This window comes from Parabacteroides sp. HGS0025 (assembly GCF_000969845.1).
GTDB classification, from domain to species: Bacteria; Bacteroidota; Bacteroidia; order Bacteroidales; family Tannerellaceae; genus Parabacteroides; species Parabacteroides gordonii.
Window position 1 is genome coordinate 273,724 of record NZ_KQ033903.1, and the last position, 461,373, is coordinate 735,096.

Consider the following 461,373-nt stretch of genomic DNA (forward strand, 5'->3'; position numbering starts at 1 on the left):
CGAGAATAAACGATCGTTTTTTCTCGTCATCCCCCTACTCCCCCTCATTCACTTTCAACAAACAAATCTTCGGATAAAACAACGTTATATATATTATGTACGCGTGTACATTAATATAAGGCATCATATACACCCCGAATTACGGTTTCTTATGCGTCACCTTTAGCCCTGTTTCCCCCTCCTTTTTTCCCTTAAATACCTAAGTTCTTACATCAGGATAGCTAAAACCGAAACACCTTACAATTTAGGGTCATCTTCATAACTTTTATAAAAGAAAGGCATAGATTACATATACGTAAGGCATGCCTTTCTTTTTTGTAATAATAGCCTTACATATATGTAATCTAGACCTTACTAATTTCAATCTACTGACCTTTCCACTTAATCATCCTATGCTTTGACCTTATATATACTGACGAAAGACCTTAAACAAGCAGACCTAAGCACCGATGGAACGGAGATAAATTTAGTTCACTAGAACAAGGCCGGAACCAGCAATACTTATCATATATGTTTTGATGAAAAGGCAGCACACTATCACTAATTTATTCAACACCTTTATATTCAAAGCATACAGCAGTGATAGTTGCCGTTTTTAACTATCACTCATCTATCACCCAACTATCACTGTCTTATTCCGAAAGGCACTAGATGTTTACTTCTTCAAGCAAAGTATACTACTAATTATCAAACATATAGAGATAAATATCCTTTGAGATCCGGATCTCGATGCCCCCGACACCCGGATCATCGCATCGTCAATATGGGGGTGTAAAACAAGTCAAAACAGGGATATCGGCAACAAAAAGCAAGTAGTTCGATGAAAAAAGCCTATATATTTGGCGTAAATATCTAAGGAGAAATAAATATATAGGTAAACAATCGCCCTTTTGGGCTTATTTGTGGGGCATAAAACAGCCCTATATAGGATTTAATAATACACAGTCAACCAAAATCAGGACGAGACACCCGCACCCACTAATTCCCAACTCTATTCACAAAAGGCAGACAAGCAGCATACCGAACGTTAGAATAAATTAAAAGCATCCGCCATCAAAAGATTATCGTTACATTTGTGGAAGTAATTATAAAAATAAGTACGCGATGAACGAGAGACCGCTTATCCTGATTACAAACGATGACGGCGTAAACGCCAAAGGAATTAAAGAGTTAATAGAATGCCTGCGCGACCTGGGAGATTTGATTGTTATGGCTCCTGATGGCCCCCGTTCGGGAATGAGCAGCGCTATCACGGCAGAGAACCCGCTCCGCTATTCATTAGTAAAAAAAGAAAAAGGACTGACTGTATACAAATGTACCGGCACTCCGGTCGACTGCGTGAAACTGGCTATCAACGAAGTACTCGACCGTAAGCCCGACCTGCTGGTTTCGGGTATCAACCACGGCGGAAATATGGCGATCAGCGTCCTTTATTCAGGGACGATGGGAGCGGCGGCCGAAGGTTGCGTGTTCGGTGTCCCTTCCCTGGGCGTCTCTTTGCTCGACCATCATGCGGATGCCGACTTTACGGAATGTTGCCGGTTGGGACGTATGGTAGCCCGCCGCGTGCTGAAAGAAGGATTGCCTACCGGTACTTATCTGAATCTGAATGTACCAAAGACAGATGCCGTAAAGGGAATGAAGATCTGCCGCCAGGCTGCCGGAAAATGGATCAAGGAATTCAAACGCTCGGAGAATGGAAGCGGACACCCTGTGTTCTGGTTGACAGGCTCTTTCGAGAATGCCAAACCGATCCATCCGGACAACGACACTCTGGCACTCGACAGCGGATACGCTTCGCTGGTTCCCTGCAAACTGGATGTGACGGATTACGATTGGATGAACAAATATAACGACTGGGGATTATGAAATATTTTCTGATCGCAGGCGAAGCCTCCGGCGACCTACACGCGTCGAACCTGATGGCAGCATTGAAAGAGAAAGACCCGGAAGCGGATTTCCGCTTCTTCGGGGGCGACCTGATGCAAGCCGTAGGGGGCACCCTGGTAAAGCATTACAGGGAAATGGCCTTTATGGGTTTCATTCCGGTGCTGCTCAACCTGCGTACGATCCTGAATAATATGAAGACTTGCGAGGAAGATATCCGCAGATATCAGCCCGATGTAGTTATACTGATCGATTATCCGGGATTTAACCTGAAAATAGCCAAATTCGTAAAGACGGTGCTCCATCTTCCCGTCTACTATTATATCTCACCGAAGATATGGGCCTGGAAACAGTACCGTATCAAAGACTTCCGCCGTTACGTAGACCGTATGTTCTGCATCCTGCCTTTCGAGACAGAGTTTTTCCATAAGCTGAACTATTCGGTGGATTATGTGGGAAACCCTTCGGTAGACTCGGTTGCCCAGTATAAAGAAAAGCAAGCCGCCCTACCCGATACGTTTATGGCGGATGAAGGATTGCCGGACAAGCCTATCCTGGCCCTTCTTGCCGGAAGCCGCCGGCAGGAGATCAAAGACAATCTCCCGACCATGCTCGAAGTGGCCGCCTCTTATCCGGATTACCAGCCGGTTATTGCCGGAGCTCCGGGACTTGAACCAGCCTATTACAAACAGTATATCGGTAACCATCCCGCCCGTATCGTCTTTGGTAAGACTTACGACCTGTTGCAACACAGCCGGGCTGCGTTGGTTACTTCCGGGACGGCAACGCTCGAGACATCCCTGTTCCGTGTGCCGCAGGTAGTCTGCTATTACACGCCTGCCGGACGGCTGGCCAGCTTCATCTTCCGTAATTTCTTCCACACCAAATATATTTCGCTGGTCAACCTGATTGCCGGCCGCGAAGTCGTGCAGGAACTATTCGGTGCCCGCTTCTCCACCCGTCAAATACATGATGAACTGGGCAGGATACTGAACGATCCGGCTTATCGCAACCAGATGCTTTCCGGTTACGATGAAGTGATCCGCCTGCTCGGAAAACCGGGGGCTTCCCGCCGTACCACCGAACTTATCTTCCAATCACTGAGACATTAACATCTTTTACCATACGTCTTTGCAGCATTTCCTGAAATTTCTCCATCTAGCTTATTAGTATGGGAATTAACAATTGTGATATGAAAGCTATGAAGACGTTGAAGACATTTTTATTGGTATTAGGTACGATATTGGTATCTTCTACTTTATATTCTTGCCTGGATGATGACGGCTACTCTCTTGATAAATTTAGTGCAGGTGTAGCAACAGTCAAACCGCTCGGTAATAATTCGTTTTATCTCCAGTGGGACGACTCTACTTCATTTTGGCCGGCAGCAGGTGTTACCACACCTGATTTCGATGTAAGTAAGGAAAGAAGAGCATTTATAAACTTTACCTTACTCGGGCCGGGCAAGGATATGAATATCGAACAGGATTACGTGATCCGCCTGAACAGGATAGATACTGTCCTTACCAAGTCGATCGCAGAAGACCTGGGAGACAGGAACGATGAATATTACGGGAAAGATCCGGTAACGATGAAATCTGTATGGATTGAAGACGGATACATCAATTTCCAGTTTGCCACTTATTTCGAATACGGAAGCAAACATTTTATGAATCTCGTAAAAATGAATGACTCCGGGCCTTACGAACTGGAATTCCGACATAATGCGAACGGTAGTACTTCCGGAGCAGAAGGTTGGGGACTGGCATCGTTCAGACTGAACAGTCTGCCGAGTACCGGTGGCGAGACAGTAACGATGAAGATCAAATATAAAACATCCAGTGGTGATGAAACGATCGAACTGAAATATAAATCAGGTGAAGCAGCGGGGAGAGCTCCGGTGATGGGATCTGAGAATTTTCAAACGACAAATTAAACCTTCCCACATAACTTTTATTTTTATCATTTAGTTCAGGGAGAAAGACATCGTGATGATGTCTTTCTTTTTTTTGTATAATTTCGTACCGGAGATGCAACGTTCGCCGTTTGCTCTCGTTTATATAAACAAATGAACGAAACTACAGAACAACTGATCGAGGGTTGCCGGAGTGGAAAAAGAAACGCGCAACTGGCCTTGTACAAACAATTCGCACAGCGATTGTACATTGCCTGCCTGCGTATCGTAGGCAACACGTCAGATGCGGAAGAAGCCATGCAGGATTCGTTCCTGAAGATCTTTACCCGTATCGACCAGTACAAAGACAATCTGTGTTTCGAAGCGTGGATGCACCGGATAGCGGTTCATACGGCTATCGATTATGTACGTCGCCAGACCCCGGAGTGGGACGAGTTGTCGGACAACTATGCCGATCCCGGATCGGACGAACCCAGCGAGGACGACATACAGTATTCGGTGAAGCAGGTGAAAGAAGCGACTGCCAAGCTACCGGCCGGTTACCGTGTGATCCTCTCTCTTTACCTCTTTGAGGGGTACGATATGGAAGAGATTGCCTCTATCCTGAATATTCAGCCGCCAAGCGTACGCAGCCAGTATCTGCGGGCAAAGCGCAAATTGTTAGAAATTATATCAGCAAACTGAGATGGACAAATTAAAGAATTTCATAGACACCAATAAAGAAGCCTTTGAAGATGACCTTCTTCCGGAAGGTCACTTCGAGCGCTTCGAAAAGAAACTGCCGCCGGCTCGCAGGAACCGTTTCGGACTGTACAGCCTGTGCGCTTTTGCTGCCGCAGCTTCCATCGCTTTGCTCTTTCTGTTCCGGTTGCCGGGTGGAACGCCTGCTCCTCTCAATCAGCAGACCACTGTACAGAAAACCTGCCAGGCGAAAACGGAAATCGACGAACTGCGCGTCTATTATAACATGCAGATGGACGATATACTGGCGAAGATGGAGACTTTGTACAAGCAGGAACAGGCACCGGGTGCCGCCGGCCTTTTACAGGAAAGCCGGAAGATACTCAAAGACAATTATATGTTTGAAGAGACGATCCTTCCTACCCTGCCCTGCTCCAACGATGCTTTATTCGCCATGAACCAGCATTACAGCACGAGTATCGAAACGCTGAACTTCATGCTGGAACAGATGGAAAGGGTAACAACAGACAATGAGAATGAGAACAAATAAATAAGAATATATCATGAATACAAAACAAACAAAGAGCCGTTCGATGCTGCTTCTGGCCATGTTGCTTATCGTCAGCACCGTTTACAGCTGGGCCGGGAAACCGGATAGGATTAAGAAGAAAGAGTACAGCCAGTCATTCAGTGTCAGCCTGAGCGACCAGTTACTGATTGACAACCGCTACGGCAACACTACCATAACTCACTGGAATAAGAACGAAGCGCTTATCCGTGTCGAAATTGAAGCGAAAGCGGAAACCGAAGAGGCTGCACAAGCTACTTTGGATCGCGTACAGATCGAACTGAAGAAAAGCGGGAATACTGTCTCCGGCATCACCTCGCTTAAAGAGCAGAGATGGAGCAACAATAGCAACGAGCGTTTCACGATCAATTATTATATCAGCATCCCTCCCAAGCTGGCAATCAATCTGTCACAGAAATATGGAAACATCAATCTGCCGGACAACAACGAGGGCAGAAGCACGATACAGGTGAAATACGGCAACCTGAATGCCGGAAGTTTCACGGAACATTTGCATGTGGAAGCTAAATACGGCAATGTAGATATTAATAATGTAGTGAATGTCGGACTTGATCTTGGTTACTGCGGAAACGTTTCGATCGGCAATGCGAAACTCATCAATGCGGAGAACAAGTATTCAAATATGAATGTCAAGAAGTGCACGCAGATCAATGTCGAGAACAAATACGGCAATCTGAAAATAGAGAGCGCCGACAAGGCTCAGATGGATATTAAGTATAGCGAAGTTTCCTTCGGAGCTATAAACGGTGAGTTACTGGTCGGCGAACTGGCTTACAGCACACTGACAGTCAAGGAACTATCGGCCAACTTCAAACAGGTGAAAGTGGATGCCCGCTACGGTAATCTGAACCTGAGCATACCTTCCGGCGCCTCCTTCAAGGTTTCTGCCGAGAATATGAAATATAGCAACCACAATGTAAGCGGATTCAATGTCACCAACAAATCGACAGAGGATAAAGTAAACCATTACTACGAAATCAATGGTGGCAAGAAAGGAACAATCTATTTTGATGGGAATAATTATAGCAATATAAATGTGAAGGCGTTAAAATAGAAACAGTAAACAAAAGGGCGGGTTCCAAACCCGCCCGATATCAGCAATATCAATAGTCATTTAAGTTCGATTTAAAACCGCAATGCCAATATCTTATCCAAGGTCGAATAAAATATCAACGATCCGGCAATGGCGGCAACCATCCCGATAAACGGTAATTTGTCTTTAATGCTGTCCAGTATATGGCTAACGTTTCCTGTGGACTGCTGACCGAAAAGCATCAACAGTCCGGCAAAGGCTACCAGATATACAACGATTATACCAACAATCATAAAAGGCGGCATTCCTGATTTCATCTTCGCTTTCTTCACTTCCGGAACTTCCAGCGGGGCTTCCTGCATGATACGATCCATAATCAACCTGCTCAGATCCGGAGACGGTTCTGCCATTCCTTCTTTCAACAGGTTTTTCGTCAAACGGTTTATATCTCTATCCGATGTTTTCATAATACACTTACTGTTTCTTTCTTCATCATGAGCTGCAATGTTTCGTAGAAATGCTTACGTCCGCGAAACAGTTTCACTTTAATATTGGAAGGCGTCAGTTCCGTGATCTGACTGATGTCAGCAATGGAACATTCTTCCAGGTAAAAGAGATTAAGCAACAGGCTTTCGTCGGCCGGAAGCTTCTTCAATACACGGGCAATTATCTCCTTCCGGTCTTCCCGTTCCAGAATAGCGGTCGCACTATCCACCTCGTTCGTTGTAAGATCGGTAGCAATAGCGTCGTCGTAACTTTCAAATATAGATTGTTTCCTATGTGCCGTAATAGCCGTATTATAGACAATCTTGTAAAACCAGGTGGAGAACTTACTGCCGAACTGGAAAGATGGAAGGGCACGATACATCTTCACAAAAGCATCCTGCACGACTTCTTCTGCCTCCTCGCGATTCTCCAGTATGCGGAAAGCAATATTGAATGCCATCTGCTGATACTTCGCGACGAGGCAGGAGAAACTTTGGGTATCTCCTGCCAAAATGCTTTTTATCCACTTTTGTTCGTCCATCAATCCTGTTTTATTGTTCTTTTTCCTTTTCCATCATCTTCAGGACGATGAAGAAGTAGATCAGATAAGCTATACCGCCACCCAGAACAGTGAAGATAACGACAGAAAAACCTTCCCAGTCATTTGAAGCAGCAGACAAGCTACTGTCGAAAAAGATACCGGCCACAGCTCCTAATGCCAATCCGATCATCAGTAAACCGTTGCGAAGGGCATTGAACTTATTCGTCTTCCGCTCAGGTTCTTCCAACACTATACCTTTCTCGATCATTGCCATACGCTCTTCATGTTTTGTCCGGGTCGTTCTGATAACCAGAATCATAAGCAATAATACAGGCAGACCTACCGCACAAATAATCGCAACTAAAGGGATCAACCAATCTTCCATAATCTATTCATTTAAATGTTTCTAATTGTTTCGTTTAAGATAAGACTAACCTCCGGAAAGAAAGGTTACAGGATAAAGGAACTTTTTTAGAAAAAAATACCCGGAAGTCGGACAGATGCCGATTCCGGGTATTATAAGTTAGTTATCCGTAGATTACGAAATTAGTCCAATACTTTGATCTTGATGTTACGGAACCAAACGTCGTCGCCATGATCCTGCAAACCGATGAAACCTTCTTTGTTAGCTCCACCACAGTTCAACAGCAGTTCGTAAGCCAACGGCCATTTGTCTTTGCTGAATTTGCTCTTGTCCAGCATTTCTTTCCACTGCTGTGTCCACAAGTGATATTCAACAACCGGTTCGTCATTCTGATAGTGAACAACAGTACCTTTGTAACACATGATCTTCGATTTGTTCCATTCGCCGAACGGTTTAGAGTTCTGCGGTTTAGCCGGGATCATATCATACAGGGAAGCAGACATACGATTGCCGTCTTTACCCAATTTAGCATCCGGATGGTTTGCGTTATCCAATACCTGGAACTCAGGAGCAGAGATGTAAGAAGGTTGTCCTTCCACTTCCTGTATCATGATAAATACACCGGAGTTTGCACCCTTAGCCACTTTCCATTCCCATTCCAACTCAAAGTTTTTGAACTTATGAGCAAAGATCAGGTCACCACCGTCTTTTGCACCGGCTTCACCAGCTCCGGAACCTTTGATATGGATTGCACCGTCGTTTACTTCCCATGCATTGGGAACATCTTCGCGGTCATATCCTCTCCATCCGTTCATTGTTTTACCATCAAACATAGTAATCCAACCATCGGCATCTTTCGGGAATGTAGATAAATCTACAGTCGGTAAATCCAATAATTTATATTCAGGCACAGCAGCTTCTGTCTGTGCTTCGGCTGATGCATCGGCAGCAGCGTCTTCTGTTTTCTTTCCACCGCCACAAGATGTGAAATAACACATCATCAGCGCGGCACTAGCAAATAATACTGACTTCTTCATTTTTTATGTAGTTTAAAACTGTTATCTAGGCATATCAGGCAACTTCCAACCTGCACGATAGTTGTGCTTGATCAGTTCGTTTGCAAATTGTTTTGCATTGATAGGATCAGTCCAGATCTTGTTGAATTTCGGGTCACCGTCAACAATCTTGAAGTCGTCCTTGATCAGGATCTTGATCATTTCGTCATCCTTGATGTTTGTGAACTGCATATTAGGGCCATCCCACAGCAACTCTTTGTTCAATGTTTGCAGACGGATAGCCAATACACCCATCACAACCATTTCATTGAACGGACCTGCTTCTGAGAAATCAGATTTAGTCTTCACACGGCTGGAAGCACTTTCCTTACAAGCACGGATCCAGTCTTGTTCGTGACCACCGTTCATCGCATTCGGAACGCGACGGCATACTTTCGGAGCTGAAGCAGGAACACGTCCTGACAACAACCACGGTTGTTGACCGTAGCAACCGCAAATCAACGTATCTTTTGTACCGTGGAAAATACACAGACCACCACCAGGGCCCATCAATTGTTTTCCATCAGGGAAACCAGCAGGACGATCCGGCATCATACCGCCATCATACCAGTGAATTTCAACTTCCGGCAAGCCCAGTTTAGGCATATTGTCGCGAGCAGGGAAAGTCAGTTTTACATGCTGAGCAGTAGGAGCACAATCCTGAAGCAACAGCGTAGAAGAACCCTGTACTTTTGTAGGATAACCCAACTTCAACGCTTTGAACGGCTGGTGAAGGATATGACAAGCCATATCGCCTAACGCACCTGTACCGTAAGCCCACCATCCGCGCCAGTTCCACGGGTGATAGATTTTATTGAATGGACGTACTTCTGCAGGCCCTGAGAACAAATCCCAATTCAATGTAGAAGGAATTTTGTCTACTTTTTCAGGAGCATTCAAACCCTGCGGCCAGATAGGACGGTCGGTAGCACATTCCACTTTCGTCACTTCTCCGATTTCACCATTCCAGATCCATTCGCAAACCAAGTCTGTACCTTCATCTGAAGAACCCTGGTTACCCATCTGTGTTGCCACGTTATGTTCGGCAGCCAGTTTGGTAAGTAAGCGAGATTCATAAACAGAGTGAGTCAGCGGTTTCTGGCAATATACATGTTTGCCCATGCTTAATGCTTCAGCCGAAATAATTGCGTGAGTATGGTCGGCGGTTGCTACCAATACAGCATCGATAGATTTACCCATTTCGTCGTACATCTTACGATAATCCCAATACTTCTTAGCATTAGGCAAACGATCGAATACAGGTTTAGCATACTTCCAATCCACGTCACAGAGAGCAACGATATTATCCGTTTTCTCCATGTTCTTCAGGTTAGCATTACCCATACCACCGATACCTACACCGGCAATATTCAATTTATCTGTTGGAGCAACATGTCCATGACTTTTTCCTAGAACGGAACCCGGAACAATGGTCAACGCTGCAGCAGCGGCTGCGCCTCTTTGAAGAAATGATCTTCTAGTGATGTTTGACATAGTAATAATTTTTTATAGATTAGCACTTAATAATAATATTTCAATTCAAATGTCACGTCTTAAAAACACAAACTGTCGCAAATATAGCCAATGCGAAAATAACAACAAGCCGTGATTCGGGCTTTCTTTTTCAAAATAGTTTTTTTTAACAGTGCTTATAGACAATGTCTATTTTTTCATAAATATTATCTATCCGGTTAGGGGCGCAGAAAGTCGTCCTTTCTGTTATATTTGTCTAGCAGAAAACATATTTACCTTATATCTGTTATATAAATGAAGACATAAGCATGAAAAAGGAACCAATATTCATTCGAATTTACCACTTTTACCTGGAAGGATTCCGATCTATGAAGCTAGGTAAAACGCTATGGCTGATTATATTGGTCAAGCTCTTCATCATGTTTTTTATATTAAAACTGTTTTTCTTTCCTAATTACCTGGGGAAGTTCGACAGCGATTCCGAGAAACAGGAACACGTATCAGGTGAATTGATCCAACGAGCAATTACTCCTTAATTAATATAGTTATGATCGAAAGCATTGACACTTCTTTGATTGACTGGTCGAGGGCACAGTTCGCTCTCACGGCCATGTATCACTGGCTTTTTGTACCCCTGACTTTAGGGCTTGGCGTGATCCAGGCAATACTGGAAACGATTTATTACAAAACAGGTGACGAATTCTGGAAAAAGACAGCTCAGTTCTGGATGAAGCTGTTTGGTATTAACTTCGCGATCGGTGTAGCCACCGGCCTTATACTCGAATTTGAGTTCGGAACGAACTGGTCGAATTACAGCTGGTTCGTCGGTGATATTTTCGGAGCGCCACTGGCCATCGAAGGTATCCTTGCTTTCTTTATGGAAGCGACATTTATCGCAGTTATGTTCTTCGGCTGGGATAAAGTGAGCAAACGCTTCCACCTGGCTTCTACCTGGCTGACCATTGTCGGGGCCACCTTGTCCGCTCTCTGGATCCTGATTGCCAATGCATGGATGCAGCATCCGGTGGGCATGGAGTTCAATCCAGATACCGTTCGCAACGAGATGTTCGACTTCTGGGCGGTTGCCTTATCGCCGGTAGCCATCAACAAATTCTTCCATACCGTGTTATCCGGCTGGATCGTAGGTGCATTGTTCGTAATAGGTATCAGCAGTTGGTATCTGTTGAAAAAGCGGGAAACACGTTTTGCGCTGGAAAGCATTAAGATCGGAGCCATCTTCGGACTGGTCGCTTCCCTGCTGATCCTTTGGACGGGTGACGGTTCCGCTTACCAGGTTGCTCAGAAACAACCGATGAAACTTGCCGCGATGGAAGGTCTTTATGAAGGAGGAAACGGTGTCGGGCTGGTCGGTATCGGCATGTTGAACCCGGCAAAGACCAGCTATAACGATAATGTAGAACCATTCATCTTCAACATACAGATCCCGAAGATGCTGTCGCTGCTGGCTGAACGCAAAGTGGACGGCTATGTACCGGGTATCACGAACCTGATCGAAGGCGGTTATACTACCGCAGACGGTACGCCTGCCCTATCGGCAGCCGAAAAGATCGCCAAAGGCCAACTGGCTATCCAGTCATTGGCGAACTACCGCAAGGCAGTGAAAGAAAAAGATGAAGTTGCCGCCAAACAGTACCGGGCGACACTCGACGAAAACTTCCCTTACTTCGGTTACGGATACATAAAAGATCCGGGCGAACTGGTTCCCCACGTAGGAATGACATTCTACTCGTTCCGTATCATGGTTATCCTGGGCGGATACTTTATCCTGCTCTTTATCGTTGCCCTTATCTGGAGCAAAAAAGATAAGTTCAAAGATACCCGCTGGCTCCAATGGGTTTGTCTCTGGTCGATACCGCTCGGTTATATAGCCGGACAAGCGGGATGGGTGGTTGCCGAAGTAGGCCGTCAGCCCTGGGCCATACAAGACATACTCCCGACCAGTGCTTCTATCTCGAAGCTGGCTACCTCGTCGGTTCAGACGACGTTCTTCCTCTTCCTGATCCTCTTTACGGTCTTGCTGATCGCTGAAGTCGGGATTATGGTGAAAGCGATCAAGAAAGGCCCTGCCGTATCTACTAACAATGATAACTAAAAATATACACCATGGACAGTACATATATATTATTACAACATTACTGGTGGTTCCTCGTTTCCCTGCTGGGAGCACTGTTAGTATTCCTGCTTTTCGTTCAGGGAGGACAGTCGTTGCTTTTCTCAATCGGGAAAACGGAACTCGAACAAAAGATGCTGCTCAACTCCACAGGGCGTAAATGGGAGTTCACCTTTACGACACTGGTTACTTTCGGTGGTGCGTTCTTCGCTTCTTTCCCTCTGTTCTATTCCACCAGCTTCGGCGGTGCCTACTGGGTGTGGATGTTGATCCTGCTTTGCTTCGTTATCCAGGCCGTATCGTACGAATATCAGGCAAAGAAAGGGAACCTGCTGGGGAAAAAGACCTATCAGGTATTCCTGATCATCAACGGTGTGTTAGGCCCGATCCTGTTGGGCACGGCTGTTGCCACCTTCTTCAACGGAGCTGAATTCTCTGTCAACAAAGGACAGATGACGGACATTGCCATGCCGGTTATCTCCACCTGGAACAATTCGCTGCACGGACTGGAAGCCGCCTTTGTGATCTGGAACGTTTGCCTCGGACTGGCTGTGTTCTTTCTGGCACGCGTACAGGCTTTGCTTTATTTTATCAACAACATCGATAATAAGGATATAGTAAGCCGCTGCCGGAAACGTCTGATTCCGGAAACCGCTTTATTCCTGGTGTTCTTCCTGATATTTCTCGTACGTTTACTGCTGGTGGACGGTTTCGCGGTCAATCCGGAGACGCAGGAAGTATTTATGCAACCGTACAAATACTTCATCAACCTGATCCAGATGCCGGCCGTACTGGTCGTTTTGCTGGCTGGCGTTGTACTCGTATTGTTCGGTATTATCAAAACAATCCTGTCGCAGACATGGCGGAAAGGCATCTGGTTTGCCGGCACAGGAACAGTCCTGACCGTACTCGCCCTGCTGCTTTGCGCCGGATGGAACAACACGGCTTATTATCCGTCCATCACCGACCTGCAGAGTTCGCTGACAATCCAGAACAGTTGTTCAAGTCAATTTACATTGAAAGTGATGAGCTACGTATCTATCCTGGTGCCTTTCGTTCTGGCGTATATCTTTTATGCCTGGCGTGCACTCGACCTGCATAAGATCGATGCGGAAGAAATGGAGCAGAAAGACGGGCACACTTACTAAAGAACATGGCGTCCGTACGGGCGGTTCGCGAACCGCCCTTTGCAAGAAACAGACCCCATAAAACAAAGGAAACGGCGAAGCTCACGCTTGGCCGTTTCTACATTTAACCGTTTTAAACAAAAAGAAAAAGTTAGTTAAGGCTTAGAATAAAATATCTTAAGTCTTTTCACTTACAATATTTTGCTTCCATAAGGACAGCAAACAAATATATGTAATCCAACTCATCCTACGAACAATCGAGCTGCATTTTTTGCTATTTTTCACAGAACACAGATGCTTTTGTATTATCTTTGCAAACAAATATCCTAGGTATTCCTTTATGGCTGATTTTAACTTAAACATTTTGGGATGTGGTTCGGCGTTACCGACCACGCGGCATCTGGCAACTTCCCAGGTCGTAGATTTAAGAGATAAATTATATATGATAGACTGTGGTGAAGGCACTCAGGTGCAGATGCGTAACATGCGTATCAAATTCAGCCGGCTGAACCATATATTCATCTCCCACCTGCATGGCGACCACTGTTTCGGCTTGCCCGGCCTGCTTTCCACGCTCGGTATGCTGGGTCGTACCGGCGATCTGGTCATTCACGCCCCGAAGGAGATCGAGAACTATATGCGCCCCGTGCTCGACACCTTCTGCAAAGGGATGCCTTACGAAGTTCGTTTCAATCATGTAGATACCCGCAGCCATTCGCTGATTATGGAAGACCGCTCCCTGTCGGTCTACTCCATTCCGTTGAAACATCGCATCCCGACCTGTGGCTTCCTGTTTGCCGAGAAACCCAAAGAAGCGCATATCATCCGCGAAATGACAGACTTCTACCAGGTGCCCGTCAAATGGATGAAGGATATCAAGCAGGGAAAAGATTACATCACGCCGGAAGGCGAAGTCATTCCCAACGCACGCCTGACACGCCCTTCCGCACCCGCCAAACGGTACGCCTATTGCTCGGACACTGCCTATTCCCCTTCCATTATCCCTATTATAGAGGGGGTAGACCTGCTTTATCATGAAGCGACGTTTATGGAAAGCGACAAGGCACGCGCCAAAGAAACCTTCCACTCCACTGCCCGCCAGGCCGCAGAGATCGCCCGCCAGGCAAATGTGAAGCGGTTGGTGATCGGGCATTATTCCGCCCGCTACGAAGAGCTGTCGGAACTCCACAAGGAAGCGCAGGAAGTATTTCCCGGCACCATCCTGGGTAACGAAGGCATGGTTCTTCCCATCTGATGAAGCGGCTTTTCTCAAATAATAACAGCTAAATACCGCCCATATTCAAAATTATTCATACATTTGTACGAATTTAGGGTTTTGAATATGAGAATATTATTTTCCATCATTCTACTGATCAGCGTTTACGTTGGTAACTCGCTCACTGTGAAGGCACAGCAGGCGGCTGACTCGACGCGCGTTGTAGCGACAGCCCAACCTGTTACAACACAAGTGAAACCCGACTCCGTTTCAATCAGTGCCTACGATAATAAGATCGTTGTAAAGAATGCTCCGATCGGAAGCAAACTCGAAATATACAGCGTCGTTGGTATCCGCGTAAAAGAATTTGAAATGAAACAACCGGACGGCGAATATACCGTAAATATTGCCAAAGGTTACTACATCATCCGCATCGGCGATACAGTCCGCAAGGTAGCTATCCGCTAAACAACAACTCCTATTCCCTGCATGCTATTCCGGTAGCCTATATTAGGCTATTTCATTGTCCTATATTATGCTACTCCTGTGCCATATATTGTGATACTGGATTCTCATATATTATGACACTGGAATACCATATATTATGACAATCCAGTATCATAATATATGAGAATTCGACCACCTGCCGGACAGGTAAAAAGAAAGGGGGCTTGCCAAGAAAGCAAGTCCCCTTCGTCTGATTTATTATATATATGTATAGGTTAAAAAGCGTAATCCAGACTTAAACCAAATACTTTATTGGTTCGGCTATATACATTCGTTCCGGGAAGACCCGTGCCACAGTAGTCGTCCGATTTCTTTGTATAATCATGGTAGGTTGTCCACATATACCCTACGTTCAATGCCATCTTTTCGCTCAACATCACCTTAGCTCCGAAGCCCAATGAGTAAGAGTCGCAGGAGAAACTGGTATCGCTCTGATACTTGTCCGACAAACCATAATCCGTAATCTGGGCACCACCGCTAATAGTCAATCTCTTGATAACATCCCATTCGATACCCAGCAAATACTCGTTGGTACCTCTTTCGAGCTCTTTCTGTTTTCCGCCGGCCATTCCCGCTTTCTTATCATCGAAGAAGTGATACTCAACAGAAGCTTTTAACATGGGCAAAAACTGATAAGAAGCAGCCACGGAAAGCATGGAAGGAATATCGTTCGGCGTATTCACACCATGCTTGTAAGCACCCACCAGATCTTCCGCACTTTCAGGATAATCCAACTTCTTTGTATCGTTTTCGATGTTCAGGTTCGTCTTGAACTCATATTTGGCACCGAAATTGAATTTACCATGTTTGATGTCGACTCCAAGAACCGGCGTTAATCCCCAACCAGTCTGGTCGCAATCCAAAGCCAGCGCCATCAATTCTGATCCGCCTAAATTTTGTTTTAGCTTCGCATTCAGATAACCGTCGTAGTTCCCTGAAAAATAATTCATTCGACCGCCGGCAAAGGCTGAAAGCCAGTCCGTGATTTTGTATCCCAAACCAAGTTGTAGAGAATAAATAAACTGTTTACCGTCCATCGCACTGTTAATAGTATACATTTCCGGAGTGACGATGGGACTTTGACCGCCTGTCTTTATATAGTTTGCCAAACTTTCCTTGAATATACCGGCCATAGCAGCCGATTCGAACATAGGCAAACCGTCGTTAAACGAAGCCTTACCTCCTCCACCTGTGATGGCAAAGAATCCGGAAATAGTCCAGTCGCCTTTTTTGTAAGCTGCGAAAACACTCGGAATCACAGGGGCTGCTGCTTTCCCTTTGTAATACTTTTTGTAGGGAGTCTCTGCCATTGTCGGCTTCTGATTGACCGGATCGAAACCATTATATGTACCGAAAGAAGCATCGATATTTCTAGTTTGAAAAGCACTCTGGATACTCACGCCTACGCGGAAACCGTCTGTCGGCAAGAAAGAAAGGCCCGCAGGGTTAGACAAAGCACCATCTATATCGATTGCAGCACCTCGCGAAAGTGATCTTAAAAAGGCTGCATGCTGATTGGTATTCGTCAAATATCCACCAGCGAAAGAGAACAGTGGCAACATCGCCAATGCCGCACCTAATAATACTTTTTTCTTCATGTTTTACTTTTCTTTATTACAAAAACGGCAGCAAAGATAAATACTTTTCCTTAATATTGCACACTTTTAACCAGAATGTGCCGCACATTTTCATTATTAGTGTGCAATCCGCCATCAAATCAAATAATTCGGAAAATCTATTTATCTTTGCAGCGCAAAGGAATGTCTCCCTTGCCGTGTGCTTGCTAAACCACGTATAAAACAAGAAAAGTATGAAACATCAAGAAGCCGCTCTGGTTTGCTTCTCCGGTGGACAAGACTCCACGACCTGCCTTTTCTGGGCAAAGAAGCATTTTAAACGTGTAGAAGCCGTATGTTTTACTTACGGCCAGAAACATTCTCTCGAAATTGATATTGCACGCAAGATCGCTGCAGACGCCCATGTCCCGTTCCAGCTGCTGGACGTTTCCCTGATCAGCCAACTGGCTCCCAACTCGCTGACGGACACTTCGATCACGATGGACGAAGATAAGCCTACCGACAGTTATCCGAACACATTCGTTCCGGGCAGAAACATGGTGTTCCTCACCTTCGCCGCCATTATGGCACGGAGCAAAGGCATCTTCCACCTGGTGACGGGCGTATCGGAAGCCGATTTCAGCGGATATCCGGATTGCCGGGACACTTTCGTCCGTTCGCTCAACGTGACGCTGAACCTGGCGATGGACGAACAGTTCGTCATCCACACCCCGCTGATGGATCGCGATAAGAGCGAAGTATGGCAGCTTTCCGACGAACTGGGCGTATTCGACCTGGTACGCACGCAAACGCTGACCTGCTACAACGGCGTCCCTGCCGACGGTTGCGGCCATTGCCCGGCCTGCAAGTTGCGCAAGGAAGGATTAGAGAAATATCTTAAGAAGAAATCGACAGTAGACAAACAATAAAATGGATACAAGAAAAGACGAAAACGAACTGCATCTGTTAGGCGGTTCCACCGAATACAAACAGGATTATGCGCCGGAAGTACTGGAAGCATTCACCAACAAACATCCTGACAACGATTACTGGGTACGTTTCAACTGCCCGGAGTTCACCAGCCTCTGCCCGATCACCGGACAGCCGGACTTTGCCACAATCCACATCGACTACATTCCCGATGTGAAGATGGTGGAAAGCAAGAGCCTGAAGTTATACCTGTTCAGCTTCCGCAGTCACGGCGCCTTCCATGAAGACTGTGTAAACATCATCATGAAAGACCTCATCCGCCTGATGGATCCGAAATACATCGAAGTAACAGGTATTTTCACCCCAAGGGGCGGCATCAGCATCTATCCGTACTGCAACTACGGACGACCGGGAACGAAGTACGAAGCACTGGCAGAAAAACGCCTTTTCAGCCATAACCCGTAACACTTCTTTCAGATTTTTGGGCAATACGATGACAACGTGACAAATAATTACGTAGATTTGCAATTACTTAATTGTAAACCTAAAATTATTTAGACCCATGAGGAAGAAAGACATTACTATCAAAGCTGTACTGGCTACTATGGCTTGTACAGCTTGTATTAATCTCAGTGCACAGCAAAAAGAATATCCGAAACCCGAACAGATGACTCCGGGCATGTCGGAATATTGGACTCCCCAACCTAAGATCGTAACGCCGGGTGACATCAAAACCAATTCGGCTCCTTCGGATGCTATCGTCCTGTTCGATGGCAAAGATCTGTCTGCCTGGGAAAACACCAAAGGCGAACCGGCTCAATGGACTGTCCACGACGGCGTATTCACTGTAAACAAAAAGACGGGCGATATCCAGACCAAGCAGAAATTCGACAGCTACCAGCTGCATATCGAATGGTGCGTTCCCGAAAACATCACCGGAACAAGCCAGGCACGCGGCAACAGCGGAATCTTCATGCAAGGCATGTACGAAGTGCAAGTACTCGACTGCTACAATAACGAAACATACGTGAATGGACAGACCGGAAGTATCTACAAACAGACTCCACCGCTGGCAAACGCCATGCGTAAACCGGGCGAATGGAACGTTTACGATATTATCTACAATGCTCCTGTATTCAAAGAAGACGGAACCTACCGCGTACCGCCGCGCATCACGGTTATTCAGAACGGTATCGTGCTGCAGAACAACACGACCATCCTCGGCACAACCGAATATATCGGCTTCCCGAAAGTAACACCGCACGGAGCAGGCCCGATCGTGCTGCAGAGCCACGGCGATCCGAGCGAACCGATCAGCTTCCGGAATATCTGGTTGAGAGAATTATAAGAATAATAAAGTAAAGTGTTACAAGATATGAAGACTAAAAGTTGGTTCAACTTATTATTTCTTTTGCTTTGTTCTATCCATCTGATAAGTTGCAATAGCTATCTATTGAGCGAGAAGGATAGAGAAAAAGAAGAAGAAGTTGAATGGTATGACTCCATATCAGACGGAGTAAGTTTTCTGCAAGGTAACACTTTACGATTTTATTATATTGACAGGAACGGGAATGATTTGATAAATCTGAACAATCCTGCTACTTTTCCTGTATCGTGGTGGGAAGATTTGGATAATCCAATAGAGCATACAAAAGATTTCAGTATAAACCAGTTCTTTTATAACAGCTCCCATAACAGTATAGATTATGATGCGGAAGAAGGATTGTATTATTGCACAATAACCGCTTATGGAGATGAAAAGCAGAATACCTATTCTTTCCCTGTTCATGTAAATGGAAGCATCGACAGAATGAATATTACCTACAAATATACAAATGATATTTTCAGTTCGGCAAGCCCGGTTTACCACAAAATCGTATGCTGGGAATATAACGGTACATATATTTATTCTGATGACGATGAGTATGAATACGGCAAAAAAGTATTCATCAAGAAGTACGACGGAAAAACAATTGTTTCTCTTTCACGATAAGTAATCTGATATTTCAGTCACACAATAGCATGCAGATAACCTTTCCTGTTTATCGGCAAAATCCCTCTATTGGTCGACGAACCTTCGCTCTATTTCTATTCTGATTGTACAGTTTTTTAATGTAAAGTAGTTTTGCTTCCGTAACAAGGTAAAAAGATTGTTTAGGTCGCAAAACGAAAGCATTATGAAACAAGTATCTCTAATAATCCTCTCCTGCCTGCTTCTTCTGCCTGCCGGAATGAAAGCAGAGGACGACATGCCGAAGCAATGGACGCTTCGTAATTGTATCGATTATGCACTGGAGCATAATATCACTATCCGGCGCAACCGTATCAACGTCGAAAGCACCCAGGAAGATGTAAAGACGGCAAAAGCCGATTTCCTCCCCTCACTGAGCAGTAATATCAGCCAGCGTATCGTAAACCGTCCGAACAACACCAGCGGAACCATCATCAGCGGCGACAACATCACCACCAGTGAAAGCAAGACATCGTACAACGGCAGCTACGGCATCGACGCCAGTTGGACTGTCTACAACGGAAGCAAGCGCGTGAACACCGTCAAACAGCAACAGCTGAACAGCCGCATGGCTGAACTCACCGTCGACCAGAGCGAAAACTCCATCGAGGAAAACATCACCCAGCTGTACGTACAAATACTCTACTCGGCCGAAGCCGTGAAGGTGAACGAGTCGACACTGAAAGTCAGCCGCAAAGAGTTCGAACGCGGACAACAACTGTTCGACGCCGGAAGCATCGCTTCCAGCGACCTGGCCCAACTGGAAGCACAGGTAAGCAACGACAACTACCAACTGGTCACTGCACAAACCACCCTCCAGAACTACAAGTTGCAACTGAAGCAACTCCTCGAACTGGACGGCGACTTCGAAATGGATCTTTTCCTGCCGCAACTGGACGACAGCAGCGTACTGATCCCGCTCCCTACCAAAGACGATGTTTATCAGACCGCCCTCAACCTGCGTCCCGAAATCGAATCAGGGAAATTGAATATCGAAGCTTCGGATATGAACATCAAGATAGCCCGTGCCGGTTACATCCCGACCTTAAGCCTGAGCGCAGGGATCGGAACGACGAATGCCAACGGCAACGACTTCAGCTTCAGCGAACAGGTCAAACAGAACTGGAACAACTCGATAGGATTGACCCTGAGCATTCCCATCTTCGACAAACGGCAGACCAAAAGCACAATCAACAAGGCCAAGCTACAGATGCAAACCAGCCAACTGGATCTGATGGACGAGCAGAAAACGCTCTACAAAACCATCGAAAGCCTCTGGCTGAGTGCCAACAGCGCCCAACAGCAATACGTAGCCGCCACCCAAAAGCTGAAAAGTACACAGGCCAGCTACGCCCTCGTCAGCGAACAGTTCAACCTGGGTATGAAGAATACCGTCGAACTGCTCACCGAAAAGAACAACCTGTTGAGCGCACAGCAGGAAACGCTTCAGGCCAAATACACAGCCATACTCAATGCCGGCCTGCTGCGCTTCTATCAGGGAGAAGAAATCAATCTGCTCTAAGTCACCAGTAAAGAAAAAATAAAACAGGAAAACATATGAACAAGAAAGTTATTATCGGAATAGCAGCCGTCGTGCTCGTAGCCGGAGGCGTCTGGTTCTTCACAGGCAAATCGGCTAAAGGTGGCATCCGGCTCGAAACAGCCAAAGTAGGCCGCAGCTCCATCTCCAACACAGTGACGGCAACCGGAACGGTCGAGCCGGTAACGGAAGTCGAAGTCGGTACCCAGGTATCCGGCATCATCGACAAGCTGTATGCCGACTACAACGATGTGGTGAAAGCAGGACAACTGATTGCAGAAATGGATAAAGTGAACCTGAAAGCCGAACTCGCTTCCGCCCAGGCACAACTGGCCAGCAGCAAGAGTGAATACGAATACCAGCAAAAGAATTATGCACGCAGCAAAGTTCTTTTCGACAAGAAACTGATAAGCGACTCCGATTACGAAACGGCGACTTACAATTATGAGAAGTCGAAAGCCGCTTACGAACAGAGCCAGGCCTCGATGGTGAAGGTAAACCGCAACCTGGAATACGCCACCATCACCAGCCCGATCGACGGCGTTGTCATCAACCGTGCCGTTGAAGAAGGACAGACGGTAGCCGCCGGCTTCGAAACCCCGACCCTGTTCACCATCGCCGCCGACCTAACGAAGATGCAGGTGATCGCCGATGTGGATGAAGCCGATATAGGTAATGTAGAAGACGGACAGCGCGTCAGCTTCACCGTAGATGCTTACCCGAACGATGTGTTCGAAGGGACAGTCAAACAGATACGCCTGGGCGACAGCAGTAGCAGCAGCAGTTCATCTACCTCTACTTCCACCGTCGTGACGTACGAAGTGGTTATCACTGCCGACAATCCCGATCTGAAATTGAAACCGCGTCTGACGGCCAACGTGACGATCTACACGCTCGAACGCGATAATGTGCTGACCGTACCGACCAAATCACTCCGCTTCGTCCCGGAAGAAGAATTACTGTTGGGAACCGGACTCACAGCTGAGAACAGCGCACAGGAAGCACCCGCCGGCAAACGCCTTATCTGGGTAAAACAAGGACAGCAACTGCTTCCGAAAGTGATCACCGTAGGTTCCACCAGCGGCAACATGATCGAAGTAACCGACGGACTGACCGAAGGCGAAGAGATCGCAGTGGATATGGCTTCCAACGGAGCAGCCCCGGTAGCCGCCGCAACGGAAAAGAGCCCGTTCATGCCAGGCCCTCCGGGAGGAAACAAGAAGAAATAAAAACAGTTGACAAGTGACAGTTGACAGTTAAATAAGCAGAACAATGAAAGAGATCATCAAACTAGATAATATCAAGCGCGATTTCCAGGTCGGCGACGAAACCGTCCATGCCTTGCGTGGCGTAAGCTTCACGATATACGAAGGCGAATTCGTCACCATCATGGGAACCTCCGGCTCGGGGAAAAGTACGCTGCTGAATACGTTGGGATGTCTCGACACACCGACCAAAGGCGAGTATTACCTCGACGGCGTATCCGTCCGTACGATGGGAAAGAACGCCCGTGCCACGCTGCGCAACCGTAAGATCGGCTTCGTGTTCCAGAGCTACAACCTGTTACCCAAGACAACAGCCGTTGAGAACGTGGAACTCCCGCTGATGTATAACCCCAACTACAGCGCCTCGGCCCGCCACGAGAAAGCCGTACAGGCACTCATAGCCGTAGGGTTGGGCGACCGCCTGATGCACAAAAGCAACCAGATGTCGGGCGGACAGATGCAACGTGTAGCCATCGCCCGCGCCCTGGTGAACGACCCGGCCGTGATCCTGGCCGACGAAGCGACCGGTAACCTGGATACGCGCACCTCGTTCGAGATCCTGGTACTTTTCCAGAAGCTCCATGCCGAAGGACGTACGATCATCTTCGTGACCCATAATCCGGAGATCGCCCAATACAGCAGCCGCAACATCACCCTGCGCGACGGCCATGTGACATCGGATACGGTGAATACCAACATACAGAATGCGGCAGAGGCGTTAGCCAAACTGCCGAAAAACGACGACTAACAATGAACGGAACAAACCTCATAAAAATAGCTCTCCGCGCCCTCGCCAACAACAAGTTGCGCGGTTTCCTGACCATGCTAGGCATCATCATCGGCGTAGCTTCGGTGATCACGATGCTGGCCATCGGGCAGGGGTCGAAGCGGAGCATACAAGCCCAGATCAGCGAGATGGGTTCCAACATGATCATGATACACCCCGGCGCCGATACGCGAGGTGGCGTACGTCAGGATGCATCCGCCATGGAAACGCTGAAGCTGGAAGACTATCAGAACATTGTCGACGAAACGCGCTATGTCTCTGCCGTCTCCCCTTCGGTGAACAGCAGCGGACAGGCAATCTATGGCGCCAACAACACACCGACAACGGTCTACGGTATCAGCCCCGACTATCTGGAAATACGCCGCTACAAAGTGGGCGACGGTGAAATGTTCACCGAACAGGACATCCAGACCGCCGCCAAAGTATGCGTAGTCGGTAAAACCGTAGTCGACAACCTTTTCACGGGCGGCGAAAGCCCCGTAGGAAAAGTCATACGTTTTCAGAAATTACCTTTCCGCATCGTAGGCGTGCTGGAAAGCAAAGGATACAACAGCATGGGAATGGACCAGGACGACCTAATCTTAGCTCCATACACAACTATTCAGAAAAAAGTCCTGGCCATCACCCATCTGCAAGGCATTACCTGTTCGGCCCTCAAAGAGGAATACACCGACCAGGCCATTGATGAGATAACAGAAATACTGCGCCGCAACCATAAGTTGAAGGAAAGTGACGATGATGATTTTACCATCCGTAGTCAGCAGGAGTTGAGCACGATGTTGACAAGCACTACGGACATGATGACCGTGCTGTTGGCGGCTGTGGCCGGTATTTCGTTACTCGTTGGTGGTATCGGTATTATGAACATCATGTACGTCAGCGTTACGGAACGTACCCGCGAGATCGGTCTCCGTATGAGTATCGGAGCCAAAGGGATCGACATCCTGGCGCAGTTCCTGATCGAGTCTATCCTGATCAGCGTAACGGGCGGACTGATAGGAGTGGTGCTGGGCGTAGGAGCCGCCCTGATCGTGAATGTGGTAGCCCACTTCCCGATCTACATACAACCGTGGAGCGTGATGCTGTCGTTCGCCGTCTGTACCGTCACGGGAGTATTCTTCGGATGGTATCCGGCTAAGAAAGCGGCACAGCTCGACCCGATCGAAGCGATACGTTACGAATAAATTAATATCTTTGTGAGTATGAATACAGAAGGAACAACACAGACACATGTATCCCCCCCGATAAAAGGAATGGGCAGCATCATCCATATGGCTGCCTGGGGGATCCTGATCGGCCTGCCCTTTTTCTTTACGGGCAGGGAGACGCAGGAAGTCACTGTTCAGAGTTATATACGGTTCGTTATCGTTCCGCTCTCCTTCATGCTGGTGTTCTATGTGAACTACTTCCTTCTGGTGAAACAATTCCTGTTTTCCAAGCACGGTTGGAAGTTCTTTCTCAGCAATGTACTACTGATCGCAGCGACAATCGTGTTGGTACACCTCCTGATGCATATGTTGCCCCCTCCGGAGTTCCATCACCCGCGTCAGGAGAAGGAATTGAAAGAGGTCATCGGCTTTTTCTTCGGCAATGCCATGCTTTACGGCCTGGTAGCAGGTCTTAGCGTAGCCATCAAAATGACGAGCGGCTGGTATCAGGTGGAGTCGGAACGCCGCGAACTGGAAAAGAGCCGCGCCGAAGCCGAATTGCAAAACCTGAAAAGCCAGCTGAACCCGCACTTCCTGTTCAACACGCTGAATAACATCTACAGCCTGATTGCCTTCAGTCCCGAACGGGCACAGGAAGCCGTGCACGACCTGAGTCGCCTGCTCCGTTACGTGCTTTACGAAAGCAGCCAGCAACTTGTTCTCCTGGAAAAGGAACTCGACTTTATCCGCAATTATGTGGAACTGATGCGCATCCGCCTGCCGGAAAATGTAGAACTGAAAACCGAGATATCATCCCTCAGACCGGATGCGGAAATCGCCCCGCTCCTGTTCATTTCGCTTATCGAGAATGCCTTCAAGCACGGGGTAAGCAACAACAAACCGTCATACATCCATCTGGATATCCACCAGAACGGCGACCTGGTTGTCTGTTACCTGCGCAACAGCTATTTCCCGAAAGATGCAGAACAGGACAAAAGCGGCTCGGGCATCGGCATCCGCAACCTGAAGAAACGCTTGGCCCTGCTCTATCCCAACCGGCATATTTTCTCGTGCGGAGTAGACGGCGACAGCTATTACTGTATGTTGGAGTTACAACTCGGAAACGAACCAAAAGACGAAAGCGTATGAAACTGACATGTGCCATCATCGACGACGAACCGCTGGCTATCAGCCTGCTGGAAAGTTATGTGAATAAGACGCCGTTCCTCAGCCTGGCGGGAAAATACAACAGTGCCGTCAACGCGCTCCCCATCCTCAGCAAAGAGCCCGTCGACCTGCTTTTCCTCGACATCCAGATGCCGGAGCTCAACGGGATGGAGTTCTCCCGTATCCTCGAAGGTGACACACGTATTATCTTTACCACCGCTTTCAGCCAGTACGCGCTCGACAGCTACAAAGTGAATGCACTCGACTACCTGCTGAAACCGATCAGCTATCCCGATTTCCTGAAATCGGCCAACAAAGCCCTGCAATGGTACGAACTGCTGCGCGAAGGCCAATCCCATCCGGAGACAACCGCCCCGGGTACGGACAGTCCGCGAACTGCCCACACAATCGAAAGCATCTTCATCAAAACAGAATACAAACTGATGCAGATCGAGCTCCGTAAGATCTTATATATCGAAGGATTGAAGGATTACGTCAAAATATATGTGGAAGACGAGCCCCGCCCGATCCTTTCACTGATGAGTATGAAAAGCCTGGAAGATATGCTGCCGACCGACCGCTTCATCCGTGTGCACCGTTCCTTCATCGTGCAACCCGAAAAGATCAAAGTGATCGAACGCAACCGCATCGTATTCGGCAAAGAATATATCCCGATCTCCGACAACTACAAACAGAAGTTCATGGAGTTCCTGGCACAAAGGGCATTACTGCCCTAAGAAGTTGACAAGAGACAGTAGACAACTGTCAACTAAAAAAGCTGCAACAACAACTTTTCGAGCCCTTTCGTCATTTCGCCCATACTACAGGAATAGTTGTTAGAGAAAACGGCAACGGCATACTGCTTGCCGTCTTTTGTTATATATCCGGCATAACTTCTCACCCCGGTGATGCCACCGCTTTTCAGACGAGCCTTTCCCTGAAGCTTACTTCCTTTCAACAGGTTGCGTACCGAACCTTCGACGCCTGCCTGCGGTAATGAAGCAATAAAAGCATCCGATGCATCCGACTTCGTAGCCATATAAACCAGCATATCGGCGATAAAGCCGGCCGAAACCTTATCAGCCGGAGCCAGTCCGCTACCGTCGTTCATCCGTAGCGGGAAGATATCCAGCCCTTTCTTCTTCCAATGGTCTGCAACCACCTTCACCCCCCGTCCGAAAGAAGAGATCACTTCATTCTTCCGTGGCTGATATTGCAATCCAACGGTCTTAACCAATGCATCCGCAAACAAGTTATGGCTGACATGGTTGGTGACGCTCGCAATCTCCTTCAAAGTAGGAGAATAGGTGGTGACGACCGTTTTCCTGTTACCCTCCTTCCATCTACCCGCTTCCGACTCGATCCGGTAGCAGGTCGGTTTTCCCGTCACCTCGATACCTGCGCGTTCCAGCCCTGTAGTCACGTAACCTGCCAGGAACAAGGCCGGATCGGGAATATCCCCTTTCAGTATATACCCGTCGCGGTTGGCAGGAAGGACACCGTATAAATAACGCTCGCCGGCCAACGGCGCACCGATAATATAAGCACTGTCGGAAGCCACCGGAGCCGTTTCCAGATAATTGATAAAACGGACGGACGGCAAGGCGGGATCAGTCCCCACCACGACCGGACGGCTACCGGAAACACCCGTTTTCAGGGAGAGTTTATACATATTGTCGAACACCGAAAGGCCATAGCTTCCCGGCGCATAATAATTCCCCATATCCTCACGCAGCCATTTGATAGACGATCCTTCGGTATCGAAAATGCTTTCGTCGGACACAACCGCCCCGTTTATCTTCCGGATACCGGCTTTCTTCAGCGCCGCGATCCATTCGGGCATAAACTTGTTCTTTGCCGGCGTATAAGTACCCCTGTCGGGTGCGAAGTGGGACGATCCCAGCGACGGGTCGCCGCTGCCTTTTATATAAAGGTTACCGTTCAACACCCCTTCCCTGATCGTTCCGTCATACTCCAGCGTCGTCTCAAAACGATAATCTTCGCCCAGTATTTCCAGAGCCGTTGCAGTTGCCACCGTCTTCAGTACCGAAGCGGGCGACACCAGGCGGTCTGTGTCGTAACTATACAAGGTCTTTCCATCCTGCAGGTCTTTTACCACGATCGAAAAAGTGGCCCCTTTCATGTAGGGGGCATTCAGCAACTGCTTTACAGGCTGGGGAGTCTGTGTTTGCGCCTGCGCCTGTGGCAGGTAAGAACAGCAGAGTATCAGGGCGGTACATAATATTTTCTTTATCATCTTGTTATCCTATTCTACTTTATTCTATCTTTGTTGCAGGCAAAGATAAAAATTATAATATGAACTCATTGTTTCAACGACCATTTACATTCGACCGGGTGGCCCGTATTGTTTTCAGCATAGTGATCATCGGCGGATTGCTCTATCTGGTCACAGTCTTACGGAATGCGCTGCTTCCTTTCCTGATCGCCTGGCTGCTGGCCTATATGATGCAACCTTTCGTAAAGTTTTTCCAATACAAGCTCAAACTGAAAAGCCGTATCCTGGCGATCATTGCGGTTATCATTTCCGCTTCGCTGGTGATCGGTCTGGCTGCTGCCCTGGTCGTACCGTCCGTCGCCCAGGAAGCCGACAGGACACTGAGCCTGATGCGCACGCATAATCCGGGTGCCGGTCATGTCCCGCTTATTCCCGAGTCGTGGATCGAATATCTTGAAACGAATGTCGATATCAACCAGTTGATGGAGCTGCTCAGCCGCGAAAACATACAGAATGCGATCAAACAGCTGGCGCCGAAGGTGTGGAGCATCCTGTCGAACACCTTCTCCATCCTGTTCAGCATCACGATCATCTTCGTTATATTATTGTATTTCATATTTATCCTGCTCGATTACGAAAAGATCGCCAACGGCTGGATCGAACTGATCCCCGCCCGCCAGCGCACCTTTGTGAAAGGGCTGGCCGATGATGTGGAGATGAGTATGAACCGTTATTTCCGCGGGCAGTCGCTGATTGCTTTATGTGTCGGTGTCTTACTGGCTATCGGTTTCAAGATCGTAGGGTTCCCGCTGGCCGTTACGCTGGGGCTGTTCATCGGCGTTCTGAATCTGATCCCCTATTTGCAGGCTATCGGCATCATCCCGATGATTATCCTCAGCCTGCTTAAATCGGCGGAGACAGGGCAAAACTTCTGGATCATCTTCGGACTGGGTCTGCTGGTGCTCGGGATCGTGCAGTGCATACAGGATTTATACCTCACCCCGCGCATCATGGGAAAGGCAATGGGATTAAATCCGGCCATTATCCTTCTTTCGCTCTCCATCTGGGGAACTTTACTGGGATTTATCGGACTGATCATCGCTCTACCGCTCACGACACTCTGTCTGTCTTATTATAAGCGCTTTATCTTGCTGGAAGAGGATATCATCCCTCCTGCCCCAGCCGATAATCAACCGCCGGAAGAAAAATAATTGCACTTTTTTTGAAAATATTCGCCCTTGCTATTGCAAATTCAAAAATAAACCCTACCTTTGCACCCGCAATACAGAAGTAAAGCACACCGCAATACAGAGTATGCAAATGATGATTCGCTAGCTCAGCTGGTAGAGCACATCCCTTTTAAGGATGGGGTCCTGGGTTCGAACCCCAGGCGGATCACTGAAACAATAAGAAGAATCAAGCAAATCCCTGATAATCAAACATTATCAGGGATTTCTTTTTTCTGGCAGGTAGCAGAAAATAGCCGTTTCAAGCATATTATCGGTGGATAAATCGTGGGACTAAAATTTAGTCTAAAAAAGTCCCACGAATTTGCACCTTTCTCGCTGATTCATAGTCTTTTGCATAGACTTACTTTGGAAGAGAATACATAGTTTTGTAACTTTAAAAACGATGTAAAAATGGCTCGAAAATCATTTTCTGTATTGTTCTTCATCAAGAAAGGCAAATTATTAAAGAACGGAGAAGCACCCGTGTGCATGAGAATCACCGTAAACGGCTGTATGGTAGATATTTCTATCAAAAGAAGCTGTCCCGTAAATCTATGGAATCAGGCAAAAGAAAATTCAAAAGGCAAAGACCGTATGTCGGTGGAATTGAACCACTACTTAGAAATCACACGCTCGCACGTACACCAAATTTATAGAGAATTGGAAACTTCCGGCAAGGTTATCACTGTTGATCTTGTTAGAAAACTGTTTTATGGTGTGGATGAAGATAACAAAACACTCTTGCAGGTATTCAGGGAGCATAACGAACAAAGCCGTAAGTTGATAGGCAAAGACTTCGTAAGTAAGACCGTTCAACGGTATGAAACCACTACCCGATATTTGGAGGAATTCATCAAGAAAGAATATCAGTTATCAGATATTGCCCTGAATAACTTGGAAGCCAACTTCATTTCTAAGTTCGATGCTTTCTTGAAAATAGAAAAAGGTTGTGCGCAGAACTCCGCTATCACCCGATTGAAGAATTTGAAGAAGATTATCCGCATTGCTTTGGAAAACGACTGGATAAAGAAAGATCCGTTTGCTTACTACCGCTTCAAATTGGAAGAAACCGATCCTGAATTTCTGACAATGGACGAGATTAAGATCATTCTTGCCAAAGAGTTCACCATTAAGCGAGTAGAACAGGTACGTGACGTTTTTGTTTTTTGCATTTTTACAGGCTTGGCGTTCAGCGATGTGAAAGACTTATCACCTGAACACTTGGTAAAAGATAACAAAGGGGAACTTTGGATAAGAAAGAACCGCCAAAAGACAAAAATCATGTGTAACATTCCTGTGCTACCTGTGGCAGCTTCTATACTTGAAAAGTATAAAAATGTGGCAGAATGTACCGGAAAACTATTGCCAGTATTGAGCAATCAGCGCATGAACAGTTATTTGAAAGAAATTGCCGATGTATGCGGGTTGCAGAAAAATCTGTGCACACATTCAGCCCGACATTCCTATGCCACAAGCATTTGTCTTGCAAATGGCGTAAGTATGGAAAATGTAGCCAAGATGTTAGGTCATGCAAATACCAGCGTGACAAAACACTACGCACGGGTACTGGATCAGAATATTCTAAAAGATATGCAGAAAGTAAATAACTGTTTATCAGAACTGGCTATATAATAAAGGTAGTAGTCAATATAGAAAAGGATTGGGAAGAATGAATTTCATTTTCTCAATCCTTTTCTTTTAAAGTAAGCTTTCCAGAACTCAATATGAAGCATTGACAAAGATAAGTTCCGTATTTAGCCTGTTCAAGTCCAAGCCTTCGGTTTAGATGAAAATCTTCCTCTCATTTCATTTCGAGCGTATTTTCATCTAAAGACTTGTACAGACTAAATACTTCACTGAAAAAGTCAATGATTCAAATTAAATTCCGAAAAACAATGTTTTCGAGGGTAGCAGGTTATTCTTTCCAACTTTCAAAGTAGTGCCTTTGGAGCAGCTTATCAATATCACTTTGGCGGTAGATAATCTTTCCTTTTATCTGGATAAAGGGGATTAGCCCTGTATCTCGCCATTCTTGCAGGGTTCGCAAACTGACATTCAGTGTTTTGGAAACTTCATTATTAGAAAGAAAGCGTTCCCCGTTCAGGTGGGGCTTGTAATACTTTACTATAGTTTCAATACCATTCAGCATTGAATCGAGCGAAGAAATAAATTCTTTGACTAGTGGGGTATCTTTATTTATTAGTTCCATGATTGAAAGATTGTTTTATTGAAATATTGATTTCAAGATGGCTAGATGGCAGACTAGTTGCGCAGATAGTCACCCAGCGATGAAATGCTAAGTACGTCTTTTGCCGGATCATAATCTATATAGAACCGTTTGGATGTAATGGCAATAAAATATTGGCTACCATCTTGCTGTATCTCATAAGTAGCGGGTGAAGCCTGTTTGGTCGTTTCTGATACATATATAATAGAAAGAAGATAATCTTTGTCATTTCGGTAGATGATAACCGTAGGATTCAGATTAATGCTTTCCCATGTACCGACAATGGAAAACAGGTTGAAGAATGGATAATTTTCTTTAGTTCTTTTCATAAGGCGCGATTTGTTTGGGTGATTGATTCTGTGTTTCACTGTCCGCAATAATTCTTTCAATATCGGAAGACTTATAATAAATCTTGCTACCAATTTGAGAATAAGCTAGCCGTCCACTACTTCGGTAATATTGCAGCGTTCGCTTACTAAAACCTAACAACAGGCACACTTCCTGGCTATCCAGCCAGTTTTCTACCTTCTGAGTATGAGGACTGCACAAACTCTCTATCCGCTTGGCAAATTCCGTGAACCTTTCGCAGACATACGAAAATGTTCTTTTCTCAATGGTTACTACTTCCATACTTTTAATTTTTAATGGTTTATAAAACGTGTTGATTCTATTTCACCAGCAAATGAAAGAAGAATCAAGAGTCGTTTTCAAAACTGTCTGAAAGTGACATGGTAAAGCTACTAATGTCTAACTTCTAAAGTTATACATAAGAATCTATGGAAGTTAAAATAGTAAACTCACCAGTTCATGAAAAAAATTATGAACTAATTGTTTGAAGCACTATTCAATAAGCGATTCAATTATTTGCTACTACTATAGTGTATCAAAATAGAATTCTGATTATCAGCTTTTACAATATAAAAACAAAATAGGGAATGGGTAGATGGGTAGAAACGAGCGAACTACTTTAGTTTACTGTGGTTTTCCATTGTTTCAAATAACCTTACTACACAGTAAGAACTATTTTTGAATTAATCCAATAGTCCAAGTTTTCGGGCATAATTAATAGCCTCAACAACATTGTCTGTATTCATTTTTTGAAGAATATTTTGTCTGTGATTGTTTACTGTATGAATACTTATCGAAAGACTATCCGATATTTCTTTACTGAACATGCCTTTATTTACCAGTTTCAGTATTTCCACTTCTCGTTTAGTTAACTTTATATTTGTTTCTTCGGTCAAAGGGAAAGGTGTCATTTCTCCTGTTTTATTATTGACAAGCCGAAATTTTATCTCATCCATATCTTTTTGGTCAGGGGATAAATCAACTACCCCTAAAACCAAAAAGGGATTACCAATTTCATCTATTTCTAAAACCTGATGCTGACTAATCACTCTTACATATTTTTTCTTTGCATTTAAAATTCTAAATTCAAAGATATGCTTGTAATCTTTTCTACATTCAATAGGCTGGCTATAGTAAAAGCCAAGTAACCTTTTTTGAATAGTGCTAAAGATCATAAAATCATCAGGATGAATATATTTCTCTAAGTAGTTGTGTTCAATCGAAGGGTCTTTAAGTTTTTCGATGTCGTATCCAAAAAATGTATTGAAATTTGGAGATGTATATAAAAATCTATTATTATATTCTATAAGAAACACACAACTATTGTTCACTCTTGACAATAGCTCTACATACGATTTATATTTTTCTAAGCTCATGAATGTTCCCAAATATGATGATAATTCACTATTGATAATAGCCCTTGACTACTCTACCTTTGCAAAGGTAACTAAATGAAAGGAGAGAATTTATGAAAACTGCAATAATCTACTATTCAAAGCATGGAACAACTGAAAGAGTTGCACATCTTATAGGAGAAAAATTAAGTCCTGAACTAGAATATATATCATTGAAAGAGTTCCATAATCCTGATATTCAAGGTTATGATAGAATTATTCTTGGAACTTCTATTTACGCTGGGTACCCAGGAAGATTAATGAGTAAATTCTGCAATAAGAATCGCGCTCAGTTAGAACAGAAGATTATAGCATTATTTATTTGCGGAATGAACGATACTCAAGAAGTTGAGCAACTTAAAAAAGCTTTCCCCGAATATCTACACTCAAATGCTGTCGCCGAAGCAATCTTAGGTGGTGAGTTTCTGTTTGACAAAATGAATTTCATAGAAAAGTTTATTACGAGAAAGATTAGCAAAGTAGTGTGTTCTGTTTCAAATCTACGATATGATGCAATAACGGTATTTTTAGATAAAATGAATAATATAAGGAAGTGATATATGATGAAAGTCAGTAACAATAAAAGAGATATTTTGATTTTTCGGACTTCTATTACGACCGAATTAGAAATAGAAAGAATAAACATACTATTTGCTCAATACTCGCAGATTCATAAATGGAATGTGGATTTTGAAGATTGGAAAAAAGTATTACGCATAGAGAGCCACGGTATTACAGAAACTGATGTTATAAATATATTGCAAACAATCAATATTTATATATCAGAACTAGAATAGTTTGATTATAAAACATTATCGCAAATAAGCATATTAAATGTAGACAATATATTTATTGGTTTTATTCACCATTTAAAATTATGCTTATGAACAAATTATTAAGAACAGAACTTTTCAACCTTTTGATTGAAAAGTCTAAAGAGGAAGTCAATAACAATGTAATGCAAAATGCCTATGACGAGTTTATCGAAAAAATTAGAGACATAAGTAATGAAAATGATTATTCAACTACTTATCGTATTCTTGTAGCTACCCGTATTGAGATAGCTTCACTTGAAACAATACCTCTTTACGGTCAGGGGGGAAAATGCGCTTAAAAAGCAGTTTCTACAAAAGACATTGGCTATTATCAATTCAGAACTGGAGCTATTGAATCTAAAAATTCAATATCCAGCCCCGTTTCAAAACAAAAAAAATGGTAATCCACAATCGCCACTCTATCTGACAGATGAAACTAACCTTGTTGAAATCATGGAACTGGTTAGCGGATTATTCCTATCTAAGAGAGTGATAAACCATGCCGGGAAAGAAGCACCATTAACAGAAATCGGACGAGCGTTTGAACATCTCTTCAATATCAAATTTGGGGATATCCACAAAAAGCATGAAAGTGTAATTTGTCGGCAAGCTAATAAACGAATCGAATTTTTAGATATACTTCGCAAAGCTATTACTAAAGAAAATCAAAAGAAAGGCTATCTATAAATCAGCAACTTACCAACAAATGTTAGGGGTGTAGTATATCTACTCCCCTAACTTATTTGCACCCATTTGCCGAACTTTGCTTCATCAATCGATTGAGAACAATAATGTTAAACTAAAAATTGAAGCAAAATGTATATAGACAACGAAAATTTCGATAAGTGGATGGAAAGGCTCTCGAAGAAACTTGGGGAGATAGGTCAAAACCTGCAATCTCTTATCAATACCGATAAAGTGCTGGATGAAAACGACCGACTGTTAGACAATCAGGATTTAGCTTTCCTGCTGAAAGTATCTTTCCGAACCTTGCAGCGTTATCGGGCAAGTGGTAAACTACCTTTCTTTATGATTAGTCATAAAACCTATTATCGGGCATCCGACATTCGGGCATTCGTTCAGGAAAATGCCGATTGTAAAACCTATGAACGATTTAAAAAGGAAAATCAACTCGATAAGCAAACCGAAGCAAAAAAGGCGGATAATTCATCCGTTCTGTAGAGTGCCATCACGCCCCATTTAGCAGAAACCACCTAGATCTGCGGCTCGGCTCATTTCGCTAAATGAAGCAAGAGGGAACTGGACAAGTCCTGTTCTTCCCTCTTGCCCTGCGGGGCAAAGCCTTCGGCTTTAGCGTGTTACAAGAACACGCTGTAATGACACCTGTAATAATCATTTTCTTTGCAACGCTTATTATCAGGTATTTATCTATCCATATTTCTATAAAAAAGTAATTACTATGCCAAACAGCAGTCGGAAAACAATATTTACTACCATTTCCATAGATAAGGAAACGGCAGCTTTGGTAGAGAAGATATGCAAACGCTATTTACTGAAAAAGAGTGAAGTTGTAAAGTTGGCATTCGGGTATATAGATAAGGCACATATCAATCCATCGGAAGCTCCTGAATCCGTAAAATCGGAACTGGCGAAAATAAATAAGAGACAGGATGATATTATCCGCTTCATCCGTTACTATGAGGAAGAACAACTGAATCCCATGATACGGGCTACAAATTCTATCGCTTTGCGTTTCGATGCCATTGGCAAAACTTTAGAAACTCTTATTCTCTCTCAACTGGAAGCCAGTCAGGAGAGACAAACAGCCGTACTTAAAAAGTTAAGTGAACAGTTCTGTAATCATGCCGATGTGATAAATAAACAATCCAAACAGATCAATGCACTCTACCAGATACACCAACGGGATTATAAGAAGTTACTTCAACTGATACAACTTTATTCGGAACTTTCTGCTTGTGGTGTGATGGATAGCAAACGGAAAGAAAACCTGAAAGACGAAATCGGCAACCTGATAAATACATAAACTCATGCACATAGATTTTGCCCCACCATCTAACGGTACATATAATAATGCTGGTAGTAGCCGACAGCTAGCTAATTACATGGAACATGAAGATTTGGAACGGATGGAGAAGGGTATCTATACCGAAGGCTTCTTCAATCTGACAGAGGATAACATCTATAAATCAACTGTCATAAAAGATATAGATGCCAATATCGGGCAACTATTGAAAACAGATGCAAAGTTTTTCGCTATTCATGTCAGCCCATCGGAAAGTGAACTTCGGACAATGGGGAACACTGAACAGGAGAAAGCCGAAGCAATGAAAAGATATATTCGTGAAGTATTTATTCCTGAATATGCAAAGAACTTTAATAAAGGATTATCCGAAGCCGATATAAAGTTCTATGGTAAGATACATTTTAACCGCAACCGTTCCAACAATGAACTGAATATGCACTGTCATTTGGTAGTGAGCCGGAAAGACCAAGCCAATAAAAAGAAGCTATCACCACTTACCAATCATAAGAACACAAAGAAAGGGACGGTAACAGGTGGCTTTGACCGTGTGAACCTATTCCAACGGACGGAACAAGGATTTAATAAGCTGTTCGGTTACAACCGACCGCTAGCCGAAACATTCGAGTATTGTAACACCATTAAAAACGGTAGTATGCCAAATAAATTGAAAATACAGGAAAAAGAAATATTTTTTGCCAATGAAAAGAGTCATGAAAATATGGGATTACGAAAATCCACAGTTACAAAAGTAGATTTAAATACATCAGTACAACAAATCAATACGACGGCAGATAAGCAAAACAACAATGATTCGACTTCATCTGCAAATAAATCAACCATCCAAAACAGGTTATCTTCTTTATTTTCTATTCTTCCATTGGCTACTGATATTTCATTAGACGATAACCTACAACAACCCAATCTAAAGAAAAAGAAGAAGCCTAGATTAAAATTATAAGATTCTAACTTATGTGCTATTGTTGCCATAGAATTCTATAACCAGTATACAGACAAGACAAAATGTCACATAAGAATATTGTGACAAAGGAACCCATCTCTTTTTATGACATTGTGTCCGCATTTCACACGTGGCATATTATTTGGTTATTTTTTTATAACGACTGTTAGGTCATAATCTATTTTTGAAAGACAAGCTATCTGAATATTATACATCTATTACTTTTAGTCTTAAGTGTTATATTCCCCTAATCTGTTTTTCTTTATTATTAAAAACAATAAATAAAACATAATTCATGGCTATTATTACCAAAAACAGACTCTCTGAAATATCAAATAATAAATCAGGGGGATACACACAAAAATCAATTATTCTAAATGAATCAAGAAGCTATAGTAGAGGTTTCTATAAAACATCTATATTTTTATCACACAGCCATCTTGATAGAGATTATATAACTGATACTGTCGTTTTTCTCAGAAAAATGGGAGTAAACGTCTATATAGATTGGATGGATGATAATATGCCGAAAGAAACTAGCGGTAAAACTGCAGATATTTTGAAACAAAAAATAAAAGAGAATGATAAATTTATATTTCTAGCAACGAATAATTCTATATCCTCAAAATGGTGTAATTGGGAAATAGGCTTTGGTGATGCACATAAATATATAGATAGGATTGCACTACTTCCTTTAGCTGACAACTATACAGAGTGGAAAGGGAATGAGTATCTCCAAATCTACCCTCATATTGTTGAATCAGATTATACAAATGATTATTACAAGGTTATTTTCCCTGATGGAAAGGAAATGAGTCTTTATGAATGGTTAAACCGTTAATTATTAAATATTATGAAGAAAAGAGTTTTTATTAGTTTTGATTTTGATAACAACTTAAGTCTAAAAAATCTACTTGTAGGTCAAGCAAAAAATCCGGATTCTCCTTTTGAGATATCTGATTGGTCATTGAAAGAAGCTGCTCCTGAATGGGATTGGATGTATAAAGCCGAACAGAAAATAAAATGTTCAGACATTGTAGTTGTAATCGCTGGTACATATACTTATTGTGCTTCTGGAGTGAAAAAAGAAATTGCGTTGGCAAGAAAGCATGACAAGAAAGTAGTCCAAATTAAACCTATTGGAACGAATCCAATAAGGGTTTATGATGCAGGTGTAATGTACGATTGGACTTGGGAAAATCTCAAAAATTTACTATCATAATATGAAAGCTGAATTTGAACCTTTCGTTAGAGATTTCGTTAATCATCTACGGGATAATAATGTTGCAATATTTGCAGGTGCAGGACTTTCGAAGGCTGCAGGTTATGTTAATTGGAAAGAATTATTAGAAGAAATAGCAGAAGATGTTGGGTTAAAAATAGAGCTGGAAGAAGATTTGATATCTTTGGCTCAATACCATGTAAATCAAAATAATAGACATAAAATAAATCAGAAAATATTAGATGAATTTGTTGAAGGGAGTAACCCTACTGAAAATCATGTAATATTAAGTAGATTACCAATTGCAACATATTGGACTACAAATTACGATAAGTTATTAGAAGACAGTTTAGCCAAAAATCACAAAAGATATGATGTTAAAATAAGAGAAACAGATTTTCATCATTCAATACACAGAAGGGATGCTGTCATTTATAAAATGCATGGCGATGTAAGCAACCCCTCAGAGGCCGTAATTACTAAAGAGGATTATGAGAGATACTATTTATATCATAATTCGTTTTTAACAGCATTAAATGGAGACTTGACTACTAAAACCTTTCTATTTCTCGGCTTTAGCTTTACAGACCCTAACATAACATATATAATTAGCCGTCTTAATAATGTTATTGATAAGAAGTCAAGTAGGCAACATTATTTATTTCTAAAAAGACCTGTTATAGGGGATAGTAACATAACAAATGAGGCTGAATTAGACTATGCGAAAACAAAACAAAGACTTCTGATTGATGATTTAAAAATAAGATATAATATAAAGGCTTTGTTGATTGATGAGTTCTCTGAAATTACTGATGTCTTAAAAGAGATAGAGAGAAGATATAAAAAGCAAACAATTTTCATATCTGGCAGTTCATGTGGAGAGTATGGGAGATTTGGAGAAAAACGAGCTACTGATTTCATACATAATCTAACCAAGCAGATTATACAAAAATCTTATACAATCGTAAATGGTTTCGGTGTTGGCGTTGGAAGTGCAGTCATTAATGGAGCTCTTGATGCAATTGATTCTGAACCTCAAAAATTCAGCGACTCACAATTAGTCATGAAACCTTTTCCACAATTTGTACCTGAAGGAAAAAATATTCAAGAGCTATGGGAAGCTTATCGTAAAAGGATTATTCCAATAGCAGGCATTGCTATTTTTGTTTTTGGGAATAAAAAAGATACTACTGGAAATGTCGTACTTGCTGACGGTGTCAAAAAGGAATTTAATATTGCTATAGAAAATGGAGTGATTCCAATACCTATTGCAGCAACTGGTTACATGAGTAAAGAGATATTTGATCTTATTTCAGAAGACTCATCTAAGTATCTCGCTCCTTATAACTGGCTGTGGAAAGAATTATGTCAAATGAACTCAGATGTAATATCAGAGAATGAGATAATAGACAAAGTTATTAATATAATTTTAAAATTAAACAAATAATGGGAAGAAGAGTATTTACTAGTTTTCATTATATTCCAGATAACTGGCGAGCTAGTCAGATCAGGAATATGGGTAAAATTGAAGGAAACGGTATTGTTTCTGCAAATAAATGGGAAGAGGTTACCAAAGGAGGTAATAAAGCTATCGAAAAATGGATAGATGATAACATGAGTGGTAAATCTTGTGTTATTGTTTTAGTTGGTGAAAATACCGCAAATAGAAAATGGATAGATTATGAGATAAAAAAAGCATGGGAAGAAGAACGTGGTATTTTTGGAATATATATTCATAATCTAAAAGATCGAGATGGTAATCAAGCCAATAAAGGTGATAATCCATTTGATGGTTTTACTATCAATGGAAAATCAATGTCATCTATTGTAAAATGCTACAATCCACCATATAAAACTAGTACAAATGTTTATGAGTACATAGAAAATAATATTGAAGATTGGATTGAAGAAGCGATAGAGATTCGTGATAAATATTAATAGTACGGCACGAAAACACTACAATATATTTGTAGCAAAAATAAAATGCTCTATCTTTGTCTCCAGTATTCTCCATGAGCAAACTACCGCAAAAGCACGTAGCAAATTAGTGGGATAATTCATGGGATAATTCATGGGATATGCTTGAAGCTAAAAATATAAAGTTTTAAATATCAGCGTGGTAACTCTTCAAGGAGAATCCCAGGCGGATCACCAAGAAAACAGCTTCAGATTTATTCTGAAGCTGTTTTTCTTTTATAACCTGCCAAAGTTATTCACAACTAGATTACCCGCTATTGTTTACAACTATCACACAAAATAATCAATCAAAAGATTATTAGCCAATTAACCTGTTGATAACTCTGTTGATAAACCTGTTAAGAAGGGGAAATACAGCCTATCCCCATCATCCCCCTTTCCTTTTCTTCCCGAAATCCAACAAGAACCCCAGCAACGCCATAATAAACTCAAAAATAGACTTCAACTTACTCATACTGATTGATTTTAAATGATTAATAAAAAATGTTCGAACCTTACCGCTCTCCTTACAACTCCTCCTGCCGCAACAACCCGTCGACCAGCGGAGCGATCTGCCGTGCAATCCGGGTAAGCATTTCCTCATAAGCAGCCCTGTTGTCACTGTTCACTTCACTGATGTAGCGGCTGTAAGCGATCTCACGGGCATAGGCTGCGGGGAAGTTGCTTACGGTGGCGGCCGGGCGGTAGGCCGTGGATATGAGGCGGGCGAAATCGAGAAAGCTGTTTTCAGCGGTATCATAGCGGCGAAATAAAAGGCCGTTTTTCCCCTGGTCGGTCTTGCCGCCATGCCAGTAGGCGTTGACGACACCGTAACCCGTCAGTCCGAAAAAGTTATTATACTCCTGCGCCAGCGTGCTCTCACCCCAGCCGCTCTCGATGGCCGACTGTGCGAGGATGACGACCGGATTGATCCGGTACAGATTCCCCGCCATACGTGCGGCGGGGAAATAAAATTCTACAAATCTCTGTTTGTCCATTGGTAAATAGGGTTAGCGGTTATTATTCGATTACAGGACGATCGTCTTCCCCACCACCGGCGGGCGGAGTGGTAGGCGTGAGGGTCGTACGTTCCCCTTTGACCGTTTGCGTCATGTTACGCAAGAGGGAGCCGGGCCGGAAACGCAGGCGGGGCTTCTTTAGTAATGTGGATGAAAAATCATCTTCAGTGACACTCCCTTTGCTGCCGAGCAGTAACTGGAAGTTGCCGAGTTCCCCAAATTGCACCACCTCCCCGCGCCCGAGCGCCTTTGCTGCAAACAGGTTCATACGGTCAAGAACCAGTTTGACATCGCCACTCGAAGCCGTGGAACTCTCTGCGATCAGTTCACATAACTCTTCAAACGAACAGGTACGGGTTGCCCGCGTCTGCGCATAATAGAGTTTCTCTTTTCCTGCTTCTACATTCTTACTCATGTTTTTTCTCAGAACCAAATGATACTTTACTGCCATAACGTGATTGTTTTTAATGATTAATGAATTGTGTTGTAATTAATTACAATATAAAGATACGACAACCGGGCACCCCTGCTGATGCCCGATGTGACCGAACGTGACAAGACAGCACTTTATTTCGTTTAAATCAATTCAAAGCCTTGTTATTCTTATCTTTAATGCGTATATTTATAGAAACAAACAACGATATCATGGAACAAAAAGCATTCGTCATCCGCGCCTACGGTGTCGGTGAACTGGCCGGACTATACAACCCCCATCTTTCCCACCGCGGAGCCGTCATGCAACTCCGCCGCTGGATCAACCATCATGGCATCCTCAAAGAAAAACTAACCGCCCTGGGCTACCATCCCGGCATACGTTGCTTCACCCCGAAACAGGTGGCCTGTATCGTAGAACATTTAGGGGAACCTTGAACACGAACTAGAAAATAGGGGTCGGGAGCTATTTTATTTCGGACGGGGGCGGAAGCTGACAGGACGGGAGCTATGGCGAGGGTGGACGTGGTGAAGGTTGGGGGATGGGTTCCCGTGACTTCTGTATGGTAGCGGGAGCTTTTATAACGTGGGATAACGGGAATTATGGATAGTCCACATACAGAAGTTTACGGAAAAGCGATCTTTCCTCCACCACCTCCACCCTGTCGGTTCAGAAAGGAAGAGAAGGGTCGGGAGATTTGGTGTCATCGCGGGGATTTTGCGGGGTGCTATCCGGCTGTTTTTCCGGCGTTTGTTCATTGTTGTTTTCGTAGGAAGTTATTCCCAGCTGCACGGACTTTACTTCGTCGAAGGTTAGCTCTATCACGGAAAAAAGACGGGTGCCGCGCCGGATCGTATATTCAAACTCCGCCCTTTTCAGCATCTTACCCAGGTTATTCACATTGATCGGCGTGATAGGCAAACGCGTCTTTTCGGCTATCTTGGCGATAATCTCGCTACTGGAAAGCAGTTGCGGATGCTCAAAACGAACCGGTTTACGGAAGAAAGTGTAAAATAACTCCTCCTCGGGACTCGTCTGCTGGAAAGGCTCGTTATTACGGTTCACCTCCGCAATGTCGGAATCGGAAAACCAGAACTTGAAACCATCCTTATACAATGCCAGCGCCTGCGCATAAACACCCTTGTAATCGACCGGGCTCAGGTAGTCGATCCGGCTGGCCTCGAAGCAGAGGAAACGGCGCGAACCGGTGCGGTCGGTCAGCACCTGGCTGTCGTTGACCGTGGCAGCGAAGGAAGCGCGGCGGTCGTACGTCTCGGCGTTATGGGCATAGGCACGGCGTTCGCGTACGTAGTTTTTCGTGATCATCGCCTTCAGGCGGTTCAGCTCCATGCGGCTCTGCCCCGATAGCTCGTCGAGGACGATCAGGATGCAGTCGCTCAACAAGAGGGAACTGTCTTTCGAAGCCGGATCGAGGTTGCCGGAATAGGTGTAGCGGCGCAGTTCGGGCGGTACCAGGTTGCGGCACCAGGTGGTCTTACCCAATCCCTGGTCGCCACTCAGCAGCAAGACCGTGTGGTTCTCCTTCCCCTCGTCTATTGCACAGGCCACCACTGCCACGAGCCATTTGCGAAGGCAGTTCAACCAATATTCGGGGCGGTTGGTGCTGACGGTCGCTGCCAGCCGGGCGATATGGTCGGTCTCCCCGTCCCAGGCAGGCAGTTTACCGAAATAAGATTTGAACGGGTCGTATTCCTTGCTGAAATCGGAATGGATCACCGAGCGCAATTCCGAGATCTTACAGAAGATTCCCTGCAATTGGAGATTACACCAGACCGTATTCTCCCAATAATCGGTGACGGGGAGATACTCTTTATACCGCTTCCGCTTCTCCCGGTATTCGATCATGCCGCGTACCACATTCTTACGCAACGTAAAATACTCCGACAGGTATTGCTGTATCATTTCCACCTTTTTGCCGTTCACCTTCTGGGGAAGGGTGTTGTATTCCTCCCGGTTGTTGCAGGCGCTCGCCACCGCATTATTGCATTCTTCGGACGAGAGATCGGCGAAATTGGCCGTACAATAGTCCACCAGGTTCTGCGCAGGAACACCCATACGGTTGCACAGGCAGGCAAAGCGGTAGACATAATTGTTGCGGTTGCCTTCGCAATAAGCTTCCTGTTTGTCCATCCTTTTGCGGGCAGCGGCCAGTAGCTTCGCAGGATCGGCAGGGACAGCCGCTTTCCTGGGGCGTTTGGCCTGAGGAGCGAGCAAAGGCAGGCCGTCGGGCAACCCTTCCCCGGTACGCAGCCATCCGGTAAAACGGGGCGAGAGGTATAACTCCGGATCATACGAAACGAAACAGAGCCGTCCGGCATCGCTGCCCGATGCGTCGATCTCTACTTTAAGCAGGTCGGTGTACCATTCCTTCAGGGTGTTGTAGATGGCACGGTGGTTGCGGGGGTGAAGTTCGATATCGACTGCCGTGTAAGCGATAATCTTCAGTCCTCTTGCACCGGGGCTCAGAAAACTGCAAACCGTATAGGGGGCGTCGTTCACCTGTTTGCGCAAGCGGGAAATATCAGCAGGGTTGAGGTTGTCGATATCGAGTATCTGCAAGGGGTTATATCCCGTCAGTTGCTCGATGCGGCGGGCGTTGCGGTAGGTGGCCGATACGGTAAAGGCCGGCAATGCCTTTTTGATGCGTTCGGCAGTCGACGTGTCGCCGGCTTGCAGGGCAGCACGATGGAGATTGACAGGGACTTCATACTTTCCGCAAAGGATATCGTCGAGAATAGTAAACAGCGGCATATTTCCTCCGCAAATTCTGAAATTGGTAAACAAGGTTGCTTCAATCATAGCGTATAAAATTTAATAGTTATCCGGCTATCCGGTATGAAACGAAGGTACAGGAAACCATTGGATGGCTTCCTGACTTTTTGGTTTTCTTATGAAAAAGCATCGTTCGGAAAATTCTTGTCGATATACTCTTTCACGGCGGCTACCAGGCTGTCGAACTTGAGGTAGTCTTTTTTCTTGTCGTACCTGATCCTGACTACTTCGTCGATAGCCCGCAGGAACTTTTTCAGCTTCGACGTACCGTTTACTTTCCACTTCCTGCTGCTCAATAGCGGGTAGATAAGCCTGACAAACTCGTTTGTCTCGCCACAGAAAATGATCTTCTCCTCCTCTACCATATCTTGTTCGATGATAGCGTGGTCGAGTAGTTTGTTAATACTCCGGCAGCTCTTCGTTACTTCGTGCAGATCTTTTTCAAGTATCTCACAATTTTCCCTTAACTCGCGAATGGCCTGGTTGATCAGGTCTGCTTCTACTTTTTTTTCATATACAATTTGTTTTTAATTTATATGATACAGCCGGATAGCTGCATTTCTAACAACGAAGCCCCGGAGAACGAATCCTCCGAGGCTTGTTTTTGTCTGTTTTTGCTCTTCACAGAGATCGAACAGAAGAACTTTATTTCATTACTTTAGTATTAATACTGACCGCTTGTTCGCCCTCACGGGGTAATTGGTTGACTCTTGTCCGATATCACCACGCAGTCAATCTAAAATTTATTGATTATAAATAGTTTCTTATTTTACGATTGCTTTTACAGCTGCTTCACCTTCTACGGCTACCACTACTACACCGGCAGGTGCAGAGATTGTAGCGTTGTCAGAAGAAAGAACTGCGTTAGCGATTGTCTGACCAAGAACGTTGCTGATAACAACTTTCTTACCGGCTGCACCGTTGATAGTTACAACACCGTTACCGGCGATAACTGATACAGAAGAAGCGTTGATACCTTCGTTGGCAGTAGGATTACCTTCGTAATCTTCAGTCATGTTGTAAACGTCAGCATTCTTGATATTGTCAACCACTACGATCACACCGTTCATCCATTTCAGGTAACCCGGAGTTGTTTTGATCTTACCAGCATCTTTGCCTGTCAGATTGAAATCAGCAGTTTCGATAACAAATGACTTAGCTGTTGCATCTACATAACGGAATGCAAACTTAGCTTCGTTGAATGCAGCTGTGTTTACTGTCAATTTGTTGTTATCGCTGTTAATGATCAGAGTATCTTTGATATGTTTAGCAGGAACGAATGCCAACTTCACATAACCTTCAGTGTTTGTATACGGATTGATACCGCCATGTTTGTTTGCATCTTCCCATGCAATAGCTGTATCTTTCAGGTTCACCAGGTAACGACCTTCTGTGTAACCTTCAATATCCTGTTCGTGAGAACAGCCAGGGTTGAAGCCGTGTTCCGGACACCATTTACCTGCCGGTACATAGTTAGGTTCAACCATCAACATATACTGAGGACGATACGTATTTGCAGGAGCATAAGCGCTGTCTACAACCATTGCCGGAGCGATTGCCGGGAACTGAACCTGATTGTTCATACCCAGGAACTGACCGTTTTCGAACAATACTTCCTTGTTATTTCCTTCGCGGAAGATAGAGATTGTATCCAGAGAAGTACCCGGAACTGCATTTTCCAAACGACGATACATTTCATAAGCCAACGGAGCTACTACAAAGCGGTCGTTTTCTTCTCTTTCATACAGATCGGTAGAAGAAACCAGACCCTTGTTCAATGAAGAACCTGCATAGGCTTTGTTGAAGTCTTTTGATGTATCAAATGTGTTGTATCCTGTTGTTTCATCCAGGTCTACCGGACGCAAATTCAAAGTATTGTCTGTATCCAGACGCAGTGTAAACTTCGTTGCTTTAGTTACATCTTTCGCAGAAGATACATAAGTGATCTTAGAGAAGTCTGCATCAGCAGCCTTTACATACAACGGTTCGTTATATTGGTTCTTGAATGTATAAGAAACCACTTTCAGTGTATCAAGAACTTCATCATAATTGTTGATAGCAGCGTTGTAATAACCGATTGTGCTAACTACATAAATAGAATCTGTAACAGCATGATCTTTGTCGCGCTTCTGATCGTGAGCGATTGCTTCATAGATCAAACCTTCTTCCTGATCAATGTTCAAACCGATTACGTGATATTCAGCATCTTTATCTTCACCGTGGTTTTCAGTAAACCAAGCTGTATTATCGTAAACACCTGCATAAGAACCGATGTTGAAACGTTGCATTTCCAGCTGATCCAGTGTCTTGTAACCATCTGTTGCAGCGTGGTTAGCTACCGGAGCGATGATGTATTTGTCTGCACCGCTCACGTAAGTATATTCAGAAGTAGTTGTGTAAAGTGAGTTTACACCAACAAATTCGAATGTAACTTCCGGAGTTTCACGGTTAGTCAGTACATACTTATCTTTAGCATCGTTCAATGTCAATGCCCATTCGCCTTCCAATACGTTGCGAACTGTCTTGTTGTATCCATAAGTTGTGTTAGTTTTTCCTGTAGCTACCAGGTAACCTTCAGCTTTTGCATTATCTGCTGAATAGTTGCTGATCTTTTCTACAGTAAAGAATTTACCTTTCTGAAGAACATCCTGCCATTTTGCCAACGTACCTGTACCCAAAGAGAATGTAACAGTTTTAGGACTAGCACCAGCACCCATATATACTGCATCCGGAACTTTATAGTAACCAACTGTTCCAGCACCAGTCAAAGATAAAACAACTTCAGAAGGAGTTGTTTCACCTGCATAAGTTTGTGCAGTGAATACAGCCAGGTCACCAGTTTTCATATCTGAAAGCTTTTCAACAGTAGTAAAGCCCCAGGCTACAGTACCAGCGCCTTCAATCATATCCTTTCTACCGATGATAAACTTTTTACCTGATTTCAAGTTGAAATTGTTACCACCCAAATCAACAACAGTCAGGAAGCCTGTAAACGGATTACCTTTGATATCAGTTTTGCCATTATCGTAAGAAGCAGTTAATGTGATACCACCATTTTCGATCTTAGCTAAGTCAGCAGCAGAGATAGCTTGCAGAGTTCCTTTTGAGAAACTAAGTACGGCTACGGATTTAGCAGAAGTCAAAGAACCATCTGTTTTTTCCCATGACAAAGTAGTACCTGTGATTGCCAAAACTTTACCATCAGCATCTTTTGCAGTAAAGCCATTTGTTCCAGCGATCTTTTCGATATTGAAAGAAACTGCGGTAGCCAATTTAATCTGCTCTACCCCATTAAACAGAGAATAAGAACCATCGTTGTTCAGTTTGATTGTCAGGGCAGCATTACTTACGCCAGTAGCCTCAGCAGCTGTTCCATCAGCTTTTACAGCATTCATAGCTGTTGCATCTCCCGACGGAGTAACATACAACACACCTGTTGTGCCATTTGTCCATGCCAGTGCACCATCAGGAACCTGAGGAACTACAGAAGGAGCGGTTGATGTAAGAGCAAATGTTGATGCATCAGTTACTTTAGAAGATACACCGGTAGAAATAACAGTTTTATAAACCTGTACATTTGTGCTGTTATTCGCATCCACTTCGATAGCAGGGATACTAGCAGCAGCAAGGGTAATAGCATCATTATCAATATCAGTGATACCATTGGAAGTCTGAGTAGCAGACATAATTACACCATCTTCTGTTACTGTAAACTTCGCTTTATCCTGTAAGCCCAACATAGCAACAGTTGTTCCATCCAGATAGATAACGGTTGTTCCGCTTGTATTAACCGCATACTTACCGTCGATTGTTACGTAAACATAACTACCATCAGCAGTTTTTGCATGAAGAGGAGTAGTGGCAATGTGAAGAAAAGCGTCTGCACCATTAGTAGAAAATGCAGGAGAACTACTTAATACAAAATCAGTATTAGTAGCATCTCCAGTCTTCAATTCTGAAGTTCTAGTAGCCTCTGTAAATACAGCAGCTGCAGGGGTACCGTTTTCTCCCAAAGCTGCAGTAGTAGCATCTTGTGTAACGAATTTACCAGTATTGCTTACGCTCTTAAGTTTAAAAGTTGTGGCACCATCAACTATCCATAAGAAGTCATTGCTGGCAGGATCAAATGCTTTGGTAGACAAAGCAGCACCTTCAGCAGACAAAGCGTTGTCTTTATCTACAGCAACCACATACTTTTGCCCACTTACGACTTCACCAGCCGCAGTAACCTTGTAGATCCCCGCTTCCGCAGTCACAGAATACCCGGCTGCCAGAATTGCAGCCATCATCAGAGATAACTTTTTGTTCATAAATTTAAATTTTAATATTAATAATAGTGTTCCTAAAAGCTCTTTAATCTTAGATTCGATACGTTTGGCAATTGTTAAATGACTAGCCAAAACGTTCCTTTTTTCTAGTCATTTTTTTGAGGGTCGATTACTTTCGTGTAAAAAAGAGGGAATTTCATACTAACTTTGCTATCCGGTTGATAAGAAAGCAGATAGATTAGACAAAATAATTCTTAAAAGGATTGCAGATTCAAAATTTAGCAATAACTTTGCATGACTAGAAAAAAGGAACGATTTATCTAGTCAGTCATTTTTTGCACCCTATCCTTTATTATTCAAAAGATCATACCCCTATTCAGACTATCCCTATTTATATAGATATGTACGCGCATGCGTTTCTTAATACACTGTGTATCAGTACCCATTTTTTCAAGTTTTTGTAGTCTATTGTTAAAAGGCGGTATTCAGCCCGTTTTCAGGGTGAAAAACAGGAGTTTCAAAAATGAATTTATAGCAGTTCTATTTGTCGTTTGCTTCAGCAGACAGGCTATCTTTGAAGCCCATTTTAATCATCCTGTCAAAGAAATGCCCGGCTAAAACTATTTTATGTGCCGTTAATTCTTTACATTTGCCACAAAATTAGCAGATATGGCAGAGAGCAAGGATGAACACATATTGAACGTCATTAACTACCCGGAGGATTTACGTCAGTTGCCTCAGGAAAAGCTGGGACAGGTATGTGCAGAGTTGCGTCAATACATAATAGATATACTTTCTGAAAATCCCGGACACCTGGGAGCAAGCCTGGGAACGGTGGAACTGACCGTGGCTCTTCACTACGTATTCAATACCCCTTACGACCGGATCGTCTGGGACGTGGGACATCAGGCCTACGGACACAAGATACTGACCGGACGCAGGGAAGCTTTTCATACACTCCGCAAATTCAAAGGCATAAGCGGTTTCCCCAATCCGGAAGAAAGCCCCTATGACGCTTTTATTGCCGGGCATGCGTCCAACTCGATCTCGGCAGCGATGGGAATGTCGGTCGCTTCGGCCCTGAAAGAAGAAAACAACCGTCACGTAATAGCCGTGATCGGCGACGGAGCCATGACGGGCGGACTGGCTTTCGAAGGCCTCAACAATGCCTCGGCCAACCCGAACAACCTGCTGATCATCCTCAACGATAACGATATGGCTATCGACAACTGCGTGGGAGGACTGAGCCAGTATCTGGTTGACATCACCACCAGCCAGACATACAACAAGATGCGTTACGACGTGTATCGCGGACTGAAAAAGATGAAGCTGATAAACAACGACCGCCGGGGTAATATCATCCGCTTCAACAACAGCCTGAAAGCATTACTTACACAGCAACATAACCTGTTTGAAGGTTTCAGCATCCGTTACTTCGGGCCGGTAGACGGGCACGATGTAAACTATATGATCAAGTTGCTGAACGATATAAAAGATTTGCAGGGCCCCAAGCTGCTGCATATCAAGACAACCAAAGGGAAAGGTTTCAAACCTGCCGAAGAGTCGGCCACCGAATGGCACGCACCCGGCAAGTTCAACAAGGAAACCGGCCAGCGCATCATCGTGCACAACCTCAACGAGCCGCAGCTCTATCAGGATGTCTTCGGGCATACATTGGTGGAACTGGCCGAACAGGACGAACGGATCGTGGGGATTACTCCCGCCATGCCGACAGGCAGCTCGATGATCCATATGATGAAGGCATTCCCCAAACGGGCATTCGACGTCGGGATAGCGGAAGGGCATTCGGTGACTTTCTCCGCCGGCTTGGCCAAAGAGGGGATGATCCCTTTCTGCAATGTATATTCATCGTTCATGCAACGTGCGTACGACAACCTGATCCATGATGTAGCATTGCAGAAGCTGCATATGGTGATCTGTCTCGACCGTGCCGGCTTGGTCGGCGAAGACGGAGCCACGCACCACGGTATGTTCGACCTGGCTTACCTGCGCCCGATCCCCAACCTGACAATCTCCTCCCCGCTCAATGAGCTGGATCTGAGAAACCTGATGTATACCGGCTACAAAGAGGCTCCGGGTACGTTCGTGATCCGTTATCCGCGTGGCAAGGGAGAAATGAAGGACTGGCGCAACGAAATGAAGGTGTTGCCTATCGGAAAAGGTCAACTATTGAACGAAGGAGACGATATAGCTGTTTTATCTATAGGGCCGATCGGGAATGAAGTGATAAAGGCGATCAGCGAAGTGGCAGGCGAAGGCATATCGGTCGCCCACTACGACATGATCTACCTGAAGCCGATCGACGAGGAGTTATTACATGAAGTAGGCAGGAAGTTCACCCGCGTCATCACGATAGAGAACGGGGTGGTAAAAGGCGGATTGGGCAGTGCCGTATTGGAATTCATGGCAGACAACGGATATACCCCGCGGGTAAAACGCATCGGTATACCCGACTCATTCATTGAACACGGATCTATTCCCGAACTGTACGAACTGTGCGGTTTGAATGCCGGAAGCATCGCGGAAGAGATCCGGAAGATGATGAACGATTAATTATTAACAGATCATTGCCGCAGAGACGACAGGGAAATGATTAACAAGTAGCAAAATGAAAATTATTATTGCCGGGGCAGGCGAAGTGGGTACGCATCTCGCGAAGATGTTATCTCAGGAGAAGCAGGATATTATTCTGATGGATCCCAGTGAGGAACGGTTGAATTTCACCAACACCAATATGGAGATACTTCCTATGGTTGGTAATCCGACTTCGATCCGCGACCTGGAAGAAGCCGGGATAAAGAAAACGGATCTGTTTGTCAGTGTCACCCCTGAAGAGACAACCAATATTGCTGCTAGCATCCTGGCTTCGAAGCTGGGGGCACGCAAAACCCTGGCACGCATCAATAACTACGAATATCTGTTACCAAAGAATAAGGAGCTGTTCGAAAAGCTGGGGATCCATTCGATGATCTACCCGGAAATGCTGGCAGCCAGGGAGATCGTCAGCGCGATACGCCGCCCGTGGACGCGCCAGTACTGGGAATTGTTCGGGGGTGCCCTGATCCTGATCGGGGTAAAAGTCCGTGAAAACTCCCGCCTGGTCAACAAACAGCTTGCCGAACTGCTGAACGAGCAGAAGCTTTACCATATCGTTGCCATCAAACGGCAATATGAAACGATCATCCCGCGCGGTACCGACTACGTATTACCCGGCGATATCGTATTCTTCACCACGACGAAAGAGCATATCAAAGATGTACAGATACATGCCGGCAAGAAAGACCCGGAAGTAAAGAAGGTCTTTATCATGGGGGGTAGCCGTATCGCTATCCGCACGAGCCAGTATCTGCCGAACAATATACGTGTCAAGATCCTGGAAACGAATAAGGAGAAGAGCCACCGCATAGCAGAGGTCGTGCCGAGCAATGTATTGATCATCAATGGCGACGGACGCGACACAGAACTGCTTATGCAGGAAGGTATCAAAGACGCACAGGCGTTTGTTGCCCTGACCGACAACTCCAGTACCAACATTCTGGCTTGCCTGGCTGCCAAACGGCAAGGGGTATTCAAGACGGTCGCCAAGATCGAGAATATAGATTATATCCCGCTGGCGGAGAATATGGATATCGGCTCGGTGATCAACAAGAAGCTGATTGCCGCCAGCCACATTTACCAGTTCTTGCTGGATGCCGACGTATCGAACGTAAAGTTCCTTACCTTTGCCAATGCCGATGTGGCCGAACTGGTTGCCCGTCCCGACTCAAAGATCACCCGCAAGCAGGTGAAAGACCTGCATCTGCCGAAAGATCTGACCCTCGGGGGGTTGCTGCGTGACGGCGAACCGATGATGATTAAAGGAGATACCCAAATACAGGCTTACGACCATGTTGTCGTGTTCTGCCTGGAAACGGCCATGCGCAAACTGGAAGATTATTTTAATTAGTATGTTACTGAATGTACGTTTCATAATAAAAATGCTGGGGATGATGTGCATCCTCGAAACGCTGTTCATGCTGATGGCTGCGGTGGTGGCATTTCTTTATAAGGGGAACGACCTGTATCCCCTGTTGATTTCCTGTGGCATTTTGTTCGGAACGGGCGTAGCGCTTTATGCGATCGGTTTCCGTGCCAACGAATATTCTGCCGGACGGCGTGAAGGTATGCTTACGGTAACATTTACCTGGATACTTTTTTCCTTGCTCGGTATGCTCCCTTTCTACCTGGGAGGATATATAGACAACGTAACGGATGCATTCTTCGAAACGATGTCAGGATTTACAACCACCGGCTCAACTATCCTTACTGATATAGAAACCCTCCCCAAAGGTATTCTGTTTTGGAGAAGTCTCACCCAATGGCAAGGGGGAATCGGAATGATTGTTTTTACAGTGGCCCTGATGCCTATTTTAGGCGGAGGAGCTACCCAATTGTTCAATGCGGAAACACCAGGTATTACACACGAACGGTTTCGTCCGCGTGTCACACAGGTTGCCAAACGGCTTTGGGGTGTCTATTTATTCCTTACGCTTCTTCTGATCGGCCTTTTATGGGTAGGGCCGATGGATTTATACGATGCTGTCAACCATGCGTTGACGGCTATCTCAACCGGAGGGTACTCAACGAAAAATGCCAGTATCGCTTACTGGGATTCTGCCTATATAGAGTATATCATTACCATATTCATGTTTATCGGGGCAACTAACATGACGTTGATTTACTTCTGTTTCAACGGAAATGTAAAGAAGCTGTTCCATGACGAAGAGTTCCGCTGGTTCTTCTGGTTTGTGGCTATCATGATCGGCGTTACTACGGCCTGGGTGATGTATCAGGGGTTTGCGACCGACTTTCTATCGGCTTTCAGAAAGGCTTCATTCCAGGTGGTCACATTAGTCTCTACCTGTGGATTTGCTACAGACAATTATATTCCCTGGGGACCGTTCTTCTGGATGATTGCCCTGATACTGATGTTTATATGCGGTTGTGCTGGTTCCACTTGCGGCGGTTTAAAAATGGGGAGGTTTGCCATCCTTTCTAAAAACCTGTTCAATGAATTCAAAAAGCAGACCCATCCGCACGCGATCATTCCGGTGCGGATGGATACACATATCGTATCCGGCGAAATAGTACACCGTGTACTGGCATTCTCGGTAGCTTATATGCTTCTGATCGTTGTGAGCTGTATCGTGCTGATGCTCGACGGACTGGGTTTCGAGGAATCGATCGGGGCGGCGGTTTCCGCCATCAGCAACGTGGGGCCGGGGCTTGGGAAACTGGGGCCGGTCGATAACTTCTCTGAAGTGCCCGTCGTTTCCAAATGGTTCCTTTCCTTCCTGATGATGACAGGGCGACTGGAGATATTTACGGTATTGACTTTACTCGTTCCGGGTTTCTGGAAACAATAAAATAGATGATCATGAAAACACCTGCAATCTTTCTTTTTATCCTCGGTTGCTTCTTTGCCCCCCTGACAGCCCATGCACGGGACACCACCGACCTACTTCCCGAATGGACGTTCACCAACGGGATAGAAGGCCCCGCCACAGATAAGGCCGGCAACCTGTATGCCGTGAATTATGCCAAAGAGGGGACGATCGGTATCGTACGTCCGGACGGGTCGCACGATTGTTTCGTGACCTTACCGGAAGGATCTACCGGCAATGGTATCCGATTCGACAAGGAAGGGAATATGCTGGTGGCCGACTATACCGGACATAACATCCTGAAAGTGGATATGAACACCCGAGAGGTCAGCGTATATGCCCACGAACCGAAAATGAACCAGCCCAACGATATCGCCCTGGCTCCCAACGGCAACCTGTATGCCAGCGATCCGGACTGGCCGAATGAGAAAGGACAGCTCTGGCTGATCACGCCCGACCGGAAAGTAACCCTGCTCGGTAGTAACCTGGGGACGACCAACGGGATCGATGTCAGCCCCGACGGGAAGAAATTATACGTCAACGAGTCTGCCCAACTGAAAGTATGGGTCTACGATATACAGCCGGACGGGACACTCAGGAACAAAAAGCTTTTCCATACCTTCGAAGGTTATGGGATGGACGGCATTCGTTGTGATGTAAAAGGGAATTTATATCTCTGCCGGTATGATAAAGGGACGGTAGCCGTTATCAACCCGAAGGGTAAACTGATCCGCGAAATACGGCTGAAAGGCAAAAAACCTTCCAACATAACTTTCGGAGGTGCGGATAATCGCCGTTGCTTCGTCACCCTGCAAGACCGCGGTTGCTTTGAAACCTTCGTTGCCGAATACCCCGGAAGAGAATAATTATTCACGTTATTGAAGATTTCTTTAGGTCTGATATACGCTTTTGCTTAATTTTGCGTTATAATAGGTACGAATTACAAAGATGTAACGCAAAATGATAGAATATATTAAGGGGGATATCGTAGAGCTGACTCCTACGCAAATGATTATTGAGTGTGCCGGGATCGGCTATCAACTTAACATATCTCTGACTACATACAGCGCATTCAACGGAAAACCTTCCGGGAAAATTTACGTATATGAAGTGATACGTGAAGATGCCCACCTATTATTCGGATTTGCCCTGAAAGCAGAACGCGAGTTGTTTTTGCTGTTGACTTCGGTATCCGGAGTCGGCCCCAATACGGCACGCATGATCTTGTCGTCACTTCCCCCTTCCGAACTTATACAGGTGATAGCTACCAAAAACGAAACCGCACTCACCTCTGTAAAAGGTATCGGACAAAAAACAGCCCAACGCATCCTGGTAGACCTGAAAAACAAGGTAAAGGCCGGAGATATGGCAGTTGGAGGCACAGCAGTTCCGGCACCCGGCCACGGAGCAGTTGCCGAAGAAGCAGTTGCCGCCCTGGTTATGTTGGGATTCCAAAAGACAGCTTCACAGAAGGCAGTAAGCTCGATACTGAAAAGTTCGCCTATGCTGGCTGTGGAACAAGTGATTAAAAGTGCACTCAGAATGCTTTAATAGTTGACAGGGAGGGCGGTTCGCAAACAACCCTTACAAGTGACAGTTGACAGTTTGAAATGAAAAAGAAAACTCTTAAATATCTTATTTGGGTAACCATACTGCTATTCGGGGTCGGCATGCTCTCGCTGAATGCCGATTACCTGACATATACGGCTACATTGCCGGATATTCAGCTACTGGACGGACAGGATATGCCCGACGGGAAAGATACCGTACCGGCAACCCGTTACCCGGTTTCCAAAACCATACCGCAGGACTATGAAGATTTGACGAAAAAGTCACCGATGGACTTACGCGACCCGGAGAACGTAAAAACAGCCGTTGAATATGATCTTAAGACCGGTTCGTATGTCGTTCGCACCCGCTTAGGAGACAAAGACCTGACTACACCTATCTCCCTGACTCCCGAGGAGTACCAGGATTATAGCATGCAGCAGTCGCTCCGCTCCTACTACCGCCAGAAGAATGAGGAGGAGTTTCAAAAAGAAGCCGACAAGAAGTTCAACCTGGCTGATATGCAATTCGGTATCGGTGCGGCAGAAAGAGTGTTCGGCCCCGGTGGTGTCCGCGTAAAGACACAGGGATCGGCCGAGGTTACGATGGGGCTGAAACGTAACAGTACGCAAGACCCTTCACTTCCCGAACGGGCTCGTAGCCGCACTTTCTTTAACTTCGATGAGAGCGTACAGCTGAATGTACAGGCTAGCGTCGGTTCGAAAGTGAACTTCGACATGAACTATAATACAGAGACTTCGTTCGATTTCGACTCTAAAAAGCTGAAGCTGGCCTATACGGGTGAGGAAGACGAGATCATCAAGTCGCTGGAAGCCGGTAACGTATCGATGACTACCAGCAACTCCCTGATAAACGGTGGAGCGGCTTTGTTCGGTATGAAGGCAGACCTTCAGTTCGGTAAATTGAGGGTGAACGCCTTATTCGCACAGCAGGAGTCGGAGTCTAAAACCGTAAACTCGAAAGGTGGCGTACAAACCAAACCGTTCGAACTGACAATTGATAAGTATGACGAGAACCGCCACTTCTTCATGGCGCATTACTTCTATCATAATTATGATAACGCCGTTGCAAAGTTACCTCAGATCAACGCTCCTCTTACAATCACCCGCATGCAGGTATGGGTAACCAATACGAGAGGTAACTACGACCAGGCACGCAATATCGTTGCTTTCACCGACCTGGCGGAGAACAATAAAGAATACATATACAACAACCAATTTACAGTAGTTGGCATGCCCCAATATCCGGCCAATGATGCCAACACCTTGTATAGCCAATTGCAGGGTCGGTATAGTGGCGCCCGTGACATCACACAAGCTCAACAAGTCCTTTCCGACCTGGTCGGTGGAGTAGATTATGAGGAGGTGGAAAGTGCCCGCTTACTGGATGCTTCGGAATACACATACGACAAGCAGTTAGGGTATATCTCGCTAAAAACGACCCTGCAGCCTGGTGATGTGTTGGCTGTTGCTTACGAATATGAATATTCAGACGGGGGAACAAAGAAAACCAAAAGAGTCGGAGAGTTCTCGGATGACTCCAATATCACTCCCAGCCAGGCAATCTTCGTAAAGTTATTGAAAAATACGAACATGACCCCTTCCATGAAGTTCTGGAAGCTGATGATGAAAAACGTTTATTCGCTGGGGGCTTACTCCGTCCAGAAAGAGAAGTTCCGTCTGGATGTGACGTATCAAAGCGATACGACAGGAACCTACCTGAACTATCTGCCCGAATCGACTAATCCAAAGCAAATATGGATCCGCATCATGGGGGCCGACCGACTGAACTCTCAGAATCAGGAACATTCAGACGGTTTCTTCGACTTTGTGGAAGGATATACCATTCAAACGGAGACTGGTAAAGTCATATTCCCGAGCGTCGAACCGTTCGGTTCGAGCCTGAAGAAGAAAATGACAGACCTGAACATATCTGCTGCTATTGCAGACAAATATGTCTTCCAGGAACTATACGACTCGACTCAGACTGTTGCCCGGCAGATAGCCGAAAAGAACAAGTTTAAGATGACGGGGGAATACAAAGCTTCTTCCGCCGCCGAAATACAATTGGGCGCCAGCAACGTGGCACGCGGATCGGTACGTGTAACTGCTGCCGGAGCCGTCTTGACTGAAAACGTGGACTATACGGTCGATTATACATCCGGTACCGTTACTATCCTGAATGAAAGTATTATCTCTGCGGGAACTCCTGTCAGCGTAACATTGGAAAACCAGACGGCTTATAGCATGCAACGAAAGACGATGGTAGGATTGGATCTGAATTACCAGTTCAACCCCAATTTCTCATTGGGAGCTACCATTATGCACATGTCGGAAATGCCACTGACTACCAAAACAACGATCGGTGACGAGTCCATCAAAAATACACTGTGGGGGTTGAACACCTCCTACAAGGCAGAAAGCCAGTGGTTGACTAATATGTTCGACAAACTGCCGCTGCTCACTCTTACACAACCCAGTCAAATTGCATTTAATGCTGAGTTTGCGCATTTGATTGCCGGCCACTACGAAAGTAAAGAAAACGGAGGTTATTCTTATATCGACGATTTCGAAGCGACCCAAAGTGGCTACGACTTGCTGAGTCCTTATCCCTGGAAGCTGGCCAGTACACCGGCCGACGACAACAAAGCGACTGCTTTATTCCCCAATGCAGATAAGGTAGACGATATTGCATATGGTAAAGAACGTGCCTTGTTGGCCTGGTATTACGTAGATGGTCTGTTTACCCGTAGGAATTCCAGCCAGCGGCCTTCGTATATGACAAAAAATGACCTGTCCAATCATTATGTGCGTGAGATTCAGGTATCCGAGTTATTCCCTGACAAAGATATGGGATATAATGAAACTAGTACGATTAATGCACTCAACCTGGCTTTCTATCCTAATGAACGCGGGCCGTACAATCTGGATGCAGATCAGGTTAATCCGGATGGTACACTACAGAACCCTGAAAAACGTTGGGGCGGTATCATGCGCAAAATAGATCAGAGCGACTTTGAAACTGCCAACGTTGAATATATCGAGTTCTGGATGCTCGACCCGTTCCTTGAAGATTCAAATAAGATTAATACCGGAGGAGATCTTTATTTCAACCTAGGTGAAATATCAGAAGACGTTCTGAAGGACGGAAGAAAGTTCTTTGAGAATGGTTTACCAATCGACGGTGACCAGACTAAAGTAGACTCTACCGTATGGGGGCTTGTTCCCAAGCAGCAAAGTACTGTCTATGCTTTTGACAATACAGCCGGAACACGTGACAGACAGGATGTCGGTCTAAACGGTCTGTCTGCCGAACAAGAGCGTGAATACCCTACTTACAAGGAATTTATAGAGAAATTAAAAACCAAGCTGGCTCCCGCAACCATCACAGACATGGAAGGTGACCTCTTTTCTCCACTCAACAATCCGGGAACAGACAAATACCGTTACTTCCGTGGAGCAGACCTCGACAGCAAAGAGCTAAGTATCCTCGAGCGTTACAAACGGTACAATGGAACCGAAGGGAACTCCGCTGAAACAGGTAGAAATGGAGAAAGATACGATACATCCGCTTCAAAAAATCCGGATGTGGAAGATCTGAATCAGGACAATACCATGAATAAGAATGAGAAATACTTCGAATATAAGATTACCATCAGTCCGAACGGGTTGAAGGTAGGAGAGAATTATATCGTAGATGAGAAGCCTGCAAGACCTACACTGGCCAACGGCAAGAAAGACTCAGTAACCTGGTACTTGTTCAAAATACCTATCAAGAAATACAACCGCCGTGTCGGAGCCATCAACGACTTCAAGAGCATCCGCTTTATGCGTATGTATATGACGAACTTCAAACAGCCGACCATACTCCGCTTCGGCTCGTTCGAACTGGTTCGTGGTGACTGGCGTTCGTACGAACAGGACCTGTCCGACCCTAAAGTGCCGGTACAGTCGAATGGTACACTGGAAGTTTCATCAGTAAATATCGAAGAGAACAGTACACGTACACCTATCCACTATGTAACACCGGAAGGCGTAAGCCGTGAGATTATGACCGGACAGCCTCAATACGTACGTCAGAACGAACAATCACTTTCGCTGAAGGTCACTGAGCTTTCTCCTTTTGATGCACGCGCCGTCTATAAAAACACATCTTACGACCTGCGCCAATACAAAAGGATAGAGATGTTCACTCATGCGGAAGCACTGGTAAACGACTCGAATGTCCCCACCGATGGCGACATGTCCGTATTCATTCGTTTAGGCTCCGACTATAAGAACAATTATTACGAATACGAAGTGCCGTTGACCCTGACTGCTCATTCAACAACAGCCTCTAATAAAGAAATCTGGCCTGACGCAAACAAGATCAGTTTCGCATTCGAAATACTGACCGACCTCAAGTTAGAACGTAACAGCGACAAACGCAAAGGAGTAAGCGGTGTTAATTTTCAGACCGTCTATTCGAAGCCTGACCCCAACAACGGGCTTAACACGAGAAAGATCGTCGGTAACCCGAGCTTGGCTGAAGTAAAAACCATCATGATTGGTGTCCGTAACAAATCGAATACGGTAAAAAGTGCCGAAGTCTGGGTAAACGAACTACGCCTAAGCGATTTCAACGAGTCAGGCGGATGGGCTGCCAATGCCAACCTCAACGTGGCTGTGTCCGACCTCGGAACAGTGAACGTGGGTGGACGTATCGAAACAGCCGGTTTCGGTGCGCTCGACCAGTCTTTGTCCGAACGCCGTATCGACGACTTCTCACAGTATAATATTGCAACCAATATCGAATGGGGTAAATTCTTCCCTGAAAAGGCGAAAGTAAGTATCCCGATGTACTACGCTTATTCGAAAGAAATGACCAAGCCTCAGTACAACCCGCTCGATCAGGATATCAAATTAAAAGATGCCCTCGATGCAGTAGAGACAAAAGCCGAGAAAGACTCGATCAAGAACTTCTCGGTCGATAAAACCGTGATCAAGAGTATCTCGTTCAACAACGTGAAAGCGGATATCCGCAGCAAGAACCCGATGCCTTACGACCCGGCCAACTTCTCGTTCGGCTACTCTTTCAGTCAAAGCAAAAAGCAAAATCCGGAAACCGAATACGAAACGACCAAGGATTACCGTGGAAACTTAGCCTACAGCTATACCCCGTACGTAAAGCCCTTCCGTCCGTTCCAAAAGCTTAAGAAGAGCAACGGGTACACCCGCTATATCAAGCAATTCAGCCTGAACTATGTTCCGTCGAACATCAGCTTCCAGACTGCCATGATGCGCAACTATTACGAATTGCAACTTCGCGACCTGGAAGATACGGGTTATAAGCCGGAAGCATCCTTCAGCTCGACCTTCTACTGGGATCGTGCTTTCAGCCTGCGCTGGGACTTCACCAACAACCTGAATATGACATTCACCTCTGGTACGAATGCACGTATCGAAGAGCCGTACCAACAGGTGAACAAAGAGTTGAACCCGAACGGATACGAAATCTGGAAAGACTCCGTGAAGCAGAGTATCGCCGACCTGGGTACGCCGATGAAGTACGACCAGACATTCAACGTGACCTGGAACCTGCCTTTGCAGTATATCCCCGTGCTCGACTGGGTTAACAGCTCGTTGACCTACAATGCGCAGTATAACTGGGATCGCGGAGCCGAGGTAGAGTCCACTTACGAAATAGGTAACACCATCAAGAACAACCGGCAGATCGATATGCAGAACAGTTTGAACATGCTTTCGCTCTACAACAAGAACAAGTTCTTGAAAAAGGTGAACCAAAAGTTCTCCGCCACCCGTACGTCGGCCAAGAAGAAGGAGCAAAAAGAGATCAAACTGGAGAAAGACATCCAACTGAATATGGATAGCGGAACAGTCGTTCAACACGGTATGTTCACTAAAAAGGTGCGTATCACCGCACGCGGAGCCGACGGGAAAGTCTACGCCATCAAGTACAAACCGATCAACTACGCACAGGTGATGATCCTCAATAAGGATACGGCTCATCTGAAACTGACGATCAAACCGGGCCCCAAAGCAACTGAAGACTTCCTGTATAAAACAGCCGAACACGCTTCACGCTTCCTGATGATGGTACGCCGTATCAATATCCAGTATCAGACCACCGATGGTATGATGATCCCCGGATTCCGTCCGATGATCGGCGACATCTTCGGTCAGGGACGATCGGCGGGTGTCTTGTCGCCCGGTCTGGGCTTTGCCTTCGGTGCCGTAAACCGCAGCTATATAGATGATGCCAAAGAACGTGGCTGGCTGGTCGACGACAACCCCAACAACATAACCCCTGCCGTAATAAGCAGTGCCAAGAACCTGAATATACGGGCAAACCTGGAACCGATAACCGGCCTGAAGATCGACCTGAATGCAAACCGGGTAGATACTCGCAGTACCGAAATACAATATGCGTACAACAACATGACTGAACAGACAGGCGGAAACTTCCTGATGACAACCATCGGTTTGAAAGGTTTCTTTAAAGGTAGCGGCAATGCCGATAACGGTTATGCATCGGACGTATTCAACAAATTCATCGAGAACCGTGAGATCATAGCCAACCGTCTTGAAAACCGGTACAGCGGAACCACCTATCCCAACAAAGGCTTCCTGACTGAAAACGGACAAGGCGGGGAAGAATACAAAGGCGGTGGTGTCAATAAGAACTCCGCCGACGTGCTGATTCCGGCTTTCCTGGCTGCTTATACAGGAAAAGACCCGAATAAGATTTCGTCGTCGCCATTCCCGGCTCTCCGCAATCTACTTCCGAACTGGCGTATCACTTACGACGGACTGGTTCGCATTCCGATTATAAAGCAACACTTCAAGAGCGTTATGCTGAGTCACCAGTATGTGTGTACATATAATGTCGGCTCCTACAACTCCTATTCTACCTGGGTAGACGGCGGGCTGGGCGACAACCTCGGATTTACACAAGGTTCTAATAACCTGGCAATACCGTCGTCTCCGTACGAAATATCATCCGTCAGTCTTAACGAAAGCTTCAACCCGTTGCTGGGTGTCGACGCTACGATGCTGAACAATATCACGATCCGCATGGACTATTCGACTTCACGCAATCTGAACCTGAACATTTCATCTTACCAGATCGTGGAAGCGCTTTCCAACAAATATACGATCGGATTGGGATATAAGTTCGCCGAGTTCAACAAGATCCTGAAGATGAAAAAGACACGCGACTTCAGCAACGACCTGACCGTGCGTCTCGATTTCTCATACAACAAGATGCAGTCGTTGATCCGTAAGATCGAAGATAGCTTTACACAGGCCACCAGCGGTAACATTGCCAAGACGATCCAGTTCTCTGCCGATTACGGATTAAGCCGCGCACTGACCCTGCGTGCCTTCTACGACTTGCAGATCAATGAGCCGCTGATCTCTAACGCATCCTACCCGACAAGCAACTCCAATTATGGCGTTGCCCTGAGGTTCTCGCTGGCACAGTAAGGAGGGGTTTAAAACATATGGTAGTTCTTCAGCTCCTTCCGCAAGGCCAGTGCCTTATTGTCTGTCAGGCTATCCAGAAGTTTCCAGAAGCGGTCGCTATGGTTCATCTCGATCGTATGGCAGAGTTCATGGAGCAATACATAATCGATCAGATGCCAGGGGAGCAGCATTAAGGAGAGGGAGAGGTTGATCGTCCGCCGGGTGCTGCAACTTCCCCAGCGGCCTTTACTGTTCATGATCCGCACTCCCGTACAGGTAAAGTTATGTTTGGCGGCCAATGCCATCAACCGGTCGGGCAGCAGGCGCTTGGCCTCATGGCGCAACGCTTTTTCCAACAGGTCTTTCAATAGTTGCTGCACCTTTTCCGACTCGAAACGGGTTCCGGAGGGACAGGCTATACGAAGGATGCCATCCTTCAGCGTCATATAATAATTGGTACGGTCGGTACAGAATATTTCCAGCTTGAAAGTAGTAGCCTGCAACGTCGTCGTCTCATCGAGCAACGGACGTGCCGGATGCTTTTTCAATGCCGCAAGAAGCTTCTGCCGGTTCTCTTCTATAAAAGCCAGCATCCTACGCTCGTCGCCACCTACCGGCATAGTCGCAGTGATCATTCCCTTCGATATTTTCAACGTATAGCGGGTAGCTCGCGGAGTAGTACGGAGAAGGATGGTTCCCAGATCATTGTCGTGTATCTTCTTTTCCATATTCAGCACAAAAGTAATACTTTAAAGGGAAATAATATTACGGTAGAAATGCTTATCTTTGCGCCCGGTATTAGATATTTAATAAGTATAAACTATATAAATAAGGCAATCATGAGCAAGAAAGCACTTTTATTAATCTGCGACGGCTGGGGTATCGGCGACCGTGGTAAAGATGATGTAATCTACAACACTCCCACCCCTTACTGGGATTCACTGTTGGCAACCTATCCTAACTCTCAGTTGCAGGCTTCCGGCGAAAACGTCGGTTTACCTGACGGACAGATGGGTAACTCGGAAGTTGGCCACCTGAACATCGGTGCAGGCCGCATCGTTTATCAGGATCTGGTGAAGATCAATATCGCATGTCGTCAGAACACTATCCTCGACAATCCGGAAATCAAACGTGCTTACAGCTACGCGAAAGAAAACAACAAACAGATCCATTTCATGGGGCTGGTTTCAGACGGTGGCGTTCACAGCTCACTGGAACATTTGTTCAAACTGACTGATATCGCTAAGGAATACGGAATTGACAAAGCATACGTTCATTGCTTTATGGACGGTCGCGATACCGACCCGAAGAGCGGTAAAGGCTTCATCGAACAACTGGAAAACCACCTGAAAGCAAGCAGCGGCAAGATCGCTTCTATCATCGGCCGTTATTATGCTATGGATCGTGACAAACGCTGGGAACGTGTGAAAGAAGCATACGATCTGATCGTGAACGGTACAGGCAAACCGGCTGAATGCATGGTTACAGCTATGGAAGAGTCATACGCAGAAGGCGTAACCGACGAATTCATCAAACCGATCGTACACGTGGAAAACGGCAAGCCGGTAGCTACTATCGAAGAAGGCGACGTAGTTATCTTCTTCAACTACCGCAACGACCGTGCGAAAGAACTGACAATCGTTCTGACTCAGCAGGATATGCCGGAAGCAGGAATGAAGACTATTCCTAACCTGCAGTATTTCTGTATGACTCCGTACGATGCAAGCTTCAAGGGTGTTCACATCCTGTTCGACAAAGACAATGTAGAAAACACATTGGGCGAATTCCTTGCCTCTGTCGGTAAGACTCAGCTGCACATTGCCGAAACAGAAAAGTATGCACACGTTACTTTCTTCTTCAACGGTGGACGCGAAACTCCGTTCGATGGCGAAGACCGTATCCTGGTTCCGTCTCCGAAAGTAGCTACTTACGACCTGAAACCGGAAATGAGTGCATTCGAAGTAAAAGACAAACTGGTTGAAGCGATCTACACCAAGAAATACGACTATATCGTTTGTAACTATGCCAACGGCGACATGGTAGGCCACACCGGTATCTACTCGGCTATCGAGAAAGCGGTCGTTACCATCGACGCTTGCCTGAACGACACCGTTGAAGCTGCCAAGGCTAACGATTACGAAGTGATCATCATCGCCGACCACGGTAATGCCGACCACGCATTGAACGAAGACGGCACCCCTAACACGGCTCACTCTTTGAACCCTGTTCCTTTCGTATACGTAACAGCCAACAAAGATGCTAAAGTAGAAGATGGTATCCTGGCTGACGTTGCTCCTTCCATCCTTCACATCATGGGATTGAAGCAACCGAAAGAAATGACAGGAAAATCTCTGATTAAGTAAATGATTCAAATAGGCGATACATTGGTAAGCCTCGATCTGATCGAGGCTTATTTTCTTTGCGACCTTGCTCAGTGTAAGGGCGTCTGTTGCGTAGAAGGTGATTCCGGTGCACCGCTCGACAAAAGCGAAATAGCCCAACTCGAAAAGGCACTCCCCATCATCTGGGACGACCTCTCACCCGAGGCGCAGGCAATAATAAACAAACAGGGAGTAGCCTATATCGATTGCGAGGGCGACATCGTGACCTCTATCGTCAACGGCAAGGATTGTGTTTTCACCTGCTACGACAGCGACGGCACCTGCAAGTGCGCCATCGAAAAGGCCTACCGCGCGGGGAAACTGTCTTTCTACAAACCGGTATCCTGCCACCTTTATCCGGTGCGCGTTGCCCAGTACAAAGACTTCCGCGCCGTCAACTACGACCGCTGGAAAATATGTAAGGCTGCCGAACTGCTAGGCCGGAAAGAAGCACTTCCTTTATATAAATTCCTGAAGGAACCGCTTATCCGTAAGTTCGGACAAAAATGGTATGAGGAACTCTCCCTTGTAGCCGAAGAATGGATAAAGCAGAAAGAGGAAGAAGCAGGCGAACTGTAATACTCTTTCTCATAAAGTGATAATCAAAGGGCTGTCGTTACCAAACGACGGCCTTTTTTTGTAGCTGCAAATCCCCTGTTTCTCTTCCTGAAAACCCACCAAAAACGACCCTTTAACAATTCCCCGCGAAAACCTGAAAAAACGGATGCTGATACACAGGATATTAGGAAACGCGCGCGGGTACATATATATATAAATAGGGGTAGTCGAATACAGGGAGTAATCTGTTGAATAATAAAGGATAGATGGCGATATAGGACTGACTAGATAAATCGTTCCTTTTTTTTAGTCATACAAAGGTATAGCTTAATTTTGAATCTGCAATCCTTTTCCAAATTATTTTACCTAATCTATGTGCTTTCTTATCAACCGGATAGCAAAGTTAGTATAAAATTCTCCCTTTTTTACACGAAAGCAATCAACTCCTCAAAAAATGACTAGAAAAAAGGAACGTTTTGGCTAGTCATTTGCTAAAACATACGTTTCCGATCTAAGGTTAAAAGGCTTTTTAAGTAACACTATTATTAATATTAAATTAAAGATTTATGAACAAAAAGTTTTCTACTCTGGTAGCAAGCATCCTGCTTGCTTCAAGTATCGGAACTGTTAATGCTGCTACTCCTGAATTCGTGAAGTTCAAAGACGCGGGTACAGTTGCTACATCTGTTAAACAGGGGGCAGCATTTCAGTTGGCTAATGGGGACGGTCAGGTGCTGGCATTAGTTCGTACAGGTGAAGTCTACAATTACAAGTACGAATTGAAAATGGTTGCTGCTGGTAGCAATGCAAATCTGGCAGAAACATTATGGAAAATCACTTATCAGGAAAATAAAGAAGGTGGCCCTTCATTTACTTTCGTAAGTGCAGCTTACGGTATTCCATTGTCATTCACTCCGAGAAATGTGGATGCAAATGGTGTTATTTCTGAATATCCTGGTACAGATGGCTTGTGGAAATGGCTTCCGTCTCTGAATGTAACAGGTGCTAACGAATTTGCTCCGACAGCTTTGATCAATAACTATAGCGCAAAGTTAGATTCCGCTGTTGTATTGGCTACTTCTGCCGGAAAAGTTGTTGCTCAGAGATATAAAACTTCTGGTGGCGTACCTTCTAATGCATTGAACTTACAGCCGATTGTTGCTGCTTCTGTTGTTTTGGGTGCTGACGACCTGAACTCAATGCTGATGACTCAGGATGCTGACAGCAAATTTAAACTGACTTTCAATGACGATGTAAAAGGCTCTGAAATCGGCAACCTTTGGACAAAAGGCTTGTTGAAGGCTGAACCGGCTATTTACAATTCTCCGGTTGTTTATTCTATCGAAGGAGTTGCTGATGCTACTTATTATTCCGCTGACGAGGCTACTGCTGCAGCTGCCGGTTATGCTGCTGCTCAAGCTATCAATACAGCTACATATGCACAGGGCCTGATTAATGACGTTGTTGTAGATGATGCTGTAAGTGCTTTTAAAGCAGAAGTTGCTGCTGCTGCAACAGGTGACGATTTCGCTGCTGCTACTACTGCTGCTAAAGAAATCACAGCAGCTCAGACTCTTGAAATTAGTACGGCAGCTGCGAACCTTGCTGCTGCTACAGCAGTGAAGGCTGAGATTGAAAAGGGTATCACACCTACGCCTGCGAATAATACGGCTGAAGCTGAAATTAAAGTTGCATTTGATAATAGTAATATATCAACAGCTATAGAAGCAAATGCTAAAACTGCATTAAAAGATCTTTTTGAAGCCTTAGTTACTGAAGCGGTTACTACAGAAGAAGGACTGACAGCATTAAATAATTCTGTTGATGAATTGGCTGCTGCTCTTAAAGGTCATGCTGGTGAAGTAAAAACTGTTTCAGATGCTAATCAGGCGGGTGTTCAGACTGCATTAAAAGCATTGTCTTTTAATGATGGTGGTGAATATGATGGTCTTTTAGAAGCACTGGTTCCTAATTCAGGTGAGTTTACGGCTGAAAGAGCGAATGATTTGTTGCAACTTTTAGATGCCGCAGTAGGTGAATTAGAAAACGCTTATGCTGGCTTAAATATAGCTTTGGAACAGCCTGTTAAGGATGCTTATCTTGATGCATTGGCAGGCTATAAAGTATCTGTAGAAGGTGATGGCTTTACTAAAGAAAATGTTGCAACTGTTGTTGATGCAGCTATTGCTAGCTTGGATCAGCCTGCAGGAACAGATACTGATGATGGATGTGCAGCGTTTGTTAATGCTGCTTTAGATAAATTTGTAGCTGTAGAAAATGCCGACAAGTTGACTGTTGCTATTGCTTCTATTGAAGAAGCTTTAGATGCCGTAAAACCTGTAGCCGTTAAAACTGCTGCTGAAGCTGCTGCTAAAGAAGCTGCTGATAGTAAAACTGTAGGAGATGAAATCGCTGCTGTTTTAGGTAAGGCTTATGATGATGCTTTGAAAGCAAAACCAGAATTGACTCTTGCAGATGCAATTGCAGCAATTACTGCAACAGCTATCGAAGAAGGTGGTGTTAAAGACGAAGGTGAAGGTGGTAGAGAAGTAGAAGATGTAACAAAACTTGCTGACTACGTAATGCTGTCTCTTGACAAGAAAGACGCTAAGAAAAATGCCCTGTATCTGGCAGTTGATACAAACTTCGTAACGAGTGCATCAGGAAGACGTAATTTGACATTTGCTGAATGGTATTACAATATGCCGAAAAAGAGTAATGGTGCAGCTATGCCGGTTGCTATGCAGAGAGACTATAATGGTCACTTCAACTTTAAGTTCACTTATTATCCTACTCAGGACTCTTTGGATATCGTAACTGACGGTTATGCAATGTTACCTGCTGAAGGTACTAAGTATTGGGCTGATATCAATGATCCGAAACCGACATATTCATATGAAGGTAATGGCAAAACTGTTATGTTGGCAGTATTAGCAAATACTCATACTGAAGCAACAGTCGGTGAACCTCAGAATGTATCCGGAACAAACCGCACTACTATCAATACCCGTATCGGTTTCAATGTAAACTTGGCTCAGGGTGCAGAAATTGCAGAAGGAGTATATACTATTCAGTATGTTAGCTATGATGTAGAGAACAAAGATCAAAATGGTCGTTATTTGGTAGCAAACTGGTTGCCGGAAGGTCAGGCAATAGCTACAGTTGAAGATCAGAATCTGAATCATATCCCTGCTGCACAGTGGATGCTTTCTCATAATAATGGTAGCAATATTAATACTATTGTAAACCGTGAATCGGGAGAATCGTTATATTATTATACTAATGCAGCTTATCTGCCTGTACAATATCTGTATGCAACAGCAACAAAAGATCTGTACACAACTGTTTACGGTGACTCTTTGAAACTGTCTCAGATTACTGACAAGGTAGCTTTGGCTGACTCTACATTGGGTTATTATGCAGCTGCTAAATATAATGATGAAACAGCTGATCAGTTGGAAGTTTATGCTCTGCGTTATTTGAATGAAATCGAAGGTTTGTTCGTTAATTATACAGAAAAGGATTCTATCCTGAATGTAACAAAAGCAGAAGAAGCAGAAGCTTTCTTCCGTTTGATTCCTACTTTTGATGCTGTACAGTATGGTGCTTCTGACGAAGATATTGCAAAAGATCTGTATCGTCAAGCTTATTATATCCAGTTGGAAACTCCAAACAAGAATGTAAAGGATGAAGATAAGCTGTATGTTTCTGTAGATGTTAATGGTAAATACAGACTTGTAACTCGTAAATATGAAAAGATCGATGATAAGAATGTATTGACATGGACTAGCGTTCAGCCGTTCTTGTTGAAAGAATTCAAAGAAGTAGATGGTACATGCAACTACGCAATTATAGAAGCTAAGGCTATCTCAAACGATAAAGAAGAAGTTATCGGTTATGAACCGTCTGCTTGGAAGATTTCTGTAAAAGACTATCCTTCAATCCTGATTACTGAAAAGTTGGAAGGTGAAATGAAAGGTTGGTATGGTTATTCTGAAGACGGTCGTACTTCTACATTCGCTCTTATCCAGAAAGATGCTCCTAAATATCGTCGTCTGAATGTAACAGATGCAGAAGATGGTCTGAAGGATATGGATGTAAACAATGCTGAATTCTATGTAACTCGTAATTCAAACCGTTTCTTGTATGAAAATACAATGAACAAAGTGGCCGGTTACGAAGCAGATCCTCTGGGATTGAATTTCTTAGGTGATTTCAATGAGAAAGAAATGGATAGCAACGCTGCCATGTTTGTAGATACTGCTTATGTACGTAACAATACAAACCGTCCTCAGTATATGCTGGCATTACGTCCTGACTTTACTCCGGTTCTTCAGGATTGTCCTTACGATCCCGCTCACGGTAAACATGAAATTCCTCAGGTTAAGGCTAGCTACCTGGTAACATTGGCTGACTCTGTTGCTAACGCTGCTAACAAGACTGAAGAAACTAAGTTTACTTATGAAAACCGTAAATATACTCGTTTGGCATTCGTGGATGGTATTCACCGTGGTGATAGCCTGATCATCCTGAGCTCTAAGTTTACAGGAACTAAGAATGCAGCTAACGACACAATCGATCTGAGCAAGAATGCATTCGTTGAAGGTGCATGGCAGTTCCGCCTGACAGGCAACGAAGGTGCTGAGTTCTATATCGAAGGTGCTAAGAACAATAGCTTTATCCGTTTAATCAATGGTGTAGCTGTTCTGACTGATGATATTACAGATGCAGAACGTTTCAACATCAATAAAACAGATAAGACTCCGGTTTCTAACGAAGGTATTAACGCTGCTGAAGTATCAGTTATCGCTGGTAACGGTATCGTAACCATCAAGGGTGCAGCCGGCAAGACAGTCGTTATCACTAACGTACTTGGTCAGACAATCGCTAACACAGTTCTTTCTTCCGACAACGCTACCCTCTCTGCTCCTGCAGGTATCGTAGTAGTTGCTGTAGAAGGTGAAGCAGCTGTAAAGGCTATCGTAAAATAAGTAACTATTTATAATCAATAAATTTAAATTTGACTGCGCGGTTGATGCCCTATACAAGAATTAACCAAGTATCCCGTGATGGGTGAACAAGCGGTCGATATTAATACTAAAGTAATGAAATAAAGTTCTTCTGTTCGATCTCTGTGAAGAGCAAAAACAGACAAAAACAAGCCCCGGGGAATTCGTTCTCCGGGGTTTCGTTGTTAGAAAAAACTGAGCTATCCCGGCCCTCGAAGAGGGCCAACTGACTTAACCGCTGGTGAAGCGAAGCGCAACCTGCGGTAAGCAGACAATAGAGACAGATCGTCCTCGAAGGGGGCGAATAAGAGCGACAGAAAAGACCCCTGTTCGCCCTCTTCGAGGACGGTTATCAGACGCAGTTATTACCGCAGGTTACGCTTCGCTTCACCAGCGGTTAACATAGTAGGCCCTCTTCGAGGCCCTCAAGGATGCAATAACAGTTACAGCTGTATAGCTCAAATTTGTCAAGAACTGAACCATCTACTATCCCCATCTGCATATTACATATTTAAAATAATCATCAAGATGAAAAAAAAGAGCCCTCATTGGCATCCCTCACATTGGATGCCCTGGCCGGCGAGATCGAACGTCTCCGCCGGATGAAAGACGAGTGCGGCAAGCTGTCGCGCAGAAACGAACGGAGATTGAAACATGGCAAGTCCCTGCTCCGAAACAAACTGGGAGCTGCTGTTATCTATCCCGAAGACAAGCAGCATGTACCCCAGGCGATCTATATTTCCCTCAGCTTCGCACTGAAGGATATCGACCATTCGCTGAAGAACTGTCCCGGCTGCACACACGACGGGCGACTGTTCGGACTGTTTTGCGATATCTTCGGTTTCGAAGTTGCCGAAGCCACCGTCGCCCGCTATTATTACATGGCGGACAAGCACCGGAAACTGGGTAAATAAATATTTTCCCACTCCCCGCAGAAGAAACGACCACCCTGGCCACCGCCACCGGGGAGTCGGGATGCTGTCAGGTACCTTCAGGCACCTTTCCACACCTTCCGGCTTCTCCCGCGGCAACGGCCGGGTGGTCGCTTCCTATGCTTGACAATCAAGATCGGAAACAGTAGCTTTGTATATCAACCAATAAGTTGTATAACCATTAAATTAAGACATTATGAATGCACCCGCCATTTCTTTTTTCGAGCGGCTTTACCTGCCGCCTTCCAAAGCCTACACGCTGGAAGAAATCATTATCCTGATCCGTAGCCGCCGTTGGGAGTACCTGATCGTTGCCTACCGCGCCGCATTGTCGGCAGACGATCGGGAAGGAGCCCGGGAACAAAAGAAGCAGCTGCCGGGATTCACGCCCTCGGGACTCTTCAAGGGTGGCCACCGGGCTAACCAGCTGGAAGCTTACTCGCAGATCGCAGGACTCGATTTCGACCATGTGGCCAACCCTTCGGGGTTGGCTGCCCGGTTGCGCGGACTGGCTACCACGCTGGCCCTCTTCGTCAGTCCCGGCGGACAGGGGTTGAAAGTATTCGTTGCCGTCGATACCGGCGGTGGAGAACACCCTGCCACCTTCGCGGCAGTGGCTGCCTGCTACGAGCAACTGGCGGGACTGTTCTGCGACCGTGCCTGCAAAGACATCAGCCGTTGCTGTTACGTAAGCTATGATCCGGAAGCTTACTACAACCCCGAAGCCGAGGTTTTCTCCCCTTCCACCATCGCCCCGGCACAAGTGTTTGTTCACGATTGGCTGCGCAACCATCCGCCCCTCGAAGGCAACCGTAACCAGACAGTCTACCGCCTCGGCTGCGAGGCCAACCGCCGGGGCTTCGGCTGCGACGAGACAGCCACTTTCTGCGCCGCCCTGTTAACCGCCCCCGACTTTACGGAAGAGGAGATCCGTCTGGCATTATCCTCTGCTTACCAGGGAAATAGCGACGAGCGATCTTCCCGCCTACCCGCGTTACGGCCAGAAGCGGCACTTACGGCATCGCCCGTCGTTTCGGGGGAAGAGCTACGCGAATCGACCCCTCTCCTGCCCGCCGACCTGACAGACCATCTGCCGTCGCTCCTGGGTGAGGCCATTCGTTTCTATACCGATCCGCGCGAACGCGACATGGCCTTGCTGGCAGCCTGCACCGTAGCCAGTGCCTGTTTGCCGGGGGTCTGGGGCGTGTATAACAAAAAACGCGTCTATCCCCACCTCTTTACCGTCGAGGTGGCTCCGGCAGCCAACGGCAAAGGGTGTATCAACGATATGCGCCGCCTGGCCGACCGGTATGCTTCGCTGATCGAGATCGAGACGAAGCGGAAAGAAGAGGCTTACCGGCAGGCACAAGAAGAGTGGGAACTGAAAAAGACGACTGCCCACCGGAAAGGCAAAGCGGTACAGATAGCGGAAGCCCCGCTGAAAGAGTCTACCTGCTACTTCCTGATCCCTACCCAGATAACGAAAGCCAAGCTATTGGTGCATCTGGCCGACAACGGCGAAACAGGCGGCCTGATGGTCGACAGCGAGATCGATACCCTGATCAGCGCCTCGCGACAGGATTACGGGCAGTTCGACGACCTGCTGCGCAAGGCGTTCCACCATGAGCCGGTGGCTTCGTCGCGTAAGACGGATAATGAAATGATCCGTATCCCCCGTCCCCGTCTGGCCGTGCTGCTGGCCGGGACACCGGGACAGTTTCCGCGCCTGATACCTGATACGGAGAACGGACTGGTGAGCCGCCTGTTGCTCTACACCTGCCGCAGTAAGGCTGTCTGGCAGGATGTGTCGCCCACGGAAGATACGGAAGATTTCGAGTCTCATCTGGACAGTCTTTCCGAAAGGATGGCCGATGCCGCCGAGCTATTGCGTAAACGTCGTTTGCAGGTACGCCTCACCGCGCGGCAGTGGGAAGAGCTGAACCGTCATTTCGGCCGTCTGCTGGGCGAGTCGGATGTGTTTGGCAGCGATGATTTCCTGAGTGTGGTGAAGCGTTACGGGCTAATCACGTTCCGCCTTTGTATGATCTTTACCGCTCTCGATGTGGCCGGCCTCGATTACGGGGTGGACGAACGTTTCTGCAGTGACCGTCATTTCCGGGCGGCAATGGCGATCACTGGGGTCTGCATCGAGCATAGCCGTCTGTTGATGACGCAGTTGCAGGTGGATACCGAGACGCCCGAACTGAGTTGCCCGGACAATTTCCGGAAGATATTCAACAGTTTGCCGGAGCAGTTCACCTTGTCGGATCTCTACCCGCTTTGCCAGTCGGCAGGGATCGGCGAACGAGCCGTGCGCCGTTATCTCTCGCGCCTGCAACCGGCCTTCATCACCCGCCTGTCGCGTGGCGTCTACCGCAAAACAGAGGGGATGCCGTAAATGCCGTAAGTGCCGCAATGTTTATTATCTCCCGTTTCCCTACATTTTACCCTATAACCTGTCGCCCGACACCCTATAAGGTGGAAAGCGATACGTTATAGGGTATCAGGAAGCAGGGTATAGGGTAGAAAATTTGTACGTCACATACGTATGCGTAATGTCGATGATCGGAAGATGGCTTCCGGCAGCCCGACTTATTCCGCTTTCCGGATCAGGTCGGCTGTTTGTCCTTCTTCTTTCAGGTAGGTTTCGATATGACGTTTCTTCTTATCTTCAAGAATTTCATTGATGGCGATCAGGATACCTGTTTCTTCCACATCCCCGAACTCGTGGTTGATGGCTGTACCGAATACGCGCATCTTTGGAGAAAGGCTCATGTAGGCATTTACAAGCGGCGGCACATTGATACCGAACTTACGCACTTCCTGGTTCAGCACCTTGTAATTATCCTTGAAATTATCATACCGGAATAAAGCCTTCATTTTCTCCAGATCCATATCCGTCTGCAGCGGGTAGACAGGTGTCACCAGCTTATCCGCATCCGGGAAATGCATACCCAGAAAATAAAGGATCATGTTGCGGGCTTCCGTATTATAGGTATTATACATCGTTACTTTCCCGAAATAATACTGCAGGCTCGGATCGACGACCGACAGGGCGCCCAGTCCGTCCCACAAATTATCCAGCACGAACAAACCTTTTGCACCGGCGCGCGTAGACTGATATTCCAAAGTAACAAAAGAGCGGCCCAACTCGACCGTATAAGGAAGGAATTCTTTATTGAACTTTTCAGAGAAGTTAAACAGGTGGGAAGTAGCCAGCATCGGCTTACCGTTCTCATCGAACTTGACATCCGAACCGCAAAGGAAACGATAACCACCCAGTATCTGTTCATCTTCCGGACTCCAGACGATCAACTGACGATAGGCATCCTCCATCGTATCGAACTCGTCGATATCTACCGGAAAGCCGGTTCCCCCGCCATAATAACGAAATGCGATTTCACGCAAACGCCCGATTTCCTGCATTACATTAGGCGAGTCATGGGCGGTTACAATATATATTTCATTGTTTGATTTATTCGTGCTGCGGAGCTTCTTCTCTTTCGTCAGTTCCGCCTTAAGGATTGCACGATCAATCGGTTTAATAATGTCTTGCATATAAATAGAGTCTATGATTTCCTGAGATTATAAACAAGTGTTCTTACCCATTCGGCCCATTCGCCCGGCTTCTTACTTGTGTCGAAGGTCTGCCACGGAATAGGCTCCCCGAAATGGATACGGAACGTTTTATGTTTGCACCGAAACATTTCGTCCGGCAGATAAAGCATTTCATAGTTCATCTTAATCCCCAACGCCTTACGCAGATTAGCCAGCCGATAAAAGAAATTGGAGTTCCTTCCTTCGAAATAAACCGGCACCACATCCCGTTTATGTTCGACGGCCTTCTGGATAAACGATTTCTTCCACTCGGGATCTTGTATCTTCCCGTCTATCTTACGGGAACAAAGACCAGCCGGGAACGTCACGATCTGATTATCCGAAGCATACGCTTCATCGATCAACCGGGCATTGTTCTTTCCCTGTGCACCGTGCTTATTGATGGGGACAAAAATGGATCTTAAATTAGACAGGTAGAGTAACAGGTCGTTTACCAGATAACGGATCTTTCCGTTATAATGCTGGCCGATCACTGCCGACAGGCAGATACCGTCCAGTCCTCCCAGCGGATGATTGGATGCAAAGATATAGCGTCCTTCCGCAGGAATATTTTCTTCATTCACCAGTTCCAGGGTCAGATCAAAGTAACCGATCAGTTCCTTCATAAAATCAACCCCATCCTTATCATGATACCGCGTAAGGATATCATTCAATTCATCCTGGTGAATGGTACGGATCAGATAATTGACAATAAAACCGGGAATTTTGCCGGCCACCGAGGGAGCCTTCTGTTGCAATACCTGTTTTACATCAATTTGTGTAATACCTTCTTGTGCCATGCTACATAACTCTTGTCAGGTGACAAAGATATAGCTAATAATTAAAACTGAATGCATTCGGCAAAAGTTTTTAAGAAGTTTCAATTTCTTCTGTTACCGTTCGTTAGCCCGGATATAAAATAAATCGGTAGTTGCGTCCGTTATACATATATATTATACCTTTTCCGTATGCCCGAATATGAGTCCGTATCCGCCTCCGGCAAATTCATATTTTTTGCATAAGTTGAAACAAAATAATCAATAATTATGTTTTTATACACAAGAACGAAGCTACAACTATTCCTTTCGGAAGGAGAATATAAGGCTAAAGCACTGTTTTCAAAAGGGATATACAAAATAACAGGTGGACAGGCAAACTATATTTAACATAATAAGCCTACGTTTTTTACCTTTTTTGTGTGAATATTAAACTAAAATGAGCGTTATTTGTTCTGTTAAAAAGAGAAAGTATTTCGAATGAGGAAATCGACTATTTGGTTACTCGCTATTGTAATGGCATTTGCATTTGCCGGCTTGCTTTTCCTTCAGGTTAAGTACGTGAGCATCATACTCAAAAAAAGTAGCGAGCAATTCAACGAAACAGTAAAAAGAAGCCTGCATCAGGTATCAAAAAACCTGGAGCTCGACGAAACACGTAAATATCTCGAAGAGGATATCAAGCGTGATGAGAATGAGTATCTGCAAAACAGCCAGGATGCACAGAAGAATCTTGCCCAGACAATCAGCCAGCAGAAATTACAGATACAGGATGCCAACGGAAATATCCTGCATATAGAGCAGTTACACAGTTTCAGCCAGAAATTCGAACCGCTGTCGTCGCTGGATAAGAAACAGGCATCCAACAACATTGTCAGTACCTCGCAGGATTTGCAGAAAACATTGAAGCGCCGTTTTCAATATCAGGATGCTTTGATGAAAGAGGTCGTGTATAGTATGTTATACACGCCAAACCTTAAGCCTATTCAGGAGCGGGTGGATTTTAAGAAACTGAATAATTACTTAAAAACAGAATTTATTAACAACGGTTTGAACTTGCCGTTCATATTTCTTGTTATTAACAAAGATGGTAAAACAGTGTACCAGAGTGGGGAAATAAAGAAGGAACCTATTGCGTCTGATATCATTACGTATGTATTGTTCCCGAACGATCCTCCCTCGAAGCAGAATTATCTGAAGGTATATTTCCCGACAAAGGGTGATTATATTTCAAGTTCTGTAACATTTATTGTACCGTCTGTCGTCTTCTCGCTGATACTTTTGGTAACGTTCGTCTTTACCATATATATAGTATTCCGCCAGAAGAGACTGTCAGAAATGAAGAACGACTTTATCAACAATATGACGCACGAGCTGAAAACACCGGTTTCTACGATCTCCCTTGCGGCACAGATGTTGAAAGATTCGGATATTACCAAGAGCCCCGACGTGTTCAAACACATATCAGGAGTTATTAATGATGAAACGAAGCGACTGGGCTTCCTGGTAGAAAAAGTGCTTCAGATGTCGTTGTTCGAACGGCAGAAAGCAGCACTTAAACTGAAAGAAGTAGATGCAAACGATCTGGTGATCAGTGTAGCGAACACCTTCGTCCTGAAAGTAGAAAAGTATGATGGCTCACTCGACATTGACTTACAGGCAACGGACTCGTCCATCTATGTAGATGAAATGCATATCACCAATGTACTGTTCAATCTGATGGACAACGCAGTGAAATACCGCCGCCCGGAAGTGCCGCTTACATTGATGGTAAGAACTTGGAACGATAACAACGGGAAACTGTTGATTGCTGTTGAAGATAATGGTATCGGGATCAAGAAAGAATACCTTAAGAAAGTGTTCGACCGCTTCTTCCGCGTACCTACCGGAAACGTACACGACGTAAAAGGTTTCGGCTTGGGACTGGCCTACGTCCGTAAAATTATCGAGGACCATAAAGGTACGATCCGTGCCGAGATCGGTCCCGGAAATGTTGGAACAAAATTTATTATTACTTTACCTCTTATAAAAAGTTAGTTATGGAAGAAAAACTGAAAATCTTCTTTTGTGAAGACGACGAAAACCTGGGTATGCTATTAAGAGAATACCTACAGGCAAAAGGTTATGTAACTGATCTCTTCTCTGATGGAGAAGCTGGTTACAAAGGTTTCACCAAAGGCAAATATGATCTTTGCGTATTAGACGTGATGATGCCGAAAAAAGACGGTTTCACTCTTGCACAGGAGATCCGTTCAATAAATCCTGATATTCCAATTATTTTCCTTACTGCAAAGACAATGAAGGAAGATATCCTGGAAGGATTCAAAATCGGTGCAGACGACTATCTGACAAAACCGTTCAGCATGGAAGAGTTGTTGCTTCGTATCGAAGCGATCCTTCGCCGTGTGAAAGGTAAGAAGATGAAAGACATTCCTTTCTACAAGCTTGGTAATTTCTTGTTCGATACTCAGAAACAAACACTGGCTATCGGCGACAAAGTAACAAAGCTGACTACCAAAGAATGTGAATTGCTGAGCCTTCTGTGTGCACATGCAAATGAAATTCTGGAACGCAACTATGCACTGAAAACAATCTGGGTAGATGACAACTACTTCAATGCCCGTAGTATGGACGTGTATATCACAAAACTTCGTAAACTGTTGAAAGATGATCCAGGTATCGAAATCATCAACATCCACGGTAAGGGTTACAAACTGATCACTCCTTCAGGAGAAGAACAGGCCCGCGAAGAAGGTATCCAGGTACTTTAATGAACAAATCCCGAAGCTGGTCAGCCATAAGCCGACCGGCTCCGGAAGATGAAATAAGAAAGGCATTGCTGCTCGATGAGCGGGCAATGCCTTTCTTATTATAGATGTCGGACACTTAGATAGCTGCGCCCTCGAAATATCCGTGTTCTTTAACTACGTTTCCTTTGTCATCGAAATAGACTTTCAACTCTTTCTGCTCGCGGGTCAGCAGGACAACCTTATATTTTACATACGTGCTATTGTTTGATACATAAACCGACTTGATCAGGCAATCCTGATAGACCTTGTTCACCCCTTCCAGCAAGATCTGGGGAATCTCCGTGATATCTATTTCATAGAACTTATCGACTTTCTCTGTTTGCATTACAACATTATCCGGTATGTTCCGGGCTTGGATCTGTGACATAAATGCGACGCTCATGGCGATTATCGCCATTAAAACAATCTTTTTCATACTTTCTTTTTTACCTTAAAAACCTAATACCTTAATTTACCTATTCACCCATACTTATCAATATCCGTGCCAAAAACAAATGACAAAAGAGATCTTTCGATAACAGGCTGTAAACGCGCGGCTTGTCTCTCTTCAAAATTCTCTGCCGGAAAAGATGAAAAACAGTTCCGAAGCGCAAAGTGTGGAATATTTCCATAACTCATTGGGTAATTCCCCAAACAGCTTCGTCCATAAACCATCCCTATCTCCCGTTTGTTTATCTTTTTATACGCCGGTAGCCGTGTTAAAAAAATTGCTACCTTTGTAGACTTGAGATAAAATAAACGATCCGGTATATAAATACAGTGATAACCAGCATGAAACAAACGAGTATAATAATCACTTTCCTCTCAATTCTTCTGCTAACCGCCTGCGTAAGCAAGCAGACAGAAGGAAATATAGTAACAGTAACAATCGAACCCCAACGCTATTTTGCCGAGAAGATAGCAGGGGATAAATTCAAAATAAACTGCGTGGTACCAGCCGGACAGAGTCCCGAAACGTACGATCCTACACCTCAACAAATGATACAGGTAGGGAAAAGTATGGCTTATCTGCGTATCGGCCCTATCGGTTTCGAACAGGCCTGGATGGATAAGATACGCGAGAACAATCCGAAGCTGGAAGTGTTCGACACTTCCGAAGGGATGAACCTGCTTACCGAAACGGAAGAAGACAGCCACGCACATAATCACGACGGCCACGATCACAGTGCTCATGCCGGAGAGGACGGGCATCACCATCATCATCATGGGGGAGTAGATCCGCATATCTGGAGTTCCATCACCGGAGCCAAAGTTGTAGCCTGGAATACATTGAATGCCTTTATCGCATTAGATCCCGACAATACGGAATATTTCTGGAAGAATTATAACGAACTGGTAGATGAAATAGATAAGACCGAGGGCGAGATCAAGCAATTACTCGACCCGCTGACCGATCGTACCTTTATTATCTACCATCCGGCCCTGACCTATTTTGCAAACGAATTCAACCTGACACAACTGTGTATCGAAATGGATGGCAAGGAGCCGTCACCGGCCCAACTGAAGATGCTGGTGGAGACAGCCCGCGACAACAATGCCCGTGTAGTCTTTATCCAACAGGAATTCGACCAGAAGAATGCAGAGTTGATCGCCAAGGAAACAGGATGTAAACTGACTGTGATCAATCCGCTGGCTTATCACTGGTCGAAAGAAATGATACATATAGCAAAAGCACTGGCAGATGGACAAGCTCATTGAAATAGATAAGATAACAGCCGCCTACGGAAATAAAGTTGTCCTGAAGGATGTCTCCCTGACTGTATGGAAAGATGACTTTCTGGGAATTATCGGGCCGAATGGCGGTGGAAAGACTACTTTGCTGAAGGTGATCCTCGGATTGCTTCAGCCTGTATCGGGTTCTATCCGATTTTATCAGGATGGTGTGCCTGTATCTTCCCTTCGGATCGGTTATCTGCCCCAGTTGAACAATATCGACCGGAAGTTCCCTATCTCGGTCTGGGAAGTAATAGCTTCCGGACTGGCTGCCGAAAAGCCCCGTTTCCGTTCGTACACAGAGGCGCAGAAGCAACGTATCGATGAAGTGATCCGGCAGATGGGACTCGAAGACCTTTATACCCGGTCGATCGGTGAATTGTCGGGCGGTCAGCTGCAACGTGTCCTGCTGGGGCGTTCAATCGTATCCCGTCCGCAATTGCTTATTCTGGACGAACCGAATTCGTATGTCGACAAGCGGTTCGAGTCGCGTTTCTATCAGTTGTTGGAAGAGATCAATAAGGAGAGTGCGATCATTCTTGTTTCGCACGACATCGGAACCGTCCTGGCGATGGTAAAGAATATAGCCTGCGTAAACGAAACATCACACTATCATTCCGGCGTGGATGTCACCGAGGAGTGGCTGGGCGAGAAATATGCCTGCCCGATCGAATTGATCGGACATGGTAACCTGCCGCACCGGGTATTGAAAACACACGAACACTAATTCTATTTTTTCCATGTCACACCCACTTTGTTTAATCTCATTGCCGGAACTCGGCGTTATCGTTGGCATCGCTGTTATTCTGTTTGGCTGCAAGGCGGTTTCGCAGAATCCTTTTATCAGCCGGGGGCAGAAGATCGTCTGGATAGTAATTATTGTCGTACTCAACTGGATCGGCCTGTTGTGGTATTACTACACCTATTATATGAAGAATAAAAACTAAGATATGAAGATATTGATTACAGGAGCAAGCGGTTTTATCGGCGGTTTTCTGGTAAAAGAAGCGTTGCGCAGAGGATATGAAACCTGGGCGGGTGTACGTGCCAGCAGTAGCCGGGAGAACCTGCAGGATGAACGGATCCGTTTTATCGATCTCAAATATAACAACCCGGAAGCGTTGACAGCGCAACTGGCCGACTTTGCCCGTGAGCATGGCGCGTGGGATTATGTGATCCACAATGCCGGCCTGACCAAAACGACAGATAAAAAAAGCTTCTTCCGTATCAACGCAGAATATACGCATCACTTTATAGAAGCACTGGCTGCTGCCGGATGCAAACCGAAGAAATTCCTTTTGATGAGTAGCCTGAGCAGCTACGGCCGGGGAGACGAAAAGACCTTCCGTCCGATCCGCCTGGATGATCCGCAGCAACCGGATACGGCTTACGGAAAGAGTAAGCTCGAAGCCGAGAATTATATACGCAACCAGTCTCATTTCCCTTATGTGATCTTGCGTCCGACCGGTGTCTATGGCCCTGGTGAGAAGGATTATTTCATGGAGATCAAAAGTGTAAAGTCCGGACTGGATTTTGCCGTAGGCGCTATTCCCCAGCGTATCACATTTATCTATGTAAAAGACTTGGCTACCGTGGCTTTCCTCGCATTGGAAAACGAAGCGATCCGCAACCGCCACTACTTCGTGGCCGACGGGGATGTGCATACCGACGAGTCGTTTGCCCGGATGATACAGGATATACTCGGAAAGAAGCGGGTACTGCATGCCCGTATTCCGCTGGGATTAGTCAATATTGCCTGCCATTGTTCCGAATGGATCGGCAAGCTGCTGAACAAAAGCATGACACTGAACACCGATAAATACATCATCCTGAAACAACGTAACTGGATTTGTGATGTTACGCCGCTTCAGGATGAGCTGAACTTTACTCCCGAATATCCCTTACGTAAAGGACTGGAAGAAAGTATTGAATGGTACCGGAAGGAAGGGTGGCTGTAATCAGTCTATCTTCTTGACTGAACCCAACCCTGCCTTATCCATTTTTATGGTAGGGTTTCCTTTATATTTCACTGTTCCCATCCCGGCTATCTGGGCATTGATCCGGTCTTTTGCATACGTTTCAATCGTTCCTTTTCCGGCGATCTCGCACGATAAGGTCGAGAGTTCATAATCCAGCGCACGCACTTTACCGTTTCCGGCTATTTCAAAGTCTGCTTTTTCGCCTGCACCTTTCAGGTTGAATGTGGCTTGTCCTGCAATTTCTCCTTTAAATGTCCTCGCATATAGTGCATCTGCATTCAAAGTACCTTTTCCGGCTGAACTTACTTCCATTTGGTCAACAGTCACAGTATCTCTTAACTCTAATGTCGTATTACCCGCCATACTGAATTTCACCTTCTCATTTGACGCGAATTTACCGTTCAGATTAAACACGTCAATCCCGGCCAGATCGGCTTTTTTCAAGGAAGAAGAATTAGTCGTGATCGTAAATTCCGTCGGACGGAGCCTTACCGGTTTCTTGTCGCGATCTTTCAGACGGATAACAAGTTTCTTTCCATCCGTCTTGAACTCAAACAGATCGTAAATATTCTGATCCACCGTTACAGTCAAAGCCGGAGCCGATTCCTGCTGCGAATAATTGAAGATGATGGAAGATCCCTGTACTTCAATCGCATCATAATCGGCGACATCGATCGCCTGGGTAATTACGTCACCATTGCCTTTGATAGACGGCATAAAGATACATCCCGAAGTGAGCAACAGGATGACGGACAGTACGGATAAATAGAGTGTTGTTTTCATATTGTTTTATTATTTTACTTCCTCAACGCTGCCTTTGCCGATCACTTTCTGCTGAACGGCTGTCGGCCCTTTGTAACGGATATTGCCTTTACCGACAATATTCGCTTTCAGATTGTCGGTGGGGTGAACTTCCATTGTTCCGTTACCAGTCATTTTACATGTCAGATCAGGAACTTCCACACCGAAAGCCATTATTTCACCACTGCTGGTGATGCTGTATTCTCCAACGGCCGCTTTTCCTTTCTTCAGGTTGATCGTACCGGAACCGTTGATGCTGCACTCCAGCTTATCGGCCTGCAAGTCGTTAACGACCATATTGGCGCTACCGGAGACATTCAGCTCCAGCTTTCCTACTTTAACGGTTTCTTTCAACTGAACCAGACAGTTGGAGTTAGCCTTAATCTTCACTTCATCCCCGGTAATCGCACTATTAACCATGAAATTGGCATTGCCTGAAGCCTTCACTTCTTTCAGCCATTTTGAATTAGTTTTTACAATGAACTTGGTATAATGATCTACTTTAGCTCCTTTGAAGCCGATAGAGAGTTCCCTGTCTTTTATATTGATATTAACGAACTCATGCAAGTTCTCATCGACTGTTACTTCGATATAGGGTTCTGCATCCGACTGTTCGTAATTAAAATCAATAACACCATCGATTTTGATCGTATTAAATTCATCGATCTTTATCTTCTTAGTGGTAAGAGTTCCGTTTCCCTTCACATGATCTGCTGCCTGGACTGTGAATAACAACCCTAATAACATGATAATAGATAATAAGCCTTTTGTTCTCATAATTTATTTGTTTAGTATTGCCTATCCTTTTAATAGACGCATCAAGGATGCGGTTGGTTACAAAAATAGGGGTAATTTAATTTATAATTCCTACATTTGCTATATTTTTATAGGGAATTAAGTTATGGAACAGCGTTTATTTGGCTCTGGTAAAGAAGACTATTCGAAAGTATATACGATATACTTTCCGAAACTGGTGCGCTTTTCCGAAACTTATCTGCTTTCAAAAGAAGATGCGGAGAACATAGTACAGGATATATTTCTTTATTTGTGGGAAAACCGGGAACAGATACCTTTACTTGGGAATATGAATGCGTACCTTTTTACCGTTGTAAAGAACCGTTGCATCGATTTCCTTCGCAAACAAACCCAGGTCGGAAAACAAAAACAGTCGCTATCGGAACTGGAAGAAAAGGAACTGCAATTTAAGTTATACTCTTTGCAGAAGTTTGATGAGAACAATCTTTCCGTATCGGATATAGACACACTTATCACACAGGCAGTCGATTCATTACCTGCCCGTTGCAAAGAGATTTTTATACTCAGTCGGATGGAAGGTTTACGGCATAAGGAAATAGCCGAGCGTCTGAATATCTCCGTTAACACCATAGAAAGCCAGATCGCTATTGCTTTGAAAAAGCTAAAGGTCACATTGAAAGATTATGTGCCATTGTTTATTTTTATCATCTGATCGTACCCTCTAAGATTTTCAATCCCTTTAAGTTCTTTTGGCAAGAAGGAGCCTGTGCCTGAAATGTTAAAGTCAAATTTTTTTGATTTTCTTTTTGGCGGCATTCTTATCTTTTACGTCATAAGAGTAAAGAAGATATAATTTTATGAAAGAACAACTCGATAAATATTTTGCAGGTACACTTACCGATACCGAAAAGTTAAACCTTTTCCGGGAAATGGAACATGATGCCAGGCTGAAAGATGAAATGGCGGATATGCAGAATATTATGGCCTTATCCGGATTGATGGATAAGGAAGGCGATCAAAAATTGGTAGCCGGAAAGATCAAAGAACTGGAACGACGGGCCAACAAAAGGAGAGTACTTCATATATCCCGCTTGACGTTAAAGTATGCGGCTGTTTTCGCCCTGCTTTTCTCTACCTGGTTCCTTTCGGAGAAATATACATTAGAGAAACATCGGGACGAAGCGATCTGGATAGAAGCTCCCCAAGGACAGCGAGTATATCTGACGCTTGCCGACGGGACAGAAGCCTGGCTCAGTTCACGTACGAAAATAAAGGTTCCCAATCAGTTCAATAATAAAGAAAGAGTCGTAGAACTGGACGGAGAAGGTTTCTTTGCCGTAAAGAAAGATGTGAAACGCCCGTTTATCGTCAAAACCAAACAATATAACGTGCAGGTATTGGGAACACAGTTCAATGTATTTGCCTATTCGACAAGTACCGATTTTGAAACCGATCTGCTGAAAGGATCTGTATATGTATATCACAGGGATGACAAAGAGAGCGGCCTTTACCTGAAACCGGATGAGAAGGTTTTCCTGAAAGACGGGACGTTGTTGAAATCAGCTTCAAACTTCAAACAATCAAAATACCTGAAGAACGGTATCTTTACTTTCGAAGATAAGCCCTTCGGCGAATTGCTGACAAGACTGGAACTGTGGTACGACGTCAAATTCACTGTAACGAAGCCGGAGATCAGGGAATATGTCTTTTCGGGCAAATTCCGCCAAAGCGACGATATAGCCAATATCCTGCAAGCGATACAGGAAGTGGGAAAATTTAATTTCCGGATAATTACGGAAAATGAGATAGAGATTTATTAACCTTATATGTAAAACTAAAAAAGAATATTGCCTATGTAAATATCAGTAATGAACAGATAGGACGAAACAGGGGAGTGTTGGTACCACTCCCCCGCAATAGTCAATACTATCTTCTTAGCGTTGTAACCTACAAAAAAAAGTATTAACATTATTATTCAGCAAAGTTATGAAAAAAAACTTGTTGCAGACATGCTATTATGCTATAAGAGAACTTAAATCAAGAAAAATAGTTCGCATTATGAAATTATCAACCTTTTTCTTCTTCCTGCTTATCATGCAGCTGCATGCCGAGAATATTCAGTCACAGACGGCAAGTGTAGCTCTGAACAAGGAAGCACTCACGTTGAATGAATTGATATCGGAAATAGAATCGCAAACCGATTATCTGTTTATTTATAGTAAGAGCGATATAAATGTGAGCCGGCGGGTAAAAGTAAATACACGCAGCCGGCAGGTGTCCGATATTCTGAATGATATTTTTTCAGACAGTGATATTACCTATAAATTTGCCAACAACTATATCTCGTTGCGCAAAATAAATGAGAAAACGGCAACCGGTAATCCCGATCCGGCACAAACAAAGAAAATAGTCGTAACGGGTAAAGTGCTGGATTCCTTTGGTGATCCGGTTATCGGAGCCAATATCGTGGAAGACAATACCACAAACGGAACGGTCTCCGATATAGACGGGAACTTCAGCCTGTCGGTTGCAGAGAATGGCGTTTTGGCCGTTACCTTTATCGGATATATAGAACAAAAGATACCGGTAAAGAATAAGACTTCCTTCACCATTAAACTGAATGAAGACCTGCAAAAGTTGGATGAAGTGATTGTGGTTGGTTACGGTAGTATGAAAAAGAGCGACCTGACAGGATCGGTTGTCTCATTGAAGGCCGAAGAAATTAACTCACCTAACAACTCCAGTTTGGTACAGATGATGCAAGGACGTGCAGCCGGTGTTGTTATCACTCAGAACAGTACACAGCCAGGTGGTGCAGCCGATGTGCGTATCCGTGGACTTTCTTCTGTAAATGCCAGTAAAACACCGCTATATGTAGTAGATGGTTTTCCTGTGGATAATACAAACTTTTATCCGGGTTCGGGAGATGTGTTTGACGGCCCGAAGAAAGACCCGCTAAATAGTATCAACCCTTCTGATATCGAGAGTATGGAAGTGTTGAAAGATGCGTCAGCTACGGCCATCTACGGATCACGTGCCGCCAACGGCGTTATTCTGATCACGACCAAACAGGGTAAAGAAGGAAAGGCGAAGGTCACTTTGAACTCCTCTTTCGGTATTCAGACAATCGCCAAACGGTTCGAGTTCCTGGATGGTTCGGAATTCGGGAAAGTGACTAATGAAATGTTTTCCCTGTATAATAAGAACCCATACTATACCAATGACGAAATTGCGGCATTCGGAAAAGGGACAAACTGGCTTGACGAGGTGACGCATACCGGTATGGTTACTAATCATGACCTGTCTTTGCAGGGTGGTACAGCTTCGACCAAATATATGGTGTCGGCCAGCTATCATCTGAATAACGGTATAGTAAAAGAAAGTTCTTTTGAGCGTTACAGCTTCCGTGTAAATCTGGAACAGAAGATATCCTCTCTCTTCAGCGTGAATATTTCCAGCTTTATGAGTAATACATCGGACAAGAATGTAGCTGTAGGTACACGCGCGGAAGATACAGGTGTATTATCCGGCGCCTATACATTCCCGTCAAATGTCCCGGTTCGTGATGAAAACGGCAAATTTTCAAAGAACCCGCGCTATGCCTTGTTGCCTAACCCGGTATCTTTGCTGGATATCGACGACAAAACCCGTTCGAAGAGATCTATGTTGAATGCATCGTTAAACATAACTCCTACCGACTACCTTTTTATCAAATTGCAGGCAGGCACGGATATGCAAGACTCCAAACGTGAATACTACAATCCTAAAACAACGCGCAACGGGGCCGATGCCAATGGTATCGCTTCTGTAACAGCCACTCAAGGACGCAGCAACCTGTTTGAAGGAACGGCTACATTCAAGAAGGAGTTTAATAAAGTTCATAAACTGGATATCATGGCCGGTTATACTTATCAGGATTTCACTTATGAAGAACTGACAGCCAAGGTATCAAATTTCTTTACCGACTATTTTGGATACAATAATATCGGTATCGGTGAAACTTACAGTGCTCCGGGAACTACGAAAAGAATGAATAAACTGTTATCCGGCGTAGCTCGTGTAAACTATAACTTCGCAGACCGTTATTTGTTTACCGCAACATTCAGAGCGGACGGTTCGTCTAAATTCGACAAAGAGCATCGTTTCGGCTATTTTCCCTCTTTCTCTGCTGCATGGCGCATCTCTAACGAAGAGTTTATGAAAGGACTTACATCGTTATCGAACATGAAACTTCGCCTCGGTTATGGTGAAACAGGTAATCAGGATATCGGTAACAACAGTTACCAGAACTTGCTGAAAAAAGGATATGAGTATGTTTTCGGTAATTCTCCGGTTACAACGATCATTCCGGGTAATGCAGGTAATCCACTGCTGATGTGGGAAACAGCCAAACAGTTTAATATCGGTTTGGATATGGGCTTTTTCAACAATCGCGTTTCAGGAACTCTTGAATATTACCAAATCAATACGGATAATCTGTTGCTGCAATTCTCTACCCCGGCCTATTCCGGATATACTTCACAATGGAGAAATGCAGGTGAGATTATCAACCGTGGAGTGGAGTTTACTTTGAATACAACTAATATCCGTACTCGCAACTTCCAATGGGAAACTTTACTGACCGTTTCTCACAACAAAAACAAATGGAACGATCGTGCCGGATTGCCTAAACCATATATCGGGGCTTCCGAAAATGATCCGGTGAATGCAATCTATGGATATACGTACGATGGTATCTGGCAGGAAGGCGATGATATCAAAAACAGTGCACAGCCAAATTCTGTACCCGGAAATATTCGTTTCAAGGATATTGGCGGACGCGATGCCGACGGGAACTTTGTTGCGGGGCCGGACGGAAAGATTAACGATGCGGATATAAGTTACCTGGGAACTCCAGATCCTAAAGTGGAATTAGGTTTTGGCAATGACCTGACCTATAAGAACTGGAATCTGAATATCTTCTTCAATGCCCGTCTGGGTGGTAAGAAATACAATCAGTTCCGTGCTTATTACGAAAACCCGGTAAGAGTTTACGAAGGTTTCAATGCATTCAGCAGTGTGATGGATCGCTGGACTCCGACAAATACAACCAGCCAGATTCATTCGGGAGCCGCCAACCCTTATGGTGGCGATATGAATACATTCTATGTAGAAGATGCATCGTTCTTACGACTGAAATCTGTCAGGCTGACTTACAACACGAAGATTCAGTCTTTCCCTCTCAGTGTGTATGTCGACGCCCAAAACCTGTTTACCATAACAGGATATTCAGGTTACGATCCTGAAATTGGAGGCACAAACGATTATAATACATATCCTGCTTGCCGTACATTCATGGCAGGTTTAAGAATCAGTTTTTAAAAAGTTACAATTATGAAGACACTCAAAATATATTTGCTGGCAGTTTTAACTTGCTTACTTTCTTCCTGTCTGGACACACAGTTGTATAATGAGATAGCTGTTGACGACTTTTTCAATACGGAATCGGATGCACGGGCATATCTGAACGGTGTGTATGGCGGTTTTCGTGATAGAAGTGCCCGTAATTACATCCCAGCAGGCGAATATGCATATCAGATGCTGAACGAAATAGCGGCCGACGGTCTGATTTTCGGTCCTGGAGCACAGAGCGGCAAAGGCAGTCAGTATGAAATGGCCGAATGGGGAGTTGACTTTTATGTAACCTCTTCTCTTTGGAACGATTTGTACCTGGCTATTGTCCGTGCCAACATTGGAATCGACAATCTGGGAAAAGTGGAGACAAACGACACTAAGTTGATAGAACAATTTGTAGCAGAAGCACGTGTAGCTAGAGCCTGGTTTTATGCAGACCTTACTTATCTGTACGGAGATGTTCCTTTTATCACAGATTCAAAGTTTGATATAACATCGAAACCCAAACGTGAATCGAAAGATAAGATCATCGAATTTTGTATTTCAGAGATTCTGGCTTCAATAGAGAAACTTCCCGAAAGCTATCCGGCTGAAGATTACGGCCGTTTTACAAAATCAGCCGCCCAGGCCAAGCTTTGTAAAATATATCTGGAAGCCAAGATGTGGAAAGAATGTGCCGATATGGCAAACGAGATTATTAATAATTCGCCTCATAAGCTTGTATCTGACTGGGGTAAATTATGGGGTGTGGAGAATGAGAAGAATATAGAAACAATTTTCTCAATTCCCTGTTTACCTCCCCGTTATCAGCATTCGGCTTATGCTGCGCATTTTCATCCGGCAGACTTCCTTATTGAAGGCGGCGGTTCTATCGGTTGGGATTATTATCGTTGTACCTGGGATTTCTATAATACATTCGATCCGGCCGATAAACGCAGGGCAGACATGCTGACTTCATACATCAGTGTTGAGAAAGATGCCAACGGACAAAATATCCGCAAGGAGATTGGTCATGGCGGTGGCGAAGGGCCGATACCGAATAAGTTCCCACTTGACCCGGCTCATATCGGGTGGACTGAAGGAACAGATGTCGTGCTGATCCGTCTGGCTGATATTATATTGGCACGCGCCGAATCATTGAATGAGTTGAACGGTCCCAATCAGGAGTCAATCGACCTGATCAACCGGATCCGTACACGCGCATTCGGAAACGAAACCCACAACTTAAAACTGGCTGATTACGGTACGAAAGAAGCGTTGCGTGCTGCTATCCTGCAGGAAAGAGGATGGGAGTTATATCTGGAAGGATACCGCCGTCTCGATCTAATCCGTCATGGAGTTTATATCGATGCTATGAAGAAGAAAGGTTCAACGTTTGTTTCTAACAGTCAGTTATTGTTGCCGATACCGACCAGTGAAATTAATCTGAACCCGAATCTGACACAAAACGATTATTGATAGATAAACAGGATTTAAGGTAAAAGAGGAAGGAAGCAACCGGATAAAAGATAGGATCAGTATATCTTCCGGTTGCTTTTTTGTTTACTTTGAGTTTGATAAACAGAACAGTTATGAGAGTACGATTTAAAATAGTCCTTTTCTGTAGCATTTTCTTTTCAACAGTTCTTTACGGACAGGACACCGGATGGGCTCTACCGACTCCGGATAGCAATAAGCTGCCAACAGCCCTGATCCCCTATCCCGATGAGGTGATCCGGCAAAAAGGATGTTTCAGCTTTTCTACACTAAAAGCTGATATCGGTTCTTTGGATAAGATAAAAGATCATGAACAGGTCGGAAAAGAACTGAACGAAGTCTGTATGTTCTGGAATATGCCGGAACAGGCGCCAACTGTATGCAAGGTTTACTTTGAACAACTCCCCGAAGAACAGGATGCATTAAAAAGAGAGGCCTATCAGTTGGTTATCTCGGATAACAGCGTCCGGATTTCAGCGAACAGTTTTGCCGGGTTCTTCAACGCCTTGCAAACATTACGACAGTTGATCAAAGAAACTTCCGATGCATACGAACTTTCTAATTGTATTATTAATGATGTCCCGGCTTTCTCCATCAGAGGCGTAATGCTGGATGTCGGACGTAATTATGCGGCCACGCCATTTATAAAGGAGATGATAAGAAAACTATCCTATTACAAGATTAATGTATTACACTTACATCTGACCGATGATCCGGGATGGAGAATCGAAGTAAAAGGAATGCCGGAACTGACAGCTCCATCTTCCTTCTGGAAAACCCGCCAGCCGGGGAAATATTATACACAGGAAGAACTGATATCACTCGAAAATTATTGCACGACGTTGAATATGCGGATCATCCCGGAAGTGGATATGCCGGGGCACAGTGCTTATTTCGAAAAAGCAACCGGCCTGAAACTTCAGACACAGCAAGGAATGGCTACACTTCAAAAGGCATTGGACGAGGTAATTCCCTTATTCAAAGATTCTTTTTTTCATATCGGCTCGGATGAAGTTCATTTTGAAATGGATAGCTTTATGCCCGAAATGATAAAATACGTTCGTAGCAAAGGGAAGGAAGTGATAACCTGGTATCCGGGATATTCGCCTGACAGCAAGGCTATACGGATGTGCTGGGGTGAGAATGAAGCCGCACATCCCATTGACAAAACGGCACGCTACATCGACAGCAATGGTTTTTACATGGATTATATGGACTCACAAGGGGGTATGCTGCAAACCTTCTTCCAGCAACCTTGCGAAGTACCCGTTGGCAATGACAACGCACTGGGTAGCATCATGTGTGTCTGGACAGACGGGGCATTAAGTTCTGAACAACGTTTACTGGAACAATATCCTTTCTATCCTTGCATGCTAACCTTTGCCGAACGTATCTGGCGCGGAAGCAGAGAGAAGAGACGCGACCTGATGGCACAGGTTCCCTCTAAAGGCACACCGGAATGGAGTGCTTTTGCCGAGTTTGAAGATCGCCTGGTTTATCACCGGGATCATTATTTTAAACACACGCCATTTGCTTACGTAAAACAAGCTGAAATAAAGTGGCGGATAATCGGCCCTTTCGATCATAAAGGGATAAACGATACTTCTTTTGAACCGGAGAGATTGATAAAAAAAGAATACATAGTAAATAATACCTTGATGAAATGGACACCTTCACCCATTTATGGAGGCGAAATTCAAATCCGTAATCTGTATGCCATGTTCAACGCACATCAGGGCAAATACCGGTTGGACCATTGGCCTACGGCGATGTCGCCTGCCGTTGGCAAAGGTGATGGAACCTGCTACGCACTGACTTACATAAACAGCCCGGAAGAGCAGGATGTCTATCTGATGTTCGGACTGAACGGTATGTGGGGACATTCCGGTGGATATCGCACGGCAAGAGCACCTGAGCAAGGAAGCTGGGATTTCAGTGGAGGTGATATCTGGCTCAACGACGAGCGGGTGAGTCCTCCTCACTGGCCATTCGAAAGCTTACCCTGGACAGGCTGGGGAAAAGGGCGCATAGAAACACCGCTGACAGAAGAAGGCTACTTCTATCGTCCCCCTGTGAGAATCAAACTGAAGAAAGGGTTGAATAAAGTCCTTATCCGTAGTGTATTCGGGCATTGGAAAGGAGATAACGGACAGCGTAAATGGCAATTTTGTTGCATTCCCGTTCAATGGGACGGCTTGCATTACACAGAAGTGGAAGGACTGGAATATGTAGATTGGATAGAATAAAAAGCACAAAAATAACCCGGAGACTACTTTTCTGCAAACACTTGCGCGAAAAGTAATTCCGGGTTTACTACAACTCTCCCTATATTGTATTAATTCACATGATCGATATCGCTGGATCCGCTCGAGCTCTTTTTCACTTCCGGATTACCTTTGTATTTGATGTCGCTACTGCCGGATGCGGAAGCGTCCAGTCTTTCAGTAACATTTGTCATGATATCGCTACTACCGCTGGCCGAGCATCTCAGTCTTTTCACTACAAAGTCGTAAGACTTGATATCGCTGCTGCCGCTGCAATGATATTCACCGTCATTGGCTTTTCCCGACATTTTAATATCGCTTGAACCGGAAGAACGGCATTCTATCTTGTCGCATTCCAGGTCGCTCGCTTTCAGGTCGCTTGCTCCGCTCAGGCTGATCTTACATAAGTTGGAAATACGAACAGCGTTTTCCAGATATACATCACTTGCGCCGGATGCACTTACTTCCAGGTTATCTCCGGTAAGTTTATTTTGCAGGATAAAATCCATACCTCCGGAAACGCCCAGCTTATTCAACTCTTTGGAGTGACTGTTTATTACCAACCGACTTGGATTGATCTGAGTACCTCTTTCAGTTCCTATCCGTAGAACACCTCCGTTGGATTCGATGACCAATAGCGAAAGCAGGTTTTCATCTATTGTGATCTCTAAACCTGCGCTTCCAGACTGTTGCGTATAATTAAAGCGGGGTGATTGATTTTTCTTCGAGAAAGACATCCCGCCATGTTCGATACCCTGCCCTACTTTAATTTCCTTATAGTCGGATACCTGAATTTCTTTGGTGATGATATTTCCGTTTCCTTTTACCTTTTTTGCATGACACGAAACTATACCCAGTGTCATTAATCCGATGAATGCTAATGCAATTGCTCTCATACTGTTTTTTCCTTTTAAGTTTAATATTTAGTTTGCTTTTTTCAGTTTGCCGGAACCGATAATACTTTTACTGGTAGTCGGATCCCCTTTGTAATATACGTTTCCGCTTCCTACGATATTTGCTTCCAGACGGTCTTTGGCATAAGCCTGGATATTACCGCTACCGGCAATATTACATTCCACTTTGCCTGTGGCACAGTCGTAAGCTTTTATACTTCCGCTTGCCGCAAGATTGTATTCTGCTTGTTCGGCCTTCCCGCCTATTTGGATAAAACCACTACCGGCGAGGCTGCATTCAACACCTCTCAGATCGATATCCGATGCAACAACGCTACCAGAACTTGCCAGGTTCACCTCCAGCTTGTTTCCTTCCACTTTCTTCTTCAGCAGGATATTTCCGCTACCGGCCATATTGATTTCCAGCTTACTTATATTTATCGGGCTGGCGATAATAAAATCACCGGAAGAAACAACGTTCAGTTCCTTTATCTCGCGCGAATTCGTTACCACCTTGAATGTCGTCGGATTCAGGTTGTAAGTATTTCCGTTACGGCTACTTTCGTTTATTCTTTTCGGGCCGACTTTCAACTCTTTGCCTTCCACATTTATTTTAAGCAAAGGGAACAGGTTTTCGTCGATAGTTACTTTCAGATAAGGAGCCGCATCCGACTGTTCATAGACAAACTCCATGACGCCAACCGTCGATATTTCATTATAATCGCTGATTGAAATTTCTTTAGTAATCACGTTTCCGTCTCCATCGACTGTTTTTTCAGTGATGGCAAAGCCTGTCAGAGTGGTCAGCAGGCAAGCAATAAGAAAAAGTACTTTTGTTTTCATCTGATTTATTTTTAGTTCTTTCTTTATAAGACGAAGGAGATATGGTTTCGGTTGCATATTGGAAGCACTTTTTTCAGAAAATAATAAAAAAAAGAAAACCGCGACCCGTATTTATAACGGATGCGGTCTCTTTGCTTCCCAACGAAGCAATCTCACGATTCCTCCTTTGCAAAGACTTGTTAACCTTAGATCTAAAATACTATGAAAAAAACTCGATGCAAATATAAGAGGAATTATAGTATGTGCAATAAACAATTGTATCAATTTATTGTAAATTTGTCACTTTATGATTCAAATGTTACATTTTTTGATCGATTTATTCTATAACTCCAAACTTTTCCGGAATAGAATCCATAATATCAAATAGTTCGGCTACAGTCTCTGCACGGAGCATAGCAACGCGAGTCGGTTTGAAATCGGCAATGCCCTTGAACAAGGGAGTCGCTGCCAGATGGCGACGGATATGAAGAATGCCGCGCCGCTCGTCCAAACGTTCCACACTCTGGTTGACCTGCTGTTTCAGGATATCCAGATACCAGGTAAATCTTTCGTCGGGCAGCGGTGTACCGTTCGTCAGGAAATGTTTCACCTCACGGAATATCCAGGGACGGCCGATACTTCCGCGACCGATCATTACCCCATCGACACCATACTGGTCGAAACGTTCCTTGCAGGTTTCAGCAGATGTCACATCGCCATTACCGATAATAGGAATATGCATACGGGGATTATTCTTCACTTCACCGATCAGCGTCCAGTCCGCATCGCCGGTGTACATCTGTGCCCGTGTACGGCCATGTATAGAGAGGGCGGCAATCCCGCAATCCTGCAACTGCTCGGCCAGGTCGACGATTATTTTATTATCGGCATCCCATCCCAGACGCGTTTTCACTGTCACCGGAATATTGACCGCCTTTACTACCTCTCTTGTGATCTCCAGCATTAGAGGGATATTCCGCAGCATACCTGCCCCGGCTCCTTTACCTGCCACCTTCTTTACCGGACAACCGAAATTGATATCGAGAATATCAGGGCGGGCAGCTTCACAAATTCGGGCAGCTTCCACCATCGCGTCCACTTCCTTACCATATATCTGTATGGCTACCGGACGTTCGTCTTCGGCAACCGTCAGTTTTTCCTGTGTCTTGTTCACGCTACGGATCAGTGCGTCGCTCGATACAAATTCCGTATAAACCATATCTGCACCAAAACGTTTGCACATCAAACGGAAAGAGATATCTGTCACATCTTCCATCGGTGCCAGAAACACCGGGCGTTCACCTAAATCTATTGAGCCTATCTTCATACCTTCTTATTATAGTCTACAAAAGTACTGCTTTTCCGGTTAGAAACATGAAAGAATCAGGCCGAATCTCTACTGGAATTTGTAGTTACATTTGAGCATTTCTTTATTAAAACTCAGAACATGATATGGTTACTTCCGGCGCGGAATGTTTTCTTAGTTAAAATTCCCCACTTTTTTTATTTATGTGGGGAATAATCCCCTATATTATGGGGAATACTCCCCACTGCAATGGGGATAAATACCCACTGTGGTGGGAAGGTGTGCAAGTCTGTTGAGATAAGGTACTAAAAGTTAACGGTGTTTATTCAGGAAATATAGGAAGAAACCCCTATCTTTGTGGTTTCTAATTTAAAACCAAACAGCTTTGAACGAAAAAGAATTTGAAATAATGGCTCCGGTCGGTTCATACGAATCGCTGATGGCAGCTATACAGGGTGGTGCCGACTCCATCTATTTCGGCATTGAAGGACTGAATATGCGTTCGCGCTCTTCCAATAATTTCACGACTGACGACCTGCGTAAGATCGTTTCCATCTGCAAAGAACATGGGATCAAAAGCTATCTGACCGTCAACACCGTTATCTACGGGGAAGACTTGGCGTTGATGCGCGAGATCATCGATGCAGCAAAAGACGCCGAAGTATCCGCTATCATCGCAGCCGATGTGGCCGCCATGAGCTATGCAAACCGTATCGGACAGGAAGTGCACCTCTCTACGCAGCTGAATATATCGAATGTAGAAGCGCTGAAGTTTTACGCCCAGTTTGCCGATGTCGTTGTGCTGGCACGCGAACTGAACCTCAAGCAGGTTTCCGAAATCTATCAGCAGATTGTCGAACAGCAGATTGTTGGGCCACGTGGCGAACTGATCCGTATCGAGATGTTTGCCCACGGGGCTTTGTGCATGGCCGTCTCCGGTAAATGCTATCTGAGCCTGCATGAGATGAATGCGTCGGCCAACCGGGGTGCTTGCATGCAGATCTGCCGCCGTGGCTATACGGTGAAAGACAAGGACAGCAATATCGAACTGGATATCGAAAACCAGTACATCATGTCTCCTAAAGACCTGAAGACGATCCATTTCATGAACAAGATGATGGATGCCGGTGTCCGCGTATTTAAGATCGAAGGCCGTGCCCGCGGCCCCGAGTATGTACGCATCGTCACCGAATGTTATAAAGAAGCAGTCAAAGCCTATTGCAATGGCACGTACGATGAAGAGAAGATCGCCGTATGGGACGAACGTCTGAAAAGCGTCTTCAACCGGGGTTTCTGGGATGGTTATTACCTGGGACAGCGTCTGGGCGAATGGAGCAGCAAATACGGTTCCGGCTCGACCAAGAAGAAGGTGTATGTGGCAAAGGGCATTAAATATTTCAGTGGCATCGGTGTTGCGGAGTTCGAAATGGAGTCGGGTACCTTGAAGGTGGGCGACGAGATCCTGATCACCGGCCCGACAACAGGTGCCGTTATGCAGACGATCGACGAGATACGCGTAGACCTGAAACCGGTGGAAGAAACAGTCAAAGGCGAACGTTTCTCCTTTAAAGTGACCGAGAAGGTACGCCCTTCCGACCGCCTCTACAAAATGGTATCCGAAAATAATAACAACAAAGAACTGAAATAAATGAAAGAGTATATCTTTAAACTGACAGACAAGGTACGCGACTACGAATGCGACCTGCAGGGAGTCGTGAACAACGCTAACTATCAGCATTATATGGAACATACCCGTCATGAGTTCCTTGAATCGCTGGGGGAGAACTTCGGTGCGATGCACGATAAAGGCGTCGACGGGTTTGTATCTCATGTAGACATCGACTTCAAGACTTCCCTGAAAAGCGGCGACAGCTATATCTCCTGCCTGAATGTCTATAAGAAAGGCGTGAAACTGGTCTTTGAACAGGATATCTACAGAGCTTCCGACGGTGCGCTGGCAACCAAAGGGAAAGTGGAATCGGTCGTCGTGCAGGACGGGAAACTGACCCGGGGTGAATACTTCGATGCAATGCTGGAAAGGATAAAGAACAAGTTATGATATAATATGACAGACAAACGGATTTACCAAATTGGCCTAACTATGATAAACGGTGTCGGAGATATCCTGGCCCGTCAGCTTTTGCAGTCGCTGGGTGACGCGGAAGCCGTCTTTACGGAAAAAAGACAGGACTTGGAGAAGATTCCGGGTATCGGAAGCCTGACGGCCGCCGAGATCAAACGCCCGGAAGTCCTTCTGCAGGCTGAGAAAGAGTTAGCCTTCGTTGAAAAGAACCATATCACCTGTTATTACCTGACAGAGGAAACCTATCCCAAACGACTCAGGGAATGTACGGATGCTCCGATACTCTTCTATTATAAAGGGACGGCAGACCTGAATGCGTCCCGCATCATCAGTATTGTAGGAACACGCCACGCAACGGAATATGGCAGGGCGGTGACAGAGGAACTGATACAAACATTGTCGGCTTCCTTCCCTGATCTGCTGGTTGTAAGCGGACTGGCTTACGGCATCGATGTCTGTGCCCACCGTAGCGCACTCAAAGCCGGATTGCCTACTATCGGCGTACTGGCGCATGGTCTCGACCGGATTTATCCCCCGGCTCATCGCTCCACTGCCGTAGAAATGCTGCAACAGGGCGGATTGTTGTCCGACTTCCCCAGCGGCACGGAACCTGATAAACCGAACTTCGTCAAGCGCAACCGGATCGTTGCCGGACTGGCTGATGCTACGCTTGTAGTCGAGTCGGCCGAGAAAGGCGGTTCGCTGATCACAGCTGATATAGCGTTCTCTTACGGACGGGATGTATATGCTTTTCCGGGACGGGTAAACGATATTCACTCCAAAGGATGTAATGCCCTGATCCGGCAGAACAAGGCCGGCCTGATCACTTCTGCCGCCGATCTGATCTCCGCGCTTTGCTGGGATGTAGAGAAGAAAGCCGCGCCTGCCCCTGTCCAGTCCGAACTGTTCTTCGGAGAAGAGGACAGCCGAACAGGAGCTATCACGACACTTCTCCAGGAAAAAGGCGAAATGCACATCGACCAGCTGGCAAAGTCGCTCGATCAGCCTGTCCGCGAACTATTCCCCCTTCTGTTCGAGCTGGAGATGAACGGACGGATCCGGACTTTGCCGGGAAATATCTATAAACTGGTTTAACAGAGAACGGGGTGTGTCAACTTTCCGGCACACTCCTTGCCTGAACTGTTTCGTAAACAACAACAGCAATAAATACCAGCGCAGTTATCGCATTCAACTGAAGCGGATTAAAGAAGCGAGCAAACGGAATGATAAACGCAAGCACGATAACGGCGATCACATGCGACCAGGCAATCATCCGGCAGGTGATCCATTTATACACACTGTTACTCATCAGATAAATGATTGGGCCGCCCACCATAGCGAAGATACCGCCCGTCGTCATTTCACCCAACGGATGGTTTACAACCAACTCATCCCCTACCGCACAAATGATCAGTGCCCCTACCAGCACGACATGGATCGAATGATATTTCAGTCCGAGCAGGCCGGGGTTCGATATCTTTTTGATCTTCCGGCTTCCCGCCTCGCTGCTGACATCAAAATAAATCCACCACATCGCCAGGCTGTTGGTGAAAGAGATTATTGCCGCATAGATAATCGTCGCGTCCCACACCTCGAAATCGCTGAGTGAAGCGCCCGTCATCATGATCGTTTCACCAAAAGCGATGATAACGAACAGCTGGCTTCTCTCTGCCAGATGTTGCCCTTCAATTGTCCATTCCTTACTAGAAACGGATCGTCCGAGCCCCGGCAAATAAAAGCCGAACATCGGCGAAGTGTAATCGCACAAGACGGCCACCAGCCACAACAGGATACGCATATATCCCTCGCTGAACGCTCCCGCAATCCAGAATATGGCGGAGATACAAAACCATCCCAATATACGTTTGAAGTTGGGGGATAGATGATGCTTCTTATCCAACAGGAAAACAATCACAAGCGTCCGCCCCAGCTGGATAGCCACGTAACACGCGGCAAAAACCAATCCCCGGCTTGTATACGCTTCGGGAATGGAAGAAGCCATCACCAGGCCGACCAGCATAAGGACAAACAGGAGCAACCGGATAGAACGTGTTTCGGGATTGAACCAGTTCGTTACCCAGGTTGTATGCTGCCAGGCCAGCCAGACGGCAAACCACAGGATGATCTCCTGCAGATAACCCAGCCAGTCCAGATGATGAAGCAGGTAATGCGATAACTGCGTGACCGCAAAGACATAAATCAGGTCGAACAACAGTTCCGAATAAGAAACAGAAGCCCGCTCTTCCTCCCGGCTTCTCAGTAAATGATGTGAAGAATGCGACATACGCCAACGATTTTATAGCCTGTATAATCCGATAACCCTATGGAATTAGAACAAGCGCCCGTTTATTTTGTTTAAGAGATGTTAGTTGTTTCTTTTTGTGTGAACGGGAACTATCTTTATCTTTGTCAAAAGCATTTGAATATGGAATTGCGAACAGCGAATGTAGTCAGATATATTATGCCTTTACGCGAAGGCGGTTCGTTGCCGGCGCTGGCGGAAGCCGACGACGGATATAAGTATGTAGTTAAATTCAGGGGAGCCGGACACGGCACGAAAGCACTGATTGCCGAACTGGTGGGTGGTGAAATAGCACGCACGTTGGGTTTCCGTGTGCCCGAACTGGTCTTTCTGAACCTCGACGAGGCTTTCGGCCGTACCGAGGGCGACGAAGAGATACAAGACCTGCTGCAGGCCAGCCGCGGACTGAACCTCGGACTGCATTTCCTGTCGGGCGCACTGACCTATGACCCGGTTGTGAATAAAGCCGGAGACAGGCTGGCTTCGCAGATCGTCTGGCTCGACGCCCTGCTGACCAACGTAGACCGCACCGTACGCAACACCAATATGCTGATGTGGCACAAAGAATTATGGCTGATCGACCACGGTGCCTCACTCTTTTTCCATTACTCATGGTCGAACTGGCGTAAGCATGCTTTAAGCCCGTTCATCCAGATCAAGGATCACGCTTTACTTCCCGAAGCTTCCCTGCTACCGGAGGTAGACGTCGAATTCAAACGCCTGCTATCTCCGGAAAAGATTCGTGAGATCGTCGAACTGATCCCGGAAGACTGGTTGCAGTGGAGCGACAGCCCCGGCACGCCGCAGGAGATAAAGGAGATATACATGGAATTCTTAACCGAGAGGATCGCCCATTCCGAAACATTTATAAAAGAAGCGCAAGATGCAAGGAAAGCACTTATATGAATATGCCGTTATCCGCTTTGTTCCCCGGGTGGAACGTGAGGAGTTTATCAACGTAGGCATTATCCTGTTCTCCAAACGGGCTAAATATATAAAAGCGCGTTACCGGGTAGACGAAAGAAAAATCCGGCTGTTCTCTTCCGAGCTGGATATGGATTCGTTGTATGCCAGCCTGAAAGTATTCGACCACATCTGCTCCGGTGCCAAAGGAGCCGGCCCTATCGCGGCGATGGACATTCCCGAACGATTCCGCTGGCTGACGGCTGTACGCAGTTCTTCCATACAGACATCCCGCCCGCATCCGGGCTTCTCGGATGATCTGGATACGACATTCGAGAAGTTATTTTCGGAGTTAGTATTATAGCCGGAGAAGCAGGCTTTTTCACCACAGAAAAGGCTCTCGAAAGTGTTAAAATTAGCAGTTTTTGCCTGTATTGTATAAAGTTTTATCTTCACTAACACTTTTTGACGATGCAGCCCTTCAAACTTAACAAATATTGGCCTGAAAAAGCTTGACAAAACCTCTTTGCAACCGTATCTTTGTACTGTGGTTTTTTCATAATAGTATTAGATTTAAGGTTAACAAAGTTGGTTAGGGCTTGTCGTGAGACAGGCTTTAATTGTTTATAGACCCTTCGTTTGTTATTTCCTTTTCAGACACAATAATTCTTCGGTGCAAATGCAGCCTTTTCTTTGTCATTCCTTCCCACCGTCACACCAAATAAACAGAAGAATTTTTCTATATTGATTTAAATTAGCTACTTTTGCAAACAATCAGATATACAGATATTTAGACATTATTTAGCGACCGCTTGAAAACGAAGCGGTGAACCTAAAAGAGACACCATTTGTATACATTACTTTATGCGACGAATAAAATATAAAAAGATGGCTATGTTGATTTACTTTCTTATTGTTGTGGTGGGAATTATTACATTAGTACTTATAACCGGCCTTCTGCTACCCGGCAAGAGGATCGGCTCCCGGCAATGCTTCTACAACGCATCACCCGAAAAAGTATATAATGTACTTATCAACAACACCGACTACGGCTACCGCAGCGACCTGAAAGAAATCATTATCATTGAAAGCCTGGACGGTATAGAAGTGTGGGATGAAATAGCCAAGAACGGTTCTGTTATCCGTTTCAAAACCGCCCGCAAAGAACCTTTCTCACTTTACGAATTCGATATCATCAAAGGAAACGGCTTTACCGGACACTGGAAAGGCGAACTGCAGGAAACAAGCACAGGCGGAACCCATTTTACTTCTACGGAAACTATCCGGATGAAGAACCCTTTCCTGAAAGTCCTCTCTTACCTGTTCTTCGACATCGAGAAGTTTATGGACAACTATCAAAATGACTTACGGGTGAAGCTGAGCGAAGACCTCGCATGAAAAAAGGGAGCCTTTAATGGACTCCCAGAAACTTAAATGGTTTGGTCGATACAAACTGCCCGGCTGTATTGCCTGCATATGTTTTACCACTTACCAGATCCAGCATCCTGACAGGCGCACCCGCCGAGAAATCCACCTCTTTGAAATCCACCCAGAACACATTGGGATAAATGGTCGACTCATAATAATAAACCTTGTTCTTCTGGTCGGAAAGCGTTCTCCATCTTGTCGACGAGATATTCGGCTGGTCGGGTGTCGTAATGCCCAGCGGGACGGAAGTGTTGCGGATCACACTGAAAACACTGGCCACCGCTACCCGCGTATCGTCTACCTTCGGGATGGCATTGATATAGAAGGAAGCCCTTACGAAACGGTCGGCAGCCCGGTTGGTTCCGGGAAGGAAAGTGGTTCCGCCGATGTTCTTCCAGTAATCGTCTAACGCCAGTTGCTGATCAAATACCGGCGAGTTGGTCATCACCTGGTACGACTTGCTATGATGGATATTCAATTTACCGTTCACATATTCGAAGATAGCATTGTCGCCATCCGCGTCGGAGATAGACAGGTGCAATGTTGCCAGGCGCGTACCGTCGGGCATCATGTCGGATACCACTTCGAACGTGCCTTTTTCGGTAAAGGCCACCGCCTCATCCACCGTAGCAAAATTATCCAGCATATACTGAACCCAGGCCGCAATGGAAAGTCCCGGCTTCTTACCGTCCCACTGCGGGTATTCCGACTCTGCCAGCCAGAGGAGGTTGGCTACCAGCCCTTTTTCATTCATTCCGTCCGTACTGCAAATATCGTAAGCGGATGTTATTACGCTTCCGTATTTCGAAGTCCATTCCAGCGGATTCTTGCCTATTTCACCGTTGCGCTGCATGCCCCGTGGAAATATCCAGAGGTTACTGCGGGTATCTTCTTTCCAGTCCATCGTCCGGCCGGTCAGCACCGTATTACCTTTTCCCTGGTAGACAACTCTTGTACAGGCTTCCGACGGGCTGAACCGGGCGGTTGCAGCGATTGCCAGCAACGCTATTCCCCATTTATTCATCTCTCTCATAACTTTATCATAAATTATTTATAGTATATATAGTTATAAACGTTTTGCCGGGTGTATTGTTTAAAAAAGATAAGTGTCACAAATGTTACAATTTAAGAGTAACAGACCTTGTATCTTTGTTTGAAATAATTATATCATCAGACTATGGAACAGTTACATGCACATGAAGTCCTTCACATGATGGAAGGAAACAGTTACACGGAAGCCTCTTTGAGGGCTGCAATTATCGAACGGTTCGGTGAAGCACAACGTTTTTACGCCTGCTCGGCAGAATATATGAGTGTCGACGACCTGATCGTTTTCCTGAAGGAGAAAGGGAAATTCATGCCTATGGACGACGGCTTTACGGTCGATATTACAAAGGTTTGCAATCATTAAAGATTGTGTTATCTTTGCGGGTAAATATTGATTTTTCAGATGCCGACGAACGCTATTATAAAAAAGTCGAAGATGTGGAACTTATGGCATGGTTGCCATAAGCTGAGCCAGGGATGCAAGCATTGCTACGTTTATCGTGGCGACGCCAAAAGGGATGTGGACAGTTCGGTGGTGACGCAGACGAAAAGTTTCGATCTCCCCATCCAGAAGAAGCGCAACGGGGAATACAAAATCCCTTCCGGGACGCTCGTATATACCTGCTTCACCTCCGACTTCTTTGTAGAAGATGCCGACGGATGGCGGCCGGAAGCGTGGAAGATGATGCGCGAACGGAGCGACCTCTCGTTTATGATGATCACCAAGCGGATCGACCGCTTCGCCGCCTGTATCCCCGACGACTGGGGCGAAGGCTATGAAAACGTCACCATTTGCTGCACGATCGAGAACCAGGAATGCGCCGACTACCGCCTGCCGATCTACAAAGCGGCCCCGATCAGGCATAAGATACTCATCTGCGAACCGTTGCTGGGAAAAATAGACCTGCGCCCTTACCATATCGGGGAATGGGTGGAGCAGGTGGTTGTAGGTGGCGAGTCGGGCTATGAGGCCCGCCCGTGTGATTTCGACTGGGTGATGGATCTGCATGACGTATCCGTGGAAAGCAATGTCGCTTTCTGGTTCAAGCAAACCGGTGCGAAATTCATCAAAGACGGTGAAGCCTACACGATCAGGCGACAGTTCCAGCATTCGCAAGCCCGCAAGGCGAACATAAATTTCAAATAGATATATCCGCCAGGCGGCCGGCTTTATTCTTTTATCAAACGCAACAGCGTTTCATGCATGGCGCCGTTCGTGGCGAGCACTTCGTCGCCCGACTGCCAGTTGCCGCCGCCGCTGAAATCAGTCACTTTTCCTCCGGCCTGCATCAGGATCATAGCACCGGCCGCCACATCCCACGGGCCGATCCAGGCTTCGATACGGGCTTCGAACCTTCCTGCCGCGATATAGCATATCTCTGCCGCCGCCGCTCCCATCAGGCGGGTTCCTCCGGCAAAACCATACAGGCGGTCGACCAGGTGGAGAGCTACCGGACGGTAAGCATCCGAGTTATAAGGAAATCCCAAGTCGATAAAGGCTTTGTCGAGATCGGACACATCCGATACATGGATCTCCTTCCCGTCCAGATACGCCTTACTGCCTTTCCAGGCGTAATAACATTCATCCCGGCATACTTCATACACGACACCGAGCAACAGCTCTTCTTTATTACGCAGGGCAATACTTACGCAATAGGGTGCTATGTCGTGAATATAATTGGAAGTACCATCGAGCGGATCGACCAGCCAACAATAATTCTCGTCGGTCAGGCTGCCGCTGCCTTCTTCTGCTATGAAACCGGCTTCGGGAAGTAAAGCGGAGAGCTGGGCGATCAGCCATTTCTCCGACTCCTTATCGACATACGACACATAGTTATGGGCACTTTTTTCCTCCACCCGTCCCCGGTCGAATTTACGTCGTTCCTCTTTCAGGAAAGCCCCTGCTTTACGGGCTATATGCTGTACCTCGGTACAAAGATTCTCTAAGTTCAACATGCTGCAATTCTTTCTTTTTAGCGTGACAAACGTACGCAATTTTATGGATTGCAAGGGTATATGGAAAATCTTTCTTATTTTTGTTAATGAATTTTCAAACAAAACTAGGTATTTAGCCGTTATCATTATAAAAAGAATACACTATAAAAAACAGATGAGGATTTGGATTAAACGAATAGGGATCGTCTGTCTGATACCTGTGGTATTGGTATTGTTGGTCTCTGTGCTATTATATATACCGCCTGTACAGAATTTTGCCGTGAAAAAAGCGGCTTATTATGCCGGTAAAGCTACCGGGATGCAGATCGGAATAGAACGGATACGGCTCTCTTTCCCGCTTAACCTGACGGTTCGGGGCGTAGAGGTGCTGGCTTCGCCTGCCGATACGCTGTTGACATTGAAAAGCCTGACTGTAAACGTACAAGCCCTCCCTTTATTAAAGCAAGAAGTTTTGGTAGATGCCATCAACCTCGAAGGGGTGAAGGTGAATACCGGAACCTTTATCGAAGGGATGGAGATCAAAGGAGTATTGGGACGTTTATATGCCAAGGCCGACCGCATCAACCTGGCAAAAGAAAAGGTCACCCTCAATACGATCGACCTGTCGGATACGGCGATCACCCTGCTGCTGAACGACACGACCACCCAAGCCGACACCACCTCGACACCCGTAAACTGGATACTGAAGCTCGAAAAGATAAACCTCGACCGGGTAGCATTCGCCATGCAGATGCCTGCCGACTCGTTGCGCCTGACAACCTACATAAATAAAGCCAGCCTGAAAGACGGCGTAGTCGACCTGGGTACTTCCCGCTACGGAGCCGACCTGTTCACGCTGACCGGTTCGACCTTTGGGTACGACGGCAACAACCAGGCTGCGACAGACGGTTTCGACCCTTCGCATATATCCCTGAGTAATGTAACGATCTCACTCGACTCCCTTTTCTACGGGGGAAGGGACATAAAAGCACGGATACGCGAGCTCTCCGCCGAAGACCGTTCGGGACTGACAATCTCCTCCCTCACCGGGAGCCTTCATAGCGACAGCACGACAATCAACGTACCGCAGCTCCTGTTGAAAACTCCTTCATCCGAGATGCGCCTGCTGGCTACGGTTCCCTGGAATTCATTTGCCGAAAGCCCGGAAGGGAACATGCGGGTGTTGCTTACCGCTTCCGTAGGGAAAGAGGATGTGATGATAGCGGCCGGGGCACTCCCGAAAGATTTTCAGAAAGCCTATCCGCAACAGCCCATCTCATTGACTGCCGGAGTGGAAGGTAACCTATCATCCCTGCTTCTCCGCCAACTGAAAGGAGAATTGCCGGGTGCTTTCCGTATGGACGTAAGCGGGACGATGAAGTCGCTGACCGACAGTGTGCGCCGTTCCGGTAAACTGGATCTGAAAGCGAAAACAGGCAACCTCGACTTTGTGCTGGCCATGTTGCCGGAGTCAGAACGGAAACGTTTCAACATCCCTTCCGGCATCACCCTGACCGGGGAAGCCGCCCTGAAGAACAACGAATACCAGGCCGACCTCCAGCTAAGGGAAGACAAAGGAAAAGTATTGCTGACCGGACGTTTCAACCCGGCCAAAGAGTCGTATGAAGCCGACCTGAAAGTAGACAGCCTGGAACCCCTGCATTTTATGCCGCTCGATTCCCTCTACGGGCTGACAGCCTCTATCCGGGCGGAAGGAAAAGGTTTCGATCCTTTCTCTGCTTCAACCTGGGCCAAACTGGACGGTAAGATCACCGATATCCACTATGGCAATTACAGTGTATCGGATGTCAGCCTGGCTGGTTCGCTCGAAAAGAATTTCGCCAAGTTCGACCTGCTGAGCAAGTACCCGTTGGCCAAAATGGACATGACGCTGAATGCCACCCTGCTGAAAAAAGAGATCAAAGCGATGCTGATCGCCGATGTCGAAAACTTCGACCTCTACGGCATGCACCTGATGAAAGACTCGCTAGCCACTTCTTTCCAGCTCTTCGCCGAGGCGGAAACCGACAGGGGAAAAAACAACCTGGTCGATGTCACGCTGGGTAACTGGGAGCTGACCACAACTACCGGCACCTATAAACCCAAAACCCTGACCCTGCACGCCGAGAGCACGACAGACACCACCCGCGTCTCCTTCCATGCCGGCGACCTGGGTATTACGCTGACCGGGAATGCCGACCTGGAGACCATGACCGACAAATTCAACAAGATATCGGAAGGCCTTAACCGGCAACTGGAAAAGGACTCGATGATCAACATCCCGGCTTTCCGTCCGTTGCTTCCGGATATGCATCTGGCTATCTCGGCCGGTAAGGACAATCCGATCTATAATATCTTACAGCAGGCCAATATTTCTTTCAATAACCTGAGCCTGGAAGCATTTTCTTCACCGGAAGAAGGTTTCCGGATGGATGCAGGCATCTACAACCTGATGCAGGACACGACCCGGCTCGACACGATCAGTTTCGCTATCCGGCAGGACTCGCTCGGGTTGTTGTATAACGCCGATGTCATCAAGACCAAATTCCGCCAGCAGGCACCTTTCACGGCTGGTGTGAAGGGAAAGATCAGAAGCACGTTCGCCGATGCCGAACTCCTGTACACCGACGGGATGGGAGACACCGGCATCCAACTCGGCTTACGCGCGAATAAGGTACAAGAGGGCATCAACCTGCATCTGTTCCCCGACAACCCGATCCTGGCTTTCCGGCCGTTCAAGCTGAACCCGGACAATTATATCCTTTATAAGAATGAGAAAGATATCGCAGCCAACGTCCGCCTGTCGGGAGATGAGAATGCATCCCTGTGGATACACTCGCTTCCTGCCGGGGAAAAGATGGAAGAGCTGCACCTCGAACTCAGCCAGATCAACCTGGATATGGTGACAAAAGGGTTCGCCGACCTACCTTCCATGAAGGGTGTCCTGAGTGCCGACCTGCAATATGCCCCGTCCGACAGTTCGTTCATGGTGGTGGCCGATGCCAATATCGACAACCTGATCTATGAAGGGGGACGGGTAGGCGAACTGATGTTCAGTACCGTTTACCTGCCGCTGGCCGATAATACCCACCAGGTGGACTTACACTTCCTGCGCGACCAGATAGAAGTATTGTCGGCGACCGCTCTTTATAAGATGGGAAAGACCGATCATCTGGACGGAACGCTCGACGTGACACATCTGCCGCTCGAAATGGTTAACCCCTTCATCCCCGATAATATGGCGAGCCTGAGTGGGGTGCTGGAAGGGAATATGACCATCAAAGGCAGCAGCAAAGAACCGAAAGTAAACGGATATATCGAAATGGACTCGACCTCGATGTTCGTCACAGCCGTAGGAACCAGTTTCCGGGTAGACGATAAAAAGATCGTGGTAAAAGACAACCAGGTCGTATTCGACGAATACCATATCCATGCCGCCGGAAAGAATCCCTTCGTGATAGACGGGACGATCGACTTCCATAATCCTTCTCGGATGATGGCCGACCTGAAATTGAAAGCGGATAACATGCAACTGCTGGATGTGAAACGGAATAAGGAAAGCCTGGTGTACGGCAAGCTGCTCGTCAATCTGGCATCTACCGTCAAAGGCCCGCTCGATGCGCTTATCATGCGCGGCAGCCTGCAATTGCTGGGTGGAACGAATGTGACGTATGTCATGCAGGACTCTCCGCTGACGGTACAGGATCGTTTGTCAGACCTGGTTACGTTCACCTCTTTCGAAGATACGCTGGTGAACCGTCGCCGGCAAGAAGCACCGCTGCCGTTGGGTGGTATGGATATGTTGTTGACGATCCGTATCGACCAATCCGTACGGCTGAATGCCGACATCACTCCCGACCGTTCCAGCAAAGTGGAACTCGAAGGGGGCGGCGACCTCTCTTTCCAATACACGCCGCAGGGCGAAATGATCCTGAACGGACGCTACACCTTGTCGGGGGGGATCGTAAAATACGCCTTGCCTATCATCCCACTGAAAGAGTTCAATATACAAGACGGCAGTTACGTACAATGGAGCGGTAACCCGATGGATCCGTACCTGAACCTGACGGCAACCGAACGTCTCCGTACCAATGCCACACCCGACGGACAGAACCCGCGCATGGTCAGCTTCGACGTAGGTATCGCGCTCAAACAACAGTTGGAAAATCTGTCACTCCAGTTTGTCCTGACTGCCCCGGAAGACCAGGCGATGCAGACGCAACTGAACACGCTGGGAGAAGACGAACGCACCAAACTGGCTGTCGGGATGATCATCACCGGAATGTACCTGTCGGGCAGCAGCAGCGGCAAAAGCAATATGAATATGGGGGCGGCCCTGAACAGCTTCCTCAACAGCGAGATCAGCAACATTGCCGGAAGTGCACTGAAGACGGTGGATATCTCCTTCGGTATGGAAAGCTACGATGAAAACGGCAGCGGCGACGGCGGTGGGCGTACCGACTATAACTTCAGCTTTGCCAAACGTTTCTACAACGACCGTATCCGTATCGTGCTGGGCGGCCGTATCTCGACCGGCGAAAATGCCAGCAGCAGCAACCAGACACAGGCTTTCATCGACAATGTGTCGGTAGAGTACCGCCTGGATGCCAGCGGCACGCGCTACGTGAAGCTTTTCCACAATAAGAACTACGAGAGCCTGCTGGAAGGCGAGATCACGGAGACGGGCGTCGGTATCGTGCTTCGCCGCAAGATGCTGCACCTGCGCGAACTGTTCAATTTCAAGAAGAATAAACCCAAACCGGTAAATGAAGAAGAATGATGACAGGAAAGATGACAAATACAATGACAGAGAGTGCTGACAAAAGATGTCAGGACAAAAACATACTGCAAGGTGTCCGCGCCGGTTCGCGGAAGCCTTTGACGTGCTGCAAAACGTCCGCGCCGATCCGCTGGGGCTCTTGCAGAGCTGCAAAACGTCCGCGCCGATCCGCTGAGGCTCTTGCAGAGCTGCAAAACGTCCGCGCTGTCCCGCTGGGGCTTCTGAAGTGCAGCAAGACCTTCATGCCGATTGTTTCGTTATGCCTTTTGCTATTCCTGGCTTCCTGCTCCACTACCAAGAACCTTCCCGAAGGTGAAGTGCTGTATACCGGTATCAAGAAGATAGAAGTCACCCACGAAGATAAAACGAATGCGGGGGAAGATGCCCTGGCGGAAGTGGAAGCCGCCCTGGATTATCCCCCCAATAATGCCCTGCTGGGGAGCTCGTCGATCCGTGTGCCGCTCCCTTTCGGCCTGTGGGTGTACAATGCGTTTGTCAACAAGAAAGGGAAACTGGGGAAATGGATATTCGAGAAGCTGGCTGCCAAACCGGTGTTTATCTCGACCGTCAACCCGGAAGTACGTGTCAAAGTGGCGCAGAACCTGCTGAAAGAATACGGTTACTTCAACGGGAATACGGGCTTCCAGGTAGATCCTGACCCGAAAAATCCGAAGAAAGCCAAGATATCCTACCAGGTAGAAATGAACAACGCCTGGACGTACGACAGTATCCGTTATGTCCGGATGCGTCATAAGATGGACACCCTGATACAAAACACGGTGGGCGACCGCCTGCTGCATAAAGGCGAGAACTTCAACGTCACGAACCTTGAAGCCGAGCGGCAGCGTATCTCCTCTTTATTGCGTAACAACGGTTTCTACTATTTCCGTCCCGAGTTCATCACTTACCAGGCCGATACCATCATGAACCCCGGAAAGGTAGCCCTGCGTATCACGACCAAACCGGGTCTGTCGCGTGCTGCCCTGCGTCCGTGGAAGATCGGTGATATCTCCGTCACGCTGAACGGTTACAATAATGAACCGCCCACCGACTCGGTGAAATACAAAGACCTGACGATCTATTACGAAGGGAAGCTCCGTATGCGCCCTTCCGTCTTATACAACCGTCTGAAATTCCGTACGGGCGAGCTTTATTCGCAGAAGAAACAGGAACAGACACAGACCAGCTATTCGCGCCTGGGGGTTTTCCGCTATTCAGAAATGCAATATACTCCCCGTGATACGACACGCCGGCAAGATACGCTGGACTTGAAGATCAACACGGTATACGACCTACCCCTCGATGGCGAGCTGGAAGTGAACGTGACTTCCAAGAGTAACGACCAGGTAGGCCCCGGTGCGATCTTCAGTGTAACGAAGCGGAACGTGTTTGGCGGTGGGGAAACTTTCGGGGTACGCCTGCGCGGATCGTACGAATGGCAGACCGGTAAGCGGGTGGACGGCTCCAAGTCGGCCATTAACAGTTGGGAAATGGGATTGAGCGGGACGTTGACTTTCCCGCAAGTTATCTTCCCCAGCCTGATGCGGGGGGATTTACAGTACCCGTCGAGCACTTCTTTCCGCCTTTACGTCGACCAGCTCAACCGGGCACGCTTCTTCAAGATGCTGGCGTTCGGGGGAAGTGCTTCGTACGACTTCCAGCCGACTGCCACCAGCCATCACTCGGTAACCCCTTTCAAGCTGACATATAACCTGCTGCAGTCGACTACACATGAGTTCGACAGCATCACCAAAGAGAACAAGGCTTTGAAGTTAAGTCTCGAGAACCAGTTCGTCCCGGCTATAGGGTACACCTACACATACGACGATGCCCCTATTACCACCAAGCGGAACCATACCTGGTTACAGCTATCCGTTACCCAGGCCGGTAATCTCCTGGCGGCTGGTTATGCCATTGCCGGAAAGAAATTCAATGAAGAGGGCAAGCAGTTGTTCGGAAACAAGTTTGCCCAGTTCGTAAAAGGGACTGCCGAGGTTCGTTACAATTATAAGATCGGCCGTAACCAGCATCTGGTGGGACGTCTGATGGCAGGTGCCATTTACAGTTACGGCAATGCCCGTGTTTCCCCTTACAACGAGCAGTTCTATATCGGCGGAGCCAACAGCCTTCGTGCCTTTACCATCCGTTCCATCGGGCCGGGTCGTTTCAAACCAGAAGAAAGTACATACAGTTATCTGGATCAGACCGGTGATTTGAAGTTTGAAGCCAATATCGAATATCGTTTCCCGATCCTGGGCGACCTTCACGGTGCCGCCTTTATCGACACCGGAAATGTCTGGCTGATACGCGAAGACACACAACGTCCCGGTGGCCAGTTAAAATGGGGTCGTTTCCTGAAAGACCTGGCACTGGATGCCGGTGTAGGACTTCGCTACGATCTCACCTTTATCGTGATCCGCCTGGATATGGGTATCCCCTTGCATGTCCCTTACGAATCGGGCAAGAACGGTTACTTCAATGTCCCCAATTACACACCGGGCTGGCACCTGGCGATCGGATATCCGTTCTAAAAGAGAATGCCCGGCCATTTCCTTACCCTATAAGGTATCCTCCGATACCCTATAGGGTGTATCTCTCTTCCCTATACCCTGTTGCACGCTACCCTGAAGGGTAAAACACTGTAAAACAGAGACAAACAAACAAGAAGGACAGAAAAGGACAAAAAGGACACCGGCACTTTTTTCAGGCGGCCGGCGGAGTCTTTTTGCTGTAAACGCCTGCCGACAGGCGAGTGATGTACTGCGGTTCCAGACGGGAAAGATGGCGGCGTACGGTACGGTCGTTTATCTGTGCGGCCTGGGTCAATGCATAGAGGTCGGAAAGGGTGAACTGCTCCGGTAGCTGTTCGAATATCTTCCGGAAATAATCGGGACAGGTCAGCTCGGGAACGGGAGAAGACTCCTCCAGTTGCGTCATCAGCAGGCGACTGTGTTCGAGGCAGACATCGACGATCGACAGGGCGGCACGGAAATGAGCGGCACTGCAATAACGCTCGTCTACCCCATAATCGAGCGAAGCCGCATCGAGGGCGGTAAAAAGCATGCACAGACGGTACGCCATCAATCCGTGACGTTTTACCACACTCAGGAAATGCTCACTGCCAAAGAGGTCGGTTTCGCGCAGCAACCGCTCGAAATGCACGTTCAGCTCCTGCCATTGCAGCGGGGTGAGCCTGACCTGCAAACGGCGTTTACGCAATAACATGGCGACCTGCAACACCCGTTCGGACAGTTCGCCCAGATAAAGTTCGAACTGTTCCGCTTCACCCGCCGACGACACATCCTGCCATACCGCCTCACTCCGGCAGGTGTACAGCAACAGGCGGCTGGCCAGGCCGTTCTCTACATTGGGTACCAGGCGAAGAAACTGCCCCGGCGTACCGGCCAGCAGAATAGCCAGGCGGGGACGTTCCACCCGTATCATTTCGTGGTCGGTCTTACGCGACGAAGCCACCATTTCATGGTGGAATGCCTTGCGCAGCAGGTCGTCGAACAGGCCGTAATCCTGCTTCCCCGCACTGATCAGGGTATCGATCTCGCTGTCGGCCATCAGCCCGCCTATATCGCCGTTCTCGGACAGGTGAACCAGCAGCTTCGCCTTGGTGATCTGGGTAGGGATATAGAAATAGCAGGTTCTTTCCTCCCGCGGGGCATCGGCTACGCTCACCGCCTTCTTCGTGCGGCGCGACTCCGCTTTCTTCAGCTCCCACTCTTCGAGCGCCTGCAGGTATTCATCTTCCTTACGCTTCGTCTCTATTTCGATCAACGAGGCATAACGGTCGGCCAGATGGCGCATATCGTTGATACAGCCCTTGCCGTTGGCTGCCGGGGCAACCTCGACGGTATAGAGGTGGGGATATACCCGTTTACGGTTGTACACGCCCCATACACCGGGCAGGCAGGCACTCAACACGGTACAAGCCGCCAGAAAAGCCATGTCGCGTTCGCGGCGGTCGGTATAGAAGCGAAGGGCATCGCCCAGCAACGGCGGCAGGTGGTCGGTGATATCCCCGGGAAGAAAAGGAGTGTTGCGGCGCAGCTCCTCGCCCGAAAAAGTGCCCGTGTCCTTTTTGTCCTTTTGTGTCCTAAACGTTGCGGGGGAGACGGAACGTTCACCCTTATTCCCCTCATAGGCAGAGGATAACGCCTGATCGATCTCTTCGGATGTAAAGCCGGGAGCGTGCAACAGGGGGATGCAAAAAGCGGCGACTTCTTCGCGGGAAAAGCCTTTCCGGTTCGCTTCGCAGCCCAGGCGGTAAACGGTCTGGTTACGGTTGCCCTCCGCCATCGGGTGACGGTGCAGCCATTCCTGTGCAAATAGCTGTACGGGAGACAAGGTGGAGACAACGAAGGTTTCGGCATCGGGGTTATACCAGGCATCCGGATCGTCGCTCACATAGCAGCAACGGCTGATGTCTTTGCAAACACGGTCGCAGGATAGCCCCGACAGTTGTTCGTACCAGGTGGCAACGGCAGTGAAAGCATTCAGATGCAGCTCGTGGTCGGTATCTACGAGCACGAATACTTTCAGGCCTTCCCCGCCGGGACTGATAAACAGTCCCAGGGTGTACTTCTGCTCACGGAAAAGACGGGCCAATGCCGGCGGGTCGGACACATGGTCGAAGTCGAGCCCCACGGCATGGCTGTAAGTTTCCAGTTGGTCGGCACGGTGTCCGGTACGGAATACCCCCGAGGGAGTAAAGCCGGGCAGTTGTGTTTTGAGCTTGCGGGCTCCTTCCCCGTTTCCGGCAGCCAGGGCATTACGGTAAGCGGTTATCTCATGCATCCAGTGGCGGATACGGATCAGGATAATGATTTCTTCGAGGGTACGGGGTTCTGAAGCTGGCAAGTAGAGCTTGCGGAAGAAAGAAACTTGAGGATGTGTATTCATAACTAAAAGGATTTAAGGCACCAAGCCGATTTGTATACCCTAAAATTAGCCAACCTTCCCGACATGGCAAGGCACATAAAAAGACCGGCCGGGTGTTTCCGCAGATACTCCGGGGGCATCAGGACAGGTATAACTGTTACGGATCCGCCCGATAACCGGTCAATTAATGTGAGAAGGCAGGGTGATAAGAATACTTATTTTCCTACTTCACGGCCTTCCAACCCCATATAATAGAAGCGTTTCACGGCTGCGGGGCTGGCTTCGAAGGTAAAGATATCGTACATCAGGTAATAGAGCTGCCCGTCGCGTTTACGCTCCGAACATTCCCGCAGCCGCAGGGCAATGTCTTTTACGGCAAAGGTCACGGCTTTATGATTTTTCGCCGATACCGTTATCCGGTCTTCGGGAAAGATCACACTGGCTCCCAGACGGTCGCGCAGGCAGGCCTTATAGGCCGACAACTTATGTTCATTACTACGGGACAGGCGCCCGTCCCGTTCACGCATCGTGCGCAACCCGGTTATCTCAGCAAACAGCGCATCCAATGATAGGGATGCGAAAGATTGTTGTTTTTTTTCATGTTACTGAATGTTTTAAATTATGTACTAATAGACGAAGCCCCGACGGAATGAACCGCCGGGGCTTGTTTTTGTCTGTTTTTGCTCTTCACAGAGATCGAACAGAAGAACTTTATTTCATTACTTTAGTATTAATACGACCGCTTGTTCGCCCTCACGGGGTAATTGGTTGGGAGTGGTTCACGAACCGCCCGTACCGCGCAGTCAAATTTAAATTTATTGATTATAATAGTTTCTATTATTTCACGATTGCCTTTACAGCTGCTTCACCTTCTACGGCTACTACAACGATACCTGCAGGAACAGCGATCGTTGCATTGTCAGAAGAAAGAACCGTACTTGCAATTGTCTGACCAAGAACATTGTTAATAACAACAGTCTTACCTGCTGCACCTTTAACTGTAACATAACCGTTACCAGCGATAACTGATACTTCAGAAACTGTAACTACGTCGTTAGCAGTCGGAGTACGGCTGTCTTCTTTCAGTTTGAATACTTCAGCTTGTCTGATATCACGAGTAACAACGATATTACCGTTGATATAACGTAAATAACCTACAAGTACATCATTGTCCAGATCACTCGGATATTTATATCCTGTTTCAAGAACAAATGTAGATTCTTTGATATTTTCAGCAGGATCAACTACGCGGAAGGCGAACTTGAACAACTGAGGAGCTTCTGTAATCTTGTATTCAGATGCAACACCTGCAGCAACAGTATCAACATGGAACAATGTATCATTTGAACAAACTCCCTGTACAAAACCAAGTTTTACGTAAGGAGTACTACCATCGATATAAGTATACTTATTCACATGGATATTATCTTTACCATCTGTTACGATAGCAGAATCAGCTAAGTTAACCAGGAAGCGTCCCCATGTAGTATCTTCACTATGGATCAAACCTGCATGAGAAGGTTCATTACATGTATAAGTAGTATCTTTATGGATAGCATTTACAGCTAACAGATATTCTGGATGATCCTTGCTTCCGTCAATCGGGTCTACATAAATAGCCGGATTGATCTTATTGTTTTCAACAGCATTACCTACACCCAGGAATTCACCCTTTTCATACAGTACATTTGATTCAGATTCTGCATATTCGGAACGGAAGATCTTAATTACATCACCCTGGCCGAAGCTCAGATACTGTGCAGATTCTTTCTGAGTCAATGTAAACAGGTCGCTTTCGTTCTGCTGATACATACCATATTGGTTAACGATACCTTTAGCAGATGTTTCACCGGCATAAGCCTTTTGTGAAAGTTTTTTCACTGTATACGGTTCGTTATCATTGTTTCTGATATAGATATACTTGCCATCTTCCTGAGATACGATCTGATTATAAGCATAATCACCACTATGAGTATAATGATCTACTTCAACCAGGTTATATTTAAGGCTATCCTTATCGGCGTCACCCATGATCTTCAAAGCAAAGTAAGAAGCGCCCAGTGCATTGTACCCCGTCTTGCTACTTTCGTTTCCAGTAGTATATCTGTCGCGATTACCATCATAAGCCATGAATTCATCGTTTTCAATATTCTTGAATGCAAAAGCCAGAATCTTCAAAGTATCTTGTTGAACGTCCGGTTTGCCGTCTTCATCGAGAATACCGACATTACTTACTACACAAATTGTATCAGGAACCATCTTGACATCTTTATCCACGTTATTCCATGCATCTTCTTTCTGGAACATCAGAGGAACGATACGCCATGCAGTAGCATCAGCCTTTTCTTTTTCAAGACCAACCTGATGGTTTTCCTTATGGTTTTCTGTTACATAAGCAGTGTCGCGAACGGCAGAGTAAGAACCCATATGGAAAGATAGGTCTTTCAGTTTCGAATAATCAGCAAATCTGAAGAAACCATCGGCCGGAGTAGTCTCAACTGCTTTGATCTCAAGTGTATCCGATTCATAAGAAGCATAAGGATCAACATAATATGCATAAATATCCGTATCGTCTGTCTTGTAGCAGTTTTCAGGATAAATATAATACGGATTCCCTTCCGGATTTTCACGGTTCGTAAGCTTAATACGTACAGCGTATTCACTACTACCTTCCGGTCTGTAAGTATCTGCTGTTGCAGCCCACTGTGTTTCCGGATAGTTAAACAAGACATCCGATTCTTTCATGAACTCTGCATTGCCATAATTATTCAAACCTAATACTTTACCGAAATTACTTGAATACTGTTTCTTTGTATTCTTGTTGGCAATAGTATAGAATTTACCTGTCATCATATCTTCAACAGACAGTCTGCGATATGTAGACAGTTTGATAGTAATGGCATCGATTGTTTCGCCCTTCACTACTGCAGTCAACGTATTTTTGTTAGACAGTTTGACTGAACCCAATACATAAACAGTCGCGTCATCTGTCATATCACCTGTTACAGTAATGTTTTTGAGGTTTGTGTTAACGCCTGCTTCGAAGTCATAGGCTGCATTAAGTGTGAAGATAGAAGCATATTTGTATTCATCGTTCTTCAAGGAAGTAGCCAGATCCTTCGGATCAATTTCAACGATACGGTAAGTATCTTTTCCGGTAGGATTGGTGGAAGAATACATATTTTCTACCTGCATTACGATCAACTTGCCATTATCCTTCTGTAACATGAAAGCAGCTGTATCAGCTTTAGCCGGTTCCAGTTCGTAAGTATAATCATAACTGTTTGCCGGAATATCATACTCCTTAGTTTTAGAATTATATAAATAGACAGTTTTCCACTGAACTGGTTTCAGATTTGTATCTTTAAACGGGTTGTTCTCCAAGGTCTTGTCTACTTTCTTGTCATCAGTTTTGAATTCAATATCGGCCATGAAGCTTGAACCGAAAATAGAACGCAAATCACCAGCTTCCAAGCCTTCAGAAGGAGCAGCATATACACCAAGGGCAAATTCAGTACTGCTAGCTACACCAGCCACAGCATTAGAAGTGCTTAGTACAACATTAGCCGGGCCAACTTTTTTATTTGTAGTAGCAGCTCCAACTAAAGTGCCGTTATCATCATGTAAAAACACCTTTGCCTTAGCGTTATAAAACCTCATCTGGCTCGTTGCAGCATCGTATTGCAGATTCCAAACAAACAATTCAGGATTTTTGCTATCCAAAGCTACTTTGTCAGCTTTACCGTCAGTCTTAGCCTTTAAAACCATACCGTCTTTTGTCAGCAACAGAAAATCACCTGATCCGACAGCAGCCGAAGGTAATTCTGCAGCATAGGCTGTCACAGTTCCTGTTGCACTGATAACAAGATTGATAGCGTTTTCCGGTGCATTTTTAGGTTCACCCAGTACTAATGCCTGAGATTCACCATCTTTCTCTGTATTGATAATTACATCTTTGTCTTTCAATGTTTTAGCAACTTCTGTAGAAATCTGAGATGCATCAGTTAGCAAGCTCGCCAACTCCTGTGCATCTACACCTTCAGTATCGATCGTTGTTGTTTCCGTCGAATTCTGAATAGCATCCACAAGCGGAGCAATCAAATTACCACTTAGAGCAGTAGCAGCCGCCTTTAATGCAGAATTATACTTTGTTGCATGCAGATATTCCACACTATAAGTATTGCCATCCAATTCATTACCATTACGAACAACCATATCAGCGACGCAATTATTAAACGTACTGGCAGCAACAATCGCAGCAGCATCGACAGCAGGAGCGGCAGAAGCACTTCCATAACCGGCAATAGAAAGATTCAAACTGTCAATTGCTATCTTAACGGAGTCATTCGATTTAGTTTCAACTTTTGTATTCTTATAAATCTGAATAGCTGAAGAATACCAGGCAAGCGTATCACCCGCTGCATTCTTTCCGGCAACAGTGTCTCTTAAGTTTTTAAAAGTATTTCCCGTAAAAGCATAGTCCGTTTTACTCGTCTGGGGATAAAGAACAATACCATTAGCAATGGTTCCACTTGCAGAACTGGCTGTTGTAAAAAGACAACCGTCTACCGACAATTTATCAGCAAAAGCAGTCAACGCTGTTTTTGTCCAATAACCGTTAGCATCTTCACTAACCGGATTGGTAACAACTGTCAGATTTTTAACTGTAACATTCTCTGCAGTGACCACCATACGACCAATGATCGAATCTGTTGCATTCTTTCCTATTACCGTAACACCAGGAGTAGCAATAATGAAATACTTTTTGCCGCTGGAAAGATCCTGCTTTCCATTAATCAATAAAGTATCTCCCTGTGCCAAACCTTTTACAACGTGAGCATAGCCAATACTATCCTTATCAAAAGTGATAGTCTTAGCTTTCTCCGCAGCATTCACATTACAAAACAACGCACCTGACAGAAGCAAGCCCGTTGTCATAAACGTAGAAAACTTTTTGTTCATAATCTTCAATTTAATATTAATAATAGTGTTTCTAAAAAGCCTGTTCGGATAGGAAAGCTTAGTGTTGTCAAACGTTAAATGACTAGCCAAAACGTTCCTTTTTTTTAGTCATCTTTTGGGGAGTCAATTGCTTTCGTGTAAAAAAGAGGGAATTTTATACTAACTTTGCTATCCAGTTGATAAGAAAGCACATAGATTAGGTAAAATAATTTGGAAAAGGATTGCAGATTCAAAATTAAGCGATACCTTTGTATGACTAAAAAAAAGGAACGATTTATCTAGTCAGTCCTATTTCAGTATCTATCCTTTATTATTCAACAGATCACACCTCATATTCGACTACCCCTATTTATATATATATGTACCCGCGCGCGTTTCATAATAGCCTGTGTATCAGCACCCGTTTTTTCGATTTTTTGCTGGAAAGTGTTAAAGAGGGGTATTTAGCCTGCTTTTAGGGGGAGAAACGGGGCATTTTCACCCACAAAAAAAGAGCCATCGTTTGAAACGACAGCTCATTATTATTTTATAGAAAAGGGGATACTAGGCATTCTTTTTCTTCCACCAAAGAAATACAATCAATGTGATTGCCGTAATAACGCAACCGATGATCTGCGAAACCGTAACATCCATGCCCAGTCCTTCGGGAGCGACAAAAATATAAGTGGAGCAGACGGCAGTCATAAACAGGGCGGGGATCAGGGTAATGATATACAGCTTTTTGGAAGTAGCCAGGAATACCGTCAAAGCCCAGAGGGTAAACACGGCCAATGTCTGATTTGTCCAGGCGAAATAACGCCAGATCATATCGAAGCCGTCTTTGTCTTTCAGGCTATAAAGCAATATGCCGATTGCGACGATGAACAAGGGTATACAGATCACCAGGCGGCTAACCATGCTCTTTTGCTCTTTATGTAAGAAGTCGGCTATGATCAGGCGGGCGGAACGGAAGGCCGTATCTCCCGAAGTGATCGGGGCGGCGATAACTCCTAAAACGGCCAGTACACCGCCTACCGTACCCAGCCATTCCTTAGTGATACTGTCTACAATCACGGCGGCATTACTTTCGCCCATACCGTTATTATGATAGAAATAGGTAGCGGCAGCAGCCCAGATCAACGCAACGATACCTTCCGTGATCATCGCCCCGAAAAAGACAGGGCGGCCGTATTTCTCATTCTTGATACAACGGGCCATCAACGGGCTTTGCGTGGCATGGAAACCGGATATGGCTCCACAGGCAATGCTCACGAACATGATCGGGAAGATCGGCAGATTTTCAGGATGTGTATTGGTCAGCCCGTCTGTCAGCTCCGGCAGGGGCGGATGGTTGACAAACAGCATCACAAGGATACCGACGGCCATAAACAGTAACGCGGCGGCAAATAGCGGATAAACCTTACCGATAATCTTATCGACAGGCAGTAAAGTAGCCAGTATATAATAGATGAAGACCACAAATATCCAGAAAGTGGCATCGAGATATTCCGGAGTCAGCTTTGCCAGCAAACCGGCGGGGCCAGCCACAAACACCGCTCCCACAAGAACCATCAGGATAACGGTGAAGCCGCGCATGAATTGTTTGAAGTTATTCCCGAGGTAACGCCCGATAATTTCAGGCAAGCTCTCGCCCTGATGCCGCAGGGATAACATTCCTGCCAGGTAATCGTGGACAGCCCCGGCAAAGATCGTACCGAGCACGATCCACAGGAAAGAAGCCACACCGAACTTCGCCCCCATGATAGCCCCGAAGATCGGGCCTAACCCGGCAATGTTCAGGAATTGGATCATAAAGACTTTCCAGGAAGACATCGGGATATAATCAACTCCGTCCTGATGGGTAAAAGCCGGAGTCTGGCGGGAAGAGTCGACCCCGAAGATGCGCTCTATAAAAGAACCATAGATAAAATAGCCTGCAATAAGGGCTGCAAGGCAACAGATAAAGGTTATCATCGTTGTATAGAGTTAGTTCAATTATTGACAGAAGTGAATGTAGTGTCGTTGGTAAGGGCGGTTCGCGAACCGCCCTTACCAACGACACCGTCAATATCAGTTATTCAGCAGTCGTTTTACCGCCTCTGAGATAGCGCGGCCTTCTGCTTTTCCGGCAAGGGCTTTGGATGCGGCACCCATTACCTTACCCATATCCTGAGGGCCGGCAGCACCCACCTGGGCGATGATGGCTTTCAATTCGGTTTCCAGTTCTTCGGCAGTCATCTGCTTCGGAAGATAAGTTTCAAGTACTTTCACCTGTGCCAGTTCCCCTTCAGCCAGATCTGCACGATTTTGCTGTGTATAGATGCTGGCGGAGTCTTTACCTTGTTTTACCAGCTTCTGGATGATCTTCAATGCATCGGCATCGGTCAGGGTATCGTTGGCTCCCGGAGCTGTCTTGGCTTCGAGGAAGAATTTCTTTACATTTCTCAATGTCTCGAGGGCAACTTTGTCTTTTGCCTTCATCGCGTTTTTAATGTCTTCGCTGACTTTTTCAAACAAATCCATATCTTAATTTCTTATTAAAAATTATCGGAAACTTATCACCTGCTTGCCACCCGTATCCGGCTTCTTTCCTTCAGGACGGGGAGCGGAAGTACCGACCGTAGCCGATGATGCCGGAATTTCTTCGCTACCCACCTTCGAACGGGCGCGGGCGATTACTTTCGGATCACGGTTGTATGTAGGGTTGTCCTCGATCAGGGCGATCAGGGCATCGTCGTCCAGTTCGTCCTGATTCAATACGACCGCTTTGGCACGAGCCGCCACACGGCGCATACGCTGGCCGGAAGCCCCATAATACTTGTCGATCAAATCTTTTTCGGCACGTTCCTTGTTCAGGCGCTCTTCTTCGAGACGGAGCTCTTCTTCCGTCATGCGTCCTTGTTCGATCTGGCGTTTCTCGGCGATCTGAGGAATATCTTCCATACCGAAACCGGTTGCGAGGATCGTCATCTTCACTTTCGAGCCGAGGGTGTTATCGATAGCCGTACCCCAAATCACTTCGATATCGCGTCCGAAGCGTGACATGAAATCGTGCACATCGTTCATTTCTTCCATACGCAGCTCGGCTTCTTCGCCGAACGATACGTTGAACAATATCTTTTTGGCATTGAACACATCGTTGTTATTCAGCAACGGAGAGTTCAGCGCATCTTCAATAGCCTGGCGCACACGTCCTTCACCTTCACCGAAACCGTTACTCATCAGGGCAACGCCACCGTCTTTCATCGTCGTGTTGACATCGGCGAAGTCGAGGTTGATTATACCCGGAAGGGTGATGATCTCGGCAATGCTCTTGGCGGCAATGGTCAGCGTATCATCGGCTTTTCCGAATGCGTTCGTCATGGTCAGGTCGGAATAGATCTCACGCAGGCGCTCGTTGTTGATCACCAGCAGCGCATCTACATTCTTGCTGATCTCCTCCACGCCGTTCAAAGCCTGGATGATCTTGCGTTCGCCTTCAAAAACGAACGGGATGGTAACGATACCGACAGTCAGGATACCCATGTCCTTGGCAAAACGGGCGATCACCGGAGCAGCTCCCGTACCTGTACCACCACCCATTCCGGCAGTGATAAAGACCATCTTGGTACCGTCGCTAAGCATCTTGCGGATATCTTCCATACTCTCTTCGGCGGCCATCATGGCACGTTCGGGTTTGTTGCCGGCTCCCAGCCCCTGCGTGATATTGCGTCCCAGCGGCACCTTGACGGGCACGTCGGAACGGTTCAACGCCTGGTTGTCGGTGTTACACAAAACGAATGTAACATCATGTATACCTTCTTTGTACATGTGGGTAACAGCGTTACCTCCACCGCCTCCTACACCGATTACTTTGATAATCTTAGGAGTATCTGTCGGATAATTGAAATTTAATATTGTATCGTCCATTGTCTTCCGGTTTTATTACATTCGCTGGTTTACTTTACATCATCTTCATCGTCAAAAAGACTCTTACCAAAAGTATCTATTCCCTTGGTCAGTCGGCCGAATAATCCGGGGCCTTTCTTCTTTTCGGGTTTCTTCTTCGGGGGTTCAGGAGTCGGCTTCACTTCTTCCTTCACTTCTTCCACAGGTTTTTCAACCTTCACCTCCACTTTTGGCGGGATATAAAGGGCACAGTTTTCCGTTCCTTTGGCCAGCAAACCGACTGCTACGGCATATTCGGGGTTGTTGGCTATCATCTCTCCGCTTTCTACGATACCTTTGCGAACGGCAGAGTAACGCACGTCCATATTCAACCGTTCACGGATCACTTCCGGAAGGTTTTTCAGGGCGGCACCTCCACCTGTTATTACGATACCTGCACCCAGGCTGTTCATCAGGCCGGTTGCTTCCAGGCGGGCGTATACATTTTCAAGAATCTCCTTCATACGGGCTTCGACCACGTTATTGAGGTCGGCCAGTTTGATTTCGCGAAGTCCCATGCCATCGGCTGAACTTACCTGTATGCTCAGGTCGTTGTCTTTCTCCATCTGCGCACTACCGTAGGTAAGCTTCACCCGTTCGGCTTCCGTCTCTACCAGATGCAGGCTGGTGATATCGCGGGTGATCAGGTTTCCTCCGAAAGGAATGACCGAGAGGTTGACCAGCTGGCCGCCTTTGTAGACCGTCAGCGTAGTTACCCCGGCACCGAAACCGATCAGGGCACATCCCAGGTCTTTCTCGTTGTCGGTCAGCACCACATCGGCCAAAGCCAGGGGAGAGACAACGATATCGGCTATTTCTATCCGGGCACGGTCGCCGATACTATTCAGCACATAACGTTTCAGCGAAGGGCGTCCTACAATAAGCTTGTAGCGGGCTTCAATCCGGGTACAGGGGATACCTACCGGATTAGGCTCGGGCTTTTCGTCCAAAAAATAGGTGGGGGAAACCGCAGCCAGCACATCCAGCATATCCGGATGATAGTTACGGCATTCTTCGTAGAGGCCGTCGATGATCTCTTCGGTCACTACCCCGTCGGTACCCAGAATGCGGGGAACCGTATGGTCGATGGAACGCAGCGACTGACCTCCGATGCCGACATAAACCTTTCCGATGCGTGCACCGCCCAGTTTATTTTCGAGCTTCAGGATAAGCCGTTTGATCTTATTCGCTGTTTCTTCCACATTATATACACATCCTCTTCGTATACAGGTAGCGGAGTTCTCTACTTCGTAGGCTATAATCGAGAGTGCCCCTGTCGGGCCTTTCGTTCCTACCATACCGACCATGTGAGAAGAGCCAAGGTCGATGGCTGCTATAAAGTCTGTGTATGCCATATCATCTATCTTTTAGTACAAACAATCTGATCTTTGTATTTTAAATTAATTATACTGTATTTCTCCCATCCGGTTTTCGGAATGACCTTATCGTAGAAGAGCCGCAGGTTATCCAGCTTTTCTTCATAGTCATTGAAGGAACCCAGTACAATCCGGTGGTTGCCCACCCGGGGAATCAGTTCCACTTCATTATCAGGATGAACATAAATCTGCTCTATCTGATTATTCCAGAACTCATTCTCCTGCAAAAATAATGCAAATTTGTATAAGTCGGTTACCGCCAGCTCTTTTTCGACATATCCACTTACTAAAGGGACGTCTGTTACATAGCGATGACTGACCGGCATCGTGCTGCCGAGGTTATCCACATAGAAGTTTCCCCTGGAACTGATCACACGCAAAATAGGTATTTTCTGCTCTACTTCGAGCTTGACGATCCCCGACGGCGTTTTATAGGCTTCAATGCGGGCAATCATCTCGTTCTTTTTCAGTTCATTCTCTATCTTGTCCGTATTGATCTCGTCCATAGGCTTTTTGATCGGGTTAAGATCCGCCTTTCTAAGGATCGACACCAGGTCGCTTTCGCTTACGAAATGTTTATCGAGACTGTCTTTTACCACGACCTGGAGCTCATGGCATTCCTTATCCTGCCTCATATCCCGGAAGAAGAAGGTGACAAACACGATGTAACAAGACAACAGTGTAGCTACTATTATGGATACTATACGAATCACAGTTTCTTATCCAATATTTGTTTAACTGGTTCGATCAACCGGTCGATATCGCCGGCGCCAACCATTAATACGATTTCAAACGTATCTGCTTCCTTTTCCACCAGGTCGAGCAATTCACCTTTACGGATCAGCTTCTTGGCGGGAATGGTTACAGCATCGAATATGATTTCCGAAGTTACCCCCGGAATCGGTTCTTCCCGTGCGGGATAGATATCCAGCAGGATCAGTTCGTCCAACAACGACAGGCTGGCGGCAAAGTCGGCAGCAAAATCGCGTGTACGGGTATAAAGATGCGGCTGGAAAATACCGGTTACCTTGCGTCCGGCATACAGTTCTTTTACAGATTGTATACTGGCTTTCAGCTCGGCAGGATGATGTGCATAATCGTCGATCAATGCGATATTCTCCTTTTTCAGGTGAAAGTCGAAACGACGTTTCGGGCCTGCGAAAGAAGCCATGCCTTTCTTTATTTCCTCTGGTGTTACACCGTTCAGCCATGCCAGGGCGATAGCGGCAACCCCGTTCTCTATATTTACTTTCACGGGGACACCCAGCTGGATGTCGGCGATACGGATATCCGGGCCGACGAAATCGAACCAGATCTCACCGTTTCCGATACGGATATTCTCCGCATGGAAATCACCTCCCTCGGAAGCCGAATAGGTATATAGTTTTACTCCTTCCTGTAGACGGGGAGTCACGTCAATGCCTTTCCGCATGATCAGGCAACCATCGGGACGGATCAGCGAAGTGAAATGCTCGAAGCTTTCGCGATAGGCTTCGGCCGTGCCATAGATATCCAGATGGTCGGGATCGGCAGCGGTGATAACAGCCATATAGGGGGTCAACCAGTGGAAAGAACGGTCGAACTCATCCGCTTCGATCACGGTTAGGTCACTTTTAGCGGACAGCATCAGGTTGCTGTCGTAGTTCTTCAGGATGCCACCCAAAAAGGCATTGCAATCTACATGCGATTGTTTCAGCAGATGGGCAAGCATAGAAGAGGTGGTTGTCTTACCATGCGTTCCGGCGATGCAAAGGCCGCGCGAACAGTTGGTGATCTCGCCTAATACACGGGCACGTTTCATGATCTCGAAGCCGTTCTGACGGAAATAAGTCAACTCCGTATGCGACTCGGGAACGGCCGGCGTATAAACAACCAAAGTCTGAGCCGGGTTCTTAAAAGCATCCGGGATCAGGGAGATATTATCTTCGTAATGAATAACGGCTCCTTCACGGTTTAGTTGCGCAGTCAGGTCGGACGAGGTTTTATCATATCCTCCCACCTGCTTTCCCTTCGACAGGAAATAACGGATCAGGGCACTCATCCCTATTCCACCTGCTCCGACAAAATAAACGGCCGTTATCGTATTTATATTCATATATATTATTGCTTTTTCTCTATTATCTTTACTATCTCGTCGACGATCCGTTCGGCACTCTGATGCTGGGCCAGTTGTTCGATATTACGGCTCAATAGAGCCAGTTGCTCATCGTCGTGTATCACTTCAAGCGCCCTGGTGACCAACTGCTGTTCGGCATCTTTATCTGCAACCATTATGGCAGCGTCTTTGTTCGCCAAAGCCAGTGCATTCTTAGTCTGATGATCTTCCGCCACGTTGGGGGAAGGAACCAGGATTACCGGCTTCTTCAGCAGGCATAGTTCAGAGATCGAACTTGCACCGGCACGGGAAATAATCAGATCGGCCGCCGAATAGGCATAATCCATACGCGTAATAAAGTCTGAACACCAGATCGGCATACCGCGATAGGCTTTCAGATGCTTGGTCGCTTCACTGTAATAATAACGTCCGGTCTGCCAGATAACCTGCACGTCGGAAGCAAACAGTTTATCCAGATCGCCCTGGATACTGCGGTTGATCGTCCGGGCACCCAGGCTACCGCCTACCACGAGGATCGTTTTCTTTTCGGGAGACAGGCCGAAGAAGGCTAGTGCTTCCTCTTTCTTGTCCGTAGCTTCTTCCAGATCCTGGCGAACAGGGTTTCCGGTTATCACGATCTTGTCGGCAGGGAAGAACTTTTCCATGCCGTCATAGGCAACGCATATTTTGGACGCCTTTTTCGCCAACAGTTTATTGGTGACTCCGGCATACGAGTTCTGTTCCTGTATCAGGGTAGGAATACCCTGCGAAGCAGCCATCCATAAAGTCGGGCCACTGGCATATCCACCTACGCCGACTGCGATGTCGGGACGGAAGTCGCTAATGGTTTTCTTTGCCATCCCGAGACTCTTCCGCAGGCGGTTGAGTACTTTTATATTGTTGAGCAAGTGAGCACGGTCGAAACCACTCACCGGTAAACCTACTATTTTATAGCCGGCGGCCGGAACCTTTTCCATTTCCATCCGGTCTTCCGCACCTACAAATAAGATTTCCACATCAGGGAAACGTTTCCTGAGGGTATTGGCAATGGAGATAGCCGGGAAGATATGCCCTCCGGTTCCGCCACCACTTATTATTATACGGTACTGTTTCATCTTTTATGTTGTTTCGGGTTGCGTATCAGGCACCCAGTTTGATATTTCTTCTTCCGTTATGGCCGGAGCAGCGCCAGCACCTTCCGTTTCCTCTTCCAGGTCTTCCTCTTCCTCATTACCCATATTGGCACCGAAACGGCTTACACTCAGGATAATCCCGAAATATATACAGGAGATCACCGTCGAGGTTCCACCGCGGCTGACCAGCGGCATCGGCTGCCCGGTTACCGGTATCAGGTTGACGGCTACCGCCATATTTGCCAGTGCCTGCACCACGACCAGCAAGCCGCACCCGAGTACCAGGTATTTGGGAAAGGCTTTATCGCACTTTCGTGCAATCATTCCAACTCGCACCAACAGCATGATATACAGCATCAGCACGAATACACCGCCTACCACGCCCAGTTCTTCAATAATGATCGCATAGATAAAGTCGGAATAGGCCTGCGGAAGGAAATCCCTCTGCTGCCCATGACCCGGCAATTGTCCGAACAGTCCCCCGCGTGCAATAGCGATCTTCGCATGGGAGACCTGGTAGTTATCATCCGTTATCTTATAGACTCCGTTCTCATCCGTGTCCGATTCGTGCCCGTCGAAGAAACGTTCCAGACGTCCCTGCCAGGTACTGAAACGGTCGGGCAGGTACTGCGTCACCCCGGTCGGCGTAAAGCGCAACAGCACGATAAACACGACGAGTGAAAGCAGCAGGAAACCCGCCAGTTTCCCCAGTTTCTTCAGCGGCAACTGCCCGATAAACATCATCAGGAAGCAAACGCCGAACAACATGAATGCCGTAGAGAAGTTTTCCGGAAGGATCAACACGCATGTCGCCCCTACCCCGATCAGGATATACTTGAATATCTGGTCGTCCGTAAACTTATTCCGCTTGCTGAGCAGGAAGGCGATGAACACGATCGAAGCCAGCTTGGCAAACTCCGAGGGTTGAAACTGTATGCCGAATATCTCCAGCCAACGATGCGCGTCATTGGCATTGATCCCCACAAAGGGCGTGACCAGCAACATCAGCACCGATACGGGAAGCAAAAGTATGAATGCCGGAAAGAACCGGCACGGGATATTGTGCAACAGTAAAACCAGCACAAACCCGCCCAGCAGGAAAGTGGCATGACGAACGATCGGCGCCCAATGATTCGCGTTCTTGTAGGCGATCGTACTCGTGGCACTGAACACCTCAACAACCGAAATCAGGCACAGGAACATGAAGATGATCCATATCACCCGGTCGCCCTTAAATAATTTACTTGCCAGATCCATTCTAATTCATTTTACAAATTACGTACGCAAGCCTTGAACTGGTCGCCACGATCTTCGTAGCTCTTAAAGAGGTCGAAGCTCGCGCAGCAGGGCGATAATAACACCGTGTCGCCTTTTTGAGCCAGTTTGTAAGCCTTGGTTACCGCCTCTTCCATCGAGCGGGCATCTTCTATCTGCGCTACTTTTCCATCGAAAAAGGTATGCAGCTTCGCATTGTCTACGCCGAGGAAGATCAAGGTATGCACTTTCTTCTTTACGAGTTCTTCTATTTCAGAGTAGTCGTTACCCTTGTCGGTTCCCCCCAGTATCAGCACCAGTTTAGTGGTCATACTTTGTAAGGCGTACCAGCAAGAGTTCACATTCGTAGCTTTCGAATCGTTGATATAGTCTACTCCGCGCACACGGGCAACCTTCTCCAGACGGTGTTCCACCCCCGTAAAGTCACTCAGCGAAGCCCGTATATTCTCATCGTGGATATCGACCACCTTAGAGGCGATACCCGATGCCAGCGAATTGTACAGGTTATGTGTACCCGTTAATGCTAATAAGTCCTGATCCATTGTAAATGTTCCGTTTGAGGTTTCAATTACTATTTGCTTATGATCCGTATATCCCTTCACGCCGTCTTCATGCGTTTCGGCGAATGGGTAAAGAGTAGCCGCAGGATGGCGCTTGGCAATCTCGCGGGCAATAATTGGGTCGTCGTTCCAGAAGATGAATGCATCTTCGGACGTCTGGTTCTGAATGATGCGGAACTTGGCATCCACATAATTCTGCATCTCGTAATTATAACGATCCAGATGATCGGGCGTTATATTCAGCAAGATAGCTATATCCGCCTTGAAGTCGTACATGTTATCCAACTGGAAACTGCTCAGTTCGATGACATAGACTGCGTGCGGGTCTTCGGCAACCTGCAATGCCAGGCTGTTTCCTACATTTCCGGCCAGGCCGACATCCACTCCGGCTTCTTTCAGGATGTGGTATGTAAGCATGGTAGTCGTTGTCTTACCATTGCTACCGGTGATACAGATCATTTTCGAGTCGGTGTATCGTCCGGCAAATTCTATTTCGGAGATAATATGCGTCCCCTGCGCTTTCAGTTTTTGGATGATCGGAGCCTTGTCGGGTATTCCCGGGCTTTTGATGATCTCGTCGGCATTCAGAATGTCGGCTTCGGTATGCTGTCCTTCTTCCCAACGGATTCCGTGGGCGTCGAGCATATCCTTATACTTGGGTTTGATAGACGAGAAGTCGGAAACGAACACATCAAATCCTTTCACCTTCGCCAGCACGGCAGCTCCTGCGCCGCTTTCTCCTCCCCCTAATACAACAATTCTTTCCACGTTTATATATATTTATTATCTCATCTTCAATGTGACGATCGTAATAACCGCCAGAATAATACCGATCAGCCAGAAGCGCACCACAATCTTCGATTCGGGCACTACGTTGAACGGTTTTTGTATCAACGCCTGTATACCGGCATTCCCTGCTTTCTGGAAATGATGGTGTAACGGCGTCATTTTAAATATACGGCGACCTTCGCCATACTTCTTTTTGGTATACTTGAAGTAGGCAACCTGCGCCATCACCGAAATACTTTCAGCGAGAAAAATACCACAAAGAATCGGGATTAGCAACTCTTTGCGTATAATTATAGCGAATACCGCAATAATACCTCCCAGCGTCAAGCTTCCCGTATCGCCCATAAACACCTGTGCAGGGTATGAGTTATACCAAAGGAAACCGACCGTCGCACCAATAAAAGCAGCGGCAAAGACCACCAGCTCTTCCGCCCCCGGAATAAACATGATATTCAGGAAGGAGGCAAATTCGAAGTGGGCGGACATATAAGCGAGTATTCCCAAGGCAACCCCGATAATAGCAGAACTTCCGGCCGCCAGGCCATCCAGTCCGTCCGTCAGGTTTGCCCCGTTGGAGACAGCCGTTACGACAAAGATTGTCATCAGCACAAACACGAGCCATGCCGCTTCTTCCTTATAATCGCCGGCCCAGCTTACCAGTTGAGCATAATCGAAATTGTTATTCTTCATGAACGGGATGGTCGTCTTGGTCGATTTGGTTTCCACCGTATGGTAATGAACCTCTTCAATCACGTTGTCATGGCGTACCTCCATATTTTCCTTGATCACGACATCCGGGCTCATAAACAACACCAGACCGACAATCAGTCCCAGGCCGATCTGTCCGATGATCTTAAACTTACCGTGCATTCCCTCTTTGTTCTTACGGAATACCTTGATGTAATCGTCGGCAAAACCGAGGGCACCCAGCCAGACAGTAGTCACCATCATCAGGATCACATAGATATTATTCAGTTTGGCACAAAGCAACGTCGGTATCAAGATGGCGATAATGATAATGATACCTCCCATTGTCGGCGTACCTTTCTTGCTCATTTGTCCTTCCAGGCCGAGATTACGTACCGTCTCGCCGATCTGCAACAACTGCAAACGGTCGATAATACGGCGGCCGATGGCTGTCGAGATAAACAAAGAGAGGATCAGTGCCAGTCCGGAACGGAATGATACATATTTAAACATCCCCGCTCCAGGGAGATCCAGTTGATCCAGATAATTAAAAAGATAATAGAGCATGTCGTTTTATTGTTGTTGTGTTGCAAATATTTCCCGTAACTTCTCACGGTCGTCAAAATGATGTTTCACTCCTTTTATATCCTGGTAATCTTCGTGTCCTTTACCGGCCACAAGAATTACGTCCCCTTTTTTAGCCAGCATGGTTGCCGTTTTGATTGCCTGCGTACGGTCGGTGATGCACAACGTACGTTCCATATCCGCCTTGCTCAGTCCGGCTACCATATCCTGAATAATATCGTCCGGCTCCTCAAAGCGGGGATTGTCGGATGTGAGGATCACCTGGTCGCTCAGTTTCACCGCTTCCTTCGCCATCAACGGACGCTTGCCTTTATCCCGGTTTCCTCCGGCACCTACCACAGTGATGATGCGTCCTTTTCCGTCGAGCACTTCTTCAATGCCGTTAAGCACATTGGTCAAAGCATCCGGTGTATGGGCATAATCGACAATGGCCGTATATCCCAGCGGTGACTGTATTGTTTCGAAGCGGCCGGAAACCGAATGCAACGTACTTAATACGATCAGCGTCTCTTCCGGGTCTTTACCCAGTGATACCGCCGCACCGTAAACAGCCAGCAGGTTATATGCGTTAAAACGTCCCACAAAGTGAACGATCACTTCGCGGCCGTTAATGATCATTTCCGTTCCTTCAAAATGAGACTCCAGGATCTTTCCTTTGAAGTCGGCCAGGGTACGGAGTGAATAAGTCAGCTTCTTGGCTGCTGTATTCTGAAGCATCACCAGGCCTGATTTGTCGTCTGCATTTGTCAGGGCAAAAGCATCGGCAGGCAGGTCGTCGAAGAACTTCTTCTTGGCTTTCAGGTAATTCTCTACCGTCTTATGATAATCCAGATGGTCGCGCGTCAGGTTGGTAAAGATACCGCCATCGAACGACAGGCCACTAATACGTTTCTGGTCGATTGAATGGGAGCTGACTTCCATAAAGGCATATTCGCACCCGGCTTCCACCATCTGTGCCATCAGGCTGTGGAGAGTGATCGGATCGGGAGTGGTATGTTCCGTCGGTATCGCCTGCCCGTCGATATAATTGCAAACGGTGGAGATCAGGCCGACTTTATGCCCCATCTTGCGGAACATCTCATACAATAAGGTTGCGATGGTTGTTTTACCGTTCGTTCCGGTAACTCCGACCAGCGTCAGCTTATCCGAAGGATTGTCATACCAGGCCGATACCAGTTTGCCTAAAGCATCCGCAGAATCCTTCACCCGAATGAAAACTACTTTTCCTTCGGATGCAATTTTACTTCCGTCCGAAAGGACTGGCATTTCCTCGCAAACGATCGCAACAGCACCTTTCGCGATGGCTCCGTCGATATAAGCGTGTCCATCGACTGCCGTACCTCTTACCGCCACAAACAAAAAGCCGTTTTCCACCTTGCGGGAGTCGGACTGGATACCTGCGATTGTTACATTATCTGCCCCGACTGTCTCCAGCACGTCCAACGTATGAATCAAATTCTTCAGTTCCATATTCTATCTATTAACAGACACAGGCCCGAAAGCCTGCCCCCATGTTATTTTAATGTTAATCTAATGGTTTGTCCCTTGGAGATCCTTGCTCCCGCTCCGATAGACTGGGCGGAAACCCGTCCCATTCCATCCAGGGCAACACGCAAGCCGGCACTCTCGAGCAGGTAGACTGCATCTTTCGCACCCATACCGATTACACTCGGCACCAGGCCTTCGCGGATCGTCAAATCACGCAAGTGAAGCTCTTCGTCTCCCTCCTCCCGTTTGGTGACTACCCATTTTGTTTCCAGACTGTCTGTATTTGCTTCGACATCCAGTTTTCCCAATACATTTTCCAATGCCTCCAGATTACCGTTCTTCGCAGCCGGAAGCAACACGGCTAAAGAATCGCGCTCCATATCCCTCACATCGAACGACATATGGCTGGCATATACTTTTTCTGCAATTGCTTTTACTACACCTCCCGACATGGTACCACCGGACGGATAACCGATGCGCGGACGACGGATCACCACGATACAGGAATACTTCGGTTCGTCTGCCGGGAAATATCCGCAGAAAGCCACCTGATGACCGCTCGTACGATACACACCTCCTGTTGCAATCTGTGCCGTACCTGTTTTACCTGCTATACGGATAATATCCGAATGGACGGCTTTACCGGTTCCCTGCTCAACCACGCCCAACAACATTTCTTTAATAATATCGAGCGTCTTATCTGAACAGATGGATGATTTCAGTACCTCTGTCGAGAAACTTTGTACCGTTTTCCCGTTGTGCATGATCTCTTTGGTGAACATCGGGCGCACCATCTTTCCACCGTTCGCAATGGCATTGAAGAAGGTCAGCGTATAGATCGGCGGTATCTGGGTTTCATACCCGAACGACATCCAGGGCAACGTGGTCTTCGACCAGTACAGCGTCGTATCGTTCGGCATACGGATCTTGGCACGTCCGGCTCCCGGTATTTCCAGGTTCAGCGGGATAGTCAAGCCCAGTTTGTAAAGTCCTTCCACATATTTGGTCGGGTTCTTTTCGTATCCTTTCAGAATGATCTTGGCAACTCCAATATTGGATGAATACCAGATGGCCTGTTCCGCAGAGATACGTCCGTAACCTCCTTTGTTCATATTATGGTCGGTCATGCGGGCTCCTTTATACATATATACACCTTTACCGACATCTATCGTATCACTGGGCTGGCATACACCGTCTTCCAGCGCAACCATCATAGAGGCAACCTTGAAAGTCGAACCCGGTTCTATTTCATCGGCAACGGCATGGTTCTTGGTTTCCGCATAAGCGCCTTCACGGATACGTCCCATATTGGTGATGGCTTTTATCTCGCCTGTCGACACTTCCATGACGACAGCCGTACCCGACTCGGCATCGATCTTCTTCAGCATATCCACCAGCGATTTCTCGGTGATGTCCTGTATATTGATATCGATCGTCGTACGGATATCCATCCCGTCCACAGGTTCTACCTCAACGACATTTGTCCATCCTCCACCGACACGGCGCACGGAGCTTAACCCGGCTTCGCCACGGAGCAGCGAGTCATACTGCAATTCCAGGCCGTTCTTTCCTTTGGTCACACCTCCGGCTTCGATCTCACCGTAAATATCCCCGATCGTACGGGAAGCCAGTGTTCCGAACGGTTTCTGGCGCTGCACCATTTCTTTCGTATAGAACCCGCTTTTATACCGGCTCAAACGCAGGAACGGATATCTCCTCATTTCCTTCAGGTCTGTATACGAGGCACGGCCTTCGTACACCGGGTATTGGCGGCTTTTGCTTTTCAGTCCGCGAAGCAGGTGTGCTTTATAGCCGGCCGGAGTACGGTTCTTAAACTTACGGGATAAATAAACCGATAGCGAATCGACTCCATTTATCTTCGAATTGAGGAACGTATCGACAGAAAGGCCGTCGGCACGAAAGTCGATATAGGTATAATAACGGGGCACACTGGTAGCCATCAGCTTTCCATCGGAAGAGTAGATATTTCCACGTCCAGGTAATATCAGACGGTTCGGGCGTTTCTGGCTTTCCGCCACCTTTTCCCATTTCTCTTTTTCCACGAAAGCCGTATCAAACGTCCGCAGTAATATCCCTACTGCAATAAGCCCCAGTAAGAGCACAACAAGGAAGTAACAGAATAATATCCGGTTACTTTTTGGCGCAGCTTCTTTTGGTTCTATTTCTTCTGCCATATTTATTTATGTAATTCATACGGCGGAGTTTTGGCTCCTTCCAGTTCAATACCTTGTTCTTCAATCAATAATTCAACTTGCGACTGACGGCTGTTGCCTGTCAGCTCCGATGAGATAGAAAGTGCCTCGAAACGCACATCACGCAAACGTTGTTGCAGGCGGTCTATCTCACGTAGTTTCTGCATGCAGGTGTAACGGTTTCCGATGAAGAAAAATATCATTATCACAACAAGCACGATCATCCGTGTGTGTTTAACGATAAAATCCTCATTCAGGATACCACCGCCCAGCACATACAAGAGAGAAAGACGTTTCTCTTTTTTCTTTGACTTTTTACGTTGTTGTTTTTCCTCCATAACCCCTATTTTCTGTTGATAGTTGGCAAATGGCTGTTGACAGTCAAATCAACCGACCGGGCCTGTCCATAGCCAACTGCCTACTTTTTCTCTGCAATTCTTAACTTGGCGCTCCTCGAACGGGGATTTCTTTCGATCTCCTCGTCGGAAGGCACAATCACTTTATTGTTCACCATACGAAATGGTGTTTGTATATTTCCGAAAAAGTCTTGTTCGCTTTTTCCTTCAAAATTTCCTGTCTTAAGGAAGTTCTTTACCAGTCTGTCCTCCAGAGAGTGGTAAGTGATTACAACCAAACGTCCGCCGGGCTTTAAGACCTGCAGGGTTTGTTGCAGCATTTCTTTCAATGCACGCATTTCGTCGTTTACTTCGATACGAAGTGCCTGGAAAGCCTGTGCAAGGAATTTCTTTTCTTTATCCTTTCCGGTGAAAGGTTTGATCACCTCCAGAAAGTCGCCGATTGTTTCTATTTTCTTGCTTTCACGTGTCCGGACGATCAACGAGGCCAGTTTACGTGCCATCTTCAGTTCGCCGTACAGGTAGAATACGTCTGCCAGTGCTTCTTCGGTATAGGTATTTACGATATCGGCAGCGGTCTGGCCCGCACGGGTATTCATCCGCATATCCAGCGCCCCGTCGAAACGGAAGGAAAAACCGCGGTCTTTGTCGTCGAAGTGATGGGAAGAGACTCCCAGATCGGCCAACAGGCCGTCTACTTCGCCGGCAACGCCGTGATATCGCATAAAATTATACAAATACCTGAAATTACTGCGAACAAACACAAAACGGGGATCGGCAGGGATATTATGTTCTGCATCAGCATCCTGATCAAATCCATAAAGTTCTCCTTCGCTATCGAGCCGTTTCAGTATCTCGCGCGAGTGTCCTCCCCCACCGAAGGTCACATCGACATAGATGCATCCTTGTTGAATATTCAGACCTTTCAGGCTTTCTTCGAGCATTACCGGTACGTGATAGCTATTCTTATTCTCTTCCATTCTTGTGTTTCACGTTAAACTTTCTCTTAAACAAAAGTAGCGTACTGCGTTGGCAACGGGCACGTTACTCTATTGGAGGGTAAAATTAAACATTTATCAAATTACCTTCCAAGAAATATAGGAGAAAAGTACAAAAAAGTTATCAACAGGTCATTATCTTACTTTTCTCTTGATAGAAAAGTAAGCAAAAGATCAAGGCTGCACCGGCTTCGCTGAGGCCTTTCTTAAAACGCTGCGCGTTTTGTTGAGAATAGGTGAAAGGATAGTTGTGATTTCTTTAGGATAGTTGTTTTATAGCTATTCAGGCACAAATTTGTTTCATTGGGATGAAACTAGTGTTTCACCATAGTGAAACAACTGTTTCTCCCTTATGAAACAGTTGTTCCAATAGGGAGAAACTTCTGAAACTATTCAAGCCGGCTATGGAAGCTTTACGGAGATAATCTCTCCTTCCTTGAATGTTTTATGCAGGAGGGTTTTACCTCCGGCTTTGACTGCTACTGATTGCTTCCCGTTTTCACGGGTTACTTCGATATCGAATGTGGCGTTGAACGCCTTTATATTACGCAGGTTCATCTTGTTCCACTCTGCCGGTAAGCGGGGAGTGAAGGTGAAGGATTTCAATCCGGTCGGACGGATGCCGAATATTCCTTCGGTGATGATGCGGCAATACAATCCGCTTTCCGCAGAAAGGTGACGCTGACTTCCTTCCGGCCAGGCTTCGATGGCGTATGGGACATGGTCGCCCAGAAGACGTTGGCTGGAATAGAATTTCAGGTATTCGGTAGCTTTCTCCGTTTCGCCACAGGCATATACGCCACGCAGGGCATAGAGGGTGGAACGATCCCAGAAGGTTTCACTGCCGGCTTGGGTCAGCAATCCGTTCTTTGTCCATAAGCGGGGTGAGAACAGGGCGTCGATCGTTCCGTCTTTACGATCGTTGATACCGACTGTCAGCGGGATACAGATCCAGGAACGGAGGATGTCGTTACCTTCGTAATATTGATAGGTGTCGAAGCCTTCGACTTTTGCTCCGAAATACTCTTCCATATTCTTACGAAGGTCTTTCGCCTGTTTCTCATAGTCTGCCAATACGGAGAACGGTTTTTGCAGGTCTTTGCCGAGATAGGCAGCTGAATGCAATGCGTCATAATATAAGGAAGAGGTGCAGAGGTTGGCTTTTCCGGCAGGGAAACGGCCTTCCAGCTCGTCGGCATCGGAAGCCACAACACCTTTGTCGTTCAGATTACGGCGGCAGTATTCCAGACACCATTCGATCAGCGGCCACAACTCTTCGGCTTCCGCCTTATCTCCTCTTGCCAGGGCATAACGGGTGGCTCCGTAAGCGACCATAGCGGCATCGCCCCGGTCGCCGGCTCCACCCCATACATCCAGTCCTTCTGCAACAATGGAACTGGGGATCTTCTCATATTCCGGGTTCATGAAACGGGCGAAATGCTTGAATGAGTTCAGGGCTGAACCGTTTCCGACTTTATATCCCAGGAATGGGAAAAAGGGGTTGATATATTCAGCCTGGTCGTTCGCCCAGATAGCTGCATAGTAGGACTCACCGCCCGGGCCGTGCATCAGCCCGCCTTTCGTATCGTAGATGCTTTCTGCGCCGCGTATCTTGGCAAAGGCGAACATGGTGTTGACTACAGGATCAGGGGTTTCCAGGATCAGGTTATTCCAAAAACCGGCAATCAGGTCTTTGCGTGCCTGGAGTTCTTTCTCTACATCGGGTTTTAATTCGGCTTCACCTTCCTTATAGCCGGTCAGAGCGGCATAAAAGACCAGTTCTTCTTTGGGCTGAAGCTGTTTGGTTGCGGCTCCGATGATTTCCGAGACTAATTTATAACTACCGTCCACGCCTTTTGCCGGATCTGTATGGCTCACGGCATGCGACTCGGGGATCTCCACTGCCAAAGGGGACGTACCTGTATTCCGAAGGATATACTTCTCATAAACAGCCGGGCTGGAGACTGCCGGGAAAATGATCCGTGTCAGCTCAGCTTTCGCATTACGCGGCAGTTCGACAGTACTTACCACGGTCATTTTTCCATCCAGTGTGATCTTACTTACTTTCTCACCGGAAAGGGATTGTCCGTTCACAGAAACCATATCGGATGCGTTCCAGGCAAAACGCCGCATCAAGCTGGCATGTGTATCATTCGGGATCGTCCGGAGCATCGGCCAGATCATGCTTTTATTCAACTCGAAAGAGCCGTCGGCATTCACCCCGTAACGCAAAACAGTTGACACTTTCAACCCGCTCATTTCGATATGGTCATAATGGGGTACACGCCCTTTCACCTCCCACGAGATACTGCCATCGTGGTTGATCGACCAGCGGGGTTGAGCATTCATTGGAGCAACACACAAACCAATGAACAATAATAGACTAAAGATTAATTTACTCATCATTCTTACTTATTTAATGATATTTATCCAACTCAATCATAGGAGATATTCCCCAATTTTTCAATTTTCCCGGTCTGCACTTTCGAAGAGAAAAGCTCGATGAGCTCTTTACCTGTCAAGTTGAAAGAGGGAGTAAACTCAGGGCTGTTCATATATTGTAATATACTTTTATAAAGCTGACGCGTTTCTGGTTTATCCCAGGCTGCCTTCAAATCGGACATGCAAACCATCAGGCTTCCCTTCTCTACCTTGAACTCAAACAAGAGTCCCAACTTATGATTACGCTCTACATTATCTATAACCTGGACAAGCGGACGATATTTGTCAGGCAACCGATCCAGTATCAGCGGGTAGCTTTGCTTGATGATTGGGAACCATTGCCAGTTGGTATGGAATTCTGTCGGGAAATCAGCAAAGACCGGATGATTAGGATCGGTCAGCAATCCCATTGTACCAGGTGAAACAGGTTTGTTTTGTCCTTCACAGATCGTTTTGAACATACGGTAATTCCAGTAATCCGTCTGGAACAGCCCACCGACGATTTGTGCCTGAAGCTTTTCCTTAGGGGGGAATAAAAGCACCTTACCTCCTTCACGCAGTTTATTTATCACTGTATTATCCAAGTCGTTGGCAATATAGATATCGTTGGCAGGCTCGCCCCGGTTATCCACCGGATAAATCCATAACGGATAACTATTCTTATATCCTGTTCCATCGACAGATAAAGTGAGGTTGACCCGCTCGGCCTGCTGAATAGAAGAAAGAGAAAGTTGCAAAGTTCCGATTGTTGTCAAGTCTCCCTGCTTTGCTTGTAATGGTATTGTTCCCCTTTCGAGAACCTGCTGCTTACTGTCGGTCAATGCCCACGACAATTGTTTATCTTTCAGGTCACCCACGGAATAATTCGCAACCTCGATATCTCCGGTCAGGACTTCCGCATTCGTCCAACAGAACTTTTCCGTACAAAAGAGAGGAACCACTTCCGAACAGAAATTCCTCCATTCCTCCGGCGTGATCAGTCCTTTGCTCTCCATAAAAGCATTCAGGATACCGACATAAGCCGAACCCTGTCCAGGATAATCCTGTAAATCCAATAGTTGGAAACCACCCCATCGAGGTGTACGCAGGTTCATTTCAATATCAGCCCTGTACAATAAAGCCGACCACTTGCCCGATGCCATCAGAAAGTCTTTCGCCTGATCCCCCATGCCGGCATCCTCCAGCCGCTTTTTAAATACCTGGAAGTTGCGCGGCAACAATACTCCTGTATATTTCTGCATTTCATCGTAGTCTGGATATACCTGATACTGTCCGGTTTCATGCCCAATAACCGGCACGTCACACAACTGTTCGGCACCGGAAAAATTCATCTTCGAATTTGGATAAGTATGGTTCAGATAACCACCGTCGTAAGCATCGGCAAACGAAAAAGAGGCACGGGCATGAGTATCGAATTTACCTTCCTGCTCGCGGCCAACCCGGCAAGTAGTAAAGTATTGCTCACCCGGTAATTTACCATCCAGCCCCAGGAAGTTATTCGATCCGGCAGCATACAGATGTCTGTTATCCGCTTTCCTGAACGACTCCATCAACATAGTCAGCCCTTCTTTTCCTGCCATCTCATTTCCTAAGGCAAACATAACGAATGAGGCATGGTTACTATACGCCTTATGCAGATTATGACCTTCTTTCAGTAAGAAATCACACAACTCCTGATCATCGATATCCACATATCCCCAGATCGGCAACTCCGGTTGCAGATAGATACCTTCTATATCGGCAGCCTCAAAGCAAGCTTCCGGAGGACACCAGGAATGGAAGCGGTAATGATTAATGCCATATTGTTTAGCCACCTGGAAATAATGCCGCCAGGAGTCTACGTCCATCGCGACGTGTGCTATCAGAGGGAATACACAGGCATCATGCTTTCCACGAAGAAAAGTCGTTTTATCATTTATCATAAACTGTTTTCCTTTCGCTACAAAGGAACGCAATCCGAAAGTAGCTTGCTGTGTATCGACAAACTCACCCGATTTCAAAGAGACAGTCAAACGATATAAAGCAGGATCAAACTCACTCCACAACAAAGCGTTCTCACCCATAGGCAATTCACAACTTTGTTCCGGCTGTGTCAAATCCACTTCGATCGTTTTTACCGGTATATGATGTTTTTTGTCGGTATTCCATGCCTCCGCATAAAAAGACAACTCACCTTTCGATGCCAGGGTAGCCTTGTTACGAAGAGCCACTTTTACTGTTACCGACTTCTTTACAGCATCCGGATAAATCTGAATATCTTCTATACCACAAACAGGCATGCTTTCCAGATAAAAGTCACCGATAATCCCATTCCAGTTGGTTTGTGTAGAGCTGGAATAGGCATGGGAAGAGTTCATTATCTTATTAGGGACAGCCCCCTGTCCGTTATCCACCTGAATGGCTATTGCATGGATTCCCGGAGACAGATAATCCGATACGTCATATAGCTGAGGGGTAGAAACGTCGTTGTTCGTTCCTACTTCCTTACCATCGATCCATACTTTGGTCGGCTTTGTCCGTTCCATCAATAAACGGATGGATGTCCCTTCCCAACTTTCCGGTACTTCGACAGTTCTGGTATATAATGCTTTGCCCTCAAAAATATATTCACGGGAAAGCGCATTCGTCTGGGTCATATCTATATTATAACGACCTTTTTTACCGATATCGGTGGTGCCGGGAAGAAGGAGAGAATCCGTGCAAATTTCTGCCAATCGGTCTGATACAAATCCGGAACTTGTAGTATCGAGCCGTAATCCCCACTGTCCTCCCAAAGAAATACGGCTACGCGTATCAAAGGGAAGTTTTCTTGTACAAGCAAAACACATTCCCGCAATAACAAACAGAAATACCAACTTTACATTATTTTTCATGATCCATATCATTTAGAATATATAACCATTTTCTTCTGAACATAAGGAACAGGATAAGCTGATAGCCAAACCTCCGGTTTAAAATTAAGGTTATCCTTATCATATCCCAAAACAAAAACTTCAATCTTTTTATTCTTCATATCACTTTTAAGTGGGAAATAATAGGTATAATTCGATGATGATTTAGAGTTTACATACTCCCAGGTATTCGATGGGTATGAAACAGCTCTTGAAGGAGAGCCAACCAATTTACCATCTATTTTTAATGCAACATAAGCACCCTCCACTCCATGCTCTCCATTTAATGCAACAGATAAATAACTATTTGCAGCTATTTCATCCAAAACAAATGAAGCAGTTTGTATTTTCTCACATTTCATTTTTTTTGAATCAGCAAATAAATTATTTACACGAAACATCTCATCATTTATTTTATTTCCATCTGCATAAACCTCTATTTCTGATATCGCTTGCGGGAAGTGACTCATCTTAAAATAACGAAATGAGTCATTTATAGTGGCAGTCATACAAGTACCGGACAACATCGTTATCGTTTCCCAATTCTTCAGATCGGATGAGATATCAGCAAATACACCCTCTTCTATTAAAAGAGGCTCCATGGAAAATGTATTATTCATTCTGAATACAATACTATCCACATGCAATACATCTCCTAAATCCAAGCGAAAACAACCTCCTTTAATCCGTTGTTCCAATGCATATTTATGAGTTGGCCAAAAGCCTGTCCTCATATCTCCATCAAAAAGATAACGATCCCAACAACCTCTGTCAACAAAAGCGTCCTGTTCCAAAAAGGCTTTCCGGGTTAATTCTACTTCTTTAATCATTGTTTTTCCAGAACGTTCTAAGGAACGAATTTCCAATGCATTATTATCTGCAGCAAAAACAGTTGCTTCATAAAGAGCATTTACATCTTCATCCGTTTTTAAATCAGAAAAAGCCGCCAATCTCCGATGATAATTGCTTCTGAGTAGTTCTCCTTCAAAATGAACTTTAGCAGACTTACCCTGAGCTAATTCTAAAACCTCATTACCACCAACAAGCACTCTTTTTGCTTTCATTTTATCCGGCAATCTTATCTCTGCATCAGTTCCCGGCATTCCTAATAAATTAATCTCAACAGGCTGTCCCTCTATATTTTTAACCACTTCAAAATCGACACCTTCTACCCCCGGCTCTGCATAAGTATCATTTGTTGAAACATAAAGAAGTGCAGAGCGAAACGGCGGGACTGTCAATTTGACTTTTTCTCCCACCTTGTAAATACCCATAATTCTTTCCACAGGATGGAAAAGCCGGACAGTTGCAAAACTGCCTTTTATCAATCCTATTTCATCATCAAGACTGATAGAATATTCTTTATCCGTCCATTCCAAATTTCTCAACGTGATCAATCTCGTAGAAGCATCACCTCTGGAAACGGGATAAAGTCCATAAGATTCAGGCAATATAATAGCATTGGTAAGAATTTCACCGAATTTACGATGCAAATTATAGATACGAGCTAATTTAGGAAATTCCTTATCAGATAAAAACCATGGGTTTCCATATATTTGAGGAGCTAAAATCATTGACCGGTTAAAAGCCTGCAAAACCAAATCATCATCCCAGTAGTCCAGACAAGAAGAAAGACAAACTCCACAATCTTCCACCAATCTCTTCATTTCCGGAGGAAGTCCTCTCATTAATGCACCTGCTCTATTATGAGGAGCTGTCATTCGGTTTGAAGTAAAGACATCAATATACGTTTCTTGTCCTTCCCATAAAAAAGTTGTAGTATAAGGCATTCCCTTTCCCAGTTTGAGACGATGGTTAAGAACAATGAGATCTGGTGAATATTGCCGGCATCCTTCCATCATTTCCACAAAATCATCAACTTTATCCGTCCGTAATTGTCCACACACAGCATCAAATTTAAACAAAGCCCACTCATAATCCTTACATAAGGAAATCATCTCTTTCTTTCGTAATTCAGCACTTTCCTGTGTATTACCAAAACCATCCGGGCCACCCCAGCATCCAAATCTTATCTGAATATCTTTTGCTTTCTGAGACACAGCCTTCAAGCCGTTAGGGAAATTACGGGTAAATCGGTCTGATTTCATCGAACCATAAAAGTTTTTACCATCAATCAAACCTGCATCAAAAGCATAAATATCCAGTTTCATTCCATACACTTTATTCAACCAGGCAAAAAAGTCCAGATTTATTAATGTTTGCTTCTCATTAGCTCCTTCATTGGTATTATTAATCCAAGTTGAATATTGTGCTTTCGAAGGGGTATGTTCATTTATTTTTTGGTGTCCATCTGTTTGGGCTATTATATCGAAACACAGACATAAACTTCCTAAAAGGGAACAGCAAGAGATCGATATTAATCTTATTGAAAAGTTATTCATCATAAATCAAATATAGAAAGGTTATAAAAAAATTCGCCTAACACACTAAGGAGTTGTAACAAAGATAATTATTTTCTGTTACAACTCCTTGATCTCTTATTATTTACTTCCAACCGTCATTCTGAATAATACGACCTTTATTCAAGTCGATTTCAGCTTGAGGTATCGGCCACCAGAAATCTCGAGCTATGTAGGCTTCTCTCTCAGCCGCGACATGAACTTTGTGAGTTGGCGTTCCACTTGAGAAATCACGATATTCTATACCCTCTATCGGTTTATTCATCACGTCCAAAAGAATATTCCATCGACGGATATCATAAAAACGAAGTCCTTCCTGAGCCAATTCAATGCGTCTTTCATTACGTATTAATTCCAACAGGCTGCCATTATATTTTTCAACAATGACTTTATCAATATCATTCGTATTACCAGCACGATCACGAATTATTCGAAGCATACTTTTAGCTTCATCTATACTACCGCCAGTTTCCACCAATGCCTCAGCTCTCAATAAATAAGCTTCAGCATAACGAAAAATGATAAAAGAATTGTAAGTAGTCCATGTTTCCGGCTCCTGATAATATTTTTTCCATGAAAGGCCAGTTGGTGTTTTATTCCATTCACCACCCCCACCTTCAGCCAATACATCGCCTACACTGACTTCTTTATCCTGTAAAGAGCCATAATCTTTATTCGGATCAAAGAAAGTCTTTCCATCTCTTTCTACAACATTATTCGGAATAGAGTTAAAATACTTTCCTCGCATTTCCATACCCGGAGCATAAATTGTCTCATAAAAACGCGGATCCTTATGTAAATAAGGCATCTTTTCATTCCTTTCTCCTATATATTCATACGCATCGGCTAATGCTTTTACCGGAGTGGTTACACAATAACCACCAATCGACTGATTGTACCAATCACCCCAGCCATTCTTCGAGTCCAGCGAATATCTTTTAACCAACATCACTTCATCCAACGTTTCACAACCAGACACAAACAACTCACTATAATCAGCTAAAGTTGGAGCTGAAGCGACCAACTGACTCGTCTCATCCAAAGTTATCTTAAAATAAGACTTATCATTCAAATAGCCGGCAGCAAATGCCGCCGCACGTGCCCGAAGTAAACGAGCAGCAGCCTTTCCCATCTTAGACTTATTAACAGCCTTTTCTGGTAATCCCTGAATTGCTTTTTCCAAATCGTCAAGAATAAAATCAAATACTACTTTTGTATCCTGTATCTGTTCTATATTTTCACTCTCTGCTACCGTAGCAGGATTTTCTGTATAAAACATAATATGGCCAAAAATAGAAACCAGATCCAGATAGAAATAAGCACGCAATGCCTGAGCTTCCCCCAATACTTGGTTACGATCGGCATCATTTTCTCCTCCAGGCCATTCATATTTGTCAATATTATTAATAACATTGTTTGCACGCTGAACAGACACATATCCGTTATTCCATTTATCTGCAGGAAAAGAAGAGGCTGTATTACCTATTCCACGCCCTAAATCATACCCTCTATTCCAACTGTGAGTAACAAGACCATTATCAGTAACAGCATCCATCCACAAATCATAATTATTAACATTCAGTCGCTGATATAAAGCATTTAATGCCTTATCATAATCTTCAGCAGACTTAAAATAGCCACTCGCTGTAATAATACCTTCCGGTTCAAGATCAATATTACTATTACAACCGCCAGATATATAAAGCACTAAAGAAAATACTCCATATAATAACGCTTTCTTATATATTTTCATAATACTCATTTATTAGTTAGTTAAAATACAATATTCACGCCAAAATTGATAATTCTCAACGGAGGAAATGCTGTCATACGGCCACTGTCGGCCTCCGGATCTAAGCCCTGATCCATACTACTGATCGTAAAAAGATTAGAACCTGATACATACAATCTCAATTTACTGACTCTCAACTTATCTGTAAGATTATTTGCAAATGTATAACCCAGTTGTGCATTCTTCAGACGAAGATAATTTACCTTTTGGAGGAAGAAAGAATTATAAGTGGAAGCATTCCGGTTATTGGCAGCCTCCAAACGAGGCATTTTTGCATTACCATTTTGATTTTCTTCCGTCCATCTGTCGCGGAAATGAATGCCCGTATAAGTTTCGTAGCTTGGTCCTTCAATCCACTCACCATACATAAAGCGATTGGCACCACTCGAACCTTGAAATAACAAAGTCAAATCAAACCCTTTATATTCAGCACCAATATTCCATCCATAGGTAAACTTCGGTATATTGGAAGTGAATACTTGACGATCGTCCGGGTCAATGGTCCCATCTTTGTTGGCATCTACCAGTTTAACATCGCCTGCATGTAGATCTGACATACCACGAGGATCTGATTTATATTTAGCTTTATATTCCTCCAGTTCTTTCTCATTAGCTATCAAACCATCAGCCTCATAAATATAAAAAGCATTCAAAGAAGAACCCACACGTTGAATTTTCCATCCGTCGATGTTATCATCATCACCACCTCTATCTATCCACCGGTTCTTGTTGTAGGCAAAATTAACAGACGTATTAAATGTCACGTCACCAAATGTTTTACGATAACCTACCATCGTTTCAATACCCGAGTTACGAACAATTCCCGCATTCTGTTCCGGAGCATCCAGACCTATAAATTTAGGAATACCCAACGCCAGCAAAATGTCTTTAGTATCTTTCGTATACCAATCTAACTCACCATAAATAGAGTTATCCAGAAAACCAAAATCCAAACCAATATTTGTCTGCTCCACAGTTTCCCATGTCACATTCGGATTAGCCATTTGTTTTTGAAAAACGGATGTTACTAAATTTCCATCCATTATCACTTTTTCCGAATTACTTACTTTTTCCGTTGTATATTGAGGCATGTACATGAATGCATCAATGCGTTCGTTACCGGTCTGCCCCCAGGATGCTCTTAATTTTAAATTATCAATAAATCCCAGGTTCTTAATGAAACCTTCTTCGGACAAACGCCATGCGGCAGAGAAAGATGGAAATACTCCCCATTTATTCCCTTTTGCAAAACGTGAAGAACCATCCGTACGAATATTGGCCTCAAATAAATATTTATCCATGAAACCATAATTTACACGCCCAAAGAAAGAATTGATACCCCAACGCTCCGGATAACCTTCTGCAAACTGATTACCGGCCGAACCAAGGGTAACATCCGGTAATTCGTCAGAAATCAAATCATTACGCCGAGCCATTGAATAATAATTACGATAAGAAATCTGTTCCATACCATATAACAAAGCTAAGTCATGCCTTTCTGCAAAACGTTTTTTATAATTTGCCAAAAAACGTAAAGTCATCTGGTAGCTGTTATTGCGTTCATCCTTCACTCCGTTCGGATTATTACGTTGTGTAATCAGTTCACCAGCTTCATTATAATATTTATGATTCTTATAATGAACTTTTCGTCTGTCCCATGAACCGTTCAACGAAGCCATACCTGTAAACACTAAATCTTTAACCGGTTCAAAATCCGCCTTTACCTGTCCATATACAACATCATTATTATAACGGTCTTCACCTACTACATTCAAATCGGTATAAGACACAGGATTCAAATTTTGACTATCCAATGCATAGTCACCATTTTCATATTTCACAGGAGTTGTCGGACTCATACTCCAGGCGCGATACTGAGCATCTCCTAAGCCTTCCGGCCAAAGACGATCAATATGACGATACGTCACATCGCTACTAACCTTCAACATTTTACCTATATTCAAGTCTGTATTTACACGATAACCGTAACGTTTATACTCCGTATTCTCTGTTAAACCCGGTTGATCGAGATAATCAAACGAAACCAGATAACGTCCTACTTCACTACCTCCTGTCAGATTCAGAGTATGTTGGGTAATATAATTACTACTGAAAACCTTATTCGGATAATCAACATAAGCATGCCCATATAGATCTGATCCTTTTTCTGTCATAAGCATATCTTCTTCCGAAAACTTATTTACACCACCAGCATTAACCAATGCTTCATTTACCATTGTCATATATTCGCGGGAAGAAACCTGTTTTGCTTTTACAGCTCTGTCCTGGAAACCGATCGAACCATCATACGACAATTTCACTTTCCCTTCTTTTCCACGCTTGGTAGTAACCAAAATGACTCCGTGAGCCGCACGCGAACCATAAATAGAAGCTGATGCAGCATCTTTCAAAACAGAGATATTATCGATTTCAGAAGAAGGGATCTGACTTAAAGACATTTCAATACCATCAACCAATACTAATGGTTTTGCATTTCCTGTCGTACCGACACCCCGCAGATAGATTTCAGGATCATCACTTCCGGGAGCTCCACCACGGTCGACAATCGTGATACCCGGACTTAATCCTTGTAACGCTTTTGTGACATTAACTACCGTCATCTTATTCAATTCATCGCCTTCCAGTTTTGTAACGGCACCAGTAGTAGTCACCTTACGCTGAACACCATAACCGACTACAATGACTTCACTCAAGGCCTGTGTATCCTCCGATAGTTTTATAGAGAGGAATAATTGATCTTTAACAGTGACCTCACGACTCATATACCCGATATAAGAGATTTGCAGGACAGCTCCTGCATTCACATTGATGGAAAACTTTCCGTCCAGATCAGATATTATGCCATTAGTAGTACCTTTCTCTATCACATTTGCTCCGATAATCGGATCCCCATTGGTATCTGTAACAACACCCGTTATCCGAATCGATTGTTGAACAGACATAAAAGCCTCTTTTTTATTCAAAACGATTTGCCGGTCACTGATCGCATAAGAGATTCCGGCATCTTTGAATAAGTTATCCAGAACGTCTGTGATGCTCCCGTTCGTAGCCGAGACATTCACTTTATGTTCCACATCTACTATTTTCTTATTGTACAAAAAACGGAACTCCGTTTGCTCTTCGATACGGTTCAATACATTCTCAATCGTTGTATTATTCATCTGGAGTGTCAACGTAGCAGATTGGGAATAAGTAGCCGAACCAAAGACCTGTGTTACACTTAGAATTAAAAATAACAGATAAAATCTCATAACATGAAGAATTTTTAGGGCAAAGCGATGCCTTTCGATTTTTTTATCCGGAATGGAATTCATACTTTTGTTTGTTTAGTTAGAAAATAAGGTTGCTTAAAAAACTTTTTTTAGAGCTAAACTTTTGAAAGGAAAGGTCTCGTACACCTTTCCTTTTTTATGTTTTAGCCACCATTGATCTTAAATTGCATAAGTCACTCCATAGGCAGTAGATTTTTAATGATTAACAATATATTTCAGCTTAATACATAACTAAGACGTTTCAGCTGTTTTTTACCACATCCGAAAAACCACTTTTTTTGAAATAACTTTGATTATTATTTCTTTACTCTATAAACTTCTATCTTCTGCTTGTTGTACGCACTGTTTGAGTTCACAGTCCGTTTGCTGTGTTTAAAGCGGATGGGGGCACTCATTTCCAGCAATCGCAATATTTCATCCAAGGGTTCATACTCGAACGTTGCACGATAGGGAGCATTTGCCAGGGTGGCATCTTTGAGTTCTATATCTACATTAAAAGTAAGTCCCACTCGTTTGAATACATACCACAAAGGATCATCACGAAAGATCATCAGACCATCTTTCCAGGCATACCATTTATAAGGATCCGTATGGGTGATCAGACATTGTTTGGTCAGGTTGTTGAAAGAAGCACGTTCGCCTGGAACCATTGCAACGGGAGAAGAACTCCCGAATGCAACATCGATCTTTCCATTTGCCATCGTCACAGAAGTAATAGAGTCGGTTTTATAGGCCTCGATATTAAAAGCCGTTCCGGTAGCTCGAAGTGTGATCTGCTCTGTTTTTACGATAAAAGGATTCTCTTTATCCGAATGGACTTCAAAATAACCTTCCCCGCTCAGGAAAACACTCCGTTCACCCTTCCTGAAGGTTAAAGGATATTTCAAAGAACTTCCACCATTTAGCCAAACATTGGTTCCGTCAGGCAAACGAACTTCCGAGAAGGTTCCATGAGGAGATTTCACTTCCTGGTATTCGACTGTATCGTATAGATTGTTATCCTTGTTCAGATACAGATAAGCACTGATAATCAGTAAAGGAATAACAAGTATAGCAGCTATGCGTTGCCAGTAAACCAATAAAATACGGGTAATATTCCTCTTTGTGGCTTCGATATTTGCCAAGATATTTTTTTCGGCTGCATATACGTCAATCTCAGAGGGATTAAAAGGCGGATTCATAACCTGCCAGATATTACGCATTTCCTGAAAATGCCGGTTATTCTCAGGAGATAGTTTTACCCAATCCTCCAGTTCACGACGTTCTTCAACTGTCGCCTTACCAGATAGGTAAGCGGTTATGATAGGTTGTATTTGATCTTTATCTGTCATCTCTCTTCATTATAGTATTAAGACGTTCGGGAAGCAAACTTCCACATTGCTTATAACGTTTTTTAGTGAAAACCAATTGAAAGTAATAACATAAAGAAATCTTTCAACTGTTTTCGCAAAATCTCTAATGTTTTACTTACCCGAACTTCCACTGTTCGCTCCGATACATTCAACTTCATTGCTATTTCTCTATATTTCAGCCCCTCAAAACGATTCATTTCAAAGGCTTCCCGGTATTGTTCAGGCACCTGTTCAAGAGCCTGATGAAGGTGATCGTGCAAATCGGAATATAACATATAGTTTTCCGTATCATAACAATCCAGTACTGAATTTTCATATTCCGACTCATATTGACGGACGATTTCCTGATGACGGAACGCATCGAAACAGCTGTTACGAACCGATTTCAGCAAATAAGATTTCAAGGATGTTTCTATTTGAATGATCTTTCTGTCGTTCCACAGCTTCAGAAAGATCGACTGTACAATATCCTCGCAGGCACTCTTGTCTTTGATAAAGTTACCACAGAATAAAACAAGATCAGTATAATAGGTACGGAAGAGTAATGAGAAAGCCTCCTGGCTATCTTGTTTCAAAGCAGACAGAACAAAGTATTCTTGTTGTATATCAGGTTTTCCCATATCAGACCCGGGCATTGGAACATCCTCCCATGCGGCTAAAATAGTCACATTTTTTCACTTCCACCACAAATATGGCAATAAAATCACTACAACCAACAAAGCCTCTACGACACAAAGATCGCAGAGGCTGTTTTTTTCTGTATTCCTTCCTCACGGGAGAAATTACAGTAAGAACTTTATTTTATTACTTAATATTAATAACGCCACTTATTCCCCTATCGCAGGTTACTGAGTGGCTCCTCGAAGGGAGCCACCACGCAGCATCATTTTAGAATTATTTGATTACATTTTAATCAAATGTCTTGAATATCTTATTTAACGATTGCTTTAACAGCAGCTTCACCTTCTACAGCTACAACAACTACACCAGCAGGAACAGCGATTTCTGCATTATCAGAAGAAAGAACTGTGTTAGCAATTGTCTGACCAAGTACGTTAGTGATAACAACTGTCTTATTAGCTGCACCGTTGATAGTAACTGTTCCGTTACCAGCAACTACAGAAACTGTCTTAGTAGAAAGTCCAGGTTCGTTTGCAGTCGGAGTTTCAGAAGTCTTTTCTACATTGAAGATTTCTGCTTCGTTAGCTGCATCACTAAATGCTGCATAAGAAATTACAGGAACACCATTCTGGATTTTCACCCAACCACCTTGCATAGGAGCAATCATTTGACCATCTGTCTCAGCTGATTCAATCAAGAAGTTGTCAGATCCTTCTTCCAATAAACGGAATGAGAATACTACATTCTTGTGAGTGTTGTCACCAAGATATTTCTTTGAAGCCACTGGTAATTTTGTGAAATCTACAGGGTCTGTCAAATCTGCATTGGCACCATCCAAAATATACAGAGTATCTGCTTTGTGGATAGCTTCAACGAATGCTAAACGAACCTGATTGTTCCAGATATAATTTGCATCACGAACTGCACCAGCATAAGCACCATTAACTTTTGCAGAGTCAACCGTATTGATCAAGTAACGACCTCTGATATAGCCATCAGTACCCGGAGTTGCATGAGAACAAGTCCATTTATCAAGCGGGTTACCATCTTTGTCATAACCATGATTATGTTCTAACGGACATGGTTCAGCATCAATACCCGGAACAACATTTACACCAACAGCCAGCATATATTGCGGTTTGATATAACCTGTACCACGGTCTACATAAGCAGTATCAACATAGATAGCACGTTTTGCATCCGGATACTGGATGTTGTTGTTAACGCCTAAGAAGTTAATTTCTTTATCTTTTGAATATACGCTATGAGCATCTTCGAACAACATGTCTGCAGTGTTGTTAACACGGAAGAATTTCAATGTATCAGGATCATCTGATGCAACAGTATTTTCTTTTGTTGTATTGAATCTTCTATACAGAGGAGAGTCGTCAACTTCTACAGAGAAAGCAGAAGTACGAGATTCAGTCATAAGCTGGCTCTTCATCCACAAGTTGTTATCATCTGTACCAACTTTTACTGTATCAGCACCTGTTTTGATGAATGCATAGAACAATGTTTTTTCATCGATTGCTTTCTCATTGTTAGCTTTCAGCAAGAATGTGATCGGAGTTACTTTTTCAGAAACTGCGAAACGGCCTTCTTTGTCTAATACTACGCTATCAGCTTTAGCACCAAAGATTAATTTTGCATTACGAATCTTCAAAGTGTAAACCTTACGATACAAAGGCTTCAAGTCAGCTACTGCTGTTGAAGTATAACCATATGTTTCATCAGTTGCAGATTGTTTCAAAGAGAAACCAGACTTAGCACCAACATACAGGATAGAGTCATTTTCTTCTGTATTTACACCTGCATAATAATCATCAGAGAATTCGTGCAGGTAACGGAATTTGTAACGAGTTACCAACAGGTCTTCATTATCTAAGTATTTATAACCAAGCAGGCTATCACTCTTGATAGCAGAAGTAGCAGCAGTAAAGCTTTCTACGTTAACAGCTTTTGAAACACCCTTACTGTCAACTACAACAGCATATTCATCTTTGTTTGTATCCAACTGAACGCCTACACCTGTAAAGTTTTTAACCAATTTACCAAATTCACGGTTAGTAATATTAATCTTAGATGTTTCTGATCTTTCATTCTGCTTTTCAACTACCCATTGGAATGCCGGCATTGTCCAAACATTTACATTCTTTTCTAAAGTAACCCACTGTACAGTTGAGTCTCCATGGATAGGAGCAGCCAAATATTTACCGTCTGTGCTCTTAATTACATACAAGTCACTAGGAATAGTAGTCTTAGTAGAAGCAGGAGCTTCGCCACAAGTTCCAAATCCTAATTTAATATAAGTAGAAACAGAGTCAGTACCAACTGTCAATACTTTTGAGCTTACTAAATCTTGAACATATACGTGCAAGCTATCACGATTCGTAGACTCATAAGAATCAGCCCAGCTTTTACCATCTTCTTTTATAAGACGTGCACCCGCAACAGTAATATATACACTATCAGAAGTCGGAGCATACTCGAAATGGAATGCATATTTATTTCCGTTAGTTGGAACAGCTTCATCAGCAAGATATGTTGCGGCTGAAGTCGTATCTGTCAACTGAACAAACTTAACACCGGTAGTATTGTTATAAGCACTATCAACACGTAAATACTTACCAGTACTCTTATTTGCCAGAATAACATAGTCCACAGAGCTAATCACAGTATCTTTAATAGCAGTCAACTCATTAGCGAATACATTAGGTTCAGCTGTCTGTTCGAAACTCAACTTAAATGACTCTGATGTAGGATTCATCCCTAACAGCGTATTCAAAGCTTCTTTATCCAAGATCATACGATCCGGTTTTTTCAGTGAATAAGTGTAAGTCGTCAAATTAGAAATCTCACGGGCATGATATTTAGTTGCCACAATATTACCGCTACCATCTCTTTCCAAAGCTACAATTGAGTCAGCAGCAAAATAAGAAAACAAAGGCTTATTATCCTCAACTTCATCAGCATAAGTAGAAGAGAATGCCCAACCGTTGATATCGGCATTGTCACTAAGCTCTAAACCCTGAGACTGTTCAGCCTCACCCAAACCAGTCAGAACATCTTCTGAAAGTTCCAACAGACGAGCTTCTTTTTTATTTGTAAAATCAAACTTTGGAGCTTGTCCCTGGACATAAGTGTCCACATTTACACACCACAAAGTAGAAGCGACCTCATTTGCAGCTACAGGCAAAACTTTAAACACGAATTTACCATTATCAATAGCCAAAACACTGTCTGCAGTGGCATTTGTAATCTGGTACAACTCCTCGTTAGGTCCTAACTCCAACTTAATGTCGGCAGCAGAAGCGACTGATGAAACCAACGCTAAGCCAGCCAAAAGAGTAGAAAACTTTTTGTTCATAATAAATAATTTAATATTAATACTAAAGTGTAATAAGTTCAATTCACAAATGGAACGTCCCACTATGCAAATACATGACGAGTTTAATCGTTCCTTTATTTTAGTCAACAATTTTTGGGGTGAAGTTGATTCGTTCGATTAATATTAAAATTTTTTTTTTCTTTTCTATTCTTTTTTTACAAATGTATATAGATGTAAGTACAAAATTTAAATTGAATCATACGTACCACACACCCCCCTAAATCTAAAGACTAGAAAAAAGGAACGATTTCATTAGTCATCACCCCCATTACCCACACACCTGGTTCACAACCTTTTAGACACCCCCAAAACAATAGATTTTACCATTTATATTATAATGTACGCGTACATCTGTATAAATAACCATTATCCCTTTAACACAGACTATTAGAGTTCTTTTCTGCTAATGCTGCAGAACTAAGAAAAAAGGTCATAACTATTAAGTATTTATATCAGGAGAATTATTACCTTTGGTACGGACTTTTATTTATGTAATACTTACGTTGCATAAAAGAAACGCAAGCCTTACATATTTGCAGACATAGCCTTACATTTACGTAAGACCTGCCTTCCTTTTTATAGATTAGGGAGAAAAATCCTTAGAAGTCATGACGTTACACCTTAAAGATCAGGAAGAAGATGAGTATAGAATATGATCTGTTTGCTAATCCGCCCCAGGAAGGGCAGGAGAAGCCTACTTTACATGCCAGAGCGATCAATACCGAGACCGTCCATACCGACGAACTGGCCAAAATGATCGAAGGCATGAGTACTTTCACGGCGGCCGATATCAAAGGTGCTATCAAGGCGATCGGCGACCGGATGTTTTACTATCTCAGTAACAGCCAAAGCGTGCATCTGGAAGGGATCGGGACATTTTCGGTGACACTAAAATGCAGGCCTGTCGAGAATAAAAAGGATATACGCGCAGCTTCCATCTCATTCAAGAACGTGGAGTTTCGCGCCGATCCGGAGATGAAAAACCGTTTCCGGGGCGTAAGGATCGAACGACGGGAAGGCACCAGCGAGAAGAAAGTGTATACCGACGACATCCGCCAGAAACGCATCTTATGGTATATCAAAAACTATGGGACGATCAATCTGACCGTAGCTGCCAGCATGAATCACTGCACGCGCCAGAAAACCAAGAAAGACCTGGAACAGTTGATCGAGGACAATCAGATACAAAAGAGCTGGTGCGGAAAGCGGGCGTTCTACATCCGGCGGTCGGCCGACCAGAAAACTCCTGAAGCGCCGTCCAACGATTCAATAGAATAAAGATGGAATTATATACCTATATTCCTGTTCCCAAAGCCCCTTTTCTGTTCTCATGTACGGAGCGGATGCTGTTGCTAGGCTCCTGTTTCGCCGAGAATATAGGGACAAGGCTTGCCGGGAATAAATTCAATGTAGATATAAATCCGTTCGGCACGCTGTATAATCCCGCATCGATTGCTGCGGCATTGCGCATGTTGCTGCACCCGGAACGGTTCACTGCCGGGGATTTGTTGCAACAGGGGGGCGTGTACCATAGCTTCGCGCATCACAGCCGTTTCTCTTCCACTTCGGAAAAGGAGTGTCTGGAGAATATAAACGACAGGCTGTTCGCCTCGGCCGGCAAGCTACGTTCGACGGCATATCTGGTAGTAACGTTGGGGACAGCCTACGTGTACCGGCTGAAAAGTTCGGGAGAAGTGGTTGCCAACTGCCATAAACTGCCGGAGAAAATGTTCGACCGTTCGATGCTGTCGGTTAGGGAAATCGTTTCGGAATGGAAGGAGCTACTGCTCTCGTTGTGGGAACAGAATCCGGAACTGAAGATACTGTTTACCGTCAGCCCTATCCGCCACTGGAAAGACGGGGCACATGGTAACCAGCTGAGTAAGGCCACTTTGCTGCTGGCCATAAATGAGTTGCAGGCGGCATACCCCGAACGGATCGCCTACTTTCCGGCTTACGAGATCATGATGGACGAGCTGCGCGACTACCGCTTCTATGCGACCGACATGCTCCATCCGTCGGAGCTTGCCATTGATTATATTTGGCAACGTTTTACGGAAAATTTCTTATCGGATGAAACCAAAGGGATCCTTAAAGAATGGGCAGAGATACAAAAGGCTATTAATCACCGCCCGTTTCAGCCCGAAAGTGATGCCTATAAACGGTTTATCTCGCAAACTTTGTTAAAGATGGAACGAATTAACGAGAAATTTCCTTCCTTTGATCTAACCAAAGAGAAGGAAATAATAAAGTCTAAACTAATGTAAAGAATGGAATACTCAATAAAAGAAATCGTTGGAATTATTGGTGCCAAAGCAAACAACCTGCAAGACAGCACTATCAGCATATTGCTGACCGACAGCCGCCGGCTCTCTTTTCCGGAACAAAGTCTTTTCTTTGCTCTCAAGACAAAGACCAATGACGGACACAGATATATAAAGGAACTCTACAAACTGCGCGTACGCAATTTTGTGGTAAGCGACATGCTCCCGGAGTTCGAGTCGTTGCAGGATGCTAATTTCCTGGTAGTAAAAGATACGTTGAAGGCGCTTCAGAAACTGGCAGCCTACCATCGTAAACGGTTTAATATTCCCGTGATAGGTATCACCGGAAGTAACGGGAAAACGATTGTGAAGGAATTCCTTTATCAGTTGTTGCATAGGGAGTTCAACATCGTTCGTTCGCCACGCAGCTATAACTCGCAACTGGGTGTTCCGCTGTCTGTCTGGCAGATGAGTGAAAAGAACACGCTGGGGATTTTCGAGGCGGGTATTTCACAACCGGATGAGATGGAGAACCTGCGTCCTATCATCGCACCGACCATCGGTATCATTACCAATATAGGGGAAGCGCATCAGGAGAACTTTATCTCCACAACGCAGAAATGCCTGGAGAAGCTTACGCTTTTCAACGACTGTGAAGCGATTATTTATGATGGCGACGACGCCTTTATCTCCAACTGCATAGAGTCTGCCTGCCTTTCCCATAAGGCAATTGCCTGGAGCCGTACGGATTCGGAAGCCCCGCTTTATATCGAAGCCATCGAGAAGAAAGAGAATGAAACGGTTATCCGTTGTACGCTGCTCGGGTTAACCCAGAAGTATGTCATTCCTTTTACCGACGATGCTTCTATCGAGAATGTGATCCATTGCTTGGCCGTCATGCTTTTCCTGAAGCCGACCAGCGTAAACGGCGTGGAAAAGTTCGCACAACTGGAGCCTGTCGCCATGCGTCTCGACGTGAAACAAGGTATCAACAACTGTATGTTGATAAACGATACTTACAATTCAGATATCAACTCACTCGATATCGCCCTCGACTTCCAGCAGAGCCGCCATGTGGATAAGAGCCTGAAATGCACGTTGATCCTTTCCGACATCCTGCAATCCGGCACCTTGCCGAAGTCCCTTTATAAGAAGGTGGCCGACCTGGTGCGCCGTAAAAAGATAGACCGTATCATCGGTATCGGGCGCGACCTGAAGGAATATGGCAGCGTGTTCGATATGGAGAAGGAGTTCTATAATACAACGGATGATTTCCTTAAATCGCCGACATTCAGACAGTTTAAGAATGAACTGATCCTGCTTAAGGGGTCACGCCACTTCCATTTTGAACGTATCTCCGAACTGTTGGAGAAGAAGGTGCACGAAACGATCCTCGAAGTTAACCTGGATGCAGTGGTGCATAACTTCAACTATTACCGTTCGAAGCTGAAGCCGGAAACGAAGATGGTTTGTATGGTAAAAGCTTTCGGATACGGAGCCGGTTCCTACGAGCTTGCCAAGACGTTGCAGGAACATCGTTGCGATTATCTGGCCGTAGCTGTTGCCGACGAAGGGGCGGAGCTACGCAAGGAGGGTATTTCTATCCCTATCATCGTCATGAACCCTGAATTCAGCAGCTTCAATGTCTTGTTTGAAAATAATCTGGAACCGGAGATATACAGTTTCCGTCTGCTGGATGCCATGATAAAGGAAACGGAACGCAGAGGTATCACTTCCTACCCGATCCATATCAAGATCGATACGGGAATGCACCGACTGGGCTTCCAACCGGGTGATGTTCCAGCCATCTGCGAACGCCTGAAAGAACAAAGCGGCGTTACGGCACGCTCTGTCTTCTCCCATCTGGTAGGCAGCGACTCGTCCATCTTCGATGATTTTACAAAGAAACAACTGGAGACATTCAGCGCAGCAGCTGCCGAACTGGAAAACCTTCTCGAATATAAAGTGATCAAACATATCCTGAACTCTGCGGGAATAGAACGTTTCACCGATTACCAGATGGATATGGTTCGTTTAGGCATCGGACTTTACGGGGTAAGTGCTTCCGGCATGAAAGGGCTGCGCAATGTAAGTACACTGCGTACTACCATCCTTCAGATACAGCATGTCCCGGCAGGGGATTCGATCGGTTACAGCCGGAAGACATACGTCGACCGTGACTCGCGCATCGCCATCATTCCGATCGGTTATGCCGACGGGCTGGATCGCCACTTTAGCAACCGGGGAGGCGAAGTGTCTATCGGTGGTAAACGTTGCCCGATCGTCGGCAATATCTGTATGGATGCTTGTATGATCGACGTCACCGACACCAACGCCCAGGAGGGCGACCCGGTAATCGTATTCGGTGAGGAACTGCCTGTTAGCGAACTGTCAGACAAGCTAAAGACGATACCTTATGAGATCCTGACCTCGGTTTCTCCGAGGGTGAAGAGAGTATATTACAGGGAATAATTGCTCATCTTGCACATTTTATGTACTTTTGTGCCGTAAATAAATTAAATAAAGGTATGAGTCATAATTTATTGAAAGGAAAGAGAGGCATTATCTTCGGTGCGCTGAATGAGATGTCGATCGCCTGGAAGGTGGCAGAAAGAGCTGTAGAAGAAGGTGCAATCATTACGTTAAGTAATACACCGGTTGCCGTACGTATGGGCGAAGTGGATGCCCTGGCAAAAAAACTGAACGCAGAAGTATTGCCGGCGGACGCTACAAGCGTTGAAGACCTGGAAATGGTATTCTCAAAATCAGTAGAAATACTGGGAGGTAAAATAGATTTCGTATTACATTCTATCGGTATGAGTCCGAACGTACGTAAGAAACGTACTTATGATGATCTGGATTACGGAATGCTTGAAAAGACGTTGGATATATCTGCCGTATCTTTCCATAAGATGTTGCAGGTAGCTAAAAAGCAGGATGCTATTGCCCAAGGCGGTTCCGTTCTTGCTTTATCATATGTGGCCGCCCAGCGTAGTTTCTTCGGTTACAACGACATGGCGGATGCCAAGAGTTTGCTGGAATCGATTGCACGTAGCTTCGGATATATCTATGGACGCGAGAAGGGTGTTCGTATCAATACGATCTCTCAGTCGCCGACAATGACAACTGCCGGTAGCGGTGTAAAAGGTATGGAGCACCTGCTGGACTTCTCCGATAAGATGAGCCCGCTGGGTAACGCTACGGCCGACGAATGTGCAGACTATTGCGTGATAATGTTCTCCGACCTTACCCGTAAGGTAACGATGCAGAACCTTTATCACGACGGTGGATTCTCAAGTATGGGTATGAGCCTTCGTGCCATGAACCAGTACAGCAAAGGATTAGAAGAGTTTACCGACGAAAACGGTAATATCATTTACGGCTAAAAACCGTAAAAAGCTGACAGATAACAGTTGACAGACAACAGGCACGCGGCTTTCTGCCGACCGATCTCCTGTTTAACTGTCAACTGTCACTTGTCAACTGCCAACTAAAAAAGCTATGTTAATAAAGATCTACCCGGAAAATCCCAATCCAAGGGAAATAGACAAAGTTATCGAAGTTCTCCGCGACGGAGGTCTGGTAATTTATCCGACCGACACGGTCTACGCGATCGGTTGTGATGCCCTGAATGTGCGTGCTGTCGAAAAGATCTGCCAGATGAAAGGTATCAACCCGCAGAAAAGCAACCTGTCCATCATTTGTTACGATCTTTCAAACCTGAGCGAATATGCCAAAGTGAACAACGCGGCATTCAAACTGATGAAGAAGAACCTGCCGGGCCCTTTCACCTTCATTCTTCCGACAAGTAGCGAATTGCCTAAGATATACAAGAACAGAAAGGAAGTCGGTATCCGCGTGCCCGACAATAACATCATCCGTACACTTGTCAAGGAACTGGGTAACCCGATCCTGACCATGTCTGTACACGACGATGACGACATGATCGAATATACAACCGATCCGGAACTGATACATGAAAAGTATGAGAACCTGGTAGACCTGGTGATCGACGGAGGTTTCGGCGGTTTCGAAGCGTCGACGGTCGTAGATTGTACAACGGACGAGTTCGAGATCGTACGTCAAGGAAAAGGAATATTAGAATAGTTTCCGTATTATCCTGATTTATTCTTTATATTTGGAAATAATCAGGAATTATATGAAACAAATCTGCAAACACCTCATTTTGTTAGCCTTATTCCCCCTTTGCATACATGCACAAAATAAGGCTTACCATTTCGACCGGAATGGAATAGACCGTGAAGTACTGGAAAACTATCTGGATCGTTCCATCACGCTCTCCTGCGTATTAGCTCCAGGGAAAAACAGCGAAGAAGTATGTACGGACGATATCCGTATGATTAAAAACACCGGAGCCAAACTGATAGGCCGGGCAATCTTCCGTTGGGAAAACGAACGTATCCTCAACGATCCCGGATTCTGGTCTAAAGCACAAGCTATTGCGCAGGAATTACATGCCTACGATCCGGATATCATCTTTCAGGGATGCCTGTTCGAAGCCATTTCAGAAGATGTTAATACAATCCCTATCCCCGAATGGGTCTTCCAGTCGTACGGTATGAAACCGGAGAAGCGCAATTTTTCTTACAAAGACATGCTGAGTAAAGAAGGTAAATATGTGGATCACTGGCACAAAGGAGGCAGTGTTCCCGATATCAGCCGTACGGAAACCCAGCTATGGTTTCATTTTCTGGCCTGTTCTTATATCAACATCGGTTGCGAGGCTTTCCATTTGGGACAGATCGAACTTATCGGTATGCACGATCCCAAGCGGGAATATTGGGCGAAGGTAATCGACCATATCCGCACCTATGCCGCGACTCACGCCCGCCGCCACTGGGTGCTTCTGGACGCACATACACCGAAAGGCGGAATGCTGAAAGACGGTAAAAGCCTGATCGATTTCAACTCTTTCCCCATGCGCATCTGTGCCATACCGGAAAATGTGAAAGCAGGAGAAGCACAACGGGCTGAATTGCGCGTCAATCATCTGGATGGTATCTACGGAAAGAGCCTGGGATGTATTACGCCCAGTGGATGGACATGCGAATCGTTACCCTACCTGGTGGAAATAGACAATTACGGGAAAGAAGAACCTGTCAACGTAGCCGATACGACATCTTACTTCCCGTGGGGCTGGGATGAAATATCCTGGTACGCCAAACAACCTGAAACATACCGGAACGAATGGCTTTGGTACGTCTGGAACTGGATCAAACAAGCAGACCCGAACGGTCATATCGAAATGCCCGGCTTACGAGGTATCTGCTGCCCGAACGAAACACAAAATACATACCGGGCAAACACCCGTAGCAAAGCCTGTCCTCTGGGATATAATCAGGAAGAAACGATAAAAGCGATCTGGGCTTCCGACACTCCGCGTCCATCTGAATAGGAACAACAATATTACAAAAACAAAAAGGCTTCCTGCTGTAATTGCAGGAAGCCTTTTTTATATTCAATCTATTACAGAACTTCTTTACTAATTAGAAGTTTGCAACGTTTGCTTTATCCCACCAAACACGAGTACCACCGATATCACCGGTAAACTTAGAGCTGGAGTTCTCCTGATTCAAGATCTGGATACCTTTCTGCAACTCTTCATTGTTCGTGTTGATTTCCACTTCTGAATAGATCAAACGACGGATCTGTTCGTCTGTATCGATCGTACCGTTACTGCTGTTTACGCGGTTAGGGAACAGTTTAGGATAACCTGTACGGCGATATTCAGCCCATGCTTCTGTTGACAACGGGAAGTTGGCAATCCATTTCTGGGTAATGATGCGTTGCAGCTTTTCTTCGTTGCTGGCACCATCATTCCATTTTACGGGAACAGTATTCATAGCCTTAATGCTATTCTGAGCATCAACCGGGTCTACAAAATCAATCTGAGTAGTCGTACCATTGATATAGGCATCTATTTCCTCATCAGAGATAGAAGTTATACCGGCATAGACACCTTTGTATTTCAATTCGTTCTTGATAGAAAGACGGATACCTTCTTCATACAGATCCTTGGCACTTCCACCCATATTCCAGCCACGCAAAGCACCTTCTGCACGCAGGAAGTAAGATTCAGCAGCCTTCATTACCGGCATAGGAGTTGAATAAGTACATACTACATTAGAGAAGTTACCCCATTGGTTCGGTTTGTTCGGCAAATTACAGCCACCACGGATACCCAGATATTTAGAGTCTTTAGCAACAACTACATTATCACCCACTTTAATATCGCTTGTATTCTTTGTGAGATAAAGAGCGATACGCGGATCGTTATAACCTTCCATAATGGTAACCAGGTTTGCATTCACACCACAGTCACCCCATTCGAACATACGGGTCAATTCGTTGCTCAAACCCTGGTCGATCAAGATATCCTTATCGGCAGCAGTCAATACACCACCAGCTACAGCTTCTTCGGCTTTCTGTTTTGCCAGGCCCGGATTAGCTTTTACGATACGCATTGCCAAACGCAGTTTGAATTGATTGGCCACCTTCACCCACAATTCACGGTTACCCTGGCACCAGTAATCAAACTGTTGCATATTAGCCACATCGGACGTTCCGTTCTTGAAACCGGTTATCGCTTCATCCAGCAATGCAAACATAGCATTATAAATGCTTTCCTGAGAATCATAGTAGAAAGAAACGTCGTTTCCATCCAGCACAGACTGATAAGCAACAGGGCCGTAAGTATCTGTCATTGTAGACAAGGCATACACCTGAACCACACGCATGATCGCAGCATAATCGACAAGGCCTTTCTCGTCACAAGTCTTGATCAAACGGCGTGTATTGTTGAACATATGCAGGTTAAAGTTTTCATACATACCGCCGCAGAAACCACGGTTCAGTTTGTAATCGACATTACCGTTACCGCCGAAGTTGTGCGGAGTCATGAAATAACCACTAAACAAGTCCGTGCTCAGGTTAGTCCAGAACTGGAACATGTTCTGCTGAGGAGCATAGACGTAAGTGATCGGCTCTACAAACTGAGACTCAAAGGGCAAATTGTCCGGATCTACTTCATATTTATTCGTGTTCAGATCTTCAAAATTATCGGTACAGCCCGTCATCACACCGCCAGCAGCCAATGTAAGAGCTGAAGCGATAGTATATGTCAAAAATTTATTTATCTTCATAGGAACTAAGTTTTAGAAATTAAGTTTTAAATTAAGACCAAAGCTACGAGAGGTCGGCAATGAGAACATATCGAATCCCTGCCATCCGTTGTTTGTAGAAGCAGAAACTTCCGGATCCATCGGAGCATCTTTATAGAAGAAGAATAAGTTACGTCCGATCAGGGAAGCATTCAGGTTCTTACCTGCACCAAACAAGTTACGGAATGTATAACCGAATGACAATTCACGCAAACGTACGTTGGTTGCATCATAAATGTACAAACCATTCGCATACTGTGAGTTGAAGTTTGTTGCACCGACTGTGGAATAGAACTTCTGAGGATCAAAAGATACTCCTTCAAACATGACCTGTCCTGCATCACGTGCATCAGCTGAGCGTTCTGAAACACCCCAACCGTCTAATGTTGCTTCTGTCATCGACATTACCTTACCACCGACTTTAGCATCGATCAGGAATGACAAAGTGAAATCTTTATAATGGAATGTGTTTGTCCAACCCATGTTTACCTTAGCGTTCATATCGCCTGCATATTCCAGGTCGGCAATACCGTCGCCACCTAACTGGGGAGCGCCATTTTCAACAATAGGTTTACCGCTATCGTCTCTTTTGATCTGACGAACATACAGGTCACCATAATGTCCGCCTTCTTTCAGGATCACTTTAGCACCACCGTAGTTAGCCAATGACAAACCGTCAGGCAATTCGTCAACCAATTCTTTAATCTTATTGGTATTATATGCGAAATTAAAGTTAGTAGTCCAGCTGAAATTGTCTGTGAACTGATTATACCAACCTAAAACAACTTCAAAACCGGAGTTTTCCACATTACCGGCATTCACATAACGCTGTCTCAAACCCGTTTCCCAGGGAGCATCGATAGCAAAGAACTGGTTCTTTGTGTTTGTTTTATAATAAGTCAGGTTCACATTCAAACGGTTGCGGAAGAATGTACCGTCGAAACCAACTTCCAGGGAGTTTGTCTTTTCAGGTTTCAATGTCTTGAACGGAGCTTTTTCCGGAGGAGTGATAGAACCTTGATCTTTCAATGTATAACGCAGGTTAGTCATAAATACCGGAACGTCGTTACCCACAATAGAATAAGAAGCACGGAGCTTGAACATATCCACATTCTTACCGAAATCAATAAACTTGTCTAACAAAGCACTTGCACCGACAGACGGATAGAAGAATGAAACACCATCGGTAAATGCCAAAGCAGAAGACCAGTCATTACGAGCCGTTACATCCAGGAACAAACCTTCTTTGTAACCGAACTGAGCTGTTGCGAAAACAGAATTCAAACGTTTTTCTGATAAAGATTCAGACGTTCTGGTCTTATAATAGTTGGCCGGAGAGAAGATATTCGGATAATAAGTATTACCAGTCGGTTTACCGTCGACTACAGAAAACTTGGCACCATCACCAATAATTTCAATACTGGAAGAATTAGTTTTCGTGAAACTGCTACCAGCCGTTACAGACAATGAATAAGTTTCATCCCATATTTTATTATAGCTAACCAATACGTCTCCATACATCTGTTCGCTGAACACACGGTTATCCTTGATCTGTCCCATAGCGTTACGGCCACCGGTACTGGAAGCATATTCATTCTGGATAAATTTATCTTCACCACGTTCGTAACGCAAACGTCCGGCAATGGAAAGACCATCCATAATATCATATTTCACGCTACCACCAAATTCATAACGGTTACGGTCGGATATCGGAGTTTGTCTGTTCAGCATCCAATACGGGTTAGAGAACTGTTCCTGACCCAGGTTTGTCCAGTTCTGAACATTTGTATTCAAGGAAGGATCATACACTTCAAAATTATTCTTATAACCATTCCAGTCTTCCCCTCTCGGGAACAGATAAGCACCGGTAATCGGGTTACCCAGGAAACCGGCCATAGCCTGGTTCTCAATATGCTGGTTGTTATAACGGGCATTTACGTCAACATGCACCTTCTGCCAAAGGTTGAAACCTACTTTTGCCAGTAAGTTATGACTCATATAATCGTTCTTCGGCATAATACCGTTGGAAGCCACGTTTGCATAAGAGAAATAAGAAGAGATATTTTCAGTACCACCAGCCAGAGAGATAGAGTTGTTGGTAGTGAAACCCGGTCTGTAAAATTCTTTTGCATAATTCGGAGCTTTAGAAGACAACTTGCTGCCCCAGCTATAAGTACCTTCATCACTCATACCGTATGAGCTTTGGAACTTAGGCAGAGACATGGCTGTTTCAACCGTCGTATTGCTTGATACATTGATAGCCACTTTGCCTGCCTGAGCCGATTTTGTGGTAATCATAATTGCACCGTTGGCAGCAACAGCACCATACAAAGCAGCAGCAGAAGCACCTTTCAGCAATGTGATCTGAGCAATATCGTCCGGGTTGATCGTCGACATAGCATCACCACCGTCACGCTGGCTACCATATACCATATCCACCTGAGAAGTAGATACATTCATCATCAAAGGCACACCATCCACAACAACCAGCGGCTGGTTGCTACCACTAATAGATTTATTACCACGGAACAAGATCTTTGAAGCACCACCGGCACCCGTCGAGTTCGGAGTGATCTGCAAACCGGCACTCTTACCTTGCAAAGAGTTGATCATGTTCACATTCTTGATTTCATTCAAGTCCTTTCCCCCTACCGTTTGGGCGGCATACGTCAATGTCTTTGATTCACGTTTAATACCCAAAGCTGTTACGACAACTTCACCCAATTGTTCAGAGTCGGAAACCATAGACACATTGATAACGGAACGTCCATTAACGGGTTCCTCAATTGTCTTCATACTAAGATAAGAAAACACCAGTGTAGCTTTACCATCAACCTCCAATGAATAATTACCATCCATATCAGTTACGGTACCGATAGTCGTACCTTTTTGCAGAACATTCACCCCGGCGAGAGGCTCATTCAGTTCTTTGTCCATTACAACGCCGCTTACTTTACTTTGCGCCCATAGCACATTTGTACATATTCCTATACAGAATAGTATCAACATAACAAAGCTCTTCCTCATAAAGTTAGATTGTTTAGATGAGTTAATAATAAAAAATTTCATAATACTTAATCCTAAGTTTAATAAACGATTTAACATTTTGCTAGGTTTAACCAGCCACAAGAACATAGTTCTATCAGAACTATGGCGGATAATATTAAATTCATGTTAATTATAGATAGAGCGTGTAGGGAGACATACTTTATTTATGTTAATATAAATAAATTTAAAGTCTTTATTCGAACAAATGTTGCTTAGTTCTGTTACAATTTCATAGTTTTGTAGACGGAGGAATGTGAATGTTACATAAGTTCTGATAGAACTATGGCATTTACCATTTATTTGAAGCCTTTATTCTCCGATTCTCCCCTAAAATACCTACCTTTGTAAAAAGACATTAATACAGAACTATGAACTGGACCCAATTACTTTCAGGCAAACGTTTCGGAATGGAAGAGTATCATGAACGCAAACATGAGCGTACTGATTTCCAGCGGGATTACGACCGGTTAATTTTCTCTTCCCCTTTTCGCAGATTACAGAATAAAACGCAGGTATTTCCCCTTCCGGGCAGTATCTTCGTTCATAACCGTTTGACGCATAGCCTGGAGGTTTCCTGTGTAGGCCGTTCATTAGGAAACAACGTAGCCAAAGGATTAATGCATAAGTATCCCGACGGAAGTATCAATTTTCCGGAAATAGGTTCCATAGTATCTGCCGCCTGCCTGGCACATGATATGGGAAACCCTCCTTTCGGACACTCGGGCGAACGAGCCATTTCCGCTTATTTCTCTGAAGGAAACGGCAGTTACCTGGAAGATGAGATACGTTCTAACGGTGGCCGCTGGGAAGATTTTCTTCATTTCGAGGGAAATGCCAATGCCATGCGTCTGCTTACCCATCAGTTTATCGGGAGACGCAAAGGGGGATTTGCCTTAACATACAGCACATTGGCTTCCATCATAAAATATCCTTATGCTTCGATCTACTCCGGAAAGAAAGGGAAGTTCGGTTTCTTCCAGTCGGAAGAAGAATCTTACCTGCGCATAGCTACAGAACTGGGAATAAATAAAAATCCGGAAGATGCGAACAAGTTTGTCCGTTATCCGCTGGTCTATCTGGTGGAAGCTGCCGACGATATCTGCTATCAGATCATGGATATCGAGGATGCCTGTAAACTGCATATCCTGACAACGGAAGAAGCCATCCAGCTTTTATTGAACTTCTTTGAAGGAGAACGCCTCGAGCGCATCATCAAAGTGATGAAAATGGTAGACGATACGAACGAACAGATCGCCTATCTCCGTTCCTGTATCATCGGATTGCTGGTAGATGAATGTTCACGCGTCTTTCTGGAAAATGAAGAAGGAATACTTACCGGCACCTATAATACACCTCTGATCGAGCAAATCAGCACGAAAGCCAAAGAGGCTTATGAAACCTGTTCCAGAACGGCTTATAAAAAGATTTATCGTGCCAAAGAAGTGCTCGACATCGAACTGGCCGGTTACCATATCTTCAGCCACCTCATCGACAGCCTGACAGAAGCGGTTATGAACCAGAGCCATGCTTACAGCAAGCTCCTGTTGCAACGCATACCGGAACAGTACGACACCAATGCACCTACCACTTACGGCAAGGTACAATGCGTGCTCGATTATATATCAGGAATGACAGACGTGTATGCGCTCGACCTGTACCGTAAGATCACAGGGATGAGCCTTCCGGCCGTATAATCAATACTCTTCGCGGTATTTACCTTCTTCCTTGTCTTCGAGGATACTGAGGTAACTCTTGTAGCGCGACTCGCTGATGTAATTTTCTTCGAGCGCTTTAAGCACCGCACAGCCCGGTTCATGCCGGTGTGAGCAGTCGCTGAACTTGCAGTCAGCCGAGAACTTGAATATTTCGGGGAAATAATGGGATATTTCGGCCGTCTCCATCTCAATCGTACCGAAGCCCTTGATACCCGGAGTATCGATCAGGTAACCACCTTCCGGCAACGGGATCATTTCCGAGAAAGTGGTGGTATGCATCCCTTTATTATGATATTCGGAGATATCGCCCGTCCGAAGGTTCACACCGGGAACAAGCTTATTAATGATCGTAGACTTACCGACCCCCGAATGGCCGGATAAAAGCGTGATCTTGTCCTTCAGTTCAGCCTTCAACTCCTCCAGTCCCTCACCCGTCTTCGCACAAAGCGTAGAGCAGGGATAACCGATCGTAGTATAGAGGTTCATCATCGCGTCAAGATATTCTTTTTCTTCTCCTTTATAACGGTCGACCTTATTGAAGATCATTTTAACCGGTACGCGGTAAGCTTCGGCAGTAGCCAGAAAGCGGTCGATAAAAACAGTTGTGGTAATCGGATAATTGACAGTGACGATCAGCATTGCCTGATCGAGATTAGCAGCAATGATATGCGACTGTTTCGACAAATTGGATGCCCGGCGGATTATATAGTTCTTCCGGTCTTCAATATGGGTAATAAACGCAGTGCCTTCATTATTGATATCGATATCGACACGATCGCCCACCGAGACAGGGTTTGTGCTGCGGATCTCTTTCAAACGGAAGTTACCTTTTACTTTACTCTCCACATCACGGCCATCGTCGGTACGCACGGTATACCAGCTACCTGTATTTTTTATTACCAGTCCTCTCATTCCTTCTTAATTGTCTTATATAAAAAAGAAGGGCGAAAATTGTTTCGCCCCTACAAGTTATACTGTCATTATTTCTTTTTCTTTAGCAGCGTAGAGGTCATCTACTTTTTTGATAAACCGATCGTGTATCTTCTGTACTTCCGCTTCAGCATCTTTAGCTACATCTTCGGGGGTACCATCCGCTTTCACACTTTTCTTGATCGACTCGATAGCATCACGACGGGCATTACGAACGCTGATCTTAGCAGTTTCAGCTTCTTGTTTGGATTGTTTCGCCAACGCACGACGACGTTCTTCCGTCAGTGGAGGAATACCCAGACGGATAATCTCACCATTATTTTCAGGAGTGATACCTACTTCCGAGTTCATGATCGCTTTCTCTATCTCCTTGATAAGCGGCTTTTCCCACGGAGTGATGATGATGGTTTTTGCATCCGGTGTATTCACCGAAGCAACATTAGTTAGAGGAACAAGACTTCCGTAATAAGGCACCTTCACGCTGTCAAGGATTTTCGGATTAGCCTTACCGGCACGGATGTGAGCCAACTGATCGTCGAGATATTCTATCGCAAACGTCATTTTCTCTTCTGCGGCCTGTACATACTGCTTTATTTCTGCCATAACTGATTATATTTTTGTTTCTGTTTTTTTCAATAAACAAAAGTAGTAAAGTTTTTGAACCTGACAAACTAATTGCTTTTTTAGCGGTATAATTCAATAGCATAAAGCGTGTTGGAAACGAATACTCCCTATCCGCTTACATAACTGTACCGGATAGGGAGTACGTTTATTCATCCCGAGAGTTGTTTCATCAGGGAGAAACAACTGTTTCACTTAGGTGAAACAAGTGTTTCTCCTAAGTGAAACTCTCATTGCTTCAGCTTCGGGCAGAGGAAAGCCAGGTACAAGACTCCGACACTCAATACGATCACCGCTCCCAGCTGTGAAGCCATTGCATCCGACAGGAAGCCCATAAAGAGCGGGAAGATCGTTCCGCCGAACAAGCCCATGATCATCAGGCCGGATATTTCATTCTTGCGTTGCGGCATCGATTGGATGGCCTGCGAGAAAATAATGGAGAACACATTGGAGTTGCCGAACCCGATCAGTCCTATACATATATATATAACTTCTTTGCTTTGGAAGATGGAAAGGCCGACCATAGCCGCCAACATCATTAGAACACTGATACCGAAAAATACCTTTGCCGACATCCGCGTCAGGATAAAAGCCCCCAGGAAACAACCGATCGTACGGAGAATAAAATAAAGACTGGTTGCAAACGAAGCTTCGTGCAGTCCCATTCCCAGACGTTCCATTAATATCTTGGGAGCAGTCGTGTTGGTTCCCACGTCGATACCGACATGACACATGATCCCAATAAAGCACAACAGGATAAACGGTTTACCGAGCAAGGCGAAGCATTCGCCGAACGTAGAGGGCTTCCCTTCCGGCTTCTCCTCTTCTATCTGCGTAGCTCCAAGCAGAAGAACCGCTATGACGGCTACCACCATATAGATCGGGAAAAGTATCCGCCAACCCATACCGAAGGAAGGGATGGCCGCCGTAGCTCCCCACATGGCGATATACGGAGCCAGGAAAGAGGCGATCGCTTTCACAAACTGGCCGAACGTAAGGCTGCTTGCCAGTTTATCGCCACTGATCACATTCGACAACAACGGGTTAAGTGATGTCTGCATCAAGGCATTACCGATACCCAGCAGAGAGAAAGAAAGCAGCATCAGCGTATAACCGTCACCAAAGATGGGAAGAAGCAGTGAAAAGAAAGTCACTACCAGACTGAGCAACACGGTTTTCTTCCGTCCGATGCGGTTCATCAACATTCCTGTCGGCACCGAGAAGATCAGGAACCAGAAGAATACCAATGAAGGGAAGATATTCGCCTCCGAGTCGGTCAGGTTCAGGTCTGCCTTTACATAGTTGGAAGCGATACCTACCAGATCCACAAATCCCATAGCGAAGAACGCCAGCATGATCGGGATCAACTTAATATAGAGTCCTTTTTCTTTCATGATCAGTTTTTATTGGGGTATTCCGGCCACGCACCTTCCTGGGTACAAACAAACGCTGCTGTTTCTACCGCTGCCTGATGGGCTTCGCGCAGGGATTTACCGGTTAATATGGAATAGATAAAAGCTCCGGAGAACGAGTCGCCGGCACCAACCGTATCGGCTACCTGCACTTTGGGAGTCGGGATGGTGGATGCCTCATCAGCGGTATAGATAGAGCTGAAAGAGCTTCCGGCAGTCAGGATCATATAACGCAGGTTGTATTTACCGATCAGCTGGCGGCATACTTCCTCGTCTGTACCTTCCAAGTCGCACATCGTACGTATCAATACCAGCTCGTCATCATTGATCTTGAACACATTCGCCTTATGCAGCAATGTTTCGATCAGTTCCTTCGAATAATACGACTGGCGAATATTGATATCGAAGAAGCGCAAGGCATCTTCGCGAGCATAGGATAATAAAGTTAAGATCGTTTCCCTCGAAGCGGCAGAGCGCAAGGCAAGCGTTCCGAAACAGATTGCATCCGCTTTCTTCACCAGGTCGATCGCTTCCTGTGTAAGAGGTATATAATCCCAGGCTACACCTTCGATGATGGTATAAGTCGGGATACCATCTTTCAGTTCTACCATGACACTTCCGGTAGGATGTTCCACGATCCCCAGGCTATTGGAAATATGGCTCTTTTCCAGTTCCTGGATGATCTCGGTTCCGGATACGTCATTTCCTACGGCACTGATCGCATATCCTTCCGCTCCCATCTGGGTAGCGTGATAAACAAAATTGATCGGAGCTCCTCCGGCTCTCTTTCCTGTGGGCAGCACATCCCATAACAGTTCGCCGATCCCTACAACTATTGGCTTGTTCTTTTTCATCATTTATATGTTTTTTATTTCCAGATTGAACGTATTTCAGTTATTTTTCCATCGACCAGCTCCACATTACCATTTTCGGTAAAGAGTTCTATCGTATCAAACGGTTCCGAAGGATAGAATACATCCGTCACGACAACGCGCCCTCCTGCTGTAAAGAACTCGACGGAAGCAACATCTATCAGCAATGTCCATTCCACTTCCGGAGTGTTCACGATATAAGGCACCGAATGAACCGAGGCGAACTTATCAGAGAATACCTCGCCGACTGCATTTGTACGGTCTACATAGAACAGCTTGTCCACATTCTCATAGCCGATCGTTATATATTCGCCTTTGTTGTTTTTCAGGCGCACACCATAACGGGATGCAAAGCCCAACTGGGTATTATCCTTCTGATCAAACGTCAGCTTGATCTCTATCGGGGCTTTTCCGAATTCGAACTTATCGGATAAAAGGGCTGATTTGCTGACCTTCATAGCATCGAGGGTGACAGACTCACCGTATAAAGCATCCAGTTCTTTTACAGGTTCGGAAGTTAGCAAATAGATCGACTCGTCTTTTACCAGTCCCAGTTCACGTGGGAATGTGGCAGCACCACTCCATTTCACACACGGTTTTGCACCGGCATATTCCCAGTTGTTCATCCAGCCGATCAGGATCTGTCTGCCGCCGGGTGCATCCGACCAGGTTACTCCGGCATAATTATCTTTGCCATGATCCATCCAGAAGGTTTTCTTCTGGTCGCTGATAAACGTCTTACCATCAAAGTCTCCGACAAAGTATTGAGTAGCGGAACCGCCTGCCGGGCCACCGGGGTTAATATTAACCAGCAACACCCATTTGGTTTCGTCCGAATCTTTTACCTTCAGAGGAAGCAGGTCGGGACATTCCCAAACACCATCGTGGCAACCCTGCCCTTTACCGAACTCGCTCAGGAAAGACCAGTCTATACAATTCTTAGAACCATAGAAAGTGATGGTTTGTCCGGATGCCACAGACATGATCCACTGTCCGCTCTCTTCATGCCAGAAGACTTTAGGATCGCGGAAATCGCGGATACCGGGATTCTTCAGCACCGGATTCTTATCATATTTTATCCAGGTACGGCCTTTATCGATACTGTAAGCCACGCCCTGCGATTCGATCTCTATCTGTTTCGCCTGCTCTATATCCGGGTTATGATAAGTGAAGAAGGCTACTAAAGGTGGATTCTCCGCAGTTCCGAAACCGGACGTATTCTTCCAGTCGACCACTGCACTACCCGAGAATATATATCCCAGGCTATCGGGATAAAGGGCGATAGGCATGTGTTCCCAATGCACCAGGTCTTTACTGATCGCATGCCCCCAGTGCATCGGCCCCCACACGGATGCTTCAGGATAATGCTGATAAAACAGGTGATATTCTCCTTCATAATACACCATGCCGTTCGGGTCGTTCATCCAATGTTCTGCCGGTGAGAAATGGAACTGGGGACGATACTTTTCCTGAAACGCGGCGATATTGTCCCCGGTTTCAGCTTTCGGTTTACTATTCTTACACGATGCCATGCACAGTATAATAACTATTGGTAATGCAAGATATAAAACATATTTCATCAACATAATCCTTTCATAAACAATTAATAATACAATTTACTTCCAAATAGACCGGAGCGTGTACACTTTCAGGTTCTTTACTTCGATATTATTCCCCCAGAAATGGAAGCCTTCCTTATTTTTCAAATCCGGTCGGCGCTCCATAGAATAGGAGTAAGCGCCATTATCGATAAATACTTCGACAGAAGTTTTGTCCAGGATGATATCGGCAGTGATCTCCATGCTGGTCATATCCTCCGGTGAATAGAATACACCATTTACCAGATTGAAATTCATATCATAGTTCAGTAAAGACTGTCCGAATAAGTTCAATCCTGCATTTGTGGCATGGGATAGTTTGATCGTTGTGCGGATACGCAGAGTTCCTGCATCATTGTATTGCTGAAGCAGATCATTTGCCTTGTCGGCAGTCAGCGAACTCCACTGGTTTGCTTTTGTCTGCAACTGTTCAAACTCTTTAATTGGTTTGCTGAACAGACGAACGCCGTCTTTCGTAGTACGCAAAGATAATTCCGTCGGAAGCAGCATCATACCGTTAAAGGGCATACCCGGATGAGAGATACGTCCCCATCCGATCTGTATCCTGCGTCCGTCGCTCTCCGGTATATTGGTAAATGTCTGGGCAGCATAGATAGAACCGGTTGAATAATAATATTTACCAGCCTCCGGTGTAAACTTCTTTCCATCGAACGATCCGATCATATAAGTACCGGAAGCGCCATACATCACCCATTTGGTATTATTCTTATTTCCATCGACAGGCAGCTCGAATAGTTCGGGACATTCCCAAAAGCCGGTTATATGGCTCTCGAAAGTCCAGTCTTTCAGGTTGTCCGAATTATAGATCGAATGGCCGTCACGCTCATTCAGTACAAGCACCCATTTGTTGGATTGTTTGTGCCAGAACACTTTCGGGTCGCGGGTATCTTTGCTGTTCCACTTCGCCTTGGAGTCGATCACCGGATTTCCCTGATATTTTGTCCAGGTACGTCCTTTATCGAGACTGTAAGCAATACATTGTACCTGCTTTTCGGGATTATCGGCCGTATAGATCGCTACCATAGCCGGAGTGTCTTTCTTGCCGAAGCCGGAAGTATTGTCATAGTCGATAACGGCAGAGCCGGAAAACATGGTGCCATGTTCGTCGGGATAGAGGGCGATAGGCAATTCTTCCCAATGTATCAGGTCTTTACTTACGGCATGTCCCCAATGCATATTGCCCCAATCGCGTTCGTATGGGTTATGCTGGTAGAACAGGTGATATTCACCGTCATAATGCAACAGGCCGTTAGGATCGTTATTCCATCCCCTGCGCTGAGTATAATGGATTTGCGGACGGTTGGTTTCGGTATACATACTATCCTGTCCTGCAATTTCGTCTGCCTGATAGATCTTGTTTATTCCGGCTTTATTCCCGTTATAGGATATTTTTATCTCTTTATTCTTCAGGGCGGACATATCGCAGAATACCCAATAATCCGGATTTTCGGGAGCCAGACGAATATCGAACGCCCGTTCCTGCTTACCTCCAACGTCAAAAGTCATCACCGCCCGGTCAGTCTGATGCGAAACCGGAAGGTTGAGATACTTCTTCGTGATTTTCATTGTTAGATCTTGTGCTTCTACCGTAGAGATACAGGTCATCAAAGCACTTGCAAGAATTAATACATTTCGAGTTCTTACTTTCATGGTAAATAAGGATTTAAAATAAAACAATAGTACTATTTATATTGGTCATAAACAGGACACCAGCGACAAAAGCAAATGTCCTGTTTATCGATTGATTAATTTTACCAGCCATAATTTTGCTTGTATAGCTTTTTGCTAAAATTAATCTGATTTTTCGGGATGGGGAAATATTCATCTTTATTTTTAGTAAACTTCGCTTCACCCATATAAGTACGGCGGGTTCTTTCAACTTCAAAGTATTTATTTACAGTCTCCGCAGCAATACCCCAGCGTACCAGGTCGAAGAAAGTCGAACCTTCCTGCGACATTTCCAGACGACGTTCCCAACGCAAAGCCTTACGGGCGAAATCTTGTGTCCATTCCGGACAGTTCTTACCCGGTTGATAAGTTGCAATATTGAATTTGCCTGTAGGATCGCCCTGTACATCCACTAACTTAGCTGTACTGTTAGCCGCTCTTTCACGAAGGGCATTGATCAACGGTAGCGCTTCTGCCTGACGTCCCAACTCGATCAGGGCTTCTGCCTGCCATAGCATCACATCGTCGTAGCGGATAATATCACGATTCTTGGAGCTCGACATAAACGGAGAAGCAAAAGCGAAACACGGACAATCAGGTAAAACAGTTTCCTTCATCGACATAAAACTACCATAAGTATTCGGATCGCGCGTCCAGCTCGTTTCAAAAATAAACTCAGGGTTATATTTATAAGGAGCCCCCGGAATGGCAACCGTATGATTCAAACGCGGGTCGATATTTGTGGCAAGCAAATCGTCAGCAGTCTGTAAATCATGATTATTATAAGTATCGAACAACGGTAATCCGTTTTCATCCGTTTGGAAAGCATTCACCATGTTCTGTGAAGGACTATGGAAACCACAGCAACCATATTCCGGATTCATCGGATAATTCAGCATAGCACCCCAATCCAAACGGCCACGTAACGTTCCATCGTTCACTGAAAACTGAACTGCGAATATCGACTCCGGCCCATTTTCTGTTTCGCAAAGGAAGTTATTGGCAAAATCAGAAGCTAACGAATACTTACCAGACAATCCCTGGCAAAGAGTAACAACTTCCTGCAGTTTTGTTTTATCGATATTCACAACATTATGCTTTTCATCCTGTTCGTAAGCAGCATACAGAAGAGCTTTTGCCAGATAAGCTTGTGCCATCCCTTTATTTGCTCGTGCCAGATCATCGTTTTTATCAGGCAGGTTTTCCATTGCAAAACGGAACTCGGCAATAATCATATCCCATAGTTCCTTATCCGTGTATTCGACGTTCGATATCGTAATATAATCGTCTGTCTTATCATTTTCATCAATCCACGGCATTTGTTTAAACAAGATCTTCAGATCGAAATAGAAGTTAGCACGTAAGAAACGCATTTCAGCTTCACGGATTTTCTTTTTAGGATAAACATCTTCTGAGATCATTTGAATACGTCCCAAAGCGTCGTTTGCACGGGCAATCGCGATATATTGCGAATACCACTTCTTATCCAGGTAACCATTATCATCACGCAGATAGACAAAAGTCTCAAACATATGGAAATCACCCATATCACCTGTTCCGGCACCTCCTTTATAAGCATCACCGCTACGCAAGTCCCCGTAAGGCCAGTAAGCATTAACACCCTCCTGATAGTTATCGTTACCCAACATGGAATAAGCCGAAATCACCATCTTTTCTATATTATCTGCCGTATTCAGGTTATCCGAATCGGCTACCCCCTGTGGAGCTTCATCCAGAAAAGAATCACAAGACATCATCGGGAGTAATAAAGCTGCTCCGAAAGCTATATATTTTAAAGTTTTCATAATTGTATAATCTGATTTATTAAAATGAAACATTGATACCAAAAGTAAAGGCTCTCGGAACCGGATAAGCAAAGTTCGGAGTTTCCGGATCTGCTCCCGTAAAGGCATTATCGCCCCAGCCTTTCTTGATTGTCAGCAGGTTCTGACCGGACAGATAGATACGTGCGCTTTCCATATGGGCAGCTTTCAGTATATGATCCGGCAAACGGTAACCAATTTCAATATTTGCTAATTTCAGGAAAGAAGTATTTTCCACGAAATAAGTAGAGAAACGTCCTTCATCATTTACATTATTTGCAGAAGCTGCCGGAATAGTTGAGCTTGTATTATCCGGACTCCATGCATCCACCAGACGTCTTCCGTAATTCTGTCCTCCGAAAAGTCCGAAGAAGTCCGTAAATGTTTTCTGACCGTTATTTGCATGAGAACCGACCTGTCCGTTCCAGAACATAGAGAAATCAAAATTCTTCCAACCTGCATTCACATTCAAACCATACAAGAACTTCGGGTCTTCTACACCTAACCAGGTACGGTCTTCATCATTGATCTTTCCATCATCATTCAAGTCTTTGTAACGGATACGGCCAACACCTTTACCCGGTTGTTCCACGTGGTCTGTTACTTCTTGTTCATTCTGGAAGATCCCGTCAGCCACATAACCGAAGAGAGATTTCCAGGGACGTCCAAGAATAGTCTGGTCGTTGCCATTACCAGGATAAGAATTGATTACATCTTCCGGCAATTTTGTGATCTTATTACGATAGCTGGCAATGTTACCGGTGATATTTAAGTCTACTTCACCTACTTTTTGATTATAAGTCAGCATGAATTCAAATCCGCTGTTCTCCATGCTTGCACCATTCACCCAACGATCACCGCCAAAGCCTATTGTTGCGATATAAGGAGGTTTAACCAGGATATCATCTGTTTTCTTATAGAAATAATCGATAGATCCGGTAAACATCTGATTAAACACACCGAAATCGATACCAGCATTATTCTGAGTAGTTGCTTCCCATTTCAGATCCGGATTAACGCGTTGCGTACGGATAAAGCCGGAAGGTAATTGTCCTTGCCCTGCTCCGGTAATATCATAAGCTGTACCTTGATCGCGTCCCCAGGTAGCATCTGTATAATAACGAGCCTGATACAGACCGTAAGAGGCATAGTTATCGATTTCCTGGTTACCTGTTTTACCCCAACCGTAACGAAGCTTCAAGTCTGAAACAATATTTTTAGCTCCTTCAAAAAAACCTTCTTCACTGACACGCCATCCCAAAGAGAATGCCGGGAATGTACCCCAACGGTTATTTTTACCGAAACGGGAAGAACCGTCACGACGTACCGTTACAGAAGCCAGATATCTGTTATCGTAGCTATAATTCACTTTTCCAAAGAAAGAAGAAAGAGCGTAAGAAGTTGCTCCACCGGCATTACGCAAGTTTCCGTCACCAACCGACAGATACATATAATCTTCATTTTCCAGCAGGAAGCCGTCACGACCGGCCGACATATCTTCAAGTCTGTATTTCATCATTTCCTGACCGACCAATATATCGAAGTTACTCTTACCTAAATCAACTTTATATTGTAAGGTATTACTCAATACCCAGTTTCCGCCATAGTTTGTATATGTATTCAAGCGGGCTGTCTTATCCGACATGAAACCTGACTGGTAAGTCTTTTGCATATCGCGTTTCCACCATCCGGTATAATCGATACCGAATTTAGAACGGAATGTCAGGCCTTTCAATATATCAACACTCAGGTTCACATCCCCGAAAAGGCGGAACACATCTTCGTGATTTTGTTTGTTATCTTCAATCAAACGAACCGGATTCTGACGGTCGCTCATATTACTTGCCGGGCCTCCCCAACCACCGTCCAACGAATGAACCGGTACGATAGACTGGATATTCTTTGCATTTTCCTGCAGACCTTTGCCATCCAACGTAGAACTACGCGTCTTAGACAGGGATAGATTCTCTCCGATAACCACACGGTCGTTAAACAGTTTATAGTCACTGTTGATACGGGCTGTAATACGGTCAAAATAAGTGCCTTTGACTGTACCGTCATTTCCATAATAATCTGCAGAGAATAAGGCACGTCCTTTTTCATTACCGGAAGTAACAGTTACATTGTAATTCTGAATAAAACCGGTACGGCTGATTTCCTTTACCCAATCCGTGTCTGCTGCACGCATCACAGGATCACCTGCTACATCCAGATATTCTGGAAGGATCATTCTATTTAAAGTCGGTTTGCCATTATTCCAGGCAACATCATACATATAAGTATAGGGATTCATTTTCTCATTAATAGATCCGTTACTTAATGTAGTAGTATTCAAAACGGAGCCATCATTTACCCCTGCACGGAAATTCACAAGTCCATACTCTTCCGTATTTAACAGATCAACTGAGCGTTGCCACTGCTGGGCAGTCAGAGAAGCACGGAATTCAACATGCGTTCCACCTGCTTTTCCTTTTTTTGTTGTTACGATGATCACACCGTTAGCGGCACGTGATCCGTAGATAGTAGCTGCGGAAGCATCTTTCAACACCTGGATAGACTCAATATCAGAAGTTGCTATCTCATTCATCGAACGGGTACTGGGAATACCATCGATGATATAAAGCGGTTTGCTGTTTCCCAGGGTAGAGACACCACGTATCTTAACATCCACATCACCGTTAGGCTGACCGGTATTCGTTACATGGAGTCCCGGAACACGTCCCTGCAATGACTGAACAGCATTACTGGTGTTTATATTCTTTATATCATCCATTTTTACAACCGAAACGGCTCCTGTCAGGTCGGCTTTCTTCTGTGAAGAGTACCCTGTCACCACTACGTCACCTAATGCCTGTACATTTTCTTTCAGGACAATATTCAGTTTCTTGTTTTCATTTGCCGGAATTTCCTGTGTTATATATCCGATATAGCTAATCTGGATAATAGCACCTTTAGTTACTGAAAGAGAGAAATTACCGTCCATATCGGTAATTATACCATTTGTAGTTCCTTTTTCTACAATAGAAGCTCCCACAACAGGATAATTATCAGTTCCTGAGATAACAGTTCCATTGATGGAAACCTGCTGGGCAAACAAAGCTTGTGCCATAAATAACATGGTTATCCATACGCACCATTTACGTAGTTTTAATGCTTTCATTAATCTTAAATTATTTCGTTTAACAATGATTTGGTGAAAGCAAAAGTATTCCCTATGCAAGTAACAGGTGATAAAATATTCATCTTATCGTATCAAAATTGTCACATCTGTAGCATTTTAATTATATAAAGTGACAAATTTGATAGATAGGATACATTTGTTATATCAAACAAAGTAAGGAAAAATCACTGATATTCCGTTGGCGTAACATCGTACACCTGTTTAAAGCATTTGGAGAAATAAGCGGGCGAAGAGAAACCCGTCTGATAAGCAATCTCGCTTACCGTATATTGTTTTTGCTTCAACATAGCGGCCGCTTTACTCAAACGATAATTGCGCAGGAATTCGACCGGGGTCGTTCCGGTCAGTTCTTTTATTTTCCGGTGAAGATGTCCACGGGAAAGCCCCAGCGTATCGCTCAGTTTCTCGACGTTATACTCGGTATCGGTATAAACCTCTTCTATGCATTTGATAAAGTTGTTCAGGAAAACATCATCCATGTTCTTCACCTTTTCCGGCTCGGTAAGCAGCAGCTTTCCTTTTTGTAACTTTTCCAGCAACTGATCGCGCAAGCGCTTTCGCTCCTCGAGGATCCGGATCATTTTAAGTTTGACGAAATTAATCCGGAAAGGCTTCTGAATATATTCGTCCGCACCTCCCGACAACCCAAAGTTACGTTGGCGTTCATCGGAAAGAGCCGTTAACAAGACGACAGGGATATGGCTGGTCGACAAATTCGTTTTGACATAACGGCATAATTCGAACCCGTTCATTTCGGGCATCATCACATCACTTAATACCAGAGATACATCTTCAGTAGCCAACACTTCCAGCGCCTCTTTCCCGTTAGCGGCAAGCAGTATATTGAAGTTATCCTGCAACTCTTCTTTCAGATAGGCTCTTACTTCTTCGTCATCTTCCGTAATCAGGATCGTATAAGGATATCTGACAGACAGCAATTCTTTCTCTACGGAATCATCCAGTTGGGCCGCATCATACGCCAAAGGAGAAATAGGAAGTTCGGTGACATAGCCATCGGTAAAATGCTCTTTTCCTTTCAACAACGTCAGTGTAAAAACAGTCTTTGACCCCGGAATACTGTCTACAACAATCATTCCATGGTGCATATCGACATATTCTTTGACCAGATGAAGCCCTATACCGGTTCCGCTGGAAGTATTTTCCGTATAGAAACGGGTAAAAAGATAAGGTATATTCTCCGGTTTAATGCCCCGACCGCTATCTTCTACCGATACCTGTATCTTATTCTCCAGTTCAGTCAGATTTATACGGATCGTTCCGTTTTCCGGGGTGAACTTAAACGCATTGGAAAGCAGGTTTATCAATACTTTTTCCATCATCACCGGATCAAACCAAAGGTTACACTCCTTAAGATCGGACGTGAAAGTAAAATCGATATGGCGCACCGATGCCATACTATCAAAGTAAGACTTCAGTTCACGGATAAAAGCGACCAGGTCGGTATTGCGTATCTTTAGTTTCTCCTGCTTATTCTCTACTTTGCGGAAATCAAGTATCTGGTTAATCACACGCAGTAGATGTTCCGCATTCTTCTGCATCAATTGCAGGTCACGCAGATAAGGAGAGTCATGCAGTAACTTCAGAAGTTTATCCAAAGGCCCCAGTATCAGGGTTAACGGAGTGCGAACCTCATGGGAGATATTCGTGAAGAATTGTAGTTTCTGTGCCGTCACTTCCTTTATCTCCGCGTTTAGCTGAATAAGTTTTTCGCGTTGTTCTTCTTCTTTCCGGTTGATTTCGCGCAGTTCGTGATTTGTTTTCTTCAGTTTAAAGTTGATCACGAACGTATAAATAGAAAGCAGGATAAAGCCGATCATCAGGACAGAAATGATCAGGAAAGAGTTCTGCAGAAAATTAAAGCGGTTCAATAACGTATCGAGATTAGAACGTTGCTGTTCGATCCTTCTCTGATAGTTCAACAGACGGGCGGATTGTATCAGGAGCGTCTGGGCACTGACCTTATCGATCTCTCCGGTTTGTAAAGGAATATACTTTTCTACCGGTTCGCCATTCAGTATCTTCATGGCAGTACGGATCACCTGTTCACCACCGGTAGGATAAAGGAAAGAAGCATTGATACGCCCATCTGAAACAGCTTCAAGCCCGGCACCAGCCACGGCATCGACCCCGATGATCGGAAGTTGGCTTGCCCACTCCGGCGCCTTTTCCATAAAATATTCGCGGGCGGCGATAGCCATCATATCGTTATGCGAATACACGAAATCGACTTTGAAAGGCCATTCCAACTGTTTCAAACGAACCTTTGCCGTATCATACACCCATTCCCCTTCTACTTTCCTGAAACTCAGATCCGAGCGTTTCACCAGGGCGTCTATAAATCCCTGATGACGTTCCTGTGCGGGAGAAGAACTGGATAATCCCCAGATTTCAAGGATAGAAGCCGAAGGGGGAAGATCTCTTGCGGCATAGCGACCGGCAGCATATCCGATCGTATAGTTATCGGCACCGACAAAGGTAGTGTACAAATCCGTATTCACCTTCCTGTCTGTTATAATGGTAGGAATACCCGCCCGGTAAGCTTCTTCCGCCACCTCTGTGATCGGGTTGGACTGGAAGGGGGAAATGATCAGTACATCCACCTTATCCTTAATCAACTCCTTGATCTGCCGGATCTGCGTATTGTTATCGCTATTCGCATCTTTTACAATGATCTCCAGATTGTCATAATTGGATGCTTCAATTTGCATCTCCTTTACCATAGACTGCCGCCAGGCATCGTCAAGCATACATTGTGAGACACCGATCACATATTTCTTTTCCTTTTCCGAAGTAGTACAACCTACTGTAAATAAGGGAAGAAACAACAACAGCAAAAAGTTTTTCGTGTATCTCATGGTATGATAGAATTGATATGGAAATCCAAGACAAAGATAGGAAAGATCCGGAAGATATCAAGAACTACCTTTCTTCCATTTTATCTTGATATTCAGGGAACCTATATCCGGTTATCTCTTCCAGACCGGATGTATTTTCGGCCTTCGCATCATATTCTCCATACCAGTATATCGTTGTCGCATAATCGACCGTACCTTTTACCCAGCTCAACATTTCTATATCGAAGCGGAAACTTTCAGTAAAAGGAATGGCATCCAGATTACGGGTTCTGAAGAAAGCATTATATCCGGCAGAACTTTCTTTATCCGCACGTGGCGCACCGCCGAACGGAGTATGAAAAGGTACAACCGGAGCCCATGAACTATTATAGTAATCTTCCGTCCCAGTACCAAAATGGGAAGGGAACGTATCATCATCCACCCAGATCTTCTCATCCCCTTCACCGTACCAGGCTGGCGAGTAGTTATACAGTGACAGCAGGTCGCCCATATAAACGCCTTTCCCTTTTATCGTAGCAAAGTTCCATTCCAGGCATTGCGAGTCATTATCATACTCATTGGTAACCGGTATGCCTTGCTCCTGTTTCCACGAAGCATGGAAGTAGAGCGAACGGTCATCCCATTTCCATTGATCGACCTGTGCATTGACAGAAGCATCGATCGTTTCATCCGAATAGTTGATAAGCGTTATCTTAGCTTCTTTCTGATAAGGCATCACCCAACGGCTCGTCACCGTCCCTTTTCCATCAGCGGATAAATACCAGCTATCCACATAAGGTGCACCGACACCGCCCGCCGAGAAGTCACTGAGAGGAGCCCACACCATTGTTTTGTCATCGAATTCAATCTGTAAAATAACACGACGCATGACGACGGCATACGCATCCTTGTTTGCCATATCTATTTGAATATCCAGATTCCGGATAGCCTGGTTACCCTGCGGTAATTCCGACAACGACAAAGACTGCCCGGCGGAAACCTGTTCGGACACAGATACGGTTTTACCCGCTTTATAGGTCGGAGGAGCAAGCAAGGTTTTATCCACCTCGGCAATCTTATCCTGAATGGCCATCGCTCCTTCGGCGGAGAATGTCTCCACAACCACATCTTGCGGATATTTTCTATAATTTATCTGATAATATTTGGGAGTCGGCTCCACCGCTTCGGGATATTCAAAGGTAACCTTACAGCTTTTGGCATAAGGTATCGGAAGGAATAAGGTATTTCCTCCTTTTCCATCTGGCGTGTAACTGGTATGAGGTTGTAATAATCCTCGACCTAACGGGATATTGATCCGCATCAAATCGTAGGCAGGGATTGCCCATTGCGCCTCTGTTGCCCCGTCGAAGTAAAAACGCATCGTACCGCTCTTGTTTATTGTAGTCAGCCAGATACGTGTGATTGCCCCGGGGCCTTCCTCATCAAAGAGTACGTTTTCAATCCGGTTGTTTATCGTATCCGTTCGGACAATACCGAAACCATCATTATTGGCAAACCAGTACGCGGAATCAGGATGGACGGAACGCCTGTCATAACTACTTACCTGGTGAGTCGTATAATAAGGGGACGGCACACGTGCCACCGCTTCCGCCGAAACCATTTCATCCAGCAAAGTCGATAAAGAAACCATTTGAACCTCCTCCTTACAGGAAAAAGACAAGAATAGAAAACCAAGGCATATCGATGCCAGATACAATTGTTTTTTCATGTATTATCTCCAGATTTGTTTTTTACATTGACTTAAAGCACAAAAATAGGATAATATCTTTTCAGGAAGCTATCACAAATGTCGTAAACACGATAACAATTGTATCATCCTTCATTTTCAGGCACAAAAAAAGCCTCTTCCCATGCAATTATGGAAAGAGGCTGAATATCTGTTATACAGAATAGGATACTAATTATGAACCAGCGTGCCTATATTCTCTCCGCTCATTACCTTTTTCAGGTTGCCGTTGGTGTCCATATCGAAGACAATGATCGGAAGGTTATTTTCTTTACACATGGTAGTGGCAGTCAAGTCCATCACTTTCAGGCCACGGGTGTATATTTCATCATACGTGATATCGGAGAATTTAGTAGCTGTAGGATCTTTTTCGGGATCGGCTGTATAAATACCATCTACACGGGTTCCTTTCAGCATGACATCGGCTTCGATCTCGATTCCTCTTAAGGAAGAGCCTGTATCGGTCGTAAAGAACGGGTTTCCTGTACCGCCGGACATAAGCACGACATTGCCTTGTTCCAGCAATTCGATGGCACGCCATTTATTATAGAACTCGCCGATCGGTTCCATACGGATCGCAGTCAAGACTTTTGCTTTTACGCCTTGTGCCACCAAAGCAGAACTCAATGCAAGGCTGTTGATAACCGTTGCCAGCATTCCCATCTGATCGCCTTTCACACGGTCGAAACCTTTGGATGCACCACTCAGGCCACGGAAGATATTACCGCCACCAATCACGATACCGATCTGAACACCCATTTCAGCAATCTCTTTGATCTGTGCTGCATACTCGTTCAGACGAACTTCGTCTATACCATATTGTTTCCCTCCCATCAGCGACTCACCGCTCAGCTTCAGAAGAATTCGTTTGTATTGTGCCATCTTGCTATTTTTTGATTTTTAATTGTTCTTCTGCAAAAATACAGTATTTCGATCAGCAAACAATATCAGCACTGAATTATTCGGGTATTATTTAATAAAACTGTATCGTGTATGAAGCAACATTGTAACGTGCCCACCCTACATTTGCACCAGACATGAAACACGCTTTATTCCTTATTTTGAAAACACTAAGAATATTGGCCAAACCTTCTTCCTAACTTTAGCGTTTCCCTGCTACTTTCAGAGGAAAGAGACAGGGAAACGTTGTTTTGAACAATACAGACCAAACTACTGTTTCATATATAAAAGAAACCAAGTAGAATCATTTAAAAATTTAGTAGTTATGAAGAATGTATTAATAGGTATCGCTGCAGGTATTGCAATCGGTTATGTGCTTCGCAAAATGGAGGACGACGGCAAATTCAAATGTATCCATGATGACATGAGTGAATTGGCTGACAGAACAAAAAAGAAATTCAAAGATGCGGTCGACAAAGGCATCAACCAGGCTGAATATGTAGCCGACCGTGTTGAACACCTGGCCGAAAAAGCAAAACAAAGTAAATAAAGGTACCTTTATAAACGAACGAAACCCCGGTAGATTACTCTATCGGGGTTTGTTTTTTATCTGTGTCCCCTCTTCGCAGAGGTACCGACAGATGAACTTTATTTTATTACTTTAGTATTAATACGACCACTTGTTCGCCCGTCGCGGGGTAATTGGTTGGAGTATAGACGCTGCACGCAACGTCTATACCAGTCAACCACGTGGTGGTAATTTAGAATTTATTTCATTATTTCTTATTTAACGATTGCTTTTACAGCAGCTTCGCCTTCTACAGCCACTACAACTACACCGGCAGGAGCAGCGATTGTAGCATTATCAGAAGAAAGAACTGTGTTAGCAATTGTCTGACCAAGAACGTTACTGATAGTAACTTTCTTACCCTGAGCACCGTTGATGATTACCTGACCGTTACCAGCAACAACAGAAACTGTAGTAGTTGTGACAGCTTCGTTGTCAGTAGCAATTTCATCGTCTGCAACATGTTTTACATTAAATACTAATGCATCATCACCACCAGTTTTAATATCGTTAAAGTTAGAGTCATAAGAAGACAATACTAAACAACCATTCTGGTTCTTCAACCATGAAGCATATTCAGGAGCAATATCCATTTCATTTGCATCTTTCTTCATTGATTCAATCAGGAATGCTCTATCTTCTTCAACCTCTTTAGCGGCAATATTAGGATCCATGAAACGCATTGACCATGTAACCAATTTGTGTTTATCATTATCCAAACGATGGATATAAGATTTACCACCTTTAGCAACAGCATCTTTATCAGCTTTTTTGATTGCATCAAAGTTGATCTTATCATTAGGCAGATTTACAAATTGATCTCTCAGGATGTATAATGTATCAGCAACGCGAATAGCATTAACAAAACCTACACGAGAATATCCCTTCCATTTATAATCACCATTAACTGCTGCTGAATCTGTAAAGTTTACAAGATATTTACCTCTTTCAAATCCCGGAGTTGCAGGAGTACCGTGAATACATTGTGAAGCATCATCAGTGATATTACCGTTAGCGTCAATATGAGGACCAGCTTCAGTACAAGGAGTTCCTTCTTTTGCCGGTTGATCATTACGTTCGATAGAAATCAAATATTGAGGTTTGATATAACCTAAACCACGATTAACCCAAGCTGTATCAACAATAAATGATAAACCTGAAGGAGCTTTATCTTCTGTATAAACACCCAAGAAATCAATTCCTGGTACAACGAAAGAAGGATTACCCTCAATCTGTAAAGTTTCACCACGATAACTTTCAACAAATCTTAATGTATCAGTTGCATCACCTTCATTACCTTCCAACTTAGCTGAATTGAATCGTCTGTATAGAGGAACATCAAGAGGCTCAACAGTAAATGCGGAAGTTCTTGTTTCTGTCAAATCCTGAACTTTCAAAATAGCAGACAGGCCATCATCAGCTACACCTGCTTTCTGTGCATTATCAGCAATTGCATTTGCGCCTCTTGTTGCCTGAATAATTGCATAAAAATCTTTACCTTCAAAGTAGTTATTTGCTTTAAAATAGAAGCTATCAATAGCAGCAACACCAATGTTGCCCATAGCATACTTATCTTCTGCTGCAGCAACTAATGTATCATTATTCATAGCAATCACATACTGCATTCTATGCAACTGAGCCAAACCAGGTACATATTTAACAGCAGTAGGATCAACGCCATAAGTAGCATAGTTACCCTTCTTCAAGGTAAATGCGCCTACTGCATCTTTTACATACAGAACTGAGTCTTTGCTGTCTTTCAGTCCAATATATTTTTCTTGAGAGTACGGATGCAAATAATTGAACTTATACTTAGTCACATCCAGGTCATTTTCATTTACATATTTATAACCGAGATTTTCATCTTTAATAATAGCAGAGTCAGTAATCTGAGTAAATGTAAACTGATCTTTAGCTAAAGAGAACAAATCTGAAGTAGAGGTAATAGTACCATCTTCGTTCTTATACAACTGAATAGTTGCACTCTTTCCTTCAAATTCACGGTTCACTATATTGATTGGAGATGTTTCTTTCAAAGATTCAGCAACCTGAGTCTTTCCAACCAGCCACTGATAAGCCGGCATAAATTTCGGCTCCTGAGTATCCAATGTTACCCATTCAATAACTCCGTTCTTATGGATAGGAGCGGCTAAAACCTGACCCTTCTTATTTGTAATGATATACAAACCGTTATCTGCAGAAGTTCTGTTATCATTAACCGGTGAACAACCCTTATAACCAAGAGTGATATGAGTATTCTGAGCAATAGAATCTACTGTAATAATACGGATCTGATCCGCTTTAACCAAGTCTTGAATAGACACATGTGCATTAGAAAAACCTACTGTATCAGCTGAGTTTGTCCAGCTTGTGCCTGTAGGAGTCTGGAATGTAGCACGATGTACATAAATACTTACACTATCAACAGAAGGTTTATAAGTAAACAAGAATTGATATTGAGCTTTCAAAGCAGACTTGTTCAATGAGTCCTGAGCAGTCGCATTACCATTCAACTTATCTGAAGCCAGATTAGTCCAGTCGTAAGCTAAAAACTTAGTACCTGTTGTATTGGCTAAAGCTGTATCAACTTTCAAATAAGAATCAGCAGCATTTTTCACATAAACATAGTTTACAGAATCACTGGAAGAAGCATCTATAACCTGTTCTGCAAAGAATTTAGAATCTTTATTTGCAAACGGATTTTTCTGACTCACTTTGTTTACATCCGGATTGAAACTTAATGCAACGCCTTTATCTGCATCCTGCTGACCAAAAAGAGTATTGATTTGCTCTGCTTTCAATACGATTTCAGCAGCATTTCTCAAAGTAAACTTCTTGAAATTAGTATTAGACTGTCTGATAGCGTTTTCAGCCAAATCTTTTACTAAGAAAACTCCATCTTCCTGTACAGCTAAACCTACAACAGAGTCTTTTGAGAAATAAGAATAAATGAAGTTATCCTTCGATAAGGATGTTTCATAGTTTCCGGCAAATGCCCAACCTGCAATTTCGCCACCAACTTTTACAGAATCATTTGCTGAAATTAATGCTTCAGCAGGATTTTGAGTTGGCTTAAAACCTGCGATATTACCTTCCATTGTAATATCTAGACGCTGGCCTGTACCTTTGTTAAGGAAGTCATACTTGTAGCTCTGTCCTTGAGAAGAAGGAGCAGTTATACTAACACACCAAAGCGTATTAGCCAAACTATCAGAAGAAAGCGGAGCTGGTACAAATTCCAATTTTCCGGCACTCGTCATGTAAAGTACACTATCAGTCGCAGCTGCAGCACCATTGTTATTAGACAATTGATATAGGCCGTTGTCGTTAGCCTTCAATTTGTCTACTGCAGTGGACTTTGCCAAATTGGTATACAAGTCGGCATAAGCAATCCCCTGTGCATTAACAGACACTGCACTAACTAAAAGCGCAGCACCAGCCAAAAGAGTAGAAAACTTTTTGTTCATAATCTAAATTTTAATATTAATAATAGTGTTAATGAAATAGTTCTTGTTCAATCGTTTACAGACATCAGACTAAATACAGTGACTAGATAAAACGATCGTTTATTCTCGTCATCCATTTTTGATTAAAGACAATTGGTAATCAAAAGAGTGAATTTTGTACAGACTTTGCTATTGTCTTGATAAGAAAGAAGATAAGAATGGAAAATATCTTTATAAAAGAATTGGTGTTTCAAAACTTATAATTACTTTTGTAGACGAGAATAAACGATCGTTTTCTCTAGTCAGTCCATAATCACATTCTAACCATTATATTTCATAGCCTTCAGTGTTATTTATAGATTATTTTATCTATAATAAACATATTAATGTACGCGCGTACCTAAATATATATAATAGTTTTTCCCCTTGTGGTGTCATAGATACCTGCGCAAACATAAGTCACTGTTTTTACAGCACTTACAGATGACGCCACCTTCAAATATGGCGTCACTCATATCCTCTTAGCACTCTTTTTGAGGACATCAGCATAACTAAGCATTTTCATTGGGAAAGCTAAGGTTGAAGGATAGGACATTTTAGGAGGATTGTCCTGTATTTTATAATTGTAAAGCATAAATTACATAATTGCAAAGCATAGGTTACATATATGAAAGGCAAGCCTTACTTTTTAGTAAAGCAAGTATTACATATTCAAAATATGGGAGGAAAACGTTTAAATATAAGCTCTTTTAGGCTTACATATCCTATGAAAAGGGATTAATCGGAACGAGTCAGGACAAGACACTATTAGCAGACAACCTATTTCAGGACAAGACACTTACAGACACAGTGATAGTTGGTGATAGATGAGTGATAGTTGAAAAAAGCAACTATCACCGCCACGAAGCTTGATTATAAAGGCATCAAACAAATTCGTGATAGTGTGATAGTTGTTTTTCGAAACATGTAAGAAATTATTCTTTCGGGATAAACATACTAATGCCAACCGGGTAATGGTCGGACAGGTAATCCGTATCAGAGCCGTTGTAGATTTGAGCATCAACACAGTTAGGACGCAGGCTGTCGGTGACAAAGATAAAGTCGATCCGTTCCTGCTGGCGGCGCAAGGCATCCCCTTTCGGAGAACTGGCTAATATACGCGTTGGGAAGGAATAACGCTGAGCGTCAGCGGTGAACATATAGCAAATGTCGTGTAGCGAGGCGGCCATGAAAGTAGATATTACAGCATAATTCTCCAGATGTTCGTCTGTCCAGGAAGCATCGAAAGGAGAATGGGCGTTCATATCTCCCATCAGCAGGCAGTCGGTTAACCGGTTATCGGCTATATAGTTGACGATATTGTCTGCTTCCTGCTTGCGTTTCAAGCGATCGGACGGGTTCAGGTGCGTCACCAGAAAGTCCATGTTGAGTACTTTGCAATGCAACAGTCCATGTCCGTAACCGTCTATTTTCCGATCGATTACCTGGATCGGGGTTTTAGAAGTAAGTCCCACCGGATAACCATTCTCCTTTACGATGGCAGCGTACGGGTGGCCGTATCCGGCAGCCAGTTCTTTCAGTTTGGCTTCGGTAAAGCCACAAAGTTCGTTCAATGCCAGGACATCAGGCGATTGTTCCTTAACCCAAGCGGTAAAACGGGCGATACGGTCTTTGTCCGCACCGTTACTGAAGCCATCCATGATATTGTAAGAGATGATCTTTATCTTCTGACGATCCGTGCGCCAGTCGCGTTCGTAAGAGTTTGATGTCTGGGCATAGATGCCGGAACAAACCAGTAATAAGAAAAGAAAAAGGACAGACCTGCTGTTGAATAAACGTTTCATTCTTTTAGTTTTTATGTTTGAAAACAAAGGTATATCAAAAAGCGCATAAAACCTTTCGATATACCTTATGACTTATTTAATAACCCGGATTCTGAGGTTTCAGGTTAGGGTTCTTGCTTATTTCCGTATTCGGGATGGGCAATAAACTCATCTTTTTATCCCATGTAAAGCCTTGAACTTTCGCCCATGTCGACTCTTCGATATTCCAACGGCGCAGGTCGTAACCACGCACATCTTCACCGGCAAATTCAACACGGCGTTCGTAGCGCAGCTTCTCCATACCGTCTTCCTTGCCACTGATGGTAATATCCGGCAGAACCTTACTTTCAGGAAGTCCGGCAGGAATATATTTATCCGGATGCGCCAGGGCATAGTTGCGGGCACGGGTACGGATCTGGTTGATATACTTGGCTCCGGTCTGAAAATCACCGGTCTGTATATAAGCTTCAGCCAGATTAAGCAGGACTTCCGCATAACGCATCAGGATATTATTCAACCCTACGTTCGTTTCGTTCGGCCCATACCACAAGGTATTCTTCTGGAAGTCGACACCCCCTTCTTTATTCAGCAGCCAGTCCATCGAATAAACAAGCGGTTCGCCTGTCGTACGATGGGTAGAGACATCCAACGGCGTGTAGAAAGTGATATCAAAGCGGGGATCTCTGTTCTTCCAGTAAGCGGCCGCGTCATACAAAGAATTTACATCTTTTCCTATCGGGTTACCGTCGATCAGGGCATAAGCATCCCTCAGGTTGGCTGTCGGGTTAAAGTGAGTCGTATAAATCTCTCCACGGCAGAAACCACCTTCTACCGTCCCGAAATAACGGGTCTTCCAGTTCTGTTGGTCTTTACTGAAGGATGCTTCAAAGATGGATTCCTTGTTGTACTCATTCGTTTCCATATAAATGGATTCCATATCCGCCAACAACTCATAAACACCTTCGTCCGCCAGCTTCACCACTTCCTCACCCGCTTTGATCGCATTGGTATAGTCCTGACGATAGAGATAGGCAGCCGAAAGAAAGGCATAAGCAGCTCCCGACGTTGCACGCGGGGCATCTTCCGAACCATAAGAAGACGGCAAGTGCTGGGCGGCAAAGGTAAGATCGGGCACAATCACTTTTTCATAAACTTCATCCACAGAGGAACGGGCCGGATGCAAAGCCGCTTCATCCTTCAAATCCACCTGGGTCAGCAAGATAGGCACATCACCATACAGACGGATCAGGTGATAATACCAGTAACCGCGGATAAAACGCATTTCAGCAGCGATCCTGTTTCTGTCCTCACTACTGATCTTATCGTCCGGCATATTTGAGACCTTTTCGATACCGATATTACAGCGGGCAATACCGGTATAGGCATTTACAAAAGAGCCTGTTACCAGATAATTATCGCCCGGATCAAAGCTAGCGCGGGCATAGGACGCATCGATCGAACCGTTTTGCGTGCAATCATCCGAACATAAGTCACCGAATATCTGCACACCGGTCGCCCAGAAGCCGTTCAGGGTCTGCAAAGTTTTATAGCAGGCGTTGGCGGCATACACTGCCTGATCCTTATTCTGATAAAAGTTATCTTCAGAAAGTTCTCCATACGGCTCCCTGTCGAGGAAATCACTGCAGGAAGACAATACGGCCATCAATGCGATTATATATATTTCGAACCTTTTCATATTCTCGTATTTTTACTGTTTAAAACTTAATATTTGCACCAATCATAAAGGTCATTGCAGCAGGGTAACTGTATGCCCAATTGTTATACTGGGCTGTTCCACTTCTTTCAGGGTCGTATCCATAGAATCCTTTACTAGTGATCGTTACCAGGTTTTCACCGCTTACGTATACTCTGAATTTATACTTACTGACCACATCGAACGAATAACCGACGGAAAGATTTTTCAGACGGGCATAGCTGGAGTTCGTCAACAGGAAGTCATTCATCTGATACATGGAATAGGCACCACCCCAGATTACAGCCGGCCACTTGCCGGGCGTTCCTTCTCCGTTCCAACGGTTTTCATACCACCATCTTCCATAGTTTATACTACCGTCGTTCACCCATTTCTCGTATGGCATAAATTGTTTCTTGCCTAAATCGCCCTGCCAGAACATAGAGAAATCGAAGTTCTTATATTGTGCGCCCAACTTGAAACCGAATGTCATTTTAGGAATTGAATTTCCCAGTATCACACGGTCGTCCGCATCTATCTTCTTATCTCCGTTCTGATCTTTGAACTTTATCGAGCCGACAATAGCACTACCATAGGCAGGCGAGTTGTCGATATCTTCCTGGCTGGCATATACACCTTCCATTTCCCAACCATAGAATGAGTCGATCGCATAGCCGACCTTGTTGATGTAAGTGTCACGGTGGCCACCGTCACGCAGTTCCTCATCCTTACCGTCACTCAGTTGGAGTATCTTGTTACGTACCGTACTGATATTGGCTCCGACATAATAAGTGAAGTCTTTATTGATTTTATCCTGCCAGTTGATTTCCAGTTCGACACCCCGGTTAGCCACCTTAGCGAAGTTCACGTTAGGGGCTCCCAGGCCAACTGTCCCCGGAATAACCTGTTGACGAAGGATACCGGAAGTACGCTTATCGTAATATTCGGCTGAAGCCGTCAGGCGATTATCCAGCAAGCCCACATCTACACCGGCATTAGTAATAGTAGTCGTTTCCCATTTCAAGTCCTTATTCACCAGGTTGGCAACATAGTAACCCGGAACAATGCTATGATTATAGCCGCCTTGCCCCATCAGCACACTCATATTGCTCAGCGTGGCAATAGTAGGATATCTGCCTGATACGGACTGGTTACCCAACTGTCCCCAATTCAAACGCAACTTCAGATTAGAGATAGCGGGAACATTAAAGAACTCTTCCTGGCTGATACGCCATGCACCGGAGAATGAAGGGAAGAAACCCCAGCGATTGCCGGATGCGAAACGGGAAGAACCGTCGGCACGAAGATTGAAGGAGAGCAGATAACGGTCGGCAAAGTTATAGTTGATACGTCCGAACCAGGACATCATTGCCAGCTGGCTTTTGGCACCGCTGTTGCGGGAGTCGGTCGGATTCGTTCCACCGTTCAGTATCTGCATATTCTTGGATTCCGACACATAGTCGTAGGCTTTGCCGTAGATATCATCATCGGTGGTAAGCTGTTGAGAGAAACCCGCCATACCGTCGATAGAATGTTTGGAAGAGAAAGTATGATCGAAATAAAGCAGATAATCCGTCAGCCAGGTAACATTCTTGCCACGTGTTTCTTCGTAGCTCGAACGGGTATTTCCATATTTATCGGCAATATTATAAGTCGGGGTAAACGATTTCTTTTCATAATAGTTGAAATCAAGTCCGGCATTGATGCGGAAGCGAAGAAAGTCGAATATCTTATATTCGGCATAGATATTACCCAACACCTTATAAGTACGATGATCCGGATTACTCAAATTTGCCATGTAAACGGGGTTGATACCTGTCTCACCGGGATGTTTGTCATAGCCCGGAGTTATCCCGTCTGCTTCATAAAGCGGAATGGTCGGAGAAACATTATAAGCATCACCCGCAGCATTCGATGTTCCATGCTGCAAACTGGTACTCAGATTGATACTGGTACCGAAGGAAAGACGTTCCCCGTATTTGTTATCGTTGTTGATCCTGAAGTTTGCCTTGTTGTAAGATGTGTTTTCCAGAATACCTTCCTGGTCGACATAACCGCCGGACATATAATAAGAGGAGTTCTGGCTTCCACCCTGGGCGCTGACATTCACGTTATAGGTCGGAGCGACACTGAACAGTTCCTTCCCCCAGTCGGTTCCTTTTCCGTAAGAAGCAGGATCATTTGTAAAATAGGGGGTGATATTACTTCCGCCGATCCAGCGGTTTGCATTGGCTATCGCTTCATTCTGAAGTTCCACGAATTCTGCGGCATTACACATATCCAGATACCGGGTGATGCGCTGCAAGCCGAAATAACCGTCTACAGAGATACTGCTTTTTTCAGAAACTCCTCTTTTTGTTGTTACCAGGATTACACCATTTGCCGCACGCGAACCGTAGATCGCTGCCGAGGCCGCATCTTTCAACACATTGACAGACTCGATATCGGAAGAAGAGATACTTTCCAATCCGCCATCAGCCGGAATACCGTCGATAACGACCAGCGGGGCATTATCACCAAACGTACCCATACCTCTGATACGGATATCCGAGCTTGCTCCCGGCTGTCCGTTGCTCTTCGTAATAACAACGCCCGATAATTTACCTTGCAAGGCTTGTGATACGGAAGAACTGGATACGTCTTTCAGGTCTTTTGAAGAAACGACAGAGACAGCTCCGGTCAGGTTGGCTTTCTTCTGCACTCCATAACCGACTACCACCACCTCTTCCAGGTTCTGTGTGTCCTCTTTCATCAAGATACGGACTGAAGTCTGGTTTTTAACCGGTACTTCCTGTGCCATATAGCCAATGTAAGTAACCTGAAGGGTTGCATTCGGTGCTACATCGAGCGTAAAGCTACCGTCTATATCGGTGATAGTTCCGTTGCTGGTTCCTTTTTCCATCACATTCGCACCGATAATGGATTCACCCTGCGGATCGAGCACGACACCGGTTATAGTCTTGCGGTTGGCCTGTTGCATTATCGCCAACATCCGGTCGTTATTCTTCATCAGGATAATATTGTTGCTTTTCATCGCATAAACAATATCTGTATTCCGGAAGATTGTGGAAAGGACTTCCTCTACCGTCTTCTCACGGGCATCGATCGAAACCTTGCGGTTCAGGTCAATATCCCGCTTGTCATAGACGAAATAATAGTCAGTCTGCTTTTCGATATTGGATAGGATCTCCCCGAAAGGAGTCGACTGTGCTGTTATCGTAACCTTCGCCACCTGGGAAGAAGCTCCGGTAGCAAACAGCCCTGTCACACATAAGAAAAGAGCTAAAAAGGTTAGTTTCATAATATTAATTATTCGTTTAATAGGTTTTAACAGGGCATAGCTGTCCCCATCTGAAATATTTTTCATACTTTTAAAATCTGTATTAGTTAGTACTAAGTTTAACGCAATTACACGGTATTAACTTCTTTGCCGGAAGAACGTTGGCGCGTTTTTCCGGTTTTGTGTTTACTGATGGTATCTACTTCATAGGCATTTCTTTTAAGGTTACTACTATTTGATCTATTACTATTTGATCGTTATCGTATTATTCTCTTCATCCTTTTCGTAGACAAACCGGTCTTTCAGTTGGAATACGTTCAGGATATGCTCGATGCCTTTCTTTGCCTGGAACTTTCCGGTATATCTCTTTTTCTTGAAAGCTTCGTTCTCTACGGTAATCCGGGTGTCGAAGTATAATTCCAGCTTTTCAATCATCCGGTCTACGGGTTCATCGTCGAAACAGATCACGCCGTCTTTCCAAAGCAGGTTGTCGAAATGGGAAATCGGGCCTTTCACCAACCGGTCATTCTCTACATGAACCTGTGTATTTGGTTCCAGAAGTACTTTCTGGTGTTTCGTTTCCGAATAGACTTCCACCGATCCGTTCAGCAAGGCGACTTCAAACATCGGGGCTTTGGCATAGGCCATTACATTGAACTCCGTGCCCAATACTTTTATATTATAGGTAGAGGTTTTCACGATAAATGGTTTCTTTTCATTCCGGCTCACTGTAAAATAGCCCTCTCCGTTCAATTCCACTTCCCTATCGTCTGAAGAGAAATTGTTCGGGAAAGTGAAGGTCGTACCTGCATTAAGCCACACATTGGTTCCATCGGCCAGTGTCAGCTCCACACGTTGGCCAGGCGGTACGGAGATCGTTTGCATGGCTGTCTCCGGCAACTGCCGTTTCAAATCGAATATATACCAGCTCATGCTCAACAGCAGCAGGAAAACGGCTGCGACAGAGGCTATCTTCGTAAACAACGGAAAATTCAGCCTTGTCGTTTTCTTCCGGCCTTTCATAACGTCGCGTTGTTGCCAGAGAGTGACATTATACAGTTTATGCATCGCCTGAAGCTCCGACATGTTCCTCTTGTCACTCTTCGCCCAGGCCAGCACCTGCATTTTCTCTTCTTCTGAAGCCCAACCTGTTATATATTTCTTTATTAGTTCCTGATCCATCTGTTTTGTATAAGATATAATTAGCCTTACAATCATATCGACGATTGATAGCCGTGCATCCCTAAATGAAAAGTCATTTTATTTGAAAAAAAAGAAGAAATAAAATATCGGGAGATAGTCTTTCAAGCTAACGCGCAAAGCCTTTAATACTTTCGTTATATGATATTCAATACTTTTTACGCTTAAGCCCAGTTCATCCGCTATTTCCTTATTCGATTTGTTATCAAAGCGGCTCATTTCAAAAATAAGTTGAGTCTGTTCGGGGAAAGTGGAGAGGGTGGTACGGATTATTTGCTGGATCTCAGTCGTAAAGACCTCTTCCGGATCGCAAGACTCCAGCATGGAGATACGCATATCCAGTTCCTCCTGATGGGCGGTCTTCATATGATTGAAAGCTTCTTCCCGGATCACTTCATGTTTCAGATAATCGAGTGCTTTATTCTTCAGGAGAGTCAGTAGAAAGGCATCAGGGTTGTTTATTCCTCCGCGGCGGAGTTCCGCCCACAGCTTGATAAGTACTTCAGATGTAATATCTTCCGCTACCATTTCGTTATGTACATACGACATGGTAAAAAGGAAAGATTTCCTGTAAAACCTCTTATACAAGTCCTCGAACTCTATATCTGATCTCCCTTCCATACACTTAGTGCTTTTCATAAAAGTTGCACTGACAAATATAATCTTTTACGTCAGATCAAGAAATTAAAATTCAATGATAAAATAATTACAAACTTAATTCGGGAGTTATAACGGTAGAAACTTCTTTAAATGCATAACGTCTTACTTCACCGTCATTCAGTTCGAGGATCAGATGACCGGTCGGCTCTATGCCTCGGATACGCGCCTGAAAAGTTCCTTGTTCATCCCGGTAAGCATGAAAACCTTTCCCACGGTACAAAGCAGCCATATAGTCGTTGCGTATCTCGTCTTCCTGCTCCCGGATCAAACCTAGGTAGCGGTTGTAAAGACGTTCGAGGAAACTGTTCAGTATCTCATTCAGGTCGTACTCCCGGCCTGTGATCTGCGTCAACGAAACGGGATTAGGGGCATTACTCCGGAATTCCTGTTGGTTTATATTGATACCTATACCGATAACAGAACAGAACAGGGATTGTCCCGTAAGATCGTTCTCTATCAGCATGCCGCAGATCTTCCGGTCTTTCCAGTAGATATCGTTCGGCCATTTAACGGTGATGTCGTCCGTATACTGATCGAGCGTTTCTTTTACGCTCAATGCGGCGATCTGGGAGATCAGGAACTGGCGGTTGGCCGGCAGAAAGTCAGGATAAAGGATAACGCTGAACATCAGGTTCCTGCCCCCTTCCGACTCCCATGAGTTACCAACCTGTCCGCGTCCGGCTGTTTGAAAGTCGGTGACTACGACGCTTCCTTCCGGCAATTGTTCCTTACCTACCAATCCACGGAGATAATTGTTGGTAGAGGTCGTTTCCTTCAAACGGATGAAGCGCGACATTTCATTCTCTTCACTCATCGTATGCTTCTCTTATCTTTTTAGGCAATTTGGCTATTACTTCACGGTAGGAATGATGGATCCAGTGACGGATGTCGTCATCGGACAAATCACGTTCGAGGTAAACGCCGTTCCAGTATTTCTTATTGAAATGATAAGCCGGTTCCACTGCCCTGTAACGCTCGCGTAAGTCTTCCGTATAGTCGGGATTACATTTCAGGGCAATATAAGGCTCTTCGGCATCCAAGGCCAGAAGAGCGAACATTTTATTCTCGACCTTAAAGACCAGGGAGACCTCATCGAAAGGGAAACACTCAGTCGTATTTTTCAGCGATAAGCAATATTCGCGGGCTTCTTCTATATTCATACTATTCTCTGTTTTATTTATCTGCAGGGAGCGTAAAAGGCATCGTCCAGATGTTCGATCTTATAGCCGTCACCGCTCTTTATCAGTGTTATAATATCGAAGCGAACCGGACAATCCAGATTAAAATACCGGACGTACGCATCCGCAGCAGCTACGATCCGCCTTATCTTCTTATTGTCGACAGCTTCTTCGGGAGAGACAAGGAAATCCTCGGAACGTGTTTTCACCTCGACAACTATTATTTCGTTGTCTTTCAGGGCAACAATATCCAATTCGTAGTGATGCCAGTGCCAGTTCGAATGTAGAACCGTATAGCCCTGACGAATCAAAAAGTCGCGGGCTGCGGCCTCTCCGTCTCTACCTAATTTGTTTCCTTCAGCCATCTTATTAATTTGCACAAATATACTGTTTTTCTTTTTTATTTGCGCTTTCACTTGTACATTTGCACATTATGGTACAGAAACGGAAATATTCAGCTCCACAACCCAACCGTCCACGGGTACATAAGGTTACTTTTATGCTCAACGAAGAAGAGCAGAAGGCCGTCGACCGCTATCTGGCCAGATATAGCATAGAAAACAAATCCCGATGGTACAGGGAAACCATTCTTTCACACATACTCAAGACGCTTGAAGAGGATTATCCTACCCTTTTCAAGGAAAACGAAATGAGACGATGAATCCATTTAACGACGAATATTTTATGAAGCAGGCCCTCGTGGAAGCACGTGCCGCCGCAGCTGAAGGAGAAGTGCCCGTCGGGGCTGTGGTTGTCTGCAACAATCAGATCATTGCCCGTGCCCATAACCAGACGGAACGGTTGAACGATCCGACGGCACATGCGGAAATGCTGGCTATCACAGCGGCTGTAGGTGTATTGGGGGCTAAATATCTGACCGGATGCAGTTTGTATGTTACGGTAGAACCTTGTATTATGTGTGCCGGAGCGATCGGATGGTCGCAACTAAGTACGGTTGTGTTCGGTGCAAGCGACGAGAAAAGAGGATATCAGGAATATGCTCCGAAAGCTTTTCACCCGAAGGCTGTTGTAAAAAGAGGTGTAATGGAGAAAGAGTGTGCGGAAGAGATGCAGAAATTCTTCCGGCAACGCCGGTAACGGGCGATCTGCTCGCCCGGTTGCGTCTGCTGCTTACTTTACTTCTTCGAAGTCAACATATTCACCTTCGTCTTTTGCGAAGATCTTCTTACGGTTGGCAGTTGCATAATCTTCCTCATTGGTATCATGCGACGACTGCTGTCCGCCAGCGTAACTGCTTGTCTGACGACGTTGTTCTCCCTTCTTTCCGCTACTGCTACCGCTACCGAACAACATATTCTTAAATGTGCGCAGGATAGAGAAACCCATCAGAAAAACTAACAGGATAAAGAAGAAAAACATTACAAACAAAAACTTAAACATAATATTCGTTACTTAGTTGGTTTAAAAGAGAAACACATAGACCAAACCTCTTGTTTAGTGTCTTTTGTTAAAAATAGACAAGAGGATATAGAGAAGAATAGTTCCGGCTATACCAAGCATACCGAAGAAAGCGACGAACAAGACTGCACAAACGACTAATATATAGCGCCTTTCATTGCCTTTCCAGCCAACCGACTTGATCTTTAGCGAGAACATGGGAATCTCAGACACAAGTAATAAAGAGGTAGCCAACGCTACCACCAGCGTAACCACGATAAACAAGACATTATTAGCCTGGCTCAACGGAGCTAAAGAGTATCCGGCCGAAGCCCAGAACAGGGCGTGTGCCGGAACAGGCATACCGATGAAAGAGGTCGTCTGACGTTCGTCGATATTAAACTTCGCCAGCCGCAAACCGGAAAAAGTAGGGATCACAAAGGCCAGATAAGGAATATAACGACCTATTTCCCCTAAAGGAAGACTGGCCTGGCTCAGCATCCAGAACACGATCATACCGGGTGCAACACCAAAACTAACCATATCCGAAAGCGAATCCAGCTCTTTCCCCATCGGAGAGTATGCTTTCAGCAAACGGGCGGCAAAGCCGTCCAGAAAATCGAAAACAGCAGCAATAATGATCCATATAGCTGCCCATAACAAATTTCCCTGCAACGCCACTACAGTAGCTATGCAACCGGATATAAGACTCAGGCAAGTAATTGAATTAGGGATATGTTTTCTGATATTCATTGTTTCGTATATTTTCCGGGTCTCATTCGCACGGACATTTGCCTAATCGTGCGATCGGAGTCTGATTACCGGTAACCTTCTGATCCATTTCGATCAGGACTTCCGTTCCCACCGGTAAATAAACATCTACACGCGATCCGAACTTGATAAAACCCATTTGTTCGTCTACATGACATTTCTCTCCTACTTTGGCGTAGGTAACGATCCGCCGTGCAAGTGCCCCTGCAATCTGGCGTGCCAGTACGTCTACTCCGCTCTTCGTCGTGATAACAACAGCCGAACGTTCGTTCTCGGTACTGCTTTTCGGTAAATAGGCCGCCATGAATCGTCCGTTATTATGGGAAACGTGCTTCACTGTGCCGTTTACCGGGAACCAGTTGGCATGTACATTGAATACGGACATGAAGATAGATATCTGTAAGCATTTCCGGTGAAGGATCTCATTCTCCATCACCTCTTCAATCGCTACGATCGTACCGTCGGCGGGTGCAATAACCAGTCCTTCGGAGTCGTAAGGGAAACGACGGAACGGACTGCGGAAGAAATTCAGTACCAGCAGAAAGAGAATGGTCGATACCGAAGCAACGGAATAGAACAACGTCTCCTTGCTGACGGTATGGTATAATGCGACATTCACGATAAACAACACCGTAAACAACGTAAGTAGTAGACCTGTTCCTTCTTTATGTACTTTCATTCTTTTTCTGAAACTGCGTTTTTATTACAATCTGCAAAAGTATTCATTTTTACGGAATAACAAAACAATTCAGTTGACAATTGACAGTTCGCAGTTGACAGATAAATGAATTGTAACCATAATTACGAACAAATGTCTGTCTATTGCCGTTTATCAGCTGTCGACCGGTACGATTTTTCCCTGTTCGACATACCAGAGGAAACCTTCCACTTTGCCATAATCCATCTGGCGGATCAGCTTCATATAGTTCTTTACCTGGCTATGATGCCGCTTATCCTGTAGGTCTCCGAATTTATAATCGACCACCACCACTTTATCGTCCGATATCATTACCCGGTCAGGACGTTTCGACAACCCCTTGCCGAAAAGGATATCTACTTCGTTCAGCACACGGGCAGTCCCATCGTACCAGGGCAGGACTTCCGGTGTATCCAACAGTTCTTCCAGACGGGCGATCAGCGTTCCTGCTTCATTTTTATTGATCACACCGGCCAGACGGTAACTTTCCACGGCCGACTCTATGTCCGCACAGGTTCGTATCTGGCTCAACACTTCGTGCATCAATGCGCCGTGTTTACGCTTTTCATTATCGAAGAAAAAGCCTTTACCATGCAGGCGAAGTTGCAGACGGTCGTCGGGAGAAATGGAGTTGATACGGATCATTTCAACCTCTTCCGGTGCCGAACTGTCGCTCTTGGCTGCTGACGGATGCCACCAGCTACCCAATTCGAAAAGACCGGCCTTCGTATCGAAGGAAGAGGGCAACGGCATTAGCGATTCTCCCTGTTTAGTATCCGTTACTTTCCAATGCAGGCCGGCCCAGAGAGCGTCGGCGATAGTCGATATTTTTTCCACTTCTCCGGTTCCTTCGTTAATCTTTTTAGGACGCGGGGAAAAGACGATCAGCTCTTCTTTGGAACGCGTAAAAGCAACATACAACGTATTCAGGTTATCGATAAAGGCATGAAGCCGTTCGCGGAAATAGTCTTCCGCAAAGATGGTATTCCCCAGCGACTGGCTGTAACGCACCGGAACCAGATGCAGGCGGTTGAAAGGTTGCGTCTCCGGCTTGCACCAAAGGATAACGGGCTTTGTCGGCTTATGGTCGATCTCCCAGTCTCCAAAGGGGATGATCACCACCTTAAAGCCCAGTCCTTTCGACTTATGGACGGTCAGGATACGGATCGCATTCTGCGCATCGGGAGTAGCGATCGTTTTCCGATAGCCTGCTTCCTCCCACCATTTCAGGAAACGGCTCAGGTCGGCACTTTCCTTCTGGGTATATTCGGATACCATATCGAGGAAGGCTTGTACGAATACCTGCTCATTATCCTGAAAATATCCGGAGAAAAGACGGAAAAGCCCTTCGGATATTTCATACAGCGACTGGCGGGAGAGAGCCAACAATTCAGTGGCGATCTCCGGCGGGAAATCCAATCCGGAAACAGGCACAGAGCAGACAGTCCCGTCTGCTGCGTCCACCGGCTCTCCTTTCAGTATCCGGTAGGAGTATAAGGCGGTTTGTTCGTTAATCTTATCTTCGGGGTTCTTCAGATAACGCAGAAGGGCGATCATAAATCGTACCGCAGGCGAACCGCTGACGAACAGAGCCTCATCGGATATGATATCGTAATTGTAACGGTCGGACGGGTTTTCTTCCTTGTAGGAAAGCAATTTATCCGCCACCATCGCACCTTCCATATTCGTTCGAACCAGGATCGCTATATCTTTCAGCGCATACCCATTGTCCTGCAGTTGTTCGACCACCTGCGGCAAGCGGTCGAGGGCTTCCTCTTTCCAATCCCTGTCTTCATCACCGGAAAGAAATTCGATCCTGACATGCCCGTCCTTCTGCTGGAAGGGGGGCGGTACCTGTTGATAACTCCTATCATAAGCGGACATGATCTTTGTCAGAAAAGCAGCACGCTGTTCATCGCTGAGCGAAGAGGTCAGCAGGTTTTCATTGTATGTTGTCTGTAGGATACCGGGGATGGAAGTGAAAAAGGTATTGTTGAATTCCACTATATTACGGCAACTACGCCAGTTCTCCTTCAATGTTTCTTCCTTTACCTCTTCGGGAGAAAAGTCGGTTTGCACCTGCTCGTCCAGCAGTTTCCAGTCGGAGTTACGGAAACGGTAGATACTTTGTTTCACGTCACCTACGATCAGGTTACCACGGCCGTGCCCCAGGCTTTCTTCTATCAGCGGACGGAAGTTATTCCATTGCATGCCGCTGGTATCCTGAAACTCATCGATCATATAATGATCCACATGGGTACCCGTCTTCTCGTAGATGAACGGGGCGTCGCTGCCACCGATCACCTTGTTTAGCAGTTCGGTGGTATCGGCAATCAGCATGACATTCTTTTCTTCCCGGTAAGAAGCGATCTGCCGGGAAACGTCGGTCAGGATGCCAAGGGTATAATAATAGCGGACTATTTCGCGCGCCGTATTATAAGCAGTCAGGTTGGAGAAGAGGGCGACAATATTCTTGATACAGTCATTCAACCCGTCTTCAAATGCACAGCCGATGATCTGGCGGGTTCCCTGCGGGGTCGTCTTGGCGAAACAACCATCCAGGTTATCTGCCAGGCTGATAAACGTAGCGGAAGGATCTTTCATCTCTCCCCGTTCCAACCGTTCGAGGAAGGTCATCGGCGAACGGCTACCTCCTTTGAAGTCGGTAGTCTTAAGGGCATATTTCCCCAGAATCTCCAGTCCTCTTTCACCCAGACGTTTAGCTTCGGCTTCTACCGAACGGATGATAGAGTAGAGATCGTTCTTATAGTTCTCGAGGGCTTCCTTATCTTGTATATCTTTTGCTACTTCGTCGCTCGAAGCCTTATAGCTTTCTTTAAACACTTCGCGACTCAGCGACATGATATCTTTACGCAGGTTCCATTCGCCACCGCTCTCGATCTTGTCTTCGGCAAAACGGAGAAGCCAGCCCAGAAGTTCTTTGCTTTCCGGCTTTTCCAGGTCGGCCAGCAGGTTGTCGATAGCGGAAGTCAGTACCAACTCCTGATCCATTTCGATGCCATAGCCACCCTGCAAACCGATCTCACGGGTAAAGGCGCGCATGGTCTGCTGGAAGAAACGGTCGATCGTACTGATATTGAAAGCCGAATAGTCGTGAAGAATATCCGTTAATATCTTACCGGCCTGTTTACGTACCTGTTCCTCCGTCAACGAATAGGCAGACTTCAGGGAGTCCACATAATCGGATTTCCGGCCGGACGAGAGGTTATACAACTCCTCTACGATACGGCTTTTCATCTCATCGGTCGCCTTATTGGTAAACGTCACAGCGAGGATACGACGGTATGCGCCCGCACCGGCGAATAGCAAATTCAGATATTCACCCGTCAATTTATGGGTCTTACCGGCTCCGGCAGAGGCTCTGTAAACAGTCAGCATAATTACATTATTCTATATGATCCGGGATTTAACGTATCCCTCTTTTTGCAATATCTCAAGAACTTTCTGGCGGAGATCGCCCTGTACGATAATTTCGCCATCCTTGGCGGAACCGCCTACCCCACATTTCACCTTCAGGAATTTGCCCAGTGCGGTAAGATCGTCCGTTGTTCCACGGAAGCCGGTCACCAGGGTTACGGCTTTCCCGCCTCGGTTACGTTTATCCAACGAGATACGTAAGAGTTGTTTTTCTTTGAGAATCGTATCCTCTTCCGCTTCATCACCTGTATTATATTGAAAGTCGGGGTTGGTAGAATACATCACACCCAAACGATCTTTCCAGTCATTATTCTTCATTTTCTATTATTTTATCAACATCAAAGCTACAAATAAACGGGGAAATAACAAGATGAAACAAACGAAAAATGCCGCCTGAAAGAACAGGTGGCATAACGTACTGAAATCATTCTTAAAAAAGAAAGACGATCAACGGGTGATCAACACGGTAGCATAAGCCGCAATACCTTCCTGACGGCCTGTAAAACCGAGCTTTTCGGTTGTCGTTGCTTTAATGGATATATCTTCTTCGTCCACCTGCATCACCTCTGCCAGTGTTTGTTTCATCAGAGGGATATGAGGATTGAGCTTAGGACGTTCGGCTGCCACGGTGGCATCGATATTGCCAAGTTCATAGCCTGCATCACGCAACAACTTCATGGTGTCACGCAATAATATCTTGCTGTCTATATTCTTATATTCTCCGGCTGTATCGGGGAAGTGATAACCGATATCACGCATATTCGCAGCCCCCAGCAGTGCATCGCAAATAGCATGTATCAACACATCGGCATCGCTATGGCCTAACAAACCCAACGTATGTTCGATCCGAATGCCACCCATCCATAATTCACGGTCGGGCACCAGCGCATGTACATCGTAACCAAAACCTACACGTATCTTCATATTAGTTGACAGTTTCTTATCTGAACAGGTTTTTGATACCGTCCATATCGAACGAGAGGGAGAAACGCAATGTCTGGTCTAACGGGTTACTCTGAACCGTACTTACCAGATAAGCAGCATCCAACTGGAACACACTCATACGGAAACCTGCTCCGACAGAGAAGTACTGACGGTTACCTTTATTGGCATTTTCATAGAAATAACCACCACGCAGGAAGAACTGCTCGTTATAGCTATACTCGGCACCGATAGATACCATCACCTCCTGTAACTCACCTTTGAAACCGTCGGGAGAATCACTGAAAGAACGGAAAATACCGGAGATACCGGATACATCATTATATTCCAGTTTCTTTTTGTCATACTCTTCACGTTCTTCGTCAGTTGCACCTTCCTTCAGATAAGGCAGACTCGGCACCAGATATTTACTCAGGTCGACATATAGACCGATCCGGTTAAAATCGTCGATCGGATAAAGTAAACCTGTTCCCAAACGGAGAGTGGTGGGAAGGAATTCATTGGTAGTTCCACCGTTATATGATATTTTAGTACCGATATTAGACACATTAAAACCTAAGCTCCATAAAGCCTCTGCCTGCCCCAGAACCACATACTTCTCCAGATAACCGGCAATATCGGCTGCAAAAGCATTACCAGGAACACGACTTTCATCTTGCGCATCCTGTCCCATATCCGAACGGATATAGCGCATGGCTACAGCCATAGAGTAAGATTCGGATAGCTTACGGCTATAACTAACGTCGAATGCCATTTCATAAGGACTTACCATATATCCTTGATCTTCCGTATTACCGGTACTATTAGTCGGTACATCCCCCAGTGAGAAATAACGCAACGAAGCGCCTATCGCCTGCAAATCACTATCACCAATCTTATAATATCCGGAAAGGTTTGCCAAGGCAACATCGTTAACCAATTTGCGCAACCAGGGAGTATAAGATAAAGAAACACCTGCTTTACTGTACATAAAAGCATACTTGGCGGGGTTCCAGTATTGTGAGTTTATATCCGGAGTAGTAGACGCTCCATTATCCCCCATCGCACCGGCACGGGCATCAGGTGCAATAGAAAGAGAAGGTACGGCTGTATTAACCGGGGCAAATTTATCTTTCTGTGCCCAGGTAGTAAAGACAGCCAGTAAACTGAAAACTACTATAAGTGTACTAATTCTTAAATTCTTTATCATACTATATTCCTGTTAAATACGCGGCAAGTAACAAACTTACCTTACGAACATATAAACTGATTTTGTTTTACTTTATTGTGCGAGGATTATTAATTTCTTTGCTTCCGTCGCTTCCTTAGAGCCACCGGAGCTGATCGCTGCACGATATATATAAACACCCGGACGCAGCCGTCCACCCCTGTTATTGGACAGATCCCAGGTCACCGTATACGATTTGAAAAGCTCGGAAGAACCTGTTTCCTCATGCCGCCATTGCAAGCGTCCAACCATATCGTAAACCATAATCCCGACAGTCAATTGGCTTTCCGGACGGTTATGGAACAGATGGAAAGTCACCTGTTCGCGAGCCGGCGTAGGTGAAGCCGTCAGTTCCAGCAGATACGGTTTCAATCCTTCCACTACCTCGAACTCAAACTCCTGTGTTGTCGAGTTGTTCTGTATATCCCAGACTTTAAACTCTGCTTTATGCACTCCCGGAGTCAATGCCGGAAGCAGGTATTTTACAATTCCCTCTCCGTCGCTACCCGGTATCAGTTCATAATAACTGTTCAGGTTAAAACTCAAAGACGGATTACCGTCGATGATTAGCATCATATCATGTCCGATACTGCTGCCTGTTATATTCACACCACTCTTATCCCAGAGACGGGCCACAAAGAACGGGGTCGTATTGACCTGACCGCCACTGACAAAAGTAGAATCATTCAGATAAAGTGTACGGATTTCCGGGCCGTCCTGGTCGTCGTCCGCATTATCGTCAGTGCCGCCGACCCGATAATTAAGGTAAGCACCCTGCGCCTCGACATTAGTCGATTCATCCGAGGCATACAGGTTCATCTTTCCAAATTCGTTCGAATAGGAGATATCTTTAGGCACAGTAAAGGTGAAACTGAATTTTCCCGAACGGACGGAGTCGTTACCGATAAAGAGAATGTTCGAGTAGTCCGTATACTTGAAGGTCTTACCTATTTTATTATTATCCAGTGTCTCGTAAGAAACACGGCTATCCAGAACAGTCGGGTTCAGCAGACCGGAAAAGCCTGTTGCCACGTTTCCTTCCGGGTTCAGCACTTCACCTTCTACGGTTATTTTCTGTAATGCTTTAAAAGTAACGGGCTCACTCGTTACCGGGTTTCCGTTTATCGCCGTTATGTTCATACGATACTCCGGATAGGAAAGCTTCAATGCCGGGTCACCGATCAGGGCAAATCCCAACTTATAACGGCTTGAACCTAGACTTTGCTTGGTTGCTTTCATCACTTCCCCCAATGTCAACCGGCGCCCGTTCTTCTTCTCGAACAAATTACGGATCAGGTTATCATTGATCGTGAAGTTCGGACTGGAATAGGCCACACGGGTAGTCGTGAACAATCCGATACCGCCACTTACCTTATTCAGGAAGACCTGCTCACCGGCAGAGGTTACCGGAGCATCAAAACGGCAGAAGTCGCAAGTAGCCGTGATCCAGATCGGCAGACGGGTATAGGTGGATTTGGTAATATCACTTTCCGTCAAGACCTGTTCGTCACTCCAGGAAACGGTATTTCCGTGTCCCGTATAATTGATCAGCAACTGACCGCTCTTAAGGAGTTTCTGGATATCTGTCTTCACGACCGGATACGTACTCAGCCCTCCGGAAATATCTTTCTTATAGGCATCGAAATAAATCTTATTCACCAGGAACTCGGGATGGCTGGTATTTATATATTCTCCCAGGGCATCGGCCTGTTCCGCATGTTGTATCATATAACCATCGGCTCCGTTACCATCGTCCGCCACAAAGCAAACATTGTTTTTCCACGATCCGGTCTCCTTATTATCCATATAATTGATGACCTTATCCACCATGTTGGTCGCCTCGGTCACTGTCCGCACCGGGAAACGCCCGATACCGATATCGATCTTCGAGGCCAGCAGTCCCTTGCCGTTATTGCTATCGTCGAGGAAACCGAAGTAGTCGTCTATCACATACGATTTATCATCCAGCGACTCGTCCGTCTGGTAAGTCAGCAACATATTATTTGTCGTCACATTCTGCCAGCTCGATGTAAGGAAACGGTTATCGAAGGCACCGTCACCGAAAAGAAGCAGATATTTGGGGGCATCGCTCTCGGAAGTCTGACGGTCATAGAACATCTTCATAAAACGGCGATAGGCAGTCGCATCCGGGGTTCCGCTGGAAAACTCGTTGTAGACAACTTCCGGGGTAACTACCTGAACCGACAATCCGTCACGGTCGCGGTGTGCTTCCGCTAGACGCTCTGCCTGGCTCGTCAATCCCGGTTGTGCAAGGATGATCATATCGGTTTGAGGTAAAGCATGCAAGTCCTGGTTTGCCACATCGCCCACTACTTTCGGAGTCGGGAGTGTCTGATTACGCTGTACCAGGGCAAACTCTCTTAATGTTCCCGAAGGAATGGAGAAAGACAATTCGCTTCCGCTCAATTCCGTTTCCATCCGTTTCGGATTTATAGGATCCGTCACATCAAAAACCAATGTATTGGCATTGGCATTCTGAACGACAAACCGGGAAGAATTATTGACAGAAGCCAGGCTGCGGAAGAATGTGCAAGCGCCATAAGGCTGTAACTCGCGCACCATCTGCAAACGGATAAAGTCGAGATATACATTTTTATGCCCGTACTGTCCGTATCTTACATTGACTTTGGTATTTGCTCTTTTCTCACCTTTCCAGTCGGCCACTTCATACGCCAGGTTCGCTTTTGTATATTCATCGCTGGAAGCACTGTAACTGATTGTTCTCGATATCAGTTCACTTCCCCCTATGCTCAAAGTGACACTCCCCGTACCGCTGGTAGGCTTTGCTATAAAACGCAGCGTCACCTTACCGTCGTCATTGGTGATCCCTGTGATGCCATTAAATGAGAAATCCCTCGAAAGGGTCATATCCATTGCTTCGCCAAACAGCTCACGTCCGGAGTTATTCACAGAAACCAGGTCTTTTTCATGTACCCGGTAATCATCGAACGTCGTTATTTTCAGGGAAGCACCTGCTGCGGAAGCAACAGTCTCCATTTCCTTTGTTGCCGTAGCATCCGTCAGGAAATAATAACCATACTGAGAATATGGATTATTAGTATGGACAAAACATCTGTTTGTCGTATCATACGTCCACTTTACCACTCCGCGCCCGTAGAACAGCAGGAAATCGTCACCACGCCAGGTTGCCACAGCCGGTACATCATCGATGTAAGTGTTTGAGAAATCTTCATCCAGTATCCAACCGCCATAACCATGCACGGAGACTTTCGCCGGGTCGGAGAACCCCATCGAACGAAGATCGGAATAAGAAAGTTTATAAATGCCGTCTTCTTCCACCTGCACCTTCACCCATTTACCGGACGATAAAGCCGATTTGGCAGCATAGCGGCTCCCATCAGCCCAGGCGGAAGTAAGAAAACAAATACTTATTATTAACGTATATATTATTCGTAACATACTCTTTTTCAGATGACAGTTAATAGTTATTCCAGCCTTCATTACCGTGCGTGAAACTCAACTGCCGATGTGCTACTTGCCAACTGCCAACTATTTCACGTGGAAATCCAGAAGCTTCCTTTCGCCGATATATCCCTGCAAATGATCATCGATCTTAACAGGCCCTACCCCTGCCGGAGTTCCTGTAAATATCAGATCTCCGATTTTGAGGGTAAAGAAACGGCTCACATAAGCGATGATCTTGTCGACCGGGAAAAGCATATCCGAGGTATTCCCCTCTTGCACATTCTTTCCGTTTATATCCAGATGGAACGGGATACGGTTCACATCCCCCACCCTGTCCAATGGCACAAACGACCCGATAACAGCCGAATTATCAAAAGCTTTACTGATCTCCCAGGGTAATCCTTTCGCACGCAGCTCTCTTTGCAGGTCACGGGCAGTAAAGTCGATACCGACTGTTACCTCACTATAGTAACGGGATGCAAAACGCTCGGCGATATTCTTACCCAGCCGGTCTATCTTTACAACAATCTCGGTTTCATAATGTATCTCCGACGAAAAATCGGGGATAAAAAACGGTTTGCCGTCTTTCAACAAGGAAGAATCGGACTTCATAAAGATAGTAGGCTCCGATAATTCTAACGAATGATGCAGCTCTTTATTGTGCTCCGCATAATTCATTCCTACTGCTATAATCTTCATTTCAGTGATTTATTGAGTTCAAACGATTAAACATGACAGCCAGATGGGCATACATGGAAGTATTCTGCACGACAATATGCTCCGGTACGCGGATACGGAACGGGGTAAAGTTCCATAAGGCCTTGATCCCTCCGGCGATGATCTGTTCGGTTACTTCCTGCGCTTTATCCACCGGCACAGTGATCACTCCGATCGTGGCCCCGTACTCTTTTTGCTTGGCCGGGAAATCATCCAGATGAAAAACAGGTATCCCGTTGATCACCGTACCTGCCAGCTCCCTGCGCACATCGAAACCGGCTACAATTTCCAGTCCGTACTGATTTAATCCGGAGTCCTGCAACAAGGCAGCCCCCAGGCTACCGACACCAAACAGGAACGCTTTATGCTGTACGGTAAAACCCAGAAAGTCTTCCAGGACATCCACCAAAGTACAAATCTCATAACCTACCCGGGTCTTACCGGAAATATTCACAAAAGAAAGGTCTTTTGCCACCTGACTGGGATCTACATTAATCTCTTTAGCAATCTGGGTAGATGATACAAAAGTCTCCCCCTTACCTTTCAAGAGCTTCAGGAAGGCAAGATACCAGGGCAGTCTCCGGAGTGTCGGCTCCGGCAGTTTCCAGGCTTGTTTCATTTCATCATTGGCCATTATCTTTATACTTATTAATGCAGCTCACAAAAGTACAATTTTTTTCTTTCCGACAGGGTCTATCACTAATAAATAAAAAAAACCGCATACCCAGTTACGGATATACGGTCCTTCGTATGACGGATAATCTATTTGAAAGATTATATATTTACATTCTTTCCAGCGCAGCAACAATAAAGTCCCACACTTTCTGTACGGACGGGATACTCACGCGTTCGTCCGGTGAGTGCGGATGTTCCAGATCCGGGCCGATGGAGATCATATCCATCGCAGGATAAGACTCCTGGATGATACCACATTCCAAACCGGCATGCATCACTTTTACCGACGGCTTCTTTCCGAACAGGTCTTCATAGGTCTGCTGCATCACATTCAGGATCGGGGAATTGATATTCGGCTGCCATCCACCGTAAGCGCCGCCGTATTCCACTTTGGCACCAGCCAGAGCGAAGATACTTTCCAGGCTTGAACAAACGGAAGCTTTACGGCTCTCGGAAGAGCTGCGCACCAATATCTTTATCTCGATCAGCTCGTCAGACGACCTGACGATCGCCAGATTGGAAGACGACTCCACCGTACCGGGGAAATCGTTCAACATACTGATCACACCATTCTGGCAACCTTCGATCGCATTGATCAGGTCGTCCTGAATTTCTTCCGGAATCAAGGTAGCAGGCAGATCGACCATTTCAGCAGTAAAACTGATATTATTTTCGATCCCCCTGTATTCTTCGCGGAACATATCCTGATAGTCGGCAACCATTTCCCACAACGACTCTACGTTATCACCGGGAATCGTAATTACGGCAAAAGCCTCCCGGGGAATCGCATTACGAAGCGAACCGCCTTCGATAGACGACAGACGCGCACCGTAATCGCAAACCGCCTCTTTCAGGAAACGGAACATTAATTTATTGGCATTCGCACGTCCGAGATGGATATCCACACCGGAGTGGCCGCCTTTCAACCCCGTCAGGTTCACCTTTACAGCGACATCCCCTTCGGGTACATATGTATCTTCTTTAAACTGTACGGAGATATTCAGATCGGCACCGCCGGCACAACCCACAAACAGTTCGCCTTCCTCTTCCGAGTCGCAGTTGATCAGCGTACCCCCTTTCAGGAATCCGGGTTTCAGGCCGAAAGCGCCATCCATACCTTCTTCTTCATCTATAGTGAAAAGAGCCTCGATCGGGCCATGTTTGATAGTCTCGTCCGAGAGCACAGCCATAGCAAAAGATGCTCCGATACCGTTGTCGGCACCCAGTGTAGTATCACGGGCTGTAACCCAGTCGCCATCTATGTAAGCATCGATCGGATCGGTAAGGAAGTTATGCTTTACGGAAGCATTTTTCTGGGGAACCATATCCAGGTGCGATTGCAGTATAACGGTTTTACGGCCTTCCATTCCGGGGGTTGCAGGTTTGCGGATCAGAACGTTTCCTACTTCATCCCGCAAGGTTTCCAATCCCAATCCTTTACCAAAAGCTTCTACATAACGGGTAACTGCTTCCATGTGTCCCGTAGGACGAGGGATCTGTGTGAGGTCATAGAAATAACCCCAGACATGCTGCGGAAAAAGATTCTTGATTTCTGCTGACATAGTTTCTTCTAAGTTGACAGTTGACAAATGATAGTTGACAGATAAAATGGCAACCGGGATATTGACAACCAGATTAATAAATTATATTAGTAACAAACTTATTCTATAAAAGGATAACCAATGGAGTTTTTTTAACAGCCAACCATCACTCGTCGACTGCCAACTGCACATTGTTATCTCTATTGGTAAGCGGCAGAGCCACAATACCGAACAGACCGCAAATCACCGTCCAGGCCGTTTGCACCGTATGAACCACGAGGGCAAAAGCAGCAGCATCATTTTCATTGACACCGAAGCAAACCAGCGTAGCGATCACCATAAAATGCCAGGCACCGATACCCGCCTGAACCGGAACAGCCACACCGATACTACTCATAGTAAAGGCGATCAGGCCGACCTTTATACCCAGGTCGCGCGTAAAGTCGAAGGCATAGAATGTGATATAGAAATAACAGAAATAACCGCCCCAGATCAACAGGGTCTGCGCCAGGAAAAGGCCTTTCCGCTTCAGTAACCAGACGCTCTTCATTCCGTCCCACACATTCAGCAACAATGACTTTGCTTTCTGCACCAGCGTAAAGTTACTCATATATTTGAAAACAAACCAAATTCCGACCACTAAAATTACTGCAATGACATAAATCCATAGAGAGTCGAACATTTTCCGGAAGCCATCCAGCAAGGCCGGGTTGCGTGCAAAAAAGCTGACAAAGAAGTCGAAATTGAATATAAAGATCAGCAAAGTGATCGATCCGACCACTACCGTATCGCTCACACGGTCTATCAGGAGAGTCCCGAAGAGCTTGGTAAAAGGTATCTTATCATATTTGGTGATTATTCCGCAACGCCATACCTCGCCCACACGGGGAAGAACCATATTCACGGCATAATTACCCAACACAGCATAAACGACGTTGCTCATCTTAAAACGCTCACCCAGCGACGAGATAAGCAGCCCCCAGCGAAGCCCGCGGACAATATTGGCAAACAGGCCGAACAACAAAGAGACCAGGATAATATCGTATCTCACTCCCTCACGGATCACCCGCCATATTTCGGTGACATCCATATTACTGTATAGAAACCACAGCAATAAACAGCCAAAAGCTAAGGGTAGAAATATCTTGACAAACGTTTGTAGGATACTTTTAAAATTCATTCTACGTAGGTTACTTTAAATTATTTGTTGTATTTTTGTGCACCCGCAAAGATAAGCATTATATTTTAATACAAATACTTTACATCAAAGAACTGGATGAGATTAGTTAAGCCAAAGAAAGCATTAGGACAGCATTTCCTGAAGGATTTAGATATCGCCCGGCGCATAGCCGACACACTGTCCGACTACAAGGATTTACCGGTTTTGGAGATCGGCCCGGGGATGGGTGTGCTCACCCAATACCTGCTGGAAGCCGGCCACGACCTGACCGTTGTGGAGTTGGATATGGAGTCGGTAGATTACCTGGAGCAGAACTTCCCCGCGCTTGAAGGACGTATCCTGGCAGAGGATTTCCTGCGGCTGGATCTATCCAAACTATTCCCCGGCCAGTTCTGCGTCATCGGTAACTATCCGTATAATATATCCAGCCAGATATTCTTTAAGGTGCTCGACTTCAGAGAACATGTACCCTGTTGCTCGGGGATGATACAAAAAGAGGTGGCCGAACGCCTGGCAGCCGGCCCTGGCAGCAAGACATACGGCATATTGAGCGTACTGCTGCAAGCCTGGTACACGGTTGAATACCTCTTCACGGTGAGTGAAACCGTATTCGATCCGCCCCCAAAGGTAAAGAGTGCCGTGATCCGTATGGTACGGAACGACCGGAAAGAGCTGGGTTGCGACGAGAAACTATTCAAGACAGTCGTCAAGACTTCTTTCAACCAACGACGGAAAACACTCCGAAACTCGATGAAGCCGTTGCTGGGAAAAGACTGTCCGGATTATGCATTGCCTATCTTTAATCAACGGCCCGAACAATTATCGGTCGAGCAATTCGTTGAATTAACACTGATCACAAACAAGTGGTTGCAACAGACAGGGACAATACAGAAAGAATAAAAACAGGAAAATAAACAAAATATGAAACGAATAGGAAAAATGATCCGGTCGCTATTTCCATCTAACAAGTACGGATGGATGACTCTTTTATTTTTCCTTCTTCTTTTGCCTAACCTTGTAGTGATGTTCCGGTCGAGCGACCTGGCCGGCGACATCCCCAAGCAAGTAGCCTACCTGTTTTTCTCCTGCCTGATCCTGACCGTCCCGGCATTGCTGTTCAAGGCCAGGGTTTATTTTGCCCTGTCGAGTCTTTTCCTGATACTCAGCCCGATCGAGATCGGACATGTCATACTCAACAAGATGCCGATATCCATCGGCCTGATGTCGGCTATCCTGAACACGAACAACCAGGAAGCCTTCGAACTCATCTATTCCCTAAAAGGATATGTCCTTCTTTTTATCCTGATCCTTATCCTCTATTATTGGGTATTGTTCACCCGGATAGAGAACAAACCGATATTCACCGGAAAAGGGAAGATAGTCGTATTCAGCCTGTTTGCCCTTTTCAATATCGCCCTATGGGGAACAATGTGGAAGATGTCGGATTATACCGACGGGGCAGTCTACCGCATGCGGGCGGCCAATTCGAATTTCCTGATGAAATATAAGAAGGTATATCCCTGCGACCTGCTGGCGGCCACCACCGAAGTTTTCGCGATGGAGCGGGAAATAGACCGGATGCAGGAACAACTGAAAGATTTCTCCTTCCGGGCCGAACGACAGGACACCCTGCCCGGAAAAGAGATTTACGTATTAGTGATCGGTGAATCCAGCCGATACGGTAACTACTCGTTGAACGGGTACAACCGTCCCACTTCTCCACTGCTCGACAAACAGGAAAACCTGGTTTCTTACAGCAAAGTACTGACAACATCGAACCTGACCAACATAGCGATCCAACAGATACTCACCCGGGCAACCCCGGATAATCCAGATATCGCCTACAAAGAAAAAGCGCTGCCCGATGCCTTTATCGAATGCGGTTTCAGCACAGCCTGGCTAGCCAGCCAGTCGTCGAGCGACCGTTTCGTGAAACGCATCACAGCCGACATGGACTATACTTTCTTCTCGACTACCGATTTCGACTCTGCCGACAACTACGACGGGAAGCTATTGCCCCACCTCGACTCGGTATTGAGCCTGGACAAACAAAAGCAGCTGATCGTGATCCACACATTGGGAAGCCATTTCCGCTACAACGCCCGCTACCCGGAATCTTTCTGCCGCTTCACGCCCTCACTGCACGACAACACCGGATACGACGTAGTCAGCCCGTCCAACAAAGAAATACTGGTGAACAGCTACGACAACAGCATCTGTTACACCGACTACGTACTGAATGAAATCATCCGGAAGGTGAACGACGAAAAGGCTGTCAGCGCCGTTGTCTACCTGTCCGACCATGCGGAGAACCTCTACGACGACGAACGCAACCTGGCGGTGCACGGCAATACGGAACCCTCTATCTACGAATTGCATATCCCGCTATTTATATGGACTTCCGCCGCCTACCGTGACGCACGGCCAGAAAAAGCAGAAGCCATAGAAGATCATAAAGAGAAGAAAGTAAGCACATCCAATCTGTTCCATTCGTTCCTCGACATCGCCGGCCTGTCTTATCCGGAAGAGGATAAGGGAGAGAGCGTTGCCTCACCGGAATTCAGAGAAGACAGTGTATGGTATATACTAACACCGGACAAGCGTCTGATAAAGAAAAGTGACTTATGATTGAACTAACGAAAGACTATATCGAAAACTTAAAGAGTATCATCTCCGCCAAAGATGATGCCAAAGCACAGGCGATGCTCCACGACCTGTACCCGGCCGATATCGCCGAGTTATACCAGGAACTGAACCTACAGGAAGCTATCTATCTGTATCTGCTGATGGATGGCGACAAAGCAGCCGACGTCCTGATGGAACTGGATGAAGAAGACCGTCATAAGTTACTGAAAGAGCTACCCAACGAATTGATCGCCAAACGCTTCGTCGACAATATGGAGACCGACGACGCCGTAGACCTGATGCGTGAGCTGGACGAAGACACCCAGGAAGAGATCCTTTCGCACATCGAAGACGTGGAGCAGGCGGGCGATATCGTCGACTTGTTGAAATACGACGAAGACACTGCCGGTGGTTTGATGGGTACGGAAATGATCGTGGTCAACGAGAATTGGAGTATGCCCCAGTGTATCGAGGAAATGCGTAAGCAGGCCGAAGACATGGACGAGATCTATTATGTATATGTGATAGACGACGACGAACGCCTGAAAGGTGTTCTCCCGCTCCAACGGCTGATCACCAACCCGTCCGTTTCCAAGATCAAACATGTGATGAAGAAGGAGCCTATCGCGGTACGCGAGAGCGACAGCATCGAAGAGGTGGCCGAAACGATCGAGAAATACGACCTGGTAGCCTTGCCGGTAATAGACAGCATCGGTCGCCTGGTCGGACGCATCACCATCGACGACGTAATGGACGAAGTACGCGAACAGCACGAACGTGATTACCAGTTGGCATCCGGTATCTCGCAGGACGTGGAAACTTCGGATAATGTATTCACCCAGACGGCCGCCCGTCTCCCGTGGTTGCTGATCGGTATGATCGGCGGGCTGGCAAACTCCGTCATCCTCGGCGGTTTTGAAGGGAATCTGGCAAGCAACCCGAAGATGGCTCTCTTTATTCCGCTGATCGGTGGAACAGGGGGAAATGTCGGGATACAATCATCGGCTATCGTGGTACAGGGTCTGGCCAACAACTCACTGAAACAGGATAACATTCTTCCGCAGATATTGAAAGAAGGAATCGTCTCACTTATCAACGCCAGCATTATCAGCCTGGTCGTATTCGTGTATAACTTCTTTATGCTGGGCGACAAAGGGATAACGGCATCCGTCTCCCTGAGCCTGTTCGCCGTCGTCATGTTCGCCAGTATCTTCGGAACCCTTGTCCCCATGACGCTCGACCGCCTGAAGATAGACCCCGCATTGGCTACCGGCCCGTTCATCACGATTACGAACGATATTATCGGGATGATGATTTATATGTTTATTTCTTCGGCGTTAACATAAGGCCTGTTCGGTAAGGTGTGTTGGGTAAGGGCGGTTCACGAACCGCCCCTACGGGTTAACCTTGTTTCTTTCTTCCCAACAGGAACCCCAGTAATTCCATGATAAACTGAAGGATCGTCCTCACCTTGTTTCCTTTCTCACTCATACGCTTTCATTATTTAGATTATACACCAGGGGTACCAGCGACTGTGCAATGCTTTCCAGCATCCTGCAATACGTCTCACGGTTATCCCCGTTCATTTCACTGATATACCGGCTGTAAGCGATCTCACGAGCATACGCCCGGGGGTAATGGCTCACGGCGGCCGCCTGTTTGTAGACAGTAGAGATCAGGCGGGCGAAATCGAGAAAACTGTTTTCAGGCCGGTCGTAACGGCGGAACAACAGACCGTCCGGCTTATCCGGATCCGTCTTGCCGCCATGCCAGTAAGCATTGGTAACGCCATAGCCCGTCAGCCCGAAAAAGTTGTTGTAGCGGGTAGCCAGGGTGCTCTCACCCCAGCCGGTTTCGATTGCAGACTGAGCCAGGATCACTACCGGGTTCAGTCCGTACAACTCACCCGCCAGACGTGCGGCGGGGAAGTACTTCGAGGTAAATGATTGCTTATCCATACGTTGCGACCGGTTCTATGGATAACTACTCGATCACGGGGCGATCGTCTTCACCGCTGCCGCTACCGCCACCTTCCGACGGCTTCGACTCTTCGAGCTTGAAACGTTCGCTCTTGGCCGTCAGGATCAGCTCACGCAACTTCGGCCCGGGGCGGAAACGAAGGCGGGCGCGGTACAACATACTGGAAGAGAATTCCTCCACAGTAACACTTCCCGAACTGGTCTGCACCAGCTGAAACGTACCCAGCTCGCCACATTGCACCACCTCTCCGCGAGCCAGAAACAAGAGAAGGAATTTGATCAGGCGGTCTATCACCACCTTCACATCACCACTCGAAGCGGTGGAGCTATCAGCAACGATACTGCACAACTCCTCGAAGGTACATGTCCCCGTTGCCCGGGTCTGCGCATAGTGGAGTTTCTCTTTCCCCGCTTCCACATTTTTACTCAGGTTCTTTCTAAGAACCAAATGAAATTGTAATGGCATAACTTAATTGTTTTTTAGTTGATTATTAATTACATATCAAAGATACGACCACCACCTCCCCACCTTGTAGACAGAGGTGACAGGGTGTGACGAAGCGACATTTTATTTCCGATAAATTTCTAATTGCCATTAGTGGTAAAAAAGGAGACTCAATGAGGAAACATTAAACCAGAATAATTTCATATATCCATTGATTATTCGTACCTTAGGGGATATAAAACAATCACACAATGGGAAATACATCCTTTGAAATACGAGCCTACGGAGTAGGTGAGCTGGCTGAGCTTTACAGCCCTCATATGAGCCGGAGAGGAGCTATTATGCAACTTTGGCGGTGGATCAATTATCATGGCGTGCTGAAAGCGAAACTGGTCGAGCTGGGCTATCGTCCCGGCATCAGGTGCTTCACGCCTAAACAGGTGGAATGTATCGTCGAACACCTGGGAGAACCCTGAAGAATCCGAAGGGAGAAAAATACACGGAATGACTGCGGCAACGGTTTTCTGTGGCTGCGGCAGCCGGTAAAAATAGCTGCCGCACCCACTGAAAACGGGTGCAGCAGCCACCGGGAACGAATGCAGCAAAAAAGATGAACGAAACAGGAAACAGGGGAAGATGGGGAAGGTTATTTACGAGTTGGTGAACTTACTGTAATACATGTTCCTTGTCCCCCTCCAGCTGCAAGGAACAAGGAACATCACTTCAAGTACTTTCCAGAAACGCAAATTACCTTCCCCATCTTCCCCCGATCCCGCTCAGAAGCCCCTACGATGAGCTTCTACCTGGTCGAAGTTCAACTCTACAACGGAAAAGAGCCACTTTCCATGCTTCTTCTGACATACAAAACCATCTCTTTTCAGCATCTTTCCGATCACATTTACACTGATACTTGTCAACGGAAGACGTGTTTTTTCAGCTATTTTGGCCACAATCTCACTACTTGAGAGCAAAATATAAGCCTCAAAACGCTCCGGTTTGCGAAAATAAGTATAAAATAACTCCACTTCCGGGCTGGTTTGCTGGAAAGGCTCGTTGTTATCGTTCACCTCCATAATGTCGGCATCGGCAAACCAATAACGGAAACCGGCACGAAACAAAGCCAGCGCCTGCGCATAAACAGCCGCATAATCTACCGGAGAGAGATAATCGATCTGCGTCGCTTCGAAACAAAGGAAACGGCGCGAACCGGTGCGGTCGGTCAGGATCTGGTTGTCGTTGACGGTGGCGGCAAAGGATGCACGGCGGTCGTACACTTCGGCATTACGGGCATAGGGACGGCGTTCGCGCACGGCATCTTTCGTGATCATCGCCTTCAGGCGGTTCACCTCCATGCGGCTCTGTCCCGACAACTCATCGAGGATGATCAGGATACAGTCGCTCATCATCAGCGACGAGTCTTTCGACGACGGATCGAGGTTACCCGAATAGACATACTCATGGAGCACAGGGGGCACCAGCCGGCGCAACCAGGTGGTCTTACCCAATCCCTGCGCACCGCTCAGCAGCAGGACGGTATGGTTCTCCTTATGGGGATCGACGGCACAGGCCACGAGTGCCACGAGCCACTTTTTAAAACACTTCCTCCAGAAGTCCGGACGGGTGGTTTCAAGCGTAGCCGCCAGGTCACCGATCGGGTCGGTTTGCCCGTTCCAGGCGGGTAGCTGTTCGAAATAAGAACAGAACGGGTCGTATCCGGGACTGAAATCGGAATGGATCACCGCCCGCAGATCGGAGACATGGCAGAATATCTCCTCCTTCTGCAAAGCGCACCAGACGGAGTTCTCCCAATAATCGGTGACCGCCATAAAAACAGCCCCTTCCTCCCGTTTGTCGCGATACTCGACCTGACGGCGCACCACATTACGGCGCAACTCGTAACGCGGAGTCAGGTATTCCTGTATCCGGCAGACAAAACCATCGCCACGCGACGAACGCCTGGCGGGAGCTGCCTCCGTTGCATGCTGGTCGGCACGTGCATAAGCACTGTCGATAGCCAACGTACATTCGTCTGCCGACAGGTCGGCAAATGTTTTTCCGGCATACTTTTCCACCTCCCTTTTTTCCACGCCCAACCGGTTGCAATGGCTGGCGAAAAGGTGTACGTAGTTATTCCGGTTGCCCTCGGCATAGGCCATTTTGCGGGTGGTACTTTTGCGGGCCATCGCAAGCAGTTTCACCGCCTTATCCGACACGACGACTTCTATCGGCGGCAGTCCGTCGGGCAGGTCGCCCTCCCCTTTCAGCCAGGGCTCGAAGCGGGGAGAGATATAGAGCGCCGGATCGTACGAAACGAGACAGAGCCGCCCGGCATCTTTACCGGAAGCATCGACTTCCACCCCCAGCAGTTTCCCGTACCAGTCTTTCACCAGGTTATAGACAGCGACATGGTTATCGGGCACCAACTCCAAGCCGACAGCCGGATAAACAATGACTTTGATCCCTCGTCCGCGCGGACTGATCCAGCAGGCCACCGTATAGACCGCTTCGCGAAGCAAAGCCAGCAGGCGGGGTAGTTCCTCCTTCGGCAACCCGTCGATATCGAGGATCGTCAGCGGATTGTAACCGGTCATACACCCCGCCACCCGTCTTTTCCGGTAGGTGGCGGAGATGGTGACGGCGGGCAGTCCTTTCTTCAATCTGTCGGCTGCTTCGGTATCGTCTTTGTCCATGCAGAGACGGATACGGTTGACAGCCGGTGCATACTTTCCGTTACGGATATCGTAAAGGACATCGATCAGGTTAACATCACCCATACAGGTTTTAAATTTGGTAAACACCGTTACTTGTAACATAATAAATTGTATTTTGAGATTGGTTTATATCCTACAAGGTAGCGATGATAAACAAGGCGGCCTATTGCTTTCTTTTCTTTTAAGAAAACAACAAGCCGCCCAGGAAACAGACTGCTAACAATTTGTCTTATTGCGTTTTGCGACGCACATAGAGATAATCGAGCACGAGGTTTTCAATCGTTCCCATCGTCAGGCAGTCTTTGTCGGGAGCCGTGCGCAGGCGAAACACGGAAAGGAAGGCTCGCAGGAAGGGTCTGATTTCATGCCGTCCGTTGACCGTCCAGTCCCGGCTTTCCAGCAAAGGGCCGAGCCATTCCAGAAAGGTGGCGGTAGGCATGGTCAGGACAATCAGTTCTTCCTTCACCATATCCTCCTCCCATACGGCATTTTGCAGCAACCGTCCGAGGCTGTTGTTATGTTTCATCACTTTGCGAAGCAGGCTTTCCAGCTCCCCGCAATCGTCTCCCAAAAGTTGCGCCGCCCGGTTAAGCTGGCCGGCATTCAATTTTTTTTCATGATTGTTGAATTTTAAATTATATGTTGTGGCAATATGCCGAGAGATAAGAGATAGTTCAATTCTTTTTAAAAACGAAGCCCCGGAAGATTACTCCCCCGGGGCTTGTTTTTGTCTGTTTTTGCTCTTCACAGAGGTTGAACAGAAGAACTTTATTTCATTACTTTAGTATTAATACGACTGCTTGTTCGCCCTCACGGGGTAATTAGTTGATTCTTGTCCGATATCACCGCGCAGTCAAATTTAAATTTATTGATTATAATAATTTATTATTTTACGATTGCTTTTACAGCGGCTTCTCCTTCAACTGCTACTACAACTACACCTGCAGGAGTAGAGATCGTAGCATCGTCGGAAGAAAGAACTGTGTTAGCAATTGCTTGTCCAAGTACGTTGCTGACAGCAACTTTCTTACCCTGAGCACCCTTGATAATAATCTTACCATTGCCTGCAACTACTGAGACTTCAGATGTTGAGACACCTTCGTTACCAACAGGAGATTCAGCTGCTTCAAGAGTAAATGACAATCCTGAATATGGAGAAATTCCAGCCAAAGTCAGCACTCCATTTTCCTGAGCTAGATATTTACCAGATTTTGTATGCTGAATCTTATATTCACCTTTAGTAGATGTTACAGCAAATGCAAATCTTGAATAGTTGTCAGCCAATTTCAAAGTATCATTCTTTGCAGCTCCATAAACCACCAGTGAATCCAAATCTACACCATATTGTTTAGCTTTGATAAAGTTAACAGTAGAACCATCTTTACTTGACATGTAGAACAATTCGTCGTTAGCGATTTCTTCTTCAGTAAGTTTGCCAGTCTGAGCTGTTGCAATATAGAACTCCGGTTTTTCTTCATTCTTCATAGAAGCAGTATCCAGATACATAGAGAAGTTTTCTTTAGTGAATGCATCTGTCGCTTTCAACTCTGTTTCTGCTTTCAATACTCCACGCAACTGGCTGTCCATAGAGATTGCTAATGTCGGGTTGGCAGCAGAAGCTATTCTCTTATTTGCAGGTTTGTTAGATACATTTACGAATGCAGCATCATCAGGCAATTCAACAGTGAAATAACCCATTGGAGCAGAAGTAAAATCTGTAACAATAATAGCAGAACCTGAACCGGCAACATTGATCTGGCCCATATAAGTACTGTCCACTTTGTAATAACTAAAGTTGCTGCCGACCAATGTCGTATCTGCAGGAATTAACTGATACTGTTTCTCGGTAGCTGTTGCTCTGAACAATATAGCTACTGCAATAGAGTCTTTATTCGATTTCCAGAATTCAGGTTTATCTTTATATGCATCCGGTTTGTTTGTTGTCTTGTCAAAGTCTACCAGTTCTCTCATACCAAACGTTTTTGCTGTTCTATCATAAGCGAAAACAGCATTTTCGTTGCCGGCAAGAGTCAGATAATATGCATTACGTTTCAATTCCTGGTTACCGTATGCTTTAGCATCATACTTTTTATCAGAACCTGACACACCGGTAACAGCTTTTCTTACATTGAATTCAACAGCATCCTGAGCATCAGCGTCAGCAATCGACAACTTGGAGCCACCTACAACATACAGATTATCACCTCCGAATGTAGTGTTGAACTTCAGTTTAACAGCATAGTTTGCAACCTGATCGTCAGTAAAACTCAAATAACCGACTGTCTCATCATCCGCCTTAACATCCATCTTTTTGATCAGATAAACATCGTCTGATCCGGACACCTTATATTCACCATCCTTATCTGTTGCATAGATATAACTCTTCGCAACATCAGCAAACGGATTCAATCCATTTTCACGGTTAGCGATTTTATAATATCCGCTTCTGCCTTTAATCGTAAATTGAGTAGCAGGAACCAATGGGCTTGCAACACTAGCAGTATAGTCACATTTAACTTTTGTACCTGCAACATTCATATCAACCAAAATAGCTTCGGCAAACTTGCCGCCTTTTTTCTGGATAGAATAGATACCGTCTTCCAATGTAGCTAGTTTACCCTGTGCAAAAGATACATTTGCGTATGTATCGGCTACAGCCTTAGCCAGACTTGTTGAATCTACGATAGTAAACAAACCGGGGTTACCTGTACCGGTTCTGGCAATAGCAAAGTAACCGATCGAGTCTTTATCTACAGGGAATTTTTCTAATCCGGAATAAGCTTTTCCCTCTTTCAACTTTCCAATAGTTGGGATCGAGTCTACCTTAACAGTTAAAACATCACCACCGGTTTTACTTACATTCTTATAAATATAGAAACGATAGTTAGCAGCGGCACGACCGGCAGCTACTTTGTCTGCCATATTAATAGAACCAGCAGTAGCACCACTAGTCTCCAGAATACTTGTTGCAGTTTCCTCAAAATCCCAAACTTTACTGCTTGTTATGTCTGCAGTAGATGAAGTCCATTTACAAGTAACAGAGTCTGCACTAATTTTCAGACCACGGCCACCAATAGAATCATTGAAAGCTGTACCGGTATTGAATACTGTATCTACAACAAGGAATACATTCTTATTCTGAAGTTCCTTACCATTCTTATCAACCTGTTTCTTATCTGCTGAAGTATAAGCCTTTTTAGCTCCGTTTACACGCAAATAAACTCCTTTATCAACAGCCGACGCTCCATCGATCAAAGCCGGATAAGCAGTCAAAGTTGCCGCATTGATATAATCGGCACTGCCGTCTGTTACCTGATCCAGAATATTCAACTTGAAAGAACCGTTGCCGATCGCATTCAGTTCTTCAGCAGTCATGATTTTCTGTGCCGGTGTGAACAGATTTGCACTACCGTAAGTTTTACCTGATTCCCATTTTACAAATTCAGCTTTAGTCCCGGCTGAAGAAGAAATATTCAGCACATACTTTACCTTGTCTGCATCGTAGCAAACCAAGTTTTTAGAACCATCTGCACCTTCAAATGTAAAAGAAGAAATAGCGCCTTCAGTTGTTTCTGCCACAAGTTCTGCAGCTGCATTGTCCTTGTTATATTTAACAGCCAAAACAGCTCCGGTCAACTTGTTTGTAAACTTGAAAGATTTTACATTGTTGGTAATTACGATAGTAGGTTCCCACAAAGCAGAGTCCGTAGAAGTAACATACACGCTAGGATCAGTAGACAACGATGCAATAGAGCGTGTCTCCAAATAAACTTTTTTATCATCGGTTCTGAATGACAAATAATTACCAGAAGTACCTAAATGATAATAGTTACCTTCTGCAGCTTTCTCTACAGACACAGTCGCCGCCTTTACATCCTCAAAATGAAATGCATTAGTGCTCTGAGCCATTACCGTAGAAGAAAGTCCACCAACTACCAAGGCGGTAGCCATAAGAGTAGAAAATCTCTTGTTCATAATCTTTAATTTAATATTAATAATAGTGTTACTTAAAAAGCCTTTTATCCTTAGACCGGAAACGCTTCTCAATAGTCAATGACTAGCTTAATCGTTCCTTTTTTCTAGTCATTTTTTAGCGACCCATTTCTCTTCGTTTGGAAAAAGGCTAATTTTATACTAACTTTGCTATCCCGTTGATAAGAAAGCATATAGATTGGAAAAAATAATTCAGAAAAGGATTGTAGATTTAAAATTAAGCAATACCTTTGCATGACTAGAAAAAAGGAACGATTTAATTAGTCAGTGTTTTTTAGGCATCTATCCTTTATTATTCAACAGATAATATACTATTTTTAATCACCCCTATTTATATAGATATGTACCCGCGCGCGTTTCATAATAGTCTGTGTATCAACACCTGTTTTTTCAAGTTTTCGCCGGGAATTGTTAATAGAGGGGATTTAGGCTGTTTTTAGGGGGATAAACGGAGCATTTTCACCCACAAAAAAGGGCTATCGTTTGAAACGACAGCCCCACCATTATTTTAAGAAAGGATCTTACAGGTTATTGACTTCTTTTTCGGAAAGACCAGTACACTTCTTCCATCTTCTCGTCCTCCAATACATCAGGCATAATTAAGTTATCATCTCCTGCTGCATGCATCTGTGATGCGGCAGCTTCCCAATTCCTACGTGAGATAGGCTTAAGGCACTTTAGAATACTAGCAGGTAATATAACGCCTGCACTGTTTCCGATTTGTATGATACGTCTTTTCATAATTAGACTATAACATTTACACTACACAAATATAATAATAAACTTGTTGCGGAATTAATTTTGTTCAGAATTTGACAAATGTGAGTCTTTAATAATAGCGACCGGTTACCATCAGTCGCTACAACAAGACACTTGAAATAGTTCATCATTTTCTATAAAGACTCAATTTTTCCTATAAAGAACTGTCAATAATCTTGTTTATCAGCCAATAAACCGTATATTTGCCTGTACATAATAAAAACATATAACTATGAAGTATTTAAATCCGCGTGCCGACCTCACGTTCAAGAGAATTTTCGGTGAACACCCCGACCTGGTCATCAGTTTACTCAATGCCTTGCTGCCGCTAAAGACAGGTGAAGAAATCAGTGAAATCGAATACCTTCCTTCCGAGATCGTACCCGATAACCCATTGCGTAAATACAGTATTGTAGATGTCCGTTGCCGTGATGTAAAAGGGCGTCAGTTTCTGGTCGAAATGCAGATGCTCTGGTCGCCGGAGTTTCGCGAACGCGTTTTATTCAATGCTTCCAAGGCTTATGTGCGTCAGTTAAATATAGGTGATGGTTACGAGTTATTGCAGCCGGTCTATTCACTCAACCTGGTAAACGAGGTGTTCGAACCGGCGTTGAAGGGGTATTACCACCATTATGCGATGGTGCATGTGGAGCATACTGAGCGTATCATCGACGGCCTGCAACTAATCTTTGTGGAGTTACCCAAATTCACCCCTCATACGTATGCTGAGAAACGCATGCACATCCTCTGGCTGCGTTTCCTGACAGAGATCAATGAAAAGACCCGTGTCGTGCCGGAAGAGTTGCTGGAAGTGCCCGAGATAAAGAAAGCCCTGACAGTGCTTGAAGAGTCAGCTTTCACTGATGCAGAGCTGGCAGGTTACGAACATTTCTGGGATGGCATCAGCGTTGAAAAGACCCTCTACAACAGCGGCAAACGAGAAGGATTAGCAGAAGGACTCGCCGAAGGGCAACGTTTAATTGCTGTAAATATGAAAAAGCAGGGAATTAATGTTGAAACGATCGCTCAATGTACCGGTCTGTTGGTAGAAGAAATAGATAGCTTGTAATTTCATATATCTATATTATACAGTCAGCAAAGTAATCCGGAATACCGAACTACTTTGCTGATTTTTGTTTCAGTTCTTTCTATAAATGAGCCATCAAGTTATAACACACCTGCGTTAAAGGTTGTTATTTGGCATTCTTCTCCAACAAGTATTTATGTTAAATCGATATGTTATAGAACATATTTGATTCAAAGCTGTTATCTTTGCAGTGTCTATTTAAACAGTAAAGAGATATGCTAAAACAAGCATTTTACATTCTGTTCTTCTATTTTACCGGAGAGTTTATCAGCTCCTTTATCGACGGTTTCATTCCGGGAAGCGTGATCGGTATGATATTGTTATTTCTGGCATTGGTGTTTAAGCTGGTGAAGCCCGCCAATGTAAAAAAACTATCCACGATCCTGACTGAAAACATGGGGTTGTTCTTCCTTCCCGCAGGTGTCGGGCTTATGACGTCGCTGGGGGTCATCTCACAATATTGGGCTGTCATCCTTACCGCATCCGTTGTAAGTACTATTTTAGTTATTGCTAGTGTCGCACTTATCCAGCAAAAATTAGGCAATGAGGGCCGAAACAATGAATAACCTGGCACAATCGGAAGTATTTTCACTCACATTGGTTATCGGTACTTATCTGGCGGCATTGGCTTTGTATAAGAAAACACGTATCAGCCTGCTGCACCCGCTGCTGACATCTATCCTCGTTATCATTGTCGTACTCGAAACGATGGGGATCGAATACGAGTCTTTCCAACGGGGAAGCCACCTGATCCATTTCATGCTGGGGCCATCGGTTGTCGCACTGGGGTTTGTGTTATACGAGCAGATGCAATACCTGAAAGGGAATGTGATCTCTATCCTTACCTCTGTCTTTGTAGGCGCCATCGTCGGGATTGTAAGCGTGATCGTGATCGGCGACCTGATGGGAGCCGACCAGGCATTGATAGCTACCCTGCAACCGAAATCTGTAACGACCCCTATCGCAATGGGAATTGCCGAAAAAGCCGGGGGGATCCCTTCGCTAACGGCTGTTATCGTTGTGGCGGTAGGTATATTCGGGAGTATCGTCGGCCCGTTCGTGATGAAAGTATTAGGTATCGAGAGCCGGATTGCCAAAGGGCTGGCACTGGGGGCATCGTCCCACGGCGTAGGTACTTCGGTAGCTATACAGATCGGAGCGATTGAAGGCGCATTGAGCGGATTGGCAATCGGACTGATGGGTATCATGACGGCTATTTTAGTCCCCGTTATCAGCTTTATTATTTCCCTGTTTTAAGTAGTATCCGTTTACGCAGATCATATCAGACTGATTTGCAACTCTTTTCTGAAGAAAAAGGAGACTACGTGTTGGTACTTTAAGAGGAAAACACTACTTTTGTACCCGAAAATTACCGATGACAGTACAAAATCATTATAAATAAAAAATAGATCGTATGATTAATTCACAAGACATTAAAAACGGAACGTGTATCCGCCTGGACGGGAAATTATATTTCTGCGTTGAATTCCTTCACGTAAAACCGGGAAAAGGAAACACCTTCATGCGTACCAAACTGAAAGATGTAGTAAAAGGTGGTATCCTTGATCGCCGTTTCAATATCGATGAAAAACTGGAAGATGTACGTGTAGAACGTCGTCCTCATCAATATACATATAGAGAAGGCGAACACTATCACTTCATGAATCAGGAAACTTACGAAGATGTGATCATCGACAAAAACCTGATCAATGGTGTAGACTATATGAAAGAAGAAGAAATCGTTGACGTTGTTTCCGATGCTTCTACAGATACAGTTCTTTTCGCCGACCTGCCTGCTAAAGTTCAATTAAAGGTTACTTACACTGAACCGGGTGTAAAGGGCGATACTGCTACTAACACATTGAAACCTGCTACAGTTGAAACAGGTGCCGAAGTTCGTGTTCCGTTATTCATCAACGAAGGCGAAATTATCGAAGTAAATACGGCGGACGGTTCCTATTGCGGACGTGTTCGTTCATAAGATACAACACCAAACACAGTAAGGGCGGTTCGCGAACCGCCCTTACAACCAAAACACATCGCTATGAAAATAAAAGAATGGGCAGAAGAAGACCGCCCGCGTGAAAAAATGCTGCTTAAAGGCGTTACTTCCCTCAGTGATGCCGAACTCCTGGCCATCCTCATCGGTTCAGGCAACAGTAACGAGACGGCTGTCCAGTTGTCGCAACGTATCCTCAACAGTGTAGAGAACAATCTGAATGCATTAGGCAAACTGTCTATACAGGATTTAGTTTCCGGTTTCAAAGGGATTGGCGAAGCCAAGGCCATCACCATTTGTGCAGCCCTGGAACTGGGTAAACGGCGTAATCTAGCTGATCCTATCCTACGCAACAGTATCCGGAGCAGCCGCGATGCTTACAACCTCTTTCATCCCCTACTCTGCGATTTACCGTACGAAGAATTGTGGGTAGCCCTGACCAACCGGGCCGGCAAAGTGATCGGCAAAGCAAAGATCAGCCAGGGCGGAACAGGGGAAACGTCCGCCGACCTCCGTATCATCCTTAAAACGGCTATCAATGCGCTGGCTTCGGGGATCATCCTTTGCCATAACCATCCGTCGGGGAATGTGCGCCCCAGCTCGCAGGACGATGCCCTCACCAAGCGGCTGGACAAAGCGGCGGACTTGCTGGAGATAAAGCTGTCGGATCATCTGATCGTCTCCGACGGTACTTACTTCAGCTATGCAGACGAAGGACGGCTGGGCTTGTAAAACATTTTCTCTTTTCTACGGTTTAGTATATAGAAGATATTAATGTATATTTGCATTCAAATTAAAGAAAGATGAACAACGAATTCCTCCAAACAGAAGAAGCGATTGTCGCCATGCTCAAGACAGTGTACGACCCGGAAATACCGGTTAACGTATTTGACCTTGGCCTGATATATAAAGTAGATGTAGACAACGATAAGAATGTCCGTATAGATATGACTCTGACTGCCCCCAACTGTCCGGCAGCCGATTTCATCCTGGAAGATGTCCGTATGAAAGTGGAGTCGGTAGACGGTGTGAATAATGTGGAAGTCAACCTCGTGTTTGAACCGGAATGGGATAAGGAAATGATGTCGGAAGAGGCTAAACTGGAACTAGGTTTCTTATGAATCCCTCCCGAAAGAAAATATACTTTGCATCGGACGCCCATCTGGGCGCCCGCTTTCATAAAGACCCGCTGGCCGTCGAGAAGAAGCTGGTGCGCTGGCTCGACAGCATCAAAGAGGATGCGCTGGCGGTCTATTTCCTGGGGGATATATTCGACTATTGGTACGAATACAAATATGTAGTGCCCAAAGGGTTTACCCGTTTCCTCGGGAAGCTGGCCGAACTGGCCGACAGCGGTGTCGAGATCCATATATTTATCGGTAACCATGATATCTGGATGTTCGATTACCTTCCCAACGAGATAGGCGCAATCATTCACCGGGATGTATTAACGACCGACCTGTTGGGTAAGCGTTTCTTCCTCGGACATGGTGACGAGGTGGACTACCGCAGCAAGGCTTTCCGGTTTATCCGTGCCGTTTTCCGTAATAAGTTCTGCCAGTGGTTGTATGCAGGTATCCATCCCCGCTGGACGTTCGGTTTTGCCCTCGGATGGTCGCTCAACAGCCGCAAAAGCGGTCTGGAGAAAGAGGATGCACAGAAATATAAAGGGGAAGCGGCCGAATACCTGGTCGTTTTCGCCAAAGAATATCTTAAGACACATCCCGATATCAACTTCTTCATCTTCGGGCATCGCCATATCATGCTCGACCTGATGCTTTCGCGTACTTCCCGCCTGCTGATCGCCGGCGACTGGATGACGCTCTTTTCTTATATCGTATGGGATGGGGAGAACCTGCTCCTTGAACAGTTCGAAGCGGAATAACACATAAAAAAACTGCCCCAACCGGTGTCGGGGCAGTCTAAACACTAATCCTGTGTTTTGTAAGCTGTGAGGACTAGTTTTTTAATTACCAATATTTATTTACCTAATATATCCATTGTATCGGAAGCGATCATATATTCTTCGTCGGTAGGAACAACAATGATTGTCACCTTACTGTCCGGAGTACTGATCACCATTTCTTCGCCGCGCATACCTTCGTTCTTCTGAACGTCGATCTTCATACCCATATATTCCATGTTTTCACATACGACACGACGGGTAGCCCACTGGTTCTCACCTACACCGCCTGTCCATACCAGGATATCGCAACCGCCCATGGCTGCAGCATAAGCACCGATGTATTTCTTGATACGATAGTTGTAGATATTCAGAGCCAGAATAGCACGCTTATCGCCATCAGCAACAGCCGCTTCAATCTCACGCATATCGGAAGAGATACCGGAAACTCCCTGTACACCGCTCTGTTTGTTGATCAGGTCAGACAAACCTTTGGCATCCAGTTTTTCCTTATCCATGATGAATGTAAGTGCACCTGCATCTACATCACCGCAACGGGTTCCCATCAGCAGACCTTCAACCGGAGTCAGACCCATAGAAGTATCTACGCTCTTACCGTTCTTCACAGCGGCAATAGAACCTCCGTTACCTACGTGAGCTGTAATGATCTTTTGTTCTTCGTACGGAACACCCAGGATATCGCAGGCACGTTTTGATACATAACGGTGGCTGGTTCCGTGGAAACCGTAACGACGGATACCGTATTTCTTATACAGTGAATAAGGCAGACCGTACATATAAGCATAGTCCGGCATGGTCTGGTGGAAAGCAGTATCGAACACACCTACCTGACGGATGCCCGGGATCAATGCGCTCATGGCACGGATACCTTTCAGGTTTGGCGGGTTATGAAGCGGTGCCAGGTCGATGCACTCAACCATCTTACCGATCACTTCCGGAGTAATTTCCACACTTCCGCTGAATGCTTCTCCACCATGTACCACACGATGGCCTACAGCATCAATTTCGTTATACGACTTGATACAGCCGTATTTGTCATCTGTCAGCACGCTCAGGATAAACTCGATAGCCGCATTGTGTTCGGGTAATTCCTTATCCAGAATTACTTTCTTACCATCCGGCTGGGTGAATTTGAGGAAAGAACCCGGCAAACCCAGTTTCTCAACGCCACCCTGTGCAAGTACTTCGTGTGTGTCCATATTGAACAACTTGTACTTAACAGACGAACTTCCGCAATTTAAAACTAATATCTTCATATCTTACTTGTTGTGTCTTTTTTACTTTTTAGCCGCCTTTAAGCCGATAGACTGGTTGCTGGCGATAGCCACCATCTTATAGATATCGTCTACAGAGCAACCGCGTGAAAGGTCGTTCACCGGAGCAGCCATACCCTGAAGGATCGGGCCTACTGCTTCTGCATCACCCAGACGCTGAACCAGCTTATAAGCGATATTACCTACTTCCAGTGTCGGGAATACCAATACGTTTGCCTGACCGGCCACTTCGCTACCCGGTGCTTTCAAAGAAGCAACAGATCCTACCAGAGCAGCATCAGACTGCAATTCACCGTCGATCTTCAGTTCAGGAGCCATTTCTTTTGCCAGACGGGTAGCTTCCACTACTTTGTCTACCATTTCGTGAGAGGCACTGCCTTTTGTAGAGAAGCTCAACATAGCAACACGAGGTTCAACACCTACGATGTCGCGGGCTGTCGCAGCAGTCGCCACGGCGATACTAGCCAGTTCGGGAGCAGTAGGATTAGGCATTACAGCACAGTCAGCAAAAACAAGAAGGCCTTCTTTTCCGTATTCCGGCTTCTTGGTAAACATAAGGAATGCACCCGATACACAGCTCATACCCGGAGCTGTCTTCACGATCTGCAAAGCGGGACGAAGCACATTTCCTGTCGTGTTCTGTGCACCGGCAATTTCACCGTCAGCATCACCGGCCTTGATCATCAGGCAAGCCAGATACAAAGGATCTTCAACAAGGACAGCTGCCTTCTCCGGAGTCATACCTTTTTTCTGACGTAATTGGAAAAGCAGGTCTGCATAAGCAGCTTTCTTTTCGTGATTTTTAGGGTCAACAATAGTAGCCTGTCCGATGTGATTCAGACCGTAGTTTGCTGCCAAAGAAGAAATCTCTGCGGGATTTCCAATCAGGATGATGTCAGCAACTCCATCGGCCAGTAAACGGTCGGCGGCTTTCAATGTTCTTTCTTCTGTTCCTTCAGGAAGAACGATACGCTGCTTGTCAGCTTTAGCGCGTGCAATAATCTCTTGCATTAAGTCCATAGCGGAAGATATTTTTTATAGTATTTAGTAATTGCTACTGTTTGCGGGTACAAAAGTAGACAAAATGCAACATAGAGTTTGCAAAAAGCACAAACTATTTGCAACCGGAGCTGTCACTTTCAGAACATTTAACAGTAATTCACTACTTCTCGCTCGCCGGAGAGGATTTGTTGCAGATCTTCGGCTGAAATGTTGATATCGAGCTTACCGTTGTGAGCAACAGATATTTTACCCCGTTCTTCCGATACAATAATAATCAATGCATCGGTTTCGAGAGACATTCCGAGCGCGGAACGGTGGCGTAGTCCGAGATCTTTCGGCAAATTGGCATTCTGCGCTACCGGAAGGATACAGCCTGCGGCTTTGATCCGGCCATCGGCAATGATCATCGCCCCGTCATGCAGAGGGCTGTTCTTAAAGAATATATTTTCGATCAGGCGGGCGTTGACATCGGCAGTGAACATTTCGCCCGTATGCTCGTATATCGAGAGATCGACATCCTGCTGGATCACAATCAGGGCTCCGGTCTTTTTACGGGCCATATTCATACAGGCCAGCACCACGGGGGCGACATATTTTCCTTCCCGCTCGTTGTTCGCATCCTTTTTAGAAAAAAGCTTTCCCAGGAACTTCCATCCCCGGTGTGAACCGAGCGCCATCAGAAAACGGCGTATCTCATCCTGAAACAGAATGACCAACACCACGAAACCGACACTGATAAACTTATCGAGTATGGCTCCCATCAAACGCATTTCCAACACCTGCGAAACAAGGATCCATACAATAATAAATGAAACTACCCCACTAAAGATGGCCAGTGTACCTGAACTCTTCATCAGCTTGTAGGTCTGGTAGAGGAAAAAGGCTACCAGCAGTACATCGATCAGGTCTTTTATTCCGAAATGCATCCACATAATATTATGAGTTGATAGTTGACAATTGACAATTGACGGTTTTGGTAACCAGCTTGACTGCTTCGACAGCGGCTTTCACATCATGCACACGAAGGATATCGGCTCCGTTCATCAGTGACAGTGTGTTCAGTACCGTAGTGCCGTTCAGGCTATCGGCCGGTGTTCCACCCAGAAAACGGTAGATCATACTTTTGCGGGATATGCCTACCAGAAGGGGAAGATCAAACACGCCGAACTCCTGCAGGCGGTTCATCAGCAGATAATTCTGGTCGACCGTCTTACTGAAGCCGAAACCCGGATCGAGAATGATATCATTCACACCGAGTAGACGTAATTCGCGGACTTTCGCAGCAAAATAGAGCATGATTTCCTCCATCATATCCGTATAGCCGGTATGCTGTTGCATGGTTTGCGGAGTACCCCGCATGTGCATCATTATATAAGGTACGTTCAGATCGGCTACCGTACTGAACATTGCGGCATCCAGTTCACCTCCCGAGATATCATTAATCATGGCAACACCATATTCCTCCACACACCGGCGAGCCACGCCGGCACGAAACGTATCGACCGAGACCACAGCCTCCGGATAATGGGTATTCAATATTTTCAGGGCAAAAGCCAACCGTTCCATTTCTTCTTCGGGAGAAACTTCTGCGGCATCGGGACGGGAAGAATATCCGCCGATATCGATAATTTGTCCGCCTTCCGAAAGAATGGCCTGTATCCGTTCGTCGATAGCGGCTTCGTTCTGCTTACGGCTGTCGGCATAAAAAGAATCGGGAGTGACATTCAGGATTCCCATCACAACGGGAGTTGCAAGCGACAGGAGTGTTCCCCTAATATTGAGCGTTTTATCTAACATTCTAATCCTTATTTCCGGCAAAGATACACGATTCTCACTTAAATATTCATTCTTCATTCCTCATTCTTCATTTAATTGCTACTTTTGTTCACCAATAATAAGCAAACGAAAAGAAAGCTATGAATATATCAGAACTGTACGAATTGTTTATACACAATCCGAAAATAACAACAGATAGTCGTAATTGTCCGCGCGGCTCCATCTTCTTCGCCCTGAAAGGTGAAAGATTCGACGGGAACCAATATGCAGAAAAAGCTTTGGCTACCGGCTGTTCCTATGCAGTAATCGATAACCCTGATTATATCATCGGAGAACGTACCATTTTGGTCGATGATGTGTTGACAGCTTTGCAACAACTGGCTCACCGGCATCGTAAAATGCTGGGTATTCCTATTATCGGGATTACCGGAACCAACGGCAAGACTACGACTAAGGAGTTGCTGGCCGCCGTATTGTCCACTAAATTCAATCTGCTCTATACGGAAGGTAACCTGAATAATCATATCGGCGTTCCGCTTACCCTGCTCCGTCTGACACACGACCATGAAATGGCGGTGATCGAAATGGGTGCCAGCCATCCGGGCGATATCAAGGAACTGGTGGAGATCGTCCTGCCCAACTACGGGATCATTACCAATGTAGGCCGTGCGCATCTGGAAGGGTTCGGTTCATTTGAAGGTGTAGTGAAGACCAAAGGCGAGCTGTACGACTACATCCGCCGTTCCAAAGGAAAGATATTCATCAAGAAAGAAAATAAAGAGCTGCAGGCGATAGCCAGAGGCATCGAGCAGATCACTTACGGCAGTGAGGATAGCTCATTTGCTTCCGGCCATATCATCAGTTGCAATCCTTACCTTACGTTCGACTGGAAGCAACAGGGTAAGATCCATACGGTAGAGACGCACCTGATAGGCGGTTATAACCTCGATAATGTATTGACAGCTGTAGCAGTAGGCCGTTATTTCAAGATCCCGGCCGAACGTATCAGCCGTGCCATCGCTGCTTATGAGCCGACCAACAACCGTTCGCAATTAAAGAAAACGGAAAATAACATCTTGCTTATCGATGCCTATAATGCCAATCCGAGCAGCATGAAGGTGGCTATCGAAAACTTCACATCTATGCCTGTTTCCCCAAAAGCCGTTATCTTAGGTGATATGCGCGAACTGGGCCCGGCAAGCGACGAATTGCATGCGGAAGCCGTTGCAGAAATCAAAGCCGGTAAATTCGATAAGGTATTCCTTTGCGGGGAACATTTCCGGAAAGCGGGTAAAGAGTTTGCCACGTTCGCGACAACGGAAGAGTTGATCGAAGCATTAAAAGCCAATCCCTTAAAAGGATATCATATCCTGATCAAAGGATCGCATGGGATGGCGCTGGAAAAGACGGTGGATGTTTTATAGGTTCGGAAATTTTTGATTTATAATCTTACACAAAGGGCAGGTTTGAAACCTGCCCCTACGAAGTCGTCATATAGGTTTTGATCCATCAATATCCGATTCATTCTTCTTTGATCAGTTCCTTCTTCCCTGAATCAAAGACCACATACATCTTGTTATCTTCAACCAGGACACCGCGTCCGCGTTTCTTTTTCATATTCTCTTTGTTGTCTACATTGACTGCAACTACCCGGTATTTATAGAAAGTAGTAATATCATCGAAGATCGTATGGCCGACAAACAAACGTTTAGCTTTATATTTATCGAATATCTTCGGCAAATCTTCCGGATATAGGGGGTGATATCTATCGGCACTGTGAACCATACCGCGATACCAGATCGGGCCATAAGTAGCATACATGAAAGCAATATCACCAGGGGCTTCCTTGCGTTCCTGCTTACTGAGGAACAGCCCCTCGCTCATGATCTTGTTCACCTCCGGGATACTTTTGTTCTTATCCAGAAAGTTCAGGCTCAGACCGGCATGGACGAAAAGGTTTTCACCGATCAACTGCATGGTATTACGTGTACCCAGCCAGCGTCCCAGTTCAGTCTGCCGGTTCCACAATTCCTGATAAGGAATATTCAGGGTATCAGCCAGATGGATATATTTACTTTTTGTATATCGTAAATCACCCGCCAGCACCATTCCTTCATGATTACCCAGTAAAAAGACCAGCTGTCCTCCGGCATCGGCCGCCTCTTTCTCCAGTTTATAAAGCAGCCAGTAGATCGGAAGCACATCTTTTCCACGATCGAACACATCACCGATCACAACCAGCTGGTTCTTACCGAAAGTCCAGCGATAATCCTTATCCACGACCTTCCATTCTTTCAATATGGAAGAAAAACATTCCCAATTGGCATGCGGATCGGATAGAATAAGCATTTTTCCGGCTTGTTTGCTTTTCCATTCTGGGCGTTTTATCTTATGCAAAATAACAGGGAACAGCTTCTCTCCTTCATCCGAATAAACATCAAAAGAGAAACCCTTCGGAACAGATCGATAGGTTTGGTCATTCAGTAACCCGGCCGTATCCACTGAGATCGAACGGAAACCTCCGTCGGCAGTGTATAACAAATACGGCCCGTCCGCAGAAAGTTTATGCTTCTCCTGCTTTTTGTCCGCCCCTGACAGCTGCGTTAAGCAGCTTGCCAAGAGAACGAACAATAATATAAATTTATATTGGAAAGTTTTCATATTTCAATTATCAGATTAATAACCCGGATTCTGCTGTGCAGCAATGCTCGGATTCGTATCGATCTCAAATTTAGGAATTGGAAGTACAACTTTATAATAATTCCAGTCGAATTTCTGCGCATCGTCCGTCATAGACAGATGTTTCGTACTTTTTATAACGTCTATCTTCACATCCTTACGCTCGATTGTCTGGTTATTACGCAAAGCATCATACAAGCGATGTCCTTCGCCGAACAATTCCTTACGACGTTCGTTCAACACGCGTTCCAACGTGACCGTTTCACCCTGAACAGTCATTTCCGGATTAGCACGGTTGACAATCGGATCGAGATACTCAACAGCTTTAGCATTATTACCCAGCTTAACCGCTGCTTCCGCCGCATTCAGATAGAGTTCGGACAGGCGCAATAAAGGGATATTGGCATCCGCCCGGTTTTCACCCTTCTGCGGCTGGTATTTATCAATATAAGCTTTAGCCTTATAAATTTCATATACTTTGTTACGGACATCGTCCGGATCTTCGCTCAACAACTGAAAAAAAGTGCTTGTCAGTATCATATCCGAATAACCGCTACGCCAGCAAAGGTACCCCATACTTTCCTTACCCGGACTATCCACTGTTGTATTCACAATCTCAAACAACACTTCACCGGGATCGGAAGCACTGCGTTCGTCTCCCCAGGCCGTCGGGTATTCTTCATTACTCCATAAACGGTATTTGTATTTGGCAACCCCGGCGATAGCTTCCTCTGCTATCTTCAACGCATTTGCATTATCTCCTTTATACAGATAAGCACGACTTAACAATAGCATCGCTCCCCAACGGTTCATCTTCCCGAAATTAAACTCGGGGCTTAACTGAGGTATTGCATCATTCAAATCCTTAATAACAGCTTCATAACACTCTGCCACGGTATTACGAGCCGGCTTACTGTCAATCTGCCGTACATCCTGTACGATACAGGCTCCCCAGGATGCACCGTTATCTTTCGCATACGGATAACCGTAGATACGGGTCAGATCAAACAATGATAAGGCACGAATAGCCAATGCCTGGCCGATAATATCAGCGCGCTCCTCTTTATTATCTCCTGTTTCCGGGACATTTACAATCTCTTCCAGAATGATATTCGCATTACGGATCAGCTGATACGGAATTTTCCACAGGGTGGAAGGTGCATTATCTTTCGTATATTTCAACAGGTAATAAGTACCCGTACGTTTGGTTGCACTGGCTGCTTGTATATCGTCGGCCGTTACATCTCCATAATAGACGATACGTCCGGTATAACCGTCCGAACTTTGCATAGCACTATAAATTCCGTTCAACGAATACTGAAAATCTTCCAAACGTTCCAAAGAGCCTTCGGAAGGTATCTCTGTTGAAGATTCCAAATCCAGCCAATCGTTACCACAGGAAGTAACCGACAGAACTAATATACCGGATAATATATAATTTAATACTTTCATTATGCTGTAGACTTTATAATTAGAAATTAACATTTAACCCAAAAGTAACCGAGCGTAAAGGCGGGGTTCCCCAAATAGCAGTTCCAGCGCTAACGGCTTCCGGATCATAATAATCGTATTTCGCCCAAGTCAACAGGTTATTACCTGATACATAGAGACGAACCTTGTCGATACCGGCTTTGCTTGTCCAGGCTTTCGGCAATGAATAACCGAATGTCAGGTTTTTCAGACGGATAAAGTTTGTACTGTGCAGGCGGCGGGTCGTAGCATACGATTTCATCGATATATCGCCATTCAGAATGAAGCGTTCGATATCTGTATTGTCTCCCGGATTCTGCCAACGATCGCGGTAATAAACCGGAATGTTTCCTTCCGGGTCGTCGCCGCCATGTTCTGTCTTCTGTGCCCAGTTATCATAGGAATAACCGCCGAACTGGTACGACAGCATGAAGTTCAAGTCGAATCCCTTGTAGCTCAACGTATTCGACAAACCGCCCTGTACTACAGGATCAGCATGTTTGGTGGCAATACGATAAGCTTCGCTCGGATCTTCCGTAACAGTTTTATCCAGGCTACCATCTGCGTTTTCCTTATTGGTATAGAATTGAGGAACACCTGTTTCCGGGTTAATACCGGCAAACTCGATCAGATAGAATGTGCGGTAAGGCATTCCCACTTTACGTATCTGCGAGCCACTTACAATCTCCGTCTGTATACCGTCCAGACGAACGATCTCATTCTTATTATGTCCCAGGTTGAATGTTGTATTCCAACTAAAATTCTTATTCGTGATATTGGTTGAACGAATTTCCAGTTCCACACCGTGATTCTTCACTTCACCGATATTCATCAGGAATTTGTCGAAACCAGTCGTCATCGAAACCGGACGATCCATTAACAGATTCTTTGTCTGGCGGGTATAATATTCCAACGTAACATTCAGACGATTGAATATTCCAAAATCCAACCCCACGTTAAAGTTATAGTTGGTTTCCCACGACAAATCTTTGTTTTCCAGTTGAGACTGCAAAATACCCGGTTCTTCCAAATAGCCCTCTTTGATGGAACTCAATCCCATATATCCGTAATAATCAGAAGGAAGCGTACCGTTCACACCATAAGATGCTCTCAGTTTCAGATCACTCAACCAGTCTTTAGCATCATTCAGGAAATCTTCTTCGATCGCTCTCCATGCTCCCGAAACCGACCAGAAACTACCCCAGCGGTTTTCGCTTGACAAACGGGAACTGCCGTCCAGACGATAGCTACCACCTAAATAATATTTATTCCTGTAATCATAATTCACACGTGTCAGATAAGAAACCAGTCGATAAGCACGGGCATAGCCGCCTACTCCTTCCAGCTTCATACCATTCTCCACATCATTTCTATCGTAACGGGCAAAGTTGGAAGATTCACCGGACAAATGGTCGCGTTCGAACATATCCGTTTCATAGCCGACCAGCGCATCCACATGATGATTGTCAGCAATAGTTGTCTGATAGCTCAAAGCATTCTCCCAAACCAACTTCCGGTATTCATAGAATACTTTCTTCATATCTCCACCCAGATCATCGCCGTTGGAGGTACGCGGATCATACCAGCGATCGCCTTTCGATAGAGTATAGTCGTAACTTAACGTACTTTTCAGTCTCAGATTATCGATAAACTCATACTGAGCATATACCGTATTAAATGCACGGGTAATATGTTCACGACGATAGTCATATACTGCCGATAGCAAAGGATTGCGATCGGCGATGCGAATTAATTCGCGGTTCCAGCTACCGTCTTCGTTATAAACCGGGTCGGATGGCGTAACAGCACTTTTAGATGTATAGAAAGGAGATGTATAAGAAGTACCTTCATCGTTTACATCCTGGTTTACGTTGGCAAACAGGGCTTTTACACCCAAGCTGAAACGTTTGGATGCCTGGTAATCCACATTTACACGACCGGTGATACGTTCGAGCCCGGAGTTCAGGGCAACACCATCCTGTTTCAGGTAACCTAAAGAACTGTAATATTTGAATTTGTCCGTACCACCGGTGATAGATGCTTCATAAGTCTGGTGGCTGCCTTTCTGGAACAATACATCATCCCAATCGATATATCCGCACCAGGGTTTCGGTGCATAGCTGTCGATTTCACCATCGGCATACTCACGGGCTTCTGCTTCCGTCATTTTTTTATGAACCATTCCGTCTGCGATCAGTCCGTCGTAAATCAGGTTACGGCGTTCTTCCCCACCCATTACTTCGCGGAAATCCATCGCAAAATCAGAGAAACCCCAGTCGGCTTTCAGCGATACGGCAGGCTTACCGGTTTTTCCCTGTTTGGTCGTGATCAGGATTACCCCATTTGCAGCACGTGAACCATACAAGGACGCTGCCGCAGCATCTTTGATAACGGTAATATTTTCAATATCCGATGTATTGATAGTAGACATAACGTCGATACCTGCATCCGATCCTGTACTGCTTATATCACCGGAAGTAACAGGTACACCGTCAATTACATACAACGGTGAGTTCGAGGCATTGAAAGATCCCATACCACGAATATTAATAGAAGCCGCAGCTCCCGGCTGACCGGAAGAAGACGAGATCTGGACACCCGGAGCGGCTCCCTGCAATACCTGCGAGAAAGAAACTGCCGGAACATCTTTCACTTCCGAAGTCTTTACCGTCGATGCTGAACCGGCATAGGCTGATTTCTTAAAGGTACCGTAACCCGTAACAACCACCTCTTCCAATTGCATATCTTCCGATTCCAAGACAATCTTTAAAGGGCTATTGCCGGTAACACGCACTTCTTTCGGGCTATATCCCACAAAAGAAACAACGAGCGTTATGTTTTTACCATCTTCCACTTCCAAAGCAAAGTTTCCATCCATATCGGTAGTAGTACCTTGTACCGTGCCTTTAATAAGGATATTGGCTCCGGGAACGGTCTCACCTGTTTCATCAAAGACCTTCCCTTGTATCATCTTTTTCTGTTGTGTGGCGGAAGTGCTTCCCGATTCGTTCGTATGGCGAATGGCTACCACGCCTCCGTGAACCGTATAGGTCAGGTTCGTATTGCGCAGACATCTGTCCAACACTTTATAGACATCTTCATTGACAACGTCTACTTTACTCACTTTCACATCTTTCACATCAGGAGTACTGTACACAAATGTAAAGTCGGTTTGCTTCTGCAATTCCCAGATCACATCTCTCAGTGTGGCATTACTGAAAGTAACGGTTACTGTTGCAGTAGCATTGCGTACAGTTGAACGGGCAGGTGCTTGTGCAAGCCCGGTTGTCAGAAATAAACAGACCAAACCGGATATACAGAGGACTCTCTTCCCACTGCTTTGCCTGAAGCTCTCTTTGTCTTTTCCCATAATAATAATATTTTAAATTAAAAAACTAAGCAAAACTTATACAGATTAATAGATTGTTATTTCACGTCCCTGAACCTTTGTCTTTACTCTTCCGGTAGCATTTAGCAGTTCCAGAAAAGGTGCGATCTCTTCATACCGGTTCAGGTTACATCCGAACCTCAGATCCTTCTTACTCTTGTCGGCAAACACAACATGAATATCATACCAACGCGACAAGGTGTTCATTATGTCTTCCAAGCGTTCGTCTTTGAAATAGATTTTCCCGCTTACCCAGGATGTATAAAAAGTGACATCTACCTGGCGAACGACCAGTTCGTGTGATCGATTATCCAGTTCGGCCTGCTGCGAGGGCTTCAGCATAATCTGTCCGCCTTCTTTAGTATCCACCCGGACGGATCCGGCAACTAGAGTAGCCTGAGTATACTGATTTTCAGGATAGGCAGACACATTGAACGTGGTTCCCAAAACGCGGATATCCACACCTTTAGTCTTTACGATAAAAGGTGTTTGACTTTTGCTTACCTCGAAAAAAGCTTCACCGGTCAGTTCCACCTCGCGCACTTCTCCGGAAAAACGAACCGGATAACGCAAAGAACTCATGGAGTTCAGGTGTACCATACTACCATCACTCAAGCGTAGCTTATATTCTCCGCCACGCGGAATATCTATTTTATTGTAAACGATTTCTTCGGAGGTTACTTCTGCCGGAATTGCTTCCGCTTCTTTCTTATCATAAGCCAGTTCCGCTTTATCTACATTGATCTGTATACCTGATTCATTCAGCTCCTGCCGGGATTCGGCGTTAAGACCTACCACTGTCCCATCACCAAGAGTGAGGACGGCTTTGCTCTCTCCCGGAGTTATATGCACAGACTGTGCTATCACTGTCTTTGACAAAACGGGTTTTGTTTCATGGGTAAAATACCAGGTAAAAACACCAGCCATCAAAGGAAGCAGGAAAATTGCGACGTGTTGCCAAAAAACAGTATAAAGCTTCTTGCGGCGTGTCATGCGGATACGCTTCTGCACTTGCTCCCAACCGACTGTCCGATCATATTTTTCTGCCCGGAGGGAATACTCATACAGGTTTTCTTTCCGGCACATCGACTCGAACAAGCGAAGGTTATGTTCAGAAGCATTTTTCCAATTTTCCAGCTCCCGCGCTTCCTCTTCTGATAAAGAGTTTGTTATCGATTTAGCAATTAATGCTGCAATATAGAAGTCTTGTTCCAACATTCCTGTGATCTTTTATTAAGTAAAACAGGCGAAGTCAAAAACAGGGTGAATGGCGTTGAAGATTTTTTTAACCAAATTAGATAAATAGTACGTAATAGTAGTATTCTTTGAGGAAAGAACGGAGTTTCTTATAGGCTCCTTTCTTCAGTGTATGTACGGTTTCCTTAGATACGGAGAGCTTTTCGGCGATCTCTGCATTTGAATTATTTTCCAGGGCCAGCCGAATTATATTACGGCTTTGGGGAGGCAATTTGTCTACCGCTTCCATCACAACGCGATGCATTTCTTCTTCTATCAGATAATCATGGAAAGTGGATTCTTCCATACGGGCTGCAGTTGTCTCCTGATAACCCGATACGACCTGGCGATGTTCCAACTCATTCAGACAGGAGTTGCGAACGCTGGTATACATAAACGACCTGACCTGATAAACATATTGAAAATTTTTCTGTTTCTGCCAGACCTTGGCAAAACATTCCTGTACAATATCTGAAGCTTGCTCTTCATCTTCCAGATAACGTTCTGCAAAGACACATAAAGGTACATAGTACCGATCGAACAGATCCCGAAAGATCTGTTCGTCAGTTAAATTTATTTTCTCATCATTATTCACACTCTTTTGATAATCGCCGTATATAGTACAAATAGTTATTATCGGGCGGTTAAAGTTACACAAATTTACAAACTTCGCAAGAAAAGAGTGCGTGGTTGTACTAGCTCTTCAATAAAAGCTGTATACAGAGTGCAAACATAAAATAGGCTACATAACAGAATACAGAAACTCCTAAAGAGACAAGTAACTGCAATGGTAAACGTTTTTCACGGCGCATATAGTTGTAAGTAAACGTCGCACCCACAAACCCAAACAGAGCGCCAAGCAATCCTCCCAGGAAGATCAACAGGACAGGAAGGGCACCTATGACATATTCGAGGGTAGACAGTCTCTCTTCCAATGGTATTTTTTTCCCGCGAAACTCTACGACATGTACAAAGTCTAGTCCAAAAACGATTTTCATCTCTTCCGGTTCGCCGGAAGCATTGGTCACAAAGTATTTCGGATTAAATGTTCCTGTCCGCTTAATTTCTCTACCATCCTGATACAGACGTTGTTTGAATGGAGCCAACTCTAACGTCAACTCCCCCTGTACACCCTCAACTGTAAAATGCAATTCTTTTGCCATAATTTTATCTTATTAAAATTAAGTTATAGATATGCGAAGATACAAGAAAGCCCCGGAAATTTAGAACTTCCAGGGCTTTTTTTGTGTCTGTTTTCTTCCTTCGCAGGAATACTGACAGAAGAACTTTATTTTATTACTTTAGTATTAAACTGTCGCTTGTTCGCCCTCACGGGGTAATTGGTATAAAACCGCGTGACAGATTACTTTTTTAAAATCTTATTTTACGATTGCTTTTACAGCAGCTTCGCCTTCTACAGCAACTACAACTACACCGGCAGGAGCAGCGATTTCTGCATTGTCAGAAGAAAGAACTGTGTTAGCAATTGTCTGACCAAGAACGTTTACAATAGAAACCCTCTTACCTTCAGCACCCTTGATAATCACAGCACCGTTGGTAGCTACTACAGAGATACCGGAAACTGTTACTTCGTCGTTTGCAGTCGGGTTGCCAGCATAGTTTTCTTCGATTCCGAATACATCACCGTTGTCAAATCTACCGGTTACTGCCAAAGTACCGTTCACCCATTTCAGATAACCGTTGTTAGTAGCAGCTGCATCGATTTCATCAGCTTCAACTTCCGGAGCATACGGCTTCCACTGAGTCTGGATCTTGAAAATCTTTTCTGAGCTATCAACATAACGGAAAGCGAACTTAGCTACGTTGAAGTCAGGAGTATCCATTCTCAACTTAACAGCTTCACCACCCTTACGAGTAACGATCAATGTATCACCAATATGGTAACCTTCTACGAATGACAATTTAGCCAGATCTTCGTCTGCTTCCACATTGTTAATGTACGGATTGTTATGCAGGTGAGTTGCACCGTAAACGTTAGCAGTATCGATCAGGTTGATCAGGAAGCGACCGTAAACAGCTCTATGTTCTTTTGCATCGGCACAAGGACCACCGTTAGCTTCTCTCCATGCATCCGAATTATGTTCTTCGTTGTACGGGCAATAGTAAGACTTTTCAGGATCTACATTTACAGCTAGTAAGTACTGGTAGCAAGTGTTCAGTTCGCCGTCAGCATCTACACGGTTGATATAAGCAGTATCGGCAAAGATAGCCGGGTTTACTTTGAACTGATTTACATTGTCGATGTTCAGGAAGCTCAATGTGTCGTTTGCTACAACAGACTTATCATCACGTTTTTCGTAAACGACCTGTGAGTTGTTTTCGTCACGGAACAATTTGATTGTATCTCCCCATGCAGCAGCAATCTTATGATATTCAGGAGCATCGGCTTTTTCTACAACCATCAGAGAGTTCTGATCTTCAGCATAAGTCAGCATGTTCTTCAAAGAACCCTTGTCAGCACTGTTGGCAACAAATACTTTGTTATCGTCCAGTTGAGTTGCATCGCCGTTTGTTGCCGGAGCAATTCTTACGAAGTTGTAAGTATCGTTCGGTTTGATCTTAAGAGCGAAGCGAGCAGCATCCTGATCTTCGTTAGTCTTGTTGTCTGGATCACAGAAATAGAAATCGTAGCCTTTACCAGCTTTGAAATCAACGAATTCGCGGTTAGAAGCATTCTGGAATGCATACGGAAGAATAGCTAATGTATCTCTCAAAACATCGTCGCCAGCAGTAATGATCTTACCATCTTTCAATGTAGCGAATGTAGTGTAAATGAATACAGTATCAACTTCCGTATATTCACCTTCATTGTCAGCTTTCATTGCGAAACTCAAGTTCCATTTCTGAGCATTTTCCTTTTCAGCAGTCATACCGATCTGGTGGCTTGCTTTGTCTGTATGGTTTTCTACGAAGTAAGCATTGTTGTTACCTTCGATAGCGTGATACTGACCCAAATAGAAATCTTCATTTCTCAATACATTTGCAGTTGTCTGCATATAACCGTCGAAGTTGATCTGGCCTTTTGCTGCTGTTTTGTTCAGCGTTACAAGGTCATCATTGAATATTGTATTATTTGATGTTACAACAAATTTATCGCCATCTTCTTCACGTAATTGTACATTTACAATCTTAATACCACTTTCACGGTTTTGGATTGTAAAGGTATTAGCATCTTTATCAGCAGCAACTACAGCCCACTGTGCTTCCGGAGAAGACAATAATACTGTGTTTGCTGGTACATAGTCTGCAGCATTTTTAGTTGCATCTTTTCCATCTTCGTTAGTTATAGCCAAAACGCCGGCATACTTATACTCTTCGCTATTTGCTTTTGCATTAGCTCTTGTATCAGCATAAGAGAAGTTCAGATATTGTCCTAACAACTTCGTAACGTCATAGATGTTGCTTGCACCCAACTTGATGTACGGCAATTTAGCGTCTTTAGATACAGATGTTGTCAGATAATATTTGCTGTCATTAAACAGGATAGAAACATTCCCTTTATTTACAACTACCAACTTAGAGATTTCACTAGAATTACCCAAAGCATGCTGCAATTGGAAATCAGACAGATACTGACCAGCAGCACCCTTGTCGATTTCTTTCTGAGTTAACCATTTGAATTCGCCGGTAACGTCGCTACCTACAGTTGCTTTAGTATCCAATACTAATTTCTTAGCATTTTTACCTTGGTCTAACTTTTCGTTATTCCACAACTCCATTGTAGTAACAGTAGCGTTGCCTTTCGGATACATCTTCTGCTGCAGAACGTCTACTCCTTCAATCGTTTTGTCTTTCTTTGCATCTTTTTCATACTTAACAGTCAGCTCGAAGCCCGGTTTAAGTATGTTATTCAATTCAGATTGTGTGTAAGCCAAAGCGAAAGAGTTATAGAAACCGATAACGGCAGTAGCATCAGAACCATCTGTATTTGCATCTACTTGAATTAACTTACCACCAGCAGACAAAGTAATACCCTGACCAGCATATACTTCATTTGCTTCAAAAGCAGTTTCAGTACCTACTGTCCATTTATAAGGTTTTTTACTTGCATCTTCTGCTAAACTAGTGAAGCTATAGAAAACTTTTCCGTTTACTTCTGTTTTTGCTACAGACCACAAGAAGTTCTTGTAACCATCAACATCAGTTGCAGAAATAGCAGTTTCAGCAGTTACTGTTGCACCAGCTTTCAGATACTTGTTAGTACCCAATGTAACAACGCAATATCCAGAAGGAACAGATGTTACCAGATCATATGCACCACCAACAATATTCTGACTACCTGTTACATCAATTTTCGGTTCAGGAGCAACAGTTGCGTTTACAGCGGCTGATGCATAAAGAGCAGTTCCAGCTAATTTGCCAGCATCAGTAGAAGTAATAGCTCCACCTGTTACAGCAAAAGTTGAACCTGTTTTAGCCAATGTGTAAGTTACTTCACCTGCTGCTTTTGTACTTGTATTTACTACCTTCAACTGAGCAGCTTCCTCTGCAGCTTCAGCAGCAACAGAAACCAATTTACCGGCTTTCCATACCCAAGAAGCATTGAATGATTGTGCAGCAGTAGGAGCGTCTGTTAATGTTTTTACTACCAATTCACCTTTTTCAGATACAACTGTCAGATAACCATCTGCTGTTTGGAAATAAACAGGAGCTTTGTAAGTTGCAGAAGCATCAAATGCTCCTGGTGTCAGCACTACCTGCCCTGCATCATTCGTATTCAAATCGAAGCCAGGAAGAGCATTTTCATTGTTTGAAGCATAAACACCGAAGTCAACAACAACACCTGTAGCATCAAGAGAACAGCCAGAAGCTTCAATCTTGAAGAACAGGTCACCTGTAATATCAGTATTGTTTGCAAATGCATCAACATTAGCCAACTTTAGCTTACCAGCTTCCATAGTAAACAAAACTGGCAGCGAATTTTCAATTGCGTCGGCAGACAAAGTTAAATTTTTTCCACCAGCGGTTTCAGTCGCTCCATTTACAGCATAAAAAACCTTACCATCTGCAGCCTGCAATTTATACTGCCCCTCGCCTGCATCGGCTAATGTCCAAACAGGAGATTCAGCTGTTACATCCTCTGCTTCTGCTTTTGCAGCTGTACCATCAGCGGCTAACAGCAAAGTGTACTCAGTACTTTCATCTGCATTAATGCCCGTACCGACCAAATAAGAACTACCAGCTGCCGGTGTTGAAACTTCAATCACCTTAGCATCCAGCGTCGTCCAAGCACCGGCTGCCAAGAGGACAGCCACTAACGTAGAAAACTTTTTGTTCATAATTCTAAATTTAATATTAATACTAATTGTTAATGAAAACTTCTTATCATGCGTCTTAGCCCTAAATGACTAGCTAAAACGTTCCTTTTTTCTAGTCATCTTTATCTGGTTCGTCGTCTGAACGCTACATTTCGTACAAACTTTGCTATTCGGTTGATAAGAAAGCATATAGAGAAAGAAAATATTTTTAGAAAATGGTTGCAGAAACGAAACTTATAGTTAATTTTGTAGACTAGAAAAAAGGAACGATTTCTCTAGTCATTCCGACGCATTCGTAATTTTCTTTAATTTAATCAATTAGGGCATATTTCTATATATATAATGTACGCGTGTACATTATATATAAGTAATTTAATGACATCTCATTTCCAGCACTTTACAAACCCAGTTTTTTCAGATTTTGTAGCCACACCCGAAATTTGCTCTAAAAGTGGGGAATTTATCCTGTTTTCAGGGGCCATTTCTGTTATCTGCAGAGATAGTGGAAACACGCCAGCAAGTAATAAGATTCACATGCCAGATAATAGAAAAAAACATCGGTAAGTAATTGCTTGCCGATAATCATGAGCAAGCTTGTCGATAGCTATGGGTAAGCTTACTGACGACTATCGGCAAGTTTGTTAATAATTATGGGCAACAGATTTTATATTGAGGCATCAGCAGAAAGGTGCTGATCATAAACTATTTAGAATCGACAGACATCTACCTGCAATTATAAAAGCATTTATTCTTTTGTTAATAGATTTTCATCATTATCCATAAAATAATCCTATCTTTACAGAGTTAAAAACAAAACCATAACAATATGACTCACACAAATGCAATCAAGCTCTTTGAAGAAAAGAAAGTTCGTACCCTTTGGGACGACGAAACGGAAGAATGGTATTTTTCAATCGTTGATGTAATCGCTGTTTTAACAGACAGTAAGGATCCAAACGCCTATTGGAGAAAGTTAAAACAGAGACTAAAAAATGAAGGAAATGAAACCGTGACAAACTGTCACAGTTTGAAAATGACTGCAAATGATGGAAAAATGCGCTTAACAGACGTTGCCACCACCGAACAACTATTCCGCTTAATTCAAAGTATCCCATCTCCTAAGGCTGAACCATTCAAGTTATGGATCGCCCAAATCGCTAAAGAACGTTTGGATCAGATACAAGATCCGGAACTATCGATCAATCAGGCTATGCAGGACTATAAACGGTTAGGATATTCGGATAATTGGATCAACCAGCGTCTGAAAAGCATTGAAATACGTAAAGAACTCACCGACGAATGGAAACGGCATGGATTGCAGGAAGGGGTACAATTCGCCACGCTCACAGATATTATTTACCAAACATGGGCGGATAAAACAGCAAAAGAATATAAACAATTTAAAGGGCTGAAGAAAGAGAATTTACGAGATAATATGACTAACACTGAACTAGTGCTTAATATGTTAGCCGAATTGTCAACCACAAAAATATCAGAAACACAAAATCCTGATACATTCAATGAACATGCCGATGTAGCACGCCGGGGCGGAAATATTGCACGGGATGCCAGACTAAAACTGGAAGAAGAGACCGGTAAAAAAGTCGTTACCCCCTTAAATGCCAAAGCTGTAATACAATTAAACAGCAATGATGAGAATAACAAAAAAGAATAATCAATATCGAGGAAGCTGGATCAACCAACTTCCTCTTTATTATCCATAAACAACACCTTCTTCAGTTTCTGATACAGGAAAGATAATACTAGCAGGATTACTCCCAACATAATAAAGACAATGATCTTCCCGACTGTTGGCAACAACCACAAATCGACAATGACCAGCTTCAGAAGGACAACACCAAAAACAGCCAAACTGATCATACGCAGAACTTTCAGATGCAGACGCATACCAAACGCCATCTGCACAAAGCCCGCAATACTCAGGGAGATTGAAAGAACTGCACTCGATTCATTCTGCCAGCCGAAAAGATACAACATATTATATGCGGCAACTGCAAACAGGATAGTAGAGACAACCGCAATAAACAAGGTCATCCTGTCCGCACTTTTCTGCCGGAAGTTAAACGAACGGTAAAACCATTTTCCCAGGAAGAACAGATGGGCAACGACAATAAACAGAGAAGACCATTGCAAGATGGAGAGAGAAGACTCACCACATTCATTCGCCACTCGTGAAAGCCAGATAAATAAACTGCCCGAAAATCCTGCCATCACAGCATAAACAACAGAAAAACGTGCCATCGGAAAACGCTTCCTCAACCCGATCAATAAAAGTAATAGAGCGAAATTGGTAAATGCCAGGCAAACACAATTACTTAACGGCCCGTCCGTTATATTCCTATAGAAATCGACTATAAATGAAAGATAAACGATACCGCAACCCATCAGCAACGAAATAACACTAAAAGGAATATATTTCAGATTCGACGTTTCAGTAAAGAATACCTTCTCCCGCTCCATCAGCCAAACGAATACACCAAAAGCTAATCCGGTAAAGATTCCGGTGGCAAATGTTCCATTCCACAGTAGTGGCTGGACAAAGCCGTCAGTCAGCACATCCTCCACATCCATAAGGAAAGATACAACCGTCAGGAAAAGAAGCAACTGCGTAAAATAGGCATAGACAGGTTGGCGGAACTTAATGAACAACCAAAGGACAACCACCATTTCTGTCGCCCAAAGTAATGTAATAAAACTACCTTCCAGTTGGATAGGTATGCTTATCGAAATAAATGTCAGAAACATGCCTACCAACGCAGTAAACAGATAACCGGTTTCCGATTTCTTCCCCCGTATCGCATAAGCCAGACAAACATTCACCAAAGCGATAAACATAGTAAACGCCCCCTTAATATTATACGGCAGATGCAACTCATGCAGATACCACAAGGCAAAATAAAGATAGATGAAATTATTCAACACAACGATCATCATCAACGGTTGATTAGCCTTCTTATTATCCGTACGCAACACCGAAACGACCGGTAACAGGAATATCAGATAAAATAATGTAGAGAAAAGCAGCAGCTGTATCAATTGCATATCCCCGGCAATATCCAGGTCAGCCACCAGCGAATACCCCAACATGATCACATAAGTAGCCACAAAACCGATCACCGGCAATTCTCCCCACTTCTTATAGAGCGACAATCCGAACATTCCCACATTCAGGATCGTTAGATAAGTAAACAGCACCAGATAGTTACCCATTCCGTTACTAACCAGGAAAGGTGCGATAAACCCACCCACCAAACCGATCACCGCCAGTTCACGCCGGTTATAAACGACCGACAACAAAGACATCAGCACCGTGAGAACCACCAATATAACAAAAGCGGCTGTCTGACTGAACAAGCCATAATAATGATAAGCCATCGCCACCGTCACATAGAAGATGGCAAATGCACCACCCGCCAGCAGAGAACTGAATGTACGATAGGTATTTTTCAGTCTCTGCGACAAGACCAGTAATCCGCCACCAACTACAAAGCCCAATACCGTACGGAAAACTTCATTGATCCAATTCTTATCGATCGCATATTTAACGAACAATCCCATGCCGACCACCAATACAAGGATACCGATCTTCCCGAACAGATTCTCTCCGATATACTTCTCATAATCGACTTTCTTTTTCTCCTTAACCAGTCCAAAGGGTTTGATGACAGGCTGTGGAACGACCTTCTTCTTTTCCGGTTGTACTTCGGCAACCGTTCCGCTCACCATCTCTTTCTGTAAGTATTCGGTAGCGGCTTCTACAGGAACCTCAACAGGCACCTCAATAACAGGCGGCACCAATTCCTCCACGACAGTCTTTTCCGGCATCTCTTCCGTCAATTCCGTCACACTTGTCGTTTCCGGCCGTTTTATCTCTTCCAGCCGAGACTCCACCAGCTTTTTCAGACTATAAATATCTCTCCGGAGAGCATCCGTGTGAACATTCATCTTACTTATATGTGAATACAAGCTGACCCAGACGACAACGATCAGTACAACAAGTAGAAATTCCATAACGTTATATTTAAAGACCGTGCCTAAGATACGGATTTATTTGGATTACAGGCTACCAATGATCATTCTTTGCTTCTCAAAGAACAAAATCCGTTGCTTTTCCCCGCTGACAGAGATCATGGTTGACGATTTCAGCAACGCTTGCATCCAGTTATGAAATATCTCATACGCCTTCTCATCCAGCGAGACAACCGAGTTCAGTATAAATGCCCGGATCATGCTGATACGCATTTTTTTAGTCTCCAGATAACTATAACTGGCATCAAAATTAATATTGGAAACATAGATCTGTATCGGATTGCCGGTTTCACTATACGTCCCCCTGGAAGCAAGCGTCTCCATATAGTTAAGGAAATGCATCAACTCTTGTTTTAGCTTCCGGACATCTTCCGGATCAATCAACCGGATACTACTGTAATACAATATATCATTCACAATATACTGAAAGATCAAAGGATCCCAAACATGAACCGTTTTCCTGACATGCCTGGATTCCATAGCCGTAACACGTTGAACAGCCTGCAATTTCTCAGCCGTTTCAATATCCCTGAAATGAGCAGTCTTGTCCGAATGGCCATACTGGTTGTACCATTTGAACAAATAAAAGCGGGTGATGTATTCATAATCCAACAAAAAAATAGAAGGTAGAACGTTCATACATTCCACACTACAGGATGTCGGATCTTCCCGTGCTTCCTGCAACCGTTCGTTATACAGTCCCCACATCTTGTAGTCGTCTTCAATTGGTTCTACATACTCCACCAGACTCAACTGATAAGGACGGCTCCTAGCCGAGTGTGCTCCGACCAGATTATCCAACGAGATCCCTAGTTTATGGGAGATCGACGCAATCTCAGCAAAGGAGAAAGCAACATCGCCCCTCATACGGCGATAAACAGCTTCTTTTTCCAGGCGCAATAAATCAACCAATGTGTTAGTTAAAGTTGCTTTGTGTGGTATCTTCTCTCTGATTGCGCCAACGAACTTTTCGTGAATCAGGTCTTTACTCATAACCACAATTTTAATGATTGTCAATAGACAAAAATAATAAAAATAAAGAAGTAGTTCCTATCAGTGGCAATTTTGACTACTTTTGTATAATAAACAATCAATAATATGCATGATCTTTGCTGTATCGGGCACATCACACTGGATAAGATTGTGACCCCTAAAAATACTGTACACATGGCGGGAGGAACCGCATTTTACTTCTCCCATGCGATCAAACATTTCAACGATATAGATTATACGCTGATAACCGCTCTTGCCGAGTCTGAAATGAAAGAGGTCGACAGATTGCGGTCGGAAGGCATCGACGTAGCTGTTATGCCCAGTAAACATTCCGTTTATTTCGAAAATATCTATGGAGAGAATCAGGATAACCGTACGCAGCGGGTGTTGGCCAAAGCCGATCCTTTCACAATCGATTACCTGAAAGAGGTGGAAGCAAAAATATTCCATCTGGGTAGCCTGCTGGCTGACGACTTTTCGCTGGATGTAGTCAAATACATGGCAACCAAAGGGTTTGTTTCGGCCGACTCACAGGGATATCTGCGCGAAGTAAGAGACAAGAATGTTTATGCAACCGACTGGATCGGAAAAGAAGAAGCCCTGAAATATATCCATTTCTTAAAAGCCAACGAGCTTGAAATGGTGGCATTGACCGGGTATTCGGATGTAGCCAGCGCCGCGAAGCAGCTATACGACTGGGGAGTAAAAGAGGTACTGATCACTTTGGGAAGTCTGGGATCTGTTATTTATGATGGCGATACATTCTATAAAATACCCGCCTATAAACCCCGGGAAGTAGTTGACGCTACCGGATGTGGCGACACATACATGACCGGATACCTGTACCAACGCGCCAAAGGTGCCGGCATAGAAGAGGCAGGTCGCTTCGCTGCTGCCATGTCGACCATCAAGATCGAAGCATCAGGGCCTTTCAGCGGAAGCAAAGAAGATATCATCCGCTGCATGGAGACGGCGGAACAAAGGTATGAGGATACTGTCTGCATTAATTCCCCACACAAATAAAAATTATGGGGAATTTTCCCCAGCAAGGGTGGGAATAATCCCCATTGCAATGGGGAAAAATACCCATTCTAAGGGAACTAAAATAGCCGAGTTACTTAAACGCCTTACTAAACGTTGTCATCAACAGGATGCAAAGCCCTAAAAGTCCTACCACCATATAAGCATACTCCATATTGAATGCCTGCGAGATTGCGCCGATCAGAAGCGGTGCGATCAGCGATCCGATAAAACTGATACTGGACAGAATAGTCAGAGCAATGCCGACCGGCGTCTTAGACTTCGCGCCGACCAGACTATAAATAGTAGGAACCATACTGGAAATACCCAACCCAACGAGCATAAAACCCAATGAGTTTACGATCACCTTCAATGCCATCGAATCAAAACGACTTCCCAACAGGGCCGAAATAAAGAATCCGATAAAAATAAAGGCACCGGACAACTGTAACACTCGTTGCTTACCTAATATCCGATATGCATAATTTGCCAGGAAACGCCCTACCGTCATCATCACCATAAAGACAAGAAATCCGATCTGTAACGATTTAGGCACCTGCAAGACCGACTCAAAATAGACCCCGCTCCAGTCAAACATCGCACTTTCCACGATCAAGGCAAATAAACCCACCAGTCCCAACTTGATAAGCAGCATTTCCGGTCGCCGGATATATTTCCACTTTTCCGATGATTCTTCTTTCACGACCGCTTCTTCTGCCTGTTCCTGAGCCGTATCTTCCTGGAGATATCTCCGACCGACCATTGTTATAAGAAAGATGATCACCGCAATCATCGTAAAATGCCAGAAAGGAGTGATACCCGAAATAATCATAATAAAACCGATCAATGCCCCCATACAGGCCGCCAGGCTCCAACCTCCGTGAAAGGAAGCCATGATTGTCCGCCCATAAAAACGTTCAATGCCGATCCCCTGTGTATTCAGCGATATATCACACAAATTCCAGAATACTCCGAAAGAAAAAAGACATACTCCTAACATATAAATATTCACAGCCGTCCCGATAGAAAACAGCGAAAGAGCATATCCCATAATACTGACCTGCACCATGATCCGGCTTCCCAGTTTCGACACCAGATAACCGGCCAGCGGAATCGCTATGAACTTTCCGACCGGAATCATAAACAACACCATTCCCCAATAGAGAGCATCATTTACAGTAAAAAGTTCCTTTATATCAGGAATACGGCTCGCCCAACTGGAAAAGCAAAGTCCCTGAGCAAGAAAGAAGGAAAGAACAGCATAACGTATATGTTCTTTCGGGTAAGCGACATGGTTATTAGAATACATTTTCGTGATATTTTTTATTGAACAGATAAAAGTAAGTATATTTTTTCATGTTGACTATCTTTTTTAAAAAATCATTTTAACACAAGAAATTCAAAAGGAAAGACGAGAAAGTCAAATTTATGTATATCTTTATCGCCAAATTCGATTATACATTCATGCAAGGCAAACCTGAAATATACTCTTTTAATCAGTTGTTTACTGATTATAAAAGCCGTTTTATCCATTTTGCCAATACATACGTAGGCGATAGCATGATTGCAGAGGACATTGCAATCGACAGCCTAATGTATTATTGGGAAAACAGGGACAATCTTGCGCCCGATTCAAATATACCCGCTTATATCCTCACTATCATTAAACACAAGTGTTTAAATCATCTTCAGCGTCTGCGTACACAGGAAGACATAGTTGAATATTTAAGAAATTGCGACCTTTGGGAACTCAACCTCCGTATTGCCACACTGGAAGCCTGTAATCCGGAAAAGTTATTTTCAAACGAACTTCAGGCTCTTGTCGATGAAGGATTAAAAACATTACCGGAGCAAACCCGTGATATCTTTATTCGTAGCCGCTATAATAATCAGAGTCATAAAGAAATAGCGGAATCACTGGGCATTTCGACGAAAAGTGTCGAATTTCATATCACTAAAGCCTTAAAAGTGCTGCGCGTGACATTAAAAGATTATTTCCCCTTATTGTTCTTTTTACCACGGTTATTCAACTAACGGACAACTCTTCAAAAGATAAATTCCGTCTCCTGAACTTTTTTTTCAAAAAGTTTCATTTTTCGTTAGGGATGTTTCCCGCTTATTTGCTTTATAAACAGAAACGGAAAAAATGGAAAAGGAAACACTATACAATTTTTTTGAAGGGAAAGCTTCTCCAAAAGAAAAAGAAGCTATCCGTATATGGCTGGAAGCATCCCCCGATAATGAGAAAGAGTTATTCAGGGAACGCGAGTTTTTCGATGCAATGATTGTATCAGGTTCTGCTCAGAAAGAAGCTAAGGGGAAAAGTTCCCGTCCCTTCTATCTGCTGGCGATGTTAGAATTTGTGAAGTTCGCAGCTGTACTGGCTATTACTGTCACTTGCGGAACTTATCTCTATAAATCAGAAATTAAGAAGATCGGGGAAGCCATGAATACGATCACTGTTCCTGCCGGACAACGTGTAAATCTGACATTGCCGGACGGAACGAATGTTTGGTTAAATGCCCGCTCTGAAATGAAATATCCCGCTGCTTTTATAGGAAGTAAAAGAGAAATTATACTAGACGGTGAAGCCTATTTTGATGTCACACATAATACAGATAAGCCATTCGTCGTACAAACCAACAAATGCGATATAGAAGTGCTGGGTACAAAATTCAATATAGAAGCATATAGTGATTCAAAAGACTTTTGTACCTCGTTAATGGAGGGCTCCGTTAAAGTCTCCAACAGGAAAAACCCTTCTGAAAACCTTATATTATCTCCTAACCACCAGGTCTCATTGATCAACGGACATTTACAGTCGAAAACGATAGATGATTTTGATCCTTTCCGTTGGAAAGAAGGACTCATATGCTTCAAAAAGATGAGTTTCAATGAATTAATGATGCGATTCGAAAAAAGCTACGGTATACGTATTATTATAGAGAACCAACAATTAGCCAATTACATCTGTAGCGGTAAATTCCGCATATCGGATGGTATTGATAAAGCATTACGTATTTTACAGCAAGATGCTAAATACACATTTGTAAGAAATAAAGACGACTCAATCATTTATATAAAATAATGTCTAATCTTAAAATCAGAATGCCTATGACAGAAAAGAACAGTTAACCTTTCATTAAAATGCCGACAAGTGTGGGGACACTTACCGGCATAAACTTAACACAATTATTTAATTGCATTAATAAACTTGATTTCCAAAGATATGAATAAAAAATCTTTGTCGATGTCTTATTCTATAAAAAGGACTCGATATAAACAATTTTTTAGAATCATGAAAATAACCACTTTGTTATTATTCGTGTTCATTTTCTGCCTGCGTGCAGAACACTCCAGTTCTCAGAATGTGAATGTTACTATCAAAAGAAGTAATACCGAATTGGAGAAAGTATTGAACGACATTGAGAAACAAACAGATTATCTGTTTATTTACAACGATTATGTGAACGTAAACAGGAAAGTCTCTGTTAACCTGAAAAAAGCCCCTTTAAAAGAGGTCTTAGTTAACTTGTTCGAGGGAACCGATGTAAAATATTCCATCGACGACTCATATATCCTGTTATCAGCAGGAGGAACGAGGACAACGATTCCATTGACTACACAACAAGGAAAAACGATCAGCGGAGTCGTTACAGACAGTAACGGTGAACCGATTATCGGAGCTAATGTAGTAGGAAAAGGTTCAAAATCGATCGGAACAGTGACGGACGTTGACGGCAAATTTACTCTAGCATTGGATAATTCGTCAACAACATTGGTTGTGTCCTACATCGGTTATCTTACAAAAGAAGTTCCGGTCGACAACCAGTCTGTCCTGAAAGTAATTTTATCTGAAGATACCCAGAATCTGGAAGAAGTAGTCGTCATCGGTTACGGTTCTGTTAAGAAAAGCGACTTAACCGGTGCTGTTGGTTCCATTCAAGTTGATAAAGTACAGGGTATTAGTGTAAAATCCGTTGATCAGATGTTACAAGGGCGTACATCCGGTTTGTATATGGTACAGAATTCCGGTATGCCTGGTGCCAGTTCCACTGTCCGTATTCGTGGTGGAAACTCTATATCTGGGGGAAATGAACCGTTGTATATCATCGATGGTATGCCGGTTTACCCAAGTGCCAGCGCTAGTCAGACAGCATTAAGTCCGTTAAATTCGATCCCTACGTCGGATATCGAATCTATTGAAGTATTGAAAGATGCTTCTTCGACTGCTATTTATGGTTCCCGCGGTGCCAACGGAGTAATTATCGTAACAACAAAAAAAGGTAAGAGCGGAAAAACATCTGTGGCATTTGATGCTTATTGGGGCATTCAGAACATCTATAAGAAATATGATTTACTGGACTCTCATTCATTTGAGCAACTAGCCAATGAAGCGCTGGTTAATTCCGGAGGGACGGCTATTTATGATGAAAGTATAAATCCGGCTACTACAGATTGGCAAGGGATGACATCCAATGATAATGCCTTAACACAGAATTATCAAGTGACCATTTCAGGAGGAAACGACAAGACCACGTTCCTGACATCTTTAAATTATTTCGATCAGGAAGGTGTTATCAAAGCGACCGAAATGAAAAAATATGCCTTCCGCGCAAATATCGATCACAAGATTTCATCTACAATCCATTTAGGGCTTAGCCTGACAATGACCAAAGTTGACAATAATCGCGTAGGAAACTCTGTTTTACAAAGTCGCCTGACTACCCCTCCGAATATACCGGTAAAAAAAGAAGATGGAAGTTACACCTTTAGCGATGATAACGGCGTTATTACCTTCGATAATCCGATTGCTATTATAAACGAGAAAGTTGATTGGAATGCCAATTTCCGTACACTGAATAATGCCTTTGTTGAATGGGATATCATTAAAGGATTGAAGTTCAAGTCTTCAATCGGCATAGATATCGACTATACAACAAATAAATATTATAACCCCCGTACCGTTTATTCCGGTAGCCAAAAAGGAGGAGAGGCTAAAAAGACCTCCAACAATACGTATACCTGGATCAATGAAAACATCCTTACCTATAATAATACATGGGGAGTACATTCATTTACCGGACTGATCGGTTATACTCAACAGGCATCTACTTACGACGGTTTTAATGCCGGCTCTTATGGCTTCTTAAACGATAATCTACAGATGAACAACCTTGGATCAGGAACTACCTACTCTGCTCCTGGTTCAAGTGTAACAAAATGGGCATTAAATTCTTATTTGGCACGTGTCAATTATATTCTGAACAATAAATATTTACTGACAGCCTCTATTCGAGCTGACGGTTCTTCCCGTTTTGGTAAAAATAATCGCTGGGGATATTTTCCTTCTGCAGCCTTAGCTTGGAGAGCATCGGAAGAGCCTTTTATCAAAAGCCTGAATATTTTCAGCAATCTGAAACCAAGGCTCAGTTTTGGTATAACAGGTAATCAGGACGGAATCGGAACATATCCTTCATACGCTTTATTAGGTTCAACCGGTTATGTCAGCGACGGCCAGAAAGTGACTGGTTATTACCCATCTCAAGTGGCCAATACAAATTTGAAATGGGAGACGACTTCCCAGTTTGATGCAGGTATCGATTTCGGTTTTTTCAATAACCGCTTAACAGTTACACTTGACGGTTATTACAAAAAGACCAAAGACCTGTTGCTGAAAGTCAAAATACCCGGATCTTCCGGATTCTCTTCCGGATTGAAAAATATAGGAGAAGTAGAAAATAAAGGGTTTGAACTGGCAATCAACGCAACTCCTGTAGAAGGAGCCTTTACCTGGAATACCAGTCTCAATCTTACCTATAATAAAAATAAAGTGTTGGATTTAGGGGATGTTTCTTTCATTTATCCGGATCAACCGGGACAGGATGACACAGGCACACATCTAGGACGTATTGTTCAGGTCGGTCAACCTTTAGGCACATTCTATGGATACGTATATGACGGACTTTTCAGTACAACAGATGATATTGAGTCATCCTCCCAACCGACTGCAAAACCGGGAGATATACGCTATAAAGATATCAGTGGACCGGATGGTGTTCCTGATGGAATAATAAATGATCTCGATCGCACGATTATTGGCTGTGCACAACCTAAAATTTTCGGAGGATTCAACAATACGTTCTCATACAAGAACTTTGATCTTAATATAAATACAATCTTTACGATTGGAAATGATGTATATAACGGAACAAGAGTGGTTATGGAGAATATGCAGGGATCTACCAATATGTTCACAACGACTATGGATCGATGGAGTTCATCTAATCAGAACGCAGCCTATCCACGCCCACTCCGATCAAAAGCCGTCATGCGTGTATCGGATGAATATGTTGAAAACGGTTCTTATCTGCGTTTCCAGAATATTACATTAGGATATAATGTTCCTGCAGAATTTCTCAGTTTCACGAAATATGTATCAGGCTTGCGCATCTATGCATCTTTGCAGAACTTCTTTACAATCACAAGTTATTCCGGAGACAACCCGGAAGTGAGTAAATACGGGCAAGACAATCTTGGAGCCGGTTATGATGCATTTTCATATCCGTTTTCAAAGTCAGTATTGTTTGGTCTGAATGTTAAATTCTAAATGAGTCTAAGTAGTTATGAAAAAAATAGTATGTATAATAGTAAGTCTAATCATGATGAGTTCCTGTACAGATATGAATCTGATACCGGAGTCGAACCTTAGTCCTGAAAATTTCTTTAAATCGGAAGAAGATGCCACAGCTGCTGTTTATGGAGCTTATGCCGTTTTCGCTGATAATGATATCTATAATCAATTCTGGGAAGTTTTGCAGAGCCAGGGAACGGATGACAGCGAATGGGGAGGAGGCCGTACGACAACCAATCTGGACAAGAACGCATTGGATAAATTTGAATTTGACGGAAATACAAACCTGGTTTATTCCGTTTGGATCAAACATTATGTAGCAGTTAACCGATCCAATTTTGCAATCGAGAATATATCCAATATGGGAAGCGATCAGGTCAAAGAAGATGTAAAAAGCAGACTTATCGGTGAAGCCAAGTTTTTACGAGCTTTAGCATACTTCAATTTAGTTCGTGTATACGGGGGTGTACCATTGGTGCTACATCAAACAACACAACTTGAAGGACTTGAAGTTACGCGGAATACAACAGACGAATGTTACGAACAGATCATCAGCGATCTTCAGGATGCAAAATCCGTCTTACCTTCTATCGATCAGCTACCGAACGGATATTTAGGACGTGCAACCAAAGGTTCGGCAGCAACATTGTTGGCTAAAGTCTATTTGACGCGTGAAGATTATCAGAATGTAGTAAAGGAAACCAGTGAGGTCATGCAGATGGGATACAAGCTCTGGGACAACTACATTGACAATTTTGATGTAGAAAAAGAAAACGGACAGGAGTCTATATTCGAGATACAATATAAAAGAAATACACCTGGAGTGGCAGGTAGTAACTTCAATGGCTTTTTTCGTCCTCCTTTTGTCAACCTGAATGGCTGGGTCGGATATGGTGATGATCCGGTTACCCGCAATCATTATGAATGTTATGAAGAAGGAGACCTTCGCAGGGATGTAAATGTGCGTCTTTATACAAAAGAAGAATATCCGAATATGTCTTCAAATTATGAATTTCCCTGTTATGTTAATAAATATCAGGATCCGTCTCCATTGGCAGTAAGATCCCAAGGAGGAGAAAATAATTATCCGTTATTGCGTTACTCCGATATTTACCTGATGCGTGCAGAAGCATTGAACGCAATTAACCCTTCTGACACAGAAGCCTATAATTGCCTGAATGTAGTACGAAGACGGGCATTCGGATTCAATATGAATGAATCTTCCGCTATTGATATTAAGACAGGATTGAGTAAGGAAGATTTTCTCGATACAATACTTCTGGAACGTCGCAGAGAGTTCGCCTTTGAAGGACATCGCCGCTTTGACCTGTTGCGTACACATAAACTAAAAGAAGCAATGATGGTACAAAATCCTGTGATCGGTTCAATTGTAGAAGAAAAACATTACTTGTTGCCTATACCTGTAACCGAATTAGATGCAAATAAATTGTTGGAACAAAATCCGGGTTGGTAATTTATGAAAAGAAGAAATTTTTTAAAAGACATAAGTTCTTTAGGCTTAGCATCTGTAGCAATCGGAACGCCATTGGCTGCAGAAACTCCCAGAAGTAGCTTTTTGCCGGGTAAATCAAAAATACCGGTATACGACAACTGGGATGTAATAGTTGTAGGAGGAGGACCTTCAGGATGTGCTGCGGCTACGGCCGCGGCACGCGAAGGTGCCAGAACATTGTTGATAGAAGGCACAGGTGCCCTGGGAGGAATGGGGACTTCCGGCTTGCTGAATGCCTGGTGTCCTTTCACCGACGGAGATAAAATTATTTACAAAGGTATCGCAGAAAAAGTCTTTACGGAATCTAAGAAAGGAGTTCCACATATACATTATGATAACTGGGTTCCTATAAACAGCGAATATTTGAAAGTTGTATATGACGATTTGGTGACCTCTACTGGTGTTTCTGTTCTCTTATTCTCTACTATGGCTGCTGTAGAAATGAAACAAAAGGGAGTTGTTGATGCAATAATCGTTGCGAATAAAGCAGGGTTATCCGCTTATAAAGCAAAAGTTTTTATCGATTGTACAGGAGACGGTGATCTTGCCCATTGGGCCGGTGCGGATTTTGTTATGGGAGACGAAAGCGGATTTGTACAGGAAGGAACATTATGCTTTACCGTATCAAATGTAGATCCTTATGAGTTTTCTCTAATAGGGAACGTTCATACCAGCCGAAAAAACAGTCCGATTCATTCTATATATGGTAATCCCAATTATCCGTTAGTAAAGGATAAACATATGAATGACAAATTGATCGGACCGGGAATGTTAGGTTTCAATGCCGGTCATGTAACCGTCGACAGTACAGACCCTGTCTCTCTGACAGAAGCTATAATGAAAGGGCGAAAACTGGTACGGCAATTACATGAAGGACTAGTTGAATTCGAGCCTAAATCATTTGCAGCATCTTATCTGGCAAGTACAGCTAACTTGATGGGTATACGGGAAAGCCGCCGTATAAAATGTGACTATACATTTACATTAGAAGACTGGCTGGCCCGCCGTGAATTCGAGGATGGCATTGGGCGCAACTGTTATTATATCGATGTTCATAAACAAAATGCGACAGAATATCCCCGTTATAAAAAAGGAGAATCCCACGGAATACCATTCGGTTGTCTGACACCGGTCGACCTGAAAAATGTAATGGTTGCAGGACGGTGTATATCTACTGACTCTTATGCACATGGGAGCCTGCGCGTAATGCCCCCCTCTTTGGTTACCGGAGAGGCTGTCGGTGTTGCTGCAGGACAGATATACAAATCCAAGTCGCCGGATATTCACAATATCGACATCAAGCAACTACGAAAGCGCTTACAGGAAGTAGGGCAGCTCATATAAAAATAAAATGCCCGTCTATCATTTACTCATAAAAGAACGATAGACGGGTATCTTACTTAAATAAGCATTACAGATATGAAACAACTCTTTCTTATTATATTATTATGCATCATCAGTAGTTCTTTTCTGAAAGGACAGGATACAAATTATTATCGCAATCCGGATAAAATATATTTGGATTCGAAAGAAGGTCACCAAGGAAGCTTCAATTGGAAAATGAAAAAAGCCGGAGAAGTAATGGATGATGCAAAAACTATATCACAACCCGGATATGGAACAAATAGCTGGATGCCCGCCATAGTTCCAGGCACAGTGCTTAATTCTCTTGTTCATAATAAAATATACCCGGAACCCTATTATGGGATGAATAATAAACTGACAAATAATGTAATACCGGATCTGGCCACTGTCGGACGGGACTTTTATACTTACTGGTTCCGCACGGAGTTCACCATCCCTACCGACTTCAAAGAGAAAATAGTGTGGTTGCAACTGGATGGAATCAACTATCGTGCAGAAATATGGGTAAACGGATATTTACTGGATAATATCTCCGGGATGTTCATTCAAGATTACGTTGATATAACAGACTTTGCTCATATAGGTGAAGCAAATGCATTGGCAGTTAAAGTCTATCCGGTTGACATGCCTGGAACTATTAAACAGAAACAATGGGGAGCAGCAGGTGAGTTTCACAATGGTGGTGACGGAAATATCGGATTAAATACAACCATGCTGATGTCGGTCGGCTGGGACTTTACATTCCTGGATGGCATACGTGACCGCAATACAGGAATATGGAAAAGTATTTCGTTATATGCGACTAATAAGGCTGTGATCCGAAACCCATTTATCCGCTCCGAACTACTGAAGCCAGAATACAGCGAAGCAGCTGAAACAGTATCGGTAGAAGTCATAAACCCAACCACTTCTTCAGTAAAATGTCTTGTTTCCGGAGAAATTACGGGCGAAAATATCAGGTTCTCAAAAGAAGTAAATCTTTTCCGTGGTGAAACCCGGGAACTAGTGTTTACTCCAGAAGAGTTTCCACAATTGAACATCCGCAATCCTCGATTATGGTGGCCGATATTTAAAGGTAAACCGGAACTATACGAACTGAAAATGACCGTTTCTGTTAATGGTGAAGTTTCAGATTCATTAAATACGCGCTTCGGTATCCGGGAAATAACATCAGACCAGAATACTCCGGACAAATCGCGTCAGTTCTATGTGAATGGGAAAAAGATATTTATCAGGGGAACCAACTGGATACCGGAAGGGATGTTGCGTCATTCCGACGAACGCACATACGCAGAGTTGCGCTATACCAAACAATCCGGAATCAATCTGATACGTATGTGGGGAGGTGGCATTGCCGAATCCGACTATTTCTTCCAGTTATGCGACGAAATGGGCTTGCTGGTATGGCAGGAGTTCTGGCTGACCGGCGATACCAAACATCCGCATAACCAATCCCTTTATCTGGCAAACGTAGAATCTACCGTAAAACGATTGAGAAACCATCCTTCATTGGCTTATTACGTGTCATCCAATGAAAGTACCGAGGTTACCGGAGCAAAAGAGTTAATCATGAAGTTAGACGGAACACGCAGTTATCAAATGCAGTCGGAGTGTGACGGTGTACATGACGGTAGCCCTTATAAACAGGTCAATCCAATGCAACATTATGAAAATACGGCATCTCCTCGCGGTAGCCGGGTCGACGGATTTAATCCGGAATACGGGGCCCCCACTCTTCCGACTCTCGAAACACTTCGGGAGATAATGGATGAAAAAGATCTATGGCCGATCAATAAGGAAGTCTGGGACTATCATGACGGTGGTGGTTTTCACCTGATGTCCACCATGTATAAAGACCTGGTGAACAACTATGGTCAGTCCCAATCCATAGAAGAGTTCGCTAAAAAGGGGCAGTTGGTAGGAGCCATGAACTCCAAAACGATTTGGGAGGTCTGGAATTATAATAAGCTGGACTATGGAGATCGTTATTGCTCCGGATTACTGTTCTGGTATCATAATTGCCCGGTTCGTCAAGTCTGTGCACGTATGTGGGACTGGTCATTGGAACCCACAGCCTCATTATATCATACACAAAATGCATTGGAGCCTTTACATGCCCAATTCGACTACCTGAAAAATACAGTTTCCGTTTGTAACGACTATTATCAATCGTTCAACAATTATAAAGTAAAAGCAGAGGTATATGATTTGAACAGCAAGAAACGTTTTTCTCACTCTCTACGCATCGATATAGGGGAAGATGAAGTCTTGAACGATTTATTTAAAATAGAGTTTCCATCAGACATAACACCTGTACATTTCATCAGGCTTTCACTATGCGATGATAAGGATAAGGAAATCGCTTCTACATTCTATTGGCGTTCCAATGCTATCTATAAAGGGAAAGAAACACTAACAGGCCCCACGTCATCCGGATTTGAATCGCTGAATAAAATGCCGGAAGCCAGGATACAGACTAAATATAAGACTAAAGTAAGTGATAACCGTTATTATATTGAAGTTTCAGTAAAGAACACATCGCCACAAATTGCATTCTTTACACAACTACAGTTTCTGGACAAACGGGATAAACCTGTCCGCCCTTCATTTTATACAGATAATTTCTTCTCGTTATTACCAGGCGAGACAAAGAAAATACTTATAGATACTTCTGTTAGATATATAACCGAAGGGAAACTTTCTTTAGCTGTAAGTGGCTGGAATATACAAAAGAAGAAGTATGAACAATAATTTGATATCCATTTTTTCAATTATTCTTTCATCCCGATGCAGCCTTTTTGCAATTCCCTACATCTAATTAGTCGTACATAATTTATTAACATTAAAATAATAAGAAAGATGAAGAAGACGTTGAAATGGTCGCTTGTGATGATGTTAGCTGTATTTGGTTTAACCTTTGCATCTTGTAGTGATGATGACGATGAGACACCTACTGTACCGACAGTGGAAGAGGTAGTTGGAGAGTATTCAGGAAAGATGACTTATGATATGGCTAAAGCTGCTGCATCAGAAGAAACTCCGGGTGTAACATTGGATCTGACAGTAAAGAATGATTCTATCAACTTTGACAAATTTCCTTTCGAAGCATTGGTAAAAGCGATTATCCCAAATGAAGAAATGGCTAATGGCATCATTGAACAAGTTAAAAAAGTGGAATACAAAGTAGGATATAAAGCAAAAATGAACGCTGCTAACGATTCTGTATACTTGACGTTAGATCCTAAGCCACTGGCAATCGCTCTAGGTGAGAACATGGCTGTTAGTGTAACGATTACTGCTGCAAACGAAGGTGCTTATGCAGTTAATGAAAAGAATCTGAAGTTCAACCTAACTGCTACTGAAGCTAAATTAGGAGAAACAAATGCTCTTCCTGCTCCGATCGTCTTGTCATTCGACATGAAGAAGAAGTAATTCAGAAATAATATGACCTACATAAAAAAGGAGAATGCTCTTCAGTGAGTCATTCTCCTTTTGTTTTATTTATCAGCGACTTCCCTTTTAAGAAAGTTGAAAAGATATCTTATTATTTACAATTCTCCAAAATCTGTTTAGCCACAGCCCCCGTTACATTTCCGGCATCACCGTAAGCTACATTGGCGGCATTGAAGCGGCGTTCGATCTCTTTGATCGTTTCATCACCGATATTTTCTTCCCCCAGACGGGTAGACAATCCCAGGCTGCGGAAGAACTCTTCCGTCTTTTGGATGGCCTGATCGACGCGTTCGTCCACCGAACCCTCGGTAATACCCCAGACACGTTCGCCATACTGAAGGATTTTATCTTGTTTCTGCTGGCGGAGAGTACGTAAAGTACCCGGGAAAACGATCGCCAGCGTAGCGCCATGTGTCAAGCCATGCAAAGCAGTCAGTTCGTGACCGATCATGTGGGTAGCCCAATCCTGGGTGACACCCATGGCTATAAAGCCATTCAACGCCATAGTGGCAGAAAGCATAAAGTCAGCCATCACATTATAATCCTGCTGATTTGCTTTGATCTTAGGAGCGATCTCAACTACAGTGCTCAGGATACTTTCCGCCCAACGATCCATCAGGCGCGACTGACCCGTTGTCGTCATATACTGCTCCATTACATGCACGAACGTATCAGCCAGACCGCAGGCGATCTGATGAGCAGGCAAGGTAAAGGTCGTTTCCGGATCGAGGATAGAGAATACCGGATAGTTACTATAAAACGGATACTTCTCTTTCGTTTCATGGCGAGAGATCACCGCCCCGTTATTCATTTCCGATCCCGTAGCCGGCAAGGTAAGCACAGCCCCCATCGGGATAGTATCTTTAGCAGCACCTCTTTTTACCAGATCCCAGGCGTCACCGTCATACAGCAATCCGGCAGAGATCAGCTTGGTTCCGTCGAGCACCGAGCCACCGCCCACGGCCAACAGAAAATCTACGTTCTTCTCTTTACCCAAAGCGATGGCCTTACGTAATGTTTCGATGGAAGGATTCGGTTCAATCCCCCAGAACTCCACATACTCCCGTCCTTCCAGGGCTTTTATCACCTGGTCGTACACGCCGTTTTTCTTCACGCTACCACCACCGAAAGTGATCATGATACGTTTACCGGCGGGAATAGCTTTGCTTAATTCCGCGATCATCCCTTTTCCGAAGATCAATCGGGTAGGATTCTGAAACTTGAAGTTGTTCATAGCTTTACAATTTTTCCTTTAAATACTTTCCTGTATACGATTCCGGACACATGGCAACCTCTTCCGGTGTCCCGGCACAAACCAGGTTACCGCCGGCGTTACCACCTTCCGGGCCTAAGTCTATCAGATAGTCGGCACACTTGATCACGTCCATATTATGTTCAATGATCACCACCGTATGTCCTTTATCGATCAGGGCATTAAATGCTTTCAATAATGTTTTGATATCGTGGAAGTGCAATCCCGTTGTCGGTTCGTCGAATACGAACAAGGTAGGCTGTTGCTTTTCCTGTCCCAGGTAATAGGCCAGTTTCACGCGCTGGTTCTCACCCCCCGAAAGCGTGGAAGAGGTTTGCCCCAGTTTGATATAACCCAGACCGACATCCTGCAACGGTTTCAGCTTCTTTACGATTTTCTTTTCCTGCGAGCCGGGATATTGTTCGAAGAACTCAATCGCCTGGTTCACCGTCATTTCCAGCATATCATAGATATTGGCTCCATGATATTCCACATCGAGCACATCCTGTTTGAAACGTTTACCGTGACAGGTTTCGCATTCGAGGGTGATATCCGCCATAAACTGCATCTCGACAGTAATCCGGCCATCGCCCTTACACTCCTCGCAGCGTCCTCCTTCTTTATTAAAAGAGAAGTATGCAGATGTATAACCCATTTGCTTGGCCAAAGGTTGTTCGCCGAACAGTTTACGAATCTCATCGTAAGCACCGATATAAGTCACCGGATTGGAACGGGAGCTCTTTCCGATCGAGTTCTGATCGACAAATTCGATACCTTGTATCAGGATCATGTCGCCGTCCAGCCCCGAGCAATCCACCATCAGGCGGGCGGCATCATCCAGATAATGCTTCACTCCTTCATAAAAGATATCACGCACGAGCGAACTCTTTCCCGAACCGCTGACACCTGTCACCACCGTCATCACATTCAACGGGAACTTCACGTCGATCCCTTTCAGGTTATTCTTGCGGGCCCCTTTTACCTCTATATAATTGTTCCACAAACGACGGAAAGCGGGAACCTCGATCTTATCTTCCCCGGTCAGGTAACGGACAGTATAACTGTTACTGCTGGTCTGCAGGTCGTTTACATCCCCCTGGTAAACTACTTCGCCCCCCAGACGGCCGGCCTTCGGGCCGATATCGATAATATAATCGGCTGCACGGATAATATCCTCGTCATGTTCCACCACAACGACCGTATTACCCAACGACTGCAACTGACGCAAAACCTTTACAAGCAGGTCGGTATCCCGCGAATGCAAACCGATACTCGGTTCATCGAGGATATACAAAGAACCCACCAGGCTACTACCCAGCGACGTTGCCAGGTTGATACGCTGGCTCTCACCACCGGAAAGGGAAGCCGACAGACGGTCGAGCGACAGATACCCCAGTCCTACATCCAACAGGAATTGCAGGCGGTTCATAATCTCCGTCAGCAGACGTTTTGCTACGGCAGCATCCGTCTCATCCAGTTGCAGGTTGTCGAAAAAGGCTTTCGCATCCGTAATAGGCAAAGTCACCAGTTCGGCAATGTTCTTTCCACCGACCTTCACATACAGAGCTTCAGGCTTCAGGCGTGCCCCTTTACAGGAAGGACAGGTCGTCTTGCCCCGATAGCGAGCCTGCATAACACGGTATTGTATCTTATATAAGTTCTCTTCTACGAATTTAAAGAAATCGTCGATGCCGTGTAATCCCCTGGCACCATGCCACAGCAGGTCTTTCTCCTTCTGCGTCAGGTCGTAATACGGACGATGGATCGGGAAGTTGTATTTCTCACTTTTCGCGATAAACTCCTTCAGCCACTCTCCCATCACCTCGCCTTTCCAGCAGACTACCGCCCCCTGATAGAGCGACAGGCTTTTATCAGGCACGACCAGGTTCTCGTCTATCCCGAGCACTTTCCCGAATCCTTCGCAAACAGGACAGGCACCCAGCGGATTGTTGAAACTGAACATCATATCGGTCGGCTCGATAAAAGTGATACCGTCCGCCTCGAACTTCTTGGAGTATTCCTTTACGATCGTCTCTTCGGCGGTATAGATACGGATGATACAGGTATCGTGCCCCTCAAAGAAAGCCGTCTCCGCCGAATCTGCCAGACGGCTTTTCAACGTCTTATCGTCCGAAACGACCAGACGGTCTATCAGCAGTTCGATGACCGGGGAAGCCAGCAACGCCTCGTCCGCCATCACTTCCGTAATGCGGTAAGCCGTATCATTTATCGATAAACGGGTATAACCTTCCTTCTGCAGTATCTCCAGTTGCTCCTTCATGCTGCGGCCTTCGGGCAGCACCACCGGTGCAAATACGGCAAAACGGGTTCCGTCCGGGTAAGACAATACCTCACTGACGATATCTTTCACCTGGTGCTTCTTCACCTCCAGTCCCGAAACAGGCGAGATCGTCTTTCCGATGCGGGCGTAGAGCAGACGCAGGTATTCATAAATTTCCGTGGATGTACCCACCGTCGAACGGGGGTTGCGGGTATTCACTTTCTGCTCGATCGCAATGGCAGGCGGAATACCTTTGATATAGTCACATTCCGGCTTGCTCATACGTCCCAGGAACTGGCGGGCATAAGCCGAGAGGCTCTCCACATACCGGCGCTGACCTTCGGCGTATAAGGTATCAAAAGCGAGCGAAGACTTTCCACTGCCGGATAATCCGGTGATGACGACCAATTTGTCGCGCGGGATCTCTACATCAATGTTCTTCAGGTTATTGACACGAGCCCCCTTGATAAATATAGAATTATTTTCAGACATAAATCTTTCCCTAATAAAGGATACAAAAATAGCAAAAAGAAATGTATCTTTGCCACAAGATTTGATAATGTGTTACAATAATCCCAAACCAACGAAAATTCATGAAGATTCAATATATCCGCCTGTTCCTGGCCATACTCCTATGTGCCGTGACATCCTGTTCGACAACCAAACAACTTCCAACTCAAAAGACCGAGGGAAAAGACAAGCGGGAATTCAGGGGAGCCTGGATACAAACAGCCTTCCAGGGAGAATACAAGGATATGACTCCCGCCCAGTTACGCAAAGACTTCGTTCGGAAACTCAACTACCTGCAGGCTTGCGGTATCAATGCCATCATTTTCCAGGTACGTCCCGAAGCCGACGCCTTCTATAAATCGGATATCGAACCCTGGAGCCGTTTCTATACCGGAGAACAGGGCGTTGCCCCGGCCGGAAACTTCGACGTGATGGCTTTCCTGGTTGAAGAATGCCATAAACGGAATATGGAGTTCCATGCCTGGCTGAACCCCTACCGGGCAAGTACGGCAGGGAATACCCGTTTCGCCGACTCACATATCTACCATAAACATCCCGAATGGTTCGTTACCTATAATAAACAGATACTTTTCGACCCGGGACTGCCCGAAAGCCGGCAGTTCATCTGCAAGGTAGTACGCGATATCGTAAGCCGTTATGATGTGGATGCCATCCATATGGACGACTATTTCTATCCTTATCCTGCGGCGGGGATGCCTTTCCCGGATGACGACAGTTTCCGGAAATACGGCCTGAACAAAGGATATACCAACGCACAACGTGGCGACTGGCGCCGTGAGAACGTAAACACCCTGATCCGCGAACTGAAACGGACGATCCTGCTGACCAAGCCCTGGGTACGTTTCGGTATCAGCCCGTTCGGTATCTACCGGAATAAGAAAAGTACGCCCGACGGCTCGGGTAGCAACACCAACGGCCTGCAAAACTACGACGACCTGTATGCCGACGTGCTCCATTGGGTGAAAGAAGGCTGGATCGACTACAACATGCCGCAGATATACTGGGAAATCGGCCATCCGGCAGCCGACTATATCACCCTGATCCAATGGTGGAACAAGAATGCGACACCCGAAGGTTCACATCTTTATATAGGTCAGGACGTAGCCCGCACCATGAAAGCCGACCAGCTGACCCGTAAAATGCTTTACGAACGTTCGCTCTCGAAAGTAAAAGGCAACTGCTTCTGGCCGGCCAACGAGATCCTATGGAACAACAAAGGCGTAGCCGACAGCCTGAAAAGGAACTATCACCGTACCCCGGCCCTGATCCCGGCTTATACGCATATGCACAACCGTGCCCCGCAGGATGTGAAAAAACTGAAAGCGGAATGGACAGCCGACGGTTATATGCTGCACTGGCAGGCCGAACAAAGCCCGACAAACCCGGAACTGGCTTCCTACTTTGTCGTTTACCGTTTCGACCACAAAGAACCGGTAGACCTGACCAACCCTGCAAAAATCGTAAAAATAACCCGCGAGGCAAGATATTTAATGCCTTATGATAACGGAAAGAAAAAATATCACTATATTGTGACCGCCGTCGATCGTTTCCATAACGAGAGTCCGGGGAAGAGTAAAAAGGTAAAGTTATAAGCGTAAAAGGGTAATATGTTCTCACAAGACCTGAGATACACCAAATTCACAGATTGTGCCTCCTGTGCCGAATACAGGAAGCAAATCTTTAAATACCGTTCTTATCCTAAGGGGATCATACTCCCTCAGGAAAGATGCATGCAGAATACACTCTATTTTCTGCTGAAAGGAAGTGTCCTGGTAAACAGCGAAGAACACCCCAATACCATTTTCAGTGAAGGCCAGTTCATTCTGCAGCCGATCGGTTCAAAAGTAGAATTTAAAGTACTCGAGGCGTGCGAATGTATCCTTTACCTGTTCGAACGCCCGATCAACGTATGTAGCGACCGCTTCAACAAAGGGGCAAGCATAGCCGAGACAGCGCGCACCGAGTCGGTAGTGTTGGAGATGTGCCCGCCTTTACGGTTTTTCGTGGAAGGAATGAGGATGTATCTGAATGACGAGTTGCTATGTGCCGGTTTCCTGCAAGCCAAACGGACAGAACTTGTCTATCTGCTGAACTGCTACTATACATTAAAAGACCTGGCTGCATTCTATTCCCCGATCTACCGGTACAGCAAAAGCTTCCGTTACTTCGTCATGCAGAATTATATGAAGGCAAAGGATGTGGAAGCCTTCGCCCAGATGGGAGGCTACAGTACACCTACTTTCCGCCGTCTGTTTAAGGAAACGTTCGGCGAACCGGCCTATCAGTGGATGTTGAAGAAGAAACGTGAAGACATCCAGAACGATCTGACCACAACCGAAATGTCTATTTCCGAGATCAGTTATAAGTACGGTTTCGAGTCTCTTTCCAACTTTTCCCACTTCTGCCGGACTAATTTCGAGCAGTCTCCCCGTGCCATTCGTACTCAGAGAGGCGAAAAGCAGTAAAAATCAAAGCTTATTACATTTTTTACAACTTATTGAATAGAAAAAGCAATTTTATGTCTGCTTTTTCCCGATACATTTGCGCCATAGAGAAAAAGAAATGAAAATCAACGATTATTAGACGATGATAAAAGGAGAAGTCGGTTGCTCGTGTGGCATAGCAGTCTGCATATTATTGATCATTACATGTTTCATAAAATGCAGTCCCGAAGATAAGTCAGAACAGACCTCCTATGGCTTTATCTCGTATTCGTTGAAATGGGAACAGGCCATGAGCGGCTACGAAGCACCCCGGAAATTACGTTATTGCTTTTATCCCATGGAAAAGGGAGCGATGACACAGATCGAAGGCGATGCCGAAGGTTTGAAGTTCACGTTGCCACCGGATAAATACCGTTTGCTGATCTTCAACTGTGACGCGGATAATATTCAGTTCCGCAACATGGAGTCGTTCGAAACGGCAGAAGCATACATCCCGGAGACAAAAGCATCGGGAAGCGTAGTATCGGGACAGATTCCTTTATACGGGATCGCCATCAATGACCTGGAAGTGGAAGCCGACGAAGGCACACAAAACAAACGTGAGTTCAGTCCGGCCCCCTTGATCCGCGAAGTAACGCTCGACATCAAAGTCGACGGTATGGAGTATATAAAAGACTGCAAAGGGATGTTATCGGGAGTACCGGCAGCTTTCAGCCTGAGCAAGTTAGAGATCGTACCGGACAAAACAACCACAGTAAACTTTGAAGCCGCTCCCTCAAAGGAAGGAGTAAAAGCAAACATCATGATACTAGGAACCGCCCCCAAGCCCGGAGAAACTCCTCCCGCCACCCCCACAAACGAGGTCAAGCTGGATTTCACCCTCACTGACGGCAGTACCTCTTCCGCCACAATCGATTTGGGAGAGTCGATCGGTAGCACGGAAGGCAACAACGTAAATGTAGACGTATCCGTAACGGTAGAAAAGACCGCTTCCTTCACTGTAAAGATCAACAACTGGGAAGTCTCCGCCGGCGACAACATGGTCATTGAATAGACATTAACAAGCAACGAATAAAGTTCAAACAATTTAATTTTTATAGTTATGAAGACATTAGTATTAAGTATGATTTCAATTGCTGCAACAGTTGCAGCAATGACCGCTTGTACAAGCGAGAGTGATCCGATAGATGAGATTGTTAATCCGAAGGATGCGAAGGTGGAGATAAAATTGAATGCAGGCGTAGTTGATGTAACGACTAAAGCTGCTGATCCAACAGATAGTGACGATAAAACTAAATTTGCAGCAAATACAAAGATTAAGCTTTTAAGATGGGATATTACAGGAACAACTCCCACACTTGATTGGAGTCAAGTCAAAGAAGTAAATGCGACTGCCGGGGCTAATAATATTACATTTGACGAATCACAATATTATCCAACAAATGGTGACCATACATATTTTATGGGACTTTATCCTGCACCTGATGGAACTAATATAGTATTAAATAAAGAGAATGGTAGCATAGAATTTAAAGGGCTAGATGGATATACTGATATTCTAAATGCAAAACTTATTGATGCTGGAGATAAAACTAATACAACATCAAAGAATATTCAATTTAAACATGTACTTTCTCAAGTAAATATAAATCTTACTGGAAACGAGACTGCCCAAACGACTTTCGGTGATATAAAAAAGATTACATTAACAGGTATTCCCAGTGATATAACATTAACTTTAGGGATCGATGCTCCATCTGTAACACCAGGAAATACAACAAAGGATATTACGGTAATGGAATCAGCTGAAGGTGAAGCTTTAACTGCTGGTGGAAAAAACTACCCAGTTATGATCTTACCTTCATTAGGATCTGGAGAGGCTAACAAGATCGTAATTAAAATAGAAACTACTGTCTATGACTCTACAAACCCATTAGAAGTAGAAGTTAAAGACATTACTGGAGGAACTGAGTCCGGTGTCGCAAATAAGATCAATCTAACATTTAAAGACAAAATCACTGTAACAACAGGTATTATAGATTGGGAGAACAATCCAACTGATAGTAATCATGAAATAGAAAACAAATAAAACCTCAATATAGAACAGGCTTAGTATCAAAGCCTGTTCTATATCCAATCATAATGAACCTACTAGCACATTTACAGCCAATTACTAATCAAACAAATATACATCAAACTGTTATTTCTATATCCTATCTACTATCACCCTTAAATTCAAGAAGGCAGATAATATTAAAGAAGAAATGATCTTGCAAAGCATTTCGCTGGAGAATTACCCCTCGTCTATACAACTAAACGTACAAACTGGTAAATTAAGTGCCGCTCCCTCAACCAGTCCTTATACAATTATCAGCGGACAGAACACGACAATGACAGCCACCGAAGTCACTATCGTGACAAACTACCTTCTTTATCCCATAGAGAAGCCTGTCTTTATTGTTAGGATGAGCGACAAAGATTATCGCATCGAATCAACAAAAGCATTCGAAGGAGGGAAAAAACAAACTTATTCATTTACTATACAAGCGAAAGACATCACTATTTCCGGGAGTATCAATCCTTGGCTGGATGGAGGAACAAGTAACGAAACAGTTTATTTCTAGCCTATATAGTATCGACTTATACCCTATATCCTGTTACTCCTTATCCTTAAGGGGAAAGCCTTGCGGGGTATAGGGAAAAAACGTACAGCCTTTCGCTGAAAAGCTTGCGACTTTATGAAAATGGGTAGGCATCGGTTCCTCAACGGGTAGGCACTCAAAAAAAATGGCTGCGGCACCCATTTTCAGTGACTGCCGCAGCCATTTTAAACCACTGCCGCAGTCAATATTTATGGTTGCCGCAGCTATCTGATACTCACTTCAAATAAGTTTTGTAGAATATTGGATTCATGCATTCATATCTGCATATATGCCTGATAATAGGACTATTGCAACAACCTTCTGGGTTCATACAGCCTTCATGTCGGGTTCATATAGCCTTCATGTGATAAATGTTATCCGATGAAGGCTATATGAATCCGATATGAAGGCAAAATGAAGTCACTACAACGGATATAGACATTGTATATCAACGAACAAACGCAGATATGAACGCATGAACCCTATTCCTGCCGGATATTCAAATCATCCGTAAGGACATCCGTATAAGTTTGAACTGGGATATCATCATAATTATTCAGTTCGCCGACAAGGATCAGTTCGGCATGTTCCATCCAGGCCTGAAAAGGCACCTCTTTCTTATAAGTAACCTCCTGCAACAGAGCCGGATCACTCTCCAAAGTCACATAAGTGTTACCATCGGCTGCCATCTTACCTTGAAGTGCCAGTGTACGTTTATACATCTTCTGCTTGTTAGCACCGTTTACCCGGATAGGTTGCAGACGCAAAGACTTATCGCCGTTACGCAACACCGGAGTCAACAGCAGGCTTTGATGGCGTGCCACCGACAAACCACACAGGCTGACGTTCATATCCAATGATAAAACACCCTTTTCAAGTTCAATCTTATTCGGCTTGATATTAACCATTCCCTGGTAAACAGCCGTCTGCGCCTCAGACGGCAGCACCTGCATGATCAGGAAGAAAAAGAATATGTAGAATGAAGTTTTCATTGTTCGCTTATTTAATGATATAAGTAATACTTACGCCAAGCTTAGTCGGCCCGAAATAATTATTGCGGTATTTGGCGGATACGTTATCATCAGTAGCAGGAAACGCCGATTTATCGTATTCGAAATGCACAAATCCCACACCGGCAGAGAACTCCAGGTTCCAGCGCGGAGAGAGATATAACTGATATCCGTACGAGATACCGCCCCCGTAAGCATTGCCATCATAGGCAAAGTCTTTTTTCATCACCGACATGAAGTTCACGTTAGACATATCATAATCCATGTAAATGCCATGAACGCCGAAATAATGCCCGTTAAACTTCTCATGCAGCCAGTAACGGCCCTCGGGTTGCACCAACCAGTGTTTCCACGATTTGTCGCTGGCAACCTCCCAACCATTATAGTTACCGGAAATATCCAATGTCCAGTGTTTATTGAAAGCGACCTCAGCCCCGAGGTTGACAGTTGCTGTCGCATCATAAAGCAAGTTGGTCTTTACAGCTACAACTTGTGCCTTTACCCCTATCCCTATACACAAAGATGTCAGGAATATCAACAAGAGTTTATTCATACCAGTTATTTAATCTTTGATTCTCAATTCATTTAAGTTCACAAATATAAACAAAAAGTATATTCAGATAGATAGAAATGATATTAAATTCAGCGTCTGGATAAAAATTATCCGTACCTTTGTAATCTTCAGCATACATAACATAATATGAAGAGTAAATATTTTATATATATCCTACTTACCATACTCACTTTTGGTAGTTGTACGAAAGAGGAATTTGAGGAACAAGGGCCCAAACGGACAGTTCTGGTATATGTAGTAGCCAGTAATCTGGGATCGTATATCAATAAAAATATTGACAGTATGATCTCTGTTGCCACTCCCAAAAACCTGAATGGTGGAAATCTCATTATTTATTATTCCAAGAGTGATAAGACAGCAGAACTCTATCAGATCAAAGAAGGTTCGAACGGCGTTGTGACCAAGCATCATATCGCTGATTATACCAATCAAAGCGCAATCGATCCGGAGGTAATGAGAAATGTTATCAATAAAGTAGTTACCGATTTCCCTGCTGAAAGTTATGGTATGATCTTCTCTAGCCACGGCACTTCGTGGTTACCTTCCGGTTATAATAAGATGCTAAAATCATTCGGAGAAGAAGGAGGTAAAAATATGGAAATATATGAACTGGCTGAGGGCATACCCGATGAATATCACTTTGACTTCCTTCTTTTTGATGTTTGCAGCATGGGAGGTGTCGAATGTGTTTATGAGCTAAAGGATAAAGCGGATCATATCATCGCATCCCCGGCAGAAGTTATTGCAGCGGGCTTCCCTTACCAGACTATATTACCTTATTTCTTTGAGAAAAATGTAAACTTAGAAGGGATAGCAAAAGGCTTTTACGAATTTTATAAGAATAATGAAAGTCCTTATGGTTGCATTGCCGTGACAAATACAAGCGAATTGGATAATCTCGCAGCTATCACCAAAGAGATCATTTCCGCTAACGGAGGGGAGGATGGAATATATTCGTTACCACTTGGAGAGATACAGACTTTATCTTATCTTCCGAGTGCTCCTACAAGACTTTACGACTTCAGCGACCTTATCAAACATTTAGCTACGGACGAGCAGTATGCACGTTTTACGGCCTGCATGGATAAAGCTGTAACGAACAGATATAGTACTGATTATATTTATTGTACAAAAGGCGGAACAACAAAAGTAGATACCTTCTCCGGCTTATCCATTTATCCCCCACAGGAAAAATTGACTCAACTAACCGATTGGTACAGGAATAATACACAATGGTATAAGGCGGTTTATAAATAAAAGAATTTAGTTGCTATATCAGAATACATGGTTATCGTACTCTAATATAGCAACTTTTACTACTTATCCACACGTTCTCAGCGAACCAGGAATACCTGTTTATATCTTTTTACCGTACCGCTGGTATGATACAGTTCGGCATAGAAAATATAAACGCCGGTTCGTAAGTGGCTACCAGCCAGTGACGCGCCATCCCAGGTTAACTCACCGGAAAGTTCCAGCAGTTCATGGTTGGCTATCTCGGCTACACGTTGCCCGATCGTGTTGAAAACAAATGCACGGCAACTATATCCCGGTTGATCCAGATAGTAGGTGATTTTGTAATGCTTTGAACCGGGAACCCATTCAGGAGCTTCGATACCGGTTGGCTTATCCGGTTCATTCGGGAAAGAAATATCAGATTGGGAATTACGATATCCTGGAGTTCCATAACCTGCTGTGGCTGATGCAGAAGTCCAGTTGGAAGGAGATTGTGTTTCGGCTTCGGGATCGATCCGTTCAAGGGCGACTCCTTTCTGATCTTTTATCGAAGAGGCATGCCATTTGGAAGAGTAGGACACTTCGTCGATTATCGTTCCATCTTCAGTACGGAACAAAACAAGGGTAGAAGATGTATTTGCCAATATAGGTAATTTTGAGATTTCAAAGAGGGCTGCAGGGGATGTCACCATATAGAAATCAGCTACTCCCTCAATACTCTTGGTTAGTACGGCATAACCATCCGGCTCGATAAGCGTATTTATTGAAGATAATGGGTAGCGTGTGCTCAACGTTCCATCCGTTTTACGCACAGCGACAGACAAACCGGACAAAGGCAAAGAACGGTCGGAACGGTTATATAACTCGAAGTATTCGCTACCTCCGGCAAAGGGGTTGGGAAGAAGCTCATTAAAGATAAATTCTTTCGGTTCAACTTTGATAGTTGGCGAAACTGAGGGATCGTCGGGGATTTCGGGTTCTGCCGGCTTATCGGGTTCAACAGGTTTTTCCGGTTGTTCCGGCTCTCTTTGTCCGGAAGAGTTGGCCGAACCGGGTGTTCCTCCTCGGGGATCGGAAGAAAGATGCCAGCCATCGGATGAACGTTCCCATGATTTGCCAGGTTTGGCTTTATCGTAAGTTACTTCGTCGATCAGATTACCCGAAGCATCGAGTAATTGCAGTTGCTTACCTGCATTTGCCAATTGAGACGGGAAATTATCTAATGGTACTTTTATAGCCGAAGGATCAATCTTTATATCACGTCCGGAACGGAAAAGTATAGCATAACCGTTTGCCGGAATTTCAAACGAGCCCATAGATTTAGCTTTTCCACCATAGGAAAACTGCCAGCCTGCCAAACTGATCATATTGGCCGTTTTATTATATAGCTCTACATACTCCGTTTCAGGTAATTCTTTCAAGCCTTTCGGATCTGCCATTATTTCGTTTATCCGAACAGAACCGGAAGTGGCTTCTTCTCCCTCTTCTTCCAGTTTAAACTCTTGTGAGAAAGAAGAAAGTTTGTTTCCCTCCTTATCAGTAATCCCTTTATAAGAAATTGTATATTCTACTCCCGCAACCATCTCCTTTGGATAGCGGGTATTCACAATCGTCATTTCTTCATCGTCAGTATATGTCACACGATTAGCCTTACCAATATCAGATATGGAGAACTCGGCCTCTGTTATATTCACCGCTTGATCAAAAGTAAACTGAAGTTCAGACAAACTTAACGGTTCGACAGAAAGCAGTTTCGGCAAAACAATATCAGGTGGCAACGGTTCTTCCGGATCAGGATCAACAGGAGTATCGTCAGGAATTGTATCAGTAGGAGTAATATTATAAGATACATTCAGATTATCAATTGCAAAATGCTGATAACGTGTTTTTGTATATTCTATGTTAAGCGTCAACTCCCCACTTTCCTGAGGCGCTTTCACGGGGAATTTAGTAGTACTACCTTCCAAACGGTAACAGGATTCTCCTTGTCTTCGGGAGTACAAAGTCCATATATTATTGTTCTCCAAAGTAGCTTTTATATGGAGCAATACCGGTTTTTCTGTTATAGCACTCTCCTTTAGCGGAAACAATATCTGCTTATTATTCGTACGAAGACTAATCTTTTTTGCTCCGGTATGCCCAATTTGTACATAATAATAGGTTCCATCATCTTCCATATACAAATATAGACGAAGGTAATTACTTTCACTCGGGACTTCTTCCATACGGACATCAAATTCCCATTGCATAGTTGAAGCGTAAGGAATTGTACAATGCAAGCCTACTTTACCGGCTTCATTTTCTACCCCATTCAAATGCAACCAGCCATCTTTATCGATTATAAACTTATCCAGATTACCAGACCAGGGATTAAAAGAGTTTACTTCAGGCCCATCAAACGTTTCTGTGAACTGTGCAAATGCACAAACAGGAAGCAATACGAGGAAAAATAGAATGAATTGTTTCATAGTTATATAGTTTTGTTATAAAATTATCTATCTTTGCACGCTAATAGCTTACAACTATACGCGTGACCGATTTTGGATGCGGTAAAGTTATAACAATTTTTTTATATCACAATTAAATTAGTGCTCAAAATGAAAGTAGCAATTGTTGGTGTGAGTGGAGCTGTAGGACAAGAATTCCTGCGCGTACTCGACGAAAGAAACTTCCCGATGGATGAGCTTGTGCTTTTTGGCTCATCGCGTAGTGCCGGACATGTTTATGACTTCCGTGGTAAACAGTATACCGTGAAGGAACTTAAGCATAACGACGACTTTAAGGGAATCGATGTTGCTTTTGTTTCGGCCGGTGGTGGTACATCTATCGAATTTGCAGAAACCATTACAAAACATGGTACTGTGATGATCGATAACTCCAGCGCATTCCGTATGGAAAACGATGTACCTTTGGTAGTTCCAGAAGTGAACCCGGAAGATGCACTGAATCGTCCCCGCGGTATCATTGCCAATCCGAACTGTACTACCATCCAGATGGTCGTTGCATTGAAGGCAATCGAAAAGGTATCGCACATTAAGCGCGTACAGGTAGCCACTTATCAGGCAGCCAGTGGTGCAGGTGCAACAGCTATGGCCGAACTGATCAAGCAGTACGAACAACTGTTGAAGGGCGAAGAACCTACTGTAGAAAAATTCGCTTATCAGTTGGCATACAACGTGATCCCTCACGTAGATGTGTTCACTGAAAACGGTTATACGAAAGAAGAAATGAAGATGTATAACGAAACACGCAAGATCATGCACTCCGATATCGAAGTGAGCGCAACCTGTGTACGTGTTCCGGTTATGCGTGCCCATAGCGAAGCAACCTGGATTGAAACAGAACGTCCTATCAGTATCGAAGAAGCTCGCAAGGCATTTGCCGAAGGCGAAGGTATCATCCTGCAGGACGATCCGGCAAACAAAGACTACCCGATGCCTTTGTTCGTTGCCGATAAAGAACCTGTTTACGTAGGTCGTATCCGCAAGGATATCAGCAACCCGAACGGCCTGACATTCTGGACAGTAAGCGACCAGATCAAGAAAGGCGCCGCCCTGAACGCTGTTCAGATCGCCGAATACCTGATCAAGGTAAAGAACATAGGATAACAACTTTACAATCTTTCTATATAAGAGAGGGACGGCCTGTTGGAGACCGTCCCTTTCGTTTTTTATACCTAAATAAACACCATTGTTATATCACGTTCGCCTGCTTACAGAATGAAAAAGGCACATTCATCTTTTATAATCGACAAAATAAACAAACTTTTATCTTTTATAGTCGATAAAATCACAGTATATTTGCCTGTATAAAAGATAAAACGACATGGAAAAGGATGTGATAAAGTCTCTAATTATTGAATATCAAAATTTCGTAGAGAAAATAACACTGATAGAACGAGATATTCATCTATCAGACCAGCTAAACTATGTGTTTGTCGGCCTTCGCCGTGCCGGAAAGTCTTATCTGATGTATCAACAGATACAACATTTATTGAGAGAAGGACACCAGATAGAGGAAATTCTTTATTTCAATTTCGAGGATGACCGTCTGGTAGGCCTAACAATCGAAGATCTGGATCTTATCAAAGTCTGTTACGAAGAGCTTTATGCACATCATCCAATCTTCTTTTTGGACGAAATTCAGATAGTGGAGCATTGGGAAAAGTTTGCCCGTCGGCTGGCCGATCAGAAATATAGGGTATACATCACCGGAAGCAATGCCAAAATGCTAAGTAGCGAGATTGCCACAACACTTGGTGGTCGGTTTCTCATTCAGAATGTATATCCTTTTTCATTCCGGGAATATCTGAAAGCTAATAGTATAACTGTTGAACCGGTCTGGTATTTCAAAAATCGTACTGAAATAGTCCGTGCATTCTCTGCATATTTCTACTTTGGCGGGCTACCGGAACTGGAACTGATAGAAGAGATAGAAAAACGCCAATGGTTAAGCAGCTTATTCAATAAGATATTTTTCGGTGATTTAATAACACGGTATTCTATCCGAAACGATTTAGCCATGAAAGTCCTGATTCGCAAGTTGGCGGAAAGCGTAAAACAGCCATCCTCATTCAATCGGCTGTCAAACATCGTTTCGTCCACAGGAGTTAAAGTCACCACAGATACTGTTATTGATTACCTGGAATTTCTACAAGCGACATGGTTGATTTTTTCTATTGAGAATTATGCCAGCAAATTAGTAGAGAAAGTATCCAATCAGAAATACTATTTTATTGACAATGGCCTGCTGAACCTATTCCTCATTGATCCGGTCACTTCACTATTGGAAAATCTGGTGGCTGTCAGTTTAAAAAAGAAATATGAAGATGAACTTTACTTTTACCATCAAAATATTGAAGTTGACTTTTATATACCGACAAAGAAACTTGCAGTACAAGTATCATACAGTCTGAAAGAGGAAGCAACACGTAAACGCGAAATAACCGCTCTATCGAAAATAGCGAAAATTATGGATGTTGATAAATTACTCATTATCACTTACGATGAAGAAGAAATAATCATGGAAGACGGAAAAGAGATCGCCGTCGTCCCTATCTGGAAATGGTTACTTGAATAAGTCTAACCAGGCCTATTCAAATAACCATTCGTCTATTATCAATTAATGATGGAACAACCGCACCCCCGTAAAGGCCATTGTCATACCATATTTATCGCAGGTATCGATTACATTATCGTCACGGACGGAGCCACCTGCCTGTGCAATATATTCAACGCCGCTCTTGTGGGCACGTTCGATATTGTCGCCGAAGGGGAAGAAAGCATCCGAACCTAAAGCAACGCCGTTCATCGTATCCAACCAGGCACGTTTCTCTTCGCGGGTCAGCACTTCCGGTTTTTCGGTGAAGAACTGTTGCCATACACCGTCGGCCAACACATCTTCGTGATCGTCGCTGATATACACATCGATCGTATTATCGCGGTCGGCACGGCGGATCTTTTCAATCCAAGGCAAATTCATTACCTTCGGATGCTGACGCAGGAACCAGATATCCGCTTTGTTACCAGCCAGACGGGTACAATGGATACGGCTTTGCTGGCCGGCACCGATACCGATAGCTTGTCCGTCTTTTACATAGCAAACAGAGTTACTCTGTGTATATTTCAATGTAATAAGGGCAATGATCAGGTCGCGTTTGGCTTCTTCTGTAAACTCTTTGCTCTTGGTCGGGATATTCGTCAACAGGCTTTCATCCAGTTTGATCTCATTACGTCCCTGCTCGAACGTGATACCGAATACATCCTTATGTTCGATAGGAGCCGGTTTATATGCGGGATCGATCTTGATTACATTGTAAGTACCTTTCCGTTTGTTCTTCAGGATCTCCAAGGCTTCCGGCGTATAGTCGGGCGCAATGACACCATCCGAAACTTCACGGTTGATCAGGCGGGCGGTAGCCTCGTCGCAGGTATCGCTCAAAGCGATAAAGTCACCGTAAGAAGACATACGGTCGGCACCACGGGCACGGGCATAAGCAGTAGCCAAAGGAGTAAGCGGCAGGTCATCCACGAAATAGATCTTTTTCAGCGTGTCGCTCATTTCAATACCGACAGCCGCACCGGCCGGGCTTACGTGCTTGAAAGAGGCTGCTGCGGGAAGGCCGGTAGCCTCTTTCAGTTCCTTTACTAATTGCCAGCTATTGAAGGCGTCGAGGAAATTGATATATCCGGGACGGCCGTTCAAGACCTCAATTGGCAATTCCCCTTGCTGCATAAAGATGCGCGACGGCTTCTGGTTGGGGTTACAGCCGTACTTCAGTTCCAGAGAGTTCTTATTTTCTGTACTCATATTACTTATTATATATATGATTTACGATCTCATTTCTTCCATTCCTTCTTCCAGGGAATGCGGGTTATACCCTAATTCGCAACGGGCTTTTTCGACACTCAGCCCACTGAACCGCGGACGTGGCGTTGCTTCGTTCATTTCTTCAGTAGTGACCGGAAGGATCAGCGAGCGATCCAGCTTGAAATAATCCGCTACGCGATAAGCTATATCTGCAATGGAAAGGCATTCGCCACCGCAAATATGCCAGATACCGTTTTGGGATATATGCATCAGCTTTTCCACTCCGTCAGCAATATCATTGACCCAGGTCGGCGTGCGGTACTGATCGGAAACGACCCGTATCTCCTGCCCTGCCTGCAAACGGTTCTTCACCAGTTGCAGGATATTGCCATGCTGTCCGGGGAAGGCTTTGCCATAAACAACCACTACGCGGACATTCGCATAACTGCTGCAATTGGCTGCTACCGCCTGCTCTCCCTGATATTTGGAGATACCATAATAATTTACCGGATCAGGCGTATCTTCTTCAGTATACAAAGTAGTTTTCTTCCCGTCAAATACGAAATCGGTAGACAAGTGGATAAAGCGGCTTCCCTGTTTTTCGCAACAGCGGGCTATATTTTCGACAGCCAGCACATTGGCTGCATAAGCTTCCTCATGATGCAGTTCGCAATAATCGGGAACAGAAAGAGCGGAACCATTGATCACAACCTCCGGGCCGATTTCATCCACCAATTGCGCAATCATGGCGTGATCATTAATATCAGCCCGGACAAACCGGTAATTATCTCCCGGAGCGATATCTCCGTGCAAAGAGCAACCTGTCAGTTCATACCCTCCACGTCGGGACAGATTCTGCAAAATCCGTCTCCCCGTGAAACCGTTGGCTCCGATTATCAGTGTTTTCATCAGAATGAATAGATTAAGACACCTAATATACGGTGATTCGTTACAGAGTGTGTATCACGGATACGTCCGTCAGCCAGTGTTTTATCGCCATACCAGGCCAATGACGGGCTGTATTCAAATCCCAGTTTCCAGTGAGGTAACACATACGACATTTGCAGATTGGTTGTAAACACCTGATCCACATCCAGGCCGACACCATAGGTCGCTCCGACAATATCTTTACCGGCTCCGAGGTTCTTCAGATAACCGACAAACAGACCGGGCTGCCATTTCTTTCCGTATACGACATTCAGCCAGGTCATTGAATGACGGTAAGGCGTATATTCCTGTTCGCCGGTACGTTTGTCGATACTGCTGACACCGTAACCACCCAACATACAGAGGTGAGCCAGGTTCTCTCCCATAATTGTCTTGGCGGAGATCTTCCAGTTATCATCCGTATAGCGGGCGTGCGCCTCCACCGAAACGGAAGTAATGCGCTCCTTTACCTTATATACTTTATCGTTAAATTCAGACTTCACCCGGGGAGCCAGCGAAAGGACATCCACCCCGACACCAGCCGTCCAGTTCTTATATTTATAATCGATGCCGCCATAAAATTCGGGCACACAACTATTCTTTATATATTCCTCGCTTTTCCCGTTGGGGCCGGTAGAGAGATACTGCAACTGCCAGATAGCCGCTCCGGTCAGGCTCCACCCGCTATCCGTATAGCGGTAACGTAGCATCGGGTTACGGCTGAACGCCTGGAAAGGAGCACCGGTAGAAAGGTTCAGCATCTGCGGAAAAATATCGCCAAACAGCGGATGCCAGGTCTGGCCGATCAATACGGCTGATTTGCCCCAATCGAGATTCACATAAGCATGGCGCACACGGATCATCGCAAAGTTACTACCCGAGCCACGAAAGTCAACTTCCAGCTTGGCCGTTGTCTTCGCTTTCCCCACATTCGGCCCTGCCGCATCTATCCCCAACCGGGAATAAAGCAGGTAGAAACTACCGTTTGCCGTAGCATTCAGGTCGTTGCCATCGGCATCCAAGTCTACATCTTTGGGATAGAGATGGAACAAACCGTCTACTATCTCGGAGTTTGCCCGGGAGTTATAAAACAAATCACCACGTACCTGTCCGTAAAACTTATACGAAAAGTTTTTCTTCTGTGCATAACCGGTAGTTACCGCTAACAGTCCGGCCAGTAAAAGCATGCTCAGTTTCGTTCTCATTCAAAAGCGTTTAATTTAGAAATAATACATAACTAATCCCAGTATCCGGTGATTGGTTACGGCGTGGGTGTCTCCCACTTTCCCGCTCTTCTGGTTGATCGTACCATACCAGGCCGTTGCCGGCGAATATTCAAGTCCGATCTGCCAGTGAGGCAGGTTATATGATAAATTCAGATTCACAGTAAACAACTGATCGATATTCAATCCCATACCATAGACCGTTTTCGAAGCAATCAGTTCGTCGTCCGTCCCCAGGTTCTTGGTATATCCCATAAAAAGCCCGGTCTTCCATTTCGTACCGTAAGTAAAATTAGCCCAGGTAGTTGAATGACGGAAAGGAGTGTACTCCTGTTCCCCTGTCCGGGGATCGATCGAGCTGATACCATAACCACCGATCAGGGCTGTTTGATCCAGACAGGATGCCATCAGGCTTTTGGCTGCAAAGGTATAATTCCTGCCGGTATATTTCAAGTGAGCTTCGTATGAATATGTGGTCATCCGCTCATTTACTTTATACGTTTTACCGTCTACCTCCGAGGTCGTACGGGGTTTCAGGGAAATCAAATGAACACCGGCTCCGGCCAACCAGCCATTGTCGGAAGTATAATCGCCCCCCACGTAAAATTCCGGTACGCAACTGTTCTTAATATAATCTTCACTCATTCCTTTCGGGCCGCTCGACGTGTATTGCAGCTGCCAGATAGCAGAAGCCGTCAGCTTCACCTTACCGGCCTTGTATTGGTAACGGAGTTGCGGACTACGGTTAAACGGTTGAAAAGGTGCCCCTGTAGACAGGTTAAGCATATCCGGAAAAACGGAACCGAACAGTGGATGCCAGGTGTGACCGATCAATACATTACTCTTCTCCCAATCGAGCGCCACCCAGGCCTGGCGGATACGAAGCATCGTGGTGCTTCCCGAAAAGCCGCCGAAGTCGGTTTCCAGACAAGCCGAAGTACGGGCTGTACCCACATTCGGCCCTGTTACACTGATCCCTAAACGGGAAGTAAAAGTATAGAAGCTACCATTCGGGGTCGCATTCAGATCTTTCCCGCCTTCATCCGGATTCTTATCCAGCGGGAAAAGGTAAAAGTTTCCGTCTACCGGAGCCATATTGGCACGCGTATTGTAGAACAGGTCACCACGTACGAATCCATAAAACTTGTAAGTAAAGTTTTTCTTTTGGGCAGTTGCGGAAAACAAAGTCAGTGCACTTACCAAGAGCAGAGCTAGCTTTTTCATTGTTGTTGTTTGTTACCTATTTGTCTAGTTTGAAGCCGCAAAGGTATATATTTTTGTTCATTCAATTTGAAGAACGAAATATTATTTGTTACTTTGCTTCCAAGTTGTAAGCCTTAAAGGCCAAATTTGATTAATAATGTAAACTACATAAAGAATTATGAGTACGAAAAAGTTTTTACTAGAGGAGAAAGACATACCTACAGCCTGGTACAACATTGTGGCTGACATGAAGAACAAACCACGCCCTATGTTAAATCCGCAGACAAAGCAACCGTTGAAGGAAGAAGACCTGTATCCTTTATTTTCCAAAGGGGTATCCCATCAGGAAATGAACACCACGGATGCATGGATCGAAATTCCGGAAGAAGTACGTGAACTATATAAGGTATGGCGTCCTACTCCGCTGGTTCGTGCTTATGGCCTGGAAAAGATGCTGGATACTCCGGCTCATATCTATTTCAAAAATGAAAGTGTCAGCCCGATCGGTTCTCATAAACTGAACTCGGCTCTCGCACAGGCTTACTATTGCAAACAGGAAGGCACAACCAATATCACGACCGAAACAGGTGCCGGACAATGGGGTGCAGCCCTTTCTTATGCAGCCAAGGCATTCGGGCTGGAACTGGCCGTTTATATGGTAAAGGTCAGCTATCATCAGAAGCCTTACCGCCGTTCGATCATGCAGACATTCGGTGCACAGGTGATCGCTTCTCCGAGTATGAGCACAAAAGCAGGACGCAAGATCCTGACAGACCATCCTAATTATCAGGGGAGCCTGGGTACAGCGATCTCGGAAGCTGTTGAACTGGCAATGCAGACACCGAACTGTAAATATACTTTAGGTAGTGTATTGAACCATGTCATGCTCCACCAGACCGTGATCGGCCTCGAAGCTGAAAAGCAGATGGAAATGGCCGGCGAATATCCCGATGTTGTGATCGGTTGCTTCGGTGGCGGTTCAAACTTCTCAGGTATTACATTCCCCTTCCTGCGTCATAAGCTGACAGAAGGAAAAGAGATACGTATCGTTGCTGCCGAACCGGCTTCCTGCCCGAAGCTGACACGCGGACAGTTCCAGTACGACTTCGGCGATGAAGCCGGTTATACCCCGCTGATCCCGATGTTCACGTTAGGACATAATTTCGCTCCCGCCAATATTCATGCCGGCGGCCTGCGTTACCACGGTGCCGGTTCTATCGTCAGCCAGCTGATGAAAGACGGTTTGATGAATGCCGCAGACGTAAAACAACTGGATACATTCCAGGCAGCTACTATGTTTGCACAGGCAGAAGGTATTATCCCGGCTCCGGAATCTTCTCACGCCATCGCCGTTGCCATCAACGAAGCGCTGCAAGCAAAAGAAGAAGGCAAGCAACGTACCATCCTGTTCAACCTGTCCGGCCACGGACTGATCGATATGGCCGCCTACGACCAGTATCTGGCTGGCGACCTGGGCAACTACGAAGTTACCGATGAGGATGTAGCAAAGAACTTAGCAGAAATAGAAAAGATTATCTGATCGACAGATAATCTTTTAAATAGTAAAAGTGGCGCTAATAACAGGGACTCACGTCTTTTGTTATTCGCGCCACTTTCGTGTGTGTGTGTCTATGAAATGTTTTAAAATAGGTATTATGAGAATATTTCCTCATAACTGGTTGCTGGTACAACCATTTCTTGTGTATTCAAACTAAAATCTTTTTTCTTTTTGTTCCACATTCCGTATACGGAATTTATTTCTCCCTTTGCCTCGTTATACTGATAAGAAATCAGATAATAAGGATCCCAGGTTTCTTTTGACTGATTCCAGCGGTACGCTTTCTTTTCAGCGACTTTGCCGTTATCATTATAGGTGAATTCATATTTCACCTGCTTGTTTAAAAGTCCTTCTTCCTGCAGGAAGATAACTTTCGATACGATCTTACCATTCTCCTCCTTTGTATCATAAAGATAGTTTCTCGGAGAGGCTGCATTCATTGCCAAACTACATACGAACAAGACAACCAGTGTCAAAATTTCTTTTCTCAATAATGAAGCTTTCATAAAATATATTACTTATAAGATTTACTTTCAAATTGCGTGCAAATGAACACAGTTTTCCGGTATCAACCAAATATTATTTGACAATTTGATAGTCAAAATAGCATATTTAACCATTTTAAACCAATATCAAATTAGAACGAATCGAACACCAACTTACAATTTATAAGAAATCAGGTCTATTAATGCCAAACAAAGTCCTTTTATGCCTGACGCCTCTTAAAAAAACAATAAAAACAGTCGCGCCACTTACGAATTGACACAAAGAGTTTTTTCATCATCATCTACATTTTTTAAAACTAAATACCCCCTGCAATTTGTTATTTACAAATAAAGGAAGGATCTTAGCATCCTAATTAAATCGGTATATCATGGAGAGAAATATTTTTAAACTAGAACAGGAGCAATTGAAGGAAATTGCCCTTACGTTACAGAAGAAAGTAGAAGAAGGTCTGGCAAAAGACAATGCAGAAATACAATGTCTGCCAACATTTATTACTCCCAGGAGTAAAGGTATCAACGGAAAGGCTTTGGTTCTCGACCTGGGCGGCACCAATTACAGGGTGGCAACAGTCAATTTTGCAGACGACAAAGCAACTATTCACCCTGATAACGGATGGAAAAAGGATCTGTCCGTTATGAAAACACCCGGTTTCACCCGTGAGGAGTTGTTTAAGGAACTGGCCGATCCGATCGGAGAGATCAAACGGGACGAAGAAATGCCGATCGGTTACTGTTTCTCCTATGCAGCCGAATCCCTTCCCGATGGCGACGCCCGGTTATTGCACTGGACGAAGGGTGTTGAAATAAAGGATATGATCGGAGAACCTGTCGGAAAACCTTTGCTCGACTATCTGAATGAAAGGAACGACATCAAATTCACTGGTATAAAGGTACTCAACGATACCGTAGCCAGCCTGTTCGCCGGACTGACCAACAGCGGTTATGATGCCTATATAGGACTGATTGTCGGAACCGGAACGAATATGGCCACTTTTATCCCTGCGGAGAAAATAACAAAACTTCCTCCCTCCTGCCAAGTCCAAGGACTGATCCCTGTCAATCTGGAATCCGGTGATTTTAATCCGCCTTTCCTGACCACTGTCGACGATACGGTAGATGCCTGCACCAATACCCGTGGATACCAGCGTTTTGAGAAAGCTGTTTCCGGCATGTATCTGGGCGACATACTTAAAGCGACCTTCCCGCTGGATGAATTCGAAGAAAAGTTCGATGCGCAGAAACTGACTACCATTATGAACTATCCGGATATCCATAAAGAAAAATATGTACAGGTAGCCCACTGGATCTACAACCGCTCGGCACAGCTGGTAGCCGCATCGCTTGCCGGTCTTATCCGACTACTTGTTTCCTATAATAAAGAGACCAAAAAGATTTGCCTGGTAGCTGAAGGCAGTCTTTTCTGGAGTCAAAACAGGAATGACAAAGACTATAACATTCTCGTAATGGAGAAATTGCAGGAGCTTCTGGATGAATTCGGACTGGGAGACGTAGAAGTTCATATCAACAAAATGAACAATGCCAACCTGATCGGAACAGGTATCGCTGCATTGTCCTGATCATATTGTAAAAGGTTCGAAACGAGTTGAAATTTCGAACCTTTTACCTTTCCATACAATCCGGCTGATGATTTATCATAATATTTTTTAAAATTCATCGTACAAATTAAGGTTCAATCTGCTATCTTTGCCCATACACACTAGTTTTAATATGAATGCCATGATAACAGAAGTTTTCAGAGAAAAGTCGCCTCTATCCATTAAGGACAGTTTCATACTATTCGAACGCACAAAATCTTCTTTCACTTTCCCAATACATGTCCACAATGTTTGGGAACTTAACTTTGTAGAAAATGCTAGCGGTGCCCAGCGTATTGTCGGCGACTCGGAAGAAACTATCGGCGAAAAAGACCTTGTACTGATCACCAGCACTGAATTGAAACATGCCTGGATGAACGGTAACTGCCGGTCGAACGATATTCATGAAATCACCATCCAGTTTCATCCGTCCCTGTTTTCTAACCCGGCTTTCCAGAAGAACCAGTTCGATTCTGTCATGAAAATGATGGCAAAAGCAGAACATGGATTGGTATTCGGCCAGGCCGATATCAACCGTGTGCTTCCTATTATGCGAATGATCTCTACTGAAAAAGGGTTCTATTCGGTCATGAAGTTCTTTATTCTGCTACATGAGCTCTCCCTGTCGGAAGATGTGCGCGTTTTATCCAAAAACGCTTCTCCGCAATATACGGAGACTGACTATCAAATGAAAAAGATACTCGATTATATCAGCAAAAACCTGGCTGAACCGATCACGATAGACGAACTGGCCCAATATATGGGAATGAGTCTTTCCACACTTTCCCGCTTCCTTAAAAAGAATACGAACCATAATTTCACAGACTTTTTACAGGAATATCGTATCAATTCTGTTGTCCGCGAACTGAACAACAATGAAAAGGAATGTATCATGGACATCGCTTCCCGGTGTGGTTTTGTCAGTCAGTCTTATTTTTACAAAGTATTTAAGAAATTCAAGGGCGTTACCCCGCAGGAGTACCGCGAGAATTACCAACGTATGCGAGTTATCGTCTGAACAAATCAGCGGCTGATAATTATCGGCCGTATGGTTTACAATTATCAGCCAATCGGCCGACGATCATCAACCATACGGCTGACGGTTATCAACCGTTGATTAGTCGCCGTAGTAATTCTATTTAGTACGTATAGTAAATTCGATTACATAGTATAGTTATATCATTTTGACCATAGAAGATTTTACCCTTCATTAAACCATTCCTCCCATTATTCCCCCCACTATATTTTCAAATCCGAATTAGAAAAAAAGAACCTCCCTTATTCCGTTGACCGAATAGAGCAATCACTTTTGACTTCACAGTGCACTTCCACACCTCTAAAGCAATTGGAAAACAATAATTTAAGTACAATAAGCCTCAGCAATCATCGCCTACAAATATTCACATATATTCGGTTTTTATTTGTTAACCTAACGCCTATCAGACAGTCATACTGTTAATTTATGCAATTTAAAGACAGTTGCAAGAGTTTTGATTTAATAAAATTGACAGAAACGCGCAATAATTTGACTGAATAAGACACTTCCAGGATTCTTCCAATCTCTACATTTGCAATGAAGATTAACATTAATGCCATTCATTATGAAAACACGTCGAAATTTAACCTTAGGATTATTCGCTTGTTTGTTCCTGTTAGGATCTTGCACAGACAACGAATTTGCAGACCAGAAAGCTGGTAGTTCCATTGCGACAAAAGCCGTTGCAAATACTGATGTAGTACTTCATTGGGATAAAGAAGAACAAAATATCGATGGTTTCGGGGTGGCACAAGCCGGATGGGCTGATTATCTGTATGCACACCGAAAACGTGATACAGTATTAGACCTGATGTTCGGAAAAGATGGATTGCACCTGAATATCTTAAGAGGTGAAGTCTATTCTCATTATTGGAAAAAGGAAGGAGATACCTCTTTCTATTTAGATGAAGAAATCGATATGCCGCTCGACGACCCATTTTTCGATATCGACTACAGTGCCGATGGAAATGAAACAGCCGAAGAAATGGCCCAACGCAAAGGTCAGCTATGGATCAACCAACGTGTCAAAGCATTATATGATGTCGATAAATTCGTTTACTCCGTCTGGAGTCCGCCTGCGTATATGAAAAGTAACGGCAGCGATTCGAAAGGGAATTTAAAATCTGCTTACTATCAAGAATATGCCGATTATCTATCTGCTTTTTGTGATGCTTACGGTTCAGTAGGTTTAAAGCCTTATGCCATATCACCAGCCAATGAGCCGGAATATGCAGCCTCTTGGAGTTCTTGTCTCTGGTTACCGGGAACAACTACCCTGGGACGTTTCATCGTCAACAACATGGGGCCTACATTCGCCAGCAAGCAACCGGATGTGAAGATTATCTTTGGAGAAAATGCACAATGGACAGGTATTTTAGGTTTTATCATGGGTAGTAAAAACTATGTACGTGATATTCTAAATCTCAATACTCGTATTACCAACTACCCGATCATCGCAGCAGGACATGGCTATGTAGACCCGGTAACGAAAAAAGATCCGGCTATCGAACCGTTTACCAAAGCTGAATCGAAAAACGTTCCGGTATGGTTGACAGAGATCAGCGACCCGCATAACTCATACAGTACTTCCATAGAAGATGGGCTTAACTGGGCAGTTAAATTCCACCGTTATCTTTGTGAAGCCAATGTAAGTTCGATTATTTGGTGGGCAGGAGCGTTGCCTGACAGCGGAACAAACGAAGGGCTGATCTATATCGCCAAGAACCGTACGGACTACGAAACAGGTAAACGTTATGAGACATTCGGAAACTTTACACGCTACATACCCGTAGGCAGTAGACGCATATCAGCCGAATATAATACGGATCAGGGATATATGGTATCTGGCTACAAAAACGGTAATTCATTCACTGCGGTTGCCATCAATACCAATGACACAGAAAAGACTCTAGATCTACTGATCAACAATACTCAAACTACCGGTCCGATAGTAGGCCATCTGACTGACGCCACACACAAATGGGCAACTCTTGATACAATACAACCGGTAAATAATACATATGTAGTTACGCTCCCGGCTAAGAGTGTTGTAACATTTACAGGAAACGTTGAATAACTTTAAATTTATAAGATCATGAAAAAGTTTTTTACACAAACAGTATGGATGCTAGTTGCTTTACTTGCAACGGTAAGTGCAAATGCATTTACAGTAAATGACATTTCGTTAGAAATAAGAGGAATCAGCACTTCGACAGGATCTTTTGACCCGATAAATGAATATGTATCTCCTTCCGGCAAAATTTTCACAACGAACGGAGACATATATGTATCTGGTAGATTTAGAAATAATACAGGAAGCATAATTGAAATGGATGCTTCTAAATTTAAGATTGCATTTGGTTATGGTGAATCACCATACACTTCTCAAGTCTATTCTGGAGGAGGAGGAAATCTTACCACTATAAGTGTTTGGGGACATGATTATACAGATGTTATATTTAAAATACCGACTAATTGGGATTGGCATATTAAAAACAATACTTTGGGTTTGTATTTCATTTATACAATTAGTAACCCGATACATTTCTTTAATGAAACTTATAATATAACCACTTCTGTTGTTCGAACTAAAGCTACAAATCAGGCAAAAGCCGTTAGTTATAAGATTGACGGGCCGAGTGAATTAACAACTAATGCAGTATACAGTATCGTTACTACAGATGGTAGCAGTTTACCTTCAGGGCTAACGGCAACTTGGGATTATCCATCGGATTTTTATCGGATTAATTTTACGAATACTACTATTGAGCTAGGAAGGAAAACTGCTGAAGGTTATTATACTTTATCAGCTCGCTTAAGTAATGGTACTTATGTAAGTAAAAGTATTGAGGCTGTTAAACCAGTATCTCCCGATCCAAACCCAAAACCAGAACAAGGTCTTTCCCAAGGTGATATAAGATTAGATTTATATCGTATTAGTGATCTAGGTAATGGAGGAGGTAATCTTTTAACCTCGCACACATTAGAATCAAGAAATAGTTTTGTAACAACAACTGGTGATATATATGTATCAGGAGAAATTTGGAATACAACAAGTAACGTTATTACGCTGGATCCGACAAAAATATTAGTCGCTTTCACTAATGGAGATTCACCATACACTCCTATAGTATATAATGGAGGAGGGGAGAAATTAACTTCATTAACGTTACGAGCTCATGATTACAGCATGGTTATTATCAAAATACCAGCTAATTGGCCTTACCATACAAAAAAGACCTCTGACGATTATACATATTTAGATTTCTATTTTAAATATGTAAACAATACTCCAGTCTTACAAATCTTCACAGGTTCTTATTGCGTTACGAATGGACAGAAGTCTAAAATAGCAGAAAAAGAGTCTTCTATTGCTGTTTCATACTATGATGCGTCTAATGTTACTGTTAAGTCAACAGATAATGTAGCTATTAAATTAATCCGAGTTATCGGAACAATGGGAGATTTGGTTAAGTCACAATCATACGGTAACAACTGCACTGAAACCAACTTCGACCTCTCTAATTGCAAAAATGGTATCTACTACATTCAGGTAGAAAAAACGACAGGGGTTGAAACTGCCAAGATTATTAAGAAGTAATCACAGCAATACAATAAGTTTACTTTCACTAAATCAAAGAAAGTAAGCTTATTGTGAGCTCTATACATAAAACGCAATAAATATCTTACAATGAATTTAAAACATAATATTATGAAGACTTTCAAAATTGTATTCGTAATTTCTCTTTTATTATTAACTGGAATCAACGTTTATGCTGAAAACCCAAACAAAACAAATCAGTCTGTAAATGAACAAAACAAATCTGGTTATTATATCTATGGTAGAGATGATATTTATAATCAAATAGGTAGAAGATATACTATCATGGGAGACAAACCAGCAAACGTTCGTGTAGAATGGGATTTGGATGATCTCCATCAAGTTACAAATATGTTACAGTACATTGTCGTAGTTCGTGAAAAAGCACTTGGAGAACAAACGATCAAAGCTCATGTTACAGGAGATAATCTTGATATTGTTTTAACAAAGAAAGTTATTGCAATTGATGGTGTAGACCCAAATCCTTCCGATACCGGTTATATTCCAGAATGGTGGTAAATCTAACTTAACAATTATTATTTAACTATATTATCATGAACAGAAAACTAGCTTTTTCTCTATTACTAGGAGCCTTCGCTCTCTCCGGATGGGCGCAACAGGCAATTACCGTGAAGGGTACGGTAAAAGATGCGGAGAATAATCCCGTTATCGGAGCAACAGTTGTTGTAAAAGGAACCACAATAGGTACAACAACTGACATTGATGGAAATTACACCATCAATGTCAATCCAGGACAGGTCCTGGAATTTTCTTACGTAGGTATGCAACAGTCATCTATCACTGTTGGTAACAAGAATGTAATCAACATCACAATGGCTGATGGCGAATTATTGGATGAAGTTGTAGTAATCGGTTACGGTACAGTAAAGAAAAGTAACTTGACAGGTGCAGTAGCTTCCGTATCCAACAAGGATTTGATGGCCGATGTAGCACGCAGCGCTTCCAGCGCTTTGCAAGGGAAAATTGCAGGTGTTAATATCTCCAATGTGGGTGGTCAGCCGGGTTCTGGCATGAACATCAACATTCGTGGCGTAGGGTCTGTAAATAACACAAACGAACCTTTAGTCGTGATCGACGGTGTATATGGTGACATCAATATGGTCGACCCCTCCGTTATTCAATCCATAGAAGTATTGAAGGATGCTTCAGCGGCAGCCATCTACGGTTCACGTGCAGCCAACGGCGTAGTGCTGATAACAACCAAAGGAGGCCTCAAAAATTCCAAAGCTAAGATTTCCGCCAACGTGTATACAGGTTTTCAAACTGTTACCAAGAAACTGGATGTCATGAATGCCGACCAGTGGATTGGATTCATGAAGGATAACTATTATTCTCCGGGTGGTGAACCCGAAGCAGTAAAGAACTGGAAAGGCGGAGCAGGGACAAACTGGCAAGATGAAGTGTTCCATACTGCTCCTGTAACCAAGGCTTCCCTTGCAGTGAACGGCGGTGCTGAAAATTCGACTTATAGTCTGGCTGGAGGTTATCTGAACCAAAAAGGTGTATTGCGTACCACAGGTTACGAAGCCTTCACCTTGCATGCCAAAAATACATTTTCTTTCTTGAATAATCATCTGCGTATGGGATCCTCGATAATGGCGAAGTTCTACAATAAGGATTATGACGACTTTACCATTACGGATGCGTTGCGGCAAAACCCGATCATTCCTGTATATGATCCTAATAACAAGGTAGATGGATTTGGTGGCATCACGAACAGTGGATTCAAGAACCTTTCCAACCCGTTGGGTTATCTTTATGTCAACGACTTTGAGCGTCACGGTTCAGACCTTTTGATCAATGCCTGGGCAGAAGTAGATCTATTCCTCAAAGGCTTGAAGTATAAAATAAATGCAGGTATCAACCGTAGTGAATATAGCGATTCAAAGTGGAATGGTAGTTATAACTGGGGTGACTTGGGAAGTAGCGGTAATTCCAAATTGAATGAAAACACCTACAAATCTGATTCCTGGTTGTTGGAACATACACTGCACTATGACCGTACATTTGGACAACATGACCTTTCTGCAATGGTTGGTTATTCTGCACAGGATTTCAATTCACGTTCTGTTTCTGCATACCGCGAAGGTTTTGCACCGGGAGCTCCCCATACCCTTGATGCTGCTCCTAATTCCAGTATGACTAACTCGGGAAGCAAGCAGTCCAATTCATTGGTCTCATTGTTCGGACGCGCAATGTATAGCTATGCAGGTCGTTATATGGTGTCTGCCTCTGTACGTCGTGATGGTTCTTCCCGTTTTGCTGACGGACATCGCTACGGATGGTTCCCTTCTGCTTCTGCAGCATGGAACATAGCCAGGGAAAACTTCTTTGAGGATTGGAAAGAAACGATGAACAACTTTAAAATACGAGCCAGCTATGGTGTATTGGGTAATCAGGAAATCGGCAACTACAGGACTCAAGCAGGCTTGGTAACAGGTATGAACTATATTATAGGAGACAAGTCTTGGCAAGGTGCCATTACCAATGCAAGCTGGGTATCTCCACAGAATTTGACTTGGGAAAAATCCAAAACTTGGGATATTGGTACGGATTTAGGATTCTTCAACGACAGATTAACTTTGACTGCCGACTACTATGTGAAGCGTTCAGAAGATATTTTGCTGTCTATCAACATGGCTGGTAATGCCGGTTTGAAAGGCTCTCCAACCATGAATGCCGGTACTGTGGAGAACAAAGGTTTTGAAATAGCGGTAACTCATCGCAACACGATAGGTGATTTGTACTATTTCGTAGGCGTGAACGCTTCTACTCAAACCAACGAACTAAAAGAAATCACCATTGGCCAAGTACAAGAGTATGGAGGTTATAATCCGCAAGGAGAAGGAATTATCACTCGGGCAAAGGTTGGTTATCCCATTGGCGGTTTTTGGTTAACGAAAACAGACGGATTATTCCAAAGCCAAGACGAAGTATTAGCACATAAAGACAACAATGGCACTGTGCTTCAACCGGATGCCGAACCGGGAGATATACGTTTCATAGATATCAACAACGACGGAAAGATTTCAGATGGCGACCGTCAATATTGCGGTTCACCTTTCCCAAAGTTCAATTTGGGCCTTAATATGGGAGGTATGTGGAAAGGTTTTGATTTGAATCTCTTCTTCGATGGTTCTTTCGGCCAAAAGATTTACAATTATACCCGTGCCCGCATGGAGTCTACTAACGAACTCAACAACTATTCGGTAAGAGTACTCGATTCATGGACTCCCCAGAATACGAATACGGATATGCCTCGATACGCTAAAAAAGATGAGATGAACTACACTCGCTGGACCGATCGTTGGCTGGAAAATGGAGACTTCTTCCGCTTGAAGACTTTGGAATTCGGCTATACATTACCAAGCGCATTGACACAGAAAATCAATGTGAATAAACTCCGTTTCTATACCACAATGGACAATCTCTTTACCATTACCGGTTACAAGGGATATTCACCTGACCTAGGAGCTAATGACGCTACAAATGGTGGTGGCGAAGGTATCATGACCAGCGGTTGCGACCACGGACGTTATCCGTTGGCACGTACTATATCTTTCGGTATACAACTTGATTTCTAATCTTTTAAAGTAAATAAACATGAAAAAGAATATATTAAACTTGACTCTGGCTTCTTTACTTGCATTATCATTCTCTGCATGTAATGAAGCGGACTTCCTATCCAAAACAAATCCCAACACTCCTACAGATGAAGGTTTTTGGGATTATCCCCAAAATGTGGACCAGGCACTATGTACCATATATGCCCCTATCAGGAACCAGTCAGAAGGTTATTATGGTGCACATACTCATTATCTTACCATGACTAGCCGTGGCGATGATGTGTTTCTTATCCCCAACGAAGACGGAGATATCAAGTTCTATTCCACTTTTACCAATACAGCCAATATGGATCCGGGTATCTGGGGTGATTTGTACAAAGGGATACAGCGTGCTAACATGGTTATCAGCAATTTGCAGTCGGGAGAGATTGAATGGGAAAAGCCCGAATTGAAACAACAATACCTGTCAGAGGCATACGGTATGCGCGGTATGTATTATTTCCTTTTAGCAAGCAATTATGGGGCTGTACCATTGCATTTGGAACCGGTAGTCAATCCGGAAGACACCTACATTGCCTCCTCTCCGGAAGAAACTGTATGGAAACAGGTGGAAGATGACTTTATCGAGGCAGCCAAATATTTGCCGGTAGAACGCGCAGCATCCGAAAGACAGCGCATCAGCAAAGGTATGGCATTGGCCTATCTGGGCAAGACATATGTGTTCCAGAAAAAATATGCCGAAGCGAAGGAGGTATTGGGACAATTGTTACAGTCTCCTTATAATTATGATTTGGTAGAGGATCCATTGGAAAACTTCCACAAAGACAACAAATTCAATAAAGAATCGGTTTACGAGATTGATTATGTGAATGAATTAGGCGGTACAGGTACATGGGGCGGCGACGATGCTAATGCCAGTATGGGTATGAATCTTCCTACCTATTTAGGTCCGGAAGGAACGGGAGCTTGGTTTAAGATGGCTCCGGCCTCAGAAGCATTACGCGAATTTATCAAAGAACCTCGTCCTGAAGGATCGGATAGCAAATTCGATAAGCGTATGTATGCAACTTTCTACTTTAACCAGAATGAAGTGGGAGACAACAAGCCTTATGACAATCCTTATGACAAGACCTTTGCCGAATTATGGGAAACTCCGAGCAAAGGTAAGTTAAACAGGGATCCGGAACATTCTTACATGACGAATCCGAAAGCGGATAATGGCGTTCAGTTCCTGGCATTGGGAAAGAAATACACCAACTTCTTTGGCGGTGACAATGATGCCATGTATACTCCGTCTAACCGTAGCAACAGTTTGCGTGTATTCCGTTTTGCTGAAGTATTGTTGCTTCACGCAGAAGCCTGCGCCATGACCAATGACCTTGCCGGTGCCAATGCCGACTTACAGCGTATACGTAATCGTGCCGGATTGGCTCCTAAGGATTTTAGTGCAATGTCACAAGATGCTGTAATGAAAGAGATAGAACATCAGAATTTCCTGGAATTCTGTATGGAAGGGCATCGTTTCTATCAGTTGAAACGTTATTATACAGCAGCCGAAATCAAGCAGCATTTCATTGACTGTGGCAAGGTAGGCGGTGAAAACTTTGCAGAGAAATATTTCTACTATCCTATCAGCGAGGGAGAGAGGAACAATAATCCGAAAATAGAACAGAATCCGTTGTGGAAATAAACTGAAATAAAGGAATCCTGTCCACGTGTACTTTGTTTGCGGAGGATAGGATTCCTTTCCTAAAACACTACCGATATGAATAAAACGGGAAGCTACTTATCCTTTTGGATGGTAATACTCTGTGGAGGTTTGATCTGTTCTTGTGAAGAAGAGGAGGAACAAGAATACAATGAAACATATATTCAAATGGATGCTTGTATCCAACAGAACAAGCTGCTCCTGAAAGTGAAGCAGGAAACAGAAAACACCTGTTTCTTTTTTGATGGAGATACGGTATTCATACCTACAAAATCCATTGCATCCATAAATACGGAAGCAACCGCTTGGCGGACTACGCTGACAGACGTAGATGGCACAACAATTATCATACCGACTTTAGGCAATTCATTAAACTTGTCTAAGGAAAACATAAAAGTGAATCCTACGGGATACGCCCCTTGCAGTATGCAGCTTACTGTTCCCTTTCCGGTAGAAGGGAGATTAAAAGTCTGTGTAAAAGGTAAACATGGCTCGCATGGCGATTTGTCGCACCTTTTTTCCAAATTCGGATATAATCATCAGGAATATATACATGGTTTGTACCGTGACTCAAAGAATACAGTCGATGTTTCTTTTGTCAATAAGGAAGGAAAAGTCCTACTGACGGAAACGATAGAAGTCGAAACGACTACTCCCGAAGATTTGGTACCCGATTTCTTTTCCGCCAGACAAACGGTCATAAGTAAACCGGACAAGATGGAGCCTGGTGTCACTATTGTGAATGATCAGGGGGGGGGGGAATATGATGCCCATCGTGCCTATATGCTGGACAGCGACGGGGAGGTACGCTGGTACCTTTGGTTACGTAATCATCCGAAATTGAATATCACGGCTCATTGCGGATTCAAGCGTTTGGAGGACGGCAACTTTCTGGGTGGTGATGCCCGGAAAGGGAACTTATTCGAGTTTGATATGGTTGGCAATCTTGTGAAAGAGTGGGATATTGCTTCGAGAGGTTACACGTTCCACCATGATGTGATAGAAATGCCTAATGGAAATCTTCTAGCGACTGTCACTAAAGCCGGAAGCACAAATTCACAAGGGACTTACACCCGTTTCGATTATGTGATAGAAGTAAACCGTGAAACAGGCGACATTGTAACCGAATGGGACTTGAAAAAAAGCATGGATCCGAACCGGAATGCGTTGTTAAGCATACAAGATATGGACGATTTCCAGCATAACTGGGCACATTCCAACGCTGTTGCATACTCACAAGATGATGATTGCATACTGGTTTCCAACCGCTACCAAGGATTAGTGAAACTAACGCGTGCTAATCAATTGGTATGGTTTCTCACGCCACATCGTGGAGCAGAAAAAAACAGAAATTCATTGTTAACGCCTTTGGATACCAACGGGGCTTCAATTACGGACAAGGAAGTGCTGGATGGAAAAACATACCATGAAGATTTCGACTGGGTGTGGGGAGCACATTGTCCGGTCATACTTGACAACGGACACATACTCATCTTCGACAACGGGTATCATCGTCGTCATGAAGAGATAGACCTTCATAGTCAAGTCGGATATAGTCGTGCTGTTGAGTTTGAGATTAATGAGAAAAACAAGACCGTACGACAGATATGGGAATACGGACATAAAGAACAGGGACGCAGATGTTATTCTGTAGCACTTTCTTCTGTGCAATATCTTCCACAAACGAATCATATATTATTTGGTCCGGGAGTCGGCACTCCCAATGTGAATGGGGCTGGAGGAAAAATAATAGAGATAGATTATAAGACCAAGGAAGTTGTATATGAAGTGCATATTTCCCGACCGGATTATTTAGTATTCCATCGGGTAAACCGCATCTCCCTCTATCCGGAAAACCTCTAAAAACGGAATGCTGAACAGTGATTAACAATATACATAGATAAATAAAGAACAATACGATAATGGAAATCAGTTTCTCAGATACGATCGAAAAGTTGCAGATACAACATGAAATACTTCTATCGGCAGAGAATGCCCCTCTGGATGCTCCCCGCAGCATCGCTACACGTTATAAGAACCCTGTCGTAACAGCAGCACATGTGCCGCTCGAATGGCGTTACGACCTCAACCCGGCAAGCAACCCGTACTGCCTAGAACGGATCGGAGTGAATGCCTGTATGAACTCCGGCGCCATCAAATGGAACGGCAAATACCTGCTGATGGTACGAGTGGAGGGATTCGACCGCAAATCGTTCTTCGCCATCGCCGAGAGTCCGAACGGGGTGGATAACTTTCGGTTTTGGGAACGTCCGGTCAATCTGCCGGACATCGACCCGGAAGAAACTAATGTGTACGATATGCGCCTGACGGCACATGAAGACGGGTGGATATACGGTATCTTTTGTAGCGAGCGGCATGATCCGGTTGCCAAACCGGGTGATCTGTCCTCGGCGGTAGCCAAAGCAGGGATTGTCCGTACCAAAGATTTGATCAACTGGGAAAGGTTACCCGATCTGAAATCAAAAAGCCAGCAGCGCAATGTCGTGCTGCATCCGGAATTCGTGAATGGGAAATATGCATTGTACACCCGTCCGCAGGACGGCTTTATCGATGCCGGTAGCGGCGGCGGTATTGGCTGGTCGCTCATCAATGATATTACACATGCGGAAGTCATCACGGAACAAATAATAGATAAACGCTACTATCATACAATCAAGGAAGTAAAGAATGGAGAAGGGCCTCATCCGATCAAAACGCCGCAAGGCTGGTTGCATCTGGCTCATGGAGTCAGAGCATGTGCCGCCGGACTTCGTTATGTACTCTATCTGTATATGACAGCCCTCGAAGATCCTACAAAGGTCATCGCACAGCCCGGCGGCTACTTCCTCGCCCCTGTGGGGGAAGAACGGACAGGAGACGTGTCGAATGTGCTATTTTCCAACGGATGGATTGCCGATGAAGATGGAAAGATATTTATATATTATGCATCCAGCGACACCCGGATGCATGTTGCAGTCTCTACCATAGATGTACTGGTGGATTACTGTATGAATACACCAGAAGACGGACTGCGATCTACCGCTTCTGTTGCTAAGATTAATGAACTGATTGATAAAAATAAAAAGTACAAAGAAGGTATTATTTAAGGTAAGGTTTCAGTTTTTTAAAGGCTTTAGTCGAACTCTTTGGTTGGACTAAAGCCTTTTACTATTTTATACCCGTCCCAGGAACTCATCTACCGTATAGTTCAGGAAGTTATTGAACGGCAACAGCTCTTCAAACCGTTTCAAAGACTGCTCCATCCAGTCATCCGCCATAAAGAACTCGTCCGGCAAGTTGACGGCAAAACAGAAATCCTTATGTCTCAGGATCTCATCATACTTGAAATCGGTTGGATAACCGGCCGGCATACGCTTCAGCACTTCCCCTTCCATCACCGGAAACGCTTCCTTAAAAGAGGGCTTTTCGATAATACCGACAAACTCGTCGATATGATCGTAAATATCCTGACGAAGCATTTTCAGCAGTTTGGGAGGAGGACACCACACACCACCGGATAACATACAGGCACCCGGTTCAAGATGGATATAATATCCGCCCCGCTCACTGGCTCGTCCACCCTGCGCCATATAAGCCGCAAAATGAATTTTATAAGGCGTCTTATCCGGTGAGAAACGCAAGTCCCGGTAAATACGGAACTGGCAGTCTTTCGATTCCAGACCTGCTACCTGCGGATCGAACAACGCTATCCGGTTGATGATTTGCTGAACCTCGTCAATAAACCCTTTATGCAATACGTCGTAGCGGTCTTTGTTTGCCTGAAACCACTCCCGGTTATTGTTCTGGCTTAATTCCTTCAGGAATTGTATAATCTCTGCATTCATAAATATCCGTTTGTTTTACAGGCAAAGATACGTAATAATATCATTCGTTATTCCAGTTTCTGTCCGTACGGAAAGGAGCTACCGGCAAACCTTCTTTATTGAAGAGGTTTCCGACGGTTGCATCATCAAAACAATAACGTACCGTAACAGGTTGCTTCACACGCGGAGAAGTCACGATAACGGTATTGTCTTTGATTTGCGCTTTACCCGGCTCAAAAACACCGTCTTCACCGGCAATCATGAAACCGGCTATCTGTTTATCCTTACAGACCAATCCGTTTTCGGCATGCAGGAATGAGATAACCGCCTTATTCTTATTAACTGTCATTCTGTTGAATACCGGACTTTCGTATCCGGAGGCAAGCTGTCCGTACGTCTTTCCCATAGCCAGGTTTGCCAGACGTAAGCCGACATTCTGCTTATTGGTGGGATGGATGTTCTTTATATCTGCCACACAGTCCGATACGACAACCATTCCGGTTTCCGGGACTGTACGGGACACCCATTCCTGATGCTCACGAACTAGAGCGGCTCCGTTATCTCCTGAATTATAAGTATGAGGGGCGATCTGCACCAGGTAGAACGGGAAGTCTTTCTTAAAACTCTTCCGCCAGCTCTCGATCATCGTTTTCAGCAGGATACCGTACGAGTCGGGATGATCACGGTTCGACTCACCCTGATACCAGATGGCACCGGCCAGACTATAAGGCACGATCGGATTGATCATCTGATTATATAATACACCCGGTTCTACCGGCCACCAGGGATACGTTTTATCCGGCATGGCATCACGTATCTGCGGATTTTCTATCACACGTTCTTCCGGCGTCCAGACCTCTGCCGGAGTACCGCCCCAGGCCGAAACGATCAGGCCGATAGGGACATTCAGGTCTTTTTGCAGATTACGTCCGAAGAAATAGGCAACCGCACTGGTATTCTTCATTACATCCGGAGTACAGGTAGCCCAGGAAGCTTCGCAATTATTCTGTGGAGTTATTGCTCCCCGTTTAGGGATATGGAAGAAACGGATATCCGGATGGTTGGCGGCGGCAATCTCCTCGTCGCGGTTATCGATATTGCTCATGGGTGTCCATTCCATATTCGACTGCCCGCTGCAAAGCCATACTTCCCCCAGCATGACATCTTTCAGTTCACGGCTCCCGTTCCCCAAGATAGATAAAGTATAAGGGCCTCCGGCCTCAGTCGTTTTTAAAGTCGTCTCCCAGGTTCCATCCGAACGGACAACCGTAGTCGCCGTATCTTTGGGAGCCCAGCTGCCAACCACTTTGATCGTACCGCTTGCTACTCCCCAGCCCCATACGGGCACATCACTTTTTTGTTGCAAAACCATGTGGTCGGTAAAAACAGACGGTAGGCTGATCTGCGCCTGTACACCGGCCACCAGCAGGGACAAGCCGATCGCCATCCCAGTAATTCGTGTAAGCTTCATGATTCCTATGTATTTGATTGATTAACTTATCAGCAAATGTATAATAAAAATCAGAACGAAAATCCCAGATTCAAATAAAACTGAAGATTTGTATTCTGGTTGGACATGCTGAAATTGGCACTCAGCGGCCCGGCAATACTGTTATAAGCATACCCGATGCTGCCTCCCCACACGCTTTTGCCACTAAACAGATGAAGGAAGTCGTCATGGTGGATGGCATAGTTACCGATCAATGAGATATAATTGCGTCCGGCGATACGCTGGCGGAAATGCAACCGGGCCACAGCCAGGGCATTGTCGAATATCTCCACGCGGTTGATACCGGCAAAAGGTAATTGCTGCGGGACATATCGCCCCTCCACTTCACCACCTACGGCATTCAGGAAAGGATAAGCCAGGTTTCCACCGATCAGCACACGCCCGTATAGAGACGGCAACACGCTCAGATGGGAAGTGATCGGCAGGACGGACGTAAAGTTCAGTCCTACGGCCGAGAAGGGAGCATGACCGTTATAACTGACAAAGTTATCCGTATAGAACGAATAGTCAGCTTTTAGGGAAACCCCTTTTGTCGGGAAATAGCGGCGGTCGAATGTCTCCAGATGCGCCAAGGCAAAATAACTGATGAACCCTTCCGGCTTCACCGCATACTCGTTGTTATTATCCCCCGTGTACAGGAAAGAAGTATAGTTGAAGTATTCGTAACGAAGGCCGACCTTGAACTTAAAGTTCAGCCAGTTCATATCCGAATACCCGAACTCCGCCAGATGATGCGTGTAGCTGGTGTTGAACGTCTTATCCCCTTTCTTATAAATATCCAGGTCATTGTAGGTAAACTGGTAAGCCAGATTAAGGTTACGCAACGGATTCCGCTCGATCGAATAATCCAGCCGGGCAGAAGATATCTTTCCTCCGACACGTCCGGTGAACGCCAGTTTCGAATGGTTGCGAGTCCGGTAATCGAACGTCGCGTTCAGCAGCACACCGATGATCTCTTCCGAGTCAAAGCGGACGCCGGCATTCAAAGAACTGACCGATTTCTTCTGAGCCATCAACACCAGATCCTGTTGATGCTCGCCTGTCAGTTTATAATTTACATTCGAATAAGCATTCGAACCTACCAACACCGACATGGCATGATGGAGCTCATTCAATGTGATATGGCTGTTCTCCCGAAGGCCGCTGATTTTCATCAGCCATTTTTCATCCCGCGAGTCAGTTCCGGTAAACAGGATATGGCGGATATAAAAGCTGTCGGTCGGCAATACGGGATAGGACTTCCGCATATGCCCCTGCTCCTCCGATTGGTAGTTGTCCGGAATACCGATCTTCTTCTTTAAAGCGCAAATCTCGTCCCAACGGGCATAGGCTTCCCGTTCGCCGCGCCGGATCAGGGTATCGAGGGCTACCGTACTGAAGCTGGCGGCATTATAAGGTGTCATGTTTGGACGGAATAATAAATCTGTCTGTTCCTTGTTTCTGGCATATTTCTCATAACCATGCAAGGCGATGATCTGCCCGATCAGGTCACCGGGCGTATTCAGGTCTTTCAGCTCTTTCAGGTCGCTGGTACCCAAGTCGACCCCGATAATGATGTCGGCTCCCATCTTCCGGGCCACATCGACCGGGAAGTTATCGTTCAATCCGCCATCGACCAGCACCATGCTATCCAGTCTCACCGGCGTGAACACAGCCGGTATGGCCATGCTGGCACGCATCGCCAGCGGAAGGCTGCCTTTATCAAACACATAGTCTTTCCCGTTCACGGCATCTACCGCTACACAGGCAAAAGGGATATTAAAATTCTTGAAGTCCACGGAATCATGATATCCGATCGTCAGGTTCGAGAAAAGGTTTTGCAGGTTCTGTCCCCGGATCATACCACTGATCACACGGTCTTTCTTATCCTTGCCGAAAGGAAGGGATACGATATATCGCTCGGAGTTCTCTTTCTCCGGGAAGGATAGGCTGGTACGCGTCACCCGGTCACTCAAAAGCATTGTCCAATCTTGTGCAATCACCATGCTGTCGATCTCGGCCGGCGTATAACCGATTGCATACAAACCGCCTACAATAGCCCCCATACTGGTTCCTGCCACATAATCGATCGGGATACCCGCCTCTTCCAGTACTTTCAACACCCCAATATGAGCTACTCCTTTTGCACCTCCACCTCCCAATACCACACCTACTTTCTTCCGTTGAGCATACAGCGAAGGGAAAGTGAACAGCACCAGGAGCAAAAAGTAAAGTAACTTTTTCATCTTCACATTATTTGCAGCAAATGTAGTTGGTTTACGCTAAAGATACAAATGAAATAAAGTTTACTGTATTTAATAGATTTACTAATAAAAACACTAAGTAATAACCACACTCTCCGATAATTGTATTATTTTTGAGGCTGTTTCTCACCTTAAGAAGAAAAACTCAATATGCAAAAACTAGCATTATGTCTATTACTATGCAGCTTTACATTGCAAAGCTTTGCTACAGTAGATCCACTAAAAGGCTATCAGTATGCCGCAGAACAGGCGCCGAAAGGGAATGAATGGGAATCGCCCGAAAACCTTGCGCTGAACAAAGAACAACCTCGTGCCTGGTTCTTCTCTTTCCAGGATCAGGAAAGTGCCCGGAAAGTATTACCTGAAAACAGTACGTACTGGCAGTCACTCAACGGTGACTGGAAATTCAACTGGGTACGAACTCCCGAAGAACGTCCGAAGGACTTCTATCAAACGAACTTCGATGTATCGGGATGGGACAATATCCCGGTGCCTTCCAGTTGGAACATCGTCGGCCTTCAAAAAGACGGGACACAGAAGTACGGGACACCTATTTATGTGAACCAACCGGTTATCTTCCAGCATAAAGTAGCTGTCGACGACTGGCGCGGCGGCGTGATGCGTACCCCGCCGGAAAACTGGACAACCTTCAAAGACCGTAACGAAGTCGGTTCTTACCGTCGTGAATTCACCATCCCCCAGGATTGGGAAGACAAAGAAGTCTTTATCAATTTCGACGGGGTAGATTCGTTCTTCTATCTCTGGATAAACGGGCAATACGTCGGTTTCTCCAAAAACTCGCGTAATACGGCCAGCTTCAATATCACTCCTTATCTGGTGAAAGGGAAAAACATCGTAGCTGCTGAAGTGTACCGCAGTTCGGACGGTTCTTTCCTCGAAGCACAGGATATGTTCCGCCTGCCGGGTATCTACCGTACCGTATCATTGACTGCCGTTCCGCAGCTACACGTTCGCGACCTGGTTGCCACGCCTGACCTGGACGCAACCTACACGGACGGTTCACTGGCTATCCGGGCGGACATCCGTAACCTGGGTAAGAAAATGGCGAAAGGATATTCGATGGTCTATTCGCTGTATGCCAATAAACTCTATTCTGACGACAATACGAAAATAGAGAACGTAACAGCTACCGCCCCCATCGCCCAGATTCCTCCGGGCTTGGAGATGAATGCTGAAACAGTCCTGAAAATACAAAACCCGAATAAATGGTCTGCCGAACAACCATACCGTTATACATTGGTAGGCGAGTTGAAAGATAAGAAAGGCCGTACGGTAGAAACAATCTCCACCACTGTCGGTTTCCGCAAAGTGGAAATAAAAGATACGCCCGCTTCGGAAGACGAGTTCGGACTGGCCGGACGCTACTATTATGTAAATGGTAAGACAGTCAAGCTGAAAGGCGTGAACCGCCACGAAAGCAATCCGGCCGTAGGCCATGCCATCACCCGTAAGATGATGGAAGAGGAAGTGATGCTGATGAAACGTGCCAATATCAACCACGTTCGTAACTCGCATTATCCGGATGATCCGTACTGGTATTACCTGTGTAACAAATATGGTCTTTATCTGGAAGATGAGGCCAATATCGAGTCGCATGAGTATTATTACGGCGCGGCTTCCCTGTCCCACCCCGTGGAATGGAAAGATGCCCATGTGGCACGTGTCCTGGAAATGGTTCACGCCAATATCAACAATCCGTCTATCGTGATCTGGTCGCTGGGCAACGAAGCCGGGCCGGGACAGAACTTCGTGGATGCTTATAATGCGTTGAAGAAAGCGGACTTATCACGTCCTGTACAGTATGAACGTAACAATAAAATTGTGGATATGGGTTCCAACCAGTATCCGTCTATCTCCTGGGTACGCGGCGCCGTGAAAGGTGATTATGATATCAAGTATCCGTTCCATATCTCGGAATATGCACACTCGATGGGGAATGCCTGCGGTAACCTGATTGATTACTGGGATGCGATGGAGTCGACCAACTTCTTCTGTGGTGGTGCCATCTGGGACTGGGTAGACCAGTCGCTCTACAACTATACGCCGGACGGTAAACGTTACCTGGCTTATGGCGGTGACTTCGGCGATACGCCTAACGACGGACAGTTCGTAATGAACGGTATCGTATTTGGCGACCTGGAACCGAAACCGCAGTATTACGAAGTGAAGAAAGTGTACCAGCATATCGGTGTAACAGAAGTGGATGCACAAAAAGGCCTTTTCGAGCTGTTCAATAAATACTATTTCAACGATCTGTCTGACTACGATGTGAAATGGTCGCTTTACGAAAACGGTAAAGAAGTGGAAAGTGGCTCACTGAACCCGGGCAAGGTTTCACCGCGCAAACGTACGCAGGTAGCCATCCCTTACAATTACAGTCAGCTGAAAGCGGAGAACGAATATTTCGTCAAAATACAGTTCCTGCTGAATGAAGACAAACCCTGGGCTGCCAAAGGTTATGTAATGGCTGAAGAACAACTCCCGGTAAAAGCTTCCGCCGGCAAACCCGCTATCAATGAAGTGGCCAATGCCTCAGCAGGAGAATTATCGATCGAAAAACAGTCAGACCCACGCTTCTCAACGATCAAGGGTGATAATTTCAAAGCGACATTCGATAACGAAACCGGAACGATCTACAGTCTGAATTACGGTGGCGAAACGATCATTGCCGACGGTAACGGCCCGAAACTGGATGCTTTCCGAGCCTTCACCAACAACGACAACTGGTTCTACGGCAGCTGGTTCGAAAACGGCTTGCATAATCTGAAACATAAAGCGACCGCATCCAAAGTAATCCAGCGGAAAGACGGTTCTCTGGTATTGTTCTACACCGTAGAATCGCAGGCGCCCAATGCAGCCAAGATACTGGGCGGAACCTCGAGCGGTAAGAACAAGGTGGAAGAAGAAACCGACAAGGTATTCGGTGAAGACGACTTCAAGTTCACGACCGACCAGGCATGGACAATCTACCGCGACGGCTCCATCGAGCTGCAGGCAAGCATCACTTCCAACAACCCGAGCCTGGTACTGCCGCGTTTAGGTTACCGGATGATAGTGCCTCAACGTTACGAAAACTATACGTACTACGGACGCGGCCCTATTGAGAACTATGCCGACCGTAAATCCGGACAGTTCATCGAGCAGTATCAATCGACCGTAGCCGACCTGTTCGTGAATTTCCCCAAACCGCAGGACATGGGCAACCATGAGGACATACGTTGGTGTGCCCTGACCGACAAGGCCGGCAAGGGAGCTGTCTTTGTAGCAACCAACCGCCTTTCTACCTCGGCTTTGCAGTATTCCGCACTCGATATGGCCCTGGCCGGACATCCTTACCAATTGCCGAAAGCCGGTGATACCTACCTGCATCTCGACCTTGCCGTTACAGGCCTGGGTGGTAACAGTTGCGGACAGGGTGGCCCCTTGATGTACGACCGTGTATTTGCCGGACAGAACAATATCGGCTTTATCATCCGCCCGGCAACACAAGACCTGTCTGCTGCGGCACAGGTATCGCCTGCCGGTGAGATTCCTTTCTCCATCACCCGCAGCCGGGTAGGTATGGTCGAATTGTCGTCTATCGATAAGGACGCTGTTTTCTACTATACGATCGGCAAGGAAAAGAAAGCGAAAGAATATACCGGAGCCATCCCGATGCGCGAAGGCGGAACAATCACAGCCTGGTTGAAGAATAATCCGGAGATCAAGTCGACAAAGACTTTCAACAAACTGGAAAGTATCCAGACAGAAGTTATCTACGCCAGCAGTGAGGAAGTGGGTGAAGGCGATGCCAAGAACCTGGTAGACGGCGATCCGAATACAATCTGGCACAGCATGTATTCGGTTACGGTAGCTAAATATCCGCATTGGGTAGACCTGGATGCCGGCGAAGAAAAAGCATTCAAAGGCTTTATCTACATGCCTCGCAAAGACAGCAACAACGGTAATATCAAGGAATATTCCATCCAGGTCAGCTCCGACGGCAAGAACTGGGGTGAGCCTGTCTGCAAAGGCCAGTTCGCAAATAACCGGGATGAAAAGAAAGTCCTCTTCGACCAACCAGTGAAAGGACGTTACATCCGTTTCACCGCACTGAGCTCACAGAATGGACAGGATTTCGCAACGGGAGCAGAACTTACTATTCTGAGTGAATAAGAGATTTGTATCCAAAGATATCTCTAAAAAGAGCGGGCAATTGCCCGCTCTTTCTATTTTATTTCAAATAAACAAGCATCAACACCGGGTTATCATCTTCGTCTATCCCTTTCAATTGTTCTAATTCAAGGATAGCCGGATTCTTTTCTGCTTCCTTAAATATATCCTGCATTTCCCATACAGACAATAGCGTTTTACTGTCTAATGCAGCTACAGGACGAATAGGCAATTCACTTCCCAGGTCATTCTTTATGAAGCCATCACCTGATACTTTATAACACTCCCCGGTTTTCTTGTCGAACAGAGCTAGCCGCCGCTTGCGTGCTTTTTCACCTGTCCAATTCGTATAAGGCATGAACAAATACGATTCTGTCTCGATCGCCTGATACCTCAGATAAGGTGCTGCCAACTCCTGGAAACGTTTGCCATCCCCGTTCAGGTATTCAAAACGACAATCAATAGGCAAAGAGTATTTCCCCATTTCAAAGATATACCGAGGTTCGAGTAAATCTTTCGTTACGGTAAACAGGGTATCGTTGTAATAGTCTTTACAGCAAACCATATCTTTATAATGGAACATATAACGATCCGTCGGGCTACTCATCATCCACGAATACTGGCTATTCAACTCAAACAGATCCGACCGGGAGAAGGCATTCATGGTATCACCTTTGGCATCAGCGATATAAAGGCGTATCTTCCTTTTGCCGTTCGTATTACGAACGAATGTAACGGATGTCGTATCATTCAACATCGCAAAGTCCCCCGACTCAATATCCGGGCATTTCATCGATCGCAGGAACTTTCCGGACTCCATATCATACACATTGATCCGCTGCGAGGTCGTTTGCATAAAAAGCAATCCCTTTTCTTCATCAGCATCAATCTGGGAGATCCAGACAAACTCACCGGGGCCGCTTCCTTTACGTCCTATCTTACGGACAAACTGACCATCTGTAGTATATTGGAACAATGTTTCCACCCACGGTAAAAAGAAGTATTTGTCAGTCTTCAGGATATTTGCCTCTTTTATTCCTCTGATCAAAGATTTATCGCTTGTCTCCAACGGTATAAACCTTACAGAATCGGCAATCTCGCTTAATAAGACTTCGCGCTCCGTCTCTATACCGGTTTCAAACGGAACAGTCATAGGATATGTGGGAGCTTTTGCTACCTCCACTTCTTCCGTCTGTTTCTCTGCTTTCTTCCCGCCACAGGAAAACAAAAGAGAGGAGATAATAACGAATGATATGGTACTAAATCTATTCATACTCCTAAGTATTTAGTTGATTATTACTTGTTCAGATCATTTCAACCGAACGATCATCAACACCGGGTTATCATCTTCTTTCAAATTCTTCAATTGCTCATAGTCCAGGATCGAAGGATACTCTTCTGCCAGTTCCAGTACCTCGGATGCTTCCAGGTAATAAAGCAACACATCATCTGCGATGCGAGCTTCCGGATAAAAAGGTAAACCGCCCGGCATATCGTTCTTGATCCGGTCGTTCTTCACCTTACAGCAAACGCCTTTCTTCTTATCATACATAGCCAACCGGGGCGACTCATCTTCACTGGTCACATCCCAGGAAGTATAGGGGAGAAACACCCATTGAGAAGTTTCCTGGAAATCCGGGCGCAGATACGCCTGTGCCGGTTCTGAATAGACCAGCCAATTTCCTTCGAGGATTTCAAAACGTCTTTCCTTTGGAATTTTATATCTCCCCATATCCAGGATATAACGGGGTTGAAGCTGCTCCGGTGTAACCGTAAAGACCGTATCATTATAATACTCTTTGCAGCAGGCTTCCTCCTTAAATGAATAGACATAACGGTCGTAACGTCCCCACAAATAATAATTCAAGCCGCTGGCAATGGTAAACTGATCATACTGCGGAAAAGTATTCCATGTCTCACCTTCCTGATTTATAAGAAGAAGTTTATCTTTCTTCTGTCCCGTATTATTATAGATATAGCCGACAAACGTACTATCGCCTAACACGGTGAACTGCCAGCAGAAAGGTATTTTGCACTCTCTTATATACGTTCCATCGACAGAATAAGTAAGGAGTTTTCCGTGATCCATCAAATAAACCTGTTTCAGCCTGTCATTTGCAGCAATAAACCTGACTGCCGCATATTCTCCCGGCCCTTGTCCCCGCTTGGCGACCGAGCGGACGAACTTACCGTCATCCGTAAACTGCAACAACCCTTCACTGCATGGAATAAACAAGTTATGATCCACCATCTGTATCATCCCCTTATTCACTTTGGCAACCAGACATTCGGGCTTCGTCTCCAGCGGCACGATCTTTACTTCCTTAGCGATCTCACTCAACAGTACTTCCTGCTCCGTCTCGATCCCTTTCTCAAAAGCGATCGTTACCGGATATCCGGATACTCCGAAAATATCTTCCGCCTGTTGATCACCGGACTTCTGTCCTCCACATGAAAGCAGAAATAAGCAGACAGGAAGTACACTTGCCATTCTGATCTGTTTTACCATATGCATACCTGTTAGGTTATTCGGATTTTTTCTCTTGGGCAGCTTTCCTGCCGGCATTGAAGTAATGATCGGACGAGTCCTTCGAAGCCATCTCTTTCTGTTCCCGTTTCTTCATGGCAGCACGCATCTGTTCGTAGTGTTGCTTTTCTATATCGGGTGGTTCAGGCAGGCTGTTGATCAGAGAACGCAGGTCGATCAATGAGAGTTTACTCTTTTTCCCGTCGGGTGCCAACATTGTCAGCTCGCTGACACTACGGAAGAAGGCGTCCTGATACAGGTCTTCGAGGAAAAAGCGGTAGCTATGGAGTCCCTTCGACGATTCATTCCGCTTCATATATTCCGTCAGGTAGGTGTACTTGCTGAAAAGCGTTTTCTGCAACTTCACCTCATCCTTAAACAGATCCGGTTCTATTGCCCAATAATTCTTACTGATCTCATATAGGAAATTCAGCTGCGTCGGATCTTTCTTCCAGGCTTCATAATATATCTTCTCCGCTTCGTTGAAACGGCCGTCACGTTCCAGGGTACTTCCTCGGAAAGCAGTCAGCAGATTGACAAAAAAGGGCTTCGGCTTCATGCACTCTTCCGCCTGGTCGAATAAACGGTACGCTCGCTGCCGGTCGTATGTTTTCCCCAGCGAAGCACCGTAGAGAAGAACCGTCTCCACATCGGTAGAGTCGATCTCGTAAGCGAACTCCAGAGGGTCGACAGCATCCAGTGCATGTCCCGACATATAACGGGCTGCTCCTGCATATTTGAGGTTGATGAAAGAGGAATCGCCTTCAGCCAGCAAACCGGTGTAGACCGTATCCGCTTTCAGGTAATTCTTCGTCATATACAAAGCCATCCCCTGGCTCTGCCGGATCTGACGACTATCCGGGTTATAATACAAAGCGGTATCGCATACCTGCAACGCCCCTTTTCCATCCCCCATCCGAAGCAAGGTGTTGATCAGGGAAGAGGCGACACGTATATTTTCCGGGTTTATTTCCAGCGCACGGGCATACAGGGAAAGGGCAATCAACGTGTTCGGCCCGGTTCCTTTCTTGACATGGCAATCGGCGAGGCCGGCCAGGATAGAAGGATTATCACTCTCGAAAGAAGCCAACGTATGGTAATATTCCATCGACTGCCCGTAATCGCCCAACTGATAATACAGGCGGGCCAACTGATTATTGGCATAGAAGTTTAGCGTATCCGTTTCGAGCACTTTCTGAAAACAACGCTTCGCTTCCGCAATCTTACCGAAGTTGATGGCTGCACGGGCAACCGCATTCAAAGCATCTACATTCGTCGTGTCCATCGACAGACAATGGCGGAAACACTGGTATGCTTCCTTATACCGGAGCACGCCTTCATAAGCCTGGCCGATAGCCGACATAGTAACATAGTCGGCAGAGTCTGCCGCCGTAAGACTATCGGCCAGGGCAATCACTTGCGTAAACTGCTTTCTGTTAACCAGTTCCTGTAGTGATAAACTCTGTGCCTGCCCCATCAGGGACAGGACACTGAGAAGAAGCAAAACAGTATATTTATGCATCATCAGCTTCGTATTATTTGGTGGTTACTGCAAGGTGAAAGTCAGAGGAACGGTATATTTAACCCGAACAGCCTTTCCGCGCTGTGTTCCCGGAGTCCATTTCGGCATCACACTAATGACACGCAAAGCTTCCTGATCCAATGACGGGTCGATACCCCGAATTACTTTCGTATCACTGAGCGAACCGTCTTTCTCCACAATAAATGAGCAGACAACACGTCCTTGAAGACCTTTCTCCTGTGCTTCCTTCGGATATTGTATTGTCTTTGCCAAAAACGCAATCAAGCCGTCCTGTCCACCGGGAAATAGCGGCATCTTTTCCACCATTGCAAAGACCTGGTTAGAATCGGCTACTTTATCAGCCTCGTCGCTACCATAACCAACAACGACTATATCATCCTTGCCCGGAGTGGGTTGATTCTCTGTTTTTCCCTGCAAGCGGAAAGTAACCGGCACCGTATATTTAACGGCCACATCCTGTCCCCTTTGCTTTCCGGGTGTCCATCTCGGCATTGCAGAAAGTACCCTGACAGCTTCCATATCGAGTGACGGATCGACACCACGGATCACTTCGATATCACGGATAGAACCGTCTTTCTCTATGATAAATGAAGCCGTAACACGTCCCTGAATACCGTTCTCCTGTGCAATCACCGGATATTTGATAGTCTTGGCCAGAAATTTAAGCAATTCACCTTGTCCGCCGGGAAATTCCGGCATCACTTCCACAACCGTAAAGATCTTATCCGATACCATTTGCGGTTCATCAGACTGCCGTTGAGGAGTAGAAGATGCAGTACCCGACTGAGGCCGCTGAATGGTTCCGTCGGAATACAACTGCACCTTCAGGTCACCCAGCACATCTTTCACTGCCACTTCTTTCGCCTTTGTTCCCGGGAAAGAGAATACAAGGACGGCATCTTTTGTCGTTTCGAGTACAAAGTTACCATCCATGTCGGTTATTGTTCCGACATTGGATCCTTTTACAAGCACATTCGCACCGATGATCGGTCCGTTAAAATCGTCTATTACCTGACCTTTCACTTTCACGGCTTCTGCCGGAACCAGGCTGATCTCGGTCGCTTCCTTTACTTCGGCAACTGCATCGGCTGCAATTTGTCCCGTAATGCGGGCAACCGCCTCAATATTACTGAGTAGCATCAGGAATGCCGCCAGTGGAATGAATATCAGGTATTTTGTTCTTCCGATCCCATTGGATCTCTTTTTGTTCATCATACTAATTCTGTTTTTTAGATGTAATACATTAAAGCTATTATATAACGTTGCTGCAGCCTGATGGTGATGGGCAAGACCTAACAGGTGATACTGGTAGCTCCTGCTGTCGTATCCGGATTGGATAACGGTATTATCTGCCAGGTATTCAAGGTTATGGCGCACTTCCCGTTTGAGAAGCCATGCAAAGGGATTCACCCAGCATATAACGGTAATCAGCTCGCAAATCATCACATCTACCGAATGCCATTGGAATACGTGGGTACATTCGTGTGTAAGTATTTCATCTATCTCTTTATCCGAATGGTTTTCCGGATGTATGAATATCATTTGGAAGAACGAGAAAGGCCCGGCGGGTTTATCCAGTTGATAAACAGGCACGCCGTGTATGACCGTCCGCCGACTACGGTAAGCCAGTAGCAGGATACTGCCTAACTGAACGAGGAAGCGGACTAAAAGAAGGGCCACAACACCCCAGTAAAAATAAGAACTTGCCGAGAGCAGGATACTCTTCCAGTCTGTTTCGACCACCACTTCGGGCGTCACGGTTATTTCCGGCAGGATAGCCGAATACATCTGTATCACTTCCGTCATGGGCTCCTGCTCCTTCACCCATTCCTGTATGTTGAGCAGGGGATAAATCAACGCCAGCCCAAAGAAAGCAAGAAGAGAGAAGCGACGCAACTTAAAGAACGTGTCCTTATAAAAGAGCAGTCGGTAGAAGGCATAAAAGAGTACAAAGGCTACATTCACCTCCAGAAAGTAGGCAAATTCCGGTGTCATGGTAATAAGGTATTAAAAGGTTTATTCTTTTCCTTTTTCTATCAGATCGATGATATCTTTCAAATCATCCGTAGAGATCTTCTGCTCTTTGGCGAAGAAGGAAACCATCTCTTTGTACGAGTCTTCAAAGTAGTTGCGTACAACACCGCTCATGAAGGTACGTTTATATTCGCTCTCCGGTATCTGGGGAGTGTATTCGTACGTATTACCATAGCGTTTGTTCTTCACATACTTTTTGCGTTCCAGATTTTTCACGATAGAAGCAAGCGTGGTGTAAGGGGGCTTCGGATCCGGATACTTCGCCAGTATATCTTTAACGAAACAAGGACCAATCTGCCATATCCAGCGCATTACCTCTTCTTCCTGCATTGTCAATTTTTCCATGATTTCTATTTATTTACGATTGTATCGCAAACTTACGAAATAATCGTAAGCAAGCAAGAGAAAAGGAGTTAATAAGTATTAAAGATGAAGTTACCTACCAGATAAAGAGCATTACCCGGCGGGAAGGGAGGATGATCCCGGACATATTTCCAACTATCCGGGAGGGAATTACCGATCAGCGCGGTCGCAATTTCAGCGGGGTACGGAGGAAAACTTTGTTCGACGGGTGTGGGACAGCTGTTCGACACTCGTCAGACAGCTGTCTCACACTTGTCGAACAGCTGTCTGACGAAGGTCGAACAATGTTTTATTGCGGAGGTAAATAAGTTTACATCGGCTCCAGGGGAAGTTATCTCCCAGGCCATCCAGTTTCTCTAGGGGCAAGTTCCAGGCATTGAACTACCGTTTGTTCTCTTCCTTCCACTTATTACGCATCTTCATCCGCTTGATTTGCAGATAACGCAGCAGAAGGATGACGAACACGGATACTCCCATGACAGCGAAATACTGTACCCAGTCGGGGTCGGGTTGCTTTCCGGGCCAGCCCCATACGCTCATTACGATCAGGTAGATCAACAGGACACCGGTTGTAATATTAATCTTCTTCATACCGATTTTCTTCTTTATTACTTTGAACAGGCAAAGATACAAGATAGTTCCGGCTTTTATTGGGTCAGAACGCATTTGTGTTGGGCGCGATAACCACCGGCTTCAATAATAATAATGTACAAGCCGGACCGGAGAGACAAAGGCAACACGGATGAACCATTTAATACAGCGCGGTAATATACAACGCGTCCGGTAACATCTATCACTTTTACTTTTCCGGCAGACGGAAGATTGTCGAGATAGAGTGTATTGCCTTTTAAGAAACTTTTCCCTGTTTCCTTTTCGACTTGGGATATTTGGGTCTTAACTTCTGTCGGCTCTGCCAACTCTGAACGCAAAGAGAAATCGGATTTCAGCAAGATTGCATTTGCCGCAGATAGTTCACCGATAATAGTCAACGCGGTAGCAGCCGTCGCCTTGACAAAGAAAGCGGCAAATGGCGGAAGTGCGTAATTGCTGCCTATCGGATAGGGCTTATAGGTATTCCCAGCGTATAAATAGATATTTCCATCCAGTGCCGGATCAGTTTTTATCCGGGAAAGTTCCAACGGTGCGGGCAGCGGGTTACCACAAAGATACCAACCGCTATGATCGGTATCAACATCACCGGAAGATGATATATTTATAGGTATAGAGGTGGCCTTACCGAAATTGTCCGGTATATTCTCTTTATCGACAGAAAAGGTCAATGTATTGTCAGATGCCGCAGCGTCTAATGCGACCAGATAGCCTTTTCCTTTCTCAAAGATAAGAGGATTCTCTGAAGAGGACGGCATAGGAAAGACTTCCCAGTTTCCGGTAGCCTGTTGACTGGAAGCTCGTTTGTCGCTGTTATAAGTTTGCACATACAGGTAATTTCCATTACCGGAAAAGGCATCATCTTTCAACTGAAAACGGGGATCGAGCCCTTTCAGGGAAACATCGAAAGGGAAAGAGAGGAAGTACCATTTACCTTTTTCAGGGAAGGTATAGTATATCGTTATCTGCTTATTTACTGTTAGCTCTCCGGCTACTGTCAGTGAAATGTCAGTGTTATGGAGAAACAGTTCATCCACAATGAAATGACCTTTATCAATAATACGTAAGCTACCGTCAGCTAAACCAGCCTGGTTACATTGTACCAAAGAATTGATTTCTACGCCCCCATTTATCAAAGCACGCCGGTGACGAAAAGGGGGAAGATGAGACCAACGAATTGTATCGTTCCAGTTCCCATTACCGGAAAAAAGAGAATATTGGGGGATCTGACCAAAGGCAAATATTTCACTAAGCAGATAATATCCATTGTAAGTCTTTTCTGCCGGGTCAGCTGCAATAAATTCCATAGAATAGGGAGAGCCTGTTATTTGTGCATTAGTATAATTAAGGTCTACATTATCAACCTTTGGCTCATACAACTTTCTCGTCTTTAATAGCCCTCCGTAAAGATAACGCAATGTCATAATCTCCTTTAATGCAAGCGATTTGGCCGCACAGCGCATTTGTATTATTCCATTTCGATAGTTATCTATCTTAAAAGAATCAAAAGCAACACCACTACCAAGAGGTATCACCAACGCTTTTTGTATTTCCGACACATTAGTTTCTCCTATAACTGTATACTCCCAGTTATCACCAGCCGCCCCCGAAAACGTCTGCATACGAAACGTATCGACAACTACCATATTCCCGCTTCCTTTCACAAAACCAGACCATTCAGACGGATTAGACACTTGTGCCCGGACAGGCACTAAAACTGTTAGAATTGCAGTCCCGGCTAAGATGCGCCGAAACATACGTAAATGTTTCTTTTTCATAGTTAATACTATTTTGGATTGATTTATGTTCGCAAATATAAAGAAATAATTGAAATGATTATCTTTGTCGCATGAAAGAATTTATCATATCAGAAGCGCTGACAGAAAAAGCGGTGCTCGTTGGTTTGATTACCCCCGAGCAAAACGAACAGAAAGTAAAAGAATATCTGGACGAATTGGCATTCCTTGCCGATACGGCCGGAGCCGAAGCCGTGAAACAATTTTATCAGAGACTGGACTATCCGAATCCCGTTACATTCGTCGGAACCGGTAAGCTTCAGGAGATAAAAGAGTATGTGATCGAAAATGAAATCGGACTGGTTATCTTCGATGACGAACTCACCCCCAAGCAGCTCCGTAACATTGAGAAAGAACTTCAGGTGAAGATACTCGACCGTACCAGCCTGATCCTCGATATATTCGCCCATCGTGCACAGACCGCCAACGCAAAAACGCAGGTGGAGCTGGCCCAATATAAATATATGTTGCCGCGACTGACCCGTCTGTGGACTCACCTGGAACGCCAGCGTGGTGGTGTCGGTATGCGTGGGCCGGGTGAAACGCAGCTCGAAACCGATAAACGTATCATCCTGGATAAAATAGCCAAGCTGAAACGCGACCTGGTAGAGATCGACAAACAGAAAAGTGTGCAGCGGAAGAACCGCGGCAAGATGGTTCGTGTGGCATTGGTCGGATATACCAACGTCGGCAAGTCTACGCTGATGAACCAGTTGAGCAAGAGTGAAGTATTTGCCGAAAACAAGCTGTTTGCAACACTCGATACGACTGTCCGGAAAGTGATTGTCGAGAACCTGCCGTTCCTGCTGTCAGACACGGTCGGTTTCATCCGCAAACTACCTACCGAACTGGTGGAGTCGTTTAAATCGACACTCGACGAGGTGCGCGAAGCCGACCTGCTTGTTCATGTGGTAGACATCTCCCACCCGACTTTTGAAGAACAGATCGAGGTGGTAAACAAGACATTGGCCGAGATCGACAAGAGCGAAAAGCCGATGATCATGGTATTCAACAAAGTCGATGCCTTCACCTTCGTTCCGAAAGACGAGGACGACCTCACTCCGCGGAAACGTGAAAATATCGACCTGGACGAACTGAAACGTACCTGGATGAATAAGTTGCAGGATAACTGTATCTTTATCTCCGCCAAGGAACGTACCAATATCGATGCTTTGAAAGCATTACTATACGAACGGGTTAAACAGATACATATCACCCGTTTTCCTTACAACGACTTCCTCTTCCAGCAGTACGACGACGAAGAACAGGAGTAAGCCGGAAGAAATACAAACTAGTTGACCAATGGATAAAATAAGAAACCTGCGGCCGGAAGAGATTGCGATCCTGAAATCTCAGGACTGCCGCGCAGAGAGCTGGGATCAGGTATTAGTCCCACTTTCCTTCGATACGAAGTATCTCGTTAATGTTCGCTTTTCGGGAACGGTTATAATCGGTCTTTTCGAAAAGGAGTTTACGCTGCCCGGCGGAATAAAGAAGCATAGCGGGATCAGGAATGCGACTTTGCATAATTGCTTCTTAGGCAATAATATCCTGATCGAGAACGTACATAATTATATTGCGAACTACCGCATTCACGATAATTGCTATATAGAGAATGTCAACATAATGGTCGTGGAAGGGGAAACGACGTTCGGCAACAACGTACAGGTATCGGTCTTAAACGAAACCGGCGGTCGTGAAGTACCGATCTTCAACCGGCTTTCCGCCCCTTTGGCTTATGTGATCGCACTTTACCGCCACCGCCCGAAGCTGATCGGCAAGCTACAGGAAATGATTGCCGATTATACTAAAAAACTGACTTCCGACTACGGGACAGTAGGTAAGGATGTAAAGATAATCAATGCCGGAACGATCCGCAATGTCGATCTAGGCCCATACACCACCATCGAAAACTGCACACGCCTGGAAAACGGAACGATAAACAGTAACGAAGAAGCTCCTGTATATATCGGCGATAGTGTGATCGCCCAGGACTTCATTATCTCTTCCGGAGCGGTTATTGCCGATGCAGCAAAGATTATCCGCTGCTTTATCGGACAGGCCTGCCATGTGACGCATAATTTCTCGGCACACGACTCCCTGCTGTTCAGTAACTGTTCGTTCGAAAACGGGGAGGCTTGCGCAATCTTTGCCGGTCCGTTCACGGTATCCATGCACAAGAGCAGCCTGCTGATTGCCGGTATGTATTCGTTCCTGAACGCCGGCAGCGGTTCCAACCAGAGCAACCACATGTACAAACTCGGCCCGATCCATCAGGGAATTGTGGAAAGGGGCTCCAAGACAACCAGCGATTCTTATATCCTCTGGCCGGCACGTATCGGCGCTTTCTCGTTGATCATGGGACGGCATCACCATCACAGCGATACATCCGACATGCCTTTCTCCTACCTGATAGAGCAGGATGACGAAACTTATCTTGTTCCGGGCGTTAACCTGCGGAGCGTCGGAACGATCCGTGATGCCCAGAAATGGCCGAAACGCGACAAGCGTACCGACCCGAACAAACAGGATATGATCAACTACAACCTGTTAAGCCCTTACACCATCCAGAAGATGATGAAGGCAGTCGACATCCTGAAGAACCTGCAAAGCCTTGTCGGTGAGACTTCCGAGATATATTACTACCAGAACACCCGTATTAAAGGCTCTTCCCTGCGGAATGCCCTGAAACTGTATGGGATGGCAATCAATAAGTTCCTGGGTAACTCATTGATCAAAAGACTGGAAGGCACCCGGTTCAAGAGCCTGGAAGAAGTACACAGTCAATTGATCCCGACAACCGAAGAGGGAGAAGGAGAATGGGTAGACCTGGCCGGCCTGATCCTTCCCAAAGACCAACTGGATGGACTGATCGAGGATATTGAAAACCAGGAGACAACCTCGCTGGGTTTTATCGATTTGTTCTTCCACACCATGCACTATCTGTATTATGAGATGGAATGGACGTGGGCTTATAAGAAAATAGAAGAATACTACGGCATAAAACTTGACTCCATCACCGCTAACGAGATCATACAACTGGTGGAGACATGGAAGTCTTCCGTAATCGAACTGGATGAGCTGCTGTACAAGGACGCACAAAAGGAATTCTCGCTTACTTCAATGACCGGCTTCGGCGTAGACGGTTCCAGGAAAGAGAAACAGGAAGACTTTGAAACCGTTCGCGGCGCATTCGAACAAAACCCATTCGTTACAGCCGTCAAAGAGCATATCGTGACGAAACGGGCGTTGGGAGACGAACTAATTGAAAGGATAAAAGGCATTCATTCCCTGTAACGGCTCCGGGGATGATGCTCCAGGATTTCTTTACGCAGGAATTCCCGGTCGATATGGGTATAGATCTCTGTCGTCGTGATCTTTTCGTGCCCGAGCATATCCTGAATGGCACGAAGGTTGGCACCGCCTTCCAGTAAATGGGTGGCAAAAGAATGGCGGAACGTATGCGGACTGACATTCTTTTTTATGCCGGCCATCTCCGCCTGCTGTTTGATCACATGAAACACCATGATACGCGAAAGCCCTGTCCCCCGGCGGCTCAGGAAAAGAATATCTTCATACCCCTTCTTTACCGCGACCAGATTCCGATCCAGCAGATAATTCTTTATCTCCCGGATAGCCGTATCGGAGATCGGGACAAGACGTTGTTTGCTCCCTTTCCCTTCCACTTTGATAAAACCTTCATCGAAATAAACATCCGAATAGCGCAGGGAAGTTAGCTCGGAAACACGCAATCCGCAACTGTACAACACTTCCAGCATCGCCCGGTTACGCTGGCCTTCAGGCAAGGACAGGTCGATAGAATCGAGTATGTCATTTATCTCGTTGACGGTCAGAACTTCGGGCAACTTCAATCCGATCTTGGGCGATTCTAACAATTCGGTAGGATCGACTGTTATATACTCGTCCAGCAACATGAAGCGGTAGAACGACTTAATACCCGAGATGATGCGAGCCTGTGAACGGGGATGTATGCCGATATCACGCAACTGGGCGACGAACTGCTGTAAATCCTGATAGGTTATGTCGGTGTAATCCTTTCCCTCCGATTCGATGAAACGGGTCAGTTTATCTAGGTCGGTCAGGTAAGCCTCTATCGAATTGGCAGATAACGACTTCTCCAGCCGGAGCCAGGTCTTATATTTGCCGATTATATCTTTTCCTTGCTGCATTGTAGACAGGTAATTATGTATGTGTCAAATAAAATCACTACCTTTGCCGGATATTTTCAGCCCGTACAAGGTGGTACAAAGGTAATAAAGTTACAGCAAAATGAAGAAGATTCAGATTATTAACGGTCCTAATCTTAACCTGTTGGGCAAACGAGAGCCGACAGTGTATGGTAGTGCTTCATTCGAAAGTTATCTGGACGAACTACGCGCCCGATATCCTCAGTGCGAAATAGCGTACTATCAAAGTAATATTGAAGGTGAAATGATAAACAAAATTCACGAAGTGGGTTTCGACTATGATGGTATTATAATGAATGCGGGAGCATATACACATACATCCATCGCATTACATGACGCCATAAAAGCTGTAAATACGCCGGTAGTAGAAGTACATATTTCAAATGTACATGCACGCGAATCATTCCGCCATGTCTCTATGATATCCGCTGCCTGCAAAGGAGTGATCCTCGGGTTCGGTCTGGATTCATACCGGTTGGCGCTTGAAGCGCTTATCTAGTTGACTGTTGTCGACTCTTACAAGGAATAATAGGTTATAATATTTATAAGGTTATATGTTAAAGCATACTAAGATTGTTGCTACGATTTCTGATCAGCGTTGTGATGTTGAATTCATCCGTTCGCTGTATAATGCAGGAATGAATGTTGTGCGCCTGAATACGGCTCACATGATGGAAGAAGGTTTGAACCGTGTCGTAACAAATGCCCGTGCCGTATCCGACCGCATCGGTATCCTGATGGACACAAAAGGCCCTGAAGTTCGTACTACGATATGCCAGGAACCGATCCCGTTTACTACAGGTGAACGTGTAAAGATCATAGGTGATCCGAACGGTGAAACTACGCATGATTGTATTTATGTATCATACAAGAATTTTGTCGGCGACCTCATCGTCGGAAGCGATGTCCTGATCGACGATGGCGACCTGGAACTGAAAGTGATCGAAAAACATGACGATCACCTGGTCTGCGAAGTCCAAAACGATGCCGTACTCGGTAGCCGCAAGAGCGTGAACGTGCCGGGTGTACGTATCAACCTGCCTTCACTGACAGAAAAAGACCGTAAAAACATTCTTTGGGCTATCGAGAACGACCTCGATTTCATCGCCCACTCTTTTGTAAGAAACAAACAGGATGTATTGGATATCCAACAGATCCTCGACGAACATAAAAGCCCGATCAAGATCATCTCCAAGATCGAGAACCAGGAAGGGGTCGACAATATCGACGAAATCCTGGAAGTGACTTACGGTATCATGATCGCCCGCGGTGACCTGGGTATCGAAGTTCCGGCAGAAAAGATCCCGGGCATTCAGCGTGTATTGATCCGCAAATGCGTGGAAATGAAGAAGCCGGTAATTGTGGCTACCCAGATGCTTCACTCCATGATCAAGAACCCGCGTCCTACCCGTGCGGAAGTGACCGACATCGCCAATGCTATCTATTATCGTACGGATGCGTTGATGCTGAGCGGGGAAACGGCTTACGGTAAATATCCGCTGGAAGCTGTCCAGACAATGACGAAGGTTGCCCGCGAAGCTGAAAAGACCAAGCTGGCTGCAAACGATATCCGCGTTCCTATCGAAGGAAACGACCTGGATGTTACTTCATTCCTGGCAAAACAGGCGGTGAAATCATCCAACAAGTTGCACGTAAAAGCGATTATCACAGACAGCCATACCGGACGTACAGCACGCTATCTGGCTGCATTCCGCGGTACATCCACTGTTTTTGCGATCTGTTATAACCAGCGTGTAACCCGCATGCTTTCTTTGTCATACGGTGTATGGGCTGTTTATCAACCCTGGGACGACAGCCGCCGCGGTTATTTCTTCAGTGCGCTGAACGAACTGATCAAAAGCGGACGTATCACACGCAACGATATGGTAGCTTATCTGAGCGGTAGCTTCGGCGAAGGTGGCGGAACGACATTCCTTGAAATCAACAACGTAGGTAAAGTGTTGGATTCAGGAAGCAACTATTCCCTGCCGACTTTTAAAGAATAATCCGATAAAGATAAAAGAAGGTGTTATAAAAGTCGAAGTGCGGTGACGGATCAAGTCTGTCATGGTAAAAAGACTATTTGTAACATCTTCTTTGTATATTTGACCCGTAAACATCTTTATTTATAATGACATTAGACGAATACATTCTCTCCCACAGTGACGAAGAAGGCGAGTTGTTATCCTCCTTAAACCGGGATGCCAACGTAAACCTCCTGCGTCCGCGTATGCTGTCCGGCCATTTGCAGGGAAGGATACTGAAAATGTTTTGTCGCATGCTACGCCCCCGGCGCGTATTGGAAATCGGTACTTATACCGCTTACGCCACTCTTTGCATGGCCGAAGGAACTGAAGAAGATGCACTGATCCATACCCTTGAGATAAACGATGAAATGGAAGATTTCATCATGAAGTATCTTTCCCGTTCTCCTTATAAAGATAAAATAATGCTGCATTTCGGTGACGCGATGGAAATCATCCCGCAGCTCGATGAAACGTTCGACCTGGTGTTTATCGATGCAGACAAACGACTATATTCAGCATACTTCGATCTGGTATTTCCGAAAATCCGTCCCGGCGGCCTGATCCTGGCCGACAACACGCTTTGGGACGGTAAAGTATTGGAAAAACCTCACCCGGCAGATAAACAAACCATCGGTATTCTTAGTTTTAATGATAAAATAAAAGCAGACCCGCGGGTGGAGAAAGTGATCCTTCCGCTTCGCGACGGCCTGACAATGATTTGGAAAAAGTAAAATTACAACGATATGGAAAGTACAAGACTGAATAAGATTGGTCGTCTGATCCAGAAAGAATTAGGCGATATTTTCCAGAAACAGACCCAGGGAATGCCTGGCATTCTGATTTCTGTAAGTGCAGTGCGCGTTAGCCCCGACCTGGGTGTAGCCAAAGCATACCTGAGCATCTTCCCTTCCGAAAAAGGCGAAGAGCTGCTGGAATCGATCCGCGCCAATACCAAAGCGATCCGCTTTGACCTGGGCAAACGCATCGGTAAGCAGGTACGTATCATTCCCGAACTGAGCTTCTTCATCGACGACTCGCTGGATTATATTGAAAACATTGATAAACTGCTTCAAAAATAAGACATCCGAACTTTGAATCTCCCGTTCTATATAGCCCGGCGGTACCTCTTTTCGAAGAAATCCCACAATGCGATCAATATCATATCGATGATATGTGTTTGCGGGGTGGTGGTCGCTACCATTGCATTGGTTTGCGCCCTGTCGGTCTATAACGGGTTCAATGATCTGGTTGCAGGTATGTTCAGCAGTTTCGATCCGGAACTGAAGATCACGCCCCGGACAGGAAAAGTATTCGATCCGACAACCTCCGATATGCAGAAAATAAGGGAGTTGCCGGATATTGCTTTTTTCAGTGAGACATTGCAGGACAATGCCTTGATCCGCTACCATGACCGTCAGGATGTAGCTGTCGTGAAAGGGGTGGATGATGCTTACCAGCATCTTACCATGATGGATAGCGCGCTGATAGACGGCAATTTCACACTACAAGACGAAGTGGCAGACTACGCCTTGCTGGGAGTTGGCCTGTCGTCAAAACTAGGAGCACGGCCGGGCTTCGCCTCTCCTCTGGAATTGTATGTGCCTAAACGGGATGTGAAGGTCAACTTATCGAATCCTTCTTCTTCGTTCAACTGGAAATATGCCTATACCGGCGGAGTCTTCATGATCAATCAACAGGTCTACGATGAAGGCTATATGATTGTACCTCTCTCGCTGGCCCGCGAACTGTTCCATTATGATAAAGAAGTCAGCGCCATAGAATTGAAGCTGACAGATAAAGCAGATCTTTCTTCCGTAAAAAAGCAGATAAAAAGCATTTTAGGGGATGAGTTCATTATCCGGGATCGCTTCGAACAACAAGAGGCCTCGTTCAAAATGATGCAGATAGAGAAATGGATGACTTTCCTGATCCTCTGCTTTATCCTGGCAATCGCTTTATTCAACGTAGTAGGTTCGCTGTCGATGCTGATGATCGAGAAGCAGGATGATGTACGCACACTCCGCAACATGGGAGCAAGCGACAGCCTGATTCGCCGTATATTCTTATTTGAAGGTTGGATGATCTCCGGCTTCGGAGCGTTGATAGGGATCATGATCGGCCTGGTTCTTTGCCTGTTGCAACAATCGTTCGGCCTTATCAAACTGGGACAGACGGCCGGTGCCTTTATTATCGATGCTTATCCCGTACGTGTTATCTTTACGGATATCCTGGTAGCGTTTGTAACGGTAGCGGCCATTGGATTTATGGCCGCCTGGTATCCCGTTCATTATCTGGGGAAGAAATGGTTTAATTAAATTCCGCCCCGTGTTTTATTTGCGCATCGGCAACAAACTGTTTGATGCGTTGCTCATCGTCTTTCTTACAAATGAGGAGTACATTTCCTGATTCAGCCACGATACAATCATCCAGTCCCTGTACAACAGTCAGCCTTTTAGGGTTTCCTACTGCGATCACATTGCCCGAACTTTCATACAGCAGCGCATTACTGTTCTTCAATACGGCATTGTTGTTCTCGTCTTTCGGAGCCAGTTCGAACAATGATCCCCAGGTTCCCAGATCGGCCCAACCGAAGTCGGCACACAACATATATACGTTATCCGCTTTCTCCATAATACCGTAGTCGATGGATATCTTCAGGCAATAAGGGAAATTCTCACGGATAAAGTCACGTTCATGTTCCGTATTGAATTTATCTTTACCCAGGTCGAAACGTACAGCGATATCCGGCAGGTATTTGCTGAATGCATCCAGAATAGCATCTACATTCCACAGGAACAATCCGGAGTTCCAGAAAAATTCGCCACTCTCATAAAAGACCTTTGCCAGCTCCAGGTTCGGTTTTTCCGTAAACGTCTTTACTTTGGTAAATTCTCCCAGCATAGAGTCGCTGCTCTGAATATAACCATAACCGGTTTCCGGACGACTGGGCTTGATACCCAATGTAACCAGTGCCTTATTCTCCTTAACAAAATCCAACCCGCGCTGAACATCATTCAAGAACACATCTTCTTTTAGGATCAGATGGTCGGAAGGTGCTACAACGATATTGGCATTCGGATTACATGCTTTGATGTGATATGCTGCGTATGCGATACAGGGTGCCGTATTTCTACGTGCAGGTTCCAAAAGGATCTGGTCTTCTTTTAACTCAGGCAGTTGCTCTTTGATCAGATCGGCGTAAGCTTCATTTGTGACAATAAAAATATTCTCTGTTGGAATGATTTTGGAAAAGCGGTCGAAAGTCATCTGCAGCAAAGAACGTCCGGTTCCGAAGAAATCCAGGAATTGCTTAGGATAACTTTCTCTGCTAAAAGGCCAGAAGCGACTGCCAATCCCTCCTCCCATGATAACGCAATAATTATCTTTCATGATACACAGGTTGTTTTTATATTATACTCTTACAAAGTTAACGAAATAATCCGGGATTTAGTCTCCCTATCTTGTATTATTAGCCTTCCGTAACAGATAATTTGAAAAAAAATAGCTGAACGCTTGCAAGAATAAAAAATATGCGTACCTTTGCAACGCATTAGAAAAAAACAAATGCCCAGATGGCGGAATTGGTAGACGCGCTGGTCTCAAACACCAGTGGATTCACTTCCATGCCGGTTCGATCCCGGCTCTGGGTACTTAAAGCTCCTGATAAAATTTTATCAGGAGCTTTTTACTTTGAAGTATTTCAAAATTAAACATTGGTATCTAGCATGAACTTCCACTATAATAATTTAGAAATGAATAAAATCCGCCAAGCAAACCTATCAGATATTCCGGCTCTGAAAGAGTTATATCAGAATACCGTTCTAACTGTAAACCGAAAAGACTATACAGCTGAGGAAGTGAAAGACTGGGCTTCTTGTGGAGCAGATGCTGCACATTGGGACGAGCTTCTCAAAGAGCAACATTATGTAGTGGCTGAAAATGAAAAAGGAGTGATTGTAGGTTTTGCGTCTGTAAACGATGCTGGCTATATGCATGCGTTGTTTGTACACAAAGATTTTCAGCATCAAGGCATTGCATCATCTTTGTATAAATACCTCGAAATATATGCGAAAGAAAAGGGTGCGAAAAAATTAACATCAGAGGTTAGCATCACGGCTAAACCATTTTTTGAAAAACAAGGTTTTCAAGTCGATGAAGAGCAAAAGCGGAAAGCAAATCAATTGTGTCTCATCAATTACAAGATGAGCAAGGAACTGCATAAATAAGGCGGCGCAAAAAATAGATTCACATGGTTTTGCAAACAAAGATTTGTTTCTCTGATTTGTTTTCAAATCGTTCTTCTTCAAAACTCCCAAACTTATGGATAATCTCAAATCCAGCCCCCTCCAGATAGGAGTCTAATTCCTGCGGGAAAAACAATCTCATATCCAAGTTTTGGATTGAATGAAACTCACCATTTATAAAATAATGCCATTCTATGCGATTAATTTGGGTTGCGCTTTCATAACGCATTGTTTGTTTGATCAATACTGCCCTTCCATCTTCAGTTGTATATTCAGCAATTTTCTTCTGTTCTTTTTCACCTTCAACAATATATTGGATATTAGGGTTAAAGCAATCCAACAGGAATAAGCCCCCTTCTTTAAGATGATTTTTAACCCCATTGAATGCCTTAAATAAATCTTCATTTTTATATAAATGATGGATCGAATTAAACGGAATAAATATAAAGTCGAATTTTTCTTGCAAGTTTAACGATCTAATATCTGCTTCAATAAAATTGATCTCTAATCCTGCTTCAGAAGCTTTTACCTTTGCTTGTTCAAGCATTGATGAAGTATAATCGACTCCACAAATGTTGTATCCCGCCTTTGCAATTGGAACTGTAAGTCTACCTGTGCCGCAGCAAAGCTCTAGTATTTTAGCCTCTTTATTTTTCGGCAGCCACTTTTTGTAAAATTGCAAATCAGACAGGAAGGTATTTAATCCGTCATAAATATTTGCGTCATAAATCAAATCGCCCACCTTGTAATCTGTATTCATTCTGTTCTTCAAATTATATTTTTATGTATGTCTCCAGGTAAACCTGTTTCCATTAAGACAAAGCTAATATCTTTTTTGGTTGAAGCGGAAGTAATGATAGAAAATATTCAGTGTAAATAAAGCAACATACGGTATTTCTGATTTTACAGATTATCAAAATGTCATTTCATCCCCTTCGTAAAGATTCCATACGAGAAAGAGTAAGTGCTCGTATGTTATTACTTGGCTCCTGGAGAGTTGTATACATACAAAATATCGCTATTATTGAATATTATCGCACATAATAACACTTATCAGCCACAACAACACCCCCAGACATAACTTTTATGCATATTTCAAGTTACTATTGATATTCATAACCCGCACACTTTTTCAGTCATTCTGGAAAGAAAACATGTTCAAAAACACACCTTTCAGCCACAAAAAAGCTTCAAAAAGAATACACGCGCGTCTAAATTAACATATTTTCGCTTTAAAACAAACCTATTTTCTACTTCAAGAGAATTTCATTTCGTTTTAAACGAACTTGAAATTCGTTTAAAACGAAATGAATAGTTGAAACCCAAGAACCAACTTGTTAATTAATGTATATAACAATTATACAGAACAACTATTTGAGCATATACACCTGTTACGAAAAACGCATATATACAGACATATCAACATGTATTTAGCGATATTTTTATCATTATGACAGCTCTTTTACTCATCCCTCAACGCTTTAACCGGGTTTCCGGAAGCAGCCCTGAAGCTATGCCAACTGACAGTTAATAACGTTATACCGACAACAATTAATAGTGACAAAATATATGTCCAGACGCTAAAACTCGCCCGATAAACAAAACTTTGCATCCATTGATTAAGCAGCCACCAGGTTATAGGGACAGCAACAACGAAAGCGCTCCCAATCCATATAATAAACTGACGATTGAGCAGTTTTATAATCTGCCAGGTAGTCGAGCCGTTTACTTTTCGGATCCCGATCTCTTTTGTTCGTTGTTCGATAGCATACAGCGCCATACCAAAAAGCCCGAAACAGGTGAGCAGAATACTGATAACCGAATACATCATCAACAAGTCAGACAATTCGAAAAGTTTCTTATTATTACCCAGCACTTTGTCATACAGGCTCTCATGTTCAAGGTATTTCCCCGGATAAAGTTTATCCCATTCCCTATAGATTTGTTTGATAACCGAAGTATTTCCGGGAGCGATACGGATTTTTAAGTTAGTTCCATCCCTGGTATAGCCAATAATACCTTTATCTATAGGCGTCTCAAGACTATTAGGGATATAAAGCTTAAAATAATCTTCAACAACCCCGGCAATAACATGATCATCTCCAAAAGGAGGACGATCCTTCAATCGGGGTTCGTATTCTTTTATAAGACTCCCGACAGGCAGTTCTCCATCCGGGAACAAGCTTTGAGCCCATGTACGGTTTAGATAAACCGGATGCGGATACCTTTCTATCGCCTCTTTCCAGGGCAGACCTTTCAATAGCTTATAGCCCATAACTTCCATTATTTCTTCATCGCCATCCTCTGAAGTATAAGATTCATATGTACCATCCGGCGAAAACTCACCGAGAGGCCATTCATATATGGGATTGCTTAATGCCACCGCCTGTATGCCCGAAAGAGAACCGATATTTTCTTTAAGCCGGAACATAGATGTCTCGTTATCTCCGACTGAAAAAGTATAAATTCCTTTATAATTTTCAGCCTTATCATATAAAAGCGAGATTTGCCGCCGCACGGAAATATTACCGATTATCAGGATAAATGAAATAATAAACTGAACGATAGCCAGAGAGGTAATGATACGCCCTTTTGCTTTTCCCCGGTAGAAATTGTTATACATGGAAACCGACATATCCGGTAAACGCCGGCTCATATACAAAGCAGGAATACACGCCAGAAAAAGAATAAACCCGAATGTAACCGGCAACATCTGACTACTATACAGGAAATTGACCGGAACCTGAATAGACATGATGCGATTCATTATCCCCAACAGGTCGAATTGTATCAGTTGTGCAATCAGGAAACCGAAACCAACAGTCATAAATGTATCAGCAAATAATTGCATGCTCAATTGTCCGCTTCCTGCACCCATCAGTTTCTGTATATGCAGGGAGTATAACTGTTTGAATACACGTGAAAAGCTCAGATTAACATAATTGAAACAAGCTATGACCAATATCAGAATAGCAGAAAAAAGAGCGATAAACAGTAATGTCGTATTTGGTTTCTTCAATGATGACGGGAGCGTTACCGTATCAAAACAGGCCTGTTGAATAGTGAAGAGTTCATTTTCAAAATCTTGACCATCACTTCTCTGAAGAACCAAACGCCCTGTTTTAGCCTGTAAGTCGGGAACAGAGACATTCTTTTTCAGCAGAAAGAAATTTAATCCGGAAGAGGGATCGCCAAAGAATAAAGCATCAAAGCCGAAAGCAGCCTGACTGTTATCTTTTATCACAGCAGAAACAGTAAAAGTCAATAAACCTTTTTCATCCCCGAAATCACTAGGGCCAAATAGTATCTGAACCGTTTGTCCTATCGGGTCACTCTCTCCGAATAAACGTTTTGAAAAAGATTCTGTCAGGACGATCCGATCCGGCCCCACCTGGGCATCTGCAAAACTCCCCCTTACAATTTTCTGAGGAAAGAATGAAAGGAAAGCACTATCCGACTCTATTACTTTGATGTCTTTGAAGAAGTTCTCTCCGGCTTTACAATAGGTAACCATGAAATAAGGATGTACACGGCACGCCTTATCCAATTCCGGGACACGCTCGAGTAACTGGGAAGTGATATCCCGTGAGACCGTATTAAAGGCAGTCATTCCTGCCCCCGAAATAGTTTGTTTAACCACTACCATCCTATCCTTATTCGGATTCTCCTGTTCTATATTGTACTCATGGATAACAAAAGCGGCCAGTAAATTGGTACAGGCGATACCTACTGCCAGGCTGAGAATAGAGATTACAGTAAATGTTTTATTACGTAACCAACTCCGAAATATAAGTTTGAATGATATGTTCCTCATGATATTTCTGTTTTTTGTCAAAACTAGTCAGTCCCTGTCTGCCTGACAACAAAAATAGCGTTCCTCTATAACAAAGAGGTGAAATCGTCTAAATTTTAGACAATTTCGGGAAGTGGCTATCCATAAATCAGACATTCAGCCGAAAGCAGAGTACTTTGAATGCATCATGTTAGTTTAAATTGTACTTTTGCAATAAAGGATATGCTGAATCGCAGATTACACCGGGTCATTATCAGCGGGATAACAGGAATTGTGTTATTCTCAATTTCAGGTGCCTGGCTTTTGATCAGCCGGACTTCCCTATTCTTTGCTTTTGTCTGTATCTGTATGATCATAGCTTTGGCTATTATGCTGATAAGGAAAATGGACAAGACAGACCGCCAGTTGGAAAGCTTCTTCAGCGCAATCAATAATAACGACTTCAACGCCCACTTCACGGAAAAAGGGGACGACAAATTCCTGAACGGATTATTCCGGGAGATGAACCGGATCATCACACAATTTGAAAACAATCATACCGAATTAGAGGAACGGCGATTCTATTACGAGAGTATCATTCGGGTATTGACGCATGAAATCAGAAATTCCATTACACCTATAGCCTCTTTGTCGGCCGACCTGATTAAATATAATGATGAATACGGAAAAGAAGGAACAATTGACGGACTGCAAACCATTAACCAGCAGGTACAACAGCTGAATACTTTCCTGAATGCCTATCACCGGTTAACCCACCTCCCTGACCCGGTCAAAGTAAAAGTAAAAATCAGCACTTTGTTTGATAAACTTGACCGTTTATTAAACTCGGAACAAGGCAGTGAGAACATCCGTTATATTTCACCGGAAAACATAGAAATCCTACTGGATCAAAACTTAATAACACTAGCACTCATTAATCTTATCCGCAACGCCTTACAGGCCACCGCAAATAACCCGGAGCCACAAATCAGGGTTGAGTCAGGAAAAGAAGCTACCTTTTCATTCATACAAGTAACTGATAATGGGGAAGGCATTCCGGAAAACCGACTGGAAGATATCTTCACCCCCTTTTATTCCACCAAAAAAGAAGGAAGCGGAATAGGATTGCCACTATCCCGCCGCATTATGCAACTCCACGGCGGAGAACTTATTGTGACCTCAGAGCCCGGAGAAGGAACAGTGTTCCGCATGGCATTCCCCGGCTTTTGACACCTGTCAAAATCATACTAAACCTTTAAATAGACTAAAAATACCAAGTTACATTTGGAAAGCAGAATATTATTCGTAGTTTTGCGAACAACAAACAGCAAAGGAATAATGAGAACGAAACAGTATACAAAAGAACAAGAGCAGATTGCCCGTTTTGCTAAAGCGATGGGACATCCGGCACGGATGGCTATTCTTAATTTTTTAGCCAAACAGGATAGTTGTTTCTTCGGAGATATCCACGAAGAACTACCAATTGCTAAAGCAACTGTTTCACAACATTTAAAGGAATTAAAAGATGCCGGATTAATCCAGGGAGAAATAGAAACTCCTAAAGTCAGGTATTGTATCAACCGGGAAAATTGGGAACTTGCCCGCAATTTATTTGCTGCTTTTTGGAATAATTGTAATTCTACAAATACATCGTGCTGTGAATAACAGCACCTTTTTTTGAAAATATTGTTCGTTTTTTTACGAACAACCTAATGGGTTTAATTTAAATAAAAAAGAATATGAAAGAGAATCAGGATTTAAAAGAATTGGTAAAACAGCGTTATAATGAACTAGCATTAGATTCCGACACGCTAAAAGGTTGCTGCTGCGGCAAATCTCCGGCAACCCCATCAAAAAAAGTATTCACTATAATGAGTGAAGACTATAAAAACCTAAAAGGATATGAACCCGATGCTGATTTAGGAGTTGGATGTGGATTACCCACCCAATATGCCAACATCAAAAAGGGGGACACCGTTATCGATTTAGGTTCAGGAGCAGGAAATGATTGTTTTATAGCCCGCTCGGAGGTTGGTGAAAGCGGCAAAGTCATCGGCATTGATTTTGCTCCTCAAATGATAGCTAAAGCACGAGCCAATGCACTCAAGCGGGGATATACGAATGTTGATTTTTTAGAAGGAGATATTGAAAATATACCTTTACCGGACAATACTGCAGATGTGATTGTCAGCAACTGTGTATTAAACCTGCTTCCTCAAAAAAATATTATTTTCAAAGAAATCTACCGTGTATTAAAACCGGGTGGACATTTTTGCATCTCTGATGTCGTACTGAATGGGATATTCCCCAAAGAGTTTACCGACAATGCCGCTATGTATGCAGGCTGTATCGCTAGTGCCATTCAAAAAGAAGACTATTTAGCAGAGATAGAAAAAGTGAATTTCACAAATATCCGTGTGGAAAGGACTAAGACAGTAATTATCCCCGATGAAGTACTATATGAACATCTGGATGAAAATACAATTCAGAAATATAAATCAGGAAATGTCGGAATCTACTCTATTACAGTAACAGGAGAGAAACAATAGATAATGATAGTTTTAACCTTATATAGATAACGGTTATCAGAGTTTATCAAATATCTCTCTAACTGTTATCTACAAAGGTTAAAAGGACCATTCTTGAATATAAATTGTTGCCATTCAACTCTCTTTCTCTTCTGTTTTCTTCAACGCAGAAAAGACTGCATAATCTTATGTGTCAAACATTTTAAATTTTGATATCTTTGTACACTCTGACTAAAACAGCAGAGCCACAAGAAGATAATCATGAGAAAATTCATCACACTCATCATATCCGGATTAATCCTTATTTCCTGTTGTCCCATTTCATACGGACAAGAAGTAAGTATTTCTGAAAACCTCAAAATAATAAAGTTAACAGAACATACTTACCTGCATACGAGCAAGGACAATAATGGTATTATATTTATTAATAAAGGAGAGGCTATCATTGTTTCCACACCGGAAACAGAGATAGAAACCAAAAATCTTATTAATTGGGTTAAAAACCAAAAACTAGAAATAATAGGATATGTTATAGACCGGTGGCATCCCGATGCTATGGGTGGAATCAATGCAGTAAATAGTTACGGCATAAAAACATTTGCAAATGAACTCACCCGAAAGATATGTAAAGAGAAAAATTTACCTGTTCCTCAAACAGGGTTCAATCCAAAGTTGGAGCTAACCGTTGGTGGAGAGAAAGTTATCGCACATTACCTGGGAGCGGCACATACTGAAGATGGCATTGTCGTATGGATCCCTAAAGATAAGGTATTATTTGGGGGAAATGAAGTGCGAAGTATCGGAGGTTGGTATGGCAATATAGGTGATGCTAATCTAAAAGAATGGTCAAATACAATACTAAAAGTGAAAGAAAATTACGGAACCGCAAAGATCGTAATTCCCGGGCACGGAAAATATGGAGGTATCGAGTTACTTGATTATACAATTAATATATACAAACCTAGTAAATGGGGGCATATTTTAAAAACAAACCAAATACAAGCACAACCTGTATTCAATGATTATGATGATATATTTGAAGTTGCACAATCAGATTCCATCGTAGGGAATAAACGCTATTTAAAGAATGCCGTCGTTTTTGTCAATCACAGTAAAAAATACCTGAAAGTGACCTCTCCGGAGATTATGCATAGTGTAGATGATAAAATGATTTTTTCCGATTTCGGTTACCTACAAATATTCAACAAAGAAACAAATGAGTTGATTGAAGAATTGTATTATAAGCAACTCTATGTAAATTTGAGAGAAGATGAAGTTGAATGGACAATTATAATAAAAGAAGCAATAAGATGAGAACAATATATTTACTCCTGATTTTTACTTTTTATATCTGCGGGTATATCAACTCACAGTCAAAGTCCAGAGCAGATTATGATTATCTGGTATACTTACCTAAAGATTATTCCGGGCAAACCAGAAATTATCCTCTTGTAATCTATCTTCATGGAGGATCGCATAAAGGGAATGATTTAAACAAATTGAAGGAGTACGGATTGCCTTATTTAGTGGATCAGGGTAATGAATTTGATTTTATTATAGTATCACCCCAATGTCCTGATAATAAATATTGGTCTTCGGATAATTGGTTTGAACCGTTATATGAAAAAATAAAAGCAAAGTATAGGATCGATCCCGACAAAGTTTACCTCACCGGTATAAGTATGGGAGGATATGGTACATATATCGTCGCGATGGATCATCCTGATAAGTTTGCAGCAATAGTACCCTTATGTGGAGGTTGTAATGACAGCGATACAACCCGTATATGTAATCTCAAAAATATTCCAATATGGGCGTTTCATGGAACTGCCGATAATTTGATACCTATCACAGAAACAGAACGAATTGTAAACACATTAGATAAATGTGAAGGAAAAATTAAGTTTACAAAATTAGAAGGTGAAGGACATGGCATACAGTATCTTTACGAAAAGCATCCTCAAATATATGAATGGATGCTTAAGCAAAGTCGATCCAATAATCCGCAAAAACAAACGTCAGGCGTTAACTAAAGATTCCGCTTGTAATTCCATTATAGCCTCCATCGCCTGCCCGGCTTTCTCCTTTTGAATAAATATATGGTCGTGATAATAAGCCGCTACAACATTAGCACTGATATCTTTTGATGCTAGTTTTGTGGCTATGGCAGCGGTTAATCCCACAGCATTAAGACTTGAATGAACTGTGAGTGATATTAATTTATAGACAGTATCAAAACGGATACCGTTCGATAACGCATCATCCGTTGTAATAATTAATGTCAATCCCTCTTTTTCCCGGAAAGTACCAATCGGGGTTAAATCCGTTATTACCTCCATAGAAAGGGGATTATCAAACGTACAGAATACAAATTCCCTACTATCTAATTCCGGTTTCATAGAAGACAATAATATCTTCAAATCCTCAATTCCTGCCATAAGTTTATTCATTAGTTTATAGTATACTTACAACAAATATAATACTCTTACGGAAAGAAACATAAGAAAGATACTCAAATAGATGGTTGTTAAAGCAAATTCGTTAAAGTAACACAAAAACGCGTTGAATACTATGTTCCGAACGGACGAATATGTATTTTCGTACCCAAATTCAGCTGTACATTATTGCATGGCATTTACGCAACATACGATTTATACTGTCAAAGCACGCGCAATCTGTATCATCATGTTATTCCTGGTGTTACTCGATGTATTCGGATACGTTGTGCCCAATTATGATACACATACAGCAGACCAGACGGAAATTTCCAACCAGGCGGAAGATACCGACGAGCCGGGTAATACAGACGAACTGTTTTACCGCAACGGGAACCGTCCCGTTCATCCCCTGATTCCGGTTTGTTCCGTACCGCTTCCCGACCTGTTCACACAGTTGGTTCATATCGATTACTATATCCCCGTTAACAACAGGCCTGCCCCACGGCAGATACATTCCTTGTTCTGCACATTCCTTATTTAGTACACAGCCATATTCTTTCACCGGACGAAAGCATAATATCATGTCTTATACTGAATAGGGTTTACACCCAGTGTAACCATAAAGTGTAAAAAAATGCAAAAGCGTAAGAAATGTCATTATGAAGAAAGTTTCAAATTAGAGGTTCTAACAGACTACTATGCCAGTGGCAGCAGTGTTCGTTCAATAACATTGAAGTATGGTCTAAGCTGTACCCGTGTGCTTTTATCCTGGCTGCAACGCTATCCTATTGATGGCAAAGAGTTATCTTTGTCAGAAGAAGTAATAAGCAAGCATATGGCAAAGATTGAAGACCGATCAAATCCCCGGTCCGAAAAGGCGTTAAATCAACGTATAGCAGAGCTTGAAAAGGCTCTGTGGTATGCCAATCTCCGGGCTCGCGGCTTGGAGCTCCTCATTGATGTAGCAGAGAAGAATGAGGGCATAAGCATCAGAAAAAAGCCTGGTGCCAAACAGTAACTCTCCTGCGTGAAGAGTATCAGCAAGAAAGTGTTGAAACTCTTTGCGGATTGTTTGGTAATAGTAGGCAAGCCTACTATCAGTACAAGAAAGAACATGCTGGCCAAGAGATCGTGGAGAACATGATTTGTTCGGCTGTAAAGGAATATCGAATGGAAGATCCCGGCATAGGTGCTTTTAAACTGTATCTAATCCTTTGTGATCTCTATGGGCGTGATCAAATGATGGGACGTGATTCTTTTTACAAGCTTCTACGGCGTAAAAATCTGATGCTCAAGCCTTCCCAAGGACGTCGGACAACAAACTCCAATCATCGGTATCGCAAGCATAAGAACCTGATAAAAGGCTTCACACCGGATGCGCGTAATCAATTGTGGGTAAGCGACATAACCTACATACCATTAAAAGATACGGTTTGCTATCTGCATCTGATAACTGATGCTTATTCTCATAAAATAATTGGTTGGTGCATGGCTCCCGGGCTTCATGCCGTTTATACGTTAAGTGCTTTAAATCAGGCCATAAAACAGGTTGGTAGTGAACCTCTGTCAGGACTGATTCATCATTCGGACAGAGGCGTCCAGTATTGCTGTGACTTATATGTGCAGACATTGACTGACCATCATATAGCTATCAGTATGACAGAGGATTACAAGCCAACAGACAATGCTGTAGCCGAGCGGGTTAATGGAATAATCAAACAGGAGTGGCTTTACAAGATGGGGGTGTTTGAGAAGCTGGAAGAGATAGAAAAGAAAATGTGTCAAATCATTGATTTCTATAATACCAAGCGTCCTCATATGAGTAACAATATGCTTACTCCCGAGAAAGCCCACCAGGGCACAGGGGTATTGAAAAAGTACTGGAAAAACAAAGTTTATACACCTAAAGAGGCTATGAATCAGGATTATGTATAACTTTGCAAGACCCGGAAAGAATAGGCGATGGTTTATGCCATTGTTATTCCTAAACAAGAGGAAGGGCATCGAGCCCTCCCACTTGTTCCCCCGGAAAGAAAGAGGCTCCGGATTGTCCATTGTTGACCGTGTAAACTTTTTTAGTAAGACACGGTTAGCTACTGTAAAGAGTATCAGTATGAATAAACTTATTTTGACAAGTTTTTTAGTATTGAAGTAATTAATTTGTAAACCTATTTCAGGTAAAGTCATCATATATTATAAGACTGCTGTATCATATATTGTGATACTCCATTCTCATATATTATAATATTCTTGTATCATATATTATGATACTACCACCGCATGCAAACCATCCGACCCCGCCCATAAGACATTTAAATAATAAACTAAAACAGTATCATTTTCATGAACGAAATAATAATAATCATTTCACTTATCCTATTGAACGGCATATTTGCCATGTCTGAAATCGCATTAATCTCCGCCCGCAAATCGAGCCTGAACACTGACGCAAAGAAAGGCAGTAAAGCGGCTAAACTGGCCCTGAAACTGGCAAATGAGCCGGACCGTTTCCTCTCGACCATTCAAATCGGCATCACACTGATTGGTATCCTGACCGGTATCTATTCCGGTGCAGCTTTGACGGACGACTTCTCGGTTATCCTGAAGAATTGGGGAGTATCCCCTCTCTACGCATCCCTCATTGCCCAGGGGTTGATTGTTGTAGCCGTCACTTACCTGACCTTGATATTCGGCGAGCTTGTCCCTAAAAGAATCGGTTTGAGTATTGCAGAAAAAGCTTCCAAAGTTGTTGCCCGCCCGATGTATATATTATCGCTGGTAGCCGCCCCGTTTGTATGGCTGCTGTCGAAAAGTACTTCCTGCATGTTCAACCTGCTGGGCATAAAGGACTCGGATAATAAGGTGACGGAAGAAGAAATCAAATCGATCGTACAGGAAGGAAAAGAAGGCGGAGAAATACAGGAAGTAGAGCAGGACATCGTCGAACGTGTTTTCATCCTGGGCGACCTGAAGGTCAGCTCCATTATGACACAGCGGAATGAAATCATCTGGCTGGACTTGGATATGGATAAGAAGCAAGTGAAAAAGACTATCGAACAGGAATTATATGAAATGTATCCGGTGACCGGCAAGAAAAAGGGAGACGTGGAAGGAGTCATCTTCCTGAAAGACCTGGTTCTTCATCTGGATACACCTGATTTCAATCTGGAATGTATCGTCCGCCCGGCTTTCTATTTCCATGAGAACATGAGTGTATATAAGGTGCTTGAAGAAATGAAAGAACAGGGAATAAGCCGCGCTCTTATATGCGACGAATTCGGTATGTGCCAGGGAATTATAACACTCAGGGATATTCTGGAAGCCTTGTTAGGCACCATCAACGATACGCAGAAGGAACCGGAGATTATCCAACGGAGCAACAACGACGGCTGGTTGGTCGACGGACAGTGTTCTTTTTATGATTTCCTGTCTTATTTCGATAAAGAAGATTTATATGAAAGATGTAACTATCATACGGTAGGAGGATTATTGCTGGAACAGTTGGGACATATCCCTCAATCCGGAGAACAAGCCGAATGGAACAACTTCCGCTTCGAGATTGTTGATATGGATGGAGCCAGAATAGATAAAATCCTGGTTCAGGTACCCAACGATAATAATGCATAAAATACCCTATGGACTTTTCAGATCTGATCCAATGGTGCCTGGAGCACCTCAGCTATTGGGTGATTTTAATCCTCATGATACTTGAAAACTCGCTGGTCCCGTTACCATCCGAGTTGATCGTCACACCTGCCGCCTACAAGGCGGCAAACGGTGAGATGAATATTTTCCTCGTGATACTTTTCACAACCTTGGGAGCGCTCATCGGGGCGTTAATCAATTACCATCTCGCCCTCTTCGTCGGCAGACCCATCATCTATAAATTTGCCGACAGCCGTTTCGGCCATCTGCTCGGCATAAACCGGCAAAAGATAGAGTATGTGGAGGCATTCTTCCTGAAACACGGCAAGATATCTACTTTCTTCGGAAGGTTAATACCGGCCGTGCGACAGTTCATTTCCATTCCTGCCGGACTGGCACGAATGCGGCTTCCCGCCTTTATCCTGTTCACAACGCTCGGTTCGGCCATCTGGAACAGTATCCTGGTGCTGCTCGGATATTACCTGGCACAGATACTTCCTGAAGACCGGTTACTGGAAGAACTGGAGAGATACAGCAGGGAAATAAGCTATGTTTTTGTGGCATTGGTAACACTCGCCCTCATTACCTGGTATCTGAAAAGGAAACTAAAAGCATGTCGATAATACTTGCATAGCCCTGCATAACCCTATATCTTTGTATGCTTAACAGAAAGATATATTTATGCAAAATACAGAACTTATCATACTGGGAACGGGTAATGCGACAGTTACCCGTTGCTATAATACTTGCTTTGCGTTGAAACAGAACAACGATTTCCTGCTGGTGGATGCCGGTGGAGGAAACGGCATTCTCACCCAATTGGAAAAAGCCAATATCCCTTATTCCGCGATACATGAAATATTTGTAACCCACGCCCATACCGACCATATCCTGGGAATAATATGGATGATACGCATTATTGCTCAACAAATGAATAAAGGGAAATATCAGGGAACATTAAAAATATATGGGCATGATAAAGTTATAAAAGTTCTGAATACTATTTGCGAACTGATATTGCCCTCCAAAATAACGGCACATATCAGCCGGGATATCCAATTATGCGAAGTACACCATGGTGAAACCTTTACAGCAATCGGCTTGGACTTCCAATGTTTCGACATTGGCTCGACTAAAGAAAAACAATACGGATTCCGTACCGTACTTCCAGATGGCAAGAGCTTGGTCTGCCTCGGAGACGAACCGTACAATGAAGCCAACCGCCCATTTGTTGCAGATGCCGATTGGATGCTATGCGAAGCCTTTTGTCTATACGAAGACAGAGAAACCTTCAAGCCGTACGAAAAACATCACAGTACGGCTCTGGATGCCGGAAAGCTCGCTCAACAACTGAATATCAAGAACCTACTGTTATACCACACGGAGGACAAAACCCTCGCTACACGTAAAGAAAAATATACGGCCGAAGCACGGGAGAACTTCTCCGGGAATATTTTCGTCCCGGAGGATATGGAGGTCATCACATTATAACAGCACCCGACAGAGAAGAGGCGATGATGAAGCGGCTAATGATAGAACGTGCCCAAAAACGAATCATACTTGCAGACAGCTACAAACTGAATACGGCAGAAGCCTATACGGTAGCCTCTTTGGGAGACATAGATTATCTGGTTACCGAAGACTGTAAAATCGATTATATCAAACAACACTGGCCCAAAGGTGATTATATTGTTTTATAACTTATAAAACAAAACGTTTGTATCTATCTGCCTCCTTTTCTATTTGCTCATCATCCGGCTTTTGATATTCACCGAAGAAAGAGGTTTCAATGGAGATATCTCCTTTCTTTACTGTTTTCTTCCAGTTACCGATAATCCTTCCGTTGTGTAATATGACCGGATAAAATATACCGAAATTATTAAATGCCTTAGGATGATGCTCCTTATCCATTGCCGCCGTACGATCCTTATAGCTGATCAGATATTCGTCGTAAGGCGGTAGGAAATGCAACACATCACTACTTTTTATCCTCTTGCCCCACTGTTGATGTACAAATAAGTTTTGAGAGGCAAACTTCTCTTTTATCAGTTCCGCATCGATCAAGCCTATGGCCTGTCGGGCATCAGTGACAGGTAGGCCGGACCACCATACAAAATCCTCCAAGCTCGCAGGAGAATGGCTACAGAAATACTTCCTCGCGAGTAAAGCCAGCGCCTCTTCCCGAGGCAAATCTTTTGCCATCGGAGCCCGCTCTTCAAGCAGTGCATAAGTAAACTTACCGCCTTTATCATTGCCACTGCATATAATTCCTTCCTGTTCTGCCCGTGTGAAAAGATAGCCTAACTTAGGGGAATCGGGAAGAATGCCGGCCTTTACGATCTCGTCTTCCAGTTCTTGCTTTGTTAGGTGATTATTTCCCTCCAATATCTTTACAAACAAATCATTGGCTTTTGTATAAACACTTTCCGCGATATCAACTCCATTCCCTTTCGCAAACGAATTGCAGGCAGCTATGATCCGCTGCGAGGAAAGTTTCAACATCCAGCGGATATCTTCGGCAGTAACAAAATGCCATGTAGGCCGCATCACATGGGTACGGAGAATGTCACCTCGCCGGATAGCCTCATCAACGGCCTTGATCTTTGGCGATTTTAGCCTGATACCCAGTGCCCATTTCACCCTCGGATAATCCTGCGCCTGCATAGCTCCCATCCACGATACAAGATCTTTCGGATCATTGAATTCAGGCTTCACCAACTGTTGGCTTCGTAAACGGATATCAGTAATCATATGGATCATTGGTATTTACTAAAATTATATTTCTCACGTAAAGCCTGTTGTTCTTCGATGCTTAACGAAAGAAAATAGGCTTTCCAACCCGGACAAAAATTAATGTGCCAACGCCAGAAACGCCCCATTAAAGACTGCGGTTTTCTATCGTGCTTCGCCCGTAACGGGCATTCATTACAATGGTGCTTCATAAATTTGATTTTGTGGATATGCACAAATGTAGTAAAAAACCTTATTTAGTCGGTTCATTTCTGTTTGTTTTCCTAATTCTTTCTATTTTTGCACTCAGTATTCTTCGGGGCAGGGTGAGATTCCCTACCGGCGGTGACAGTCCGCGACTCTTCTGGACGTATGAACAGGAGACTGATTCGGTGAAATTCCGGAACCGACAGTTAAAGTCTGGATGAGAGAAGAAGACAGTATTTATCGATATGACATTTCTACCAACATAATATATATGTAGGGGAAAATGTTGCATCTGCCTCCCTTTGCCCTGTCGCATACCTTAATTTATAAACAACTACTTAATAACAGGGTTTGAAAATGAAAACTATCAAAGATTTCGGCGTTGACTACAAGGCACGCGTAGAAAAAGCAATCAGCTATTTGCAGGCAGGAAAAGGTATTTTACTAGTCGACGATGAGAACAGGGAAAATGAAGGGGATATCATCTATTCCGCAGAAAAAATGACCGTAAAAGATATGGCCCTGATGATCCGTGAATGTAGCGGAATAGTATGCCTCTGCCTCACTCCTGAAAAATGTAATTCGCTCGGGCTACATCAGATGGTAGAAGACAACACAAGCAAAAACCAGACAGCCTTTACGATCTCCATCGAAGCGAAAGAAGGCGTTACCACCGGTGTCTCTGCTGCCGACCGTATACAAACAATCAAAACAGCCATCGCCCCCAATGCCCAACCGGAAGACCTGTCTCACCCGGGACATGTTTTCCCTTTACGAGCCAGAGAGAATGGAGTTTTAGAAAGAAGGGGGCATACCGAAGGAAGCGTCGATCTGGTAAAACTTGCCGGTCTGGGAGACACGGCTGTTCTTTGCGAACTGACCAACGAAGACGGAACAATGGCACGCCTCCCCGAAATCATCTGCTTCGCCGCTCACCATGATATGACCGTCGTTTCCGTAGACGATATATGCAGATACAGACAGTAATATCACCTGTTAGCTGATATTTCCGGTTAGTGTCTGCGGATATTAACCGAAAATATCATTTTAACACCAAACAATCACATCATACGCATTTCAAATAAAACATTGACACATTTTAAATACGCCAAAACATTTTTTGATTTCAAATTGACATTTCATATCTTTGTCACGTAAACAAAAGACATTCGCATTTTACATGCATTTAATATAAACATTATAAAACTACGTATTGATATGAAGACTGAATTTACAGGCAAAACCCGCACCGAAAGCGACCTGATCGGTGCACGGGAAATACCGGCCGAAGCATTATATGGTGTACAGACACTCAGAGGAATCGAAAACTTCTCCATCAGCAAATTCCATCTCAACGAATATCCGCTATTTATCAACGGACTCGCAATCACCAAAATGGCGGCCGCCGAAGCAAACTTCGCCCTGGAACTACTGACAGACGAACAATACCGTGCCATCACACAGGCCTGCCGCGAGATATTGGACGGACAACACCATGAGCAATTCCCAGTCGATATGATCCAGGGGGGAGCCGGTACGACCACCAATATGAACGCCAACGAAGTCATAGCCAACCGTGCCCTTGAAATCATGGGACACCAGCGGGGAGAATATACTTATTGTTCACCCAACGACCACGTGAACCGTTCGCAATCGACCAACGATGCCTATCCGACAGCGATACATCTGGGTATGTATGCCACACATATCCGGTTGATCCCTTACCTGGAAGCGCTGATCGCTTCTTTCCGTAAAAAAGGAGAAGAGTTTGCCCACATCATCAAAATGGGACGTACCCAGTTGGAAGATGCCGTTCCTATGACATTGGGACAGACATTCAATGGTTTCGCCAGTATCCTGCAGGATGAGATCGCTCATCTGGATCATGCGGCAAATGATTTCCTGACCGTCAATATGGGAGCGACAGCTATCGGTACAGGAATTTGTGCAGAACCGGGATATGCAGAAAAATGTATCGAAGCTTTACGTAAAATCACCGGATGGGATATCAAATTGTCTGCCGATCTGGTCGGTGCCACTTCCGACACCTCCTGCCTGGTAGGTTATGCCGCTGCCATGAAACGGGTAGCCGTCAAAATAAATAAGATATGTAATGATCTTCGCCTGTTGGCCAGCGGCCCGCGCTGTGGGCTGGGTGAGTTCAATCTGCCGGCAATGCAACCGGGATCTTCCATCATGCCGGGAAAAGTAAATCCGGTTATTCCGGAAGTAATGAACCAGATCGCCTACAAGGTGATCGGCAACGAGCTTTGTGTGACAATGGCCGGTGAAGCTGCCCAAATGGAACTGAATGCGATGGAGCCGGTAATGGCACAATGCTGTTTCGAGTCTGCCGAATTACTTATGAACGGTTTTGAGACACTTCGTACCCTTTGTGTAGAAGGAATTATAGCCAATGCCGAACATTGCATCGAAGAAGTACATCACAGCATTGGTGTAGTAACAGCTTTAAACCCGGTTATCGGTTATAAGAACTCCACGAAAATAGCCAAAGAGGCATTGGAGACAGGTAAAAGCGTGTATCAGCTGGTACTGGATCACGGCATCCTGACGAAAGAACAACTGGATACGATTTTAAGCCCGGAAAATATGATCCATCCGGTAAAGCTGGATATTCATCCGGCCAAATAACTTATCCATCGATTTGCTATCACTTAAAAGGAAGTGTATCTGAATATAGACAGATACACTTCCTTTTTTCTGTCATTTTCTTATATTTGTACCTTCATTAATTCTAAACCAGGAAAAACAATTAATCAATCGATGAACACGCAACAATCTGCAATCACAAAAACGTCCCGTATAGAGGTCGTTGATGCTCTTAGAGGCTTTGCCGTCATGGCAATTTTACTAGTTCACAGTCTGGAACATTTTATCTTTCCGGTTTATCCGGATGCTGCCACCCAACCGGGTTGGCTGAATATCTTGAATGAAGGAGTATTCAGTATCACCTTTTCTCTTTTTGCCGGGAAAGCGTATGCGATCTTCGCCTTATTATTCGGTTTCACCTTTTATATCCAATATACCAACCAGCAAATGAAGGGGAAAGATTTCGGATACCGCTTCCTGTGGCGTCTGCTTCTACTGGCCGGTTTTGCAACATTGAATGCTGCCTTCTTCCCGGCTGGCGACGTATTACTCTTATTCAGCATCGTAGGTATATTTCTTTTCCTCGTGCGCAAATGGAGTGACAAAGCTGTACTTATCACGGCCATTATCCTGCTGTTACAACCGGTAGAATGGTTCCATTATATTGCAAGTCTCTTTAACCCCGAATACACCTTGCCTAATCTGGGAGTCGGAGAAATGTACGGAGAGGTTGCCGCCTATACCAAAGAAGGTGACTTCGGAAAATTCATCCTCGGAAATATCACCTTAGGACAAAAAGCCAGCTTGTTCTGGGCAATAGGAGCCGGACGTTTCCTGCAGACAGCCGGATTGTTTATGCTCGGATTCCTGATCGGCAGGAAACAGCTATTCGTCACATCCGACAACAATACTCGTTTCTGGATAAAAGCCCTGATCATTTCAGCTATCGTCTTCTGCCCGTTGTATCAGCTAAAAGTCATGCTATATGATAACAGCGACACCCCTATTATTCAACAAAGCGTCAGCGTCATTCTGGATATGTGGCAGAAGTTTGCCTTTACGATCGTACTGGTAGCTTCATTCATTCTGTTATATCAGAAAGAGGCGTTCAAGAAACTGACTTCCGGACTGCGGTTCTATGGTAAAATGAGTCTGACGAACTATGTATCACAATCTATATTTGGTGCAATTATTTACTTCCCGTTCGGATTATATCTGGCACCTTACTGCGGCTACACAATCAGTTTGCTCATTGGCTTCGTCCTGTTCCTCCTGCAGGTCAACTTCTGTAAATGGTGGCTGAAAAGTCACAAACAAGGGCCACTTGAAAGCCTGTGGCATAAACTTACCTGGATCAATTCCAAATAAACATGTAATGAAATGGCATTTCGGTACGGGAACAAACTATTTTATCGAACTCTCCCGTACCGACAGATGGGTAGGAACAACGATCTGGCGGGGTTTCTCCCTTTTTTTTATCTGCTTCAGTAACAGGCAGCAACACTCCTCTCCCATTTTATAAGTCTGGTGAGTGACGGCGGTAAGGGCTGGTTCCACATAGTTGGAATGTAGCTCATCGGTATAACCGATGAGCGAGATATCGGAAGGGATACGCAAACCATGCTTCTTGATTTCCTTCATGGCGGCAAAGGCCAGCGTATCATTCATGGCAAGGATCGCATCGGGCGGCGCCGGCAACGAAAGCAGGCGGCTGCATCCTTCACGTCCTTCGCTGTAAGTCATCTTTTCACAGATTATCAACTCCTCTTCAACCGGAATACCCAGTTCGGCAAGTGCTGCCAGATATCCGGCTTTACGCTGTCGCACGATCTCCAGATGATCGGAACCACCGAGAAAAGAGACCCGTTTAGATCCCGTTTGTAACAAATGTTTGGTCGCTACGAGAGCCGACTCCATATTATCCGCCACCACCGAAGGGATAGCGTTCGGCATGCATACCCGGTCGAAAAAGACCAACGGGATATCCATATCGGACAGAGAAAGGAAATGGGAATAATCGATCGTTTCCTGTGAGAGACAAGCCAATATACCTTCCACACGCATATTCACCAGGTCTTCCACACAATGCAGTTCCTGTTCGTACTGCTCGTATGAGGAGGTGATGATAACCGAATAACCGTTCTGCCGCGCCACATCATTTATGCCGCTGATGATGGAAGAATAGAAATGAGTAACCAGATCGGGCACGATAATACCGATAATACGCGGTGTATTCTTCAGCAGGCTAAGGGCAAAAGGGTTGGGACGATAGTTCCACTGCTCGGCAAGCGCCTTTACACGCTCCCGCATCTCGGGACTGATCTCATAACTGTCGTTCAGTGCCCGTGAGACAGTCGAAACAGAGACTCCCAGTTCGTTTGCGAGGTCTTTCAATGATATGTGTCTTTTCCTGGCCATCGGGGTTTATTCAGTGACACAAATATAAGGTTTTTCCGATAGCAAGGTACTGATTTCCTGCTTTTATTACGCAAACGTTTGCGTAGATTTTTATGTATAATGCGGTTATAATCAATACATAAAAGCTATACATTTGGCTTCTGACAACTTTAATCATACAAATTATGAACTATTCATATTGCGGAAAAACAGGAATGAAAGTCCCTATCCTAAGCTACGGCGCATCGTCGTTGGGCAGTGTATTTCACGAAACGCGCGAAGCAGAAAGTATCAAAGCTGTCTTCACCGCTGTAGAAAACGGGATGAACTTTATCGATGTCTCCCCTTATTATGGACACTATAAAGCTGAAACAGTCTTAGGAAAAGCACTGAAGCAAATCCCGCGTGAAGCCTATCTGCTCTCCACCAAAGTAGGCCGTTACGGGAAAGACGGAGTGAACACCTGGGATTACTCTGCCCGCCGGGCCACCGAAAGCGTCTATGAAAGTATGGAACGGTTGCATATCGAACAGATCGACCTGATCAACGTCCACGATATCGAGTTTGCCGACCTCAACCAGGTCGTTAACGAAACACTTCCGGCTCTGGTAGAGCTGCGTGATAAAGGCATCGTGAAGCATGTCGGCATCACCGACCTGCAACTGGAGAATCTGCAATGGGTAATAGACCGTGTACCGGAAGGAACTGTCGAAACCGTTCTCAACTTCTGCCATTACTGCCTGAATGATGATAAGCTGGCTGATTATCTCGACTATTTCGAAGCGAAAGAGATCGGTGTGATCAATGCTTCCCCTCTGTCGATGGGTTTGTTGTCGTTGCGCGGCGTACCCAACTGGCATCCGGCTCCGGCATCACTGGTAAAGGCTTGCCAACAGGCGGTACAGCATTGCCAGTCGAAAGAGTATCCGATCGAGAAGCTGGCTATTCAGTATGCTATCAGCAATCCACGGATCGCTACGACTCTGTTCAGTTCGGCCAACCCGGAGAATGTACTGAAGAATATCCGCTATGCAGAAGAACCGATCGACTGGCAACTGGTACGCGAAGTACAGGAAATCATCGGAGATCAGAAACGCGTAAGCTGGGCGAACTCATGAACAGAACAATCATAGATGCCCACTCCCATCTGTGGCTCCGGCAAGATACCACTGTCGACAACATGCCCATCCGCACACTCGGAAACGGCCGTTCGCTCTTTATGGGTGAAGTACGGCAGATGCTTCCCCCCTTTATGATCGACGGGAAGAACAGTGCGGAAGTTTTTCTATCGAACATGGACTATGCACAGGTAGCAGCAGCCGTTGTAACGCAGGAGTTTATCGATGGGATACAGAATGACTACCTGTTGGAAGTAGCTGCCGAATATCCGGAACGCTTCTTCGTCTGCGGACTTTGCGAGTTCCGCCGTCCCGGTTATTTTGTACAGGCACAACAACTCATCGCACAGGGTTTCAAGGCAATCAAGATACCGGCACAACGCCTGTTGCTGAAAGAAGGACGTATCTTCCTCAACTGCGATGAAATGATGCGTATGTTTCACTATATGGAAGAACACGGGATCATCCTGTCTGTCGATCTGGCGGATGGCGACACACAAACAGCCGAATTGGAAGAAGTAATACAGGAATGTCCTGCGCTGAAGATAGCCATCGGCCATTTCGGGATGGTGACGCGTCCGGATTGGCTCGCACAGATACGTCTGGCACGCTATCCGAATGTGATGATAGAATCGGGGGGCATCACCTGGCTGTTTAATGACGAGTTTTATCCGTTCGATGGTGCCGTTCGTGCCATTCGCGAAGCTGCCGGACTCGTAGGAATGGAGAAACTGATGTGGGGTTCCGACTATCCGCGTACAATCACGGCCATCACCTATAAAATGTCGTATGACTTTATCGTCCGCTCCAAAGAACTGAGCGAACAGGAGAAAGACCGTTTCCTCGGAGAGAATGCGATTGCTTTCTACGGATTCCGGGATCTTCCGGTGTTACCTTATATAAAGAATATGTCCGAGTAGAATACCTTAAAATAAATCACCATGAAAAAGAACAACTACACATTACCACTGGCTCTGATATTCAGTCTTTTCTTTCTATGGGCGATAAGCAGTAACCTGTTGCCTACGATGATCCGGCAGCTGATGAAGACTTGCGAACTGAATGCTTTCGAAGCTTCTTTCACCGAAACAGCCTACTGGCTGGCTTATTTTATCTTCCCAATACCGATCGCGATGTTTATGAAGCGATACAGTTATAAATCGGGAATCATATTCGGTCTCTTGCTGGCTGCATTCGGCGGATTGCTGTTCTTTCCGGCCGCCATCTTAAAGGAATACTGGGGTTATCTGACAATTTTCTTTATCATTGCTACCGGTATGTGTTTTCTGGAAACGGCCGCAAACCCATACGTAACGGCTTTAGGGGATCAGGAGACTGCCCCGCGCCGCCTCAACCTGGCACAATCATTCAATGGGTTGGGGGCATTTATTGCGGCTATGTTCCTTAGCAAACTGGTATTGAGTGGCGACCACTACACTCGCGCTTCCCTGCCTGCGGATTATCCGGGCGGATGGGAAGCTTATATCCAGTTTGAAACGGATTCGATGAAGCAACCGTATCTACTCTTAGCACTACTCTTAATAATAATAGCGGTTGTCTTCATCGTTTCCAAACTTCCTAAAATACAGGATGAAGAACCTTCAAAAGGAAAAAGTAATACCGGAAAACTGATCGACTTCGGCGTACTGAAACGTTCGCATCTCCGTTGGGGAGTGATCGCACAGTTCTTCTATAACGGTGGGCAAACAGCTATCAATAGTCTGTTCCTCGTGTATTGTTGCAGTTATGCCGGATTACCGGAATCTACGGCAACTACATTCTTCGGACTTTATATGCTGGCTTTCCTGCTTGGCCGCTGGATCGGGACATTGCTGATGGTGAAGTTCCGCCCACAGGATATGTTGCTGGTATATGCCCTGTTGAATGTTGTTCTTTGCGGGGTGATCGCTTTATGGGGTGGTACGATCGGGCTCTATGCCATGCTGGCGGTCTCTTTCTTTATGTCGATCATGTATCCGACACAATTCTCACTGGCGCTAAAAGATTTGGGTGATAATACCAAGAGCGGGGCAGCTTTTCTGGTGATGGCAATCGTAGGAAATGCCTGTTTGCCACAACTGACAGCCTATGTGATGCATCATTTCGAAGCTATTTACTATGTAGCTTACCTGATTCCGTTGATTTGTTTCCTGTTCTGTGCCTGGTACGGCTGGAAAGGATATAAAGTAGTTGATTAATCTATAATATATAATGTATATGAAAGCAATTCAAATTCCGGCTCCTGCCGACTTACGGGTAGTCGATATAGAAAAACCGGAAGTTAAGAGTGGAGAAGTTCTTTTGAAGATCAAATATGTAGGCTTTTGTGGTTCCGACCTGAACACTTTCCTGGGGCGTAACCCGATGGTGAAACTGCCTGTTATCCCCGGACACGAAGTAGGTGCAACGATTGAAGCAGTAGGCACGGATGTGCCGGCCGGCTTCATGGCTGATATGCCGGTAACCGTCAATCCTTACACCAACTGCGGTACCTGTGCAGCCTGCCGCAACGGACGGGTGAATGCGTGTGAACACAACGAGACTTTCGGCGTACAACGCAACGGCGCAATGAGCGAATACTTATCCCTACCCTGGCAGAAAGTAATCCCCGCCGACGGTATTTCCCCACGCGATTGCGCCTTGATCGAGCCGATGAGCGTGGGCTTCCATGCAGTTTCACGCGGACAGATAACCGATATCGATACTGTTCTGGTAATCGGTTGCGGGATGATCGGCATCGGAGCTATTGTACGTGCCGCATTACGAGGTGCAACTGTCATTGCCGTAGACCTTGACGATGATAAACTGGCGTTAGCCAAACAGATCGGAGCAGACTATACGATCAACTCAAAGACGGAAAACCTGCATGAACGTCTACAGATAATTACCAATGGCTTGGGGCCGGATGTCGTCATAGAAGCGGTAGGAAGTCCCGCCACTTACATCATGGCCGTGAACGAGGTTGCCTTTACCGGACGCGTAGTGTGTATCGGTTATGCAAAAAGTGAAGTAACTTTCCAGACAAAATACTTTGTACAGAAGGAGTTGGATATACGCGGTTCACGTAATGCATTGCCGGAAGATTTCAGGGCTGTAGTACGTTATCTCCAACAAGGTGATTGTCCACTGGAAGAGTTTATATCCAATATAGTACACCCGGAAGAAGCACTTAACGCGATGCAGCAATGGAGCGCCGCTCCGGGTAAAGTATTTCGTATTCTTGTAAAGTTCTGAGATATCAAAAATTTATTTACCTTCGCACGAATCAAGAATCGAGATAAGTAAAATGAAAAAGCTAATCAATCTGATCGTATTATTCCTGCTCGTCAGTCTTAATGGATGGGCGCAGGACGCTGCCGAAGTGATTCGGGTGGCATGTGTGGGAAACAGTATTACTTACGGTGCCGGGATAGCGAACCGTGACCGTGATAGTTATCCGTCCGTACTCGGGCAAATGCTCGGACGGGAGTATGAAGTGCGCAACTATGGCTTCAGTGCCCGAACGATGCTGATGAAAGGAGATCATCCGTATATGAAAGAACAGATGTTTAAGGATGCACTCGGTTATAATCCGAACATCGTTGTGATTAAACTCGGAACAAACGACTCAAAGTCATTCAACTGGAAATATAAAGCAGGATTATCCGGAGATATTCAGACAATGGTGAATGCATTTAAGGCATTGCCTTCGAAACCGAAGATATATCTTTGTTATCCACCAAAAGCCTATGTCAGCGATCAGGGTATCAACGATAGCATCATTGCTGCCGGAGTTATTCCTGTTATCGAACAGGTTGCAAAACGGAATAATCTTCCTGTGATAGATTTGCATACGGCATTAAGCGGAATGAAAGAACACTTTCCTGATAATGTGCATCCCGACCCTGCCGGAGCGCATAAGATTGCAGAGACAGTTTATAAAGCGATTACCGGAGAAGAGACGGCTCATCAGATGCAAGCCTTCCCCGGTTTCAAAAGTGAATGGAATGGTTGCGACCGCTATGATTTCCAGTTTAGAGGACGGGATGCGATTGTTGTTGTTCCGAAACAGGCGGCTAAAGGCAATCCGTGGATCTGGCGTCCGGCTTTCTTCGATGCTTTTCCAAGTGTAGATAAAGCGTTACTTGAAAAAGGTTTCCATGTGGCTTATTACGATCTGACACATGCCTATGGAAACCCGCGTGCAGTCGCCCTGGGTACGGAGTTCTATAATTATATGAAGGATTATTATAACCTCTCTCCTAAAGTAACACCGGAAGGTTTCAGTCGCGGCGGACTTTATGCATTAAACTGGGCAAGTAAAAACACGGATAAAATAGCCTGCATCTATATCGATGCACCGGTATGTAATGTTTTCAGCTGGCCGGGAAGAAAAAATACAGAGCTATGGAACGGTTTGCTGAAAGAATGGAACCTGACAGACGAAGAGATGAACTCGTTCAAAGGCAATCCGATCGATAACCTGGAGCCATTGGCTAAAGCGGGCATTCCTATTATCAGCGTTTGCGGAGATAGCGATCAGGTCGTTCCGTTCAAAGAGAATATGGACGTGGTGCGTTCCCGTTATCTGGCATTGGGCGGCCCGGTAGAACTCATTATCAAGCCGGGAGTAGACCATCACCCGCATAGTCTGGAAAATCCTGAGCCGGTTGTCGACTTTATCATCCGTCACCAGCCGGAATATGAGAAATACTTACATTATAATATACGCGGCAGCCTGCAAAACTCATTCGTCAAGTTTGAGAAAGAACGTAAAGGGCGTGTCGCCTTCCTCGGGGGATCGATTACAGAAATGAACGGATGGAAGAACATGATCGAGAAGCAATTGCAACAACGTTTCCCCTACACGACTTTCGAGTTTGTGGAAGCAGGCATCGGATCTACCGGAACAACGCCGGGATCTTTCCGTATGCAAAACGATGTTCTGTCGAAAGGAAAGATCGATTTGCTGTTTGTGGAAGCTGCCGTGAACGATCATACCAACGGCTTCAGTGCACTGGAACAGGTACGCGGCATGGAAGGCGAAGTTCGTCATGCCCTGACAAGTAACCCGCAGATGGATATCATTATGTTGCATTTCATCTATGATCCGTTTATCCCGATGGTTGCCAAAAGACAACAACCGGATGTAATACTGAATCATGAACGGGTAGCAAACCATTATCTGATTCCTTCCGTCAACCTCGTTCAGGAGATAGGCGAACGGATGCAGGACGGTGAGTTCACCTGGGAACAGTTCGGCGGCACTCATCCCCTGCCCTTCGGACATAAATTCTATGCAGCAGCTATCAACCACCTGTTCGATAGTATGTGGAAAGGAGTTACTCCCGATATGCCTGTCACAGCACATGAGATACCGGAACAACCGCTTGATGCATACAGCTATTATAACGGCGACTTTATCGATCTGCAGGAAGCAAAGCTGAATAAAGGTTGGAAGTATATCCCTTCATGGCGTGCGGATAATACATATGAAAAGAGAAAAGGCTTCGTCGATGTACCGATGCTCGAAGCTACCCGTCCGGGAGACAAGCTGACGCTCGACTTCGAAGGAAAGGCGATCGGTATCTTCTGCACCCCGGGCCCGACAGCAGGGATCATTGAATACAGCATCGACGGTGCACCGTTCAAAAAGCTGGATACATTCACTGAGTGGAGTAAATATCTTTATATCCCCTGGGTATATATGTTGGAAACAGAATTAAACGATACAAACCATAAGCTGGTACTCCGTATCTCGAAAGAGAAGAACCCCGATTCTTTAGGGACGGAATGCCAGATACGGAACTTTGTCGTGAACAGATAAAGATCAAAATGAAAGAATTAAACAGGCAGCATGTCCCGGTCGTTACCCGGCCGGAACGTATCATACAGTTTGGAGAAGGTAATTTCCTTCGGGCATTCGTGGACTGGATCATCCGGAACATGAATATGAAAACAGACTTCAACAGCAGTGTCGTAGTCGTCCAACCCATCGAGAAAGGGATGGTCGATAGGCTCGGCAAGCAGGACAACCTGTATCATGTCAACCTGCAGGGACTGGATAAGGGCGAAGCCGTCAACAGCCTTGAACTGATCGACGTGATCAGCCGTTCGCTAAATCCATATACGGATCACGATGCCTTTATCCGACTGGCGGAACAACCGGAAATGCGTTTCGTTATCTCCAACACGACCGAAGCGGGAATAGCCTTCGATCCTTCCTGCAAACTGAATGATGCACCGGCTGCCTCTTATCCGGGCAAACTGACGCAACTGCTTTATCACCGCTTCAAAACCTTCAACGGAGATAAAAGCAAAGGACTGATCATCTTCCCCTGCGAACTGATCTTCCTGAACGGACATAAGCTGAAGGAGACAATCTACCAGTATATCGACCTCTGGCAACTGGGCGACGATTTCAGAAACTGGTTTGAAGAAGCTTGCGGTGTTTATGCCACGTTGGTAGACCGTATCGTTCCCGGTTTCCCGCATAAGGACATCGATGCGATCAAAGAGAAACTACAATATAACGACAACCTGGTGGTGCAAGCCGAAGTATTCCATCTGTGGGTTATCGAAGCTCCGCAGGAAGTGGCAAAAGAATTCCCTGCCGATAAAGCAGGTCTGAATGTCCTGTTCGTTCCTTCCGAAGCGCCTTATCATGAACGGAAAGTGACCTTACTGAATGGCCCGCACACCGTTCTCTCACCGGTGGCTTTCCTTTCGGGAATCGATATCGTAAGGGAGGCCTGCCAGGATGAAGTGATCGGGAAATACATCCATAAAGTCATGTTCGACGAATTAATGGAAACATTGAACCTGCCTAAAGCTGCACTCGAACAGTTCGCCAACGATGTATTGGATCGTTTCAACAACCCGTTTGTCGATCATCAGGTAACTTCCATCATGTTGAATTCTTTCCCTAAATTCCAGACACGCGACTTGCCGGGATTGAAAGAGTACCTGAAACGAAAAAGGGAACTCCCGCAAGGACTCGTCCTGGGACTTGCCGCCATCTTAACTTATTACAAAGGTGGTAAGCGTGCAGACGGAACAGCAATCATCCCGAACGATGACCCGAAGATCATCTCTCTGATGAACAATCTTTGGGCGACAGGTTCCACCCGCGAAGTTGCCGTTAATGTATTGGCGGCAGAAGATATCTGGGGAGAAAACCTGAACGAAATCCCCGGCCTGACAGACCGGATTGTTTACTATCTGGATGCGATTCAGGAAAAAGGAATGCGTGAAGTAGTAAAAGAAATCCTCTGATGAAAAAGTATATCCAAATAAATCCTGCCGATAATGTGATCGTAGCTATCGATCCGCTATCGGCAGGAGATAATATCACCGTAGGAACTACAACGATCACCGTCAGTGAAGACATTCCAGCCGGTCATAAAGTAGCTCTGCAGAATTTCAGAACTGGCGATCCTGTTATCAAGTATGGTTTCCCGATCGGGCATGCCTGGAATGATATCCCCATAGGCTCCTGGGTAAATGAGAAAAATATCAAAACAAACCTGGAAGGATTGCAAGACTATACCTGGCAACCGCAGGAAACTGTTCTGAACATTCCCGACCAGGGTCTGACCTTTAACGGCTACCGTCGAAAGAATGGTGATGTGGGTATTCGTAACGAGATTTGGATCATCCCTACGGTAGGCTGTGTAAACGGTATCGTTAACCAATTGGCAGAGACTCTCCGTCGGGAAACTTCCGGCAAGGATATTGACGCCATCGTCGCATTCCCCCACAACTACGGCTGCTCACAACTGGGCAACGACCATGAGAATACCCGCAAGATCCTGCGTGATATGGTAAAGCACCCGAATGCCGGTGCCGTGCTGGTAGTCGGTCTGGGATGTGAAAACAACCAACCGGATTCCTTCCGTGAATTTCTAGGCGAGTATGATACCGACCGTGTCCGCTTCCTGGTTTGCCAGCAGGTGGAAGATGAACAGGAAGAGGGAATGAAACTCCTGCATGAACTATACGCCATCGCTTCCGCCGATAAACGCACATCCGTCCCGTTGAGCGAGCTGCGTGTCGGATTGAAATGCGGAGGATCGGACGGCTTTTCCGGCATCACCGCCAATCCGTTACTGGGAGTCTTTTCCGACTTCCTGGTTGCGCAGGGAGGGACAACCGTATTGACGGAAGTGCCCGAAATGTTCGGTGCCGAAACACTCCTGATGAACCGTTGCGGAACGGAGGAGTTATTCAACAAAACGGTTCACCTGATAAACGACTTCAAAGCCTACTTTCTGGAAAACAAACAACCGGTATACGAAAACCCTTCCCCCGGCAACAAGGCGGGCGGTATCTCCACCCTGGAAGAGAAATCCCTCGGTTGCACACAGAAGTCCGGCAAGTCGGCAGTAAAGGATGTCCTTATGTATGGCGACAGGCTTTCAACCAAAGGGCTGAATCTGTTGAGTGCGCCGGGAAACGATCTCGTTGCCAGCACAGCCCTGGCTGCATCGGGTTGCCACCTGGTTCTGTTCACCACCGGACGGGGAACGCCTTTCGGTACTTTCGTCCCGACCGTCAAGATCTCCACCAACAGTCCGTTAGCGAAAAACAAACCCGGATGGATCGACTTCAATGCCGGAACATTAACAGAAGGTGTATCTATGGACACACTCTGCAAACAGTTTATACAATTCATCCTGAACGTAGCCGAAGGTAAGCAGACAAACAACGAACAGAAAGGTTACCGGGAGATTGCCCTGTTCAAATCGGGAGTGACTCTATAAATAATCAAAACGTCACCCTCGCCTTAGTTGTAGAGTCACCAAACTGCGTTCATGCATTCATAACACCTTGCAGGTATTGATTAATAATGAATAGATTGATGAAGCCACTTTGCTTTTCGCTTTCATAGAGCTTTCATCATTAGAAATGACAGAAATAAGAAATCAGCAAAGTGATCCAATGATTCGAACACTTTGCTGATTTAATATCGTACGAATAAATTACAATTCACCAATTTCTTCAACAGACAGACCGGTACATTGGGCGATCGTTTCGATATTGACTCCCTGCTTTTTTAAATTGGCAGCGATCAGACGTTGTTCTTCAATTTTACCTTTTTCCATCCCTTCCTCATATTTCGTCTCCATGCAGGCACATAGATCGCGCTCGGTGGACAGGCTGAGTTCATAGGCTAGACGCTCATCGAGAGTCATGCGCTCTATCTCCACGATGCTTTTAAGCTTCTGGAAAATCTGTTCGTTCAGTTCTTTGGGTAATCGTTCCAAGATATCGATATTGTTTAGTACGAATAAAAACTTCTTATATAATGTATCACATTCGGAGAGCTTCAAGCCAAACTTGGGCATCTCCAGATAAACTTCCGTCAGCGTATCACTGAAAGGTATTTTCAGTTCACGATCCATACGGATCACATCCCAACGATATTTATCGGGGTGGTTCCGGTCCATGATATAGTTTAAAACACAAACGACATACACACGGTTCACCGCATAATTCCAGCGAAGCCGTTTCGGTGGCGTTTGGTTACCTGTCTCCCGGTTATCTTTCTGCTCTTTCAACTCCTGTTCCAACTGCTCCTTTGCATAAGAGGCTTGTTGCTGGATGGCGAAGGAGGCATAATATAACACCCTGTCGGAGAAATACTTTTGTGAACTTTTCTGCATCTCGACGATGATCATTTCCTCTTTATCGGTCTTGCAGAAGATGTCGAATACCGCTCTGCGGTCATTCCGACTCAATCCCAATGCTTCCACATTGCGAAAGGTGATGTCGGTAATCGCTTCGTCAAGCAGACTGTTCAGGAACTTGATAATTATGTCCTTGTTGATCTCGCTTCCGAAAATCATCTTAAACCCGGTATCTGTATAGGGGTTGATAAACTTCTCCTTTGGAGGGAAAAACACTTCGTTCATAGCTAAGATAATTTATATGGTTGACTCCTGTTGCCACTTTGACAACATGGGATGCAGCAAATATAAATATTTCGCGAACAATAACAAAGAGAAGGGATACATTTATTGATACGAATATGATTTTGACGCGGATGGCACGGATAAACATGTTACTAATCCGTGTTTATTACTGTATCATATATTGTGATACTAAATTATCATATATTATGATATTAAAGTACCATATATTATGACATAACATTGTCACAATATATGTGACTTACCAGTCAACAATCCTTCCGGATGCAAATGGCACAGGTGACATGGATTTAGAAAATACTGAACCCAAATGACAGGTTTTGTAGAGGCGGGGTTTGCCCGCCCTTTGCGACAATAATATAACAATCGGTGAAAAAGGGCGGGCAGACTCCGCCCCTACAAACGACGCTACATTCAAATCTGGCAAGAGCTGAAACATTCATATTTGGCAATAATAGCGCCAACCGACAACTTAAAAAATATTTTTCCGGAAATCTTACATATTAATCTTTTCTTCGTACTCCTTAATCCTCATGTCACAAATCCGTATCGTAATATTTCTGAGCAATTCTACTTTCGGGACAAGCTTATCAATATCCTCTTTAGTAACAACAAAGTACGGATTATACCGAGCTTCTACATAGGCTGCCTTAAGTAATATAAAAAGTCGTTTTTCCTCAAGTGTATCCTGAGGAAAAACTGTTACTAAATCCTCTGAATACCTTTTAGTGGAAGAGGATAGTTTAGAAAGGTTATGTTGTTTATTATTTCGCAATGTAAAAGTTAAGCGGATAGCATAGTAGTAATTCTCACAAGCTTGGTGAAGATAAAAAGAAGCTCTTTTATAGTTTTCTCTATTATATGCATTGATAGTATCTACTAAAAACTCATTTGCTTCATTTAATTTCTCATTAAAATACTCCTGAGCCTGCTCCTTTATCTCCGCAAAGTTTAATTTACGACGACGAGCCAGCTTATATTTCCCGCTGTTATACAAGACTACTCCTTCCTGCTTAATTTGAGTATAGAAATATCGTCCCTCTTCTAAGTATTTATTAAGCATCTTAATATCATCGTTGATAAACTCAACAGGAGTGTCACGGTCAAAATCCTTTCCGGCGAAAAAGATATCTTCAACGTTATCCAGAACTGTTTCCACCTTCTTACTGTTAATGCCGCTTGTTATCACATAAATATCATAATCGGATATTTTGACGGTAGGAATACCGCCGTCTTCAATCCGAAGACTACGACGTACATAATTACCTCTTGCATAACTACCATACAGAATAATAAACTCTGTCTGAGGTAACCGCTTTAATATCTCTTTAACCAGAAAGTTCAGATCTTCCTGTTTGTCTTTCGGTAAATAAGTTATCGAGTCCTTCATGATGTCTTTATTATATCGATGTTAAACGTACAAAAGTACAAAAAGATTATTTCACATCTGCCAAGAACAGAGCATTATGAATCTCCCTTTTTTTCCTATCTTTGTTTAGGAAAAGGAGGGTCAGACGGAACGTAAAATCATACATATAGATATGGATGCATTCTATGCATCGGTCGAACAACGGGATAATCCGGAGCTGCGCGGAAAGCCTTTGGCCGTCGGTTATTCGGAAGAACGCGGTGTGGTTGCCGCTGCCAGCTACGAGGCACGCAAGTTCGGTGTACGTTCTGCGATGTCGTCGCAGAAAGCCAAGAGGTTATGTCCGCATCTGATCTTCGTTCCCGGAAGGATGAGTGTCTACAAAGAAGTTTCTAACCGGATACACGAAATATTCCATGATTATACAGATATCATAGAACCTCTCTCCCTGGATGAAGCCTTTCTGGATGTCACCGTCAATAAGAAACAGATCCCGCTGGCCGTCGATATCGCCAAAGAGATCAAACAACGTATCCGCCAGGAGTTAAACCTGGTTGCCTCAGCCGGTATCTCCTACAATAAATTCCTTGCCAAAATAGCCTCTGACTACCGCAAACCGGACGGCCTATGTACTATCCATCCCGACCAGGCACTCGATTTCATCGGCCGTTTACCGATCGAGTCTTTCTGGGGAGTCGGCCCTGTCACCGCCAAAAAGATGCATACGTTAGGCATCCACAACGGCGTTCAATTGAGAGAATGTTCTTTGGATATGCTGACCCGCCAGTTCGGGAAAGCGGGTATCTTGTATTATGAGTGCGCCCGAGGGATAGACCTGCGCCCGGTCGAAGCTGTCCGTATCCGTAAATCCGTCGGTTGTGAGCATACGCTGGAGAAAGATATCTCCCGCCAGTCGTCCGTTATCATCGAGCTTTATCATGCGGCCACCGAACTGATCGGTCGTCTCCAGCGAACGGGTTTCAAAGGAAATACCCTGACATTAAAGATCAAATTCCACGATTTCACCCTCAAAACCAAAAGTATCACACAGCCCCGTGAACTGACCACCCTGAACGATATTCTTCCCCTCGCCAAACAATTGCTAAAGGAAGTCGATTACACCACCCACCCCATCCGCCTGATCGGCCTTTCAGTTTCAAATCCCCAGGAAGAAAGGGATGAAGAGGAAAGAAAAGAGCGCTGGGAACAGTTAAGTTTGGAGTTCGGGGATTGGAAAGTTTCATATTAAAGCTATATTTGCACAAAATCTAAAAGAGATACTATTATATGCACAAGCGGTTCCTCTCCATATCCGGGCAAACCGATGACGAATTACTTATTCTTTTGCAAAAAGGAAATGAGAGGGCTTTTACTGCAATTTATGAACGCTATCACAAACTTCTCTTTGTGGTGGCATATAAGTACTTAAAAGACAATGACAGTGCTAAAGACGCTGTTCAGCAGATATTTCTGAAACTATGGGAGTCGCGCACACTCTTCAGTATAAGTATCAACCTGAGAAATTATCTGTATACTATGTTGAAAAATCATCTGCTAAATGAGATCCGAAATAATTACACGGCTCTGGAAAAGAATTATGAACTGGCACAGGAAGCGATCGAATATGAAAATGAAATATTATCGAAACTGGAAGAAAAAGAAATGACCGAGCAATTATACCGAGCCATCAACGATCTTCCGGAGCAAAAAAAGGCAGTCTGTCTGTACAAGTTAAGAGACAACTTATCAAATCTGGAAATTGCAGAGAAAATGCAGATATCCATACCAACTGTCAAAACCCATTACTCGCAGGCTATCAAGCTGCTTCGTGAGCATTTCGATAAATTGTTAATCTTGTTACTTTCCTCCCTTTTCCTCTGAAAAGAGAAAAAGAGTAACAAACACTCATACTATCAGCTCAGTTATGTGTCAATTAAGAAAACAAAAATAAAAATGAAAGCACCGGATAAACATATCATCGACAGAACTCTCAGTAATACGGCTACCCCGGAAGAAGCCCGTCAGGTAATTCGTTGGTTCTCCACTCCTGAAGGTGCAAACTATCTGTCTTCGTTAATGGATGAAGATATTGATACAATTCAGCCAGGTAATGAAGAACTATATGCAGAGCGGACTATTCCTTCTGATGAAATGTATCAGTACATCATGAAAAGAATCCATCTGCAAAAAAGAAAACGAATGCTTTTCCGTGCAGCCGCCATTCTAATCCCTTTTCTCTTCCTTCTCGGCCAGTTCTGGTATATAGATAAACGTATCGATCTTTTTGCCGACTCCGGTTATGAAGAAATATATGTACCCAAAGGCGAACGTATGCAACTGATCTTCCAGGACGGCTCCAGAGCCATGCTCAATGCCGAGACACGCATCAAATACCCGCGGAAATTCGGTTTCTCCGAACGCAAAGTCGAATTGGAGGGAGAAGCGTTTTTTGAAGTGTCTCCAAACAAAGATCGCCCATTTATTGTAGATCTGAAAGATGTCAGTGTAAAAGTATTAGGTACAACATTTGATGTAAAAGCATATATTACAGATCCGAATATTTTTGTTTCACTGGAAACCGGGAAAGTAGCACTAGCTAACAATACTCGTCCGCTTGGTCATCTAAAACCGGGGGATAAAGCAACATACAATCGTAAAACAGGCTTATGTAAAATATCCAGACCCGAAAACATAGAACAGAACTCTGCCTGGAAACAGAACCAGATCATATTCAATAATACTCCTCTATCTGAAGTCATAGAAACTCTGTCACGCTGGTATAATGTAGAGTTCACTGTTGTGGATTCTTCTGCTCTATATTACAACTATACATTGACTTCGACCAATCAGGAACTTCAGATAATACTTAAAGATCTTGAGAAAATAACGCCGATACAATTTACAGAGGAAGAAGGAATTATTAAAATAAAGAGAAAAAAATAAGACATTTTACATTTCTGACTCATACTTTTTCTCTTATCATGTGTCTATTATACAAAGCACTGGTAAGACTCATTCTTATCAGAGGAAATCGAGATAAGACTATTTTGTTTAACCTTTTAAAATAAAGACTGTATGAACAACACAACCTAACAAGCTCAAAAAACAACCGGAAATGTCCCCACATTCCCGGTTATTCGCAGTACTGAAATTTAGTTCAATTTCTAATACATTAATTCATTTCAAAAGTATGAAAAAAAACTATTTGTGCCTCATATCTAGGTACCTTTTAATATTAATTGAGAAAATTCCGAATGCAATGAAACTGACATTCTTTTTTCTGGTTATTTCTTTGTTAACTTTCACAGTAAAGGCTTCTGCTCAAAAAGTGTCTATTTCCTTTAATAATGCAAAGGTAGAAAAAGTACTATCTTCCATTTCCAAGCAAACAGGACTTAGTATAGCATATAGCAAACAGATTGTAAATCTGGACAGAAAAGTTAGTATTAAAGTTGAAAATGCAGATGTTAATCTGGTATTGGAAAAACTTATAGCAGATACTAATTTAAATTATGAAATCAAAGACAACAAGATCTATCTTTTCGAGAAGGAATCGGACGGATCGACTCCCGTAACGACACAAAAGAAAAAAATAACCGGAGTTGTTACCGATTCCAACGGAGAGACGATTATTGGTGCTAACATCATCATTAAGGGAACAAACATCGGTACAACTACAAATATCGATGGTAAATTCTTTCTGGAAGTCTCCCCCAACGATCTGTTAGTGGTTTCTTACTTAGGTTATGAGTCTCAGACTATCTCTGTCAGCAACAAAACGAATTTTACAATTAAACTGTCTGAAGATCAATTAGCATTAGATGAAGTTATCGTTGTTGGATATGGTGTTCAACAAAAAGCGAATCTATCCGGAGCTGTAGCCCAATTAGACAGTAAAGAACTGAGCAATCGCCCAATCACAAACATCTCATCCGGCATTCAAGGATTAATGCCCGGTGTAACCGTTACGACATCGGAAGGACGTCCGGGACAAGATAACGGTTCAATCCGCATACGTGGTGTAGGGACATTAAATTCTTCAGACCCTTATGTTCTTATTGACGGAATAGAAAGTGGCTCTATGAACTCCATAGATCCGAATGACATTGAAAGCATCACTGTTTTAAAAGATGCTTCTTCTGCTGCAATTTACGGCTCCAAAGCATCGAACGGTGTTATATTGATCACTACTAAACGAGGAAAAACCGGTAAACCTCAAATATCTTATAATGGATATATTGGGATCCAGAACCCTACAGCAATGATTGATCTTCTTTCTTCGGCTGATTATGCAACATTATACAACCAGGCATTAACGGCAGAAGGAAAAAACCCCCGTTTCGATGAAAAAGAAATACAGAAATTCAGAGACGGCTCAGATCCTTACAAATATCCTAACACGGACTGGCAAGATCTGGCATTCAGGACTGGGGTGCAACATCAGCACAATGTAAACGTTAGTGGAGGTACCGATAATATAAGATATCTGGCATCTGTAGGATATTTAAATCAATCAGGGATTCTGAGAAACTCCTCCAGAAACCAATTCAATGCACGGACAAATCTGGATATAAAACTTTCAGAAAAATTAAATATCCGAATGAATATGGCTTATTTTAACAACACATATTCTGATCCAAATAGTTGTCTTATCCCTGGTAATTCGGATTTACTGATTCGTGAAGTGAACATTGTAGCTCCTTGGATCCCATACAAAAACGAAGATGGCAGTTATGGAACCGTTTCAGATGGAAACCCCATAGCATGGTTGGATATGGATCAAACAGTAGACAACAATATTCAGAATTTCTCCGGAACTGTAGCTGTAGATTATCAAATAATTGATGGGCTTAAGGCCTCTGTACAGGGAGCATATATCACAAATAACCAGCACTACAAATCGTTTGTAAAAGATATACAGTATAACCCGATTAAATATCACGGTCCGAACGAATTAACAGAAACTGTTTATAACTGGAACCGCTCCAATCTGGATGTGCTATTGAATTATGATAAAAGGCTCAACCTACATGGATTAAAAGTATTACTAGGTTATCATTTGGAGAAATATAATTATTATGAGAACACAATGTTCCGTAAAGGTTTTCCAAACAACGATCTTACAGATATGAATGCCGGTACAGCCTCTACACAAACCAATGGTGGTTTTACACGCGAGTTAGCCATGTTATCCTATTTTGGACGTATCAACTATGATTACGACAATAAATACTTATTCGAAACAAACATCAGAGCTGATGCTTCTTCCCGCTTCAGCCCGGATAATCGTTGGGGATATTTTCCTTCTCTATCAGCTGCCTGGCGCCTAAGCGAGGAAGATTTTATGGAAAACGCGAATGAATGGATGAACAACCTGAAAATAAGGGGTTCATGGGGCTTTTTAGGAAATCAGGATGCACTAAATGATTATTATCCATGGATGAATACCTATTCTATTGGGGCAAATTACCCGTTCAATAACAATTTATCAACAGGATATTATCAGGAAAACTACAGACTTGCAAGTATATCCTGGGAAAAGGCACGTACATGGGGCATTGGTCTTGACATGACCTTAATGAATAAAATAAATTTCTCTATGGATTATTACGACCGCAAAACGACAGATATCATCATGGATGTTCCTGTTCCCTCTGAATTTGCACTAGGTGCATATAAAGATAATGTAGGAGCAATGGTTAACCGTGGTATTGAAATTGCACTTGGATACAATAACAGATGGAAAGACTGGAGCCTGTCTGTCAACGGTAATTTTACGTACAACCGGAATGAGATCATGAATTTGGGAGGCGTACAACGTATGATCGACGGAAATGATATTAAACAAATAGGTTCACCGATTAATTCATACTATGCATACAAGGCTGTTGGATTTTTCCAGTCAGATGCAGAAGCACAAGCATATATGGATAAATACAAAGGGAAAGAGGGTTATCCGTTTACATCAGACTTCAAAGCTGGAGATATTATATACTCAGACACAAACGGAGACGGAAAAATGACCTCAGAAGATCGCGTTATTTGCGGTAGTAAAGACCCCAAATTCACCTATGGTTTAAATATTAATGCAGGATGGAGAGGGTTTGACCTTTCTGCCATATTTACAGGAGCTGCCGGAGTTTCCCGCTTCTTCAACACACAAATGTATGGTGAATTTTCCGGAGATACCACTCATCCGTCTACAGCATGGTTGGATGCCTGGTCTACAGAAAACCCTGATGGGAAAATGCCCCGGGTTGCAGTAAATTCACCCAGTAGCTCTATGAATACAGTCTCTACATTTTGGATACAAAATGCAAACTTCCTCAGAATGAAAAGTATTCAGCTAGGTTATACAATTCCCGCTGAATGGATAAAACCATCAGGATTATCCAACTTGAGAATATACTATTCCGGTGAAAATCTTTTTACAATCGATAATTTAATGATCAATGTAGATCCGGAAGCTCCGGAGGGACGCGGATCACATTATCCACTGGTACAAACTCATTCTATCGGTGTTAATTTAACATTCTAAATTACATAACTATAAATTATACATCATGAAACATTTATTATCATATATATTGATCAGTTCTACCATTGTTGTATCTACTACATCCTGTTCAGATTTTCTCGATACTGCACCTTATGATGCATTATCTCCAGCTACTACCTGGAAAAGTGAAACTGATGCCAGAAGTTTTGCTGTCGGTTGTTACAATAAATGGCTTGACGGATACACAATTCTCTATCAGGACTGCGCTTCCGATATTGGTTACAATAATTTCCCCTGGGAAAAATGGACTGTACACGGAAATGGAAAGCTCAGTGCTTCCAATACTGGTGCCAGTTTCTACGATTTCACAACAATTCGTCGTTGTAATGATTTCCTGGAAAACATAGAAAATATATCATTTACTGACGATGCGGAAAAAAAAGACTTGATTTCCCAGATAAGAGCAATACGGGCCTATAAGTATTTTGAAATGAACTTCTGGTATGGCGGTGTTCCCATTATAGCATCCTATATTACTGCAGAAGAAGCAAAAGTTCCCCGCAATACGGAAGAAGAAGTAAAAAAATATATTTATGATGAATTGGATGCTTTGATCCCAGACCTGAAAGAAACACCTTCTGAATCGGGGAGAGTGGCTAAAGCTACCGGCTTGGCGATCAAAATGAGATCTGCTCTCTACTGGGGAGATTATCAACGTGCTAAAGATGCTGCTCAGGCAATTATAGACATGAAAAAATATGATCTGCATCCTAACTATGCAGAGCTATTCACATTAAAAGGGAAAAGTTCGAATGAAATAATCTTGTCTGTGCAATATCTCGAAAACCTCCAAGGATTAGGAGTTATCGGACAAATGTATAACAACGCAGATGGAGGATGGTCGTCTATCGTTCCAACCCAGAATTTAGTAGATATGTATGAAATGAAGGATGGATCGACAAAAGAGGAATCAGATATATACGACCCTAAATATCCCTTCAAAGATAGAGATCCTAGAATGGAAATGACAATTTTGTTCCCTGGACAAATGTGGCAGGCGCAAGGAAAAGATGCTGTAATTCTTAATACTTTAGACAAAGAAATTAATGGCATCAGCAATGACAATTATCCTGAAGGATTAGATAATGCATCTAAAACGGCTCTTTCATGGTCTAAGTATCTGGCACCAATGGATCAATATAGCAATATATGGGACACAGGTGCTTGCCCAATCGTATTTCGCTATGCGGAAGTTTTACTTTCCTTTGCTGAAGCAGAAAACGAACTGAATGGTCCATCAGATGATGTATATAAAGTACTGGACAAAATCCGTGCCCGAGTAAGCATGCCGACTGTAAACCGGACTAAGTACGGAACTAAAGAAACACTTCGAGAACTGATCAGAAGAGAAAGAACAATAGAATTGGCAGGAGAAGGCCTTCGCAAAGCAGACATCCTCCGATGGAAAGATTCCTCGGGGAAAATGCTGGCAGAGAACTTGCTGAATAGTAATTTATACCGTATTACGGGGACAATAAATTACAACGAAGCAGATCCATATAAAAGAGCTGTAATCGAACCAGGAGTTTTATCTCTGATCGAAACCCGGAAATTCGCTCCTTACAATCGATATTTGCCTATTCCACAGTCAAGTATTGATAAGAATCCGAATCTTAAACAAAATCCAGGTTATTAAAATGAAGATACAGTTAATTGCAATCATGCTATTACTCTTATCCAATATCAATGGAAAAGAGCTTGACAATGTATTCCAACTAGTACCTACACCTCAAAAAATAGAAGTAAAAGGAGGAAAGGCTTTACATTATGGAGAGTTAACTTATTTAATATCCACCCATAATAACAAGATTCCGGTGCTTCCCCCCATATTAGATGCTTTGCCACAAACTGAAAAACCAGGTAAAGGTGTACAATTAATAATTACGGAAGAAGGAGTTCCTTCTTCCGTTGAAGGGTATGTATTAGATATTAGTTCAAAAGGAATTACTATAGCATCCAAAGATAAAGCTGGAATTTTTTATGGTTGTCAGACATTAGAGCAGTTATTGGAAGATAGTCGGGATTTCAAACGCAGTATTCCAGAAATGATCATCACTGATTATCCAATCTTAGCTTACAGAGCCATTCACTTCGATACAAAACACCATCTAAATCGGATGGAATATTATTACAAGGCGATGGATCGGTTGGCCAGATATAAGATCAATGCTGTAATTTGGGAACTGGAAGATAAACTCCGCTATATTCGCCGCCCGGAAATAGGAGCACCTAATGCTATCAGCAAAGAAGAAATGATAGCCCTTTGTCGTTATGCACGAGATAGAAATATTGATGTTTCACCTCTTGTTCAAGGTTTAGGCCATGCTTCTTATATTCTGAAACACCATTGGGAACTACGGGAAGATCCGGCAAGCGACAGAGACTTTTGTCCTGCAGATCCCAGAACGTATGAACTCCAATTTGATTTATACCAGGATGCCATCGAAGCAATGCCCTATGGAAAATATCTTCATATAGGAGGAGATGAAGTTCAGTCTATCGGTATTGATGAACGATGCAAAGCTACAGGTAAGACTCCTTTTGAATTACAAATGGATTGGTTGCAAAAAACATGTAGCTATGCGACAGGGCATGGACGCACTCCTATCTTTTGGGATGATATGCCTCTGAAGCACGCAGGTTTATGGGATATTCTCCAAAACGATACTCTTCAAGGGAAAGAATTGGATATTCAATGGAATACCCAGAAACTTGATGAAGCCATTAATCTATTTCCTAAAGATTGTATTTATATGCGTTGGAAATATGAACAAGCCGTGACTCCTATCCATCAGAAACTTCTAAATTGGTATAAAGAAAAAGGCCTGAAAGTAATGGCTGCAACAGCCGCTGCTACCGGAAACAGTCTTTACCTTCCCAGAGAAATTGAAAGAACTGATTTCATAAAAGGGTTCTGTGGTATCACTGCAAAAAATAATTTGACAGGGATTCTGGCTACAACCTGGGATGACGGTTCGCCACATGCAGAAGCCGTATGGCGTGAGTTTATTGCTCTGGGAGAATATAGTTGGAACCCTACTGGCAAAGACAGGAAATCTTTCAGCCTGGCACATGGTCAAAGAGAGTTCGGCTTTTGTCCGGCTGATTCATTAACGGAATTTATAAATGATCTGAAAGCTTTAGCAGACTTTTTTGACGAAGCGCTGGTCACAAGTGGAAGAAGAAATCCGGCATGGGGTGTTACGCCTTTTACCTTATTAGATATGCCTGATCCTAATAATCCGGGAAAATGGAGTTTAAATAACGGCAAAAGGGTGGAAGATGCAACAACAGCAATCAAAAGATATGAAAAGATTGATTCTATCCTCAATCTCGGGGAAAAAGTTGCTTTAAGAAACAGATATACACTTCAAGTATACAGACAAACAGCCCATTTGTTCGCATTTTCTGCAAAAGTTATAATTGCTCTTCATAAATATGATTTAGCAAGTACTTCTGTACAAAAAGAGCTGGCTCTTTCCGAAATAAGCAATTTATGCAATTATTTCAATGTAATGAGAAGTCAATTTGAAAATGTTTATTCTGAAATACGCTTCCTATCCGTAGCAGACGGCTATATAGAGGAGGTTGATTCTAATAAACATCTTTCGGCAAGGACAAATAATAGTGACTGGATGTTTTACTTTGAAATTCCTATGGTAAAACAATTGAAAAAATGGATTTCTAATTTATAAAAATACAATTTAGAGAAAAGGAGGAAGTAAAGTCCTCCTTTTTTGTAAAAACGATTCCCTTTCTCATATAGCTCATACAAGCTTATAATCTACATTTTCACAAAAGACTTTTTCTCCACCATATCATCTTTCTATTTTCTTTATATTTACATCCGAAATAAATGATACCTAAAAAACACTATCTATATGAGAAAGATTTTAATTCCAGTCTGCGCACTGGCTTTATCTACCGCATGTTTCGGACAATCTAAAAAGAAAGCGCCGAACGTCCTGTTCATCCTTGTGGATGATATGCAGAGTACATGCATCCATGCTTATGGATGCGATCAGGTTTATTCACCCAACATCGACCGGATCGTCGATAACGGAGTATCATTCACCCGTACTTACACGAACGGTTCCCTGGGAGGTGCCCTGTCGATGCCGAGCCGGGCTATGATTATGACAGGACGAGGTGTTTATCAGGTCATCCAGGATGGTGCCCAGATACCGGAACAACATGTTACTATGCCGGAGCTATTCAGACAAAACGGATATACTACTTTTGCAACCGGGAAATGGCATTCCGACTATAAATCCTTTACCCGTTCATTCAGCATCGGCGAAAATATTTTCTTCGGAGGAATGCATACCTATGAGACAAACGGGCATGTATCTCCCCGTCTGCATCACTATGATCCGAGCGGAAACTACAGTGAGAAACCCTTTATAGGAGAAAAGTTTTCTTCCGAAATGTTTGCAGATGCTGCCGTCGACTTCCTGAAAAGCCGTAAAAAAGAAAAAAATCCGTTCTTTGCCTTCGTATCCTTCACTTCCCCGCACGATCCCCGGATGCAACATCCCGATTATGCCCACGGATATAAAGCGGATACGCTAAACCTGCCAATAAACTTCCTGTCTCAACATCCGTTCGATAACGGAGACATGAAAGTACGTGACGAAGTACTGACTCCTGTTCCCCGAACCAGGGAAGCGACTCAGAAAGAGCTAGCCGGTTATTACGGTATGATCAGTGAGGTTGATACGCAAATAGGCAGAGTCATACAAGCCTTGCGGGAAAGCGGAGAGCTGGACAATACGATCCTTGTCTTTGCATCCGACAACGGCCTGGCAGTCGGCCAGCATGGTCTTCTGGGTAAACAAAATTTATACGATCATAGCGTACGCGTACCTCTTGTCATTTCTGCTCCCGGCATGGATAAGGAAAAAGGAACAAAACGAGATGCCAATTGTTATCTATACGACATCTACCCGACTCTGTGCGACCTGACCGGTATCCGTCCGGCTCCTTCCGTAACAGGAAAATCCTTACTTCCTGTTCTGAAAGGCGCCGACAAACACAGAGACTGCCTGTTCCTTGCCTACAATAGCATCCAACGCGGCCTGGTAAAAGATGGCTGGAAATATATCGTCTATAACGTCGGTGGCTTCAGAACGGAGCAACTATTCGATCTGAAAAATGATCCCTGGGAGATGGTCAACCATGCACAGGAACCGGCTTACGCTTTCAAACTTTCTGCTTATAAGAACCTCTTAAAAGAAGAAATGAAACGAAATAATGACTTCTGCAACCTGGATGATTTCTATTGGTGGGGGAATGGAGAAATGCTTCCCTGGAATAACGCGATGAAACTTTATACGGATCCAAATAAATAAACAAAAAAACCAGACACGAGGCTATATGTTCTCATGTCTGGTTTGATAATAATCATTCGATATGGAGAGTATTTCAGAGATAAAAGAATTCAACAAACTGTTTACGGACTATCAGGGTATTTTCATCCGCTTTGCACGCACCTACATCCAGGATACAGATACCGCAGAGGATATAGTAGTCGACAGTCTGGTTTATTATTGGGAAAACCGAAATTCGCTCTCCTCCAATTCAAATATCCCTGCGTATATCATGGAGGTTGTCAAACACAAAAGCCTCAATTACCTGCGCAATCAACGGATACGGGAGGATATCGAACAAAATATTCGGACTCACATGGAAAGAGTTAGGATGTTAAAAATCACCACACTGGAGGCATGCGATCCCGAAGAACTGTTTAGCTCGGAAGCACAACGTTTGGTCAATGAGGCTCTGGAAAGCCTGCCGGAAAAGACACGAACAATCTTCATTATGAGCCGGTATGAGAATAAATCGCATAAAGAGATTGCCAGCCTTCTCAATTTGTCAACTAAAAGCATTGAATTTCACATAACTAAAGCATTGAATGTACTAAGGAAAAGATTGAAAGACTATCTTCCGTTCTTTTTCTTCTTTCTAAATTAACTGACCACCCCCATATTTTTTCCTGAAAAAGATAAGTTATTTGTTAGGGATACCTATTATTTATGTGCTTATTAAGTATGGAAAAGGAAACATTACATCGTTTTTTCGAGGGAAAAGCTTCTTATCGAGAAGAGGAAGAAGTCTGCAATTGGGCGGAAGCTTCTGAAACTAACATGCAGGAATATATCAAGGAACGCAAGTACTTCGATATGCTGCTTGTTCATGATAAAAAGAACAGGAAACCGCATATTTCATCAGGAAATGCGTATCAACTGAATATTATACTTAAATATGCAGCTGTTATCGCCTTGTTTATCATGTGCAGCTTACAGGTTTACCAGTTGATACAATCAACAACAGAACAGGAAATGAATATGATATCGGTACCAACCGGTCAAAGAGTCAATATCCAACTATCTGACGGAACAAATGTATGGCTCAATTCCGGTTCAAAGATGGAATATCCGGCCGCATTCACCAAAAGAAAAGGGAAAAGAGAAGTCACCCTCAACGGAGAAGGCTATTTTGAAGTTGCTAAAGATGCAAAGAGACCATTCGTTGTACAAACCGGTAAATATGATATAGAAGTATTAGGAACTAAATTTAATGTTGATGCCTACAATAAAGCTTCGTCATTTTCCACTGCATTAATGGAAGGTTCCATACAAATATCAGATAAAGCCGAACCTACAAAAAAAATAATATTACATCCTCTACAAAAAGCAGACTATATAAATGGTCAGTTGGTAGTTGAAAAGATACAGAACTATGATATTTACCGCTGGAAAGAGGGTCTACTCTGTTTTGAGCATATCGCTTTCAATGATCTGATGAAAGAATTCGAAAAGACATACGACATACAGATCATTAATAAGAACAAGAACCTGGAGAACTACATCTGTAGCGGTAAATTCCGTATTTCGGATGGACTGGATTTTATCCTACATGTTCTTCAACGGGATGTCAAATTCAGTTTTAGCAGGAATGAAAACAATACGATTATCTATATAAAATAACATGTTGAACCTTTAAATCATATTGCCTATGAAATAGCACTTAAAGAAAAAGCGATAAATGCGGACACATCTATCGCTTTATGACTAACACAATTATCAACAACTGTATTAATCTCTAATAATTACAAAGTTATGAATAAAGTATCTTTGTCGGGAGCCTATTATCTAAAAAAATCACGACATAAACATTTTTTCAGAATTATGAGAATAACCTCATTCCTTTTGTTTGTACTGATATTTTCATTACATGCAATCAATTTGAACTCTCAAAATACGAGGGTGACCGTCCGAGCCAGCAATACATCTTTAAAAGAGGTGTTGAATACGATAGAAAAACAAACAGATTATCTATTTGTATATAATAATAATGTAAATACAAACTTAAAAGTAGCAGTAAATGAGACAAATCAACCTGTAAAGCAAATTCTCGATAACCTTTTACCATCAATTGGGCTTAGTTATGTGCAGGAAGGTTCCTATATTGTGGTATCCTCTTCCCCAAAAGACGACGTGAAACAGCAAAAAGTAACGATCAAAGGTATTGTTACGGATACAAAGGGGGAACCGATCATTGGCGCAAATATCGTGGAAAAAGGTACAACAAACGGAACTATTACGGACATAGATGGCAAATACAGTATAGAAACCGCATTATCATCCATACTGCAAATTACTTATATCGGATATAATTCACAAGATATTCCGGTTAATAACCGAAAAGCGATTAATATCCAACTAAAAGAAGATACACAGGCCATCGATGAGGTGATTGTTGTCGGATACGGGGTTCAAAGAAAAGGGAATCTCACAGGGTCAGTCTCCGCTATCAAGACTGAAAAGCTGACTACTGCCCCTATTGCAAATGTTACCAACGCATTAGCCGGACAATTACCCGGTCTGCAAGCCAAACAGAACAGCGGTAAACCCGGTTCAGACGATACGTCGTTAAGCATTCGGGGATTCGGTAATCCGCTGGTTATTGTTGATGGAGTAGAATCCAGTTTCAATAATATTGACCCGAACCAGATTGAATCGATTTCAATCTTAAAAGACGGGGCTGCCTCTATTTATGGTGCCCGCGCAGGAAATGGAGTCATACTGGTTACGACTAAACGCGGACAAGACCAAAAACCGACAATTACGTATAACGGTTCCTTTACTCTGCAAGGGGTTACCGATATGGTCAAACCGGCCAGTTCCGGACAAAGAACCCTAATGGAACGCGAAGCTTACCTGCAAAGCGGCCAACCAGAAGCCGGCGCTCCCTGGACCGCGGAAGCTGTGGAGAAATTCTTTGCCGGAAACGATCCCGCCTATCCTAACACCGATTGGTTTGATTATGTATTCCGCAAATGGGCTCCCCAGCAGAATCACAACTTATCTGTCAGAGGCGGTAGCAACAAGATAAAATATATGGGATACTTCGGGTATACAGACCAGCAAACGATGATCAAAAAGAACGGAGGGGATTATAAGCGTTATAACATTCAATCAAATATGGATGCAGCAATTACGGATCGTATCAATCTGTCTATCGACTTGACTCTAACGTACGAAGACCGTAATTTCCCGGTCAGAGGAATGGAGAACGATGGATATTTGTGGCAGGATCTTTACAATACCAAACCCTGGTATCCTTCCCAGCTTCCTGACCCGACTAAATTGGCATGGGGAGGCATTGATGTAGGAAGTGTTGCCGCTACCTCAAACTCTGATCTGACTGGCTACAATCACAATAAGCTACGTGACTTGAGAGGGAGTGTATCATTATCCTACGACTTCAAATACATCAAAGGATTGACTGCTAAAGCTTTCATTAATTATATCGACAATGAACAGTATGTAAAGGAATTTACTAAACCGATAAAATACTATACTTATAATACTGCTACGGATACTTATAATTATGCCGGTAATTTTAAGGAGAAAGCAGAACTTAGAGAAAGGATGTATCGCAATAGTATATTAACTCAACAATATTCTTTCACCTACAATAATCTTTTCAACGATACACATCGCATCTCTGGTCTGGCTTTATTTGAGAGCATTGATTATTCCAATAACAATTTCATGGCTTACCGGAAAGATTTCCTGACACCTTCTATAGAGCAATTGTATGCAGGTAGCACATCAGGGATGAGCAACGATGGTTCCGCCAGTGAAATGGGAAGAGCAAGCTTCGTTATGAGAATTAACTATGCGTTCAAAGACCGTTATTTAATAGAAACCATTCTGCGCGCGGATGCATCCGCCAAATTTCCTAAAGATAGCCGATGGGGATATTTCCCCGGAGTATCTCTGGGATGGGTCGCTTCACAGGAAAGTTTCTTCAAACAACTGACATTCATTGACAACCTGAAATTAAGAGTCAGTTACGGTCAATCAGGAAATGATGCAGTAGGAAATTTTCAATATTTATCCGGATATGCGATGAGAGGAACCTATCTACTAGGAGATACACCTGTTTCAGGACTTTATTCTACCGGTCTTGCCAACCCCTTACTTACCTGGGAGAAAATGTCTATCTATAACGGAGGTGTCGACTTTTCATTCCTTAACCGCAAAATACATGGATCGATCGAAGGTTTCTACCGGCAACGGGAAGGCATACCGGCAACTCGCATTCAATCGCTGCCTTCCACATTTGGTTCCGCTCTTCCCCAGGAAAACCTGAATAGCCTGAATGACCGCGGATTTGAATTAAATCTGGGAACAGCTGGGAAAACGGGGAATCTATCATACGATCTCAATGCCAATATATCCTGGTCACGTTCGAAATGGGACCATTATGAAGAACCAGACTACGAAGACCCGGACCAGAGACGGGTTTACCAACAGTCCGGTCAATGGACGGATCGTGTTTTCGGATATGTCTCTGAAAAATTATTTACCAGCCAGGAGGAAATCGATGCTTTGGACTACACGTACAGTGCCTTAGGCGGCAACCACTCACTCCGCCCCGGAGATATCAAATACAAAGACCTGAATGGTGACGGTGTATTGGACTGGAAGGACCAAAAAGACATCGGTATGGGAACGATGCCGCATTGGATGTATGGATTCAATGTAGAATTAAGATATCGTGATTTCGATTTCTCTGCATTGTTCCAAGGCGCATTCGGATACTATACCAACGCATCTTTAGGCTTCGAAACAGAAGTCAAATACAATGAACGATGGACACAGGAGAATAATAATCCGAATGCATTGATCCCCCGTCTCGGCGGTTCGTCATCCAATGGATGGACTTCTGATTATTATTACAAATCAACTTCTTATCTAAGATTGAAGAATGCATCTTTAGGATACAATATCTCCGATAGAATACTGGACAAAGTGGGAGTCAATCAGGCACGCATCTATGTTGCCGGAACAAACTTATTCACCATCAGCAATATACGGAAATACGGTATTGATCCGGAAGCCCCTAATATTGGAAATAAACTAATGTATTATCCACAGCAGCGGACATTCAGTTTTGGATTAAACTTATCATTCTAACAGAAACTAAAGTATCAATAATATGAAAAAGTCATTATTTATATTTTTAATCGGATTATGTAGTCTCACTTCCTGCCTGGACGATATCCTGGATAAAAAACCGCTGGATATCATTTCAGACGATGTTGTATGGAATGATCCCGTGATGATCGATGCTTATCTGGCACAACAATACATGTTGACAACAGTTTTTACCAATGAGGCCAGCGACTATATAGAAAGTTGGTCGGCAGGTTCTCCTGTCGATGGGAAGTGGGAAATCCATACAAGTGAACATGGTTATGGACCTTTAATCATCAACAATATTGCAGACGAAGGAAAAGGAGGATGGGAAATTTCCGGTAATGCAGGTAGTTACAAAACCGGGAAATTAAACATCGACGGAGGATTTCTTGAATGGTGGGAATATCCATACTATATCATTCGAAATCTGAACCAGTTTATCGAACGGGGGCCTGATTCACCGATTGAGAGCGAAGTAAGAACGCTACGGGTTGCAGAAGCACGTTTTATCAGGGCCTTCAACTACTTCTCGATGGTAAAACGTTATGGTGGAGTTCCCTTGATAACCAAAGCGGCTTCTCTGGATGATCCCGAAGAAGTTCTTTATCCCAAACGTAATTCTGAAAAGGAACTTTATGATTTCATTATATCGGAGATGGATGCGATAGCAGAAGACCTGATTGGAACAACTGATTTCGGACGCCCTACAAAATGGGCCGCACTCGCATTAAAAAGCCGGGCGGCTCTATATGCCGGGAGTATAGCACAATTCGGTTCTATGCAATTAAATGATTTGCTGGGTATTCCGCAAAGCCAGGCTTCAGACTATTACCAGAAAGCGTTCGATGCTTCCCAGGCAATCATCAACAGTGGGGTTTTCCAATTGTATGATCAGGATAGCGATAAATCCCTTAACTTCAGAAATATCTTTATAAAGAAAAGAAATAGTGAAGTTATATTTGCCAAACAACACAATTATGTAGATGCTTTAGCCGGAGGAGGAAACACCTGGGGATACGATTTCTGTCAACGTCCCAAACCACATGGATGGAATCTAGGTATGGGAAATACTCCTTATCTGGAAATGGCAGAAGAATTTGAATATATCGACGGGAAATCAGGTAAACTAGACAGAAAAGCCATTCAGGAAGGATTATGGAGTATGGAGGAACTATGGGGCAATAAAGATCCCAGGTTTTTTGCTACCATATATACGATGGGAAGTAGCTGGAGAGGTGGCATTGTTGACTTCCACAAAGGTCTCATTGGCGGAGATGGAAAATTGTATGAAAATGATGGGGAAGGCTACGAAGGTATAAATGCCCTGGGAGATCAAAACATCAATGCCGGTAACTTCGGTACAGGTTTCGGAGTCATGAAATACTTGGATGAGAATGTTGATATTGGCAGTACATGGTCTAATTCCGGTACGGATTTCATCGTATTTCGCTTTGGAGAGATCTTGTTGAACTATGCAGAAGCCGCTTTCGAATTAGGAAAAACAGGAGAAGCTCTTAACGCAGTCAATCAGATACGGACAAGAGCAGGTATCACAACTAAACCATCAATCGACCGTCAGTCAATACGTCACGAACGAAAAGTTGAACTTTCTTTTGAAGGGCACAGATATTGGGATCTGCGTCGTTGGAGGGAAGCTGAAACTACTTTGTCCCAATCGTTTTCAGGGTTAAGGTATATACTTGATTTTAATACAAGAAAGTATAAACTTATCGTATTGGAGGATATTGACGGGGTAAACACACCTCCACGTTTTTACAAACAGAATTACTATTTCCCTATTACATTGAAAAGAACCGGAGCAAACGCTAACCTCTTAGAAAATCCTGGTTATAATTAATCATAAAAGATCTTTCCGCATATTGTGGAAAGGTCTTTTATTCTCTTCAATAACACCTATCTATTAAAATGAAGAAAATACTTTTACTTTTAGCTATAATACATCTTTTATGTATTAATTGCATGAAGGCCCAATCGAGTAAAGTCGAAGATTTGTGTAAAAAAGCCTCGCTACAACAGTCAAATATGTGGTGGAAGAACTCTATCAAAACCAAATCGCCTTTAATCTTCGCAGTACAAACAAACAAGTATGCATTTGAGTTCGATTATGAAAAGCTCACTTTCAATAGCTTTTCTATTGCCAATAAAAATATGGAAGTAACCGATGAACCACCCCAGATATCTTTTGGCATTGAGACTTATGGCACACTTTATCCATGTACGCATTCCTCCTTACGAACCGAAGATTGCCAACTTGTTCACACCGGAAGGTTCCTGCAACATCGTTTCATCAACTGGATACCGGAATTAACGGGTTGTGACCCTTATAACAGCGGTCTGGAAATCATTTCCTGGAACGACCGCTTAACACTTTCTTTACGCGTTGTTCCAACAGTGATACAACGTTCCAACGCGATTGTTGTAAAATATTCTATCCCCCCCACTTATATAAAACAAATTTCACCAGAAGGATGGGCAATATATAAACATAGTACAGGTACAGACGGATATATAATAACCGGATCGAACGATAACACGCATCTTTCATTTTCCGGAAACAGTATAGAAGCACGTTTACATTCTGTTCAGAAACTACAACCTGACCAACTCTATCAGACTGGACTTATCATCTATCCGGTAGAGAATCTGGAGAAAGAGTTAGAGAGTATTATCAATCAGGAAACAAATCCGCTAAAAGTAACTGCAATACAGACCGATCCTGTTAATTCTTCTCTGGAAACTCAATACGATCCGGTCATGGGATGGCATTCGATTCAACTTCGCAATGATATCTCAGGAGATATAACAAAGGATAATGACCGGATGGAACGGATCAAATTTACAATTGAAAATGATGATTCCAAAGAGGCCACCATCAGATTAAATTTTTCAAAAGAGAAAGAGGTTTATGCCGTTCCCGGCATATCCGGAATAATAAGAGATAAAGAAGGTTATCCTACTGGAATCCCTGTTCAGTTATCAAAAAACTGGCATACTACCGACTTTAACAATTATGAATCTCATCTCTATAAAGGCCCCTGGTTTCATGGTCTCAGCGTTCTTCAAATACCAGCAAAAAGTAAAATTACGCTTGAATATTCTGGTGTTAACGCACATTGGGGAGGTTTACCTGCAGCATCTCATGCCCAGCTTTGTCTTGTTGGTTGGGGAAGTAATCAACAATGGGATCAATCGGCCATCGGAGCATGGGGAGAAAGTATATGTTATGAACCGGATCTGGATCAGGCCTCAGCAACTGTTTTAGATATTCGTCCATTATTAGTTATCGATCCTAAAGGGGGACAATGGAATTGGACAGGCAACGTAGGGGGGGCTGACATTCTTTATCTCCAACAACACAATGGTGGCAGGGCATGGCATACAGGAATGAAAACTGATTACAAACGTTATTGCCCGAATCTGACAGAAGTTATATACTCTGGTAATATGTTAGATAATAAAATTGAATTCCAGTATTCGACATCCATTACTCGGTCAGATGATATCAACAGAGGAATCTACAAAATCCAAATGAAAGTAAATGCAGATGTTGAATTTGAAAAGTTAGATATATTCCAGTTAGGAGCCGCCACGTATCATTATGGTTTTTCCAAAGAAATAGCCTTAGGAAACGAAAATGGCTTAATAAAAAAGTGGAAAGCCAATAACAATACAAATCCCGTATATGACAAAAGTATAAAGCCTTTTAACGGGAATACCCCCTGGGTGTTCCTATACGACTCACCCATCAGCAAAGATCAGGAAGGACGTTTTGTTTCAGGTAACCGTGGTTTTATAGTCCGAAGTTGGAAATCAGTGATTAAAGGAGAAAATAATATACCTCCCCATTGGCGCGAATACAATACGACAGAAGGAAATCATGGAGATCCTTGCTCTATTATCACAGTAACTCTTCCTGAGACATGCCGTTCTTTATCTGCCGGAGACTATATAGAGGCAGAAATAGAACTGATCGTTACACCTTTAGAAAGTAGTGATTACTATGGACCGAATGCCAATTTCAAAAAAGCTTCGTCAAAGTTTACAAACAAATGGCCACTTGCTCACAGAGAAGCAAAAGGGAATAACATTCTCATAACACCGTTAATAGGAGTGGTTGAAGCTAGTTATCCTATTATTATATCGGCAACAAATAATATTGTCCACTTTAAAACGAAGGGGGGAATTGGCTATGTCCCTATCACGATCCAACAATTATCAACTTACAAAAATCCTGTCTTATATATCAAAGAAGGAAAACAATGGAAACAGATAGATCAGTCTAAATACGGTAACGACTACTGGCAAACAGACTTCAATCCTATATCCGGCACCTGGGAAATCACTTATAATATCAATATGGATTCACCGGGAGATAAAGCGATAGAAAGAGAATACAAATTTGAAATGAACAACAATTAATTCTCACCCACCACCTTTCTTAAAAAAGAAAGGCTATTAATACAAAAAGCGAACTACCTAATAATAAGATAGTTCGCTTTTATATTGTGGTCCCACTTGGGCTTGAACCAAGGACTCCCTGATTATGAGTCAGGTGCTCTAACCAACTGAGCTATAGGACCGGTATTTCAGAGGGTTACTCTGAAATCGGGTGCAATATTACGACTTTTAATCGGATTTTGCAAGTATTCTTGTAAAAACTTTACTTTTCAGCAGTTTCCTCACCACCAAACTCCATCAGATAAGCCTTGATAAATTCGTCGATCTTACCATCCATTACACCATTTACATCAGAGGTCTGATAGTTGGTACGGTGGTCTTTCACACGACGGTCGTCAAAGACATAACTACGGATCTGCGATCCCCACTCGATCTTCTTCTTACCGGCTTCGATCTTGGCCTGCTCAGCCATACGATGTTTCAATTCCTTATCATACAGGATAGAACGCAACTGACGCATGGCGTTCTCACGGTTCTTAGGCTGGTCGCGCGTTTCCGTATTCTCGATCAGGATCTCTTCCTCCTCACCGGTATAAGGATCTTTAAACTGGTAACGCAGACGAACACCGGATTCCACCTTGTTCACATTCTGTCCACCGGCACCTCCTGAGCGGAACGTATCCCACGAAATAGCTGCCGTTTCAATCTTAACCTCGATCGTATCATCTACCAACGGAGTAACAAAGACCGATGCGAAAGAGGTCATTCGTTTTCCCTGTGCATTATAAGGAGATACACGAACCAGACGATGTACGCCGTTCTCGCTTTTCAGATAACCGAATGCATAATCACCTTCCACATTGATCGTGACTGTTTTGATACCGGCCTCATCCCCTTCCTGCAAGTTGGCGATAGATACTTTATAATTGTTGGATTCCGCATAACGCAGATACATACGCATAAGCATGGAAGCCCAGTCCTGACTTTCAGTTCCACCGGCACCGGAGTTGATCTTAAGAACACAACTCATCTGGTCGGCTTCATCACGAAGCATATTCCGGAATTCCAGATTTTCTACCAGTTCCAACGCTTTGCCATAAGCGGCATCGACTTCGGCTTCGGTGATAATTTCTTCCTTTACATATTCATAAGATAACTGCAACTCCTCTGCCGCATCATGAACCTCATTGTAAAGTTCAATCCACTTTTTCAGCTCCCTTACTTTTTTCATCTGAGCTTCCGCCCGTTTGGCATCTTCCCAGAAACCGGGATCCTGTGTACGCAGTTCTTCTTCTTCTAACTGGATGGTCTTACCATCTATGTCAAAGATACCCCCTCAGCGCGAGCTCGCGCTCCAACACATTCTGTAGTTGGTCTGATGTTATCATACTCTTGTTCTTCTTTTAAATTTTGTGCAAAGATAGGAAATTAATCGTCAGTTTACTCAGCATACATTGCTTCAATCTCATCGGCATATTTTTGCAGGACAACCGGACGACGTAATTTCAACGTATCGGTCAGCTCCCTTCCTTCCATCGTAAACGGTTGGGGAAGCAAAGTAAACCGCTTGATCTTTTCATAAGAAGCCAGGTTCTTCTGATGTTCCTCAATATGCGACTCTATCAGACGGATAATCTCGTTATGGGCAACCAGTTCTTCACGGCTACCATACGTTATACCTTTCTTCTCTGCATACTCTTCCAATAAGAGATAAGCCGGCACAATCAAAGCACTGACAAACTTACGCTGGTCGCCGATAACCGCAATCTGCTCGATATACCTATCGCTGCTCATTTCCATTTCTATGGCCTGTGGAGCAATATATTTCCCATTGGAAGTTTTATAAAGGTCTTTGATACGTTCAGTAAAGAATAGCACATTACCTTCCAGACGTCCGGCGTCCCCGGTACGGAAAAAGCCGTCTTCCGTAAACGAACGGGAGTTTTCTTCCGGTTTATTATAATATCCGGTGGTAACCGTTTTTCCTTTCACCAGGATCTCCCCGTTACTTTCATCTATTTTTACTTCAACCCCCGGCATAATCTCACCGATCGAACCAAACTGGAAGCCTATTTCCGGATAGAAACACACAGTAGCCGTAGTTTCACTCAATCCATAACCATAAACAATAGGGATATTAACAGACTGCAGGAATTCGTTCACCGTATCAGACAGCGGAGCCCCGGCAACAGGGAATAAACGTCCCCGCTCAATACCCAGGACTTTCTTCAGCAAGGTAAAGACAGTCTTATCATAGAATTTAAATTTGGACTTCAGGCAGAAAGGAGCCTTTAAACCTTTATTCTTATATTCCAGATTATACGAACGACCGGTCTCTATCGCATCCAAAAAGATCTTTTTCATAAAAGGAGCGGAAGAATTGATCTTCTCATGGACTCCCACATATACTTTTTCCCAGAAACGGGGAACATTACACATCAGCGTAGGATGAACTTCCGGCAACGTTTTCTGGATCATCTTCGGATCCTGGTTTATAGCGATCTTCACCCCTTTATGCAGACAGTAATACGTCCAGGCTTTCTCGAAAATATGAGTCAAAGGAAGAAAACACATGGAAGTATCTTTGTCGTTCACCATCGGCAAACGAATATCATGGATGCGCATCGCTTCCAGATAATTAAAATGATGGAGGATAACACCTTTCGACTCGCCGGTCGTACCGGATGTATACATGATCGTAGCTATATCATCGGCCGTAGCCTCATTGGTACGGATCTTTACGGTTGTCTCCGCATGAGCATTATCTCCCAAACGCAGGAAATCTTCAAAATAAATAGAAGTTTTATCTTCCGGATTCAATTTAACGGCTGAGTCAAATACCACCAGACGCTTCAATACGGTCGATTCCTTCTGAACTTTAAATGCATTATTATACTGCAATTGTTCGCCCACAAACAAGGTATGTATATCCGCATCATTAATAATATATTCTATCTGGGCCGGAGAGTTGGTGGCATACATCGGGATAGAGATCACCCGGTTTCCATAAGCCCCGAAATCAGTAAACAAACATTGAGGCATGTTCTGAGAATAGATACCGATTTTCTCCTGTACCTCTATTCCAAACTCTGCCATCGCTTTAGCAGTAAGCATTACACACTCAGAGAAATCTTTCCATGAGATCTTTAACCATTTTCCGCTTTCATGATCGCGGTATTTCAAAGCTGTACGCGAGCCATATTTTTCAGCCTGCCTATGAATTAATTCAGCATAGTGGTAATAAACCATAAATCTTCTTTTTGAGTTGATACAACAAAAGTACGGCTTTCCTACTGAATAGCAACAGATTCCCTTCTTTTTTTACACACAATCGCACTTTTTGTGCAAAAACATAAACTCCATATCAGGGCCATCCGGAAAAAAGCGTGTTAAAATAGAATAAATATAGTAGTATGTATTGCATAGTACACAGGCAATACATATATTTGCATCATAAAACTATAAAATATGAATGCAGAGAACGTAAAATCACAAATGAGAAAAGGGACACTGGAGTATTGCATCCTCCTGCTTCTCAAGAAAGAGCCGGCTTACACCTCTGACATTATTCAGAAGTTACAGGAGGCTAAATTGATTGTAGTTGAAGGCACCTTATATCCCCTTTTAACACGATTAAAGAATAGTGAGCTATTAAGTTATCAGTGGATAGAATCGACTCAGGGTCCGCCCCGCAAATATTACCAACTCACTCCGACGGGAGAAGAATTTCTCGGAGAACTGGAAAACTCGTGGCAGGAACTAAATGATACAATAAACCACATCAGAAACAATTAAAACAGCAAAACAATGAAGAAGACACTTACTGTTAATTTGGGAGGAACAGTTTTCCACATTGACGAAGACGCATATCAACTATTAGATAAGTATCTCTCGAACCTGCGCATACATTTCCGCAAAGAAGAGGGCTCTGAAGAAATTATGAACGATTTCGAAATGCGTATATCCGAGCTTTTCGGCGAACGGGTTCGTCTGGGTCACGAAGTGATCACGATCGAACATGTCGAAGAGGTGATCAACCGCATGGGGAAACCGGAAGAAATATTCGAAGAGGAAAAAAAGGAAGAAAAAGAGACTACGGGAAAACGTGTTTATCAGGAACAAGTAATCTCCGGTAAGAAAAAACTGATGCGCGACCCCGACAACCGCGTAATCGGCGGAGTTGCCGCCGGTATTGCCGCCTATATGGGTTGGGATGCCACAGCAGTCAGATTAGCGATGATCCTGCTGCTCTTCATTCCGTTCGTACACTGGATGGCTTTATTATACATTATACTCTGGTTGGTAATGCCGTTAGCAAAAACGGCAGCCGACCGGCTGATCATGCGGGGAAAAAGCGTCACGCTTGAAACGATCGGACAAACGGTTACAGACGGTTTCGAAAAAGTTTCAAACAATGTGAATGACTATATAAGTTCTGATAAACCCAGGAGTTTTTTTCAAAAAATAGCTGACCTGTTCGTCACAGTGTTCGGCTTCCTCTTAAAATTTGGAGCTGTCCTGGCTGGTATCATTTTACTGCCACCTCTCCTGCTGGTCGTATTTATATTGTTTGTTATAACAGTTGCCTTGATTGGAGGAGGGGCAGGAATATTATACCAACTTTCTCCTTTCGGAATGGACCTTTATAACGGAGTCCCTGTTTATATAGCGGTAATAGGCTGTATCGGCATCATCTTACTGATCGGAATACCTGCAATAGCACTGCTTTTCGCCATATTCGGACAATTATTCAATTTAAAACCGTTGCCCAATCCTGCAAAATGGACACTACTAGCCATCTGGGTACTTGCTCTTATTGGCTGCATTATTTATTTTGTAAACCTGGGATTACCGGCACTTAGTCCGTACCTATGGCACAATTCTAATTTTTCAATACATATATAGGGAGATTAAAGACTTTTGTTTATAAGTAAATGTGTGTTTAAAAAAAGAAGGCCGCTCTGTCTCAGAGGGGCCTTTCTTCTAAGGTTAACAAATTTATGAGTAAAAACCACTAATGAATCATTAAAAAAACCACTACTTCTGCAGTTCAAAAACTAAGCAGAAATAGTGGTTACAAATATACGTATTATTTTGAATAAAAAAAGACTTTACCCAATTATTTGTACGCTTTTCTTATCAAGGCGGCAATTGAAGCCAATTCTTCCTGGCTTATTGTCATTTTTTCACCGCCGAAGTACATATCCGATTCCTTGGTTATAGGGATCAGGTGAATATGGGCGTGAGGTACTTCCAACCCCATCACAGCCAACCCTACGCGCTTGCAGGGAATAGCAGCTTCCTGCGCACGGGCCACACGCTTGGCAAATGCCATCATTCGCCCTAATGATGCGTCTTCCACGTCAAAAATGTAATCAATTTCTTTCTTCGGAATCACCAATGTATGCCCTTTTGCAACCGGGTTGATATCCAGGAAGGCAAAGAACTCTTCGTCTTCCGCAACTTTATGACAAGGTATTTCACCAGCCACTATTCTACTGAATATTGTTGCCATATCTTATTGTATTAAATTGAAATTTCCATTATTTCGAAAGTCATCAAGCCTGACGGCACTTTGATTTCTACAACGTCACCAACTTTCTTACCCATCAGTCCCTGAGCGATCGGAGTACTGACAGAAATCTTACCTTCTTTCAGATTTGCTTCCGAATCAGAAACCAAAGTATATGTCATCACAGCGTTATTCTTTGTGTTCTTGATCTTTACTTTATTCAAAATCTGCACTTCGTTTGTTTGAACACGCGTTTCATCGATCAGACGCGCATTAGCCAACAGGCCTTTCAACTGAGACAACTTTGCCTCCATTATACCCTGAGCTTCTTTTGCAGCATCGTATTCTGCATTTTCAGATAAGTCTCCTTTATCTCTGGCTTCAGCAATCTGGGCAGAAATCTCCGGTCGTTTCACGGTTTCCAAATAGTTGATTTCAGCTAAAAGCTTATTGTAGCCGTCTTCTGTCATATAACTAACAGCCATACTAAATCCTCCTAATTATTGATTATTAAATTAATATTTATACCACATATAAAAAAAGAATCCCGACCAACAGCCTGGCCGGAACTCCTCTTTCTCTTTATTTTAGACTAGGCAAAGATAAGACATCTTTTCAGAATGTACAAACCCTTGCAAGTGCTTTAAAACATATAAATCTGATTACTAGCAAAATACATTAAAGTACAGCTTTCACATCGGCTTCCAGTGTTTTAGGATCATCCACACGCTTCACCAGGTTACCTTTGCGATCGAGTATGAAAATCGCCGGGAGTTGCTTCACATTATACAATCCGGCAATCTGCGAATAAACCGACTGCGGATCGCGCACTGTCACCCAAGGCAAATTCGAAGCTGCATTTTTCCAGAAGTGAGCATCAGAGTCCAGAGATATCTGGTAAATATCCAATCCCTGTCCGTGATACTTCGTATAAATCTCGCCTAATGCCATATTCAGTGCCGGCGACCATTCTGCCTGATAAGCCGTGAAGTTAATCACTACCGGTTTTCCTTCTGCCACACCCGACAACTTCACCACTTCCCCTTTCAGATTCGGCAATTCGATATCGAGGAAGCTTATTTCGGTTGTTTTCACATCATCAAAGTTCACCGGACGTTGTGCGCGAAGCACTTTCATAGATTGCAATGTCAAGTTGTACAGATGTTTGGAACGCGGGCTACCCGGATAGAAATGATCGTAGCTGGTCGCTACCGCACCATAGGCTTTCACATCATTCCTGTCGTATAAGTCAAAGAACAATAAACCGTCAATTTGCTGGAATAATGCAAAGTAGGCAGCTGTAGACATCGGAGCCGAATAAATATATTTACGGGCTACCTCCTTATATGCCTCTGCTGTTTCCAGCATCTTTGCACGATAAGTCGTATCCGCTATATGCTTATCTTCGTATTCCTTACGCAATCTGCCGATCGCCTGATTTGCATCCAGCTGTGCCAGCGTGATCGCTTTGATCGCCTTGGAGTTCTCAGAACCTTCTACCGTATAGGAAGTTGCAAATGTCCCCGCATCGGCAGCGATAGTAACCGTTTCAACCGAGTCGATCGCAAAATTGATCAACTGATTATTCAACCGCAAGCGGTAAAAATCAGGAAATCCCGGACGTTTATGATTAAATTTAAATTTGCCGGCAGCCGTCAGTTTGACAGAGTCAAGAGTTTCGACATTCGATATACCCACATTCTCCAGGTACATGGTCTGCCCATCAGCTCCGGACACCACACCTTTCACTGTAAAATCGGATGCATTGTTACATGCAGTGAACAACAGCATACATATTCCGATAACAAGCAGTAACTGCGCAGATATTTGTTTCATTCTTTCTTCTTTACAATGTTCGTAATTCCGATGCAAATATACATTATTTTACAATTGTGGCACTATTATTCTCAAAATCTTCCCTTTATTTTTATAAAAAAGAACTTTTCTGATGTTTTTTATTTTCATTTTCATGCATTTACAGGTAAACTTTCATTACATTTGCACCAATTTTTACAGATAGAAAAATAAGAAAGAAGATTATGCTTAATCCAATTAACAAGACGATCGAGTTGGCTGATGGAAGAACCATCACCATCGAGACCGGGAAGTTGGCAAAACAGGCGGACGGTGCGGTTACCGTTCGTATGGGCAACACAGTGTTGCTGGCTACTGTTTGTGCCGCAAAAGATGCAAATCCCGGTGTTGACTTTATGCCGCTGCAAGTTGAATACAAAGAAAAGTACTCCTCATTTGGCCGTTTCCCCGGAGGTTTCACAAAAAGAGAAGGAAAGGCTTCTGACTATGAAGTCCTTACATCACGCCTGGTTGACCGCGTGTTGCGTCCGTTATTTCCGGACAACTACCATGCTGAAGTATATGTAAACGTTATATTGTTTTCTTCTGACGGCGAAGACATGCCGGATGCACTGGCCGGTTTAGCCGCTTCTGCAGCCTTGGCTGTTTCAGATATTCCTTTCAACGGTCCGATCTCCGAGGTGCGTGTAGCACGTGTCGATGGTAAATTCATTATCAACCCGACATTCTTAGAATTGGAAAAAGCAGATATCGATATGATGGTTGGTGCAACTATCGACAACATCATGATGGTGGAAGGTGAGATGTCTGAAGTACAGGAATCTGAAATGCTTGAAGCCATTAAGGTTGCTCACGAGGCGATTAAAATACAGTGCCAGGCACAGATCGAACTGTCTGAAGCTTGCGGCAAGCTGGTAAAACGTGAATATTGCCATGAAGTAAACGATGACGAATTACGTAAGGATGTACACGACAAATGTTTCGCTAAAGCATATGCTGTTGCGACATCAGGTACAGACAAACACCAGCGTCACGATGCTTTCGAGGCAATCGTAGAAGAATATAAAGCCAACTTCTCTGAAGAAGAACTGGCTGAAAAGGCTGAAATGATCGGCCGTTACTACCACGATGTAGAAAAAGAAGCTATGCGTCGTGCAATCCTCGACGAAGGTAAACGTCTGGACGGCCGTAAGACAACTGAGATCCGTCCGATCTGGATCGAAACAGATTATCTTCCGGGACCTCACGGTTCAGCAGTCTTCACTCGTGGTGAAACTCAGTCACTGACAACTGTTACGCTTGGTACCAAAGCCGACGAAAAAATGGTTGACGACGTACTGAACCACAGCAAAGAACGTTTCCTTTTACACTATAACTTCCCTCCGTTCTCTACCGGTGAAGCAAAAGCTCAGCGTGGTGTAGGACGTCGCGAAATAGGTCACGGAAACCTGGCCCACCGTGCATTGAAGCGTATGATACCGGAAGATTACCCTTACGTTATCCGCGTAATCTCTGACATCCTCGAATCAAACGGTTCTTCTTCTATGGCAACAGTTTGTGCAGGTACGCTGGCTCTGAGAGATGCCGGTGTTCCGATGAAGAAACCGGTATCAGGTATCGCAATGGGGTTGATCTCTGAAAACAAAGGTCAGAACTATGCTATCCTTTCCGATATCTTAGGAGACGAAGACCACCTGGGAGATATGGACTTCAAGGTAACAGGTACAAAAGACGGTATCACTGCTACTCAGATGGACATCAAGGTAGACGGACTGTCATACGAAATCCTTGAAAACGCATTAGCTCAGGCAAGAGAAGGCCGTATGCACATCTTAGGTAAGATCATGGAAGCTCAACCGGCAACCCGTGAAGATCTGAAACCGCATGCACCTCGTATCGAAACGATGATGATCGGTAAAGAATTCATCGGAGCCGTAATCGGCCCGGGCGGAAAGATCATCCAGGGTATCCAGGAAAAGACCGGTGCTGTTATCACGATCGAAGAAGTTGACGGATTTGGTAGAATCGAGATTTCAGGAACAAACAAAGATACTATCGATGCTGCTATCAGAGCAATCAAAGGTATCGTTGCCGTTCCGGAAGTAGGCGAAGTATACGAAGGAAAGATCTCTTCTATCATGCCTTACGGTGCATTCGTTGAATTCATGCCGGGCAAAGACGGTCTGCTTCATATCTCTGAAATCGACTGGGCTCGTCTGGAAACAGTAGAACAGGCTGGTTTGAAAGAAGGCGATACGATCCAGGTTAAGCTGGTAGACATCGACGCAAAGACCGGTAAGTTCAAACTTTCACGCAAGGTATTGTTGCCGAAGCCGGAAGGTTACGAAGAACGTCCGCCGAGACCAGAAAGAGGCCTGAGACCAGAACGTGGCGACCGCGGTGACCGTGGCCCTCGTCAGGATCGGGGAGATCGCAATAACCGTGGCGATCGTTAATAAACGACTTTCTTATACATTATATAAAGAGCTATCCGCAATTCGGGTAGCTCTTTTTTTACCTCGTTCCATTAAACCTGCTTGCTCACAATTATCAGCAAGCCTGTCGATGATTATGGGTAAACCTGTCGATAATTATCAACAAGCTTGCCCATAATCATCGACAGCAAAATACAATAAAGAAAAAACCTGCTCCTTTAACAGAGAACAGGTTTCTTACCTCTTATAATTAATTGTTTTTATTTACTGCAAGAGCAACGCGGTTTCAATTGTTTGAAGAAATCGTTTCCTTTATCGTCAACCAGGATGAAGGCCGGGAAATCTTCTACTTCGATCTTCCAGATTGCTTCCATTCCCAGTTCAGGATATTCCAGACATTCTACCTTCTTGATACTTTCCTGTGCAAGGATAGCAGCCGGGCCACCGATACTTCCCAGGTAGAAACCACCATGTTTCTGGCAAGCGTCTGTTACCTGCTGGCTACGGTTACCTTTAGCGATCATAATCATGCTACCGCCGTTGTCCTGGAACAGGTCGACATATGAGTCCATACGACCCGCAGTTGTCGGGCCAAACGAACCGGAAGCCATTCCAGCCGGAGTCTTGGCCGGGCCTGCATAATAAATAGGATGATCTTTGATATACTGAGGCAGACCTTCCCCCTTATCGATACGTTCTTTCAGTTTTGCGTGAGCGATGTCGCGGCCCACCACGATTGTACCGCTCAAAGAAAGGCGGGTTGAAACCGGATATTTGGTCAGTTCTTTCAGGATATCTGCCATCGGTTGGTTCAGATTGATCTTAACTGCGTTACCTTCACCGGCTTTACGTAATTCTGCAGGGATCAGACGGCCTGGGTTAGAATCCATCTTTTCGATCCAGATACCATCTTTATTGATCTTACATTTAATATTACGATCCGCAGAGCAGGAAACACCCATACCCACCGGACAAGAAGCACCGTGACGGGGCAGACGAACGATACGTACGTCGTGTGCATAATATTTACCACCGAACTGAGCGCCCAGACCAATGTTGTGAGCAGCTTCCAATACTTGCTTTTCAAGTTCGATATCACGGAAAGCACGTCCGCCTTCGTTGCCGCTTGTTGGCAAATTGTCATAATAATGAGTAGAAGCCAGCTTAACAGTCAGCAGGTTCTTTTCTGCTGAAGTACCGCCGATAACGAATGCAATATGATAAGGAGGGCAAGCAGCCGTTCCTAATGTCTTCATCTTTTCAACCAGGAAAGGAACCAGAGTTGTCGGATTCAGGATCGCTTTTGTTTCCTGGAACAAATAAGTCTTGTTGGCAGAACCACCGCCTTTTGCTACACAAAGGAATTTATACTCCATACCTTCAGTTGCTTCCAGGTCGATCTGTGCAGGCAAATTACATTTTGTATTTACCTCGTCATACATATTCAACGGAGCATTCTGAGAATAACGCAGGTTTTCTTCTGTATATGTTTTGTAAACACCCAACGACAACGCTTCTTCATCGCAATAACCTGTCCAGACATGCTGGCCTTTTTCACCGTGGATGATCGCTGTACCTGTATCCTGACAGAAAGGAAGCTGGCCTTTGGCTGAAACTTCGGCATTACGAAGGAAAGTCAGGGCAACAAATTTGTCGTTGTCGCTGGCTTCCGGATCACTCAGGATCTTAGCAACCTGTTCGTTGTGTTCGGGACGAAGCATAAAAGCCACATCACGGAAAGCAGCGTTAGCCATTGCCGTAAGTCCTTCTTTTGCAATTTTCAGCATCGGTTGTCCTTCAAATTCGGATACCGACACATAATCTTTTGTAAGCAGATAATACTCTGTAGTATCCGGTCCCAGTGGGAACGGTTCCTGATACTTGAAAGGAGGTGTTGCCATATCTTTATTATTTAATTATGTAATATTGGTTTTATAATTCAAGAATGATCCGTTTTCGCATGGCAAACTTAGATAAAAATCACGAAATACGGGAGAGGTTTTGAAAAGAAAAACATATATTTGCATGAATATGAAAAAGCTTACCATATTTTTCACATTGTGCCTGCTCATAACCAACCATTTGACAGCACAGATAAGTCACGGAGGCAAACCACTTCCGATGACGGAAATCAACACCCGCTCCGGTAGCATATTCAAAGAAATGCCATCCTTTGATATAAAAGAGCAACTACGTATCGACTCCCTAAATGAAAGTGATTTGCGCAGTGGTTATCACTTTGCCTATAAGTTTATGACGGACTTTACACCGGAAAATTCGGGTACTCGCTTTACACTGGGGGATGGTACTCGGGTATGGCGTCTGGGTATACGCTCAGCCGGGGCTTACTCTATTAATGTATTATTCTCGGAATATGAAGTGCCGGAAGGTGCCCGGCTTTTCCTTTATAATCCTGATCAGACACATATATTGGGTTCATTCAACCAGCTTAATAATTCGGAACTGGGATTATTGCCTGTTGCACCGGTGAAGGGAGACAAATTGATCATCGAATACCAGGAACCGGCAAATGCTCCGTTTCACGGAAAGTTAAAGGTTGGCGAAGTAAACCATGATTATCGGGGATTTAAAAGATATGAGCCCAAAGGAGAAGATCCTTTTTTATGGTGCATGAAACCATTGGTCTACCTGCAAGAGGAAACAGATAAATATGACGAGATCGGGCGAAGCATCATTCTGATCGTTATCAATGGAGAAACAGCTTGTACGGGTACATTAATTAATAATACGGAAAATGACGGTAAACCTTATATTCTGACAGCCTCCCATTGCCTGAACGATCGATTTCAGATTCAACCTGACTATGAACAAGTAGCAGGCAATATCGTTACCTTTTTCAATTATGAAAGTCCGCTTTGTGACCCCGTTATGAGAGGCACAGAAGAAATGTCAATGGCATCAACTCTTTTCAGGGCGACCAATGAAAATACAGACATGGCATTACTAGAACTAATAGAAACTCCACCAGTTTACTATCAGCCTTATTATGCTGGATGGAATGCAAAGAATCAGGGAACTGCGCCTTATATCAGTATACATCATCCAAAGGCATCCGTAAAAAGATTTGCAAAAGCAGAAAGTGTTGTATTAACTTCTTTTTCTTTTTTTGAGAAGAATGGACACTGGCATGTCAAGGAATGGGCAGAAGGAAGTACACAGGACGGCTCTTCTGGTTCTGCCTTATTCGACAACAACAATCAGATAATCGGAGGACTTTCCGGAGGAGGAGCAAGTTGTTCACAGCCATACGACGATTACTATTTCGCATTAGCCAAAAGCTGGGATTTTTCCTCTGATGCCGACAAACAATTAAAAGCATGGCTCGACCCTGCCAGCCGAAACAAAGAACTTACCTGTAATGGCCTCGACCCTTATAGTACCACACCCGCTATCCGCCTGAGTAACATTAGTGAAAGCGGTAAAACAAGCACGATAGAAACGACAGCCCTCCCCTCACCCGGAACAGGGCCGGCTTTCGGAAACAACTCATTAGGCATGACCGAGTTTGCAGAGATTTACAAAACGACTGGCGATGCGACTGTTTTCGGCACTTATATAGTCAATCCGGCTATCAGCGACTCTAAAAACATCGACATAGAAATAACCGTTTACAGTGGCTCCGACAAACCGGAAAGGCTTTTACACTCCGAATCATTCCAACCGAAATTCACAACGTTTGAGAAAGAAGACTTCGAAAGTGTTTCCAAGCCATTGAACCGCGATCAGGAATCATTTATTACATTTTCCGAACCGGTAGCGGTGTCCGGAACTTTCTTTGTCGGATACAGAATCAAGTCTTCTACAGAGAATGTTTCCTTCTCGGCATTCAACCTTCCGAAAGGAGAAACCACCAAGAACACCACATGGATCAATTATAAAGGGCAATGGATAGAGGCAACCGCTCACCCGGCATCACCGATGAGCACATCCTTGTTTGTGGATCCGGTCATTCAGTATAACACGGCATCAGCCAATGCTTCGATCGAAAAAAGTAATCCTATCCGTATCTTTATGGGGGCAAATCCCGGAACAGTTCATGTCCTGCTACCGGAAGATATCCGGCAAGCCCGGTATACTTTATTCACGGCAGATGGAAAAACATTGCAGGGCGGCACGGTCTACGCCGGGCAAAATACAGTGACAACACCCTCTGCCACAGCAGGGATCTATCTGATACAGGTTACTTACAATAATGAAAGTTTCACGCAAAAGATATTATTTTAATCAAAAATACACAATAAGTGAGTCGAAAATACCAGATTGTTGTATGATCAAAGACAAAGCAAATACAAAAAATTAACCTAATTACATCGGAGTGGTCGCCTTAAGAAAGGCCATAAATACTACTATTTGCATCCATTTCAGCCAAAAAGAGGTTGCCGATTCATTAATAAGTATTAATTAGAAAGATTTTATTGTATCTTTGCTATTCATAACAAAAAAATGCTTTAGTTTTGCACTTTGATGGCTAAGGGACAATTGAAAGTGAATATATAAACATAGTAACATTTTAAACTTACATCAAATTATGAACAAAAAGTTTTTATTGTCATTCTTCGTAATGGCAGCAATTTTAACCCTTTCTTCTTGTTCTAACAAGTTGAAACCGCTAGCTGAAGAGTATATCAAAGCTGAGCCGCAGCCGCTAGAGGCTATCGGAGGCAAAGTTCCGGTAACTATCAACGCAACATTCCCTGCAAAATGGTTCAACAAAAAAGCTGTTGTAACAGTAACTCCGGTTCTTCGTTACGCAGGTGGTGAAGCATGGGGAACATCTTACACTTACCAAGGTGAAAAAGTAAAAGGCAACAATCAGGTTATTGCACAGAAAGAAGGTGGCAACGTAACTATGAAGTCTGCATTTACTTACAAACCGGAAATGAAGAAATCTGAATTGTATTTGACTTTCGACGCAAAGATCAAGAACAAAACAGTTAAATTGCCGGACGTAAAAATCGGTGAAGGTGTAATCGCTACTTCTGAACTGGCTGACGCTGCTACTGCAACTGCTGCTATCGCTGCTGACAAATTCCAGCGCATCATCAAAGAAGCTCACGATGCAAACATCATGTTCCTTATCCAACAGGCTGAATTGCGCGCTAAAGAGTTGAACTCTGACGCAATCAAAGAATGGAAAGAACTGGTTAAAAACGCTGACGAAGCTCCTAATCAGAACGTAGCAATCGAAATCTCTGCTTATGCATCTCCTGATGGTGGTGTTAAGTTGAACACAGGTCTGGCAGAAAGACGTGAAGGTAACACTTCTAAATATCTGAACAAAGAGTTGAAGAAAATGAAAGTTGACGCTCCGGTTGACGCTCGTTACACTGCTCAGGACTGGGAAGGTTTCAAAGAATTGGTATCTGCTTCTAACCTGCAGGACAAAGACCTCGTATTAAGAGTTATCTCTATGTATCAGGATCCTGAAACAAGAGAAAAAGAAATCAAAAATATCTCTGTTGTTTATTCTGACCTGGCTGAAACTATCTTACCTCAGTTGCGTCGTTCTCGTTTGACTGCTAACATCGAAATCATCGGTAAGTCTGACGACGAAATCAGCGCATTGGCTAAGAGCAATCCTTCAGAACTGAACATCGAAGAAATTCTGTATGCTGCTACTCTGACTAACAACGATGCTGAAAAGATGGCTATCTATACAAAAGCTTCTGAATTGTATCCTAACTGCTACCGCACTTGGAACAACATCGGTATGATGGCGTTCAAGGCTGGTGACCTGGCTAAGGCAGAACAGATGTTCAACAAGTCTAACTCTGTTAAAGCTAACAACGAAGCTAACATGAACTTAGGTCTTATCGCTCTTACTAAGGGTGACCAAGCTAAAGCTCAGCAATTGTTCGGTAACGCTGCTGGTGTAGCTGAATTAGGCGAAGCTCTGGGTGTTCTTTACCTGGAACAAGGCGAATATGCTAAGGCTGTTAACTCTTTCGGTTCAGTTAAGACAAACAACGCTGCTTTGGCTCAGTTGTTAGTTAAGGATTATAGCAAAGCTTCTCAGACTTTGAACGCTGTTGCTAACCCTGACGCTACTACTTCTTACCTGAAGGCTGTTGTTGCAGCTCGTACAAACGATGCAAACGCAGTTATCAGCAACCTGAAAGCTGCTATCGCTGCTGACAAAGCTATGGCTAAAGAAGCTGCTATCGATCTGGAATTTGCAAAATATGCAACTAACGCAGATTTCGCTAGCTTAGTTAAGTAAGTAAGTTTACAACCTACATACCAAAGGCTGCTTCCATACGGAGGCAGCCTTTATTTTTTAATGCATAACTGCCAAAAGTCCGAAACAAACAGGACATAAATATGGTTCTTATTATATAATTTAAGACAAAATGTTTTGTCATTTTGCCAACCTTTTACACCTTTGCGTGCTAATTTAAATAAACAGACGTTTTACCAGATGAAAGGATTACTATCTATACTTGTTTTTATATCTCTGATACTGCTAGGTACTCAGGATGTTACAAGCATAGACACCTGTATTCCGGATGGAAGCGTACAGATAAGCTCTGCCGAAAAAACCATTAAAGACAGAGCCTTACAGCAGCAACATGAGTTAATATTCGACCTGGCGGAGAATTGTAACTATGTACATATCCTATCCAAACTGTCGCGGGAAAGAAGTAACTCAAACAATTCACTGCGTCTGGAAAACAAATCGCATTCGGATCGATTCCTGAAAGAGTTCAATTTACGTCAACGTACCAGTGAACTGATATCGACCTTACAAATTATTGATGCATCATCCCTTCATTACCGCTTCGCGCATTTTATCTACGAACTGCGAAGGATTATCATTTGAATCTATTCCTTACTGACATCTTATAAGCTATTCCTGTAGACAGGAACGGCACAAATTACTATTGCCGGAAACGCTCACCCTTGCCCGGCAACAGGTTATCTACTTTTAATTAATTCATAACAGATATGGGAGCTATATCAATTTTACTAATGCTGTTCGCCGGCATTGGCTTTGCCGGCTTGGCTATCGGAGTAGGCAAACTAGTGTCAACGAAACGCAGCAATCCTATCAAAGGAGAAGCATACGAATGCGGACTTCCCACGGAAGGAACCTCATGGGGACAGTTCAATGTCGGCTATTATCTTTTCTCCTTGTCATTTCTCATCTTCGATGTGGAAATGGTATTCCTTTATCCCTGGGCCGTCACACTGAAGGAAGTGGGGGCTCCGGCACTGGTCGAGATTATCTTTTTTATGCTATTCCTGTTCATGGGATTGCTTTACGCATTTAAAAAGAAAGCATTACAATGGAAATGAAGAAAGATTTTTTACCCGAGATACCGGAAGAATTCCGGGAGAACCTGGGACGGAATGTCATGGTCACGACCATTGACAAGATAGCCGGATGGGCACGAAGCAATTCACTCTGGCCGTTGACTTTCGGTACGAGTTGCTGTGCAATCGAAATGATGAGTGCCGCATCCGCCAAATACGACTGGTCGCGCTTCGGCTTCGAGGTGGCACGTGCTACGCCACGCCAGGCCGACCTGATCATTGTAGCCGGTACGATCACCAGCAAGATGGCGCCTGTACTACGTCGCCTGTACGACCAGATACCGGAACCCAAATATGTGATTGCGATGGGTGCCTGTACAATAACCGGCGGGCCATTTGCCAAAGACAGTTATACCGTTGTGCGTGGTGTGGATAAAATCGTTCCGGTAGATGTCTATATCCCCGGTTGTCCTCCCCGCCCGGAAGCCTTACTACAGGGAATGATGGCGTTACAACAAAAGATAAAGTTGCAGAGAGCATATGTCATAGAAAAACCTAAAGATGAACCGGAATTATGAACAAAGAAGAATTGACAACATTACTCACCCATCGTTTCGAGGGGAAAGAGATAGGGGAAAGCTTCGGACTTCCGGCTTTGACAGTCGATAAAGAAGAGCTTTTGAACACCGCCCGCCTGCTAAAAAAAGATGAAGCACTCGGCTTTAACCAATTGGTTTGCGAAACGGTTACAGACCGCACCGGTTATTTCGAACTGGTTTGTCATCTGCGTGCCGTAGGGAAAGGGCATGAAATGATCCTCAAAACACAAGTAGGAAGGGAAGCGACTCCCCTCCTGCCCTCGCTTTACGAATTATGGCAGGCTGCGGAATTGTTTGAAGACGAGATATACGACCTGTTCGGTATCCGTTTTGAGAATCACCCGAACCTGCGCAGACTGTTCCTCGACGAGGATTTCGAAGGTTATCCGCTGCGGAAGGATTTTGTGAATACGCTGGATTTGTAAGCTACACCATTTAATCGGTATTAATCATGGACAAATATATAGAAATAACACCTGACGAATCGGAAGGTTTCATCATCAACATAGGGCCGCAGCACCCATCTACACACGGTGTGCTTCGCCTGCGTACCCAGCTGGATGGTGAGACGATCCTGAATATGAATCCGCATCCGGGTTATATTCACCGGGGCATCGAAAAGATGTGCGAATCGTTGGGATACAAGCAATTTATCTATCTGACGAGTCGGATGGACTATCTCTCAGCCCACATGAACAATCAGGCCTGTGCTCTCTGCATCGAAAAGGGAGCCGGACTTGAAGTTCCGGAGCGTGCGCAGGTGATCAGGGTTATCATGGCGGAATTACAACGTCTCGCCTCGCACCTGCTCTGGTGGGGCTGTATGGGATTGGATATGGGAGCCGTTTCTCCCTTCTTCTATGCTTTCCGCGAACGGGAAATGATACTCGAGATCTTTGAAGAGACAGGCGGCAACCGGTTGACGATGAATTACATCACACCGGGAGGCATCATGCAGGACCTGCATCCCGATTTTGTACGTAAAGTAAAGGAAGTCATGGCCTCTTTAAAGAAGCATGAACATGAATACGGCGAGTTGCTGACCGGCAATATCATCTTCCGCAAACGTCTGGAAGGTGTCGGTGTGCTGACTCCTGAACTGGCCATATCGCTGGGTTGTACAGGGCCGGTGGCAAGAGGTTCCGGCATTTCGTGCGACGTACGTAAACATGCACCGTACGATGCTTATAGCCAGGTAGAGTTCAAGGAGATCCTCTTCCCGGGCGGAGATTGCATGAACCGTTATATGGTTCGGATGGAGGAAATGAAAGAGTCTATCTCTATTATCGAACAGCTGATCGACCGTATACCGGAAGGATCTTTCCGGAATAAACCTAAAGGGATGCTGAAGCTTCCCGAAGGAGAATATTACCAAAGGGTAGAGACGGCACGCGGCGAACTGGGTGTATACATCGTTGCCGACGGCACTGCAAAACCTTGGCGTGTGAAGTTCCGCACCCCTAACTTCAGTAACCTGACGGCACTCAAACCCTTATCAATAGGATCGAAGGTTGGAGACCTGGTAGCCATCATGTCGACACTCGATCTGATTATCCCTGATATTGACAGATAAAACACTAAAAGAAATGACAAGTTTACAAATAGATTTTACAGGTCTTACCCAATGGATCGGGCAAACACTGTCCGACTATCTGTCGCCAGGCTGGGCACTGACTGTCGAGTTGATCCTCGCAGCTCTCGCCCTCATCGTGATGATCGTAGTCCTGGTTATTCTGATGATCTACGCAGAACGAAAGATCGCCGGCTTCATGCAACTCCGCCTCGGGCCAATGCGTGTAGGCTGGTGTGGTTCGGTTCAGGCCATTGCCGATGTACTGAAACTGCTCCTGAAAGAGTGCGTTACACCGTTCAAAGCAGATAAGTTCCTCTTTGCCCTCGCACCATTCATCGTACTGACCACCAGCTTCCTGGCTTTGGTTCCATTCTCTTATTCACCGGGGCTGCAACTGTGGGATATTAATATCGGGGTACTTTACATAACCGCCGTCTCTTCCATCAGCGTGATCGGGGTGATGATGGCCGGATGGGCTAGTAACAATAAATACTCGCTGTTGGGAGCCATGCGAAGCGGTGCGCAGATTGTCAGCTATGAACTATCGGTCGGCATGTCGCTGATCGCCGTGATCGCCATGAGCGGATCGCTGTCTATTCTCGACATTATAAACTCACAGGCTGACGGCTGGTGGATATACAAGGGACATATCCCGGCGATCATCTCCTTTATGATCTTCATCATCGCCTCAACAGCCGAACTGAACCGTGCCCCCTTCGACCTGGCGGAAGCCGAACAAGAGCTGACCGCCGGGTTCCATACCGAATACTCGGGTATGCAGTTCGCCATGTTCTTCCTTTCGGAATACACCAATATGCTGATCGCTTCGATGATGGCGGCAACAGTATTCTTCGGAGGCTGGCAACCGCTTTACATTCCGGGGCTCGACGGCTTCAATGCTGTCATGGATTATATACCGGGATTCATCTGGTTCTTCGGAAAAGTATTCTTTGTGGTGTTCCTGATCATGTGGTTCCGCTGGACATTTCCCCGTATCCGTATCGATCAGCTGCTTCGCCTGGAATGGAAATATCTCCTGCCGATCAGTATTGTCAATGTGCTTATTGCAGCTACTGTTGCCGTATTTGAATGGTATATATAAACAAAGAAAGGAGACTTGAACATGAATAAATGCATTAACTATATATATTCTATCGGCGCTGCCATCGGATCGCTCGGTAAAGGAATGTTTCGTACATTCAGCAGTTTGATACATCCCACCCGGATACTTACACAGCAATATCCGGAAAACAGGGAAACGACACTCTATATCCCGGAGCGCTTCGAGGGAGAATTACACCTGATAGAGGACGAGAACGGCAAACTGAAATGCACCGCCTGTACACTTTGTCAGACCGCCTGTCCGAACGACACGATCCGCATTGAAGTGGAGAAGGTAACTACTCCCGAAGGAAAGACCAAGCGTGTACTCAGCCGCTACATTTACGACCTGGGACGCTGCACTTTCTGCGGCCAATGCGTGGACTCCTGCAACTTCGGGGCACTGGAGATGACAAACCATTTTGAGAATAGTGAATATGACAAACGGAAACTGGTGAAGCTACTCAACGCACATCACCTGCCCGATAACAGAAAGGAGGAACAAGCATGAATGCCGAAGCAATTCTATTTTACGTACTTTCAGCAGGAATACTCACACTGGGTGCCCTCTGTGTCTTTAGCCGGAGCATCTTCCGGTCGGCTGTCTTCCTGCTACTCTGCCTGATAGGGATAGCGGGATTGTATATCATGATGGAGATAAACTTCGTAGCCGCCTTGCAGATCATGATCTATGTGGGAGGTATCGTGGTACTGATCATCTTCTCCATCTTCCTGACGCACAATACAGGTTCGAAGCTGCCATTGCCTATTCCCCGAAGGATGTTCTGGGCGCTGTTTTTACCCTTCACCGGTTTTATGCTGGTGTTGTGGGTATTGCTGCACCATCCGTTCCGGTCGGAAACGATCTCCCCGAAGATTCTGGACATCCATGAGATCGGACACCAGTTATTCAATCTCAATGAGTACGGCTACATCTATCCGTTCGAAATAGTCAGTGTCTTACTGCTGGCAGCTTTGATCGGAAGTATTGTAATTGCACAGAGTAATAAAAAGAAATAAGATTATGGAACAAATACCTCTTTCACATATACTGATATTGAGTTCGGCACTCTTCTTCCTGGGAGCTTACGGCTTCTTTGCCCGCCGGAACCTGATCACAGTCCTGATGTCGACCGAGTTGATTCTGAACAGTGTGAACATCAACTTCGTGGCATTCAACAAATATCTTTATCCCGAGCAACTCGAAGGCGTCTTCTTCACGCTCTTCATCATCATTGTTGCCGCCGCCGAGGTGTCGCTTTCAATTGCGATCATTATCAACCTCTACCGGAAGTTCAAGACCATAGATATCGATGACACAACGACAATGAAATACTGACCGATATGAATAATTACGAACTATATACGGGATCGATCCTCTTACTGCCGCTGGCCGGATTTATTATCCTGTCACTGACCGGCAAACGATTTGCTCCCCGCGGAGCCGGTATACTGGCGACCGTGTTACTGGCATTTACCACACTCTTGTCATGGATAGTGGCTTATGGCTATTTCTTTGAGTTCGGCAAACGGAGCGGTATCTACCAGCCCTGCCGGCTGATGGACTTCCAGTGGCTACCTTTTACCGATACGCTCTCGATCAATGTCGGAATGACCCTGACGCCGATCATCGCCATGATGCTGATCGTTATTTCTACAGTCTCCCTGCTTGTCCACTTATACAGCATCAGCTATATGAAAGGGGAAGAACGACCGGGCAGTTATTTCGCTTACCTGCAACTGTTCACATTCTCCATGCTGGGGTTGGTGATGGCCTTCAATATCTTCCAGGTCTATTTCTTCTGGGAATTGGTAGGTGTCTCTTCCTTCCTGCTGATCGGGTTTTATTTCAAACTGCCTGCGGCTATTGCAGCAGCTAAGAAAGCATTTATCGTCACCCGCTTTGCCGACCTGGGATTCCTGATCGGTATCCTGATGCTTGGCGCAGGAGCAGGTTCATTCGATATAGAGCAGATCATCAGTCGCCTGACCGATCCCGGATCGCCCTACCTGACAGCTTTCACGAGTGGTTCTTTCCTGGGATTCTCCACACTGACATGGGCATTGCTGCTTGTCTTTGCGGGCGGAGCAGGCAAATCGGCCGTCTTTCCACTGCATGTATGGCTACCGGATGCGATGGAGGGACCAACACCTGTCAGTGCCTTGATCCATGCGGCCACGATGGTGGTTGCCGGTGTCTTTCTGGTGGCACGTTTGTTTCCGGTATATGCCATTTCCGCTCCTGCAGCCCTGGAAGTGATAGCGATACTAAGTGCTTTCACGGCTTTGTTTGCGGCAGTGATAGCTTGTACACAGACTGAATTGAAGAAAGTGCTGGCTTACTCCACAATCTCGCAGATCGCCTATATGTTGCTGGCTCTGGGTGTTGCCGGATGGGGACGGGAAGCGGCTGAAGGTTATACGGCTTCCATGTTCCACCTGTTCACACATGCCTTCTTCAAAGCGGCTCTCTTCCTTTGTGCCGGAGTTATCATCCATATCGTTCATTCCGGAAAACTGGAAGATATGGGAGGACTGCGGAAGCGGTTGCCTGTTACGCATATTGCTTTTCTGCTGGCGGCTTTGTCTATCTCCGGGTTTCCTTTCCTGTCGGGTTTCTTCAGCAAGGAGGCTATTCTGGCAGCAGCCTGGGTACATCATCCGGTCTTATATACCGTTGCCTTGATCACCAGTGGATTGACTGCTTTCTATATGTTCCGTATCTATTTCCTTGTCTTCTTTAATAAGAAGGCGACAGAAGAAAAGGCGCACGAACCCTGGCAGATGGCTTTACCGCTGATCGTGCTGACCATCGGCAGCGTATTTGCCGGATATATTCCCTTCGGAGAACTGGTGAGTGCAAATGAATTGCCATTCGAGCTGCATGTGAGCGTGCAGTCAAGCATACTGCCTGTTTCAGCGGCACTGGCCGGAATACTGGTTGCCGCCTTATTCTACGCTGTCCGCAACGACAGACCGGCAGCCTTTGCCAAGGGGCTTGGTCACTTCTACCGGTGGGCCTACCACAAGTTCTATGTAGATGCGATCTATCTTTTCTTCGCCAAACAGGTGATGGATAAGGGCTTCGGGGGATTATTCTCGTACATCGACACACACGTCATACAGGGCGGACTCAGCGAGCTGGCAGACGGCACCTATTCGTTCAGCATACTGATCAAACGAATGCAGTCCGGACGTATCCAGACGTATGCATTCTTCTTCCTCGGAGGAATTCTTCTAATGGCCATATTGCTAATCATTCAATACATTTGATAAGATGGACTTACTAACAATACTTTTACTCATACCCGGCATTACGCTCATCTTGCTATTCATCGTCAGGAAGGAGGAGCTTATCCGGACAGTGGCTACAATCGGAGGAGCTATCCAGTTACTCTTTACGATCTTTCTGGCCTATTGTTTTATACGGGAGAAAATAACAACGGGCAATACCAGTGCCTTGCTCTTTTCCGACTCGTTCAATTGGTTCGAACCGCTGAACATTAACTTCAGCTATGGCATCGACGGTATCTCACTTCTGATGATACTGCTTACTGCACTGGTGGTATTCAGCGGCGTACTGGTGTCCGGGAATATCCGGGAGCAGTCCAAAGAGTTCTATGTCTTACTCACGTTGCTGGGCTTCGGTGCGTATGGCTTCTTCATTGCAACAGACCTGTTTATGCTTTTCTTCTTCCTTGAGATAGCTGTTATTCCCAAATACCTGCTGATCGGTATATGGGGTTCGGGAGCCCGCGAGAAGAATGCCATGAAACTAGCCCTGATGCTGATGGGAGGATCGGCGTTGGTCTTTATCGGCATTGTCATGCTCTACTTCTTTAGCGGAGACTTTTCCGGCAACTACACCTGGAATCTCCATGAGCTGGCTCAAACGCATCTGCCCCTCTATATCCAACGTCCTTTATATCTACTGACATTTATCGGCTTCGGTGTCTTTACAGCACTGTTCCCCTTCCATTCCTGGGCGCCCGACGGACACTCGTCGGCTCCTACTGCCGCCTCCATGTTCCTGGCCGGTGTTTCCATGAAACTGGGAGGATACGGCTGCTTGCGGGTAGCAACCTTTTTGTTTCCGGAGGCTGCCGATGAGCTATCGTGGATATTCATTATCCTGGCCTCGACGGCCATACTCTACGGGGCGATCGTTACCCTGAGGCAGAAAGACTTAAAGTATATGAATGCCTTCTCCTCTGTCAGCCATTGCGGATTCGTCATACTGGGTATTGCCATGCTTACCCGGACGGCCATTACAGGGGCGGTGATGCAAATGGTCTCACATGGGATAATGACGGCCCTCTTCTTCGGCGTGATCGGCATGATCTATCAACGGACGCACACCCGGCAGATCAGTGAGTTAGGGGGAGTGCTTTACCAAGCACCTTTTATCGGCTCGGCTTTTCTGATAGCAGGGCTTTGTTCACTGGGCTTACCGGGCATGAGCGGGTTCGTTTCTGAAATGACGATCTTTGTCGGTTCCTGGGAACGGACAGGAGTATTCTACCGGGTGGCAACCTTGATTGCCTGCTCATCGATCGTGATTACGGCCGTCTACATCCTGCGTGCAGTTGGCTCGGTTATCTGGGGAGAAGTACGTAACAAGGCTGTCCGGACAATGACAGATGCAACCCCTGCGGAAAGACTGGCTTCAGTCCTGCTGATAGCAGCTATCTTCCTGATCGGTACATGTCCTTTCTGGGTGATCCGTTTAATTGACAGTGACAGCCTGGCAATTGCCCAACGGCTGCTGACACAGGCTTTTCAGTATTAACTTATTAAACTAAATGATTATGAGTACCGAACTCTTCACCATATTACGATTCGAACTGATCGTTTGTGTCCTGATCTTTCTCTTGTTGGTAATGAAACTGATGGATGCGGATCAATCGTGCAAACGATTACTTCGGGTAGTCAATTTCCTTCTGTTCATCAACTTCGCAGCAAGCTTCCTGCATATACCGGACGCAACACTGTTCGACGGCTTCTTCCGGACTAACGACCTGATCGAACTGGAAAAGACGATCCTCAACCTGGGTGTTCTGCTGATCCCGGTGCTGGCTTCCCGGTGGCTTTACAAACATGCGGAGATCAGTATCGAATTCTATATCTTGATGCTCAGTAGCTTACTGGGTGGTTTTATCACCCTGTCGAGCGGACATGTGCTGATGTTATACCTGGGGATAGAAATATCGACCATCCCTATCGCAGCGCTGGCGAACTTCAACAAACACGAACGACGTTCGTCCGAAGCGGGCATTAAGTTCATCCTCTCTTCGGCATTCTCTACCGGAATGCTGCTGTTTGGTATCTCCCTGCTGTATGGTGCATACGGAAACCTCAGCTTCGACTACCTGCAGGCCAACCTGACCCCAAACCTGCTGACATTACTGGCATTTGCCTTTATGATGGGTGGTTTCTTCTTTAAGATGTCGGCCGTACCTTTCCATCTGTGGGCTGCCGATGTGTACGAAGGGGCTCCGATGGCGGTGACCAGTTATCTGTCGGTCGTATCCAAATGCTCTATTGTCTTTGTATTTGTCTCCATACTGATGACGGTATTCCAGCATCTGTCCGGTGAATGGCTCGAGATCATCTCGGTAGTCGCCATCCTTAGTATGACAGTCGGTAACCTGTTCGCCATGCGCCAGCAGAACCTGAAACGTCTGCTGGGGTTCTCGTCTATCTCACAGATCGGATTTGTACTGGTAGGTATCACGGGTAACAGCATCCTCGGTCTTGACTCCACGCTTTACTTCATGTTGATCTATGTATTGAGTAACATTTGTTTCTTCGGAGTACTCGGAGCAGTGGCCGACGCTACCGGCAAGGAAGACCTGAATTCATTCAAAGGCTTTTACCGTACGAACCCGTTCCTGGCTTTGATGATGGGGGTCAGCCTGCTCTCATTGGCGGGTGTCCCTCCCACTTCCGGGTTCTTCGGTAAGTTATTCCTGCTGGCTTCCGCAATGGGTGACCGGATGTATATCCTGATCGCATTTGCCGGGGTCAACCTGGTTCTTTCGCTCTATAACTATCTGCGTGTTATCAAATATATCTTTATCGATACACCGGAAGAGCGGTTATGTGTTGGCAGAACAAGCGTCATGACAATTACGCTGGCATTTTGCTGTATCGCTATCCTCTCCATAGGATTCATCTCCTCCGTCTACCAGTATATCGACTGGGCGGGAAAGCTGACATTCTAACCGGATAGAAAAAGAAAAGGCTGATAAGGATACGGATTTCTTATCAGCCTCTTTTTATGTCCTAAAATATACCTGTATCCTATCGGAATGACCCATAAATAGTTTATATTTACAGCAGGAAACAAATGGATCAGAAACCACTTAATAGACTAGTTATGAAACGAATTCTACTCTTTTGCCTGATTTGTATCGTGCATACTACCGCCCTTGTTGCTCAGATAGACAGTACACAATTTCTGTTGAAAGGTTTTCAGGATGGATACGTCTTTTACAAAGACGGCCGTCAATTCCAGGTTCCGATGAACTATAGCTTGCTGATCAAGAAATTCCTCTTTCTTGACCCAAACGATAATAACAACATAAAAGAATTCCTCGAACCGGAGATGGTCGCAACGATCAAGATCGGGGACAGGATCTTCCTGCCTACCAAAGACGGAGCCACGGAAGTGCTGCAAATGAATCCTCCTCTTTTCGTCCAATACAAAGGTTCGATGCGTTGGGAAGGGAAACAGGTTGGATACGGTGGACGTTCGGAAACCTCGGCCGTAGAGTCTTATTCCACCTTCCAGGCCGGAGCCACCGTACATAAACTGGAAACAGAAAAACTTATCCTAACCAGCATATTCAAGATATTTCGTATCGAACGAGGTAGCAAACAATATCGTTTCTCCAGCGAGAAACAATTCCTGAAAGCTTATCCGGAACATAAAGAGGTATTAAGGAAATACATTAAAGACAATGATATAAACTTTGAAGTAATAGAGGATGTGTTGCAGGTTTACAACCATGCGGCGACCTTGTAGAATGTTTTACCGGTTAAAATTCCCCACTTCTTTTATTCATGTGGGGAATATCCCCCACAACAACGGGGAATGTTCCCCACTGCAATGGGGATAAACTCCCACTGCAGTGGGGAAATCTAAATTAAGCTTTGCAATCAACATGGGAAAAGTATCACTCGCTACGCTATAGCGTAGCTGCGCAGGGTATAGGGTAAGCATACAGTCCGTAAAAAGCGTAAGAAACAAAAACGGATGGTTCTTTGCAGAGCCATCCGTTTTCTATTATAGTATATTACTTCTTATTATCTACCCTGACGCTTACGTTCCGTTTCATCCAGAATGATCTTACGCATACGCATATAGTTCGGTGTGATCTCTACATATTCATCTCCTTTGATATACTCCAAAGCATCTTCCAGACTAAATACGATAGGAGGAGCCAATGATACTTTATCATCAGAACCTGAAGCACGCATATTGGTCAGTTTCTTCGACTTCGTTACGTTTACTACCAGGTCACCTTCCTTGGTGTGTTCACCAACCACCTGACCGGCATAAACATCTTCCTGCGGAGAGATGAAGAAACGGCCGCGCGACTGAAGGTTGTTCAACGCATAAGCAAATGCCGTACCTCCTTCCATAGCAATGATCGAGCCGTTGCTACGACGTTCGATCTCCCCTTTCCACGGTTGATATTCGAGGAAACGGTGCGCCATGATCGCTTCACCGGCAGAAGCAGTCAGAACAGCATTGTTCAAACCGATAATACCACGTGAAGGTATATTGAATTCAAGATGCATACGGTCGTTCTTGCTTTCCATCATTGTCATCTCGCCTTTACGCTTCGTTACCATATCGATGATACGGCTGGAAGACTCTTCCGGAAGATTGATAGTCAGCTGTTCAACCGGTTCGCATTTTACTCCGTCAATTTCTTTAATGATTACCTGCGGCTGACCAACCTGCAATTCGTATCCTTCACGACGCATTGTTTCGATCAACACAGACAAGTGAAGTACGCCACGGCCATATACCAACCAAGAGTCGGCCGAATCGGTAGGAACCACACGCAATGCCAGGTTCTTATCCAACTCTTTCTGCAGACGCTCAAAGATATGGCGTGATGTCACGAACTTACCGTCTTTTCCAAAGAACGGAGAGTTGTTGATGGTAAAGAGCATAGACATGGTCGGCTCATCGATCGCGATCGTCGGCAATGCTTCCGGTTCATTTACATCAGCAATTGTTTCACCGATCTCAAACCCTTCGATTCCGATAACAGCACAAATATCACCCGACTGAACTGAAGATACTTTGGTACGTCCCAAACCTTCAAACACATCGACTTCTTTTATTTTTGATTTCACCATCGTTCCGTCACGCTTACACAGCATAACATCCTGACCTTCCTTCAACTCTCCACGGTGAACACGTCCCACAGCGATACGTCCCACATATTTAGAGAAGTCGAGCGAAGTAATCAACATCTGGGGAGTACCTTCCAACACTTTCGGTTCCGGAATATATTCGATAATGGCATCCAGCAACGCCAGAATGTCTTCCTTCGGTTCCTTCCAATCGGTCGACATCCAACCCTGTTTAGCTGAACCATAGATTGTCGGAAAGTCCAACTGTTCTTCCGTTGCATCCAGACTGAACATGAGTTCGAAAACCATTTCCTGCACTTCCGACGGACGGCAGTTCGGTTTGTCTACCTTATTAATAACAACAATCGGCTTCAGCCCCAGTTGAATTGCTTTCTGCAACACGAAACGGGTCTGAGGCATCGGGCCTTCAAACGCATCGACCAAAAGCAGACAGCCATCAGCCATGTTTAATACACGTTCAACTTCACCTCCGAAATCGGCATGCCCCGGAGTATCAATAATATTGATTTTATAATCCTTATAATTAATAGAGACATTCTTGGCTAGGATCGTAATTCCTCGTTCACGTTCCAAGTCATTGTTGTCCATAAACTGATCCGGCTCTGCCTGTCCTTCACGGAAAAGCTTACCGGCTAATAACATCTTATCCACAAGCGTCGTTTTGCCGTGGTCTACGTGCGCGATAATCGCGATGTTTCTGAGTTTTTGCATCGAAGACTAATTTATTGGCTGCAAAAGTACGACAATTTTACGATATGTATGTGATTTTCATGTTGCAAAATATAAAAAAGATACTGAAAACAGTTGTCAAACAAAAAAGTTATGCATATCTTTGTCGCCGCTTAGATAATATAGTATCAATTTATTAAAGTAAAAAGAATCATGCAATTAGATTCAGCAAAGAAAAAAGAATTATTCGAAAAGTACGGCAAATCAGCAACAGACACAGGTTCTGCAGAAAGCCAGATCGCTCTGTTCACAGTTCGTATTTCTCACTTAACAGAACACTTGAAAGCTAATCACAAGGATTACAGCACTGAAAGAGCTCTGAAAATGTTAGTAGGTAAACGTCGTCGTTTACTGGATTATCTGATCAAAGTTGATATCACAAGATACCGTGCTATCATCAAAGAGCTTGGTATCAGAAAATAAGAAACAGCTTCTCCGGAAGTTCGTAAAAGGACAACTCTTTATTGGGTTGTCCTTTTTTTCTTTCAGTAAATTACATGGTAAAATAAAATATTAATGTAAATTTGCGGCGTTTAGTTACAAATTAAAAGATATACTAATAAAATCATACTTATGGGAAACAACAAAATTATCGGAGCCAAGATTAAAAGTATCCGTGATTCTAAACAACTTTCCATCGAAGAAGTGGCCGAACGTTCCGGCCTGAGTGTAGAACAGATCGAACGCATCGAAAGTAATGTAGATTTTCCTTCGCTCGCACCACTCATCAAAATAGCACGGGTACTGGGAGTCCGTCTGGGTACATTCCTCGACGACCAGTCTGAACTCGGCCCGGTAATCTGCCGTAAGAAAGACAGCAACGACTCTAACAGCATCGGTTTCACCAACAATTCGATGGAGAACCGCAAACATATGGAGTATCACTCTCTGTCGCAGGATAAGTCAGGCCGCCATATGGAACCGTTCCTGATCGATGTGGCTCCGTCGGAAGAGGGTGTCGACTTTGTTCTTTCTACCCATGAAGGAGAAGAGTTTATATATGTGCTTGAAGGTATTCTCGAAATAAACTACGGGAAGAACACATATATATTGGAAGAAGGCGATAGCATTTATTACGACTCGATCGTTGCCCACCATGTACATGCGGCTGCTGAAAGTACAGCTAAGATACTCGGAGTCGTTTATACCCCATATTAATTGAAAGAAGGATATGGAAATACAATTGCAAGACAAAACACTGGGGCAATGGTTGGAGCATTGGGCCGAAACCATCCCGGATAAAGAATATCTGGTTTACTCGGATCGCGACCTGCGTTTCACCTGGAAAGAATTCAACAACCGTGTAGACCGGATGGCAAAAGGAATGCTGTCTATCGGAATCGAGCATGGCACACATGTCGGTATCTGGGCAACCAATGTCCCCGACTGGCTGACTTTCCTTTATGCAACTGCCAAGATTGGGGCTGTTGCCGTCACAGTAAATACGAACTACAAGCAGAATGAACTGGAATTCCTGGTAGAGAACGCCGATATTCATACGATGTGTATCACCGACGGTGTCTTCGACGGCAGCTATATCGACATGATGTATGCTATGCTTCCCGAGCTGAAAGAATCACAGCGCGGCTACCTGAAAAGCAAACGTTTCCCGAAACTGAAGAATGTCGTTTATATCGGCCAGGAGAAATATCGCGGTATGTATAACACACCGGAACTGTTATTGCTGGGAGAAAACATCAGCGACGACAAACTGGAAGATGCCAAGAAGCTCGTTACCTGCCACGATGTTGTCAACATGCAATATACTTCCGGCACGACTGGCTTCCCGAAAGGTGTCATGCTGACGCACTATAATATAGCCAACAACGGTCTGCTGACTGGTGAGCATATGAAGTTCACTACCGAAGACAAGCTTTGTTGCTGTGTTCCCCTCTTCCACTGCTTCGGCGTGGTATTGGCTTCCATGAACGTACTGACACATGGTTGCACACAGGTGATGGTCGAAAAGTTCGATCCGCTGGTGGTGCTGGCGTCCATCCACAAAGAAAGATGTACGGCACTTTACGGCGTTCCGACCATGTTTATTGCCGAACTCAACCACCCGATGTTCCCGATGTTCGACCTGACTTCGCTGCGCACCGGTATCATGGCCGGTTCACTGTGCCCGGTGGAACTGATGCGTCAGGTAGAAGAGAAAATGTATATGAAGGTAACCAGTGTATATGGCCTGACGGAAACATCACCCGGTATGACCCATTCCCGTATCGATGATCCGGCAGAAGCACGTCACAATACGGTTGGCCGCGACTTTGAATTTACGGAAGTACGCGTCATCGATCCTGAAACAGGCGAGGAATGTCCGGTTGGCGTACAGGGAGAAATGTGTAACCGTGGTTACAACAACATGAAAGGTTACTATAACAATCCTGCCGCGACTGCCGAGGTGATCGATAAAGAAGGCTTCCTGCATAGCGGCGACCTCGGTATAAAAGACGAAAACGGTTACTACCGTATCACCGGCCGTATCAAGGATATGATCATCCGTGGAGGCGAAAATGTCTACCCGCGTGAGATAGAAGAATTCCTTTATCATCTGGAAGGTGTAAAAGACGTCCAAGTGGCCGCCGTTCCGTCCAAGAAATACGGAGAAGAAGTCGGTGCGTTTATCATCCTGCATGAAGGCGTTACGATGACTGACGATGTGGTAAAAGATTTCTGCCGTGGAAAGATTGCCCGTCATAAGATACCGAAATATATCTTCTTTGTCGACACCTTCCCGATGACGGGTAGCGGAAAGATACAGAAGTTCAAATTGAAAGACCTCAGCCTCAAATTGCTGGCCGAACAAGGTATCACTCCGGTATAAAACAGATGGCTTTTACTTATAAAATAGCCGTTGGCATTGCCCAACGGCTATTTTTATTCAATATACCGACGCGGAATAATTTGCTATAAATCGGTTATAGGAATCGCTTTAATACTTTGAGTTCCACGATCTACCACAAGCAAAGTTCGGCGGGAAACCATTATTTTTTCAGGATTGGTAAAAGAAGCAGTATAGTTTTGCAGCAACTTACCATTAGACGGATCTATTTCCCATAGTTCAGACTGTTTACTATTGATACGTAAAGTTACAAATAATCGATTATCAATAAAAGCCAATGATTGCGGCGCATTTTCGAAACCGAGAGATACGCTGTTATACATGAAGCCACTATTACCTTCCCGTATGTTTTTCGGATCGAAAATATGAATTTCTTTCGTGTTTTGGGCAGTTACATATATGAGGCCCTCTTCGTTAACAGCAATTCCATATGTTCCGGCAGCTTCTTTTAGATTGACACTTCGACTGTAAATAGGAATCCGTCGTGCCGTCCCAGATTGTACGTCGTTTTCCAAAACGACGACCAGTTTACGTTTATCCCGAATCAGGATGCTACCTTGACTGGCTGCCACATCAAAAGCATGCACAGTCTGATAAGCACCTTCTCCCCAAGCCCCGGTTCCGATACATGTTATAAATTCATATGTGGAAGCATCGAACACATCCGTTCGACTTCCTGCATTTGTCACGTATATCTTATTGAAAGAACGGGTTACACCAGTAGGTTCTCCGGCAAAAGTCTCTGCTGTATTGTTATCTGTCCATTTCCGAATACTCCGTATATGGCGGATACCGGAAGAAACGTCAAAGATTTCGAGACTGTAATTGCCGGGAGCACTGTTGGCCACATAGAGTGTATTTTGATACAAGTGAGCGGCTTTAGGTTGAAACGTTTCAACGGTGGCTCCGGGAACATCCAGTACAGAAATGGTAAAGGAAAGCGGAGAACCCTCATTGCCGGCTTTGTCTGTTTCTGTAAAAGGAATACTAAGTCCGCCATCTATGGCATCCAGCTCCGGATCTTCAATGATATAGGCCGAAGCGGTATAGATATTTTTATTCTCTATCAAGTTCTTGTTTCGCCTCGTATGCAAGAAACGACGTGAATAAACCGGCAATTTCTTTTCCCTGGATAGTTGCGAATACACTTTCATACAAACGGTCGGGAATCCCCCTTCCGCCGGATAATAAGTCATATTACCACTGTGTCCGTAGCCGAGACAATGTGCCATTTCGTGATAGGGAGTGTCACTCCCGTTTGCATCGTCGGCATAATGGGTTAGATAAACATATTCACCTAATCCGTAGGTATTTCCTCCTCCCAGTCCTACCACATTTACGACACGTCCGAAACAAAACCCTGAATGATTAGTAATTTGTTTCTTCAAAATGTTGATGTCAACAATGTTTCCATTATTAATCAGTTTTCCCTTCCATTTATCTAACTCCTGTTCAAACAAAGAAGTGGAGAACATTGCCGCCATATTCAGGGACAAGGCTACCGCTTCACGAGCAAGATGCGGACCAAAGCTCCCCCAGTTGGAACCGGAATATTTACCGAACCAGATGTTCCATTTAGGTTTGACATTGATCATGCCCTGATAGACCGGATCGGCAGACTCGATCCTGAACTTAAAATCTTTAGCATTGATCTCGGGAGTTGCCGATACAATCACTTCTTCACCCTCCCGGGTAGAATAGATTTTATCGTTATTGATAAAAGGTATCTTTATCCGGAATTCTTGAAAAGGATGTATATGTGTAAATTCCGCAAATCGCAATTCCTTTTCATATCCTTCTATGGTCGCCCACACAATTACATTTTTGATTCCTCTCGGGCTATAAAAGCGGAAAAGAAATTCCTGGTTTTCAGTTACAGAAATTTGTAAAGGCGCGTTTACACAAAAGCTACGTTGGTTGCGGTTGAAAAGTAAACTATCCGGTTCGCCATCCTGCAAAATATAAGCCGTATTGTCGGAATTATAATCATTTTCTGACATTCGGATAAGACCGTATTTACTTTCCGCCGGCCCATCGTTGTCATTATTGTCCGTACATCCGAAAATGAGAATAAAACCAATAATCACCCCCAATACCCTGGTGATATTATCCCTTAATTTGATACTCATAACTATAAAACCCTATTTGTATTTTCGACCTGCAAAATTATAAATTTATTACAGGTAATTAGCGTGTTCTTCTTATCTTTGCCACACATTCAAAATAATTATTATTTATGTCACAATTATTTCCAACTAATCTGCCTTACAAAGTGGCAGATATGGGTTTGGCAGAATTCGGTCGCAAAGAGATTGAAATCGCCGAACACGAAATGCCGGGATTGATGGCGCTTCGCCAGAAATATGCCGATCAGAAACCTCTGAAAGGTGCCCGTATCACCGGCTCACTGCACATGACAATTCAGACTGCAGTGTTAATCGAAACATTAGTTGCGTTGGGAGCGGATGTACGCTGGGCAAGCTGTAACATCTTCTCTACACAGGATCATGCCGCCGCAGCTATTGCTGCAACAGGTGTTCCCGTTTTTGCCTGGAAAGGTGAAACACTGGAAGAATACTGGTGGTGTACCGATATGGCACTCCGTTTCCCTGACGGAAAAGGCCCGCAGATGATTGTTGACGACGGAGGCGATGCTTCTCTGCTTGTTCACATGGGATATCGCGCTGAAAATGACGCTGAGACGATCAACCGTAAAGGTGGAAACCATGAAGAACAGGTTATTCTGGATACACTGAACAGTATCCTGAAAGAAGATAACCAGCGCTGGCATCGTACGATAGCTGAAATGAAGGGTGTTTCGGAAGAAACGACTACCGGTGTTCACCGTCTGTACCAGATGATGGAGAAAGGCGAACTGCTGGTTCCGGCTATCAATGTGAACGACTCTGTAACAAAATCCAAATTCGATAACCTGTATGGCTGCCGCGAGTCGCTGGCCGACGGTATCAAACGTGCAACCGACGTAATGATTGCAGGTAAAGTGGTAGTCGTTGCCGGATATGGTGACGTAGGTAAAGGTTGTGCCCACTCCATGCGCTCTTACGGAGCCCGCGTGCTGGTGACTGAAATCGACCCGATCTGTGCACTTCAGGCTGCAATGGAAGGATTTGAGGTGACTACGATGGAAGATGCCGTTAAGGAAGGAAATATATTCGTTACGACTACCGGTAACTGTGATATTATCACGATCGGACATATGTCGCAGATGAAGGATCAGGCAATTGTTTGTAACATCGGTCACTTCGACAACGAAATACAGGTAGACAACCTGGTTAACTACCCGAATATCAAGCATACCAACATCAAACCGCAGGTGGATAAATACACATTCCCTACCGGAAATTCTATCTTCCTGCTGGCTGAAGGCCGTTTGGTAAACTTGGGTTGTGCAACAGGCCACCCGTCGTTTGTGATGAGTAACTCATTCACCAACCAGGTATTAGCCCAGATCGATTTGTGGACAATGCCTTACGAAATAGGTGTTTACCGCCTGCCGAAACGCCTGGACGAAGAAGTTGCCCGCCTGCACCTCGAACGCATCGGTGTGAAACTGTCTACGTTGAGCCCGAAACAGGCCGATTATATCGGAGTGCCGGTAGAAGGCCCGTACAAAGCTGATCACTACAGATATTAACAGGCATTCAATCCCGACCGCGATCGACACATCCTCTCGGTCGGGATTGATACCTCATCTCGGTCGCAATTGACACCCTATTACGGTCGCAATCGATATCCTATTACGATCACGAATAAATAAAACTCCTGACAACAGTTATGTTATACCGAAGTAAAGCACCTTTCAGATTGGGTATTGCCGGAGGAGGGACAGATGTATCTCCTTATTCAGACCTCTATGGTGGTGCTATCCTCAACGTTACCGTCAACTTATATGCCCACGCCACTATCCGCCCGCTTAATAACGGGAAGATACGGCTCATCCACATCAACGAAAACATCACGGAGGAGTTCGATGCCGTCAGCCAGCTTCCACTGGAAGGCAGATTGTTGCTACAACGGGGCATCTACAACTCGATCGTTTCGCGGTATAACAACGGAAAACCTCTTTCTTTCGAACTGATCACCCAGATGGATGTGCCTTCCGGTTCCGGCCTCGGCACCTCTTCCACCCTCGTTGTCGCTATTCTCGGAGCATTCACCGAATGGCTGCGACTGCCGCTGGGTAAATACGACATTGCACATTACGCTTACGAAATAGAGCGTATCGACCTCAACATGGCCGGTGGTAAACAAGACCAGTATGCGGCCACCTTCGGAGGTGTCAACTTCATGGAGTTCCTGGAAGACGACAAAGTAATCGTCAATCCGCTCCGTATCAGTGACGATATCCTGCAGGAATGGGCGATGAACACTGTCCTTTTCTATACCGAACAGCAACGTTGCTCCGGAAAGATCATCGAAGAACAGGCCGAGAACGTCAAAAACAACAAAAACGATTCGCTGGAAGCCATGCACAACGTGAAGCATGAGGCTTTCCGCATGAAGAATTGCCTGCTAAGGGACGAACTCATCGAATTGGGAAAAGCCCTGAACACGAGCTGGACGAACAAGAAGAAGATGGCACGCAATATCTCCAACGAATTTATCGATCATATCTACGAAACAGCCATCGCCAACGGTGCCCTGGGAGGAAAGATCTCCGGAGCCGGAGGGGGAGGATTCATGTTTTTCTATTGCCCCGGCAATAGCTGCTATAAAGTGTCCGAAGTATTGGAGAAGATGAATATCGGACATATACAACAATTTGAATTTTGCAAGAAAGGATTGAACACATGGACAGTAAAGGAATAATCAGAAAACGGTTGGAGCAACACCGCGACGTAATCGAGCAGATCTTGTCGGATGAGAAGTTGCAGGACATGATCGCACAGATCACTGAAACGATTGTCACCTGTTTCAAATACGGGGGACGGGTCTATTTCTGCGGAAACGGGGGAAGTGCCGCCGATGCACAACATCTGGCTGCCGAGTTCTCCGGTAAGTTCTATCTGGAACGGGATATCCTGCCGTCCGAAGCATTACACTGTAACTCTTCTTACATCACAGCCGTATCCAACGACCTTAGCTTCGAGATCATCTATTCCCGCCTTATTTCGGGCATAGGGAAAGCCGGTGATGTCCTGATAGGCTTATCCACTTCGGGTAATTCGCCCAATATCGTAAAAGCATTCGAGACGTGCCATGAAAAGGCGATCACGACGGTGGCCTTTACTGGTTCCGACGGGGGACGGATGCGTGAATTATCCAAACTCATCATCAATGTGCCGTCTACCGATACACCGCGCATCCAAGAAGCGCATATCACCATCGGACATATCATTTGCGAGCTGGTAGAAGAAGAAATATTCGGTAAAAAGAAATAAGATGGAATGTATCATACTGGCAGGAGGAATGGGGACACGGCTACAAAGCGTAGTATCGGACGTTCCTAAATGTATGGCGCCGGTGGCCGGACATCCTTTCCTGTATTACCTGATTACTTCCCTGATTGAAGCGGGATTCAACCATATCATCCTTGCCCTGGGATACAAGCATGAAATTATAGAGGAATGGATCGAGGCCAATGCATTCCCCATCCATATATCTACCGTTACGGAAGAGACTCCGCTGGGTACGGGGGGGGCCGTCAGACTGGCTTTATCTAAGGCTGAAACCAACGAAGTATTTGTCTTAAATGGTGATACATTCTTTGGCGTCCGTTATCCGGAGATGTTGAACTTGCATAAGGCTACACAATCGGCGGTTACCGTTGCCCTGAAAAGAATGAAGAAGTTCGACAGATACGGAGTGGTCGATATAGAACAGCCAACCAGCCGTATCCTGCGCTTCAACGAAAAGCAGTATTGCGAATCAGGCCTGATCAACGGAGGTGTATACCTGATCAACCGTCACGAACTGGATAACTTCCCGATAAAGTTCTCACTGGAGAAAGACTTCTTTGAAACGGCTGTTCGTACCTCTACCCTTTCCGGCTATATATCGGAAGGTTACTTTATAGACATCGGTATCCCCGAAGATTACGAACGTGCCCAAACAGACTTTAAAGATGAAAAGTACAAAGCCATATAGCACGTTATTCCTGGATCGCGACGGCGTTATCAACAAACAACGCCCGCATGATTATGTCAAATCACCGGACGAGTTCATCTTCCTTGACGGAGTATTGGAAGCCCTCGAACTTCTTTCCCCCTTGTTCGATCATATCGTGATCGTTACTAATCAACGAGGGGTTGGTAAAGGGGTTATGAGTAGGGAGACATTAGAAGAGATACATGCCTCTATGTTGGCTACGATAGCACTTCACGGAGGAAGAATAGACAAAGTATATGTTTGTACGGCAACCAGCGATTCCCATAAAAGCCGGAAACCGAATATCGGCATGGCTCTTCAGGTTAAACAGGACTTTCCGGACATCGACTTCTCTACCAGTTTTATGGCCGGCGATAGTATAAGCGATATGCTCTTTGCAAAGAATGCAGGGATTACAGGTATTTTTATTGGAAATAAATATGGCCCGGGAGAGATTTCAAAAACACTCTACCAGGCCCATTATTCTGATTTATTAAGTTTCGCTCAGGCTTTTTTCTTGTAATGTTTCTTCAGTTCTGCTTCAACATCGACCTTTTGTTTCAAAATCACCTTACGAACAAACGCATAGATAAAGCCATTACCATATCCGCCTAACTGTATAAAGCTGGTTATAATAGACAGCAACGCGATAGACAAACTCTTATTTACCCACAAAGATTCCAGGAATAATGCCAGGATATATATACCTAAAGGTAACAATGCCCAAAGACAAATAAATGAGGAGATCAGCAGGAACAAAACTCCCAAGACAAAAACAGCAGGGAGCAGATGTACAAATTTCAATGAGTCCGGATGCATCAGATATAAATCCACACGAGCCATACCAAACACATAGACCTGTTTGTAGAAAGATTTCAGACTCACCCGACGCTTATGATAGACATAGGCTTCGGGGAACAACTCTACGGTGAATCCGGCTTTGCGGATACGGGTGCTTAAATCAATGTCCTCTCCGAACATATCCTTAAAACCACCGACCTTCTGATAAACCTCCCGGGAGAATCCCATATTGAACGTACGTGGGACAAACTTCTCCAATCCTTTTTTACTCCCCCGGATACCACCGGTTGTCAGAAAAGAGGTCATCGAATAACTGATAGCTTTCTGCATCAGGGAGAAAGACGAATGTGCCCTATCTGGCCCACCGAAACAATCGGCATTTGTTTCCTTCAGATAGTCTGTTACCTTTTGAAAATAATCGGCAGGAATAATACAATCCGAATCAAAAAAGATCTGGTATTTACCTTCTGCACGCTCCATCCCATAGTTACGGGTCAGGCTTCGTCCGGAGTTCGGCTTAAAGAAATAACGTACATTCAACCTGTCCGCATATTCTTTAACCACCTCATCACACCGAACGACAGAACCATCTTCTATAATTAAAACCTCAAAGTCTTTAAACGTCTGCACCAACAGACTGTCCAACAACTCGCGAACTTCAACCGGACGGTTATATACGGGTATTATGATTGAATAAGAGATCATTTGTCTTTTATATCTGTAGTATTACGAGATTCTTGCCAGTATTTCCAACCAGACCAACCAACTGCAGCTATCAGCAACAACAGGATCAGGAATGAGCTGTAAGACGAGACATAGGCCGCTGTCACATAAGCTTCCGGACGGAACTCAAAAACTATCGTATGCTCTCCTGCCGGAACTAACATTCCCCGCAATATCCAATCTGTACGGAAATGAGGAACCTCTTTTCCATCGATCATAGCTTTCCAACCTGGTTGATAATAGATTTCAGAAAAAACAGCCAGCTGTTCCGAATCGGCTTTAGTCTTATAAGTTAAACGATTGGGACGATATTTTTCAAGAACGATCGTAGCCGTAGAGTCTTTATGCGGTGTAAAACCTTCCAGATCTTTTGCGAAGCGTTTATCGACAACAGCTGTCTCCAACGGATTGATCACATTTAAAGCCTCTATTTCTGCATCCGCATTATCTACTATCTCAACCTTGTCTACAAACCAGGCATTGCCAAAAGCATACGGATTACGAATCGGAGCCTGATCCGGATTATAGATAATATAACGCATGTTCAGCATATTCAAAGAAGGCGACGCAGCCAGAACCGACATTATATCATCAACAGATCGTGCCTTTTGTAAAGCTCCGATTATATTCCGGTACTCTCCATCTAACCGATGGTCGATCAACTCCTGATATCTGCGCAATTTAACAGCATGATATCCTCCAATAGAATGATGGAAATAAGAGACATTTGTATCCTGCCAAGGATTATTCAGACCAAATACACGGAATGACTCATCCATATCTTTAAATATTTCTTTATCGGCAACACTTTCTTTGTATGTTTCCTGTGCAGTTTCTTTCACGTAATTACTATCATTCAGGTAACGACGATCCACACTCCACAAATCAACCAGGATCAGCACAGCCATACCAGCACTCACAAACATAGAAGTCCTGGTTTTATTCTTCGACTTCCAGAACCACACAAGCAATCCGGCTCCCAAAAGAATAAAAATCAAAGAACGTAATGCATCAGCAGAAGCCAACGAAGCACGATCCATCAACAAGGCAGTGTAATACCATTCCGGAACCTGATTCTGGAACTGGGCATCATAAAGCGAATGGAAGTTCAATAATAAGGAAGGCATTAACCAAAGTATCAAACAAATACCACCGGTTATTCCCAGCGACCAAAGAAAACTCTTTTTTAAACGTGCCTCTTCAATCTTTTCTGTCAAAATTTCTCTCAATCCCCAGATACCGACAAGAGGGAACACCAATCCCGGTATTACCAATGCCATCTCCACAGTACGGAACTTATTATATAAAGGCAAATAGTGGAACATGATATCATTAAAGGCATCAAAATTCCTACCTAAAGCCAGGAACGTCAAAAAGACAGAGCCTCCTAACAGCCACCATTTCATCTGATTACGGATCACAAACATACCCAGGACAAACAAGAAACAAACCAACGCCCCGAAATAAACCGGCCCGGAAGTAAACGGCTTATCCCCCCAGTAAGTATAAGTTTGTACTTCCTTCCCCACTTGTGCCCCATTCTTCTTAAGTTCTTTGTATAATTCAGAAGAACTATCCAAAGTTCCTCCGGAGCCACCTCCATATACGTCGGGAACCATAACCGTCAGCAACTCTTTCCAGCCATAACTCCATTGGAAAGCATAGTCTTTATCCAGCCCTGTAGAAGCTTTCTCTACTTTTCCTGTTTCATCAGCTTTGGGGGTCAGCTCAGAAGCTCCACGGATGGAGTGTTGACCCAAATCCCAGTTTGAATACATATGTTTGGCGTTGGGTAGCACGGCCAGAATAACACAAGCAGCCATAATCAAAGATGTTTTCATCCACTCTCCGTAGGCCTTTTCTTTAAACATCTTTATCGCATATCCCAAATAGATGAATAAACAAAGTAGTACTAAATAGTAGGTAATCTGGATGTGTCCGTTATATAAAGAAAACGCAACGCCAAGAAGGAACAACACAGCTCCCCACAACCATTTACGTTTGAATAACAGGAACATTCCAGCTAAAGTAACAGGCATATACCCAATCACATAAGCCTTTACTATATGCCCTGCTTCAATGATAATAATATTATAAGATGCAAAGGCGAAAGCAATAGCCCCGGCAATTGCTAACCACCAGTTTACCCCCATGATGCACATCAAAAGATAAAAACAAACCAGGCCTACAAAAACCATCGCAGCATCTCCATATCCTACTGTTTTCAGCCAACTATCCACTATACTGTAAGAAGGTAACTCCGGAGCCGGATTTCCATATCCGGGACCATAAGGCATACCCGAAAACATTGCATCCGACCAAACGCTAAATTCTCCAGGCTCGGCCGTTTTTGCATATTTATCAGCTTGGCTTCCTCCCATACCCGTAGCTTTTATATTATCCCCCTGCATGATGACCTTACCATCAAATACAGCCGGAGAGAAATAAGCCATTACTAACCCTAAAAACAAGATAAGGGCAGCGATATGCTTACCCACATTTTTCATAATACTATGCATATTATATATTATTTGTTTATACTCTTCCTTTAAACCATTTGGCCGCGTAAAAACGTATAGCGAACCATATATGAAACAGCGATGTCGACACTATTCCATAATACTGACACATAATATCGTACCTCTCCTTTAATGACGCTTTTCTTTGTGTTGTACTCACGCCACCATCCAAAAAATTAGAGAGAACCATTCGTGTATTATATATTCTCCGTGCATTTTTCATACACCGAATACACCATTCGAAATCAGCCGAATAACGGTATTTTAAATCATATAACGGAGCAATAGTACGTTTTGTTATAAACGACTGATGACAAACTAACATCCCCATCCTGAAACTTTTCCATGTAAGTTTCTCGGGAGCCTTCAATCTCCGTTTCCCCAATGATTTACCATCTTCATCAACAATAAAGGTTTCCCCATATATAATATCAGGCAGAATTTTCTTTTTCTGTACCAATGAGGCAACTCGCTGTACGGTATCTGAAGTATACAAAGAATCCCCTGCATTTATAAACCAGACATAATCTCCAGTCGCTTTTTGAAGCCCCTTGTTCATCGCATCATAAATACCTTTATCCGGTTCACTGACCCAATAAGATATACCAGAAGCATATTGTTTTATTATATCCACTGTTCCATCTGTCGAACCTCCGTCAATAACAATATACTCTATATTTGAGTACGACTGGCTCAGCACATTAAGAATAGTCTGCTCCACCCAGCGGGAAGCATTATATGTGATTGTTATAATTGAAAAAAGAGGTTGTTGCATATTCATTAATGAAAAAGAAACTATAAATTAATCATTGCCAACAAACGTTCGGCAACTTTCCGGGGTGTATAATTTTCTAAAACAAACTCCCGACCATTCGTAGCAATCTCCCCTAAGACCGACGATTCATCAAGACTTTTTGCATCCTGGCTTAAGAGCTTATCTAATCGATCCACGTTTTTAATATCTATACCAATATAATGCTTACCATTCTCCGGCATTACAGGTAATACACATCCGTATTTTTCCAAATCCACATGAATTACACAAGCTGCAGCAGCCCAAGCTTCCCACAAACGCCAGGAATCCCATTGACGAACTCTATCCCATTCATAAATATTCAAGACTCCATTTATTTCACGTGCAATTTTAGCAGTATATTTATTATAATTACCCACAGGAATAGCAAAAACCCCTCCGTAACAAGCACAAGCCATACTCGATGACAGTTTCTTGTAGTATTCAGGATAATGCCTTGCACCGGTCTGCTTCCAGTATAAAAGATCATCTCCCTCCAGTCCCTCATTAGAGAAAGCATCACACGATGTGTTCCAAATCATATACTTTGAAAAAACAGGAGCAACCAAATTCCCGACAAAATCTCTTAATTGATGCTTTGCTCTAAAATTTACCAGAACCTGAGGGACACGTTCCTTATAAGGTAAAGGAGATACAGCTTTTAATATTCTATTACAAAGACCAAACTGCCAAGGATGGAAATTTTGAGGATATTTGTATAGTTTATTATAATGCGACTTCAAAACAATATCACACGAACGGCCGCCTTTTCTAAATCCTGGAGTACGTAGGCCATCACTGTCATCCAGAAAAACCGTAATATATTTTCTCGGTTTCTTATTCAACCGGATTAACGTTTCGTCAGCTTGAGGATCCCGCTCATATATAGTATAATGGATAATTACAATATCAGCATCAGAGAGGGAGTGCTTGTCATCATATTTTATTAAAAAATCTTTTCCAATGCCAGTAAGGCAATTGGAAAAGTCTGAATAGCATGCTATTCCCATTTCTGTAAATCCTTCTGCAAGGCAAACACAGGAATGATAAATAACATCTCCCAAGTTCTTACCCCAATAAAAATAAGCCTCCATCAGAATTTATTTATCGTCTCTACTACTTTATAAATATCATCTTCCGTATGACCGAATGAAATAGGGAGGCTCAATGTCGTTCTATGGATTTCTTCCGATATGGGATATTCTCCAATAATAATTCCTTCCATAGCTTTCTGCTTATTCGGAGGGATCGGATAATGAATATCTGTTTTAATGTCATTTTTCAGAAGATATTCTTTTAACTCATCCCGTTTTGGATGACGTATATTAAAGATATGGTATACATCAAAATAGTCTGAAGAAACCGACGGTTTTATAAAATCATCTTTTAATTCTTTCAGATATATTGCTGCCAAATCTCTCTTATGCCGATTAATCTTATCAAGATATTTAAGCTTTACACTTAATAAGCCTGCCTGAATTTCATCCAAACGAGAGTTATAACCTATATAATCATTCTGATATTTAATTTTAGACCCGTAATTTCTTAAAGCCATAAACAGATCTTTCTTTTCCTGATCATTCGTTGTAATAGCCCCCGCATCTCCTAAAGCACCTAAGTTCTTAGTCGGATAAAAAGAAAAAGCCCCGATACCAAAAGTTCCGACTTTCTGCCCTTTATACATTGCTCCATGAGCCTGTGCACAATCTTCAATAACGGGTAACTTATATTTGCCGGCGATCTGCATAATAGGTTCCATATCACATGCCTTCCCATACAAATGAACAACCATGATCGCCTTGGTATTCTTTGTTATCTTTTCCTCTATTTTGAGAGGATCGATATTGTATGTATGGATATCCGGCTCTACCAACACTGGCTTAAGACCACATTGAAGAATAGATAGGATAGTTGCGATATAGGTATTCGAAGGGACAAGTACTTCACTTCCTGCAGGAAAATCATAACAACGTAAAGCCAGCATTAAAGCATCCAGTCCAGAGGCAACCCCTATACAATGTTTTGTTCCGCAGTATTGCGCGAATGCCTCTTCAAATGTTGCAACCTGTTTACCAAGAATATACCAACCACTATTCAGTAACTCTCTAAAACATTGCACATATTCATCTTCGAAAGATTTATTCAATCTCCCTAAACTTTCATATTCAATCATAAGGTTCGTAGATATAATCATTTGAATCAAAAAACTCAGATGCTATAACCATAAGGATAGCATCCTTACTGAAATGATGCATGATATGCCAGTCTGCCGGTTCCAATATCAGGCATTTATGGGGAGAATCCAAGACAAAGACTTGTTTCTCTTTCCCTGTATTATTGGATATTGTACAATGACCTTGCAGACAAATTGCCGCCTGTACTGTCTTATGATGACGATGACCACCTCTCTCTGAATCATCAACACCATATATATAGAATATTCGTTTCATATCAAACGGTAATACTTTTTCTATTACAGTCAGATTTCCACGATCATCTGTAAACGTCTTCAAATCTATGATATGAGCCATATTTTAGTTCTCATGTAATAATTTAATATATTTTTTTTCCTTCAGTCCGCGACGAACAAGAAGCTCTAGCAGATACTTATAATATTTCCATCCATGCAAATATAACTCAGAAGTTTGTATCGCAGGGTAATTAATTCTTATTTGTTTGATTTCTTTCACATATGGCTTGAAAAGCAAAACGATTGAAGTTTCGTTTCTTTCATAATAAGGCCGGGGAGAGAAATAGTCCGGAGTAACAAAGACAAAAGAGTGAAAATGAAAAAAGATTACAGGAAATCTTTTATTTGTTTTCAGTTCGCGCCCTCTTATGCAATCATTCAACTGTTCAAACTCATATTGTTGCATATTCCAAGGGGCTACTCCGCCCCCCAAATTTCGGGAGACATAAACACCTTCAAAACGCTCAGGCCAATCATCCAGATATTTCTGATCTCCAAAACGTCCTTCTTCAAATCGATTATAGCACCAATCCAAACAAGCATTACGCCACCATTCAAGTACAACTCGTCCTTCTTGATTATTTTTAAAGGTGACAAATTGAACACAATAGATTCCGGTTTTCTCACTCTGATCATATTCCGGAGTATAGCGATGAGGCGTTATCAATACAGAATTATCTCCCATCTCATCCAATAAGACCTGAGGGGAAGAAAAAAAGTACAAATCCGAATCCAGATAAGTACAATGATCCACTTTATAATTATTAAGTACGTATAGAATCGTTGAAGAAGAACATGTCCAACAATATTCCGCTCGAGTACGGGTAGGTTTCACCTTCAATAACTCTTCGTCTTCAAACTCAGATAGAGAAATCACTGTAGCATTTACTAACTGCAACGATTTCAGGATCGAATAGCACTTATCATTAAAAGCAAATATATATAAATGGAAATCTTTACAATGTTGACTCAGCGAATTATACATTGCTAAACCTCTTGAAAGATAGACAGAGTCAAAAAGAGTACAAAAATTAAGCATTTTCTTTATATTTAAAAACAAGGCCTTTATATTTTGAAGGTATATTAACCTTATCTAATGCATCAAAATCATACATTAGTTCATATCCATTATCTTCAAAAAACTTAACAAAAGATCTCCACGCAAAAAAGCGACAAGGATATGAAGCCTTATAAATAGAGTTCGGAACCTTCTGGACAGTAATTCGCTCTTTATCGTTCAATGTAAATCCTGTTCTATCTATAATTATAAACTTAATCTTATAACTAAATACCTCTTCTAATATATTATAAGGAGTTTCTAAATATGGAAGGACACTGGAAAATAATACAGTATTTATTTTTTCTTTAGCACTAAATACACATTCCTCTACAGAATTATAAAACTTCAATGTCTCATTTTCAAAATACAATTTTCCTTCTTTTACAAAGTTGGGCTGTTCAACTACATTCCATTTCAAAGAATACAAGCCTTCTAAAAAAAACGATTCTGATAATAAGTACTACCTAAAGAACCACCAAAGTCTATTATATTCAAAGAATTATTATGCAAACTTGCTATAAATAATAATGACGAAACTAGCTCCCAAGAATATTTTACTTCATTGAAAAGTACAGAATCTCTTTCATAAGCAGCTTCTCCTTTTACTACTTTAAGTAAAGAATCCTTTACTTGATCTACTATATTATCGCATTCATAACCTGTTGTTAACTTTTTAGCAGCACCCCAAGTTGCAAAGTTGCCATACCAGCCATAGCCTTTCAGCAGAATAAATAATTTCGCCGGCATTTTTTGAATCAGGATTTCTTTCATTTAATCATTCTTTTTATAAATGAGCGAAGCTTTGCTATCTTCATCGTATATCTAAAATAATAAGTAAAAATCTTTTTTGCGGACAAAGTCTGTTCAATTGGAATTTTAGATATATTTATGGGCCTATCAAGTAATTGAACATCAAATATAGAATTAGTGTCACAATGGGTTCCACTTCCATCCATTCCTATTTGAGAAACTAACGAAGTCCCTGGATACAGAGTCAGTCTATTATTCAAAAAAGCAGAAGCATACCAACGAATAGCCCAAGAGTTATTATTTCCCTTGACTTGCTCCCTAAGCATTTTATAATATGGATAAGATCCTTCAAAATCAAATTCTTTCTTCAGATTATGCTTGTTTATCCTATCAAGTAAGAGCTTTCCATCTGGACAAAACAAATCCCATCCACGCTTCCATGTAGCCCATCCCCAACAATCAGCACCTTTTATAAAAAAGGTTTCAGGTAGTCTTTGTTTTACCGGATATACATATCCATGAATACAAATAACCTGTTCTTCTTTTTCATAAAAATCAAGTGCTTCATTCATGTATTTAAGAAAATAGGGAGAAACAACTAAGTCATCTTCCAGAACAATTACTTTTCCATATTGATTAACAACAGATGTAACGCCATCAATGATATTTCTCGCTAAACCGAAATTTTCCAAACGTTCAATGATTTTTATAGATTTAAAACCTGAAACTGTACTTAAATACCGCCGTACCAATTGAACATCCTGAACGGCATTATCATTTTTAGATGCATCCGAATAAATAATTAAATCAGTATCCGAAGCATACTCATTTTTCAACAAGGCTTTTACCACTTGTTGAGTATGATTAACGCGATTATAAGTAAATAGAACAATAGGAGATCTCACATTTATTTCTTTTGATAAAAGTTTCCCAGTAGAAAATCTATAAAACCGCTACAGACAGCTTTACATAAAGCTGTCTGTCCCTGTAAAACAAGTTTTACTAACAATATCGAATTTATCACAAACAACTGATACCCAATAGATAAAAATCGTGTTATACCTTTCAAATTTCTTTTATACAATAAAAGTCTATTTCGAGTATTATAATAATAAATTAAAGGAGATCCTTTTCCTGTGCTTTGGCTACCTATATGATACACAACTGAATTAGGTTCATACCAAATAGAATATCCTTTTCTATTCACATGCAATGATAAATCTATTTCCTCCGAATACAGAAAATATATATCAGGCCACCCTCCTACACAATCCAAAAGATCTCTTTTTATCATTAATGCAGCTCCATGAGCTAAAGAAACTTCTTGCAAAGTATGAAGTCCATTTTCAGGATCGCCATTCAAATAATGTATTTTTAATAAAAAATGTCCTATTGGCTTACAACCTCCATAACATAAAGAGCCATTTGTATTCAATATTTGAGGAGACACTATACCCACCTTCTCTTTTTGAGAAAAAATATCTAACAACGGAGTTATGAAATCAGAAGAAATTATGAGATCATTATTTAAAAACAACAAATAATCTCCTTTAGAATATTTGACACCCAGATTATTTCCTCCTGAAAATCCTAAATTCACATCACTCCTAACAGCTTTAATCTGAGAAAATTCCTGTTGCAATAATTCAGCTTCATTTTCTTTAGAGCCATTATCCACAACAATCATTTCATACTCAATATCTACAATATTGTTATATAAAGAATTTAGCAAATTCCTCGTATCAACAATTCCATTATAATTTACAGTAATAATTGAGATCATAAATTATGACAATAACATATGAAGCTTAAGAAATATTATCTTTATCCAATATGGAGATTTAGATAATAAATAGCTTAAATACAAAACCCCGCTATTATTTAAATAAAAAACATTGAGTTGCTTGCCCAAATAAGCATTAATATATTTTTCATAATCATACAAATCAGAAATTGCTCTTTCTGAAACACTCACACGTAGCCAAAAGAGTTTTTTAAGAACTTTCCTCTTCAGTTGAATAGATAATTTACTTTTTTTCAACAAAATCAATTGATCAACAAATATATCATACCATTGTTCGAATACTTTTATCGACCACAAATTCCCTGTTGTTGAAGAGGTTGCTCTCAATATATAAGAATATGTAATATCAGGAATTATACTATAAGACCTGGCATGTAATAGTACTTGAAATGTAAAATAATTATCTTCAATCGTTTGATTATCTACACATGCTATATTGAATTTTTTCAAAAAATCCAAATCATATAATTTATTCCAAGTATAAACAGGAAAGCGCCCATCAAAAAAACTCAATATTATACTCTCCTTATTTATCTCTACAGTTTGCTGCATACTGCAATCTATTGTATTGATAGGAGTTATTTTCTTATATGAACCACTAACAACATCGACTTTTGTACGATAAATCTCTTCATACAACTTATATATACAGTCTGAAGATATCTCGTCATCACTATCCATAAAATAAAGAAATCTTCCTTTTGCATTTTTTATTGCAGTATTTTTAGTTGCGCCTGTACCTCGATTACAATCATGCTCTATTATCCTAACATATCTACCTCGAGGATGTTTTAATATAATATCCTTTACTATCTCTATAGAATTATCATTTCCTTTATCATCAACAATAATAAACTCCAGGTTTTCATACGATTGATTTAATGCAGAAAGTAATGCTCTCTCTACACACTTTTCCACATTATATATAGGCATTGAAATCGTTATAAGATCCATACTTATTCTTTTTTCTTCCCTACGAAAATATAATTTAAAGTATACTTACTAGAGTCTTTATGCTTATTGTCTAAAAATAAAAATAAATTATTACACAACAGAGACATAGATCGCCTTAATAAAGTGAAGAACTTCCGCTTAAACAAAGCGGAAGTTGGATTATGCTTAATCCAACAGATCTGTAATAATAACTGTCCTAAAACAGCCCATTTTCCTCCATTAGCAATCTCCTCTACAATATCAAAACCGCTTTTTTCTAATAATGCTCTAAAGCCATATCTTGTAAAACGATAATAATCATAAGGTACCTCATGCATTTCCCAAACAAAATTACTACTTACAATAAAAAATCCTCCGGGCTTAAGAAGACGATTTGCCTCTTTAAAGACCTTTATATGATCAAATATATGTTCAATAACCTGAGTACAAATAACAATATCGTAAGAAGAAGAAGAGGCAGGGATATTTGTTGCATCACAAATTATATCAACTTTATTATCAGAAGATTGAACAACATCACTTCCAATATACATTGCCGGAATATCATTTTTCAATAATGATCGTATATATTGTTCAAAAGGTTTATTTCCACAACCAATATCAAAAACAAAATTATTTTTACAAATGTATTTATCAAGTACACCTTTCATATCAGTCAAATAACATTTGTAATAAATGTACTCCCTACTATATTTTGAAGGTATTTCAATATTTGATAAACGCATCAGAGCAATCTCTCTCTTATTATCCATCACTTTCTACTTTATTCATAAATCTACTTACTAAAATCAAACAGATAAGATAGTACAATCTATTTTTGAAATATCTGCTGCCAAAGTTGAATATGTACTAGCAAAAGAACCGTATATTTTTTTGGTAGAGGACAAGAGATATAATTCAATAATAGCATCTGTTATGCCTTCAAGAGAATCTCTTTTTTGTACGCAATCTAAAAAATAGATTCTGTCAAGAAAAATATTTTTAAGTTTCTCTTTTTCTTCTTTAGAGTCAGAAGCTACATAAAATTTCACATCAGGATTATCTTCAATGGACTTATACATAGAATCAATATATAAATCCAGAGGACTCTTACCTATAGATAAGGCATTATCAGTCCTACGAATATGTACACCTATCACATTTTCACCAAATGAAGACTTTAAATGTTCAATTTTTTTTCTTATATACAAATTAGGCCGCAAATAGTGCAACATACTATCCTTTGAATAAATAGGATAAAATGCAACTAAATAAGAATTACCTCCTTTTTTCAATTTTTGAAAACAAGAGACTTCCTCATTATAAGCATCTTTCTCAAGCAATATTTGATCAAATATTGCTTGTTGCCATAACCATGGCAACCACAAATTCTTTTTTCTTGGCCTATCATAAATATAATGGTACCATTTAGCATCTATTATTTCGATATTTGATTTATTTACATCTTCAGATAGTTCAAAAAGAGAGTGGAAATCAGCCCCCATTCCTTTATCTTTGAACCAAATCACTTTAAGCTTTAAATTATAATCCTGACAAAATGCTATCGCTGAAGTTATCGCATAAAATCGATTGGCTAATCCCCCAATAGGCACTAAAGTTAATGTCTTCATACAACTATTAATTCTGCAGCTTTTTAATAAATCTATTAACTAAAGTATTTACCTCTTCCGAAATATTCAACACATAGATTAATGAAGAAAGACAAAGACTCACAATGATAGTCCTATATAGTCCATCAACTATAACTATATGATATTTAGGCAATAATGAATTAACACCCAACACTAATATAAATAAACCTATCAATTTAACCAGTTTTAAAGAGATAGGATTTGTTTTAATTTTCACCTGAACCAACCATTGTTGTGCACTATAGCTGATCAGACAAGTTAATGTTGTCGCTACCCCAGCACCTGTTACACCTAAAATTGGTATTAACCAATTATTAAAAGTAATAGCTATAGCCGTAATGAAAAAAGTAAAATACAATCCCCAATAATAATAACGAGAATAACTAATCAAATTATTTCCAAAACTCAAAGTCACTTCTATCAACTTTCCTAAAGCCAAAAAGAATACAACCCATTTACCCTTACTATACACCTCGCCATTCGGTATCAGGGCGAAAATGTTATCAATATTGATCCATATCAACAAAAAAACAAATCCGCCAACCATCAATTGGTGTAGTGACACTTTACGATATAATTGAGTCACAGCATGTATATCACCTTCTTTTAAAGCAGAAGATGCTATAGGAGAAGAAATTGTAGCTATTGAACGAGAAGGAATCTCAATAACAGCCACTATATAAAAAGCAATCGAATAAATACCTGCATAATCGAGCCCTAATTGTGAACCAACCATAAATAAATCCAATCGACTTACAATATTCGAACCTAAAGCACCTATCATCCAAACCAATGTATAACTACATATTTGCTTTCGCAAATCGGTACTTATAAAGGAAAAATTATGTTTTAATGATATCGATCCGATTTTGGATACATATAAAAATGCAAACATCATCGATATGGCATATACGGAGATATAACATGCTACAAAACCGTCCATATCAACCACATCGAATGCATACAACAAATAGGCTACGATTAATAACAATCTCAATATTACTTCCCGTATCAGTTTTGGAACAGCTATACGCATTAACAAACTCGAGTATACCTCAAAGACAGTCCAATATAATAAAAATATCATAAAGGGAGGTACACTATCAAAATAATTGACAAACAATTCCGAATTCTTTATAAACAAAGCGGTAATAGGCTCTCGCAAAAAATAATACAAAGTAATGAATATAATACTACCAATTATAGGTAGTAACATCAAATAAAAAAAGAATCCGTTATTCTTCCCGTCCTCACTTTTGAAATACGGAAAGAAACGAATAGCAGAAGACGAGACTCCAAACAAAGCAAAACTACTTAACAATGATGCAGCTTCAAACAATACGCGGGTCAAACCGATCTCTTCCGGAGTTAGAAACTTCGTTAAGATAAAGAACGTAGTTAAAAAGCCGATAAAAGCTCCTATATACGTAACAACAGTCCCTTTGATACTTTGTCTTATAACAATTCCCATCTACCTCTTTTTCTCAACACTACACACAAATAGCAGTATTTTTCAAAATAACTGTCACACTATCACCTACAATCTCAGATTGATTGAAAATCAATAATTACAGATCGTGATAGGATGCGTGACAGATACTTATTCTCCTATCATACTATCACAAAAACAGCATTCTATTTACCGATAGTATACTACTTATTTTCAACAACATAACTATAAAAACTCATTGAGACCTGGGTCTCGAACACCTTCACACCCGGGTCTCCGCATCGTTCAGATCGGGGTGTAAAAAGCATGAAAAGAGGGATCTCGAACAACTTTTCTCCTTGTTTTGTCTTAAAAAGGTAACTTGTTCGATATGAAAAAGTGTATACTTACACAAAAATAGAGACAGTGATAGTTTGTGATAGATCAGTGATAGATGACTTTATCAACTATCACCATTAAATCACTTATAAATCAAAAGATACATAAAAAAGGTGATAGTGTGATAGTTCTTTTTCAAAAACTCTTGAGAACAAACACACCATCCTTTTTACTATCGAATGTCCTGCATTTACCTCCCTATGCAATGATAAACAAACCCATTCTCCTCCATCTCCTTAATGTCATAGATATTACGACCATCAAGTACCAGCGGGGTAGCCATCAGTTTCTTAATGGCAGACCAGGAAGGCATACGAAACTCTTTCCATTCCGTAACGAGCATCAGGGCATCGGCGTCTACAACAGCGTCATAGATGTCTTTTGCATAATGTACAGACTCTCCGATACGACGTTTAGACTCTTCAACCGCTACCGGATCGTAGGCATATACCTCACAACCTGCTGCCAATAACTTTTCTATCAGTACTAATGATGGAGCTTCACGCATATCATCTGTTTCCGGCTTAAATGCCAATCCCCAGATAGCGATGCGCTTACCTTTCAGATCTCCATTGAAATGTTTTTCCAGTTTACGGAATAACAGAGATTTTTGCTCATCATTGACATCTTCTACCGCCTGCAAAATACGCATCGGATAGTTATTCAGTTTCGCTGTATTGATCAGCGCTTTTACATCTTTCGGAAAGCAAGAACCTCCATAACCGATACCGGCATATAAGAAACGATTACCGATACGGTTATCCGAACCGATACCTTTACGCACCATATTTATATCGGCACCGACAATCTCGCACAGGTTAGCCACATCGTTCATAAAACTGATACGGGTAGCCAACATAGCATTTGCAGCATATTTGGTCATCTCTGCGGATGGCACATCCATAAAAATCACACGGAAATTATTCAAAAGGAAAGGACGATACAGACGAGTCATCAACTCTTCCGCACGCTCCGATTCGACACCGACAACAACGCGATCCGGACTCATAAAGTCACTGATCGCCGCCCCTTCTTTCAGGAATTCAGGATTGGAAGCAACATCAAATTCGATCTGTGCTCCCCGTTTATCCAATTCATCCTGAATAGCCTGACGAACTTTCTTCGCAGTACCGACAGGAACCGTACTCTTTGTCACCACCAAAATATGTTTCTTGATATGGCGACCAACCGTACGAGCCACTTCAAGCACATACTTCAAGTCGGCACTACCATCTTCATCCGGAGGTGTACCTACGGCACTGAACAAAACTTCCACATCGTCCAGGCACTCTGTCAAATCGGTTGTAAAATGTAATCTTCCGGCCTGTTGGTTGCGATGAACCATATCTTCCAGCCCGGGTTCGTAGATAGGAATTATGCCTTGTTTTAGGTTCTCAATCTTTTCGGTATTTACGTCTACACAAAAAACTTCGGTACCCATTTCGGCAAAACAGGTTCCGGTTACCAGACCTACATAGCCTGTACCTACTATCGCTATTTTCATAATTTATAATCAAATACAAAATTAAAGACTTTTGAAATACTTAATCGTCTCAACCAACCCTTCTTCCAAACGGATGTTCGGTTCCCAGCCATTCAGCTTTTCCTTTGCCAAAGAGATGTTCGGTTTGCGCTGTTTAGGGTCATCAGCAGGAAGCGGTGTAAATATTATTTTTGATTTTGAGTTAGTCATTTTAAGCACAACCTCCGCCAGTTCTATCATTGTAAACTCTCTGGGGTTACCTAAATTTACGGGGCCGGTGAAGTTTTCTGAAGCCATCATACGAACCATGCCTTCGATCAGGTCATCCACATACTGGAAGCTACGGGTTTGTTTTCCGTCTCCATAGATAGTGATATCTTCCCCCTTCAGAGCCTGCACGATAAAGTTTGATACAACTCTACCGTCGTCCGGACGCATACGCGGACCATAGGTATTAAAGATGCGGATGATTTTGATGTCGACTTTATTCTGTCTGTGATAATCCATAAACAGAGTCTCCGCACAACGCTTGCCTTCATCGTAGCAACTCCGGATACCTATCGGATTCACATTACCCCAATAACTTTCTTCCTGAGGATGAACCACCGGATCCCCATATACTTCACTGGTCGATGCCTGAAGGATACGGGCTTTTGTACGTTTAGCCAACCCTAGCATATTGATAGCACCGATAACAGATGTTTTAGTCGTACTCACCGGATCGAACTGATAATGTATAGGCGACGCCGGACAAGCCAGATTATAGATTTCGTCAACTTCTACATAATAAGGAAACGTCACATCGTGGCGGACCAGTTCAAAATATGGATTGTCCAATAAGTGGATAACGTTTTGTTTACGACCTGTAAAATAATTATCCATGCAAATCACATTGTTTCCGTCTTTCAGCAGGCGTTCACAAAGATGAGAGCCGATAAATCCGGCTCCTCCGGTAACTAAAATCTGTTTCATGCTATTTGTTAAATTTGAGTTTCCCTATATATCTCAACATGCTTCAAAAAATGAAAGCACACAAAGGTTCGTCAGTCCCATGCCGAGAATGACTAAACTGTCACAAAGATAGGAAATTGAAGGGATTCTACCCCTATAAAAAAACTTATTTGTACAAAAGCAGCCGGAGTGACTTACTAAAACTACTTATGTTATTAATACTAGTTATGCAATTATTCTTTCTGTGCGTAAATACGCTGTATCATATCGACCACCTTCATACCTTCCAGGACATTGGTAGTAATACTTTCAGATCCTAAGCCCGAAAGCACGCGAACGACATTGCGGATCACGAAGTTATGGTTCTGCGCCGAACCCTTATAAGGACCATAATCATTACCCGGATTAGTCGGAGCCAGCTCCGGCATTTCATAATCTTTCACATGACAATATTCCACTTCATTCATATATTGACCGCCGATCTTTACACTGCCATTCTCGGCTACGATCATCATACTGCTTTCCATATTCCTGTTCCATACAGAGGTTGAATAATTCAGACTACCCATTCCTCCGTTCACGAAGTTGAAGTTTACGAAGCCTGAATCTTCAAAAGCAGTCAGTTTCTCATGATTGAAATCCGCGAAACGAGCCTGGATATTGCAAATATCGCCAAACAGCCAGTACATGATATCGATAAAATGGGAGAACTGGGTGAAAAGCGTACCCCCATCCAATGCTGCATCCCCATGCCAGCCGCCCGGTTTATAGTAACGGTCATCACGGTTCCAATAACAATTCAACTGAACCATATAGATCTTACCGAGTTTACCGGACTCAATCATTTCCTTGATCCATACAGAAGGAGGAGAATACCGGTTCTGCATCACACAGAACACCTGTTTATGATATTTCAAAGAAGCATAAACCACCTTCTCCGCATCTGCCAGCGTCAGTGCCATCGGCTTTTCTATGACCACATTACATCCGGCCTCAACAGCCTTTACCGCCATAGAAGCATGCAAGCCGTTCGGCGTACAGATGTTAACTACATCTATCTGCAGACCGCTTTGCAACAAATCCTGCAGATCCGTAAAGAAAGGGACATCATAAGCCTCTATTCCCAACTCCCCACGAGGACGGATATCACACAAGGCAACCAGTTCAGCGTCCGGATCGCGGGTCACCATTTCGGCATGGCGCTTTCCGATATGCCCACAACCAACTACGGCAAATTTTATCTTATTCATCATATTTAAAATTGACTATAGCATCAATTATATATTCTTGTTCTTCTTTCGACATTTCGGTATGGATAGGCAGTGACAAGACGCATTTGCTCAAACGAGCCGATTCATCGATACATCCCGGCGTACGGGCCATCCATTTATAGGCATCCTGTGCCTGCAGAGGTAAGGGGTAATAAACCATCGAAGGAATACCTTTCTCTTTCAGGTAACTCTGCAACAGCTCCCGTTGCTTCGCCATCTCTGAAAAACCAGCCGCAGGCTTCAACTGAATCGTATACTGATGGTATACATGGGTAGAAAAAGCAGATCTCTTCGGAATGATTAACAGATCACACGAAGCCAGTGCTTCATCATACCTTCCGGCAACCACTCTGCGGGCTTCCGTGAATTCATCGATATGTTTCAACTTCACATCCAACACAGCAGCCTGCAAAGTATCCAACCGCGAATTACATCCGATCAGTTTATGATGATATTTACGTTCCTGCCCGTGATTGGCGATCATACGGATACGTTTAGCCAGTATCTCGTCGGAAGTCATCAGGGCTCCCCCGTCCCCATAACAGGCCAACGGCTTGGAAGGGAAGAAAGAAGTCGTTCCGATCACTCCCATCGTTCCGGTTTTCTTCACATGCCCGTCTGCAAAAGTATATTCAGCTCCTATCGACTGGGCATTATCTTCTATCACATACAAGTGATATCTTTTGGCAAGTTGCAGGATCGGCTCCATATCACAGGACTGTCCAAACAAATGCACGGCTATTATTGCCTTCGTATTACGGGAGATCGCCCCTTCTATTTTCTGCGGATCGAGATTGAAAGTCTGCGGGTCGACATCCACCAGGACAGGCGTTAACCCCAATAAAGCAATCACCTCCGCAGCAGCCACATAAGTGAATGCAGGAACGATCACCTCATCCCCCGGCTGTAGTTCGAGCGCCATCAGTGCGATCTGCAAGGCATCCGTTCCATTCCCACACGGGATCACGTAAGGGATCTCCAGATACCCGGCCAAATGATCTCCGAAGGTTTTCACCTGAGGGCCATTGATAAAGGCACTGCTTTCGATTACTGTTTGCATCGCAGTATCTATCTCCTCTTTCAGGCGATGATATTGTCCATGCAAATCGACCATTTGTATCTGTTTTTCAAACATCTTTATTCTCTTGTACCCGTTTTGTTTTTCCTTGCATTTAATAACGTAGCAACTGCTACATTATTATAAAAAAAGTGTGCCATTCATGCGGAAACAAGATGACACACCTTTGATACCTCTTACGCAAGGTTTATTTCTCTTATTTTACTTCACTACCAGGTTTCACCTCTTTTTCCGGAGTGATGACAGCCAACTTACCGTCAAAGTTTTCCGCAGACAGGATCATTCCTTCCGATACGATCCCTTTCAGCTTACGGGGAGCCAGGTTTGCGATAAAGCAAACTTGTTTTCCTACCAACTCTTCAGGTGCATAATGCTGGGCAATACCGGAAACGATCGTACGTTTCTCCAATCCATCATCGATACGGAACTGCAACAACTTATCAGCCTTAGGCACTTTTGTACATTCCAATATCGTACCTACGCGGATATCCAGTTTAGTGAAATCGTCGAATTCAATATTTTCACGAATTGGTTTCGCTTTATAACTGGCTTCCTCGTTTGCTTTCTTCGTATCCAGCAATTTCTGAACCTGTGCTTCGATCACGCTGTCTTCGATTTTCTCGAACAGAAGCTCTGATTTACCTAACTGATGACCGGCTTCGAGCAAGTCTGTCGAGCCCAGACGCTTCCAACCCAACGGCTCTACGTTCAACATCTTATTCAGTTTCTCCATGCTGAACGGCAGGAACGGTTCGAAAGCGATCGCCAGGTTGGCTGTGATCTGCAAAGCGATATTCATGATCGTTGCCACACGTTCCATATCTGTCTTGGCCAGTTTCCAGGGTTCTGTATCCGCCAGGTATTTATTACCGATACGGGCCAGGTTCATAGCCTCTTTCTGCGCATCACGGAAATGATACGTATCCAGCAGACGTTCCACATTGGCTTTCACATCTTCAAAATCCTTCAATGTCTGACGATCGTAATCGGTCAGCTCACCGGCGGCAGGCACCTTGCCTTCGAAGTATTTCTCTGTCAGTACCAGGGCACGGTTTACAAAGTTACCCAGAATAGCAACCAGTTCATTATTATTGCGAGCCTGGAAATCTTTCCAGGTAAAGTCATTATCTTTCGTTTCCGGAGCGTTGGCCGTCAATACATAACGCAACACATCCTGTTTACCCGGCATATCCACCAGATATTCATTCAACCAAACCGCCCAGTTACGAGAGGTAGAGATCTTGTCGCCTTCCAGGTTCAGGAACTCGTTGGCAGGCACATTCTCCGGCAGGTTGAAAGAGCCTTCGGCTTTCAGCATAGACGGGAAAACGATACAATGGAACACGATGTTATCCTTACCGATGAAATGCAGCATCTTGGTTTCAGGATCTTTCCACCAGGTCTCCCAGCTATCCGGCAGCAATTCTTTTGTATTGGAGATATAGCCGATTGGCGCATCGAACCATACATAAAGCACTTTACCTTCAGCACCTTCCACCGGCACAGGAATACCCCAGTCGAGGTCGCGGCTTACCGCACGTGGTTGCAATCCCATATCCAGCCAGCTCTTACACTGTCCGTATACGTTTGATTTCCATTCCTTATGATCTTCAAGGATCCATTGACGCAGGAAAGGCTCGTGCTTATCCAACGGAAGATACCAGTGTTTGGTTTCCTTCATCACCGGCTCGCTACCGCTGATGGCAGACTTCGGATTGATCAGGTCTGTAGCATTCAACGAAGTACCGCAGGCTTCGCACTGGTCGCCATACGCTTTTTCGTTGCCGCAATGCGGACATGTACCGGTTATATATCGGTCGGCAAGGAATTGTTTAGCTTCCTCGTCGTAGTATTGCTCGCTTGTCTTTTCGATGAATTCGCCTTTCTCATACAGGGTACGGAAGAAGTCCGATGCCACCTGTCGATGTGTCGGCGAAGTTGTACGGGAATAGATATCGAACGTGATACCGAAGTCCTCAAAAGATTTCTTGATGATGCCATGAAAACGATCCACCACATCCTGCGGTGTAACCCCTTCTTTTTTAGCGCGAAGGGTAATAGGCACACCGTGCTCGTCCGATCCCCCGATCATCAAAACATCCTCTCCCTTCAGGCGAAGGTAACGGGCATATATATCGGCAGGCACATACACACCAGCCAGGTGCCCGATATGTACCGGCCCGTTCGCATACGGCAACGCCGTAGTAATCAGCGTTCTCTTAAACTGTTTTTCCATACCTTGTGTTCTCTTTTTGAGGGGCAAAGGTACGGAAATTATTTTAGATATTATCGAATTATAATCTTCCTTGCTCCCATATCTCCCACTTTCACGAGATATCCACCGGCAGGTAAGTTCAATGTGTATGCTCCGGCCGGTATCTTCTGATTACGGAACAGGGAGCCTTTGTAATCCCATATATATAACATCGACTCTTCTGCAACAGTAACCGATAACGTTTGTCCGGATACCATGATCTGGGCATTTTCTTCTTTTTGGATCGATTCGTTATCGACAGTCAAGCCTTTCCCGATAAAGACGGCACTTACACTTGAATTATCTTCAACTTTATACGGATAAGGATTTAAAGTATTTCCATCACTCCATTTAAGAAAAATATAACCTGGATCGGCAATAGCCTTTAATGTTATATCTGTTCCATAAGCTACAGAATCAGATGTAGAGACAGAAATTTTCCCACCCTTTGTTTGCTCTACCAAAGGCTTATATTTATTAAGCATAAGTCCCGTAATTTCTACTTTAGTATCTGCTGATAAATTCTCCAATGTATAATAACGCGTAGTCAACTCCGTTGCAGCTCGTAATTCCACAACAGGCTGCAAAACCTTATCCCCTGCTTTAACGATAACAGGACTTTGACTATATTGAGGTAATAAAACCACTTTAAACTGGAAATTCTCTCCTTTTAGAACAGCAGAAGCATTTCCAGCATTAACAGCAGCAACGCCTGCTCCTGCACTCAACATAAAATCAACTTTATGTATTCCTTCAGAAGCTTTTTTCCAAATTGGCAATAAATGTGACGCACTGGATGCTCTTGTTATTCTAGGATTCTCCTTACTTCCATCATTCCATTTATCAAAAACCTGTCCATCAGGAGCATTTGCGTAAACCATTACTTGTGCTTCCGGAAGAGTCGCTGCATCAATCAGACTTTTTCCGGTTTCCAGATTTATTCCGGTTACATGCTCAGGCAATGTATATATCTCTTTATTGCGTTGAATCCCCTCTACTGCAATACTATAATGCGTATGGATATAATATAGACTATACACATCTTTAGTTGGCTCTAGTTTTTCTCCATTCGCATAAACAACCGGGGTAGACTGATTATATTCTTCCGTCAGACGTAAATAGAATTTACAGGTTCCACCATCCTCAACTTCATTTGAATAAGCAGACAATGTTTTAACTGTTACTCCTTGAATCTGAGGGAACACGACCTTATAAACATATTTATTAGCAGAAAAGACTGCAGACAAGTTCCAATCGTTCTTTACTATAATCTGACGTAAGATATCAGTATTACCATCCATCCATTTCGTGAAATAACATCCCGCATTAGGTATTGCTTTCACGATAATAGTATCACCATAATTTACTTTACGGGTTGCCGTTGTTTCATCATCAGCAAATACAATTTGCCCATTCTTCGTTTGTGTCAAAGTAACTGTTACACCTTTCTGAACAACTCCTGCAATTGTAATTTTCACATTTGCTTTTTGTTCTTCCAATGTATAAACGCCAGCAGCATCAGGATATATTCGCAAAGTATCGTTAACCAATACTTTCATCTGACTTGTTGAAGGGATTACGCTCTCATCAACATCCAGAATAAACTCAAAAGTACCACCCGTTGCCACAGCCGAAACCACTTCTCCGCCATCTGGGTTAACAGCCGTTATACCTTCCGGTAAATCGAAAGTAATTACAATTTTCCCTGTTCCGAAAGTTATCTGACGAGTTGTTACACCATCCCTATATCCTTCTTTACGAGCAATAGCCTTCACTTCCATTTTTTTTGCAGTCGTTGCAGAAACCATAAACGGCTGTGTATAAGCTTTTTCTTTCGAACCATCGACTGTATAATACAAGATAGCATCCTTATCAGTATTTTTTAATGTAACTATTACTGATTCTCCTACGGGAATATAGTCTGTATTTACCGGATTTGTACTCATCTCTGGCTTAGAAGCAGATGGACGTCCGTCTACAAAAATAGCAGAAACAGTTAAACCACAAGTATCCGGCATAGTTACAGTTTGCGGCACAGATGTATACGATTTCCCATTTATCAATAACTCACTAAATTTATAAGTCGAAGAAGTAGCTACCGCAGAAATTTCCAGACTTGTACCTTTATCTATTGCAATACCCGATTCTACCTCTTGATTATTCGTTTTATTTTTGACTGATATCTTCCCGCCTTCCGACTGTTGAATCGTTAAAATATGTCCGCCTTTCCATTCGGCATAAAATGTCTTATTACCGGTTTGGTCTTTTTGATCATTAAAAGTAAAAGGAATAACTCCATGACCTGCCTCCGACCAATCTTCCGATTCATCTACTGCATGCCAACCTACAAAAGAATAGCCTTGACGAGTTGGCATTGGTAATAGGACACTTGTTTCAATGCTATACTCTTTAGGAGCATCTTTAGGCAATGTAGCATTATACAGATAATCATACGAAATTGCATATTGTATGGGAATCCACTTGGCATAAAAATCTTTTTTACCTGTTTGTCCAACTGCAACTTCTGTATATTTAGTACCTGTCAATTCTTTATTATCATACCAACCACCAAAAGAGTAACCGTTCTTTTTTTGAGCACGAGAAGGCAATGTTCCTCCCAATTCAGATGTGTAATATATTTGTTCTTTTTCCAAATTATCTGCATTCCAATGCAACACGATAGGATATGACTGGGAAAGTTTTCCATATAATACATAATCATGCAAATGATCCTTCGATATTGATTCAACCAGAGTCCCAGAATAATTAGAATCCTCATACCAACCAGCGAATGCATATTCTTCTGTATTAAAAGGTGTTAGACTTGGTAAAACATAAGGACTTCTTAAATCATCTTCTACATAATTTTTTAAAGCTGTTGAAATTAAAGAAGCTTTGTTCGAATCATACTTATACTCAATAGTATAAATAGGTAACCATTTTGCATAAAGAGCAATATTGCCAACAGAGCCTTTCGGAATTGCCGTTATTTCGCTGGCAGTTGAAAAAGTTTGTTCTTTATACCAACCCATAAATTTATATTGACGACCTCCTTCTGTTTTCGTCGGTATTGGTAGATTTATTGTTTCTGTTTCTATGTTGTAAGAAGAAGGTATAATTGTATTTTCAAGTGTCCCTCCATTAAGTTTAACGGTGATATTATAATCGACTAGGGTCCATTGTGCTTTATAAATAATTGTTCCAGTAGCCTTACGATCTGTCAAAACTGGTTTTTCATTTATCATTTCTACTGTTTGGTCAGTATTCCATCCTTTAAATATATACCCTTTTTTAACAGGTTCTGTTTCAGGCCAATTGAATTCTTTATCTAATCTATAATTAATATCATTCGGAGTTGGAGTATCTTTCGAATCTGTCTCAAAACGAGCTATATAGTCAGACAATGAGACTTTAGTTGACGAGGCTACAATATTTTTTACATCATAACTATCATCTCTACCAACGACATAAGCACCATAAGGGACTGCTCCTTTAACATTGGCTCCATTATTCGTGTCTATAGTATAGGCTATACCATCTTTACCTGAAATAATACCTGCACCTTTAGTAGCAATAGCCTCAAACTCTGCGCTCCAAATATCAAGAGCCCCTCCATCATAAGAAATCGCAACAGCATCATAACCATTCTTCCCTGATCCCCAAGTTCCAGCAGTAGTTCCTTTAGCCGTAGCAGAAACTTTACCATCTCCCTTTAAAATAAGGCTACCGCCCTTTATAGAGATGCAAATAGATCTTCCATCACTCTTTCTTGTTGAAGATAATGTATTCCCTTTTAAATCAAGTATTATTGAACCTTGAGTAATTGATAGAGTCTCATCATCCAATTCAATTGCGTTCGTAAGATGAATTTCCACTGAGCCGGACGTATTTACAGCACTACGTAATTCATCTGCACTTCCGACAGTAATTATAGTTTGTGCTTTTATGCCACCGATCATCAATAGAAACAAACATATAATATATAAACTTTTCTTATCCATTATTCTTCTATCACAAATTACTCAAACACTAACTCACACTCATCTAACAACAACACACTACTTGTGCTTCCTGTAAAGTAATCACCATATTTACTAGCGGATGCAACAATCAGAATATAGGTTGGTTTAGTTGTATAATCACGATATTTTAAACGGATTGTAAACGGAGTATAATCTTTGATTGTTTCGCCGTTAACCAATTCGCCATAAGCTACCATATTTTCATTATTCCATGTACGATCGACAAATGTACCGGTACTGGTATTTACAGGAAAAGGTTTATCCCATGTAAATAGGCCTACATAGATATGACAGGAGTCTTTCTGTCCGATCAAATCTTCATAAGGAGTTTTTGCCTTATCTATTGTTCCTGCATTGTATTTATAATACCCTTTTAAAGCAGAAGGACGGGAAGAATACGGACGACCAAAATTCAAAGAAGCTCCGCTTAATCCCTCAACCTTGCCAAAGGTACCTGTATACAAACTTCCAGCTGCAAAAACGCCGGCAACAGTTTTACTTTCCAAGCGAGCAGCTTTTCCTTTTACTACATTGCTCGTTTCCGGAGATGTCGGATTTGCTTCTCCTACAGTATTTGATCCCTTATTTCCGGAATCCCAGAAATAATTATCCACTGTTAGGTCTTTATTTGCATACCAACTTTTACCGTCTTTAAACCAATCATCAAATGAGAGATTGGGAACTTTCTCCTCTGGTTCAGTTGTAAAGGTTTGTACATTATCTGTTTTACCATCTACAGTTAATTCATATTCATAAGTAGCTCCGGGCTTCAAATGAGTAAACGTCAACACAAAACGTCCATCCTCAAAAATCTCTATTTCATTAGATAAAACAGACTCCCAAACACTTTCATCGTCTGCTTTTGTTTCCGTTTTCGACAGCTCACGATACCGGGCAGAGACATCGCCTGTTTTTGTTGTCCCTTCTATATAAGCACGTTTTGTCCATGCAGAAAGCGTAGATGTCTGACCTTCATCTCCCGACGGATAACGGACACTGACTGTCCATTCTTCCATTTCGCCGAAAGCCGTTATTCTAAATACACGTGGTCGTGTAAAATCCGTCACCGAACTAGGCTCTGGTTCTGTTTTAGCAACAGATGATCCCAGTTTCAATTCTTCTATTTCAATATTAGTTAACTTGGGTTGCTTCGCCGAATCGACAAGTATCACTACATTATGATTGACTTCGTCTATTAACGCCGGACTTACCATATTATTGACTTTCACCACACGCTCAATATCATGCAGTACTGTTATCGTCCATGGATAATCCTGATACAAACGAAGCAATACATTAACCGGTTCTTTAAAACTCATTCGTGTATTAGCTGTAGCAGGCAGACTGTCTACTGAAACAAAACCTGTATCAGGGAAATGAGTAAAATCAATACAAGCTTTTTCATCCGGTATAACAGTTGTTTTTTCTGTTACTTCCAAACGGTTCACTCTCAAATCGCGTAAATCCAATGTATCTACCACTTTTGCCACAACCGTACGAGCACTCGCATCAATCTTAACCGAAGTCATACCATCCACACCAAAGTCGGTAATTGCACACTTAATAGTTGGATATGGAAAATCATTCTTCACACAACCTAAGAGCAACAACAAACAACCAATTATCATTGAAACGATCCGCATACTTTCTTAATAATTATAAATAAAAAACAATACCTAGGTCTATTGACAAAAGATTGATTTTAAAATTAGCAGAACTGGCTGTACGAGAACCTTTATTCACCTGATCGCGAGTTTGGTCATACCAATTAAAATTAAGTCCTGCAACACTTACCGAAGCCTCTACTGCTGTAAAATCATTAATAAAACAAGTAAGACCTGGAGCAACACTGATATTCAGATTATGTTTTAACTGATACAGTCCGCTTAAATCAACACCTTTACCTGTTGATCCAGAACTTTCTGAATAACCATAAGACACACGGGCTTCATTGAAAAGTCCAAAGCGTTTACTATCACCTAAGTTCAGGTAAGTACGAAGAAAGACCGAAGCCGTATATGTATTGGACGTACTATGATAGTCTTGTACTTCAAAGCTCAAATCATCCCCCAATTCTAACGATATATTATCTAATTTTGTAAATGAGCGAGAATAAGCAAAGCGTCCTCCTATACTGATATTATCTTTTATAAAATAACTGACAAGAGGAGTTACTTTAAAAGTATACCCTTCGCTATTTATATCTTTCAACACAGAAAGAAATTCGAAATTATCATCTACATGTTCATTATATGAAAAAGTAGCACCTACCATCCATTGCCCTTTAGGAATAAACGTTTTCATCACAATATTCCGCTCATATTTTTCTTTCTTGGCCATCACAGGCAAAGAGAAGAACAGGGCTATCAATAACAGGTAAAAAGGTGTTCGTTTCATTTATATTATTTATTTAAAACAGTTTTCATCGTATTCATATCCTAACTCAAATTCATCTAACTTCAAATTACTAGAAGTACTTCCAATAAAATAATCACCATATTTACCAGCGGCACAAACTATTGCAATATAATATTCAGACGCGATATAATCCGGTTGAAGATATTCCAATACTAAATTAAACTCTTTATAACCATCCGTTTTGATACACATTTCTTCAGGCAATTCAGCATAAGCAATCACATTTTCTTTAAATGCATCTTCGTTCAGATCAAACAATGTACTAGGATGATTCGTATTAATTGTATAGGTTCGTTTACATATCGCTATATATATGGAACATTTATCCTGACTATTTCTAGGAACTTCAACACTTCCTCCACTTGGAAAATTCACAGTACCATTAGCATCTACATCCCCTGGAGTATACCAATAATAACCTTTCAAAGATGTTGGACGAGAAAATAAGGGTCTCCCCATCTTAATTTCACCACCAGTTCCATCGACCTTAAAATCACCTGTAAATAAATTTCCTGCTGCTAATTTGACAAAAGCTGCTGGCTTAGTAGATTGAAGATTCGCAGCTTTAAGATTATTATTTACAGTTGTTACTCGTTCATCTGTAGATGACAATAAATAAGGTGTACCCATACCTAAATAGTTATTATTGCCACTACTCCAAAAATCATATGTAGATGGTTCCGGATATTCCATATCTTTGTTACTTTCCTTTTTTGTATACCATTTATCAAAACCTCCATTAGGTAATAACATTGCGGCTTCAGTTGTAAATTCCATAATATTACTTTCTGAATTACCTGCTAGAGCCTTATAATAATACTTAGTACTAGGTTTCAAACCCATTATCACAGCTTGAAAAAATTCATCAGCTACAACCTCTATAGTAGATGTTTCATTTTCTTTCCAGTAAACAAATCTCTGATTTTCAGAATCATCTGAAGATCCTTTTAAAAGAGCAAAAGTAGAAAACGCGTTTACCTTTGATTCAACATCTAAATCAGGAATAATTACAAAAGAAAAAGAAACAACTCCCTCTTGATTGAGATTATCTATAATTGTTA

Annotated in this window: 353 protein-coding genes, 3 tRNA genes, 2 pseudogenes and 1 riboswitch (1 of these 359 only partly in view); of the genes and pseudogenes, 188 read left to right on the plus strand and 170 right to left on the minus strand. The window is 44.2% G+C overall.

Features of this window, described 5'->3' with window-relative positions:
• The first annotated feature begins 1,104 nt into the window (after positions 1-1,104).
• From surE to HMPREF1212_RS18285, 6 genes are all read left to right on the plus strand, one after another.
• On the plus strand, positions 1,105-1,869 hold the full coding sequence (gene surE / locus HMPREF1212_RS18260; protein WP_046150596.1) for a 5'/3'-nucleotidase SurE: 765 nt from the start codon (positions 1,105-1,107) through the stop codon (positions 1,867-1,869).
• Positions 1,866-2,999, plus strand: a complete 1,134-nt coding sequence (gene lpxB, locus HMPREF1212_RS18265) for a lipid-A-disaccharide synthase (RefSeq protein WP_046150597.1) — start codon at positions 1,866-1,868, stop codon at positions 2,997-2,999. The genes surE and lpxB overlap by 4 nt, the downstream gene beginning before the upstream one ends.
• Positions 3,000-3,079: 80 nt before the next feature.
• Complete coding sequence (locus tag HMPREF1212_RS18270; protein ID WP_028727089.1) at positions 3,080-3,823, plus strand: NigD1/NigD2 family lipoprotein; 744 nt, start codon at positions 3,080-3,082, stop codon at positions 3,821-3,823.
• Between the two features lie 132 nt (positions 3,824-3,955).
• Complete coding sequence (locus HMPREF1212_RS18275) at positions 3,956-4,486, plus strand: RNA polymerase sigma factor (protein WP_046150598.1); 531 nt, start codon at positions 3,956-3,958, stop codon at positions 4,484-4,486.
• 1 nt (position 4,487) lies between these two features.
• Positions 4,488-5,033: a hypothetical protein gene (locus tag HMPREF1212_RS18280; protein ID WP_028727091.1), complete on the plus strand. Its 546-nt coding sequence runs from the start codon at positions 4,488-4,490 to the stop codon at positions 5,031-5,033.
• Between the two features lie 13 nt (positions 5,034-5,046).
• Positions 5,047-6,126 (plus strand): hypothetical protein, encoded by a 1,080-nt coding sequence (locus HMPREF1212_RS18285; RefSeq protein WP_046150599.1) that lies wholly within the window; start codon positions 5,047-5,049, stop codon positions 6,124-6,126.
• Between the two features lie 71 nt (positions 6,127-6,197).
• Here the strand turns inward: HMPREF1212_RS18285 and HMPREF1212_RS18290 are convergent, their stop codons facing one another.
• The 5 genes from HMPREF1212_RS18290 to HMPREF1212_RS18310 all read right to left on the minus strand — a co-directional run bounded on the left by HMPREF1212_RS18290 (position 6,198) and on the right by HMPREF1212_RS18310 (position 10,045).
• On the minus strand, positions 6,198-6,572 hold the full coding sequence (locus HMPREF1212_RS18290; protein ID WP_046150600.1) for a hypothetical protein: 375 nt from the start codon (positions 6,570-6,572) through the stop codon (positions 6,198-6,200).
• Positions 6,569-7,132: an RNA polymerase sigma factor gene (locus tag HMPREF1212_RS18295; RefSeq protein ID WP_046150601.1), complete on the minus strand. Its 564-nt coding sequence runs from the start codon at positions 7,130-7,132 to the stop codon at positions 6,569-6,571. The genes HMPREF1212_RS18290 and HMPREF1212_RS18295 overlap by 4 nt, the downstream gene beginning before the upstream one ends.
• A 10-nt stretch (positions 7,133-7,142) precedes the next feature.
• Positions 7,143-7,517, minus strand: a complete 375-nt coding sequence (locus tag HMPREF1212_RS18300; protein ID WP_046150602.1) for a DUF6249 domain-containing protein — start codon at positions 7,515-7,517, stop codon at positions 7,143-7,145.
• A 161-nt stretch (positions 7,518-7,678) separates the two neighbouring features.
• On the minus strand, positions 7,679-8,533 hold the full coding sequence (locus tag HMPREF1212_RS18305; RefSeq protein WP_028727096.1) for a 3-keto-disaccharide hydrolase: 855 nt from the start codon (positions 8,531-8,533) through the stop codon (positions 7,679-7,681).
• 21 nt (positions 8,534-8,554) lie between these two features.
• A complete protein-coding gene (locus HMPREF1212_RS18310; protein ID WP_028727097.1) occupies positions 8,555-10,045 on the minus strand; it encodes a Gfo/Idh/MocA family protein in 1,491 nt (496 codons plus the stop codon).
• Between the two features lie 287 nt (positions 10,046-10,332).
• On the opposite strand from HMPREF1212_RS18310, the gene HMPREF1212_RS18315 reads away from it, so the two are divergent.
• The 5 genes from HMPREF1212_RS18315 (at position 10,333) to HMPREF1212_RS18335 (ending at position 14,966) form a co-directional block, all read left to right on the plus strand.
• The gene (locus tag HMPREF1212_RS18315) at positions 10,333-10,560 is read left to right on the plus strand and encodes a DUF4492 domain-containing protein (protein WP_028727098.1); all 228 of its coding nucleotides are present in this window, start codon (positions 10,333-10,335) and stop codon (positions 10,558-10,560) included.
• An 11-nt stretch (positions 10,561-10,571) separates the two neighbouring features.
• Positions 10,572-12,137: a cytochrome ubiquinol oxidase subunit I gene (locus tag HMPREF1212_RS18320; protein WP_046150603.1), complete on the plus strand. Its 1,566-nt coding sequence runs from the start codon at positions 10,572-10,574 to the stop codon at positions 12,135-12,137.
• An 11-nt stretch (positions 12,138-12,148) separates the two neighbouring features.
• Positions 12,149-13,303, plus strand: a complete 1,155-nt coding sequence (locus HMPREF1212_RS18325; RefSeq protein ID WP_028727100.1) for a cytochrome d ubiquinol oxidase subunit II — start codon at positions 12,149-12,151, stop codon at positions 13,301-13,303.
• A gap of 319 nt (positions 13,304-13,622) precedes the next feature.
• Positions 13,623-14,537, plus strand: a complete 915-nt coding sequence (locus tag HMPREF1212_RS18330; RefSeq protein WP_046150604.1) for a ribonuclease Z — start codon at positions 13,623-13,625, stop codon at positions 14,535-14,537.
• Between the two features lie 87 nt (positions 14,538-14,624).
• A complete protein-coding gene (locus tag HMPREF1212_RS18335; protein WP_028727102.1) occupies positions 14,625-14,966 on the plus strand; it encodes a hypothetical protein in 342 nt (113 codons plus the stop codon).
• Positions 14,967-15,220: 254 nt separating this feature from the next.
• On the opposite strand, the gene HMPREF1212_RS18340 is transcribed toward HMPREF1212_RS18335, so the two are convergent.
• Complete coding sequence (locus HMPREF1212_RS18340; RefSeq protein ID WP_046150605.1) at positions 15,221-16,603, minus strand: OmpP1/FadL family transporter; 1,383 nt, start codon at positions 16,601-16,603, stop codon at positions 15,221-15,223.
• 212 nt (positions 16,604-16,815) lie between these two features.
• Between HMPREF1212_RS18340 and queC the strand changes: the two genes are divergently transcribed.
• The 10 genes from queC (at position 16,816) to HMPREF1212_RS18390 (ending at position 26,146) form a co-directional block, all read left to right on the plus strand.
• Positions 16,816-17,490, plus strand: a complete 675-nt coding sequence (queC, locus tag HMPREF1212_RS18345) for a 7-cyano-7-deazaguanine synthase QueC (protein WP_046150606.1) — start codon at positions 16,816-16,818, stop codon at positions 17,488-17,490.
• Between the two features lies 1 nt (position 17,491).
• Positions 17,492-17,956 carry a preQ(1) synthase gene (gene queF, locus HMPREF1212_RS18350; protein WP_028727105.1) on the plus strand — a complete coding sequence of 155 codons (465 nt, stop codon included), beginning with the start codon at positions 17,492-17,494 and terminating at the stop codon, positions 17,954-17,956.
• Between the two features lie 97 nt (positions 17,957-18,053).
• Positions 18,054-18,839 (plus strand): 3-keto-disaccharide hydrolase, encoded by a 786-nt coding sequence (locus HMPREF1212_RS18355; protein ID WP_046150607.1) that lies wholly within the window; start codon positions 18,054-18,056, stop codon positions 18,837-18,839.
• Positions 18,840-18,866: 27 nt separating this feature from the next.
• A complete protein-coding gene (locus tag HMPREF1212_RS18360) occupies positions 18,867-19,484 on the plus strand; it encodes a hypothetical protein (RefSeq protein ID WP_046150608.1) in 618 nt (205 codons plus the stop codon).
• Positions 19,485-19,668: 184 nt separating this feature from the next.
• Positions 19,669-21,024 (plus strand): TolC family protein, encoded by a 1,356-nt coding sequence (locus tag HMPREF1212_RS18365; protein ID WP_046150609.1) that lies wholly within the window; start codon positions 19,669-19,671, stop codon positions 21,022-21,024.
• Between the two features lie 35 nt (positions 21,025-21,059).
• A complete protein-coding gene (locus tag HMPREF1212_RS18370) occupies positions 21,060-22,271 on the plus strand; it encodes an efflux RND transporter periplasmic adaptor subunit (protein ID WP_028727109.1) in 1,212 nt (403 codons plus the stop codon).
• A 43-nt stretch (positions 22,272-22,314) separates the two neighbouring features.
• Positions 22,315-23,055, plus strand: coding sequence for an ABC transporter ATP-binding protein (locus tag HMPREF1212_RS18375; RefSeq protein WP_028727110.1), 741 nt, complete (start codon positions 22,315-22,317; stop codon positions 23,053-23,055).
• 2 nt (positions 23,056-23,057) lie between these two features.
• A complete protein-coding gene (locus HMPREF1212_RS18380; protein ID WP_028727111.1) occupies positions 23,058-24,278 on the plus strand; it encodes an ABC transporter permease in 1,221 nt (406 codons plus the stop codon).
• 18 nt (positions 24,279-24,296) lie between these two features.
• Positions 24,297-25,391, plus strand: coding sequence for a sensor histidine kinase (locus HMPREF1212_RS18385; protein ID WP_046150610.1), 1,095 nt, complete (start codon positions 24,297-24,299; stop codon positions 25,389-25,391).
• A complete protein-coding gene (locus tag HMPREF1212_RS18390) occupies positions 25,388-26,146 on the plus strand; it encodes a LytR/AlgR family response regulator transcription factor (protein ID WP_046150611.1) in 759 nt (252 codons plus the stop codon). The genes HMPREF1212_RS18385 and HMPREF1212_RS18390 overlap by 4 nt, the downstream gene beginning before the upstream one ends.
• Positions 26,147-26,178: 32 nt before the next feature.
• Here the strand turns inward: HMPREF1212_RS18390 and dacB are convergent, their stop codons facing one another.
• A complete protein-coding gene (gene dacB / locus HMPREF1212_RS18395; RefSeq protein WP_046150612.1) occupies positions 26,179-27,666 on the minus strand; it encodes a D-alanyl-D-alanine carboxypeptidase/D-alanyl-D-alanine endopeptidase in 1,488 nt (495 codons plus the stop codon).
• A gap of 59 nt (positions 27,667-27,725) precedes the next feature.
• Between dacB and HMPREF1212_RS18400 the strand changes: the two genes are divergently transcribed.
• The 3 genes from HMPREF1212_RS18400 (at position 27,726) to HMPREF1212_RS18410 (ending at position 30,506) form a co-directional block, all read left to right on the plus strand.
• A complete protein-coding gene (locus HMPREF1212_RS18400; protein ID WP_046150613.1) occupies positions 27,726-28,856 on the plus strand; it encodes an AI-2E family transporter in 1,131 nt (376 codons plus the stop codon).
• A 114-nt stretch (positions 28,857-28,970) separates the two neighbouring features.
• A tRNA-Lys gene (locus HMPREF1212_RS18405) sits at positions 28,971-29,043 on the plus strand.
• A gap of 242 nt (positions 29,044-29,285) precedes the next feature.
• Positions 29,286-30,506 (plus strand): site-specific integrase, encoded by a 1,221-nt coding sequence (locus tag HMPREF1212_RS18410; protein WP_046150614.1) that lies wholly within the window; start codon positions 29,286-29,288, stop codon positions 30,504-30,506.
• 283 nt (positions 30,507-30,789) lie between these two features.
• Here the strand turns inward: HMPREF1212_RS18410 and HMPREF1212_RS18415 are convergent, their stop codons facing one another.
• The 4 genes from HMPREF1212_RS18415 to HMPREF1212_RS18430 all read right to left on the minus strand — a co-directional run bounded on the left by HMPREF1212_RS18415 (position 30,790) and on the right by HMPREF1212_RS18430 (position 32,825).
• Entirely contained in the window at positions 30,790-31,083 is a 294-nt protein-coding gene (locus HMPREF1212_RS18415) for a helix-turn-helix domain-containing protein (RefSeq protein ID WP_046150615.1), read from the minus strand.
• 53 nt (positions 31,084-31,136) lie between these two features.
• Positions 31,137-31,430, minus strand: coding sequence for a DUF3876 domain-containing protein (locus HMPREF1212_RS18420; RefSeq protein WP_046150616.1), 294 nt, complete (start codon positions 31,428-31,430; stop codon positions 31,137-31,139).
• Entirely contained in the window at positions 31,417-31,731 is a 315-nt protein-coding gene (locus HMPREF1212_RS18425; RefSeq protein ID WP_046150617.1) for a helix-turn-helix domain-containing protein, read from the minus strand. Before HMPREF1212_RS18425 ends, HMPREF1212_RS18420 begins: the two co-directional genes overlap by 14 nt.
• A 401-nt stretch (positions 31,732-32,132) precedes the next feature.
• Positions 32,133-32,825, minus strand: a complete 693-nt coding sequence (locus HMPREF1212_RS18430) for a LuxR C-terminal-related transcriptional regulator (RefSeq protein ID WP_028728993.1) — start codon at positions 32,823-32,825, stop codon at positions 32,133-32,135.
• 92 nt (positions 32,826-32,917) lie between these two features.
• On the opposite strand from HMPREF1212_RS18430, the gene HMPREF1212_RS18435 reads away from it, so the two are divergent.
• From HMPREF1212_RS18435 to HMPREF1212_RS18485, 11 genes are all read left to right on the plus strand, one after another.
• On the plus strand, positions 32,918-33,400 hold the full coding sequence (locus HMPREF1212_RS18435) for a flavodoxin domain-containing protein (RefSeq protein ID WP_028728994.1): 483 nt from the start codon (positions 32,918-32,920) through the stop codon (positions 33,398-33,400).
• A 3-nt stretch (positions 33,401-33,403) separates the two neighbouring features.
• Positions 33,404-33,640 (plus strand): hypothetical protein, encoded by a 237-nt coding sequence (locus HMPREF1212_RS18440; RefSeq protein ID WP_046150618.1) that lies wholly within the window; start codon positions 33,404-33,406, stop codon positions 33,638-33,640.
• An 86-nt stretch (positions 33,641-33,726) separates the two neighbouring features.
• A complete protein-coding gene (locus HMPREF1212_RS18445; protein ID WP_028728996.1) occupies positions 33,727-33,957 on the plus strand; it encodes a hypothetical protein in 231 nt (76 codons plus the stop codon).
• A complete protein-coding gene (locus tag HMPREF1212_RS18450; RefSeq protein WP_046150619.1) occupies positions 33,914-34,345 on the plus strand; it encodes an RteC domain-containing protein in 432 nt (143 codons plus the stop codon). Before HMPREF1212_RS18445 ends, HMPREF1212_RS18450 begins: the two co-directional genes overlap by 44 nt.
• A gap of 129 nt (positions 34,346-34,474) precedes the next feature.
• A complete protein-coding gene (locus HMPREF1212_RS18455) occupies positions 34,475-34,840 on the plus strand; it encodes a helix-turn-helix domain-containing protein (protein WP_028728998.1) in 366 nt (121 codons plus the stop codon).
• 238 nt (positions 34,841-35,078) lie between these two features.
• Positions 35,079-35,663 (plus strand): BfmA/BtgA family mobilization protein, encoded by a 585-nt coding sequence (locus tag HMPREF1212_RS18460; RefSeq protein ID WP_046150620.1) that lies wholly within the window; start codon positions 35,079-35,081, stop codon positions 35,661-35,663.
• Between the two features lie 4 nt (positions 35,664-35,667).
• Positions 35,668-36,621, plus strand: coding sequence for a DUF5712 family protein (locus HMPREF1212_RS18465; protein ID WP_046150621.1), 954 nt, complete (start codon positions 35,668-35,670; stop codon positions 36,619-36,621).
• Between the two features lie 295 nt (positions 36,622-36,916).
• Positions 36,917-37,462 carry a TIR domain-containing protein gene (locus HMPREF1212_RS18470; protein ID WP_046150622.1) on the plus strand — a complete coding sequence of 182 codons (546 nt, stop codon included), beginning with the start codon at positions 36,917-36,919 and terminating at the stop codon, positions 37,460-37,462.
• Positions 37,463-37,474: 12 nt separating this feature from the next.
• A complete protein-coding gene (locus HMPREF1212_RS18475; protein WP_046150623.1) occupies positions 37,475-37,843 on the plus strand; it encodes a TIR domain-containing protein in 369 nt (122 codons plus the stop codon).
• Between the two features lies 1 nt (position 37,844).
• Positions 37,845-39,290: an SIR2 family protein gene (locus HMPREF1212_RS18480; RefSeq protein WP_046150624.1), complete on the plus strand. Its 1,446-nt coding sequence runs from the start codon at positions 37,845-37,847 to the stop codon at positions 39,288-39,290.
• Positions 39,290-39,781 (plus strand): TIR domain-containing protein, encoded by a 492-nt coding sequence (locus HMPREF1212_RS18485; protein ID WP_046150625.1) that lies wholly within the window; start codon positions 39,290-39,292, stop codon positions 39,779-39,781. Before HMPREF1212_RS18480 ends, HMPREF1212_RS18485 begins: the two co-directional genes overlap by 1 nt.
• Positions 39,782-40,326: 545 nt before the next feature.
• Here HMPREF1212_RS18485 and HMPREF1212_RS18490 read toward each other — a convergent pair.
• Positions 40,327-40,797: a glucosaminidase domain-containing protein gene (locus HMPREF1212_RS18490; protein ID WP_046150626.1), complete on the minus strand. Its 471-nt coding sequence runs from the start codon at positions 40,795-40,797 to the stop codon at positions 40,327-40,329.
• Positions 40,798-40,819: 22 nt separating this feature from the next.
• Positions 40,820-41,269, minus strand: coding sequence for an HU family DNA-binding protein (locus HMPREF1212_RS18495; protein WP_046150627.1), 450 nt, complete (start codon positions 41,267-41,269; stop codon positions 40,820-40,822).
• A 194-nt stretch (positions 41,270-41,463) separates the two neighbouring features.
• On the opposite strand from HMPREF1212_RS18495, the gene HMPREF1212_RS18500 reads away from it, so the two are divergent.
• Positions 41,464-41,688 carry a DUF4248 domain-containing protein gene (locus tag HMPREF1212_RS18500; protein ID WP_046151229.1) on the plus strand — a complete coding sequence of 75 codons (225 nt, stop codon included), beginning with the start codon at positions 41,464-41,466 and terminating at the stop codon, positions 41,686-41,688.
• A gap of 232 nt (positions 41,689-41,920) precedes the next feature.
• On the opposite strand, the gene HMPREF1212_RS18505 is transcribed toward HMPREF1212_RS18500, so the two are convergent.
• From HMPREF1212_RS18505 to HMPREF1212_RS27375, 3 genes are all read right to left on the minus strand, one after another.
• Positions 41,921-44,071, minus strand: a complete 2,151-nt coding sequence (locus tag HMPREF1212_RS18505) for a VapE domain-containing protein (protein ID WP_046150628.1) — start codon at positions 44,069-44,071, stop codon at positions 41,921-41,923.
• 89 nt (positions 44,072-44,160) lie between these two features.
• Positions 44,161-44,409, minus strand: a complete 249-nt coding sequence (locus HMPREF1212_RS18510) for a hypothetical protein (protein WP_052725047.1) — start codon at positions 44,407-44,409, stop codon at positions 44,161-44,163.
• Between the two features lie 399 nt (positions 44,410-44,808).
• Entirely contained in the window at positions 44,809-48,354 is a 3,546-nt protein-coding gene (locus HMPREF1212_RS27375) for a DUF6383 domain-containing protein (protein WP_232430158.1), read from the minus strand.
• A 627-nt stretch (positions 48,355-48,981) separates the two neighbouring features.
• Between HMPREF1212_RS27375 and dxs the strand changes: the two genes are divergently transcribed.
• The 6 genes from dxs to sprA all read left to right on the plus strand — a co-directional run bounded on the left by dxs (position 48,982) and on the right by sprA (position 62,809).
• Positions 48,982-50,886, plus strand: coding sequence for a 1-deoxy-D-xylulose-5-phosphate synthase (dxs, locus tag HMPREF1212_RS18520; protein ID WP_046150631.1), 1,905 nt, complete (start codon positions 48,982-48,984; stop codon positions 50,884-50,886).
• A 55-nt stretch (positions 50,887-50,941) separates the two neighbouring features.
• Entirely contained in the window at positions 50,942-52,279 is a 1,338-nt protein-coding gene (trkA, locus tag HMPREF1212_RS18525) for a Trk system potassium transporter TrkA (RefSeq protein WP_028727123.1), read from the plus strand.
• Between the two features lies 1 nt (position 52,280).
• Entirely contained in the window at positions 52,281-53,738 is a 1,458-nt protein-coding gene (locus HMPREF1212_RS18530) for a TrkH family potassium uptake protein (RefSeq protein ID WP_028727124.1), read from the plus strand.
• Positions 53,739-53,749: 11 nt separating this feature from the next.
• Positions 53,750-54,622 (plus strand): SMP-30/gluconolactonase/LRE family protein, encoded by an 873-nt coding sequence (locus tag HMPREF1212_RS18535; RefSeq protein WP_046151230.1) that lies wholly within the window; start codon positions 53,750-53,752, stop codon positions 54,620-54,622.
• A 94-nt stretch (positions 54,623-54,716) separates the two neighbouring features.
• Positions 54,717-55,307 carry a Holliday junction branch migration protein RuvA gene (ruvA, locus tag HMPREF1212_RS18540; protein WP_028727126.1) on the plus strand — a complete coding sequence of 197 codons (591 nt, stop codon included), beginning with the start codon at positions 54,717-54,719 and terminating at the stop codon, positions 55,305-55,307.
• A gap of 59 nt (positions 55,308-55,366) precedes the next feature.
• Positions 55,367-62,809: a T9SS outer membrane translocon Sov/SprA gene (sprA, locus tag HMPREF1212_RS18545; protein WP_046150632.1), complete on the plus strand. Its 7,443-nt coding sequence runs from the start codon at positions 55,367-55,369 to the stop codon at positions 62,807-62,809.
• An 8-nt stretch (positions 62,810-62,817) separates the two neighbouring features.
• Here the strand turns inward: sprA and HMPREF1212_RS18550 are convergent, their stop codons facing one another.
• Positions 62,818-63,516 carry a M48 family metallopeptidase gene (locus HMPREF1212_RS18550; RefSeq protein ID WP_046150633.1) on the minus strand — a complete coding sequence of 233 codons (699 nt, stop codon included), beginning with the start codon at positions 63,514-63,516 and terminating at the stop codon, positions 62,818-62,820.
• Positions 63,517-63,627: 111 nt separating this feature from the next.
• Here HMPREF1212_RS18550 and gpmI point away from each other — a divergent pair, with 111 nt between their 5' ends.
• The 5 genes and pseudogenes from gpmI to HMPREF1212_RS27380 all read left to right on the plus strand — a co-directional run.
• Entirely contained in the window at positions 63,628-65,151 is a 1,524-nt protein-coding gene (gpmI, locus tag HMPREF1212_RS18555; RefSeq protein ID WP_046150634.1) for a 2,3-bisphosphoglycerate-independent phosphoglycerate mutase, read from the plus strand.
• A complete protein-coding gene (locus tag HMPREF1212_RS18560) occupies positions 65,152-65,748 on the plus strand; it encodes a DUF3109 family protein (protein WP_028727130.1) in 597 nt (198 codons plus the stop codon).
• Between the two features lie 545 nt (positions 65,749-66,293).
• Complete coding sequence (locus tag HMPREF1212_RS18565; RefSeq protein WP_046150635.1) at positions 66,294-70,718, plus strand: DUF6383 domain-containing protein; 4,425 nt, start codon at positions 66,294-66,296, stop codon at positions 70,716-70,718.
• Between the two features lie 566 nt (positions 70,719-71,284).
• On the plus strand, positions 71,285-71,650 hold the full coding sequence (locus HMPREF1212_RS18570; protein ID WP_046150636.1) for a hypothetical protein: 366 nt from the start codon (positions 71,285-71,287) through the stop codon (positions 71,648-71,650).
• A gap of 214 nt (positions 71,651-71,864) precedes the next feature.
• A pseudogene (locus HMPREF1212_RS27380) lies at positions 71,865-72,323 on the plus strand (BT4734/BF3469 family protein); the annotation flags it as partial.
• A gap of 296 nt (positions 72,324-72,619) precedes the next feature.
• Here the strand turns inward: HMPREF1212_RS27380 and HMPREF1212_RS27385 are convergent.
• Positions 72,620-72,784 (minus strand): hypothetical protein, encoded by a 165-nt coding sequence (locus HMPREF1212_RS27385; protein WP_232430205.1) that lies wholly within the window; start codon positions 72,782-72,784, stop codon positions 72,620-72,622.
• A gap of 31 nt (positions 72,785-72,815) precedes the next feature.
• Between HMPREF1212_RS27385 and HMPREF1212_RS27390 the strand changes: the two genes are divergently transcribed.
• A complete protein-coding gene (locus HMPREF1212_RS27390) occupies positions 72,816-74,066 on the plus strand; it encodes a DUF3987 domain-containing protein (RefSeq protein WP_232430196.1) in 1,251 nt (416 codons plus the stop codon).
• Positions 74,067-74,260: 194 nt separating this feature from the next.
• Here the strand turns inward: HMPREF1212_RS27390 and HMPREF1212_RS18580 are convergent, their stop codons facing one another.
• Together HMPREF1212_RS18580 and HMPREF1212_RS18585 are read right to left on the minus strand one after the other, a co-directional pair.
• Entirely contained in the window at positions 74,261-75,226 is a 966-nt protein-coding gene (locus tag HMPREF1212_RS18580; protein ID WP_046150638.1) for a GNAT family N-acetyltransferase, read from the minus strand.
• Between the two features lie 11 nt (positions 75,227-75,237).
• On the minus strand, positions 75,238-76,065 hold the full coding sequence (locus HMPREF1212_RS18585) for a 1-acyl-sn-glycerol-3-phosphate acyltransferase (RefSeq protein ID WP_046150639.1): 828 nt from the start codon (positions 76,063-76,065) through the stop codon (positions 75,238-75,240).
• A gap of 456 nt (positions 76,066-76,521) precedes the next feature.
• On the opposite strand from HMPREF1212_RS18585, the gene HMPREF1212_RS18590 reads away from it, so the two are divergent.
• Both HMPREF1212_RS18590 and HMPREF1212_RS18595 read left to right on the plus strand, forming a co-directional pair.
• Positions 76,522-78,078, plus strand: a complete 1,557-nt coding sequence (locus HMPREF1212_RS18590) for a sensor histidine kinase (protein ID WP_028727136.1) — start codon at positions 76,522-76,524, stop codon at positions 78,076-78,078.
• Between the two features lie 2 nt (positions 78,079-78,080).
• Positions 78,081-78,812 carry a response regulator transcription factor RprY gene (locus HMPREF1212_RS18595; protein WP_005861388.1) on the plus strand — a complete coding sequence of 244 codons (732 nt, stop codon included), beginning with the start codon at positions 78,081-78,083 and terminating at the stop codon, positions 78,810-78,812.
• 115 nt (positions 78,813-78,927) lie between these two features.
• Here HMPREF1212_RS18595 and HMPREF1212_RS18600 read toward each other — a convergent pair whose 3' ends face one another.
• A complete protein-coding gene (locus HMPREF1212_RS18600; protein WP_046150640.1) occupies positions 78,928-79,266 on the minus strand; it encodes a hypothetical protein in 339 nt (112 codons plus the stop codon).
• A gap of 356 nt (positions 79,267-79,622) precedes the next feature.
• Between HMPREF1212_RS18600 and HMPREF1212_RS18605 the strand changes: the two genes are divergently transcribed.
• From HMPREF1212_RS18605 to HMPREF1212_RS18620, 4 genes are read left to right on the plus strand one after another with little or no spacing between them, the layout of a single operon-like run.
• Positions 79,623-80,549 (plus strand): metal ABC transporter solute-binding protein, Zn/Mn family, encoded by a 927-nt coding sequence (locus HMPREF1212_RS18605; RefSeq protein WP_046150641.1) that lies wholly within the window; start codon positions 79,623-79,625, stop codon positions 80,547-80,549.
• Positions 80,533-81,291: a metal ABC transporter ATP-binding protein gene (locus tag HMPREF1212_RS18610; protein ID WP_046150642.1), complete on the plus strand. Its 759-nt coding sequence runs from the start codon at positions 80,533-80,535 to the stop codon at positions 81,289-81,291. Before HMPREF1212_RS18605 ends, HMPREF1212_RS18610 begins: the two co-directional genes overlap by 17 nt.
• A gap of 13 nt (positions 81,292-81,304) precedes the next feature.
• Positions 81,305-81,511: a hypothetical protein gene (locus HMPREF1212_RS18615; protein ID WP_028727141.1), complete on the plus strand. Its 207-nt coding sequence runs from the start codon at positions 81,305-81,307 to the stop codon at positions 81,509-81,511.
• A gap of 3 nt (positions 81,512-81,514) precedes the next feature.
• Positions 81,515-82,522 carry an NAD-dependent epimerase/dehydratase family protein gene (locus HMPREF1212_RS18620; RefSeq protein ID WP_046150643.1) on the plus strand — a complete coding sequence of 336 codons (1,008 nt, stop codon included), beginning with the start codon at positions 81,515-81,517 and terminating at the stop codon, positions 82,520-82,522.
• Here the strand turns inward: HMPREF1212_RS18620 and HMPREF1212_RS18625 are convergent, their stop codons facing one another.
• Positions 82,523-83,326, minus strand: a complete 804-nt coding sequence (locus HMPREF1212_RS18625) for a GIN domain-containing protein (RefSeq protein ID WP_028727143.1) — start codon at positions 83,324-83,326, stop codon at positions 82,523-82,525.
• A 9-nt stretch (positions 83,327-83,335) separates the two neighbouring features.
• On the minus strand, positions 83,336-84,121 hold the full coding sequence (locus tag HMPREF1212_RS18630) for a head GIN domain-containing protein (protein WP_028727144.1): 786 nt from the start codon (positions 84,119-84,121) through the stop codon (positions 83,336-83,338).
• 124 nt (positions 84,122-84,245) lie between these two features.
• On the opposite strand from HMPREF1212_RS18630, the gene HMPREF1212_RS18635 reads away from it, so the two are divergent.
• The 5 genes from HMPREF1212_RS18635 to HMPREF1212_RS18655 all read left to right on the plus strand — a co-directional run bounded on the left by HMPREF1212_RS18635 (position 84,246) and on the right by HMPREF1212_RS18655 (position 93,216).
• Complete coding sequence (locus HMPREF1212_RS18635) at positions 84,246-84,812, plus strand: RNA polymerase sigma-70 factor (RefSeq protein WP_046150644.1); 567 nt, start codon at positions 84,246-84,248, stop codon at positions 84,810-84,812.
• Between the two features lie 145 nt (positions 84,813-84,957).
• Entirely contained in the window at positions 84,958-85,920 is a 963-nt protein-coding gene (locus HMPREF1212_RS18640; protein ID WP_046150645.1) for a FecR family protein, read from the plus strand.
• 238 nt (positions 85,921-86,158) lie between these two features.
• Positions 86,159-89,461, plus strand: a complete 3,303-nt coding sequence (locus HMPREF1212_RS18645; RefSeq protein ID WP_046150646.1) for a TonB-dependent receptor — start codon at positions 86,159-86,161, stop codon at positions 89,459-89,461.
• Positions 89,462-89,473: 12 nt separating this feature from the next.
• Positions 89,474-90,952 (plus strand): RagB/SusD family nutrient uptake outer membrane protein, encoded by a 1,479-nt coding sequence (locus HMPREF1212_RS18650; protein WP_046150647.1) that lies wholly within the window; start codon positions 89,474-89,476, stop codon positions 90,950-90,952.
• A 113-nt stretch (positions 90,953-91,065) separates the two neighbouring features.
• Positions 91,066-93,216, plus strand: coding sequence for a family 20 glycosylhydrolase (locus HMPREF1212_RS18655; protein WP_046150648.1), 2,151 nt, complete (start codon positions 91,066-91,068; stop codon positions 93,214-93,216).
• A gap of 89 nt (positions 93,217-93,305) precedes the next feature.
• Here HMPREF1212_RS18655 and HMPREF1212_RS18660 read toward each other — a convergent pair whose 3' ends face one another.
• From HMPREF1212_RS18660 to dusB, 3 genes are all read right to left on the minus strand, one after another.
• The gene (locus HMPREF1212_RS18660; RefSeq protein WP_046150649.1) at positions 93,306-94,130 is read right to left on the minus strand and encodes a head GIN domain-containing protein; all 825 of its coding nucleotides are present in this window, start codon (positions 94,128-94,130) and stop codon (positions 93,306-93,308) included.
• A 27-nt stretch (positions 94,131-94,157) separates the two neighbouring features.
• Complete coding sequence (locus HMPREF1212_RS18665; protein ID WP_046150650.1) at positions 94,158-94,970, minus strand: head GIN domain-containing protein; 813 nt, start codon at positions 94,968-94,970, stop codon at positions 94,158-94,160.
• A gap of 316 nt (positions 94,971-95,286) precedes the next feature.
• The gene (dusB, locus tag HMPREF1212_RS18670) at positions 95,287-96,276 is read right to left on the minus strand and encodes a tRNA dihydrouridine synthase DusB (protein WP_046150651.1); all 990 of its coding nucleotides are present in this window, start codon (positions 96,274-96,276) and stop codon (positions 95,287-95,289) included.
• A gap of 364 nt (positions 96,277-96,640) precedes the next feature.
• On the opposite strand from dusB, the gene HMPREF1212_RS18675 reads away from it, so the two are divergent.
• From HMPREF1212_RS18675 to dprA, 3 genes are read left to right on the plus strand one after another with little or no spacing between them, the layout of a single operon-like run.
• Positions 96,641-97,903 (plus strand): peptidase U32 family protein, encoded by a 1,263-nt coding sequence (locus HMPREF1212_RS18675; RefSeq protein ID WP_028727154.1) that lies wholly within the window; start codon positions 96,641-96,643, stop codon positions 97,901-97,903.
• A complete protein-coding gene (locus tag HMPREF1212_RS18680; RefSeq protein ID WP_028727155.1) occupies positions 97,904-98,314 on the plus strand; it encodes an acyl-CoA thioesterase in 411 nt (136 codons plus the stop codon).
• Positions 98,315-98,320: 6 nt separating this feature from the next.
• Positions 98,321-99,433: a DNA-processing protein DprA gene (dprA, locus tag HMPREF1212_RS18685; RefSeq protein WP_046150652.1), complete on the plus strand. Its 1,113-nt coding sequence runs from the start codon at positions 98,321-98,323 to the stop codon at positions 99,431-99,433.
• A gap of 16 nt (positions 99,434-99,449) precedes the next feature.
• On the opposite strand, the gene HMPREF1212_RS18690 is transcribed toward dprA, so the two are convergent.
• Positions 99,450-100,622, minus strand: a complete 1,173-nt coding sequence (locus tag HMPREF1212_RS18690) for a low temperature requirement protein A (protein WP_046150653.1) — start codon at positions 100,620-100,622, stop codon at positions 99,450-99,452.
• 141 nt (positions 100,623-100,763) lie between these two features.
• Here HMPREF1212_RS18690 and HMPREF1212_RS18695 point away from each other — a divergent pair, with 141 nt between their 5' ends.
• The 3 genes from HMPREF1212_RS18695 to HMPREF1212_RS18705 all read left to right on the plus strand — a co-directional run bounded on the left by HMPREF1212_RS18695 (position 100,764) and on the right by HMPREF1212_RS18705 (position 102,941).
• Positions 100,764-101,546 (plus strand): HipA family kinase, encoded by a 783-nt coding sequence (locus HMPREF1212_RS18695; protein WP_028727158.1) that lies wholly within the window; start codon positions 100,764-100,766, stop codon positions 101,544-101,546.
• On the plus strand, positions 101,524-101,907 hold the full coding sequence (locus HMPREF1212_RS18700) for a DUF3037 domain-containing protein (RefSeq protein ID WP_028727159.1): 384 nt from the start codon (positions 101,524-101,526) through the stop codon (positions 101,905-101,907). The genes HMPREF1212_RS18695 and HMPREF1212_RS18700 overlap by 23 nt, the downstream gene beginning before the upstream one ends.
• A gap of 524 nt (positions 101,908-102,431) precedes the next feature.
• Positions 102,432-102,941, plus strand: coding sequence for a hypothetical protein (locus tag HMPREF1212_RS18705; RefSeq protein ID WP_046150654.1), 510 nt, complete (start codon positions 102,432-102,434; stop codon positions 102,939-102,941).
• Between the two features lie 13 nt (positions 102,942-102,954).
• On the opposite strand, the gene HMPREF1212_RS18710 is transcribed toward HMPREF1212_RS18705, so the two are convergent.
• Positions 102,955-104,004 (minus strand): linear amide C-N hydrolase, encoded by a 1,050-nt coding sequence (locus HMPREF1212_RS18710; RefSeq protein ID WP_028727161.1) that lies wholly within the window; start codon positions 104,002-104,004, stop codon positions 102,955-102,957.
• A gap of 144 nt (positions 104,005-104,148) precedes the next feature.
• Between HMPREF1212_RS18710 and HMPREF1212_RS18715 the strand changes: the two genes are divergently transcribed.
• Complete coding sequence (locus HMPREF1212_RS18715) at positions 104,149-104,382, plus strand: YecH family metal-binding protein (protein WP_046150655.1); 234 nt, start codon at positions 104,149-104,151, stop codon at positions 104,380-104,382.
• Positions 104,383-104,421: 39 nt separating this feature from the next.
• The gene (locus tag HMPREF1212_RS18720; protein WP_046150656.1) at positions 104,422-105,165 is read left to right on the plus strand and encodes a DUF5131 family protein; all 744 of its coding nucleotides are present in this window, start codon (positions 104,422-104,424) and stop codon (positions 105,163-105,165) included.
• Between the two features lie 23 nt (positions 105,166-105,188).
• On the opposite strand, the gene HMPREF1212_RS18725 is transcribed toward HMPREF1212_RS18720, so the two are convergent.
• A complete protein-coding gene (locus tag HMPREF1212_RS18725; protein WP_046150657.1) occupies positions 105,189-105,974 on the minus strand; it encodes an inositol monophosphatase family protein in 786 nt (261 codons plus the stop codon).
• 154 nt (positions 105,975-106,128) lie between these two features.
• Here HMPREF1212_RS18725 and HMPREF1212_RS18730 point away from each other — a divergent pair, with 154 nt between their 5' ends.
• Both HMPREF1212_RS18730 and HMPREF1212_RS18735 read left to right on the plus strand, forming a co-directional pair.
• A complete protein-coding gene (locus HMPREF1212_RS18730) occupies positions 106,129-110,733 on the plus strand; it encodes a translocation/assembly module TamB domain-containing protein (protein ID WP_046150658.1) in 4,605 nt (1,534 codons plus the stop codon).
• Between the two features lie 242 nt (positions 110,734-110,975).
• Positions 110,976-113,264 carry a translocation and assembly module lipoprotein TamL gene (locus HMPREF1212_RS18735; protein WP_046151231.1) on the plus strand — a complete coding sequence of 763 codons (2,289 nt, stop codon included), beginning with the start codon at positions 110,976-110,978 and terminating at the stop codon, positions 113,262-113,264.
• 172 nt (positions 113,265-113,436) lie between these two features.
• Here HMPREF1212_RS18735 and HMPREF1212_RS18740 read toward each other — a convergent pair whose 3' ends face one another.
• The 25 genes from HMPREF1212_RS18740 to HMPREF1212_RS18860 form a co-directional block, all read right to left on the minus strand.
• Entirely contained in the window at positions 113,437-115,644 is a 2,208-nt protein-coding gene (locus tag HMPREF1212_RS18740) for a DUF3987 domain-containing protein (protein WP_046150659.1), read from the minus strand.
• A 194-nt stretch (positions 115,645-115,838) separates the two neighbouring features.
• Complete coding sequence (locus tag HMPREF1212_RS18745) at positions 115,839-116,189, minus strand: hypothetical protein (protein ID WP_046150660.1); 351 nt, start codon at positions 116,187-116,189, stop codon at positions 115,839-115,841.
• Positions 116,190-116,460: 271 nt separating this feature from the next.
• Positions 116,461-120,585 carry a DUF6383 domain-containing protein gene (locus tag HMPREF1212_RS27395; RefSeq protein WP_232430159.1) on the minus strand — a complete coding sequence of 1,375 codons (4,125 nt, stop codon included), beginning with the start codon at positions 120,583-120,585 and terminating at the stop codon, positions 116,461-116,463.
• A 543-nt stretch (positions 120,586-121,128) separates the two neighbouring features.
• Positions 121,129-122,538: a carbon starvation CstA family protein gene (locus HMPREF1212_RS18755; RefSeq protein WP_046150662.1), complete on the minus strand. Its 1,410-nt coding sequence runs from the start codon at positions 122,536-122,538 to the stop codon at positions 121,129-121,131.
• A 96-nt stretch (positions 122,539-122,634) separates the two neighbouring features.
• A complete protein-coding gene (locus tag HMPREF1212_RS18760) occupies positions 122,635-123,087 on the minus strand; it encodes a GatB/YqeY domain-containing protein (protein ID WP_028727171.1) in 453 nt (150 codons plus the stop codon).
• Between the two features lie 21 nt (positions 123,088-123,108).
• Positions 123,109-124,473, minus strand: a complete 1,365-nt coding sequence (ftsZ, locus tag HMPREF1212_RS18765) for a cell division protein FtsZ (RefSeq protein ID WP_046150663.1) — start codon at positions 124,471-124,473, stop codon at positions 123,109-123,111.
• Between the two features lie 29 nt (positions 124,474-124,502).
• Positions 124,503-125,846 (minus strand): cell division protein FtsA, encoded by a 1,344-nt coding sequence (gene ftsA, locus HMPREF1212_RS18770; protein ID WP_028727173.1) that lies wholly within the window; start codon positions 125,844-125,846, stop codon positions 124,503-124,505.
• A gap of 5 nt (positions 125,847-125,851) precedes the next feature.
• Positions 125,852-126,580, minus strand: a complete 729-nt coding sequence (locus HMPREF1212_RS18775) for a cell division protein FtsQ/DivIB (RefSeq protein ID WP_028727174.1) — start codon at positions 126,578-126,580, stop codon at positions 125,852-125,854.
• A complete protein-coding gene (gene murC / locus HMPREF1212_RS18780; RefSeq protein ID WP_028727175.1) occupies positions 126,577-127,962 on the minus strand; it encodes a UDP-N-acetylmuramate--L-alanine ligase in 1,386 nt (461 codons plus the stop codon). Before murC ends, HMPREF1212_RS18775 begins: the two co-directional genes overlap by 4 nt.
• Before the next feature lie 5 nt (positions 127,963-127,967).
• A complete protein-coding gene (murG, locus tag HMPREF1212_RS18785) occupies positions 127,968-129,077 on the minus strand; it encodes an undecaprenyldiphospho-muramoylpentapeptide beta-N-acetylglucosaminyltransferase (RefSeq protein ID WP_046150664.1) in 1,110 nt (369 codons plus the stop codon).
• Between the two features lie 3 nt (positions 129,078-129,080).
• Positions 129,081-130,352 (minus strand): FtsW/RodA/SpoVE family cell cycle protein, encoded by a 1,272-nt coding sequence (locus tag HMPREF1212_RS18790; RefSeq protein WP_028727177.1) that lies wholly within the window; start codon positions 130,350-130,352, stop codon positions 129,081-129,083.
• A gap of 11 nt (positions 130,353-130,363) precedes the next feature.
• The gene (murD, locus tag HMPREF1212_RS18795; RefSeq protein ID WP_046150665.1) at positions 130,364-131,698 is read right to left on the minus strand and encodes a UDP-N-acetylmuramoyl-L-alanine--D-glutamate ligase; all 1,335 of its coding nucleotides are present in this window, start codon (positions 131,696-131,698) and stop codon (positions 130,364-130,366) included.
• Positions 131,699-131,713: 15 nt separating this feature from the next.
• Complete coding sequence (gene mraY, locus HMPREF1212_RS18800; RefSeq protein WP_046150666.1) at positions 131,714-132,973, minus strand: phospho-N-acetylmuramoyl-pentapeptide-transferase; 1,260 nt, start codon at positions 132,971-132,973, stop codon at positions 131,714-131,716.
• Between the two features lie 6 nt (positions 132,974-132,979).
• Positions 132,980-134,461, minus strand: a complete 1,482-nt coding sequence (locus HMPREF1212_RS18805) for a UDP-N-acetylmuramoyl-L-alanyl-D-glutamate--2,6-diaminopimelate ligase (RefSeq protein WP_028727180.1) — start codon at positions 134,459-134,461, stop codon at positions 132,980-132,982.
• 44 nt (positions 134,462-134,505) lie between these two features.
• Positions 134,506-136,674 carry a penicillin-binding protein gene (locus HMPREF1212_RS18810; protein ID WP_046150667.1) on the minus strand — a complete coding sequence of 723 codons (2,169 nt, stop codon included), beginning with the start codon at positions 136,672-136,674 and terminating at the stop codon, positions 134,506-134,508.
• 2 nt (positions 136,675-136,676) lie between these two features.
• On the minus strand, positions 136,677-137,030 hold the full coding sequence (locus HMPREF1212_RS18815) for an FtsL-like putative cell division protein (protein ID WP_028727182.1): 354 nt from the start codon (positions 137,028-137,030) through the stop codon (positions 136,677-136,679).
• Positions 137,031-137,110: 80 nt separating this feature from the next.
• Entirely contained in the window at positions 137,111-138,028 is a 918-nt protein-coding gene (gene rsmH, locus HMPREF1212_RS18820; RefSeq protein ID WP_028727183.1) for a 16S rRNA (cytosine(1402)-N(4))-methyltransferase RsmH, read from the minus strand.
• A 420-nt stretch (positions 138,029-138,448) separates the two neighbouring features.
• Positions 138,449-140,449, minus strand: coding sequence for a glucosidase family protein (locus HMPREF1212_RS18825; RefSeq protein WP_046150668.1), 2,001 nt, complete (start codon positions 140,447-140,449; stop codon positions 138,449-138,451).
• Between the two features lie 32 nt (positions 140,450-140,481).
• Positions 140,482-143,361 carry a sugar-binding domain-containing protein gene (locus HMPREF1212_RS18830; protein WP_046151232.1) on the minus strand — a complete coding sequence of 960 codons (2,880 nt, stop codon included), beginning with the start codon at positions 143,359-143,361 and terminating at the stop codon, positions 140,482-140,484.
• A gap of 8 nt (positions 143,362-143,369) precedes the next feature.
• Entirely contained in the window at positions 143,370-145,784 is a 2,415-nt protein-coding gene (locus HMPREF1212_RS18835; RefSeq protein WP_157317067.1) for a hypothetical protein, read from the minus strand.
• 100 nt (positions 145,785-145,884) lie between these two features.
• A complete protein-coding gene (locus HMPREF1212_RS18840) occupies positions 145,885-147,552 on the minus strand; it encodes a RagB/SusD family nutrient uptake outer membrane protein (RefSeq protein ID WP_046150670.1) in 1,668 nt (555 codons plus the stop codon).
• A gap of 20 nt (positions 147,553-147,572) precedes the next feature.
• Positions 147,573-150,863: a TonB-dependent receptor gene (locus HMPREF1212_RS18845; protein WP_232430160.1), complete on the minus strand. Its 3,291-nt coding sequence runs from the start codon at positions 150,861-150,863 to the stop codon at positions 147,573-147,575.
• Between the two features lie 317 nt (positions 150,864-151,180).
• On the minus strand, positions 151,181-152,215 hold the full coding sequence (locus HMPREF1212_RS18850; RefSeq protein WP_046150671.1) for a FecR domain-containing protein: 1,035 nt from the start codon (positions 152,213-152,215) through the stop codon (positions 151,181-151,183).
• A gap of 62 nt (positions 152,216-152,277) precedes the next feature.
• Entirely contained in the window at positions 152,278-152,856 is a 579-nt protein-coding gene (locus HMPREF1212_RS18855; protein WP_046151234.1) for an RNA polymerase sigma-70 factor, read from the minus strand.
• 311 nt (positions 152,857-153,167) lie between these two features.
• Positions 153,168-156,224 carry a DUF6383 domain-containing protein gene (locus HMPREF1212_RS18860; protein ID WP_046150672.1) on the minus strand — a complete coding sequence of 1,019 codons (3,057 nt, stop codon included), beginning with the start codon at positions 156,222-156,224 and terminating at the stop codon, positions 153,168-153,170.
• 660 nt (positions 156,225-156,884) lie between these two features.
• Here HMPREF1212_RS18860 and HMPREF1212_RS18865 point away from each other — a divergent pair.
• The 6 genes from HMPREF1212_RS18865 (at position 156,885) to HMPREF1212_RS18890 (ending at position 163,925) form a co-directional block, all read left to right on the plus strand.
• Positions 156,885-157,523, plus strand: a complete 639-nt coding sequence (locus HMPREF1212_RS18865; protein ID WP_046150673.1) for an HU family DNA-binding protein — start codon at positions 156,885-156,887, stop codon at positions 157,521-157,523.
• A 2-nt stretch (positions 157,524-157,525) separates the two neighbouring features.
• Positions 157,526-158,512, plus strand: a complete 987-nt coding sequence (locus tag HMPREF1212_RS18870; protein ID WP_046150674.1) for a GSCFA domain-containing protein — start codon at positions 157,526-157,528, stop codon at positions 158,510-158,512.
• A 3-nt stretch (positions 158,513-158,515) separates the two neighbouring features.
• Entirely contained in the window at positions 158,516-160,981 is a 2,466-nt protein-coding gene (locus HMPREF1212_RS18875) for a bifunctional UDP-N-acetylmuramoyl-tripeptide:D-alanyl-D-alanine ligase/alanine racemase (RefSeq protein ID WP_046150675.1), read from the plus strand.
• A gap of 56 nt (positions 160,982-161,037) precedes the next feature.
• Positions 161,038-161,895: an enoyl-ACP reductase FabI gene (locus tag HMPREF1212_RS18880; RefSeq protein WP_046151235.1), complete on the plus strand. Its 858-nt coding sequence runs from the start codon at positions 161,038-161,040 to the stop codon at positions 161,893-161,895.
• A gap of 115 nt (positions 161,896-162,010) precedes the next feature.
• A complete protein-coding gene (locus tag HMPREF1212_RS18885) occupies positions 162,011-162,616 on the plus strand; it encodes an L-threonylcarbamoyladenylate synthase (protein WP_028727195.1) in 606 nt (201 codons plus the stop codon).
• A 52-nt stretch (positions 162,617-162,668) separates the two neighbouring features.
• Positions 162,669-163,925: a hypothetical protein gene (locus HMPREF1212_RS18890; protein ID WP_046150676.1), complete on the plus strand. Its 1,257-nt coding sequence runs from the start codon at positions 162,669-162,671 to the stop codon at positions 163,923-163,925.
• Between the two features lie 91 nt (positions 163,926-164,016).
• Here the strand turns inward: HMPREF1212_RS18890 and HMPREF1212_RS18895 are convergent, their stop codons facing one another.
• Together HMPREF1212_RS18895 and HMPREF1212_RS18900 are read right to left on the minus strand one after the other, a co-directional pair.
• Positions 164,017-165,672: a SusD/RagB family nutrient-binding outer membrane lipoprotein gene (locus HMPREF1212_RS18895; protein ID WP_046150677.1), complete on the minus strand. Its 1,656-nt coding sequence runs from the start codon at positions 165,670-165,672 to the stop codon at positions 164,017-164,019.
• A 12-nt stretch (positions 165,673-165,684) separates the two neighbouring features.
• Positions 165,685-168,717: a SusC/RagA family TonB-linked outer membrane protein gene (locus tag HMPREF1212_RS18900; RefSeq protein WP_046150678.1), complete on the minus strand. Its 3,033-nt coding sequence runs from the start codon at positions 168,715-168,717 to the stop codon at positions 165,685-165,687.
• 389 nt (positions 168,718-169,106) lie between these two features.
• Between HMPREF1212_RS18900 and dgt the strand changes: the two genes are divergently transcribed.
• A complete protein-coding gene (dgt, locus tag HMPREF1212_RS18905; protein ID WP_046150679.1) occupies positions 169,107-170,432 on the plus strand; it encodes a dGTP triphosphohydrolase in 1,326 nt (441 codons plus the stop codon).
• On the opposite strand, the gene rsgA is transcribed toward dgt, so the two are convergent.
• From rsgA to pyrH, 11 genes are all read right to left on the minus strand, one after another.
• Complete coding sequence (rsgA, locus tag HMPREF1212_RS18910; protein WP_046150680.1) at positions 170,433-171,365, minus strand: ribosome small subunit-dependent GTPase A; 933 nt, start codon at positions 171,363-171,365, stop codon at positions 170,433-170,435. It abuts the gene before it with no gap.
• Positions 171,366-171,422: 57 nt separating this feature from the next.
• The gene (gene frr / locus HMPREF1212_RS18915; protein WP_046150681.1) at positions 171,423-171,986 is read right to left on the minus strand and encodes a ribosome recycling factor; all 564 of its coding nucleotides are present in this window, start codon (positions 171,984-171,986) and stop codon (positions 171,423-171,425) included.
• A gap of 248 nt (positions 171,987-172,234) precedes the next feature.
• A complete protein-coding gene (locus HMPREF1212_RS18920; protein ID WP_046150682.1) occupies positions 172,235-173,398 on the minus strand; it encodes an MFS transporter in 1,164 nt (387 codons plus the stop codon).
• Between the two features lie 2 nt (positions 173,399-173,400).
• Positions 173,401-174,270 carry a carbohydrate kinase family protein gene (locus tag HMPREF1212_RS18925; RefSeq protein ID WP_046151236.1) on the minus strand — a complete coding sequence of 290 codons (870 nt, stop codon included), beginning with the start codon at positions 174,268-174,270 and terminating at the stop codon, positions 173,401-173,403.
• 14 nt (positions 174,271-174,284) lie between these two features.
• Complete coding sequence (locus HMPREF1212_RS18930) at positions 174,285-175,820, minus strand: glycoside hydrolase family 32 protein (protein ID WP_232430161.1); 1,536 nt, start codon at positions 175,818-175,820, stop codon at positions 174,285-174,287.
• 84 nt (positions 175,821-175,904) lie between these two features.
• Positions 175,905-177,557, minus strand: coding sequence for a glycoside hydrolase family 32 protein (locus HMPREF1212_RS18935; RefSeq protein WP_046150683.1), 1,653 nt, complete (start codon positions 177,555-177,557; stop codon positions 175,905-175,907).
• A gap of 101 nt (positions 177,558-177,658) precedes the next feature.
• A complete protein-coding gene (locus HMPREF1212_RS18940) occupies positions 177,659-179,380 on the minus strand; it encodes a RagB/SusD family nutrient uptake outer membrane protein (RefSeq protein ID WP_046150684.1) in 1,722 nt (573 codons plus the stop codon).
• Between the two features lie 19 nt (positions 179,381-179,399).
• On the minus strand, positions 179,400-182,558 hold the full coding sequence (locus tag HMPREF1212_RS18945; protein ID WP_046150685.1) for a SusC/RagA family TonB-linked outer membrane protein: 3,159 nt from the start codon (positions 182,556-182,558) through the stop codon (positions 179,400-179,402).
• Positions 182,559-182,743: 185 nt separating this feature from the next.
• Positions 182,744-185,455, minus strand: coding sequence for a substrate-binding domain-containing protein (locus HMPREF1212_RS18950; RefSeq protein WP_046150686.1), 2,712 nt, complete (start codon positions 185,453-185,455; stop codon positions 182,744-182,746).
• Positions 185,456-185,519: 64 nt separating this feature from the next.
• Positions 185,520-187,163: a glycoside hydrolase family 172 protein gene (locus HMPREF1212_RS18955; RefSeq protein WP_046150687.1), complete on the minus strand. Its 1,644-nt coding sequence runs from the start codon at positions 187,161-187,163 to the stop codon at positions 185,520-185,522.
• A 189-nt stretch (positions 187,164-187,352) separates the two neighbouring features.
• The gene (gene pyrH, locus HMPREF1212_RS18960; protein WP_046150688.1) at positions 187,353-188,063 is read right to left on the minus strand and encodes a UMP kinase; all 711 of its coding nucleotides are present in this window, start codon (positions 188,061-188,063) and stop codon (positions 187,353-187,355) included.
• A gap of 343 nt (positions 188,064-188,406) precedes the next feature.
• On the opposite strand from pyrH, the gene HMPREF1212_RS18965 reads away from it, so the two are divergent.
• Positions 188,407-188,631: a hypothetical protein gene (locus tag HMPREF1212_RS18965; protein WP_028727210.1), complete on the plus strand. Its 225-nt coding sequence runs from the start codon at positions 188,407-188,409 to the stop codon at positions 188,629-188,631.
• 233 nt (positions 188,632-188,864) lie between these two features.
• On the opposite strand, the gene HMPREF1212_RS18970 is transcribed toward HMPREF1212_RS18965, so the two are convergent.
• From HMPREF1212_RS18970 to HMPREF1212_RS19010, 9 genes are all read right to left on the minus strand, one after another.
• Positions 188,865-192,116 carry a DUF6383 domain-containing protein gene (locus tag HMPREF1212_RS18970; RefSeq protein ID WP_046150689.1) on the minus strand — a complete coding sequence of 1,084 codons (3,252 nt, stop codon included), beginning with the start codon at positions 192,114-192,116 and terminating at the stop codon, positions 188,865-188,867.
• 953 nt (positions 192,117-193,069) lie between these two features.
• Complete coding sequence (locus tag HMPREF1212_RS18975; protein WP_046150690.1) at positions 193,070-193,939, minus strand: endonuclease/exonuclease/phosphatase family protein; 870 nt, start codon at positions 193,937-193,939, stop codon at positions 193,070-193,072.
• A gap of 76 nt (positions 193,940-194,015) precedes the next feature.
• Positions 194,016-195,614: a RagB/SusD family nutrient uptake outer membrane protein gene (locus tag HMPREF1212_RS18980; protein ID WP_046150691.1), complete on the minus strand. Its 1,599-nt coding sequence runs from the start codon at positions 195,612-195,614 to the stop codon at positions 194,016-194,018.
• Between the two features lie 19 nt (positions 195,615-195,633).
• Positions 195,634-198,912, minus strand: a complete 3,279-nt coding sequence (locus HMPREF1212_RS18985) for a TonB-dependent receptor (RefSeq protein ID WP_046150692.1) — start codon at positions 198,910-198,912, stop codon at positions 195,634-195,636.
• Positions 198,913-199,137: 225 nt separating this feature from the next.
• Positions 199,138-200,073 carry a FecR family protein gene (locus tag HMPREF1212_RS18990; protein WP_028727215.1) on the minus strand — a complete coding sequence of 312 codons (936 nt, stop codon included), beginning with the start codon at positions 200,071-200,073 and terminating at the stop codon, positions 199,138-199,140.
• A gap of 78 nt (positions 200,074-200,151) precedes the next feature.
• Positions 200,152-200,730, minus strand: coding sequence for an RNA polymerase sigma-70 factor (locus tag HMPREF1212_RS18995; protein WP_028727216.1), 579 nt, complete (start codon positions 200,728-200,730; stop codon positions 200,152-200,154).
• 67 nt (positions 200,731-200,797) lie between these two features.
• Positions 200,798-201,565 (minus strand): biotin--[acetyl-CoA-carboxylase] ligase, encoded by a 768-nt coding sequence (locus tag HMPREF1212_RS19000; protein ID WP_046150693.1) that lies wholly within the window; start codon positions 201,563-201,565, stop codon positions 200,798-200,800.
• Positions 201,558-201,911 carry an MmcQ/YjbR family DNA-binding protein gene (locus HMPREF1212_RS19005; RefSeq protein WP_046150694.1) on the minus strand — a complete coding sequence of 118 codons (354 nt, stop codon included), beginning with the start codon at positions 201,909-201,911 and terminating at the stop codon, positions 201,558-201,560. Before HMPREF1212_RS19005 ends, HMPREF1212_RS19000 begins: the two co-directional genes overlap by 8 nt.
• 17 nt (positions 201,912-201,928) lie before the next feature.
• Entirely contained in the window at positions 201,929-202,294 is a 366-nt protein-coding gene (locus HMPREF1212_RS19010; protein WP_028727219.1) for a YraN family protein, read from the minus strand.
• 68 nt (positions 202,295-202,362) lie between these two features.
• On the opposite strand from HMPREF1212_RS19010, the gene HMPREF1212_RS19015 reads away from it, so the two are divergent.
• Complete coding sequence (locus tag HMPREF1212_RS19015; protein WP_028727220.1) at positions 202,363-202,590, plus strand: hypothetical protein; 228 nt, start codon at positions 202,363-202,365, stop codon at positions 202,588-202,590.
• Complete coding sequence (locus HMPREF1212_RS19020) at positions 202,587-203,027, plus strand: nucleoside deaminase (RefSeq protein WP_046150695.1); 441 nt, start codon at positions 202,587-202,589, stop codon at positions 203,025-203,027. The genes HMPREF1212_RS19015 and HMPREF1212_RS19020 overlap by 4 nt, the downstream gene beginning before the upstream one ends.
• A 33-nt stretch (positions 203,028-203,060) precedes the next feature.
• Here HMPREF1212_RS19020 and HMPREF1212_RS19025 read toward each other — a convergent pair whose 3' ends face one another.
• The 12 genes from HMPREF1212_RS19025 to HMPREF1212_RS19080 form a co-directional block, all read right to left on the minus strand.
• Positions 203,061-203,330 carry a DUF4834 family protein gene (locus HMPREF1212_RS19025; protein ID WP_046150696.1) on the minus strand — a complete coding sequence of 90 codons (270 nt, stop codon included), beginning with the start codon at positions 203,328-203,330 and terminating at the stop codon, positions 203,061-203,063.
• A 54-nt stretch (positions 203,331-203,384) separates the two neighbouring features.
• On the minus strand, positions 203,385-204,080 hold the full coding sequence (pssA, locus tag HMPREF1212_RS19030) for a CDP-diacylglycerol--serine O-phosphatidyltransferase (protein WP_028727223.1): 696 nt from the start codon (positions 204,078-204,080) through the stop codon (positions 203,385-203,387).
• Between the two features lie 22 nt (positions 204,081-204,102).
• The gene (locus tag HMPREF1212_RS19035) at positions 204,103-204,777 is read right to left on the minus strand and encodes a phosphatidylserine decarboxylase family protein (RefSeq protein ID WP_046150697.1); all 675 of its coding nucleotides are present in this window, start codon (positions 204,775-204,777) and stop codon (positions 204,103-204,105) included.
• Between the two features lie 153 nt (positions 204,778-204,930).
• Complete coding sequence (locus HMPREF1212_RS19040) at positions 204,931-208,194, minus strand: UvrD-helicase domain-containing protein (protein WP_046150698.1); 3,264 nt, start codon at positions 208,192-208,194, stop codon at positions 204,931-204,933.
• Positions 208,195-208,206: 12 nt separating this feature from the next.
• Positions 208,207-208,551 (minus strand): translation initiation factor, encoded by a 345-nt coding sequence (locus tag HMPREF1212_RS19045; protein ID WP_028727226.1) that lies wholly within the window; start codon positions 208,549-208,551, stop codon positions 208,207-208,209.
• A gap of 129 nt (positions 208,552-208,680) precedes the next feature.
• Complete coding sequence (gene ispF / locus HMPREF1212_RS19050) at positions 208,681-209,157, minus strand: 2-C-methyl-D-erythritol 2,4-cyclodiphosphate synthase (protein WP_028727227.1); 477 nt, start codon at positions 209,155-209,157, stop codon at positions 208,681-208,683.
• Between the two features lie 16 nt (positions 209,158-209,173).
• Positions 209,174-210,364: a type IX secretion system outer membrane channel protein PorV gene (gene porV / locus HMPREF1212_RS19055; RefSeq protein WP_046150699.1), complete on the minus strand. Its 1,191-nt coding sequence runs from the start codon at positions 210,362-210,364 to the stop codon at positions 209,174-209,176.
• 72 nt (positions 210,365-210,436) lie between these two features.
• Positions 210,437-213,823: a type IX secretion system sortase PorU gene (porU, locus tag HMPREF1212_RS19060; protein ID WP_046150700.1), complete on the minus strand. Its 3,387-nt coding sequence runs from the start codon at positions 213,821-213,823 to the stop codon at positions 210,437-210,439.
• A gap of 90 nt (positions 213,824-213,913) precedes the next feature.
• Positions 213,914-214,528, minus strand: a complete 615-nt coding sequence (locus HMPREF1212_RS19065; protein WP_028727230.1) for a fumarylacetoacetate hydrolase family protein — start codon at positions 214,526-214,528, stop codon at positions 213,914-213,916.
• Between the two features lies 1 nt (position 214,529).
• Positions 214,530-215,180 carry a redox-sensing transcriptional repressor Rex gene (locus HMPREF1212_RS19070; protein ID WP_028727231.1) on the minus strand — a complete coding sequence of 217 codons (651 nt, stop codon included), beginning with the start codon at positions 215,178-215,180 and terminating at the stop codon, positions 214,530-214,532.
• A 148-nt stretch (positions 215,181-215,328) separates the two neighbouring features.
• Complete coding sequence (locus tag HMPREF1212_RS19075; RefSeq protein WP_046150701.1) at positions 215,329-216,783, minus strand: aminoacyl-histidine dipeptidase; 1,455 nt, start codon at positions 216,781-216,783, stop codon at positions 215,329-215,331.
• 145 nt (positions 216,784-216,928) lie between these two features.
• On the minus strand, positions 216,929-217,942 hold the full coding sequence (locus tag HMPREF1212_RS19080; protein WP_046150702.1) for a lysylphosphatidylglycerol synthase transmembrane domain-containing protein: 1,014 nt from the start codon (positions 217,940-217,942) through the stop codon (positions 216,929-216,931).
• Positions 217,943-218,038: 96 nt separating this feature from the next.
• On the opposite strand from HMPREF1212_RS19080, the gene rsmA reads away from it, so the two are divergent.
• The 3 genes from rsmA to mgtE are packed head-to-tail and all read left to right on the plus strand — an operon-like array spanning position 218,039 to position 221,913.
• The gene (gene rsmA / locus HMPREF1212_RS19085; RefSeq protein WP_028727234.1) at positions 218,039-218,842 is read left to right on the plus strand and encodes a 16S rRNA (adenine(1518)-N(6)/adenine(1519)-N(6))-dimethyltransferase RsmA; all 804 of its coding nucleotides are present in this window, start codon (positions 218,039-218,041) and stop codon (positions 218,840-218,842) included.
• Positions 218,843-218,863: 21 nt separating this feature from the next.
• Entirely contained in the window at positions 218,864-220,570 is a 1,707-nt protein-coding gene (locus tag HMPREF1212_RS19090; protein ID WP_082099937.1) for a phosphoethanolamine transferase, read from the plus strand.
• Positions 220,567-221,913, plus strand: coding sequence for a magnesium transporter (gene mgtE / locus HMPREF1212_RS19095; protein ID WP_028727236.1), 1,347 nt, complete (start codon positions 220,567-220,569; stop codon positions 221,911-221,913). The genes HMPREF1212_RS19090 and mgtE overlap by 4 nt, the downstream gene beginning before the upstream one ends.
• Before the next feature lie 141 nt (positions 221,914-222,054).
• On the opposite strand, the gene HMPREF1212_RS19100 is transcribed toward mgtE, so the two are convergent.
• Positions 222,055-222,525, minus strand: coding sequence for a glucosaminidase domain-containing protein (locus tag HMPREF1212_RS19100; protein ID WP_046150704.1), 471 nt, complete (start codon positions 222,523-222,525; stop codon positions 222,055-222,057).
• A gap of 25 nt (positions 222,526-222,550) precedes the next feature.
• The gene (locus tag HMPREF1212_RS19105; protein ID WP_046150576.1) at positions 222,551-223,012 is read right to left on the minus strand and encodes an HU family DNA-binding protein; all 462 of its coding nucleotides are present in this window, start codon (positions 223,010-223,012) and stop codon (positions 222,551-222,553) included.
• Positions 223,013-223,242: 230 nt separating this feature from the next.
• Between HMPREF1212_RS19105 and HMPREF1212_RS19110 the strand changes: the two genes are divergently transcribed.
• Positions 223,243-223,467, plus strand: coding sequence for a DUF4248 domain-containing protein (locus HMPREF1212_RS19110; RefSeq protein ID WP_028726340.1), 225 nt, complete (start codon positions 223,243-223,245; stop codon positions 223,465-223,467).
• Positions 223,468-223,767: 300 nt separating this feature from the next.
• Here the strand turns inward: HMPREF1212_RS19110 and HMPREF1212_RS19115 are convergent, their stop codons facing one another.
• From HMPREF1212_RS19115 to HMPREF1212_RS27515, 3 genes are all read right to left on the minus strand, one after another.
• The gene (locus tag HMPREF1212_RS19115; RefSeq protein WP_082099938.1) at positions 223,768-225,804 is read right to left on the minus strand and encodes a VapE domain-containing protein; all 2,037 of its coding nucleotides are present in this window, start codon (positions 225,802-225,804) and stop codon (positions 223,768-223,770) included.
• A 127-nt stretch (positions 225,805-225,931) separates the two neighbouring features.
• Positions 225,932-226,273, minus strand: a complete 342-nt coding sequence (locus HMPREF1212_RS19120; RefSeq protein WP_232430162.1) for a hypothetical protein — start codon at positions 226,271-226,273, stop codon at positions 225,932-225,934.
• 314 nt (positions 226,274-226,587) lie between these two features.
• The gene (locus HMPREF1212_RS27515; RefSeq protein WP_157317069.1) at positions 226,588-229,677 is read right to left on the minus strand and encodes a DUF6383 domain-containing protein; all 3,090 of its coding nucleotides are present in this window, start codon (positions 229,675-229,677) and stop codon (positions 226,588-226,590) included.
• A 1,009-nt stretch (positions 229,678-230,686) separates the two neighbouring features.
• Between HMPREF1212_RS27515 and HMPREF1212_RS19135 the strand changes: the two genes are divergently transcribed.
• From HMPREF1212_RS19135 to HMPREF1212_RS19165, 7 genes are all read left to right on the plus strand, one after another.
• Positions 230,687-231,523 (plus strand): Rpn family recombination-promoting nuclease/putative transposase, encoded by an 837-nt coding sequence (locus tag HMPREF1212_RS19135; protein ID WP_046150708.1) that lies wholly within the window; start codon positions 230,687-230,689, stop codon positions 231,521-231,523.
• A 233-nt stretch (positions 231,524-231,756) separates the two neighbouring features.
• Positions 231,757-232,107, plus strand: coding sequence for a CidA/LrgA family protein (locus HMPREF1212_RS19140; protein ID WP_028726344.1), 351 nt, complete (start codon positions 231,757-231,759; stop codon positions 232,105-232,107).
• Positions 232,100-232,798: an LrgB family protein gene (locus HMPREF1212_RS19145; RefSeq protein ID WP_046150709.1), complete on the plus strand. Its 699-nt coding sequence runs from the start codon at positions 232,100-232,102 to the stop codon at positions 232,796-232,798. The genes HMPREF1212_RS19140 and HMPREF1212_RS19145 overlap by 8 nt, the downstream gene beginning before the upstream one ends.
• Before the next feature lie 157 nt (positions 232,799-232,955).
• On the plus strand, positions 232,956-233,522 hold the full coding sequence (gene efp, locus HMPREF1212_RS19150) for an elongation factor P (RefSeq protein WP_028726346.1): 567 nt from the start codon (positions 232,956-232,958) through the stop codon (positions 233,520-233,522).
• A 63-nt stretch (positions 233,523-233,585) separates the two neighbouring features.
• Complete coding sequence (gene radC, locus HMPREF1212_RS19155) at positions 233,586-234,272, plus strand: RadC family protein (protein ID WP_046150710.1); 687 nt, start codon at positions 233,586-233,588, stop codon at positions 234,270-234,272.
• Between the two features lie 71 nt (positions 234,273-234,343).
• Positions 234,344-234,661, plus strand: a complete 318-nt coding sequence (locus HMPREF1212_RS19160; RefSeq protein WP_028726348.1) for an SUF system Fe-S cluster assembly protein — start codon at positions 234,344-234,346, stop codon at positions 234,659-234,661.
• Positions 234,658-235,425: a UDP-2,3-diacylglucosamine diphosphatase gene (locus HMPREF1212_RS19165; protein WP_046150711.1), complete on the plus strand. Its 768-nt coding sequence runs from the start codon at positions 234,658-234,660 to the stop codon at positions 235,423-235,425. Before HMPREF1212_RS19160 ends, HMPREF1212_RS19165 begins: the two co-directional genes overlap by 4 nt.
• Before the next feature lie 95 nt (positions 235,426-235,520).
• Here HMPREF1212_RS19165 and HMPREF1212_RS19170 read toward each other — a convergent pair whose 3' ends face one another.
• The 4 genes from HMPREF1212_RS19170 to folP form a co-directional block, all read right to left on the minus strand.
• The gene (locus HMPREF1212_RS19170; RefSeq protein WP_046150712.1) at positions 235,521-236,720 is read right to left on the minus strand and encodes an acetate/propionate family kinase; all 1,200 of its coding nucleotides are present in this window, start codon (positions 236,718-236,720) and stop codon (positions 235,521-235,523) included.
• A gap of 21 nt (positions 236,721-236,741) precedes the next feature.
• Positions 236,742-237,758 carry a phosphate acetyltransferase gene (pta, locus tag HMPREF1212_RS19175; protein WP_046150713.1) on the minus strand — a complete coding sequence of 339 codons (1,017 nt, stop codon included), beginning with the start codon at positions 237,756-237,758 and terminating at the stop codon, positions 236,742-236,744.
• Positions 237,759-237,886: 128 nt separating this feature from the next.
• On the minus strand, positions 237,887-238,672 hold the full coding sequence (gene cdaA / locus HMPREF1212_RS19180; RefSeq protein ID WP_028726352.1) for a diadenylate cyclase CdaA: 786 nt from the start codon (positions 238,670-238,672) through the stop codon (positions 237,887-237,889).
• Positions 238,673-238,676: 4 nt separating this feature from the next.
• Positions 238,677-239,537, minus strand: coding sequence for a dihydropteroate synthase (folP, locus tag HMPREF1212_RS19185; protein ID WP_046150714.1), 861 nt, complete (start codon positions 239,535-239,537; stop codon positions 238,677-238,679).
• A gap of 119 nt (positions 239,538-239,656) precedes the next feature.
• Between folP and murF the strand changes: the two genes are divergently transcribed.
• On the plus strand, positions 239,657-240,940 hold the full coding sequence (murF, locus tag HMPREF1212_RS19190; protein WP_046150715.1) for a UDP-N-acetylmuramoyl-tripeptide--D-alanyl-D-alanine ligase: 1,284 nt from the start codon (positions 239,657-239,659) through the stop codon (positions 240,938-240,940).
• Between the two features lie 97 nt (positions 240,941-241,037).
• On the opposite strand, the gene HMPREF1212_RS19195 is transcribed toward murF, so the two are convergent.
• The 7 genes from HMPREF1212_RS19195 to HMPREF1212_RS19225 form a co-directional block, all read right to left on the minus strand.
• The gene (locus tag HMPREF1212_RS19195; RefSeq protein ID WP_046150716.1) at positions 241,038-242,177 is read right to left on the minus strand and encodes a metallophosphoesterase; all 1,140 of its coding nucleotides are present in this window, start codon (positions 242,175-242,177) and stop codon (positions 241,038-241,040) included.
• Positions 242,178-242,192: 15 nt separating this feature from the next.
• A complete protein-coding gene (locus HMPREF1212_RS19200; RefSeq protein WP_046150717.1) occupies positions 242,193-243,647 on the minus strand; it encodes a RagB/SusD family nutrient uptake outer membrane protein in 1,455 nt (484 codons plus the stop codon).
• Positions 243,648-243,666: 19 nt separating this feature from the next.
• Positions 243,667-247,035: a SusC/RagA family TonB-linked outer membrane protein gene (locus HMPREF1212_RS19205; protein WP_046150718.1), complete on the minus strand. Its 3,369-nt coding sequence runs from the start codon at positions 247,033-247,035 to the stop codon at positions 243,667-243,669.
• Between the two features lie 45 nt (positions 247,036-247,080).
• Positions 247,081-248,271 (minus strand): FecR family protein, encoded by a 1,191-nt coding sequence (locus HMPREF1212_RS19210; protein WP_046150719.1) that lies wholly within the window; start codon positions 248,269-248,271, stop codon positions 247,081-247,083.
• Positions 248,272-248,347: 76 nt separating this feature from the next.
• Positions 248,348-248,884: an RNA polymerase sigma-70 factor gene (locus HMPREF1212_RS19215; protein ID WP_052725050.1), complete on the minus strand. Its 537-nt coding sequence runs from the start codon at positions 248,882-248,884 to the stop codon at positions 248,348-248,350.
• A 100-nt stretch (positions 248,885-248,984) separates the two neighbouring features.
• Complete coding sequence (locus HMPREF1212_RS19220) at positions 248,985-249,452, minus strand: hypothetical protein (protein WP_046150720.1); 468 nt, start codon at positions 249,450-249,452, stop codon at positions 248,985-248,987.
• A gap of 216 nt (positions 249,453-249,668) precedes the next feature.
• Positions 249,669-253,589 (minus strand): DUF6383 domain-containing protein, encoded by a 3,921-nt coding sequence (locus HMPREF1212_RS19225; protein ID WP_046150721.1) that lies wholly within the window; start codon positions 253,587-253,589, stop codon positions 249,669-249,671.
• 805 nt (positions 253,590-254,394) lie between these two features.
• Here HMPREF1212_RS19225 and HMPREF1212_RS19230 point away from each other — a divergent pair.
• Positions 254,395-255,243 carry a BRO-N domain-containing protein gene (locus HMPREF1212_RS19230; protein WP_046150722.1) on the plus strand — a complete coding sequence of 283 codons (849 nt, stop codon included), beginning with the start codon at positions 254,395-254,397 and terminating at the stop codon, positions 255,241-255,243.
• 20 nt (positions 255,244-255,263) lie between these two features.
• On the opposite strand, the gene HMPREF1212_RS19235 is transcribed toward HMPREF1212_RS19230, so the two are convergent.
• Positions 255,264-257,600 (minus strand): DUF2339 domain-containing protein, encoded by a 2,337-nt coding sequence (locus HMPREF1212_RS19235; RefSeq protein ID WP_046150723.1) that lies wholly within the window; start codon positions 257,598-257,600, stop codon positions 255,264-255,266.
• A 45-nt stretch (positions 257,601-257,645) separates the two neighbouring features.
• Positions 257,646-258,611, minus strand: a complete 966-nt coding sequence (locus HMPREF1212_RS19240; protein ID WP_046150724.1) for a helix-turn-helix domain-containing protein — start codon at positions 258,609-258,611, stop codon at positions 257,646-257,648.
• 105 nt (positions 258,612-258,716) lie between these two features.
• Between HMPREF1212_RS19240 and HMPREF1212_RS19245 the strand changes: the two genes are divergently transcribed.
• A complete protein-coding gene (locus HMPREF1212_RS19245; protein ID WP_028726361.1) occupies positions 258,717-259,634 on the plus strand; it encodes a PfkB family carbohydrate kinase in 918 nt (305 codons plus the stop codon).
• Positions 259,635-259,725: 91 nt separating this feature from the next.
• Here HMPREF1212_RS19245 and HMPREF1212_RS19250 read toward each other — a convergent pair whose 3' ends face one another.
• Positions 259,726-260,940, minus strand: a complete 1,215-nt coding sequence (locus HMPREF1212_RS19250) for an MFS transporter (protein WP_046150725.1) — start codon at positions 260,938-260,940, stop codon at positions 259,726-259,728.
• Positions 260,941-261,095: 155 nt separating this feature from the next.
• On the opposite strand from HMPREF1212_RS19250, the gene HMPREF1212_RS19255 reads away from it, so the two are divergent.
• The 7 genes from HMPREF1212_RS19255 (at position 261,096) to HMPREF1212_RS19285 (ending at position 272,575) form a co-directional block, all read left to right on the plus strand.
• Positions 261,096-261,665 (plus strand): RNA polymerase sigma-70 factor, encoded by a 570-nt coding sequence (locus HMPREF1212_RS19255; RefSeq protein WP_046151240.1) that lies wholly within the window; start codon positions 261,096-261,098, stop codon positions 261,663-261,665.
• Between the two features lie 112 nt (positions 261,666-261,777).
• On the plus strand, positions 261,778-262,719 hold the full coding sequence (locus tag HMPREF1212_RS19260) for a FecR family protein (RefSeq protein ID WP_046150726.1): 942 nt from the start codon (positions 261,778-261,780) through the stop codon (positions 262,717-262,719).
• Positions 262,720-262,929: 210 nt separating this feature from the next.
• The gene (locus tag HMPREF1212_RS19265) at positions 262,930-266,241 is read left to right on the plus strand and encodes a TonB-dependent receptor (RefSeq protein ID WP_232430163.1); all 3,312 of its coding nucleotides are present in this window, start codon (positions 262,930-262,932) and stop codon (positions 266,239-266,241) included.
• A 16-nt stretch (positions 266,242-266,257) separates the two neighbouring features.
• Complete coding sequence (locus HMPREF1212_RS19270; RefSeq protein WP_046150728.1) at positions 266,258-267,739, plus strand: RagB/SusD family nutrient uptake outer membrane protein; 1,482 nt, start codon at positions 266,258-266,260, stop codon at positions 267,737-267,739.
• A 3-nt stretch (positions 267,740-267,742) separates the two neighbouring features.
• Positions 267,743-269,122 (plus strand): FAD-dependent oxidoreductase, encoded by a 1,380-nt coding sequence (locus HMPREF1212_RS19275; protein WP_046150729.1) that lies wholly within the window; start codon positions 267,743-267,745, stop codon positions 269,120-269,122.
• A 75-nt stretch (positions 269,123-269,197) separates the two neighbouring features.
• On the plus strand, positions 269,198-271,894 hold the full coding sequence (locus HMPREF1212_RS19280) for a glycoside hydrolase family 2 protein (RefSeq protein ID WP_046150730.1): 2,697 nt from the start codon (positions 269,198-269,200) through the stop codon (positions 271,892-271,894).
• A 108-nt stretch (positions 271,895-272,002) separates the two neighbouring features.
• On the plus strand, positions 272,003-272,575 hold the full coding sequence (locus tag HMPREF1212_RS19285) for a DUF4840 domain-containing protein (RefSeq protein WP_046150731.1): 573 nt from the start codon (positions 272,003-272,005) through the stop codon (positions 272,573-272,575).
• A gap of 112 nt (positions 272,576-272,687) precedes the next feature.
• On the opposite strand, the gene HMPREF1212_RS19290 is transcribed toward HMPREF1212_RS19285, so the two are convergent.
• Both HMPREF1212_RS19290 and uvrA read right to left on the minus strand, forming a co-directional pair.
• Positions 272,688-273,830, minus strand: coding sequence for an iron-containing alcohol dehydrogenase (locus HMPREF1212_RS19290; RefSeq protein ID WP_046150732.1), 1,143 nt, complete (start codon positions 273,828-273,830; stop codon positions 272,688-272,690).
• A gap of 4 nt (positions 273,831-273,834) precedes the next feature.
• The gene (uvrA, locus tag HMPREF1212_RS19295) at positions 273,835-276,621 is read right to left on the minus strand and encodes an excinuclease ABC subunit UvrA (RefSeq protein ID WP_028726365.1); all 2,787 of its coding nucleotides are present in this window, start codon (positions 276,619-276,621) and stop codon (positions 273,835-273,837) included.
• A gap of 101 nt (positions 276,622-276,722) precedes the next feature.
• Here uvrA and HMPREF1212_RS19300 point away from each other — a divergent pair, with 101 nt between their 5' ends.
• The 5 genes from HMPREF1212_RS19300 (at position 276,723) to HMPREF1212_RS19320 (ending at position 281,728) form a co-directional block, all read left to right on the plus strand.
• Positions 276,723-278,252, plus strand: a complete 1,530-nt coding sequence (locus tag HMPREF1212_RS19300; RefSeq protein WP_046150733.1) for a glycoside hydrolase family 10-like protein — start codon at positions 276,723-276,725, stop codon at positions 278,250-278,252.
• 15 nt (positions 278,253-278,267) lie between these two features.
• Positions 278,268-279,125, plus strand: coding sequence for a helix-turn-helix domain-containing protein (locus tag HMPREF1212_RS19305; RefSeq protein WP_046150734.1), 858 nt, complete (start codon positions 278,268-278,270; stop codon positions 279,123-279,125).
• Between the two features lie 121 nt (positions 279,126-279,246).
• Positions 279,247-280,158: a DUF5119 domain-containing protein gene (locus tag HMPREF1212_RS19310; RefSeq protein ID WP_046150735.1), complete on the plus strand. Its 912-nt coding sequence runs from the start codon at positions 279,247-279,249 to the stop codon at positions 280,156-280,158.
• A gap of 48 nt (positions 280,159-280,206) precedes the next feature.
• Complete coding sequence (locus tag HMPREF1212_RS19315) at positions 280,207-281,193, plus strand: fimbrillin family protein (protein WP_046150736.1); 987 nt, start codon at positions 280,207-280,209, stop codon at positions 281,191-281,193.
• Positions 281,194-281,326: 133 nt separating this feature from the next.
• The gene (locus HMPREF1212_RS19320) at positions 281,327-281,728 is read left to right on the plus strand and encodes a fimbrillin family protein (protein ID WP_255353077.1); all 402 of its coding nucleotides are present in this window, start codon (positions 281,327-281,329) and stop codon (positions 281,726-281,728) included.
• A gap of 500 nt (positions 281,729-282,228) precedes the next feature.
• Here the strand turns inward: HMPREF1212_RS19320 and HMPREF1212_RS19325 are convergent, their stop codons facing one another.
• On the minus strand, positions 282,229-282,738 hold the full coding sequence (locus tag HMPREF1212_RS19325) for a DUF3868 domain-containing protein (protein WP_028726372.1): 510 nt from the start codon (positions 282,736-282,738) through the stop codon (positions 282,229-282,231).
• Between the two features lie 7 nt (positions 282,739-282,745).
• The gene (locus HMPREF1212_RS19330; protein WP_028726373.1) at positions 282,746-283,309 is read right to left on the minus strand and encodes a DUF3575 domain-containing protein; all 564 of its coding nucleotides are present in this window, start codon (positions 283,307-283,309) and stop codon (positions 282,746-282,748) included.
• A 147-nt stretch (positions 283,310-283,456) separates the two neighbouring features.
• Here HMPREF1212_RS19330 and HMPREF1212_RS19335 point away from each other — a divergent pair, with 147 nt between their 5' ends.
• The gene (locus HMPREF1212_RS19335) at positions 283,457-284,587 is read left to right on the plus strand and encodes a clostripain-related cysteine peptidase (protein WP_046150737.1); all 1,131 of its coding nucleotides are present in this window, start codon (positions 283,457-283,459) and stop codon (positions 284,585-284,587) included.
• 77 nt (positions 284,588-284,664) lie between these two features.
• On the opposite strand, the gene HMPREF1212_RS19340 is transcribed toward HMPREF1212_RS19335, so the two are convergent.
• A complete protein-coding gene (locus tag HMPREF1212_RS19340; RefSeq protein ID WP_046150738.1) occupies positions 284,665-287,034 on the minus strand; it encodes a lamin tail domain-containing protein in 2,370 nt (789 codons plus the stop codon).
• Positions 287,035-287,163: 129 nt separating this feature from the next.
• Here HMPREF1212_RS19340 and HMPREF1212_RS19345 point away from each other — a divergent pair, with 129 nt between their 5' ends.
• A complete protein-coding gene (locus tag HMPREF1212_RS19345) occupies positions 287,164-288,174 on the plus strand; it encodes an aspartate-semialdehyde dehydrogenase (protein ID WP_028726376.1) in 1,011 nt (336 codons plus the stop codon).
• Positions 288,175-288,391: 217 nt separating this feature from the next.
• Entirely contained in the window at positions 288,392-289,645 is a 1,254-nt protein-coding gene (locus HMPREF1212_RS19350) for an ATP-binding protein (RefSeq protein WP_046150739.1), read from the plus strand.
• 42 nt (positions 289,646-289,687) lie between these two features.
• Here HMPREF1212_RS19350 and HMPREF1212_RS19355 read toward each other — a convergent pair whose 3' ends face one another.
• Genes HMPREF1212_RS19355 through HMPREF1212_RS19370 form a run of 4 tightly spaced genes read right to left on the minus strand, consistent with a single transcriptional unit; the run spans position 289,688 to position 294,249 of the window.
• Positions 289,688-290,875 (minus strand): phosphoribosylaminoimidazolecarboxamide formyltransferase, encoded by a 1,188-nt coding sequence (locus HMPREF1212_RS19355; protein ID WP_028726378.1) that lies wholly within the window; start codon positions 290,873-290,875, stop codon positions 289,688-289,690.
• Between the two features lie 21 nt (positions 290,876-290,896).
• Positions 290,897-291,787 (minus strand): SDR family oxidoreductase, encoded by an 891-nt coding sequence (locus HMPREF1212_RS19360; protein WP_198293299.1) that lies wholly within the window; start codon positions 291,785-291,787, stop codon positions 290,897-290,899.
• Positions 291,784-293,007: a DcaP family trimeric outer membrane transporter gene (locus HMPREF1212_RS19365; RefSeq protein ID WP_046150741.1), complete on the minus strand. Its 1,224-nt coding sequence runs from the start codon at positions 293,005-293,007 to the stop codon at positions 291,784-291,786. Before HMPREF1212_RS19365 ends, HMPREF1212_RS19360 begins: the two co-directional genes overlap by 4 nt.
• A gap of 15 nt (positions 293,008-293,022) precedes the next feature.
• Positions 293,023-294,249, minus strand: coding sequence for a membrane protein (locus HMPREF1212_RS19370; RefSeq protein ID WP_046150742.1), 1,227 nt, complete (start codon positions 294,247-294,249; stop codon positions 293,023-293,025).
• Between the two features lie 157 nt (positions 294,250-294,406).
• Between HMPREF1212_RS19370 and HMPREF1212_RS19375 the strand changes: the two genes are divergently transcribed.
• Positions 294,407-295,768 carry a TrpB-like pyridoxal phosphate-dependent enzyme gene (locus HMPREF1212_RS19375; protein WP_046150743.1) on the plus strand — a complete coding sequence of 454 codons (1,362 nt, stop codon included), beginning with the start codon at positions 294,407-294,409 and terminating at the stop codon, positions 295,766-295,768.
• Between the two features lie 113 nt (positions 295,769-295,881).
• On the opposite strand, the gene HMPREF1212_RS19380 is transcribed toward HMPREF1212_RS19375, so the two are convergent.
• Positions 295,882-296,292 (minus strand): DUF3836 domain-containing protein, encoded by a 411-nt coding sequence (locus HMPREF1212_RS19380; protein WP_046150744.1) that lies wholly within the window; start codon positions 296,290-296,292, stop codon positions 295,882-295,884.
• A gap of 368 nt (positions 296,293-296,660) precedes the next feature.
• On the opposite strand from HMPREF1212_RS19380, the gene HMPREF1212_RS19385 reads away from it, so the two are divergent.
• The 9 genes from HMPREF1212_RS19385 to HMPREF1212_RS19425 all read left to right on the plus strand — a co-directional run bounded on the left by HMPREF1212_RS19385 (position 296,661) and on the right by HMPREF1212_RS19425 (position 310,926).
• Positions 296,661-297,869 carry a hexokinase family protein gene (locus HMPREF1212_RS19385; RefSeq protein ID WP_028726384.1) on the plus strand — a complete coding sequence of 403 codons (1,209 nt, stop codon included), beginning with the start codon at positions 296,661-296,663 and terminating at the stop codon, positions 297,867-297,869.
• Between the two features lie 160 nt (positions 297,870-298,029).
• Positions 298,030-298,905 carry an AraC family transcriptional regulator gene (locus tag HMPREF1212_RS19390; RefSeq protein WP_028726385.1) on the plus strand — a complete coding sequence of 292 codons (876 nt, stop codon included), beginning with the start codon at positions 298,030-298,032 and terminating at the stop codon, positions 298,903-298,905.
• 583 nt (positions 298,906-299,488) lie between these two features.
• Complete coding sequence (locus HMPREF1212_RS19395) at positions 299,489-301,000, plus strand: glycoside hydrolase (protein WP_046150745.1); 1,512 nt, start codon at positions 299,489-299,491, stop codon at positions 300,998-301,000.
• An 18-nt stretch (positions 301,001-301,018) separates the two neighbouring features.
• Positions 301,019-302,524, plus strand: coding sequence for a T9SS type A sorting domain-containing protein (locus tag HMPREF1212_RS19400; RefSeq protein ID WP_232430165.1), 1,506 nt, complete (start codon positions 301,019-301,021; stop codon positions 302,522-302,524).
• Positions 302,525-302,635: 111 nt separating this feature from the next.
• On the plus strand, positions 302,636-303,043 hold the full coding sequence (locus HMPREF1212_RS19405) for a hypothetical protein (protein WP_028726388.1): 408 nt from the start codon (positions 302,636-302,638) through the stop codon (positions 303,041-303,043).
• Positions 303,044-303,078: 35 nt separating this feature from the next.
• Positions 303,079-306,129 carry a SusC/RagA family TonB-linked outer membrane protein gene (locus HMPREF1212_RS19410; RefSeq protein ID WP_046150747.1) on the plus strand — a complete coding sequence of 1,017 codons (3,051 nt, stop codon included), beginning with the start codon at positions 303,079-303,081 and terminating at the stop codon, positions 306,127-306,129.
• 19 nt (positions 306,130-306,148) lie between these two features.
• Entirely contained in the window at positions 306,149-307,801 is a 1,653-nt protein-coding gene (locus tag HMPREF1212_RS19415; protein ID WP_028726390.1) for a RagB/SusD family nutrient uptake outer membrane protein, read from the plus strand.
• 75 nt (positions 307,802-307,876) lie between these two features.
• Complete coding sequence (locus tag HMPREF1212_RS19420; protein WP_052725051.1) at positions 307,877-309,682, plus strand: aryl-sulfate sulfotransferase; 1,806 nt, start codon at positions 307,877-307,879, stop codon at positions 309,680-309,682.
• A 59-nt stretch (positions 309,683-309,741) separates the two neighbouring features.
• A complete protein-coding gene (locus tag HMPREF1212_RS19425) occupies positions 309,742-310,926 on the plus strand; it encodes a glycoside hydrolase family 130 protein (RefSeq protein WP_046150748.1) in 1,185 nt (394 codons plus the stop codon).
• A 66-nt stretch (positions 310,927-310,992) separates the two neighbouring features.
• Here the strand turns inward: HMPREF1212_RS19425 and HMPREF1212_RS19430 are convergent, their stop codons facing one another.
• The 3 genes from HMPREF1212_RS19430 to HMPREF1212_RS19440 are packed head-to-tail and all read right to left on the minus strand — an operon-like array spanning position 310,993 to position 315,378.
• On the minus strand, positions 310,993-311,664 hold the full coding sequence (locus tag HMPREF1212_RS19430; RefSeq protein WP_046150749.1) for a DUF2461 domain-containing protein: 672 nt from the start codon (positions 311,662-311,664) through the stop codon (positions 310,993-310,995).
• Between the two features lie 40 nt (positions 311,665-311,704).
• The gene (locus tag HMPREF1212_RS19435; RefSeq protein WP_046150750.1) at positions 311,705-313,114 is read right to left on the minus strand and encodes a sialate O-acetylesterase; all 1,410 of its coding nucleotides are present in this window, start codon (positions 313,112-313,114) and stop codon (positions 311,705-311,707) included.
• Between the two features lie 50 nt (positions 313,115-313,164).
• Positions 313,165-315,378: a patatin-like phospholipase family protein gene (locus HMPREF1212_RS19440; RefSeq protein ID WP_046150751.1), complete on the minus strand. Its 2,214-nt coding sequence runs from the start codon at positions 315,376-315,378 to the stop codon at positions 313,165-313,167.
• Positions 315,379-315,546: 168 nt separating this feature from the next.
• Here HMPREF1212_RS19440 and HMPREF1212_RS19445 point away from each other — a divergent pair, with 168 nt between their 5' ends.
• The gene (locus HMPREF1212_RS19445; RefSeq protein ID WP_046150752.1) at positions 315,547-319,572 is read left to right on the plus strand and encodes a glycoside hydrolase family 2 TIM barrel-domain containing protein; all 4,026 of its coding nucleotides are present in this window, start codon (positions 315,547-315,549) and stop codon (positions 319,570-319,572) included.
• Positions 319,573-319,630: 58 nt separating this feature from the next.
• Here the strand turns inward: HMPREF1212_RS19445 and HMPREF1212_RS19450 are convergent, their stop codons facing one another.
• The 7 genes from HMPREF1212_RS19450 to HMPREF1212_RS19480 all read right to left on the minus strand — a co-directional run bounded on the left by HMPREF1212_RS19450 (position 319,631) and on the right by HMPREF1212_RS19480 (position 328,423).
• Positions 319,631-320,842 carry a 6-bladed beta-propeller gene (locus HMPREF1212_RS19450; RefSeq protein ID WP_028726396.1) on the minus strand — a complete coding sequence of 404 codons (1,212 nt, stop codon included), beginning with the start codon at positions 320,840-320,842 and terminating at the stop codon, positions 319,631-319,633.
• 36 nt (positions 320,843-320,878) lie between these two features.
• Positions 320,879-322,060: a 6-bladed beta-propeller gene (locus HMPREF1212_RS19455; protein ID WP_052725092.1), complete on the minus strand. Its 1,182-nt coding sequence runs from the start codon at positions 322,058-322,060 to the stop codon at positions 320,879-320,881.
• A gap of 34 nt (positions 322,061-322,094) precedes the next feature.
• Positions 322,095-323,621, minus strand: a complete 1,527-nt coding sequence (locus HMPREF1212_RS19460; RefSeq protein ID WP_046150753.1) for a tetratricopeptide repeat protein — start codon at positions 323,619-323,621, stop codon at positions 322,095-322,097.
• Between the two features lie 21 nt (positions 323,622-323,642).
• Positions 323,643-325,634: a M56 family metallopeptidase gene (locus tag HMPREF1212_RS19465; RefSeq protein WP_046150754.1), complete on the minus strand. Its 1,992-nt coding sequence runs from the start codon at positions 325,632-325,634 to the stop codon at positions 323,643-323,645.
• Positions 325,635-325,655: 21 nt separating this feature from the next.
• Entirely contained in the window at positions 325,656-326,018 is a 363-nt protein-coding gene (locus HMPREF1212_RS19470) for a BlaI/MecI/CopY family transcriptional regulator (RefSeq protein ID WP_028726400.1), read from the minus strand.
• Positions 326,019-326,417: 399 nt separating this feature from the next.
• Positions 326,418-326,627, minus strand: a complete 210-nt coding sequence (locus HMPREF1212_RS19475; protein ID WP_028726402.1) for a hypothetical protein — start codon at positions 326,625-326,627, stop codon at positions 326,418-326,420.
• Between the two features lie 56 nt (positions 326,628-326,683).
• A complete protein-coding gene (locus HMPREF1212_RS19480; protein ID WP_046150755.1) occupies positions 326,684-328,423 on the minus strand; it encodes a T9SS type A sorting domain-containing protein in 1,740 nt (579 codons plus the stop codon).
• Between the two features lie 71 nt (positions 328,424-328,494).
• Here HMPREF1212_RS19480 and hflX point away from each other — a divergent pair, with 71 nt between their 5' ends.
• On the plus strand, positions 328,495-329,715 hold the full coding sequence (gene hflX, locus HMPREF1212_RS19485) for a GTPase HflX (protein WP_028726404.1): 1,221 nt from the start codon (positions 328,495-328,497) through the stop codon (positions 329,713-329,715).
• A gap of 28 nt (positions 329,716-329,743) precedes the next feature.
• Positions 329,744-331,738: a DUF4954 family protein gene (locus HMPREF1212_RS19490; RefSeq protein ID WP_046150756.1), complete on the plus strand. Its 1,995-nt coding sequence runs from the start codon at positions 329,744-329,746 to the stop codon at positions 331,736-331,738.
• On the opposite strand, the gene xerD is transcribed toward HMPREF1212_RS19490, so the two are convergent.
• Positions 331,726-332,631 carry a site-specific tyrosine recombinase XerD gene (gene xerD / locus HMPREF1212_RS19495; RefSeq protein ID WP_046150757.1) on the minus strand — a complete coding sequence of 302 codons (906 nt, stop codon included), beginning with the start codon at positions 332,629-332,631 and terminating at the stop codon, positions 331,726-331,728. The genes HMPREF1212_RS19490 and xerD overlap by 13 nt on opposite strands.
• 100 nt (positions 332,632-332,731) lie before the next feature.
• On the opposite strand from xerD, the gene aroQ reads away from it, so the two are divergent.
• The 5 genes from aroQ to HMPREF1212_RS19520 all read left to right on the plus strand — a co-directional run bounded on the left by aroQ (position 332,732) and on the right by HMPREF1212_RS19520 (position 336,991).
• Positions 332,732-333,148 (plus strand): type II 3-dehydroquinate dehydratase, encoded by a 417-nt coding sequence (gene aroQ, locus HMPREF1212_RS19500; RefSeq protein ID WP_028726407.1) that lies wholly within the window; start codon positions 332,732-332,734, stop codon positions 333,146-333,148.
• Positions 333,149-333,203: 55 nt separating this feature from the next.
• Positions 333,204-334,655, plus strand: a complete 1,452-nt coding sequence (gene pyk, locus HMPREF1212_RS19505; RefSeq protein WP_028726408.1) for a pyruvate kinase — start codon at positions 333,204-333,206, stop codon at positions 334,653-334,655.
• Positions 334,656-334,780: 125 nt separating this feature from the next.
• Entirely contained in the window at positions 334,781-335,407 is a 627-nt protein-coding gene (locus HMPREF1212_RS19510) for an O-methyltransferase (protein WP_046150758.1), read from the plus strand.
• Between the two features lie 12 nt (positions 335,408-335,419).
• Complete coding sequence (rbfA, locus tag HMPREF1212_RS19515) at positions 335,420-335,755, plus strand: 30S ribosome-binding factor RbfA (protein WP_028726410.1); 336 nt, start codon at positions 335,420-335,422, stop codon at positions 335,753-335,755.
• Between the two features lie 12 nt (positions 335,756-335,767).
• The gene (locus HMPREF1212_RS19520; protein WP_046150759.1) at positions 335,768-336,991 is read left to right on the plus strand and encodes an FtsX-like permease family protein; all 1,224 of its coding nucleotides are present in this window, start codon (positions 335,768-335,770) and stop codon (positions 336,989-336,991) included.
• On the opposite strand, the gene HMPREF1212_RS19525 is transcribed toward HMPREF1212_RS19520, so the two are convergent.
• On the minus strand, positions 336,984-338,066 hold the full coding sequence (locus HMPREF1212_RS19525) for a mannose-1-phosphate guanylyltransferase (protein ID WP_046150760.1): 1,083 nt from the start codon (positions 338,064-338,066) through the stop codon (positions 336,984-336,986). The genes HMPREF1212_RS19520 and HMPREF1212_RS19525 overlap by 8 nt on opposite strands.
• 176 nt (positions 338,067-338,242) lie before the next feature.
• Between HMPREF1212_RS19525 and HMPREF1212_RS19530 the strand changes: the two genes are divergently transcribed.
• Together HMPREF1212_RS19530 and HMPREF1212_RS19535 are read left to right on the plus strand one after the other, a co-directional pair.
• Positions 338,243-338,326 (plus strand) — tRNA-Leu (locus tag HMPREF1212_RS19530).
• Positions 338,327-338,428: 102 nt separating this feature from the next.
• Entirely contained in the window at positions 338,429-338,902 is a 474-nt protein-coding gene (locus HMPREF1212_RS19535) for a GNAT family N-acetyltransferase (protein WP_046151245.1), read from the plus strand.
• A 19-nt stretch (positions 338,903-338,921) separates the two neighbouring features.
• Here the strand turns inward: HMPREF1212_RS19535 and HMPREF1212_RS19540 are convergent, their stop codons facing one another.
• Together HMPREF1212_RS19540 and HMPREF1212_RS19545 are read right to left on the minus strand one after the other, a co-directional pair.
• On the minus strand, positions 338,922-339,680 hold the full coding sequence (locus HMPREF1212_RS19540; protein ID WP_046150761.1) for a class I SAM-dependent methyltransferase: 759 nt from the start codon (positions 339,678-339,680) through the stop codon (positions 338,922-338,924).
• A gap of 702 nt (positions 339,681-340,382) precedes the next feature.
• Positions 340,383-342,734 (minus strand): ABC transporter permease, encoded by a 2,352-nt coding sequence (locus HMPREF1212_RS19545; protein WP_046150762.1) that lies wholly within the window; start codon positions 342,732-342,734, stop codon positions 340,383-340,385.
• Between the two features lie 201 nt (positions 342,735-342,935).
• Between HMPREF1212_RS19545 and HMPREF1212_RS19550 the strand changes: the two genes are divergently transcribed.
• The 5 genes from HMPREF1212_RS19550 (at position 342,936) to HMPREF1212_RS19570 (ending at position 347,253) form a co-directional block, all read left to right on the plus strand.
• Complete coding sequence (locus tag HMPREF1212_RS19550; RefSeq protein ID WP_046150763.1) at positions 342,936-343,922, plus strand: sensor histidine kinase; 987 nt, start codon at positions 342,936-342,938, stop codon at positions 343,920-343,922.
• A gap of 108 nt (positions 343,923-344,030) precedes the next feature.
• A complete protein-coding gene (locus tag HMPREF1212_RS19555; protein WP_028726419.1) occupies positions 344,031-344,357 on the plus strand; it encodes an ArsR/SmtB family transcription factor in 327 nt (108 codons plus the stop codon).
• 74 nt (positions 344,358-344,431) lie between these two features.
• On the plus strand, positions 344,432-345,241 hold the full coding sequence (gene arsM, locus HMPREF1212_RS19560) for an arsenite methyltransferase (RefSeq protein WP_028726420.1): 810 nt from the start codon (positions 344,432-344,434) through the stop codon (positions 345,239-345,241).
• Positions 345,242-345,481: 240 nt separating this feature from the next.
• Complete coding sequence (bla, locus tag HMPREF1212_RS19565; RefSeq protein WP_052725052.1) at positions 345,482-346,534, plus strand: subclass B1 metallo-beta-lactamase, long type; 1,053 nt, start codon at positions 345,482-345,484, stop codon at positions 346,532-346,534.
• A complete protein-coding gene (locus HMPREF1212_RS19570; RefSeq protein ID WP_046150764.1) occupies positions 346,531-347,253 on the plus strand; it encodes a carboxylesterase family protein in 723 nt (240 codons plus the stop codon). Before bla ends, HMPREF1212_RS19570 begins: the two co-directional genes overlap by 4 nt.
• Here HMPREF1212_RS19570 and HMPREF1212_RS19575 read toward each other — a convergent pair.
• Complete coding sequence (locus tag HMPREF1212_RS19575; RefSeq protein ID WP_046151247.1) at positions 347,239-347,658, minus strand: ACT domain-containing protein; 420 nt, start codon at positions 347,656-347,658, stop codon at positions 347,239-347,241. The two genes, HMPREF1212_RS19570 and HMPREF1212_RS19575, sit on opposite strands and share 15 nt — an antisense overlap.
• Positions 347,659-347,848: 190 nt before the next feature.
• Here HMPREF1212_RS19575 and HMPREF1212_RS19580 point away from each other — a divergent pair, with 190 nt between their 5' ends.
• The 7 genes from HMPREF1212_RS19580 to HMPREF1212_RS26770 all read left to right on the plus strand — a co-directional run bounded on the left by HMPREF1212_RS19580 (position 347,849) and on the right by HMPREF1212_RS26770 (position 353,003).
• Positions 347,849-348,199 carry a hypothetical protein gene (locus HMPREF1212_RS19580; protein WP_232430166.1) on the plus strand — a complete coding sequence of 117 codons (351 nt, stop codon included), beginning with the start codon at positions 347,849-347,851 and terminating at the stop codon, positions 348,197-348,199.
• 93 nt (positions 348,200-348,292) lie between these two features.
• Positions 348,293-348,676 (plus strand): hypothetical protein, encoded by a 384-nt coding sequence (locus HMPREF1212_RS19585; protein WP_046149985.1) that lies wholly within the window; start codon positions 348,293-348,295, stop codon positions 348,674-348,676.
• Positions 348,677-348,726: 50 nt separating this feature from the next.
• The gene (locus HMPREF1212_RS19590) at positions 348,727-349,593 is read left to right on the plus strand and encodes an IS3 family transposase (protein ID WP_232430167.1); all 867 of its coding nucleotides are present in this window, start codon (positions 348,727-348,729) and stop codon (positions 349,591-349,593) included.
• A 408-nt stretch (positions 349,594-350,001) separates the two neighbouring features.
• A complete protein-coding gene (locus HMPREF1212_RS19600; protein ID WP_046150767.1) occupies positions 350,002-351,285 on the plus strand; it encodes a hemolysin family protein in 1,284 nt (427 codons plus the stop codon).
• An 8-nt stretch (positions 351,286-351,293) separates the two neighbouring features.
• Positions 351,294-351,926 (plus strand): DedA family protein, encoded by a 633-nt coding sequence (locus HMPREF1212_RS19605; RefSeq protein ID WP_046150768.1) that lies wholly within the window; start codon positions 351,294-351,296, stop codon positions 351,924-351,926.
• Between the two features lie 58 nt (positions 351,927-351,984).
• Positions 351,985-352,794 (plus strand): MBL fold metallo-hydrolase, encoded by an 810-nt coding sequence (locus HMPREF1212_RS19610; RefSeq protein WP_046150769.1) that lies wholly within the window; start codon positions 351,985-351,987, stop codon positions 352,792-352,794.
• A 23-nt stretch (positions 352,795-352,817) separates the two neighbouring features.
• Positions 352,818-353,003 (plus strand): hypothetical protein, encoded by a 186-nt coding sequence (locus tag HMPREF1212_RS26770; RefSeq protein ID WP_232430168.1) that lies wholly within the window; start codon positions 352,818-352,820, stop codon positions 353,001-353,003.
• 1 nt (position 353,004) lies between these two features.
• Here HMPREF1212_RS26770 and HMPREF1212_RS19615 read toward each other — a convergent pair whose 3' ends face one another.
• Both HMPREF1212_RS19615 and HMPREF1212_RS26775 read right to left on the minus strand, forming a co-directional pair.
• Complete coding sequence (locus HMPREF1212_RS19615; RefSeq protein ID WP_052725053.1) at positions 353,005-354,063, minus strand: winged helix DNA-binding domain-containing protein; 1,059 nt, start codon at positions 354,061-354,063, stop codon at positions 353,005-353,007.
• Positions 354,060-354,245, minus strand: coding sequence for a hypothetical protein (locus tag HMPREF1212_RS26775; RefSeq protein ID WP_081693248.1), 186 nt, complete (start codon positions 354,243-354,245; stop codon positions 354,060-354,062). Before HMPREF1212_RS26775 ends, HMPREF1212_RS19615 begins: the two co-directional genes overlap by 4 nt.
• 96 nt (positions 354,246-354,341) lie before the next feature.
• A riboswitch (FMN riboswitch) is annotated at positions 354,342-354,473 on the plus strand.
• Positions 354,474-354,597: 124 nt separating this feature from the next.
• On the opposite strand from HMPREF1212_RS26775, the gene ribB reads away from it, so the two are divergent.
• The 3 genes from ribB (at position 354,598) to HMPREF1212_RS19630 (ending at position 358,218) form a co-directional block, all read left to right on the plus strand.
• Positions 354,598-355,227 carry a 3,4-dihydroxy-2-butanone-4-phosphate synthase gene (gene ribB / locus HMPREF1212_RS19620; RefSeq protein WP_046150770.1) on the plus strand — a complete coding sequence of 210 codons (630 nt, stop codon included), beginning with the start codon at positions 354,598-354,600 and terminating at the stop codon, positions 355,225-355,227.
• A gap of 231 nt (positions 355,228-355,458) precedes the next feature.
• Entirely contained in the window at positions 355,459-356,892 is a 1,434-nt protein-coding gene (locus HMPREF1212_RS19625; protein ID WP_046150771.1) for an aspartate ammonia-lyase, read from the plus strand.
• Positions 356,893-357,024: 132 nt separating this feature from the next.
• Entirely contained in the window at positions 357,025-358,218 is a 1,194-nt protein-coding gene (locus HMPREF1212_RS19630) for a DUF418 domain-containing protein (RefSeq protein ID WP_046150772.1), read from the plus strand.
• A 36-nt stretch (positions 358,219-358,254) separates the two neighbouring features.
• Here HMPREF1212_RS19630 and HMPREF1212_RS19635 read toward each other — a convergent pair whose 3' ends face one another.
• Positions 358,255-359,268: a LacI family DNA-binding transcriptional regulator gene (locus HMPREF1212_RS19635; protein WP_046150773.1), complete on the minus strand. Its 1,014-nt coding sequence runs from the start codon at positions 359,266-359,268 to the stop codon at positions 358,255-358,257.
• A 164-nt stretch (positions 359,269-359,432) separates the two neighbouring features.
• Here HMPREF1212_RS19635 and HMPREF1212_RS19640 point away from each other — a divergent pair, with 164 nt between their 5' ends.
• Genes HMPREF1212_RS19640 through HMPREF1212_RS19670 form a run of 7 tightly spaced genes read left to right on the plus strand, consistent with a single transcriptional unit; the run spans position 359,433 to position 369,106 of the window.
• Entirely contained in the window at positions 359,433-360,365 is a 933-nt protein-coding gene (locus tag HMPREF1212_RS19640; protein WP_046150774.1) for an aldo/keto reductase, read from the plus strand.
• Positions 360,362-361,285, plus strand: coding sequence for an amidohydrolase family protein (locus tag HMPREF1212_RS19645; RefSeq protein ID WP_046150775.1), 924 nt, complete (start codon positions 360,362-360,364; stop codon positions 361,283-361,285). The genes HMPREF1212_RS19640 and HMPREF1212_RS19645 overlap by 4 nt, the downstream gene beginning before the upstream one ends.
• A gap of 21 nt (positions 361,286-361,306) precedes the next feature.
• Positions 361,307-362,563, plus strand: a complete 1,257-nt coding sequence (gene fucP / locus HMPREF1212_RS19650; protein WP_046150776.1) for an L-fucose:H+ symporter permease — start codon at positions 361,307-361,309, stop codon at positions 362,561-362,563.
• A gap of 19 nt (positions 362,564-362,582) precedes the next feature.
• The gene (locus HMPREF1212_RS19655) at positions 362,583-363,599 is read left to right on the plus strand and encodes a zinc-binding alcohol dehydrogenase family protein (protein WP_046151249.1); all 1,017 of its coding nucleotides are present in this window, start codon (positions 362,583-362,585) and stop codon (positions 363,597-363,599) included.
• Positions 363,600-363,651: 52 nt separating this feature from the next.
• Positions 363,652-366,171, plus strand: coding sequence for a GDSL-type esterase/lipase family protein (locus tag HMPREF1212_RS19660; protein WP_046150777.1), 2,520 nt, complete (start codon positions 363,652-363,654; stop codon positions 366,169-366,171).
• Between the two features lie 8 nt (positions 366,172-366,179).
• Complete coding sequence (locus HMPREF1212_RS19665; RefSeq protein ID WP_046151250.1) at positions 366,180-367,619, plus strand: tagaturonate reductase; 1,440 nt, start codon at positions 366,180-366,182, stop codon at positions 367,617-367,619.
• Positions 367,619-369,106: a UxaA family hydrolase gene (locus tag HMPREF1212_RS19670; protein WP_046150778.1), complete on the plus strand. Its 1,488-nt coding sequence runs from the start codon at positions 367,619-367,621 to the stop codon at positions 369,104-369,106. The genes HMPREF1212_RS19665 and HMPREF1212_RS19670 overlap by 1 nt, the downstream gene beginning before the upstream one ends.
• 219 nt (positions 369,107-369,325) lie before the next feature.
• Here the strand turns inward: HMPREF1212_RS19670 and HMPREF1212_RS19675 are convergent, their stop codons facing one another.
• Both HMPREF1212_RS19675 and HMPREF1212_RS19680 read right to left on the minus strand, forming a co-directional pair.
• Positions 369,326-370,258, minus strand: coding sequence for an Rpn family recombination-promoting nuclease/putative transposase (locus tag HMPREF1212_RS19675; RefSeq protein ID WP_046150779.1), 933 nt, complete (start codon positions 370,256-370,258; stop codon positions 369,326-369,328).
• Between the two features lie 514 nt (positions 370,259-370,772).
• On the minus strand, positions 370,773-371,666 hold the full coding sequence (locus HMPREF1212_RS19680) for a HEPN domain-containing protein (RefSeq protein WP_046150780.1): 894 nt from the start codon (positions 371,664-371,666) through the stop codon (positions 370,773-370,775).
• A gap of 127 nt (positions 371,667-371,793) precedes the next feature.
• On the opposite strand from HMPREF1212_RS19680, the pseudogene dinB reads away from it, so the two are divergent.
• The 12 genes and pseudogenes from dinB to HMPREF1212_RS19740 all read left to right on the plus strand — a co-directional run.
• Positions 371,794-372,894 (plus strand): annotated as a pseudogene (dinB, locus tag HMPREF1212_RS19685) (DNA polymerase IV); the annotation flags it as partial.
• Between the two features lie 38 nt (positions 372,895-372,932).
• Entirely contained in the window at positions 372,933-373,526 is a 594-nt protein-coding gene (locus tag HMPREF1212_RS19690; RefSeq protein WP_044191423.1) for an RNA polymerase sigma factor, read from the plus strand.
• 72 nt (positions 373,527-373,598) lie between these two features.
• On the plus strand, positions 373,599-374,588 hold the full coding sequence (locus HMPREF1212_RS19695; RefSeq protein WP_046150782.1) for a FecR family protein: 990 nt from the start codon (positions 373,599-373,601) through the stop codon (positions 374,586-374,588).
• 247 nt (positions 374,589-374,835) lie between these two features.
• Positions 374,836-378,183, plus strand: a complete 3,348-nt coding sequence (locus HMPREF1212_RS19700) for a TonB-dependent receptor (protein WP_052725093.1) — start codon at positions 374,836-374,838, stop codon at positions 378,181-378,183.
• Positions 378,184-378,208: 25 nt separating this feature from the next.
• Positions 378,209-379,840 carry a RagB/SusD family nutrient uptake outer membrane protein gene (locus tag HMPREF1212_RS19705; RefSeq protein ID WP_046150783.1) on the plus strand — a complete coding sequence of 544 codons (1,632 nt, stop codon included), beginning with the start codon at positions 378,209-378,211 and terminating at the stop codon, positions 379,838-379,840.
• Between the two features lies 1 nt (position 379,841).
• Positions 379,842-381,899 carry a family 20 glycosylhydrolase gene (locus tag HMPREF1212_RS19710; RefSeq protein ID WP_046150784.1) on the plus strand — a complete coding sequence of 686 codons (2,058 nt, stop codon included), beginning with the start codon at positions 379,842-379,844 and terminating at the stop codon, positions 381,897-381,899.
• 186 nt (positions 381,900-382,085) lie between these two features.
• Positions 382,086-383,555 (plus strand): sulfatase-like hydrolase/transferase, encoded by a 1,470-nt coding sequence (locus tag HMPREF1212_RS19715; protein WP_046150785.1) that lies wholly within the window; start codon positions 382,086-382,088, stop codon positions 383,553-383,555.
• 61 nt (positions 383,556-383,616) lie between these two features.
• On the plus strand, positions 383,617-384,177 hold the full coding sequence (locus HMPREF1212_RS19720; protein ID WP_046150786.1) for an RNA polymerase sigma-70 factor: 561 nt from the start codon (positions 383,617-383,619) through the stop codon (positions 384,175-384,177).
• A gap of 77 nt (positions 384,178-384,254) precedes the next feature.
• Entirely contained in the window at positions 384,255-385,193 is a 939-nt protein-coding gene (locus HMPREF1212_RS19725) for a FecR family protein (protein ID WP_046151252.1), read from the plus strand.
• Positions 385,194-385,394: 201 nt separating this feature from the next.
• A complete protein-coding gene (locus HMPREF1212_RS19730; RefSeq protein ID WP_232430169.1) occupies positions 385,395-388,694 on the plus strand; it encodes a TonB-dependent receptor in 3,300 nt (1,099 codons plus the stop codon).
• Positions 388,695-388,716: 22 nt separating this feature from the next.
• Positions 388,717-390,555, plus strand: coding sequence for a RagB/SusD family nutrient uptake outer membrane protein (locus HMPREF1212_RS19735; protein WP_087880932.1), 1,839 nt, complete (start codon positions 388,717-388,719; stop codon positions 390,553-390,555).
• Positions 390,556-390,623: 68 nt separating this feature from the next.
• A complete protein-coding gene (locus HMPREF1212_RS19740) occupies positions 390,624-393,137 on the plus strand; it encodes a hypothetical protein (protein ID WP_157317071.1) in 2,514 nt (837 codons plus the stop codon).
• A gap of 87 nt (positions 393,138-393,224) precedes the next feature.
• Here the strand turns inward: HMPREF1212_RS19740 and HMPREF1212_RS19745 are convergent.
• The 3 genes from HMPREF1212_RS19745 to HMPREF1212_RS19755 all read right to left on the minus strand — a co-directional run bounded on the left by HMPREF1212_RS19745 (position 393,225) and on the right by HMPREF1212_RS19755 (position 396,365).
• Positions 393,225-393,298: transfer RNA gene (locus HMPREF1212_RS19745), tRNA-Ile, on the minus strand.
• Between the two features lie 80 nt (positions 393,299-393,378).
• A protein-coding gene (prfB, locus tag HMPREF1212_RS19750) for a peptide chain release factor 2 (RefSeq protein ID WP_157317073.1) occupies positions 393,379-394,504 on the minus strand; the annotation gives its coding sequence in 2 pieces (ribosomal slippage) (positions 393,379-394,440 and positions 394,442-394,504; 1,125 coding nt in all).
• Between the two features lie 52 nt (positions 394,505-394,556).
• Positions 394,557-396,365, minus strand: a complete 1,809-nt coding sequence (locus HMPREF1212_RS19755; RefSeq protein WP_046150789.1) for an AMP-dependent synthetase/ligase — start codon at positions 396,363-396,365, stop codon at positions 394,557-394,559.
• 219 nt (positions 396,366-396,584) lie between these two features.
• On the opposite strand from HMPREF1212_RS19755, the gene HMPREF1212_RS19760 reads away from it, so the two are divergent.
• On the plus strand, positions 396,585-396,911 hold the full coding sequence (locus tag HMPREF1212_RS19760; RefSeq protein WP_028726454.1) for a PadR family transcriptional regulator: 327 nt from the start codon (positions 396,585-396,587) through the stop codon (positions 396,909-396,911).
• Positions 396,912-396,923: 12 nt separating this feature from the next.
• On the plus strand, positions 396,924-398,021 hold the full coding sequence (locus tag HMPREF1212_RS19765) for a PspC domain-containing protein (protein WP_046150790.1): 1,098 nt from the start codon (positions 396,924-396,926) through the stop codon (positions 398,019-398,021).
• A gap of 214 nt (positions 398,022-398,235) precedes the next feature.
• Here the strand turns inward: HMPREF1212_RS19765 and HMPREF1212_RS19770 are convergent, their stop codons facing one another.
• The 3 genes from HMPREF1212_RS19770 to HMPREF1212_RS19780 all read right to left on the minus strand — a co-directional run bounded on the left by HMPREF1212_RS19770 (position 398,236) and on the right by HMPREF1212_RS19780 (position 400,464).
• Complete coding sequence (locus HMPREF1212_RS19770) at positions 398,236-398,631, minus strand: HIT family protein (protein WP_046150791.1); 396 nt, start codon at positions 398,629-398,631, stop codon at positions 398,236-398,238.
• Positions 398,632-398,642: 11 nt separating this feature from the next.
• Positions 398,643-399,113: a transcription elongation factor GreA gene (gene greA / locus HMPREF1212_RS19775; RefSeq protein ID WP_046150792.1), complete on the minus strand. Its 471-nt coding sequence runs from the start codon at positions 399,111-399,113 to the stop codon at positions 398,643-398,645.
• A 193-nt stretch (positions 399,114-399,306) separates the two neighbouring features.
• Positions 399,307-400,464, minus strand: a complete 1,158-nt coding sequence (locus HMPREF1212_RS19780; RefSeq protein ID WP_028726458.1) for a TlpA disulfide reductase family protein — start codon at positions 400,462-400,464, stop codon at positions 399,307-399,309.
• Positions 400,465-400,667: 203 nt separating this feature from the next.
• Here HMPREF1212_RS19780 and pnp point away from each other — a divergent pair, with 203 nt between their 5' ends.
• Entirely contained in the window at positions 400,668-402,899 is a 2,232-nt protein-coding gene (gene pnp, locus HMPREF1212_RS19785; RefSeq protein WP_046150793.1) for a polyribonucleotide nucleotidyltransferase, read from the plus strand.
• Positions 402,900-403,138: 239 nt separating this feature from the next.
• Here the strand turns inward: pnp and HMPREF1212_RS19790 are convergent, their stop codons facing one another.
• The gene (locus HMPREF1212_RS19790) at positions 403,139-404,779 is read right to left on the minus strand and encodes a fumarate hydratase (protein ID WP_028726460.1); all 1,641 of its coding nucleotides are present in this window, start codon (positions 404,777-404,779) and stop codon (positions 403,139-403,141) included.
• Between the two features lie 124 nt (positions 404,780-404,903).
• On the opposite strand from HMPREF1212_RS19790, the gene HMPREF1212_RS19795 reads away from it, so the two are divergent.
• From HMPREF1212_RS19795 to HMPREF1212_RS19865, 15 genes are all read left to right on the plus strand, one after another.
• Positions 404,904-407,123 (plus strand): trypsin-like peptidase domain-containing protein, encoded by a 2,220-nt coding sequence (locus HMPREF1212_RS19795; protein WP_052725055.1) that lies wholly within the window; start codon positions 404,904-404,906, stop codon positions 407,121-407,123.
• A gap of 304 nt (positions 407,124-407,427) precedes the next feature.
• The gene (locus HMPREF1212_RS19800; protein WP_028726462.1) at positions 407,428-409,119 is read left to right on the plus strand and encodes a hypothetical protein; all 1,692 of its coding nucleotides are present in this window, start codon (positions 407,428-407,430) and stop codon (positions 409,117-409,119) included.
• Positions 409,120-409,317: 198 nt separating this feature from the next.
• On the plus strand, positions 409,318-409,719 hold the full coding sequence (locus HMPREF1212_RS19805; protein WP_046150794.1) for a hypothetical protein: 402 nt from the start codon (positions 409,318-409,320) through the stop codon (positions 409,717-409,719).
• 125 nt (positions 409,720-409,844) lie between these two features.
• Positions 409,845-410,195, plus strand: coding sequence for an NADH-quinone oxidoreductase subunit A (locus HMPREF1212_RS19810; protein ID WP_046150795.1), 351 nt, complete (start codon positions 409,845-409,847; stop codon positions 410,193-410,195).
• Entirely contained in the window at positions 410,186-410,731 is a 546-nt protein-coding gene (locus HMPREF1212_RS19815) for an NADH-quinone oxidoreductase subunit B (RefSeq protein WP_046150796.1), read from the plus strand. The genes HMPREF1212_RS19810 and HMPREF1212_RS19815 overlap by 10 nt, the downstream gene beginning before the upstream one ends.
• A complete protein-coding gene (locus tag HMPREF1212_RS19820; protein WP_052725056.1) occupies positions 410,728-411,177 on the plus strand; it encodes an NADH-quinone oxidoreductase subunit C in 450 nt (149 codons plus the stop codon). Before HMPREF1212_RS19815 ends, HMPREF1212_RS19820 begins: the two co-directional genes overlap by 4 nt.
• Positions 411,178-411,203: 26 nt before the next feature.
• A complete protein-coding gene (locus HMPREF1212_RS19825) occupies positions 411,204-412,325 on the plus strand; it encodes an NADH-quinone oxidoreductase subunit D (RefSeq protein ID WP_046150797.1) in 1,122 nt (373 codons plus the stop codon).
• A 13-nt stretch (positions 412,326-412,338) separates the two neighbouring features.
• The gene (nuoH, locus tag HMPREF1212_RS19830) at positions 412,339-413,427 is read left to right on the plus strand and encodes an NADH-quinone oxidoreductase subunit NuoH (protein WP_046150798.1); all 1,089 of its coding nucleotides are present in this window, start codon (positions 412,339-412,341) and stop codon (positions 413,425-413,427) included.
• Between the two features lie 21 nt (positions 413,428-413,448).
• On the plus strand, positions 413,449-413,937 hold the full coding sequence (locus HMPREF1212_RS19835) for a 4Fe-4S dicluster domain-containing protein (RefSeq protein ID WP_046150799.1): 489 nt from the start codon (positions 413,449-413,451) through the stop codon (positions 413,935-413,937).
• A complete protein-coding gene (locus HMPREF1212_RS19840) occupies positions 413,934-414,446 on the plus strand; it encodes an NADH-quinone oxidoreductase subunit J family protein (RefSeq protein ID WP_046150800.1) in 513 nt (170 codons plus the stop codon). Before HMPREF1212_RS19835 ends, HMPREF1212_RS19840 begins: the two co-directional genes overlap by 4 nt.
• Before the next feature lie 4 nt (positions 414,447-414,450).
• Complete coding sequence (gene nuoK / locus HMPREF1212_RS19845) at positions 414,451-414,765, plus strand: NADH-quinone oxidoreductase subunit NuoK (RefSeq protein WP_046150801.1); 315 nt, start codon at positions 414,451-414,453, stop codon at positions 414,763-414,765.
• 5 nt (positions 414,766-414,770) lie between these two features.
• On the plus strand, positions 414,771-416,699 hold the full coding sequence (nuoL, locus tag HMPREF1212_RS19850) for an NADH-quinone oxidoreductase subunit L (RefSeq protein ID WP_046150802.1): 1,929 nt from the start codon (positions 414,771-414,773) through the stop codon (positions 416,697-416,699).
• A 4-nt stretch (positions 416,700-416,703) separates the two neighbouring features.
• Positions 416,704-418,215 (plus strand): complex I subunit 4 family protein, encoded by a 1,512-nt coding sequence (locus tag HMPREF1212_RS19855; RefSeq protein WP_046150803.1) that lies wholly within the window; start codon positions 416,704-416,706, stop codon positions 418,213-418,215.
• 19 nt (positions 418,216-418,234) lie between these two features.
• Positions 418,235-419,650 carry an NADH-quinone oxidoreductase subunit N gene (locus HMPREF1212_RS19860; protein ID WP_046150804.1) on the plus strand — a complete coding sequence of 472 codons (1,416 nt, stop codon included), beginning with the start codon at positions 418,235-418,237 and terminating at the stop codon, positions 419,648-419,650.
• A gap of 155 nt (positions 419,651-419,805) precedes the next feature.
• Positions 419,806-420,453 carry a hypothetical protein gene (locus HMPREF1212_RS19865; RefSeq protein WP_046150805.1) on the plus strand — a complete coding sequence of 216 codons (648 nt, stop codon included), beginning with the start codon at positions 419,806-419,808 and terminating at the stop codon, positions 420,451-420,453.
• Positions 420,454-420,734: 281 nt separating this feature from the next.
• Here the strand turns inward: HMPREF1212_RS19865 and typA are convergent, their stop codons facing one another.
• Positions 420,735-422,531, minus strand: a complete 1,797-nt coding sequence (typA, locus tag HMPREF1212_RS19870) for a translational GTPase TypA (protein WP_028726465.1) — start codon at positions 422,529-422,531, stop codon at positions 420,735-420,737.
• A gap of 171 nt (positions 422,532-422,702) precedes the next feature.
• On the opposite strand from typA, the gene rpsO reads away from it, so the two are divergent.
• The 3 genes from rpsO to HMPREF1212_RS19885 all read left to right on the plus strand — a co-directional run bounded on the left by rpsO (position 422,703) and on the right by HMPREF1212_RS19885 (position 425,376).
• Positions 422,703-422,972, plus strand: a complete 270-nt coding sequence (rpsO, locus tag HMPREF1212_RS19875; RefSeq protein ID WP_028726466.1) for a 30S ribosomal protein S15 — start codon at positions 422,703-422,705, stop codon at positions 422,970-422,972.
• A 150-nt stretch (positions 422,973-423,122) separates the two neighbouring features.
• Positions 423,123-423,707, plus strand: coding sequence for a helix-turn-helix domain-containing protein (locus tag HMPREF1212_RS19880; RefSeq protein ID WP_028726467.1), 585 nt, complete (start codon positions 423,123-423,125; stop codon positions 423,705-423,707).
• A gap of 13 nt (positions 423,708-423,720) precedes the next feature.
• Positions 423,721-425,376, plus strand: coding sequence for an AMP-binding protein (locus HMPREF1212_RS19885; RefSeq protein WP_044191427.1), 1,656 nt, complete (start codon positions 423,721-423,723; stop codon positions 425,374-425,376).
• Between the two features lie 83 nt (positions 425,377-425,459).
• Here HMPREF1212_RS19885 and HMPREF1212_RS19890 read toward each other — a convergent pair whose 3' ends face one another.
• Positions 425,460-427,523 (minus strand): NHL repeat-containing protein, encoded by a 2,064-nt coding sequence (locus HMPREF1212_RS19890; protein WP_046150806.1) that lies wholly within the window; start codon positions 427,521-427,523, stop codon positions 425,460-425,462.
• A gap of 107 nt (positions 427,524-427,630) precedes the next feature.
• On the opposite strand from HMPREF1212_RS19890, the gene ahcY reads away from it, so the two are divergent.
• The 5 genes from ahcY (at position 427,631) to HMPREF1212_RS19915 (ending at position 432,025) form a co-directional block, all read left to right on the plus strand.
• Positions 427,631-429,049 (plus strand): adenosylhomocysteinase, encoded by a 1,419-nt coding sequence (gene ahcY, locus HMPREF1212_RS19895; RefSeq protein WP_046150807.1) that lies wholly within the window; start codon positions 427,631-427,633, stop codon positions 429,047-429,049.
• A gap of 140 nt (positions 429,050-429,189) precedes the next feature.
• Positions 429,190-430,224 carry a GHMP family kinase ATP-binding protein gene (locus HMPREF1212_RS19900; protein WP_046150808.1) on the plus strand — a complete coding sequence of 345 codons (1,035 nt, stop codon included), beginning with the start codon at positions 429,190-429,192 and terminating at the stop codon, positions 430,222-430,224.
• Positions 430,206-430,796, plus strand: a complete 591-nt coding sequence (locus HMPREF1212_RS19905) for a D-sedoheptulose-7-phosphate isomerase (protein WP_046150809.1) — start codon at positions 430,206-430,208, stop codon at positions 430,794-430,796. Before HMPREF1212_RS19900 ends, HMPREF1212_RS19905 begins: the two co-directional genes overlap by 19 nt.
• 1 nt (position 430,797) lies before the next feature.
• On the plus strand, positions 430,798-431,502 hold the full coding sequence (locus HMPREF1212_RS19910) for a nucleotidyltransferase family protein (RefSeq protein ID WP_046150810.1): 705 nt from the start codon (positions 430,798-430,800) through the stop codon (positions 431,500-431,502).
• Positions 431,480-432,025, plus strand: coding sequence for a D-glycero-alpha-D-manno-heptose-1,7-bisphosphate 7-phosphatase (locus HMPREF1212_RS19915; RefSeq protein ID WP_046150811.1), 546 nt, complete (start codon positions 431,480-431,482; stop codon positions 432,023-432,025). The genes HMPREF1212_RS19910 and HMPREF1212_RS19915 overlap by 23 nt, the downstream gene beginning before the upstream one ends.
• On the opposite strand, the gene HMPREF1212_RS19920 is transcribed toward HMPREF1212_RS19915, so the two are convergent.
• The 24 genes from HMPREF1212_RS19920 to HMPREF1212_RS26415 form a co-directional block, all read right to left on the minus strand.
• Positions 432,007-433,005 carry a glycosyltransferase gene (locus HMPREF1212_RS19920; RefSeq protein ID WP_198293301.1) on the minus strand — a complete coding sequence of 333 codons (999 nt, stop codon included), beginning with the start codon at positions 433,003-433,005 and terminating at the stop codon, positions 432,007-432,009. The genes HMPREF1212_RS19915 and HMPREF1212_RS19920 overlap by 19 nt on opposite strands.
• Complete coding sequence (locus tag HMPREF1212_RS19925) at positions 433,005-435,545, minus strand: YfhO family protein (protein ID WP_046150813.1); 2,541 nt, start codon at positions 435,543-435,545, stop codon at positions 433,005-433,007. The genes HMPREF1212_RS19920 and HMPREF1212_RS19925 overlap by 1 nt, the downstream gene beginning before the upstream one ends.
• Positions 435,546-435,561: 16 nt before the next feature.
• A complete protein-coding gene (locus HMPREF1212_RS19930; RefSeq protein WP_044191433.1) occupies positions 435,562-436,320 on the minus strand; it encodes a glycosyltransferase family 2 protein in 759 nt (252 codons plus the stop codon).
• Between the two features lie 20 nt (positions 436,321-436,340).
• Positions 436,341-437,432 (minus strand): glycosyltransferase, encoded by a 1,092-nt coding sequence (locus HMPREF1212_RS19935; protein ID WP_028726478.1) that lies wholly within the window; start codon positions 437,430-437,432, stop codon positions 436,341-436,343.
• Positions 437,432-438,511: a DegT/DnrJ/EryC1/StrS family aminotransferase gene (locus tag HMPREF1212_RS19940; protein WP_028726479.1), complete on the minus strand. Its 1,080-nt coding sequence runs from the start codon at positions 438,509-438,511 to the stop codon at positions 437,432-437,434. The genes HMPREF1212_RS19935 and HMPREF1212_RS19940 overlap by 1 nt, the downstream gene beginning before the upstream one ends.
• Positions 438,504-438,869, minus strand: coding sequence for a sugar 3,4-ketoisomerase (locus tag HMPREF1212_RS19945; protein WP_028726480.1), 366 nt, complete (start codon positions 438,867-438,869; stop codon positions 438,504-438,506). The genes HMPREF1212_RS19940 and HMPREF1212_RS19945 overlap by 8 nt, the downstream gene beginning before the upstream one ends.
• 3 nt (positions 438,870-438,872) lie before the next feature.
• Positions 438,873-439,847: a hypothetical protein gene (locus HMPREF1212_RS19950; RefSeq protein WP_046150814.1), complete on the minus strand. Its 975-nt coding sequence runs from the start codon at positions 439,845-439,847 to the stop codon at positions 438,873-438,875.
• Positions 439,840-440,286, minus strand: a complete 447-nt coding sequence (locus HMPREF1212_RS26400) for a methyltransferase, TIGR04325 family (RefSeq protein WP_157317075.1) — start codon at positions 440,284-440,286, stop codon at positions 439,840-439,842. The genes HMPREF1212_RS19950 and HMPREF1212_RS26400 overlap by 8 nt, the downstream gene beginning before the upstream one ends.
• A gap of 14 nt (positions 440,287-440,300) precedes the next feature.
• The gene (locus HMPREF1212_RS26405) at positions 440,301-440,639 is read right to left on the minus strand and encodes a class I SAM-dependent methyltransferase (RefSeq protein WP_052725058.1); all 339 of its coding nucleotides are present in this window, start codon (positions 440,637-440,639) and stop codon (positions 440,301-440,303) included.
• The gene (locus tag HMPREF1212_RS19960) at positions 440,636-441,523 is read right to left on the minus strand and encodes a glycosyltransferase (RefSeq protein ID WP_052725059.1); all 888 of its coding nucleotides are present in this window, start codon (positions 441,521-441,523) and stop codon (positions 440,636-440,638) included. Before HMPREF1212_RS19960 ends, HMPREF1212_RS26405 begins: the two co-directional genes overlap by 4 nt.
• Positions 441,524-441,525: 2 nt before the next feature.
• Positions 441,526-442,401, minus strand: coding sequence for a glycosyltransferase family 2 protein (locus tag HMPREF1212_RS19965; protein ID WP_046150816.1), 876 nt, complete (start codon positions 442,399-442,401; stop codon positions 441,526-441,528).
• Positions 442,402-442,404: 3 nt separating this feature from the next.
• Positions 442,405-443,376, minus strand: coding sequence for a glycosyltransferase family 2 protein (locus HMPREF1212_RS19970; protein ID WP_052725060.1), 972 nt, complete (start codon positions 443,374-443,376; stop codon positions 442,405-442,407).
• 2 nt (positions 443,377-443,378) lie between these two features.
• Positions 443,379-444,128, minus strand: a complete 750-nt coding sequence (locus tag HMPREF1212_RS26410) for a class I SAM-dependent methyltransferase (protein WP_052725061.1) — start codon at positions 444,126-444,128, stop codon at positions 443,379-443,381.
• A 36-nt stretch (positions 444,129-444,164) separates the two neighbouring features.
• Positions 444,165-444,986 (minus strand): O-fucosyltransferase family protein, encoded by an 822-nt coding sequence (locus tag HMPREF1212_RS19980; RefSeq protein WP_052725062.1) that lies wholly within the window; start codon positions 444,984-444,986, stop codon positions 444,165-444,167.
• A gap of 7 nt (positions 444,987-444,993) precedes the next feature.
• Positions 444,994-446,478 carry a lipopolysaccharide biosynthesis protein gene (locus HMPREF1212_RS19985; protein ID WP_046150818.1) on the minus strand — a complete coding sequence of 495 codons (1,485 nt, stop codon included), beginning with the start codon at positions 446,476-446,478 and terminating at the stop codon, positions 444,994-444,996.
• Positions 446,479-447,025: 547 nt separating this feature from the next.
• Positions 447,026-448,339, minus strand: a complete 1,314-nt coding sequence (locus HMPREF1212_RS19990; protein ID WP_046150819.1) for a UDP-glucose dehydrogenase family protein — start codon at positions 448,337-448,339, stop codon at positions 447,026-447,028.
• Between the two features lie 21 nt (positions 448,340-448,360).
• Positions 448,361-449,290 carry a UDP-glucuronic acid decarboxylase family protein gene (locus HMPREF1212_RS19995; RefSeq protein ID WP_028726489.1) on the minus strand — a complete coding sequence of 310 codons (930 nt, stop codon included), beginning with the start codon at positions 449,288-449,290 and terminating at the stop codon, positions 448,361-448,363.
• Positions 449,291-449,502: 212 nt separating this feature from the next.
• Positions 449,503-450,522, minus strand: coding sequence for a Gfo/Idh/MocA family protein (locus HMPREF1212_RS20000; RefSeq protein ID WP_046150820.1), 1,020 nt, complete (start codon positions 450,520-450,522; stop codon positions 449,503-449,505).
• Entirely contained in the window at positions 450,512-451,675 is a 1,164-nt protein-coding gene (locus HMPREF1212_RS20005) for a DegT/DnrJ/EryC1/StrS family aminotransferase (RefSeq protein WP_046150821.1), read from the minus strand. The genes HMPREF1212_RS20000 and HMPREF1212_RS20005 overlap by 11 nt, the downstream gene beginning before the upstream one ends.
• A gap of 139 nt (positions 451,676-451,814) precedes the next feature.
• The gene (metG, locus tag HMPREF1212_RS20010) at positions 451,815-453,854 is read right to left on the minus strand and encodes a methionine--tRNA ligase (protein WP_046150822.1); all 2,040 of its coding nucleotides are present in this window, start codon (positions 453,852-453,854) and stop codon (positions 451,815-451,817) included.
• A 50-nt stretch (positions 453,855-453,904) separates the two neighbouring features.
• Complete coding sequence (locus tag HMPREF1212_RS20015) at positions 453,905-457,873, minus strand: InlB B-repeat-containing protein (RefSeq protein ID WP_046150823.1); 3,969 nt, start codon at positions 457,871-457,873, stop codon at positions 453,905-453,907.
• A 17-nt stretch (positions 457,874-457,890) separates the two neighbouring features.
• The gene (locus HMPREF1212_RS20020) at positions 457,891-459,537 is read right to left on the minus strand and encodes a PCMD domain-containing protein (protein ID WP_046150824.1); all 1,647 of its coding nucleotides are present in this window, start codon (positions 459,535-459,537) and stop codon (positions 457,891-457,893) included.
• A 13-nt stretch (positions 459,538-459,550) separates the two neighbouring features.
• The gene (locus HMPREF1212_RS20025) at positions 459,551-460,291 is read right to left on the minus strand and encodes a hypothetical protein (protein ID WP_046150825.1); all 741 of its coding nucleotides are present in this window, start codon (positions 460,289-460,291) and stop codon (positions 459,551-459,553) included.
• Between the two features lie 9 nt (positions 460,292-460,300).
• Positions 460,301-461,373: the 3' portion of a PCMD domain-containing protein gene (locus HMPREF1212_RS26415; RefSeq protein ID WP_052725063.1), read on the minus strand. Its footprint extends 1,075 nt past the window's final position; only the last 1,073 of its 2,148 coding nucleotides appear in the window; the start codon falls outside the window, past its right edge; the stop codon is at positions 460,301-460,303.

Coding starts and splice junctions, on each gene's coding strand:
- HMPREF1212_RS18415 (WP_046150615.1), bottom strand. CDS start 31,083: ATGGAACTAATAAATAAAGATACCCCACTAGTCAAAGAATTTATTTCT.
- porV (WP_046150699.1), bottom strand. CDS start 210,364: ATGATAAAGAATTTAAGAATTAGTACACTTATAGTAGTTTTCAGTTTA.
- HMPREF1212_RS19555 (WP_028726419.1), top strand. CDS start 344,031: ATGAGAACGAAACAGTATACAAAAGAACAAGAGCAGATTGCCCGTTTT.
- HMPREF1212_RS19470 (WP_028726400.1), bottom strand. CDS start 326,018: ATGGAAAAATTGACAATGCAGGAAGAAGAGGTAATGCGCTGGATATGG.
- HMPREF1212_RS18325 (WP_028727100.1), top strand. CDS start 12,149: ATGGACAGTACATATATATTATTACAACATTACTGGTGGTTCCTCGTT.
- HMPREF1212_RS19580 (WP_232430166.1), top strand. CDS start 347,849: ATGGCATTTACGCAACATACGATTTATACTGTCAAAGCACGCGCAATC.
- HMPREF1212_RS18955 (WP_046150687.1), bottom strand. CDS start 187,163: ATGAAAAAACAATTGTATCTGGCATCGATATGCCTTGGTTTTCTATTC.
- HMPREF1212_RS19905 (WP_046150809.1), top strand. CDS start 430,206: ATGGACAGTAAAGGAATAATCAGAAAACGGTTGGAGCAACACCGCGAC.
- HMPREF1212_RS18550 (WP_046150633.1), bottom strand. CDS start 63,516: ATGGAAAAGAAGATACACGACAATGATCTGGGAACCATCCTTCTCCGT.
- HMPREF1212_RS19630 (WP_046150772.1), top strand. CDS start 357,025: ATGAACACGCAACAATCTGCAATCACAAAAACGTCCCGTATAGAGGTC.
- HMPREF1212_RS19045 (WP_028727226.1), bottom strand. CDS start 208,551: ATGAAGAATAATGACTGGAAAGATCGTTTGGGTGTGATGTATTCTACC.
- HMPREF1212_RS18365 (WP_046150609.1), top strand. CDS start 19,669: ATGAAACAAGTATCTCTAATAATCCTCTCCTGCCTGCTTCTTCTGCCT.
- HMPREF1212_RS19910 (WP_046150810.1), top strand. CDS start 430,798: ATGGAATGTATCATACTGGCAGGAGGAATGGGGACACGGCTACAAAGC.
- HMPREF1212_RS18650 (WP_046150647.1), top strand. CDS start 89,474: ATGAAGACACTCAAAATATATTTGCTGGCAGTTTTAACTTGCTTACTT.
- HMPREF1212_RS18880 (WP_046151235.1), top strand. CDS start 161,038: ATGAGTCATAATTTATTGAAAGGAAAGAGAGGCATTATCTTCGGTGCG.
- HMPREF1212_RS20020 (WP_046150824.1), bottom strand. CDS start 459,537: ATGCGGATCGTTTCAATGATAATTGGTTGTTTGTTGTTGCTCTTAGGT.
- HMPREF1212_RS18710 (WP_028727161.1), bottom strand. CDS start 104,004: ATGAGAGAGATGAATAAATGGGGAATAGCGTTGCTGGCAATCGCTGCA.
- HMPREF1212_RS19980 (WP_052725062.1), bottom strand. CDS start 444,986: ATGAAGACATTAACTTTAGTGCCTATTGGGGGATTAGCCAATCGATTT.
- HMPREF1212_RS19655 (WP_046151249.1), top strand. CDS start 362,583: ATGAAAGCAATTCAAATTCCGGCTCCTGCCGACTTACGGGTAGTCGAT.
- HMPREF1212_RS19725 (WP_046151252.1), top strand. CDS start 384,255: ATGGAAAAGGAAACATTACATCGTTTTTTCGAGGGAAAAGCTTCTTAT.
- HMPREF1212_RS18385 (WP_046150610.1), top strand. CDS start 24,297: ATGAATACAGAAGGAACAACACAGACACATGTATCCCCCCCGATAAAA.
- HMPREF1212_RS27395 (WP_232430159.1), bottom strand. CDS start 120,585: ATGAACAAAAAGTTTTCTACGTTTATGACAACGGGCTTGCTTCTGTCA.
- HMPREF1212_RS19670 (WP_046150778.1), top strand. CDS start 367,619: ATGAAAAAGTATATCCAAATAAATCCTGCCGATAATGTGATCGTAGCT.
- HMPREF1212_RS19690 (WP_044191423.1), top strand. CDS start 372,933: ATGCACAAGCGGTTCCTCTCCATATCCGGGCAAACCGATGACGAATTA.
- HMPREF1212_RS18470 (WP_046150622.1), top strand. CDS start 36,917: ATGGCTATTATTACCAAAAACAGACTCTCTGAAATATCAAATAATAAA.
- HMPREF1212_RS19795 (WP_052725055.1), top strand. CDS start 404,904: ATGAATATGAAAAAGCTTACCATATTTTTCACATTGTGCCTGCTCATA.
- HMPREF1212_RS19460 (WP_046150753.1), bottom strand. CDS start 323,621: ATGATGCATAAATATACTGTTTTGCTTCTTCTCAGTGTCCTGTCCCTG.
- HMPREF1212_RS19480 (WP_046150755.1), bottom strand. CDS start 328,423: ATGAAAAAGAAACATTTACGTATGTTTCGGCGCATCTTAGCCGGGACT.
- dprA (WP_046150652.1), top strand. CDS start 98,321: ATGACAGACAAACGGATTTACCAAATTGGCCTAACTATGATAAACGGT.
- HMPREF1212_RS19385 (WP_028726384.1), top strand. CDS start 296,661: ATGGAGAGAAATATTTTTAAACTAGAACAGGAGCAATTGAAGGAAATT.
- radC (WP_046150710.1), top strand. CDS start 233,586: ATGAAAATAAAAGAATGGGCAGAAGAAGACCGCCCGCGTGAAAAAATG.
- HMPREF1212_RS19235 (WP_046150723.1), bottom strand. CDS start 257,600: ATGGAATTTCTACTTGTTGTACTGATCGTTGTCGTCTGGGTCAGCTTG.
- HMPREF1212_RS19945 (WP_028726480.1), bottom strand. CDS start 438,869: ATGGCTCATATCATAGATTTGAAGACGTTTACAGATGATCGTGGAAAT.
- HMPREF1212_RS19405 (WP_028726388.1), top strand. CDS start 302,636: ATGAAGACTTTCAAAATTGTATTCGTAATTTCTCTTTTATTATTAACT.
- pssA (WP_028727223.1), bottom strand. CDS start 204,080: ATGAATATCAGAAAACATATCCCTAATTCAATTACTTGCCTGAGTCTT.
- metG (WP_046150822.1), bottom strand. CDS start 453,854: ATGGAAAAACAGTTTAAGAGAACGCTGATTACTACGGCGTTGCCGTAT.
- HMPREF1212_RS19315 (WP_046150736.1), top strand. CDS start 280,207: ATGAAGACATTAGTATTAAGTATGATTTCAATTGCTGCAACAGTTGCA.
- HMPREF1212_RS18815 (WP_028727182.1), bottom strand. CDS start 137,030: ATGGAGGAAAAACAACAACGTAAAAAGTCAAAGAAAAAAGAGAAACGT.
- HMPREF1212_RS18730 (WP_046150658.1), top strand. CDS start 106,129: ATGAGGATTTGGATTAAACGAATAGGGATCGTCTGTCTGATACCTGTG.
- HMPREF1212_RS19810 (WP_046150795.1), top strand. CDS start 409,845: ATGGGAGCTATATCAATTTTACTAATGCTGTTCGCCGGCATTGGCTTT.
- HMPREF1212_RS18320 (WP_046150603.1), top strand. CDS start 10,572: ATGATCGAAAGCATTGACACTTCTTTGATTGACTGGTCGAGGGCACAG.
- rsgA (WP_046150680.1), bottom strand. CDS start 171,365: ATGAGAGGACTGGTAATAAAAAATACAGGTAGCTGGTATACCGTGCGT.
- HMPREF1212_RS19990 (WP_046150819.1), bottom strand. CDS start 448,339: ATGAAAATAGCGATAGTAGGTACAGGCTATGTAGGTCTGGTAACCGGA.
- HMPREF1212_RS19410 (WP_046150747.1), top strand. CDS start 303,079: ATGAACAGAAAACTAGCTTTTTCTCTATTACTAGGAGCCTTCGCTCTC.
- HMPREF1212_RS18485 (WP_046150625.1), top strand. CDS start 39,290: ATGGGAAGAAGAGTATTTACTAGTTTTCATTATATTCCAGATAACTGG.
- HMPREF1212_RS18640 (WP_046150645.1), top strand. CDS start 84,958: ATGAAAGAACAACTCGATAAATATTTTGCAGGTACACTTACCGATACC.
- HMPREF1212_RS18505 (WP_046150628.1), bottom strand. CDS start 44,071: ATGATTGAAGCAACCTTGTTTACCAATTTCAGAATTTGCGGAGGAAAT.
- HMPREF1212_RS19710 (WP_046150784.1), top strand. CDS start 379,842: ATGAAGATACAGTTAATTGCAATCATGCTATTACTCTTATCCAATATC.
- HMPREF1212_RS26410 (WP_052725061.1), bottom strand. CDS start 444,128: ATGGATAATAAGAGAGAGATTGCTCTGATGCGTTTATCAAATATTGAA.
- HMPREF1212_RS19900 (WP_046150808.1), top strand. CDS start 429,190: ATGTTATACCGAAGTAAAGCACCTTTCAGATTGGGTATTGCCGGAGGA.
- HMPREF1212_RS18740 (WP_046150659.1), bottom strand. CDS start 115,644: ATGAATACACATCCTCAAGTTTCTTTCTTCCGCAAGCTCTACTTGCCA.
- HMPREF1212_RS18295 (WP_046150601.1), bottom strand. CDS start 7,132: ATGGACGAACAAAAGTGGATAAAAAGCATTTTGGCAGGAGATACCCAA.
- HMPREF1212_RS19665 (WP_046151250.1), top strand. CDS start 366,180: ATGAAAGAATTAAACAGGCAGCATGTCCCGGTCGTTACCCGGCCGGAA.
- HMPREF1212_RS19245 (WP_028726361.1), top strand. CDS start 258,717: ATGCATGATCTTTGCTGTATCGGGCACATCACACTGGATAAGATTGTG.
- HMPREF1212_RS19860 (WP_046150804.1), top strand. CDS start 418,235: ATGAGTACCGAACTCTTCACCATATTACGATTCGAACTGATCGTTTGT.
- porU (WP_046150700.1), bottom strand. CDS start 213,823: ATGTTACGAATAATATATACGTTAATAATAAGTATTTGTTTTCTTACT.
- lpxB (WP_046150597.1), top strand. CDS start 1,866: ATGAAATATTTTCTGATCGCAGGCGAAGCCTCCGGCGACCTACACGCG.
- ruvA (WP_028727126.1), top strand. CDS start 54,717: ATGATAGAATATATTAAGGGGGATATCGTAGAGCTGACTCCTACGCAA.
- HMPREF1212_RS19705 (WP_046150783.1), top strand. CDS start 378,209: ATGAAACATTTATTATCATATATATTGATCAGTTCTACCATTGTTGTA.
- HMPREF1212_RS19325 (WP_028726372.1), bottom strand. CDS start 282,738: ATGAAAACTTCATTCTACATATTCTTTTTCTTCCTGATCATGCAGGTG.
- HMPREF1212_RS19890 (WP_046150806.1), bottom strand. CDS start 427,523: ATGAGTATCAAATTAAGGGATAATATCACCAGGGTATTGGGGGTGATT.
- HMPREF1212_RS19610 (WP_046150769.1), top strand. CDS start 351,985: ATGCAAAATACAGAACTTATCATACTGGGAACGGGTAATGCGACAGTT.
- HMPREF1212_RS19020 (WP_046150695.1), top strand. CDS start 202,587: ATGAATCCATTTAACGACGAATATTTTATGAAGCAGGCCCTCGTGGAA.
- HMPREF1212_RS19345 (WP_028726376.1), top strand. CDS start 287,164: ATGAAAGTAGCAATTGTTGGTGTGAGTGGAGCTGTAGGACAAGAATTC.
- dxs (WP_046150631.1), top strand. CDS start 48,982: ATGGCAGAGAGCAAGGATGAACACATATTGAACGTCATTAACTACCCG.
- HMPREF1212_RS19735 (WP_087880932.1), top strand. CDS start 388,717: ATGAAAAAGTCATTATTTATATTTTTAATCGGATTATGTAGTCTCACT.
- HMPREF1212_RS18645 (WP_046150646.1), top strand. CDS start 86,159: ATGAAATTATCAACCTTTTTCTTCTTCCTGCTTATCATGCAGCTGCAT.
- HMPREF1212_RS19280 (WP_046150730.1), top strand. CDS start 269,198: ATGAAACAACTCTTTCTTATTATATTATTATGCATCATCAGTAGTTCT.
- HMPREF1212_RS18805 (WP_028727180.1), bottom strand. CDS start 134,461: ATGGAACTGAAGAATTTGATTCATACGTTGGACGTGCTGGAGACAGTC.
- rpsO (WP_028726466.1), top strand. CDS start 422,703: ATGCAATTAGATTCAGCAAAGAAAAAAGAATTATTCGAAAAGTACGGC.
- HMPREF1212_RS19335 (WP_046150737.1), top strand. CDS start 283,457: ATGAAGAGTAAATATTTTATATATATCCTACTTACCATACTCACTTTT.
- murF (WP_046150715.1), top strand. CDS start 239,657: ATGAATATATCAGAACTGTACGAATTGTTTATACACAATCCGAAAATA.
- HMPREF1212_RS19550 (WP_046150763.1), top strand. CDS start 342,936: ATGCTGAATCGCAGATTACACCGGGTCATTATCAGCGGGATAACAGGA.
- HMPREF1212_RS19105 (WP_046150576.1), bottom strand. CDS start 223,012: ATGCCATTACAATTTCATTTGGTTCTTAGAAAGAACCTGAGTAAAAAT.
- HMPREF1212_RS18510 (WP_052725047.1), bottom strand. CDS start 44,409: ATGGTAGAGGAGGAGAAGATCATTTTCTGTGGCGAGACAAACGAGTTT.
- HMPREF1212_RS19255 (WP_046151240.1), top strand. CDS start 261,096: ATGCAAGGCAAACCTGAAATATACTCTTTTAATCAGTTGTTTACTGAT.
- HMPREF1212_RS19240 (WP_046150724.1), bottom strand. CDS start 258,611: ATGAGTAAAGACCTGATTCACGAAAAGTTCGTTGGCGCAATCAGAGAG.
- HMPREF1212_RS19625 (WP_046150771.1), top strand. CDS start 355,459: ATGAAGACTGAATTTACAGGCAAAACCCGCACCGAAAGCGACCTGATC.
- HMPREF1212_RS18965 (WP_028727210.1), top strand. CDS start 188,407: ATGAAGAATGTATTAATAGGTATCGCTGCAGGTATTGCAATCGGTTAT.
- HMPREF1212_RS19770 (WP_046150791.1), bottom strand. CDS start 398,631: ATGGCAACAATATTCAGTAGAATAGTGGCTGGTGAAATACCTTGTCAT.
- HMPREF1212_RS18475 (WP_046150623.1), top strand. CDS start 37,475: ATGAAGAAAAGAGTTTTTATTAGTTTTGATTTTGATAACAACTTAAGT.
- HMPREF1212_RS18400 (WP_046150613.1), top strand. CDS start 27,726: ATGAACTCATTGTTTCAACGACCATTTACATTCGACCGGGTGGCCCGT.
- HMPREF1212_RS18430 (WP_028728993.1), bottom strand. CDS start 32,825: ATGAGCTTAGAAAAATATAAATCGTATGTAGAGCTATTGTCAAGAGTG.
- ahcY (WP_046150807.1), top strand. CDS start 427,631: ATGTCACAATTATTTCCAACTAATCTGCCTTACAAAGTGGCAGATATG.
- HMPREF1212_RS18375 (WP_028727110.1), top strand. CDS start 22,315: ATGAAAGAGATCATCAAACTAGATAATATCAAGCGCGATTTCCAGGTC.
- HMPREF1212_RS19440 (WP_046150751.1), bottom strand. CDS start 315,378: ATGAAAAAGTTACTTTACTTTTTGCTCCTGGTGCTGTTCACTTTCCCT.
- HMPREF1212_RS19355 (WP_028726378.1), bottom strand. CDS start 290,875: ATGAGTACAGAAAATAAGAACTCTCTGGAACTGAAGTACGGCTGTAAC.
- HMPREF1212_RS19825 (WP_046150797.1), top strand. CDS start 411,204: ATGGACAAATATATAGAAATAACACCTGACGAATCGGAAGGTTTCATC.
- HMPREF1212_RS18760 (WP_028727171.1), bottom strand. CDS start 123,087: ATGGATTTGTTTGAAAAAGTCAGCGAAGACATTAAAAACGCGATGAAG.
- HMPREF1212_RS18980 (WP_046150691.1), bottom strand. CDS start 195,614: ATGAAAAGGTTCGAAATATATATAATCGCATTGATGGCCGTATTGTCT.
- HMPREF1212_RS19070 (WP_028727231.1), bottom strand. CDS start 215,180: ATGGCCAATGATGAAATGAAACAAGCCTGGAAACTGCCGGAGCCGACA.
- HMPREF1212_RS19940 (WP_028726479.1), bottom strand. CDS start 438,511: ATGATTGAATATGAAAGTTTAGGGAGATTGAATAAATCTTTCGAAGAT.
- HMPREF1212_RS18950 (WP_046150686.1), bottom strand. CDS start 185,455: ATGAGATACACGAAAAACTTTTTGCTGTTGTTGTTTCTTCCCTTATTT.
- HMPREF1212_RS19025 (WP_046150696.1), bottom strand. CDS start 203,330: ATGTTTAAGTTTTTGTTTGTAATGTTTTTCTTCTTTATCCTGTTAGTT.
- HMPREF1212_RS19260 (WP_046150726.1), top strand. CDS start 261,778: ATGGAAAAGGAAACACTATACAATTTTTTTGAAGGGAAAGCTTCTCCA.
- HMPREF1212_RS19465 (WP_046150754.1), bottom strand. CDS start 325,634: ATGACACCGGAATTTGCCTACTTTCTGGAGGTGAATGTAGCCTTTGTA.
- HMPREF1212_RS18885 (WP_028727195.1), top strand. CDS start 162,011: ATGTTAATAAAGATCTACCCGGAAAATCCCAATCCAAGGGAAATAGAC.
- HMPREF1212_RS18330 (WP_046150604.1), top strand. CDS start 13,623: ATGGCTGATTTTAACTTAAACATTTTGGGATGTGGTTCGGCGTTACCG.
- HMPREF1212_RS19680 (WP_046150780.1), bottom strand. CDS start 371,666: ATGAAGGACTCGATAACTTATTTACCGAAAGACAAACAGGAAGATCTG.
- HMPREF1212_RS19370 (WP_046150742.1), bottom strand. CDS start 294,249: ATGAAAAAGCTAGCTCTGCTCTTGGTAAGTGCACTGACTTTGTTTTCC.
- HMPREF1212_RS20025 (WP_046150825.1), bottom strand. CDS start 460,291: ATGAAACGAACACCTTTTTACCTGTTATTGATAGCCCTGTTCTTCTCT.
- typA (WP_028726465.1), bottom strand. CDS start 422,531: ATGCAAAAACTCAGAAACATCGCGATTATCGCGCACGTAGACCACGGC.
- HMPREF1212_RS19925 (WP_046150813.1), bottom strand. CDS start 435,545: ATGCATAGTATTATGAAAAATGTGGGTAAGCATATCGCTGCCCTTATC.
- HMPREF1212_RS18700 (WP_028727159.1), top strand. CDS start 101,524: ATGCAAGGAAAGCACTTATATGAATATGCCGTTATCCGCTTTGTTCCC.
- ispF (WP_028727227.1), bottom strand. CDS start 209,157: ATGAAGATACGTGTAGGTTTTGGTTACGATGTACATGCGCTGGTGCCC.
- trkA (WP_028727123.1), top strand. CDS start 50,942: ATGAAAATTATTATTGCCGGGGCAGGCGAAGTGGGTACGCATCTCGCG.
- HMPREF1212_RS18315 (WP_028727098.1), top strand. CDS start 10,333: ATGAAAAAGGAACCAATATTCATTCGAATTTACCACTTTTACCTGGAA.
- HMPREF1212_RS19855 (WP_046150803.1), top strand. CDS start 416,704: ATGGACTTACTAACAATACTTTTACTCATACCCGGCATTACGCTCATC.
- HMPREF1212_RS18940 (WP_046150684.1), bottom strand. CDS start 179,380: ATGAAAACTTTAAAATATATAGCTTTCGGAGCAGCTTTATTACTCCCG.
- HMPREF1212_RS19615 (WP_052725053.1), bottom strand. CDS start 354,063: ATGATCCATATGATTACTGATATCCGTTTACGAAGCCAACAGTTGGTG.
- frr (WP_046150681.1), bottom strand. CDS start 171,986: ATGGCAGAAATAAAGCAGTATGTACAGGCCGCAGAAGAGAAAATGACG.
- HMPREF1212_RS19575 (WP_046151247.1), bottom strand. CDS start 347,658: ATGGCAGGAATTGAGGATTTGAAGATATTATTGTCTTCTATGAAACCG.
- HMPREF1212_RS19640 (WP_046150774.1), top strand. CDS start 359,433: ATGAACTATTCATATTGCGGAAAAACAGGAATGAAAGTCCCTATCCTA.
- HMPREF1212_RS18280 (WP_028727091.1), top strand. CDS start 4,488: ATGGACAAATTAAAGAATTTCATAGACACCAATAAAGAAGCCTTTGAA.
- nuoH (WP_046150798.1), top strand. CDS start 412,339: ATGACAAGTTTACAAATAGATTTTACAGGTCTTACCCAATGGATCGGG.
- HMPREF1212_RS19010 (WP_028727219.1), bottom strand. CDS start 202,294: ATGGCTGAAGGAAACAAATTAGGTAGAGACGGAGAGGCCGCAGCCCGC.
- HMPREF1212_RS19075 (WP_046150701.1), bottom strand. CDS start 216,783: ATGTCAGCAGAAATCAAGAATCTTTTTCCGCAGCATGTCTGGGGTTAT.
- HMPREF1212_RS18290 (WP_046150600.1), bottom strand. CDS start 6,572: ATGAAAACATCGGATAGAGATATAAACCGTTTGACGAAAAACCTGTTG.
- HMPREF1212_RS18355 (WP_046150607.1), top strand. CDS start 18,054: ATGAGGAAGAAAGACATTACTATCAAAGCTGTACTGGCTACTATGGCT.
- HMPREF1212_RS19250 (WP_046150725.1), bottom strand. CDS start 260,940: ATGTATTCTAATAACCATGTCGCTTACCCGAAAGAACATATACGTTAT.
- nuoL (WP_046150802.1), top strand. CDS start 414,771: ATGAATAATTACGAACTATATACGGGATCGATCCTCTTACTGCCGCTG.
- HMPREF1212_RS19285 (WP_046150731.1), top strand. CDS start 272,003: ATGAAGAAGACGTTGAAATGGTCGCTTGTGATGATGTTAGCTGTATTT.
- HMPREF1212_RS18705 (WP_046150654.1), top strand. CDS start 102,432: ATGGCTATGTTGATTTACTTTCTTATTGTTGTGGTGGGAATTATTACA.
- queF (WP_028727105.1), top strand. CDS start 17,492: ATGGATACAAGAAAAGACGAAAACGAACTGCATCTGTTAGGCGGTTCC.
- HMPREF1212_RS18600 (WP_046150640.1), bottom strand. CDS start 79,266: ATGAAAAAGATTGTTTTAATGGCGATAATCGCCATGAGCGTCGCATTT.
- HMPREF1212_RS19100 (WP_046150704.1), bottom strand. CDS start 222,525: ATGGATAAGCAATCATTTACCTCGAAGTACTTCCCCGCCGCACGTCTG.
- HMPREF1212_RS19300 (WP_046150733.1), top strand. CDS start 276,723: ATGAAGATTCAATATATCCGCCTGTTCCTGGCCATACTCCTATGTGCC.
- HMPREF1212_RS19695 (WP_046150782.1), top strand. CDS start 373,599: ATGAAAGCACCGGATAAACATATCATCGACAGAACTCTCAGTAATACG.
- HMPREF1212_RS19970 (WP_052725060.1), bottom strand. CDS start 443,376: ATGGATCTTATAACGATTTCAATGCCTATATATAATGTGGAAAAGTGT.
- HMPREF1212_RS19210 (WP_046150719.1), bottom strand. CDS start 248,271: ATGTTGGAACAAGACTTCTATATTGCAGCATTAATTGCTAAATCGATA.
- HMPREF1212_RS19765 (WP_046150790.1), top strand. CDS start 396,924: ATGAAGAAGACACTTACTGTTAATTTGGGAGGAACAGTTTTCCACATT.
- HMPREF1212_RS18530 (WP_028727124.1), top strand. CDS start 52,281: ATGTTACTGAATGTACGTTTCATAATAAAAATGCTGGGGATGATGTGC.
- HMPREF1212_RS19570 (WP_046150764.1), top strand. CDS start 346,531: ATGAGAACAATATATTTACTCCTGATTTTTACTTTTTATATCTGCGGG.
- HMPREF1212_RS18620 (WP_046150643.1), top strand. CDS start 81,515: ATGAAGATATTGATTACAGGAGCAAGCGGTTTTATCGGCGGTTTTCTG.
- HMPREF1212_RS18810 (WP_046150667.1), bottom strand. CDS start 136,674: ATGGCAGAAGAAATAGAACCAAAAGAAGCTGCGCCAAAAAGTAACCGG.
- HMPREF1212_RS19365 (WP_046150741.1), bottom strand. CDS start 293,007: ATGAGAACGAAACTGAGCATGCTTTTACTGGCCGGACTGTTAGCGGTA.
- HMPREF1212_RS18635 (WP_046150644.1), top strand. CDS start 84,246: ATGGAACAGCGTTTATTTGGCTCTGGTAAAGAAGACTATTCGAAAGTA.
- HMPREF1212_RS19815 (WP_046150796.1), top strand. CDS start 410,186: ATGGAAATGAAGAAAGATTTTTTACCCGAGATACCGGAAGAATTCCGG.
- HMPREF1212_RS18945 (WP_046150685.1), bottom strand. CDS start 182,558: ATGAAAGCATTAAAACTACGTAAATGGTGCGTATGGATAACCATGTTA.
- HMPREF1212_RS19915 (WP_046150811.1), top strand. CDS start 431,480: ATGAAAAGTACAAAGCCATATAGCACGTTATTCCTGGATCGCGACGGC.
- xerD (WP_046150757.1), bottom strand. CDS start 332,631: ATGCAGCAAGGAAAAGATATAATCGGCAAATATAAGACCTGGCTCCGG.
- HMPREF1212_RS18560 (WP_028727130.1), top strand. CDS start 65,152: ATGATTCAAATAGGCGATACATTGGTAAGCCTCGATCTGATCGAGGCT.
- HMPREF1212_RS19790 (WP_028726460.1), bottom strand. CDS start 404,779: ATGGCAACACCTCCTTTCAAGTATCAGGAACCGTTCCCACTGGGACCG.
- dusB (WP_046150651.1), bottom strand. CDS start 96,276: ATGAAGATAGGCTCAATAGATTTAGGTGAACGCCCGGTGTTTCTGGCA.
- HMPREF1212_RS19780 (WP_028726458.1), bottom strand. CDS start 400,464: ATGAAACAAATATCTGCGCAGTTACTGCTTGTTATCGGAATATGTATG.
- HMPREF1212_RS19545 (WP_046150762.1), bottom strand. CDS start 342,734: ATGAGGAACATATCATTCAAACTTATATTTCGGAGTTGGTTACGTAAT.
- HMPREF1212_RS18830 (WP_046151232.1), bottom strand. CDS start 143,361: ATGAAAAATAATGTAAAGTTGGTATTTCTGTTTGTTATTGCGGGAATG.
- nuoK (WP_046150801.1), top strand. CDS start 414,451: ATGGAACAAATACCTCTTTCACATATACTGATATTGAGTTCGGCACTC.
- HMPREF1212_RS19115 (WP_082099938.1), bottom strand. CDS start 225,804: ATGTTACAAGTAACGGTGTTTACCAAATTTAAAACCTGTATGGGTGAT.
- HMPREF1212_RS19935 (WP_028726478.1), bottom strand. CDS start 437,432: ATGGAGGCTTATTTTTATTGGGGTAAGAACTTGGGAGATGTTATTTAT.
- HMPREF1212_RS19885 (WP_044191427.1), top strand. CDS start 423,721: ATGGAAATACAATTGCAAGACAAAACACTGGGGCAATGGTTGGAGCAT.
- HMPREF1212_RS19380 (WP_046150744.1), bottom strand. CDS start 296,292: ATGAAAGCTTCATTATTGAGAAAAGAAATTTTGACACTGGTTGTCTTG.
- HMPREF1212_RS19140 (WP_028726344.1), top strand. CDS start 231,757: ATGCTAAAACAAGCATTTTACATTCTGTTCTTCTATTTTACCGGAGAG.
- HMPREF1212_RS19035 (WP_046150697.1), bottom strand. CDS start 204,777: ATGAAAGTACATAAAGAAGGAACAGGTCTACTACTTACGTTGTTTACG.
- dgt (WP_046150679.1), top strand. CDS start 169,107: ATGAACTGGACCCAATTACTTTCAGGCAAACGTTTCGGAATGGAAGAG.
- HMPREF1212_RS19015 (WP_028727220.1), top strand. CDS start 202,363: ATGGTACAGAAACGGAAATATTCAGCTCCACAACCCAACCGTCCACGG.
- HMPREF1212_RS19040 (WP_046150698.1), bottom strand. CDS start 208,194: ATGCTGACTGTTTACAGAGCCTCTGCCGGAGCCGGTAAGACCCATAAA.
- HMPREF1212_RS18860 (WP_046150672.1), bottom strand. CDS start 156,224: ATGAACAAAAAGTTTTCTACTCTTTTGGCTGGCTTAGCGTTGGTTTCA.
- ftsA (WP_028727173.1), bottom strand. CDS start 125,846: ATGGCATACACAGACTTTATAGCAGCCATCGACCTTGGCTCTTCTCAC.
- HMPREF1212_RS19755 (WP_046150789.1), bottom strand. CDS start 396,365: ATGGTTTATTACCACTATGCTGAATTAATTCATAGGCAGGCTGAAAAA.
- HMPREF1212_RS18420 (WP_046150616.1), bottom strand. CDS start 31,430: ATGAAAAGAACTAAAGAAAATTATCCATTCTTCAACCTGTTTTCCATT.
- HMPREF1212_RS27375 (WP_232430158.1), bottom strand. CDS start 48,354: ATGAACAAAAAGTTATCTCTGATGATGGCTGCAATTCTGGCAGCCGGG.
- HMPREF1212_RS19700 (WP_052725093.1), top strand. CDS start 374,836: ATGAAAAAAAACTATTTGTGCCTCATATCTAGGTACCTTTTAATATTA.
- HMPREF1212_RS19820 (WP_052725056.1), top strand. CDS start 410,728: ATGAACAAAGAAGAATTGACAACATTACTCACCCATCGTTTCGAGGGG.
- HMPREF1212_RS19645 (WP_046150775.1), top strand. CDS start 360,362: ATGAACAGAACAATCATAGATGCCCACTCCCATCTGTGGCTCCGGCAA.
- HMPREF1212_RS19510 (WP_046150758.1), top strand. CDS start 334,781: ATGACATTAGACGAATACATTCTCTCCCACAGTGACGAAGAAGGCGAG.
- HMPREF1212_RS18990 (WP_028727215.1), bottom strand. CDS start 200,073: ATGGATCAGGAACTAATAAAGAAATATATAACAGGTTGGGCTTCAGAA.
- HMPREF1212_RS18855 (WP_046151234.1), bottom strand. CDS start 152,856: ATGGGAAAACCTGATATACAACAAGAATACTTTGTTCTGTCTGCTTTG.
- HMPREF1212_RS19195 (WP_046150716.1), bottom strand. CDS start 242,177: ATGAAAACTTTCCAATATAAATTTATATTATTGTTCGTTCTCTTGGCA.
- HMPREF1212_RS18875 (WP_046150675.1), top strand. CDS start 158,516: ATGGAATACTCAATAAAAGAAATCGTTGGAATTATTGGTGCCAAAGCA.
- HMPREF1212_RS27515 (WP_157317069.1), bottom strand. CDS start 229,677: ATGAACAAGAGATTTTCTACTCTTATGGCTACCGCCTTGGTAGTTGGT.
- pta (WP_046150713.1), bottom strand. CDS start 237,758: ATGGACTTAATGCAAGAGATTATTGCACGCGCTAAAGCTGACAAGCAG.
- HMPREF1212_RS19635 (WP_046150773.1), bottom strand. CDS start 359,268: ATGGCCAGGAAAAGACACATATCATTGAAAGACCTCGCAAACGAACTG.
- HMPREF1212_RS18380 (WP_028727111.1), top strand. CDS start 23,058: ATGAACGGAACAAACCTCATAAAAATAGCTCTCCGCGCCCTCGCCAAC.
- HMPREF1212_RS19600 (WP_046150767.1), top strand. CDS start 350,002: ATGAACGAAATAATAATAATCATTTCACTTATCCTATTGAACGGCATA.
- HMPREF1212_RS18445 (WP_028728996.1), top strand. CDS start 33,727: ATGAACAAATTATTAAGAACAGAACTTTTCAACCTTTTGATTGAAAAG.
- HMPREF1212_RS18495 (WP_046150627.1), bottom strand. CDS start 41,269: ATGGCAGTAAAGTATCATTTGGTTCTGAGAAAAAACATGAGTAAGAAT.
- pyk (WP_028726408.1), top strand. CDS start 333,204: ATGTTAAAGCATACTAAGATTGTTGCTACGATTTCTGATCAGCGTTGT.
- HMPREF1212_RS19400 (WP_232430165.1), top strand. CDS start 301,019: ATGAAAAAGTTTTTTACACAAACAGTATGGATGCTAGTTGCTTTACTT.
- gpmI (WP_046150634.1), top strand. CDS start 63,628: ATGAGCAAGAAAGCACTTTTATTAATCTGCGACGGCTGGGGTATCGGC.
- HMPREF1212_RS18935 (WP_046150683.1), bottom strand. CDS start 177,557: ATGAAAGTAAGAACTCGAAATGTATTAATTCTTGCAAGTGCTTTGATG.
- HMPREF1212_RS19275 (WP_046150729.1), top strand. CDS start 267,743: ATGAAAAGAAGAAATTTTTTAAAAGACATAAGTTCTTTAGGCTTAGCA.
- HMPREF1212_RS18480 (WP_046150624.1), top strand. CDS start 37,845: ATGAAAGCTGAATTTGAACCTTTCGTTAGAGATTTCGTTAATCATCTA.
- HMPREF1212_RS18665 (WP_046150650.1), bottom strand. CDS start 94,970: ATGAAAACAAAAGTACTTTTTCTTATTGCTTGCCTGCTGACCACTCTG.
- HMPREF1212_RS18410 (WP_046150614.1), top strand. CDS start 29,286: ATGGCTCGAAAATCATTTTCTGTATTGTTCTTCATCAAGAAAGGCAAA.
- HMPREF1212_RS19390 (WP_028726385.1), top strand. CDS start 298,030: ATGATAACAGAAGTTTTCAGAGAAAAGTCGCCTCTATCCATTAAGGAC.
- rsmH (WP_028727183.1), bottom strand. CDS start 138,028: ATGGAAGAGAATAAGAATAGCTATCACGTACCGGTAATGCTCGAAGAA.
- HMPREF1212_RS18925 (WP_046151236.1), bottom strand. CDS start 174,270: ATGAAAAAGAACAAGCCAATAGTTGTAGGGATCGGCGAACTGTTATGG.
- HMPREF1212_RS19425 (WP_046150748.1), top strand. CDS start 309,742: ATGGAAATCAGTTTCTCAGATACGATCGAAAAGTTGCAGATACAACAT.
- HMPREF1212_RS19145 (WP_046150709.1), top strand. CDS start 232,100: ATGAATAACCTGGCACAATCGGAAGTATTTTCACTCACATTGGTTATC.
- HMPREF1212_RS18605 (WP_046150641.1), top strand. CDS start 79,623: ATGAAACAAACGAGTATAATAATCACTTTCCTCTCAATTCTTCTGCTA.
- pnp (WP_046150793.1), top strand. CDS start 400,668: ATGCTTAATCCAATTAACAAGACGATCGAGTTGGCTGATGGAAGAACC.
- uvrA (WP_028726365.1), bottom strand. CDS start 276,621: ATGTCTGAAAATAATTCTATATTTATCAAGGGGGCTCGTGTCAATAAC.
- HMPREF1212_RS18845 (WP_232430160.1), bottom strand. CDS start 150,863: ATGAGATTTTATCTGTTATTTTTAATTCTAAGTGTAACACAGGTCTTT.
- HMPREF1212_RS18455 (WP_028728998.1), top strand. CDS start 34,475: ATGTATATAGACAACGAAAATTTCGATAAGTGGATGGAAAGGCTCTCG.
- mgtE (WP_028727236.1), top strand. CDS start 220,567: ATGATTGAACTAACGAAAGACTATATCGAAAACTTAAAGAGTATCATC.
- HMPREF1212_RS19740 (WP_157317071.1), top strand. CDS start 390,624: ATGAAGAAAATACTTTTACTTTTAGCTATAATACATCTTTTATGTATT.
- HMPREF1212_RS19985 (WP_046150818.1), bottom strand. CDS start 446,478: ATGGGAATTGTTATAAGACAAAGTATCAAAGGGACTGTTGTTACGTAT.
- HMPREF1212_RS19200 (WP_046150717.1), bottom strand. CDS start 243,647: ATGAAAGTATTAAATTATATATTATCCGGTATATTAGTTCTGTCGGTT.
- HMPREF1212_RS18285 (WP_046150599.1), top strand. CDS start 5,047: ATGAATACAAAACAAACAAAGAGCCGTTCGATGCTGCTTCTGGCCATG.
- HMPREF1212_RS19135 (WP_046150708.1), top strand. CDS start 230,687: ATGAAGTATTTAAATCCGCGTGCCGACCTCACGTTCAAGAGAATTTTC.
- HMPREF1212_RS19475 (WP_028726402.1), bottom strand. CDS start 326,627: ATGAAGAAGATTAATATTACAACCGGTGTCCTGTTGATCTACCTGATC.
- HMPREF1212_RS18735 (WP_046151231.1), top strand. CDS start 110,976: ATGCCGATTGTTTCGTTATGCCTTTTGCTATTCCTGGCTTCCTGCTCC.
- HMPREF1212_RS19005 (WP_046150694.1), bottom strand. CDS start 201,911: ATGAATATAGAAGAAGCCCGCGAATATTGCTTATCGCTGAAAAATACG.
- HMPREF1212_RS19065 (WP_028727230.1), bottom strand. CDS start 214,528: ATGAAGATTATAGCAGTAGGAATGAATTATGCGGAGCACAATAAAGAG.
- HMPREF1212_RS18995 (WP_028727216.1), bottom strand. CDS start 200,730: ATGAAAAGCACTAAGTGTATGGAAGGGAGATCAGATATAGAGTTCGAG.
- HMPREF1212_RS19110 (WP_028726340.1), top strand. CDS start 223,243: ATGGGAAATACATCCTTTGAAATACGAGCCTACGGAGTAGGTGAGCTG.
- HMPREF1212_RS18975 (WP_046150690.1), bottom strand. CDS start 193,939: ATGAAACGTTTATTCAACAGCAGGTCTGTCCTTTTTCTTTTCTTATTA.
- HMPREF1212_RS19330 (WP_028726373.1), bottom strand. CDS start 283,309: ATGAATAAACTCTTGTTGATATTCCTGACATCTTTGTGTATAGGGATA.
- HMPREF1212_RS19455 (WP_052725092.1), bottom strand. CDS start 322,060: ATGGCAAGTGTACTTCCTGTCTGCTTATTTCTGCTTTCATGTGGAGGA.
- HMPREF1212_RS19165 (WP_046150711.1), top strand. CDS start 234,658: ATGAATCCCTCCCGAAAGAAAATATACTTTGCATCGGACGCCCATCTG.
- HMPREF1212_RS27390 (WP_232430196.1), top strand. CDS start 72,816: ATGGCCTTGCTGGCAGCCTGCACCGTAGCCAGTGCCTGTTTGCCGGGG.
- HMPREF1212_RS19995 (WP_028726489.1), bottom strand. CDS start 449,290: ATGAAACAGATTTTAGTTACCGGAGGAGCCGGATTTATCGGCTCTCAT.
- HMPREF1212_RS19000 (WP_046150693.1), bottom strand. CDS start 201,565: ATGAGTGAAGAGAATGAAATGTCGCGCTTCATCCGTTTGAAGGAAACG.
- HMPREF1212_RS18660 (WP_046150649.1), bottom strand. CDS start 94,130: ATGAGAGCAATTGCATTAGCATTCATCGGATTAATGACACTGGGTATA.
- HMPREF1212_RS18900 (WP_046150678.1), bottom strand. CDS start 168,717: ATGAGGAAGAGCTTTGTTATGTTGATACTATTCTGTATAGGAATATGT.
- HMPREF1212_RS18305 (WP_028727096.1), bottom strand. CDS start 8,533: ATGAAGAAGTCAGTATTATTTGCTAGTGCCGCGCTGATGATGTGTTAT.
- HMPREF1212_RS18630 (WP_028727144.1), bottom strand. CDS start 84,121: ATGAGAACAAAAGGCTTATTATCTATTATCATGTTATTAGGGTTGTTA.
- HMPREF1212_RS18985 (WP_046150692.1), bottom strand. CDS start 198,912: ATGAAACTAACCTTTTTAGCTCTTTTCTTATGTGTGACAGGGCTGTTT.
- HMPREF1212_RS18615 (WP_028727141.1), top strand. CDS start 81,305: ATGTCACACCCACTTTGTTTAATCTCATTGCCGGAACTCGGCGTTATC.
- HMPREF1212_RS19835 (WP_046150799.1), top strand. CDS start 413,449: ATGAATAAATGCATTAACTATATATATTCTATCGGCGCTGCCATCGGA.
- HMPREF1212_RS18690 (WP_046150653.1), bottom strand. CDS start 100,622: ATGTCGCATTCTTCACATCATTTACTGAGAAGCCGGGAGGAAGAGCGG.
- folP (WP_046150714.1), bottom strand. CDS start 239,537: ATGTTAGATAAAACGCTCAATATTAGGGGAACACTCCTGTCGCTTGCA.
- HMPREF1212_RS19420 (WP_052725051.1), top strand. CDS start 307,877: ATGAATAAAACGGGAAGCTACTTATCCTTTTGGATGGTAATACTCTGT.
- HMPREF1212_RS19715 (WP_046150785.1), top strand. CDS start 382,086: ATGAGAAAGATTTTAATTCCAGTCTGCGCACTGGCTTTATCTACCGCA.
- HMPREF1212_RS26775 (WP_081693248.1), bottom strand. CDS start 354,245: ATGAAGCACCATTGTAATGAATGCCCGTTACGGGCGAAGCACGATAGA.
- HMPREF1212_RS19080 (WP_046150702.1), bottom strand. CDS start 217,942: ATGAATTTTAAAAGTATCCTACAAACGTTTGTCAAGATATTTCTACCC.
- HMPREF1212_RS19720 (WP_046150786.1), top strand. CDS start 383,617: ATGGAGAGTATTTCAGAGATAAAAGAATTCAACAAACTGTTTACGGAC.
- HMPREF1212_RS19375 (WP_046150743.1), top strand. CDS start 294,407: ATGAGTACGAAAAAGTTTTTACTAGAGGAGAAAGACATACCTACAGCC.
- HMPREF1212_RS19540 (WP_046150761.1), bottom strand. CDS start 339,680: ATGAATACAGATTACAAGGTGGGCGATTTGATTTATGACGCAAATATT.
- HMPREF1212_RS18970 (WP_046150689.1), bottom strand. CDS start 192,116: ATGAACAAAAAGTTTTCTACTCTTTTGGCTGGTGCTGCGCTTTTAGTT.
- pyrH (WP_046150688.1), bottom strand. CDS start 188,063: ATGGCACAATACAAACGAATTCTTCTGAAGCTGAGCGGTGAGTCGCTG.
- HMPREF1212_RS19305 (WP_046150734.1), top strand. CDS start 278,268: ATGTTCTCACAAGACCTGAGATACACCAAATTCACAGATTGTGCCTCC.
- HMPREF1212_RS19430 (WP_046150749.1), bottom strand. CDS start 311,664: ATGAATGCAGAGATTATACAATTCCTGAAGGAATTAAGCCAGAACAAT.
- HMPREF1212_RS18720 (WP_046150656.1), top strand. CDS start 104,422: ATGCCGACGAACGCTATTATAAAAAAGTCGAAGATGTGGAACTTATGG.
- rbfA (WP_028726410.1), top strand. CDS start 335,420: ATGGAAAGTACAAGACTGAATAAGATTGGTCGTCTGATCCAGAAAGAA.
- HMPREF1212_RS18825 (WP_046150668.1), bottom strand. CDS start 140,449: ATGAGTAAATTAATCTTTAGTCTATTATTGTTCATTGGTTTGTGTGTT.
- HMPREF1212_RS18465 (WP_046150621.1), top strand. CDS start 35,668: ATGCACATAGATTTTGCCCCACCATCTAACGGTACATATAATAATGCT.
- HMPREF1212_RS19865 (WP_046150805.1), top strand. CDS start 419,806: ATGAAACGAATTCTACTCTTTTGCCTGATTTGTATCGTGCATACTACC.
- HMPREF1212_RS18270 (WP_028727089.1), top strand. CDS start 3,080: ATGAAAGCTATGAAGACGTTGAAGACATTTTTATTGGTATTAGGTACG.
- HMPREF1212_RS18590 (WP_028727136.1), top strand. CDS start 76,522: ATGAGGAAATCGACTATTTGGTTACTCGCTATTGTAATGGCATTTGCA.
- HMPREF1212_RS19230 (WP_046150722.1), top strand. CDS start 254,395: ATGACTCACACAAATGCAATCAAGCTCTTTGAAGAAAAGAAAGTTCGT.
- HMPREF1212_RS19605 (WP_046150768.1), top strand. CDS start 351,294: ATGGACTTTTCAGATCTGATCCAATGGTGCCTGGAGCACCTCAGCTAT.
- HMPREF1212_RS19205 (WP_046150718.1), bottom strand. CDS start 247,035: ATGGGAAAAGACAAAGAGAGCTTCAGGCAAAGCAGTGGGAAGAGAGTC.
- HMPREF1212_RS19950 (WP_046150814.1), bottom strand. CDS start 439,847: ATGCTTAATTTTTGTACTCTTTTTGACTCTGTCTATCTTTCAAGAGGT.
- HMPREF1212_RS19265 (WP_232430163.1), top strand. CDS start 262,930: ATGAAAATAACCACTTTGTTATTATTCGTGTTCATTTTCTGCCTGCGT.
- HMPREF1212_RS19170 (WP_046150712.1), bottom strand. CDS start 236,720: ATGAAGATATTAGTTTTAAATTGCGGAAGTTCGTCTGTTAAGTACAAG.
- HMPREF1212_RS18680 (WP_028727155.1), top strand. CDS start 97,904: ATGAAAGAGTATATCTTTAAACTGACAGACAAGGTACGCGACTACGAA.
- HMPREF1212_RS19445 (WP_046150752.1), top strand. CDS start 315,547: ATGCAAAAACTAGCATTATGTCTATTACTATGCAGCTTTACATTGCAA.
- HMPREF1212_RS18425 (WP_046150617.1), bottom strand. CDS start 31,731: ATGGAAGTAGTAACCATTGAGAAAAGAACATTTTCGTATGTCTGCGAA.
- fucP (WP_046150776.1), top strand. CDS start 361,307: ATGAAAAAGAACAACTACACATTACCACTGGCTCTGATATTCAGTCTT.
- HMPREF1212_RS18565 (WP_046150635.1), top strand. CDS start 66,294: ATGAACAAAAAGTTTTCTACTCTGGTAGCAAGCATCCTGCTTGCTTCA.
- HMPREF1212_RS18440 (WP_046150618.1), top strand. CDS start 33,404: ATGATGAAAGTCAGTAACAATAAAAGAGATATTTTGATTTTTCGGACT.
- HMPREF1212_RS18490 (WP_046150626.1), bottom strand. CDS start 40,797: ATGGACAAACAGAGATTTGTAGAATTTTATTTCCCCGCCGCACGTATG.
- HMPREF1212_RS18655 (WP_046150648.1), top strand. CDS start 91,066: ATGAGAGTACGATTTAAAATAGTCCTTTTCTGTAGCATTTTCTTTTCA.
- HMPREF1212_RS20015 (WP_046150823.1), bottom strand. CDS start 457,873: ATGGATAAGAAAAGTTTATATATTATATGTTTGTTTCTATTGATGATC.
- HMPREF1212_RS18895 (WP_046150677.1), bottom strand. CDS start 165,672: ATGAAGATAAATAAATTTTTGACATATACTATCGCTTCAGCTCTTACA.
- sprA (WP_046150632.1), top strand. CDS start 55,367: ATGAAAAAGAAAACTCTTAAATATCTTATTTGGGTAACCATACTGCTA.
- HMPREF1212_RS19760 (WP_028726454.1), top strand. CDS start 396,585: ATGAATGCAGAGAACGTAAAATCACAAATGAGAAAAGGGACACTGGAG.
- HMPREF1212_RS18595 (WP_005861388.1), top strand. CDS start 78,081: ATGGAAGAAAAACTGAAAATCTTCTTTTGTGAAGACGACGAAAACCTG.
- HMPREF1212_RS18390 (WP_046150611.1), top strand. CDS start 25,388: ATGAAACTGACATGTGCCATCATCGACGACGAACCGCTGGCTATCAGC.
- HMPREF1212_RS18930 (WP_232430161.1), bottom strand. CDS start 175,820: ATGGCATCGTGTAAGAATAGTAAACCGAAAGCTGAAACCGGGGACAAT.
- HMPREF1212_RS18790 (WP_028727177.1), bottom strand. CDS start 130,352: ATGGATCTGGCAAGTAAATTATTTAAGGGCGACCGGGTGATATGGATC.
- HMPREF1212_RS19310 (WP_046150735.1), top strand. CDS start 279,247: ATGATAAAAGGAGAAGTCGGTTGCTCGTGTGGCATAGCAGTCTGCATA.
- HMPREF1212_RS18310 (WP_028727097.1), bottom strand. CDS start 10,045: ATGTCAAACATCACTAGAAGATCATTTCTTCAAAGAGGCGCAGCCGCT.
- rsmA (WP_028727234.1), top strand. CDS start 218,039: ATGAGATTAGTTAAGCCAAAGAAAGCATTAGGACAGCATTTCCTGAAG.
- HMPREF1212_RS18335 (WP_028727102.1), top strand. CDS start 14,625: ATGAGAATATTATTTTCCATCATTCTACTGATCAGCGTTTACGTTGGT.
- HMPREF1212_RS26405 (WP_052725058.1), bottom strand. CDS start 440,639: ATGAAAGAAATCCTGATTCAAAAAATGCCGGCGAAATTATTTATTCTG.
- HMPREF1212_RS19800 (WP_028726462.1), top strand. CDS start 407,428: ATGAACAAAAAGTTTTTATTGTCATTCTTCGTAATGGCAGCAATTTTA.
- murG (WP_046150664.1), bottom strand. CDS start 129,077: ATGAAACAGTACCGTATAATAATAAGTGGTGGCGGAACCGGAGGGCAT.
- HMPREF1212_RS19660 (WP_046150777.1), top strand. CDS start 363,652: ATGAAAAAGCTAATCAATCTGATCGTATTATTCCTGCTCGTCAGTCTT.
- HMPREF1212_RS18580 (WP_046150638.1), bottom strand. CDS start 75,226: ATGCAAGACATTATTAAACCGATTGATCGTGCAATCCTTAAGGCGGAA.
- HMPREF1212_RS18850 (WP_046150671.1), bottom strand. CDS start 152,215: ATGACAGATAAAGATCAAATACAACCTATCATAACCGCTTACCTATCT.
- HMPREF1212_RS19270 (WP_046150728.1), top strand. CDS start 266,258: ATGAAAAAAATAGTATGTATAATAGTAAGTCTAATCATGATGAGTTCC.
- HMPREF1212_RS18920 (WP_046150682.1), bottom strand. CDS start 173,398: ATGAAAGAAAAAGGACTCTATATTAAGTTGATCCCGATCATGCTGGCG.
- HMPREF1212_RS19090 (WP_082099937.1), top strand. CDS start 218,864: ATGAAACGAATAGGAAAAATGATCCGGTCGCTATTTCCATCTAACAAG.
- HMPREF1212_RS18840 (WP_046150670.1), bottom strand. CDS start 147,552: ATGAAAATATATAAGAAAGCGTTATTATATGGAGTATTTTCTTTAGTG.
- HMPREF1212_RS19805 (WP_046150794.1), top strand. CDS start 409,318: ATGAAAGGATTACTATCTATACTTGTTTTTATATCTCTGATACTGCTA.
- HMPREF1212_RS18755 (WP_046150662.1), bottom strand. CDS start 122,538: ATGATAACCTTTATCTGTTGCCTTGCAGCCCTTATTGCAGGCTATTTT.
- HMPREF1212_RS19965 (WP_046150816.1), bottom strand. CDS start 442,401: ATGATCTCAATTATTACTGTAAATTATAATGGAATTGTTGATACGAGG.
- dacB (WP_046150612.1), bottom strand. CDS start 27,666: ATGATAAAGAAAATATTATGTACCGCCCTGATACTCTGCTGTTCTTAC.
- HMPREF1212_RS19290 (WP_046150732.1), bottom strand. CDS start 273,830: ATGAACAACTTCAAGTTTCAGAATCCTACCCGATTGATCTTCGGAAAA.
- HMPREF1212_RS18360 (WP_046150608.1), top strand. CDS start 18,867: ATGAAGACTAAAAGTTGGTTCAACTTATTATTTCTTTTGCTTTGTTCT.
- HMPREF1212_RS18695 (WP_028727158.1), top strand. CDS start 100,764: ATGGAATTGCGAACAGCGAATGTAGTCAGATATATTATGCCTTTACGC.
- HMPREF1212_RS18585 (WP_046150639.1), bottom strand. CDS start 76,065: ATGGCACAAGAAGGTATTACACAAATTGATGTAAAACAGGTATTGCAA.
- HMPREF1212_RS19340 (WP_046150738.1), bottom strand. CDS start 287,034: ATGAAACAATTCATTCTATTTTTCCTCGTATTGCTTCCTGTTTGTGCA.
- HMPREF1212_RS18890 (WP_046150676.1), top strand. CDS start 162,669: ATGAAACAAATCTGCAAACACCTCATTTTGTTAGCCTTATTCCCCCTT.
- HMPREF1212_RS19585 (WP_046149985.1), top strand. CDS start 348,293: ATGCAAAAGCGTAAGAAATGTCATTATGAAGAAAGTTTCAAATTAGAG.
- HMPREF1212_RS18715 (WP_046150655.1), top strand. CDS start 104,149: ATGGAACAGTTACATGCACATGAAGTCCTTCACATGATGGAAGGAAAC.
- murC (WP_028727175.1), bottom strand. CDS start 127,962: ATGAATATAAATACGATAACGGCCGTTTATTTTGTCGGAGCAGGTGGA.
- HMPREF1212_RS18500 (WP_046151229.1), top strand. CDS start 41,464: ATGGAACAAAAAGCATTCGTCATCCGCGCCTACGGTGTCGGTGAACTG.
- HMPREF1212_RS19525 (WP_046150760.1), bottom strand. CDS start 338,066: ATGAAAGATAATTATTGCGTTATCATGGGAGGAGGGATTGGCAGTCGC.
- HMPREF1212_RS19395 (WP_046150745.1), top strand. CDS start 299,489: ATGAAAACACGTCGAAATTTAACCTTAGGATTATTCGCTTGTTTGTTC.
- HMPREF1212_RS18625 (WP_028727143.1), bottom strand. CDS start 83,326: ATGAAAACAACACTCTATTTATCCGTACTGTCCGTCATCCTGTTGCTC.
- HMPREF1212_RS19450 (WP_028726396.1), bottom strand. CDS start 320,842: ATGAATAGATTTAGTACCATATCATTCGTTATTATCTCCTCTCTTTTG.
- HMPREF1212_RS18370 (WP_028727109.1), top strand. CDS start 21,060: ATGAACAAGAAAGTTATTATCGGAATAGCAGCCGTCGTGCTCGTAGCC.
- ribB (WP_046150770.1), top strand. CDS start 354,598: ATGAAAACTATCAAAGATTTCGGCGTTGACTACAAGGCACGCGTAGAA.
- HMPREF1212_RS18535 (WP_046151230.1), top strand. CDS start 53,750: ATGAAAACACCTGCAATCTTTCTTTTTATCCTCGGTTGCTTCTTTGCC.
- HMPREF1212_RS18340 (WP_046150605.1), bottom strand. CDS start 16,603: ATGAAGAAAAAAGTATTATTAGGTGCGGCATTGGCGATGTTGCCACTG.
- HMPREF1212_RS20005 (WP_046150821.1), bottom strand. CDS start 451,675: ATGTTTGAAAAACAGATACAAATGGTCGATTTGCATGGACAATATCAT.
- HMPREF1212_RS19225 (WP_046150721.1), bottom strand. CDS start 253,589: ATGAACAAAAAGTTTTCTACGTTAGTGGCTGTCCTCTTGGCAGCCGGT.
- HMPREF1212_RS19160 (WP_028726348.1), top strand. CDS start 234,344: ATGAACAACGAATTCCTCCAAACAGAAGAAGCGATTGTCGCCATGCTC.
- HMPREF1212_RS19435 (WP_046150750.1), bottom strand. CDS start 313,114: ATGAAGCTTACACGAATTACTGGGATGGCGATCGGCTTGTCCCTGCTG.
- HMPREF1212_RS19730 (WP_232430169.1), top strand. CDS start 385,395: ATGAGAATAACCTCATTCCTTTTGTTTGTACTGATATTTTCATTACAT.
- HMPREF1212_RS27385 (WP_232430205.1), bottom strand. CDS start 72,784: ATGGCCTCACCCAGGAGCGACGGCAGATGGTCTGTCAGGTCGGCGGGC.
- HMPREF1212_RS19415 (WP_028726390.1), top strand. CDS start 306,149: ATGAAAAAGAATATATTAAACTTGACTCTGGCTTCTTTACTTGCATTA.
- HMPREF1212_RS18460 (WP_046150620.1), top strand. CDS start 35,079: ATGCCAAACAGCAGTCGGAAAACAATATTTACTACCATTTCCATAGAT.
- HMPREF1212_RS19220 (WP_046150720.1), bottom strand. CDS start 249,452: ATGGCAAAAGAATTGCATTTTACAGTTGAGGGTGTACAGGGGGAGTTG.
- HMPREF1212_RS19535 (WP_046151245.1), top strand. CDS start 338,429: ATGAATAAAATCCGCCAAGCAAACCTATCAGATATTCCGGCTCTGAAA.
- HMPREF1212_RS18835 (WP_157317067.1), bottom strand. CDS start 145,784: ATGATGAATAACTTTTCAATAAGATTAATATCGATCTCTTGCTGTTCC.
- HMPREF1212_RS19675 (WP_046150779.1), bottom strand. CDS start 370,258: ATGAACGAAGTGTTTTTCCCTCCAAAGGAGAAGTTTATCAACCCCTAT.
- HMPREF1212_RS18870 (WP_046150674.1), top strand. CDS start 157,526: ATGGAATTATATACCTATATTCCTGTTCCCAAAGCCCCTTTTCTGTTC.
- surE (WP_046150596.1), top strand. CDS start 1,105: ATGAACGAGAGACCGCTTATCCTGATTACAAACGATGACGGCGTAAAC.
- cdaA (WP_028726352.1), bottom strand. CDS start 238,672: ATGTGGATGCATTTCGGAATAAAAGACCTGATCGATGTACTGCTGGTA.
- HMPREF1212_RS18435 (WP_028728994.1), top strand. CDS start 32,918: ATGAAAACTGCAATAATCTACTATTCAAAGCATGGAACAACTGAAAGA.
- HMPREF1212_RS19930 (WP_044191433.1), bottom strand. CDS start 436,320: ATGCAACAACCTCTTTTTTCAATTATAACAATCACATATAATGCTTCC.
- HMPREF1212_RS18865 (WP_046150673.1), top strand. CDS start 156,885: ATGAGTATAGAATATGATCTGTTTGCTAATCCGCCCCAGGAAGGGCAG.
- hflX (WP_028726404.1), top strand. CDS start 328,495: ATGAAAGAATTTATCATATCAGAAGCGCTGACAGAAAAAGCGGTGCTC.
- HMPREF1212_RS19350 (WP_046150739.1), top strand. CDS start 288,392: ATGGAAAAGGATGTGATAAAGTCTCTAATTATTGAATATCAAAATTTC.
- HMPREF1212_RS19490 (WP_046150756.1), top strand. CDS start 329,744: ATGGATAAAATAAGAAACCTGCGGCCGGAAGAGATTGCGATCCTGAAA.
- HMPREF1212_RS26770 (WP_232430168.1), top strand. CDS start 352,818: ATGATGAAGCGGCTAATGATAGAACGTGCCCAAAAACGAATCATACTT.
- HMPREF1212_RS19840 (WP_046150800.1), top strand. CDS start 413,934: ATGAATGCCGAAGCAATTCTATTTTACGTACTTTCAGCAGGAATACTC.
- efp (WP_028726346.1), top strand. CDS start 232,956: ATGATTAATTCACAAGACATTAAAAACGGAACGTGTATCCGCCTGGAC.
- HMPREF1212_RS20000 (WP_046150820.1), bottom strand. CDS start 450,522: ATGATGAATAAGATAAAATTTGCCGTAGTTGGTTGTGGGCATATCGGA.
- bla (WP_052725052.1), top strand. CDS start 345,482: ATGAGAAAATTCATCACACTCATCATATCCGGATTAATCCTTATTTCC.
- HMPREF1212_RS18300 (WP_046150602.1), bottom strand. CDS start 7,517: ATGGAAGATTGGTTGATCCCTTTAGTTGCGATTATTTGTGCGGTAGGT.
- HMPREF1212_RS18610 (WP_046150642.1), top strand. CDS start 80,533: ATGGACAAGCTCATTGAAATAGATAAGATAACAGCCGCCTACGGAAAT.
- HMPREF1212_RS18275 (WP_046150598.1), top strand. CDS start 3,956: ATGAACGAAACTACAGAACAACTGATCGAGGGTTGCCGGAGTGGAAAA.
- HMPREF1212_RS18725 (WP_046150657.1), bottom strand. CDS start 105,974: ATGTTGAACTTAGAGAATCTTTGTACCGAGGTACAGCATATAGCCCGT.
- queC (WP_046150606.1), top strand. CDS start 16,816: ATGAAACATCAAGAAGCCGCTCTGGTTTGCTTCTCCGGTGGACAAGAC.
- ftsZ (WP_046150663.1), bottom strand. CDS start 124,473: ATGGACGATACAATATTAAATTTCAATTATCCGACAGATACTCCTAAG.
- mraY (WP_046150666.1), bottom strand. CDS start 132,973: ATGCTCTATTATCTTTTTAATTATCTGGATCAACTGGATCTCCCTGGA.
- aroQ (WP_028726407.1), top strand. CDS start 332,732: ATGAAGAAGATTCAGATTATTAACGGTCCTAATCTTAACCTGTTGGGC.
- arsM (WP_028726420.1), top strand. CDS start 344,432: ATGAAAGAGAATCAGGATTTAAAAGAATTGGTAAAACAGCGTTATAAT.
- HMPREF1212_RS19880 (WP_028726467.1), top strand. CDS start 423,123: ATGGGAAACAACAAAATTATCGGAGCCAAGATTAAAAGTATCCGTGAT.
- greA (WP_046150792.1), bottom strand. CDS start 399,113: ATGGCTGTTAGTTATATGACAGAAGACGGCTACAATAAGCTTTTAGCT.